The organism is Pseudomonas sp. FBCC-B1667, from assembly GCF_059133255.1.
Genome location: NZ_CP101437.1, coordinates 3903899 through 4364282, shown reverse-complemented (window position 1 = coordinate 4364282; position 460384 = coordinate 3903899). Strand labels below are relative to the sequence as shown.

The 460384-nt window shown below is 58.1% G+C and carries 421 protein-coding genes, 1 tRNA gene and 21 pseudogenes (2 of these 443 cut by a window edge); 213 read left to right on the top strand and 230 right to left on the bottom strand.

Features of this window, described 5'->3' with window-relative positions; all coding sequences use genetic code 11:
- Positions 1–653, bottom strand: partial view of an exodeoxyribonuclease III gene (gene xthA, locus NL116_RS20160; protein WP_494373724.1) — the 5' portion only. The gene continues 160 nt to the left of window position 1, outside the view; the window shows 653 of its 813 coding nt (coding positions 1–653); it begins with the start codon at positions 651–653; its stop codon lies beyond the left edge, outside the window.
- A gap of 293 nt (positions 654–946) precedes the next feature.
- Here xthA and NL116_RS20155 point away from each other — a divergent pair, with 293 nt between their 5' ends.
- From NL116_RS20155 to NL116_RS20125, 7 genes are all read left to right on the top strand, one after another.
- Positions 947–1597, top strand: coding sequence for a GNAT family N-acetyltransferase (locus NL116_RS20155; protein WP_494373723.1), 651 nt, complete (start codon positions 947–949; stop codon positions 1595–1597).
- A gap of 65 nt (positions 1598–1662) precedes the next feature.
- On the top strand, positions 1663–3390 hold the full coding sequence (locus tag NL116_RS20150; RefSeq protein WP_494373722.1) for an autotransporter assembly complex protein TamA: 1728 nt from the start codon (positions 1663–1665) through the stop codon (positions 3388–3390).
- Positions 3387–7055, top strand: a complete 3669-nt coding sequence (locus NL116_RS20145) for a translocation/assembly module TamB domain-containing protein (RefSeq protein WP_494373721.1) — start codon at positions 3387–3389, stop codon at positions 7053–7055. Before NL116_RS20150 ends, NL116_RS20145 begins: the two co-directional genes overlap by 4 nt.
- Positions 7056–7311: 256 nt before the next feature.
- Entirely contained in the window at positions 7312–7785 is a 474-nt protein-coding gene (locus tag NL116_RS20140; RefSeq protein WP_494373720.1) for a MarR family winged helix-turn-helix transcriptional regulator, read from the top strand.
- Positions 7782–9251: an efflux transporter outer membrane subunit gene (locus tag NL116_RS20135; protein ID WP_494373719.1), complete on the top strand. Its 1470-nt coding sequence runs from the start codon at positions 7782–7784 to the stop codon at positions 9249–9251. The genes NL116_RS20140 and NL116_RS20135 overlap by 4 nt, the downstream gene beginning before the upstream one ends.
- A 15-nt stretch (positions 9252–9266) precedes the next feature.
- Positions 9267–10484, top strand: coding sequence for an HlyD family secretion protein (locus NL116_RS20130; RefSeq protein ID WP_494373718.1), 1218 nt, complete (start codon positions 9267–9269; stop codon positions 10482–10484).
- A gap of 66 nt (positions 10485–10550) precedes the next feature.
- Entirely contained in the window at positions 10551–12080 is a 1530-nt protein-coding gene (locus NL116_RS20125; RefSeq protein ID WP_494373717.1) for a DHA2 family efflux MFS transporter permease subunit, read from the top strand.
- Positions 12081–12118: 38 nt separating this feature from the next.
- On the opposite strand, the gene lpxH is transcribed toward NL116_RS20125, so the two are convergent.
- The gene (gene lpxH / locus NL116_RS20120) at positions 12119–12871 is read right to left on the bottom strand and encodes a UDP-2,3-diacylglucosamine diphosphatase (protein WP_494373716.1); all 753 of its coding nucleotides are present in this window, start codon (positions 12869–12871) and stop codon (positions 12119–12121) included.
- Complete coding sequence (locus NL116_RS20115; protein ID WP_494373715.1) at positions 12868–13374, bottom strand: peptidylprolyl isomerase; 507 nt, start codon at positions 13372–13374, stop codon at positions 12868–12870. Before NL116_RS20115 ends, lpxH begins: the two co-directional genes overlap by 4 nt.
- 249 nt (positions 13375–13623) lie before the next feature.
- On the opposite strand from NL116_RS20115, the gene NL116_RS20110 reads away from it, so the two are divergent.
- Complete coding sequence (locus tag NL116_RS20110) at positions 13624–15324, top strand: glutamine--tRNA ligase/YqeY domain fusion protein (protein WP_494373714.1); 1701 nt, start codon at positions 13624–13626, stop codon at positions 15322–15324.
- Positions 15325–15339: 15 nt separating this feature from the next.
- The gene (gene cysS / locus NL116_RS20105; RefSeq protein WP_494373713.1) at positions 15340–16722 is read left to right on the top strand and encodes a cysteine--tRNA ligase; all 1383 of its coding nucleotides are present in this window, start codon (positions 15340–15342) and stop codon (positions 16720–16722) included.
- A gap of 111 nt (positions 16723–16833) precedes the next feature.
- Here the strand turns inward: cysS and NL116_RS20100 are convergent, their stop codons facing one another.
- The gene (locus tag NL116_RS20100; RefSeq protein WP_494373712.1) at positions 16834–18687 is read right to left on the bottom strand and encodes a sigma-54-dependent Fis family transcriptional regulator; all 1854 of its coding nucleotides are present in this window, start codon (positions 18685–18687) and stop codon (positions 16834–16836) included.
- Between the two features lie 285 nt (positions 18688–18972).
- Here NL116_RS20100 and NL116_RS20095 point away from each other — a divergent pair, with 285 nt between their 5' ends.
- From NL116_RS20095 to NL116_RS20070, 6 genes are read left to right on the top strand one after another with little or no spacing between them, the layout of a single operon-like run.
- Positions 18973–20067 (top strand): ABC transporter ATP-binding protein, encoded by a 1095-nt coding sequence (locus tag NL116_RS20095; protein WP_027925087.1) that lies wholly within the window; start codon positions 18973–18975, stop codon positions 20065–20067.
- Complete coding sequence (locus tag NL116_RS20090; protein ID WP_494373711.1) at positions 20067–21164, top strand: ABC transporter ATP-binding protein; 1098 nt, start codon at positions 20067–20069, stop codon at positions 21162–21164. The genes NL116_RS20095 and NL116_RS20090 overlap by 1 nt, the downstream gene beginning before the upstream one ends.
- On the top strand, positions 21161–22027 hold the full coding sequence (locus NL116_RS20085) for a carbohydrate ABC transporter permease (protein ID WP_027925089.1): 867 nt from the start codon (positions 21161–21163) through the stop codon (positions 22025–22027). The genes NL116_RS20090 and NL116_RS20085 overlap by 4 nt, the downstream gene beginning before the upstream one ends.
- Positions 22028–22035: 8 nt before the next feature.
- Positions 22036–22836: a carbohydrate ABC transporter permease gene (locus NL116_RS20080; protein WP_123432275.1), complete on the top strand. Its 801-nt coding sequence runs from the start codon at positions 22036–22038 to the stop codon at positions 22834–22836.
- A gap of 10 nt (positions 22837–22846) precedes the next feature.
- Positions 22847–23119, top strand: a complete 273-nt coding sequence (locus NL116_RS20075) for a DUF2160 domain-containing protein (protein ID WP_027925091.1) — start codon at positions 22847–22849, stop codon at positions 23117–23119.
- Between the two features lie 47 nt (positions 23120–23166).
- Positions 23167–24909, top strand: a complete 1743-nt coding sequence (locus tag NL116_RS20070; RefSeq protein WP_494373710.1) for an ABC transporter substrate-binding protein — start codon at positions 23167–23169, stop codon at positions 24907–24909.
- Positions 24910–25033: 124 nt separating this feature from the next.
- On the opposite strand, the gene NL116_RS20065 is transcribed toward NL116_RS20070, so the two are convergent.
- The 5 genes and pseudogenes from NL116_RS20065 to NL116_RS20045 all read right to left on the bottom strand — a co-directional run.
- Positions 25034–25909: an alpha/beta fold hydrolase gene (locus NL116_RS20065; protein ID WP_494373709.1), complete on the bottom strand. Its 876-nt coding sequence runs from the start codon at positions 25907–25909 to the stop codon at positions 25034–25036.
- Positions 25906–26847 (bottom strand): class I SAM-dependent methyltransferase, encoded by a 942-nt coding sequence (locus NL116_RS20060; RefSeq protein WP_494373708.1) that lies wholly within the window; start codon positions 26845–26847, stop codon positions 25906–25908. The genes NL116_RS20065 and NL116_RS20060 overlap by 4 nt, the downstream gene beginning before the upstream one ends.
- On the bottom strand, positions 26844–28076 hold the full coding sequence (locus tag NL116_RS20055; protein ID WP_494373707.1) for a YcaO-like family protein: 1233 nt from the start codon (positions 28074–28076) through the stop codon (positions 26844–26846). Before NL116_RS20055 ends, NL116_RS20060 begins: the two co-directional genes overlap by 4 nt.
- A 43-nt stretch (positions 28077–28119) precedes the next feature.
- Complete coding sequence (locus NL116_RS20050) at positions 28120–28248, bottom strand: hypothetical protein (protein ID WP_494373706.1); 129 nt, start codon at positions 28246–28248, stop codon at positions 28120–28122.
- Positions 28249–28671: 423 nt separating this feature from the next.
- Positions 28672–28833: pseudogene (locus NL116_RS20045) on the bottom strand (helix-turn-helix domain-containing protein); the annotation flags it as partial.
- A gap of 556 nt (positions 28834–29389) precedes the next feature.
- Here NL116_RS20045 and NL116_RS20040 point away from each other — a divergent pair.
- Positions 29390–29770: a DUF6124 family protein gene (locus NL116_RS20040; RefSeq protein ID WP_494378100.1), complete on the top strand. Its 381-nt coding sequence runs from the start codon at positions 29390–29392 to the stop codon at positions 29768–29770.
- An 85-nt stretch (positions 29771–29855) separates the two neighbouring features.
- Here NL116_RS20040 and NL116_RS20035 read toward each other — a convergent pair whose 3' ends face one another.
- The 26 genes from NL116_RS20035 to NL116_RS19910 form a co-directional block, all read right to left on the bottom strand.
- Positions 29856–30386: a hypothetical protein gene (locus NL116_RS20035; protein WP_494373705.1), complete on the bottom strand. Its 531-nt coding sequence runs from the start codon at positions 30384–30386 to the stop codon at positions 29856–29858.
- 36 nt (positions 30387–30422) lie between these two features.
- Positions 30423–30650, bottom strand: a complete 228-nt coding sequence (locus NL116_RS20030; RefSeq protein ID WP_494373704.1) for a hypothetical protein — start codon at positions 30648–30650, stop codon at positions 30423–30425.
- Between the two features lie 175 nt (positions 30651–30825).
- Entirely contained in the window at positions 30826–31107 is a 282-nt protein-coding gene (locus NL116_RS20025) for a hypothetical protein (protein ID WP_494373703.1), read from the bottom strand.
- Positions 31108–31117: 10 nt separating this feature from the next.
- The gene (locus NL116_RS20020; protein WP_494373702.1) at positions 31118–31846 is read right to left on the bottom strand and encodes a hypothetical protein; all 729 of its coding nucleotides are present in this window, start codon (positions 31844–31846) and stop codon (positions 31118–31120) included.
- A gap of 295 nt (positions 31847–32141) precedes the next feature.
- The gene (gene nuoN, locus NL116_RS20015; protein WP_494373701.1) at positions 32142–33605 is read right to left on the bottom strand and encodes an NADH-quinone oxidoreductase subunit NuoN; all 1464 of its coding nucleotides are present in this window, start codon (positions 33603–33605) and stop codon (positions 32142–32144) included.
- Between the two features lie 7 nt (positions 33606–33612).
- A complete protein-coding gene (gene nuoM, locus NL116_RS20010) occupies positions 33613–35145 on the bottom strand; it encodes an NADH-quinone oxidoreductase subunit M (RefSeq protein WP_494373700.1) in 1533 nt (510 codons plus the stop codon).
- Positions 35146–35185: 40 nt separating this feature from the next.
- A complete protein-coding gene (gene nuoL, locus NL116_RS20005; protein ID WP_494373699.1) occupies positions 35186–37039 on the bottom strand; it encodes an NADH-quinone oxidoreductase subunit L in 1854 nt (617 codons plus the stop codon).
- Positions 37036–37344 (bottom strand): NADH-quinone oxidoreductase subunit NuoK, encoded by a 309-nt coding sequence (gene nuoK / locus NL116_RS20000; protein ID WP_010458852.1) that lies wholly within the window; start codon positions 37342–37344, stop codon positions 37036–37038. Before nuoK ends, nuoL begins: the two co-directional genes overlap by 4 nt.
- Before the next feature lie 2 nt (positions 37345–37346).
- Entirely contained in the window at positions 37347–37850 is a 504-nt protein-coding gene (gene nuoJ, locus NL116_RS19995; protein ID WP_123508913.1) for an NADH-quinone oxidoreductase subunit J, read from the bottom strand.
- A gap of 9 nt (positions 37851–37859) precedes the next feature.
- Entirely contained in the window at positions 37860–38405 is a 546-nt protein-coding gene (gene nuoI, locus NL116_RS19990) for an NADH-quinone oxidoreductase subunit NuoI (protein ID WP_494373698.1), read from the bottom strand.
- Between the two features lie 12 nt (positions 38406–38417).
- Positions 38418–39425: an NADH-quinone oxidoreductase subunit NuoH gene (gene nuoH, locus NL116_RS19985; protein WP_046032492.1), complete on the bottom strand. Its 1008-nt coding sequence runs from the start codon at positions 39423–39425 to the stop codon at positions 38418–38420.
- Entirely contained in the window at positions 39422–42136 is a 2715-nt protein-coding gene (gene nuoG, locus NL116_RS19980; RefSeq protein ID WP_494373697.1) for an NADH-quinone oxidoreductase subunit NuoG, read from the bottom strand. The genes nuoH and nuoG overlap by 4 nt, the downstream gene beginning before the upstream one ends.
- 138 nt (positions 42137–42274) lie before the next feature.
- Positions 42275–43630, bottom strand: coding sequence for an NADH-quinone oxidoreductase subunit NuoF (nuoF, locus tag NL116_RS19975; protein ID WP_059182581.1), 1356 nt, complete (start codon positions 43628–43630; stop codon positions 42275–42277).
- Positions 43627–44124, bottom strand: coding sequence for an NADH-quinone oxidoreductase subunit NuoE (gene nuoE / locus NL116_RS19970; RefSeq protein WP_008020715.1), 498 nt, complete (start codon positions 44122–44124; stop codon positions 43627–43629). Before nuoE ends, nuoF begins: the two co-directional genes overlap by 4 nt.
- Positions 44125–44126: 2 nt before the next feature.
- Positions 44127–45911, bottom strand: a complete 1785-nt coding sequence (gene nuoC / locus NL116_RS19965; RefSeq protein ID WP_494373696.1) for an NADH-quinone oxidoreductase subunit C/D — start codon at positions 45909–45911, stop codon at positions 44127–44129.
- Positions 45912–45983: 72 nt separating this feature from the next.
- Positions 45984–46658 carry a NuoB/complex I 20 kDa subunit family protein gene (locus NL116_RS19960; protein ID WP_007946424.1) on the bottom strand — a complete coding sequence of 225 codons (675 nt, stop codon included), beginning with the start codon at positions 46656–46658 and terminating at the stop codon, positions 45984–45986.
- A 10-nt stretch (positions 46659–46668) separates the two neighbouring features.
- Positions 46669–47082: an NADH-quinone oxidoreductase subunit A gene (locus tag NL116_RS19955; RefSeq protein ID WP_003223812.1), complete on the bottom strand. Its 414-nt coding sequence runs from the start codon at positions 47080–47082 to the stop codon at positions 46669–46671.
- 558 nt (positions 47083–47640) lie between these two features.
- The gene (gene aceA / locus NL116_RS19950; RefSeq protein WP_123432256.1) at positions 47641–48966 is read right to left on the bottom strand and encodes an isocitrate lyase; all 1326 of its coding nucleotides are present in this window, start codon (positions 48964–48966) and stop codon (positions 47641–47643) included.
- A 475-nt stretch (positions 48967–49441) separates the two neighbouring features.
- Positions 49442–50203 (bottom strand): secretin N-terminal domain-containing protein, encoded by a 762-nt coding sequence (locus NL116_RS19945; RefSeq protein WP_494373695.1) that lies wholly within the window; start codon positions 50201–50203, stop codon positions 49442–49444.
- Positions 50204–50429: 226 nt separating this feature from the next.
- Positions 50430–50855 carry a GNAT family N-acetyltransferase gene (locus NL116_RS19940; RefSeq protein WP_494373694.1) on the bottom strand — a complete coding sequence of 142 codons (426 nt, stop codon included), beginning with the start codon at positions 50853–50855 and terminating at the stop codon, positions 50430–50432.
- Positions 50848–52017 (bottom strand): ribosomal protein uL16 3-hydroxylase, encoded by a 1170-nt coding sequence (locus NL116_RS19935; RefSeq protein ID WP_494373693.1) that lies wholly within the window; start codon positions 52015–52017, stop codon positions 50848–50850. The genes NL116_RS19940 and NL116_RS19935 overlap by 8 nt, the downstream gene beginning before the upstream one ends.
- An 86-nt stretch (positions 52018–52103) precedes the next feature.
- Positions 52104–53474, bottom strand: a complete 1371-nt coding sequence (gene purB, locus NL116_RS19930; protein ID WP_494373692.1) for an adenylosuccinate lyase — start codon at positions 53472–53474, stop codon at positions 52104–52106.
- A 124-nt stretch (positions 53475–53598) separates the two neighbouring features.
- Complete coding sequence (gene hflD / locus NL116_RS19925; RefSeq protein WP_027925118.1) at positions 53599–54222, bottom strand: high frequency lysogenization protein HflD; 624 nt, start codon at positions 54220–54222, stop codon at positions 53599–53601.
- Positions 54219–55352, bottom strand: coding sequence for a tRNA 2-thiouridine(34) synthase MnmA (mnmA, locus tag NL116_RS19920; protein ID WP_007946432.1), 1134 nt, complete (start codon positions 55350–55352; stop codon positions 54219–54221). The genes hflD and mnmA overlap by 4 nt, the downstream gene beginning before the upstream one ends.
- 59 nt (positions 55353–55411) lie before the next feature.
- Entirely contained in the window at positions 55412–55858 is a 447-nt protein-coding gene (locus tag NL116_RS19915) for an NUDIX hydrolase (protein ID WP_494373691.1), read from the bottom strand.
- 111 nt (positions 55859–55969) lie between these two features.
- Positions 55970–58195 (bottom strand): NADP-dependent isocitrate dehydrogenase, encoded by a 2226-nt coding sequence (locus tag NL116_RS19910; RefSeq protein ID WP_494373690.1) that lies wholly within the window; start codon positions 58193–58195, stop codon positions 55970–55972.
- Between the two features lie 494 nt (positions 58196–58689).
- Here NL116_RS19910 and icd point away from each other — a divergent pair, with 494 nt between their 5' ends.
- Positions 58690–59946: an NADP-dependent isocitrate dehydrogenase gene (icd, locus tag NL116_RS19905; RefSeq protein WP_027925122.1), complete on the top strand. Its 1257-nt coding sequence runs from the start codon at positions 58690–58692 to the stop codon at positions 59944–59946.
- Positions 59947–60031: 85 nt separating this feature from the next.
- Here the strand turns inward: icd and NL116_RS19900 are convergent, their stop codons facing one another.
- The gene (locus NL116_RS19900; RefSeq protein ID WP_494373689.1) at positions 60032–60316 is read right to left on the bottom strand and encodes a cold shock domain-containing protein; all 285 of its coding nucleotides are present in this window, start codon (positions 60314–60316) and stop codon (positions 60032–60034) included.
- A 225-nt stretch (positions 60317–60541) separates the two neighbouring features.
- Here NL116_RS19900 and clpS point away from each other — a divergent pair, with 225 nt between their 5' ends.
- Both clpS and clpA read left to right on the top strand, forming a co-directional pair.
- Positions 60542–60904 carry an ATP-dependent Clp protease adapter ClpS gene (clpS, locus tag NL116_RS19895; RefSeq protein ID WP_046032480.1) on the top strand — a complete coding sequence of 121 codons (363 nt, stop codon included), beginning with the start codon at positions 60542–60544 and terminating at the stop codon, positions 60902–60904.
- 30 nt (positions 60905–60934) lie between these two features.
- A complete protein-coding gene (gene clpA / locus NL116_RS19890; protein ID WP_027925125.1) occupies positions 60935–63205 on the top strand; it encodes an ATP-dependent Clp protease ATP-binding subunit ClpA in 2271 nt (756 codons plus the stop codon).
- A gap of 593 nt (positions 63206–63798) precedes the next feature.
- Here the strand turns inward: clpA and infA are convergent.
- From infA to trxB, 4 genes are all read right to left on the bottom strand, one after another.
- Positions 63799–64017, bottom strand: a complete 219-nt coding sequence (gene infA, locus NL116_RS19885) for a translation initiation factor IF-1 (protein WP_002553999.1) — start codon at positions 64015–64017, stop codon at positions 63799–63801.
- A gap of 100 nt (positions 64018–64117) precedes the next feature.
- Complete coding sequence (locus NL116_RS19880) at positions 64118–64825, bottom strand: arginyltransferase (protein ID WP_140667760.1); 708 nt, start codon at positions 64823–64825, stop codon at positions 64118–64120.
- 55 nt (positions 64826–64880) lie between these two features.
- Complete coding sequence (aat, locus tag NL116_RS19875) at positions 64881–65561, bottom strand: leucyl/phenylalanyl-tRNA--protein transferase (RefSeq protein ID WP_494373688.1); 681 nt, start codon at positions 65559–65561, stop codon at positions 64881–64883.
- A 64-nt stretch (positions 65562–65625) separates the two neighbouring features.
- The gene (trxB, locus tag NL116_RS19870) at positions 65626–66585 is read right to left on the bottom strand and encodes a thioredoxin-disulfide reductase (protein ID WP_494373687.1); all 960 of its coding nucleotides are present in this window, start codon (positions 66583–66585) and stop codon (positions 65626–65628) included.
- A 307-nt stretch (positions 66586–66892) separates the two neighbouring features.
- Here trxB and NL116_RS19865 point away from each other — a divergent pair, with 307 nt between their 5' ends.
- From NL116_RS19865 to cysG, 6 genes are all read left to right on the top strand, one after another.
- A complete protein-coding gene (locus NL116_RS19865; RefSeq protein ID WP_494373686.1) occupies positions 66893–69298 on the top strand; it encodes a DNA translocase FtsK in 2406 nt (801 codons plus the stop codon).
- 63 nt (positions 69299–69361) lie between these two features.
- A complete protein-coding gene (lolA, locus tag NL116_RS19860) occupies positions 69362–69985 on the top strand; it encodes an outer membrane lipoprotein periplasmic chaperone LolA (RefSeq protein ID WP_027925132.1) in 624 nt (207 codons plus the stop codon).
- Positions 69986–70057: 72 nt separating this feature from the next.
- On the top strand, positions 70058–71380 hold the full coding sequence (locus tag NL116_RS19855) for a replication-associated recombination protein A (RefSeq protein WP_494378099.1): 1323 nt from the start codon (positions 70058–70060) through the stop codon (positions 71378–71380).
- Entirely contained in the window at positions 71380–71754 is a 375-nt protein-coding gene (crcB, locus tag NL116_RS19850) for a fluoride efflux transporter CrcB (RefSeq protein WP_494373685.1), read from the top strand. The genes NL116_RS19855 and crcB overlap by 1 nt, the downstream gene beginning before the upstream one ends.
- Positions 71755–71770: 16 nt before the next feature.
- Positions 71771–73051 carry a serine--tRNA ligase gene (gene serS, locus NL116_RS19845; RefSeq protein WP_494373684.1) on the top strand — a complete coding sequence of 427 codons (1281 nt, stop codon included), beginning with the start codon at positions 71771–71773 and terminating at the stop codon, positions 73049–73051.
- Complete coding sequence (cysG, locus tag NL116_RS19840; RefSeq protein WP_494373683.1) at positions 73052–74446, top strand: siroheme synthase CysG; 1395 nt, start codon at positions 73052–73054, stop codon at positions 74444–74446.
- Between the two features lie 116 nt (positions 74447–74562).
- Here cysG and NL116_RS19835 read toward each other — a convergent pair whose 3' ends face one another.
- From NL116_RS19835 to NL116_RS19795, 9 genes are all read right to left on the bottom strand, one after another.
- A complete protein-coding gene (locus tag NL116_RS19835; protein WP_494373682.1) occupies positions 74563–75564 on the bottom strand; it encodes a glutathione S-transferase family protein in 1002 nt (333 codons plus the stop codon).
- Between the two features lie 93 nt (positions 75565–75657).
- Positions 75658–76659 carry a glycosyl transferase family protein gene (locus tag NL116_RS19830; RefSeq protein ID WP_494373681.1) on the bottom strand — a complete coding sequence of 334 codons (1002 nt, stop codon included), beginning with the start codon at positions 76657–76659 and terminating at the stop codon, positions 75658–75660.
- Entirely contained in the window at positions 76656–76991 is a 336-nt protein-coding gene (locus tag NL116_RS19825; protein WP_494373680.1) for a TusE/DsrC/DsvC family sulfur relay protein, read from the bottom strand. Before NL116_RS19825 ends, NL116_RS19830 begins: the two co-directional genes overlap by 4 nt.
- Positions 76988–77281, bottom strand: coding sequence for a sulfurtransferase complex subunit TusB (tusB, locus tag NL116_RS19820; protein WP_494373679.1), 294 nt, complete (start codon positions 77279–77281; stop codon positions 76988–76990). The genes NL116_RS19825 and tusB overlap by 4 nt, the downstream gene beginning before the upstream one ends.
- Positions 77281–77643, bottom strand: coding sequence for a sulfurtransferase complex subunit TusC (tusC, locus tag NL116_RS19815; RefSeq protein ID WP_494373678.1), 363 nt, complete (start codon positions 77641–77643; stop codon positions 77281–77283). The genes tusB and tusC overlap by 1 nt, the downstream gene beginning before the upstream one ends.
- Position 77644: 1 nt before the next feature.
- Positions 77645–78037 carry a sulfurtransferase complex subunit TusD gene (tusD, locus tag NL116_RS19810; RefSeq protein ID WP_494373677.1) on the bottom strand — a complete coding sequence of 131 codons (393 nt, stop codon included), beginning with the start codon at positions 78035–78037 and terminating at the stop codon, positions 77645–77647.
- Between the two features lie 105 nt (positions 78038–78142).
- A complete protein-coding gene (locus NL116_RS19805) occupies positions 78143–78847 on the bottom strand; it encodes a YoaK family protein (protein ID WP_494373676.1) in 705 nt (234 codons plus the stop codon).
- Between the two features lie 25 nt (positions 78848–78872).
- The gene (locus NL116_RS19800; protein ID WP_494373675.1) at positions 78873–79202 is read right to left on the bottom strand and encodes a DUF6388 family protein; all 330 of its coding nucleotides are present in this window, start codon (positions 79200–79202) and stop codon (positions 78873–78875) included.
- A 20-nt stretch (positions 79203–79222) separates the two neighbouring features.
- Positions 79223–79471: a hypothetical protein gene (locus tag NL116_RS19795; protein WP_027925145.1), complete on the bottom strand. Its 249-nt coding sequence runs from the start codon at positions 79469–79471 to the stop codon at positions 79223–79225.
- A gap of 142 nt (positions 79472–79613) precedes the next feature.
- Here NL116_RS19795 and NL116_RS19790 point away from each other — a divergent pair, with 142 nt between their 5' ends.
- Positions 79614–79964 carry a hypothetical protein gene (locus tag NL116_RS19790; RefSeq protein ID WP_494373674.1) on the top strand — a complete coding sequence of 117 codons (351 nt, stop codon included), beginning with the start codon at positions 79614–79616 and terminating at the stop codon, positions 79962–79964.
- 67 nt (positions 79965–80031) lie between these two features.
- Here NL116_RS19790 and NL116_RS19785 read toward each other — a convergent pair whose 3' ends face one another.
- Positions 80032–80457 (bottom strand): GNAT family N-acetyltransferase, encoded by a 426-nt coding sequence (locus tag NL116_RS19785; RefSeq protein ID WP_494373673.1) that lies wholly within the window; start codon positions 80455–80457, stop codon positions 80032–80034.
- 127 nt (positions 80458–80584) lie between these two features.
- Here NL116_RS19785 and NL116_RS19780 point away from each other — a divergent pair, with 127 nt between their 5' ends.
- Positions 80585–81022, top strand: a complete 438-nt coding sequence (locus tag NL116_RS19780; RefSeq protein WP_494373672.1) for a hemerythrin domain-containing protein — start codon at positions 80585–80587, stop codon at positions 81020–81022.
- A 75-nt stretch (positions 81023–81097) separates the two neighbouring features.
- A complete protein-coding gene (locus NL116_RS19775) occupies positions 81098–81691 on the top strand; it encodes an NUDIX domain-containing protein (protein WP_494373671.1) in 594 nt (197 codons plus the stop codon).
- A gap of 7 nt (positions 81692–81698) precedes the next feature.
- Here the strand turns inward: NL116_RS19775 and NL116_RS19770 are convergent, their stop codons facing one another.
- Entirely contained in the window at positions 81699–82214 is a 516-nt protein-coding gene (locus NL116_RS19770) for a methylated-DNA--[protein]-cysteine S-methyltransferase (RefSeq protein ID WP_494373670.1), read from the bottom strand.
- Between the two features lie 146 nt (positions 82215–82360).
- On the opposite strand from NL116_RS19770, the gene ggt reads away from it, so the two are divergent.
- Together ggt and NL116_RS19760 are read left to right on the top strand one after the other, a co-directional pair.
- Complete coding sequence (ggt, locus tag NL116_RS19765; protein ID WP_494373669.1) at positions 82361–84088, top strand: gamma-glutamyltransferase; 1728 nt, start codon at positions 82361–82363, stop codon at positions 84086–84088.
- 69 nt (positions 84089–84157) lie between these two features.
- Positions 84158–84691, top strand: coding sequence for a cysteine hydrolase family protein (locus NL116_RS19760; RefSeq protein WP_494373668.1), 534 nt, complete (start codon positions 84158–84160; stop codon positions 84689–84691).
- 22 nt (positions 84692–84713) lie between these two features.
- Here NL116_RS19760 and NL116_RS19755 read toward each other — a convergent pair whose 3' ends face one another.
- On the bottom strand, positions 84714–84923 hold the full coding sequence (locus NL116_RS19755; RefSeq protein WP_494373667.1) for a hypothetical protein: 210 nt from the start codon (positions 84921–84923) through the stop codon (positions 84714–84716).
- Between the two features lie 208 nt (positions 84924–85131).
- Here NL116_RS19755 and NL116_RS19750 point away from each other — a divergent pair, with 208 nt between their 5' ends.
- Entirely contained in the window at positions 85132–85710 is a 579-nt protein-coding gene (locus tag NL116_RS19750; protein WP_494373666.1) for a hypothetical protein, read from the top strand.
- A gap of 586 nt (positions 85711–86296) precedes the next feature.
- Positions 86297–87757 carry an MFS transporter gene (locus tag NL116_RS19745; RefSeq protein WP_494373665.1) on the top strand — a complete coding sequence of 487 codons (1461 nt, stop codon included), beginning with the start codon at positions 86297–86299 and terminating at the stop codon, positions 87755–87757.
- Between the two features lie 50 nt (positions 87758–87807).
- Here the strand turns inward: NL116_RS19745 and NL116_RS19740 are convergent, their stop codons facing one another.
- From NL116_RS19740 to NL116_RS19720, 5 genes are all read right to left on the bottom strand, one after another.
- Positions 87808–88203: a hypothetical protein gene (locus NL116_RS19740; RefSeq protein WP_494378098.1), complete on the bottom strand. Its 396-nt coding sequence runs from the start codon at positions 88201–88203 to the stop codon at positions 87808–87810.
- Between the two features lie 568 nt (positions 88204–88771).
- Positions 88772–90073, bottom strand: coding sequence for an MFS transporter (locus NL116_RS19735; protein ID WP_494373664.1), 1302 nt, complete (start codon positions 90071–90073; stop codon positions 88772–88774).
- Positions 90074–90120: 47 nt separating this feature from the next.
- Entirely contained in the window at positions 90121–91278 is a 1158-nt protein-coding gene (gene tcuB, locus NL116_RS19730; protein WP_494373663.1) for a tricarballylate utilization 4Fe-4S protein TcuB, read from the bottom strand.
- Positions 91265–92719, bottom strand: a complete 1455-nt coding sequence (gene tcuA / locus NL116_RS19725) for an FAD-dependent tricarballylate dehydrogenase TcuA (RefSeq protein WP_494373662.1) — start codon at positions 92717–92719, stop codon at positions 91265–91267. The genes tcuB and tcuA overlap by 14 nt, the downstream gene beginning before the upstream one ends.
- A 159-nt stretch (positions 92720–92878) precedes the next feature.
- Positions 92879–93814, bottom strand: coding sequence for a LysR family transcriptional regulator (locus NL116_RS19720; protein ID WP_494373661.1), 936 nt, complete (start codon positions 93812–93814; stop codon positions 92879–92881).
- 512 nt (positions 93815–94326) lie between these two features.
- Here NL116_RS19720 and NL116_RS19715 point away from each other — a divergent pair.
- The 10 genes and pseudogenes from NL116_RS19715 to NL116_RS19670 all read left to right on the top strand — a co-directional run bounded on the left by NL116_RS19715 (position 94327) and on the right by NL116_RS19670 (position 105887).
- A complete protein-coding gene (locus NL116_RS19715; RefSeq protein ID WP_494373017.1) occupies positions 94327–95757 on the top strand; it encodes an IS1182 family transposase in 1431 nt (476 codons plus the stop codon).
- A gap of 579 nt (positions 95758–96336) precedes the next feature.
- Positions 96337–96852: an Hcp family type VI secretion system effector gene (locus NL116_RS19710; protein ID WP_494373660.1), complete on the top strand. Its 516-nt coding sequence runs from the start codon at positions 96337–96339 to the stop codon at positions 96850–96852.
- A 131-nt stretch (positions 96853–96983) separates the two neighbouring features.
- Entirely contained in the window at positions 96984–99026 is a 2043-nt protein-coding gene (locus NL116_RS19705) for a type VI secretion system Vgr family protein (RefSeq protein ID WP_494373659.1), read from the top strand.
- Positions 99016–99756 carry a DUF4123 domain-containing protein gene (locus NL116_RS19700; RefSeq protein ID WP_494373658.1) on the top strand — a complete coding sequence of 247 codons (741 nt, stop codon included), beginning with the start codon at positions 99016–99018 and terminating at the stop codon, positions 99754–99756. Before NL116_RS19705 ends, NL116_RS19700 begins: the two co-directional genes overlap by 11 nt.
- Positions 99753–100007: a hypothetical protein gene (locus tag NL116_RS19695; protein WP_494373657.1), complete on the top strand. Its 255-nt coding sequence runs from the start codon at positions 99753–99755 to the stop codon at positions 100005–100007. The genes NL116_RS19700 and NL116_RS19695 overlap by 4 nt, the downstream gene beginning before the upstream one ends.
- Before the next feature lie 5 nt (positions 100008–100012).
- Positions 100013–104566, top strand: coding sequence for an RHS repeat-associated core domain-containing protein (locus tag NL116_RS19690; protein WP_494373656.1), 4554 nt, complete (start codon positions 100013–100015; stop codon positions 104564–104566).
- Positions 104563–104988 carry a hypothetical protein gene (locus NL116_RS19685; RefSeq protein ID WP_494373655.1) on the top strand — a complete coding sequence of 142 codons (426 nt, stop codon included), beginning with the start codon at positions 104563–104565 and terminating at the stop codon, positions 104986–104988. The genes NL116_RS19690 and NL116_RS19685 overlap by 4 nt, the downstream gene beginning before the upstream one ends.
- A gap of 203 nt (positions 104989–105191) precedes the next feature.
- Positions 105192–105425, top strand: a pseudogene (locus NL116_RS19680) (hypothetical protein); the annotation flags it as partial.
- Positions 105426–105453: 28 nt separating this feature from the next.
- Entirely contained in the window at positions 105454–105720 is a 267-nt protein-coding gene (locus tag NL116_RS19675) for a hypothetical protein (protein ID WP_494373654.1), read from the top strand.
- The gene (locus NL116_RS19670) at positions 105717–105887 is read left to right on the top strand and encodes a hypothetical protein (RefSeq protein WP_494373653.1); all 171 of its coding nucleotides are present in this window, start codon (positions 105717–105719) and stop codon (positions 105885–105887) included. Before NL116_RS19675 ends, NL116_RS19670 begins: the two co-directional genes overlap by 4 nt.
- 714 nt (positions 105888–106601) lie before the next feature.
- Here NL116_RS19670 and NL116_RS19665 read toward each other — a convergent pair.
- Both NL116_RS19665 and NL116_RS19660 read right to left on the bottom strand, forming a co-directional pair.
- Positions 106602–108032 carry an IS1182 family transposase gene (locus tag NL116_RS19665; protein WP_494373017.1) on the bottom strand — a complete coding sequence of 477 codons (1431 nt, stop codon included), beginning with the start codon at positions 108030–108032 and terminating at the stop codon, positions 106602–106604.
- 167 nt (positions 108033–108199) lie between these two features.
- The gene (locus NL116_RS19660) at positions 108200–109405 is read right to left on the bottom strand and encodes an MFS transporter (protein WP_494373652.1); all 1206 of its coding nucleotides are present in this window, start codon (positions 109403–109405) and stop codon (positions 108200–108202) included.
- A gap of 153 nt (positions 109406–109558) precedes the next feature.
- Here NL116_RS19660 and NL116_RS19655 point away from each other — a divergent pair, with 153 nt between their 5' ends.
- From NL116_RS19655 to NL116_RS19645, 3 genes are all read left to right on the top strand, one after another.
- Positions 109559–110485 carry a LysR family transcriptional regulator gene (locus tag NL116_RS19655; protein ID WP_494373651.1) on the top strand — a complete coding sequence of 309 codons (927 nt, stop codon included), beginning with the start codon at positions 109559–109561 and terminating at the stop codon, positions 110483–110485.
- Positions 110486–111087: 602 nt separating this feature from the next.
- Positions 111088–111810, top strand: coding sequence for a PIG-L family deacetylase (locus NL116_RS19650; protein ID WP_494373650.1), 723 nt, complete (start codon positions 111088–111090; stop codon positions 111808–111810).
- A 198-nt stretch (positions 111811–112008) separates the two neighbouring features.
- Positions 112009–112944 carry a glycosyltransferase family 2 protein gene (locus NL116_RS19645; RefSeq protein WP_494373649.1) on the top strand — a complete coding sequence of 312 codons (936 nt, stop codon included), beginning with the start codon at positions 112009–112011 and terminating at the stop codon, positions 112942–112944.
- 210 nt (positions 112945–113154) lie between these two features.
- Here NL116_RS19645 and NL116_RS19640 read toward each other — a convergent pair whose 3' ends face one another.
- Entirely contained in the window at positions 113155–113616 is a 462-nt protein-coding gene (locus NL116_RS19640; protein WP_494373648.1) for an MAPEG family protein, read from the bottom strand.
- Positions 113617–113696: 80 nt separating this feature from the next.
- A complete protein-coding gene (locus NL116_RS19635; protein ID WP_494373647.1) occupies positions 113697–114650 on the bottom strand; it encodes a diiron oxygenase in 954 nt (317 codons plus the stop codon).
- 181 nt (positions 114651–114831) lie between these two features.
- Here NL116_RS19635 and NL116_RS19630 point away from each other — a divergent pair, with 181 nt between their 5' ends.
- Complete coding sequence (locus tag NL116_RS19630; RefSeq protein ID WP_494373646.1) at positions 114832–115788, top strand: AraC family transcriptional regulator; 957 nt, start codon at positions 114832–114834, stop codon at positions 115786–115788.
- 112 nt (positions 115789–115900) lie between these two features.
- Here the strand turns inward: NL116_RS19630 and NL116_RS19625 are convergent, their stop codons facing one another.
- Both NL116_RS19625 and NL116_RS19620 read right to left on the bottom strand, forming a co-directional pair.
- A complete protein-coding gene (locus tag NL116_RS19625; RefSeq protein WP_494373645.1) occupies positions 115901–116350 on the bottom strand; it encodes a hypothetical protein in 450 nt (149 codons plus the stop codon).
- 117 nt (positions 116351–116467) lie between these two features.
- Complete coding sequence (locus tag NL116_RS19620) at positions 116468–117445, bottom strand: LysR family transcriptional regulator (protein WP_494373644.1); 978 nt, start codon at positions 117443–117445, stop codon at positions 116468–116470.
- A 167-nt stretch (positions 117446–117612) separates the two neighbouring features.
- Between NL116_RS19620 and NL116_RS19615 the strand changes: the two genes are divergently transcribed.
- A complete protein-coding gene (locus tag NL116_RS19615) occupies positions 117613–119649 on the top strand; it encodes an alkyl/aryl-sulfatase (protein ID WP_494373643.1) in 2037 nt (678 codons plus the stop codon).
- Between the two features lie 203 nt (positions 119650–119852).
- Here NL116_RS19615 and NL116_RS19610 read toward each other — a convergent pair whose 3' ends face one another.
- Both NL116_RS19610 and NL116_RS19605 read right to left on the bottom strand, forming a co-directional pair.
- Positions 119853–120794 carry an AEC family transporter gene (locus NL116_RS19610; RefSeq protein ID WP_494373642.1) on the bottom strand — a complete coding sequence of 314 codons (942 nt, stop codon included), beginning with the start codon at positions 120792–120794 and terminating at the stop codon, positions 119853–119855.
- Between the two features lie 103 nt (positions 120795–120897).
- Positions 120898–121908, bottom strand: a complete 1011-nt coding sequence (locus NL116_RS19605; protein ID WP_494373641.1) for a mandelate racemase/muconate lactonizing enzyme family protein — start codon at positions 121906–121908, stop codon at positions 120898–120900.
- A gap of 358 nt (positions 121909–122266) precedes the next feature.
- Here NL116_RS19605 and NL116_RS19600 point away from each other — a divergent pair, with 358 nt between their 5' ends.
- A complete protein-coding gene (locus tag NL116_RS19600) occupies positions 122267–123001 on the top strand; it encodes a FadR/GntR family transcriptional regulator (RefSeq protein WP_494373640.1) in 735 nt (244 codons plus the stop codon).
- Between the two features lie 137 nt (positions 123002–123138).
- Here NL116_RS19600 and NL116_RS19595 read toward each other — a convergent pair whose 3' ends face one another.
- Entirely contained in the window at positions 123139–124161 is a 1023-nt protein-coding gene (locus NL116_RS19595; RefSeq protein WP_494373639.1) for an LLM class flavin-dependent oxidoreductase, read from the bottom strand.
- A gap of 105 nt (positions 124162–124266) precedes the next feature.
- Positions 124267–125175 (bottom strand): LysR family transcriptional regulator, encoded by a 909-nt coding sequence (locus NL116_RS19590; protein ID WP_494373638.1) that lies wholly within the window; start codon positions 125173–125175, stop codon positions 124267–124269.
- A 510-nt stretch (positions 125176–125685) separates the two neighbouring features.
- Here NL116_RS19590 and NL116_RS19585 point away from each other — a divergent pair.
- Positions 125686–126636, top strand: a complete 951-nt coding sequence (locus NL116_RS19585; RefSeq protein WP_494373637.1) for an enoyl-CoA hydratase/isomerase family protein — start codon at positions 125686–125688, stop codon at positions 126634–126636.
- Positions 126637–126670: 34 nt separating this feature from the next.
- Complete coding sequence (locus NL116_RS19580; protein ID WP_494373636.1) at positions 126671–127096, top strand: organic hydroperoxide resistance protein; 426 nt, start codon at positions 126671–126673, stop codon at positions 127094–127096.
- A 7-nt stretch (positions 127097–127103) separates the two neighbouring features.
- On the opposite strand, the gene NL116_RS19575 is transcribed toward NL116_RS19580, so the two are convergent.
- Positions 127104–127232: a hypothetical protein gene (locus NL116_RS19575; RefSeq protein ID WP_494373635.1), complete on the bottom strand. Its 129-nt coding sequence runs from the start codon at positions 127230–127232 to the stop codon at positions 127104–127106.
- 16 nt (positions 127233–127248) lie between these two features.
- Between NL116_RS19575 and ahr the strand changes: the two genes are divergently transcribed.
- A complete protein-coding gene (gene ahr / locus NL116_RS19570; protein WP_494373634.1) occupies positions 127249–128280 on the top strand; it encodes an NADPH-dependent aldehyde reductase Ahr in 1032 nt (343 codons plus the stop codon).
- Positions 128281–128490: 210 nt separating this feature from the next.
- On the opposite strand, the gene NL116_RS19565 is transcribed toward ahr, so the two are convergent.
- Positions 128491–129321 carry a type 1 glutamine amidotransferase domain-containing protein gene (locus tag NL116_RS19565; RefSeq protein WP_494373633.1) on the bottom strand — a complete coding sequence of 277 codons (831 nt, stop codon included), beginning with the start codon at positions 129319–129321 and terminating at the stop codon, positions 128491–128493.
- A gap of 413 nt (positions 129322–129734) precedes the next feature.
- On the opposite strand from NL116_RS19565, the gene NL116_RS19560 reads away from it, so the two are divergent.
- Together NL116_RS19560 and NL116_RS19555 are read left to right on the top strand one after the other, a co-directional pair.
- On the top strand, positions 129735–131594 hold the full coding sequence (locus NL116_RS19560; protein ID WP_494373632.1) for an ABC transporter ATP-binding protein: 1860 nt from the start codon (positions 129735–129737) through the stop codon (positions 131592–131594).
- A gap of 148 nt (positions 131595–131742) precedes the next feature.
- Positions 131743–132162, top strand: a complete 420-nt coding sequence (locus NL116_RS19555; RefSeq protein WP_494373631.1) for a bleomycin resistance protein — start codon at positions 131743–131745, stop codon at positions 132160–132162.
- A gap of 138 nt (positions 132163–132300) precedes the next feature.
- On the opposite strand, the gene NL116_RS19550 is transcribed toward NL116_RS19555, so the two are convergent.
- Positions 132301–133203 carry a LysR family transcriptional regulator gene (locus NL116_RS19550; RefSeq protein ID WP_494373630.1) on the bottom strand — a complete coding sequence of 301 codons (903 nt, stop codon included), beginning with the start codon at positions 133201–133203 and terminating at the stop codon, positions 132301–132303.
- 108 nt (positions 133204–133311) lie between these two features.
- On the opposite strand from NL116_RS19550, the gene NL116_RS19545 reads away from it, so the two are divergent.
- The 4 genes from NL116_RS19545 to NL116_RS19530 all read left to right on the top strand — a co-directional run bounded on the left by NL116_RS19545 (position 133312) and on the right by NL116_RS19530 (position 136983).
- Positions 133312–134148, top strand: coding sequence for a HalD/BesD family halogenase (locus tag NL116_RS19545; RefSeq protein ID WP_494373629.1), 837 nt, complete (start codon positions 133312–133314; stop codon positions 134146–134148).
- 154 nt (positions 134149–134302) lie between these two features.
- Positions 134303–135271, top strand: coding sequence for an ABC transporter substrate-binding protein (locus NL116_RS19540; RefSeq protein WP_494373628.1), 969 nt, complete (start codon positions 134303–134305; stop codon positions 135269–135271).
- A gap of 118 nt (positions 135272–135389) precedes the next feature.
- The gene (locus NL116_RS19535) at positions 135390–136508 is read left to right on the top strand and encodes an S-(hydroxymethyl)glutathione dehydrogenase/class III alcohol dehydrogenase (RefSeq protein ID WP_494373627.1); all 1119 of its coding nucleotides are present in this window, start codon (positions 135390–135392) and stop codon (positions 136506–136508) included.
- A gap of 91 nt (positions 136509–136599) precedes the next feature.
- Complete coding sequence (locus NL116_RS19530; RefSeq protein ID WP_027925194.1) at positions 136600–136983, top strand: VOC family protein; 384 nt, start codon at positions 136600–136602, stop codon at positions 136981–136983.
- A gap of 211 nt (positions 136984–137194) precedes the next feature.
- On the opposite strand, the gene NL116_RS19525 is transcribed toward NL116_RS19530, so the two are convergent.
- The 4 genes and pseudogenes from NL116_RS19525 to NL116_RS19510 form a co-directional block, all read right to left on the bottom strand.
- Positions 137195–138193: an NADP-dependent oxidoreductase gene (locus tag NL116_RS19525; protein ID WP_494373626.1), complete on the bottom strand. Its 999-nt coding sequence runs from the start codon at positions 138191–138193 to the stop codon at positions 137195–137197.
- A 175-nt stretch (positions 138194–138368) separates the two neighbouring features.
- Positions 138369–138509 (bottom strand): annotated as a pseudogene (locus tag NL116_RS19520) (alpha/beta fold hydrolase); the annotation flags it as partial.
- Positions 138510–138593: 84 nt separating this feature from the next.
- On the bottom strand, positions 138594–139382 hold the full coding sequence (locus NL116_RS19515; RefSeq protein WP_494373625.1) for an SDR family NAD(P)-dependent oxidoreductase: 789 nt from the start codon (positions 139380–139382) through the stop codon (positions 138594–138596).
- A gap of 54 nt (positions 139383–139436) precedes the next feature.
- On the bottom strand, positions 139437–140537 hold the full coding sequence (locus NL116_RS19510; protein WP_494373624.1) for an alkene reductase: 1101 nt from the start codon (positions 140535–140537) through the stop codon (positions 139437–139439).
- Positions 140538–140686: 149 nt separating this feature from the next.
- Between NL116_RS19510 and NL116_RS19505 the strand changes: the two genes are divergently transcribed.
- Positions 140687–141274: a TetR/AcrR family transcriptional regulator gene (locus NL116_RS19505; protein WP_494373623.1), complete on the top strand. Its 588-nt coding sequence runs from the start codon at positions 140687–140689 to the stop codon at positions 141272–141274.
- A gap of 13 nt (positions 141275–141287) precedes the next feature.
- On the opposite strand, the gene NL116_RS19500 is transcribed toward NL116_RS19505, so the two are convergent.
- On the bottom strand, positions 141288–142181 hold the full coding sequence (locus NL116_RS19500) for a LysR family transcriptional regulator (RefSeq protein ID WP_494373622.1): 894 nt from the start codon (positions 142179–142181) through the stop codon (positions 141288–141290).
- Positions 142182–142280: 99 nt separating this feature from the next.
- On the opposite strand from NL116_RS19500, the gene NL116_RS19495 reads away from it, so the two are divergent.
- The 4 genes from NL116_RS19495 to NL116_RS19480 all read left to right on the top strand — a co-directional run bounded on the left by NL116_RS19495 (position 142281) and on the right by NL116_RS19480 (position 147815).
- Entirely contained in the window at positions 142281–143501 is a 1221-nt protein-coding gene (locus NL116_RS19495; RefSeq protein ID WP_494373621.1) for an MFS transporter, read from the top strand.
- A 119-nt stretch (positions 143502–143620) separates the two neighbouring features.
- On the top strand, positions 143621–145102 hold the full coding sequence (locus tag NL116_RS19490) for a DUF1254 domain-containing protein (protein WP_494373620.1): 1482 nt from the start codon (positions 143621–143623) through the stop codon (positions 145100–145102).
- A gap of 153 nt (positions 145103–145255) precedes the next feature.
- Positions 145256–147256, top strand: coding sequence for a peptidase U32 family protein (locus NL116_RS19485; protein WP_494373619.1), 2001 nt, complete (start codon positions 145256–145258; stop codon positions 147254–147256).
- 121 nt (positions 147257–147377) lie between these two features.
- Positions 147378–147815 carry a DUF6130 family protein gene (locus NL116_RS19480; protein ID WP_494373618.1) on the top strand — a complete coding sequence of 146 codons (438 nt, stop codon included), beginning with the start codon at positions 147378–147380 and terminating at the stop codon, positions 147813–147815.
- Between the two features lie 156 nt (positions 147816–147971).
- Here NL116_RS19480 and NL116_RS19475 read toward each other — a convergent pair whose 3' ends face one another.
- Both NL116_RS19475 and NL116_RS19470 read right to left on the bottom strand, forming a co-directional pair.
- Positions 147972–148661, bottom strand: coding sequence for a hypothetical protein (locus NL116_RS19475; RefSeq protein WP_494373617.1), 690 nt, complete (start codon positions 148659–148661; stop codon positions 147972–147974).
- A 180-nt stretch (positions 148662–148841) separates the two neighbouring features.
- A complete protein-coding gene (locus NL116_RS19470; RefSeq protein ID WP_494373616.1) occupies positions 148842–149744 on the bottom strand; it encodes a LysR family transcriptional regulator in 903 nt (300 codons plus the stop codon).
- 106 nt (positions 149745–149850) lie between these two features.
- Here NL116_RS19470 and NL116_RS19465 point away from each other — a divergent pair, with 106 nt between their 5' ends.
- The gene (locus NL116_RS19465) at positions 149851–151248 is read left to right on the top strand and encodes an MFS transporter (protein ID WP_494373615.1); all 1398 of its coding nucleotides are present in this window, start codon (positions 149851–149853) and stop codon (positions 151246–151248) included.
- On the top strand, positions 151245–152519 hold the full coding sequence (locus NL116_RS19460) for a glucarate dehydratase family protein (protein WP_494373614.1): 1275 nt from the start codon (positions 151245–151247) through the stop codon (positions 152517–152519). Before NL116_RS19465 ends, NL116_RS19460 begins: the two co-directional genes overlap by 4 nt.
- A 70-nt stretch (positions 152520–152589) precedes the next feature.
- Here NL116_RS19460 and NL116_RS19455 read toward each other — a convergent pair whose 3' ends face one another.
- The 6 genes from NL116_RS19455 to NL116_RS19430 form a co-directional block, all read right to left on the bottom strand.
- Positions 152590–154155, bottom strand: coding sequence for an amino acid permease (locus NL116_RS19455; protein ID WP_494373613.1), 1566 nt, complete (start codon positions 154153–154155; stop codon positions 152590–152592).
- A 148-nt stretch (positions 154156–154303) separates the two neighbouring features.
- Positions 154304–155464 (bottom strand): iron-containing alcohol dehydrogenase, encoded by a 1161-nt coding sequence (locus tag NL116_RS19450; protein ID WP_494373612.1) that lies wholly within the window; start codon positions 155462–155464, stop codon positions 154304–154306.
- A 3-nt stretch (positions 155465–155467) separates the two neighbouring features.
- Positions 155468–156859: an aldehyde dehydrogenase family protein gene (locus tag NL116_RS19445; RefSeq protein WP_494373611.1), complete on the bottom strand. Its 1392-nt coding sequence runs from the start codon at positions 156857–156859 to the stop codon at positions 155468–155470.
- 7 nt (positions 156860–156866) lie between these two features.
- A complete protein-coding gene (locus NL116_RS19440; RefSeq protein ID WP_494373610.1) occupies positions 156867–158240 on the bottom strand; it encodes a glutamine synthetase family protein in 1374 nt (457 codons plus the stop codon).
- 116 nt (positions 158241–158356) lie between these two features.
- Positions 158357–158881, bottom strand: a complete 525-nt coding sequence (mug, locus tag NL116_RS19435) for a G/U mismatch-specific DNA glycosylase (RefSeq protein ID WP_494373609.1) — start codon at positions 158879–158881, stop codon at positions 158357–158359.
- A gap of 8 nt (positions 158882–158889) precedes the next feature.
- A complete protein-coding gene (locus tag NL116_RS19430; protein ID WP_140669008.1) occupies positions 158890–159513 on the bottom strand; it encodes a TetR/AcrR family transcriptional regulator in 624 nt (207 codons plus the stop codon).
- A 227-nt stretch (positions 159514–159740) separates the two neighbouring features.
- On the opposite strand from NL116_RS19430, the gene NL116_RS19425 reads away from it, so the two are divergent.
- The 5 genes from NL116_RS19425 (at position 159741) to NL116_RS19405 (ending at position 165826) form a co-directional block, all read left to right on the top strand.
- Positions 159741–160874: an HlyD family secretion protein gene (locus NL116_RS19425; RefSeq protein WP_494373608.1), complete on the top strand. Its 1134-nt coding sequence runs from the start codon at positions 159741–159743 to the stop codon at positions 160872–160874.
- Positions 160874–162343: a DHA2 family efflux MFS transporter permease subunit gene (locus NL116_RS19420; RefSeq protein WP_494373607.1), complete on the top strand. Its 1470-nt coding sequence runs from the start codon at positions 160874–160876 to the stop codon at positions 162341–162343. The genes NL116_RS19425 and NL116_RS19420 overlap by 1 nt, the downstream gene beginning before the upstream one ends.
- A 19-nt stretch (positions 162344–162362) precedes the next feature.
- Positions 162363–163829: an efflux transporter outer membrane subunit gene (locus tag NL116_RS19415; RefSeq protein WP_494373606.1), complete on the top strand. Its 1467-nt coding sequence runs from the start codon at positions 162363–162365 to the stop codon at positions 163827–163829.
- Between the two features lie 31 nt (positions 163830–163860).
- On the top strand, positions 163861–164811 hold the full coding sequence (locus tag NL116_RS19410) for an aldo/keto reductase (protein ID WP_494373605.1): 951 nt from the start codon (positions 163861–163863) through the stop codon (positions 164809–164811).
- Positions 164812–164887: 76 nt separating this feature from the next.
- Positions 164888–165826, top strand: a complete 939-nt coding sequence (locus tag NL116_RS19405) for a LysR family transcriptional regulator (protein ID WP_494373604.1) — start codon at positions 164888–164890, stop codon at positions 165824–165826.
- 45 nt (positions 165827–165871) lie between these two features.
- On the opposite strand, the gene NL116_RS19400 is transcribed toward NL116_RS19405, so the two are convergent.
- Entirely contained in the window at positions 165872–166144 is a 273-nt protein-coding gene (locus tag NL116_RS19400) for a DUF2790 domain-containing protein (RefSeq protein ID WP_494373603.1), read from the bottom strand.
- Between the two features lie 230 nt (positions 166145–166374).
- Here NL116_RS19400 and NL116_RS19395 point away from each other — a divergent pair, with 230 nt between their 5' ends.
- From NL116_RS19395 to NL116_RS19380, 4 genes are all read left to right on the top strand, one after another.
- Positions 166375–167388: a helix-turn-helix transcriptional regulator gene (locus NL116_RS19395; RefSeq protein ID WP_494373602.1), complete on the top strand. Its 1014-nt coding sequence runs from the start codon at positions 166375–166377 to the stop codon at positions 167386–167388.
- 131 nt (positions 167389–167519) lie between these two features.
- The gene (locus NL116_RS19390; protein ID WP_494373601.1) at positions 167520–169367 is read left to right on the top strand and encodes an amidohydrolase; all 1848 of its coding nucleotides are present in this window, start codon (positions 167520–167522) and stop codon (positions 169365–169367) included.
- A gap of 155 nt (positions 169368–169522) precedes the next feature.
- Positions 169523–170935 carry a purine-cytosine permease family protein gene (locus NL116_RS19385; RefSeq protein ID WP_494373600.1) on the top strand — a complete coding sequence of 471 codons (1413 nt, stop codon included), beginning with the start codon at positions 169523–169525 and terminating at the stop codon, positions 170933–170935.
- 153 nt (positions 170936–171088) lie between these two features.
- Positions 171089–172096, top strand: a complete 1008-nt coding sequence (locus NL116_RS19380) for an Ldh family oxidoreductase (RefSeq protein WP_494373599.1) — start codon at positions 171089–171091, stop codon at positions 172094–172096.
- Positions 172097–172212: 116 nt separating this feature from the next.
- Here NL116_RS19380 and NL116_RS19375 read toward each other — a convergent pair whose 3' ends face one another.
- The 15 genes from NL116_RS19375 to NL116_RS19305 all read right to left on the bottom strand — a co-directional run bounded on the left by NL116_RS19375 (position 172213) and on the right by NL116_RS19305 (position 187519).
- Positions 172213–173793 (bottom strand): aldehyde dehydrogenase (NADP(+)), encoded by a 1581-nt coding sequence (locus tag NL116_RS19375; protein WP_494373598.1) that lies wholly within the window; start codon positions 173791–173793, stop codon positions 172213–172215.
- A 57-nt stretch (positions 173794–173850) separates the two neighbouring features.
- The gene (abaF, locus tag NL116_RS19370) at positions 173851–175248 is read right to left on the bottom strand and encodes a fosfomycin efflux MFS transporter AbaF (protein WP_494373597.1); all 1398 of its coding nucleotides are present in this window, start codon (positions 175246–175248) and stop codon (positions 173851–173853) included.
- Between the two features lie 70 nt (positions 175249–175318).
- Positions 175319–176236, bottom strand: coding sequence for a dihydrodipicolinate synthase family protein (locus NL116_RS19365; RefSeq protein WP_494373596.1), 918 nt, complete (start codon positions 176234–176236; stop codon positions 175319–175321).
- Between the two features lie 119 nt (positions 176237–176355).
- Positions 176356–177384, bottom strand: a complete 1029-nt coding sequence (locus NL116_RS19360) for a trans-3-hydroxy-L-proline dehydratase (protein WP_494373595.1) — start codon at positions 177382–177384, stop codon at positions 176356–176358.
- Between the two features lie 126 nt (positions 177385–177510).
- Positions 177511–178233, bottom strand: a complete 723-nt coding sequence (locus tag NL116_RS19355) for an amino acid ABC transporter ATP-binding protein (RefSeq protein ID WP_494373594.1) — start codon at positions 178231–178233, stop codon at positions 177511–177513.
- On the bottom strand, positions 178226–178876 hold the full coding sequence (locus NL116_RS19350; RefSeq protein WP_494373593.1) for an amino acid ABC transporter permease: 651 nt from the start codon (positions 178874–178876) through the stop codon (positions 178226–178228). Before NL116_RS19350 ends, NL116_RS19355 begins: the two co-directional genes overlap by 8 nt.
- 10 nt (positions 178877–178886) lie before the next feature.
- Complete coding sequence (locus NL116_RS19345) at positions 178887–179552, bottom strand: amino acid ABC transporter permease (protein ID WP_494373592.1); 666 nt, start codon at positions 179550–179552, stop codon at positions 178887–178889.
- Positions 179545–181323: a cis-3-hydroxy-L-proline dehydratase gene (lhpI, locus tag NL116_RS19340; protein ID WP_494373591.1), complete on the bottom strand. Its 1779-nt coding sequence runs from the start codon at positions 181321–181323 to the stop codon at positions 179545–179547. The genes NL116_RS19345 and lhpI overlap by 8 nt, the downstream gene beginning before the upstream one ends.
- Positions 181324–181333: 10 nt before the next feature.
- Entirely contained in the window at positions 181334–182152 is an 819-nt protein-coding gene (locus NL116_RS19335; protein ID WP_494373590.1) for an ABC transporter substrate-binding protein, read from the bottom strand.
- A gap of 230 nt (positions 182153–182382) precedes the next feature.
- Positions 182383–183132 (bottom strand): helix-turn-helix domain-containing protein, encoded by a 750-nt coding sequence (locus NL116_RS19330; RefSeq protein WP_494373589.1) that lies wholly within the window; start codon positions 183130–183132, stop codon positions 182383–182385.
- 74 nt (positions 183133–183206) lie between these two features.
- Positions 183207–184463: an FAD-dependent oxidoreductase gene (locus NL116_RS19325; RefSeq protein WP_494373588.1), complete on the bottom strand. Its 1257-nt coding sequence runs from the start codon at positions 184461–184463 to the stop codon at positions 183207–183209.
- On the bottom strand, positions 184460–184696 hold the full coding sequence (locus NL116_RS19320; RefSeq protein WP_494373587.1) for a (2Fe-2S)-binding protein: 237 nt from the start codon (positions 184694–184696) through the stop codon (positions 184460–184462). Before NL116_RS19320 ends, NL116_RS19325 begins: the two co-directional genes overlap by 4 nt.
- Positions 184689–185804, bottom strand: coding sequence for an NAD(P)/FAD-dependent oxidoreductase (locus NL116_RS19315; protein WP_494373586.1), 1116 nt, complete (start codon positions 185802–185804; stop codon positions 184689–184691). The genes NL116_RS19320 and NL116_RS19315 overlap by 8 nt, the downstream gene beginning before the upstream one ends.
- The gene (locus NL116_RS19310) at positions 185801–186733 is read right to left on the bottom strand and encodes a 4-hydroxyproline epimerase (protein WP_494373585.1); all 933 of its coding nucleotides are present in this window, start codon (positions 186731–186733) and stop codon (positions 185801–185803) included. The genes NL116_RS19315 and NL116_RS19310 overlap by 4 nt, the downstream gene beginning before the upstream one ends.
- 114 nt (positions 186734–186847) lie before the next feature.
- Positions 186848–187519: a GntR family transcriptional regulator gene (locus NL116_RS19305; protein WP_027924781.1), complete on the bottom strand. Its 672-nt coding sequence runs from the start codon at positions 187517–187519 to the stop codon at positions 186848–186850.
- Between the two features lie 472 nt (positions 187520–187991).
- On the opposite strand from NL116_RS19305, the gene NL116_RS19300 reads away from it, so the two are divergent.
- Positions 187992–188663 carry a tetratricopeptide repeat protein gene (locus tag NL116_RS19300; protein ID WP_494373584.1) on the top strand — a complete coding sequence of 224 codons (672 nt, stop codon included), beginning with the start codon at positions 187992–187994 and terminating at the stop codon, positions 188661–188663.
- Positions 188664–188937: 274 nt separating this feature from the next.
- Here NL116_RS19300 and NL116_RS19295 read toward each other — a convergent pair whose 3' ends face one another.
- The 4 genes and pseudogenes from NL116_RS19295 to NL116_RS19280 form a co-directional block, all read right to left on the bottom strand.
- Entirely contained in the window at positions 188938–189837 is a 900-nt protein-coding gene (locus NL116_RS19295) for a DUF2950 domain-containing protein (RefSeq protein ID WP_494378097.1), read from the bottom strand.
- A 14-nt stretch (positions 189838–189851) separates the two neighbouring features.
- Positions 189852–191426 carry a DUF3300 domain-containing protein gene (locus tag NL116_RS19290; RefSeq protein WP_494373583.1) on the bottom strand — a complete coding sequence of 525 codons (1575 nt, stop codon included), beginning with the start codon at positions 191424–191426 and terminating at the stop codon, positions 189852–189854.
- Between the two features lie 132 nt (positions 191427–191558).
- A pseudogene (locus NL116_RS19285) lies at positions 191559–191810 on the bottom strand (tyrosine/phenylalanine carboxypeptidase domain-containing protein); the annotation flags it as partial.
- A gap of 111 nt (positions 191811–191921) precedes the next feature.
- Positions 191922–192143, bottom strand: a complete 222-nt coding sequence (locus tag NL116_RS19280) for a hypothetical protein (RefSeq protein ID WP_494373582.1) — start codon at positions 192141–192143, stop codon at positions 191922–191924.
- A 211-nt stretch (positions 192144–192354) separates the two neighbouring features.
- On the opposite strand from NL116_RS19280, the gene NL116_RS19275 reads away from it, so the two are divergent.
- The 4 genes from NL116_RS19275 (at position 192355) to NL116_RS19260 (ending at position 195627) form a co-directional block, all read left to right on the top strand.
- Positions 192355–193125: an alpha/beta hydrolase gene (locus NL116_RS19275; protein WP_494373581.1), complete on the top strand. Its 771-nt coding sequence runs from the start codon at positions 192355–192357 to the stop codon at positions 193123–193125.
- A 130-nt stretch (positions 193126–193255) separates the two neighbouring features.
- Positions 193256–193513, top strand: coding sequence for a DUF2790 domain-containing protein (locus NL116_RS19270; protein WP_494373580.1), 258 nt, complete (start codon positions 193256–193258; stop codon positions 193511–193513).
- A gap of 39 nt (positions 193514–193552) precedes the next feature.
- Complete coding sequence (locus tag NL116_RS19265) at positions 193553–194224, top strand: heavy metal response regulator transcription factor (RefSeq protein WP_494373579.1); 672 nt, start codon at positions 193553–193555, stop codon at positions 194222–194224.
- Entirely contained in the window at positions 194221–195627 is a 1407-nt protein-coding gene (locus NL116_RS19260; protein ID WP_494373578.1) for a heavy metal sensor histidine kinase, read from the top strand. Before NL116_RS19265 ends, NL116_RS19260 begins: the two co-directional genes overlap by 4 nt.
- Before the next feature lie 71 nt (positions 195628–195698).
- On the opposite strand, the pseudogene NL116_RS19255 reads toward NL116_RS19260, so the two are convergent.
- Positions 195699–196421, bottom strand: a pseudogene (locus NL116_RS19255) (tyrosine/phenylalanine carboxypeptidase domain-containing protein); the annotation flags it as partial.
- A 277-nt stretch (positions 196422–196698) separates the two neighbouring features.
- Between NL116_RS19255 and NL116_RS19250 the strand changes: the two are divergent.
- Positions 196699–198465, top strand: a complete 1767-nt coding sequence (locus tag NL116_RS19250; RefSeq protein WP_494373577.1) for a SulP family inorganic anion transporter — start codon at positions 196699–196701, stop codon at positions 198463–198465.
- On the opposite strand, the gene gltS is transcribed toward NL116_RS19250, so the two are convergent.
- Positions 198462–199676 carry a sodium/glutamate symporter gene (gene gltS / locus NL116_RS19245; RefSeq protein WP_494373576.1) on the bottom strand — a complete coding sequence of 405 codons (1215 nt, stop codon included), beginning with the start codon at positions 199674–199676 and terminating at the stop codon, positions 198462–198464. The genes NL116_RS19250 and gltS overlap by 4 nt on opposite strands.
- Before the next feature lie 252 nt (positions 199677–199928).
- On the opposite strand from gltS, the gene NL116_RS19240 reads away from it, so the two are divergent.
- The 3 genes from NL116_RS19240 to NL116_RS19230 all read left to right on the top strand — a co-directional run bounded on the left by NL116_RS19240 (position 199929) and on the right by NL116_RS19230 (position 204367).
- Positions 199929–200465: a dihydrofolate reductase family protein gene (locus NL116_RS19240; protein ID WP_494373575.1), complete on the top strand. Its 537-nt coding sequence runs from the start codon at positions 199929–199931 to the stop codon at positions 200463–200465.
- A gap of 127 nt (positions 200466–200592) precedes the next feature.
- Positions 200593–201288, top strand: coding sequence for a tRNA (adenine(22)-N(1))-methyltransferase (locus NL116_RS19235; RefSeq protein WP_494373574.1), 696 nt, complete (start codon positions 200593–200595; stop codon positions 201286–201288).
- Positions 201289–201424: 136 nt separating this feature from the next.
- Positions 201425–204367 (top strand): sensor domain-containing phosphodiesterase, encoded by a 2943-nt coding sequence (locus NL116_RS19230; protein WP_494373573.1) that lies wholly within the window; start codon positions 201425–201427, stop codon positions 204365–204367.
- Between the two features lie 19 nt (positions 204368–204386).
- On the opposite strand, the gene NL116_RS19225 is transcribed toward NL116_RS19230, so the two are convergent.
- The 9 genes and pseudogenes from NL116_RS19225 to NL116_RS19185 form a co-directional block, all read right to left on the bottom strand.
- A complete protein-coding gene (locus NL116_RS19225) occupies positions 204387–204545 on the bottom strand; it encodes a hypothetical protein (protein WP_494378169.1) in 159 nt (52 codons plus the stop codon).
- A 429-nt stretch (positions 204546–204974) separates the two neighbouring features.
- Positions 204975–206194, bottom strand: a protein-coding gene (locus NL116_RS19220) for an IS3 family transposase (RefSeq protein WP_494373572.1) whose coding sequence is annotated in 2 segments (ribosomal slippage) — positions 204975–205849 and positions 205849–206194 — 1221 coding nt in all. Because the reading frame shifts where the segments join, the coding sequence is not laid out codon by codon here.
- 162 nt (positions 206195–206356) lie between these two features.
- Positions 206357–207481 (bottom strand): type VI immunity family protein, encoded by a 1125-nt coding sequence (locus tag NL116_RS19215; protein WP_494373571.1) that lies wholly within the window; start codon positions 207479–207481, stop codon positions 206357–206359.
- Positions 207482–207491: 10 nt separating this feature from the next.
- Positions 207492–208781, bottom strand: a complete 1290-nt coding sequence (locus NL116_RS19210) for a VRR-NUC domain-containing protein (protein WP_494373570.1) — start codon at positions 208779–208781, stop codon at positions 207492–207494.
- Between the two features lie 3 nt (positions 208782–208784).
- On the bottom strand, positions 208785–211028 hold the full coding sequence (locus NL116_RS19205; protein ID WP_494373569.1) for a type VI secretion system Vgr family protein: 2244 nt from the start codon (positions 211026–211028) through the stop codon (positions 208785–208787).
- A gap of 344 nt (positions 211029–211372) precedes the next feature.
- A complete protein-coding gene (locus tag NL116_RS19200) occupies positions 211373–211699 on the bottom strand; it encodes a hypothetical protein (RefSeq protein WP_494378168.1) in 327 nt (108 codons plus the stop codon).
- Positions 211700–211705: 6 nt separating this feature from the next.
- A pseudogene (locus NL116_RS19195) lies at positions 211706–211969 on the bottom strand (DUF1329 domain-containing protein); the annotation flags it as partial.
- A gap of 330 nt (positions 211970–212299) precedes the next feature.
- Complete coding sequence (locus tag NL116_RS19190; protein ID WP_494373568.1) at positions 212300–213049, bottom strand: DUF2252 family protein; 750 nt, start codon at positions 213047–213049, stop codon at positions 212300–212302.
- On the bottom strand, positions 212968–213741 hold the full coding sequence (locus NL116_RS19185) for a DUF2252 family protein (protein ID WP_494373567.1): 774 nt from the start codon (positions 213739–213741) through the stop codon (positions 212968–212970). The genes NL116_RS19190 and NL116_RS19185 overlap by 82 nt, the downstream gene beginning before the upstream one ends.
- 591 nt (positions 213742–214332) lie before the next feature.
- Between NL116_RS19185 and NL116_RS19180 the strand changes: the two genes are divergently transcribed.
- Positions 214333–214692: a DUF6124 family protein gene (locus NL116_RS19180; RefSeq protein ID WP_410922687.1), complete on the top strand. Its 360-nt coding sequence runs from the start codon at positions 214333–214335 to the stop codon at positions 214690–214692.
- A gap of 100 nt (positions 214693–214792) precedes the next feature.
- Here the strand turns inward: NL116_RS19180 and NL116_RS19175 are convergent, their stop codons facing one another.
- On the bottom strand, positions 214793–216034 hold the full coding sequence (locus NL116_RS19175; RefSeq protein ID WP_494373566.1) for an MFS transporter: 1242 nt from the start codon (positions 216032–216034) through the stop codon (positions 214793–214795).
- A 108-nt stretch (positions 216035–216142) separates the two neighbouring features.
- Here NL116_RS19175 and NL116_RS19170 point away from each other — a divergent pair, with 108 nt between their 5' ends.
- The gene (locus NL116_RS19170) at positions 216143–216598 is read left to right on the top strand and encodes a winged helix-turn-helix transcriptional regulator (protein WP_494378096.1); all 456 of its coding nucleotides are present in this window, start codon (positions 216143–216145) and stop codon (positions 216596–216598) included.
- A 10-nt stretch (positions 216599–216608) separates the two neighbouring features.
- Here NL116_RS19170 and NL116_RS19165 read toward each other — a convergent pair whose 3' ends face one another.
- Positions 216609–216770: a DUF2986 domain-containing protein gene (locus tag NL116_RS19165; protein WP_194940313.1), complete on the bottom strand. Its 162-nt coding sequence runs from the start codon at positions 216768–216770 to the stop codon at positions 216609–216611.
- A gap of 90 nt (positions 216771–216860) precedes the next feature.
- Positions 216861–217778 carry a LysR substrate-binding domain-containing protein gene (locus NL116_RS19160; protein ID WP_494373565.1) on the bottom strand — a complete coding sequence of 306 codons (918 nt, stop codon included), beginning with the start codon at positions 217776–217778 and terminating at the stop codon, positions 216861–216863.
- A 377-nt stretch (positions 217779–218155) separates the two neighbouring features.
- On the opposite strand from NL116_RS19160, the gene NL116_RS19155 reads away from it, so the two are divergent.
- The 5 genes from NL116_RS19155 (at position 218156) to NL116_RS19135 (ending at position 222215) form a co-directional block, all read left to right on the top strand.
- Positions 218156–218608 (top strand): Ohr family peroxiredoxin, encoded by a 453-nt coding sequence (locus NL116_RS19155; protein ID WP_494373564.1) that lies wholly within the window; start codon positions 218156–218158, stop codon positions 218606–218608.
- 253 nt (positions 218609–218861) lie between these two features.
- Positions 218862–220184, top strand: coding sequence for an epoxide hydrolase family protein (locus tag NL116_RS19150; protein WP_494373563.1), 1323 nt, complete (start codon positions 218862–218864; stop codon positions 220182–220184).
- Between the two features lie 418 nt (positions 220185–220602).
- Positions 220603–221055 carry an Ohr family peroxiredoxin gene (locus tag NL116_RS19145; protein ID WP_494373562.1) on the top strand — a complete coding sequence of 151 codons (453 nt, stop codon included), beginning with the start codon at positions 220603–220605 and terminating at the stop codon, positions 221053–221055.
- A 78-nt stretch (positions 221056–221133) separates the two neighbouring features.
- Positions 221134–221586, top strand: a complete 453-nt coding sequence (locus NL116_RS19140) for an Ohr family peroxiredoxin (RefSeq protein WP_494373561.1) — start codon at positions 221134–221136, stop codon at positions 221584–221586.
- A 170-nt stretch (positions 221587–221756) separates the two neighbouring features.
- Complete coding sequence (locus tag NL116_RS19135; RefSeq protein WP_494373560.1) at positions 221757–222215, top strand: MarR family winged helix-turn-helix transcriptional regulator; 459 nt, start codon at positions 221757–221759, stop codon at positions 222213–222215.
- Between the two features lie 33 nt (positions 222216–222248).
- Here NL116_RS19135 and NL116_RS19130 read toward each other — a convergent pair whose 3' ends face one another.
- On the bottom strand, positions 222249–223115 hold the full coding sequence (locus NL116_RS19130; protein ID WP_494373559.1) for a LysR family transcriptional regulator: 867 nt from the start codon (positions 223113–223115) through the stop codon (positions 222249–222251).
- Between the two features lie 134 nt (positions 223116–223249).
- On the opposite strand from NL116_RS19130, the gene NL116_RS19125 reads away from it, so the two are divergent.
- From NL116_RS19125 to NL116_RS19105, 5 genes are all read left to right on the top strand, one after another.
- A complete protein-coding gene (locus tag NL116_RS19125; protein ID WP_494373558.1) occupies positions 223250–224314 on the top strand; it encodes an agmatine deiminase family protein in 1065 nt (354 codons plus the stop codon).
- Between the two features lie 4 nt (positions 224315–224318).
- A complete protein-coding gene (gene aguB, locus NL116_RS19120) occupies positions 224319–225227 on the top strand; it encodes an N-carbamoylputrescine amidase (RefSeq protein ID WP_494373557.1) in 909 nt (302 codons plus the stop codon).
- 1 nt (position 225228) lies between these two features.
- Positions 225229–226332 (top strand): extracellular solute-binding protein, encoded by a 1104-nt coding sequence (locus NL116_RS19115; RefSeq protein ID WP_494373556.1) that lies wholly within the window; start codon positions 225229–225231, stop codon positions 226330–226332.
- 70 nt (positions 226333–226402) lie between these two features.
- A complete protein-coding gene (locus NL116_RS19110) occupies positions 226403–227509 on the top strand; it encodes an agmatine deiminase family protein (protein ID WP_494373555.1) in 1107 nt (368 codons plus the stop codon).
- A gap of 133 nt (positions 227510–227642) precedes the next feature.
- Positions 227643–227717: transfer RNA gene (locus NL116_RS19105), tRNA-Gln, on the top strand.
- 240 nt (positions 227718–227957) lie between these two features.
- Here the strand turns inward: NL116_RS19105 and NL116_RS19100 are convergent.
- The 4 genes from NL116_RS19100 to NL116_RS19085 all read right to left on the bottom strand — a co-directional run bounded on the left by NL116_RS19100 (position 227958) and on the right by NL116_RS19085 (position 231615).
- Complete coding sequence (locus NL116_RS19100; RefSeq protein ID WP_494373554.1) at positions 227958–228827, bottom strand: isocitrate lyase/PEP mutase family protein; 870 nt, start codon at positions 228825–228827, stop codon at positions 227958–227960.
- 148 nt (positions 228828–228975) lie between these two features.
- Positions 228976–230010, bottom strand: a complete 1035-nt coding sequence (gene astA / locus NL116_RS19095; protein ID WP_494373553.1) for an arginine N-succinyltransferase — start codon at positions 230008–230010, stop codon at positions 228976–228978.
- Positions 230011–230071: 61 nt separating this feature from the next.
- Positions 230072–231088, bottom strand: a complete 1017-nt coding sequence (locus tag NL116_RS19090; protein ID WP_494373552.1) for an arginine N-succinyltransferase — start codon at positions 231086–231088, stop codon at positions 230072–230074.
- A gap of 119 nt (positions 231089–231207) precedes the next feature.
- Entirely contained in the window at positions 231208–231615 is a 408-nt protein-coding gene (locus tag NL116_RS19085; RefSeq protein WP_494373551.1) for a hypothetical protein, read from the bottom strand.
- A 340-nt stretch (positions 231616–231955) separates the two neighbouring features.
- Between NL116_RS19085 and NL116_RS19080 the strand changes: the two genes are divergently transcribed.
- Both NL116_RS19080 and cobF read left to right on the top strand, forming a co-directional pair.
- Complete coding sequence (locus NL116_RS19080; RefSeq protein WP_494373550.1) at positions 231956–232528, top strand: histidine phosphatase family protein; 573 nt, start codon at positions 231956–231958, stop codon at positions 232526–232528.
- A complete protein-coding gene (cobF, locus tag NL116_RS19075) occupies positions 232528–233283 on the top strand; it encodes a precorrin-6A synthase (deacetylating) (protein WP_494373549.1) in 756 nt (251 codons plus the stop codon). Before NL116_RS19080 ends, cobF begins: the two co-directional genes overlap by 1 nt.
- A gap of 29 nt (positions 233284–233312) precedes the next feature.
- Here cobF and ftrA read toward each other — a convergent pair whose 3' ends face one another.
- Positions 233313–234293 (bottom strand): transcriptional regulator FtrA, encoded by a 981-nt coding sequence (gene ftrA / locus NL116_RS19070; protein ID WP_494373548.1) that lies wholly within the window; start codon positions 234291–234293, stop codon positions 233313–233315.
- A gap of 101 nt (positions 234294–234394) precedes the next feature.
- On the opposite strand from ftrA, the gene NL116_RS19065 reads away from it, so the two are divergent.
- A complete protein-coding gene (locus NL116_RS19065; RefSeq protein ID WP_494373547.1) occupies positions 234395–234829 on the top strand; it encodes a rhodanese-like domain-containing protein in 435 nt (144 codons plus the stop codon).
- Here NL116_RS19065 and NL116_RS19060 read toward each other — a convergent pair whose 3' ends face one another.
- Positions 234830–235480 (bottom strand): type 1 glutamine amidotransferase, encoded by a 651-nt coding sequence (locus NL116_RS19060; RefSeq protein WP_494373546.1) that lies wholly within the window; start codon positions 235478–235480, stop codon positions 234830–234832.
- 246 nt (positions 235481–235726) lie between these two features.
- Here NL116_RS19060 and NL116_RS19055 point away from each other — a divergent pair, with 246 nt between their 5' ends.
- The 3 genes from NL116_RS19055 (at position 235727) to NL116_RS19045 (ending at position 238632) form a co-directional block, all read left to right on the top strand.
- Complete coding sequence (locus NL116_RS19055) at positions 235727–236506, top strand: ABC transporter substrate-binding protein (RefSeq protein ID WP_494373545.1); 780 nt, start codon at positions 235727–235729, stop codon at positions 236504–236506.
- Between the two features lie 118 nt (positions 236507–236624).
- A complete protein-coding gene (locus NL116_RS19050) occupies positions 236625–237737 on the top strand; it encodes a succinylglutamate desuccinylase/aspartoacylase family protein (protein ID WP_494373544.1) in 1113 nt (370 codons plus the stop codon).
- A gap of 178 nt (positions 237738–237915) precedes the next feature.
- The gene (locus tag NL116_RS19045) at positions 237916–238632 is read left to right on the top strand and encodes an alpha/beta hydrolase (RefSeq protein WP_494373543.1); all 717 of its coding nucleotides are present in this window, start codon (positions 237916–237918) and stop codon (positions 238630–238632) included.
- A gap of 3 nt (positions 238633–238635) precedes the next feature.
- Here NL116_RS19045 and NL116_RS19040 read toward each other — a convergent pair whose 3' ends face one another.
- The 4 genes from NL116_RS19040 to NL116_RS19025 all read right to left on the bottom strand — a co-directional run bounded on the left by NL116_RS19040 (position 238636) and on the right by NL116_RS19025 (position 241857).
- Positions 238636–239208 carry a DcrB/PsbP domain-containing protein gene (locus tag NL116_RS19040; protein WP_494373542.1) on the bottom strand — a complete coding sequence of 191 codons (573 nt, stop codon included), beginning with the start codon at positions 239206–239208 and terminating at the stop codon, positions 238636–238638.
- A gap of 119 nt (positions 239209–239327) precedes the next feature.
- On the bottom strand, positions 239328–239999 hold the full coding sequence (locus tag NL116_RS19035) for a glutathione S-transferase family protein (protein WP_494373541.1): 672 nt from the start codon (positions 239997–239999) through the stop codon (positions 239328–239330).
- Positions 240000–240081: 82 nt separating this feature from the next.
- Positions 240082–241005 (bottom strand): aromatic amino acid exporter YddG, encoded by a 924-nt coding sequence (gene yddG, locus NL116_RS19030; RefSeq protein ID WP_494373540.1) that lies wholly within the window; start codon positions 241003–241005, stop codon positions 240082–240084.
- A 57-nt stretch (positions 241006–241062) separates the two neighbouring features.
- On the bottom strand, positions 241063–241857 hold the full coding sequence (locus NL116_RS19025; RefSeq protein WP_494373539.1) for a hypothetical protein: 795 nt from the start codon (positions 241855–241857) through the stop codon (positions 241063–241065).
- Positions 241858–242022: 165 nt separating this feature from the next.
- Here NL116_RS19025 and NL116_RS19020 point away from each other — a divergent pair, with 165 nt between their 5' ends.
- The 3 genes from NL116_RS19020 to NL116_RS19010 all read left to right on the top strand — a co-directional run bounded on the left by NL116_RS19020 (position 242023) and on the right by NL116_RS19010 (position 244488).
- Entirely contained in the window at positions 242023–242556 is a 534-nt protein-coding gene (locus NL116_RS19020; protein ID WP_494373538.1) for a chalcone isomerase family protein, read from the top strand.
- A gap of 10 nt (positions 242557–242566) precedes the next feature.
- Positions 242567–243091 (top strand): DUF3833 domain-containing protein, encoded by a 525-nt coding sequence (locus NL116_RS19015; RefSeq protein ID WP_494373537.1) that lies wholly within the window; start codon positions 242567–242569, stop codon positions 243089–243091.
- Between the two features lie 77 nt (positions 243092–243168).
- Complete coding sequence (locus NL116_RS19010) at positions 243169–244488, top strand: Nramp family divalent metal transporter (protein ID WP_494373536.1); 1320 nt, start codon at positions 243169–243171, stop codon at positions 244486–244488.
- A gap of 115 nt (positions 244489–244603) precedes the next feature.
- Here the strand turns inward: NL116_RS19010 and NL116_RS19005 are convergent, their stop codons facing one another.
- Positions 244604–245497: a LysR family transcriptional regulator gene (locus tag NL116_RS19005; protein ID WP_494373535.1), complete on the bottom strand. Its 894-nt coding sequence runs from the start codon at positions 245495–245497 to the stop codon at positions 244604–244606.
- A 114-nt stretch (positions 245498–245611) separates the two neighbouring features.
- Between NL116_RS19005 and NL116_RS19000 the strand changes: the two genes are divergently transcribed.
- Positions 245612–246214 carry an NADPH-dependent F420 reductase gene (locus NL116_RS19000; RefSeq protein WP_494373534.1) on the top strand — a complete coding sequence of 201 codons (603 nt, stop codon included), beginning with the start codon at positions 245612–245614 and terminating at the stop codon, positions 246212–246214.
- 102 nt (positions 246215–246316) lie between these two features.
- Here the strand turns inward: NL116_RS19000 and NL116_RS18995 are convergent, their stop codons facing one another.
- From NL116_RS18995 to NL116_RS18985, 3 genes are read right to left on the bottom strand one after another with little or no spacing between them, the layout of a single operon-like run.
- Positions 246317–247498, bottom strand: coding sequence for an acetyl-CoA C-acetyltransferase (locus NL116_RS18995; RefSeq protein ID WP_494373533.1), 1182 nt, complete (start codon positions 247496–247498; stop codon positions 246317–246319).
- 11 nt (positions 247499–247509) lie between these two features.
- Positions 247510–248175 (bottom strand): CoA transferase subunit B, encoded by a 666-nt coding sequence (locus tag NL116_RS18990; protein ID WP_339555247.1) that lies wholly within the window; start codon positions 248173–248175, stop codon positions 247510–247512.
- A 36-nt stretch (positions 248176–248211) separates the two neighbouring features.
- The gene (locus NL116_RS18985; RefSeq protein WP_494373532.1) at positions 248212–248910 is read right to left on the bottom strand and encodes a CoA transferase subunit A; all 699 of its coding nucleotides are present in this window, start codon (positions 248908–248910) and stop codon (positions 248212–248214) included.
- Between the two features lie 150 nt (positions 248911–249060).
- Between NL116_RS18985 and NL116_RS18980 the strand changes: the two genes are divergently transcribed.
- Positions 249061–249960: a LysR family transcriptional regulator gene (locus NL116_RS18980; protein WP_494373531.1), complete on the top strand. Its 900-nt coding sequence runs from the start codon at positions 249061–249063 to the stop codon at positions 249958–249960.
- Between the two features lie 42 nt (positions 249961–250002).
- Here the strand turns inward: NL116_RS18980 and NL116_RS18975 are convergent, their stop codons facing one another.
- Positions 250003–250845: an NAD-dependent protein deacetylase gene (locus tag NL116_RS18975; protein ID WP_494373530.1), complete on the bottom strand. Its 843-nt coding sequence runs from the start codon at positions 250843–250845 to the stop codon at positions 250003–250005.
- A gap of 88 nt (positions 250846–250933) precedes the next feature.
- Positions 250934–251980 carry a class I SAM-dependent methyltransferase gene (locus tag NL116_RS18970; protein ID WP_494373529.1) on the bottom strand — a complete coding sequence of 349 codons (1047 nt, stop codon included), beginning with the start codon at positions 251978–251980 and terminating at the stop codon, positions 250934–250936.
- 366 nt (positions 251981–252346) lie between these two features.
- On the opposite strand from NL116_RS18970, the gene NL116_RS18965 reads away from it, so the two are divergent.
- The 3 genes from NL116_RS18965 to NL116_RS18955 all read left to right on the top strand — a co-directional run bounded on the left by NL116_RS18965 (position 252347) and on the right by NL116_RS18955 (position 255405).
- A complete protein-coding gene (locus tag NL116_RS18965) occupies positions 252347–253669 on the top strand; it encodes an acetamidase/formamidase family protein (RefSeq protein WP_494373528.1) in 1323 nt (440 codons plus the stop codon).
- 145 nt (positions 253670–253814) lie between these two features.
- A complete protein-coding gene (locus tag NL116_RS18960) occupies positions 253815–254654 on the top strand; it encodes an HvfB family MNIO-type RiPP peptide maturase (RefSeq protein ID WP_494373527.1) in 840 nt (279 codons plus the stop codon).
- Entirely contained in the window at positions 254647–255405 is a 759-nt protein-coding gene (locus NL116_RS18955) for an HvfC family RiPP maturation protein (protein ID WP_494373526.1), read from the top strand. The genes NL116_RS18960 and NL116_RS18955 overlap by 8 nt, the downstream gene beginning before the upstream one ends.
- 70 nt (positions 255406–255475) lie before the next feature.
- On the opposite strand, the gene NL116_RS18950 is transcribed toward NL116_RS18955, so the two are convergent.
- Together NL116_RS18950 and NL116_RS18945 are read right to left on the bottom strand one after the other, a co-directional pair.
- Entirely contained in the window at positions 255476–256786 is a 1311-nt protein-coding gene (locus NL116_RS18950) for an ATP-binding protein (RefSeq protein ID WP_494373525.1), read from the bottom strand.
- The gene (locus tag NL116_RS18945) at positions 256783–257523 is read right to left on the bottom strand and encodes a response regulator (RefSeq protein ID WP_494373524.1); all 741 of its coding nucleotides are present in this window, start codon (positions 257521–257523) and stop codon (positions 256783–256785) included. Before NL116_RS18945 ends, NL116_RS18950 begins: the two co-directional genes overlap by 4 nt.
- A gap of 306 nt (positions 257524–257829) precedes the next feature.
- Here NL116_RS18945 and NL116_RS18940 point away from each other — a divergent pair, with 306 nt between their 5' ends.
- From NL116_RS18940 to NL116_RS18930, 3 genes are all read left to right on the top strand, one after another.
- Positions 257830–258093, top strand: a complete 264-nt coding sequence (locus NL116_RS18940) for a DUF2790 domain-containing protein (protein WP_483839884.1) — start codon at positions 257830–257832, stop codon at positions 258091–258093.
- A 48-nt stretch (positions 258094–258141) separates the two neighbouring features.
- Positions 258142–258354 carry a hypothetical protein gene (locus NL116_RS18935; RefSeq protein WP_494373523.1) on the top strand — a complete coding sequence of 71 codons (213 nt, stop codon included), beginning with the start codon at positions 258142–258144 and terminating at the stop codon, positions 258352–258354.
- 131 nt (positions 258355–258485) lie between these two features.
- Positions 258486–259697 carry a cytochrome c biogenesis protein DipZ gene (locus NL116_RS18930; RefSeq protein WP_494373522.1) on the top strand — a complete coding sequence of 404 codons (1212 nt, stop codon included), beginning with the start codon at positions 258486–258488 and terminating at the stop codon, positions 259695–259697.
- Between the two features lie 9 nt (positions 259698–259706).
- On the opposite strand, the gene NL116_RS18925 is transcribed toward NL116_RS18930, so the two are convergent.
- Entirely contained in the window at positions 259707–260699 is a 993-nt protein-coding gene (locus NL116_RS18925; protein ID WP_494373521.1) for an AraC family transcriptional regulator, read from the bottom strand.
- Positions 260700–260880: 181 nt separating this feature from the next.
- On the opposite strand from NL116_RS18925, the gene NL116_RS18920 reads away from it, so the two are divergent.
- Complete coding sequence (locus NL116_RS18920; protein ID WP_494373520.1) at positions 260881–261150, top strand: DUF4242 domain-containing protein; 270 nt, start codon at positions 260881–260883, stop codon at positions 261148–261150.
- A gap of 36 nt (positions 261151–261186) precedes the next feature.
- Positions 261187–261999, top strand: a complete 813-nt coding sequence (locus NL116_RS18915) for a class I SAM-dependent methyltransferase (protein ID WP_494373519.1) — start codon at positions 261187–261189, stop codon at positions 261997–261999.
- A gap of 133 nt (positions 262000–262132) precedes the next feature.
- Here the strand turns inward: NL116_RS18915 and NL116_RS18910 are convergent, their stop codons facing one another.
- Together NL116_RS18910 and pcsA are read right to left on the bottom strand one after the other, a co-directional pair.
- Complete coding sequence (locus tag NL116_RS18910; RefSeq protein WP_494373518.1) at positions 262133–262519, bottom strand: DUF488 domain-containing protein; 387 nt, start codon at positions 262517–262519, stop codon at positions 262133–262135.
- 6 nt (positions 262520–262525) lie between these two features.
- Entirely contained in the window at positions 262526–263248 is a 723-nt protein-coding gene (pcsA, locus tag NL116_RS18905) for a phosphatidylcholine synthase (protein WP_140668928.1), read from the bottom strand.
- A gap of 272 nt (positions 263249–263520) precedes the next feature.
- Here pcsA and NL116_RS18900 point away from each other — a divergent pair, with 272 nt between their 5' ends.
- A complete protein-coding gene (locus tag NL116_RS18900) occupies positions 263521–264246 on the top strand; it encodes a tellurite resistance TerB family protein (RefSeq protein ID WP_494373517.1) in 726 nt (241 codons plus the stop codon).
- Between the two features lie 158 nt (positions 264247–264404).
- On the opposite strand, the gene NL116_RS18895 is transcribed toward NL116_RS18900, so the two are convergent.
- Entirely contained in the window at positions 264405–264836 is a 432-nt protein-coding gene (locus tag NL116_RS18895) for a cupin domain-containing protein (RefSeq protein ID WP_494373516.1), read from the bottom strand.
- Between the two features lie 193 nt (positions 264837–265029).
- Here NL116_RS18895 and NL116_RS18890 point away from each other — a divergent pair, with 193 nt between their 5' ends.
- From NL116_RS18890 to ligD, 3 genes are read left to right on the top strand one after another with little or no spacing between them, the layout of a single operon-like run.
- Positions 265030–266406, top strand: coding sequence for an iron-containing redox enzyme family protein (locus NL116_RS18890; RefSeq protein WP_494373515.1), 1377 nt, complete (start codon positions 265030–265032; stop codon positions 266404–266406).
- Between the two features lie 10 nt (positions 266407–266416).
- Positions 266417–267412, top strand: a complete 996-nt coding sequence (locus NL116_RS18885) for a methyltransferase (protein ID WP_494373514.1) — start codon at positions 266417–266419, stop codon at positions 267410–267412.
- Entirely contained in the window at positions 267409–269988 is a 2580-nt protein-coding gene (ligD, locus tag NL116_RS18880; RefSeq protein WP_494373513.1) for a DNA ligase D, read from the top strand. The genes NL116_RS18885 and ligD overlap by 4 nt, the downstream gene beginning before the upstream one ends.
- Positions 269989–270046: 58 nt before the next feature.
- Here ligD and NL116_RS18875 read toward each other — a convergent pair whose 3' ends face one another.
- The 3 genes from NL116_RS18875 to NL116_RS18865 form a co-directional block, all read right to left on the bottom strand.
- Positions 270047–270721 (bottom strand): DUF3313 domain-containing protein, encoded by a 675-nt coding sequence (locus NL116_RS18875; RefSeq protein ID WP_494373512.1) that lies wholly within the window; start codon positions 270719–270721, stop codon positions 270047–270049.
- 48 nt (positions 270722–270769) lie between these two features.
- The gene (locus NL116_RS18870) at positions 270770–272038 is read right to left on the bottom strand and encodes an OmpP1/FadL family transporter (protein ID WP_494373511.1); all 1269 of its coding nucleotides are present in this window, start codon (positions 272036–272038) and stop codon (positions 270770–270772) included.
- Positions 272039–272108: 70 nt separating this feature from the next.
- Positions 272109–273722, bottom strand: a complete 1614-nt coding sequence (locus NL116_RS18865) for an arylsulfatase (protein ID WP_494373510.1) — start codon at positions 273720–273722, stop codon at positions 272109–272111.
- Positions 273723–273947: 225 nt separating this feature from the next.
- Between NL116_RS18865 and NL116_RS18860 the strand changes: the two genes are divergently transcribed.
- Positions 273948–274760: a transporter gene (locus NL116_RS18860; RefSeq protein WP_494373509.1), complete on the top strand. Its 813-nt coding sequence runs from the start codon at positions 273948–273950 to the stop codon at positions 274758–274760.
- A 9-nt stretch (positions 274761–274769) separates the two neighbouring features.
- Here NL116_RS18860 and NL116_RS18855 read toward each other — a convergent pair whose 3' ends face one another.
- Positions 274770–275228, bottom strand: a complete 459-nt coding sequence (locus NL116_RS18855) for a glycine zipper 2TM domain-containing protein (RefSeq protein WP_494373508.1) — start codon at positions 275226–275228, stop codon at positions 274770–274772.
- 44 nt (positions 275229–275272) lie between these two features.
- Positions 275273–275950, bottom strand: a complete 678-nt coding sequence (locus NL116_RS18850; protein ID WP_494373507.1) for a DUF3313 domain-containing protein — start codon at positions 275948–275950, stop codon at positions 275273–275275.
- 320 nt (positions 275951–276270) lie between these two features.
- On the opposite strand from NL116_RS18850, the gene NL116_RS18845 reads away from it, so the two are divergent.
- Both NL116_RS18845 and NL116_RS18840 read left to right on the top strand, forming a co-directional pair.
- On the top strand, positions 276271–277089 hold the full coding sequence (locus NL116_RS18845; protein ID WP_494373506.1) for a DUF2092 domain-containing protein: 819 nt from the start codon (positions 276271–276273) through the stop codon (positions 277087–277089).
- Positions 277090–277105: 16 nt separating this feature from the next.
- Complete coding sequence (locus NL116_RS18840) at positions 277106–277957, top strand: hypothetical protein (protein ID WP_494373505.1); 852 nt, start codon at positions 277106–277108, stop codon at positions 277955–277957.
- Positions 277958–278042: 85 nt separating this feature from the next.
- Here the strand turns inward: NL116_RS18840 and NL116_RS18835 are convergent, their stop codons facing one another.
- The 5 genes from NL116_RS18835 to NL116_RS18815 all read right to left on the bottom strand — a co-directional run bounded on the left by NL116_RS18835 (position 278043) and on the right by NL116_RS18815 (position 283754).
- Positions 278043–279629, bottom strand: a complete 1587-nt coding sequence (locus NL116_RS18835; protein ID WP_494373504.1) for a class I adenylate-forming enzyme family protein — start codon at positions 279627–279629, stop codon at positions 278043–278045.
- Positions 279630–279669: 40 nt separating this feature from the next.
- A complete protein-coding gene (locus NL116_RS18830) occupies positions 279670–280446 on the bottom strand; it encodes an SDR family NAD(P)-dependent oxidoreductase (protein ID WP_494373503.1) in 777 nt (258 codons plus the stop codon).
- A gap of 72 nt (positions 280447–280518) precedes the next feature.
- Complete coding sequence (locus NL116_RS18825) at positions 280519–281676, bottom strand: acyl-CoA dehydrogenase family protein (protein ID WP_494373502.1); 1158 nt, start codon at positions 281674–281676, stop codon at positions 280519–280521.
- A 10-nt stretch (positions 281677–281686) separates the two neighbouring features.
- Positions 281687–282934, bottom strand: a complete 1248-nt coding sequence (locus NL116_RS18820; RefSeq protein WP_494373501.1) for a thiolase family protein — start codon at positions 282932–282934, stop codon at positions 281687–281689.
- Between the two features lie 34 nt (positions 282935–282968).
- The gene (locus NL116_RS18815; RefSeq protein ID WP_494373500.1) at positions 282969–283754 is read right to left on the bottom strand and encodes an enoyl-CoA hydratase/isomerase family protein; all 786 of its coding nucleotides are present in this window, start codon (positions 283752–283754) and stop codon (positions 282969–282971) included.
- 364 nt (positions 283755–284118) lie between these two features.
- Here NL116_RS18815 and NL116_RS18810 point away from each other — a divergent pair, with 364 nt between their 5' ends.
- From NL116_RS18810 to NL116_RS18795, 4 genes are all read left to right on the top strand, one after another.
- Positions 284119–286170: an alkyl/aryl-sulfatase gene (locus NL116_RS18810; RefSeq protein ID WP_494373499.1), complete on the top strand. Its 2052-nt coding sequence runs from the start codon at positions 284119–284121 to the stop codon at positions 286168–286170.
- Positions 286171–286180: 10 nt separating this feature from the next.
- A complete protein-coding gene (locus NL116_RS18805) occupies positions 286181–287635 on the top strand; it encodes a coniferyl aldehyde dehydrogenase (protein ID WP_494373498.1) in 1455 nt (484 codons plus the stop codon).
- Positions 287636–287727: 92 nt separating this feature from the next.
- Positions 287728–289500: an arylsulfatase gene (locus NL116_RS18800; protein WP_494373497.1), complete on the top strand. Its 1773-nt coding sequence runs from the start codon at positions 287728–287730 to the stop codon at positions 289498–289500.
- Between the two features lie 3 nt (positions 289501–289503).
- Positions 289504–290055 carry a DUF2889 domain-containing protein gene (locus NL116_RS18795; protein WP_494373496.1) on the top strand — a complete coding sequence of 184 codons (552 nt, stop codon included), beginning with the start codon at positions 289504–289506 and terminating at the stop codon, positions 290053–290055.
- A gap of 144 nt (positions 290056–290199) precedes the next feature.
- Here the strand turns inward: NL116_RS18795 and NL116_RS18790 are convergent, their stop codons facing one another.
- The 3 genes from NL116_RS18790 to NL116_RS18780 are packed head-to-tail and all read right to left on the bottom strand — an operon-like array spanning position 290200 to position 293344.
- The gene (locus NL116_RS18790; RefSeq protein WP_494373495.1) at positions 290200–291318 is read right to left on the bottom strand and encodes a CaiB/BaiF CoA transferase family protein; all 1119 of its coding nucleotides are present in this window, start codon (positions 291316–291318) and stop codon (positions 290200–290202) included.
- Positions 291319–291357: 39 nt separating this feature from the next.
- A complete protein-coding gene (locus NL116_RS18785; protein ID WP_494373494.1) occupies positions 291358–291714 on the bottom strand; it encodes a hypothetical protein in 357 nt (118 codons plus the stop codon).
- The gene (locus tag NL116_RS18780) at positions 291683–293344 is read right to left on the bottom strand and encodes a GMC family oxidoreductase (RefSeq protein ID WP_494373493.1); all 1662 of its coding nucleotides are present in this window, start codon (positions 293342–293344) and stop codon (positions 291683–291685) included. Before NL116_RS18780 ends, NL116_RS18785 begins: the two co-directional genes overlap by 32 nt.
- Before the next feature lie 212 nt (positions 293345–293556).
- On the opposite strand from NL116_RS18780, the gene NL116_RS18775 reads away from it, so the two are divergent.
- A complete protein-coding gene (locus NL116_RS18775; RefSeq protein ID WP_494373492.1) occupies positions 293557–294606 on the top strand; it encodes an AraC family transcriptional regulator in 1050 nt (349 codons plus the stop codon).
- A gap of 7 nt (positions 294607–294613) precedes the next feature.
- Here NL116_RS18775 and NL116_RS18770 read toward each other — a convergent pair.
- Positions 294614–294754, bottom strand: a pseudogene (locus NL116_RS18770) (DUF7693 family protein); the annotation flags it as partial.
- A gap of 91 nt (positions 294755–294845) precedes the next feature.
- On the opposite strand from NL116_RS18770, the gene NL116_RS18765 reads away from it, so the two are divergent.
- Positions 294846–295235, top strand: a complete 390-nt coding sequence (locus NL116_RS18765) for a c-type cytochrome (protein ID WP_494373491.1) — start codon at positions 294846–294848, stop codon at positions 295233–295235.
- 3 nt (positions 295236–295238) lie between these two features.
- Here the strand turns inward: NL116_RS18765 and NL116_RS18760 are convergent, their stop codons facing one another.
- A complete protein-coding gene (locus tag NL116_RS18760) occupies positions 295239–295922 on the bottom strand; it encodes a class I SAM-dependent methyltransferase (protein ID WP_494373490.1) in 684 nt (227 codons plus the stop codon).
- Positions 295923–296330: 408 nt separating this feature from the next.
- Between NL116_RS18760 and NL116_RS18755 the strand changes: the two genes are divergently transcribed.
- Positions 296331–296573, top strand: a complete 243-nt coding sequence (locus tag NL116_RS18755) for a hypothetical protein (protein WP_494373489.1) — start codon at positions 296331–296333, stop codon at positions 296571–296573.
- A gap of 117 nt (positions 296574–296690) precedes the next feature.
- Here the strand turns inward: NL116_RS18755 and NL116_RS18750 are convergent, their stop codons facing one another.
- Both NL116_RS18750 and NL116_RS18745 read right to left on the bottom strand, forming a co-directional pair.
- Positions 296691–298277 (bottom strand): arylsulfatase, encoded by a 1587-nt coding sequence (locus tag NL116_RS18750; RefSeq protein WP_494373488.1) that lies wholly within the window; start codon positions 298275–298277, stop codon positions 296691–296693.
- A gap of 177 nt (positions 298278–298454) precedes the next feature.
- Complete coding sequence (locus NL116_RS18745; RefSeq protein WP_494373487.1) at positions 298455–298607, bottom strand: hypothetical protein; 153 nt, start codon at positions 298605–298607, stop codon at positions 298455–298457.
- A 291-nt stretch (positions 298608–298898) separates the two neighbouring features.
- Between NL116_RS18745 and NL116_RS18740 the strand changes: the two genes are divergently transcribed.
- Both NL116_RS18740 and NL116_RS18735 read left to right on the top strand, forming a co-directional pair.
- Positions 298899–299699, top strand: coding sequence for a lytic transglycosylase domain-containing protein (locus NL116_RS18740; protein WP_494373486.1), 801 nt, complete (start codon positions 298899–298901; stop codon positions 299697–299699).
- 205 nt (positions 299700–299904) lie between these two features.
- Positions 299905–300464: pseudogene (locus NL116_RS18735) on the top strand (transposase); the annotation flags it as partial.
- Positions 300465–301736: 1272 nt separating this feature from the next.
- Here the strand turns inward: NL116_RS18735 and NL116_RS18730 are convergent.
- The 5 genes from NL116_RS18730 to NL116_RS18710 all read right to left on the bottom strand — a co-directional run bounded on the left by NL116_RS18730 (position 301737) and on the right by NL116_RS18710 (position 310267).
- Positions 301737–302390 carry a response regulator gene (locus NL116_RS18730; protein WP_494373485.1) on the bottom strand — a complete coding sequence of 218 codons (654 nt, stop codon included), beginning with the start codon at positions 302388–302390 and terminating at the stop codon, positions 301737–301739.
- A gap of 36 nt (positions 302391–302426) precedes the next feature.
- The gene (locus NL116_RS18725; RefSeq protein ID WP_494373484.1) at positions 302427–305642 is read right to left on the bottom strand and encodes a hybrid sensor histidine kinase/response regulator; all 3216 of its coding nucleotides are present in this window, start codon (positions 305640–305642) and stop codon (positions 302427–302429) included.
- Positions 305624–306868 carry an EAL domain-containing response regulator gene (locus tag NL116_RS18720; RefSeq protein ID WP_494373483.1) on the bottom strand — a complete coding sequence of 415 codons (1245 nt, stop codon included), beginning with the start codon at positions 306866–306868 and terminating at the stop codon, positions 305624–305626. The genes NL116_RS18725 and NL116_RS18720 overlap by 19 nt, the downstream gene beginning before the upstream one ends.
- Positions 306865–309696 (bottom strand): ATP-binding protein, encoded by a 2832-nt coding sequence (locus NL116_RS18715; RefSeq protein ID WP_494373482.1) that lies wholly within the window; start codon positions 309694–309696, stop codon positions 306865–306867. The genes NL116_RS18720 and NL116_RS18715 overlap by 4 nt, the downstream gene beginning before the upstream one ends.
- A gap of 265 nt (positions 309697–309961) precedes the next feature.
- Positions 309962–310267 (bottom strand): hypothetical protein, encoded by a 306-nt coding sequence (locus tag NL116_RS18710; RefSeq protein WP_494373481.1) that lies wholly within the window; start codon positions 310265–310267, stop codon positions 309962–309964.
- A gap of 820 nt (positions 310268–311087) precedes the next feature.
- Here NL116_RS18710 and NL116_RS18705 point away from each other — a divergent pair.
- The 4 genes from NL116_RS18705 (at position 311088) to NL116_RS18690 (ending at position 316324) form a co-directional block, all read left to right on the top strand.
- Positions 311088–311630: a fimbrial protein gene (locus NL116_RS18705; RefSeq protein WP_494373480.1), complete on the top strand. Its 543-nt coding sequence runs from the start codon at positions 311088–311090 to the stop codon at positions 311628–311630.
- A 70-nt stretch (positions 311631–311700) separates the two neighbouring features.
- Positions 311701–312441: a fimbrial biogenesis chaperone gene (locus NL116_RS18700; RefSeq protein WP_494373479.1), complete on the top strand. Its 741-nt coding sequence runs from the start codon at positions 311701–311703 to the stop codon at positions 312439–312441.
- Between the two features lie 150 nt (positions 312442–312591).
- Positions 312592–315165: a fimbria/pilus outer membrane usher protein gene (locus NL116_RS18695; RefSeq protein ID WP_494373478.1), complete on the top strand. Its 2574-nt coding sequence runs from the start codon at positions 312592–312594 to the stop codon at positions 315163–315165.
- A gap of 100 nt (positions 315166–315265) precedes the next feature.
- The gene (locus NL116_RS18690; protein WP_494373477.1) at positions 315266–316324 is read left to right on the top strand and encodes a fimbrial protein; all 1059 of its coding nucleotides are present in this window, start codon (positions 315266–315268) and stop codon (positions 316322–316324) included.
- A 370-nt stretch (positions 316325–316694) separates the two neighbouring features.
- Here the strand turns inward: NL116_RS18690 and NL116_RS18685 are convergent.
- The 4 genes and pseudogenes from NL116_RS18685 to NL116_RS18670 form a co-directional block, all read right to left on the bottom strand.
- A pseudogene (locus tag NL116_RS18685) lies at positions 316695–316808 on the bottom strand (ATP-binding protein); the annotation flags it as partial.
- Position 316809: 1 nt separating this feature from the next.
- Positions 316810–317054, bottom strand: a pseudogene (locus tag NL116_RS18680) (IS21 family transposase); the annotation flags it as partial.
- 181 nt (positions 317055–317235) lie between these two features.
- Complete coding sequence (locus NL116_RS18675; RefSeq protein WP_494373476.1) at positions 317236–317616, bottom strand: type 1 fimbrial protein; 381 nt, start codon at positions 317614–317616, stop codon at positions 317236–317238.
- A gap of 600 nt (positions 317617–318216) precedes the next feature.
- Positions 318217–318785: pseudogene (locus NL116_RS18670) on the bottom strand (transposase); the annotation flags it as partial.
- Between the two features lie 317 nt (positions 318786–319102).
- Here NL116_RS18670 and NL116_RS18665 point away from each other — a divergent pair.
- A pseudogene (locus NL116_RS18665) lies at positions 319103–319405 on the top strand (DNA/RNA non-specific endonuclease); the annotation flags it as partial.
- 152 nt (positions 319406–319557) lie between these two features.
- Here the strand turns inward: NL116_RS18665 and NL116_RS18660 are convergent.
- Positions 319558–319794 (bottom strand): hypothetical protein, encoded by a 237-nt coding sequence (locus tag NL116_RS18660; protein WP_494373475.1) that lies wholly within the window; start codon positions 319792–319794, stop codon positions 319558–319560.
- A gap of 203 nt (positions 319795–319997) precedes the next feature.
- Between NL116_RS18660 and NL116_RS18655 the strand changes: the two genes are divergently transcribed.
- Both NL116_RS18655 and NL116_RS18650 read left to right on the top strand, forming a co-directional pair.
- Positions 319998–320339, top strand: a complete 342-nt coding sequence (locus NL116_RS18655) for a hypothetical protein (RefSeq protein WP_494373474.1) — start codon at positions 319998–320000, stop codon at positions 320337–320339.
- Positions 320340–320535: 196 nt separating this feature from the next.
- Positions 320536–320928, top strand: a complete 393-nt coding sequence (locus tag NL116_RS18650) for a GFA family protein (protein WP_494373473.1) — start codon at positions 320536–320538, stop codon at positions 320926–320928.
- Between the two features lie 649 nt (positions 320929–321577).
- On the opposite strand, the gene NL116_RS18645 is transcribed toward NL116_RS18650, so the two are convergent.
- Positions 321578–322030 carry a hypothetical protein gene (locus NL116_RS18645; RefSeq protein WP_494373472.1) on the bottom strand — a complete coding sequence of 151 codons (453 nt, stop codon included), beginning with the start codon at positions 322028–322030 and terminating at the stop codon, positions 321578–321580.
- Between the two features lie 151 nt (positions 322031–322181).
- Here NL116_RS18645 and NL116_RS18640 point away from each other — a divergent pair, with 151 nt between their 5' ends.
- From NL116_RS18640 to NL116_RS18625, 4 genes are all read left to right on the top strand, one after another.
- Positions 322182–322625 carry an anti-virulence regulator CigR family protein gene (locus tag NL116_RS18640; RefSeq protein ID WP_494373471.1) on the top strand — a complete coding sequence of 148 codons (444 nt, stop codon included), beginning with the start codon at positions 322182–322184 and terminating at the stop codon, positions 322623–322625.
- Between the two features lie 115 nt (positions 322626–322740).
- Complete coding sequence (locus tag NL116_RS18635; RefSeq protein ID WP_494373470.1) at positions 322741–323235, top strand: hypothetical protein; 495 nt, start codon at positions 322741–322743, stop codon at positions 323233–323235.
- 264 nt (positions 323236–323499) lie between these two features.
- Entirely contained in the window at positions 323500–326085 is a 2586-nt protein-coding gene (locus tag NL116_RS18630; RefSeq protein ID WP_494373469.1) for a bifunctional diguanylate cyclase/phosphodiesterase, read from the top strand.
- 137 nt (positions 326086–326222) lie between these two features.
- Positions 326223–328145, top strand: a complete 1923-nt coding sequence (locus NL116_RS18625; RefSeq protein ID WP_494373468.1) for a tyrosine-protein phosphatase — start codon at positions 326223–326225, stop codon at positions 328143–328145.
- Positions 328146–328202: 57 nt separating this feature from the next.
- On the opposite strand, the gene NL116_RS18620 is transcribed toward NL116_RS18625, so the two are convergent.
- Entirely contained in the window at positions 328203–329141 is a 939-nt protein-coding gene (locus NL116_RS18620) for an AraC family transcriptional regulator (protein WP_494373467.1), read from the bottom strand.
- Between the two features lie 257 nt (positions 329142–329398).
- On the opposite strand from NL116_RS18620, the gene NL116_RS18615 reads away from it, so the two are divergent.
- The 3 genes from NL116_RS18615 (at position 329399) to NL116_RS18605 (ending at position 331857) form a co-directional block, all read left to right on the top strand.
- Complete coding sequence (locus NL116_RS18615) at positions 329399–330325, top strand: Gfo/Idh/MocA family protein (protein ID WP_494373466.1); 927 nt, start codon at positions 329399–329401, stop codon at positions 330323–330325.
- A gap of 111 nt (positions 330326–330436) precedes the next feature.
- Positions 330437–330712: a metal/formaldehyde-sensitive transcriptional repressor gene (locus tag NL116_RS18610; protein ID WP_494373465.1), complete on the top strand. Its 276-nt coding sequence runs from the start codon at positions 330437–330439 to the stop codon at positions 330710–330712.
- Between the two features lie 8 nt (positions 330713–330720).
- On the top strand, positions 330721–331857 hold the full coding sequence (locus NL116_RS18605; RefSeq protein WP_494373464.1) for a nickel/cobalt efflux protein RcnA: 1137 nt from the start codon (positions 330721–330723) through the stop codon (positions 331855–331857).
- A gap of 80 nt (positions 331858–331937) precedes the next feature.
- Here NL116_RS18605 and NL116_RS18600 read toward each other — a convergent pair whose 3' ends face one another.
- The 12 genes from NL116_RS18600 to NL116_RS18545 all read right to left on the bottom strand — a co-directional run bounded on the left by NL116_RS18600 (position 331938) and on the right by NL116_RS18545 (position 338565).
- The gene (locus NL116_RS18600) at positions 331938–332261 is read right to left on the bottom strand and encodes a hypothetical protein (RefSeq protein ID WP_494373463.1); all 324 of its coding nucleotides are present in this window, start codon (positions 332259–332261) and stop codon (positions 331938–331940) included.
- A 133-nt stretch (positions 332262–332394) separates the two neighbouring features.
- Positions 332395–332967 (bottom strand): chorismate mutase, encoded by a 573-nt coding sequence (locus NL116_RS18595; RefSeq protein WP_494373462.1) that lies wholly within the window; start codon positions 332965–332967, stop codon positions 332395–332397.
- 153 nt (positions 332968–333120) lie between these two features.
- On the bottom strand, positions 333121–333444 hold the full coding sequence (locus NL116_RS18590) for a hypothetical protein (protein WP_494373461.1): 324 nt from the start codon (positions 333442–333444) through the stop codon (positions 333121–333123).
- Positions 333445–333638: 194 nt separating this feature from the next.
- Positions 333639–334067: a nuclear transport factor 2 family protein gene (locus tag NL116_RS18585; protein ID WP_494373460.1), complete on the bottom strand. Its 429-nt coding sequence runs from the start codon at positions 334065–334067 to the stop codon at positions 333639–333641.
- A gap of 3 nt (positions 334068–334070) precedes the next feature.
- Positions 334071–334829 carry an SGNH/GDSL hydrolase family protein gene (locus tag NL116_RS18580; protein WP_494373459.1) on the bottom strand — a complete coding sequence of 253 codons (759 nt, stop codon included), beginning with the start codon at positions 334827–334829 and terminating at the stop codon, positions 334071–334073.
- 139 nt (positions 334830–334968) lie between these two features.
- On the bottom strand, positions 334969–335292 hold the full coding sequence (locus tag NL116_RS18575) for a hypothetical protein (RefSeq protein ID WP_494373458.1): 324 nt from the start codon (positions 335290–335292) through the stop codon (positions 334969–334971).
- Between the two features lie 137 nt (positions 335293–335429).
- Positions 335430–336122, bottom strand: a complete 693-nt coding sequence (locus NL116_RS18570; RefSeq protein WP_494373457.1) for an RES family NAD+ phosphorylase — start codon at positions 336120–336122, stop codon at positions 335430–335432.
- Complete coding sequence (locus NL116_RS18565) at positions 336116–336520, bottom strand: antitoxin Xre-like helix-turn-helix domain-containing protein (RefSeq protein WP_494373456.1); 405 nt, start codon at positions 336518–336520, stop codon at positions 336116–336118. The genes NL116_RS18570 and NL116_RS18565 overlap by 7 nt, the downstream gene beginning before the upstream one ends.
- A gap of 88 nt (positions 336521–336608) precedes the next feature.
- Entirely contained in the window at positions 336609–337304 is a 696-nt protein-coding gene (gene arsH, locus NL116_RS18560) for an arsenical resistance protein ArsH (RefSeq protein WP_027924612.1), read from the bottom strand.
- 11 nt (positions 337305–337315) lie between these two features.
- A complete protein-coding gene (locus tag NL116_RS18555; protein WP_494373455.1) occupies positions 337316–337786 on the bottom strand; it encodes an arsenate reductase ArsC in 471 nt (156 codons plus the stop codon).
- Between the two features lie 25 nt (positions 337787–337811).
- Positions 337812–338159: a metalloregulator ArsR/SmtB family transcription factor gene (locus tag NL116_RS18550; RefSeq protein ID WP_494373454.1), complete on the bottom strand. Its 348-nt coding sequence runs from the start codon at positions 338157–338159 to the stop codon at positions 337812–337814.
- 133 nt (positions 338160–338292) lie between these two features.
- The gene (locus NL116_RS18545; protein WP_494373453.1) at positions 338293–338565 is read right to left on the bottom strand and encodes a hypothetical protein; all 273 of its coding nucleotides are present in this window, start codon (positions 338563–338565) and stop codon (positions 338293–338295) included.
- Between the two features lie 444 nt (positions 338566–339009).
- Here NL116_RS18545 and NL116_RS18540 point away from each other — a divergent pair, with 444 nt between their 5' ends.
- Positions 339010–339669 (top strand): MarC family protein, encoded by a 660-nt coding sequence (locus tag NL116_RS18540; protein ID WP_494373452.1) that lies wholly within the window; start codon positions 339010–339012, stop codon positions 339667–339669.
- Between the two features lie 166 nt (positions 339670–339835).
- Here the strand turns inward: NL116_RS18540 and NL116_RS18535 are convergent, their stop codons facing one another.
- Positions 339836–340186: a hypothetical protein gene (locus NL116_RS18535; RefSeq protein WP_494373451.1), complete on the bottom strand. Its 351-nt coding sequence runs from the start codon at positions 340184–340186 to the stop codon at positions 339836–339838.
- Between the two features lie 61 nt (positions 340187–340247).
- Between NL116_RS18535 and NL116_RS18530 the strand changes: the two genes are divergently transcribed.
- Together NL116_RS18530 and NL116_RS18525 are read left to right on the top strand one after the other, a co-directional pair.
- Entirely contained in the window at positions 340248–341606 is a 1359-nt protein-coding gene (locus tag NL116_RS18530) for an MATE family efflux transporter (RefSeq protein ID WP_494373450.1), read from the top strand.
- A 94-nt stretch (positions 341607–341700) separates the two neighbouring features.
- Complete coding sequence (locus NL116_RS18525; RefSeq protein WP_494373449.1) at positions 341701–342396, top strand: phosphoribosyltransferase; 696 nt, start codon at positions 341701–341703, stop codon at positions 342394–342396.
- Here NL116_RS18525 and NL116_RS18520 read toward each other — a convergent pair.
- The 3 genes from NL116_RS18520 to NL116_RS18510 are packed head-to-tail and all read right to left on the bottom strand — an operon-like array spanning position 342369 to position 346797.
- Entirely contained in the window at positions 342369–343712 is a 1344-nt protein-coding gene (locus tag NL116_RS18520; RefSeq protein WP_494373448.1) for a TolC family outer membrane protein, read from the bottom strand. The two genes, NL116_RS18525 and NL116_RS18520, sit on opposite strands and share 28 nt — an antisense overlap.
- 1 nt (position 343713) lies before the next feature.
- Entirely contained in the window at positions 343714–345060 is a 1347-nt protein-coding gene (locus tag NL116_RS18515) for an HlyD family type I secretion periplasmic adaptor subunit (RefSeq protein ID WP_494373447.1), read from the bottom strand.
- Positions 345061–346797: a type I secretion system permease/ATPase gene (locus NL116_RS18510; RefSeq protein WP_494373446.1), complete on the bottom strand. Its 1737-nt coding sequence runs from the start codon at positions 346795–346797 to the stop codon at positions 345061–345063.
- A gap of 315 nt (positions 346798–347112) precedes the next feature.
- On the opposite strand from NL116_RS18510, the gene NL116_RS18505 reads away from it, so the two are divergent.
- Complete coding sequence (locus NL116_RS18505) at positions 347113–347811, top strand: response regulator (protein WP_494373445.1); 699 nt, start codon at positions 347113–347115, stop codon at positions 347809–347811.
- Here NL116_RS18505 and NL116_RS18500 read toward each other — a convergent pair whose 3' ends face one another.
- Positions 347812–349302 carry a sensor histidine kinase gene (locus NL116_RS18500; RefSeq protein ID WP_494373444.1) on the bottom strand — a complete coding sequence of 497 codons (1491 nt, stop codon included), beginning with the start codon at positions 349300–349302 and terminating at the stop codon, positions 347812–347814. It lies immediately after the preceding gene.
- A 72-nt stretch (positions 349303–349374) separates the two neighbouring features.
- Between NL116_RS18500 and NL116_RS18495 the strand changes: the two genes are divergently transcribed.
- Positions 349375–355326 carry a peroxidase family protein gene (locus tag NL116_RS18495; protein WP_494373443.1) on the top strand — a complete coding sequence of 1984 codons (5952 nt, stop codon included), beginning with the start codon at positions 349375–349377 and terminating at the stop codon, positions 355324–355326.
- A gap of 70 nt (positions 355327–355396) precedes the next feature.
- Here NL116_RS18495 and NL116_RS18490 read toward each other — a convergent pair whose 3' ends face one another.
- The 5 genes from NL116_RS18490 to NL116_RS18470 form a co-directional block, all read right to left on the bottom strand.
- Positions 355397–356098 (bottom strand): VIT1/CCC1 transporter family protein, encoded by a 702-nt coding sequence (locus tag NL116_RS18490; RefSeq protein WP_494373442.1) that lies wholly within the window; start codon positions 356096–356098, stop codon positions 355397–355399.
- A 19-nt stretch (positions 356099–356117) separates the two neighbouring features.
- The gene (locus tag NL116_RS18485; protein ID WP_494373441.1) at positions 356118–357107 is read right to left on the bottom strand and encodes an FAD:protein FMN transferase; all 990 of its coding nucleotides are present in this window, start codon (positions 357105–357107) and stop codon (positions 356118–356120) included.
- Positions 357091–359271: a PepSY domain-containing protein gene (locus NL116_RS18480; protein ID WP_494373440.1), complete on the bottom strand. Its 2181-nt coding sequence runs from the start codon at positions 359269–359271 to the stop codon at positions 357091–357093. Before NL116_RS18480 ends, NL116_RS18485 begins: the two co-directional genes overlap by 17 nt.
- A gap of 25 nt (positions 359272–359296) precedes the next feature.
- A complete protein-coding gene (locus NL116_RS18475; RefSeq protein ID WP_494373439.1) occupies positions 359297–359767 on the bottom strand; it encodes a DUF2271 domain-containing protein in 471 nt (156 codons plus the stop codon).
- 92 nt (positions 359768–359859) lie between these two features.
- A complete protein-coding gene (locus NL116_RS18470; RefSeq protein ID WP_494373438.1) occupies positions 359860–360183 on the bottom strand; it encodes a PepSY domain-containing protein in 324 nt (107 codons plus the stop codon).
- A gap of 132 nt (positions 360184–360315) precedes the next feature.
- Between NL116_RS18470 and NL116_RS18465 the strand changes: the two genes are divergently transcribed.
- The 3 genes from NL116_RS18465 to NL116_RS18455 all read left to right on the top strand — a co-directional run bounded on the left by NL116_RS18465 (position 360316) and on the right by NL116_RS18455 (position 363525).
- On the top strand, positions 360316–360975 hold the full coding sequence (locus tag NL116_RS18465) for a response regulator transcription factor (protein WP_494373437.1): 660 nt from the start codon (positions 360316–360318) through the stop codon (positions 360973–360975).
- On the top strand, positions 360972–362315 hold the full coding sequence (locus NL116_RS18460) for a sensor histidine kinase (RefSeq protein ID WP_494373436.1): 1344 nt from the start codon (positions 360972–360974) through the stop codon (positions 362313–362315). Before NL116_RS18465 ends, NL116_RS18460 begins: the two co-directional genes overlap by 4 nt.
- Before the next feature lie 562 nt (positions 362316–362877).
- Positions 362878–363525: a hypothetical protein gene (locus tag NL116_RS18455; RefSeq protein WP_494373435.1), complete on the top strand. Its 648-nt coding sequence runs from the start codon at positions 362878–362880 to the stop codon at positions 363523–363525.
- Between the two features lie 6 nt (positions 363526–363531).
- Here the strand turns inward: NL116_RS18455 and NL116_RS18450 are convergent, their stop codons facing one another.
- Positions 363532–364311 (bottom strand): SDR family oxidoreductase, encoded by a 780-nt coding sequence (locus NL116_RS18450; RefSeq protein ID WP_494373434.1) that lies wholly within the window; start codon positions 364309–364311, stop codon positions 363532–363534.
- Between the two features lie 203 nt (positions 364312–364514).
- On the opposite strand from NL116_RS18450, the gene NL116_RS18445 reads away from it, so the two are divergent.
- The 11 genes and pseudogenes from NL116_RS18445 to NL116_RS18395 form a co-directional block, all read left to right on the top strand.
- On the top strand, positions 364515–365084 hold the full coding sequence (locus NL116_RS18445; RefSeq protein WP_494373433.1) for a YceI family protein: 570 nt from the start codon (positions 364515–364517) through the stop codon (positions 365082–365084).
- A 117-nt stretch (positions 365085–365201) separates the two neighbouring features.
- Entirely contained in the window at positions 365202–366329 is a 1128-nt protein-coding gene (locus NL116_RS18440; protein WP_494373432.1) for a GGDEF domain-containing protein, read from the top strand.
- A 277-nt stretch (positions 366330–366606) separates the two neighbouring features.
- Positions 366607–367317 carry a GNAT family N-acetyltransferase gene (locus NL116_RS18435; protein ID WP_494373431.1) on the top strand — a complete coding sequence of 237 codons (711 nt, stop codon included), beginning with the start codon at positions 366607–366609 and terminating at the stop codon, positions 367315–367317.
- Positions 367318–367634: 317 nt separating this feature from the next.
- On the top strand, positions 367635–369281 hold the full coding sequence (mqo, locus tag NL116_RS18430) for a malate dehydrogenase (quinone) (protein ID WP_494373430.1): 1647 nt from the start codon (positions 367635–367637) through the stop codon (positions 369279–369281).
- A 348-nt stretch (positions 369282–369629) separates the two neighbouring features.
- On the top strand, positions 369630–370388 hold the full coding sequence (locus NL116_RS18425) for an enoyl-CoA hydratase (RefSeq protein ID WP_494373429.1): 759 nt from the start codon (positions 369630–369632) through the stop codon (positions 370386–370388).
- Between the two features lie 48 nt (positions 370389–370436).
- On the top strand, positions 370437–371486 hold the full coding sequence (locus NL116_RS18420) for an AMP-binding protein (RefSeq protein ID WP_494373428.1): 1050 nt from the start codon (positions 370437–370439) through the stop codon (positions 371484–371486).
- A 266-nt stretch (positions 371487–371752) separates the two neighbouring features.
- Entirely contained in the window at positions 371753–374044 is a 2292-nt protein-coding gene (locus NL116_RS18415; RefSeq protein WP_494373427.1) for a tetratricopeptide repeat protein, read from the top strand.
- Positions 374045–374230: 186 nt separating this feature from the next.
- Entirely contained in the window at positions 374231–376798 is a 2568-nt protein-coding gene (locus NL116_RS18410; protein ID WP_494373426.1) for an arylsulfatase, read from the top strand.
- A gap of 327 nt (positions 376799–377125) precedes the next feature.
- Positions 377126–377446 (top strand): acid-activated periplasmic chaperone HdeA, encoded by a 321-nt coding sequence (hdeA, locus tag NL116_RS18405; protein WP_494373425.1) that lies wholly within the window; start codon positions 377126–377128, stop codon positions 377444–377446.
- A 412-nt stretch (positions 377447–377858) separates the two neighbouring features.
- Entirely contained in the window at positions 377859–379475 is a 1617-nt protein-coding gene (locus NL116_RS18400) for a GMC family oxidoreductase (RefSeq protein WP_494373424.1), read from the top strand.
- A 78-nt stretch (positions 379476–379553) separates the two neighbouring features.
- Positions 379554–379757 (top strand): annotated as a pseudogene (locus tag NL116_RS18395) (hypothetical protein); the annotation flags it as partial.
- A 98-nt stretch (positions 379758–379855) separates the two neighbouring features.
- Here the strand turns inward: NL116_RS18395 and NL116_RS18390 are convergent.
- Positions 379856–380782: a universal stress protein gene (locus NL116_RS18390; RefSeq protein WP_494373423.1), complete on the bottom strand. Its 927-nt coding sequence runs from the start codon at positions 380780–380782 to the stop codon at positions 379856–379858.
- A gap of 250 nt (positions 380783–381032) precedes the next feature.
- On the opposite strand from NL116_RS18390, the gene NL116_RS18385 reads away from it, so the two are divergent.
- Together NL116_RS18385 and NL116_RS18380 are read left to right on the top strand one after the other, a co-directional pair.
- The gene (locus NL116_RS18385; protein WP_494373422.1) at positions 381033–381230 is read left to right on the top strand and encodes a hypothetical protein; all 198 of its coding nucleotides are present in this window, start codon (positions 381033–381035) and stop codon (positions 381228–381230) included.
- A 74-nt stretch (positions 381231–381304) separates the two neighbouring features.
- The gene (locus tag NL116_RS18380) at positions 381305–382543 is read left to right on the top strand and encodes an MgtC/SapB family protein (protein WP_494373421.1); all 1239 of its coding nucleotides are present in this window, start codon (positions 381305–381307) and stop codon (positions 382541–382543) included.
- 108 nt (positions 382544–382651) lie between these two features.
- Here the strand turns inward: NL116_RS18380 and NL116_RS18375 are convergent.
- Positions 382652–382942: pseudogene (locus NL116_RS18375) on the bottom strand (PAS domain-containing protein); the annotation flags it as partial.
- 153 nt (positions 382943–383095) lie between these two features.
- Between NL116_RS18375 and NL116_RS18370 the strand changes: the two are divergent.
- Positions 383096–384019, top strand: a complete 924-nt coding sequence (locus NL116_RS18370; RefSeq protein WP_494373420.1) for a universal stress protein — start codon at positions 383096–383098, stop codon at positions 384017–384019.
- A 52-nt stretch (positions 384020–384071) separates the two neighbouring features.
- On the opposite strand, the gene NL116_RS18365 is transcribed toward NL116_RS18370, so the two are convergent.
- A complete protein-coding gene (locus tag NL116_RS18365) occupies positions 384072–384635 on the bottom strand; it encodes a GNAT family N-acetyltransferase (protein WP_494373419.1) in 564 nt (187 codons plus the stop codon).
- A 225-nt stretch (positions 384636–384860) separates the two neighbouring features.
- Here NL116_RS18365 and NL116_RS18360 point away from each other — a divergent pair, with 225 nt between their 5' ends.
- Positions 384861–385772 (top strand): universal stress protein, encoded by a 912-nt coding sequence (locus NL116_RS18360; RefSeq protein WP_494373418.1) that lies wholly within the window; start codon positions 384861–384863, stop codon positions 385770–385772.
- A gap of 3 nt (positions 385773–385775) precedes the next feature.
- On the opposite strand, the pseudogene NL116_RS18355 reads toward NL116_RS18360, so the two are convergent.
- From NL116_RS18355 to NL116_RS18345, 3 genes and pseudogenes are all read right to left on the bottom strand, one after another.
- Positions 385776–386012 (bottom strand): annotated as a pseudogene (locus NL116_RS18355) (alcohol dehydrogenase); the annotation flags it as partial.
- Between the two features lie 5 nt (positions 386013–386017).
- Positions 386018–386761, bottom strand: coding sequence for a fumarate/nitrate reduction transcriptional regulator Fnr (fnr, locus tag NL116_RS18350; RefSeq protein ID WP_494378095.1), 744 nt, complete (start codon positions 386759–386761; stop codon positions 386018–386020).
- A gap of 153 nt (positions 386762–386914) precedes the next feature.
- The gene (locus NL116_RS18345; protein WP_494373417.1) at positions 386915–387340 is read right to left on the bottom strand and encodes a potassium channel family protein; all 426 of its coding nucleotides are present in this window, start codon (positions 387338–387340) and stop codon (positions 386915–386917) included.
- 304 nt (positions 387341–387644) lie between these two features.
- Here NL116_RS18345 and NL116_RS18340 point away from each other — a divergent pair, with 304 nt between their 5' ends.
- From NL116_RS18340 to NL116_RS18330, 3 genes and pseudogenes are all read left to right on the top strand, one after another.
- The gene (locus NL116_RS18340) at positions 387645–388565 is read left to right on the top strand and encodes a universal stress protein (RefSeq protein ID WP_494378094.1); all 921 of its coding nucleotides are present in this window, start codon (positions 387645–387647) and stop codon (positions 388563–388565) included.
- A gap of 133 nt (positions 388566–388698) precedes the next feature.
- A pseudogene (locus NL116_RS18335) lies at positions 388699–388966 on the top strand (MBL fold metallo-hydrolase RNA specificity domain-containing protein); the annotation flags it as partial.
- 661 nt (positions 388967–389627) lie between these two features.
- Positions 389628–391031, top strand: coding sequence for an MFS transporter (locus NL116_RS18330; RefSeq protein ID WP_494373416.1), 1404 nt, complete (start codon positions 389628–389630; stop codon positions 391029–391031).
- Between the two features lie 257 nt (positions 391032–391288).
- Here NL116_RS18330 and NL116_RS18325 read toward each other — a convergent pair whose 3' ends face one another.
- On the bottom strand, positions 391289–392308 hold the full coding sequence (locus NL116_RS18325) for an AbrB family transcriptional regulator (RefSeq protein ID WP_494373415.1): 1020 nt from the start codon (positions 392306–392308) through the stop codon (positions 391289–391291).
- Between the two features lie 206 nt (positions 392309–392514).
- Here NL116_RS18325 and NL116_RS18320 point away from each other — a divergent pair, with 206 nt between their 5' ends.
- Together NL116_RS18320 and NL116_RS18315 are read left to right on the top strand one after the other, a co-directional pair.
- Positions 392515–393513 carry a bile acid:sodium symporter family protein gene (locus tag NL116_RS18320; protein WP_494373414.1) on the top strand — a complete coding sequence of 333 codons (999 nt, stop codon included), beginning with the start codon at positions 392515–392517 and terminating at the stop codon, positions 393511–393513.
- 34 nt (positions 393514–393547) lie between these two features.
- A complete protein-coding gene (locus tag NL116_RS18315) occupies positions 393548–394006 on the top strand; it encodes a metallophosphoesterase family protein (protein WP_494373413.1) in 459 nt (152 codons plus the stop codon).
- Positions 394007–394156: 150 nt separating this feature from the next.
- Here NL116_RS18315 and NL116_RS18310 read toward each other — a convergent pair whose 3' ends face one another.
- Positions 394157–394459, bottom strand: coding sequence for a phage infection protein (locus NL116_RS18310; protein ID WP_494373412.1), 303 nt, complete (start codon positions 394457–394459; stop codon positions 394157–394159).
- Between the two features lie 158 nt (positions 394460–394617).
- Positions 394618–395361 carry a response regulator gene (locus NL116_RS18305; RefSeq protein ID WP_494373411.1) on the bottom strand — a complete coding sequence of 248 codons (744 nt, stop codon included), beginning with the start codon at positions 395359–395361 and terminating at the stop codon, positions 394618–394620.
- Between the two features lie 193 nt (positions 395362–395554).
- On the opposite strand from NL116_RS18305, the gene NL116_RS18300 reads away from it, so the two are divergent.
- Together NL116_RS18300 and NL116_RS18295 are read left to right on the top strand one after the other, a co-directional pair.
- Positions 395555–395815 (top strand): DUF2790 domain-containing protein, encoded by a 261-nt coding sequence (locus tag NL116_RS18300; RefSeq protein ID WP_494373410.1) that lies wholly within the window; start codon positions 395555–395557, stop codon positions 395813–395815.
- A gap of 54 nt (positions 395816–395869) precedes the next feature.
- Positions 395870–396931, top strand: a complete 1062-nt coding sequence (locus NL116_RS18295) for an alpha/beta fold hydrolase (RefSeq protein WP_494373409.1) — start codon at positions 395870–395872, stop codon at positions 396929–396931.
- A 95-nt stretch (positions 396932–397026) separates the two neighbouring features.
- Here the strand turns inward: NL116_RS18295 and ppnN are convergent, their stop codons facing one another.
- Positions 397027–398400 (bottom strand): nucleotide 5'-monophosphate nucleosidase PpnN, encoded by a 1374-nt coding sequence (gene ppnN, locus NL116_RS18290; protein ID WP_494373408.1) that lies wholly within the window; start codon positions 398398–398400, stop codon positions 397027–397029.
- A 216-nt stretch (positions 398401–398616) separates the two neighbouring features.
- Between ppnN and NL116_RS18285 the strand changes: the two genes are divergently transcribed.
- Both NL116_RS18285 and NL116_RS18280 read left to right on the top strand, forming a co-directional pair.
- Positions 398617–399144: a DUF3087 domain-containing protein gene (locus NL116_RS18285; RefSeq protein WP_494373407.1), complete on the top strand. Its 528-nt coding sequence runs from the start codon at positions 398617–398619 to the stop codon at positions 399142–399144.
- Positions 399145–399258: 114 nt separating this feature from the next.
- The gene (locus tag NL116_RS18280; protein ID WP_494373406.1) at positions 399259–400836 is read left to right on the top strand and encodes a sensor domain-containing diguanylate cyclase; all 1578 of its coding nucleotides are present in this window, start codon (positions 399259–399261) and stop codon (positions 400834–400836) included.
- A 2-nt stretch (positions 400837–400838) separates the two neighbouring features.
- Here NL116_RS18280 and NL116_RS18275 read toward each other — a convergent pair whose 3' ends face one another.
- Genes NL116_RS18275 through NL116_RS18265 form a run of 3 tightly spaced genes read right to left on the bottom strand, consistent with a single transcriptional unit; the run spans position 400839 to position 403142 of the window.
- A complete protein-coding gene (locus tag NL116_RS18275) occupies positions 400839–401756 on the bottom strand; it encodes a LysR family transcriptional regulator (protein ID WP_494373405.1) in 918 nt (305 codons plus the stop codon).
- 23 nt (positions 401757–401779) lie between these two features.
- A complete protein-coding gene (locus NL116_RS18270; protein WP_494373404.1) occupies positions 401780–402154 on the bottom strand; it encodes a DUF2784 domain-containing protein in 375 nt (124 codons plus the stop codon).
- Positions 402155–402209: 55 nt separating this feature from the next.
- Positions 402210–403142 carry a GGDEF domain-containing protein gene (locus tag NL116_RS18265; RefSeq protein WP_494373403.1) on the bottom strand — a complete coding sequence of 311 codons (933 nt, stop codon included), beginning with the start codon at positions 403140–403142 and terminating at the stop codon, positions 402210–402212.
- Between the two features lie 186 nt (positions 403143–403328).
- Between NL116_RS18265 and NL116_RS18260 the strand changes: the two genes are divergently transcribed.
- Genes NL116_RS18260 through NL116_RS18250 form a run of 3 tightly spaced genes read left to right on the top strand, consistent with a single transcriptional unit; the run spans position 403329 to position 404551 of the window.
- Positions 403329–404030, top strand: a complete 702-nt coding sequence (locus tag NL116_RS18260) for an AzlC family ABC transporter permease (RefSeq protein WP_494373402.1) — start codon at positions 403329–403331, stop codon at positions 404028–404030.
- Positions 404030–404341 carry an AzlD domain-containing protein gene (locus NL116_RS18255; protein ID WP_494378093.1) on the top strand — a complete coding sequence of 104 codons (312 nt, stop codon included), beginning with the start codon at positions 404030–404032 and terminating at the stop codon, positions 404339–404341. Before NL116_RS18260 ends, NL116_RS18255 begins: the two co-directional genes overlap by 1 nt.
- 60 nt (positions 404342–404401) lie before the next feature.
- Complete coding sequence (locus NL116_RS18250; protein ID WP_494373401.1) at positions 404402–404551, top strand: hypothetical protein; 150 nt, start codon at positions 404402–404404, stop codon at positions 404549–404551.
- Positions 404552–404670: 119 nt separating this feature from the next.
- On the opposite strand, the gene NL116_RS18245 is transcribed toward NL116_RS18250, so the two are convergent.
- The 5 genes from NL116_RS18245 to NL116_RS18225 all read right to left on the bottom strand — a co-directional run bounded on the left by NL116_RS18245 (position 404671) and on the right by NL116_RS18225 (position 408506).
- Positions 404671–404943 carry a hypothetical protein gene (locus NL116_RS18245; RefSeq protein WP_494373400.1) on the bottom strand — a complete coding sequence of 91 codons (273 nt, stop codon included), beginning with the start codon at positions 404941–404943 and terminating at the stop codon, positions 404671–404673.
- A 270-nt stretch (positions 404944–405213) separates the two neighbouring features.
- A complete protein-coding gene (locus NL116_RS18240; RefSeq protein ID WP_494373399.1) occupies positions 405214–405900 on the bottom strand; it encodes an SOS response-associated peptidase in 687 nt (228 codons plus the stop codon).
- Positions 405901–405949: 49 nt separating this feature from the next.
- Entirely contained in the window at positions 405950–406663 is a 714-nt protein-coding gene (locus NL116_RS18235) for an ABC transporter ATP-binding protein (protein ID WP_494373398.1), read from the bottom strand.
- A 3-nt stretch (positions 406664–406666) separates the two neighbouring features.
- Positions 406667–407509 (bottom strand): ABC transporter permease, encoded by an 843-nt coding sequence (locus NL116_RS18230; RefSeq protein WP_494373397.1) that lies wholly within the window; start codon positions 407507–407509, stop codon positions 406667–406669.
- A gap of 10 nt (positions 407510–407519) precedes the next feature.
- The gene (locus NL116_RS18225) at positions 407520–408506 is read right to left on the bottom strand and encodes an aliphatic sulfonate ABC transporter substrate-binding protein (protein ID WP_494373396.1); all 987 of its coding nucleotides are present in this window, start codon (positions 408504–408506) and stop codon (positions 407520–407522) included.
- 352 nt (positions 408507–408858) lie between these two features.
- Here NL116_RS18225 and NL116_RS18220 point away from each other — a divergent pair, with 352 nt between their 5' ends.
- The 3 genes from NL116_RS18220 to NL116_RS18210 all read left to right on the top strand — a co-directional run bounded on the left by NL116_RS18220 (position 408859) and on the right by NL116_RS18210 (position 411159).
- Positions 408859–409749 (top strand): ABC transporter substrate-binding protein, encoded by an 891-nt coding sequence (locus NL116_RS18220; protein WP_494378092.1) that lies wholly within the window; start codon positions 408859–408861, stop codon positions 409747–409749.
- A gap of 145 nt (positions 409750–409894) precedes the next feature.
- Positions 409895–410794: a polysaccharide deacetylase family protein gene (locus NL116_RS18215; RefSeq protein ID WP_494373395.1), complete on the top strand. Its 900-nt coding sequence runs from the start codon at positions 409895–409897 to the stop codon at positions 410792–410794.
- A 119-nt stretch (positions 410795–410913) separates the two neighbouring features.
- On the top strand, positions 410914–411159 hold the full coding sequence (locus NL116_RS18210) for a DUF1652 domain-containing protein (protein WP_494373394.1): 246 nt from the start codon (positions 410914–410916) through the stop codon (positions 411157–411159).
- Positions 411160–411162: 3 nt separating this feature from the next.
- Here NL116_RS18210 and NL116_RS18205 read toward each other — a convergent pair whose 3' ends face one another.
- Positions 411163–412047, bottom strand: a complete 885-nt coding sequence (locus NL116_RS18205; protein ID WP_494373393.1) for a LysR family transcriptional regulator — start codon at positions 412045–412047, stop codon at positions 411163–411165.
- Between the two features lie 127 nt (positions 412048–412174).
- On the opposite strand from NL116_RS18205, the gene NL116_RS18200 reads away from it, so the two are divergent.
- The 14 genes and pseudogenes from NL116_RS18200 (at position 412175) to NL116_RS18135 (ending at position 423779) form a co-directional block, all read left to right on the top strand.
- A complete protein-coding gene (locus tag NL116_RS18200) occupies positions 412175–413323 on the top strand; it encodes a muconate cycloisomerase family protein (RefSeq protein ID WP_494373392.1) in 1149 nt (382 codons plus the stop codon).
- 9 nt (positions 413324–413332) lie between these two features.
- Positions 413333–413623, top strand: a complete 291-nt coding sequence (gene catC / locus NL116_RS18195; RefSeq protein ID WP_494373391.1) for a muconolactone Delta-isomerase — start codon at positions 413333–413335, stop codon at positions 413621–413623.
- 51 nt (positions 413624–413674) lie between these two features.
- Complete coding sequence (gene catA, locus NL116_RS18190; RefSeq protein WP_494373390.1) at positions 413675–414604, top strand: catechol 1,2-dioxygenase; 930 nt, start codon at positions 413675–413677, stop codon at positions 414602–414604.
- Between the two features lie 176 nt (positions 414605–414780).
- A complete protein-coding gene (locus NL116_RS18185; protein ID WP_494373389.1) occupies positions 414781–415734 on the top strand; it encodes an AraC family transcriptional regulator in 954 nt (317 codons plus the stop codon).
- Positions 415735–415982: 248 nt separating this feature from the next.
- Positions 415983–417341, top strand: coding sequence for a benzoate 1,2-dioxygenase large subunit (gene benA, locus NL116_RS18180; RefSeq protein ID WP_494373388.1), 1359 nt, complete (start codon positions 415983–415985; stop codon positions 417339–417341).
- On the top strand, positions 417338–417823 hold the full coding sequence (gene benB, locus NL116_RS18175; protein ID WP_494373387.1) for a benzoate 1,2-dioxygenase small subunit: 486 nt from the start codon (positions 417338–417340) through the stop codon (positions 417821–417823). Before benA ends, benB begins: the two co-directional genes overlap by 4 nt.
- 64 nt (positions 417824–417887) lie before the next feature.
- Positions 417888–418898 (top strand): benzoate 1,2-dioxygenase electron transfer component BenC, encoded by a 1011-nt coding sequence (gene benC / locus NL116_RS18170; protein ID WP_494373386.1) that lies wholly within the window; start codon positions 417888–417890, stop codon positions 418896–418898.
- 119 nt (positions 418899–419017) lie between these two features.
- Positions 419018–419779: a 1,6-dihydroxycyclohexa-2,4-diene-1-carboxylate dehydrogenase gene (locus NL116_RS18165; RefSeq protein WP_494373385.1), complete on the top strand. Its 762-nt coding sequence runs from the start codon at positions 419018–419020 to the stop codon at positions 419777–419779.
- Positions 419780–419853: 74 nt separating this feature from the next.
- Positions 419854–420027 (top strand): annotated as a pseudogene (locus tag NL116_RS18160) (YetF domain-containing protein); the annotation flags it as partial.
- A 68-nt stretch (positions 420028–420095) separates the two neighbouring features.
- The gene (locus NL116_RS18155; protein WP_494373384.1) at positions 420096–420323 is read left to right on the top strand and encodes a PLD nuclease N-terminal domain-containing protein; all 228 of its coding nucleotides are present in this window, start codon (positions 420096–420098) and stop codon (positions 420321–420323) included.
- A gap of 132 nt (positions 420324–420455) precedes the next feature.
- Positions 420456–421340: a manganese catalase family protein gene (locus tag NL116_RS18150; protein WP_494373383.1), complete on the top strand. Its 885-nt coding sequence runs from the start codon at positions 420456–420458 to the stop codon at positions 421338–421340.
- Between the two features lie 223 nt (positions 421341–421563).
- Positions 421564–422493 (top strand): ZIP family metal transporter, encoded by a 930-nt coding sequence (locus NL116_RS18145; RefSeq protein WP_494373382.1) that lies wholly within the window; start codon positions 421564–421566, stop codon positions 422491–422493.
- Positions 422494–422645: 152 nt separating this feature from the next.
- A complete protein-coding gene (locus NL116_RS18140; RefSeq protein WP_494373381.1) occupies positions 422646–423143 on the top strand; it encodes a YciE/YciF ferroxidase family protein in 498 nt (165 codons plus the stop codon).
- Between the two features lie 108 nt (positions 423144–423251).
- Positions 423252–423779 (top strand): hypothetical protein, encoded by a 528-nt coding sequence (locus NL116_RS18135; protein WP_494373380.1) that lies wholly within the window; start codon positions 423252–423254, stop codon positions 423777–423779.
- Positions 423780–423831: 52 nt separating this feature from the next.
- Here the strand turns inward: NL116_RS18135 and NL116_RS18130 are convergent, their stop codons facing one another.
- From NL116_RS18130 to NL116_RS18120, 3 genes are all read right to left on the bottom strand, one after another.
- Positions 423832–424116: a hypothetical protein gene (locus NL116_RS18130; protein WP_494373379.1), complete on the bottom strand. Its 285-nt coding sequence runs from the start codon at positions 424114–424116 to the stop codon at positions 423832–423834.
- Entirely contained in the window at positions 424077–424322 is a 246-nt protein-coding gene (locus NL116_RS18125) for a DUF6555 family protein (protein WP_494373378.1), read from the bottom strand. Before NL116_RS18125 ends, NL116_RS18130 begins: the two co-directional genes overlap by 40 nt.
- A gap of 371 nt (positions 424323–424693) precedes the next feature.
- Positions 424694–425251, bottom strand: coding sequence for an ATP-dependent Clp protease proteolytic subunit (locus NL116_RS18120; RefSeq protein ID WP_494373377.1), 558 nt, complete (start codon positions 425249–425251; stop codon positions 424694–424696).
- A gap of 268 nt (positions 425252–425519) precedes the next feature.
- Here NL116_RS18120 and NL116_RS18115 point away from each other — a divergent pair.
- Positions 425520–425681: pseudogene (locus tag NL116_RS18115) on the top strand (con-10 family general stress protein); the annotation flags it as partial.
- A 21-nt stretch (positions 425682–425702) separates the two neighbouring features.
- Positions 425703–425948 carry a con-10 family general stress protein gene (locus NL116_RS18110; protein WP_494378091.1) on the top strand — a complete coding sequence of 82 codons (246 nt, stop codon included), beginning with the start codon at positions 425703–425705 and terminating at the stop codon, positions 425946–425948.
- 154 nt (positions 425949–426102) lie between these two features.
- On the opposite strand, the gene NL116_RS18105 is transcribed toward NL116_RS18110, so the two are convergent.
- The 4 genes from NL116_RS18105 to NL116_RS18090 form a co-directional block, all read right to left on the bottom strand.
- Entirely contained in the window at positions 426103–427326 is a 1224-nt protein-coding gene (locus tag NL116_RS18105) for a zinc-dependent alcohol dehydrogenase (RefSeq protein WP_494373376.1), read from the bottom strand.
- A gap of 305 nt (positions 427327–427631) precedes the next feature.
- The gene (locus tag NL116_RS18100; RefSeq protein ID WP_494373375.1) at positions 427632–428162 is read right to left on the bottom strand and encodes a cupin domain-containing protein; all 531 of its coding nucleotides are present in this window, start codon (positions 428160–428162) and stop codon (positions 427632–427634) included.
- 36 nt (positions 428163–428198) lie between these two features.
- Entirely contained in the window at positions 428199–428456 is a 258-nt protein-coding gene (locus tag NL116_RS18095) for a hypothetical protein (protein WP_494373374.1), read from the bottom strand.
- Positions 428457–428713: 257 nt separating this feature from the next.
- Positions 428714–429933 (bottom strand): IS3 family transposase gene (locus NL116_RS18090; RefSeq protein WP_494372982.1). Its coding sequence is split into 2 segments (ribosomal slippage): positions 428714–429588 and positions 429588–429933, totalling 1221 coding nucleotides; the frame shifts between segments, so codons are not numbered across the junction.
- An 85-nt stretch (positions 429934–430018) separates the two neighbouring features.
- On the opposite strand from NL116_RS18090, the gene NL116_RS18085 reads away from it, so the two are divergent.
- Positions 430019–430255, top strand: a complete 237-nt coding sequence (locus NL116_RS18085; RefSeq protein ID WP_494373373.1) for a hypothetical protein — start codon at positions 430019–430021, stop codon at positions 430253–430255.
- Between the two features lie 167 nt (positions 430256–430422).
- On the opposite strand, the gene NL116_RS18080 is transcribed toward NL116_RS18085, so the two are convergent.
- Positions 430423–430671, bottom strand: a complete 249-nt coding sequence (locus NL116_RS18080; RefSeq protein ID WP_494373372.1) for a hypothetical protein — start codon at positions 430669–430671, stop codon at positions 430423–430425.
- Positions 430672–431056: 385 nt separating this feature from the next.
- The gene (locus NL116_RS18075; protein WP_494373371.1) at positions 431057–435196 is read right to left on the bottom strand and encodes a CheR family methyltransferase; all 4140 of its coding nucleotides are present in this window, start codon (positions 435194–435196) and stop codon (positions 431057–431059) included.
- Between the two features lie 398 nt (positions 435197–435594).
- Between NL116_RS18075 and NL116_RS18070 the strand changes: the two genes are divergently transcribed.
- From NL116_RS18070 to NL116_RS18060, 3 genes are all read left to right on the top strand, one after another.
- The gene (locus NL116_RS18070; protein ID WP_494373370.1) at positions 435595–435858 is read left to right on the top strand and encodes a hypothetical protein; all 264 of its coding nucleotides are present in this window, start codon (positions 435595–435597) and stop codon (positions 435856–435858) included.
- 787 nt (positions 435859–436645) lie between these two features.
- Positions 436646–437077, top strand: coding sequence for an HhH-GDP family DNA glycosylase (locus NL116_RS18065; protein ID WP_494373369.1), 432 nt, complete (start codon positions 436646–436648; stop codon positions 437075–437077).
- A 79-nt stretch (positions 437078–437156) separates the two neighbouring features.
- Positions 437157–437348, top strand: a complete 192-nt coding sequence (locus NL116_RS18060) for a hypothetical protein (RefSeq protein WP_494373368.1) — start codon at positions 437157–437159, stop codon at positions 437346–437348.
- On the opposite strand, the gene NL116_RS18055 is transcribed toward NL116_RS18060, so the two are convergent.
- Together NL116_RS18055 and NL116_RS18050 are read right to left on the bottom strand one after the other, a co-directional pair.
- Positions 437340–438559, bottom strand: a protein-coding gene (locus NL116_RS18055; protein WP_494372982.1) for an IS3 family transposase whose coding sequence is annotated in 2 segments (ribosomal slippage) — positions 437340–438214 and positions 438214–438559 — 1221 coding nt in all. Because the reading frame shifts where the segments join, the coding sequence is not laid out codon by codon here. The two genes, NL116_RS18060 and NL116_RS18055, sit on opposite strands and share 9 nt — an antisense overlap.
- A 216-nt stretch (positions 438560–438775) precedes the next feature.
- On the bottom strand, positions 438776–439591 hold the full coding sequence (locus NL116_RS18050; RefSeq protein WP_494373367.1) for a DUF1206 domain-containing protein: 816 nt from the start codon (positions 439589–439591) through the stop codon (positions 438776–438778).
- A 160-nt stretch (positions 439592–439751) separates the two neighbouring features.
- Between NL116_RS18050 and NL116_RS18045 the strand changes: the two are divergent.
- Positions 439752–440260, top strand: a pseudogene (locus tag NL116_RS18045) (GntT/GntP/DsdX family permease); the annotation flags it as partial.
- Here NL116_RS18045 and NL116_RS18040 read toward each other — a convergent pair.
- The 7 genes and pseudogenes from NL116_RS18040 to NL116_RS18010 form a co-directional block, all read right to left on the bottom strand.
- A complete protein-coding gene (locus NL116_RS18040) occupies positions 440247–440687 on the bottom strand; it encodes a PAS domain-containing protein (RefSeq protein ID WP_494373366.1) in 441 nt (146 codons plus the stop codon). The pseudogene NL116_RS18045 and the gene NL116_RS18040 sit on opposite strands and share 14 nt — an antisense overlap.
- 324 nt (positions 440688–441011) lie before the next feature.
- The gene (locus NL116_RS18035) at positions 441012–442577 is read right to left on the bottom strand and encodes a methyl-accepting chemotaxis protein (RefSeq protein ID WP_494373365.1); all 1566 of its coding nucleotides are present in this window, start codon (positions 442575–442577) and stop codon (positions 441012–441014) included.
- 442 nt (positions 442578–443019) lie between these two features.
- Positions 443020–443790 carry an EAL domain-containing protein gene (locus NL116_RS18030; protein WP_494373364.1) on the bottom strand — a complete coding sequence of 257 codons (771 nt, stop codon included), beginning with the start codon at positions 443788–443790 and terminating at the stop codon, positions 443020–443022.
- A gap of 72 nt (positions 443791–443862) precedes the next feature.
- A pseudogene (locus tag NL116_RS18025) lies at positions 443863–444297 on the bottom strand (methyl-accepting chemotaxis protein); the annotation flags it as partial.
- A gap of 156 nt (positions 444298–444453) precedes the next feature.
- Positions 444454–445089: pseudogene (locus tag NL116_RS18020) on the bottom strand (PAS domain-containing protein); the annotation flags it as partial.
- 679 nt (positions 445090–445768) lie between these two features.
- Positions 445769–446179, bottom strand: a complete 411-nt coding sequence (uraH, locus tag NL116_RS18015; protein ID WP_020797493.1) for a hydroxyisourate hydrolase — start codon at positions 446177–446179, stop codon at positions 445769–445771.
- A gap of 9 nt (positions 446180–446188) precedes the next feature.
- Positions 446189–446692, bottom strand: a complete 504-nt coding sequence (locus NL116_RS18010) for a GlcG/HbpS family heme-binding protein (RefSeq protein ID WP_494373363.1) — start codon at positions 446690–446692, stop codon at positions 446189–446191.
- Positions 446693–446842: 150 nt separating this feature from the next.
- Between NL116_RS18010 and NL116_RS18005 the strand changes: the two genes are divergently transcribed.
- From NL116_RS18005 to NL116_RS17955, 11 genes are all read left to right on the top strand, one after another.
- Positions 446843–447514: a heavy metal response regulator transcription factor gene (locus tag NL116_RS18005; protein WP_494373362.1), complete on the top strand. Its 672-nt coding sequence runs from the start codon at positions 446843–446845 to the stop codon at positions 447512–447514.
- On the top strand, positions 447511–448881 hold the full coding sequence (locus NL116_RS18000) for a heavy metal sensor histidine kinase (RefSeq protein WP_494378090.1): 1371 nt from the start codon (positions 447511–447513) through the stop codon (positions 448879–448881). Before NL116_RS18005 ends, NL116_RS18000 begins: the two co-directional genes overlap by 4 nt.
- A 227-nt stretch (positions 448882–449108) precedes the next feature.
- A complete protein-coding gene (locus NL116_RS17995; RefSeq protein ID WP_494373361.1) occupies positions 449109–449441 on the top strand; it encodes an AarF/UbiB family protein in 333 nt (110 codons plus the stop codon).
- 226 nt (positions 449442–449667) lie between these two features.
- Complete coding sequence (locus NL116_RS17990; RefSeq protein WP_494373360.1) at positions 449668–450936, top strand: cystathionine gamma-synthase family protein; 1269 nt, start codon at positions 449668–449670, stop codon at positions 450934–450936.
- Positions 450937–451072: 136 nt separating this feature from the next.
- Positions 451073–452509 carry an amino acid permease gene (locus tag NL116_RS17985; protein WP_494373359.1) on the top strand — a complete coding sequence of 479 codons (1437 nt, stop codon included), beginning with the start codon at positions 451073–451075 and terminating at the stop codon, positions 452507–452509.
- A 51-nt stretch (positions 452510–452560) separates the two neighbouring features.
- Positions 452561–453448 (top strand): LysR substrate-binding domain-containing protein, encoded by an 888-nt coding sequence (locus NL116_RS17980; RefSeq protein ID WP_494373358.1) that lies wholly within the window; start codon positions 452561–452563, stop codon positions 453446–453448.
- A 21-nt stretch (positions 453449–453469) separates the two neighbouring features.
- A complete protein-coding gene (thrC, locus tag NL116_RS17975) occupies positions 453470–454858 on the top strand; it encodes a threonine synthase (RefSeq protein ID WP_494373357.1) in 1389 nt (462 codons plus the stop codon).
- Positions 454855–455292 carry an Lrp/AsnC family transcriptional regulator gene (locus NL116_RS17970; RefSeq protein ID WP_020797502.1) on the top strand — a complete coding sequence of 146 codons (438 nt, stop codon included), beginning with the start codon at positions 454855–454857 and terminating at the stop codon, positions 455290–455292. Before thrC ends, NL116_RS17970 begins: the two co-directional genes overlap by 4 nt.
- A gap of 114 nt (positions 455293–455406) precedes the next feature.
- Positions 455407–456447 (top strand): homoserine dehydrogenase, encoded by a 1041-nt coding sequence (locus NL116_RS17965; RefSeq protein ID WP_494373356.1) that lies wholly within the window; start codon positions 455407–455409, stop codon positions 456445–456447.
- Positions 456448–456545: 98 nt separating this feature from the next.
- Complete coding sequence (locus NL116_RS17960; RefSeq protein ID WP_494373355.1) at positions 456546–457751, top strand: ISL3 family transposase; 1206 nt, start codon at positions 456546–456548, stop codon at positions 457749–457751.
- 24 nt (positions 457752–457775) lie between these two features.
- Positions 457776–459194, top strand: a complete 1419-nt coding sequence (locus NL116_RS17955; RefSeq protein WP_494373354.1) for an aldehyde dehydrogenase family protein — start codon at positions 457776–457778, stop codon at positions 459192–459194.
- A gap of 277 nt (positions 459195–459471) precedes the next feature.
- Here NL116_RS17955 and NL116_RS17950 read toward each other — a convergent pair whose 3' ends face one another.
- Positions 459472–460384: the final stretch of an FdhF/YdeP family oxidoreductase gene (locus tag NL116_RS17950; RefSeq protein ID WP_494373353.1), read on the bottom strand. It continues 1391 nt past the right edge of the window; 913 of the gene's 2304 nt are visible here — the last part of the coding sequence; the start codon falls outside the window, past its right edge; the stop codon is at positions 459472–459474.

Here is a 460384-nt window from a genome sequence, read left to right as displayed (position 1 = left end):
CTACGGTAATCGAACCAGCTGAAACGGTCGGCCACGTCCGGGTTCAGGTGACGGAAACTGTCCACCAGGCCCCAGTTTTTCAGGCGGGCCATCCACTCGCGTTCTTCCGGCAGGAAACTGCACTTGCCGGTTTTCAGCCAGCGTTTCATGTTGTCCGGGCCAATGCCGATGTCGCAGTCTTCCGGAGAAATATTCACGTCACCCATCACCACCAGCGGCTGATCGTTGCTGAACTGGCTTTCCAGCAGTAGCTGCAGGTCGCTGTAGAAGCGTTGCTTGGCCGGGAACTTGGTCGGGTGGTCACGGCTTTCGCCTTGTGGGAAATAGCCGTTCATGATCGTCACCGGCACGCCATTGGCGTCGGCGAACGTGCCCCAGATGAAGCGGCGCTGAGCGTCTTCTTCATCGGTGGCGAAGCCTTTGTGCAGGGCCAGCGGTTCTTTGCGTGAGAGCAGGGCGACGCCGTAATGACCTTTCTGCCCATGAAAATAAACGTGATAGCCGAGCGCTTGAACCTCGGCCAGCGGAAATTGGTCGTCGTGAACCTTGGTTTCCTGCAGGCCGATGACGTCTGGCTGGTGTTTTTCGATCAGCGCCGCCAGCTGATGCGGGCGAGCGCGCAGCCCATTGATGTTGAAGGAGACGATCTTCATGGTCGGCAGTCCTGGAAAAAGGGCGATGCTAGCTGACATGTAGGAATCGGGCCAGTGTGGGGTGAGGGGATTCGTGTTCGGTGGTAGGTCTTCCATTGCCAATGCGGGCCTCATCGCGAGCAGGCTTACGCCTACCGTCCGAGTCTGGTCTATACCTGTGGGAGCCGAGCTTGCTTGCGATGGCGTCATCACAGTCAACACTGATATCGATCAGTAGGGAACTGTGTCAGCACCGATAGGCTCGTACCAAGAAGAGCACAGCCATTTGAGCTGTACCGGGGAGATCAACCGTTATGCCTGAAACCTCGACCGCCATCGCCGACATTCACATGCTCGACAGCGGCTATGCCCACGAAGCGCGCTCCCTGCTGTACCACGCCTACCGGCACGAACCGACCTTTGGCTACCTGTTCGAGGCCGAACGTCCCGGGTATGAACATCGCGTGCGGGCCACTGTGCGCGAACTGGTCAAACAGCATTTCCTTCAGGATCTGCCGGCCATCGGCCTGTTGGTCAACGACCGCTTGATCGGCATCGCGCTGATTGCGCCGCCGCAACGACGCCTGGGTATCACTGAAAGCTGGGCCTGGCGTTTGCGCATGGTGCTCAGCACCGGGTTTCGCTGCACCCGCCGCTACCTCGATTACCACGCTGCCGTCGCGGCCTGCGTGCCGAGTGATTCGGTCCACGTGCTGCCGCTGTTGGGTATTCACCCGCAATTCCAGGGTAAACACTTCGGCGAACAACTGCTGCAAGCGGTGCATAACTGGTGCGCAGTCGATGAAACCTCCCAAGGCGTGATCCTCGATACGGGGAATCCTCGCTATCTGGAGTTCTATAAGCGTCAGGGTTATGAGGAAATCGGCGAGGTCGCGGTAGGACCCGTTCGCGAGCACGTGTTTTTTCACGCCAATCCGCAGGTGCTGCAAACCGCAACGGCATAAACGGTAGAACTTTAACGCCAAGCGAGGCTCTATCACGCTCCCAAGCTCGTGATAGCATCCGCGCCATGAAATTTCCAGGACGAATTACCAGTGGCGCGTTGATGCTGATCACCAGCTGCGCGGCGCTGGCGCAAAGTGAATTGGATGTGCGGATAAAACCGTCCAACGATGAACTGAAAGCCAATATAGAGGGCTATATCGGCAACCTCGGCGATCGTGACGAAGAAGCGTTGCTGCGCTTCAGTCGTGGCGCCGAGGAGCAGGCGCGCAAGGCCGCCCAGGCCTTGGGTTATTACCAGCCGCAGATCGACAGCGATGTGAAGGGCGGCAAGACGCCACGCCTGGTGCTCAACGTCGACCCCGGCGAGCCGGTGCACCTGCGCAATGTCACGATTCGCGTCGACGGCCCGGCCGCTTCCCTCAAATCATTTCGTGTGCCTCAAGGCGCGTCGCTGAAAACCGGCGCCGTGCTCAATCATGGTCACTACGAAGACGCCAAACGCCTGATCCAGAATCAGGCTTCGCGCTTCGGTTTTTTCAGTGGTCATTTCACCAGCCAGAAACTATCGGTGGACCCGCGCGCCGGCGTGGCTGACATCGAGTTGATCTACGACAGCGGCCCGCGCTATTCGCTGGGCAAGGTCAGCTTTGAGGGCGATTCGCCGTTCGACGAAGACCTGCTGCAACGTATGGTGCCGTTCAAGCAAGGCGCACCTTACGACTCCGAACTGATCGCGGAACTCAATCAGGCCATGCAGTCGAGTGGCTATTTCGAAAGTGTACGAGTGGACGCTACGCCGACGGCATCGAAAAACGATGTGATCCCGGTTGACGTCAAACTCGAAACCCGCAAACCACGGACCATGGGCCTGGGCCTGGGTTATTCCACGGACGTGGGTCCCCGGATCAAGGCCAACTGGACCCGGCACTGGGTTAACCCGCAGGGCGACAGTTATGGTTGGGAGGCCGAGTTATCGGCGCCCCGGCAAAACGTCGGGCTGTTCTACGACATCCCGCTGGACCCGCCGCTGACCGACAAACTGCGCTTTGCCGGTGGTTACCAGAACGAAGACATCGCCGGCACCGACACCCACAGCAAGCTGCTGACCATCGGCCCGGAATGGCACAGCAAATTGCCCAGCGGCTGGCAGCGCGTGGTGTCGTTGAAATGGCAGCGTGAGGACTACTCACTGGGCGACGACTCGGGTTTGAGTACGTTGCTGATGCCCGGTGTCAGCTACTCCTACTTGAAAAGCGACAACCGCATCGACCCGCACAACGGCTATCGCCTGCAATTCGAGTCCAAAGTGGCGAAAGAAGGCCTGGGTTCAGACAGCAACTTGCTCTACGGCACCGCGTTGGTGAAAGGCTTGACCACTGTCTTTGACAAACACCGCTTTCTCGGCCGGGTGCAGGTGGGCGGCAGCGCCACCAATGGCTTCAGCTCAGTCCCGCCGTCGCTGCGATTTTTCGCCGGTGGCGATCAGAGCGTGCGCGGTTACGACTATCAGAGCCTGTCCCCGGAGAACTCCGAGGGCGACCGTATCGGCGGCCGCTACATGGTTGCGGCCAGCGCCGAATACCAATACTCCATCGCCGAGAAGTGGCGGGTCGCGACCTTCGTCGACCAGGGCAACGCTTTCAATACACTTGAACTGCCGAACCTCAAGACCGGGGTGGGCATCGGCGTGCGCTGGGTCTCGCCGGTGGGGCCGATCCGCCTCGACCTGGCCCACGCGCTGGACGATGACGGCGGCATTCGGTTGCACTTTTCCATGGGGCCTGAGCTGTGAATCGTGGTTTGAAAATAACGCTACTGGCGATCCTCGCGCTGCTGATGCTGGTTGTGCTGAGCGTCGCCTCGGTGCTGGGCACTGCCACGGGCAGTCGCTGGGCGTTGGGCTTCGTACCGGGTTTGACCGTCGAGAATTTCCAGGGCCGTTTGGGTGGGCAGTGGAGCGCTGATCATGTGCTTTGGCAGCAAGACACCAGCCGGGTTGAGCTGAGCAAGGTGATTTTCGCCTGGTCGCCGCTGTGCCTGACACGCATGACGTTGTGCCTTGAGCAAGTGAAGGCCGATCAAGTCAGCTTGCAATTTCCCCCCGGTGCTGAAGAAGAAAGCAGCGGGCCGATCAGCCTTCCGGATCTCGAGTTGCCGCTGGCCATCGAGCTGGGTGATGTGCAGATCGGCAGCCTGATGTTCAACGGCAGCGAAGAGCTCAAAGGCCTGCAATTGGCCGCGCACTGGACCGCGCAAGGGTTGCAGATCGACTCGGTGAAGTTGCAGCGCGATGACCTGAGCCTGAACCTCTCCGGCCTGCTGCAACCCACCGGCAACTGGCCGCTCAAGGTTGAAGGCCAACTGACCTTGTCAGCCCCCGCGCCCTGGACGCTGGCGCTGAAGGTTGACGGCGACCTGCTGAAAACCCTGAACCTGAAAGCCGACAGCAGCGGTTACCTGAACGGGCATTTGACCGGCGAGTTGCAACCGCTGGTGGACAACCTGCCGGCCAAGGTACGAATCACTGCTGACGGCTTCAAACCCGCCGCCGACCTGCCGGACACCCTGCAACTCAATCAGCTGGAACTCACCGGTGACGGTGATCTGAAAAACGGTTACCAATTGCTCGGCAACGCCACGCTGCCCGCCGAACAAAGCCCGGTTGCGTTGCTGCTGCAAGGCAAGGTCGACGCCAAAGGCGCGCAGATCGCCGCCCTCGACCTGACCGCCAACGACAAGCAAAGCCTCAAGCTCAGCGGCACCCTCGACTGGAGCAAAGGCCTGAGCGCCGACGCGAAAATCGCCTGGCTGGACTTCCCGTGGCACCGCCTCTATCCGCTGATCGACGAGCCGGAAGTGGCGTTGCGCAGTTTCATCGGTGACCTCTCCTACACCGACGGCCAATACCTCGGCAGCTTCCAGGCAGCACTGGATGGCCCGGCCGGTGCCTTCACCCTGAACAGCCCGTTCAGCGGCGACCTGACGAAAATCTACCTGCAACAAATTCAGCTCCAGGCCGGGCAGGGCAAGGCCGAAGGGCACCTGAACCTGCAATTCGCCGACGGCATTGCCTGGGACGCCGCGCTCGACGTGTCGGCAATCAACCCGGCGTACTGGGTGGCGGAGCTGCCGGGCACGCTGGCCGGACCGTTGCGCAGCAAAGGCGAGATGAAGAATGACAAACTCCGGCTCAATGCCGACCTCGACCTGAAGGGCAAATTGCGCGGGCAACCCGCCGTGATCCAGGCCAAGGCCGATGGCGGCGGCGAGCAATGGAACCTCAACGCGCTGCAAATCCGCCTCGGCGACAACAGCATCAACGGCAAGGGCAGCCTGCAACAGAAACTCGCCGGCCAGATCGACATCAAACTGCCACGTCTGGCCCAGCTCTGGCCGCAACTGCGCGGTCAGCTGAACGGTCGCATCGATGTCGCCGGTACACTCAAGGCGCCGCAAGGCAAGCTTGGGCTGCAAGGCACCCAACTGGCTTTCGACGACAATCGCCTGCAAAGCCTCAACCTCGACGCCACGCTCGACAGTGCACAGCGGGCGAAAATCGACCTCAAGGGCGGCGGCATTCAGGTCGGTGACACCTCACTGGGCACACTCACCGCCAGCGGCCAGGGCGACATCAAAAATCAGAAACTCAGCCTTGACCTGCAAGGCCCGCAGCTGAAACTGGCCCTCGGTCTCGACGGTGCGCTGGACAAAGGCAACTGGCGCGGACGTCTGGCCAACGGCGATATTCAGACCGGTGGGCAGGACTGGAAGCTGCAAGGCCCGGCAAAACTCGAACGATTGGCTGACGGAAAAATCAACGTTGGCGCCCACTGCTGGGTGTCCGGCCCGGCCAGCCTGTGCGGTGAAGACCAGCGTTTGCTGCCGGAGCCGAAGCTGCGTTATCACCTCAAGCAATTCCCGATTGAAAGCCTGGCCCAGTGGCTGCCGAAGGATTTCGCCTGGAAGGGCAGCCTTAACGCTGACCTGCAACTGGACCTGCCCGCCGGAGGCCCGAACGGCCAGATCAGCATCGACGCCAGCGGCGGTACATTGCGCATGAAGGAGAAGGACCAGTGGCTGGACTTCCCGTACCAGACGCTGAAACTCACCAGCAAACTCACGCCGAAACGCATCGACACGGACCTCAATTTCGTCGGCGGCAAGCTCGGTGAACTGATGGTGCAGGCGCAGATCAACCCGTTGCCGAAGAACAAACCCCTGACCGGTTCGTTCCGCTTGAGCGGGCTGGATCTTTCGGTGGCGCGGCCGTTCGTGCCGATGGTTGAGAAACTCACCGGGCGCTTGAATGGCAGCGGCACGATTTCTGGTGGTCTGTTGGCGCCGCAGGTCAACGGCAGTCTGCTGCTCAGCGACGGTGAAGTCTCCGGGGCGGAATTACCGATGGCGCTGCAAGCCTTGCAACTGCGAGCGGTGATTGACGGTGAAACCGTGCAATTGAATGGCGACTGGAAAAGCGGCAAGACCGGGCAGGGCACCCTCAACGGCAGCATCGCATGGGGACAGGCGCTGATGGTAGACCTGGCGCTCAAGGGCGCACAGTTGCCGGTGACGGTCGAGCCTTACGCCAAGCTGGAAGTCGCGCCGGACCTGAAAATATCGATGAAGGGCGATGAGTTGGCCATCGCCGGCAAAGTGCGGGTGCCGAAAGGGGAGATCACCATTCGCGAGTTGCCTCCCTCCACGGTCAAGGTCTCCGATGACGTGGTGATCGTCGGCCAGCAGACTGAAGAAGGCAAACCGCCCTTGGCCATGAAGATGGACATCGATGTGGAGGTCGGTGCTGACAAATTGAGCTTTGCTGGATTTGGCCTGACCGCGAATGTGCAGGGGCATGTGCACGTCGGCGATAACCTCGACACGCGTGGCGAACTGTGGCTTAACGACGGGCGTTATCGCGCCTACGGCCAGCGCCTGACCGTGCGCCGGGCGCGCTTGTTGTTTGCCGGCCCGCTGGATCAGCCGTACCTGGACGTCGAAGCGATTCGCCAGACCGACGACGTGATTGCCGGTATTCGCCTGAGCGGCAGTGCCGAGCAGCCCACCACGCAAATCTTCTCCGAACCGGCCATGAGCCAGGAACAGGCCTTGTCCTATCTGGTGCTGGGGCGTCCGCTGAGCAGCAACGGCGAAGACAACAACATGCTCGCCCAGGCCGCGCTTGGTTTAGGCTTGATGGGCAGTTCAGGGGTGACCGGCGGATTGGCCAAAGGGCTGGGGATTCAGGATTTCCAACTGGACACCCAGGGCAGCGGCACCACCACCGCCGTCGTCGCCAGCGGCAATATCTCCGAGAAGCTCAGTTTGCGTTATGGCGTTGGGGTGTTTGAACCGGCCAACACCATTGCCCTGCGTTACAAACTGAGCAAGAAGGTCTACCTCGAAGCGGCGAGCGGCGTGGCGAGTTCGCTGGACATCTTCTACAAGCGGGATTTCTAGACCCGTTTCCTTCAAAGACACCGAGTCGCTGCCTTCGCGAGCAAGCTCGCTCCCACATTTAACCGCAGTCTCCCAAAGGGAATACGGTCGAATGTGAGAGCGGGCTTGCTCGCGAAGGCGTCAGTGTGCGCACCCCAATCTCCGACTCCATTGGTCAACTAATTACAAAGCAACCTAACTATTACGTTGACATTGGCTGCCTAGGCAGTAACATCTCGTCATACATTCACTGCTTAGGCAGCTAATTGGTGGTCAGATGAAGCATTTCACCCCAGACGATTTCGAAAATTGCCACCTCGGCCTCCTGCTGGGACGCGCCGCGCTGCTCAAGGACCGGATCATCGACACGCACATGGAACCCCACGGCATCACCGCCGCGCAGTTCAAGGTGATGATCATCGTGGCCCAATTCGGCGTCGATACCCCGGCCGAGTTGTGCCGTCATCTGTCGCTCGACAGTGGCTCGATGACCCGCATGCTTGATCGTCTGGAACAGAAAGGTTTGCTCATTCGCCAACGTTGCGAGGCGGATCGCCGCCAGGTTCAACTGGTGCTGACCGAAGAAGGTCAGAAGCTCGCCGACCGCCTGCCGCACATCGGTGCCGACGCCATGAATGAACTGGCTGGCGCCATCACGCCCGACGAACTGAAAACCCTGGAACAGATCCTCAAGAAAATTCTGGTAGCCGCCGGTGATTCAATCACGCTGCTGCGGGTAGGTGACAAATGAACAGTAAAACCCTGCGCACCGGGCTGAGCCTGGTCCTGGCCGCCATGACCCTGGCCGGTTGCGCCAGCTACAGTGGCCTGACCACCGAAGGCAAAAGCCTCGATGCGAAAACCCTCAAGGCCGGACAATCCCTCAGCGGCGTCACCCTGTCGCCGGCGGCCTGGCCGAAAAGTGACTGGTGGAAAAGCCTCGGCGACCCGCAGCTCGACGGTCTGATCCGCGAAGCCCTGCACGACAGCCCCGACATGCAAATTGCCGACGCTCGTGCGCATCAGGCCAGCGCTGCTGCCTATGCCGCCGACGCCGCGCGTATGCCGACCCTCGATGCCAGCGCCGGTGTCAGCCGTTCGCGTCTGTCGCGGGATCAAGACCCGAGCGGGCAGGGCGGCACCTACGCCACCGTGCGCAACATCGGCGCCAGTTTCAATTACAACTTCGACCTCTGGGGCGGTCAGCGTGACGCCTGGGAAGCTGCATTGGGCCAGGCTCGCGCCGCCCAAATCGATCAACAGGCCGCACAGCTGACGTTGTCCGCCGACGTCGCCCGCGCCTACAGCGACTTGGGGCAGGCGCACATCGTCTACGACTTGGCCAATGAAGACCTCAAGCGAACCAAACAAATGCTCGATTTGGGTCAGCGTCGCCTGAGCTCGGGCATCGACAGTCAGTACCAGTTCCAGCAGACCGAAAGCCTGGAAGCCACGTCCGAAGCCAGCCTGATCGACGCTGAAAAACGCCTGAACAGCGCAAAAATCGCCCTGGCGGTGCTGCTCGGCAAAGGCCCGGATCGCGGCAACGAAATCGCTCGGCCGAAGATTCTTCAGGCCAGCGCCGTTGCATTACCGTCGGTGTTGCCCGCCGAATTGCTCGGCCGCCGTCCCGACCTGGTGGCGGCGCGCTGGAGGGTCGAGGCTGCGAGCAAGAACATCGCCGCCGGCAAAACCCAGTTCTATCCCAACTTGAACCTCAGCGCCGCCGCCGGTGCCGAATCGTTGTTGGGGGATGCAATGTTTGGTTCGGCGAGCCGTTTCTTCAACATTGCGCCGACCATTTCTGTGCCGATTTTCGACGGTGGCCGCCTGCGCGCCAACCTTGATTCGCGCGACGCCGATTACGACCTCGCGGTGGCGCAGTACAACAAAAGCCTGGTGAAAGCGCTCGGCGATGTCAGCGACTCCATTAACCAGTTGCGCGATATCGGCCGGCAGATCGGTGCCCAGCAGCATGCGACCGACATTGCCCAGGATTCTTACAACACCGTGGTCCAGCGGTACGGTTCCGGCATCGGTAACTACCTGGACGTGCTCAGCATCGAGCAGCAATTGCTCCAGGCCCAGCGTCAGCTGGCCAACCTGAATGCCGAGCAGATCGACCTGTCGATCCAATTGATGCAAGCGCTGGGCGGCGGTTTTCAGGGCGAAACCCTGACCGCAGCCAATGCCCTCCCAGCCACGCAGCACAACTAATTCAAGGTATTTGTCATGGCCACTGTCGATACACCTGCTGCTCCAACCAACACATCACCGGACCACGCTCAAGACACGAGCAATCCGCGTAAACGCAAAGTCATGCTGGCCGCGCTGGCCGTCGTGGTCGTCCTCGCCGGTGTCGGCGTCTGGGGTTATCACGAACTGTACGGGCGCTGGAACGAAAGCACCGACGACGCCTATGTCAACGGCAACGTGGTGGAAATCACTCCGCTGGTCACCGGCACCGTGGTCAGCATCGGCGCCGATGACGGTGACCTGGTCCACGAAGGCCAGGTACTGATCAACTTCGACCCGAACGACGCCGAAGTCGGCCTGCAAAGTGCCCAGGCCAATCTGGCCCGCACCGTGCGCCAGGTACGCGGTTTGTACAGCAACGTCGACGGCATGAAAGCCCAGGTCAATGCGCAGCAGGCTGAAGTGCAGAAAGCGCAGGACAATTTCAATCGCCGGAAAAACCTCGCCGCTGGCGGTGCGATTTCCCAGGAAGAACTGTCCCACGCCCGCGACGACCTGACCTCGGCGCAAAACGCCCTGGCCAACGCCAGGCAGCAATTGAAAACCACCAGTGCGCTGGTCGATGACACCGTGGTTTCGTCGCACCCGGACGTGATGTCGGCGGCCGCGCAACTGCGTCAGGCCTACCTGAACAACTCGCGCAGCACCTTGATCGCACCGGTCACCGGTTACGTGGCCAAGCGCTCCGTGCAATTGGGTCAACGGGTTCAGCCGGGCACCGCGCTGATGGCGGTGATTCCGCTCGATCAGTTGTGGATCGACGCCAACTTCAAGGAAACCCAGCTGCGTGACATGCGCATCGGTCAGCCAGTGGACATCCAGGCCGATCTGTACGGCAGCGACGTGAAATTCAGCGGCACCATCGACAGCCTCGGCGCGGGTACCGGCAGCGCGTTTGCCCTGCTGCCGGCGCAAAACGCCACTGGTAACTGGATCAAGATTGTCCAGCGCGTGCCGGTGCGGATCCACATCAACGCCGAAGAACTGGCCAAGCACCCGTTGCGCGTGGGCCTGTCGACTCAGGTCGATGTGAACCTGCACGACCAGAGCGGCCCGGTGCTGGCGCAACAGCCGCCGCAAAAGGCCTCGTTCAGCACCAACGTCTACGACCGTCAGTTGGCCGAAGCCGACGCGATGATCGCTCAGTTGATCCACGACAACAGCGCTGCGGTCAGCAAGACCGCGCAACGCTGATTCGCCAATCCCTCAGCGGCGCCCGGCCAAAGGGCGCCGCGCCCACCTGGTTTCAAAGGATTCGCGATGAGCAATAACGCCTCTTTCACGCCGCCCAGCCTGTTGCTCAGCACCATCGGCCTGTCGCTGGCGACCTTCATGCAAGTGCTCGACACCACCATCGCCAACGTGGCGCTGCCGACGATTTCCGGCAACCTCGGTGTGAGTTCGGAGCAGGGCACGTGGGTGATCACTTCCTTTGCCGTGAGCAACGCGATTGCCTTGCCGCTGACCGGTTGGCTCAGCCGCCGCTTCGGTGAAGTGAAGCTGTTTCTCTGGGCCACGGTGCTGTTTGTGTTGGCCTCGTTTCTCTGCGGTATCTCGACCTCGATGCCGGAACTGATCGGTTTTCGGGTGCTGCAAGGCCTGGTGGCCGGTCCGTTGTACCCGATGACCCAGACGCTGCTGATCGCGGTCTATCCCCCCGCCAGGCGCGGGATGGCCCTGGCATTGCTGGCGATGGTCACGGTGGTGGCGCCGATTGCGGGGCCGATCCTCGGCGGCTGGATTACCGACAGCTACAGTTGGCCGTGGATTTTCTTCATCAACGTGCCGATCGGCGTCTTCGCGGTGATGGTGGTGCGCCAGCAACTCAAGGCGCGCCCGGTGGAAACCAGCCGCCAACCGATGGATTACGTGGGGTTGATCACGTTGATCATTGGCGTCGGTGCGTTGCAGATTATCCTCGACAAGGGCAATGACCTGGACTGGTTCGAGTCGAATTTCATTCTGATTGGCGCGGCCATTTCCGTGATTGCGCTGGCGGTGTTCGTGATCTGGGAAATGACCGACAAACACCCGGTGGTCAACCTGCGGCTGTTTGCTTACCGCAACTTCCGCATCGGCACATTGGTGCTGGTGTTGGGTTACGCCGGGTTCTTCGGCATTAACCTGATCCTGCCGCAATGGCTGCAAACCCAGATGGGCTACACCGCGACCTGGGCGGGGCTGGCCGTAGCACCGATCGGGATACTGCCGGTGCTGATGTCGCCGTTTGTCGGCAAGTACGCGCACAAGTTCGACCTGCGATTGCTGGCCGGGCTGGCGTTCCTGGCCATTGGCTTGAGCTGCTTCATGCGCGCCGGGTTCAACAATGAAGTGGACTTCCAGCACATCGCTCTGGTGCAGCTGTTCATGGGCATTGGCGTGGCGCTGTTCTTCATGCCCACCCTGAGCATTTTGATGTCGGACCTGCCACCGAGCCAGATCGCCGATGGCGCAGGCCTGGCGACGTTCCTGCGCACGCTGGGCGGTAGTTTTGCGGCGTCGCTGACCACCTGGATCTGGATTCGCCGGGCGGATCAGCATCACGCGTATTTGAGCGAAAGTATCACCACGTTCGACCCGGCCACCCGCGATGCCTTGAACACGTTGGGCGGGGCGAGTACCCCGGCCTATGCACAGCTGGATCATGTGCTGACGAGCCAGGCGTATATGCTCTCCACCGTGGATTACTTCACGTTGCTGGGCTGGGGGTTCATGGGACTGATTCTGATTGTATGGCTGGCAAAACCGCCATTTGCAGCGAAAGCGGGGCCTGCTGCCTCCGGTCACTAAACTAAACGCACTCCTACAAGGGGATTTGTGTTTGGCAGTCAGTGGGCGGGAGCGGCCAGCTGCGGTGGCGGGGTGAAGTCAAACGGCGCCAGCGCAAACCCGTTCTCATCCACCTGCAACGCCCAGCCCTGGCGATCCCAATCCCCCAACACAATGCGTTTGGCCGCTTGTTCGCCCAACTGTAGTTTGTGGATGGCGGGGCGATGGGTGTGGCCGTGGATCAAGGTCTTCACGCCGTATTCCTGCATGATCCGCGGAATTTCCTCCGGCGTGACATCCACTATGTCATGGGCCTTCATCCGCGTTTGCGCACGGCTTTCACTGCGCAGCTTGCGCGCCAGCTTATGCCGGGTGCGCAGCGGCAAATGGCGCAGGATGAACAGGCTGATCGGATTGCGCAGGTAGCGGCGCAGCTTCATATAGGCTTCGTCGCGGGTGCAGAGGCTGTCGCCGTGCATCAATAGCACCGGTTCGCCGTAAAACTGCACGACACTCGGGTCCTTCAACAGCGTGCAGCCGGCCTGTTTACAAAAGGCCTGGCCGAGCATGAAGTCGCGATTGCCGTGCATCAGAAAAATGGCCGTGCCGCTGTCGCTCAATTCGCGCAGGGCCTGGCAGATGGAACGCTGAAAGGGCGTCATGGCGTCGTCGCCAATCCACGCCTCGAAAAAGTCGCCCAAGATGTACAACGCACTCGCCGAGCGGGCGCGTCCGGCGAGCAAATCCAGAAACGCCCGGGTAATGTCCGGGCGCTCCTCTTCCAGATGCAAGTCTGAAATCAGCAATATCACGCTTCGATGATCTCGGCTTTCTCGATGATCACGTCGTCTGCTGGTACGTCTTGGTGGCCCGACTTGGAAGTGGTCGCAACGCCTTCGATCTTGTCGACAACATCAGTGCCTGCAACGACTTTACCGAACACTGCGTAGCCCCAGCCCTGAGCAGTCTTGGCGGTGTGGTTGAGGAAGCTGTTGTTAGTGGCGTTGATGAAGAACTGCGCCGATGCCGAATGCGGGTCCATGGTACGAGCCATGGCCAAGGTGTACTTCTCGTTCTTCAGGCCGTTATCGGCTTCGTTCTGGATGCTTGGACGCTTGTCTTTCTTTTCTTTCATGCCTGGCTCGAAACCGCCGCCCTGGATCATGAAGCCCTTGATCACACGGTGGAACACCACGTTCTCGTAGTGACCGTTTTTAACGTATTCGATGAAGTTGGCAGCGGTGATGGGTGCTTTTTCCGCGTCCAGTTCGATGACGATGTCGCCGTAGTTGGTGGTCAGTTTGACTTGGGTCATGATTACTACTCTTTCAATGAATTCGTGGGTTTCGGGGCATTGAAGCCCTCAACCGGTCCGGCCAGCTTCGGCCAAGGTTCGCAGTTTAGCGTGCCGGGCGCGAATTTCGAGGCTGTTTTTCATTTGCATCCGATTAAATGCAGCCGTTTTCGGACCTGCTCTGTCAGCGACTTGACGGCATCGGCTATGATAGCGGCTTTGTTTTACTTGGCCTTCTTCCGGCCGCGCACTTGTACGTTCAAGGATCCTATGAGCAAGCCCACTGTCGACCCTACCTCGAATGCCAAGACCGGCCCTGCCGTGCCGGTCAATTTCCTGCGCCCGATCATCCAGGCGGACCTGGACTCGGGTAAGCACACGCAGATCGTCACCCGTTTCCCGCCTGAGCCCAACGGCTACCTGCACATCGGTCACGCCAAGTCGATCTGTGTGAACTTCGGCCTGGCCCAGGAATTCGGCGGCGTCACCCACCTGCGTTTCGACGACACCAACCCGGCCAAGGAAGACCAGGAATACATCGACGCGATCGAAAGCGACATCAAATGGCTGGGCTTCGAATGGTCCGGTGAAGTGCGCTACGCCTCGCAGTATTTCGACCAGTTGCACGACTGGGCCGTTGAACTGATCAAGGCCGGCAAGGCCTACGTCGACGACCTGAGCCCGGAGCAGGCCAAGGAATACCGTGGCAGCCTGACCGAGCCCGGCAAGAACAGCCCGTTCCGTGACCGTTCGGTGGAAGAAAACCTGGATTGGTTCGCCCGCATGAAGGCCGGCGAATTCCAGGACGGCGCACGCGTGCTGCGGGCCAAGATCGACATGGCCTCGCCGAACATGAACCTGCGCGACCCGATCATGTACCGCATCCGTCATGCGCATCACCACCAGACTGGCGACACGTGGTGCATCTACCCGAACTACGACTTCACCCACGGTCAGTCGGACGCCATCGAAGGCATCACTCACTCGATCTGCACCCTGGAGTTCGAAAGCCATCGTCCGCTGTACGAATGGTTCCTCGACGCGCTGCCCGTGCCGGCGCACCCGCGTCAGTACGAGTTCAGCCGCCTCAACCTGAACTACACGATCACCAGCAAGCGCAAGCTCAAGCAACTGGTCGATGAAAAACACGTGTTCGGCTGGGATGATCCGCGCATGTCCACGCTGTCGGGCTTCCGCCGCCGTGGCTACACGCCTGCGTCGATCCGCAATTTCTGCGACATGGTCGGCACCAACCGTTCCGACGGCGTCGTCGATTTCGGCATGCTCGAGTTCAGCATCCGTCAGGATCTGGACCAGAATGCTCCGCGCGCCATGTGCGTGCTGCGTCCGTTGAAGGTGGTGATCACCAACTACCCGGAAGATCAGGTCGAGCACCTCGAACTGCCGCGTCATCCGCAGAAAGAAGAACTGGGCGTGCGCCAGCTGCCATTCGCCCGTGAAATCTACATCGACCACGATGACTTCATGGAAGAGCCGCCAAAAGGCTACAAACGCCTGGAGCCGAACGGCGAAGTGCGTCTGCGCGGCAGCTACGTGATCCGTGCCGACGAAGCGATCAAGGACGCCGACGGCAACATCGTCGAGCTGCGTTGCTCCTACGACCCGGAAACACTCGGCAAAAACCCTGAAGGCCGCAAGGTCAAAGGCGTGGTGCACTGGGTGCCGGCCGCTGCAAGCATCGAGTGCGAAGTGCGTCTGTACGATCGCCTGTTCCGTTCGGCCAACCCTGAGAAGGCTGAAGACAGCGCGAGTTTCCTGGACAACATCAACCCTGACTCACTGCAAGTGCTGACCGGTTGTCGTGCTGAGCCCTCGCTGGGCAATGCACAGCCGGAAGACCGTTTCCAGTTCGAGCGCGAAGGCTACTTCGTCGCGGATATCAAGGACTCCAAACCCGGTCATCCGGTATTCAACCGTACCGTGACCTTGCGTGATTCGTGGGGCCAGTGATTCAAGGAACCTAAAGTGCTTACCATCTACAACACGCTCACCAAGAGCAAAGAAGTCTTCAAGCCGCTTGATGGCAACAATGTGCGCATGTACGTCTGCGGGATGACCGTGTACGACTACTGCCACATTGGCCACGGCCGCAGCATGGTCGCGTTCGACCTGGTGACCCGCTGGTTGCGGTTCAGCGGTTACAACCTGACCTACGTGCGCAACATCACCGACATCGAAGACAAGATCATCAATCGTGCCCGCGAAAACGGCGAGCCGTACGACGCGCTGACCGAGCGCATGATCACCGCGATGCACGAAGATGAAGCGCGCCTGAACATCAAGAAACCGGACATGGAGCCGCGTGCCACCGATCACATTCCGGGCATGCTGAGCATGATCCAGACGCTGATCGACAAGGGTTACGCCTACGCCCCGGGCAATGGCGACGTGTACTACCGCGTCGCCAAGTTCATGGGCTACGGCAAGCTGTCGCGCAAGAAGATCGAAGACCTGCGCATCGGTGCGCGGATCGAAGTCGACGAAGCCAAGCAGGACCCGCTCGACTTCGTGCTGTGGAAAGCCACCAAGCCGGGCGAACCAAGCTGGGAATCGCCATGGGGCGCCGGGCGTCCGGGCTGGCACATCGAGTGCTCGGTGATGTCCACCTGCTGCCTCGGCGAGACGTTCGACATTCATGGCGGCGGCAGCGACCTCGAGTTCCCGCACCATGAAAACGAAATCGCCCAGAGCGAAGCGGCCACTGGCAAGACCTACGCCAACGCGTGGATGCATTGCGGCATGATTCGCATCAATGGCGAGAAGATGTCCAAGTCCTTGAACAACTTCTTCACCATTCGCGACGTGCTGGAAAAGTACCACCCAGAGGTCGTGCGTTACCTGCTGGTGTCGAGCCACTACCGCAGCGCGATCAACTATTCGGAAGACAACCTCAAGGACGCCAAAGGCGCACTCGAGCGTTTCTACCACGCGTTGAAAGGCCTGCCGAGCGTTGCACCGGCTGGCGGCGAAGCCTTTGTCGAACGCTTCACCCAGGTGATGAATGACGACTTCGGCACGCCGGAAGCCTGCGCGGTGCTGTTCGAGATGGTGCGCGAGATCAATCGTCTGCGTGAGAGCGATCTCAACGCGGCGGCGGGCCTGGCAGCGCGCCTGAAAGAACTGGCGAGCGTGCTGGGCGTGTTGCAGCTGGAGGCTGATGACTTCTTGCAGGCTGGCGCTGAAGGGCGTGTGGATGCAGCTGAAGTTGATGCATTGATTGCTGCGCGTCTGGCGGCTCGTGCTGGTAAAGACTGGGCCGAATCCGACCGCATCCGCGACCAACTCACCGCCATGGGCGTGGTGCTGGAAGACGGGAAGGGCGGTACGACCTGGCGTTTGGCTGACTGATGATCGTTCCCACGCTCTGCGTGGGAACGATCAAACAAAACCCGCCTTGTGCGGGTTTTTGTTTTTTAGGCGGGTTCCAGTGCAGCGATGCCTCGGTTGACTGCGCAGCAGTCAGCTTTCCGACTGGCGCAATCGCTTGTAAAGGGTATTGCGGCTTACACCCAACCGTCGGGCCAAGTGCGAAATATTCCCCCCAGCCGCCCGCAACTGCCGATTCAAATCCTCGATATCATTCAAATCCACCGCCAGCGTTTCAGGCGAATCCACCGGCTCCATCTCCAGATCGACAAAAAAATCATCCGGCAAATGCTCCGGCCGCACCGGTTGTTCTTCGGCCATGGCCAGCGCCACCTGCATCACGCTGCTGACCTGACGAAGATTCCCCGGCCACGGATGACGGCCGAACAGCTCCAGCACCTCACGGCTCAACCCGGCCCATTGCGACGGCTCGCGGTGCTGCTCCCACAAGCGTTTGAACAACGCCTGCTTGTCGCTGCGTTCGCGCAGCGGCGGTAGTTCCAGGGTCAAGCCGCCAATCCGGTAATACAGGTCTTCACGGAATCGCCCCAATTGCACCTGCTCACGCAACGCACGGTTGGTCGCCGAAATAATCCGGATATCGACCGGGAACAGCTCGCTACTGCCCACCGGTTGCACGCAACGCTCCTGCAACACCCGCAACAACCGGGCCTGCGTCGGCAGTGGCATGTCGCCGATTTCATCGAGGAACAGGGTGCCTTTGTCGGCCTTGCGGATCAGCCCGATGCTGCCTTTCTGATTGGCGCCGGTGAAAGCGCCTTTCTCGTAGCCGAACAGCTCGGATTCCACCAGTTCGGCGGGGATCGCTGCACAGTTGACGGCAATGAACGGTTGCTTGCTGCGAGAACTGGCCTGATGCAGGGCTTTGACGAACACTTCCTTGCCGACCCCGGTTTCGCCGTGGATCAACAGCGGAATGTCCTTCTCCAGCAGGCGTTCAGCCTGACGCACGGCTTTTTCCACGCGGCTGTCGCCGAAGTGCAGGGTGTTGAGGCTGATCGTTTCGGGTGCCGCCACGACCACCGGTTCAGCGCTCTTGGGTTCAGAAAACAGTCGCGCTTGAATCGGCACTTGTTTCGGCCGCCGCAGCAGGCACTGGAAGCGGTTACGCCCCGAAGCTTGCAGGGCGAACGGCAGACCGTCGGGCTGGTTCAGTAATTCCAGCAGCGACACCTTGAACAGGCTTTCGACGCTGACCCGCGACAGGCTGATCCCCAGCAGATTGTCGGCCCGGCGATTGGCGGACAGCACCTGGCCCGTCTCATCGAAAATCAGCAACCCCGCCCATTGGCTATCCAGGTTGTTCAACCCGGTGTTGAACGTCAGTTGAAAGTGCTGGCCATGGAACAGGTTGAGAATCAGCCGGTTCTCCACGGTCTGACTCATCATCTTGACCATGCCGAGGGTGTGGGACGGCGGCAGGTAGCTGTCACTGGACACATCCAGCACTGCGATCACCTTGCGCTCGGCATCGAAAATCGGTGCGGCGGAACCGGTCATGAAGCGGTTGGCTTTCAGAAAGTGTTCATCGTGTTCAATGTGCACGGCCTGCTCACAGGCGAGGGCGGTGCCGATGGCGTTGGTGCCGCTGCAACGCTCCATCCAGCTGGCGCCCGCGCTGAAACCACGGGTCAGGCTCGGTTCGATGAAGCGCTGTGTACCCCACGACGTCAGCACCTGGCCTTGATTGTCGGCGAGCATGATCAGGCAATTGGAGTTGCTGAGGATGTTTTCGTAATACGGCAGGACTTCCTGATGCGTGGTCTGCACTAGCGAATGCTGGCTCTCCAGCAATTGGGCGATGCCTTCGGCCGGCAGTTGATCAAACGCGGGCGCGCTCTGATGGTCGAGACCGAAGGCGCGACAACGTTTCCAGGAGTCCTGAATGACGGCGTCGTGGGAGAGCGGCGAGGCGGGTGCGGCCATGGCAGTCGATCTCTGAACATTATTATTTTTGTTGTGAGTAAAGCCGTGCGTAATTCGCAATATTTCGCAGTAAAACGGTGTGTAGAGTGTTGTTCACTATTGTTCATTGTCAACCAGTGGATTGTTCAGTTGTTCAGCCTGAGTTGTTCATTTCTGTTCAGCAACGAAAGTGCTCACTCCCTTCGTTAGAGGATTTTCAAACCAGATCAACAGCTTGCAATTTCTGGCACGAAACTCGCTCTGTAGCTCCGGTCGCTTGACTCCAAATAATAAAAAGGCCGAGCCATGTCATTAACCCTGGAGCACGTCAGCCGCACCGTCGAGGGCCAGACCTGGATCGACGATGCCTGCCTCAGTTTTGAACCCGGATCCTTCAACGTTTTGCTCGGGCGCACACTGTCCGGCAAAACCAGCCTGATGCGCCTGATGGCCGGTCTGGACAAGCCTGACAGCGGGCGCATCCTCATGAACGGCGTCGACGTTACCCAGCGCCCGGTGCGGCTGCGCAACGTGTCGATGGTCTATCAGCAGTTCATCAATTACCCGACCATGACCGTCTTCGAGAACATTGCCTCGCCGTTACGCCAGGGCGGTGTGTCCAATGAGCTGATCCAGAGCAAAGTGCTGGAAACCGCAAAGATGCTGCGCATCGAGAAGTTTCTCCAGCGCCATCCTCTCGAACTCTCTGGTGGCCAGCAACAGCGCACGGCCATGGCCCGCGCCTTGGTCAAAGACGCCGAGCTGATTCTGTTCGACGAGCCGCTGGTCAACCTCGATTACAAGCTGCGCGAAGAACTGCGCCAGGAAATGCGTGAGCTGTTCAAGGCTCGCCATACCATCGCTATCTACGCCACCACCGAACCCAACGAAGCCCTGGCACTGGGCGGCACCACGACCATTCTTCACGAAGGTCGGGTGATTCAGAGCGGCAAGTCGTCCGAGGTCTATCATCAGCCGCAAAGCGTGCTTGCGGCCGAGCTGTTCTCCGAGCCGCCGATCAACCTGATGCCGGGGCGCATTGCCGGCAACGAGGTCAGTTTCGCCAATTTTGTGCACTTCCCGTTGAACGTGGATTTGCGGCCGGTGGGCGAGGGCGAGTTCCGCTTTGGCGTGCGGCCGAGCCACATATCGCTGGTGCCGAGCAACGACGATGACCTGGAGCTGGCCGTGACCGTCGAGGTCGCCGAGATCAGCGGCTCGGAAACCTTCCTGCACGTGCGCAACGAGCATTTCCTGCTGGTGCTGCATTTGCCCGGCGTTCACGAATACGACGTTGATGCGCCGATTCGCATTTATATCCCGACCCATAAACTGTTTGTGTTCGATGCGCAGGGACGTCTCGTCCAGGCGCCCGGCCGCCGTATCGCGAGGGTTGCCTGATGGCTGAAATCCGTTTGCAGAACCTCGCCCACAGTTACACCAAAACCCCGGCTGGCCCTGAGGATTACGCGATTCGCGAGATGGATCACATCTGGGAGCAGGGCGGTGCCTACGCGCTGCTCGGACCCTCGGGGTGCGGCAAGTCGACGTTGCTCAACATCATTTCCGGATTGCTCAGCCCCTCGCAGGGGCATGTGTTGTTCGACGGCAAAGCGGTCAACGACCTCACGCCGGAGAAGCGCAACATCGCCCAGGTTTTCCAGTTTCCGGTGGTCTACGACACCATGACTGTGTTCGATAACCTGGCCTTTCCGCTGCGCAATCAGGGCATGGCCGAGGCGAGAATTCACAGCAAGGTGCAAGAAATTGCCGAGGTCCTTGACCTGCAGGCGCTGCTGAGCAAAAAGGCCAGCAACCTCACCGCCGACGAAAAGCAGAAAGTCTCCATGGGCCGTGGGCTGGTACGCGATGACGTCTCGGCGATTTTGTTCGACGAGCCGCTGACCGTGATCGACCCGCATTTGAAGTGGAAACTGCGGCGCAAGCTCAAGCAGATTCACGAGCAGTTCAACATCACCATGGTCTACGTCACCCACGATCAGCTGGAAGCGTCGACCTTCGCCGACAAAATTGCAGTGATGTATGGCGGGCAGATCGTGCAATTCGGCACACCGCGTGAGTTGTTCGAACGGCCGAGCCACACCTTTGTCGGTTATTTCATCGGCAGCCCGGGAATGAACCTGATCGAAGTCACGCCGCAACCGGGTGGCGTGGGTTTCGCCTCGACGCACCTCCCGCTGTCCGAGGCGCAGCAACAACGCATCGCTGAATCCGAGTGGAAAACCTTGAAAGTCGGCATCCGCCCGGAGTTTGTGCATGTGTGGGAAGAACCCTTCGATGACGCGATGCAGGCACAGGTCGTACACATCGAAGACCTCGGCACCTACAAGATCCTCACCCTGAACCTCGACGGCGCACCGCTGAAAGTGCGCCTGGCCGAAGACAAACCGGTGCCGGAAGGCACGGCGTACATCAGTTTTCCGGCGCAGTGGTTGATGGTGTATGCCGATGAATACCTGCTGGAGACGCAGCCATGAACAAGGTGCAAAACAACAAGGCCTGGTGGCTGGTGTTGCCGGTGTTCCTGCTGGTGGCCTTCAGTGCGGTGATCCCGATGATGACGGTGGTCAACTATTCGGTGCAGGACATCTTCGACCAGTCCAGCCGCTACTTCGTTGGCGCCGACTGGTACAAGCAAGTGCTGCTCGATCCGCGCCTGCATGACTCGCTGTTGCGGCAGTTCATCTACTCCGCCTGCGTGCTGCTGATTGAAATTCCGCTTGGCATCGCCATCGCCCTGACCATGCCGACCAAGGGCCGCTGGTCGTCGCTGGTGCTGATCATCCTGGCCATTCCGTTGCTGATCCCATGGAACGTGGTCGGCACCATCTGGCAGATTTTCGGCCGGGCCGACATCGGCCTGCTGGGCTCGAGCCTGAATGCCATGGGCATCAACTACAACTATGCATCAAACACCATGGACGCCTGGGTCACGGTGCTGGTGATGGACGTATGGCACTGGACCTCGCTGGTGGCGTTGTTGTGTTTCTCCGGGCTGCGGGCGATTCCGGACGTGTATTACCAGGCGGCGCGGATTGATCGGGCGTCGGCCTGGGCGGTGTTCCGGCACATTCAGTTGCCCAAGCTTAAAAGCGTGCTGCTGATCGCGGTGATGCTGCGGTTCATGGACAGTTTCATGATCTACACCGAGCCGTTCGTGCTGACCGGTGGCGGCCCGGGGAATGCCACGACGTTCCTCAGTCAGACGTTGACCCAGATGGCCGTAGGGCAATTCGACCTGGGACCGGCAGCGGCGTTCTCGCTGGTGTACTTCCTGATCATCCTGTTGGTGTCCTGGCTGTTCTACACCGCCATGACTCACTCTGACGCCAACCGCTGAGGCCCATCATGAGCAAGAGAAAGCTGATTCCGCTGCTGATCTACATCCTGTTCCTGCTGGTGCCGATCTACTGGCTGCTGAACATGTCCTTCAAGAGCAACACCGAAATCCTCGGCGGCCTGACGCTGTTTCCTTCGGACTTCACCTTGCATAACTACAAGGTGATCTTCACCGATCCGAGTTGGTACACCGGTTACCTCAACTCGCTGTACTACGTGAGCCTGAACACGGTGATCTCGCTGAGCGTGGCGTTGCCGGCGGCCTATGCGTTCTCGCGCTATCGCTTCCTCGGTGACAAGCACCTGTTTTTCTGGCTGCTGACCAACCGGATGGCGCCACCGGCGGTGTTCCTGCTGCCGTTCTTCCAGCTGTATTCCTCGATCGGTCTGTTCGACACCCACATCGCCGTGGCCCTGGCTCATTGCCTGTTTAACGTGCCGTTGGCGGTGTGGATTCTTGAGGGCTTTATGTCCGGTGTTCCCAAGGAAATCGACGAAACCGCCTACATCGACGGCTACAGTTTTCCCAAGTTCTTCGTGAAGATTTTCGTTCCGCTGATCGGCTCTGGCATCGGCGTCACGGCGTTTTTCTGCTTCATGTTTTCCTGGGTCGAACTGCTGCTGGCGCGCACGTTGACATCGGTCAACGCCAAGCCGATTGCGGCGGTCATGACGCGGACGGTCTCGGCGTCCGGCATCGATTGGGGCGTGCTGGCAGCGGCGGGGGTGTTGACCATTCTGCCGGGCATGCTGGTGATCTGGTTTGTTCGCAACCACGTGGCCAAGGGCTTTGCCCTCGGCCGGGTATGAGGAGCTGATGATGGAATGGATGAGTTGGACGGTCCCCACCGCGGCGTTCTTCATTGTCATTGGCCTGATTCTGGTGGGCATGACGACTTGGGAATTGCGTTCGCCGAGCATTCTTCGACGGGGTTTGTTGCCGATTGCCACCACCCGTGGCGATCGGTTGTTTATCGGTCTTCTCGGCAGCGCCTACCTGCATTTGCTGGTAATCGGCGTCACCGACTGGAGCATCTGGGTAGCGTCCGCGTTGTCCTTGGTGTGGCTGTTGGCTGTGATGCGTTGGGGCTAGTCGAATCGCTCGGCAATGTTGCTCCGAAAATCAAACAGGAGGTCTCTATGTTCGACAAAAACAATAAGCTGCGACATAGCATTTCATTGGCAGCCATGCTGGCACTCAGTGGGTTGAGCGCAACGGCCTGGGCCGACGCCTATGAAGACGCTGCGAAGAAATGGATTGGCGCCGAGTTTAAACCGTCCACCCTGACGGCTGACCAGCAGCTCGCGGAATTGAAGTGGTTCATCAAGGCGGCCGAGCCGTTTCGCGGAATGGACATCAAAGTCGTCTCGGAAACCCTGACCACTCACGAATACGAGTCCAAGGTGTTGGCCAAGGCCTTTACCGAGATCACCGGGATCAAGGTGACCCACGACCTGCTGCAAGAAGGCGATGTGGTGGAAAAACTGCAGACCGTGATGCAGTCGGACAAGAGCATCTATGACGGCTGGGTCAACGACTCGGACCTGATCGGTACACACTTCCGCTACGGCAAGACCGAAGCGATCACCGACCTGATGGCCAACGAAGGCAAGAGCTTCACCTCGCCGACCCTGGACCTCAAGGACTTCATCGGCATTTCCTTCACCACGGCACCGGACGGCAAGCTCTATCAGCTGCCCGACCAGCAGTTCGCCAACCTGTACTGGTTCCGCGCCGACTGGTTCGAACGGCCGGAGCTGAAAGCCAAGTTCAAGGAAAAGTACGGCTACGAATTGGGCGTGCCGGTGAACTGGTCGGCCTATGAAGACATTGCCAAATTTTTCAGCGAAGACGTCAAGGAAATCGACGGCAAGCGGGTCTACGGGCACATGGACTACGGCAAGAAAGACCCGTCCCTGGGCTGGCGCTTCACCGATGCCTGGTTCTCCATGGCCGGTGGCGGCGACAAAGGCTTGCCGAACGGTTTGCCGGTGGACGAGTGGGGCATCCGCGTCGAGGATTGCCATCCGGTAGGTTCCAGCGTGACCCGTGGCGGCGACACCAACGGCCCGGCGGCGGTCTTTGCCACTACCAAGTACGTCGATTGGCTCAAGGCTTACGCGCCGCCGGAAGCGGCGGGCATGACCTTTTCCGAGTCGGGCCCGGTGCCGTCCCAAGGCAACATTGCCCAACAAATCTTCTGGTACACCGCGTTCACGGCTGACATGACCAAACCGGGCCTGCCGGTGGTCAATGCCGATGGCACGCCGAAATGGCGCATGGCGCCATCGCCGCGCGGTCCGTATTGGGAAGAGGGCATGAAGCTGGGGTATCAGGACGTCGGTTCGTGGACGTTTATGAAGTCCACGCCTGAGAAACAGAAACTGGCGGCGTGGCTGTATGCGCAGTTCGTGACCTCGAAAACCGTGTCGCTGAAGAAAACCATCGTCGGCCTGACGCCGATTCGCGAGTCGGACATCAACTCGCAAGCGATGACCGACCTGGCACCGAAACTTGGTGGTCTGGTCGAGTTCTACCGCAGCCCGGCCCGCGTGCAATGGACCCCGACCGGGACCAACGTGCCGGACTATCCGCGCCTGGCGCAACTGTGGTGGAGCCACATCGCCGAAGCTGCCAGCGGCGACAAAACTCCTCAACAGGCGCTGGATGGCCTGGCCAAGGATCAGGACGCAATCATGTCCCGCCTGGAACGCTCGAAAGCGCAAGCGGTATGCGCGCCAAAAATGAACCCCGAGCGCGATGCGCAGTACTGGTTCGATCAACCGGGCGCACCTAAGCCCAAGTTGGCGAACGAGAAGCCGAAGGGCGAAACCGTGAGCTACAACGAACTGCTGAAGTCGTGGGCGGATGCGCGTAAGTAAGGTTCTGTACTGAGCAAGGCGAACGGCACCGAAAGGTGCCGTTTTTGATTGTGCCTGATCCATTGCTATCGCGAGCAGGCACCCAATTTCTCCAGCTGAACCAGCCTCCGACAAAGGTCTTTTTTCAGCGGCACAGGCTTCGCGTCAAAGTGCGTCGCACGGCTTTCAGTATGGCCCCCTCAAATGCATCATGCCCGGCGTGGAGCAACTGGCACTGCAGGTTCAGGCGTTGACGAAGCCAGCGCAGGCTGGTCATGCCAAACGTATCCTTGATGCCTTGTATCACTTGGGTATTGGCATCGAGGGCCAATTTCTCGTGCCCACGGGTGAAGTAGTAACGATTGAGGTGGTAGTGCAACTCCAGACGGATCGAGCGCACGGCTTCTTCATCGACGAAGTCTTCAAGCGTGTCTTGACGCATCGTCTGCCCGTTTAATTGCAAAACGGCCTTTAACCAATGGGTTGCCGCCTGACGTTGCTGCGCTGCACAGCCGTTGCTCAGTATCTGGTAGATCTGCCGCGTACTAGAGCCATCCGTTTCCGGGCTTACACTCGCCAGACATTCGCTTAACTGTTGGTCGTAGGCACTGACGTTTGCGCTAAAGGGTACAAACACCGAGACCAAGGTGGTTTTCAGCACTGTTTGGGGATAAAGCTGCTGGTACTGGATCGCCAGCCAGCTTCCCCAGGAAACTCCCAACAGGCTGATTTTTTCGAAACCCAAATGCTGGCGTAGCGCATCAATGTCTTCTACGCACAGTCCGGTGTTGTTGTGCTTGAGTTCGCCGTGGGGATGAGAGCGTCCGCAGCCGCGCTGGTCGAACAGGACGATGTCGAAACGGTTGACGTCGAAGAACACCAGATGATGACGAGTGCAACGCCCACCCGGTCCGCCGTGCAGGAAAAATATCGGCTCGGTGCCAGGGGTGCCGTGCCGCTCCCAATAGAGCAAATGCCCGCCGCAGGTCGGGAAGTAGCCGTTCTTGAATAAAGGTGTCATTGCATGGGGACCCTCAGCCGGTAGAACTGGAACAGTTCTACTTGCCCGGGTCGAGCCGCCAAACTGGAAATCAGCTCAAGTTCCAGCATCTGGGCCATGTACGGCACCTCGAGCAGCACCGGGGTATGACCGAAAACGAGAATAGTGCCTCCCGGATTCACACAGGCCGTCATCTCGTGAAAAATTTGCCGGGCATCGACCCGAGTCATCACTTCGGCATTGAGAAAACGCAGAATCAGCACATCGCATTTGAGGCCGGACGACGCAACGTTTCGGGCATCGCCCATAAGGAACTCCGCCGTGCTGTTGGCATGACGGCTTTTGGCGTGTTCGATCATCGAGGCTGAAAGGTCGGAACCCAGGCAATGGCGGTCGGGAAGCGCACGGGCCAGGTGCGTTATGAACTCGCCAGTCGAACAGGCCGGATCAAGAATCACGGTGCCGGGGTGCGACAGGGTTTTAAGCAGGGCTGCGCAATACTGGCGCAGGTGGATTTCGTCGGCATCCAGTTGTGTGGCGAGCAAGTCGTCACACTGCCAGTAATCGGTCGGGCAGACGAACTCCAGCCCCTTGTCATCGATTGCAGGAAACGGGAAACGGACTTCACTGTCGGGTCGCGCCTGTGCGAGGTTGAAAGCCGCTTCCTTTTGCTCCAGGGACGCACTCTGAAAGTAGAGGGCGACGCCTTCATCGCCCCACTGCATATCGGCCAGCGGTCCAAGCAACATCCAGGGTTTGAGCAGGCTGTTGATGTACCAACCGCCGGTTTCAGTCTGTTGCAGCACTTTGCGACCAGCCCAACTGCAGCCGTTCACCCGCAAAACGAAGAGGTGATGGCGCCCGGGGCCGTTGGGTTCGATGTAGCAATTGAGTCCCGCTGTCGCGCAGGGAGGCTGGAGGAAGGTTTGAGCCAGTTGCACTTCTCGCCGAGGATTCATGCACTCACTCCCTCTGCACTTTCCAGGCGACGCCCCCGCGCTTGCGGAACCACCACATTGCCGCTGGAAACAACAAAAAAGCGTTCCAACCCTGGTATCACGACGTTGACCAGTGTTGTTCCCAGTCTGGTTTGATGCAGCTGTGAAATGCCCAGTGTCCGCCCATGTCGCTGCAGGTCTTTGGCCAGCAGATGGATCTGTTCGGACAATGGTTTTTCCTCCTGTGCGGCGGGCAAGGTCACGTACTGTTGTTCGCTCAGGTTCAACAAAGGATCGAGGTCGAATCGCAAGCAGCGCAACAGCCGGGGAAAATGCTTGAGATGACGTTCCGCGTTACCCAGGCAATGGTTCAGTTCATGCTCGCCGGCCCCGTGATGCAACTGAACGAGCTCTGTCAGCGCGCGCCATGCGCCATGTCGGGCCATGAGTGAGCACCCTGTTCCGAACACTCTGGGCGTTGCACAAGGCCCGATGGAAAAAGCGAGAAAGGTACGCGGCAGAAATTCATTGCTGATATCGACAAGGACAATCTCGGCGCCGATTTCTGACTCGGCGTCTGACCACAGTCGGCCCAGGACATCATCATCGGTTAATCGGGCGACGCGGCGTAAAGGTGGGTGATTTTCGTAGTAAAAATATTCCAGTAGAAACAATGACACTGCGTCGCGTTCGATACATTCATTGGCGGCGTGCAGCACGGCCTCGTTGTAACTCGCCCCGATAGCGGTTCCGCTGTTACTGGCATAACGTCGCAGGGAACGGTAGTTAGTGGTGTCGGGTGCAAAGATATTGTTTGAATAGTCTGGTGTGCACAGGGCTATCGGATAGTAAAACGAAGATTGGTTTAGTGGGTTGATATACGTTCGGCAGGCAGTACAGGCATTTTGTTTTGCGATAAGTGTAAGTGCCGTGTCGTCGTTAAAAAGTGGGTCGGTGGAAAAACAGGTCGGCGCGATGTAGTGGGCGATGGAAGTATCACAATGATCGCTCAGGTAGTGTTCCAGCGTTTCGTAGAGAGCACCGACTCGGGCCTGGTTTGCGTAGCCTTTGCCGGCGCCTCTGGCCCTGCGTCGAGGATTGTAGGTGCTGACAGAGGCGTGGGTCGCAACGATTTTGCTGCCAATAGTGCGGATGTCGAGATGAAGTCCAAAGCCCTCCAGTTCGGCAAAAATTCGCTGCTCGGCCTGGGCCAGTGTCAGTTCCCGTTCAGCAACCATGAACTTTTCCATTATTCGCTCCTTCGAGAAACCGGGGGCATTGCCCCCGGTTTTTTTATTCGGCGTCCAGTTCGGCCTGTTCTTCCTCGGTCAATTGAAGTGCTTCGATTTGATCGGCAGTCGGGGCTTCCTGCTGTTCAAGATCGATGACTTTGTTAGCGTTCCAGCTGGAGATATAACCCATGATTGAATCCTCTTGTTGTTAGTGGATGTGCTTTGTCGAGCACGGATCAAATGTATTCGTCATGGGTTCAGGCCGTCAAAAATGTCAGGAAGTGTCAAAGGCGGGTTTAAGTAACGCGGAAATACGTACACAATAATTGATGTATTGACTGTGTATTGCGTGACGCCGTGGTGAGTTTCGCCAAGAGCGACATTATGAAACGAATAGTTGGTTGAAATATTTCGTTGTCGCTTGTGGGAAATTTCAGCCAGATAACAGGGAAGAATCTCGATAACTGTTTTTTGTGTTCGCTTTAGTCTTTAGTTTGACGAATGCTCCTACAGCATTTGCGTGGAAAGGAGTAACGGAGCGTCTCGTGGTTTGGGTTATCGGCCTCCGTCAAACAAAAAACGACTCGCGAAGGTGCCGATAGGCCTCGATGGTTCAGGACAGGGCTGCGAGCTGTTCGATCGTCTGCGGAAAACGTTCAACCAATCGGATGAGTGTTGTTGCCTGGGCATTGGGCGTTGCGCGTCCCTGTTCCCAGTTCTCGAGGGTCCGGGTGTTAGTCCGCAGGTACATGGCGAACACCCCCGGTGCCCTCGATGAGATCGCCCGCTTCCGGATTTTTCAACAACTTCAGCTGGAAGCTACGAAACAGATCGTCATCCAAAAACACCTGTAGGACAAGTCGACCAGTGCGGTTAGAGCATTCGATAAAAGGGAGGGGATACTTGGCAGTAAGACTGACGCGGGGGGCAGCAGGCTTCGTCTACACCGTTAAATCTGTGGGAGCAGGTCTTATAATTCCGAGCACCACAGTTCGTATTTCTATTCTGAATGTTTAAGTGTTTAGTGGAATTAGCTGAACCTTCCCACAGTGTTTTCAGGTTGTCCGTCGGACGTCCGTTCTCTAGCCTGTGAGCGTCGCTGCCAATTCAGCGATCGGGTTTGGAACCCCGAAACCCCGAAAGCGCAAAAGTGGCTTTCATGACGCATGCTTGCGCACCTTGATGGTATGCACTCCGTTATGGCGGCTGTACGCGGGAGACTTCGAGTCTGTCGGGTTTTTCGGTGGCCCGGGTTCCAACCTGCGTACAGCCGCCACCCCTTCGATTGGAACCGAATGGGCCAGCTCCACAGCCACACACCGGAATTACTTATTAAAAAACCAACACCCAACCCTCCCAAAGCAGACTCCGTTGCGGACGCCGACTCAACATCCCCTTACGCCTCCGTCGACACCCGAAAACTCCATGAAGCCGCCGAACGCGCGCTCGACGACTACCTCAACCCCACCTCCAAAATCATGGCCACGCCATACACCCCCAACGAAATGTCCTTCGTAAACCCCAAAGCCGACACCGAATCGTTGCTCGCCAATGCCTGTGAATCCCTGGCATCGGCCACGATCATGCTCGGCGACTTAGCTGCGCTGCTGGAAGGCACGCATCGCAGAACACTGCTGGGGATTTCGCAGGTAGTGATGTTGGGCGAACTGGCGGTGAACAAGGCGTTGGATAACGTCGATCCCGCTGGCTGATCAGCGAGACTGAGCAGACACAAAAAAACGCGGCGCCAGAAGGGCCGCGTTTTTATTGAATGGCTGATAGTCGGTTTCGCTGCCGTCAGGCAAATATTCCAAAGAAGGTTCCGCCGAGATGGATCACGCAATAACCTAAAAAAGAATAGCCAAACATTCGAGCTGGAATGATGATCCAGCGTCGCACGGGTAATGGGAAGCGAGCAATCTCGTTCATTGCATCAGGATCACTTCCCGACAAAAAATCATGGTCCAGTAAAAGAATGATCGAGATGTGGGACAAGCGGGAAAAACGGCCATAAGCGCTGTTTCCCAACACCCGCCGATTGCGAGCGACGAAGTACGACTCTGTCAGGAAGGATTCAATCTCAGCCAGTTTGAAAAAACTGACGTATGTCCGTACAAACAGCGCAATCAATGCAATGACGACACAGGCGATCAATGCGGCGATACAGAGCAATTTCAGGTCGCTTGCCGGTTCGGAAACTGTCTTGAATATCCGCTCGAGCCCGAACAAAAGCAAAAGTAGACAGGCTCCAGTCAGTGCGATCCGCATGAGGTATCGCGGAAACTTCACCCATTTTTTGAGGTGCTCCGGAAAGATCTCAGCCTCCATGACCGCGTACCGATCCAGCATTTGAAAATAGGTGATTCAACCTGTTAGTGCGCCTATCTGCCGGACCCTTTTCATTCGTCCCAACGGACTGTTTCCCAAAGTTTTCCGATTAATGCCCACAAGATCAGACGCAATGAAGTGGCCTTCCATTTGATCAAGCCGGAGATAGGCGGCAAACAACACGATTGCCTCGCTGAGGAAAATAAGTAGCAGTACAGCCCCAGATGAGAGCAGGTAAATGAGGTCAAGATGCTGGGCGATCACGGGCGATCCTTACTGTTGATCCCAACGATCCCAGGGCCATCAGCGGCAAAGACGTAGTCCAACATAAAAAGTGGATTGGCGGGGAAGTCGTTAATTCGGTCGAAGGGCATTATTTACTCGCCTCGTACAGTTTTTCACCGATGAATTCTCCTGCTTGGCTACCGCCGTCTCCCATTTATGCGGCGAGCAGGCCGCTTACATATTTTGAAGCCCGCGCCACACCCTCGATATTTGTTGCGTAGCCAGGCAATTGATTCGGTGCTCCAGCCTTGTTCCAGTTGTGCACGATCCTTCGCGTGGACAAGCCTAGTGCTCGTTTCAGTTTGGGATGATCTGATAGTCCCGTAGCTTTACGAACCAAAGGTTCTAAACCAGCATCCAGTTTTTTCATAAGTCTTTTACGTTTCGCAAAAAAGTCCGGGGAATTCAGGTGGCCATATTGGCGGTGCTGTTCCACGTGTAATCGCTCAAGTTCTATCAGTGTTTTTAAGCGTGTCCATATGCTGACCTACCATGAAGGATGCAACACCCAACGCTCCGGAAGAAACTCCCAAAAACGGCTCAATCACCTCATGGTGCTCAACCATGAATGATGCCTCTTCATCCGTCAGATCTTTCAGCGCTTCATTCACCTTTTCCGCAGCCGCCATCATCTGCGCCTCTTCGCGTCGGCACATATAGTTGCGCGAGTCGCTAAAGATGACCATTTGCCCCGGTTTTACCTGTTCACCGAGATGGCGATTGAGCGACCGGAACTCTCTGCGCAGTACATCGCTGGGTGTGACTTCGTACAGCGAGCGCTCCAACGCTTCGAGAGTCATAGGTTTCTGAACGATGTGAAAACCGGATTCCACCGGATGAGGCAGGGTGTAGGCGTGTTCTTCTATCAGATGCTGGGCCGGTGGGGGCTCGGGTTTGGGTTTGAAGGCGTTCCAGGACGCTCCGCCGTTGTCTGTAACGACTCGTGGTTTCACCACTACCCAGTCGCCGTTCCTGACAGCCTCGATCAGTTTTCGCTGGTTGGCTCCTTGCATGTAGGTGGATCGATTGAGGCCCATTGCGTTTAGCAAGTCGTCGAAGCCAGGTAGTTCATCCGGGCGGTTCAGCGCCTGTCGAAAGTCTTCCATCGCGTGGTAAGCGTCGAGTAGTTGGTTACGTTGGCCATGGAGTTCGCTTTTGGGGATGAGTCTAGTCACGTCCGTGTCCCGATTCGTAAAACGGTGGACTTTGGCCAGCAGCCTCAAGTTTGAATGCCGGGTGATTCCGTTTTAGGTGTAGGGGAAGTCCGATTTATCCGCGTACCTCAGGTCAGGCATTAAAGGGCACCCCGTAGGACTCCAAAAGATTTAGCTTTCCCATAGGAGCGGACAATCCCGCCTGAGCTTTCTGGAATTGCACAAGGAGGGCAGGGCAGCCGCAACACATCCCGCAAACGCAAAAACGGCACCCGAAGGTGCCGTTTCTGTTATCTACCGAGTGTCGCTTAAGCGATCAACCCGCCAAGCCGGCCTGCTGAACCAGAACCAGCAGCGGTTGTGGGTAAACGCCGAGGAAGAACGCGACCAGCGCGATCGCCAGCAGCATCACGCCGCCTGCCTTTTGCTCCCAGTGCAGTTGCGCATCGTGGCGACGCAGGTTCGGTTCGATCAGGTACAAGGTGACCATCACGCGCAGGTAGTAGAACACGCCGATGGCGCTACCCAGTACCAGCGAACCGACCAGCCACCATTGATGTGATTCGACACCGGTGGCGATGATGTAGAACTTGCCGATGAAGCCTGCGGTCAGCGGGATACCGGCCAGGGACAGCATCATCACGGTCAGTACGGCGGTCAGGTACGGACGGCGCCAGAACAGGCCGCGGTATTCGTACAGGGCATCGGCGTCACGGCCGTTGTACGGCGAGGACATCAGGGTGATCACGCCGAAGGCGCCAAGGCTGGTGATCACGTAGGTGACCAGGTACACGCCGATGGCTTCAACGGCCAGACCTTTGCTCGCCACCAGGGCGATCAGCAGGTAACCGAAGTGAGCGATGGACGAGTAACCCAGCAGACGCTTGAGGTTGCTTTGAGTCAGTGCTAGCAGGTTACCGAACAGGATCGACGCGATGGCGATGATGGTCAGTACGTCGCTCAGCACACCGCTGCTCGCCGCCGGGGAGATCTGGAACAGACGCACCATCACCGCGAACACCGCGACTTTGGAAGCGGTGGCCAGGAACGCCGCCACCGGAGCCGGGGCCCCTTCGTAAACGTCCGGGGTCCAGAGGTGGAACGGTACCAGCGACAGCTTGAACGCCAGACCGATCAGCATCATGCCCAGGCCCAGTTGCGCCAGCGAGCTTGGCAGGCCAGTGGCCGCGAGGGCCTGGCCGATACCGACGAAGCTCAGGCTGCCCGAATCGGCGTACAGCAGTGCCATGCCGAACAACAGGAACGCAGACCCCGCGGCCGACAGCACCATGTACTTGATACCGGCTTCCAGTGAACGCTTGTTGAAGAAGGCATAAGCCACCAGACCGTAGACCGGCACCGACAACAGTTCCAGACCGATGAACAACCCGGCCAGGTGCTGCGCGCTGACCAGAACCAGGCCGCCGGCGGCCGACATCAGGATCAGCAGGTACAGTTCTTCACGGTTGCCCGGGTAACCCGTGCCGCCATCGCCGAGATAGGCGTGGGCGAGGGTCACACACGCGAGGGTGGCGACCAGGATCAGCGCCATGTACAAGCAGGCGAAGCTATCGATTTGCAGCAGTGGGGTCACGGCCAAAGGCGCGACTTTCAGGGCTGGCAGGATCGACAGCAACGCCAGGTTCAGACCCGCCACGGAAATCAGGAAGGTCTGCGAGTGGTTGCGGCGCCAGGCAATCGCCAGCATCACCACGATGATCGTGGCGCTGGTGATCAACAACGGCGCTAGCGCGATAAAGTGTTGAGTCGTGAATTCCATAGCGCTCTTACCGGGCCGAAGCGAGTTGAGTGAAGGCGGAGCCGAGCCACTGCTGCACGCCATGCATCGTCGCGGCAGAGGTATCGAGGAACGGCTGCGGGTAGACGCCGATGTAAATCAGCAGCACCGCCAGACCGACCACCATGATCAGTTCGCGAGCATCCATGCCGTGCAGCACCGCGTCCGATTTGGACGGGCCGAAGTAGGCACGGTGGATCATGATCAGCGAGTAGACCGAACCGAACACCAGGCCCGACGTTGCGATCGCGGTGATCCACGGCGCAGCGGCGAAAGTGCCGATCAGAATCAGGAACTCACCGACGAAGTTACCGGTACCCGGCAAGCCCAGGGACGCCGCTGCGAAGAAAAGGCTGATGGCCGGCAGGTAAGCAATCTTCGACCACAGGCCACCCATTTGACGCATGTCACGGGTGTGGGTGCGTTCGTACAACTGACCACTCAGGATAAAGAGTGCGGCGGCCGAAACACCGTGCGCCAGCATCTGCATCACTGCACCCTGCAGCGCCAGTTGGCTGCCGGAGTAGATGCCGATCAACACGAAACCCATGTGGGAAACGGAGGAGTAGGCGATCAGACGCTTGATGTCGGTTTGGGCGAAGGCCAGGAACGCACCGTAGAAAATCCCGATCAGACCCAGGGTCATGGCAATCGGCGCGAACTCGGCCGAGGCGTTCGGGAACAGCGGCAGGGCGAAACGCAGCAGGCCGTAAGCCGCCGTCTTCAACAAGATACCGGCCAGGTCGACCGAACCCGCCGTTGGGGCCTGGGCGTGAGCGTCAGGCAACCACGAGTGGAACGGTACGACGGGCAGCTTCACCGCGAAGGCGATGAAGAAGCCGAGCATCAGGATGTACTCGGTGGTGAGCGACATCTTGGTTTTCAGCAGGTCGGCGTAGTTGAACGTGATCACGCCGGTGCTGTTGAAGTTGACCAGCACCAGGCCCAGGATCGCCACCAACATGATCAGGCCGGACGCCTGAGTGAAGATGAAGAACTTGGTCGCCGCGTAGATCCGGGTTTTCTTGCCGTCCGAAGAACTGTGACCCCAGAGCGCGATGAGGAAGTACATCGGCACCAGCATCATTTCCCAGAAGAAGAAGAACATGAACAGGTCGAGGGCGAGGAACACGCCGACGACACCACCCAGGATCCACATCAGGTTCAGGTGGAAGAAGCCAACGTGACGTTGGATTTCTTTCCACGAGCACAGTACCGAGAGAATACCCAGCAGACCGGTCAGCAGGATCATCAGCAGCGACAGGCCGTCGAGGGCCAGGTGCACGCTAATGCCGAAACGCTGGATCCAGATGTGCTTGAACTCAAGCGCCCAGGTCGGATCGGCGCCAGGCGCCGGAGCAAATGAATAATTACCGTGGGCCCACAGCCAGAGGCCGAGTGCGAGTTCCAGGGTCATGGTCAACAGCGCAATCCAGCGGGGGAGGGTGGCGCCGAAGCGCTCACCCATCCAGCACAGCAGGCCGCCGATGAAGGGGATCAGGATTAGCCAAGGCAGAATCATGACGGGCTCAATTCCTTTCGCAAGTTCGCAAGGTTCATATTCAGACCGCTACCAGCACGATGGCGCCGATGACCAGCACGGAGCCGGCTGCCATCGAGGCCGCGTACCAACGCAGTTGACCGGTTTCGGTACGGCTCAGGGCGGTGTGGCCGCCTTTGGCCATACGCGGGATCAGACCGATGGTCTGGTCGAGCGGGTCTTTGCGCAGTACGTGGCTGATCGCAAGGTATGGCTTGACGAACAGTTTGTCGTAGATCCAGTCGAAGCCCCAGGCAGCGAACCACCAGGCCGAAAGGAAACGGCCGATGCCGCTGTTGGCGATGGCAGTGACGAAACGACGCTTGCCGAGGAACAGCAGCGCAGCCAGCAGGATACCGGCCAGGGCGATGGCGCCCGACGCGATTTCCAGACTGTGCTTGGCTTCGCCGCCGGCATGGCCGACGCTTTCCGGCAGCACACCGTGCAGCGGCGGAACGATCATGGCGCCGACGAAAGTCGACAGCACGATCAGCACCGACAATGGCAGCCAGTGAGCGATACCGTGACCGGCGTGCGCTTCGGTCTTCGCTTCACCGTGGAACGCGATGAAGATCAGGCGGAAGGTGTACAGCGAGGTCATGAACGCGCCGACCAGACCTGCGTACAGCAAACCGTGGTTGCCGCTGGCGAACGCTTCCCAGAGGATTTCGTCTTTGGAGTAGAAACCTGCAGTCACCAGTGGCAGGGCAGACAGTGCCGCGCCGCCGACGATGAAGCTGGTGTAGGCCAGCGGCAGTTTCTTCCACAGGCCGCCCATCTTGAAGATGTTCTGCTCGTGGTGGCAGGCAACGATCACCGCACCGGACGCAAGGAACAGCAGCGCCTTGAAGAACGCGTGGGTCATCAGGTGGAAGATCGCGCCATCCCACGCACCCACGCCCAGGGCCAGGAACATGTAGCCGATCTGGCTCATGGTCGAGTAGGCGAGGATACGTTTGATGTCGGTCTGCACCAGTGCCGCGAAACCGGCGAGCACCAGGGTCACACCGCCAACGATGCCAACGAGGTGCAGGATGTCCGGCGCCAGCGCAAACAGGCCGTGGGTACGGGCAATCAGGTAAACGCCTGCGGTCACCATGGTTGCGGCGTGGATCAGTGCCGAAACCGGGGTAGGACCGGCCATTGCATCTGCCAGCCAGGTTTGCAGTGGCAGTTGCGCGGATTTACCGACAGCGCCGCCCAGCAGCATCAGGGTGGCCAGGACCATCCAGAAGTCGCCGGCCTGGAATTTCTGCGGTGCCAGCACCAGCAGTTCCTGAACATTCAGCGTGCCCAGTTGGGCAAACAGGATGAACAGGCCGATGGCCATGAACACGTCGCCGATGCGGGTCACGATAAAGGCCTTGAGTGCCGCGTTACCGTTATTGCGGTTGCTGTAGTAGAAACCGATCAACAGGTACGAGCACAGGCCCACGCCTTCCCAGCCGAAGTACAGGAACAACAGGTTATCGCCCAGAATCAGGAACAGCATGCTGGCGATAAACAGGTTGGTGTAGGCGAAGAAGCGCGAGTAACCGTCTTCGCCGCGCATGTACCAGGACGCGAACAGGTGGATCAGGAAGCCGACGCCGACGACCACACCGAGCATGGTGACCGACAGGCCATCCAGGTACAGCGCGAAGTTCGGTGTAAAGCCTTCAACCGCCATCCACTGCCACAACACCTGGGTGTAGTGACCGCCCTCAGGCGGGGCGACGTTGAATTGCCAGATCACGTAGGCCGTGACGATGGCTGACAGACCGATGGAACCGACGCCAATCAGCGCCGACAGGTTTTCCGAGAAGCGGCCGCGTGAGAACGCCAGCAGCAGGAAACCGATGAGAGGGAATACGAAAGTCAGATAGAGAAGATTCATCCGCGCATCTCGCTGGCAGCGTCGATATCGAGAGTGTGGAAGCGGCGATACAGCTGCAACAGAATCGCCAGGCCAATACTGGCCTCGGCGGCTGCCAGGCTGATCACCAGGATGAACATGATCTGTCCATCCGGCTGACCCCAGCGGCTACCGGCAACGATGAACGCCAGTGCGGAGGCATTCATCATGATCTCCAGGCTCATCAACACGAAGAGAATGTTGCGCCGGACCATCAGGCCGACCAGACCGAGGCAGAACAGGATGCCGGCGACTGCCAGACCATGCTCCAAAGGGATAGCAGGCATCGTCATTGCTCCTTGGCTTCGTTGCGGCCCAAGTGGAACGCCGTCACGGCTGCAGCAAGCAGCAACATCGAGGCGAGTTCGACCACCAGCAGATACGGACCGAACAGGCTGATGCCCACGGCTTTCGCATCTACGGTGGTGTGGCCGATGGCCTGACCGCTGGAATGGCTGAACAGCACGTACAACAGTTCAGCCAGCAGCAGGGCGCCGAGTACCACCGGGCCGAGCCAGATGCCGGGCTTGAGCCAGACGCGCTCTTGCTGAACCGAGGCCGGGCCAAGGTTCAGCATCATCACCACGAACACGAACAGCACCATGATGGCGCCAGCGTAGGCGATCACTTCCAGGACACCGGCAAACGGTGCGCCGAGGGCGAAGAACGTCATGGCCACGGCGATCAGCGAAATGATCAGGTAGAGCAGGGCGTGCACAGGGTTGGTGTTGGTGATCACGCGAAGCGTGGACACCACAGCGATACCCGATGCGAAATAGAAAGCGAATTCCATCTTTCTTCCTTAAGGCAGCAAGCTCTTCACGTTGATCGGCTGGGCTTCGTTCTGCGCGGCGCCTTTCGGCTTCCCGGCAACGGCCATACCTGCAACACGATAGAAGTTGTAATCAGGGTTTTTGCCGGGGCCGGAGATCAGCAGATCTTCTTTCTCGTACACCAGGTCCTGACGTTTGAACTCGGCCATCTCGAAATCCGGTGTCAGCTGGATTGCGGTGGTCGGGCAGGCTTCCTCGCAGAGGCCGCAGAAAATGCAGCGCGAGAAGTTGATGCGGAAGAAGTCCGGGTACCAGCGACCGTCTTCGGTTTCAGCTTTCTGCAGCGAGATGCAACCCACCGGGCACGCCACGGCGCACAGGTTGCAGGCGACACAACGCTCTTCGCCATCAGGGTCGCGGGTCAAGACGATACGGCCACGGTAGCGCGGCGGCAGGTACACGGCTTCTTCCGGGTACTGCAGCGTGTCGCGCTTGCGGAAGGCGTGGCCGAAGATCATCACCAGGCTGCGAAGCTGGGTGAAAAAGCCATGCACGATGTCAAATATGTACTTCATGATTCTCTATCCTCACTGAGCCGCGACGGCGGGCGTGTTGAGCAACACGATCGCAGCGGTCACCAGCATGTTGACGAGGGTCAGCGGCAGGCAGAACTTCCAGCTGAAATCCATCACTTGGTCATACCGTGGGCGCGGAATCGAAGCGCGCAGCAGAATGAAGATCATGATGAAGAACGCGGTTTTCAGTGCGAACCAGATGAACGGGATCTGCGGCAGGATATCGAACGGACCGTGCCAGCCACCGAAGAACAAGGTCACCAGCAGCGCCGAAATCAGCACGATGCCGATGTACTCACCGACGAAGAACATGCCCCATTTCATGCCGGCGTATTCGATGTGGTAACCGTCGGCCAGTTCCTGTTCTGCTTCTGGCTGGTCGAACGGGTGACGGTGAGTCACGGCGACGCCAGCGATGAAGAAGGTCAGGAAACCGAAGATCTGCGGAATGATGAACCACAGGTGCTGGGCCTGGTAATCAACGATGTCGCGCATGTTGAACGAGCCGACCTGGATCACGATGCCCATCAACGACAGGCCCATGAACACTTCGTACGACACGGTTTGTGCCGAGGCCCGCAAGCTGCCCAACAGGGCGAACTTGTTGTTACTCGACCAGCCGGCGAACAACACCGCGTAGACCGACAGACCGGCCATGGCGAAGAAGAACAGGATGCCGATGTTCAGATCCGCCACACCCCAGGTCGGGGTGATCGGGATGATCGCGAAGGCAATCAGCAGGGCGCTCATGGCCACGACCGGTGCCAAGGTGAAGATCATCTTGTCGGCGAACGGCGGGGTCCAGTCTTCCTTGAAGAACATCTTGATCATGTCGGCCGCGATCTGGAACGCGCCGAACGGGCCGACGCGGTTCGGACCGTAACGGTCCTGCCAGAGGGCGAGCAAACGACGCTCGACCCAGCTGAGCAGCGCGCCGCACACCACCACGGCGAGCAGAATCACGATGGCCTGGATGACCGAGATGATCACGGCGATCACTTCAGGAGTGAACCAAGTCATTGCGCTGCCTCCTGCAGACCGTCAACGGTTTTGCCAAAGATCGCTGGCGGAATGCCGGCGATGCCCGCCGGCAATGCAACCAGACCGGCACCCAGTTCTTCGTTGATACGCAGCGGCAGACGCAGGGTCTGGCCAGCGACGTTCAAGCTGAGCATGGCGCCGTCATTGACACCCAGACGATCAGCTTCGGACTTGGCCAAAGCGACGTAAGCAGCCGGGATGCGTTCCTGAACCGGTGCGGCTTTCGAAGAGGTTTCTTCGCTGCCCAGCAAGTGGAAGAACGGCACAACCTGCCAGGTGCCTGGAGCCGGGTTGAATGCACGCGGCACAGCGGCGAACCAGTTCAGCGAGTCACCAGTGCTTTCGATCAGGCGGGTGCCCGGGTCGCCAGCGCGGATGTGACCACCGACTTCGTCCTGGAACTTGTTCCAGGCTTGCGGCGAGTTCCAGCCCGGAGACCAGGCGAATGGCACTTGCTGACGCGGTTCGACCGAGCCCGAATAACCTTCCATTGAGAAGTTGAACGCCGTGTCGTTGTCTTGCGGGGTACGCGGTTCGTGCACGCTGATGTCAGCACGCATGGCGGTACGACCGGAGTAACGCAGCGGTTCGCGGGCCAGTTTCATGCCCTTGATGCGGAACGCGGCAGACGGTGCGGCGTCAACGATACGCGCCAGTTGTGGCGTGCTCGAAGCGACAGCAGCGGTGACGTGGTCCAGCTGGGTCCAGTCGATCGGCTGGTTCAGCAGGGTAGAACGCAGGGCATGCAGCCAGCGCCAGCCTTCGTGAACCAGGATGCTCGCGTCCATGTACTTCGGATCGAAGACCTGGAAGAAGCGCTGGGCGCGGCCTTCCTGGCTGACCAGGGTACCGTCGCCTTCAGCGAAGCTGGCGGCGGGCAGAACAAGGTGCGCGCGATCGCTGGTGGCTGTCTTCTGATGGTCGGCAACGATCACCACTTTCGCGGCGGTCAGGGCGGCATCAACCTTGGCTTTGTCGGTACGGGTGTACAGATCGTTTTCCAGCACGACGATGGCGTCGGCCTTGCCATCGATCACCGCTTGCAGCGCGGCGTCGACCGAGTCACCACCGAGCATGGCCAGGCCGAGGCTGTTGGCTTCTGGCACGATCAGGCTGATGGAGCCGTTCTTCTCGCGCAGCTTCAGGGCTTTGGCGATGTTCGCCGCCGCTTCGATCAGCGCCTTGGAACCCAACGAGGTACCGGCAATGATCAATGGACGCTTGGCCGCGAGCAGGGCGTCGGCGATGCGCGTGGCCAGTTCGAGGGCTTCAGCGTCCAGGCCTTCAACCGCTGGTGCGCTGGCGTCGAGGGCGTGAGCCACGGCGAAACCGATGCGGGCCAGGTCGTCCGGTGCTGCGTGAACGCATTCTTCGGCAACGTCGTCGAGCTTGGTTTCAGCCAGGCTGGCGATGAACAGCGGGTTCAGCGCGTGCTGACCGATGTTCTTCACGGCGGCGTCGAGCCAAGGCTGAACGCGCATGGCGTCGGCCATGTCTTCGGCCTTGCCTTTGACCGATTGACGCAGGGACAGGGCCATACGTGCAGCGGTCTGGGTCAGGTCTTCACCGAGAACGAAAATTGCGTCGTGGTCTTCGATGTCGCGCATGTTCGGGATCGGCAGCGGGCTGTCTTTCAGCACCTGCATGACCAGACGAATGCGCTCAAGCTCAGCCGCTTCGATACCGGAGTAGAAGTGCTCGGCGCCGACCAGTTCGCGCAACGCGTAGTTGCTTTCAAGGCTGGCACGCGGCGAACCGATGCCGACGATGTTGCGGCCGCGCAGCAGGTCGGCGGCCTTGTCCAGCGCTTCGTCGAGACCGAGCTTGGCGCCGTTGGCCAGCAAAGGCTGACGCGGGCGATCTTCGCGGTTGACGTAGCCGTAACCGAAACGTCCACGGTCGCACAGGAAGTACTGGTTTACCGAACCATTGAAACGGTTTTCGATACGACGCAGTTCACCGTAGCGTTCGCCCGGGGAGATGTTGCAACCGCTGGAGCAGCCATGGCAGATGCTCGGGGAGAACTGCATGTCCCACTTGCGGTTGTAGCGCTCGGAGTGAGTCTTGTCGGTAAACACACCGGTCGGGCAGACCTCGGTGAGGTTGCCGGAGAACTCGCTTTCCAGGGTGCCATCTTCAACGCGACCGAAGTACACGTTGTCGTGGGCGCCGAACACACCGAGGTCGGTGCCGCCAGCGTAATCCTTATAGAAACGCACGCAGCGGTAGCAAGCGATGCAGCGGTTCATTTCGTGGGAAATGAACGGGCCCAGTTGCTGGTTCTGGTGGGTACGTTTGGTGAAGCGGTAACGGCGCTCGTTGTGGCCGGTCATTACCGTCATGTCTTGCAGGTGGCAGTGACCGCCTTCTTCACAGACCGGGCAGTCGTGAGGGTGGTTGGTCATCAGCCATTCAACAACGCTGGCGCGAAACACTTTCGCTTCTTCGTCGTCGATGGAGATCCAGCTTCCGTCGGTGGCGGGGGTCATGCACGACATGACGATCCGACCACGGGTGTCGTTGGCGTCAGTGTACTGCTTGACCGCACACTGGCGGCAAGCGCCAACGCTGCCAAGGGCTGGGTGCCAGCAGAAATAAGGGATATCGAGGCCTAGCGACAGACATGCCTGTAACAGGTTGTCTGCCCCATCGACTTCGAGCTCTTTGCCGTCTACGTGGATAGTGGCCATGGTTCAAAGTTCTTCGTTGGCCCGGTGTCAGCGGGCGTGGCTAATGGAATCTTGTTATTCGCGTGAATCTACACAGCCGTTAAAGGCGTCATCACACGAGAAGGCGAAGGGCACGGACCCTTCGCCTTCGTTAAGCGTTTACGCGCCGACTACGATCGGCCTTGCCAGAGGCGGGACGACGGCGCTGACAGGCGCGATGCCGGCTTCGAACTCATGGCGGAAGTATTTGATTGCGCTGCCCAACGGCTCCACGGCGCCCGGTGCGTGAGCACAGAAGGTCTTGCCAGGGCCGAGGAAGCCGACCAGACCCAGCAGGGTCTCGATATCGCCGGCTTGCCCTTCACCGTTCTCGATCGCACGCAGGAGCTTGACGCTCCACGGCAAACCGTCACGGCACGGGGTGCAGAAACCGCACGACTCACGGGAGAAAAACTCTTCCATGTTGCGCAGCAGGGAAACCATGTTGACGCTGTCGTCGACCGCCATGGCCAGGCCGGTACCCATACGGGTGCCGACCTTGGCGATGCCGCCGGCGTACATTTGTGCGTCGAGGTGTTCCGGCAACAGGAAACCGGTACCGGCGCCGCCAGGCTGCCAGCACTTGAGCTTGAAGCCGTCGCGCATGCCGCCGGCGTAGTCTTCGAACAACTCACGACCGGTGACGCCGAATGGCAATTCCCACAGGCCCGGGTTCTTGACCTTGCCGGAGAAGCCCATGAGCTTGGTGCCCATGTCTTCACTGCCTTCACGGGACAACGATTTGTACCAGTCCACGCCGTCGGCAATGATCGCCGGCACGTTGCACAGGGTTTCAACGTTGTTCACGCAAGTCGGCTTGCCCCACACGCCAACGGCGGCAGGGAAGGGCGGCTTGGAGCGCGGGTTGGCGCGGCGGCCTTCGAGGGAGTTGATCAGTGCGGTTTCTTCACCGCAGATGTAACGCCCGGCGCCGGTGTGGACGAACAGTTCGAAGTCGAAGCCGCTGCCCAGAATGTTTTTACCCAGCAGGCCTGCTGCCTTGGCTTCTTCCACGGCACGGTTGAGGTGCTTGGCGGCGGTGGTGTACTCGCCACGCAGGAAGATGTAGCCACGGTAGGTTTTCAGTGCGCGAGCACTGATCAGCATGCCTTCGATCAGCAGATGGGGCAGTTGCTCCATCAGCATGCGGTCTTTCCAGGTGTTCGGTTCCATCTCGTCCGCGTTGCACAGCAGGTAGCGGATGTTGATGGATTCGTCTTTGGGCATCAGGCCCCACTTAACGCCAGTGGGGAAGCCTGCACCGCCGCGACCTTTCAAGCCGGAATCTTTCACGGTCTGGACGATGTCGTCCTGAGCCATGTCGGCGAAGGCCTTGCGCGCAGCGGCGTAACCGTTCTTGGCCTGGTACTCGTCGAGCCACACGGCTTCGCCGTCGTCACGCAGACGCCAGGTCAGCGGGTGGGTCTCGGCCGAACGCTTGATGCGGTTGGCTGGACCGAAGGAAGTCAGGGTCATACGTAGCCCTCAAGCAATTTGGCAACGCCGGCAGGCTGCACATCACCGAAAGTGTCGTCGTCGATCATCAACGCCGGCGCCTTGTCGCAGTTGCCGAGGCAGCAGACCGGCAGCAGGGTGAAACGACCGTCGGCGGTGGTCTGACCCAGGCCGATGCCCAGCTTGCTCTGGATTTCGCTGACCACGGATTCGTGACCACCGATGTAGCAGACCATGCTGTCGCAAACGCGAATGATGTGACGGCCCACTGGCTGACGGAAGATCTGGCTATAGAAAGTAGCCACACCTTCAACGTCGCTTGCCGGGATGCCGAGGATCTCGCCGATGGCGTAAAGAGCGCCATCCGGCACCCAGCCACGTTCCTTCTGGACGATCTTCAGGGCTTCGATCGACGCCGCGCGCGGGTCTTCGTAGTGATGCAACTCGTGCTCGATGGCCGAGCGCTCGGTTTCACTCAAGGTGAAACGGTCTGTCTGGATAAGCGTGCTATTCATGCTTAGCGGTCCACGTCGGCCATAACGAAATCGATACTACCCAGGTACGCAATCAAGTCCGCGACCATGCTGCCTTTGATCACCGAAGGGATCTGCTGCAGGTGCGGGAAGCTTGGGGTACGAATCCGGGTGCGGTAGCTCATGGTGCCGCCATCGCTCGTCAGGTAATAACTGTTGATGCCCTTGGTCGCTTCGATCATCTGGAAGGATTCGTTGGCCGGCATGACCGGGCCCCACGAAACTTGCAGGAAGTGCGTGATCAGGGTCTCGATGTGCTGCAGAGTGCGCTCTTTCGGCGGCGGCGTGGTCAGCGGGTGATCCGCCTTGTACGGGCCTTCCGGCATGTTGCGCATGCACTGCTCGATGATCTTGATGCTCTGGCGCATTTCTTCGACGCGCACGATGCAACGATCGTAGGCATCGCCATTAGCGGCCAGCGGCACTTCGAACTCGAAGTTTTCGTAACCGGAGTATGGACGTGCTTTACGCAGGTCGAAGTCGCAACCAGTCGAACGCAAGCCCGCACCGGTGACACCCCATTCCAGGGCTTCTTTGGTGTTGTAGGCGGCGACGCCGATGGTCCGGCCACGCAGGATGCTGTTGTCCAGGGCGGCTTTCTGGTATTCGTCCAGACGTTTTGGCATCCACTCGACGAAGTCTTTCACCAGTTTTTCCCAGCCGCGCGGCAGGTCGTGGGCGACGCCGCCGATGCGGTACCAGGCCGGGTGCAGACGGAAACCGGTGATGGCTTCGATCACCGTGTACGCCTTCTGACGGTCGGTGAACGTGAAGAACACCGGGGTCATGGCGCCGACGTCCTGGATGTACGTCCCGAGGAAAAGCAGGTGGCTGGTGATCCGGAAGAACTCGGCCATCATGATGCGGATGACGTCGACCTTCTCGGGCACCTTGATGCCGGCCAGCTTCTCGACCGAAAGCACGTACGGCAGGTTGTTCATCACGCCGCCGAGGTAGTCGATACGGTCGGTGTACGGGATGAAACTGTGCCAGGACTGACGCTCGGCCATCTTCTCGGCACCACGGTGGTGGTAGCCAACGTCCGGCACGCAGTCGACGATCTCTTCACCGTCCAGCTGCAGGATGATGCGGAACGCACCGTGCGCGGAAGGGTGGTTGGGGCCGAGGTTGAGGAACATGTAGTCCTCGTTCGCACCGGAACGCTTCATGCCCCAGTCTTCAGGCTTGAAGCGCGCGGCTTCTTCCTCAAGCTGTTGCTTGGCCAGGTTCAGGGTGAACGGGTCGAACTCGGTGGCACGGGCCGGGAAGTCCTTGCGCAGCGGGTGACCTTCCCAGGTCGGCGGCATCATGATCCGGGTCAGGTGCGGGTGGCCGGCAAAGTTGATGCCGTACATGTCCCACACTTCACGCTCGTACCAGTTGGCGTTCGGCCACAGACCGGTCACGGTCGGCACGTTGAGGTCGCTCTCGGACAAGGCGACCTTGATCATCACGTCACTATTACGTTCGATCGACATCAAGTGATAGAACACAGTGAAGTCGGCGCCGCTTGGCAGCCCTTGACGCTTGGTGCGCAGGCGCTCGTCCACGCCGTGCAGGTCATAGAGCATGACGTACGGCTTGGGCAGGTTGCGCAGGAAGGTCAGGACTTCGACGAGTTTGGCACGCGCAACCCAAAGCACCGGCATGCCGGTGCGGGTAGGCTGGGCGGTGAACGCCTCGGGGCCAAAACGGTTGTTCAGTTCGACGACCACATCCTGGTCGTCTGCCTTATAAGGCGGGATGTACAGAGCACTGCCTGTAGTCATGGTTATTTATCGCTTTCGGTCAACGTAAAGAATGAAGCCAGTGTCTCGTTCTATTAAAGAAGCAGATCTGGATCAGACTTCGTCGGGGCTGCGCAGGTTGGTGACTGCGATTCGCTGTTCGCGGCGCTTTTCCTTCTCGGAAGGCATCTCGGCGCGGTAGACGCCTTGATCACCAACGACCCAGGAAAGCGGACGACGCTCCTGTCCAATCGACTCTTGCAAGAGCATCAAGCCTTGCAGGAACGCTTCAGGACGGGGCGGGCAGCCAGGCACGTAGACGTCCACGGGCAGGAACTTGTCCACCCCTTGAACGACAGAATAGATGTCGTACATGCCACCGGAGTTGGCGCACGAACCCATGGAGATAACCCATTTAGGTTCGAGCATTTGCTCGTAGAGACGCTGAATGATCGGCGCCATCTTGATGAAGCAGGTGCCGGCGATAACCATGAAATCCGCCTGACGCGGCGATGCCCGGATAACCTCGGCGCCAAAGCGTGCGATGTCGTGGGGCGCCGTGAAGGCGGTAGTCATTTCCACGTAGCAGCACGAAAGACCGAAGTTATACGGCCACAGGGAGTTCTTGCGCCCCCAGTTGATCGTGCCGTTAAGCACGTCTTCGAGCTTGCCCATGAAGATGTTTTTGTGAACTTGATCTTCTAACGGATCGGAAACGGTTTCCCGTTCGCCAATCGGATATTGCTCGTTAGGAGCATCGGGGTCGATCCTGGTGAGATTGTATTGCATTGCCAAAGCCTCATTGTTTCAGCTTCGCTTGCCGCTTACGACGAGCTTCCGGAGCCCAGTCAAGGGCGCCCACTCGGAATAGGTAGACAAGGCCGGCCAACAGAATTGCTATGAAAACGAGAGCTTCGACGAATCCGGTCCAGCCGCTTTCGCGGACGGACACAGACCATGCAAAGAGAAAGAGGGCTTCGATATCGAAGATCACGAAGAGCATCGCGACCAGATAGAATTTGGCTGAGAGCCGCAGACGGGCGCCACCTGTAGGCAGCATGCCGGATTCGAACGGTTCGTTTTTGCTGCGGCCCCAGGCTTTTGACCCAAGGAGGCTGGAGACGCCGAGCATGAAGGCGCAGAGGCCGACAACGCCCAGAAGGAAAATGGCAAAGCCCCAGTTGTGGGCCATGAGTCCTGTCGCTTCGGGCATGCTGGTAATCCTTAACAGAGAGCAAAGGTCTCTGAGCTTGAAAAGAAACAAAGCAGTGACGATATGTCGCAGCAATCAATCCCGCTGATTTTATGGCACAACACTCAGCAAGTAAAATTCCTATAGCGAAATTATTTACTGGAATAAGGACATAGCGCACCTCCAAAGCCCCGCAGCCCATGCGTTGCGGGCATTAGCCGGGTTTTCATCAATATTGTTTTGTAGGGAATGTAACGAACATAGTGATCGCTAAATGATAATCAATATTGTTTGAAGTGGTTTTTAAACGGGTGATCCGGGTTGGGACCGGAAAGTTGTCTTTTATGCGCGTTACAGCAAGTAGTGAAGGTGACCGTTTTAGCGGATTTTTCTGACACCGATACCGCGCTGGATCAGTGTTTTCTTCGGGCGCCACCCTCCCTTGTCCCGCAGAGATTCAGCGGTGTTCATTAAATCGCAGGCAAAAAAACGCCCCGAACCAGTCGGGGCGTCAGATGTACGGCGCTGCGGTTAGCTGTCTATCCGTTCCGCAGCGGCCGATCGTTCAGGCGAATCAGATCAGTGGAACTGTTCTTCTTCAGTCGAACCGGTCAGTGCGGTTACCGAAGACGTGCCACCTTGGATCACAGTGGTCATGTCGTCGAAGTAGCCGGTGCCCACTTCCTGCTGGTGAGCCACGAAGGTGTAGCCTTTCGAGGCGTCAGCGAACTCTTGCTCTTGCAACTTCACGTAGGCAGTCATGTCGTTGCGGGCGTAGTCGTGCGCCAGGTTGAACATGCTGTGCCACATGTTGTGAATGCCGGCCAGGGTGATGAACTGGTGTTTGTAACCCATGGCGGACAGTTCGCGCTGGAACTTGGCGATGGTCGCGTCGTCCAGGTTTTTCTTCCAGTTGAAGGAAGGCGAGCAGTTGTACGACAGCAGTTGGTCCGGGTATTCCTTTTTGATCGCTTCAGCGAAGCGACGAGCCTCGTCCAGATCCGGCTTGGCGGTTTCGCACCAGATCAGGTCGGCGTACGGAGCGTAAGCCAGGCCGCGAGCGATGGCCTGGTCCAGACCGGCGCGCACTTTGTAGAAGCCTTCCTGGGTACGTTCGCCAGTCACGAATGGCTGGTCGTACGGGTCGCAGTCGGACGTCAGCAAGTCAGCAGCGTTAGCGTCGGTACGGGCCAGGATGATGGTCGGCGTACCGGCAACGTCAGCTGCCAGACGAGCAGCGGTCAGCTTCTGTACAGCTTCCTGGGTAGGAACCAGTACCTTGCCGCCCATGTGGCCGCATTTTTTCACGGAAGCCAGTTGGTCTTCGAAGTGAACGCCGGCGGCGCCTGCTTCGATCATGCTCTTCATCAGCTCGTAAGCGTTCAGAACGCCGCCGAAACCGGCTTCAGCGTCCGCCACGATTGGAGCGAAGTAGTCGATGTAGCCTTCGTCGCCCGGGCCTTTGCCGGCTTTCCACTGGATCTGGTCAGCACGACGGAACGAGTTGTTGATGCGCTTGACCACGGTTGGAACGGAGTCCACCGGGTACAGCGACTGGTCCGGGTACATCGATTCGGCGGAGTTGTTGTCCGCAGCCACTTGCCAGCCCGACAGGTAGATCGCCTGGATACCGGCTTTAACTTGCTGTACGGCCTGGCCGCCGGTCAGGGCGCCCATGCAGTTGACGAAATCTTTCTCGGGACGGAAGGATGGCTTGGCGCCCTGGGTCACCAGGTTCCACAGCTTCTCGGCGCCCATTTTTGCAAAGGTGTGCTCAGGTTGAACCGAGCCACGCAGGCGGACGACGTCAGCAGCGGAGTAAGCGCGAGTCACGCCTTTCCAGCGTGGGTTTTCAGCCCAATCTTTTTCGAGGGCTGCAATTTGCTGTTCGCGTGTCAGTGCCATGGAGATAAACCTCGTCGCGTCTTTTACGGAAAGTTGTTCTGCGGTGAAAAATTCATGCGCTCGCTGACCAGAAGCTTGGATGGTCAAGTCGGATTTGGCGGGGGTGTCGACAGGATGAACGAGGGGCTCGAGGGGAAGTGAGCAGGTAAGGGCAAACTGGCGAACGCATTCAGGCATCGTGGGCCTTGGTGCAAACATCAGTGTGAAGCCGGGTTACCTAATTACGCTTCCGTCCCTCGGGACAACTTCGTTCCAGTCGGCAACCTCGTCAAACACACCTTGTGGGCGGTACAGACACGAAGCGGCTCGCGGGGTAGGTGCGAGCATCGCTTCGAAGGCCCTTGCCAGGGCCCCTGATCAGCGGGAGCGAGGCCATCATGCCTTTGCTTTTTTCGATCGTCAAACGTTTTGTAGTGCTTTTTTTAAGGCACTACATCTTTGGTCTAATACGACTAATCAGTCAGTTTTCGGTGGTTTAGTCCAAAGTATCGACTTTCACCCGCAGGGTCATGTCATCCCGGCCCTGAGTCGCGTAGTTCCGGCTCGTGCCCTGTTTGTCGGCCTGGGTCTGGCTGTTGACGCCAGCCAGCAGGATCCATTCGCCGAGGCGGCCCGTGACAGTTGTGTCGGTACTTTGCACGTTCACTACATCGGGGCGTTCCTGGCTCATGCGGTCACGGTTGGTACTGATCGCGAGGTGAACGATGTCGCCGGTGACGCTGGCGGTTACGTAGAAGCCTTGCGTGACGTTGCGGTATTCGGTCTGGCTGCGCAAATCACCGTAGGAATCGGGCTGCGAGCTGGTAAGCGGCACACTCTGGCCGACCTGAATCAATGCGGGAGTGCCTTCGCTGGCCTGAATCTGCTGAATGCCGCCGTCACGGCTGGCGGTGCCGTAATTGATGATGCGGGTCTGACTTGGCTTGGCGCCGTTGACTGCGGGGCCTTGATCGCCCTGAAAGTTGTTGTCATTGGTGTCGACGGTAATCAACAGGCGCTTGGCGGCGACGTCGAGTTGGCTGATCAGGGTTTTAAGTTCGTCGATTTTGCGTTGATCTGCGTTGACAATCAGCTGATTGCCGTAAGCACTGACTTGGCCTTCATTGCCTATGAAATCCTGCGCCACGGGCAGCATGTCGGCGCTGGTGCGGTAGTTTAAGGGCACGATCTCGGTGGCGGCCATGGCTGAAAAACTGCAGGTCAGCAACAGGGTGGTGAGCAGGGTGCGTAGGGACATATCCGTTATCTCCGCCTTCTAATGTGTTGATAGTGCCAGTTTGTCGGCCCGGCGTGGTGCAAGTTGAATCGTAGACAGCAAAACGCCCCGGCATCCGAAAAAGGCGGGGCGTTTTGTGGTGTTCTCTGTGGCGAGGGGGGGCTTGCCCTCGTGGGGTCGCGCAGTGGCCCCAAGATTTTAGGGCTACTACGCAGCCCAACAGGGGCAAGCCCCTCGCCATAGGGTGTTATGCGGAGTGACGCACCATGTCCACATGCGGAATCCCGGCTTCCAGGAATTCCTCGCTGAGAATGTGAAAACCAAGGCGCTCGTAGAACGCCGTGGCCTGCACTTGCGCGCTGAGCTGTTGCTGCTTCAGCCCGCGTTTCTCCGCTTCACCAATGACTGCATGCATCAGCGCATCGCCGACCTTCAGGCCACGCCAGTCCTTGAGTACCGATACCCGGCCGATGTGACCATCGGGCAGCAAGCGAGCGGTGCCAACCGGAAAGTCGCCTTCAAAGGCCAGGAAATGCACCGCAGTGGCATCATCGGCATCCCATTCCAGCTCAGGTGGAACGGATTGCTCGGCGATGAATACCGTCTCACGAATGCGCCGGATCTCGGCGATGTCCTTCTGCCAGTCTGCGACACGTACGTGAATTTTATTCATCAGCAAACCCCAGGCTGCCTTGCTTGATCAATTCGCAGATCAGGCCACGACCGTCTTCGTCGCTCAGCCAATCGCCGAGGTTGTCGATGTGCAGGGCGTCAGCGGCGCAGATCATTTTCAGCAGCTCGCGCAGTTTGCCTGGCAGGTAACGGCTCTGGCCGCTGGCGAACAGCAGCAGGTCGTCATCCACTTCGGACCAGGCCAGGCGCGCGCTTGGGTTGCGGATCAGGACGGCGCCTTGTTCAAGGCTGGCGAGCAGGTCGTCTTCCTCGATCTCTTCGGGGCCAACGACGAGCTCCGGGTAGCGCGGCTCGGTCATGTACTGGCCAAACCAGGTCAGCAGCAGGCGCTCGTCGCTCATGTGTTCGGCCAGCAGGCTTTTCAGGCGATCAAGGGCGTCATGCTGGATCTGGTGTGGATCGACTGCAGGCAGGGCATCAGCGTCGGTGTAACGCTCTTCGTCGGTCAGGAACTGGCTGAGGAAGTCGGTGAAGTGGGTCAGCACTTCAGCGGCGCTCGGCGCACGGAAGCCCACCGAGTACGTCATGCAGTCATCGACTGCGACGCCGCAGTGAGCCAGGCGGGGTGGCAGGTACAGCATGTCGCCCGGTTCCAGGACCCACTCTTCGGTGGCTTCGAAGTCAGCGAGGATGCGCAGGTCCGCGTGTGGCAACAGCGTGCTCTCGGAATCGCACATCTGGCCGATTTTCCAGTTGCGCTTGCCGTGGCCTTGCAGCAGGAACACGTCGTAGTTATCGAAGTGCGGACCAACGCTGCCACCTGGGGCGGCGAAGCTGATCATCACGTCGTCGACGCGCCAGCTCGGCAGAAAGCGGAACTGTTCCAGCAGTTCGCTGACTTCCGGCACAAACTGGTCGACCGCTTGAACCAGCAGGGTCCAGTCACGTTCCGGCAATTTGCTGAATTCGTCTTCGGCAAACGGGCCGCGGCGCAATTCCCAAGGACGTTCGCCGTTCTCGATCACCAGGCGCGATTCGACTTCTTCTTCCAGCGCCAGGCCGGCCAGTTCGTCGGCGTCGATCGGGCTTTCGAAATCAGGAATCGCCTGGCGGATCAGCAGCGGTTTTTTCTGCCAGTAGTCGCGCAGGAATTCGCGCGCCGTGATGCCGCCCAGAAGTTGAAGAGGAATGTCAGGATTCATGTGTAACCTATTGAAAAAAACTACTTTTTAGACAGGAATAAAAACGCCCGGCGCGGCCGGGCGTCTCAAGCAGGTCCAGCGGTCGATCAAATGCGTTTGGCTTGCTCTACAGCGTTACCGATGTAGTTCGTCGGGGTGAGCAATTTCAGCTCGGCCTTGGCGGCGGCTGGCATGTCCAGGCCGTCGATGAAAGTCTGCAGTGCTTCTGGGCTGATGCCCTTGCCGCGGGTCAGTTCTTTCAGCTTTTCGTACGGATTTTCGATGTTGTAGCGACGCATCACGGTCTGGATCGGCTCGGCCAGCACTTCCCAGCACGCGTCCAGGTCGGCAGCGATCTTCTGGGCGTTGAGCTCCAGTTTACTGATGCCTTTGAGGCTGGCTTCGTACGCGATCACGCTGTGGGCGAAGCCGACACCGAGGTTACGCAGTACGGTGGAGTCGGTCAGGTCGCGCTGCCAGCGGGAGATTGGCAGTTTGCTCGCCAGGTGCTGGAACAGTGCGTTGGCGATACCCAGGTTGCCTTCGGAGTTTTCGAAGTCGATCGGGTTGACCTTGTGCGGCATGGTCGAGGAACCGATTTCGCCAGCGATGGTGCGCTGTTTGAAATAACCCAGGGAGATGTAGCCCCAGATGTCGCGGTCGAAATCGATCAGGATGGTGTTGAAGCGAGCGATCGCGTCGAACAGCTCGGCGATGTAGTCGTGCGGTTCGATCTGCGTGGTGTACGGGTTGAAACCCAGGCCCAGTTCGTCTTCGATGAAGGCGCGGGCGTTTTCTTCCCAGTCGATCTCAGGGTAGGCCGACAGGTGAGCGTTGTAGTTGCCGACAGCGCCGTTGATTTTGCCCAGCAGCGGAACGGCGGCGACCTGAGCGATTTGACGCTCCAGGCGGTAAACCACGTTTGCCAGCTCTTTGCCCAGGGTGGTCGGCGAAGCCGGCTGGCCGTGGGTGCGCGACAGCATGGGCACGTCGGCAAAACGGATGGCCAGTTCGCGAATGGCTTCGGCAGTTTGGCGCATCAGCGGCAGCATCACGTCATCACGGCCTTCGCGCAGCATCAGGGCGTGGGACAGGTTATTGATGTCCTCGCTGGTGCAGGCAAAGTGGATGAATTCGCTGACGGCCGCCAGTTCTGGCAGCTTGGCCGCTTGCTCTTTGAGCAGGTATTCGATGGCTTTGACGTCGTGGTTGGTGGTGCGCTCGATCTCTTTGACACGCTCGGCGTGCTCCAGAGCGAAGTTTTCCGCCAGGGTGTTCAGCACAGCGTTGGCTTCGGCGGAGAATGCCGGCACTTCGCTGATACCAGGGTGAGCGGCCAGGCGCTGGAGCCAGCGCACTTCAACCAGAACGCGAGCACGGATCAGGCCGTATTCGCTGAAAATCGGGCGCAGGGCCTGGGTTTTGCCGGCGTAGCGGCCGTCAACAGGGGAAACCGCAGTGAGCGAAGAAAGCTGCATGGGGTGTTCTCGGACAGTCGGGCAACGAAATGGGGCGCGTATCATACATGAAAAAATCCGTCGGTCCGTTGCCAACTGACCGGCGTATTACGCGTAATGCGGAGTAAATAGTTGTCTGCGCGACTTATTCGTTACGCATCAAGGGGTAAAGCTCTTTCAACAATTTGCGACGGCTGATCACCAACTGCCAGCGATGACCGCCCAACTGCCGCCACAGGCGCGCCGAGCGAATCCCGGCGAGCAACAGGGCGCGGATCTTCGAGGCATTGCTCGGCTGCTGCAGGTTGCGCATGTCGCCGTGGACCTGAATCCGTTGGCGCAAGGTGCTCAGGGTGTCCTGGTACAGCGCGCCACACGCGGCGATCACGTTTTCGTGAGCCGGGCCGAAGTGTTCGACCTGGGATTGAATCTGCGGCAAACGCTTGCCGATCACGTCCAGCATGTCGCCACGCTTGGCCAGTTGACGTTCCAGACCTAGCATCGCCAGCGCGTAACGCAAGGGTTCACGCTGAAGGGCGCTAGGGTCGCGTTCAAGGGCGCCTACCAGGGCGCGATAACCCTCGCGCAGATTGAGGTCGTCCCCGCCGTAGACTTCCAGCGTGTCCTTGGGGTCGCGAATCAGCAAGCTGCCGAGCATGCAGGTCAGACCGGCCTCGGTGGTCTGGCCGGTCTTGGCAATCTTGTCGACGAGGACGGCAGCCAGAAACACACCGCCCAGCGCCGTCAGTTGCTCCTGAGTGGGGCTCATTGCTGCTGGCCTTTGCTGGTCCACGGCTCGGCAATTTCGATAACGCCGCCACCCAGGCAGATTTCACCGTCGTAAAACACCACGGACTGGCCGGGCGTGACCGCGCGTTGCGGGTCATCGAAGGTGGCGCGGTAGCCGGTAGCGGTTTTTTCCAGCGTGCACGGCTGGTCGCTCTGGCGATAGCGGACCTTGGCGGTCAGCTTGCGCGGCTCGGTCAAATCAATCGGGTTGACCCAATAGATGTCCGAAGCGAGCAGGGCGCGGGAGAACAGATACGGGTGGTCATTGCCCTGGCCAACGATCAGTTCGTTGTGCTCCAGGTCCTTGATCAGCACGTACCACGGCTCGTCACTGGCGTCTTTCAGGCCGCCGATGCCCAGGCCCTGGCGCTGGCCGATGGTGTGGTACATCAAGCCGTGGTGGCGGCCGATCACTTCGCCTTCGGTGGTCTTGATCTCGCCTGGCTGCGCCGGCAGGTATTGCTTGAGGAAGTCGCTGAAACGGCGTTCGCCGATAAAGCAGATGCCGGTGGAGTCCTTTTTCTTCGCGGTCGCCAGCTCGTATTTCTCGGCAATCGCGCGGACTTCAGGCTTTTCCAGTTCGCCGACCGGGAACAGGGTCTTGGCGATCTGTTCGCCGCCGACCGCGTGCAGGAAATAGCTCTGGTCCTTGTTCGCGTCCAGGCCCTTCAGCAGTTCGGTACGACCGTCGATGTCGCGCCGGCGCACGTAGTGACCGGTGGCGATCAGGTCGGCGCCGAGCATCATGGCGTAGTCGAGGAACGCCTTGAACTTGATCTCGCGGTTGCACAGGATGTCCGGGTTTGGTGTGCGACCGGCCTTGTATTCGGCCAGGAAGTGCTCGAACACGTTGTCCCAGTACTCGGCAGCGAAGTTGGCGGTGTGCAGCTTGATGCCGATTTTGTCGCACACAGCCTGCGCATCCGCCAGGTCGTCCATGGCGGTGCAGTATTCCGTTCCATCGTCTTCTTCCCAGTTCTTCATGAACAGGCCTTCCACCTCATAACCCTGCTCGATCAGCAGGAGAGCGGAAACGGAAGAGTCCACGCCGCCGGACATGCCGACAATGACGCGCTTCTTTTGTGTGTCAGAAGGGGCTGGATCACGCATAGGGATTCAATGAGTGTCTTGAAAAAGGACGCGATTCTAGCAGGCCGGAGCCCGCAAGGCTAAAGAGAAGGGCGGATCAGTTCGAGACCGAAGTGATTGCCGTCCAGATAATCATCGATACAGCGGATGATCAGCTCGCTGCGCCAGTTTGCGCGCTGTTCAAGTAATTCGTCACGCGTCAGCCACTTGGCGCCGACGATGCCGTCATCCAGTTGGTAGTCCGGGTGGTGTTTGAGCGGTTTTGCGATGAAGCAAACCCGTTGGTACGTCACGCCGTTGCTGGGGGCGGTGTAGAGGTAAATGCCGACTACGCCGGTGGCTTCGACGTCCCAGCCGGTTTCTTCGAGGGTTTCACGTACCGCGGCTTCGATCAGGGTTTCATTCGGGTCGAGGTGGCCGGCCGGTTGGTTGAGTACCGCTCGTCCGCCCTTGAGTTCTTCGACCATCAGGAAGCGGCCATTGTCTTCGACGATGGTGGCGACGGTGATGTGGGGTTTCCAGTCCATGAAGCTTCCTCCATTTCCAAGGTGTAAATACGGTCAAGTGTAGGAATAAGGTGATCCCTGAAAACACAAACCCCGGCAGACGGCCGGGGTTTGTGATGCATCCTTACACCCTTAAACCAGCGCAGCAACCGCTGCGTTGAAGGTTGCGCTAGGGCGCATGGCCTTGCTGATCAGCTCGGCGTCGGCGTGGTAGTAACCGCCGATGTCCACTGGCTTGCCCTGAACGGCGTTGAGCTCGGCAACGATGGTCGCTTCGTTCTCGGTCAGGGTTTTGGCCAGGGTCGCGAACTGCGCTTGCAGTGCAGCGTCTTCAGTCTGGGCAGCCAGGGCCTGAGCCCAGTACAGCGCCAGGTAGAAGTGGCTGCCGCGGTTGTCGATGTTGCCGACTTTGCGCGATGGCGACTTGTTATTGTCCAGGAACTGGCCGGTGGCCTGATCCAGGGTCTTGGCCAGCACCAGCGCCTTAGGGTTGTTGTAGGTCACGCCCAGGTGCTCAAGGGAAGCGGCCAGGGCCAGGAACTCGCCCAGCGAATCCCAACGCAGGAAGTTCTCTTCCAGCAGCTGTTGAACGTGCTTCGGAGCCGAACCGCCAGCGCCGGTTTCGAACAGACCGCCGCCATTCATCAGCGGCACGATCGACAGCATCTTGGCGCTGGTGCCCAGTTCCATGATCGGGAACAGGTCAGTCAGGTAATCGCGCAATACGTTGCCGGTCACCGAGATGGTGTCCTTGCCTTCGCGGGTACGCTGCAGGGTGAACTTCATTGCGTCGACGGGTGCCATGATCTGGATGTCCAGGCCGGCCGTGTCGTGATCCTTCAGGTAAGCCTGAACTTTCTCGATCACTACGCCGTCGTGGGCGCGCATCGGGTCCAGCCAGAAAATCGCCGGGGTGCTGCTGGCGCGAGCACGGTTGACGGCCAGCTTGACCCAGTCCTGGATCGGCGCGTCTTTGGTCTGGCACATGCGGAAGGTATCGCCGGCTTCAACCGACTGTTCCAGCAAGGTGCGACCGGCGCTGTCGGAAACCCGAACCACACCGTTGGTCTTGATCTGGAAGGTCTTGTCGTGCGAACCGTACTCTTCGGCTTTCTTCGCCATCAGGCCAACGTTTGGCACGCTGCCCATGGTGGTTGGGTCGAAAGCACCGTTGACTTTGCAGTCTTCGATGACGGCCTGGTAGATGGTGGCGTAGCAGCGATCCGGGATCACAGCCTTGGTGTCGTGCAACTGACCGTCAGTGCCCCACATTTTGCCGGAGTCACGGATCATCGCCGGCATCGAGGCGTCGACGATGACGTCGCTCGGCACGTGCAGGTTGGTGATGCCTTTGTCAGAGTTGACCATGGCCAACGACGGACGAACGGCGTAGACCGCCTGGATGTCCGCTTCGATCTGCGCTTGCTGTTCGGCCGGCAGGGCCTTGATGCGAGCGTACAGGTCGCCGATGCCGTTGTTCAGGTTGAAGCCGATCTGAGCCAGCACGTCAGCGTGCTTGGCCAGTGCGTCTTTGTAGAACTCGGCAACGATCTGGCCGAACATGATCGGGTCGGAGACCTTCATCATGGTGGCTTTGAGGTGAACCGACAGCAGTACGCCTTTGGCTTTGGCGTCTTCGATCTCGGCAGCGATAAAGCTGCGCAGAGCGTTTTTGCTCATGACCGCGCAATCGAGGATCTCACCGGCTTGTACGGTGGTTTTTTCTTTCAGGACGGTGGTGGTGCCGTCTTGAGCGATCAATTCGATTTTGACGGCGTCAGCGGCTTCGATCAGGGCGGCTTTTTCGCTGCCGTAGAAATCACCGGAGCTCATGTGTGCGACGTGAGACTTGGAGTCTTTAGCCCAGGCGCCCATTTTGTGCGGGTGCTTGCGAGCGTAATTCTTGACCGACAGCGGTGCACGACGATCGGAGTTACCTTCGCGCAGTACCGGGTTTACGGCGCTGCCCTTGATCTTGTCGTAGCGCGACTTGGCGAGCTTGTCGGCGTCGCTGGTGACGGTTTCCGGGTAGTCAGGAACGGCGAAGCCCTGGGCTTGCAGTTCTTTGATGGCGGCTTGCAGCTGCGGTACGGAAGCACTGATGTTCGGCAGCTTGATAATGTTGGCTTCAGGCGTAACGGCCAGATCGCCCAGTTCGGCGAGGTGGTCGGCTACGGCTTTGTCACCCAGTTGCTCGGGGAAGCTGGCCAGAATGCGTCCTGCAAGAGAGATATCGCGGGTTTCAACGGCGATATCAGCCGAGGCGGTAAAGGCCTCTACGATAGGCAACAGTGAATAGGTGGCGAGGGCTGGGGCTTCGTCGGTGAAGGTATAGATGATCTTCGAGCGGGTGGGCATATTCGGATTAACTCTCTCTTCTTTGCTAAAGCGTGCGCAGAAACTCGAGGTGCGCCGGGTAAGCGCGTTCGTTCAAAGTCATCCATGAGCCGAATATCGAGATTTCGTTGCTGTGATGTTGGGTGCATCAGTAGGGCGTCAAGCAATCGGGCTGCGGTAACAGGCCGGCTTATAGGGCGGAAACTCTTATCATAGAGCCGTTCCGCCGTCGTGACCCTTTAGTCAGCGGGCGGCATTATACATAGGTAGCTGGCAATCTGCCGATGGTTCATATGCAACGATTCTCGTCCATTGGTCTAAAGGTCGCAGGGGCGAGTGGGGCGTAGAGTCTTGCACCGTGCTTGAGTTTGGCGCTTTTCCCTTTGCTTTCAGGCTTGTACGTCGCGAACTGTGCAGCTTCGCGGCAGATGGATGGAACATAGGGTTTGCGTGCCGATTTAACTGGGGTACGCTCGAACGAAGCCAGATGTTCAATCCAAACAATGGAGTTCAGCATGGGATACAAGAAGATTCAGGTTCCAGCAGTCGGCGACAAAATCACCGTCAACGCGGACCATTCTCTCAATGTTCCTAACAACCCGATCATTCCCTTCATCGAAGGCGATGGTATTGGTGTTGATATCAGCCCGGTCATGATCAAGGTTGTCGATGCTGCTGTTAAGAAGGCTTACGGCGGCGAGCGCAAAATTTCCTGGATGGAAGTCTACGCCGGGGAAAAAGCGACTCAGGTTTACGATCAGGACACCTGGCTACCCCAGGAAACCCTGGACGCAGTTAAAGATTACGTGGTTTCCATCAAGGGCCCTCTGACCACCCCGGTCGGTGGCGGCATTCGTTCCCTGAACGTGGCCCTGCGTCAGCAACTCGACCTTTATGTGTGCCTGCGCCCAGTGCGCTGGTTCGAAGGCGTGCCTAGCCCGGTGAAAAAGCCAGGCGACGTCGACATGACGATCTTCCGTGAGAACTCGGAAGACATCTACGCCGGTATTGAGTGGAAAGCCGGTTCGCCGGAAGCGACCAAAGTCATCAAGTTCCTCAAAGATGAAATGGGCGTCACCAAGATCCGTTTCGACGAAAACTGCGGTATCGGCATCAAGCCGGTTTCGCTGCAAGGCACCAAGCGTCTCGCGCGCAAGGCCCTGCAGTATGTGGTCGACAACGATCGCGACTCGCTGACCATCGTGCACAAAGGCAACATCATGAAGTTCACCGAAGGTGCCTTCAAGGAATGGGCCTACGAAGTGGCGGCTGAAGAGTTCGGCGCGACCCTGCTCGACGGCGGTCCGTGGATGCAGTTCAAGAACCCGAAAACCGGCAAGAACGTCATCGTCAAGGACGCCATCGCTGACGCCATGCTTCAGCAGATCCTGCTGCGTCCGGCCGAATACGATGTCATCGCGACCCTGAACCTGAACGGCGACTACCTCTCCGACGCCCTGGCGGCGGAAGTGGGCGGTATTGGTATCGCACCGGGTGCCAACCTGTCCGACACCATTGCCATGTTCGAGGCGACCCACGGTACCGCGCCGAAGTACGCCGGCAAGGACCAGGTCAACCCGGGCTCGCTGATCCTGTCTGCTGAAATGATGCTGCGCCACATGGGCTGGACCGAAGCGGCCGACCTGATCATCAAGGGCACCAACGGGGCGATTTCCGCCAAAACCGTGACCTATGACTTCGAACGCCTGATGGACGGCGCGAAGCTTGTGTCGTCTTCTGGTTTTGGTGATGCGCTGATCTCGCATATGTAAGCGAAAAGCGGCTGCAATAAAACCACCCGGCTCGAGTGATTGAGCCGGGTGGTTTTTTTTGACCGGATGCCTTGAATCGTAGAAATCAGCTCACAACATCGACGTGGGTGCTGGTAGCGGTAGCTACGGCGGCGTCCACGGCCGGTTTGTCTGTGATTTTGACGGCGTGCAGCCCTTTGGGGCCCTGAACGATCTCGAAGCTGACGATCTGCCCAGCCTTGAGGGTCTTGTAGCCGTCCATCTCGATGGCGGAATAGTGTGCAAATAAATCGAGTGCCTTGCCGTCCTCGTCACGACCTTCTCTGGCGTCGGTGTTAATGAAACCGAATCCCTTGGCGTTGTTGAACCATTTCACCTTGCCGACTGCCATGCTCATATCCCTCTGCAACAGACTCCATCACTGGAGTATCATCCAGTACATCCGCAGTCAGTCTTAACAAATAAGATTGACTCCGCGGACCTTTTTTACCCACTGTGGGCTCTATTGGTTGTAACACCGTTTTCCCGATAGTCAAGGTGACCGGGCGGTTGGTGTTGAAATCGTCCTTAGCCGCCCCCACCACTGTATTAGCACAACTGACGAACCTTTCTTTCCATGCATGCAATCAGCCAGATTCGACTAACATTCAATCAGGATCGCCCTGATTCACACGACGACGATTCCGCAGGCATTGCTGTTCAGGAGGCTAAGCCTGCTTTACAGGCGCCGCCGATGTACAAGGTGGTTTTGTTCAATGATGACTACACACCGATGGATTTCGTCGTCGAAGTGCTCGAGGTGTTTTTTAACCTGAATCGCGAGCTGGCGACCAAGGTCATGCTGGCCGTCCATACAGAAGGACGGGCAGTATGTGGAGTGTTTACCCGCGACATCGCCGAGACGAAGGCCATGCAGGTCAACCAGTACGCCAGGGAAAGCCAGCATCCGCTACTCTGTGAAATCGAGAAGGACGGTTAATCGCCGACCACTTGGGTATGAGGTGAAGCTATGTTAAACCGCGAGCTCGAAGTCACCCTCAATCTTGCCTTCAAGGAGGCCCGTTCGAAGCGTCATGAGTTCATGACCGTCGAACATCTCCTGCTGGCCCTATTGGACAATGAGGCTGCCGCCACCGTTTTGCGTGCCTGCGGCGCAAACCTCGACAAACTCAAGCATGACCTGCAGGAGTTCATCGACTCCACCACGCCACTGATCCCCGTCCACGACGAGGACCGTGAAACCCAGCCAACCCTGGGCTTCCAGCGTGTACTGCAACGTGCTGTTTTTCACGTACAGAGCTCGGGCAAGCGTGAAGTGACTGGTGCCAACGTGCTGGTCGCGATCTTCAGTGAGCAAGAGAGTCAGGCAGTGTTTCTGCTGAAACAGCAGAGCGTTGCGCGCATCGATGTCGTCAACTACATCGCCCATGGCATTTCCAAAGTGCCGGGGCATGGCGATCACTCTGAAGGTGAGCAAGACATGCAGGACGACGAGGGCGGTGAGTCTTCATCTTCAGGCAATCCTCTGGATGCTTATGCCAGCAACCTCAACGAACTTGCGCGCCAGGGTCGAATTGATCCATTGGTAGGCCGTGAGCTGGAAGTCGAACGCGTCGCGCAGATCCTGGCGCGCCGTCGTAAAAACAATCCGCTGCTGGTGGGCGAGGCGGGCGTGGGTAAAACCGCGATTGCCGAAGGGCTGGCCAAACGCATTGTCGACAACCAGGTGCCGGACCTGCTGGCCAACAGCGTGGTTTATTCCCTCGACTTGGGTGCCTTGCTGGCTGGGACCAAATACCGTGGCGATTTCGAGAAGCGCTTCAAGGCGCTGCTCAATGAGCTGAAAAAACGTCCGCAGGCGATCCTGTTCATCGACGAAATCCACACCATTATCGGTGCGGGTGCCGCTTCCGGTGGCGTCATGGATGCCTCGAACCTGCTCAAGCCGCTGCTGTCCTCGGGTGATATCCGTTGCATCGGTTCGACCACGTTCCAGGAATTCCGCGGGATCTTCGAGAAGGACCGTGCCTTGGCACGACGCTTCCAGAAGGTCGATGTGTCGGAGCCTTCGGTGGAAGACACCATTGGCATCCTGCGCGGCCTGAAGGGGCGTTTCGAAGCGCACCACAACATCGAATACAGTGATGAGGCGCTGCGTGCGGCGGCTGAACTGGCTTCGCGCTATATCAATGACCGGCACATGCCGGACAAAGCCATCGACGTTATCGACGAGGCGGGCGCCTACCAGCGTCTGCAGCCAATCGAGAAACGGGTGAAACGCATCGAAGTGCCTCAGGTCGAGGACATCGTCGCGAAAATCGCGCGGATTCCGCCTAAGCACGTTACCAGCTCCGATAAAGAGCTGCTGCGTAACCTTGAGCGTGACCTGAAGCTGACGGTATTTGGCCAGGATGCTGCGATCGACTCACTGTCGACCGCGATCAAACTGTCCCGTGCCGGCCTCAAGTCGCCTGACAAGCCAGTCGGTTCGTTCCTGTTCGCAGGGCCTACCGGTGTCGGTAAAACCGAAGCGGCGCGTCAGCTGGCCAAGGCGTTGGGCATTGAACTGGTTCGCTTCGACATGTCCGAGTACATGGAACGCCACACCGTATCGCGTCTGATCGGTGCGCCTCCAGGCTATGTCGGGTTCGATCAGGGCGGCCTGCTGACTGAAGCCATCACCAAGCAGCCTCACTGCGTGCTGTTACTCGATGAGATCGAGAAGGCGCATCCGGAAGTCTTCAACCTGCTGCTGCAGGTCATGGACCACGGTACGCTGACCGATAACAACGGGCGCAAGGCGGATTTCCGTAACGTGATCGTCATCATGACGACCAACGCCGGTGCCGAAACAGCGGCGCGTGCTTCGATCGGTTTCACCCATCAGGACCACTCGTCCGATGCGATGGAAGTGATCAAGAAAAGCTTCACGCCAGAGTTCCGCAACCGTCTGGACACCATTATCCAGTTTGGTCGCCTCAGTCATGAGGTCATCAAAAGCGTGGTGGACAAGTTCCTTACCGAGCTTCAGGCGCAGCTGGAAGACAAGCGCGTACAGCTCGAAGTGACAGATGCAGCACGCGGGTGGCTGGCAGTGGGTGGCTACGACACGGCAATGGGCGCTCGCCCAATGGCGCGTTTGATCCAGGACAAGATCAAGCGTCCACTGGCCGAAGAGATTCTCTTTGGCGAGCTGGCGGACCATGGTGGCGTGGTGCATATCGATCTGAAGGACGGCGAGCTGACCTTCGAGTTTGAGACCACGGCTGAAATGGCCTGACGGCTGTAAAGCGAAAAGGCGCCTTCGGGCGCCTTTTTTTTTTCTATTAGATTGGGTGGATATCCGTTGCTGCGGTAACGGCCGCTAATGGTACCGCCCTTACGGCGTGTCACTTTGGCAAGCGCCGGAGTGCGGGCCCAGCCCAAAGTAACCAAAGGTCTCGCCCCGAGTGTCCGGCCCCTCGCTTAGGCTTTTGCTTGACGTTGATCTTGATTGTGATCTTGATTTTGATCTTTTGCCCCTTCGGCAGGCCGAGCATAGGTGTTCATCAGGGAGTTAGGCGCGTAGCGCCGTGCGGCGAAGCCGCACACATCGAGAGGAGGTCGTCGCGAAGCAGGCCGTAGGCGATGCCCCCTGATGGATACCGTAGCGAGGGAACACTGAGCTTTAGCGAAGTGCCGTACGCCGGGGCAAAGCCTTTTGCTTACTTTTTGGCGTTTGAAAAAGGGACTCGCTGTAAGAGCGAAACCCTATTCAGCCATCACCGCAGCAACGGATATATACCCAAAACCCAAAACCCAAAACCCAAGACCCCACCAAATCGCAGGCAAACAAAAACGCCCGGCAGAGCCGGGCGTTTTGTATTGACTTGATTAGCGAGCGCGGTAAGTGATGCGCCCTTTGCTCAAGTCATAGGGCGTCAGCTCGACGCGCACTTTGTCACCGGTAAGAATACGAATGTAGTTCTTGCGCATCTTGCCGGAGATATGCGCGGTTACGACGTGCCCATTTTCCAACTCCACACGAAACATGGTGTTGGGCAGGGTGTCGACGACAGTGCCTTCCATTTCGAAGCTGTCTTCTTTCGACATGCAGTAAAGCCCTCGGTGTCCAATGAATGGCCCGGTGCAACTGCGCCAGGCAAAAGCGGCGTGCATTGTGCCCGAAAAATGGGGTTTAAGCCAAGGGGTTCTAGTTCAGGATGACCCAGCGTTGATTAATCAGCAGTTCGATTGGCCGATATTGGGTCTTGTAGCTCATCTTTTTGCAGTTTTTGATCCAGTAGCCGAGGTAGACAGCCTCCAGCCCAAGGCGCCGGGTCTCGCCGATCTGCCACAAAATCGCGAAACGTCCCAGGCTGCGGCGCTCTTCGGCCGGTTCGTAGAAGGTGTACACCGCCGACAGACCGTTCGGCAGTAAGTCGGTGACGGCCACCGCCAGCAGCCGCCCTTCGAGACGAAATTCATAGAAGCGCGAGAACGGCAGGTCGCGCACCAGGAAAGTAGAGAACTGATCGCGACTCGGTGGATACATGTCGCCATCAGCGTGGCGCTGTTCGATGTAGCGCTGATAAAGATCGAAATACTCTTCACTGAACTGCGCCCTCGCCGGGCGAACCTGCAGGTCGGCGTTGCGTTTGAAAATGCGTTTCTGTTGGCGATTAGGGGTGAATTGCGCCACGGGGATACGCGCCGGGACGCACGCATTGCAGTTCTGGCAATGAGGCCGGTAAAGGTGGTCGCCGCTGCGCCGAAAACCCATTTCAGACAAATCTGCATAGACATGCACATCCATGGGCTGGCTAGGGTCGAGAAACAGGGTCGTGGCCTGTTCATCTGGCAGATAGCTGCAAGAGTGGGGCTGAGTGGCATAGAACTTCAAACGCGCCAACTCGGTCATGATCAACCCTCGGGAAAAACTTTAATTAAGTGTAAGCCACCCGCGCGAAAGTCGCTCAGCAAACCCATGTGGCGCGGTTGGGTTGATCCAGATGCCGCGCCAGGTAACCGGCAAATTCGCGGCGTGGGATCGCTCGTGCACCAAGGCTATGCAGATGATCGGTCGGCATCTGACAGTCGATCAGCACAAAACCCGAGTCTTTCAGATGTTGCACCAGGGTGGCAAAGCCAAATTTGGAGGCGTTGTCGGCACGGCTGAACATGGATTCGCCGAAGAACAACTGACCCATCGCCAGGCCGTATAGCCCGCCGACCAGTTCGTTCTGATCCCAGACTTCCACCGAATGCGCATGGCCACGCCTGTGCAGTTCAATGTAAGCGTCCTGCATGGCTTGGGTGATCCAGGTGCCGTCGGCGTAATCACGCGGGGCGGCGCAGGCACGGATGACGGCGGCGAAATCCTGATCGAAGGTCACTCGATAGCGCTGTTGGCGCAGTAATTTGCCCAGGCTGCGGGAAACGTGCAATTCGTCGGGAAACAACACCGTGCGCGGATCCGGTGACCACCAGAGAATCGGCTGGCCTTCGGAGAACCATGGAAAGCAACCGTGGCGATAGGCCTGAATCAGGCGATCGGCAGACAGATCGCCCCCCGCGGCCAGCAATCCGTTGGGGTCGCGCATGGCTTTTTCCAGCGGGGGAAAGGTCAGGGTATTGCGTTGTAACCAAGTCAGCATGGCATCCGGGCTTGCAGAAGGGGAGGGCGGTGGCGGGCTGGTGGGCCCGCCGTAAAGTGTGCCGTTAAACGGCGGGAATGTCGTCGAGGTATTTTTCAGCGTCCAGTGCGGCCATGCAGCCGGCCCCGGCGGACGTGACAGCCTGGCGGTAAACGTGATCGGCGACATCGCCAGCGGCAAACACGCCGGGAATGACGGTAGCGGTGGCGTCGCCCTCGTTGCCGCTTTTGACCCGCAAATAACCATCATGCATCGGCAGTTGGTCAATAAACAGATCAGTGTTGGGTTTGTGGCCGATCGCAATGAATACCCCGGCCAGCGCCAATTCACGGGTTTCGCCGGTCTGGCTGTCGCGCAGGCGGACGCCGGTCACACCGCTGGCATCGCCCAGCACTTCATCCAGATTCTGATTCCAGTGCAGGCGAATATTGCCGTTGGCAGCTTTCTCGAACAACTTGTCCTGGAGGATCTTCTCCGAGCGCAACTTGTCGCGGCGGTGAATGAGATGGACTTCCTTGGCGATGTTCGACAGGTACAAGGCTTCTTCAACGGCGGTATTGCCGCCCCCGACTACCGCCACCACTTGATTGCGGTAGAAGAAGCCGTCGCAGGTGGCGCAGGCGGAAACGCCTCTGCCGGCGAACGTCTCTTCCGAGGGCAACCCCAGGTATTGCGCTGACGCGCCCGTGGCGATGATCAGGGCGTCGCAGGTGTAGGTGCCGCCGTCGCCAATCAGTTCGAAAGGGCGCTGTTGCAACTTGGCGGTATGGATGTGGTCGTAAACGATCTCTGTGTCAAAGCGTTCGGCGTGTTTTTGCATGCGTTCCATCAGCACCGGGCCGGTGAGTCCTTCGGCATCACCGGGCCAGTTGTCGACTTCGACGGTGGTGGTGAGCTGGCCACCTGCCTGTATGCCGGTAATGACAACGGGTTTGAGGTTGGCGCGGGCGGCATACACGGCTGCGCTGTAACCGGCAGGGCCGGAACCCAGAATGATCAGGCGTGAATGCTTCGCTTCGCTCATAAAAACACCTCATAAGCCTTTGTCACGAAAGAGAATGCATGCTCAAATTGACCTTGTGTTCCGGCGCTTTTGGCTATGCTGTACCCAGTGCTTCACGCCTGTTATCGGACGAACAAACCCGTACAATGCCTGCGTGCAAAGGGGGTTGTAACAAAATAAGCAGTGCGCACCGTATTTATAAAAGACGGGGTGCAGTGTTAAAAGTAGTCCCGGTTGCGCCTGTTCACTTTTTTACCTGCCTGGATTGGGCAGTTTTTTATAGTCATTCAACAGATGGACGCGCCTCAGGCGCAGGAAAAGTAGCGTTTTGAAGAAATCCACCGCAGCACCCAAAACAGTCGTTCCGCTCTGGCGCCAGCATTTGCACTACCGGCTCAAGGAAGGTGCATTGATCGCCATCGGCGCCTTGTGCCTGTTCCTGATGATGGCCTTGCTGACTTACGGCAAGGACGATCCGGGCTGGAGCCACAACAGCAAAATCGATGACGTGCAGAATTTCGGCGGCCCCGCCGGCTCCTACAGCGCCGACATCCTGTTCATGGTGCTGGGTTACTTCGCCTACATCTTCCCGTTGTTGCTCGCGGTCAAGGTCTATCAGATCTTCCGTCAGCGCCATGAGCCGTGGCAGTGGAGCGGCTGGCTGTTCTCCTGGCGCCTGATCGGCCTGGTGTTTCTGGTGCTGTCGGGCGCTGCGTTGGCGCACATCCATTTCCATGCCGCCACCGGTCTTCCGGCGGGTGCTGGCGGTGCGTTAGGCGAAAGCCTTGGCGACCTGGCCAAGAACGCGCTGAACATTCAGGGCAGCACGCTGCTGTTCATCGCGCTGTTCCTGTTCGGCCTGACAGTGTTCACCGACCTGTCATGGTTCAAGGTGATGGACGTCACCGGCAAAATCACGCTCGACCTGTTCGAACTGTTCCAGGGGGCGGCCAATCGCTGGTGGGCGGCCCGTACCGAACGCAAGCAACTGGTGGCACAACTGCGTGAGGTCGATGACCGCGTACAGGACGTGGTCGCACCGACCGTCACTGACAAACGCGAACAGGCCAAGGTCAAGGAACGCTTGATCGAACGCGAACAGGCCCTGAGCAAGCACATGTCGGAACGCGAAAAACAGGTGCCGCCCGTTATCGCCCCCGCGCCGCCAAAACCGGCTGCGCCAAGCCAGCGTGTGGAAAAAGAGAAGCAGGCGCCGTTGTTCGTCGACAGTGCCGTGGAAGGCACCTTGCCGCCGATCTCGATTCTCGACCCCGCGGAAAAGAAACAACTCAATTACTCGCCCGAATCCCTGGCTGCAGTGGGGCATTTGCTGGAGATCAAGCTCAAGGAATTCGGCGTCGAAGTCTCGGTGGATTCGATTCACCCGGGCCCGGTTATTACCCGGTACGAAATTCAACCAGCGGCCGGCGTCAAGGTCAGTCGCATTTCCAACCTGGCGAAAGACCTGGCGCGCTCCCTGGCCGTGACCAGCGTGCGGGTGGTGGAAGTGATCCCGGGCAAGACCACCGTCGGTATCGAGATTCCCAACGAAGATCGGCAGATCGTACGTTTCTCCGAAGTGCTGTCGACTCCCGAGTACGACAACTTCAAGTCGCCGGTCACCCTGGCCCTCGGCCACGACATCGGCGGCAAGCCGGTCATCACTGACCTGGCAAAAATGCCTCACTTGCTGGTGGCCGGTACGACCGGTTCCGGTAAGTCGGTGGGCGTGAACGCGATGATTCTGTCGATTCTGTTCAAGTCCGGCCCGGAAGACGCCAAGCTGATCATGATTGACCCGAAAATGCTTGAGCTGTCGATCTACGAGGGCATCCCGCACTTGCTGTGCCCGGTCGTGACCGACATGAAGGACGCGGCCAACGCCCTGCGCTGGAGCGTGGCGGAGATGGAGCGGCGCTACAAACTGATGGCGAAGATGGGCGTCCGCAACCTGTCCGGCTTCAACGCCAAGGTCAAGGAAGCCCAGGACGCCGGCACACCGCTGACCGACCCGCTGTACAAACGCGAAAGCATTCACGACGAAGCGCCACTGTTGACCAAGCTGCCGACCATCGTTGTGGTGGTCGACGAATTCGCCGACATGATGATGATCGTCGGCAAGAAGGTTGAAGAACTGATCGCCCGTATCGCCCAGAAAGCGCGTGCGGCCGGTATCCACTTGATCCTTGCGACCCAGCGTCCGTCGGTGGACGTGATCACGGGTCTGATCAAAGCGAACATCCCGACGCGTATGGCGTTCCAGGTATCAAGCAAGATCGACTCCAGGACCATCATCGACCAGGGCGGCGCCGAGCAATTGCTGGGTCACGGTGACATGCTCTACATGCCGCCGGGCACCAGTCTGCCGATTCGTGTTCACGGCGCGTTCGTGTCCGATGACGAGGTTCACCGTGTGGTGGAGGCTTGGAAACTGCGCGGCGCACCGGAATACAACGACGACATCCTTGCCGGCGTCGAAGAGGCCGGTAGCGGCTTTGAGAATGGCGGCGGTGGTGGCGACGATGATGCTGAAACCGATGCGCTCTACGACGAAGCGGTGCAGTTCGTCCTCGAAAGCCGTCGTGCCTCCATCTCGGCGGTTCAGCGCAAACTGAAGATCGGCTACAACCGCGCCGCACGCATGATCGAAGCCATGGAAATGGCCGGGGTCGTGACGTCCATGAACACCAACGGTTCGCGTGAAGTCCTGGCCCCTGGCCCGGTGCGCGACTGATTTGAATCAGGGTGGCGCAGTGACGCGCCACTCGCACCCCCCACGAATATCAAGAGGACTCCCATGCGTCTTATCCGCATGCTGTTGCTGCCAGTACTGGCTTTGACCACGCTCTCGGCCCACGCCGATGACAAGGACGTGGCGCGCCTGACCCAATTGCTGGAAAAATCCCAGACATTGACCGCACGCTTTTCCCAACTGACGCTTGATGGCAGTGGCACACAATTGCAGGAAACGGCTGGCGACATGTCGTTGCAGCGCCCGGGCCTGTTCTACTGGCACACCAATGCCCCGGCTGAACAAACCATGGTGTCCGACGGCAAGAAGGTCACGCTGTGGGACCCGGATCTGGAGCAGGTCACTATCAAGACCCTCGACATGCGTCTGACCCAGACCCCGGCTCTGCTGCTGTCCGGTGACGTGTCCAAGATCAGCCAGAGCTTTGACATCAGCGCCAAGGAAGCCGGTGGCGTGATCGACTTCACCCTGAAGCCGAAAACCAAGGACACCCTGTTTGACAGCCTGCGCCTGTCGTTCCGTAACGGTCTGGTCAATGACATGCAACTGATCGACAGCGTCGGTCAGCGCACCAATATCCTGTTCACTGGCGTGAAGGCTAACGAGCCGATCCCGGCGTCCAAGTTCAAGTTCGATATCCCTAAAGGGGCGGACGTGATCCAGGAATAAACCGCAATACCTGTGGGAGCTCGCTCCCACAGGGGCCTGCTGTGTTCAAGTAGTGAGGTTTTGCAAGTAGTGATGGACCTGTTTCGCAGCGCCCCGATTGCTCAGCCCTTGGCCGCCCGCCTGCGTGCGGCCAATCTGGACGAATACGTCGGTCAGGAACACCTGCTCGCTCGCGGCAAGCCTTTGCGCGAAGCGCTGGAGCAGGGTGCCCTGCATTCGATGATTTTCTGGGGCCCGCCAGGCGTGGGTAAAACCACCCTGGCGCGGTTGCTGGCGGAAGTCTCCGATGCGCACTTCGAAACGGTCTCGGCGGTGCTGGCCGGCGTGAAAGAAATCCGTCAGGCGGTGGAAATCGCCAAGCAACAGGCCGGGCAGTACGGCAAACGCACCATTTTGTTTGTCGACGAAGTGCACCGCTTCAACAAGTCCCAGCAGGACGCGTTCCTGCCGTACGTTGAAGACGGCACGCTGATTTTCATCGGCGCGACCACCGAAAACCCCTCGTTCGAACTCAACAACGCCTTGCTCTCCCGGGCTCGCGTTTATGTGCTCAAGAGCCTCGACGAAGCGGCCCTGCGCAAACTGGTGCATCGCGCCTTGACCGAAGAGCGTGGCCTGGGCAAGCGCCAACTGACGCTCAGCGATGAAGGCTTCCAGATGCTGTTGTCCGCCGCCGATGGCGATGGCCGACGGCTGCTCAATCTGCTGGAAAACGCCTCGGACCTGGCCGAAGACAACAGCGAGGTCGGTGTCGATCTCCTGCAAAGTCTGCTCGGCGATACCCGTCGGCGTTTCGACAAGGGCGGCGAAGCGTTCTACGACCAGATTTCCGCGCTGCATAAATCGGTGCGCGGCTCCAATCCCGACGGGGCGTTGTATTGGTTCGCGCGGATGATCGACGGAGGTTGCGATCCGCTGTACCTGGCAAGGCGCGTGGTGCGCATGGCCAGCGAAGACATCGGTAATGCTGACCCGCGCGCCCTGAGCCTGTGCCTGGCCGCGTGGGAAGTGCAGGAGCGCCTCGGCAGCCCCGAAGGCGAATTGGCAGTGGCCCAGGCCATCACGTATCTGGCCTGCGCGCCAAAAAGTAACGCGGTGTACATGGGTTTCAAGGCCGCGATGCGCAGCGCCACCGAACACGGTTCGCTGGAAGTGCCCCTGCACCTGCGCAATGCCCCGACCAAATTGATGAAGCAACTCGGTTACGGCGACGAATACCGTTACGCCCACGATGAACCGGATGCCTACGCCGCGGGCGAAGACTACTTCCCGGAAGAGCTCGAACCGCAGCCGTTCTATCAACCGGTGCCGCGTGGTCTGGAATTGAAGATCGGCGAGAAACTCAATCACCTCGCCCAACTTGACCGTCTAAGCCCTCGGCAGCGGAGAAAATAGTGATTCCATTGGTCATCGCGGTGTCCATCGGCGGTGTCGCCGGCACGCTGTTACGTTTTGCTACCGGAAACTGGATCAATGCTAATTGGCCGCGGCACTTCTATACCGCGACGCTGGCCGTTAATATCGTGGGCTGTTTGCTGATCGGCGTTCTTTACGGTCTGTTTTTGATTCGCCCGGAGGTGCCGCTTGAGGTGCGTGCCGGGTTGATCGTCGGCTTCCTCGGAGGGCTGACGACTTTTTCATCCTTTTCACTGGATACGGTGCGCCTGCTGGAAAGCGGGCAAGTGCCGCTGGCCCTGGGCTATGCGACGCTCAGCGTATTCGGCGGGCTGCTTGCCACCTGGGCTGGCCTGTCCTTGACCAAACTTTGATAAACGAGAAACCGACATGCTCGATTCCAAACTGTTACGTAGCAACCTTCAGGACGTAGCGGACCGCCTGGCATCCCGTGGCTACACGCTGGATGTTGCGCGCATCGAAGCGCTGGAAGAACAGCGCAAGACCGTCCAGACCCGCACCGAAGCACTGCAGGCTGAGCGTAATGCCCGTTCCAAATCCATCGGTCAGGCCAAGCAGCGCGGCGAAGACATCGCGCCACTGATGGCCGACGTCGAGCGCATGGCCAACGAATTGAGCGCCGGTAAAGTCGAACTGGACGCGATCCAGACCGATCTGGATTCGATCCTGCTGGGCATCCCGAACCTGCCGCACGAATCGGTGCCGATTGGCGAAGACGAAGACGGCAACGTCGAAGTCCGCCGCTGGGGCACCCCGACCGCCTTCGATTTCCCGGTTCAGGACCATGTGGCCTTGGGCGAGAAATTCGGCTGGCTGGACTTCGAAACCGCCGCGAAATTGTCCGGTGCGCGTTTCGCCCTGTTGCGTGGCCCGATTGCCCGTCTGCACCGCGCCCTGGCGCAGTTCATGATCAACCTGCACGTCAACGAGCACGGCTACGAAGAGGCGTACACACCGTATCTGGTCCAGGCGCCAGCGCTGCAAGGCACCGGTCAATTGCCGAAGTTCGAAGAAGACTTGTTCAAGATCGCGCGCGAAGGCGAAGCCGATCTGTACCTGATCCCGACCGCCGAAGTGTCGCTGACCAACATCGTCGCTGGCGAGATCGTTGATTCGAAACTGCTGCCGATCAAGTTTGTGGCCCACACCCCATGCTTCCGCAGCGAAGCCGGTGCGTCGGGTCGTGACACCCGTGGCATGATCCGTCAGCACCAGTTCGACAAAGTTGAAATGGTCCAGATCGTTGAGCCGTCGACCTCGATGGAAGCGCTGGAAGGCCTGACCGCCAACGCCGAGAAAGTCCTGCAACTGCTGGAGCTGCCTTACCGCACGCTGGCACTGTGCACCGGCGACATGGGCTTCAGCGCAGTCAAGACTTACGACCTCGAAGTGTGGATTCCGAGCCAGGACAAGTACCGCGAGATTTCGTCGTGCTCCAACTGCGGCGATTTCCAGGCCCGTCGCATGCAAGCGCGTTTCCGCAACCCGGAAACCGGCAAGCCGGAACTGGTTCACACCCTCAACGGCTCCGGCCTGGCAGTCGGTCGTACCCTGGTGGCGGTGCTGGAAAACTATCAGCAAGCCGACGGTTCGATCCGTGTGCCTGACGTGCTGAAGCCGTACATGGGTGGCCTTGAGGTCATCGGCTAAATGAACTATCTGCCGCTGTTTCACAACCTGCGCGGCAGTCGTGTGTTGGTTGTCGGTGGGGGGGAGATTGCCTTGCGCAAATCCCGCCTGCTGGCCGATGCCGGTGCGCTGCTGCGGGTGGTTGCACCTGAAATCGAACCGCAACTGCGCGAACTGGTGGCCGGCAGCGGCGGCGAGTGCCTGTTACGGGGTTATGTCGAAACGGATCTGGACGGTTGCGGACTGATCATTGCCGCCACCGACGACGAGCCGTTGAACGCGCAAGTGTCCACCGATGCCCATCGGCGGTGTGTGCCGGTCAACGTCGTGGACGCGCCAGCCCTGTGCAGCGTGATCTTTCCGGCGATTGTCGATCGCTCCCCGCTGATTATCGCGGTGTCCAGCGGCGGCGATGCGCCGGTGCTGGCGCGGCTGATTCGCGCCAAAATTGAAACCTGGATTCCTTCTACCTACGGCCAACTGGCTGGTTTGGCGGCGCGTTTTCGCCATCAGGTCAAAGGCCTGTTTCCGGATGTGCAGCAGCGTCGCGGCTTCTGGGAGGACGTATTTCAAGGGCCGATCGCTGACCGGCAACTGGCCGGCCAGGGCGCCGAAGCCGAGCGTCTGTTGCAGGCGAAAATCGACGGCGAAGCGGATGTCACGACTGGCGAGGTGTACCTGGTCGGGGCAGGGCCGGGTGATCCCGACCTGCTGACGTTCCGTGCCTTGCGCCTGATGCAGCAAGCCGACGTGGTGCTGTATGACCGCTTGGTGGCCCCCGCCATTCTTGAGTTGTGTCGTCGTGATGCCGAGCGCATTTACGTCGGCAAGCGTCGCGCCGATCACGCTGTACCGCAGGATCAGATCAACCAGCAACTGGTCGATCTGGCCAAGGCTGGCAAGCGGGTGGTGCGGTTGAAGGGCGGTGACCCGTTCATCTTCGGTCGCGGTGGTGAAGAGATCGAAGAACTGGCAGCCCACGGCATTCCGTTCCAGGTGGTGCCGGGGATCACGGCAGCCAGTGGTTGCGCGGCATATGCCGGGATTCCGCTGACCCATCGTGATTACGCGCAGTCGGTGCGGTTTGTCACCGGGCATTTGAAGGACGGCTCCAGCGATCTGCCGTGGGCCGACCTCGTCGCGCCGGCGCAGACGCTGGTGTTCTACATGGGCCTGGTGGGCTTGCCGATCATCTGCGAACAGTTGATCAAGCACGGTCGCGGAGCGGATACCCCGGCGGCGTTGATTCAGCAGGGCACCACGGTCAATCAGCGGGTGTTTACCGGTACGTTGGCGGACCTGCCACGGCTGGTGGCGGAGCATGAAGTGCATGCGCCGACGTTGGTGATTGTTGGGGAAGTGGTCCAGCTGCGCGAGAAACTGGCTTGGTTTGAGGGTGCTCAGGCGCAGGTCTGAATACCGTGTTGTCGCCATCGCGAGCAAGCTCGCTCCCACATTGGATCTGTGTCGTTCACACATCCCCTGTGGGAGCGAGCTTGCTCGCGATGGGGCCTCCAAATTCAGCACAAACCTCAGGCTTTGCGCCAAACCCCTTTCCCGCTCAACCGCGCCCGATCATGCGCCACCGTGAAGTCCTGTGCCGGCCCTTTCGGCACAATCCCGGTCGGGTTGATGGTCTTGTGGCTGCCGTAATAGTGATTCTTGATGTGCTCAAAACTCACCGTCTCGGCTATCCCCGGCCACTGGTAAATCTCGCGCAGCCAGTTCGACAGGTTCGGATAATCGGCAATGCGCCGCAGGTTGCACTTGAAGTGCCCGTGGTACACCGCGTCAAAACGAATCAGCGTGGTGAACAGCCGAATATCCGCTTCGCTCAGGTATTCGCCGGCCAGGTATCGATTGGCGCCTAACAGCTGCTCCAATCGATCCAGTTCCTCAAACAAACCATCGAACGCTTCTTCATAAGCGTGTTGCGACGTTGCAAACCCGGCGCGGTACACGCCGTTGTTCACCGCCGGGTAAATCCGCTCGTTCAGCGCATCAATCTCACCACGCAGCGGCTCTGGGTAGAAATCCAGGTCATTGCCGGTCAGCTCATCGAAAGCGCTGTTGAACATGCGGATGATCTCTGCCGATTCATTGTTGACGATGCGGTTCTGCTGTTTGTCCCACAGCACCGGCACGGTGACGCGGCCGGTGTAATTGGCGGTGTCGGCGGTGTAGCGCTGGTGCATGAAGTCGAGGTGATCGAGCTGGTCGCCGGTGGAGCCCAGGCTCTGGTCGAAGGTCCAGCCGTTTTCCAGCATCAGCCAACTGACCACCGACACGTCGATGAGGTTTTCGAGGCCTTTGAGTTTGCGCAGGATCAGTGTGCGGTGGGCCCATGGACAGGCGAGGGACACGTAGAGGTGATAGCGGCCGGCTTCGGCGGCAAAGCCACCGACACCGGTCAAGCCGGGCCTGCCATCGGTGGTCACCCAGTTGCGGCGTTGCGCCTGTTCACGCTGGAAGGCGCCGTCTTTGCCGCTTTCGTACCACTGGTCCTGCCAGCGGCCTTCGACTAATAAACCCATGATCAAGACTCCTCAAACCCAATAAATCGTTGGAGAGGAGTCTATGCCCATGAGTTCGAACAAATAGCGCAAAGGTTGGGCAGATATGATCGGTTAAATCGATCTGTCGCGTGCATCCCAATACTGTTGGGCTGTTTCAAACGCCTGGTCACGCGTTTGACCGAGCCCGCGCAGCGCCAGGGCCATGGTCGAAATCAGGGCCATTTGCGGGTAGCTGTCGACCACATCGCCGCGCCACACGGCCTTCATATGCTCAGGGTCGAGGGCGGCGGGTTTGACGTGACGCTGGGTCGACAGCTGCGGCCACTCTTCGTCCCAGCTTTCACCGCCGGTGGTGCCGTACAAGTGACTGTCGGCGTCCGGGTTGATCTCGATCTCACCACCGTCGCCCTTCACCACAATCGCAGTGTCGCCCAGCAAGCCGCTGGCGTCACGGTGCACGGCCTGATAGCCAGGATGGAAAATACTTTGCAAACCGCAACGGGCGCCTAACGGATTGAGGATGCGCGTCAGGGAATGGATCGGCGAGCGCAGGCCCAAAGTGTTGCGCAGGTCGATCATGCGCTGCAGTTGCGGCGCCCAATCCACCAGCGGCATGAACGCCAGGCCGCCGTTATCCAGTGCCGCGCCGACCTGTTGCCAGTTACGGCACAGCGGAATCCCGAGTCCTTCCAGCAGTTGTTCGCTGTACAGCCGCCCGGCCGTGTGCGCGCCTGCGCCGTGCATGAAAATGCGTACGCCGTTCTGTGCCAGGCACTTGGCTGCCAGCAGGTACCAGGGCAGATGACGCTTTTTGCCGGCGTAGGTCGGCCAATCGAGATCGACATTCAAGACGGGAGGCTGCAAACGTTCACGCAGGGCTTCGGTGAAACCGGCCATTTCCTCGGCGCTTTCTTCCTTGTGCCGAAGCAGCATCAGAAACGCGCCGAGCTGGGTGTCTTCGACCTTGTCGTCGAGCACCATGCCCATGGCCTCGCGGGCTTCGTCACGTGTCAGGTCGCGGGCGCCGCGTTTGCCTTTGCCGAGGATTCGCACGAACGGGGCGAACGGGTGCTCGGCGGGTGTTTCGAGGATCAGCGCTGGGAAGTCGGTCATAAGCAATTCGTCGGTTTGGGCAGGCCCGCCAGTTTCGCGGCGAGTTTGGCAGGGGTGCCTTTGAACAGTCGGTTCAGGTGCAGGCTGTTGCCTTTTTCCGGGCCGAGCTTCAACGCGGTGTATTTGATCAGCGGGCGGGTGGCCGGCGACAGTTGGAATTCGTCGTAGAAACGGCGCAGCAGTTCGAGGATTTCCCAATGCTCGGGGCTCAACTCGATGTCTTCGGCAGCGGCGAGGGCGCTGGCCACATCAGCGGACCAGTCGCTTAGTTCAACCAGGAACCCGTCCTTGTCCAACGCGATGGCGCGAGCGCCGACTGTCAGGGAATTCATAGCCAGCTGTTGACCTTGTCATAGTGAATCGACAGCTCGACGAAGGCCGGGTAGTCGATGGCCTTGGCCCAGTCTGGCGTTGCGATGGAGCGGGCTTGAATGTCTTCGGCCAGTACGAACAGCGTCAGGCCGCGAGTCTTCAGCGCGCTGAACGGTGCGGTGCCGGGTTGCAGGGCATACACCGCGTCGCCGCTCAGCAGCAGCGCATCGTTGGCGCCGATCACGCGCAAACAACTGGTCAGGCGGTCGTCGCCGAACGGGGAATGAGACAACACATGCAAAGTCGACATCAGAGGGTGATCACCTGGTCGTAACGGTCAATAAGGGCGGTGATGTCGTGGGCGGTCAGTGCCTTGGCTTCCTCCAGCGAGAACGTGGAAGGGGCCAGCCCACGTTCCGCGGCGCTGTCAGCGCAGACGAACAATTCCTCGACACCAAACATCGGCAAGGCTTGCAGATTGGCGCTCAGGTCTTTTTGTTGCAGCGCCTTGGCGTCCTGTTTCGCGGCGAGCTGAAACACCCCGTCATCGAGAAACAGCAGGCCGATCGGCAGATCGAAGGCGCCGCCAGCCAGCACGATGTCCAGTGCTTCGCGGGCATTCGGCCCGGACCATGGCGCCTGACGGCTGATAATCAGCAAGGATTTGGGCATCTCACGCGCCTCCGAAACAGATCAGGCGGTCAGCGTCCTGCACCGCGTCGTGCAACTGGCCGAGACCGGACAATTCCCATGGCGAGCTCACGGCAACGGCGGCGCGCTGATAACGCCCGGCTTCTTCTTCGTTCAACACACCACGGCGCAGGGCGGCGGCAATACACACGACGCCGTCCAGTTGATGCTCGCTGACAAACGCGCGCCATTGCTTGGGCAGGTCCAGTTCATCTTGCGGGGTGACTACACTGTCGGACGCGTTGTAGACGCCGTCCTGATAGAAAAACAGCCGGACAATCTCATGCCCACCGGCCAGCGCAGCCTGGGCAAACAACAGGGCGCGGCGCGAGGAGGGCGCATGGGCGGCGGAAAACAGCGCGATAGCGAACTTCATGACGGACTCGATCAGCGAAACTGCGGCCATGATAAAGCTTTATCGCTGAGGGGGCTAAATCGATGTTGTCTTTGCGGGCCTCATCGCGCGCAGGCAACACCTGAATCAGCGAGGCATATACCCCAACTGCCACCGCCGCGGAATCTTCAACGACACGACCCCCACCACCCCCGCCAGCAATCCGCTGGCAAACAACGCCTGAAGCCCCAAATGCTGTTCCAGCACCGCCCCAAGCACCGCCCCGGCGAACATCCCGGTCCAGGGGATCAACTGCACCCTCCAGCCATTGCGCCGTTCGCCGAGCATCCAGCGCCCCAGCCCCCGTCCGAAGCGCGACAGCGCGCCCGTGACATAGGTCAGGCCGACCGGCAGTCCGTTTACTTCCTCGACCGCAGCATTGAGCATGCCCATGGCAATGATCGCCGCCAGCAGCGCGGGCAATTGTTCGTCGTATGGCCAGGTAGCGGCCGCGCACAGCAGCGCGGCGATGGTCAGCATCAACGGCAGCGCCCGTCGCCCGCCGAGGCGGCTGACGATGATGCCCAAGGCGTTGCCGACGACGAACGTGGCCACGAGCAGCAGCAATCGCCCGGTCAGCCCCAGATCGCCGACACTGATGGCGACGGCGAGGCGTGTGGTGTTGCCGCTCATGAACGAGACGAAATCACCGCTGGCCATAAAGCCGATGGCGTCGGTCATGCCGGCGAGGACCGAGAGCATGGCCACCAGCGTCATACCGATGCGCCCGCGCCACTTCTGCGTTTGCAGGTGGCCGGGGCTGGCGTGGGTCGATGAGGCGGAAGGCAGCATCTGTGAGGGCATCCTTGTGCAGGGGTTACGGTTCTATCCCGTATAACTCGCAATAGTCCAGCCAGTCCATGCCGGCCATCTCCGCAACTTCCTTGTGCACCTCCCGGCGATGGGCCTCGTAGTCTTGTGGCGTGGCAGCCGTCAGAAGCAGCGTCAGCTCCCAGGCGAACAGTCCCTGACGCTCGGCCTCGGCTTCGAAGGCTTCATGCAATCGCTCTTCACGGTACTGCGCCGTCGTCTCACCCTTGACCTGGGCCAGCAGCGGGTTGAGGTTGTCGAGTTCGTGGCGCAGTTCAGGGTGCTCATCGAGAAACTTCTTCAGCGCCTGCTCGAATTGCTGTTCGGTTGCCGCCATGGTCGCTCCTTGATAACGGGTTACGAAGATTGTTTCTTGCTGGCCTTGGCCGCGGCGGCCAGGCATTCGAGGGCGAACTGCTCGGTGTAGGTCATCTTGATCGGCGTGGTCTCGCCTTTGACGGTGCGTTCGCCGTCGAGGATGTAACGGATGCGCTTGTCGGTGACACCAATGCGCTTGGCAATCCAGGACGGCGTCTGGCCAATCTGGCTGATCAGCTTGTCGGCGTATTCAGGGGTTGGTTTGTAGAATTCGGCGTTGGGTGTCATGGGGGCTTCCAGAAAAAGGCGGTGTTTATGGCGCGACAGGGTGCGCGAATCGTTACGCGGTGTCGCGGTATAAATGCAGTAAAGCAGAACGAATCGCCGCGCCACGGTGATACAGTCCGCTTTTTCTTGATGAGCGAACGTAATGCGAATTCTGATGGTGGCGCTGGCTGTAACGTTGCTGGCGGGATGCGCGGGCTCGGTGATGGACGATGCTCGCACCAAGCCCCCGTACAAAACCCTGAACTCGAACAAGCCGGAAATGGTCGTGGCCCAATGCGTGCAATTTTCATGGCAGGACGAGGCGGTGTTCGGTGTGGATGCCGGCGCGTATTTACAGCCGGGTAAAAAGGGCGGTTCGACCGTTTACACGCGGTCGGCGGAATCCTTTATCGACGTGACCACCGATGCGTCCGGCACCGTGATCAGTTACTACGCGCAGCATGATGATTTTGTGGCCAAGCGCCGTTTGGCGGCGTTGGCGACTTGCCTCTGATCCAAGGCTGACGCAATACCCCCTGTGGGGGCGAGCAGGCTCGCTCCCACGGGGTTTTGTGTGGTGTTCAATCTATCAGGCGTTTCTGGAAGAAATGGCGCTTGTGGCCCGGCGGGTAGTCGGCAATCTGGCCGAGCTCGCTGTAACCGAGTCGTTTGTAAAACGCCGGCGCCTGAAAGTCGAAGGTGTCCAGCCAGATCCCGACGCATTCCTTTTCCCGTGCCAGGTCTTCAGCCATCTGCATCAGTTTTGAGCCCAAACCGTGTCCCCGTGCCTGTTCGGGCACCGACAGCAACTCGATGAACAACCACTGGTAAAAGAACCGGCCATACAACCCGCCGAGAATCTCGCCGTTGTCATCGCGCACCAGCAACGCCAGCGGTTGCGGATTGCCCGGGCCAGCCTGCGCGGTGTTGTAGGCACGCAGCGGTATGAGGATCGCCTCACGTTCTGCATCCGTGGGGTTTTGCGACTGTTCGATTCGCAGGGTCATGAGCGACATCCTGTTGGCAATGATCCGCCAGCCTAGCGTGCTCGCGGTAATTGTGGAACCGTCGCCGTCGCGCGGAGGTCTAGCCTAAGCAGCGTCACTTCAGAACGCGGCCAATGAGGACACCCCCGTGAATATTTTCGAAGCCTTGCGTGAAAGCCACGAGCGCCAACGCCGCTATGCCGATGCGCTCATCAAAACCAGTGGCGACACCCCGGAGCGGGTCGAGGCTTACAAACAACTGAAGTCCGAACTCCAGGCCCACGAAACCGCCGAGGAGCGGCATTTCTATATTCCGCTGATGGAGTTCGACAACGGCGTCGACCTGAGCCGCCACGCCATCGCCGAGCACCACGAAATGGACGAAATGATGGAGCAACTGGACGAGACCGAGATGTCCAGCCCGGCGTGGCTGGCGACCGCGAAGAAGTTGGCCGAGAAGGTTCATCACCACCTGAAAGAGGAAGAGCAGAAGTTCTTCCAGATGGCCGGCAAACTGCTCGATGACAAACAGAAAGAAACACTCGCCGGCCAGTATGTGAAGGAATATAAGGCTCAATTGTCCTGAAGCGTTGCGTGTCGCTCCTGGTTTTCGTTTTCGCCTACCATAGGCACCTCTGACGAAAAAAAAGGATGCGGTGCCATGGCGAACACAGCCGAACGGGTCAACATAATCGAATCCCAGGTGTTGTCCCACGACTGGTATTTGCTGAAGAAAATCACTTTTGACTATCAGCGCAACAACGGTGACTGGCAACGCCAGACCCGCGAAGTTTACGATCGGGGCAACGGCGCGGCGATTCTGTTGTTCAACCGCGAAAAGCGCACTGTCGTGCTGACCCGCCAGTTCCGTCTTCCGGTGTTCGTCAACGGCCATGACGGCTTGCTGATTGAAGTGGCCGCCGGGTTGCTCGAAGGGGCGGCGCCGGAAGAGCGCATCCGCGCCGAAGCCGAGGAAGAAACCGGTTACCGCGTGCACCATGTGCAGAAGGTCTTCGAGTCGTATATGAGCCCTGGCTCGGTCACTGAAAAGCTGCACTTCTTTATTGCCGAGTACGACGCCGCGTCGAAAGTCAGCGAGGGCGGTGGGCTGGAGGAAGAGACCGAAGAACTGGAAGTGCTGGAGTGGGCCTTCGATGAGGCACTTAACGCGTTTTATCGCGGGGAGATCTGCGACGCCAAGACCATCATGCTGCTGCAGTACGCGGCGATGAAGAACTTTTTCTCGGCTGAATAAGCCCCCATCAAAACAGATCACCCATTCGGCTGGCGCCTGACCACTCGCACCCTTCAAGCGTCAGCAACCGCTCTTTCGCTTCCAATCCGCCGGCAAACCCGGTGAGCTTGCCCGAGGCGCCGATCACCCGATGGCAGGGTGCAACGATCGAGATCGGGTTTTTGCCATTCGCCGCGCCCACCGCCCGAACCGCGCTCGGGTTGCCGATCTGTTCGGCAATCTGGCTGTAGCTGCGTGTCTCGCCGAACGGGATGGTCAGCAGGGCCTGCCAGACCTTCTTCTGAAAATCCGTCCCGGCAAACTCCAGTTCCAGATCGAACGAGTTTCGGGTGCCGGCAAAGTATTCCTGCAACTGCTGAACGGCACGCACCAGGACCGGGTTGTCCGACGCTTCGTGCATCGGTCCCATTCGCACCCGGTTCGGTTTGTCGTTTTCCCAGAGGATGGCTGCCAGTCTTCCCTCTTTCGCCACCAGCTTCAGTTCGCCGACTGGAGACGGCAGGGTGGTGAAGGTGTAGGTCATGCTGGCGGACTCCGCGCAAGCCAAATAGAGCCTCAGCATACTGCCTGGACGGGGAGGCGCAATGTGTAATTCCAGCCATACTGCCTTCTGCTCTTGAACGTTTTCTCTACTTTTTTCATACCCTAAAAACAAAAAGAGACCGACTCATGAAGTATGAACCTTTTGCCAAATCGCTCATTGCGACCTCCTTGGCGCTTAGCTGCCTGACTGCCCACGCCGCCTCCGTCGCTCCCGTCGCGGCCGAAAACGGCATGGTGGTCACGGCCCAGCACCTGGCCTCCCAGGTGGGGGTCGATGTGCTCAAGAACGGCGGCAACGCCGTGGATGCGGGGGTCGCGGTGGCGTACGCGCTGGCGGTGGTCTATCCCGCAGCGGGCAACCTCGGTGGCGGCGGTTTCATGACCATTCAGCTGGCGGACGGGCGCAAGACGTTCCTCGACTTCCGTGAAAAAGCCCCGCTGGCCGCCACCGCCAACATGTACCTGGACAAAGAAGGTAATGTCATCCCCGACCTCAGTACCCGCGGCCACCTGGCCGTCGGCGTGCCGGGGACCGTGTCCGGCATGGAACTGGCCCTGAGCAAATACGGCACCAAGCCGCGCAAGGAAGTGATCGCCCCGGCGATCAAACTGGCCGAAGACGGTTTTGTCCTGGAGCAGGGCGATGTCGATTTGCTCGACTACGCGACCGATGTGTTCAAGAAAGACATGAAGGACTCCGGCTCGATCTTCCTGAGCAATGGCGAGCCGATGCAGGTCGGGCAAAAGCTGGTGCAGAAGGACCTGGCCAAAACCCTGCGGGAAATCTCAGGCAAGGGCGCCGACGGTTTCTACAAAGGCTGGGTCGCTGATGCCATCGTCACCTCCAGCCAGGCCAACAAAGGCATCATCACCCAGGCCGACCTCGACCAATACAAAACCCGCGAACTGGCGCCCATCGAGTGCGATTACCGTGGCTATCACGTGGTCTCGGCACCGCCGCCAAGCTCCGGCGGGGTGGTGATCTGCGAGATCATGAACATCCTCGACGGTTACCCGATGAAAGACCTGGGCTACCACTCGGCCCAAGGCATGCACTATCAGATCGAAGCGATGCGCCACGCATATGTGGACCGCAACAGCTACCTCGGCGACCCGGATTTCGTGAAAAACCCGATCGCGCACCTGCTGGATAAAAACTACGCCACCCAACTGCGCGCCGCGATCCAGCCGCAAAAGGCCGGCGTGTCCCGCGACATCAAACCCGGCGTAGCGCCGCATGAGGGCAGCAACACCACGCACTTCTCCATCGTCGACAAATGGGGCAACGCGGTGTCGATGACCTACACCCTAAACGACTGGTTCGGCGCCGGCGTCATGGCCAGCAAAACCGGGGTCATCCTCAACGACGAAATGGACGACTTCACCTCGAAAATCGGTGTGCCGAACATGTACGGTCTGGTGCAAGGGGAGGCTAACGCCATCGCGCCCGGCAAAGCGCCGCTATCGTCGATGAGCCCGACCATCGTCACCAAGGACGGCAAGGTCGTGATGGTCGTCGGCACCCCCGGCGGCAGTCGTATCATTACCGCCACCTTGCTGACCATGCTCAACGTGATCGACTACGGCATGAACATCCAGGAAGCGGTCGATGCGCCACGTTTCCACCAGCAATGGTTGCCGGAAGAAACCAACCTGGAGACCTTCACCACCAGCCCGGACACGGTGAAGATCCTCGAAAGCTGGGGGCATAAGTTTGCCGGGCCACAGGACGCCAATCACGTCGCGGCGATCCTGGTTGGCGCTCCTTCGCTGGAAGGTAAACCAGTCGGCAAAAACCGCTTCTACGGCGCCAATGACCCCCGTCGAAACACCGGGTTGTCACTCGGCTACTAGAGATTGTGTTTGCAAGGGGACGGATATATTTTCGTCCCCCTGACTCACTGAATGTTCAAGGAAGGAATCATGACCACCGCACTATTAATCATCGACGTCCAGCAGGCACTGTGCTCTGGCGAGTACGAGTGCTTTGAGATCTACCGAGTTATCGAAAGCATCAACCACCTCAGCACCCGAGCCCGGATAGCCAAGGTGCCGGTCGTTTTCATACAGCATGAGGAAGAGGGCGGTCCGCTGGCCTACGGCAGCGACGGCTGGAAGCTGGCCAATAATCTGGACACCGAGCCCACCGATCATTACGTACGCAAAACCGCCCCGGATTCCTTCTACCAGACCCATCTGGAAAAGCTGCTGCCAAGAGAGGACGTCGAGCGTCTGATCATCTGTGGTTTGCAAACCGACTGCTGCATCAACGCGACCGTACGTCAGGCTCTGAAATTGGGCTACGACGTGGAGTTGGCAGCAGACGCGCATTCCACTGTCGACAACGGTAGCTTGACCGCCGAAGACATTATCGCTGAGCACAACAAGGATCTGGCGCACCTGACCGGTTCAGTGGCGCGTATCGACGTCAAGCCAGCGGCTCAAATCCGCATCTGAACCCGGTGATGTGCGCCATCTGTCAACCCGGATCGGTGCAGGGCCGGGTCGCCGGGCAGATGGTCAGCATCAAATGTTCCGGGACCGCTGGCGCCAACAGGCCCCGAACACTCCAGCCGGGCAGGCACTCCACATTGCGTTGCGCCTCGGGCAGCACCCGCGAGTAAAGGTTTTCCTCTTGGGAAATTGAGTCTCGAAATATACGAAACTGTATAGCGTTAGAGCCAGTCATGCTGCTGCCGTTTAGCTGTTGCGGCTACGGCACCAACAATGTCGGTGCACTCGGCTTTATTAGCCTACCTTCTAGTGGCGGTATAAGAATTTTTTCCTGTTGCGGGCTGACCGATATGGCAATTCCTCGGCAGTCCCCCGCCTTCGGAGCCAACGGCTTTTTTTACACCCCGTGCCGATTCCTTGATTAACTCAAAAGGGAAAAACCAATGAAATTGAGTGCACTGAACAAAACCTTGGCAGTCTCCATGGTGCTGACTGCCGTTAGCTTCACCGCAGTCGCTGCAGAAATCCCGATAGCGTCTGACGTGATAGAGGATCAAGTGGTGACCTCCGTTCTGGCCGTTGACGCCGCCAAGCACCAGATCGTCGTGGAAGGGCCGCAGGGACACCCAGTCCACGTTCAACTTACCGACCGCGCCAAAGATCTGGCCAACTTGAAAGTAGGCGATCAGGTCAACGTTGAAGTCATTCACTCGGTGGCGGCTGACCTGGACACCGACATTCAACAGGGCCTGCCAGAAAATGAAGAAACGGTGGGTGCCGTGCGTGCTACTCAGAGCAACCCGAATCCAGGAGGGGAAGCTTACCGACTGGTTCGCTTGCAATTGAAAATAACCAACATCGACCTGCAGGACAATCAACTGACTTTTGAAAATGCAGTGGGGGGTACTAAGGTTGTTGACGTTGTAAGACCAGAGATTCAGGCGAAATTGAAAGACTTGAAAGTCGGGCAAAGCATTCGCATGACTTACACCGACGTTCTCAAGGTGACTAGTCGGCACTGAGTTTCCAAAGGGAAACGGGGCGTTGGTATCGGGTTAGCGGACATAGAGGCGGCTGGTTTTTCTTCACTCGCATCTGAAACCACTGCAAATCATGATGCCGACGTTCTGCTGTTCAGGCATTACGTTGGAGTAAAAATCCCGATCAGCTCCGCCAGAAAGGCCCACCACCTACCGTTGTCGCGCTGCACGTCGCTCTGCCGCATGGAAGCCCACCTCTTAACGCAGCCGCTCAGGATCCAGCGGATGCAACGGCCCTGACTCTTCATTTTTCGCCGCGTAATGTTATGGCAGAAAACCCAAATGCTGACCCGAGAGAATCAGTAACGCGATGCGAATTCTCCAATAACGCAGCAAGATTACTGAGCATGGCACAAGCCGGCGGATTCCGACTTACCCGTGGGCGATGGTGCAAGGCGTTGTAGCCGTTAGGACGTTACACCGAGAGTCTTCAAACACAAGCCCGGAAACCTGTTTAAACGCCTCAAAAGTCTCGCAGTCATCCACATCACAAGGGCAGGGAATTGAACTCCCGCTCCCGGCCCTGACTCCTAACCCACAAAGCCCTGCACATAACAAAGAGGTGGCGATGACCCACCCACCGCTGCATAGCCGCAACCCCGGCGCGATATTCGAAACCGATCTTCCAGCACGCCTGGATCGCTTGCCGTGGGGCCGGTTTCACTCGCTGCTGGTGGTCGCGCTGGGCATCACCTGGTTGCTCGACGGCCTGGAAGTGACGCTGGCCGGCTCGGTGTCCGGCGCGCTGAAACACAGCCCGGACCTGCGCATGAGCAACTTTGATATTGGCTTGGCCGGCGGTGTCTATATCGCCGGCGCCGTGCTCGGTGCCTTGCTGTTCGGCTGGCTGACCGATCGCCTGGGGCGGCGCAAGTTGTTCTTCATGACGTTATGGCTGTATGTCGGTGCCACGGCGGCGACGGCGTTTTCCTTCAACCTGGAAAGCTTCCTGCTGTTGCGCTTTCTCACCGGCATGGGCATCGGCGGCGAGTACACGGCGATCAATTCGACTATTCAGGAATTCACCCCGGCACGCTTTCGCGGTTGGGTCGACCTGACCATCAACGGCACCTTCTGGTTGGGCGCAGCGCTGGGCGCCGGCGGGGCTATCGTTTTGCTGGACCCTCAGGTGGTCGGCGGCGATCTGGGCTGGCGCCTGTGCTTCGGTATCGGCGCCGCGCTGGGGCTGGTGATTCTGGTGATGCGCTTGTGGTTGCCGGAAAGCCCGCGCTGGTTGCTGATCCATGGTCAGCACGATGAGGCGCAACGCATCGTCGAAGGCATCGAAGCGCGCCTGCGCGAACAAGGCCATGAACTGTCGGCCGTCACCAGCCAACCGCTGCGCCTGCACACGCGGGACCATACGCCGCTGGCGGAGATCTTTCACACCCTGTTCATTCGTTTTACCCGCAGGGCGTTGGTGGGGATGACCCTGTTGACCGCGCAGGCCTTCTTTTACAACGCGATCTTCTTCACCTACGCGCTGGTGCTCACCGATTTTTACCAGGTGCCCGCCGAGCAGGTCGGTTGGTATGTATTGCCCTTGGCACTGGGCAATTTCTGCGGGCCGCTGTTGTTGGGGCGGCTGTTTGACGTGATCGGCCGGCGCGTGATGATCAGTTTCACCTACGCGACGTCCGGGATCTTGCTGGCGCTCAGTGGCTATGCCTTCCAGCAGGGTTGGCTGGACGTGACCCAGCAAGCGGCGGCGTGGATGGTGATCTTCTTTTTCGCGTCGGCAGCGGCCAGCTCGGCGTACCTGACCGTGGCGGAAACCTTCCCGCTGGAAATCCGCGCCTTGGCCATCGCTGTGTTTTACGCGTTCGGCACCGGTCTGGGCGGCATCATCGGGCCGACGTTGTTTGGCCAACTGATTCAGAGCCAGCAACGCAGCAGTCTGTTGATCGGATATTTGATAGGTGCCGCGCTGATGTGTGTGGCGGCAGGGGTGCAAGCGGTGTGGGGCGTGGCGGCGGAGCGCCGAGCGTTGGAGCAAGTGGCCAGGCCTTTGTCGCAGGCTGGGGATTGAGGGGATCACTACCCCCAGCCTTGTCATTCAGCGACCGCTACGCCTGTTGATTAGCGACGATAGTAACGGTGCTCTTCTTCGTAACGGTGCCGCATGGCTCGATCCTGGTGGCGTTCCCAATCACGACGTTCGGCTTCTCGGCGGGCTTGCTCTCTGCGCCAATTGTCCCTGCGCCATTCGTCTCGACGCCAATCGTCTCTGCGATCGTGCCAACGGCCGTCACGCCAGTATCGGTCGTCATGGGCAAGCAACGTTCCGGGCTGCGTACCGCCCATACTGGCCAAGATCGGCCAAGGGTTAGCGGCGGCCTGGGCAGACGTTTGAACGGCGGGGACTTCCGTTGCGAAATCAGGGGTTGAGGTTTTCATCTGTGTGGCTGATGCCGAGCTCACTGCCGCAAACGCGAACAGGCCGAAGAGCACCATCCGTGGGACATGGAATTTCATGAGCGAAGACAACCTCTGATTGAAAAATGGGCATGTGGCCATTCGGCCGAGGCAGCCTGCGGGGGCAGCGCTTACCGAGCGAATGTGCCTACCCAGATAGACCGATAAACAGGGAAAAGTTCTAAAGGCCTCTTGTTTAAATAGCCCCCGTTGCAGCAGGAACTTCAGGGTGTTGGCCCGGTCCTGTTCGAAACAGCCTCGCAACTGTATGGAAGCGGCCAATTGATCCGGGTGGCGCAGCAGGCTCAATCTTCGGGTACGCCACCCAATGCCCAAGAAGGTCAGGTCGCAGTGCGCGAAGCACGGGAAGAAGAGAGCCAAAGGCGCCGCGAAGTGCGGAGGGTGGCGGTTGAACAGCCCACTCCAGTGTCGCCCGCCAAGGCATCAGCCCCCACCCGGCAAATGCTAGAAACTGCAAGATCGGGTTCCTTCAGGGCCTATCTGGTGCGCGGTTGAGTTCGCTTGTGTTTAAAGGCCGATTACTGCCCTGACGAAAGACTGTAATCGACCTCATGCCACTTTAATTCGGTTCCCGCCGTTGATCGACGCGCTGATCAGCGATCAGGAACTAAATGGTTCTGACTGCCAACGCTTTTTGCCGACGATACAGAATTGTCGTCGCCGTGAACCCGCACACCGCCGCGAACATCAGCCAGTAGGCAGGTGATGCCTTGTCGCCCGTAGCCTGAACAAGCAGCGTCGAGATTGCCGGGGTAAAACCGCCAAACACCGCGGTGGCCAAACTAAAGGCCAGTGAAAACCCGACTACCCGCACGTTCTGTGGCATGACTTCGGTCAACGCCGCGACCATGGCGCCGTTGTAAATGCCAAAGAAGAACGAGAAGTACAGCAGCACAGCGAGCAGACGTTCGAAACTTGCTGCCTCTGCCAGCCAGTGCATGGCGGGATAGGCGGTGACGATGCACAGCAACGATATCGCCAGCAACAGTGGCCGCCGGCCGATGCGGTCGGAGAGGGCGCCGCCGATAGGCAGCCAGATAAAGTTACTGACGCCGACCAGCAGTGTGACCACCAGGCTGTCGGTGGTGCTCAGGTTCAGTACTGTCCTGCCAAACGTCGGTGTGTAGACCGTAATAAGATAGAACGTGGTCGTGGTCATGGAAGCCATCAAGCCGCCCGCCAGTACGGTGCGCCAGTTGTCACGCATCGAGCGAAAAACTTCGCGAGTGGTTGGACGATGGCTGCGAGCAGTGAAGGCAGCGGTTTCTTCCAATGAGCGGCGAATAATGAAAATGAACGGGATGATCACGCAGCCAATGAAGAACGGAATACGCCATCCCCAATCGGCAATTTCTGCGGCTTGCATCGTGGCATTGATCGTGTAGCCCAACGCGGCCGCGACGACGATTGCCACCTGTTGGCTGGCCGATTGCCAACTGGTGTAGAAACCAGTGTGACCGGGAGTGGAAATTTCCGCCAGGTACACCGAAACGCCGCCCATTTCCGCGCCGGCGGAGAAGCCCTGTAGCAGCCTGCCCAATAGCACCAGAATCGGTGCCGCCACGCCGATGGCGGCATAACCCGGCACCAAGGCGATCAACACGGTACCGGCAGCCATGATCGACAGCGTCACGATCAGCCCTTTGCGACGCCCCACCTTGTCGATGTACGCCCCCAGCACAATGGCGCCTAGGGGACGCATCAGGAATCCGGAGCCGAAAACCGCGAAGGTCATCATCAACGAGGCAAATTCGCTGGTGGCTGGAAAGAAGGTCTGGGAGATGTAGGTCGCGTAGAACCCGAACAGAAAGAAGTCGAACTGTTCGAGAAAATTACCGCTGGTGACCCGCAATATGGCGCCCAGTTTGGACCCCTTGGCGCGGGTTGTTGCCGTCGTCGTTTTCATCATGGCTACCGTTATGCTCACTATTGTTTTTGGAATGAGTGCTTTAACCGTCAGTCGCTGCCGGCGTTAATCGGGTTGGGTTGACGCTTCTCGATGGCGTGTTTGAGCAGCGCTGCGCTGCGGAATATTCCATGGGCGAATTTGCTGTAGGGCATGGTCAAGAAAAACGCCATGACCAGGCCAAGATGAATCGCCAACATCAAGCCCAAGGCACTGGTTTCACGAAAAGCCAGTAGCGCCAGGCCGCTTGCGCTGACCAGAAACAGCAGCGCGATGAAGCCGCGATCCATGGGTTTTTGGTTCTCATCGCCGTGCGCAGGGTTGCGGCGCAGGTTCAGCCAAAGAAGACCGGCCGGGCCGATCAGCAGGCCGATGCCACCGGCAATACCCAGCATCACCGGCAAGCTGAAGATCGGATAAGGCGCCGACCACTTCAGCAGATAGTGAAAGAGTGTGGCGACGCCGGTGGCGGCGAAGCACAGCATGAAGCCGTAAAAGGTGAGGTGGTGGAATCGGCGTCGCCACAAGGTGAACTGATCGTCGGCGTTGTTGCAGCCTTCGCCATGGCCGCCGTCCAGGTACTTGAGTTTCGCGACGTTGGCCGTAGCCTCCAATGCAGCGGACGTTCTCAACGCCAGTGGCGCTGCGACCGGTGAAACGTTGCGCCAGAAGCGCCGTACACCCAGGGTCAGGGCAAGTACCGCAAAGCCGAACACTGAGCCAAACATCAGCGCCAGGGTGTTATGCGGGAAAATCTTGTAAAAGTCGCCCCCGGGAATGGCCGTGAACAGGTTGCCCATGAGCATCAGGGTCAGGCATAAAAACAACGCCAGTCCCCCACCGGAAGCCAGCGCCAAGGTCAGGCCGTTGCGCTGATACAACTTGCCCAGCGCTTGCGGCCAGGCGTATTCGGCATAAGTGTCCAGGCGCACTTTGGCCATGGCTTTGGGTATGTTGACATCGAATTCGTGTGGGGCGGCGTACTGACACGCGTGCAGGCACGCGCCGCAGTTATGGCACAAGTTCGCCAGGTAATGGATGTCGGCCTGAGTGAATTCCAAACGCCGGGTCATCGCCGGAAATACCGCGCAAAAGCCTTCGCAATACCGGCAGGCGTTGCAGATGGTCATCTGTCGCTGGACTTCACTTTCGTCAAGATTCAGCAACGGGATCAACCCGCCCGACGCTTGGGGATCAAACAGTTGCATAGCGAGACTCCGTGTTTGCAGATGAGACGCCAAAGCCCACCGAAGCGGCCGCCTGTACGCCGGCAATGCGGCCAAACGCGGTCCCGATGGCCATACCGATGCCGGCGGTGTAGCCCTTGCCCAGAACATTGCCGGCCATCATTTCTCCCGCGACGAACAGGTTGGGGCTCGCTTTGCCGTTGAAATGCACGGCAGCGGTTTCGTCGGTGGCGAGGCCGAGGTAGGTGAACGTGACACCCGGTTTAAGCGGGTAGGCGTAGAAAGGTGGTTTCACCAATGGCCGCGCCCAATGGGTTTTGGCGGGCATCAGTCCTTGGGTGTGGCAGTCGTCCAGCGCCGTGTGATCGAACGTGCCAACGCGGCAGGCACTGTTGTAGTCCTCGATCGTCTTGACGAATTTTTCTTGAGGCAGCTTCAACTGACGGGCAAGGTCTTGCAGAGTATTGGCGGTGGTTCCGGGAAACACTGGCGGCATGAAGCGGCCGATGGCTTGTTGATCGATGATCGAATACGCCTGCTGGCCGGGTTGTCCGGCCACCAGACGCCCCCAGATCGCATAACGTTTTGGCCAGAAATCCTCACCTTCGTCGTAGAAGCGTTCGCCATCACGATTGACCACCACACCCAGCGATACGCAGTCGATTCGGGTGCAGATGCCGCCGTCGTAGAGTGGCGCGCGGGCATCAATCGCGACCATGTGTGCTTGCGTCGGATCGCCGATCACATCTGCGCCAAGGTCGAGCATGCGCCGTAGCAAAATGCCGGTGTTGAATCGGGTGCCCCGGATCAGAAAATTGTCCGATGGCCATTCACCGCGCTCGTTCTGACCCCAGGCTTCGCGCAACCATTCACGGTTGGATTCGAAGCCGCCGGCCGCCAACACGCAGGCCCGGGCTTCAATGCGTTCTGCGGCGAAACGCTGACCATCGACCTCATGTTCACCCACATGGGCGGCAACAAATTTACCCTCGTCCAACTCGATGTCGGTCACTTGCGTGTTGTAGCGAACTTTTACACCCAGGCGCTCGGCGCTGCGGAAATAGGCATTGACCAACGCTTTGCCGCCGCCCATGAAAAATGCATTGGTCCGCGCCACGTGCAGCGCACCGGACAGCGGCGGCTGAAAATGCACGCCGTGTGAACGCATCCAGTCGCGGCAAGAGGACGATGCCCGAATGGCAATGCGTGCAAGCTTTTCATCCGTAAGGCCACCGGTGACCTTCAGCAGGTCTTGCCAGTATTCTTCTTCCGGATAGGCATCGATCAGCACGTCCTGCGGTTCGTCGTGCATGCACCGCAGGTTACGGGTGTGTTGGGAGTTGCCACCGCGCCAGATTTTCGGAGAGGCTTCCAGCAGCATCACGCTGGCGCCTGCTTCTCGCGCCATCAGCGCGGCGCACAAGGCAGCGTTGCCACCCCCTATGATTAAGACATCGATCATTATCGCTCCTCGATTTGCAAGGAAGCGGGAACGAAGTGCTCCTTGCGAGTTGGGAGAACGATAGGGTGAGGAAGGAGTGGCCGAAAGGCCGAGTTTGACTCGGGGTGTTTAGTTTTTCTAAAGGCTTTGTCGTCAAGAGTGTCCGGGGTGAAGGGAGGATTACGCGTCTACACCTTCTATCCATGTAGCTCCAGGCCACTGTTTGTCGACGACCAGTTGTCGCGCTACATCGACGATGACCAACCGCGTTGCCAGCGCCGCTGGAGAGAGTTCGTCGTCAGCCAGCGTCGCCAGAAGATTACGCCGGCCCACATGGGGATCGGCAATCCTGACCAGTGAAAGTCCGGACCCGTCTTTCAATGCAGCGGCCGCCCCCGGTTGTATCGTTGCCGCATGACCCGCCCGAACGGCGTTCATCAACACCGCGAGACCGTCGACTTCCATAATGACATTGGGTGTTAGCCCGACTCGCTCGAACGCGCTGGTCAATGTCGAACGCAACCCATGCTGCACGCTGGGCATCACCAGCGGCAGGCCGCCGAGGTCGGCTAACTGCACGCTATCACCAGAAGGCGCTTGAGGCAGGCTGGGCGAGGCAATGACAAACAGCTTTTCATCCAGCAGCGGAGTCACGCTCCAGCGTTTACCCCCTTCGAGCTGGAAGAGGATGGCCAGATCAATTTGCCGTGCGTTGAGCTGCGCCGCCAAGTGGCCGGAAAGCATTTCCACCAAATGCAGTTGTATGTCCGGATAACGCGCACGCATGGCGTTGATCAACGGCAACGCGAGCACCGTTGCGGTAGTCGGTGGTAAGCCGACGCTGACATAACCGCTCATTCGCCCGCGATGGGCGGCCATGATTGCGTTTTCCGCCTGGCGTAGCGTCAATTGAGCATGGTGTAAAAACGCAAATCCGGCGCTAGTGGGCGTTACGCCGGTGGAGGTTCGATTCAGGAGGCGGGTGCACAGTTCGCTTTCCAGCTTGGAGATTTGCTGACTGAGGGCTGACACACCAACGTCCAGTTCAAGTGCCGCACGTCCCAGGCTGCCAAGCTCAATGATTTTTACGAAATAGCGCAGTTGTCTCAATTCCAATGTGGCTGCTCCCCGCGAATTTGTTATTCAGATACCTGAACGTTTGCCACGCAAGTTACGAAGCCCGAAGAGGCAGCATTGTCACAGGTTTGGTTTGACCGTTGAACGCGTGCGCTTTGTCGAAGTCGGGTAGCAATTGACCCAAAGATGTCATCGAGACGGTGGCCCGTGACCAGCGCAGCGACGAGCCGCCCTGGCCGCAGAACTGACGAACTGATCCCGAAGAGCGGCAAGTCGTGATGCACTCCGCGACCTGGATGATATGCACGGGCATTATTTTATGTCGTAACTGACGGTGGCACAGAGACAGTTGCCTTGGAAAGTACTGTTCATTTTTTAAGGCAGCATGGTAACCAAGTGGGTCGATCTAAACGATTGGCGCGGGGAGTGTCGAATGACTGCTTCTGGCCGATTCTGTTCTCCGAGGTGGGCGGAAATCGGCCCAGAGTGTGTAAAAACGCCCGGACAAACCCTTGCTATGATTTCTGAGAATCTCATCGCAGGGGGAACCCATGAAACGGTTTATCCAGGGTGAACACCGAGGTCAAAGTACCTTACTTCCAGAAAGCCTCGACGACTACGTCAGCGATACCAATCCAGTGCGTGTGGTCGATGTCTTCGTCGATGAACTCGACCTAGCCAAACTGGGTTTCGATAGCGTCATTCCAGCCGAAACCGGCAGACCTGCTTATCACCCTGCGATCCTGCTGAAGATCTATATCTACGGCTACCTAAACCGTATTCAATCGAGCCGACGTCTTGAGCGAGAAGCTCAGCGTAACGTCGAGTTGATGTGGTTAACCGGGCGCCTGATGCCCGACTTCAAGACCATCGCCAACTTCCGAAAAGACAACAGCAAAGCCATTCGCGGTGTCTGCCGCCAATTCGTTTTGCTCTGCCAGCAGTTGGGGTTGTTTAGCGAAAACCTGGTTGCCATCGACGGCAGTAAATTCAAGGCGGTGAACAACCGCGACCGGAACTTCACCAGCGCCAAACTGAAGCGGCGCATGGAAGAAATCGAGGCGAGCATCAGCCGTTATTTGGCCTCGCTCGATGCGGCTGATCGCCAGATCCCTAGCGCCTCCAAGCCCGACACGGTGAGCTTGGAAGATAAAATCGCCAAGCTCAAAGCACAGATGAAAGAGCTTCAGGGGATTGAGTCTCAGCTCAACGAATCGCCAGATAAACAGGTTTCGCTGACCGACCCGGATGCCCGTTCGATGATAACGCGCGGCAGCGGGATCGTTGGCTACAACGTGCAGACGGCTGTCGATACGGAGCACCATTTAATCGTTGCTCACGAAGTCACCAACAGAGGTTCTGACCGTGACCAACTCAGTTCAATGGCGAAGCAGGCTCGTGAAGCCATCGGCGTAGAAACGTTGTCGGTAGTTGCCGACCGAGGCTACTTCAAAGGCGAAGAAATCCTGGCCTGTCACGACGCAAGCATCACCGCTTACGTGCCGAAGCCGATGACTTCAAGCGCCAAAGCTGATGGCCGATTCAACAAAGATGCCTTCGTGTATAACGCGACGAAAAACGAATACACCTGCCCGGCGGGAGAGGCACTGATCTGGCGATTCTCCAGCGTTGAGAAAGGCTTGTATATGCACTGCTACTGGAGTTCAAAGTGCCAGAGTTGCACGCTGAAAACCCAGTGCACGCCAAGCACAAATCGTCGAGTAAGGCGTTGGGAACATGAAGCTGTGCTGGAGGAAATGCAGCGTCGGTTGAACCAAGCACCAGAGATGATGAAGGTTCGAAAACGGACAGTTGAGCATCCCTTCGGGACGCTCAAGCAATGGATGGGGGCAACGCACTTCCTGACTCGAAAACTGAACGGGGTGAGTGCGGAGATGAGCTTGAATGTGCTCGCCTATAACTTGAAGCGGGTTATGAAAATCATCGGTACAGAAGGCTTGCTGAAGGCGATGGCGGCGTAAAAGCCGCAGCTTTTACCGCTCCAGGAGGTGCCAAAGCGCTTCATAAACGATATGACGCGCTATCGGCGCGGATCTTGGCAAATGTTCGGGAAATCGCCTCGCCCAGGAGCGCTGGGCTTAGGCATCCAACATACGGAAAGTGTTTTTACACACTCTGGGCCAAAAGCGGACGATCAGCCCTTCTTTTTAGAGTGTGGTTAATTTCCAGCAAGAAACGAATATCAGCGACCAGCTGCTTACCCTTACTGGCACTTTTCGGGAGGCGCACTTGGTGTCGCAATGCCATTATGCGCAAGAAGTTGCGCACTAATTTTTCAAAACAGCCTCCAATATCGCTAAGCGCCACGCCCGCCGTGGCCTCCAGCGGAGTGCGCAAGAAGTTGCGCAGTACTGCGCAACTTCTTGCGCACTTCAGGAGGTGATTTCCCTCCACGCGCACCCAAGCGCTTGAAAAACCTCGGCCATCGCCCGGGTTTACTTGGCCCTCAACTTTTCTGGCACGGACCTTGATAACAGTCAGGCACCCACCGGGCGATATCGCCTCCCGGGCACCCTAAATTTTTAGCAAGGAGCACATCCATGGCTACACCAGCGTACATGTCCGTCACTGGCGAGAAACAAGGTCTGATCACTGCCGGCGCATTCACCGCCGACTCGGTTGGCAACACCTACCAGGAAGGTCACGAAGACCAGGTCATGGTTCAGGCTTTCAGCCACGACGTGATTATCCCGCGTGACCCGCAGTCCGGCCAACCGACCGGTCAGCGCGTACACAAACCAGTCGTGATCACCAAGGTCTACGACAAGTCTTCGCCACTGCTGCAAGCGGCTCTGACTTCCGGCGAGCGCATGAGCGAAATCGTTATCCAGTGGTTCCGTACTTCTGCTCAGGGTACCCAAGAGCACTACTACACCACCAAACTGGAAGACGCGATCATCGTCGCCATCAACAACAAGATGCACAACTGCCAGGACCCGTCGAACTCGCACTTCACGCACCTGGAAGAAGTGCAGTTCACCTACCGCAAAATCACCTGGACCCACGAAGTATCCGGTACTTCGGGTTCCGATGACTGGCGTCAGCCAGTCGCTTAATCGCGGCTGACCGCTTCACGCATCGGCCAGCTCTGCTGGTCGATGTTGTTTACGCCTTTCCAGAATTTCGCGTCTGCTGATCCTTTGATCGGGTATTGGTTTACGCCGTAGCACAGCACGAGGAACAAGGGATGTTCGCGCCGGCCAATCAGACTCACTTTGCCCTGACTATCGAAGGTCTGAATAACGATCTCCAGGTGCTTGCCCTGCAAGGTCGGGAAGCCATCAGCCAGCCTTTTGTGTTTGAGGTGGAGCTGGTCAGTGAACAGCCGTCCCTGGACCTCGAGACCCTGCTGCACAAACCGGCCTTCTTGCAGCTCTCGCCTGACGGCAGCGGCATCCATGGCCAGATCTATCGCGCCGCCCAGGGTGATTCCGGCAAACGCCTGACCCGCTACGCGGTGACCCTGCGCCCGCAACTGTCCTACCTGGCGCACCGCATCAACCAACGCATCTTCCAGAACCTCACCGTACCGAAAATCGTCGGCATGGTCCTCGAAGAACACGGTATCCAAAGCAACGCCTACGAATTCAAGGTAGGGGCGACTTATCCCGAGCGCCTCTACTGCGTTCAATACGATGAATCGGACCTGCAGTTCATCCAGCGCCTGTGCGAGGAAGAAGGTATCCACTTCCACTTCCAGCACAGCGCCACGGCCCACAAACTGGTGTTCGGCGATGACCAGACGGTGTTCCCGAAACTGGCGCCCGTGGCCTACCAGCAAGACTCCGGCATGGTCGCCAACGACCCGGTGATCAAGCGCTTCGACCTGCGCCTGGAAACCCGCACCAGCCGTACCACCCGCCGCGACTACGACTTCGAAAAACCGCGCATCACCCTCGAAAGCGAAAACCATGGCGACGCCCGGCCCGACCTCGAAGACTACGACTACCCCGGCCGCTTCCTCGACCGCGAGCGCGGCAAGCACCTGGCCAAGCGCGCCCTCGAACGTCACCGCAGCGACTTCCAGTTGGCCGAAGGCCGCAGCGACCAGCCGATCCTGGTCAGCGGCCACTTCCTGGCCCTGACCGAGCACCCGAAAGCCAAGTGGAACGACCTGTGGCTGCTCACCGAAATCCTCCACGAAGGCAAACAGCCGCAAGTGCTGGAAGAGTCAGTCACCAGCGACACCACCAAGCTGAAAGACGATTTCCACCAGGGCTACCGCAACCGCTTCCAGGCCACCCCGTGGGACGTGCCGAACCGCCCACCGCTGACCCAGAAAAAGCCGCGCATCCTCGGCAGCCAAAGCGCCGTGGTCACCGGGCCCAAGGGTGAAGAGATCCACTGCGACCAATACGGCCGCGTCAAAGTGCAATTCCACTGGGACCGCGAAGGCCAGGCCGACGACAAGACCAGCTGCTGGCTGCGCGTCTCCTCCGCCTGGGCCGGCGCCCACTACGGCGGCATCGCCATCCCGCGCATCGGCATGGAAGTGCTCGTCACCTTCCTCGAAGGCGACCCCGACCAACCGCTGATCAGCGGCTGCCTTTACCACAAGGAAAACGTCGTCCCGTACGACCTGCCGGCGAACAAGACCCGCAGCACCTTCAAGACCCTGAGCTCCCCCGGTGGCGGCGGTTTCAACGAACTGCGCATCGAGGACAAAAAGGGCCAGGAACAAATCTTCCTGCACGCCCAGCGCGACTGGGACGAAAACGTCGAACACGACCAGAAAATCCGCGTCGGCAACGAACGCCACGACACCGTCGAGCAAAACAGCTACAGCGAATTCAAGGCCGAAGAACACCACACCGTCTACGCCGACCGCAAAGTCGAAACCCGCGCCAACGACCACCTCACCGTGGGCGTCAACCAGCACATCAAAGTCGGCACCGGCCAATTCATCGAAGCCGGCCAGGAAATCCACCTGAGCAGCGGCATGAAAGTCGTACTCGAAGCCGGCAGCGAACTGACCCTCAAGGGCGGCGGCAGCTTCATCAAGATCGACGGCAGTGGCGTCACCCTGAGCGGCCCGGTGATCAACATGAACTCGGGTGGCAGCCCCGGCAACGGCACTGGCGCCGCGCCACTGATGCCCGGCGTGCTGAAACAGGCGGATGCCGACAAGGCCGGCGCGGTCCTGACCCCGGCGCAGATCAACACCCTCAAACGCAACGCGCCGTTCTGTGAAGAGTGCGAGAAATGCAAGGCAGGTGCTTGTGCGATCTGATCTTTTGACCCCGCAGGATTGGCTGGCGGAACGGCCGTTGCAGGCTAATGAACGTCTTTATTTGATTGTCAGTGCGGCGAGCGATGCCGAGCCACTGAAGGCCTTCTACCAGCAGGAGATGGCGCCGGAGCTGATCCCGATCTGGAGCGGCACGCCGTACGCCGATTGGCAGCCAGTGATGCCCTACCTCGCCGAGCTGAAACCCAACGCCGGTTTCCTTCAGTGGATTGCTGAAACCGACGCTCAGGATTGGGGCTGGCTGGCGGTGTCCACCAGCACCCCGGACGTGGTGTTCGAACACCTTCGCAGTTTGACTCAAGTGCGTATGCCCGATGGCACCGAGGTGTTTTTTCGGTTCTGGGACGGGCGGCATATTTTCCCGATTCTTGAAGGATTGGGTGCTGGCGCGGGAGAAGTTTTGCCGGTGTTTGACCGCTACCTGATCAATGGCCAGAAACTGGACGTGGGACCGAGGGGAGTGCCACCGGCCAAGGCCTGGCCATGGTGGGAGGTGCCGCAGAAGTTAGTCGACACGCTGGCGAAAAAAGACCACACCACCGTCGTCGACAACCTGATGCAGTGGCTGGGAGAGGACTGCCCGGAACTGTTCTTTGCCTTCCCCGAAAGTAACTTGCGCCACAAGGTCGAGCGCTTTGTGCGCCAACAATCCAATACAGAAGATATGGCAGAGCGTCTGGCTGCTGAGCTGACAAAGGAAGTCACGTCATGATTGATCCCATCGGTAATTTGGTTATTCGAGTCCTCGACGCCAAGACCCCTGACGTGAGTGTCATTCTCAAGGACTTCAACAATTGCCTGACTGAGTACAAAACCTGGGCCGACGGTTTCTGGACTGGCTGGGCAATGGATGTAGATCAGAAGTTCAAGGTGGGTAACGAAGTCAGCGTTACTGAGCGCAAGACCAAGACGGGACCCGTTGAAACCTACGCCACCTGTCCGTTGATGGTGATTTCACGCTGATCCACATGTTTGAAAGCGCGCGGTACGTGCCCATTGGCAATACGCCGGTCAAGCTCGAACCCGTCAAAAAAGCGATGTTCGGCGGATACGACGTTGTCGGCCCGGTGATTCCCGCAAATATCGGTCCGAGCGGTATTGAAGTCATCAAAGGCTGCAAACCGGGTCAGATGTACCGCATTACTTTTTTCCCAAACGTTTCTGAAAGCAACGTCAAGGCGCTGTATGCCTCGTACCAGGGTGTTATCGGCAATCTTGACGGCTGGTTGAAAAGCGAGTGGTCGAGCAAGTTCCAGCCGCAATGGGTGAGCTACACGGCAGCTGACCGCATGGGTCGTTCGGTCATCCTAGTGAAGTCAGCGCTCGATAGTCTCGAGAAAGCGCTTTTAGGTTTATGGGATGACATCAAGAGCCTGTTTGAACTGCTAGCCGATCCCCTTAAATATGCCAAACAACTTGCCCAGTACCTGACCGAAGATGAGGTAAAAAAACTCTATTCAGCGTCGAAAGAGGCCATCGCTACCGGGCTGCTGATTCTCAGCGATGAGCCGCTGATGTTCATTTATCTCTCGGCCATTGTCGCGTGGGTCGGCATGTTGCCGCCGCAAGTCTGTGTGGAAGTGATTACCGCCATCAGCACTTCCTTTCTGATCAACGTGATACTAGGGATCTGTCTGTCTGGCGGCCTCGGGCTGGCTATACGTGTTGGCACAAAAACCTTGGCCAAGGTCAAATCCGGTACAGCGGTAAAAATGCTAGAGGAGCTCGCGGAAAAACTCTTGGCCGCGAGTAAGGGACACGCCTTGAAGGCTCACGGCGAAACCGTGAAACCACTGTTGGCCAGTGCGCAAGGCGTACCGATGGACGCCGCCAAAAAGGCTGCATTGAAAATCGAGCAAGCCACCGCAGCAAGAGCAAAAGGTCCTTTGCCGATCACCAGCGACACCCCAACACTACTGGAAAAAAACGCCTCGGCATTTGCTCGAAAAAAAGCAGAAAAACAATTCGTCCTGGAGCCAAAGGAAAAAGTCAGCGATGCTCCGGCCCAGTCAAAAACGCCCGACGAAAAGAGCTCAACCTGCGCCAAGAAAACCTGCACCAACAATTGCCCGGTTTCCATGGTTACCGGTGAAGAGCTACTGACGCTGACCGATGGTCAGCTCGACGGGCTACTACCTTTCGAGTGGACTCGCCTTTACCGCTCCAGCGCTGCGGAAATTGATTGCGGCCTCGGCTACGGCTGGAGCCACGCCTTGGCACAACGGGTCGATATACAGGGCGACGAGGTAGTCTGGACCGACCACGAAAACCGTATCACCACGTTCCCGTTACCGAGTGTGCAGCGTCCGGCGATCACCAACAGCCTGTCAGAAGCAGCGATTTTCCTTGGTGATGATCCCTCTGAACTGATCCTCACCCAGGCCGGAGAACGTGCCCAGTTCTACCACTTTCGCTACAACAGCAAGGGCGCCACGCTGATCGCCATCAGCGACAACTACGGCAATCGGCTGCACATCACCCGTGACATTCACGGGCGAATCAAGCGCGTCGATAACGGCGCCGGTCGTGCCCTTCTCGTGCGATACGACCGCAAGCACATCGTCGCCATCGACTACCAGCAGTTCATCCCGGCCGACAATCTGGAAGACGCCTGGAGCACCATCCAGACCCTGGTCACCTACAGTTACGACGCCCAACACCGCCTGATCGAAGCCAAAAACGCCGCCGGCGAAGCCGAGCGTTATGCCTACAACGACCAGAACGTCATTCTTGAGCGGCAACTCGCCGGCGGCACCAGTTTTTACTGGGAATGGGAAAAAGAAGGTAAATCGGCGCGCTGCATCCATCACTGGGCTAGCTTCTCGCAGATGGACGCGCATTACGCCTGGGATGACAAAGGCAGCGTCACAGTTACCAATGCTGACGGCAGCGAAGAGGTCTATACCCACGACGATAAGGCGCGACTGGTTGCCAAGGTTGATCCGGACGGTGCGGAGCACCTCAAGGCCTACGACGACAAGGGCCGCCTGATCGCCGAGAAAGATCCACTCGGCGCCGTCACCGAATACCAATACAACGAAGCAGGCCGACTGATCGCGGTTATTCCACCCGAAGACACCCCGACCTCTTATGAGTATTACCACGGCTACGTCCGTGTGGTGAATCGTGGCCCGGCGAAGTGGATATATTGGCGCAACGACCAAGGCGATATCACCGAACAAATCGACCCGGACGGCAATTCAACCCACTACAACTATGACCGCCAGGGCAGTCTTCTAGAAATCCGTCATCCGGATGGCAGCCGTCATCAACTGGGATGGAACAATCTCGGCCAACTGCTCGAAGAACAGTTGCCCGATGGTGGTCAGCGCAAGTATCGCTACGACGCGTTGGGCCGGCAGATCACCCGTCAGGACGAAAGCGGCGCGATCACCCAATACCAATGGGATGCTGCCAACCGGCTCGCGCAAATCACCCTGCCCGGTGGCGCTACGCGCGCGTTCACTTACAACCCATACGGCCGCGTCACCGCCGAGCGCGATGAGTTGGGCCGAGTCACCCGCTACGAATATGCCGATAACCTGCACTTGGTCAGCCGCCGCATCAACCCGGATGGCAGCCAACTGCGCTATCGCTACGACAACGCACGTCTGCTGCTCAGCGAGATCGAAAACGAACGTGGCGAGCACTACCACCTCGATTACTACCCGAACGGCCTCATCCAGCAGGAAACCGGCTTCGACGGTCGTCGTACCGCTTATGAATACGACCTTAATGGTCAGTTGCTGAAGAAAACCGAGTTCGGCGACGACGGTAACGAACTGATTACCGAGTACCAGCGCGATGCCGCTGGCCGCCTGCTGGTGAAAACCCTGGCCGATGGCGAGGAAATTCACTACAGCTACGACGCCCTCGGGCGCCTGGTGAACGTCGATGACGGAAACTGGCCGCTGGCCTACGAATACGACCTGCAAGACCGCCTGATCACCGAGCACCAAGGCTGGGGGACCCTGCGTTACGAGTACGACCAACTCGGCCAACTCAGCCACTGCCGCTTACCCGACGGCAGCAAGCTTGATTATCGCCACCAACGAGGCGGTCAACTGAGCAGTATCGACCTCAACGGTTCACGCCTGACCACTCACCAGTTCAGCGCAGGTCGCGAACAGCAGCGTCAACAGGGTTTGTTGCTCAGCCAATACCAATACGACGAACAAGGCCGCCTGCAAGCTCACAGCGTTAGCCAGCAGGATCGCAACCTGTTCCAGCGTCGCTACGCTTACGATGCAAACGGCAACCTCGCCGGCATCAATGACAGCCGGAAAGGCAATCGTAGTTATCACTACGACCCGCTCGACCGTTTGATCAACGTTCGAGGCGCCACCCCGGAAAGTTTTGCCCACGACCCGGCGGGCAACCTTCTAGGTCAAGGTGACCAACCCACCGCGAACTTGGCCAATGTCAAAGGCAACCGTTTGCTGATGCAGGGCGATCGACATTACGACTACGACGCCTTTGGCAATTTGAGCCGTGAGCGCCGCGGAACCGAGCAAAAGCTCGTCACCGAATACCGCTACGACTGCCAACACCGCCTCATCGGTGTCAGCCTCCCCAGCGGCAGCATCGCAAGCTACAAGTACGACGCCTTCGGCCGCCGTATCGCCAAAACCGTCAACGACCAAACCACAGAGTTCCTGTGGCAAGGCGAACGCCTCATCGCAGAAAGCGCCAATAACCGCTATCGCAGCTACATCTACGAGCCGGGCTCCTTCCGGCCTTTGGCGATGCTCGACGGTGAAGGCCCGCTCAAAGCTGAGCCGTTCTACTACCAACTCGACCACCTCGGCACGCCGCAGGAACTCACCGATTACAGCGGCGAGATCATGTGGTCGGCGAAATACCGCGCCTATGGCAACCTCGCCACGCTCGACGTTGCAGAAATCGACAACCCGCTGCGCTTTCAGGGCCAGTACTTCGATGCGGAAACGGGCTTACATTACAACCGGCATCGCTACTACAATCCGGGGACTGGACGGTATCTGACGCCGGATCCGATCAAGCTTGCAGGCGGGCTGAACAATTACCAGTACGTGCCTAACCCTACAGGATGGGTGGATCCATTAGGGTTGAGCTGCGAACCGTGCGACGGTCCTGATGAGAAGCAATCAAACCAATCTCGCGAAACGGACTACGAGAATCTTCCTCGTCTCCCAAGCACTCCAGAGGAAGGATATCTGTATCGCGGTGTTCATAAGGGCCATCCTGCCGAAAATGACGCATTTTCCGGAAAGGTAACTCCCGGAAAAATTGATGGCGTAGTAAATCCTGACGATCACAATTATGGAGGACACTCGGGAGACAGCCCCTATACTTCATGGACAAGATCACCTGATATCGCCAGGCAATTTGCGAAAGAGGATGGACTTATTCTGAGAGTTAAAATTGGCGCCCCAAAAGAAGGAGATAAGTGGTCATGGCAGTATTCGGAAGATCGTTGGGGGGAGCAAGAAGTTCTCTTGAAAGGACCCCGCAGCGGGGATATCGAGGTGTTTAAGCCATGAATATATTAGATTTGTTACAGCAGAATTTTCATCTCGCAGACGGCGGGATAAAATCGGCCCAACTATTAAAAAAATCAACTGAAGAAAGTTTCATTTTTAAAAACGATTACATTATAAAAAAAACTAGCGATGCGTATAAAAAAGAACTCACCACTCAAAAAGAAATTGCAAACACAACTTCATCGGTAATACCAGGATTTGAAGAGCTTATAAATGCGCTTTCAAGTATGGCGCCTGACGCAATACTATCAATGCGTTTCATTGACAGTACAAGTTGGGACGGTCGCATTTTTTATGATGAAAAAAATACATTTATTGGCGCAATAATTGGACAAAAGAAAAATAAAAATTGGGAGACGCCCCCGAACTGGGACGGTTCAGAGGAAATGCTACGAACCTACAACGCCCAAAAAGACAACTAAAAACCCTAATGAAACGGGACACCCATTAGCCGGTCTCCAGTCAAGGCTAAAGGGTTTCTTCTTTCGTTTAAAGGCATGTCGAATTTGGATAGAGCGAAAGAAGGCGGCGCATCATTACATAATGAAGGATGCGGTTCCTCAACAGCTTCAGTTGCACTACTTAAGACAAAATGGAAAGGGACCGCTTTTTGAGCTAAGTCGTAAACCTGCATCTAGTCAGCCGTCGTATCAATCCGGATAGTAGCCAACTGCGCTATCGCTACGACAATGCGCGCCTACTGCTCAGTGAGATCGAAAACGAACGTCGCGAACACTACCAACTCGATTACTACTCTAACGGCCTAATCCAGCAGGAAACCGGCTTCGACGGTCGTCGTACCGCTTATGAATACGACCTCAAAGGCCAGTTGCTAAAGAAAACGGAGTTCGGCGACGAAATACCGAGCTGCCGGCAACGATTGGCGGGTGCTAAATAGCGAGCTAAACCTTGGCACAAAAACTCTAGAGGGCGAGGGCATATATATCGTTAAAATCAAGCCTGACGACCCAATATTCCGCTATGAAATGCCTAATGGAAAAGAAAATGGTGCGTACCCGAACGAATGGGTTCCTGGCGGGGCAACCAAAAGTGGGACAAAAGAAGCTGCTCTGATCGGATCAGAGAGCGTTTCCCATAATAGTGACGTGGGAACGCTGTTGAAAAATTTTGATGACTGGGAAAAGCTTCAATGAAAACCACTTTCGAAACGGCTCTAGATCAGCATGAAATCGCCGATTTTTTCAAGGGAAACGGCATTTACTTCGCGAGGGATCTGATTGGGGCGATCATCTTTATGTCAGCAACTGGCAGGAAATGTGCGGCGTACTTAAAACGCAAAGCGCAGCACGAAGCTTACTGACAAGTATATTTGAAGAGTATGCAAAGTACCTCGGCGAAAATTACGAAGACGCGGCAGGATTACTTTCGAACATCACAGCCTATTACGTAATAAAGCACAAGTTTGAGTTTTTATCTGCCGACAACTATGACCTTATTAACAGTCTCGACAGCAAAACAAAAGAAAAAACAGGCAAGCTATTTAGACTTCTAAGGAACGAGTATGACAAACAAAATAAAGACCTGCCAAACTACACATTCGAACAAGAAATCCAAAGGCTGAAAAAACTTGGTTGCACTACCGAGCTCGAATCCCTTTAAAGATTTAAATAAATAAAAACAAATAAAATAGAACAGGGCTAACCGCCCAGTCGGGCATTGCTAGGATCATAATTCATAAGATGGCTTTTTCGCATCACGAGAGTGAATTATCTTGTGGCGTTGAACCCCACCGGTCGTGAGTTTGGCTCGGAAGCCGTCATCAGTGCCTGCTATCGTTACCTCTAGACACTAAGCATCGTTTGTGAACAGTTGCCTCTGTCCAGGATCAACCCTTGGGTCGAACGTCTGCTCCTGGCCCAGAGTGTGTAAAAACACTTTCCGTATGTTGGATGCCTAAGCCCAGCGCTCCTGGGCGAGGCGATTTCCCGAACATTTGCCAAGATCCGCGCCGATAGCGCGTCATATCGTTTATGAAGCGCTTTGGCACCTCCTGGAGCGGTAAAAGCTGCGGCTTTTACGCCGCCATCGCCTTCAGCAAGCCTTCTGTACCGATGATTTTCATAACCCGCTTCAAGTTATAGGCGAGCACATTCAAGCTCATCTCCGCACTCACCCCGTTCAGTTTTCGAGTCAGGAAGTGCGTTGCCCCCATCCATTGCTTGAGCGTCCCGAAGGGATGCTCAACTGTCCGTTTTCGAACCTTCATCATCTCTGGTGCTTGGTTCAACCGACGCTGCATTTCCTCCAGCACAGCTTCATGTTCCCAACGCCTTACTCGACGATTTGTGCTTGGCGTGCACTGGGTTTTCAGCGTGCAACTCTGGCACTTTGAACTCCAGTAGCAGTGCATATACAAGCCTTTCTCAACGCTGGAGAATCGCCAGATCAGTGCCTCTCCCGCCGGGCAGGTGTATTCGTTTTTCGTCGCGTTATACACGAAGGCATCTTTGTTGAATCGGCCATCAGCTTTGGCGCTTGAAGTCATCGGCTTCGGCACGTAAGCGGTGATGCTTGCGTCGTGACAGGCCAGGATTTCTTCGCCTTTGAAGTAGCCTCGGTCGGCAACTACCGACAACGTTTCTACGCCGATGGCTTCACGAGCCTGCTTCGCCATTGAACTGAGTTGGTCACGGTCAGAACCTCTGTTGGTGACTTCGTGAGCAACGATTAAATGGTGCTCCGTATCGACAGCCGTCTGCACGTTGTAGCCAACGATCCCGCTGCCGCGCGTTATCATCGAACGGGCATCCGGGTCGGTCAGCGAAACCTGTTTATCTGGCGATTCGTTGAGCTGAGACTCAATCCCCTGAAGCTCTTTCATCTGTGCTTTGAGCTTGGCGATTTTATCTTCCAAGCTCACCGTGTCGGGCTTGGAGGCGCTAGGGATCTGGCGATCAGCCGCATCGAGCGAGGCCAAATAACGGCTGATGCTCGCCTCGATTTCTTCCATGCGCCGCTTCAGTTTGGCGCTGGTGAAGTTCCGGTCGCGGTTGTTCACCGCCTTGAATTTACTGCCGTCGATGGCAACCAGGTTTTCGCTAAACAACCCCAACTGCTGGCAGAGCAAAACGAATTGGCGGCAGACACCGCGAATGGCTTTGCTGTTGTCTTTTCGGAAGTTGGCGATGGTCTTGAAGTCGGGCATCAGGCGCCCGGTTAACCACATCAACTCGACGTTACGCTGAGCTTCTCGCTCAAGACGTCGGCTCGATTGAATACGGTTTAGGTAGCCGTAGATATAGATCTTCAGCAGGATCGCAGGGTGATAAGCAGGTCTGCCGGTTTCGGCTGGAATGACGCTATCGAAACCCAGTTTGGCTAGGTCGAGTTCATCGACGAAGACATCGACCACACGCACTGGATTGGTATCGCTGACGTAGTCGTCGAGGCTTTCTGGAAGTAAGGTACTTTGACCTCGGTGTTCACCCTGGATAAACCGTTTCATGGGTTCCCCCTGCGATGAGATTCTCAGAAATCATAGCAAGGGTTTGTCCGGGCGTTTTTACACACTCTGGGCCGTTTTCAGCCTGTCGCGACAGATCGAAATCCAACCAAAAGCTGACATTTTTAACGTGATTTTTGATTCCTCATCGTCTTTCTCATTGCTGCCCTTCAATCAGGATTCATATCCGTTGTAGCGCTCGAATTGGAAGCTCCCAGGAAGTAAAACATTCCACCTGCAACAATGAAGAGCGCAAGCATGTAGAAGAGGTAGTGGGGAGGCTGAGTCGCCAATACGATTCCGCAAAGCACCGGCCCCAGCGCCCCGCCGAGGTTGGACAGGTTTTGTGCTCCGTAATACATGCCGCGCAGGTTGTCCGGAGCGATTTTGTCGATGAACATATACTCGGCGGGGAATACGATGATCTCGCCGACCGTAAAAATGGCTATGGAAATGACCCAGAGCAGGATAGAGGTCGACAGGGCAAAACCCGCCAACCCCATCATGAACATACTCAGTCCCGCGACCAGCCACAGATTCAGATGCCTGTGAGAGATCTTCCTGCCGATGGAGTATTGCAAACTGATCACCATCAGCGCATTGGTCGCCACAACTGTACTGATGATCTGGTAGGTGGATTCTGGTGTAGTAGTGATCACCAGATACTGGGAGAGATAAGCGGTGAACTGGCCAAAGACCACCGCACTCAGCAGTCCGCCAAGGGTGAAACACACCAACCGATAATCCTGGAGTAACAGTTTTCCCACGGCCAGAAACGGTACTGGTTTCTGAGCTGAATCGGTGGCGTTCAGGTCTCTATTGCCCCAAACGAAATAGATGAAGAAGAATCCTGCTCCAAGCCCGGCTGATAACAGGAATGGCAGGCTGATATCCAGTTTGGCCATGCCAGCGCCAAGAAACGGGCCGACGGCATACCCGATGTTGGTCAGGGTATATTTGATCGAGAAAACTTCGCCGCGATCAGTGACGGGAAGCAGGCTGCCAAATCCTGATTTAACCGCGATATCAATGACCGCATAAGCCAGGTTGATCAGTACCAGGCAGCTGTAGAACAGCCAACGTTCGCGAGCCAGAAACGTCCCGAAAAACCCCAGCGTGAACACGCCACTGAAGGCCAGGATCAGCCGGTAACTGGACATCTTGTCGACCAGAAAACCACCGTAAAGACTCAATAACGACCCAATGATCAGTGTGCTGCCTATAACCAGGCCGATATCGGCGACGCTCAAGCTGAAACTGCCGGAAAGGTAAATGACCAGATAGGGCAGGGTGATTGCTCGCGCCAGGGTCAATATCAGGGACGCCGATAGCAGCAAATTTATTGTTGTCGGATAGTTTTTTAGCGTGGTCAGCATCCTTGCCTCATCGTTCAGCAGGTTGTTTTGATAGTGTTTGTCAGTCGCAAAGTGTTGATTGATGCGCGAATCAAGTTTACTGGGGAATTTTGTTCTGATTTATGATGTTTTTTATCATATCGACAGAACTCAATTCATGAATGCGGGGCGTCCATGTTTTCCTCCGAACGTTTAAAGGGCATCGATGTATTTGTCTGCGTCGCCGACGCCGGGAGCTTCAAAGGCGCTGCCGAGCGGATGAGTCTGACGGCTTCGGCAATCAGTAAAGGGATAGCTCGATTGGAGAGCAGGCTTGGGACTCGGTTGTTCCACCGAACAACTCGAAGCTTGTCACTGACGGATGCGGGGATTGCGTTCTATCGCACATGTACAGGCGTGCTGGCTGAGCTCGAAGAGGCTGAGCTGTCCCTACTTGCCGAAAATACTGAGCCTCGTGGCAGGATTCGCATTGACCTTCCAGGTGCATTCGGCCGCCTGCAGGCACTTCCGGTCATTCTGCGATTTGCCCAGGAACATGCGCTGCTGCTGCCGCACATTTCGTTTTCCGACCGTTTCATCGATCCTATCGAGGAAGGTGTCGATATCGTCGTACGCATCGGTGGTTCGGACGTTTGGCCCGCCACATTGGAGCACCGCTACCTGGGCAGTGAGTGGCATATCTTCTGTGCGTCTCCCGCCTATTTGAGTAAGCACGGCACGCCCGTGACCGACCGCGATCTGGAACATCATCAGTGCATCGCTTACGGCTGGGCGGATGGAACGGTTAACCCTTGGAGCTTTTCAGGCAAGCATCCGGGCGAAATTGAACGCAGGGCTATAGGCGCAAAGTTCGTTGTGGGAGATGGCGAAGGTCTGGTAATCGCGGTATCGGCGGGATGCGGGATAGCGCAGTTACCGTCATGGTTGATCAAACGTCAGCTTGAAGAGGGGACATTGGTTGAAGTGCTTCCCCAGTTGGCAACCGATGGCCAGGCGATCAATCTGATTTGGCTAAAGAGCCGTCAGGCGCTTCCCAAGGTCAGTGCATTATTGGAGGCACTTGCTGCTGGTTTGGTGCCGTCTGCTAGCAAAACCCAATGATTGCTTCTGGCTGTTTGCTGCCTGTCGCGATCGGCTGAAAACGACCAAAGCCGCCCTTTGTGAAGGACAGTTGATGGAAAAATTCAGCCATAGTCCCAATGCCATCAGCAGCTCCGGCAACTCAGCACCGTATGTAAGGAAATTCCCCGCTTTTGGGGAATTTCCCCATGAGTCAATATGAGTCTACCGGCCCAGAAGAGTCCGTTTCGACACAATGTCGTGATGTGTAGACCTGATCTTAAATTGGCTTGGTAATTGCTCCCATGCTTGTACCTCTTTGAACAGGCAGTGACGGCGTTCCAGGAGCGCTGGAGGATGTCAATCATGAGAACGAACCAGCCGGCTAAGAAGTCGCTTGAGATGGTTTCCAATACGCCTGGCGAGCGCTCTCCAATCGTTAGAAAGCCAGTTAAATTAACGGGCCGCTGTAATTGAAAGAAATACGCTTTCACGTTTTTTTAACTCCTCCTTGCGCGCCTAATTTGCTTTGCAGCTGACTTCATCAGCAATGTTCTGCGAGTATCAGGGCTATAACTGATGGAGGCACAAGCCCCCTTAAGTGATAAAGCGATAGACCTCACACCATTGAGGAAGCGGATCAGATGCTTTTGCCCATCTCCAAGCAGATCACCGTGATCTCCCCGCATTTGGATGATGCTGTCTTCAGTTGCGGCTACCTTTTGGCAGAGAGTCGAGATGCTCTCGTCATCACAGTATTCGCTGGCGTGCCTGATGCTGGCATCCAGGCCGCTCCTTGGGATACAGCGACCGGTTTTAGTAGCGGGTATCAGGCCGTGCTCGCGCGACGCGATGAAGATTCGGAGTCGATGCGCAGGCTTGGTGCGACAGGTACATGGCTCAATTTCTGGGATGGCCAATACGGCCGCAGCTATCAAACGACCGACCTCGTGCCAGCGCTTAAAACGATCCTTCAACAAAGGGGCGGCACCATTCTCTTTCCTATGGGGCTTGTCCACCCCGATCATCTGCTGACAAGCAACGCCTGTTTGGCGGTGCGTGAAGCGCTTCGTACGCAACCGTACATAGAGGATGGAGCCACTGACCTTCCAATAAACTGGTTCGTCTATGAGGAGGCCGTCTATCGGCGCGTACCGGGCTTGGCCGCTGCTCGGATCGCTTCCTGGAAACAGGCCGGGATAGGCATGTGTGCGGTTAAATTTCCCAGCTCGAGTCTAAAACGAAAAGCCCATGCCGTAGCCGCGTATCAGAGTCAGCTTCCGTTATTCGGGGCACTCAAACGCGTCGATATGATTTTGCCTGAACACTATTGGCGGCTCGATCCAGATCAGCCGATCCTCCGCTAAATCAGCCGGAATTGAAGGGGGAACAGGTATCGATGTGCCGGTGGACGTGACTGCGACGAGTGCATTGGACACCTTGGCCCGATCATTGCTGCACCACAGCGTCAAACGTTCCGCTCTGTCACCGAGTCTTGTCACGCCTCGCGACACTTTTGTGCTAGAGGGAAAATTCGCTAAGGCTATGTCCGAGGAGAAAAGGACGTGTTAAACAGCGCCTCTCAAAAACTCTGTTCGGTTTGCGTAATCATTCCGATGTATAACGCCGCGGGCAGTATTCAACAGGCACTGGACTCGGTGGGCCAGCAAACCCGTCTGCCCGACAACGTTATCGTCATAGACGACGGTTCCAGCGACCAAGGCCCACAAGTCGTCCAAAACTACGCCGCCTCCTTTCCCTTGACGCTCTTACAGCAGGCTAATGCAGGGCAGGCGAGTGCACGGAACACAGGGATCCTGCTCGCCAAAGAAACCCTGATTGCGTTCCTTGATGCCGATGATCAATGGCATCCGCAGAAACTGGAAAAGCAATTGGCGCTCTATGAGGAGCTCACTCGCAAGGGACGCCGGGTGGGGCTCATTGATTGCTACCAAATAAGTGATTTCAGCGACGGAACCAGACAGCTGGAGGATCGACGCAAGGGCGGCCGACATTTTGTCGACTTTATCTACGAAAACATCATCAACGGTACGTCCGGCGTATTGATGGTGCGCGAAGTGGCTCTAGCTTTGGGCGGTTTTGATCAAACCCTGCGCTTTGCCGAAGACCGCTTGCTATGGACTCGGATCGCCGAACACTGGGAAATTCACACCGTACCTCAGGTATTGCACCGGCGCGGGGTCGACAGCGGTAACATTACCGCACAACCGCAAAAATACTACCCGCACAAAGTCCGATTCATCGAATTGTACCTCGCCCGCTACGGTGCGAAGTTGACCACGCAGGAGCGTATCCACTTCGTGCTGGCCAACCATGTCGAATTTCTTGACGCGTTCTCCAGGCGTGGCGAACACCTGCAGGTAATCAAGGTGTTCCGGCGGATGCTTGAGCACTCCTGGCAGGCACTCATTTTTTCCAATGGGAAACCGACCTTGCGTTATCTCTATGCGCGACTAAAAACATTACGCAAGACATCTTGATTCAACTGGCTCCCATGGATCGTATTAGCTACAGGGAAGGCCGATGGGCTGCGGCTGGCGAGACGAATTAAAGAGTAGCTCAGCTAATTTTTTTGTCTGCCGCAGTCAGTACGCGGGGAATCTGAAGCTTCCTTCTCTGCCGATCATGGTTACACAGCGTGCGGGTCAAATCCGATGCCATCAGTGGTCAGAAACAATGCAAATGAGGGATCAATTCGATTGCAAGCGAGCGGTCAAATGAAGCGCACTTTCGCAGCCATGACCCGCAGCGATGACAATGAGCGCGAGAAAGCAGAGCAACTGAACGCTGAAGAAGGTAAACCGCACGGCCACGAACGCATCAGTTTGCACATGGGATACGTGCACCAGCGACTGGCATACGCGAGCGATCAGCACGATCAGGCTCAAGTAGTTGACTGCAGGCCCGTTGATGTCGAGGGCTGAAATCATCCAGACGATGACGGCAAAGACCGGCAGGTTTTCCACGCAGTTGGCGTGTGCCCTTGTCCCGCGCCGATACCAGTCTTCGCCGTCGAGTTGATCGCTGCGGAAAGAGGCGATCGGCACATTGGAGAACAGGATGGCGACCCAGCGATACACGCCGACGGTGGCCATCAACAGCAGCAAGGTCCAGGTCGCGAACCCCAGCAGCATCCACATCGGTATCGTCATGGCCGCCATCCTCCACAGATCGCTGTCAGCACGTCATCGCGTAGCGCGCGGCCGACGGGTCGTCGGTCGCGCGCTATCGCTCAATGGCTCATGATTGGCGCCAGTGCGGCTTGAATCCTGGCCATTTGTGCGGGCGTAGTCATGCTGGTCAGCAGCCGGCCAAAGTGTGGATGCTGCACGCCTGAGATGATGTATTGCCAGCGGTACGCTCCCAGCACGCCGGCCTTGATTTGCGCTGTCTCGTCGGCACTGAGCGATCTGGACACATTGCCAATGAAGTACTCGGCATCAGCTGCCGATTGGGCCTGCAAGATGGTGTCGACGGCCCCCACCAGGGCAATCAGGTCATTCACCGCCTGGTCGCGTTCGGCTGGCGTAAGTCTCGTGTGCTCGGCCTTCCACTCCAGTTCATCGAGGACGACATGGCGGCTTTCATCCTTCCAGTGAAATTTGAAGACGTCCTTGAACAGCGGGCACAACTCCTCGCGCGGGGCGATGCTTTTCGTGTAGTGCGTTTGCACAAACAGCTCGATGTGGCAGGTCAGCGCCAGCACCGACCAGGTGCTGGCCGCCAGTACCGCGCGCGCCACATCGTTGGCATCGGCCACTTGGCGATAGCCTGCGGGCAAGTGCGAACCCAACATCGTTTCCATACGTCGGAACAGCTCCTGGTGCTTGATCTCGTCATTGGAAAAACGCACCAGCGCTTCCAGGGCGAGCTGATCGTCAAAGACATGGGCGCGACCCTGGTCGAGCATCTTGGCACTGATAAAACGCTCGACCAGGCCAAAGAGGTACGCATAGGTACGGCCCTGAATCTGACTGAGCAGGCGCGCCTCGTCCGCGGCGAGAAAGCTCAGGCGGTCGATCTGCGACAGCCCGTCGGGCAGGAATTTACGCGAGAAGTCGAACCTGCGGTCCTGGAGCAAATCACGGTCAATCTGCCATTCCGATTTTTTCGATGCTCTGACAAGTTGCGCATAACGGGCGGCGTTGCCTGAGCCCGTGACGGGTAGGGTCGCGAGGGTGTTCATATCGATCTCCTGCTGTGGGGCCGCTGAGGTAGACGTCGGATCCATTCGCCATGGGTGAGCCTGCGGGGCTCGTCTAGGTTGCCGGGTCCGCGTTGGTGCTAATCTAGGTGTCGCCGTTCAGGCCGTGAATGACCCGTACGCCTGATTACCTGCTCCGGGCTCCGGAAAGGAGGGTTGGCAAATGCTGGACGCGCTTTCTGATGTCTTGCGAGTGATTCGGCTGTCTGGAGGGGTGTTCCTCGAAGCGGAACTGACCGCGCCCTGGTGCATTAACGGCAGGCTCTCGGCGGATGACTGCCGGCCTTTCCTGGCGGCGCCCCGACACGTCATGTCGTCGCATTTTGTCGCCGCGGGGCACATGCAAATTCGAATCGACGGAGGAGCCGCCATCGACGTGGGAGCAGGCGAACTCGTGCTGCTTCCTCACAATGACGCTCATGCGTTTGGCAGCGACCTGAGCATTGAGCCCATGCCGGTGAAGGACGTTATCCAGCCGCCGACAGTCGGCGCGATTTCACGGATCAACGGCGGCGGGGGCGGCGAGACCACACAGTTATTGTGCGGGTTCCTCGGCTCTGAAACGCCCTTCAGTCCGTTGCTGTCGTCGCTGCCATCCCTGTTGAAACTGGACTTGCGAGCGACGGCTTCGGGCGCCTGGATCGAAAGCTCATTCCGTTTCGCTGTCAGTGAAATCGCGGCGGGGCGCGTCGGCTCGGCAACGGTCATCGCCAAGCTATCGGAATTGTTATTCGTCGAGGCCGTCAGCCAGTATGTCGCCAGTCTTCCCGCGGAGCGGCGCGGCTGGCTTGCCGGGTTGCGAGACCCGCACATCGGGCGTGCGCTGGCGCTGCTCCATGCCCGGCCAACCGACAGCTGGACGGCGGAAGCGCTGGCTCAGGAGGTGGGCATGTCGCGCTCGGTTTTCGCCGAGCGATTCACGGCATTGGTCGGACAGCCACCGATGCAATACCTGACTCTCTGGCGGATGCACGTGGCGGCTCAACAGCTGCGCGAAGGTCGCGGTAATGTGGCGCAGATCGGCTTTGCCGTTGGCTACGAATCCGAAGCCGCGTTCAGTCGCGCGTTCAAGCGTCAGTTCGGCACATCCCCCGGCACCTGGCGCAGGCAATCGGCATGAGCGAGTCAGGTGCCGAAGGCCAATGCCGGCTAGACGCCGGCCGGGTTTTTCGGGCTGACTCGTACACTCGCTACATACAGCGTGATTCGACTCAACAGTGACACCGGGTGTTTCATCGAGTCGCGTGCGCCACATCGCCGCAGAATATATCGGCGTTGCCATCCTCTGGAGAAGTCCGCACGACAATGGAGTACTTGCCTGACAGCAGGTCTGGCAGTTTGATCGGCGCGCTTCGGTAAAAGGTCCATCCGCCGGTACCCGCATTGGGTTCAGTGTTGACCTTATCGTTCATCGCAAACGCGGCAGGCCCGGGTTGCTGGCAACTGCCTTTGTTGATGAACGTGTAGATGCGCGGGGGCAGCATGGTTCCGCTTGGAACGCCGGTAATGTAGAAGTCAAAGTTGGTTTGATTGCCTTCGCCCGTCAATGTGGTCGTGGCGGTATGACCGGGGTTCCTGTGGGTTGCTGCCAAAGGAAGATTCATTGATTGGTGTGATGAGCTGGTGCAGCCGAAGAGACTCGCGGTGATCAACAGCGCTGACAGGGGAGCAGAGAGTTTCATTGCCAACCTCCAATAGTGGAAGAAGTGCGGTGGGGGACTATTGGGTATAGCTCATAACGCGGTGTTGCACGAAGCCGCGTTGTGGCAAAAGTGCATGCCATTTCGGCAGGCGAACCGCTAACCTTGATCTTTTTTCACTGCGTTTGCCATATGGATCAGGAGGCTTTCACGCTGACAAATTTCCTCTTCCACACCCCTCACTTCGTTCATGTAAAGCTCTACGGCGGGCGGCAGTGAGCGCTCTTTAAGGTAGATGAAGCCATAGCGGGTGCGCAGGGCGAGGTCATGGAGGGGCAGCGGTACGACTTCGCCGGCCAGGAACTCTCGCTCAAAAGTCGATAAATTTCCTACCGCCAGGGCGTTGCTGTTTTCGACGAACTTAACGATTTGCATGGGCACGTCGATTTCAATCGCCGGTACAAAATCACCGTTCTGCGCATCGTACGCACCGGCACAGCCCAACGTTGCCGGGAGTAAATGGGTGGCCAGTCGCAGCGGAATACGTGAAGCCACCCAGGGATAATCGAGTGTTTGCGCCAACGTCAATGAACGCTTTTGCGCAAGCAAAGGGTGGCCGGGCCGACAAAACAGGCGCCCCTCGTGTTCACCCAATAGCTCACAGGTAAATGCTTCCCGGCCCTCCAGGGTACTGATTTCGGCGATTCCCAAGTCCACCACACCGGTCGCGACCTGATGAGCAACGTCACGCCATCCGGCCACATGGGCAGTGACTTTGATGTGAGGATGCCGGGTATGCAGCCGCGCGATGCCGGTGTATCCGCTGGTGATACTGGGATAGGGGCCCAAGGCAACTTTCAGTGCGCCGATATCACCGCCCGCCAGCGAGGCAATGTCGCGCCGCAAATCCTCCTCGGCCACTAACAAGCGTCGACTTTTTTCACGAAGCAAATGACCAAACGCAGTCAGCACAACGCCTTCAGGGCGTCGATCGAACAGCGTGACCCCGAGTTCACTCTCCAGCAACTGAATGCTTTTGCTCAGCGCAGGCTGGGAAACCCCTAACGCTTTGGCGGCTCGACCAAAGTGCGCATGTTCAATCAACGCCAGAAACTGACGTAAGCGGCGGGGTGTCATGTCATAACCTTTATATTATTGAAAACAGCTGAAACGGAATTTTTCGTAATGGAATGAATATGCTATTCATGGCCTGACGGGTCAAGTTGACGCGTACCCAATCCATAAAATCGGGCGCAATTACCCGCATTGACGCTCTTGGCAGCCCTTGGCACAGGAACCCCTTCATGCACAACAAGACCCTTCATCTGGCACTGGCAATTACGCTGGGCTGTGGCGTTAGCCCTGGCGTATTTGCTGCCGATGCAAACGGCGCGAATTCTGATCCTTCCGCGACAAAAAGTGCGCACTTCGATACCAAAGGCAAAGCGCCTTCGGCCTACACGATCGAACTGCAAAACGATGTACGCAAGACACTTCCGTTCGCGGACAAGCGTGATTTTGAAGAAGCGAAAAAAGGCTTCATTGCCGCACCGTCCTACAACAAGATCATGTCCGAAGCCGGAAATGTCGCCTGGAACATGGGCAGCTATGACTTCCTGCTCGACGGCAAGGACTACGACAGCATCAATCCGTCCTTGCAGCGTCAGGCGCTACTCAACATGGCCTTCGGTCTATATGAGGTCGTTCCGGACAAGATTTACCAGGTGCGCGGGTTTGACCTGGCGAATATCACCTTCATCAAGGGTGATACGGGCTGGATTGTGTTCGACACGCTGATGTCGAAGGAAACCGCCAAGGCTGCGCTGGACTTCATCAATGAAAAGCTCGGCAAGCGTCCGGTCGTCGCGGTGGTGATTTCTCACTCCCATGCCGACCATTTCGGTGGAGTGCGCGGAGTGGTCGATGAGGCTGATGTGCGCAGCGGTAAAATCCCGCTGATCGCACCCACCGGTTTCATGGAGCATGCAGTGGCTGAAAACGTCTACGCCGGCAACGCAATGACCCGGCGCGCATTTTTCCAATATGGCGTGCTGTTGCCGCACAGCCCTTATGGCCACGTCGACATGGCCATCGGAAAAAATGCGTCCATTGGCAACATGGGCCTGATCGAACCCAATCGCTATATCTCGAAAGACTTCGAGACCCTGACGATCGATGGCGTGGAGATGGAGTTTCAAAGTACGCCGGGCACTGAAGCACCGGCGGAGATGAATACCTGGTTCCCGCAATTCAAGGCATTCTGGGCCGCGGAAAACATCGTTGGCACTATCCATAACATTTACACCCTGCGTGGTGCGCTGGTCCGTGATCCACTGGTCTGGTCGAAGAACATCAACAACGCGTTGTATCGCTACGGACAACAGGCGGACGTCATGTTCGCCGCGCACAGCTGGCCACGTTGGGGCAATGAGCGGATCCAGGACGTGATGCGTGCACAGCGCGACGCCTACGCCAACCTGAACAACGCGGTGCTGCACGCGGCCAACCAGGGCGTCACCATCAACGAGATTCACAACGTCTACAAATTGCCGGACAGCCTGAAAAATAACTGGGCGACCCACAGCTACCATGGCTCCGAAGAGCACAACAGTCGCGCCGTGATCAACCGCTACCTGGGTTACTGGGATGCCAATCCTGCGACGCTGATGCCGCTGTCACCGAAAGATTCGGCACCGCTGTATGTGGAGATGATGGGGGGCTCAGAGAAGATCATGACCAAGGGCAAATCCTTGTTCGATCAGGGCAAATACCGCGAAGCCTACGAAATTCTCAATAAGCTGGTGTATGCCGAGCCCCACAACACCGGGGCCAAGGACTTGCTCGCGGACGTCTATGAACAGGTCGGTTATCAGAAGGAAAGTGCTGGCGTGCGTAACAGCTTCCTCGCGGCGGCGTACGAGTTGCGCAACGGCGTGCCAAAGGGCGTACCCCCTAAAACCACCGGGCCTGACATGATTCGCGCCATGAGTACCGAGTTGTGGCTGGAGTACCTCGGCATCGCTCTGGACGGCAGCAAAGTGGCGGATCAACACTTCGTCTTGAACCTCAAGACGCCCGACAACGGAGAGCAGTTTGTGGTTGAGTTGAGCAATTCAACACTGACCAATATCAAGGGGCAGCAAGCGAAAAATGCTGACTTGACGATCACCCTTGATCGTTCTGACCTTGAAGGCGTAATGGCACGGAAAACCAGCTTCGCTCAACTCGTTGCGGCCGGCAAAGCCACTTTCGTCGGCAATCACAAACCCTTGGAACAGTTGATGGCCGCCATCACCCCGTTTACCCCCACCTTTGAACTGCTGCCTGGCACCCAGGAGTAAAGCAGCGGGGTTGCGCTTTCTCTGTTTCAGGCTGACGCTGCCTTGCGCATCTGATGGCACCCGGTGCGCAGGTCGGCCAGCACGACATGTTTACCTGCACCGATGACGACTGAGTGTCCACCCCTAAACGGCGGTATTCGGAACAACACCAGGCGGGGTATTTCGACACGATTGCCTCATACCCCGCCCTTCGGGACCCGTAGTCAAGCTGCGGCAAGTCCTCCATCAATCAGGTAGATCGCGAAAGAAAAAGTCACGATCGACAGCACCGTACTGACCAGAATGGAGGTCGCGGCTTCACTCTGATAGGCGCCGGTCTGGTTTGCAAACATCGCCGGAATCGTTGCCGACGGAAGCGCGCAAAGCAGGATCATCTGTTGTGCGTAAAGGCCATGAGTACCCAGCAAAACAGTGGCGGCAAACATCAACACCGGGTGAATGAACAGCTTGAGCCCAAGGTTGCCCCACACTTCACCTGACATTTTCAGCTTCTCCGAAGACATGATCAGCCCCAGGCATAGCAGGGATACGCCTGGCGTCGCCTTGCCGAGAAGATTGAGTGACTCCCCAGCAATCGGCGGCAGCTTGGCCTGCAGCAGCGAAATCAGAATGCCGAGGGCCGGTGCCCACATCAGAGGACGGCGTACCGCACCCGACAAACTCGATACGAACGCCTGAGTGCCACTGCCCTTTCCGTCGGCAATGGTGAGCAACATGGTCGTGAGGGGGATCATCACCAGGCTCGCGACCAGGTTCAGCACCAGCACTGAATAAATGCTGCCGGTTCCGTACATCGTTGCGAGGATGGGGATGCCCATGAAGGCCGCGTCCGGGTAGCCGTTGACGAAACCCTTGAGCGTTGCGACCTTGAGATTGCGCGTGGTGAACCAGCCGATCGCCAGCGCTATCGTGTACATACCCATGATGCCGATAAACGTAGCCGCGACGAACTTGAAGTCGAGAAGCTGTTCACGCGGCGTGCTCGCCATCCCGACAAAAAGCAGCGCCGGGAATATCCAGCCGAGTACCAGCCGGCTGATCAGCAGGCTGTCCGAATGGGTAAGCCGTCCGCGCTTGCCGGCGATATAGCCCAGCGCGATCACAAAGGCGACGGGTAAAATTGGCCCTACGATCCTGTCTAACATGTGCACAATCCTCGTATTTATTTTTATCAAGAATGTCGTCATGGCTGATCGAGGCCGATGCGCGGCCTCGATCAACGCGGCAATGGCCAGACGGCCGTTGCGGTTAAGGTTTGAAGCGGTAGTCTCGAATGACGTCCTGGTCCGGCTCAATTCCAAGCCCCGGCCCTTGGGGTACGTCGATCCGGCCGTTACGCGGAATGATGGCGTCGCCATAGAGCTGCGCTTCGAGATCGAAGTAACGCCATTCAACCAAGGACTTCGCGCCGCCGAGGGCGGCGCTGCCATGCACGGCGGCCAACAGGCCCGGGCCGTCATAAAAGGCGTGGACCATCACGGTGACGCCATGCGCATTGGCCAGCGCATAGATTTTTTGCAATTCGGTGATGCCGCCCATTTTTGCCGGGCTGGGCTGGATGAAATCGACCGCGCCGGCTTCAAGCAGATGCTGGAAGTCCATCAGTGTCGAAGCGTTCTCGCCGGCCGCAACCGGGATGCCGCCGTGCTGGCGTACCCGCGCCAGGCCTGCATAGTCTTCCGGCGGCCAGACCGGCTCTTCGATCCAGCGCAGGTTCAACGGGCGCAGTTTCTCGGTCATATCCAGTGCTTCACGCACCGACCACGGGGCGTTGACGTCGAGGGTGATTTCCACGCCGGGGCCTGCGGCTTCACACGCGGCGCGAATGACATCTGCATTCACTTCATGCAGCTTGAGGTGACGGAAACCGCTATTGACTGCGCGCTGCACATTCACCCGGATGAGTTCGGGGTCGGCATAGCGGATCAAGCTTGCATACGCCGCCAGCGAAGTGGCCTCGCTGCCACCCAGCAGTTGGTAGATCGGTTTGTCGGCCGCTTTGCCGGCGATATCCCACAGCGCGATGTCAATCGCCGACAGGCCATAAATGAAAGCGCCGCTGCGACCGAAGACGTGGAATTTCTTCTGAAGATCGCCCTGCAATTTCTCGCGCCGCGTGACATCACTGCCTATCAGTTCAGGCGCGAGGATCGTGTCGATCACGACTTTCACCGCAGGTATCGCGGTGAAGCCAAAGGTTTCGCCCCAGCCGACGATACCGTCGTCCGTGGTGACTTTAACCACCAGGGAATCGACCATTTGGAGGTCTTTCGGCCCCCAAACCCCGCCGGCTGACGGCCCCCCCGTAGTGAAGGGAATTCGAAGCGGAATGGTTTCGATACTGGCAATTTTCATAGGACTTCGCCTCAAGCACGTTGCATGGGTGACACGGCGATTTTCGGATTTCGCCCGTGCCAGGTTGAGGACAACGTACATGACGTTCTGTTGTCCTTCAACTGAACAACTACCGCTTTGTGCTAGACCTTGGTCTAAATTAAATTCAAGTAGCTGATTTTATTGGTTTTAATTTTATGTCCCGAAAGTGGAATTCAGTTTTGACTGTTGGGAACAAGTCTTCTGATGTAGATTAAGAAGACAAGTGGAAGGGATTAAAAGAATGAGTGAAATAAATGTGCAACCCGTGGCACGGCGTCCTCATCTGGCTGAGCACATCGCCCGCTCGTTGAGCGACGAGATAGCGTCTGGCCGACTACGCCCGGGAGACCGGTTGCCAACCGAGCAGTTTCTCTCACAAAACTTTGGCGTCAGCAGAAACGTGGTGCGCGAAGGGATTGCCACGCTTCGAGCTCAGGGGTTGATCCAGTCCCGGCAGGGCGTTGGCGTATTCGTTTCGGCCGCAGCCCCATCGCCGGAGATTTCACCCGAGCGCGATAGCGCGCCGTTCCTGGACGGTGACAATACGATCCGCAATATGTTCGAAGTCCGGGCCGTCCTGGAAAGCCAGGCCGCCGCGCTGGCGGCATCGCACATGACGCCGCACAAACTGAAAACGATTCAGGCGGCGGTGCTGCGAATGCAATACGTAGGCGAACCGACACTGGACACTGTGAACGCCGATCTCGACTTCCATCGGGCCGTGGCCGCAGCGTCTGGCAATGACTATCTCGAGACGATGATTCGCACAGTCCTCGAGCCGATGCGGGCACTGATCACCATGAACTTTGCGCGACGAGGCCCTGTGTTCAGTAATATTCCGCATGCAGCTCGCGGTGAACATGAGGACCTCGTGCAGGCTTTGACCGATCAGAATGCGGCGGCGGCACGTCAGATCATGGGGCAGCATATAGTCAGTGCAGCCTCCCGATTCGGATACGAAATTGATTTCTTCTAATGTCGACTAGTAAATGGCGGTTGTCTCGTCATCCTACAAGTGAGTGGCTGCTCCTGTCTGACAGCTGATACGCGTGACCGACCTGTCATGCCAGCTGCTCGTCTTGTGACGAATAAGCCGGATAATCGGGTTAAGCCTCAAACATGCGACGGGAAGAGCGGCAAGATGTGCTCAGCAAGCTCGTCGAGAATCTCACCGTAGGGTTGACGGCTGACCTTGGGGTTGAGCGCTATGTGCGAAATACCGGCAGCTTGGGCTTGCTCCAAGTAATTACGCAGGCCGTTACGCCCCGCTCGGAAGCCGCCCTGGATGCGCTGGAATGGCTGGTCCGGGTAGTCGCTGAGGTCGAAATAGCCGCCTAGCCCTAACGGTTTGAAAGCCTTGGGCCCTTCGATTTCACGCACGTTGGCGTGCCAGTTCTCGCCCAACGATGCCAGCCGCTCGGGGCTTTGCACGCCGGCCAGATATCCATCAAGGTGTTCCGCCAACCACTCGATGCTTTGCTGCGCCTGGCCGACAGCGATTGAAGGGACGCGTCCATACGGTGCTTTTGGCACCAGGTCGAGGTTTCCGGAGGAACCACCAAATCGCTCGGAGCGAAAGCGCGGAAAGTCCTGTTCAATCAGGGTGCGAAATACCGAGAAGGCATCACGGTAGCGATCACCACGGGTTTCATAATCGATACCTAGCATCGGGTAGTCGCTGTATCGATCGCCCGAGGATAACCCCAACACCAGGCGCCCTTCGCTCAACTGATCCAGGGACGTCGCTTGCTTGGCCAGATACATAGGCTCGTGAGTCGGCAGCACGATACCGGTGGTTCCCAGGACTATGCTTCGTGTGGCTGCGGCCAGGAAGCCGATGTAAACCAAGGGCTCAAAGATGTGCGCCACATCGTTGTAGTCCGGGTCGAAGAAAGGAATATCACGCATCCACAGCGCGCCAAAACCAAGCGCCTCGGCTCGCTGCGCCATTTCCAGGTGACCACGCAGGGTCGGTGCCGCCCGGCCGGCATGGGTTTCGAGGGGCAAAATCAACCCAACCGTCAGCGACTGTGGTCGAAACAGGCGTTGAAAACCAGGGTGACGCTCAAGTGAAGGATCGGCGGTCGGCAAGGCGGCGACTTGCACTTGCGGTGAGCGTTGGGTGTCGATAGTCATGATGGCAGTCTCGGTAAGTGACGATGACTGACATCTTTATTGAATCCTGAACTTGGATAAACATCACCAATAGACCATCACACGGTCCAGTGAATCCCCAATATTTCAGCTTTCCCAAGGTAATTGTGATGCCCGGCGCTCAATCAACAGATCAATGAACGCGCGGACACGCGGCGACAACTGGCGCTTGCTTGGGTAAACAACCCGGATGGGGTCGGGCGATGCGCGATAAGGTTTGAGTACCTCCACTAACGTGCCGGCGTGCAAGTCGTTACCGGTGATATAGGTCGGCAAATGGATCAGGCCAATGCCCGTCAGCGCCGCTTCGCGCATGGCTTCAGAACTGTCTATGTTCAGCCGCCCTGGTTGTTCATAGAAATAAGGGCCCGCGGGAGTCTGGTAACGCCAGACGCTGGCCTGGCCACTGATGAAAGCAATGGTGTCATGCCCGATTAAATCCGCAGGCGTTTGTGGAACACCGCAACGGGCCAGATAAGAAGGCGAGGCACACGTTGCGAACTGCTGCCAACCCACGGTTCTGGTCAATAGTTGTGAATCGTCCTTTGGCGCGCCAATGCGGATGGCTACGTCGACACCTTCTTCGACCAGATCCACAAAGCGATCGGTAAACCAAACGTCCGCACGAAGTTCAGGCCACTGTTTCAGATAAGCATCCAGAATCGGCAGAATATGGCGCTGACCGAAGGAAAGGGGCGCTGTGAGTTTGAAAGTGCCCGTCGGCCTTCCACGACGCAAGGCCATGGTTGCATCCACCTCATCAAGGTCATCGAGAATTTGCTTCCAGCGTTCATAGGCGATGTACCCCTCGTCAGTCAGGCTCAGTTTGCGCGTGGTGCGATTCAGAAGCCGTGCTCCCATCCGACCTTCAAGACGAACGATACTTTTACCTACAGCCGATCGGGTCAGGCCAAGTGAGTGGGCCGCGGAGGTAAAACTTCCAGCCTTCACAGCGCAGACAAAAGCAGCGATGTCACCGAATCGGTTGGCTTCCATTGGTACCTTTACTCCAGTGCATACTTACGTTGTAGCGAGACATGAAGCCCAAAAAATTAGTTTTTTGCTGCTGCCGCGAGATCGCAAATTATTACCCCTGCCGAGGAGCTAGCGCCACAGAATCCCAGGCGGCGCGAATCAAGTTTTATCTCCTGCTGACAGGCCATTGAGTGGCCGATTATTGCTGCCGGTGACCTCAGTCGAGGGCGTGACTTGCGAGCCAATTATTCGCTGCTACGCTTGTCCATTCGGTGCTGCCGGCGTAATGCGACATGTTTCTCCCCCTGGACTGGGTGTTCCCAGGTCTATCGAGCCACCTGCCAACTTCAGCCGCTACTGCCGATCGTGCCGGGCCGCATTTCGGTTAGTCGCACGAAACCCATGCTCATGTGTTGACCCGCGACGGAACAGAGCAAGGGGCGTGATCTTTTGCGCCCCGACCCATTGGCAGGCCCTCTACGGCTCAACGGGAATTCGCATGCCCTTAGGCAATTTTCTGGAGACACTCCTATGAGGCTTCAGTTGCTTTCGGCCGCACTGATTTTCGCCAGCATGGCGACCACAGGCGCGGCCCTCGCTGGCGAGACTTCACCCTCAACAACCGATAAAGCATCGCCCACCAGCGCGGTCAAACAGGAAATAAAACTCACACGGGTCACACCCGAGTATTGGCGGGTCACGTTCCACAACCCGCCGTTCAACATCTATGGTCCGGAGACCATGCCGCAGCTGAACGAGGTGGTCACTGCCATCGAGTCCGATCCTAAGCTGGTGGTCGTGGTGTTCGACAGCGATGTGCCGGATTTCTTCCTCACCCACTATGACTTCGTCCCCCCGCTGACTGACACCACCAGCCTTCCCAACGGCCCGACCGGACTGCCGCCCCTGCCGGACATGCTGGTGCGATTGAGCAAGGCTCCGGTGGTCTCGATTGTGTCGATTCGCGGTCGCGCCACGGGCGTTGGCAGTGAGCTGGCACTGGCCAGTGACATGCGCTTCGCCAGTCGCGAGAAGGCCATTCTGTCGCAATGGGAGATTGGCGCTGCACTCGTGCCTGGAGGTGGTCCCATGGCACGACTGCCAAGGTTGATCGGTCGCGGGAGGGCACTGGAAGTGCTGCTGACCGGCAACGATATCAATGGCGAGCTCGCCGAGCGCTACGGCTACGTCAACCGCGCGATGCCCGATGCCGAACTCGACAAGTTCGTCGACACCATGGCCCGGCGCATCGCGCGGTTCGACAAGCAGTCGATTGCTGACATAAAGCGCCTGGTCAATGCTGCCAGCCTGCCACCGAACGAAGCCATCGCCGCCGAATGGGATGGTTTCATCGGCTCGGTCAAACGCCCGGCAGCGCAGGCCCGTATAAAACAGTTGATGGAGCTTGGGTTACAGAAGAAAGCCGACGTCGAGAAACGCCTGGCTTACTACACCGGCACTTTGGGTGAGGAATCGAAATGATCCTGCCCCTCCTATTTCAAACGGAGTCACAGTCATGAGCACTACTCTCGAAAGCGTTCTGTACACAGCAAAAACCCACACCAGTGGCGGTCGCACAGGCAGTGGCAGGTCGAGCGACGGTGAACTGGAGGTCAACTTCAGCTCCCCTGGTTCAGGCAAGCCGGGCACCAACCCTGAGCAACTATTCGCCCTCGGCTATTCAGCCTGTTTCATTGGCGCAATACAGGTGGCGGCCGGCAAGCTGAAGGTTAAATTACCGGAGGACACCTCGGTAGATGCTGAGGTAGATCTGGGTAAGACCAACGGAGGCGCTGACTTTCAATTGGCCGTGAGGCTTAACGTCAGTGTGCCGGGACTGGATCAAGATGTGAGGCAGCAGCTGATTGATGCCGCGCATCAGATTTGCCCGTATTCGCGAATGACTCGGGGCGATGTGGAAGTAGAGGTCAAACTGGTTTAAGGCAAAACTACGCCTTGGCGGTGTAGCTGCTGATTTGCAAACGGCTGGAAAAGCCATGCCCCTGATCATCGGGGCTATGCGTGTCGGCGCTCGGCGTCGCTTCCGGGAACCTGAGCGGCCAAAAACCCTGTCTCATGATTTGGAGGTATCCAATGAGTAACAGTACCCAAAGCACTCACTTCACTGGTTGGGCCGCAACAGGGGCCGGCGCTCCACTAGAACGCCATAGCTACGATCCCGGCCCATTGGGGGACGAAGAGGTGGAAGTCTCAGTTGAGTATTGTGGCGTCTGCCACTCCGACCAGTCGATGATCGATAACGAATGGGGCCTGACCCAATACCCATTCATCCCGGGACATGAGGCGGTAGGCAGTATCGTACGAAGGGGCTCCCAAGTACGCAGTCTCGAAATAGGGCAACGAGTGGGGATTGGTTGGTACAAGGGCAGTTGCATGCATTGTTCGTCGTGTATGAGTGGCTCGCATCACCTATGCGGCGCCGTAAAACCCACCATCATCGGCAGCAACGGTGGCTTCGCCGATCGCTTGCGCTCGCACTGGGCTTGGGCCGTTCCACTACCGAAAGAACTCGATCCGGCCATGGCCGGACCATTATTCTGCGCAGGCTCGACGGTGTTCAATCCGCTTTTGCAGTTCAACGTCAAACCCACTGACCGGGTCGGTGTCGTCGGTATAGGAGGGCTCGGTCATCTTGCACTACGCTTCCTCAACGCTTGGGGGTGCGAAGTCACGGCTTTTACATCGACACTGACCAAGCAAGACGAAGCCAAGCGACTGGGAGCACACAACGTAGTCGCCTCGACCGACAGTACTGCGTTGAATGCCATTGCCGGCACCCTGGATTTCTTGCTGATCAGCGCCAGTGCAGACCTGGACTGGCCGGCGATGCTTGGAACGCTGCGCGGCAAAGGACGCCTGCATTTTGTAGGCATTGCGCCCAGCGCTATCCCTGTGCATGTCTTCAACCTGATTCCACAACAAAAAAGCTTGTCCGGCTCGCCAATTGGCTCGCCCGGTAACACGGCGACCATGTTGGAGTTCTGCGCACGTCATCAGATCCTGCCGCAGGTAGAAATGTTTCCCATGAGCCAAGTCAACAACGCCATCGAACATCTACGCAGCGGAAAAGCTCGCTATCGCGTAGTGCTGGACGCCAGCAAGTAACCAATCGGCGCGCAGGGTAAAACCCCTCGCGCCGTCACCACCAGTGTTTGTACTTCCCCGGCTAGCTTTGCAAACCCTCCGCAAATCGCCCTGACTCAGGCCTCGCGTGCGTCGGTTCACGGCGATTGAATCCGCAGTGTTTTAACCCCTTGGCGTCAGGCCGCCCTTCGCAAACCGCTGAAGATCGACCCGTAGCACTTACAGCCAGGATTACTTCAGTTTCGCCAGCATGGCCACGGCGACTGCCTTGGCCGACTGAGGGTTTTGGCCGGAAATGACTTCGCGGTCTTCGATCACGTTCTCGCTCCATGGCTTGGCTTCGGAGAAGTTAGCACCGGCTGCCGTCAGGCCATCTTGTGGGAACAGTTTCATATGACCGCCGCCGAGGAAACCTTTGGCCTGCTCCTCTTCCGCGTCAGTGAAGGCGGTGACTTTGTAGCCCTTGTAAATCCAATTGGCTGGCGCTGCCGGCTGTTTGCCCGATTCCAGCGCAGAGACAAAACCGTGTGCGTCCGGGATCGCCGACAACATGGCGATGGTGCCATGGCAGGTGAAGCCGGTGATCTTGCCTTTTTCATGGAAGTTGGTCAGCAGTTGGCCCAGTTGCTTGTCCTTCAGCAGATCCTGCATCGGGATATGGCCGCCAGGCACGAATACGGCATCGAACTTGTCGTAGCCGATTTTCTGAACCTGCGCGAAGCTGATTGCCGGGGAGCCGTTCTTTGAGGTCAGCTTCAGCGTGTCCAGCAGCGCGAGACTTTCCTGACGGGCCTTTTCATCGCCGCCCCAGAAGCTCACATCATTGGATTTCTGGTCCGCGGTTGGCGCCTTGCCGCTCGGGGTGGCAAATACGACGGTTTGGCCCGCCGCGATGAAGGTCTGGACCGGTTGCATCAATTCGTTCAGGAAGAAACCTGTCTGCATGACTTTCCCGTCTTTCAGGTCCAGTTGATCCTGATCCGACAGTACAACCAATACCGTGCCGGCATTGGCATAGTTGGCAGCAGCGGCTAACAGGGCGGCAATAATGGTTTTTTTCACACGTTTCTCCAGTAGGAATGGTTTGACGGAGCCATCTTATTACTAGAGCGGGCGGGGGTAGAGCCCCCTGAATTGCATTTCACTTATTACATTGAGTAATCAATTGTTGGAGGCTTACTGTCGCTGAACCCGGCTGAGCAGGGTCAGCAACGGCCGCGCCAATTGTTCCAGGGTCTTGGCTTTTGGAAGGGTATCGGAGAGCAGAGATAGAATCTGATCCAGGGGGGGCGCCGATCGACGGATTACTGAACAGGGCAGGGCTTCACCCGCCTGAATCAGGCAGCCAGCGCGCTCGCTCCTCCAGACGGACCCTTGGAACAACCTGCCAACAGCTCATACCTCAACCTCGCAAAACCCTCAAAGCAACCGTTCAATGGCAGAATCCCCTCAACTTGATCGTTTTGGAGAACACCATGCTTGGTGCGTTTGAACGAAGACTCGACCCCTTTCCTCCTGACGAGGTACCTCCACCACCTAGCGGCCTGACTCGCTTCCTGTGGGCTTGCACGCGCGGCGCCCGCGGTTACATCCTTGCGCTGGCGCTGCTCAGTGCCGCGGTGTCGATTTACGAAGCCTGGCTGTTTTCCTTCCTCGGGCAGGTCGTGGATCTGCTGTCTACCTGGCAGGCGGGCGGTGAAGCGGCGGCGCAGGAAAGTCGCGTGCTGTGGGGCATGGGCATCGTCATGGTGGGCAGTGTCGGGCTCGTGGCGTTGCGCACCATGGTGCAGCACCAGATCTTGGCGATTAACTTGCCGTTGCGGCTGCGCTGGGACTTCCATCGCCTGATGCTGCGCCAGAGCCTTTCGTTTTTTTCCGATGAGTTTTCCGGCCGGGTTACGACCAAGGTGATGCAGACGGCACTGGCCGTGCGCGACGTGTTGTTCACCCTGATCGAGATCGCCCCCGGGATCGGGGTGTATTTCATCGCGATCATCGCGCTCGCCGGTGGCTTCGCCCTGAAACTGATGCTGCCTTTCGTGGCTTGGGTCGCGTTGTTCGGACTGGCCATGCTGTACTTCGTGCCGCGCCTGGGGAAAGTCGGACAGGAACAGGCCAATGCGCGGTCAATGATGACCGGGCGTATCTCCGACGCCTACACCAACATCACGACGGTGAAGCTGTTCTCCCACTCCAATCGTGAAGCGCATTTCGCGCGTGCCGCGATGGAGGATTTCAAGCAAACCGGCTTTCGCCAGATGCGCCTGGTCAGCCAGTTCGAGATCGTCAACCAGGCGTTGGTGGTGGCGTTGATCATGGCCGCCGGTGGCTATGCGCTGTGGCTCTGGCACCAGGGTGAGGTCGGCGCAGGTGCCGTGGCGGCCATCACTGCCATGGCGTTGCGGATCAACGGCATGTCGCACTGGATCATGTGGCAAATGACTTCGCTGTTCGAGAGCATCGGCACCGTGCAGGATGGCATGGCCACCTTTACCCGTGGACCCAAGGTGAAGGATGCCCCGGACGCGGGCGTGCTGGTGACCTCTGGCGGTGCGGTCACCTTCGATAAGGTGAGCTTCAACTACAGTGGCGAGCGTCAGGTGCTCGACGGCCTGAGCCTGAGCATTCGCCCAGGCGAAAAAATCGGCCTGGTGGGCCGTTCCGGCGCCGGCAAATCCACGCTGATCAACCTGCTGCTGCGCTTCTATGACGTCGACAGCGGGGAGATTCGTATCGACGACCAAAACATCGCACACGTGACGCAAGACAGCTTGCGCAGCGCCATTGGCATGGTTACGCAGGACACCTCGCTGCTGCACCGTTCCATTCGCGACAACATCGCCTATGGCCGTCCCGATGCGAGCGACGCACAAATCCGCACCGCCGCGGCCAATGCCCAGGCCCACGAGTTCATCAGCCAACTGAGCGACCGGCACGGCCACACCGGCTACGACACCCTCGTGGGTGAGCGCGGTATCAAGCTGTCGGGCGGCCAGCGCCAACGCGTCGCGATTGCCCGGGTGATGCTCAAGAACGCCCCGATCCTGCTGCTTGACGAGGCCACCAGCGCGCTGGACTCGGAAGTCGAAGTGGCCATTCAGGAAAGTCTTGATGAAATGATGCAGGGCAAGACCGTGATCGCCATCGCCCATCGGCTGTCCACGATTGCGGCCATGGACCGGCTCATCGTCATGGATGACGGACGCATCATCGAAGAGGGTACTCACAACCAATTGCTGGAGAAGAACGGCGTTTATGCGCGGCTGTGGCAGCATCAAAGCGGCGGGTTTTTGGGTGAGGATATGGGGCTGGCCGAGGCGATGGATCAGGTGTAAGCGAGAGGGGTGCGCAGCAAGCGGTACGGCCAATGCGACTTCGCAAGGGCTGGTCAAAGGCAGATATCGTGATACAAACCGTGCCAAGTAGAAATGGACAGCCCACCCCACTGCTTGAAGGTGCGTTGTCAACGACAAGGAGTCCGTTATGAAGATGAACACACTGGTGCCAGAGATGATTGTCTCTGACTTAAAACGAAGCTTGGATTTTTACTGCTTGATCCTGGGCTTCCAGATTGAATACGAACGGCCAGAAGACAAATTCGCCTTCCTTTCCTTTCAAGGGAGCCAATTGATGCTGGAGCAGGATGACCTGGAAGAGTCTCCGTGGCGTGTTGGCCCTTTATTATCTCCCTATGGCCGAGGGATGAATCTTTCGATTCAGTGCTCTGATACCAGAGCTTTGGCCCGGGCCATCGAAGACGCGGGTTTTGAATTGCGTCGATGCATTGAAGAATGCTGGTACCGAGATAATGAGCGCCTGCACGGCGAGCTTAATTTCCTGGTGCTCGATCCGGATGGCTACCTGTTGCGGTTCTCTCAAAGCCTGGGTTTCAGAGCCGTCTAGCATCAAGAACCTGCACCAGGATGCTGCACCCCACTATTTTGAATATTCAAAGACCGCAATGGGTCGTTTTCTGCCTGATCCCAAGGACAGTCATCGACCCGAACAACCATTTCCCACGCTAACAGCGATTATCAGTGTTCAGGGTTTTCCTGCTTCTTTAATCCAGGTATCAAGCTCTGTAACCATTTTATGGACCTCACCGTCTTCCCGTTCCGAGGGACGAATAATGGCGTTCCAGGCGATATCCAGACCGTCATTCAGTGCCGCCCACGCCAGCTCCCCGCGCTCAAGGCTGGGGGTCACCAAATCCCGTTGCAAGATGCTGATTCCGTAGCCTGAGCGCACCAACTCGACGATGGCTTCGATCAACTCCACCGTAATCATGCGGCGCGGCAAGATGCTGGCGGGGGCGAAGAACCGGTCATATTCCCAGCCGCTGGCGCGATCGGTCGAATATGTCACGAGGTTGTAGGTCTTGAAGTCTTGTGCGTAGATATTTTTCCTTCCGGCAAGGGGATGATCGGTTGCCATGATCGCAATCAAGTCATCCCGAAAAAGCGGCAACCTGGCGACGCCACTTGGCACCATGCCGTCATCGATGATGGACACATCGAGTTTGCCTTGCATCAGGCTCGCGTAAACATCACTACGGGGCACGGTCACCAGTGTGATTTCGATGTCTGGCCGCAGACTTGAGTAGTGTTTGATGAATTTTGGAATCCAGCGAAACGGGCCGTAGGAAGTGACGCCCATGCGTACAAACGCTGTAACGCCACCGGCCATGGACCTGGCTTCGGACTCGGCTTCATTGAGTATCGCGATGATGTCTTTGGCGGCTCGTTCCAGACGCGCGCCAGCAGGGCTGAGTCTGAGTTTTCCTCCTGATCTTTCTGTCAGGCTGACACCCAGCCGCCGCTCTGCTTCCCGCAGACGATGACTGACTGCCGAGGGCGTCAGCCACAAACGCTCGGCAACGGCCGTTACCGAGTCCACCTCCGACAGGGTTTTCAACATCACAAGGTGATCCAGCGTGAGTCTCATGGCGAGCGACCTGAAAATAATTCACGAAATTGCGTAAAATTATGAGCGTGACTTGTTTTTTGCGCCGATGCAATCTGAATCCAGCAGAGCCACTGGAGACCAACAAAAATGACTACCCTGCCTTTTACACCTGCACTGACCCTGGGCGATATCATCGACCTCGAGCGCTATCCCATTACTGACCGCACCAGTGCCGCGTACCTCGCACTGGTTGCTCAAAGTCAGTCATTGCTGGGAGAAGACGGCGTGGCGATTTTCCCGGGTTTTGTTCGTGATCCATCAGTTGTGGTGATGGCGGATCAGACGCTTGCCCTGCATTCGCGCATGTTTCATTTTCGGGAAAACCATACGGTTTACTTCAAACCTCAAGAGGAAAGCGTTGATCCGGAACACCCACTTCGACGGTTGATGAACACGGCCAAAGACACCGTTGCCTATGCCGATATTCCGGCCGAGCATTTGATCAGGCAGATCTACGAGTCGGAAGAAGTCCTTGCCTTCATCAAAGATGTATTGGCTCTGGACGCGCTCTATCGCCACGCCGATCCGTTAGCCGCCCTTAACTTGCAGGGCTTCACCGAAGGACAGCAGTTGGGATGGCATTTTGACCGTTCCGACTTCAGCGTCACGCTGTCCCTCCAGGCGGCGAACGCCGGTGGGGATTTTGAGTACGTGCGCATGCTGCGCAATGAAAATGACGATTGTTACGACGCGGTCAGGCAATTTCTCGATGACCCGAACACACAGCAGATTGAGGTTTTGCCTCAAGTGCCCGGCACCCTGACATTGTTCCGCGGCCGCTATTCATTGCACCGGGTGACGCCGGTGGAAGGGGATCGACTGAGGCTCAATGCAGTGTTCGCGTACGTCGACCAGCCTAACGTTGAATTCAGTGCCTATGCCCGTCAACTGTTCTACGGGCGCACCTCCGTCGATCCGGTTTAGGTTTCGCCAATAACAATAAACGCAATTGATTCACGCCTTCGCTTTACGTGTTTGCGCACAGACTTGTCCATGCTAAATCTGATGGACTCGTTTGTTCCTGTGTCGCACACAACAGTTCGCTGCCCCCAATAATAATGATTCGGAGCGTCTGATTATGAAAAACAGGAAGAAGTTGCTGGCCTCGTTGCTCACCCTTGGCTTGCTCGTGGGTAGTGCTTCAAGCCAGGCCTCAGGATGGTGTGAGTCGGGCAAGCCAGTGAAATTTGCCGGCCTGAATTGGGAGAGCGGGATGCTCCTGACCGACATCATGATGATCGTGCTCAAGGACGGTTATGGCTGTGCAACGGATCAGTTGGTGGGCAACACCATCATTCTTGAGACTGCACTGGCCGGCAATGACATTCAGGTGTTTGGTGAAGAGTGGATGGAACGCAGCGAGGTCTGGAAAAAGGCCGCGGCGGCCGGAAAGGTCATCGGGGTTGGCGCGCCTATTATTGGTGCGACTCAGGGCTGGTATGTACCGCGCTATGTCGTTGAGGGGGACGCTAAACGTAACCGGCCGGCGCCAGCGCCTGACCTCAAGACAGTCGCTGACCTGAGCAAGTACGCGAGCGTTTTTCACGATGCGGAGGAGCCATCCAAAGGCCGCTTCTACAACTGTCCTGCGGGTTGGATTTGTGAACAGGACAATACCGAAATGTTGAAAGAGTACGGTCTTGAAAACACCTTCACGAATTTCCGTCCCGGCACGGGTGCCGCATTGGATGCGGCTGTCCTGTCCAGCTATAAGCGCGGCGAGCCGGTCCTGTTCTACTACTGGTCACCAACGCCGCTGATGGGGCAGATTGACGCAATCAGACTGGAAGAAAAGACCGGGGCCAACAAAGACGTCGTCACCATGGTCGGACTCTCCAAGCCTTTTCATGAACAGGCGCCTGAACTGGTCGCGGTTCTGCAGAAGGTCAACATTCCTATCGATCTGTTGAATCAGAACCTGGCGAGGATGACCCGCGAACGCATCGAATCTCCGAAGCTGGCCAGAATGTTCCTCAAGGAACACCCGGAAATCTGGCACGCCTGGGTAGATGACGCCGCGGCAAAAAAGATCGAGGCAGCGCTCTAACCTGTCTTGGGGGCACGGATGCCCGCCCTTTGTAACACCCCTCTGAACTCACTTTCACTGCTGGTTTTTACTGCTTCTGCACAGAGGCGGCTCTTCTTCGCGTCCGGGAATTACGAACATGATCAAATCACGAGCGGCCGTCGCCTTCGCGGCGAACCAGCCACTGCAAATTGTGGAAATCGATGTGGCACCGCCGCAAGCCGGTGAGGTACGGGTACGCATTGCTGCAACAGGTGTCTGTCACACCGATGCGTTTACCTTGTCCGGTGCCGATCCCGAAGGGATCTTCCCGGTCATTCTTGGCCACGAAGGCGGCGGTATCGTCGAGGCGGTCGGTGAGGGGGTGACTTCCCTGGCGGTGGGCGATCATGTGATCCCGCTGTACACCCCCGAATGTGGCGAGTGCAAATTTTGCACCTCCGGCAAAACCAACCTGTGCCAGAAGATCCGTGCGACGCAGGGCAAGGGCCTGATGCCCGATGGTACCAGCCGCTTTTCTTACAAAGGCCAGCCCATATTCCACTACATGGGCACCTCGACGTTCTCCGAGTACACCGTGCTGCCGGAAATTTCCCTGGCCAAAATTCCGAAGGACGCCCCTCTCGACAAGGTCTGCCTGCTCGGTTGCGGTGTGACGACCGGCATTGGCGCGGTGCTCAACACGGCAAAAGTGGAGGAGGGCGCCAGCGTGGCGATCTTCGGTCTGGGCGGCATCGGCCTGGCCGCCATCATCGGCGCGACCATGGCCAAGGCCGGTCGAATAATTGCGATTGATATCAACCCGGCCAAGTTCGAAGTCGCCAGGCAGTTGGGCGCTACCGACTTCATCAATCCGAAGGATCACGACAAGCCTATTCAGGACGTGATTGTCGAGATGACTGAAGGCGGCGTGGATTACTCCTTTGAATGCATCGGCAACGTCAATCTTATGCGCGCGGCCCTGGAGTGCTGCCATAAAGGGTGGGGCGAGTCGGTGATTATCGGCGTCGCTGGCGCGGGCCAGGAAATCAGCACCCGTCCGTTCCAGCTCGTGACCGGTCGCGTCTGGCGCGGCTCTGCTTTCGGCGGTGTAAAAGGCCGCAGTGAATTGCCCACGTACGTCGAGAAGGCCCAGGCCGGCGAAATCCCGCTCAACACCTTCATCACCCACACGATGGGACTTGAAGACATTAACAAGGCCTTCGAGTTGATGCATGAAGGCAAGAGTATTCGCACCGTTATCCACTTCGATCGCTGATTCAATCGGCCCGGCGATGATCACTAGACGCGTCATGTCCGGTCGAAACGGCAATAGCCATCCACTGAATTTCTACCAAAGAGAGCATCAAATGAGCATCTTCACTCACGTCACCGTCGGTACCAACGATCTGCAAAAGGCTCGCCGTTTTTACGACAACGTACTCGGCGCACTCGGCCAGAAACGCATCGCTGATCTGGAAGACAATGGCTCGATCTGGGGTGAAAATGCCCCGTCCTTTTTCGTGCTGAAACCGGCAAACGGCGCTCCCGCCAGCGTCGGCAATGGTGTCACTGTCAGCTTTGAAGCACCGAATCGCGCCGCCATCGACGCTTTCCACGCGGCAGCGCTGGCCTGTGGCGGCACCGACGAAGGCGCTCCGGGGCCACGAGGCTGGGCACCCGATGCTTATGCTGCCTATGCCCGGGACCTCGACGGTAACAAACTGGCCGCGTACTGTTTCAAGCCTGCCTAAGCTTTATTCGAGCGGCGGCTGCTGCCCTTCGTAACAGGACGTTATCGATCGCAGAAGTCGCCATTCAATCCCGAGCGATCCTGTCATTTGCCAAGGCCTGGGGCAGGGGCGATACCACTGACATCTCTGCCAAAGGTGTCACTGCATGTCAAAGCTCCCCCCGGTATCGATTCAGCGGCCTCTGTGGTCGACTCATCCACAGGCAGCGTAGTCATTTGATCGTTACAACGACCTTGCCCTTGGCCCGTCCCTGCTCGACGTACTTCAATGCCTCTGCCGTTGATTCAAAGGTGAAAGCGCGGTCAACCACAGGTTTGATGATGCCGGTTTCAATCAGCGCGGTGATGTGTTGCAACTGGGCGCCATTGGCCCGCATGAACACGAAGGCGTAGCTCACGTTCCGCTTGCGTGCCTTGCGGCGAATACCGAGGCTCAGCAGGCGCATGACTTGCTTCAATGGCCAGGACAGGCCTTGCTCCTGCGCGAACTGCGCAGTGGGTGGTCCTGAAATGGAAATGAGTTGGCCACCGGGCTTGAGGACATTGAGTGACTTCTCCAGTACGTCCGCGCCCAGGCTGTTCAACACCACATCGTAGTCATGCAAGACGTTTTCGAAGTTCTGCTGTGTGTAGTCGATCACCAGATCGGCCCCCAGCGACTTCACCCATTCGACATTCCCTGTGCTGGTGGTGGTCGCGACAAAGGCACCGAGGTGTTTGGCAAGCTGGATGGCAAGGGTGCCGACGCCGCCGGAACCGGCGTGGATCAGCACTTTCTGGCCCTTTTTCAGTCGGGCCGTTTCGACCAGCACTTGCCAGGCGGTCAGTGCGACCAAGGGGACGGACGCGGCTTGTGCCATGTTGGTGTTGGCAGGCTTCAGGGCGATTGCGTTTTCGTTCACGGCGATCAATTGCGCGAACGTCCCGATCCGCGTTTCTGGCGGGCGAGCATAAACTTCATCTCCCGGTTTGAACTGTTTCACTTGCGCGCCAACCTCAACCACCACACCCGCCAGGTCATTGCCCATTACCAGTGGAAATGAGTAGGGCAGGATCAGTTTGAATTCGCCTTTGCGGATCTTCGAATCCAGTACGTTGACGCTGCTGGCGTGTACCTCGATCAAGACGTCGTGGGCACCCACCGCGGGGGCGGGGACTTCGCCAATGCGCCCGGTGTTCTTGCCGTAGCGATCAATTAAAAATGCCTTCATCGTTGTGCGGCCCTTGTCGGTTGGAATGGGGGTGCGCGGAGCTTACGGCGTCGCGTTGATCAGGCATCAACGAACGTCAGTGCCTTGTCCACAAAGTCAGCGTAGTGCTGGAAAATGCCGCCGTGGCCGGCATCCTCATAAACCACAAGTTGTGCGTTCGGGATGCGGTTGGCTTGAACAGGACGAGGGGCACACCGGTTGTGGGGCCGAGGTCGCGACAGGCGAAGGGAATGCCGTTGACCGTGATCGACTGGTTCGCCGCATTGACGAACGATGTCTGCGAGCCAGCGGGGTTATTTGTATTCTTGGGAGCCATGTCTACTCCGAACAGCGGGCCGCTTTCGATGCAGTGCCTTGGGCGCCTGCATCGAATCCTGGCTGGTTGTCCGCTACAAAAAGATCACTCTGGGATTTGGTAGCGCTGGGCAACCGCAGACTGGCGGATCTGCCCCAGCAGGCCCTGACGTGCGGTCTGCAGGTCATCCCAGCGTTCAGCTTCGTGCAGCGGCGGGATCGTCACTGGCTCACGCCGATCAAAACCGACCAGTGCGGCATCCACCAGATCGCCCACTTCCATGATTTCGTTCAAGGTGTTGATGTCGATGCCGGAGCGATCCCAGATCTCGGTGCGGGTAGCGGCCGGCAGCACGGCCTGCACGTAAACACCCAAGGGCGAAAGTTCCAGGCTCAGGCCTTGGGAAAGGAACAGCACGAACGCCTTGGTCGCACCGTAGACCGACATGCCGAACTCGGGCGCCAGGCCCACTACCGAACCGATATTGATAATCGCGCCTTCGCCTGCTTTGGCCAGGCGTGGGGCGACGGCGCTGGCGAGCCGCACCAGCGCGGTGGTATTGAGGGCGACCAATTGCGCAACACTGTCGGTGCTTTGGTCGATGAAGTTGCCGGACAGCCCGGCGCCAGCGTTATTGACGAGGATGCCGATACGGGCGTCGTCGCGCAGGCGTGCTTCAACGGTTTTCAGATCGCTGAGTTGGGTCAGGTCCGCCGGAATCAATTCGACGGCGACGCCGTGTTCGCTGCGCAAGCGCGCTGCAAGTGCATCCAGGCGTGCCTGGTCTCGGGCAACCAATACAAGATCGTGGCCGCGTTGCGCGAAGCGTTCGGCGTAAACGGCGCCGATGCCAGTGGAGGCGCCAGTGATAAGGACGGTAGGGCGAGTGCTCATGGGGTCATCTCTCTTTCAGGATGTGTGAAAACAAAAAGCGCAGTCATGGATTGATCAGCTTGCGGTGGCGCCCGATTCAGCCAACGTCGGGTAGTCGATGTAACCGGCCGCGCCACCGCCATAGAGGGTGGCGGGATTGAAGGCGGACAACGGCGAGCCGCTCTTGAGGCGCGCCACCAGGTCCGGGTTGCCAATGAACGGACGACCGAACGCAATCAAATCGGCCTGGTCTTCGGCGAGCCGCGAAGTCGCCAGGTCCAGGTCGTAGCCGTTGTTGGCGATGTAGGTGTTTTTGAAGCGCTGGCGCAGGGCGCCGAAATCGAATGGCGCCACGTCGCGGGGGCCACCGGTTGCACCTTCGACTGCGTGCAGATAAACGACGTCAAGGGCGTTGAGTTGATCGACGACGTAATCGAATTGTGCCCGCGGATCACTGCTGGAAACGCCATTGGCCGGCGACACAGGCGATAGGCGCACACCGGTGCGATCCGCGCCGATTTCATTGACGACGGCCGCCGTCACCTCGAGCAACAGACGCGCACGATTTTCAATCGAACCGCCGTAAGCATCGGTGCGTACGTTGGCGCTGTCCTTGAGGAATTGATCCAGCAAATAGCCGTTTGCACCGTGAATTTCCACGCCATCGAACCCGGCGGCGACAGCGTTTGCCGCGGCCTGGCGGAAATCGGTGACGATTCCCGGCAGTTCGCTGATCTCCAGGGCGCGTGGCTCGGAGACATCTTCAAAGCGGTTGTTGACGAACACTTTGGTGGCGGCGCGCAGCGCTGAAGGGGCCACAGGAGCGGCGCCGTTTTCTTGCAGATCAACATGCGATACCCGGCCGACATGCCACAGTTGCAGGAAGATTTTTCCGCCCTTGGCATGGACGGCGTCGGTCACCGTGCGCCAGCCATCTATCTGCGCCTGCGTATAGATTCCGGGGGTGTCCTGATAGCCCTGGCCTTGTCGGGAAATCTGTGTGGCCTCGCTGATCAGCAAGCCCGCGCTGGCCCGTTGGCTGTAATAGGTGGCCGCGAACTCGCTTGGCACAAAGCCTTCGCCTGCTCGGTTGCGTGTCAGTGGCGCGAGGACGACACGGTTCGACAGCGTGAGGGCGCCAAGCGTGTAAGGGGTGAACAGATGCTGGTCGGTCATCGGGTATGTCTTCCGTGCCTGTTGAGGGAGGTCGGTGGTGCGTGCAATTAGGATGATGATCGAAATCTAAACTGTCAACGGTTTTGATTGTGATCAACATCTATGTATCATTGCGCCCATGATTTTCCAGTGGACATGAGGTATTGCACGTGAGAGTGACCAAGGCCCAGGCGCAGGCCAATCGGGAGCACATCGTTGAGACGGCCTCTGAGCTGTTCCGTGAGCGCGGCTTCGACGGCGTCGGTATATCGGATCTCATGGCGGCTGCCGGTTTCACCCACGGAGGTTTCTACAAGCATTTCGGTTCGAAGGCCGACCTGATGGCCGAAGCCTCGGCCAGTGGCCTTTCCAAATCGCTGGAAGGTGCTGAATCGCTCGATGTTCCAGGCTTCATCGACGTCTATGTGACAAGGGAACATCGCGACGGACGCGGCAACGGTTGCACCATGGCCGCGTTGTGTGGCGACGCGGCGCGTCAATCGGATGATGTGAAAGCGACGTTTGCCGAGGGGATCGAGCACACCCTGCAAACACTGGGGGACAAATATCCGACGGGGCCGGATGCCGCTTCGGGTGAGGGGAGAAGGAAAATGATCGACCTGCTGTCTCGTGCTGTCGGTGCGATTCTTTTGTCGCGTGCCTGCCCGGATGATTCCGCACTGGCGGATGAGATCCTTGAGGTGTGCCGCGCTGAAATGTTTGCTTCGTTGCCGGTCAATGACGTGAACGCACCATAACGATACAGAACACTCAGCTTCTATATTTCAGCGCCTCCACCCATGCAGAAAAGGCGGGAGACGTCTGGCGTCTGTTGGGGTAATACAAGTGGTAACCCTGAAACTCGGGACACCAGTCGGCCAGGACTTCTTTGAGGCGGCCGTCGGCCAGATACGGTGCGACCAGTTCCTCCGGTACGTAGGCCAAGCCCACGCCGTCAACGGCAGCGTTGAGCACATGCATGATGCTGTTGAAAACAAGTTGTCCATCGGCCTTGACCGTAAACGCCTGGCCATCTCGTTCAAACTCCCAGGCGTAGATCGCCCCTGATGGCCTGTGTCGAATATTGACGCAGTCATGCCCGGTCAGCTCATAGGGGGTTGTAGGTGCCGGGTTGCGTTCGAAATACGCTGGCGATCCCACCACCGCCAACCGCCAGTCCGGTCCTATGCGAACCGCAATCATGTCCTTGCTGATCGATTCGCCCAGGCGAATGCCGGCATCGAAGCGTTCTTCGACCACGTTGGTGAATCCATAGTCGACGTAGAACTCCAGAGTGATATCCGGGTAATTCTTCAAGAAGCCTGCCAGCATCGGCCGAATGCACAACTCAATCTGATCGTCAGTGCAGGAAATACGAATCGTGCCACTGGGTTTGTCCCGTAGTTCGCTCAAGGCTTCAATCTCGACAGCGATCTGATCAAACAGCGGGGCGATCGAGCGCATCAATCGTTCGCCAGCCTCTGTCGGCGAAACATTGCGTGTCGTGCGGGCCAGCAGACGTATCCCCAGTCTTTGTTCAAGCGCGCGGATCGTATGACTCAGCGCAGAAGGCGTAACGCCCAGTTTGGCGGCGGCTTTGGTAAAGCTTTGATCGCGCGCCACCGCCAGAAAAGCTTGGAGATCGTTGACTTTGGTAGGGGCCATTGCTGAGTTTTTCTCAAAAGCACATGAAGATTACACCTGCTAATCAAGGTATCTCGAATCCGTCAAGCTCTGCCACCTATCTGGAACGGAGTACTGATGATGAGCGAGACACCTGTATTCGACACCCCGACAGGTGATGCCCTCGGCACGCCGGGAACTGGGGAACAGCCGGCTTACTGGAGTGGCATCTTTGCGATGACACTGTGCGTCTTCGCGCTGATCGCCTCCGAGTTCATGCCTGTCAGTTTGCTCACACCGATTGCATCGGATCTGCACATCAGTGAAGGACTGGCCGGCTATGGGATCGCCATCTCCGGCGCCTTCGCGGTGGTGACAAGTCTTTCGATTTCCAGGCTTGCGGGCTCAATGGACCGCAAGACGCTGTTGTTGCTGCTGACCGGGGTTATGTGCGTGTCGGGGCTGGTGGTCGGTCTGGCGCCAAACTATACGGTGTACATGTTGGGGCGTGCGCTGATTGGTGTGGTGATCGGTGGGTTCTGGTCGATGTCGGCGGCAATGGCCATGCGCCTGGTACCGTCCCATAAAGTGCCCAAGGCTCTGGCAATCTTCAACGGCGGTAATGCTTTGGCAACTGTAGTGGCCGCCCCACTGGGAAGCTATCTGGGGAGTGTCATCGGTTGGCGGGGGGCTTTTTTCTGCCTGATTCCGGTAGCGATCGTCGCGTTGATCTGGCAGTGGATCAGCCTGCCAGCCATGACGGCGGCGCCGCGTAAAGCGGGCGCGGGCAATGTCTTTCGATTGTTGAAGAGCCGATTGGTCCGTTTCGGCCTGTTGAGCGTGGGCATTTTTTTCATGGGGCAGTTCGTATTGTTCACCTATCTGCGCCCGTTTCTGGAGACCGTCACCGGTGTAGAGGTCTCCCTGTTGTCGATGATCCTGCTGGTCATCGGCGTGGCGGGTTTTGTCGGTACCGTTCTGATCGGGCGTTTCCTGAACGCCGGCCTCTACCGGGTACTGGTCAGCATTCCCCTCTTGATGGCCGCCATTGCTCTGTCCCTGATTGTCCTTGGCGGTGGCGTCGTGGCGGTTTTTGTATTGCTGGGGCTGTGGGGACTGATCGCGACGGCGGCACCTGTGGGGTGGTGGTCGTGGTTGGCCAAAGCGTTGCCCAAGGATGCTGAAGCCGGTGGCGGCCTGATGGTGGCGGTCATTCAGCTATCCATTGCGCTGGGCTCTGCTCTCGGCGGGCTGTTGTTCGACGGGAGCGGCTATCGCGTGACCTTTCTCGCCAGCGCCATCTTGCTGGTACTCGCCGCAGTGGCGGCCGTGTTCACATCGCGAAGCACCGTCAATCAGTGATGAGACTCAAAATTGACCTTGTCCGTTTGACGAGCCGGAACCCTGTGCCTAGGGTTCTTGCAGGCATTCAGTCGTCAGACTGGCGTGGTGCCAACTTGCTCAGAACAAACGAGGTGGACATGGACAGGACGTTTAACCGGGGCTGGACATTAGCTGCGGCACTTGTCGTGGTGGTTTCAACGCTTTTCACGGGATGTGCGAGCAAGAACGATCCGATCACGCAGGCAGACAAGGCGGATGTGGCCAAGGGCGTCCCCGCGCCGAGCCTCGAGCAGACGAAGGCTATCGCCGAGGAAGGCTTTATCTACGGCTTGCCGCTGGTGATGAACTACGCCGTGATGAACGAGTTCGCGGTGGACCCCAAGTCCAGCCAGTTCAAGGCTCCCTTCAACCGTCTGTATAACGAACATCGGGTCGCGACGCCCGCTGACACTGCCGTCATTACGCCAAACAGCGACACCCCATACTCGATTCTTTGGACCGACCTGCGCGCCGAGCCTCTGGTGATCACCGTGCCGGCAGTCTCCAAAAAGCGCTATTACTCGGTGCAACTGATCGACGGCAACACCTATAACTTTGGCTATATCGGCAGTCGGGCAACAGCCAGCGTGCCCGGGAGCTATCTGATTGCAGGCCCCGACTGGACAGGGGCGACACCGCCTGGCATCGATAAAGTGTTCAACTCCACGACCCCCTTCGCCCTGACGTTGATCCGGACCCAGTTGTTCAATCCAGCCGACATGCCCAATGTCGAGAAGGTTCAGGCGGGTTACAAGGTCCAGCCGCTTTCTGCCTTCCTCCATCAACCCGCGCCGCTCGCGGCACCGAAGATTGACTTCGTGCCGGCCACCACGGCGGGGATCAAGGACAATTTCTTCGAGTACCTGTCGGCCGCGTTGGAGTATGTGCCGCCATCGGCTGACGACAAGGAGATCCGGTCGAAGCTGGCCAGCATCGGCGTTGGCCCCGGCCGGCGCTTCGAATTCAAAGACCTCTCGCTCGAACACAAGGCGGTGGTCTTGTTGGGGATGAAAGCTGGCGATGAGAAGGTTGACCAGTTTCTCTCGAGTGGCATGAAAAACATCAATGGCTGGAACGTCGGCGCGTTCTTCGGCGACCAGGCGTTCTACAAGGCCGACTGGCTAATGCGTGCCGGCGCCGCAAAGGGCGGCCTTTACGGCAATGACGCCGTTGAGGCGATGTACCCCTTTACCCGCACCGACGGCAATGGCCAGACGCTGGATACCAGCAAGCGCAACTACACGCTGACCTTCCCGGCCGGCAAGCTGCCGCCCGTCAATGCCTTTTGGTCGGTGACCCTGTACGACGGCAAGAGCCAACTGCTGATCAAGAACCCGCTCAACCGTTACCTGATCAATTCGCCGATGCTGTCGGCCATGAAGAAAAATGCGGAGGGTTCACTGACGCTGTACATCCAGAAGGACTCTCCCGGCAAGGCCAAGGAAGCCAATTGGCTGCCGGCACCCGACGACACGGTCTATCTGGTGATGCGTCTCTACTGGCCGAAGACCGCACCGCCTTCGATTCTTCCCCCTGGCGAAGGCAGCTGGCAGCCACCGGCGGTGGTCGTGTCCAAATAGTGCGACCCCTTGCTGACACTCGCTGTAAGTGGGTGTCGGCAAGGGCTGCTTTTGCTGTGCCGGTGCGCAACAACCCTCATTCCGTCGCCCCACGTGCCCATCTCGTTTTTGCCCGCTACAATGCGCACCTACCGTGATAACCAGATAAAAAATATGTCTCTGCCAAAACATCACCTGGAATTGCTCAGCCCCGCCCGTGACGTGAGCATCGCTCGCGAGGCCATCCTGCATGGTGCCGACGCCGTGTACATCGGTGGCCCGAGCTTCGGCGCCCGGCACAACGCCTGTAACGAGGTCAGCGAGATTGCCGGGCTCGTGGAGTTCGCCCGTCGCTACCACGCCCGTGTGTTCACCACGATCAACACGATCCTGCACGACAACGAACTGGAGCCGGCGCGCAAGCTGATCCACCAGTTGTACGAGGCGGGCGTCGATGCGTTGATCGTTCAGGATCTGGGCGTGATGGAGCTGGATATCCCGCCGATCGAGCTGCACGCCAGCACCCAGACCGACATCCGCACGCTGGCACGGGCAAAATTCCTGGACCAGGCGGGTTTCTCCCAACTGGTACTGGCCCGCGAGCTGAACCTGCAAGAGATCCGCGCCATCGCCGACGAGACCGATGCCGCGATCGAATTTTTCATCCACGGTGCGTTGTGTGTGGCGTTCTCCGGGCAGTGCAATATTTCCCACGCCCAGAACGGTCGCAGCGCCAACCGGGGCGACTGCTCCCAGGCCTGTCGTTTGCCGTATACCCTCAAGGACGACCAGGGCCGCGTCGTCGCTTACGAAAAACACCTGCTGTCGATGAAAGACAACAACCAGAGCGCCAACATCCGTGCCCTGGTCGAAGCCGGTGTTCGCTCGTTCAAGATTGAAGGGCGCTACAAAGACATGGGCTATGTGAAAAACATCACGGCCTATTACCGTCAGCGTCTGGACGACGTGCTGGAAGATCGCCCGGACCTGGCGCGGGCCTCCAGCGGCCGCACCGCGCACTTCTTTGTGCCCGACCCGGACAAGACCTTCCACCGCGGCAGCACTGATTACTTCGTCACTGATCGCAAGATCGACATCGGCGCTTTCGACTCCCCGACCTTCACCGGTTTGTCGGTAGGCGTGGTGGAGAAGGTCGGCAAGCGGGATCTGCAGGTGGTGACCTTTGAGCCGCTGTCCAATGGCGACGGCCTCAACGTGCAGATCAAACGTGAGGTGGTGGGTTTCCGCGCCAATATCGCCGAGCCCAAGGGTGAATTCCTCGAAGACGGCCAGAAGCGCTATCGCTACCGCGTCGAACCCAACGAGATGCCGGACGGGATGTTCAAGCTGCGGCCCAACCATCCTCTGAGCCGCAACCTTGACCATAACTGGCAGCAAGCCTTGCAGAAGACTTCCGCCGAGCGTCGTATCGGTTTGAGTTGGGTGGCACGCCTTGATGAGCAGCGCCTGCAACTGACCGCCACGAGCGAGGAGGGTGTCAGCGCCAGCCTGTCGCTGGACGGCCCGTTCGGTCTGGCCAACAAGCCGGAACAGGCCCTGGAGCAACTGCGCGATCTGCTCGGTCAACTGGGCACCACGGACTACCACGCGACCGCTGTTGAACTGGAGGCACCCCAGGCGTTTTTCATTCCCAACTCGCAACTCAAAGCCTTGCGCCGCGAGGTGATTGAAGCGTTGACCGCGGCCCGTCTGCTCGCCCACCCGAGAGGTCATCGCAAGGCTGAAACGACGCCGCCGCCGGTGTATCCGGAGTCGCACTTGTCGTTCCTGGCCAACGTCTACAACCAGAAGGCCCGGGACTTCTATCACCGCCATGGCGTCAAGTTGATCGACGCGGCGTTTGAGGCTCATGAAGAAACCGGGGAAGTGCCGGTGATGATCACCAAGCACTGCCTGCGGTTCTCCTTCAATCTGTGCCCCAAGCAAGCCAAAGGCGTCACTGGTGTGCGCACCAAGGTCGCGCCGATGCAACTGGTGCACGGCGACGAGGTACTGACGCTGAAGTTCGACTGCAAGCCTTGCGAAATGCACGTCATCGGCAAGATCAAGGGCCACATCCTTGACCTGCCACTGCCGGGGAGTGTGTCGGAGCCGGTGGTGGGTTACATCAGTCCTGAAGACCTGTTGAAGACCATTCCTCGCGCGCCGCATTGAGTGAGCGGCGAGTACGCTGCGCTGGGTCATCGTCAATACCGATGATCGGCGCAGCCCATCCGGCCGGCCCCATGTCGTGGAGTTTGATCTAGCCTTGAGTTAACGCTCGGGAGAAAAAACCATGGCCGTCGCTCTCAGAAATGTGTTGGCCGTTACTTCGGGTTTGTTTTTTTATATCGCCGCGAGCGGTCAAGGGATTGCAGACCCCCAACAGCCACCGGCCATCCTCCCGCTGGAATCCGAGGCGGTGCCCACACTCATCGCCTATCCGCCGCTGGCCGAGCCGCTCGCCCGCGGTGTTGTCATCATCCAGTATCAAATAGAGCACGCCAGGGTCATGCCGGTATTTGGCAAAGCGGCGGTTGGCGTATCACCGCGTCTCGCTCACCTGCATGTGACCGTCGACGACTGGAAAGGCACGTGGGCGCACACCAGTGAAGACCCGATTATCGTGGTCGGGTTGACGCCCGGGACGCATAAGGTGCTGCTTGAAGTGGCCGACCCGACTCACAAAATTCTCACCGGCACGGAAGTGAGTTTTGTTGTGCCGCAGAAGTGAAAAGCTTCAGACGGCAGGTAAATAAATACGTCGTCTTTTTCGATGCTTTTTTCGATGAAAATTGGGCAATAAGAAATAACAAGACAGATTCATAAGTGCGCTTAGGTATTCAACTTCCGAAAAATGAATAACGACTTTCTCAGAAATCTGAAGTCCTTAAAATAGTCTGGTAATTTCATTCAATACCCGATCCTGAGTTTGAGGGCTGGGTCTGTGGCGATAAGCTACTGCCAAAAAAGCAACGCCTTCGTAGTCGCAGCGAATCGAAAAAGTCATACCTTCGCGCATCCCATAGACTGATCTGTCTCCGGCATCAACAAAATATCTCGCTTTTGCAAGCGCCGCACTGGCGTGCTTCAGGCAGTCAGCTTGGCTATACGAGTGTTGTATCCAGCTAGTCGTGACACGTACAGACGAAGTCTCGCTATCATCAATAGGGGGTTGAGTAATTTCTTTCGTAGATGCGGTGCTGTTTTTATCGCTCGCGCAAGCGGTCAGTCCAATTAAAACAACACTAATTAAACATCCAAACCGAAGCCTGGAATACTTAAGTTGATTTCGCATGGAGTGACGTTCCTGTGACAATCTGCAATGAATGAAGTGGTCGTTACTATTGTAGTAGCGGGTTTCTGATTTTTTGCTACTTGTAGTCAGTGAGAGGATAGACCGTCTGCTTATAGGGCGTGGGATTTGGCAGCGAATACCCGTTTCTGGCTGATAGCTGACTGATCTAAGAGACCCTGCGTTCATCGCCTGTATCGTTTCCTTGTCGCTGAAAAACAGCGATCGGGTTTGGTAGCCCGGTTTCGTATCACGGTGCATGGCATCACCTATTATGGTGGCCATGCGCGGGGCTCTTTCGAGGGCGCCGGGAACTGATACGACCGGTCTATCAACCCGCGTATTGCCATCACCCTTCGTTGGTAGCGAAAGTGATGGCTCTTTTTTTAAATAAACTGTAACCGCTGATTGTGGTGAGGGGGGCAAGGCCTCTTGCCACAGGTATTCATCGTTTGATCGATGCTTTCACACCCCCCATCCCTCCCTCACAGCCTTGCGAATCCCCTCCAGCAACATCGCAAACGCCGGGTTGTCATTGTTCTCGCGCCAGATCAAATGCAGCTCGCTCTGTACGCCTTCCCCAAGATCGATATCCCGGAACACCACGTTCTTGAACACCACGCTGGTGGCGCAACGCGGGACCAGGGCCAGGCCCATCCCCGCGTTGACCAGCGCCAGGATCGTCAGAGACGAACCGAGCCATTGCACGTATTCCGGGGCCACACGGGCTGAGCGCAGCATGCCGGTCAGCAGTTCGTTGAAGGGCGGGTAGGCGGCGTGGGAGTACATCAGGAACGGTTGCGCGTCGAGGTCTTTGACGGACACGGTGTCGGCAGTGGCCAGCGGGTGGCGACTGGGGACGGCCAGGACAAACGGCTCGCGCACCAGGCACTCGGTGGCATAGCCCGGTTCCAGCAAGGGCGCACGGACGATGCCCAGATCAATACGCCGGGCGCGAAGGGCTTCGTGCTGTTGGTAAGTGTTCATCTCCGACAGGTCGATTTTGACGTGGGGCTGTTTGAGCCGCGCTTCAGCAATGACCTTGGGCAGGAATTCATACACCGCGCTGCCGACGAAGCTGATGTTGACCGAGCCGATGTCGCCTTCGGCAAACCGCCGGGCGGTGACGGCGGCTTGTTGGGCGCGCTCCAACAGGTTCTGCGCTTCGATGAAGAAGGCGCGACCGGCGGCGGTGAGGGCCACGCTACGGGTGGTGCGGGTGAACAGTTCGACGCCCAGGTGGTGCTCCAACAACTGGATCTGTCGACTGAGCGGGGGTTGCGTCATGTTCAGGCGTTCGGCGGCACGACGAAAGTTGAGTTCGGTGGCCACCGTGGTGAAGCAGCGCAGTTGAGTCAGTTCGAACATTGATCTAATCCAGGTATCAATCGAATGCCAAGTTAGATTAGACGGGATCAATTGCCGCGTCCATGATCGGCTCGTCCCTAAAAAAACAATGAACGGGAGTTGCCTCTTGAATACCCTCCAGAATCCCTCGGACCCGAGCGTGTTGGCCCGCGCCGCGGCCAAGGTCAAACGCCATGTGCTGCCGCTGTTTGTGGTGATGTTCATCGTCAACTACATCGACCGGGTCAACATCGGCTTCGTGCGCAGCCACCTGGAAACCGACCTGGGCATCGGCGCCGCGGCCTACGGCCTGGGTGCCGGGTTGTTTTTCATCGGATACGCGATCTTCGAAGTGCCCTCCAACATGCTGCTGCAACGCTACGGTGCTCGCGCCTGGCTGACGCGCATCATGTTCACCTGGGGTGCCGCCGCCATGGCCATGGCCTTCGTGCGCGGCGAAACCAGTTTCTATGTGCTGCGTTTTATTCTCGGCGCGGCTGAAGCGGGGTTTTTTCCGGGCATCATTTACTACTTCACCCAGTGGTTGCCGTCGACGGAACGGGGCAAGGCCATGGCGATCTTTCTCAGCGGCTCGGCGATTGCGTCGGTCATTTCCGGCCCGGTGTCCGGTGCGCTGCTGAACGTCAGCGGTTTGAGCCTGCATGGCTGGCAGTGGATGTTCTTGATTGAAGGCTTTGCCTCCATCGTCCTTTGCGGTTTCGTCTGGTTCTGGCTGCAATCCCATCCGCGTGAAGCGAAATGGCTGAGCGCCGAAGAAAAGGACGCGCTGGTTGGCGCCATCGCCCTGGAGCAGCACGCTCGCGAAGCTGCGCAGACGATCAAACCGTCGATGTTTAAACTGTTGGCCGACAAGCAAATCGCGCTGTTTTGTTTTATCTATTTTTCCATTGCCCTGACCATCTATGGCGCTACGTTCTGGCTGCCGAGCATGATCAAGAAAATGGGCAACCTGGGCGACTTCCAGGTCGGCCTGTTCAACTCGATTCCGTGGCTGATTTCCATCGTCGCGATGTATGGCTTCGCCGCCATGGCCAGCAAATGGAAACACCAGCAAGCCTGGGTGGCGTTGACGCTGGTGATTGCGGCGTTCGGCATGTTCATGTCGACCACCGGCGGGCCGATCTTCGCCTTCGTCGCCATCTGTTTTGCGGCCATTGGTTTCAAGGCTGCCTCGGCGTTGTTCTGGCCGATTCCGCAAGGCTATCTGGACGCGCGCATCGCCGCCGCAGTGATTGCCCTGATCAACTCCATCGGCAACCTCGGCGGTTTCGTGGCGCCGACGGCGTTCGGTTTTCTCGAACAAAAAACCGGCTCTATCGAGGGCGGACTCTACGGCCTGGCCGCCACCTCACTGGTCGCCGCCGTGGTGATCTTTTTCGCACGCACCGCACCCCGTGGCGACGCCTTGCGCTCGCTGACAGGTAAACCCGCCTCGACCAGTGCGCCACAACCCCCTGTCAGTCACACCGCTTTGAAACCAGATCCAAAGGGAGCAGCTTCTTGAAAATCACACGAGTCACCGTCACCCCCATCGCTTTCCGTGATCCGCCACTGCTCAATGCCAGTGGTATCCACGAGCCGTTCGCGCTGCGCTCGATCATCGAGATCGAGAGCGACACTGGCTACATTGGCCTGGGGGAGAGTTACGGCGACGCGCCGGCGCTGGCGATCCAACAGCAATTGCAAGACCAGCTGATTGGCCTCGACCCGTTCAACCTCAATCAACTGCGCGCCATCGTGCAGGCCACCGTGGCGGCGAACAAACCGGCGAGCATCGCCGGTGCAGAACTGGCGCCCGGTTCTCACGCCAGCAAAGCGGTGAGCAATGCGTATTCGGCGTTCGAAGTGGCGTTCCTGGATTTGCAGGCGCACTCGTTGAACGTGCCGTTGGTGGACTTGCTGGGCGGTGCGATCCGTGACGAGATTCCGTTCAGCGCCTACCTGTTCTTCAAGTACGCCCAGCATATCGACTTGCCTTACAAACCCGACAGTTGGGGGGAAGCGCTGAACGAAGAGCAGATCGTCGCCCAGGCTCGGCGCATGATCGAGACCTATGGTTTCAAGAGCATCAAGCTCAAGGCGGGCGCGCTGGAACCGGAGCATGAAGTGGCGTGCATCAAGGCGCTGAAAAAGGCCTTCCCGGGTTACCCGCTGCGGATCGATCCGAACGCAAACTGGTCCCTGGAAACCTCAATTCGCATGGCTGAACTGCTGGGCGACGACCTGCAATATTACGAAGACCCGACGCCGAGCCTGGAGGGGATGTCCGAACTGCACAAACGCACCGGTCTGCCGCTGGCGACCAACATGGTGGTGACTGACTTCGATGAGTTCCGCCGCAGCGTGGCCTTGAACAGCGTGCAGATCGTGCTCGCCGATCACCACTATTGGGGCGGCCTGCGCGACACCCAGGCCCTGGCGAAAATGTGCCAGACCTTTGGCCTGGGCGTGTCCATGCATTCCAACTCGCACCTGGGCATCAGCCTGATGGCGATGGCCCATGTCGCCGCGTCGGTGCCGAATCTCGATTACGCCTGCGACACGCATTACCCGTGGCAAGAGCCGGACGAAGAGGTGATCAAGGGCGGCAAGCTGCCGATCGTCGATGGCTGCGTGAAAATTACCCGCGCGCCGGGGTTGGGTCTGGAGCTGGATCACGATCAATTGGGCAAGCTGCACGACCAATACCTGACGTGCGGCATTCGCCAGCGCGATGACGTGAAACAGATGCAGCGCTACAAGCCGGAGTGGAAAACCGTCAAGCCGCGTTTTTGACGGGACAAAACCTGTGGGAGCACGTTCGCGCCCACAGGGACCTCATTTGGCTGGCAGTAGGTGCGGGGTTTCAGCTTCCTGAATGTTTATTCAACGCCGCCTCAGCCGCCGCAATCTGCGCCTGGCGCTGAGCAATCACGTCGCCCACCGGCGGCCCCTGGAAGCGCCGGGCTTCAAAGCCGAACCAGACAATCGCCGTCAGCACCAGAAAGCCAATGGTGATGTACAGCGCCCAATCGTTCGGTGGCTGAATGCCGATGATGAAGATGATCACCATCGACAGCACCGAGAGCAGGGCGAACACCGTGTACCAGAAGCGCCCCATGTTCCACGGTCCCATGGTCGGCCACTTCGAGGTCCCGTAGGTAAACAGGCCCAGCACGATGGGAATGATGAAAGAGAAGAACAGGAAGATCACCGTGCAGGACACCACGATCGTATAAACCGGCGTGGCCCCGACCGAGATCACCGACGAGCCCCAGTCGAACAGCACGGCGAGGGTGGCACCGGTCCAGATTGCCGCCACCGGGCTGCGGAAGGTCGGCGAGACCGAGGCCAGCGCTTTGGAACAGGGCAGGCCGCCGTCACGGGAGAAGGCGAAGATCATCCGCGACACCGAGGTCACCGTCGCCAATCCACAGAGGATCTGCGAGACGAAAATCGCCACATACAACGCAAGCTTGAGCGTCGGGCTGACCTGAGTGTTCATCGCCCAGAAAAACACGTTCCAGCCTTGCTTCGCCGCCTCGTCCATGTTCGGCAGCATCAGCACGAACGAACACAGCATCACCCAGCCGAACAGCAACGACCAGACCACCGACATGACCATGCCGCGCGGCACGGAAATGGCTGCGTTGCGCGTCTCCTCGGAGGTGTGTGCCGAGGCGTCATAACCGGTGATGGTGTAGATCGGCAACAGCAGGCCGAGCATGAACACCCAGCCGTTCGACACCGATGGCCAAACCGCGCCGCCAGCATCGCCGGAGTAGTTGCTGAAGGTCCACAGCCGTGCGAATTCATAGCTCGGTGCCGAGATCAGGCAGACGATGGTCAGCGCCAACGCCGTGGCGAAAATCAGGTAGCCGGAGAAATCGGTGAGCCTGGCGGTCAGGCCAATTCCCAGGTGGTTGCACAACGCCTGAAGACCGGTCAGCACGGCGAGGAAAATCACCCGCACCGTGGTCGTGTCTTCCATGCCCAGTGCCGGGCCGAAGGCACCGAAAAAGAAGTAATAGGTGCCGACGTTGATCGCCCCCAGCACGGTGACCAACCCCAACAGGTTGAACCACGCGGTCAGCCATCCGGTAAAGCGATTGCCCAGAATCGAGCCCCAGTGATACAGCCCGCCAGCGGTGGGATAGGCCGAGGAAATCTGTGCCATGGCCATGGCGAACACCCCTGAGATCAGGCAGCCGATGGGCCAGCCGATGCCGATGGACGCGCCGCCCGCGCCGGAGGTGCCCTGGGCGAGGGAGTTGATGCCCCCGGAAAGGATGCAGATGATCGAGAAGGAAATCGCGAAGTTGGAGAAAACGCCCATGCGTCGCGAGAGCTGCTGGGCGTAGCCCATGCTGTGCAGCGCCTTGACGTCATCGTCATGCGAGGCGTCGGTGCCGGGCTGGCTTGCTGGATTCATGTCGTGTGCCCCTTCAGGTTTTGATACGCGCCCCTCCGGAATGCCGGAAGCGCTGGCTTTCAACCCCTTGTCGTACTGCTCCTGTCTCCAACCGGTACAACCTGCCCGTGCGCTGCCTTCATGTGGCGTACACCGACAGTCAACTGCTCTACAGGCGGCCGTGAAACGCCGCGTCGAAAATCTCTGCCGCACCGGCCTTGGTCAAGGGCAGCGGGTTGCCACCGGCAGAAGGGTCGACCACGGCCATGTCCGCGATCAGGTCGGACTGTTTGTCATCCACGCCCAATTCGAACAGCGTGTGCGGCACGCCGATGTCTTTGCGCAGCTTGAGGATGAAGGCCAGGAAACTGTCGAAGCCGGGAGAGGGCAAGCGCAAATAGGCAGCCAGGCGCGTGATGCGTTCTTCGATGGCCGGGCGATTGAATTTCAGCACGTAGGGCATGAAGGTCGCGTTGGTCATGCCGTGGTGAGTGTCGTACAGCGCGCCGACCGGATGCGAAAGGGCATGCATCCCGCCCAGGCCTTTCTGAAACGCGGTGGCACCCATCGCCGCCGCCGCGAGCATGTTCGCGCGCGCTTCAAGGTCGCCGGGCGTGTGCACGGCACGCACCAGCGCGTTGGCCACCAGGCGCATGCCTTCCACGGCGATGCCATCGGCCAAGGGGTGGAAACCGGGGGCGCAGTAGGCTTCCAGGCAGTGCGCCAGGGCGTCCATGCCGGTGCCAGCGGTGATTTTGGCCGGCATGCCGACAGTCAGGGCCGGGTCGCTGATGACCACGCACGGCATCATTTTGGGGTGGAAGATGATGCGTTTGGTGTGGCTCGCCTCGTCGATGATCACCGCTGCCCGCCCGACTTCCGAGCCCGTGCCCGCCGTGGTTGGTACCGCGATGACCGGGGCGATGCGGCTTTCGTCGGCGCGGGTCCAGTAGTCGCCGATGTCTTCGAAATCCCAGACCGGGCGCGTCTGCCCGCTCATGAAGGCGATGAGCTTGCCCATGTCCAGGCCGCTGCCGCCACCGAAGGCAATCACGCCATCGTGGTTGCCGGCGCGCCAGGCGTCGAGTCCGCCGGCCAGGTTGGCTTCGACCGGGTTGGGCTTGAGATCGCTAAACATCGCAACACCGAGGCCCGCAGCGCGCAAGGCGTCGAGGGCGGCGAGGGTCATCGGCGCCCGCGCCAGGCCACTGTCGGTGACCAGCAGCGGGCGCTGGATGCCTTGGGCGCGGCAGGTGTCGGCGAGTTCGGCGATACGGCCGACACCGAAGCGGATGCTCGTGGGGTAGTTCCAGTTCGCGGTCAGGCTCATGGCTCAAATCTCGTGGCGCAAATGGAAGGATTTGGCGCGTGTCAGGTGTTCATAACCGAGCCGCGACAGGGTGACGCCGCGTCCGCTGTTTTTCACGCCGGTCCAGGCCAGTGCCGGGTCGAGGTAGTCGCAGCGGTTCATGAACACGGTGCCGGTGTCGATCTCGTTGCCCAGGCGTTCGGCGGCGGCGAGGTCCTGAGTCCAGATCGAGGCGCTGAGCCCGAATTCGCTGTCATTCATCAGGGCGATGGCTTCGTCGTCACCTTCGACCGGCATGATGCCGACCACCGGGCCGAAGCTTTCCTCGCGCATGACTGACATTTGATGAGTGACGTCGACCAACACCTGCGGCGCGAGGTAGGCGCTGCCCGGAACATCGGCGGGAAATGCCTGCGGTTCGATCAGTGCCTTGGCACCCTGGGCCAGCGCTTCGGCGATTTGGCCGCGCACGAAATCAGCAGCAGCCGGGGTGACCAAGGGGCCGAGCGTGGTGGCTTCGTCCAGTGGATTGCCCAGCACGTATTGGCGGGTCAGGGCGGCGAAACGTTCGATAAAGGCCGGGTAGATTTTTTTGTCGACGTAGATGCGTTCGACGGCGCAGCAGCTCTGGCCTGAGTTGAAGAAGCTGCCGTCCACCAGGTTTTCTACGGCGTGTTCAAGATTGGCATCGGCGCGCACATAGGCCGGGTCTTTGCCGCCGAGTTCCAGGCCCACGCCGAGGAAGCGCCCGGTGGCGGCGATTTCCATGGCCTCGCCAGCGCCGACGGAACCGGTGAAGTTCACTTGTTGCACGCGTCCGGAGCCAATGATGTCGGCGGTCTGGCGGTGATCGAGCAACAGGTTGTGAAACAGACCGGCTGGCAGGTTGGCGCTGGCCATGGCCTCGGCAAACCGTTCACCCACCAGCAGCGTTTGCGACGCGTGTTTGAGGATGACGCTGTTGCCGGCCATCAGCGCCGGAATGATCGTATTCACGGCGGTCAAGTACGGGTAATTCCAGGGCGCAATAACCAGCACGTTCCCCAACGGATCACGCTGGATGTGCCGGCGAAAACCGCTGACGGGCGTGGGTTCAATCGCTGCCAGGGCTTCAGGTGCAATGGCAATCATGTGCCGGGCACGCTCTTCGAAGCCGCGCAATTCGCCCGCACCAAACTGTACCGGGCGGCCCATTTGCCAGGCCAGTTCCCGCACGATGTCGGTTTTCATCGCCAGCATCGCGTCCACCACGGCACTGCAAAAAGCCGCGCGCTCGCTCAGGGGCCGGCGTTTCCATTGCGCCTGGGCGGTGGAGGCGGTGGTCAGTGCCTGTTCGATCTGCGTGGCGTCGGCGTAGCGGCGTTCGGCATAGACCCGGCCATCGACCGGGGAAATGAGTTGGATGGTTGCCGTCATGCTGACCTCAATAGCGCTCGAAGCCGCGCTGCAGTTCCCAGTCGGTGATCCGCCGGTCGTACTCTTTCTGCTCCCATTCGGCGGTGTGCACGTAGTGGTCGATCACCTCATCCCCGAACGCCTCGCGCAACATGCTCGAGGCCTGGAGCGCGGCGCTGGCTTCGCGCAAAGTCTTGGAGACTTCGGGCAAATGGTCATCGACGTAAGCGTCGCCTTCAAACGGCGGGGCGAGGGTGAGCTTCTCGTCGACCCCGGCCAGGCCAGCCGCGATCAGGGCTGCGAAGGCCAGATACGGGTTGAGGTCGGCGCCGCCGATGCGGCATTCGATGCGGATGGATTTGCTGCTTTCGGCACACAGACGAAAACCAGCGGTGCGATTGTCGCGGCTCCACACCGCCCGCGTCGGCGCAAACGTACCGGCCTGAAAGCGCTTGTACGAGTTGATGTAGGGTGCGAGAAAACAGGTGATGTCGTTGGCATATTTAAGCTGCCCGGCGACCCAGGAACGCATCAGTTTCGACATGCCGAATTCGGCCTTTGCATCGAAAAACAGCGGCTTCTTGCCATGCTTGTCCCACAGCGAATTGTGGATGTGGCTGCTGGACCCGGCGGCGTCATAGCGCCACTTGGCCATGAAGGTGATCGCCTTGCCCTGCAGTTGCGCAATCTCTTTGCAGGCGTGCTTGATGATGACGTGGTGGTCGGCCATGGTCAGGGCATCGGCGTAGCGGATGTTGATCTCTTCCTGGCCGGGTCCCCATTCACCCTTGGAATTTTCCACGGGAATGCCGCTGGCTTGCAGGTGCTTGCGAATCGCCCGCAGCACCGGCTCTTCGCGGGTGGTCTGCAGGATGTTGTAGTCCTCGATGTAATGGCCGGCGGTTTTCGGCTTGTGGTAGTTGCGCTTGTGGATGGCCTCGTAGCTCTCGTCGAACAGATAGAACTCCAGTTCCGAGGCGAACATGCCGGTATAGCCACGCTCGCGCAGGCGTTCGATCTGCTTCTTCAGGATGGCTCGGGGGCTGTGTGGCAAGTCGCGGCGATGGTGGTGATCGAGCACATCACAGAGCACCAGCGCTGTGCACTCCAGCCATGGCACCCGGCGCAGGGTGGACATGTCGGGCTTGAGCACAAAGTCGCCATAGCCTTTGCTCCAACTGGCAGCGGCATAGCCCGGCACGGGCTCCATGTCGATGTCGTCGGCCAACAGGTAATTGCAGCAGTGGGTTTCTTCATGGCCGCTGTCGATGAAAAACTCGACCTGGAATCGTTTGCCGACCAGCCGTCCCTGCATGTCGACCATGCAGACCAGGACGGTATCAATTTCGCCGGCAACGGCGGCACGCTTCAATTCATCAAAGCTGAGGAGGGGCTCGGTCATCACGTCAGTCCTGCGTGAACAGTGTGGGCCTGTCTGAAATAGCTGTTGCAGACGCTCTTCAGAAAAACCCAAACCCTGCCGGAGCGAGCATCGTGCGCAATAAGCTGATCCTTAGCTTAGCCTACTGTCGATTTGTGCAAGTTTTGATGGAGTTGGCGATACGCAGCCACCAACTGATCCAGCGAAAACGCCAGATTGCGCCCGCTCGGGTTGGGCAAGGTCCAGACCTGGGCGTCGCCGAAAGTCTTGGATTGAAGACCCCAGGCAATCTCCCGCTGGCCGGTTAACGCGCTGTAGGCGGCCTTGCCGAGAAACGCGACGACGCGGGGTGCATGGCGCCGGATCTTCTGTTCAAAGTCGGCAGCGGCGGCGGTGAACTCGTGCAACGACAGCTGATCGGCGCGCGCCGTGGGTCGGTCGACCACGGCGGTCAATCCGCAGCGGTACTGCAAAATCGTCCGGTCGTTTTCCGGGCGCACTTCCTCGGGGGTAAACCCGGCAAGGTGCAGCGTGCGCCAGAAACGATTACTCCGGCCCGCAAAGTGATGCCCTTGGGCGGCGGCCGTCATGCCCGGATTGATCCCGCAGAAAATCACATCGAGATGATCGGCCAGTATGTCTTCAAGTCCTTCACCCGCCATAAAACCTCTCAACCGCAAATCACGTTGACCGCGTTGCGCGCCAGTTCGGTCAGCTCCGTGCGGGATTTGCCTGCCCGTGCCCGGATCGAAATGCTGTGCAGCAGCGAGGAGGCGAGCACAGCGAGGGCGGCCGGGTCGACGTTGTCTTTGAGTTCGCCGGCGGTGACGGCTGTTCGCAGACGTGCTTCGAGATCGGCGTCGAGCCGGCTCAGGCGGTCCGACAACACTTCGCGGATTTCAACATCCTCGACGGCTTCGGTGGTTGCCGTGCCAATCGCGAAGCAGCCGCGGGGTTGGCCGTCGCCCGAGAAGTAAATCGATAGTTGCCCCTCATAGAAACGCATCAGCGCCTCGCTCAAGGACAGCTGGCTGTCCGTCAGCGCCGCGTGCATGTCGGCGGCGGCAAATTCCCAGTACTGCTCGAGCGCCTTGATGTACAGCGCGTGTTTGTCACCGAAGGCGGCATACAGGCTCGGGCGGTTCATGCCGGCTGCCGTGGCGATGCTGTCCAGGGACGCGGCGGAATAGCCGGTGCTCCAAAACACACCAAGCGCTTGCTGCAGCGCGGTCTGCGGGTCGTAGGCGCGTGGGCGGCCACGTCCTTTTGCTTCGGTAATCTTTTTTTGTGCCATATCGTACAAAAACCTTGTGTGAAGGTAAGTCGAGGCATATTCTTACACCATCGCACAAAATTAAGGAACCAGAAGTTCCTCAATTTCAGGTTTGTTGAAGCAGAGCTCGAACTGGGTACAGCGGCGACGAAACAGGGTGCGGCGGAGCGATCCTTCTGACTGCGCACGGTATGGCTGTTTTTTATGGGTATTAGCCCCTGACTTCCCGGTTAAAGGTGTTTTCGATCATGACTAAACAGTTCGATATTCCGGCTTCACAAACCTTTGAGCACCCAGGGCCGAATCCGACAGCGCCCAGCAAAAAAACGCTTAAAGAAACCGTACGACCACTGCTGATGGTAGGTGTCCCGGCGCTTTTTGCAGCGATCGGCTACGCCCACTATGTGGCTGGCGAGCCTTACATCTCGACCGATAATGCCTACGCCCGAGTGGCCAAGGCGTCGATCAACGCGCGCACTTCCGGCCAGGTCATCGAAATCGCCGTCGAGGACAACCAGCCCGTCCGCAAGGGCCAGGTATTGTTCCGCATTGACCCCAAACCGCTGCAGATCGCCGTTGACCGGGCGCAAGCCCAGCTAAGCGTTGCGCGGTTGCGCATCGATGGACTCAAGGCCAGCTACCGCCAGCAACAGGCCGAGCTGCAATCGGCCAAAGAGTCGGCCGATTTCGACCAAAAGGAATTTGGCCGCAAGAAGGCGCTGGTCGCTTCCGAGTTCGTCTCGAAGTCGATTTATGAGCGCGCCGACACCGACCTCAAAGTGTCACGGCAACGCATAGTCTCGATCGAACAACAGATCGCCAGCACCGTGGTTGCCCTGAACGGTAATCCGAACATCGAGGTCGACAGCCACCCGGCCGTTCGCGAGGCCAAGGCGCAGCTGGATGAAACCCAGCTCTACCTTTCGTACGCCACGGTGTATGCGCCGGACGACGGTATCGTCGCCAAGGTCGATGATTTGCAAGTGGGCAATTTCGTCAACAACGGCGCACCAGCCTTTGCGCTGCTGTCTGATCGCGAGGTGTGGGTGGAAGCCAACTTCCGTGAAACGGAGGTGACGCATATGCGTCCCGGTCAGGCGGCGACCATTCACCTCGATACCTACCCGGATCATGAGTTCAAGGCGCACGTGGTCAGCATGAGCCCCGGTGCCGGCTCGGATTTCGCCTTGCTGCCGCCGGAAAACGCCACCGGCAACTGGGTCAAGGTCGTGCAGCGGGTGCCGGTGCGGCTCGAACTCGACGAACTCGACCCGCAGATGCCGCTCTATTCGGGGATCAGCGCCACGGTCAAGGTTGATACCGGGCACCGCACGCCATGGTGGCAGCCGCTCAAGGCGCTGTTGACCGCAGGAGCCTCCTGATGAACACCACCCCTGCGAGTTCATTAAGGTTGGCCGCATTGCTCGCGACGTATATGCAATCGGCGAACCTGCCTTTACCCAATGCCGTGCTCCGTTTGATTCAGGGCAGCCTGTCGATGACCGACGACCAGGCCGGATGGATCTTCACCTCGTACCTCGCCGCGAGTGCGATCACTCTGCCGGTCGCGCAATGGCTGGCCGGGCGTTACGGCTTGAAGCGGGTGTACCAAACCGCGCTGGCCGTGTTCGTCCTGGGCTTGCTGCTCGCCACCCTGGCCTCGACGCCGCTGGAATTCATCGGCGCGCGGATTATCCAGGGCCTGGCGAGTGGCGTGCTGGCGCCGTTGTCGATGGCGATTGCCCTGGAAACGTTGCCATTGGAGAAACGCGCCAAGTTCGGTGCGACGTGGACCGCCATCGTGCTGTTGGGCATCGTCAGCGGCCCGAGCATCGGCGGCTGGGTCGCCGAGCATTTTGGCTGGCGCCCGATCTTCTACATCAGCCTGCCGCTGTCGGCGTACATCTTCCTGGTGATCGCACTGTTGCTGGCCGAGAAGAAGGCCGAGAAACGCCCGACGTTCGATTTCTTCGGTTTCGGCACGTTCACGCTGGGGCTGATCAGCCTGCAAATGCTGCTCGATCGCGGGGAACGCCTGGACTGGTTTGCCTCGACCGAAATCTGGCTGGAAGCAATCGGCTGTGCGCTCGGGCTCTACCTGTTCCTGGTCCATGTGCTGACCGCGAAGGTGCATTTCATCAACAAGCGGTTGTTCAGTGACCGCAACTTCGTGCTGTCGACGGTGATCTTTTTCGCGGTGGGTTTCGTGCTGCTGTCGACCATGGCGCTGACGTCGCCGATGCTCGATGAAATCCTCGGCTACCCGCCGGACACCACCGGTTCACTGACCATCCCGCGCGGTATGGGACTGGTCGGTGCGTTTCTGCTGATGGGGCGGGTTCCGGAGCGTTTCGACCGTCGACTGTTCGTGGCGGCGGGCGTGGCCATTGTGGTGTATGCCAACTGGCTGATGCTCGGTTACTCGCCGCTGATGGACTGGTGGCCGGTAGCGCTGGCGGGGGCGATTCAGGGCGCCGGCATCGGCCTGTTGATGCCGTCGCTGACCAAGGTTGCGTTCAGCACGCTTGATCCGGCGTTACGGCCGGAGGGCACCGGTCTGTTTAACCTGTCGCGTGTGTATGGCAGCACCCTCGGTGTAGCGATCGTGCAGTTGTATTTTTACAACAACACCCACGCGATGCACATGGCGCTGGCGAGCAACCTGACGCCGTATGGCGCGACGGCACATTCGGCGGCGACGTCCCTGCAAGCCATGGCGGGGCTCAATGAAATGATCACCGGCCAGGCGGCGTTTATCGGCGTGGTTGGCCAATTCAAGATTTTGATGTTCGCGATGCTGGTGGTGAGCCCACTGGTGATCTTTCTTCGCAAGCCCGTTGCGACCAACTAGTTTTCGTGGAGTTTGCCTCATGAAATCCAATGCGCGCTTCATCAACAGACAACTGATCAAGACCACGTTCGGTGCGGTGGCGGTGCTGGTGTTCCTGACCGCTTGCACGGTCGGCCCCGATTATCAAATGCCGCCACCGAGCCCGTCGCAACACTACGATCAACAGGCCGAGCAGCGTCTTGGCCAACGCATCGACCTGGGCAAGAAAGTCAATGGCGACTGGTGGACGGCGTTTCGTTCGCCCAAGCTCGACAACGTGGTACGCCGAGCCATCGACGGTAATCTGGAACTCGTCGCGGCCGATGCCACGATCCGCCAGGCGGCGTCCTCCGTCGCGGCGGCGGAAGGGGTGCTTTATCCGCAGGTCGATTTTGCCGCCCAGGCCGGTCGCCTGCGTACCCACAGCGGACCAGAGCCGGTGGTTTCCAACTTCTATGCCATCGGTCCTCGGGTTGGTTTCGATCTGGACGTGTTCGGCGGCAACAAGCGCCAGGTTGAACAACAGGAAGCACTGACAGCGTTTCAGACACATCGCTATGAAGCGGCTTACCTGACCTTGACGGGCAATGTCGCCAGCCAGGCGTTGTTGATGGCCTCGGCGAATGCGCAGATCCAGGCCGTGGAAAAACTGCTGGCCAATGACGCCAAGAACCTCGAACTGGTGCGCATGGCTCACGCCAACGGCAGCAGCACGCAGATCGATGTCTCGCTGGCTGAAACCCGGCTCGCGCAGGACCGCACGCTGCTGCCGCCCCTCGCTCAACAGCGTGATTCGGCCCGGCATGCGCTGTCGATCCTGACCGGCAAAGGCCCGGCAGACTGGATCGCGCCGGACTTCGACCTGAGTGAGTTTGCCTTGCCGGCCAACGTGCCCGTGAGTCTGCCCTCGGAAATGGCCCACACCCGGCCGGACGTACTGCAAGCCGAAGCGCAACTGCACATGGCCAGCGCCGCCGTCGGTGTCGCGACCGCCAACCTGTATCCGCACGTGGAGCTGTCGGCGTTTCTCGCGCAGTCGGCGTCCGGCAATGGTGGCGCCGCGCTCTGGGGCTTTGCCGCCGGGGTGGCGGGACCGATCTTCAATGGCGGCACCCTCAAGGCTGAACGCCAGGCGGCGGTCGACGGCTACAACGCCTCGCTCGCGGATTATCAGCAGACCGTCATCCAGTCGTTCGGTCAGGTCGCCGACACGCTGCAAGCCATCAACCATCACGCCGAAGAATACCTCGCTCAGGAAGACGCATTGCGCGCCGCCGACAGCAGTTTTCGCTTGAACCAACACGCGTACGCCCAAGGCGAGAACAGCATCCTTCAGGTGCTGGAGGCCGAGCGCGCCTATGAGCAGGCGTTGCTGGGACAGATCAGGGTGAAGACCGCGCAATACCTCGACACCGTCCAGCTGTTTGTGGCCCTCGGCGGCAATTCGGTCGGCGTGTTTGAGCAGCAAGTCGCCAGCCGCGAAGCATCCAAACGTTCATATCAGTAGAGGCTGCGGCCTCAGAGAGTGGAGTAACGACATGACCTACGAAGCCTTTCACGACGAACTTCGCGAGACAAAATTTGCACTCAACCACGGCTCGGCGGAGATGCCGTCCGTGGGTTTTGGCACGTTGTTCCGCGACCTCTCCGTCACAACCCAAGCAGTCACCCACGCGCTGGAAACCGGTTTCCGCCATTTCGACTGCGCCGAGCGTTATCGCAACGAAGAAGCGGTGGGCGTGGCGTTCAAGGCCTTCCTCGACTCGGGCAAGGTCCGGCGCGAAGACCTGTTCATCACCACCAAACTGTGGAACACCAACCATCGTCCCGAGCGCGTGTTACCGGCCTTCGAGGCCAGTTGCCGCCGGCTTCAGGTGGACTACATCGATTGCTACCTGATCCACACGCCGTTTGCCTTTCAGCCCGGCGATGACCAGGAACCCCGGGACCCGTTCGGCCACATGATCTACGACTCGGGCGTGACCTTGATCGAGACGTGGCGGGCACTTGAGCAGCTCGTAGATGACGGGCGCTGCAAATCTATCGGCTTGTCGGACATCACCCTGGAGGCATTGAAGGCGATTGTCGACGTGGCGCGGATAAAACCCGCCGTGGTGCAGGTGGAATCCCACCCGTATCTGCCGGAATGGGAGCTGCTGGATTTCTGCAAACAGCACGGCATCATCGTCCTCGCCTTTGCACCCCTCGGCCATGGCATGCAGCCTGCGGTGCTGGAAGATCCGGTGCTGACCGGCATCGCCAAACACCTGCGCAAAACCCCGGCTCAAGTCGCCTTGGCCTGGTCGGTGCAGCGCGGTGTGGCGTTTCTGACCACGTCTGCAACACTGAGCCATATTCAGGAGAACTTTGATATTGCCACGCTGCCGCACCGGGCCATGCTTGAGATCAAGGAGGACATCACGACGCGGGTGCGCTTCAACTCGGTGGTGGAAACCGGTATCCCGGGCTTTATCCCGGGCAAAAGGTAATCCATGCTGGCGCGGCGGCCTGATCTCAGGCCGCCGCTTTTTTTTGACAGGTCATTTGTGCGCCGAGGCAAAACCGATGGACGTTTTTCAAACCATGCGCTGTTTCATCGCCGTGGCCCAGAGCGGCAGCTTCACGGCCGCAGCGGCGACGCTGGACACCTCGACCACCAACGTTTCCAAAGCGGTTTCCAGCCTGGAAGCGCGCTTGCAAACACGCTTGATCAACCGTACGACCCGACGCCTGGCCCTGACCGAAGCGGGGCTGCGCTATTTACAACGCTGCGAGAGGATTATCGAGGAGATGCGCGAAGCCGATGAAGAGGCCGGAACGGCGCAAACCCAACCCGTGGGCCGGCTGAAAATTCATGCGATGTCCGCCGTGGGCAATCACTACGTGATCAACGCCATCGCTCGGTACAGAGAGACGCATCCATCGGTGATGTTTGATTTGACCCTGACCAATCGGCTGCCGGACTTGCTGGAAGAAGGCTATGACATGTCGATTGTGTTGGCGCGGGATTTACCCGATTCAGGCTTTGTCGCGCAACGGCTTGGTACCACCTACAGCATTCTCTGCGCGTCACCGGCGTACCTGAAGAAACGTGGCGTTCCCGACGCACCGGGTGCACTGGGCGCACATGATTGCCTGAGGATTGTGAATACGGTGATGCCGGCGCAGAACTGGGTATTCGAAGGGCCTGAAGGTGTGGAGACGGTAAGCGCGCCGATGTCGCCGTTTCACGTCAACACCGCGGATGCGATGACGGTGGCGATCAGCAACGGAATGGGCATCGGCATTCAACCGATTGCGTCTGCCGTGGAGGGTTTGAAAACGGGGAGCTTGGTCCGGGTGTTGCTTGAGTATCATTTTGAAAAACTGAATGTGTTTGCCATCTACCCGTCACGCAAATTCGTCGATGCAAAAATCAAGACTTGGGTGGACTTTCTCAAGAATTACATTCCGGTTTTGCTGGCTTCCGATGAAAAAATCGTGGGTTCAACCCAAAAAAACTAGCCGCCGTCGGTATGGAGTGTCGACCCTCCATCGTCTGCACGGTACTCAACCGTTTGAACACCCAGTGCCCATGACTTGATACTGCAGAACGTGCTGTTGACCGCGCGAGTCTTCGTACGTCATTTGTGCCGGTACCGGGCCACACTGGTCACCGATGTCTGACACGCTGATGACGCGTTTAATGTCGAGTTGGCTGTCGTAGGTATAGGCTTCAACCGGGGCGTTGGCGGTGGCAGCCGTTGCAGCAGGGTCGTCAGCGAAGGCAGGCGCGCCGAGGCTGGCCAGTGTCAGCAGAAGCGCGATTTGCGAAAGTTTCATGGTGTTCACCGTATCGTTTGAGGAAGGATGGGGTTCGTTTTCTACCTTGTGAGCTGTTACTAAATGCTCACCGGGCAGGAACAATGCTAGGGCTTTGCCCTGGCCTCAAACAGCAGTCGGAAGGACAAACACTGTTGCCGTTTTGCGCATGAATGCAGGGCTTGTGGACGTCATCACTGCGCTTATGGCAAGGTCGAAAAAAATGCCGCGCAGCCAACAGGAACAAGATGATGGAGGAGGGGAGTGAGGTCGGTGGCACACCGTCGATGGCGACGCTGAAGGCCTTCAATCAATGCGTGTTGCACCTCGGGCGACTGGCTCGGGAGCGCGGCGCCTCGCAATTCATCGAAGACGGGCTGCAAGCCTTCCGCCCGCTGGTGCCGTTTGCGTCGGCCTGGTGGGGCGAGATGTCTACATCCGACGCCCACGTGGCACCAAAAAGCTGGATGCACGGGCGCATCGACCTGCCCGAATCGTTTGCCGCCGAATGGCACAAGAGCGCGGGCAGTGACCGGTTCTCCCATGACACGTTGAGCCAGCCCGGCGCAGTGGTGCGCGACAGTGGCTTCACAGATCCCCATGAAGAGGTCGATGCGTTCGCTCGCCGTCATGACCTCTACCATGTGATCTGCATCACCTTCGAGTTGCCCGAAAGCGGTTTGATGTTTTTTGTCTGCCTGTATCGCGGCGAACACGGGTCAGGGTTCAACGACAATGAGGCCGCGTTGTTTTCAGGCTTCTGCGATCACCTGTTGCAGCTGTGGCGTTTCCAGGTACAGGACATGATTCGCATCGACACCGGTAACGGCGCCAGCGACTTTGGCGTCGCGCGCATGGACGGCACGCTGCTGTACGTCGGCGCCAGCCTGTGTGCGGCCATTCAGCGTGAAGTGCCGGGCTGGAGCGGGTCGAGGCTGCCAGCGCAGGTGATCGCCCAACTGCCGAAAGCGCCGAGCGTCATGCGCCTGGGCCGCTGTGCGCTGACCCTCAGCCCAAATGCCAAACACGTCATTCTGTCTCTCGAAAGCCAGTCACGCGGCGTGGTGCTGGCGCCACGGGAGCGGACGGCGGCGATGCTGTTTGCGGCCGGTCACTCGTATAAAGAAATCGCCAAAATCCTCGGTTTGAGCCCTGCGACGGTGCGCACTTATCTGCGCAACTGCTACTTGCAGCTTGGGGTGAAGAGCAAGGTCGAGCTGGGTTCTGTCTTGTCCGCGCAGGCAACCCGCCGCGAAGCCCACTGAATCACCACCCCCTCCTCATTTGTGGAGGTCCATCCAACACCCGCGCACGCTAGGGTATGCCTTGCATATCAGGGGCTTGCGCGCAGGCTGTTCGGGCCTCTTCCAAAACTATAAAAACAGAGGTGAGGCAGTTGAAATTTTCCAGGCTTTTTGTCGCCATTGCGGCAACCACGGCATTTTCGGGGCTGGCGCTGGTGGGGTGCCAGACCCAGGGTTCGACTCCGGCAGACATGGTCATGCGCAACGGTTACGTCTACACCGTCGATGGCCAGAACTCGGTGCAGCAGGCGATTGCCGTCACGGGCGGGAAGATCGTCTATGTCGGCAACGACGAAGGGGCTGCGTCGTACATCGGCAAGCAAACACAATTGATCGATCTGGCCGGGCGCATGCTGATGCCGGGCTTCGTCGATGCGCACATGCACCCCGGTGATGGCGGCCGCGCCATGACCTTGTGCGATCTGAAGTACCAGACCATGACGCGCAAGGAGTTCCAGAACACCATTCAGGCGTGCCTGGATGCCGACAAGGACAAGGGGCCTGATGTCTGGCTCGAAGTCGGCAGTTGGGACCGGATGGGCATGGAAGGCCTCGACGGCGATCCGGACAAATCGACGCTGGACGCCCTCAAGACCCACCGGCCGATTCAGGTGCGCTCCACGGACTTTCATACCGTGCTGGTCAACTCGCGTGGCCTGGCCGTTGCCGGCATCACCAAAAAAACCCCTAACCCCGGTGACGGCAAGTACGTGCGCGACAGTGCCGGCAACCTCACCGGCATCTGCGAAGACGGCGCGGCTGACACGATGGCCGCCGTGGTGCCGCCGGCCACCGACGCGGAAAAACTCAACCAGATCCGCGTCGCGCTCGATGCCATGCGCCAGCAAGGCATCACCAGTTTCTTCGATGCCTTGTCGGGGCCGGAGAACGGCAAAGCCTTCACCACGTTGCAGCAGTCAGGTGAACTGACCGCCCGGGCCCTGTTGGCGATCAAACTGGACCCGGCCGCCGCTGCAGCCGACCCGGCGAAAACCATCGCCGAGGCCAAGGCGATGGCCGCGACCTACGATCAGGGTGAAGCCAAAGTCGCACCGGGCGTGAGCATGCGTCACGTCAAATTGTTCATGGACGGCATCATCAATGCGCCGGCGGACACCGGTGCGATGCTGACGCCCTATCTGCACAACGCCGGCACCGAGAAGGCACCGAAATGGGCGCCGGGCAAGAACGTCGGTGAGTTGTATTTCCCGCCGCAAGTGCTCAAGCCGCTGCTGTTGCAAGCGGTGCAGGCCGGTCTCGACCCGCACCTGCACGCCACCGGCGACCGCGCCGTGCGTGACTCACTCGATGGCATCGAATACGTGCGCCAGCAATTGCCCGGCAACGGCTTTCGCCCGGCCATCACCCACAACGAGTCCGTGGACCCCGCCGACTACGGGCGCTTCAAGGCCCTCGACGTGACCGCCAACATGTCCTTCCAGTGGGCGCAGCAGGCACCGTCCACCGTCGACGGCACCAGCGATCACCTCGGGCCTGCTCGATTTGCGCGCATGGAGCCCTCGGGCAGCATCGCCCGTGCGGGTGGTCGGGTGGCGTATGGCAGCGACTGGCCGGTGGATCCGCTTGATGAGTTCCTGGCGCTGAAAGTCGGTGTCACCCGCTCCGGTGATCCGACCAACCCGCACAGCTATGGCCCCAAATACGCCGGTCGCCTGAACGCCGACCCGGCGCTGTCCCGAGCCGAAGTGCTACGCACCATCACCGTCAACGCCGCCGAGCAACTGAAACTGGAAAACGTCGTCGGGTCGGTCGAGGTGGGCAAGTTTGCGGACCTGATCGTGCTGGATAAAAACTTCATGCAAGTGCCGGAAGAGGAACTGGCCCGTAACACCGTATTGATGACCGTCGTGGGGGGCAAGATCGTGTGGGCCAAGGCGCCGTTTGTGGGCCAGGTGGCCATGACCGAACAACAAAAATAACTCACCTCTTAAACGCTTTCCCTGTGGGAGCGAGCTTGCTCGCGATGACGGCGGCACATCCAACATCAATGTGTCAGACAGATCGCCATCGCGAGCAAGCTCGCTCCCACAAGGGATGGTGTGTATGCCTTCTATCTTTGAAGAGAATAAAAACAATGACCCAGCCCCACGATAGTCAGCAACGAAGTCCCCTGATCGAGACCCGCTCGATTGATTTCATCCCCGAGGCCGAGCGTCATGGCAGCCTCTACAGCCAGTTCACCCTGTGGCTCGGCGCCAACCTGCAAATCACCGCAATCGTCACCGGGGCACTGGCCGTGGTGTTGGGCGGTGACGTGTTCTGGTCATTGATCGGCTTGCTGATCGGTCAGTTGCTTGGCGGTGCCGTCGTCGCCTTGCACGCTGCACAGGGACCGAAACTGGGTCTGCCGCAGATGATCTCCAGCCGTGTGCAGTTCGGGGTCTACGGCGCGGCGATTCCGATTGTGTTGGTGTGCCTGATGTACCTCGGTTTCAGCGCCACCGGCGCGGTGTTGTCCGGGCAGGCGATTGCCCAGTTGATCAGCGTCAGCGACAGCACCGGCATCCTGATTTTTGCCGCGTGCATCACGTTCCTGACGATCTTCGGCTATCGGGTGATTCACTTGGTGGGGCGTGTGGCCAGCGTGCTCGGCATCATCGCTTTTGCTTACCTGTTTACCCGCTTGATGACCCTTAACGACATCGGCCTGCTCCTGGAAAACCGTCATTTTGGCTGGAGCACCTTCCTGCTGGCGGTGTCGCTGTCGGCGTCCTGGCAGATTGCGTTTGGCCCGTACGTGGCCGACTACTCGCGCTACTTGCCGAGCACAACCTCATCCTGGAAAACCTTCACCGCCGTCGGCCTTGGGACCGTGCTCGGCGCTCAGGCGTCAATGGTGCTGGGGGTGTTTGCCGCTGCACTGGCTGGCGCCAACTTCCGCGGTCACGAAGTGGCGACCATCGTCGGCCTGGGCAGTACCGGGTTGATGGCTTCGCTGCTGTACCTGAGCGTGGTGTTCGGCAAGGTCACCGTGTCCACACTGAACGCCTATGGCAGCTTCATGTGCGTGGCCACCATCATCAGCGGTTTCCGCAGTCGCCTGGAAATCACCGCCCGCCAGCGCATGCTGTTTGTGCTGCTGATCGTCGCGGCATCGACCACGCTCGCGTTGGTGGGTCAGTACTCGTTCCTCAACTCGTTCAAGTACTTCATCCTGTTTTTGCTGACGTTCTTCACCCCGTGGAGCGCGATCAACCTGGTGGACTACTACTTCATTAACAAGGAGCGCTATGACATCCCGGCCTTGTCCGACCCGTCCGGGCGTTACGGTCGCTGGAACGTCTTGGGGATCAGCGTGTATGTCAGCGGCGTGTTGATCCAGCTGCCTTTTGTCGACACGCATTTTTACTCCGGGCCAATGGTTGCGCAGTTGGGTGGTGTGGATATTTCCTGGATCGTCGGGCTGGTGGCGCCGGGTGTTCTTTACTACCTGCTGGCGAGGAAATCGGCGGTGGTTGTGCCCGTTGCACGAAGCACGAAGGCCTGACCGAGCGGCGCGACAGTGCATGGATCTTCATTGCACTGTCGCCAAGTCCCTGTTGAAGGACCTGTGCTGATTTCGTCACTGCCTCCGCGCAAACCCATCAAGCCCTGTCGCCTCGAATAGACCACCCTGACCGGTCTGTTCAAGGAGATGACCATGATCCGACTGACCCTGATCGAAGCCTATGCGTTGGCCGAATCGATCCTGTTGCACAACGGTTTCAACCAGGCCCATGCGCGTGCGGTGGCAGCCACGGTGACAGCCGGCGAGCGCGATGGCTGCGCCTCTCACGGATTGTACCGGGTGCTGGGGTGCGTCAATTCGCTGCGGGCCGGCAAAGTCTCGGCCACGGCTGAACCCCGGGTGATCAACCAGGCACCGTCGATTGTGCGGGTGGATGCCGGCGGTGGCTTTTCGCAGCTGGCGTTTCAGGCGGGGTTGCCGTCGCTGACGGAGAAAACCCGAACCAACGGGATTGCGGCGTTGGCGATCAATCGTTGTGTGCATTTCTCGGCGCTGTGGGTGGAGATCGAGCAGTTGACCGCTGCCGGGCTGGTGGCGCTGGCGTGTAATCCGAGCCACGCCTGGGTGGCCCCGGCCGGCGGACGCTTGCCCGTGTTCGGCACCAACCCCATTGCCTTTGGCTGGCCCCGTCAGGGACAGGATCCTTTCGTGTTCGACTTCGCCACCAGCGCCATCGCCCGTGGCGACATCGAACTGCACCGACGTGCCGGTAAGGCGATCCCCGAAGGCTGGGGCGTGGACGCACAGGGGCAGCCCAGCACCGATGCCAACGTCGTACTCGACAGCGGCGCGATGCTGACATTCGGCGGGCACAAGGGCTCGGCGCTGGCGGCCATGGTGGAGTTGATTGCCGGGCCGTTGATTGGCGACCTGACCAGCGCCGAATCGCTGGCCTACGACGCGGGCAGCAAGTCGTCGCCGTACCATGGCGAATTGATCATTGCCCTGGATCCACGGCGCTTTTTGGGGGATTCGACGGAGGTGCATCTGGCGAGGGCCGAAGCGTTGTTCCAGGGAATCGAAGGGCAGGGCGCACGCTTGCCCTCCCAGCGCCGATACGCGGCGCGGGCGCGTAGCCTGGTGGAGGGCGTGCAGATTCCCGAGGCGTTGTATCACGACCTCAAGGCATTCCTGGCTTAATCCGATAACTGTAGGGGGGAGCCTGCTCGCGAAGGCGGCAGTACATTCGACATCTCTGTTGACTGACCCACCGCCATCGCGAGCAGGCTCACTCCTACAGGGGCTTCGGGTGTTTTTTAGATTGGGTTTCGGTGGCTGGCGCCGTCGACCAGTCGGGCAATACCCAGTGGATTGGCGTTTTTTAGTGGGTCAGGCAGCAGCGTGTCCGGGCAGTTCTGGTAGCACACCGGGCGCAGGAAGCGTTCTATGGCCAGGCTGCCGACCGAGGTGCCACGGGCATCGGAGGTGGCCGGATAGGGACCGCCATGCACCATCGCATCACACACTTCGACCCCGGTGGGGTAGCCGTTGAACAGCACCCGGCCGACCTTTTGTTCCAGCAGGGCCAGCAGTTCTGCGTGTTCATGCACTTCCTGAGGTTCGCCAATCAGGGTGGCGGTGAGTTGACCGTGCAAACTGTTCAACGCTTGGCGCAGTTCAGCCTTGTCAGCCACTTCGACGATGAGGGTGGTCGGCCCGAACACTTCTTCCTGTAACAACGGATCACCTTCGAGCAGCAGACTCACGTCGGCCCTGAACAGGTGCGCGCGCGCCTGATTAGCCTGTTGGCCATGGCCGGTCAGGTGGGCCACGCCCGGATGGTTGAGCAAGGCCTGCACACCTTTTTCGTAGCTGCGCAGCGTGCCGGCGTTAAGCATGGTTTGCGGCGGTTGTTCAGCCAGACGCGCAGTCAGGGTCTCGGTGAAAGCACTGAATTGCACGGAGCGCATACCGATGACCAATCCCGGATTGGTGCAGAACTGGCCACCGCCGAGCACGACAGACGCCGCCAGTTCATTGGCAATTTTTTCGCCGCGAACATCAAGGGCTTCAGGCAACACCACGACCGGATTGATGCTGCTCATTTCGGCAAACACCGGAATCGGTTGCGGACGTGCGGCCGCCATGTCGCACAACGCGCGGCCTCCTTTGAGCGAACCGGTAAACCCGACGGCCTGGATCGCCGGATGCTTGACCAAAGCTTCACCCACGCCCGCACCGTAGATCATATTGAACACACCCTTGGGCATGCCGGTCTGTTCGGCGGCGCGGAGGATTGCATCGGCCACCTGCTCGGCCGTCGCCATATGACCGCTGTGGGCCTTGAACACCACCGGGCAACCGGCGGCCAGGGCTGCAGCGGTATCGCCGCCTGCTGTGGAGAACGCCAACGGAAAGTTGCTCGCGCCGAACACGGCCACGGGGCCGACACCGATCCGATACTGACGCAGGTCGCTGCGGGGAAGCGGTTGACGGTCGGGCAAGGCGCGGTCGATACGTGCACCGTAAAAATCACCGCGACGCAGGACCTGAGCGAACAGGCGCATCTGGCCGCTGGTGCGAGCGCGTTCACCCTGGATCCGTGCGCTGGGCAGCGCGGTTTCGCGGGTGACCAGGGCGACAAACTCGTCATCCAGCGCATCCAGTTGTGCGGCGATGGCCTCTAGAAAATCCGCACGGCGTGCCGCTGGCATAGCGCGAAACTCGGGGAATGCAGCGGCAGCGGCCTCAGCGGCAGCGTGCACTTCGCCTTCGGTGGCTTGCACGAAAGAGCAGGGCAACGCCTCGCCGGTGCTGGCGTCATGGCTGTGCAACGTGAGGCTGCCGGCGGCACTGCGGGTGCCGCCAATGTAGTTGTGGCCGAGGATCTGGGGCATGAAAGAATTCCTGTCGGGCAAAAGGTAAAACATTTCCTGTGGGCGCCTGGTTTTGGTTTACGCCAGCGAGTCGCCTCGACGCGAGGTCGCGGGGGCGGTGTTATCCAGTGAGGCAATGCGCGCCGCGGACTCCGCATCCACCGCGTGCAGTGACTTGCCGCGGGTTTCCCGGGTCAGCCCGACGGCCACGACAGAGATCAGCGAGGCAGCGACCAGATACCAGGCGATGGGTGTCGAGCTGTGGTACTTGTTGAGCAGCGTGAGCGCGATCAGCGGTGCAAGGGAACCGGCGAAGATCGGTGCCACTTGGTAGCACAGCGAGAGGGCGGTGTAGCGCACGTGAGTCGGGAACATCTCGGCCATCAGTGCCGAATATGGTGCATAGGTCATCGACTCGATGGCCAGGCCCAGGGTAATGGCGGCCATGATCAGCCAGTTGTTGCCGGTGTCCATCATCGGGAAGCCGACGAACCCCCAAAATGCCGTGAGCACCGCGCCGACCAGATACACCGGTTTGCGCCCGACGATGTCCGACAGATACCCCATCAACGGGATCATGAAAAAGTGCAGCAAGTGAGCACCGAACATCAGAAACAGAATCTCTGAAGTGTCCTTGTGCACCACCAACTTGAGGTAGGTGATGGAGAACGTCACCACGGTGTAGTAGAGAATGTTTTCGGCAAAGCGTGCGCCGATGCCCACCAGCACCGAGCGCCAGTGGTAGCGCAGCACTTCCACAACGCCCAGTTGTTGCTGCTTGGTTTGCGCCTGACGCGCCTGGGCTTCCTTGAAGATCGGTGCGTCATCGACACGGGTACGAATCCAGTAGCCGATCAATACCACCACCGCCGAGAACCAGAACGCCACGCGCCAGCCCCAGGCGAGAAATTGTTGCTCCGACAGGTTCGACGACAACAGCAGCAGGGCGACGGTCGCGACCAGATTCCCGGCCGGCACACCCGCTTGCGGCCAACTGGCCCAGAAGCCCCGGCGATTGTCCGGACAGTGTTCGGACACCAGCAGAATCGCGCCGCCCCATTCACCGCCAAAGGCGAAACCCTGGATCAGCCGCAACAGCACCAGTAACACCGGCGCCGCGTAGCCGATCTGGTCGAATCCGGGCAGGCAACCCATCAGGAACGTGGTGATGCCGACCACCACCAGGCTCAGTTGCAGCAGGCGCTTTCGGCCAAATTTGTCACCGTAGTGACCGAACACCAGGCCACCCAGCGGGCGAGCAAGAAAGCCCACGGCGTACAGCGCGAACGCGGCGATGATGCCGTCGATGGGGCTGTCGGTCTGGCGAAAGAACAGTTGGCCGAAGACCAGCGCCGAAGCCGTACCGTAGAGAAAAAATTCATACCACTCGGCGACCGTACCGGCCATGGCGGCGGCCACGACACGCTTGAGTCCGGAGGGTGTGGTTGCGCGTTGAGTGTCTTGAAGGTTGGGCATGCTGATGTTTCCTGTAAGGGCGCAAAAACAGGCAGCCGGGCCGGGCCTCCAAGGCCCGCCCGGCACTCACTCAGAGACCGACGTCCGGCAGGTGCGGACGGTTCGCCAGGGCCTTGGCCATGATTTGTTCGACGAACAACCGATCCTCTTCCGGCAAGGCCAGGCGTGGCGGACGGGTCAGCGCGCTGCCGCGACCGGCGATGGCTTCACACAGCTTGATGCACTGCACCAGGTCGGCACGGGCATCCAGGTGCAGGATCGGCATCAGCCATTCATAAATCGGCATGGCTTCGGCAAAACGCCCGGCCTTGGCCAGGCGGAAGATGGTTTCACCTTCTTTCGGGAACACGTTGGACATGCCCGAGACCCAGCCTTCGGCGCCGACGGCAATGCTTTCCAGCACCACGTCATCGAGGCCGGCGAACAGCACGAAGCGGTCGCCGACTTCATTGCGTACGTCGATGAAACGGCGGGTATCGCCGGAGGAGTCCTTGAAGCACACCACGTTGTCGCAGTCGGCCAGGGAAATCAGGATGTCCGGGGTGACGTCGTTTTTGTAGATCGGCGGGTTGTTGTAGACCATCAACGGCACGTCAGCATGCTTGGCCACGTAGCGATAGTGCTCGGCGGTTTCAAACGGCTTGGAGCTGTAGACCAGTGCCGGCATCAGCATCACGCCATCGACGCCCACCTTGCGCACGGCATTGGCCACTTTGGCCGCTTGCACGCTGGTGAATTCGGCCACGCCACAAATCACCGGCACCCGGCCACGAGAGGCATCGACAGCGACTTCGGTGACGGCGATTTTTTCTTCGGCGGTCAATGAGGTGTTTTCGCCAACCGAACCGCATACCACCAGGCCCGACACACCATCGCGGATCACGTTGGAAATCACCTGATGGGTCTTGTCCAGGTTGATGGTGAAGTCATCGTTGAATTGAGTGGTCACCGCGGGGAAGACGCCACTCCAGTTAATACGCTTGCTCATTTGTTGCCTCCGGGTCGTTAATTGTATTTCGTATACGATATTTAAAATGAAAAGATTCGGCCAGTGCTTTTTCGGGTTTTTCAGGGGGTTTTGTAGCCGTTGGTCCGGGTGTTAAGAGATTAAGCACCCGGCCAGGTATCAGACAGGCGATAGCCCTGTGGCCAAGGGTCGCTCGGATCGAGCAGCAATTGGTGAGTGCCGGTAATCCAGGCCCGCCCGGAAATGCACGGATAAATGGCTGCGCGGCCGGCCACTTCGGTCAGCGAATCGATGCGGCAGTGGAACTCCGAACCGATGATCGAGCGGCCGACAAACCGCTCGCCCACCTGCATCAAACCCTTGGCGTGCATCACGGCCATGCGCGCCGAGCAGCCGGTGCCGGTGGGTGAACGGTCGATTTTGCCGGGTTGAATCACCACCGCGTTGGCGCCGGTGGCAATGCCGTTCTCATGAACGACGGGCGCCGCGATCTGGCAGAAGGAAATGTGCGACCACTCCGGGTTCAGCGGATGCACGAAGCCCAATTGTTCGTTGGCGGCGCGGGTGATTTTCAGCCCGACCGCCACCAGATCGGCGGCCTCGTCAGGGCGGATGGAAAAGCCCAGACCGTGGGCGTCGGCGATCACGAAACTGTCGCCGCCGTAGGCCGTGTCGACCTTCAATGAACCGATGCCATCGACTTCAATCCAGGCATCCAGGCGGTCGGCAAAGGACGGCACGTTCTTGATTTCCACCCGCTCGACCTTGCCGTCACGGCAATCGGCGACGGCCTCGATCAGCCCGCCGGGGGCTTCCAGCACCAGCCGGGTTTGCGGCTCGGTCATCGGCAGGATGCCGCTGTCGAGCAACACCGTGGCCACGCACAGTGAATTGGAGCCGGACATCGGTGGCGTGTCCGCCGGCTCCATGATGATCCAGGCCATCTGCGCCCGCGGGTCCTTGGCCGGCACCAGCAGGTTGACGTGGCGAAACACGCCACCGCGCGGCTCGTTGAGCACGAAGTTGCGCAAGGTTTCGTCCTTGGCGATCCAGCGTGATTGTTCCCACACCGTGGCGCCGGGTGGTGGGGCGACACCGCCAACGATTACGTCACCGACTTCGCCTTCGGCGTGGCAGCTGACGACGTGGATTATTTTTGATGAGCGCATGGTTTATTCCTTGTTTTGCCTGTGCGGGCCTCTTCGCGAGCAAGCCCGTTCCCACATTCAATCGCATTTGTTCTGGAGGAACTCGGTCAACTGTGGGAGCGGGCTTGCTCGCGAAGGGGTCATTTGTCATTTCACCGATTTCAAAAACGCCGCGGTTTCGGCATGCACCGGATTACCAATCACCTGATCCGGCGACCCAATCTCATGCACCCGCCCATTGCGAAAGAACGCCACCCGGTCGGACACATCGCGGGCGAAGCGGATCTCGTGGGTCACCAGCACCATGGTCATGCCGTCTTCGGCGAGCATGCGCATGGTGTCCAGCACCTCGCCCACCAGTTGCGGGTCGAGGGCGGACGTGGCTTCGTCGAACAGCATGTAGTCCGGTGACATCGCCAGCGCGCGGGCGATGGCCATGCGTTGCTGTTGACCGCCGGAGAGCTTGCCGGGGAAGGTCTTGAGCTTGTCGCCCAGGCCAACATGGGTCAGTTGGCGCACCGCCAGTTCCTCGGCCTCAGCCTTGCTTTTGCCCAGCACTTTGCGCGGCGCCAACATGACGTTTTCCAGCACCGTCAGGTGCGGAAAGGCATTCCATTGCTGGAACACGATGCCGATCTTCTGCCGCAAACGGTTGAGGTCGGTGGTGCTGTCATGGACCTCGACGCCGTCCACGCGGATGTTGCCTTTCTGGATCGGCTCCAGGCCGTTGATGCACATTAGCAGCGTGGATTTGCCGGAGCCGGAGCCGCCGATGATCGACACCACCTCGCCCTTGTTCACCGTCAGGTTCACGCCCTTGACCACTTCGAGGTTGCCGAACGATTTGTGTACGTTGTCGATCTCAATCATTTTCCTGCCACCTTCTTTCCAGACGAGCGCCGAGGCGTGCAACCACCAGGCTCATGACGTAGTAGATAAGGCCCGCGATGCACAGCACCAGCAACGGCTCCTGGATGCGGGTGACGATGGTTTGTGAAGCGCGAAGCAGTTCGACGATGCCGATCCACATCACCAGCGCGGTGTCTTTCATCACCCCGAGCACCAGGTTCAGCCAGCCGGGAAAGGCGACGCGGGTGGCCATCGGCAGGACGATCCAGCGCAGGTCCTGGAAGAAACTCAGGCCCAATGAGCGACTGGCCCGGCGCACCGTAAAGGGCACCGCCAACACGCCACCGCGCACGATTTCGGTGAAGTACGCGGCGGTGTAAACGCCGAGCACGATGCAGCCGACGCTGAAGGCGCTGATGTTCAGGCCGACGATGCTTTTGAGTGAGTTGAACAGCACGAACTGAATCAACAACGGCACGCTGCGGAACACGTCCAGCACCCAGGCCAGCGGCAGACTGGCCCGTGGCAACAAGGCTCGCAGCAAGCCGAACAGCAACCCGGCGATGGAGCCGAGGATGATCGACCAGAACGTCAATTGCAGCGTGACCCAGGCGCCATTGAGCAGGAACATCAGGTCATTCGAGGAAAAACCGGTGGCAAACATGGACAGCTCCTCAATAACGAAACAACCGCCAGGCCATCAACCGGGCGCTCGCGACGATCGCCTTGGCAATCGCGTAATACAGCACCGCCGCAATCGCGAAGTACTCGAAGGTGCGGAACGTTTTGACGTTGTAGTCCTGGGTTACCCCGGTCAGGTCATTGTTCAGCCCGACGATCACCCCCAGCGAGGTCATCAGCACCGCCCAGACCATTTGGTTGGTCAGCGGGTAGAACACAATGCGCAGCAGTTGTGGGACGACGATCATGCGGTAGGTTTGAAAGGCGCTCATGCCCAGCGACCGGGCGGCGCGCACCTGGGTCTGGGGCACGGCCTTGAGCCCGCCGCGAAAGTTTTCCGCGAGGTAGCCGGCGTTGTTGAATGTGATCCCGGCCAGCAGCGCGAGCCACGAGCTGACGTGCAGGCCGAGCGAGCCGAGGCCGAAGTAAAGGATGTAGATCTGGAACAGCGACGGCGTGTTGCGTGCGATCGATACCCAGCCGTTGCCGATGCCGCGCAGCAGCTGATTTTTGCTTTCGCGCATGACCGTCAGGGCCAGGGCGATGAGCACGCCGAAGATCATCGACAGGGCCGCGGTCTCGAACGTGACCACGGCGCCGGCGAGCATGTCCGGCAAGGCGCGCAGGGCCGAGCGCCATTGGAAGGTGTAGTCAAACATGCGCGGGGCTCTCCAATTGGGCGGCGGGTTGCAGCCAGGCTGGCAGACGTCCGCTGGCGCTGGCGTTGCACGCGGTATCGACGCACTCGGCGAGGCTGGCGAAATGCACCTTGCGGCCCACCAGTCCCGGTGCGTAGTGGGCGTACTTGCCCGAGTTGGTCATCAGCGTGGTGGCGGCGGGTGGAATCACCGGCTCGCCGAGCATGCACCAGCAGGTGTCGGTGACCAGGGTGGCGCCGAAGGCCTCGATCACCGCGATATGCCCGGCCTCGCGGGCCTGCTCCAGCACTGCGCGGCCGCAGGTGATGGCGAGGACGACGTCCGGATGCTTGTGCCGACCCCGGCACAAACGAGCCAGATGCGCGAATTCGCTGAGGGAAAAATGCGGGTTGCCCAGCGACACCACATCCACGTGGTGATCGCGGGCACTGTTGAGCTCGCGCCAACTCACCAGCAGGTCTTCCAGGCGGATTTTTTCCACGGGGACGCAGGCATCCGCTTCCAGCACGTTTGTCGGGTCGATGGCTTCCGGTGTCACCCCGGCAATATGAAACAGCGGTGCCGCCGAGGTGGTGGCAAACGCTGCGCCGAACGCTTTGAGATCGTCCAGGCTCGGTTGGCGATTTTCCAGACCCAGCACCAGCGGCACGCGGCTGCCGGCCAGCGCACCGATGTGATAACCGAGCAAGGGGTAAAACGCATCGTCCAGTTCACCGAGTACCGGCAACTCGATCTGCAACCGGGCTTTGCGTTGCGCGTCCAGATGGCAGCCGATCAGCGGGGCACGGCCGGTGAGGGCGATGCAGATGTCGAGGTAGTCCGGGTACTTCAGGGTGCGGGCGCCGAGCACGCTGTTGGCGTACACCACGGCATTGGATTCGGCCCAGACAATCTGCTCGCCCGCTTTGGGCGCACTGTCGAGCAGGTACGGGGCGCAGGTGTAACTCAGTTGAGCGCCCATCGCCATGTAGGCATCGCCCAAGGCACTGGCCGGCTCGCCGAGGGCCGGGTCGATGCCCAATTCGCGCCAGCGGCGCTGGTCCACGGAAATCGAATTGAGGGTGGTGGGTACTCGCACGTTCGCCCCCCATTCCACCAACTGCTGGGCAAAGCGCAGGCTGGCAGGTCCGGTGTAGATGCAGCCATCGATGTGCGCCTGGGTGACATCCACCAGGCTGCGCGCCCCTTGCAGCTCGGCCATGCGCAGAACAATGTGCATGGCCATTTGCGCGGCTTGACCGTGCTGGCCGTCGAGCAGCGCCTGGTCGAACTCGGTGAGTTCGATTGAAACGCGGCTATCGATGCTGGACAAAGGTGTGTCGAGTGTCTGCCAGGCATCGCCGGGCAGGTTTTCGAACAGGTTCAGCGTGTCGCCATCGACCCTGGCGACAGCGTGATCGCGCAACGTCGCGAAAGCCTCCCGGCCGATGCAGAGCACCGGCAGGGAACGGGCAAAAATGGTCTGTGCGACCAGCACGCCCAAGGTCAGGATCTCATCCGGTTCGGCCAGCACCAGTGCTGCCGGTGCATGGCCGTTGCTGATCAGTTCCATCAACACGCTGCTGCCGGTACACGAACCGCGTCCGCTGGGAATCGCCAGCACACACCCCGACAGACATTCGCCGCTGAGCGGGTGGTGGCGATCGATGACCTCACCACTGGCGCAATCAACGCCGCCCCAGAAACTCAGCCCGACATCGGCGAACAGCAGGGCGCCTTGAGCGGCGCCCGCGACCAGACTGCGACCGGTCAGAGAAACAGACCCAGGCATGCCGGACATCTTAGTAGTAGACCTTTGGGACGGTCAGGTCGGCTGGCGAAATATCGGTGCCGACCCATTTGACGAACAGCTCGTTGTAACGACCGGTGCGCACCTGTTGGTTGACGAACAGGTCGAGGTAGTTGAGCAAGCCGTACTCGCTGCGCTTGGCGCCGAGGGACACGTAGTCGATCACGTACGGAGCATTACCGGCGACTTTCAGGTTTTTGTATTTACCCGATTTGAGGGTGGCGGCAGCGACGGTGTTGGTGACCACGGTGGCGTCGATGTGGCCCTGGGCAACGGCGAGCAGGGTGTCGTTCTGCGACTGGTAGGCCCGGAAGCTGCCGGTGCCCCAATTTTTCACGTCTTTCTCCAGAGCGATGGCTTCATAGGTGCCGCTGGTGTTGCCCACCGGTTTGCCCTTGAGGTCGTTGAAGCCGTTGATGCCGGTATCGTCGCGGGTCAGCACGACCATCTGGAACGCGAAGTAGGGCACGGTGAGACCGACGGTCTTGGCTCGTTCGAGGGTGTCGGAGGTTGAGGCGACGATCACGTCGGCGCGCCCGGAGACCAGCGCCGGGATACGATCGGGGAACGGCGTCTCGACCACTTCAGCCTCGACCCCGAGGATCTTCGCCAGGTCGTGGCAATAATCCACATCGAAACCGGCCGGGTTGTTACTGGCATCGCGGAAACCCATCGGTGGGAAGTCCAGGGTCACGGCACAGCGCAGCTTGCCCGAACCAATGATGTCGTCGAGCTTGTCCGCCTGGGCGCTGGCGACAAAGGAGGTACTGAGAACAGCGCTGAGGGCTACGGCAAATGCAGGGTTTTTCATAGAGGCCTCGTTCGTGTGAAGTGCTGTTGAATATCGTATTGAGGATTTCGTATACGATATTAACAATAGCAATCAATGTGCCGATTTCCAGTCAGCACCGTGAATTCAGCGTCAGCCCTTGAAGTAGAGGGTTTGCAGTGGAGAAACAGGGCGCGGCGACCTGCGTGCCGGTGTTACAGATGGGAGCAATGAGGGTGCGGGCGCCCCTTTAGGGAACACCGATGACTGGCTTAGCGCTGGTTATCGCGGTACTGGCTCGGCGACAAACTGGTCAGTGCGCGGAACTGCCGACTGAATGCACTGTGATCGGTGTAACCGCAACGCAGGGCGATGTCGGTGATGGGCAACTCGGTGCTCAGTAACAGCCGCGTACCTTCTTCCAGGCGCGCTTTATGAATCATCTGTCGCGGTGTGAGCTGGAACACCCGTTTGCAGTGACGCTCCAGTTGCGCGACGGAATAGCCGCCAATCGCCGTCAATTCAGAGAGGCTGATAGGCCGTGCGAAATGGCTGCGGATATGCGCATCGACCGCGGCGAGCTTCAGGTACGCCGGGTGAGTGGACTGCGGCGTTGGCAAATCGCGAGAGATTCCGGCGAGGCCAACGATGTGACCCTGTTCGTCGTGAAGGGCCAGTTTGTGGGTCAGGCACCAGATCGGCTGATTGCCGAAATACAGGTGCAGCTCCAGTTGGTCGGCCAGCATCCGGCCGCTGGATAACACCCGCCGATCCTGCTCGGTGTACAGCGGCCCGAAGTGTTCCGGGAAGACGCTGTCGGCGGTGAGCCCGAGCAATTGTTCGCTGTGTTTAAAACCGCAACGCCGCGCCAGCGTCTGGTTGACAAAGGCGTACCGGGCGTCGAGATCCTTGATGAAAAACACCACGTCCGACAGGGTATCGAGCAGCGGCGCGATCGACTGAAGGTTGCTTAACAGGGTCGGCAGATCGCAGGGTTTGAAGAGGGTGAGTGAGGGGTACATAGCGCTGGGAGGTCCGAGGGCGACCTGCGGATCATAGAGGCTCGGTCGCATGACCGAAACCCCAGTCACGTTCATCACACGGGCGGCGTGTCGTCCAGGCACATCAGCGTCTCGATCCGCGCCGGGCTGTACGGTGGGCGCGACGCCGAGGGTTGCCAGCCAAACAAGTGCTCAACCGCAGCGCCACATACACGACCCTGGCAGGCGCCCATGCCACAACGGCTGGCCAGCTTGGCCGAGCGCCAGTCTCGGTGTTCGGTCAGTGAGGCGTAGGGCACGTCTTCACAGCGGCAAACAAGGGTGTCGGGGCGCGCCAGGGATTTGAGTTGCGGGTCGAGGGCGAATGCTCGATTCAGTGCCGTGGCGAAACCCTGCCAGCGTGCGCGGCGTGGCCACCATTGGCGGGCCTGCTCCAAATCACCCACGGCGCTGTGCCCGGCAATCGCGCCTTCGGCCAAGGCCAGTTCACTGCCGCCGAACCCGGTGCATTCGCCTGCCGCGTAATGATCGGCACGGGTGCTGGCTTGCCAGGCATCCACCTTCAACGCCTGTCTTTCGATGGCGTAACCCAATGCCTGACCCAACTGGATATTCGGGATCAGGCCGAACCCACAGGCCAGCCGATCACAGTCCAGTTCGACGATTTTGCCCTGCTGTTGCAGGCGCACGCCTTCGAGTCGGTCAGTGCCAAGGGCTGCCAGCACATGAGTACCTGCCCGGTAATGCCGGTTGAACAGGCTGAACGATTGCAGCCATTTCGCCGGCCACCGCGGCAGTTGCGCAGCGAAACCGGCGACCGACGTTAACGAAGCCTGCTCAGCGATGCGCAGCACCGATGCTCCGTGTTTTGTGGCGGTCGCCGCGCTGGCTAATAACAGTGGCCCGCTTCCGGCGATCACCACGCGTTCATCGCGCACTGACAGTCCGGATTTGATCAATGCTTGCAACCCCCCGGCCCCAGTCACCCCAGGCAACGTCCAGCCGGGGAAGGGCAGCAGCAATTCCCTGGCACCGGTGCACAGGATCAATTTGTCGTAGCTGATCAGCCAGCCGTTTTCGTCGTCCTCGACCAGCAGTTGTTTCAAGCCGGGATTGGCGATCACCCGGGTGCCGCTGTGATGGCGGATATTGCCGTGGGACTGCAAGCGCTCCCGGAACTGACGGGCCTGATCGGGAAGGCTCGCTTGAGGGCCGTCGCGCCAGATCTGCCCGCCTGCCAACGGATTGTCATCAAGCATGACAATGCGTGCGCCACTGGGGGCTGCGGCCAGTGCGGCGGCCATACCGGCGGGGCCGGCACCGATGATCAACAGGTCAGCGTATTCGTTCATGGCTGTGTCTCCACTCGCATGCCGTCACGGCAAAGGGTCTGGCACGCGAGGCGACGGCGACCGTCGATGGTCACCCGGCATTCCTGGCAAATGCCCATGCCGCACAACGGTGCGCGGCGTTGGCCGCTGACCGAGGTGCGGCTGCAACCGTTGCCGCCCAACGCCAGCGCTGCGGCGACGCTGGTGCCGTCGGCGACCGTCAGGGCCTGTCCGTCGAGCATCAATTCAGGCATACACAGGTTCTCCGAGGAAACGCTGGGGCAGGTACGGTTGGGCGGTCAGTGGCGGGGTTTCGTTGAACAGTTGCGCGACCAGCAAATCCGCGGTGCCGGGCGCGGTGGTCACCCCCAATCCTTCATGACCGACCGCCAGCCATAAGCCCTGACGTTGCGGGTGCTGACCCACCAGCGGCAAACCGTCAGGGGTGGCGGCGCGAAATCCGGTCCAGGCGCGAATGCCATTCAGTTGGGCCAATCCCGGCATGTAGCCGGCCGCACGCTTGAGCATTTTCGCGAGCATCCAGCCTTCGACCTGCGGGTCGGTCGTGCCGAATTGCCGCGAGGCACCCATGAACAATTGCCCGGTCGGACGCGGTTGAATATTGCAGGCCACCGACGGGCCTTTGGCGTTGTGGGCGCTGGTGACGTAACCCAGTTCCACCAGCGTGTGGGTGACGGTGGCGGGGTAGCGGTCGGTGATCAGCAAGTGTCCTTTCTTTGGCTCGATGGGTAACTCAGGGCACAACTGATTGGCCTGAGTGCCGTTGGCCAGCACCACTGCGTCGGCACTCAACCAATGGCCGTCATCGAGGCGTACCCGATGGCCATCGACTTCCGCGACGCGTGTCCGGCGCTGGCGGATGTTTGGCGTGTCGAGCATCCAGTTGGCCGTGGCAGGCGCATACAGAATGCCGTCACCGTTAATCAGCAGCCCTCCTTCAAGGCCCTCGGCCAGCTCCGGTTCACGCTGGCGCAGGGCACTGGCACCGATCAATTCACAGGCGATTCCCTGAGCCTGCAGGTTCAGGTATTTGCGATGGGCCACCGCCATTTCTTCGGCGTTGGCGGCCAGCCAGAGCGTGCCGTTGTTGCGGTAAGCGCAGCCGTCGGGCAAGTCCGGCCCATGCTGGCGCCAGCGTTGCAGGGAGTAATCACTCAGGGCCAGTTCGGCCGGATTGTCGTCAAGCACCAGCAGGTGGCCCATGCCCGCCGCCGTCGCGTTGTGCAGGCCGGCATCGAGCACCAGCACCTGCAAGCCGCGCCGCGCCAGCGCCTGGGCGCATGCCGCGCCGATGATCCCGGCGCCGATGACGATCACATCGGCCACGCGCCCCTCAATCATGGGCGAATGCCCCAGGCGAACGGATCGTCCTGTTCAATGATCAGGCGGGCTTCGGCACTGATGAAGGCGCGGCCACGGATGGTCGGGATGATGCGCTCACCTTGCCATTCGAAGGAGCCTTCGAATTCACTGCCAATCACACTGGCCTGACGCCAGATTTGACCAGGCTGCAACGTATCGTCAGCCGCCATGCACGCCAGTTTCGCGCTGGTGCCGGTGCCGCAGGGTGAACGGTCATAAGCCTTGCCGGGGCATAGGACGAAGTTGCGGCTGTCGGCATGATCGTCATCGGCGAACAACTCGACATGGTCGATCAGGCCGCCGTCTTCACCGCGAATACCCTGGGTTTCCAGCGCCTGTTGTACGGCGTAGGTGTAAGCGCTCAGCGTCTCAAGGTTGTCACCGGCCACTCGCAGGCCGTGGTCGGCGATCAGGAAAAACCAGTTGCCGCCCCACGCGACATCGCCGGTCACCTGACCGATCCCCGGCACCTGCAAGGTCAGGTCCTTGCGATAGCGATAAGCGGGGACATTGCGCACGCTGACCGAATGGTCCTCATGCAGGGTGGCCTGAACCGTGCCCACCGGCGTCTCGATACTGTGCACGCCGGGCCCGATCTTGCCCATGTGTGCGAGCGACGCCACCAGGCCGATGGTGCCGTGGCCGCACATGCCCAGGTAACCGCTGTTGTTGAAAAAAATCACCCCGGCACACGCGTTGGGGTCAACCGGTTCGCAGAGCAGGGCGCCCACCAATACGTCACTGCCGCGCGGTTCCAGTACACACGCTGCACGCCACGGGTCATGTTGTTCGGCGAGGATTTTGCGCCGTTCAGCCATGCTGCCGCGGCCCAGATCAGGAAAACCGGCGGTCACCAGACGCGTCGGTTCGCCGCCGGTGTGGGAGTCGATGACGGAGATGCTTTTCATGGGAGGGCCACGTCCATTCGGTTGAGTGAACGCTAGAGTGGCCCGTGCAGCGGGGTGTCGGCTTGAGGGATTTAACCGGTGCCGATGACGAAATCGGCACAGTGTCGATCACGCTCAGTGAGCGTGGGGCAGGTGCTCGAAGAGGGTTTTGCAGACCCCGGCAATGTGCTCATCCAGCAGTTTTACCGCCAGGTCCACATCCCCGGCGCGGCAGGCCGCCAGGATCTCGCGATGCTCGTGATCGGCGCGTTCCTTGCCGGCGGAGAGGCTCATCTGCATGCGCAGGTAGCGTTCCAGTTTGTCGTTGACCGAACGAATCAGGCTCACCAGAAACGGCCGCTGCGCCGGCTCGTACAGACAGGAATGCAGCTCCCAGTTGAGTTCGGCCCAACGCCCGACGTCGTCTTCGCCGATGAATTCCTGGCAGATACGCTCGGCACGGGCGAAGGTTTCTTCGGTCATGTTGGGAATGGCCAGGCGCAATACTTTGTCTTCGAGCAACATGCGCACTTCGAACATCTGCGCCAGTTCCGCATCGGAAATGCGCGTGACCATCGCCCCGCGATTGCGCTGGAACATCACCAGCCCTTCGGCTTCCAGTCGTTTGAGCGCCTCGCGCACCGGGATTTTGCTGACGTTGAACTGACGGGCAATGTCGTCCTGGCGAATCGGTTCATCCTCGGCAAAATGACCGGCGACGATGGCGTCCCGCAGATGGCGGGTGATGATTTCCGAGGTCGAAGGCGTATTGCCAAGGTCGGGAGCGTTGAGTTTGGGTAGGTTCACGTCGGCAGGTCGTTTGCAGTGAGATGGGGCTAGGGTATACGAAATTCTTTTGTACCTCGCGATCCGTTGTTTTAAACAAGAAAAATCGTCTGCGTTTAAATCTATTGACACCACTCTTTTGTAGCCGCCACCGAGCCCGCGAGGCAGCGTTCGAGCCTGCAGCCTCGCTTGATTTTGCCTGGCAACAAAGGCTGACAACAACCCGGGCAGACGGTGGCGAAAGCCAGAAAACGGCTGTGGATTCAGCCGGTCGCAACGGCTGAATGGCGGGGGCGAAGGCTGGGCATTGGGCTGTAGCGAGAGGTGGCCGGTAAGACTGAAGAAGCTTCGCGAAGGCGATGTGAGGGCAGTAATTGCCGAGGGATAGACTACGATTAACCCGTAATGGCCTAAGCCGTGGTCTGCCTCTGGTTGTCATCAGAAGTGTTAATCATAGATCAGTGGTCTTCACCAACGACCCAGAGACTTTCATATGACAGCGATGAATCGACTACTTCACCCCATCACAGCCTTGGCGCTCGCGACGATCTTCAGCTTCCTGAGCGGACCGGCGCAAGCCGGCCTGGAGGAAGGCGTCACGGCCTATCAAGCCGGTGATTTGCCGCTGGCATTCAAGGAATTCAGCACCGTTGCGGACACAGGCAACGCCGATGGCCAGTTCAATGTGGCTCTGATGTACGAGCAGGGCATCGGGGTCGCCAAGGACGAAACGCAAGCAGTTAGCTGGTATGAAAAATCTGCGCAGCAAGGCAACTCCAACGCGCAATACAATCTGGGTGTGCTGTATGAAAACGGTCGTGGCACTGCCGTGGACTATGCGCAGGCCAACCAGTGGTATCGCAAGGCAGCAGCGCAAGGCGATGCGCTCGCCATCGGTAATCTGGGCATGCTCTATATGCGCGGCGATGGCGTGAAGGTGGACAAAAATCTCGGCCTGGCTCTGCTTATACAGTCGGCAACCATGGACAACTCGCCCACAAACAAAGCCAAAAGTAACATTGCAGCGATCAGGGGTTTAACCACCCACATGCTCACAACAGCGCAGACACTGTCGGATGAGCTAAGCCAAGCCAAAAATCTGCTGATACCGCTGGATCAATACTTGAAAACCACGACGACTACCGCTGGCGGCGAATCGCAATAGGCTCAAACGCGTCCTCCGCAATACCGGGGGCGCAGGTAGCAGATGACCGCCCGCCAGTAAGGGGCAGACCACGGTTTTGCACAATTTCGATTTAAGCGTGAATCGCCCCTGGTGTTGTAACCACTGCCTAATCACCTGACGACCGCACCACCGGCCGCTGTTGGCCGGTAGCGCTCTGCCGCGAAGGACAGCAATGGGGCGGTTGCCCACCTTCGTGACCGCCAGCAACTAGCCGATGGCTGCCTTTGACGAGGTCTGATGCGGCGATCATCACCTACTCCTGATCCGCATCCACCACCGTCCAACTGTCATCCGGATCAAAACGTTTCATCGACTTCGCCACCTTGTCACCTCCGGGCCCCAGGTCTTTTTCGAACACCTGTCCTTCATGACTGATCATGAAACTCATCACGCCGGTGTCATCGTATTTCTCTGGCCAGGCGATCAGTGCAAAGCCCCGGCTCATCTTGTCGCCGATGAGGTAGCTGTAGGCGCCTCCCGGTGCCGAGGGACCCTGGCCATCAAGGATGCGGAAGTGGTAGCCATGCCAGGCTTCGCCGCCAATGGTTTTGCCGAACTCGGGGCCCAGCGGGCTGATTTGTCCGGTGTCGTCGTCGGCCCAATACAGTCCGTCATGGGTGCCGGGGGTGCTGTAAATGTTCTGCGCGTACTCAAGTGCGCCGTCGCCGTCGCGATCCACTGACGCGTAGTCCATCTGGGCGTCGTGATAGGTCAGCGCCGCTTGCACCGCGGCCAGTTCGTTACGGCCAATCTGACGTGCGCGGATTTCGGCACTGCCGGCCTTGATGTCGAAGCGCCAACCGTGGGTGCTTTTTACGATGGGGATCGGCAGTGTCCAGTGGTTGCTGCCGACCGAGAGAATCGCTGTTCGGTCGTTGGTTTTCTCAATTTTATTTTGCTCGTGGTATTGCTTCAAAAACGCATCCACATCTTCGCGTTCAGTGCCTGCGCGAGGGATGAAATTACGCCATTCATTCCCCAGCAACTCTGTCAGGCGTTGCTGATCGGCGTGGGTTGTACCCAGTGCTTCGACGAACGCTTTAGCGGCTTTTTCCGGGGTTGGAAATTCCTTCTGTGCCGTCGCCATGCACGACCACGCCAAACCGGCAGTGATCGCCAAGGCCTGAAGGAGCACGCCCAAGCGTGCCTTCATTCGAGGATAGTTATTCAACGACGGCCACCCCTTTGACTTTGACGCGCTGGTGGATTGGCCGGCCGATTGATTTGATGACCGGCGGCTCGCGAGGCACTGGGGCGCTGGGCCGATGCCTGGCTGGCCCGGCCACGACTGGCTTGTGCGCTGGCTTGAGACGGTGAGCGAGCGCCGGCGAAGGCATTGTCCCGGGCACTGCCCTTGCTGGCGGCCGTCGTGGCAGGCCGGTTTTGCGTCGTTTGACGCGCCTGCGCGTTGCCCGGTCGCTGAGGCGTCTGAGTGGTCTGTTTTTTGGGTTGCTGATTCGCCAGATTGTCTCGGGCCGTGCCTTGGCTTCTGTCCGCAGCCTGCTGTCTATTAGCTGCGTTAGCTCTGTCGGCTGCATTTTGTCTGTCGGAGGTTTGCGGTCTATTGGCCGTATTCGGTCTGTCCGTACCGGCTTGCATCCGATCGCCGGCCGTCGCCCGGGAGGCATCGCGTGCTTGATCGCGGGCTTCGCGATTGCTGGTGGGTGGGCGTTCGATACCGGCCCTGTCCATTGAACTGCGGGCGGCTTCGCGGGCCTGGGCGCGCTGGGCGTTGTCCCCACGATAGGCTTGACGCTGACTGGTACCGTTCAGTTGGCGACCGTACTGCTCGCGGCTGCGAGTATCACGATAGGGCACGCCATTGCGGTGCGCGGAATTGTGCTGCCACTTGTTCTGGTTCACGTTGATGCGGTTGTTGCCATTGATGTTGTTATAGCGTTCGACGTCGATGTCGACATCGTTATTCCCCCAGTCAAATTCCCCCCACAACGCACCGATAATGGCCACACCGGTACCAAACGCCAGCCCGGCCATCAAGGCCTGGCCAGGGTAATAGGCTGGCGGTGGCGGGTAGTACGCCGGCGGCGACGCCGGGTACGGCCAGGTGCCGTAGGTGGTTGTCGGGTTATAGGTGGGGACGTACACCACCTGCGGATCGGCGGGCTGAATGATGATGGTCGGGGGCGGAGCGGGCGCTGCGGGAGCGGATTGCGCGGCGGATTCTTTCGCCGGCGCGGCAAGATTCTGAATCGTCACGTTCTGATACTGGTTGCTCTGCAGGTTGCCGGCTTCCTGGGCCTGACGGCGCAAGCGTTGTACCCCCTCCATGAGATCGTCGGGCTGCGCCAGGAAGGCATCACCCAAGCGTTGAACCCAGACGGGATCCTGCCCCAGCGTCGCCAAGACCTGCGGGAAGGCGACGAGCGCCTGCACACTCGGGTCCCAGGGTTGGTTAGCCACTTGTTTGACCGCATCGTCGCCCTTGGCGTCCGGATGTGCTTTGGACCAGGTGACCGCTTCGGCGACTTCCCCAGGGTAGGTGGAGGCCATCAGAATCTGGGCCAGTAGTGGATCGGGATAAAGCGCAATGGGCGCCAGCATTTGATCCAGCTGTTCCTGGGTAAATACCGGATCTTTAGCGGGTGGCGTGGCGGGCGCGGTGATCGGGGCTGGCGCGGTGACAGCGTTTGCCGGCGCAGGTGTGCTTGTACCGGCTGCCACGCAGTGAGATCCGCTCAAAAAAATGACAGCCGAAAGCGCGTAAATTAATGGAATGCGCATTGCAACTCCACGTCGTCAGGCACGTTTGAAATAAGTGAATCAATGCCCGGGAGGTGGAAGCGGACTGTGCAAGCCACTGGCCTTGACCTCGAAGCCACTCACTAAGCGTAGCAAACAATAAATTTCTGCCATTTATTTACGTTCACGCGGCCTGCCGCCACTGGTATCGGTTTCGTGCTCGTCTGCAAACGTCATAAGGACATCCAGGTCGAGCACATCCAGCGGGATCCGGGCGAGGAAGGCGGAGAAGGCGAGATTGGCCGAGAGCAGGCGCAGATCGCTGGCCCACGCAGGGAGATGGATCGGGCCCTGGAGCCAGCCGGACTCGAACAGCGGCGCCAGGCGCACGGTATCGCTCAGGCTGAGGCGCCCGGCAAATAAATGGTTCTTCACGGATTACCGGGAAAGACGCTCTTGATCTTCATGAAAAAGACGCGCTGATCATGCAATGGTTCGCCCAGAGAGGCCGAACAGGAAGAAGGCCAAGTGTGATCGCTATGTTGCGCGGCCCAAGCCTTCGGTCGCATTGGCAAACGCAACGCCTGACTCGCGAACCAGTCGGCGCCATTCAAGGCTGCTGATGAGCCCCGTGCGCTCCATCTCATCAGCCGCCTTGAGCAGCTCATCGTAATGCTCTTCCACATCCATGCGGATCGCTGGCTCTCTCAGGAGTTGATACCAGGCGTCCAGGGCTTCCTGCTTGCGATCATCATTCATGGTCGAACTCCGGGGCGGTGACATCTTTTGGAAGTTTTTCCATGAGCGGCCGTTCCTCGATTCCGATATACGGCGCTAAAGCCACGCGCTTGCATTACAAACTTGTCATCGAGTTGTCAGCGTAGCCAGCACCCTCGCTTCATACAGTGGAGTCGTCAGTCACCCACACCGGGTGACACGCCTTCCACTGATGATGACAAGGGTCCACACCATGAAACCATTGAGCAAACTCTGCCTGATCGCCGCCAGCCTTCTGATGCTGGGCACCGGTTCTGCGATGGCCAGCGACATCGCGCCGGTCAAGGCCAACAACGTCGTGCTGGTGCACGGTTCCTGGGCCGACGGCTCGAGCTGGTCGGACGTAATCTCGCGGTTGCAGGCTGCCGGCCTGCACGTCACGGCGGTACAGAACCCGCTGACCTCGGTCGCCGACGACGTCGCCGCCACCCAGCGTATTCTCAATCAACAGGACGGCCCGACCGTGCTGGTCGGCCATTCCTATGCGGGTACCGTGGTCAGTGAGGCCGGGGTCAATCCGAAGGTCAGCTCGCTGGTTTATGTCGCGGCCCGGGCGCCGGATGCAGGCGAAGACTTCGTCGCGCTGTCGGCTAAATACCCGACCATGCCCGTACGCGCCGGCACCGAAGAGCACGATGGCTATGTCAGCCTGAAGCAGGATGCCTTCCTCAAATACTTCGCCAGTGACGTGCCCCACGACAAGGCGATGCAGTTGTTCGCCGTCCAGCAACCGATTGCCAAGACCCTGTTCACCGACCGCACCACCGCCGCAGCCTGGCACACCAAGCCGTCCTGGTACGCGGTCTCCAGTCTCGACCAGACCATCAACCCGGATCTGGAGCGCTTCCTGGCCAAGCGCATGAACGCCACCACCATCGAGCTGCCATCGAGCCACTTGTCGCTGGTCTCCCATTCCAAGGAAATCGCTGACCTGATCCTCGAAGCCTCCGGTCGCCAGCCGTAACCCCGGACTGCGCTTCATTACAACTTTGTCATTGAACTGTTGGTCGGCTGTCCGGATCGCCTGGTTAACCTGAACTCACTGCCAGGCGAACCCGACGGCAGCCACCCCAAATCCTGAAGAGAGACTCATCATGAAAATGTTTATCCTCGGTTTCGCCGCCCTACTCGCCACCGGTTCGGCGTTTGCGGACAATCAAACCACCGCGCCCGTGATCCATGACAAAACCGGTTTCTTCGTGCACATGGACGTCGATAAAGTCCTGTCCACCACCGATATTTCACAGCAATGCGGCGTGATTCCGGCGCGGCTCGACTACCTGGACCACCAGGGCCGCCAGCATGTGCTGGATTACCAGGTCGCCGGCACGGGTTGCACCAATGATCATTGATCGGGCTACACTGGCGCCAACTGGCTGAGGCAGATTCCCATGAACATCCTCGTAGTCGAAGATGAACCCAAGGCAGGTAACTACCTGCTCAACGGCCTGCTGGAACTCGGGTACTCGGCCAGTCTGGCGCGGGACGGGGTCGACGGTTTGCACCTGGCCCTGGAGCACGATTTCGACGTCATCGTGCTGGACGTCATGATGCCGAAAATGGATGGCTGGGAAGTCCTGCGCCGCTTGCGCAAGGAAGCCGATACACCGGTGCTGTTTCTCACCGCCCGGGACGACATCGCCGACCGCATCAAGGGCCTTGAACTGGGCGCAGATGACTACCTGATCAAGCCCTTTTCCTTCGCCGAACTGGTGGCGCGCCTGCGCACTCTGACCCGTCGTGGCCCCACCCGTGAGGAAGAACAACTGCAAGTCGACGACCTGCAGATCGACGTGCTCAAACGCCGCATCACCCGCGCCGGTGTGCGGATCACCCTGACCAACAAAGAGTTCGCCCTGTTGCATTTGTTCGCCACGCATCAAGGCCAGGTGTTGTCGCGTTCGATGATTGCGTCACGGGTCTGGGACATGAATTTCGACAGTGACACCAACGTCGTGGATGTGGCGGTGCGCCGGTTGCGACTGAAAATCGACGACCCGTTCCAGCTCAAGCTGATCCACAGCGTGCGCGGCATCGGCTACCGCTTCGATACGCAACCATGATCGCCCGCCTTCGCCATTCTTTGACGCTACGCCTGGCACTGGTGTTTGCCTTGCTGGCCTTTGTCTCGTTGGCGCTCCTGGGCGTGGCGCTGTACCGGGATCTGGAACGTGAGCTGATCCGGCGCGACGACGCGGCCCTGATCAATCGCATCGATCAATTGCGCACCTTCCTCAACGACAGCAATACGCTGGAGCTGATCAGAACCAAACCGGCGTTGTTCCAGAACATGCTGGGCAACCGCGAGGCCCTGCTGACGATCGGTGCCCCCGGCAAAAAACCCTTGCTCGTGGTCAACCCCGGTAACCTCGCCGTGCCGTCGGTCTCACCGGTGGCGATGGACCACCCGCTGAGCCTGACCGACGTGCACCATTACCCGAGCGTGGACGGCGTGCCCTTCGCGGCGCTGGCGGCGACCATTGATTCCGGCGACTTGGGCAGCCTGCAAGTGGTCACCGGACGCCTGATGACCGAGCGCACCGCGGTGCTCGCCAGTTACCGGCTCAACGTGTACCTCTTCGCCAGCGTGGCGGCGATTTTGCTGGCGCTGTCCGGTTATTTTTTGGTGCATCGCGGGCTGCTGCCGTTGCGGCGTCTGGCGCGGCACGCCCACGGTATCGGCGTCGGCAACCTCACCGAGCGCCTCGACAGCCAAGGCGCGCCACGGGAATTGCTGCCAATGATCGAGGCGTTCAATGCGATGCTCGACCGTCTGGGCAAGGGCTTCGTGCAATTGGGTCAGGTGTCGACCGACATGGCCCACGAACTGCGCACGCCAATCAACAACCTGCTCGGCGAAACCCAGGTCGCACTGCAGCAAAACCGCAGCATCGAAGCCTATCAGCAACTGCTCGCCTCCAACGTCGAGGAGCTTGAGCGCTTGGCGCGGATGCTCGACAACATGCTGTTTCTGGCCCGCACCGATCCGGTCAGTGCCCTGAGCCAACGCCAGGAACTGGATGCCGCCGACGAAATGGCACGCATGGCCGACTACTTCGAAGGGCCGGCGGCGGATGTCGGGATCAGCATCAACGCCCAGGGCAGCGGCGTGATCTGGGCCGAACCGATGCTGCTGCGCCGCGCCCTGGCCAACCTCTGCGCCAACGCCATCAAGTACGGCGCGCCGGATTCCGAACTGTTCATCCGCGCCACCCCTTCGGCCGACGGAATCCGCCTGATCGTGCGCAACCACGGCCAGACCATCCCCCCCGAACATTTGCCCCGGCTGTTCGAGCGCTTCTACCGCGCCGATGAATCCCGTCAACGGTCGGCTCATTCCAACGGATTGGGCTTGTCGATCGTGGCGACGATCATGCAGCTGCACCATGGGGCATATAGCGTCAGCAGCAGTGAGGGTGTTACGTGCTTCGAGCTGTTTTTTCCGGCGCGGGGGGTGGAGGAATGAGTCTGACTCACTGATTCTGCCTGACACTGCTAACGGGCACCGCACCTTCCCCCCTCCTTTGTTCCATTTTATAAATGGGCCATCAGTTCCGGCCGGTTGTCGCGGATCGCGATGCGCAACAGGGTGTGGACGCCGAGCAAACCGGTCAGGTAAGCGGCGTCCTTGGTAAACGCCGAACCGCCCCGCCGATTGGCGCCGCGAAACACCCCTTGGGTTGAGCGAAACGATTCTTCTTGGGACTGGCCAGCCGCCAGACAACCTTCGAACACCTGAATGAAGTCGGCGCCCTCCAGCGCTTGCTGGACGGCGAGCACACGCAGCACGAGGCGACGCAGGCGATTGATGCCCATGCTGCCGGTGAACAGCTCGGCCGGGATCTCGGCCGGGCTGGGTGGAATTCGCGCGCCACCCAGAAGCGCGTCGGTGGTATTGAGGAAAAACCGGGCGGCGTCGAGCATGCTCAGTTTCAGACGGTGGTAATAGAAGTCCGGACGCCGGTACAACGCTGACGAATAGCCGGTAAAGGCCGGAGTGCCAACCGCCCCGAGCATGCGACCCGCCGTGGCATAACTTCGCGCGGTCATCGCGAGGTGGTTACCGGCCGGATGCCCCACATCGCATCGCTCAATAAAGGCTTCCAGGGCGGTGATGTCCGCGCTGTGGTCACGAGGGCGCAGTTCGACGTCGGGCAATGCGGCTTTTCCGGCACGCCAGTTCGCCAGGAAGGTTTCTTCAACGCCATCCGGCCAGGACAGGGCATCCAGCACGCGGATCTTGCGGGCCAGACCGGGCATACAAACTGCGTTTTGGCACGGAGGCTGCGGCAATGTTTTTTGTCACTACACTGAAGTGGACCCGAAAACAACGCCAGGTATGACTCACCCACACAGGTAAAAAAACAGTTCAAGCACATAGGTAACCGTTTTTAACTGGCACTGGCCTGGGTAGCCATGTCGGTTACTGGTGCTGTGCTGACCATCGCACGCGGTGGATGAAGAACTGGGGAGGGCGCAGCAACGTTGCGGCTCTCCCAAAGCCAATATGCGCTGTACACCACGAGGTTACAGTTCCATGAGCAATTCAGATTCTTCACCCCCCGTCCCGGAACCAGGTCGTATTGCACGCCGCGTCGCAGGCGCCGGTCAAGGCCGCTGGGCTCGATGGCTGCCGGGTCTGAACACGCTGCGCCACTATCAAATTGCCTGGCTGCGAAATGACATTGTCGCCGGACTCGTCCTGACCACCATGCTCGTGCCTGTCGGTATCGCCTACGCGGTAGCCTCGGGTGTGCCCGGCATCTACGGCCTCTACGCGACCATCGTTCCGCTGCTCGCTTATGCGTTGTTCGGGCCGAGCCGAATTCTGGTGCTGGGACCGGATTCGTCGCTGGCTGCCGTGATCCTTGCGGTGATCCTGCCACTGTCCGGCGGTGATCCCTATCGCGCCGTCGCCCTGGCGGGAATGATGGCCATCGTGTCGGGGGTGGTCTGCATCCTGGCCGGCATCGCGCGCCTGGGTTTCATCACCGAACTCCTCTCCAAACCGATCCGCTATGGGTACATGAACGGTATCGCGCTGACCGTACTGATCAGCCAGTTGCCCAAATTTTTCGGCTTCAAGATCGAATCCGCCGGGCCGCTGAGAAATATATGGGCGATCGCGACCGCCGTGCTGCACGGAAAAACCAACTGGGTCACCTTCGCGGTCGGCGCCGCCACGTTGGTGGTGATCCTGTTGCTCAAAGGGCATAAACGCATCCCCGGCATTTTGATCGCCGTGGCGGGCGCCACCATCGCCGTGGGTGTACTGGACCTTGCCACGAAATACGGCATATCGGTCCTTGGCGAACTTCCCCAAGGCATGCCCGCGTTCGCCATTCCCTGGATCACGTCCGCCGATATGGTCCCGGTCCTGATTGGCGGCTGCGCTGTGGCGCTGGTTTCGTTCGCCGACACCAGCGTGCTCTCGCGTGTCTATGCGGCGCGTTCGCGCACGTACGTCGATCCGAACCAGGAGATGGTCGGGCTCGGCGTCGCCAACCTGGCGGCCGGCTTTTTCCAGGGTTTTCCCATCAGCAGCAGTTCGTCACGCACTCCGGTGGCCGAGGCCGCCGGGGCCAAAACCCAATTGTCCGGCGTCGTCGGCGCGCTGGCGGTGGCCTTGCTGCTGATGGTGGCGCCGAACCTGTTGCAGGACCTGCCCAACAGCGCGCTGGCGGCGGTGGTGATCGCTTCGGCCATCGGCTTGATCGAAGTCACGGATCTGCGACGCATCTATCGCATTCAGCGCTGGGAGTTCTGGCTGTCCCTCGCCTGCACCGTCGGCGTTGCGGTGTTTGGTGCAATAGAGGGCATCGGGCTGGCCATCCTGCTGGCGGTGATCGAATTCCTTTGGGATGGCTGGCGGCCGTATTCCGCCGTATTGGGACGTGCCGATGAGGTCCAGGGCTTTCACGATATCAAGCGTTTTCCCAATGCCCGGCTCATCCCCGGCCTGGTCCTGTTCCGCTGGGATGCCCCGTTGTTTTTCGCCAATGCCGAATTGTTCAATGACCGCGTGCTGGACGCCGTGGCGACATCGCCCACGCCCGTGCGCTGGGTGGTGGTGGCGGCAGAACCGATGACCAGTGTCGACGTGACGTCTGCCGACCTGTTGGCCGAACTGGACGAAACCTTGCGTGAGGCGGGTATCGAGTTGTGTCTGGCCGAGATGAAAGACCCGGTCAAGGACAAACTGAAGCGGTTCGGGCTGTTCACCCAGTTCGGCGAAACAGCGTTTTTTCCGACGATCGACACGGCCGTCGACAGCTACCTTGCGATGTACCCGGACGCTCGCTAGATACCACTGAACATGCCAATGATCACCGCATTGACCAGGTCAATGAAAAAGCCACACACCAACGGCACGATCAGAAAGGCCTGATGGGCCGCGCCGTATTTTTGCGTCACGGTCGTCATGTTGACGATGGCCGTTGCCGTGGACCCGAGGGCAATCCCGCCGAAGCCGGACGCAATCACGCTGGCTTCGTAATTGCGCCCCATACAGCGGAACACCACGAAATACGTGTAGAGCACGGTCAGCAGGATTTGCAGGCTCAAGGCGCTCAGAATGAACAGTAACGCGCCGCTGAGCTGCCATAACTGAAGCCCCATCAGCGCCATGGTCAAAAACATGCCCAGGCAGATATCGGAGATCAGCGACAGCCCCAGGCGGGCGCCACCCCAGGATTTCAGCCGTTGTTCATCCATAACCGCAAGAACGATGTGGTGAATGACGATACCCGCGAACAGGCAACTGACGAATTTGGGCAGGGTGATGCCGGCGTCGACCAGCAGCAGGTTGAGGCCGTAGCCGAGCATCAGGGTCAGGTTGAGCCACATCCACGCCCAGAGCACATCGTAGTAGTTCATTGACTGGTCGGGTTGTTGCTCGGGGGCGCCGACTTCCAGGCTCGCATCCCCCGAAGGCGTCAGCTGATGACGACGTATCAGTCGGTTGGCGATCGGACCGCCGATCACGCAAGCGGCAATCAGGCCGACGGTGTTACTGGCCATGCCCAGTTCATGCGCGTTATTGATGCCCAGCTTGTCGACGAACAGCGGCGCCCAGGCCAGGGTCGTGCCCGCGCCACCCGTCAGGGAAATGGAGCCCACCATCAACCCCGCCTTGGGATCGAGTCCAAATGCCTCGGCTACGCCCATACCCAGCGCGTTTTGCAGGGCGATGAACACACCCGCGAGCACCAGCAGGATCAGTAGCGGGACTCCCCCCTTGAGCAGTTGGCGCATGTCCGAATTCAAGCCAATGCCGGCAAAGAAATACAACAGCAGCGTGTCGCGAACATCCAGATCAAATTCGATCTCGATGTTCAGGCCGAAGTAAAACAGGGTCGTCACTGCCGCACAGACGAAGCCGCCAACCACCGATTCGGGAATGCAATATTGACGGAGCAAGGCGTTGCGTTGGACGAGGGTTTTGCCGAGGAAAAGCAGGAGGATGGCGAGGGTAAAACTCACGAGGGCGTGAATCGAGAAAAGCTGAGGAGTCATCAAAGCCTGCCTAAAAATATGAAAAATCATTATCAGGATTCGGTCGTCCAGGGTTTAGACCTGAGTCAATGAATGGTGGATGCAGCATGGCAGGTGGGTTAAAACCTTCCCGTCGTGCCCCAATGCTTGCTTGTCCGGGTCTTGCTCACATTCATACAACGCATGACCCACAAATCCGCGCCACGCCGTTTTGGTCCCCTATTGGGCTTATGATCACGCCTTGACATGCGACGTATAAACAGGAGGGACCTGATGGTCACAGCCCATGTTTTCATTGCCACCAGTCTGGATGGATTCATTGCCCGCGCTGATGGGGATATCGACTGGCTTTTGCAGCGCGATGATCAGACCGAGGATCATGGTTACTCAGCGTTCATCGCCGACAAGGATGTGATCGTCATGGGGCGGGGAAGCTACGAGAAGGTGCTGACCTTCGAATCGTGGTTCTACGACCGGCCAGTCGTGGTGCTGTCTGAACAGTTGGCCAATTCGCCGGTGCCCGACGCATTGAAGGGCAAGTTGCGGTTTTCCAGTCTCACCCCCGCAGCCTTGATGGAGGAACTGGCCGGGCAAGGCGTGCATCGGGTCTATGTCGATGGCGGGCAGTTGGTGCAGTCATTTCTTCGCGATGGGTTAATTACTGACATGGTGATTACCACCGTGCCCGTGCTGATCGGGTCGGGACGGCCATTGTTCGGCACCCTTCAGCAGGATGTTGACTTGAAACTGGTATCCAGTCGCTGCTTTCCTTCCGGGTTGGTGCAGTCCACGTATCGGTTGTGCCGATAACCCTGACACAGGCGCGGGGCCGATCCGGGCCCCGGTCGCAGGAATTTGTAATGCGTGGCGTTGCCCGACACAATCGCGTCCCGATCCGGCCGAAGCTGCCGGACATCCGTGGTAAAGGGAACTGCAGTTGAACGAACAGACATTGTCCATGCGCCTGGAACGCGTGGCGGCGCATGTGCCCGCGGGCGCGCGACTGGCCGATATCGGCTCGGATCACGGCTACCTGCCGGTCGCGTTGATGCGCCGTGGCGCCATCGTGGCGGCCGTTGCCGGTGAGGTGGCGTTGACGCCGTTCCACGCGGCAGAACGTACCGTGCGCGAGAACGAACTGGACGCGTGGATCACCGTGCGCCTGGCCAATGGGCTGGCGGCGATCGAGCCGGGCGACGGGATCACCGCGATCAGCATCTGCGGCATGGGCGGCGAAACGATTCGCGACATCCTCGCCAGCGGCAAGGCACGCTTGAGCGGGCAGGAGCGCCTGATCCTGCAGCCCAATGGCGGCGAGCAGCCACTGCGCCAATGGTTGATGGAAAATGGCTACAGCATCCTCTGCGAGGAGCTGCTGCGGGAAAACCGTTTCGACTACGAAATTATCGTTGCCGAGCGCGCCGGCCCGATGACGTACACCGCCGAAGAGCTGTACTTCGGCCCGCTGCAAATGCAGGCACGCAGCCCGGCGTTCCTGGCCAAGTGGCAGCGTGTGCTGCGTGAAAAGCAGAAGACGTTGACCCACTTTGCACGGGCGCGGCAGGCCCTGCCCGAGGAAAAGTTGCAAGATGTCGCCCGGCAGGCCCGGTGGATCTCTGAGCTATTAGCGTGAGCCGGTCGTCCATTTAGAACGATCACAAAATAAAACGATTGAAAAAAACTCCCATTAGCTTTAAACGGGAAGCTAACCGGCACATTGCCAGCAATCAGTAAGTGAGTATCGCCAGTTTTTGGCTCAGGGAGGGCTGATGAGTGTTCGTCCATTGACCGACGCCCCGAGGCAATCGAACGATTGCGACGTTGTCGCATCTCAACTGAAAGGACATCTGGACACGGTCGGCATGACTTACGCTGGCAACAAGGACACTATTGAGCAATTGTTGATCCCCGCGCGCCACTGGGCGCACTCGACCGCGTGGGCGGTTTACCGCGCCGGTGAACAAATGCACCTGGTCGGGCAGGGCGACCCAACGGTGCAGTGGCCGTCGAGCGTGGCAAATGAAGACTTCGACGCGTTTTGCCAGACTCAGCGCTTGCACCGCTGGCCGACCGGTAAAGGCGAAAGCGAGCTCGGCTGGCTACTTGCGCCCATCAATGAAGCCGCGGACCCGGCGCTCGCGGATTTTGCCCAGCGCCTGGGCATTGAGGTTCAGACCAATACCCTGGCCCGCGCGCAGATTACTCAGCGTGTGCTCTATGAAATTACTTACCTCGCCAGTTCGACCCGCGACCGCTCGGTGTTTCTGGTGGGGGTTCACCAGCTGCTGGCCAGCCTGATCGACGCCGAGAACTTCTACCTCGCGCTGTATGACCCGCACACCGGCAAGATTGACTACCCGTATTACGTCGACATCATTGACGTGGATGCCGTGGAGTCCCAGCACTACGAATACCTCGACCCTTCGCACCTGTCGTTGACCGGCCAGGTACTGACCACCGGCCAGCCGCTGCTGATCGACGCCGCTGGCATTATCGCGGCGCAGGCCGAAGACCGTTTCTACTGCGTGGGTGATCGTCCGGAATTCTGGATGGGCGCGCCGTTGAAAAATGCCTCGGACGACGTCTTTGGCATGCTGGCCATGCAGGTCTACGACGTTTCCCGTACTTACAGCGCTGAAGACCGCGCGCTGTTTCTGGTGGTGGCGCGCCACGTGGCCATGGCGCTGGACCGGATTCTGCACCGCGAAGACCTGGAAGGGACGGTGATGCGCCGCACCCTGGAACTTTCGGCCGTCAACGACGCGTTGAGGCAGGAAGTGGCCGACCGACAGCGCGCCGAACACCTGCAGAGCGCGCTGTTCCAGATTGCCGAACTGTCGAGCCAGCCCGGCGACATGGCGGAGTTGTTCCAAACCTTGCATGGCATCGTCGGTGATCTGCTGTTCGCGCGGAACTTCTATATCGCGCTGTTTGATGATGCGATCAGTGAAGTGACCTTTCCGTATTACGTCGATGAGCGGCAGACGATTTGCCCGCCGGCACGGCGTGGCTGCCGGGGCTTGACCGAGTACGTTATCCGTCAGCGCCGGCCGTGCCTGATTGACGTCGGCGAGGCTGAACGATTGGCGGCGAACGGTGAAATCGAACTGGCCAATGAGTCTGTGCGGTCTTACTCCTGGCTGGGCATTCCCTTGTTCGATGGCGATGTGGTGCGCGGTGTGCTGGCGGTGCAGAGCTATACCTCGCAGGTGCGCTATACCTTGCGTGACCAGGAACTGCTGACGTTTGTATCGCGACACATCGACACCGCGTTGTCACGGCGCACGGCTGCCGAAGCGATCCATGCTGCCAATCTCAAGCTGGAGGCCCGGGTGCAGAACCGCACCCGCGAGCTCGATCACGCCAATGCCAAGTTGCAACACGAAAACTCTCACGATGCACTGACCGGGCTGCCGAATCGTACTTACCTGCAACAGCGCCTCAGCCAGGCCTGGTCAGAGTTTGGCAGCGCCGGCGGGCACCTGGCGGTGATGTTCATTGACCTCGACCGTTTCAAGATGGTCAACGACAGCCTCGGCCACCACTTCGGCGACCTGCTGTTGATGCAGGCCGCCCAGCGTCTGCGCGGTTGCCTGCGTGAAACCGACATGCTGGCGCGCCTGGGGGGCGATGAGTTTTCGGTACTGGCGCCCGAGGCCTCGCTGGAGGTGGTGATCGAAATCGCCGAACGGATTCTGGTGGCGTTTGACCTGCCGTTTTTCATCAATGGCCATGAAGTGTTTTCGTCCTGCAGCATCGGTATCGTCAGCGCCGACAGTCAGTTCCATCACGAACCCGCCGACTTGCTGCGCGATGCCGATGCCGCGATGTACCGGGTCAAGAGTGCCGGGCGCGACAGCTACGCGGTGTTCAATCAGGAAGTGCGCCGTGAAGTCTCGGACCAGGTCGAGCGGGAAGGGGCCTTGCGCAACGCGCTCAAACGGACTGACGAATTGCTGCCGTATTTCCAGCCGATCGTCAGCGTCGATACCGGCGAATGGGTCGCCCTTGAAGCATTGGTCCGCTGGCATCAACCGGGGGGCCGGGTGATCGCGCCGGGCGAGTTCTTGCCGGACGTCGAGGGCTTGCGCCTGATCGGTCGACTGGACCTGTACATGCTCACCAGCGTGGCCGTGATCCTCGCACAGCCCGAGCATGCGGGTTGGCCTGCGGTGCATGTCAATTGCTCCAGCTACAGCATGACGCGTCCGGACTTCGCCAGCGAAGTGCTTGCCCTGTTGGCGCGGCACGGGGTTGCGCCCTCGCGGATCTGCCTGGAGTTGACCGAAGGTGCGCTGGTGGCTGAGCCGGCCATCGCTCGCCTGACCATGCAGCAATTGGCCGACAACGGGATGTCGGTAGTGCTCGATGACTTTGGTGCAGGGTTTTCGTCCCTGAGCTACGTGCATCAATACCGTTTCAGCGGCTTGAAAATCGATAAATCGTTCATCCTCGAACTGACCACCAGTGCGCGCAGTCGCGCCATCGTCCGGGCGATTGTGCGGATGGCCGAATCGCTGGACCTGAATGTGGTCGCCGAAGGGGTCGAGGATGAAGCGACGCTGGAACTGCTGCGAGAAATAGGCGCCGGGCAGGCCCAGGGTTACTACTTCGCCAAGCCGATGGGGTTGAAGGCATTGTTGGCGAGTTCGCTGATTACATCATCCAGTCGGGCGCTGGCCGGTGACTCGCCAACGGTTTACTCCAAGTGAACGTCGTTGCCAGGGAAACTCAGATCAACAGGGCAAACAGTGTGTTCAGTTGAGCAGTGTTTTCATCAGCCCGCGAAAACGCCTGGGCTTTGAGGCACTCGATTGTGCGCTTGGCCTTGTAGATCAGGCTGCACGTGTTCAGCTTGGAATCAGTGCGCCGTGAACGTGATGCACCCACCGGACTGCACTCCTGGGAAAGCGGATACGGAGGCTTCGGCAAGGTCCTACAGAATCAGGCGCCTTATCGACTTGCTGACCCAAGATGGGTTTGACCTGTTAGCGGTGGCGCAGCAGCGGATGATGGGGTGGAAGGCGCCGATCTGACGGCTGATCTTTACACAAAAATCCAGCGCTCGAATGGCGCTGGATTTTTATGAGGACGTCGAGTAAGTACATTGCTAAGAATGGAAAATGCTTTCTTTATTCAAGAGCACGAAGGGGTGGGTCCTGATAAGACTCAACTATCTCGATACAAGCGGCACGAGCTTTTTCTTCAAGTGTAAATCGTGCTACGTGATAGGTTCTGGTCTATTTGGCAAGAGCTCTTTCCAGTGAAGACTGTCTTTCTCGTGGACTTGCCCCTACAAAACCGGACACCAACTCCCCGTTAAATTGATGCTGCTGCCAAGCGCCTGAACTCCCTAGGCGAGCGATAGCTCAAGGCGCTGTGCGGATGCTGCTCGTTGTAATGCTCGAAGGCAATTGCCAGGTTACGTAGCGCCGTTTCTCGATCCGGCTTGGGCATGTGCGCCACGTAATCCCGCTTCATCGTCTTCACGAAGCTCTCGGCCATGCCGTTGCTCTGCGGACTGCGCACTGGGGTGGTCACCGGCTGCAAACCGATCTGCCGAGCAAACAGGCGTGTCTGTTCGGCGGTGTAAGCCGAGGCGTTGTCGCTGAGCCATTGCACCGGGATGGCGGGTAGTTGATCACCGAAGCGCTTCTCCACACTTTCCAGCATCAAGTCGCGGATATCATCACCGCTATACCCGGTCGGGCTGGCGACCCAGCCGATGGCTTCGCGGTCGCAGCAGTCCAGGGAGAAGGTCACGCTCAGTTTGGCGCCGTCCTCGCAACGGAATTCAAAGCCGTCCGAGCACCAACGCGTATCGCTGGTTTGCACCGCAATACGGCCTTCGTGTCGACGCGGCACGCCGGGTTGTTTGATCCGGCGTTCAAGCAGTAGGTTGTGATCACGCATAACCCGGTAAACCCGCTTCACGTTGATCGCGGGTAGCAACTGGGTTTCACGGGCGCGACGCAGCAATCCCCAGACTCGACGGTAGCCATAGCTGGGCAGTTCGCTGACCTGTTGCTGGATTTCGGCCACCAACTCAGCATCGTTCACAGGCCTGCTTCGCCGTGTCTTGGGCGATGCCGATTGCTTGATTCGAACCGTTAATTGCGAGCGCGCCACACCGAGACATTCGCTGACCAGTTTCACTGGTCGTCCCCCGGCAACAAGGGTGAGTGCGCAATCCATTTTCGCGACCGGGCGATCTCCACGGCCTCTTTGAGGATTTCTGCTTCCATCGTTTTCTTGCCCAACATCCGTTGCAGTTCACGGATCTGCTTGAGCGCATCGCTCAGCTCGGAGGCCGGTACCACGGCTTCGCCAGCACTGACCGCCGAGAGGCTGCCGCCCTGGTACAGCTTGCGCCACAGGAACAACTGGTTGGCATTGATGCCGTTGCGCCGAGCCACCACTGAAACGCTTTGTCCCGGTTCAAGGCTCTCTCGAACCATGGCCAGCTTTTGCTCTGGGCTCCAGCGACGACGCCGCTCCTGGCCCAAAAGCTCACCACTCTTATCGTTGCTATTAGTCATAAACATAACCGTTTGCCTATCCCTTATCGTAAGGGGGAAACGGTGTCCTGTCTTTCATGGGGCTCGTTCATCTCGTCACTGATGCCCTCTTGCCAAAATGCTCTCTGCGCGGTATTCGTTTAGGGACATGAAGTGTCCGCTTAATAGCCAGCCACTATAGTGTTATTTCTCACCTGACCAATACCAAAGCGTGTCACCCCACGTTGAACCGCTGAAGGTTGGCAAGATTTCGCCTTTGCTGAAGTAGCGTCGGGAGTCCGCCTGGGAGGAACTGAACCAGTAACCAGAAACAGTGCATGGCTGGCCGGCCTCAAGGCGTGCCGGAGTTTTCGATTGAATATCATCCTGGTCGAAACGGGCATACCAGCGAGCGGTGCTGTCTTCCTCAAAGCAGTTTCCATAAGGAGAGTATGTGTGCAACTGGCCTGGATTGGGGATGCGCAGCGATTTTACGACTCGATTGACTGCCACATAGGCAGGGGGAAACTGTTCGTTGTCGCCGCCCAGTTGGGGAAGGTCTCCCGCGCGGAGGATTAGTCCATTGTCGTAAGTCAATATCGCTACATCGCCGCGACCACTAAACGCATGGCCTAGTGAGTTTTCACCCCCCAAGCGTTCTACAAACTGTTTGCCAAGAACGGTGTACCAGTTCACGCCCTTTATATTATCGAGCAATTCTCGCTTGAAGTTATGGACCATCGAGTCCACTTCAAGTCCGGAAAACTGCTGAGCCAACTGAAATTCGATTGGCATGTAGCTATCGAAATCATAAGGCAAGACGCTGGAAAGTCCGCCATAACCGTGATCGGCCTTCACCTGATTACAAAGGTAGATTAGCCAGTTTTGGAATCTCGCAGCGCCGTTGACTTCCTGTAAGAAAGTCCAAGGTAATGTGATTTTCAGGTACGAGCGCTTCTGGTCACCATGGACCTCGAAAGAGTTCAATGCTGAAAGGCTATATTCGCCGGCCCCAGCTGCAGTCGGAGCGCTGCTGATGTGCCATTCATACTGTTCGTTTGAGTCGGTTTCAAGAATCTTCAACGTCGTTTTCTTGAAACTGTCGTCGGTCAGTTTCTTATAACGGCCATCAAATTGCCCTTTAAGGTGTTGACCGAATTCTGCCTTAAACCGGTCGAAGCACTCCATTACGCTTTTCTTACTTTGAAATAAGTAACCTTCTTTGAAGTAGATCGTAGCGATCAGTCCCAGCCTGACGACGGGTGTGCTGTCCGGTAATTCAAAAGTCAAGTCCGGGGCTTGTTCAGCCAGTTTTTTCATAATGTCCATAAGTATCCTTTTATCCGGCCGTGACTGTTGCAGTAACGGCTACGCCGCCCAAGATGCTGGCTAGCAAGGCCCACGAAAGTTGCGCTAGACGCACAATAACCAAGAGGCCGGCAACAATGGCCGCAGGGATACCCGCCGCTACACAAGCTGCTCCGATGGCAAACGCGATCACTACAGTTGCCGCTGCGATGCCCAGATCGATCAAAACCTGAACCCAATCGATTTGCCGAAGCATTTCGAGCGTCATGTCTGTATAGCGTTGAATCTCTTTCCAAACGGCTCTCAATTGCTCATCTGTCCAGCGGATGACCTGGGCCCCCGTTTCACTAACCCACTCCCAAGCTTTTTGTGATTCGCGTCGGATCCACTCACCTTTGACTCCAAGCCACGTTGCGGCATCCTCGAGATGTTTTTGTACTTCCTGAGAAAGCTTGCGAATTCCTTGAGCGCCTTGTTCCAGAAGACCATCTACAGCCTCCTGAACCTGTTGAGTCCAGCTTTCAACATGGGCAGGCCTGGGGGTTGTTGTCGGACCGTACACAGGTACTGGAACAGGTGCCGGTCTTGGGGATTCATCAGGGCCCCTTGGGGGTAATAACACAGGCCACTGTAGAGGATTGAATTCCCCTGTTGGCTTGTGCTCTCTGTTGTATTGGCGATCTCGTTCGCGATCACCATCATCACGGCAGTCATTAATTTCCAAAACGGAGAATCGATTCGGTCCCCCTGCGATATCAAGGTATGCCTCTCTTTGAGCCATCCCAAGAACGTCCCCAGGAAATTTTACTTCCACCAATCGCTCTAGATTATTCGGGTGACCAATACCCTGATGATCAGGTCCTGCCTGTCCCGGCCAACGGACACCTCTACTTTTTACGATGATAACGTCTGGTCGCCGCAGAAGCCCTTTAACCGAGCCTTTGGGAAATGGAAACAATGCATGGCGCCGCTCGGGGTCGAGTTTTTTATCGTCACCCATCCACGAGGAGCTGAGGAATGGCTTCGGTGGTAGGAACGCCATGTCAAAACACACTTCCGCCTTATAGTCCCAGAGAAAGTCCCACCGGTACTCGTCAGCCCGGATCAATCCACTCATGACAAGTTGTTTTAGTTCCAGCCCAGTGACGCCGCCGTCGTTTGCCTTCTTGATCGATAGCTTCGGGAATCGCGCAGCGTAATTGGCTTTCTCCATCAAATAGGGCTTGTTTTCAGGATTAGGCAGTTGTGCCTGTTTGACCGTCCCTTCAATGCTTGTGCTGGTACATCCCTGTGGTGTTTGGGGTGGTTGTATGACTGCCATGTATCAGCCCTCCGAATTGGCGTCTTTGAAGTCCAGGGTCAATTCTTTCGGTGCACTTTCACCTGCCCTGATCAACAGTTCCTCAGGTTCCGGCTTACGGATTGGCGTCAGCAATTCCACCTCCGCCGGGTTGGTGCTATAGGCCTGAAAAGTTTTCCCTTCCTCATTGGTGTAACCGGCAATACGTGTGCCATCTGCCAGCTTCAATGTGTAGGGGCTTCTTGCTAATGGCTCTCCTGTTTTTTCGTCTTGGAGCAGGTAGCGGGCTTTGTGGCTTCGCGGGGCACTATCAAGTAGCTTGCCGAATTTGTCCTTGTCAGCCAAGCCGGGCAAAAGAGGCCCCACTATCTGAATCCCACTCCCCGAACCCGGCGATCCACCCGAATTGGTCTTCACCTCAGCCCCACTAATCGTCACACCCCCGGCATCCACCTTGACGAAACTCCCGCCAGCCTTGGCCGTCAGTTCCATCCCGCCTTCAACCACCACCTTGTCGCCAGCGTTGTAGTGAATCTCTTCTCCCGCCTCGACGAACTGCGCCGTGCCGACCTTCACATGCTGGGTGGTCGCCACGGTCAGGTGATCATCGGCCCGCGCTTCAGTCTTGCGATCCAGATAAGTGATGCGATGTTCTTCGACCTTGAATTCGCTGAAGACGTTGGCCTCGACCGTGTCGTGCCGTTCGTTGCCGATGCGGATTTTCTGGTCGTGTTCGATGTTTTCATCCCAGTCGCGCTGGGCGTGGAGGTAGATCTGTTCCGCACCTTTTTTGTCTTCGATGCGAAATTCGTTGTAGCCCTTGCCGCCCGGTGAGCTGAGGGTCTTGAAGGTGCTGCGGGTTTTGTTCGCCGGCAGGTCGTAGGGGACGAGGTTTTCCTTGTGGTACAGGCAGCCGGTGACCAGTGGCTGGTCGGGGTCGCCTTCGAGGAAGGTGACGAGCACTTCCATGCCGACACGCGGGATGGCGATGCCGCCGTAGGCACTGCCGGCCCAGCCGGTGGCGACGCGCAACCAGCAGCTGGTTTTGTCGTTGGCCTGGCCGTCGCGGTCCCAGAAGAATTGCACTTTGACGCGACCGTATTCGTCGCAATGGATTTCTTCGCCTGGCGGGCCGGTGACGATGGCGGTCTGGCTGCCGAGGACTTGCGGTTTCGGGTGTTCGAGGGCAGGGCGGTAGTGCGCGTCCCATGGCGTGGCGAGGAAGCGGTTGCGGTAGCCCTGGTGGAAATCGTCTTTGTTGTGGGTGACGTCGCTGGTGATGTTCTCGCTGAGCACTTGCGGCTGTTTGCCTTCGTGGACCACTTCGAGCAGCAGCCAGAGGTCGTTCCATTCGGTGCGCGGGTGTTCGCTGAGGGCCATGAAGTGGCCACTGGCCAACGTCGGTTCGTCACCTTTGCCTTCAGCGAGTTTGTAGTCGCTGCGATGGCGTTCCAGCGCGCGGGTTGCCAGTTGTTTGCCGCGTTCGCGGTTGAGGAAGAGGCCGGGGTAATCGTAGTCTTCGAGGTCCGGGGCGACGCCGCTCTTGGCGGCGCCTTCGGGCAGGATGCGTGGCTTCTCGAAGTCGTAGTCGCGGCGGCTGACGCGGCTGGTGCGGGTTTCCAGACGCAGGTTGAAGCGTTTGATTACCGGTTTCTCGGCGGCCATGCCGGAATCTTGCTGGTAGGCCACGGGCGCGAGTTTGCGGAACACGGTCTGATCATCGCCGAACACCAGTGTGTGGCCGCTGGCGCTGTGCTGGAAGTGGAAGTGAATGCCTTCTTCTTCGCACAGGCGCTGGATGAAATGCAGGTCGGATTCGTCGTACTGCACGCAGTAGTCGCGGTCCGGGTAGACCGCGCCGCACTGAAAGCTGTAGGCGTCAGCGAGGATGCCGCGCGCTTCCAGGACCTGCGCGATGATCTTCGGCACGCTTAACTGCTGGAAGATTTGCTGGTCGTGGTTGTGGCGCAGGTAGGCCAGTTGCGGGCACAGGCTGATGCTGTAGCGGGTCAGTTTTTTACCCGAGTCGCCTTGCTCGATGCGATAGACCAGGCCATGGATGAGGCCTTTGCCGGTTGCGCCGAAGGTCAGGCAACCGGGTTTGTGCAGGATCTCTTCGAGTTTCAGGTCGGGGCGGGCGCTGACCAGTTCGATGTCGAAACAGAACGGCTGGTTGAGGGCTTCACGGCCGACGAAACTGAGCACTTGCAGGTCGGCGCAAACGCCTTCCAGCGTGAGGGAAATATGGGTTGCGTTAGCGTCCAGCATGCCTTGAATTCCGTCCTTTGGATAAGCTGGGGCGGATGGTGCAGGATTAAACCGCCCCGTTCAAGGCGCAAACGGCGTAGGTGCGGGGGGCTTGGGGGATAGGGAAAACCCTTAGTGGCACGGTTTTGGGCCCGTAAGTATGGGGAACTCACCTTGGTATATCGCTATCGAAGTGGCGACCAAGGCAGCGGTGACCTGCAGCAGTGGCGGGTGGGGCGGGCCATGGAGCGCGTCGCCGCCAATGAGGGGCGCCTGAACATGGTGGTGTTCCTGGGCGACAACTTCTACGGCAAGTCGCTGGCCAGTACCCATGACCTCAGTTGGCAAACCCGGTTCGAACGTGTTTATTGGGGCCACTGGCTAGTCATGTGCTGTTCTACGAGGTACCGGGCAATCACGATTACCCGGTGTCGCAAAAGTACGAGATCAAGTGCGGACAGCAGCACACGGGATCGGGCCGCTGGCAGATGCCGATGAATTTTTACGCCAAGGATTTCGGGGAAGTCGACGGTCGCCCATTGGTGCGCATGGTGTTCCTCGACACGTCGGCGCCGCGTGAAGGTTTGCAACAGCAAATCGACTTTATTGATCAGGCGTTCCAGACACTTGGTCCGGCGCCGGTGTGGCGAATCGCAGCGTCCCATCACCCGGTGCGCAATCAGGGCCAGCATGACGAGGAGTCTGATCGATTCGCCGGCTCGCCGCGCAGGCCCGGTATAGGACAGTTTCAACTGGTACTAGAGGTCGGAGTTGTTGATCGGCTTCGACAGGTTTTCGTAGATCGGGAACGAGACGAAGGCCTCGCCGGTGACGGCCAGGCTTGCCACCCCCGCCGAGTCGACATTCCAGGAGTCGTACTTGGAATGAATGTTGACGCCCTGGTAGCGCAGCAGGAAATTCCACATCGCTTCGGCACCCGATTGCGGGATCGGGAACGGCACCGACCAGCGTCAGGCTGGTGCCCAGTTCGGCAGCTTGCTGACTTGATACATAGGCCTGGGCATCAATCGCCAGCGTCATCAGGAGTGAAGCAGCCAGAAGACTTTTCACGCTTTTCATATTGTTATTCTCTGCTGAGTGCACCCGGCCACTCGTGGCTCAGGCGGAGCAATCGTGTTCACCTTGTGGGCGATCAGACAGGCTCAAACGCCAGATGCTTTTTTATGACTCCCATTAAAAAGCCCCCGAATCGGGGGCGCTTTTCATTTGACGACAGTCGCTTGGCTATTCATGACAGACGCGAAAAATCACGCCCACCGGCAAACCCGGCCTCATAGCTCTTCCTCTCTCAATGCAATGATCCGACCTGATTTCTCGGCGGCCACCAGCGAGGCATGGTCTTTTGCGTTTTGATCGGCATAGGTAAGGGCAAATGTTCCGATGGCCTGGTCGAAGGAGTCGGTCTTGCCCAGGTAGCCACTGATAAGTGCAGCATCCCCGGATTTGGCGTGGGAACGGGCCAGGGTCAGACCGCACCACTCGGCGTATATCTTCAATCGTTGGGCGGAAATGCCCTCGGTGGGCGCTGACAGTTTCATGTCGCGCAACTGACGCACAAAGAAATAGCGGCCGTTCTGACCGCGTGTCCAGCCCAGAAAGATGTCGCTGGACGACTGCATCAGACGCTGCCCCGTGACGACACGTTGTCCCTGATTCTCGTATTCGCTTTTTCCGGCGTAGGGCGCGAGTACCGAGGGACAGGCTTCCTTGAATTGCAGAAGCAAGGGGTGATTTTCTGCGGAAAAAAACAGGCCGACGAAACAATAAGTGCCGACGCTGCCGATGCCGACCGCTTTGACGGCAATGTCTTCGAGACGGTAGCGATCGAACAGCACGCGCCGTTCATGGGGCAGCGACAATCGATAATCCTGCAGCGCCAGATGGACGTTGCGCACGAAGCCCTTTTCATACACATGAAAAAGAATCGGCGGTTGATCGATCAGACGCCGTCGCCCTCCGACTTCACCGCTAATTTTGGGATAAAGGTAATCGCCAACACGCAGCTTGGCCTTGGCGACCAATTGCTGACGGATTTTCTTGATCTCAGCATTGGGCGCCATGTCGATGATCGCTTGGGCGCCATGTCGATGATCGCTTGGGCGTCCAGGCAGTCGTACCAGACTTCCACCGGGCTCATCTTGGAAAATTTGCGCAGGCTCTCGCGGTAGGCACGCACACATTCGGCGGCACTGGCCTTTGCCGCTTTATCGCTGAGGCGGTTGTCGCGGGCGGCCACGGCAAAACTGATCGCCAGGCGTTTGACATCCCATTCCCAAGGGGCGGGGAGGGTTTCGTCGAAATCGTTGATGTCGAAGATCAGATTGCGCTCAGGTGTCGCGAACAATCCGAAATTCATCAGGTGACAATCCCCGCACGCCTGGACCTGAAAGCCGGTGATCGGGGTGGTCGCCAGGTCATGGGCCATCAACCCCGAAGAACCGCGTAAAAAGGTGAACGGACTGGCCAGCATGCGCCCGTAGCGCACGGGCACCAGATTGGGCAGTCGATAACGATTGGACTCTTCAAGGAGCGCGATAGGGTCGCGGTGTTTGCGCGCGGGTTTCCATTCGGCGTGAAGGGCATGCGGCAGACGGGCGCGTAACTGCTCGCCCGCGTACAGGCGCTCCTTGCGTGAGTGAAAGACCCGTTCTTCCCCGTCGTCTAGCAGTTGCCCTGACTTGCTGTCGGCGGGCGCTTTTTTACGGGGTGGCATGATCACTCCTTTGCGCAACGAAGTGTGTTTCGGTTGGGCGCAGGATCTGATCATTCGGCTGTTCCATCAGCCTGCAGAGAGTGTGTGCGCCAGTGTGTTGGAAAGCGCGAAAGTCAATGCTTGAAGCGTAGCAGCTCTTATCCGGGGTGCCGCTTGGCGCGGATTATTATGTGTTATTTATGCGAGGGTTCCCGGTGTCAGGTAGGCCGCGTGTTCAGTCGACAGGCTGGCTTAAACAAGAAAAATCGCCCGCGTTTAAATGAAGCCTTCGGTTACCACTCAGAGGCTACAACGCCTTGCGCCATCGCCTACGGGTAAGACAGAATCCGCCGGCTTGTTTGCTTTGTCCCCGGCCTCTATCGTTTCCCTGCCACTGCCCATCAGTGGTCGGGTTTAGTCGCCCGGGGTTAAAAGTAAGGTGCATTAGCTCTGTCATTCAGGCATTCCCATGCCTGCACTTGATGGTGGTTGTGCGCAGGGCGCCTTCGGGCGCGCCGGCTTTGCTAGCTTCCCCGGTCGACTAACCTGCGTACAGCTGCCTCCCTCTCGTTTAGTCGCAGGAGGGCGGCGCTCAATCATGGAAGCGAGCATATGTTCAAAGTAACACCCAACCCACCGGACACCGATCCGGCATCCCCGTACGAACCCGATTCAAAAAAACTCAACGAAGCCGCCGAACGCGCCCTCAATTTCCACTTCCCGTCGAACGCCGACATCAAAGCCAAACCGCGAACCCGCAGCACGCTGTTTTCCGTGGACCCGCACGCCACCGCCGAAACCCTGGGCGTATTTTTGGTCGAGACCCTGGCCTCGATCGACGTGATGGTCCATCAATTGGTGGATCATCTGGAGGGGGAGGCCCGCTACGCGCTGCTGGGCATTTCAAACAGCATCATGGTGGCCGAAATCACGGCAAACGGCGTGCTGGATAAAATAGAACCCCCCAGGTAACCGCTGCTATAGACGAGGCTACCACCACCCTCTTGGAGCAGCTGCCGATCGCGCGAGGCTGCGTTCGAGCCGGGGTCGCGCTCGACCGCAGTCCTCGCCATCATTGACGGCGGCCTCCTGGCAGACATGGCTGCGAGCCCCGCTGCAACGTGAGAAACCACACAACCCAGGCCGTGGCGCTGATCAAGGCACCCAACAGACTGACGGCCATCCATCCCCATAACGCGTAAACCTGAGTCGCGGCGGCGGCGCCCAGCGCGCTACCGACGGAGTAGAAGCACATGTAGGCGCCGACCATACGACTCTGGGCGTCGGGCCGTGCAGCAAAAATGATGCTCTGGTTGGTGACGTGCACGGCTTGCACCGCGAAGTCGAGCAGGACGACGCCGCAGGCCAGCGCGATCAGGGACGTCTCGGCAAACGTGATGGGCAACCAGGACAGCGTCAAGAGCGCCAGCGAAATGCCGGTCACTCGTTGCCCCAGACCTTGATCGGCCCAGCGGCCGGCTCTTCTGGCCGCCAGGGCACCGGCGACGCCGGCCAGGCCAAAGAGGCCGATGGCCGTGTGTGAAAGCGACAGTGGCGGGGCGCTTAACGGCAGCACCATGGCGGTCCACAGCACGGAAAAAGCGGCAAAGATCAGCAGGGCCAGCAAGCCCCTGACGCGCAACGCAGGCTCGGTGATGAACAGATTGAACAGAGAGCGCATGAGCGTTAAATAGGATTCGTCATGCCTTGGCGACGCCGTGACCGGCACCACGAGCCGCAGCACTGCCGCGAGGGTCAGCATTAACCCTGAGGACACAAAGTACACGGCGCGCCAGCCCGCGATGTCCGCAATCAGGCCAGACGTAAACCGCGCCAGTAGAATGCCCAGAACAATGCCACTGGTGACCGTCCCCACGGCATGCCCGCGTTGTGAGGGCGTTGCCAGCACGGCCGCATAAGCCACCAGCACCTGAACGACCACGGCCAACAAACCCATCACGACCATGGCACTCAACAGGGCCAGCCATTGCTGTGCTGCGCCGACTGCCGCGAGCGCCACCGCAGACAGCAACACTTGGGAAAGAATCAGCCGCTTGCGGTTGACCAAATCGCCCAGCGGCACGATGAACAGCAACCCCAGTGCGTAACCGACCTGAGTGGCCGTCACCACAAACCCGATCATGGATGATTCCACGCCGAGGCTCTGAGCCATTGAGTCGAGTAAAGGCTGCGCGAAATAAACGTTGGCGACGGCCAGCGCGCAGGTGACAGAAAACAACAACGTGAGCGACGGAGAAAGCCCCGCAGGCTGCGTGGACAGTTGTTGGGTGGTTAAGTCGACCTTGGCTGTCATGCACATCTCCATGGTGTTAATCTGGTTTCAAATAAAAACCGGATGCGATTGTTGCTGCATCTGGTTTCAAATTGCAACCTGAAAGTCACGTTTGGGAAGGGCAACAAAATGGTCAACGATGCTTCACCGCAAGGCAGCGAATGCCCGGTCGCCAGAACACTTGAGGCCATTGGAGATCGCTGGTCGCTGATGATCATCCGCGACGCATTTGACGACATTCGCCGATTCAGCGAATTTCAAAAGAGCTTGGGCGTGGCCAAAAACATTCTGGCGTCGCGCCTGAAAACGTTGGTCGAGGTCGGGGTCTTCGACATTCGACCGGCGTCAGATGGCAGCGCCTACAAGGAGTACGTGCTGACGGAGAAAGGGCGGGAGATCTTTCCGGTAGTGGTCAGTATCAGGCAGTGGGGCGAACGTTTTCTGTTCCAGCCCCAAGAGACGCGTTCTGTGCTGCTGGATAACCAGTTCGGCCAGCCGCTGATGCCGCTTGAGGTTCGCTCATCAAACGGTCAAAAACTTGAGCCTTCTGACTGCCACAGGGTGAGACTGATTGTCGGCGTTTAAGACGTATCGATCAGCTTTCAGCGGTAACGGCTGAGTCTGAACTGGCCTCGGCCTCGAGTTTCAACCGGTCAGCCTTGCTGATGTATTTTTCCTTGCTTTGCGGCGCCAGTTTGGCGCTGGCCTTTTTGGCGTGAGCCTTTAATAGCTGCTGTATTTTTTTACGGCGGTTCATGTTTTTTACTCGGCGTATAAATTCTCGAGCGATGGTAAGCGTGAATCGGGGCAGTGGCTAGATGGATGCGGTTGAGCTCCGACTCGGAGCTCAACCCTTGGCTCGGTGACGCAAGCGCGAGTAAGAAATCAGCATGCTGGTCAGTTCTTGTGTGACTCGGTTGGAGGAGGGCACTCGACGGCTGATCAAGCACACCTCACATGACTCCAGCGGCTCGCGAATCGAGATGTTGATAAGCGATGAGGAAAATAACTTCATGCCGGGGATCATGCAGGGCTCAATGGTCAGGTAGTCAGTCGCTGAGATGATGTGAAGGATTTCCAGTAGCGACTCGGTAGTGATCGCGATCTTCGGAGGGGGCAAGCCTTGGGCTTTGAACAGTTCGTTCAGGTGGTTCTCAGCGCTACCTGCAACCCCGGCTGGCCGGACACTGATCCACTGGCAATCGGCCAAGTCGCGCACTGAGCGTGCCTCTGCCAGAGGATGGCCCTTGCGTGCAATGACGCTCGCTGTCGAGCGATAAAGCCGCTCGATGTGCAGGTCGATATCGCAGACTTTGGGGTTAAGGGGGCACATCACGAAGTCCAGCCGACCTGCTCGAATCATCTCGATCAGCATCTTCGTCTTGCCGCTGGCGATGTGTAACTGCACGTTTGGAAATCTGCTGGTAAAACTGCTGAAGACCGGCATCAGACAGATGGCCAATGTTTCCGCCGTGACACCCAATGAGACCTGACCCTCAGGCATGCCATTCCATTGGCGGACATCTTGTACAGCGCAATCGCAATCCAGGATGATCGAGCGTGCCCGCGTCAGGAAAACCTTACCGGCCAGGGTCAGGCTGATGCCTTGATTGGAACGCACCAACAAGGTCACCCCCAGTTCCCTTTCCAGACTTTGAATCGACTCGGTCAACGTACTCTGCGCAGTGTCCAGTATTCGTGCCGCCGCACGAAAGCTGCCCATGTCGACCACTGAGCAGAAGGCGCGCAACTGGATCAGTTTCATGAACCACCGCCTCCGGTTTTGCTGATTATCAGGACGTGTTTAATCTTGCTCGTGGGGCTTTTCTTTAAAGCTGCGGTGTTCATTGGCTGATGTTCAACAGTAAGGGGTTCTTGGATGCACATATATCGCAAGCGATCAAATCGCATAAGATGCGCAAATATTCAATCAAACACCTGGCGATGTCAAAGCCGACAATGCGTCCTGGCGACGGGCGGTGAGCCATTGGAACGGATCAGCCGGGGAGGGCGGTAACGCCGATCATGATCGGTTTTTCCGTTCTGTTCGGCGCCTTAACTGTGCCTATAAAATCAGTCCCGTCAGATAGTTACGTATTTTTTCGCTATCTGAATTTCATCAAAACCGTTTAGGAATCACCGATGAGCAAAATCGAAAAAGTCTTGGCAACCGGTAAATCCCATACCACCTTGAACCGCTCTGGCACTACTTCGCGCGGGCACAACGGCAAACTCGACATAGAGCTGTCAACGCCCGGCAGCGCCCAACCGGCCCATGTATTTGCTGATACCCAACCGCACCCGACCGCCGAGCAGCTGTTTGCCGGGGCGTGGTCAGCTTGCTACATCGCTGCCCTTGGCCTTGCGGCCAAAGAATTGAAGGTGGCTATTCCAGTCGATGTCTGCGTCGATATCGAGATCGATCTGGGCCAGACCGGGACTGGTTACCTCCTTCAGGCGGGTTTCAATGTGCGCCTGCCAGGCCTGACTCACGAGATGGCTTGCGCCATCGCACATACAGCAGACCAAATGTGCCCTTACTCGAAGGCAACGCGCGGCAACATTGATGTTTATTTTGATGTTCAAACGTCGTGATTGAACGGGTAACTCCTTAATCCAACATAAAAACCTGCCTGTCCAGATTGGGTGTCATCTCGGTTTAAAAAACTTATCGATATTTTTCGAGACTGGTTATAGCGGATTGAAGTTTAAATCCAGCTGAACCTGCCTGCCGTAGTGCGTCCGCGAAGACGAAGAGCTCATAGAGTTTTAATTTAAATACCGCTGATTGCCGGTGGCATCTTTTATCGCGTGGAATTCCCATGGGCCGGCTTTCTCAGGAGCCTGCATGCCTGGACACACCAAACAACTTTCCCTGACCAGACGTACATTTTGCGGTGCTGCCGCAGTGACATGTGCTGTTGCGCCGTTAGGGTTACTCGGTTTTTCAAACAAGGCTGATGCTATGACTAATACAACAAAAAAAACGGATGGTTATTCCACTGAGATACGTCCATTCCATTTCTGCGCCACAGAAACAGATCTTTCAGAGTTACGCAGACGCATACAAGCAACGAGATGGCCGGATAAGGAGTTAGTCAGTGACTCCTCCCAAGGTGTGCAACTGGCTACGATCCAGAAATTGGCCAGGCATTGGGCGACAAAGTACGACTGGCGGGTGATTGAGTCCAAAATAAACGCGGTTCCAAACTTCATCACTCACATTGATGGTCTGGATCTACATTTCATTCATGTCCGCTCAAAGCACGAAAATGCCTTGCCGCTGCTTATGGCGCACGGGTGGCCTGGATCGATCATTGAGTTGATGAAAGTCATCGGGCCATTGACCGATCCCACGGCACACGGTGGCAGTGCTGCCGATGCGTTCAGCCTGGTGATCCCGTCGATGCCTGGTTATGGCTTCTCGGAGAAACCCACCGTGGCCGGTTGGAATCCCGTTCGTATCGCCGATGCCTACATTGAGCTGATGAAGCGTCTGGGCTACACCCGGTATGGAGCACAAGGGGGTGACTGGGGCTCTATCGTTGTTGATCTGATGGCGGTAAAGGCACCGCCGGGCTTGATCGGTATTCATTCAGATATGCCGGGTGTCATTCCGCCCGAACTCGATGCAGCGCTGTTCCGCGGCGAGCCGGTTCCCAGCGGTCTGTCTGGGGAGGAGCAGCTGGCGGCGGATCAACTCGCCAACACTTACAAGCACATTGGCTACGCAATCATGATGGGGGACAGGCCCCAGTCGCTGACAGGCCTTGCTGACTCACCCGTTGGTTTGGCGGCCTTCATGCTTGACCACGATCCTAAAAGCTACGAGATGATTGCACGCTCCATTGATGGCCACGCGGAAGGGCTCACACCCGATGATGTGCTCGACAACATCACGCTGTTCTGGCTGACCAACACGGCTGTTTCCTCGGGTCGTCTCTATTGGGAAAACAAGTCAACCTTCTTCGCCGTCAAGGGCGTCAACATCCCGGTCGCGGTCAGCGTTTTTCCTGATGAGTTGTATGCGGCCCCGAAAAGCTGGACGCAGCAGGCCTATCCCAATCTTGTGCATTACAACAGGCTGCCAAAAGGTGGGCATTTTGCGGCGTGGGAGCAGCCGGTGCTGTTCTCGCAGGAAGTCCGGGCTGGATTCAAGACCCTGAGATAAGGGCCAGGCTTACAGGCATCGAACACCTGATTCTTGTGTACTGATCAGGATGGCTCGGTTCGGATCGCGTGTGAACGTGATCCGAACCGAGCAGCCAGAGGTTGATGTCAATCCTGCCATTCGTCGCCGGACCCGAAAATAGTCTTTGACATGATTCGGGCTTTGGTTGAATATTTATCCATCGCATACGATCTAATCGAAAGCGACAAACAACCCACAGTGTGCCGTTTGGAGATCCAGCCATGAACACCGGAAGCGTTAACACAATGTCCTTCACTACCGATCACGCTTTCCATGGCCACAACGGCAACAACTGGATAACCGCAGCGGGCAACTGATACAGGTTGTCTTTTTAAATCCCATAAATATCGTATGCGATGCAATCGCATGCAAAGCTTAAATCCTGAGGAAACACCCCATGAGCAAGATCGAAAAAGTACTGGCCACCGGCAAAACCCACACCACCCTGAGCGGTGCCGACATTACCTTGCGCGGCCATAACGGTAACCTCGACATCGAATTGTCCTCGCCAGGTTCCGCCCAACCGGCCCACGTATTCGCCGCCACCCAGCCACACCCGAAAGCCGAGCAACTGTTTGCCGGTGCATGGTCGGCCTGCTACACCGCTGCGGTGGGGCTGGTCGCCCAGGAACGCAACATCGTGTTGCCGGCGGATATGGCTGTCGACATCGAAGTGGACCTGGGCCAGACTGGTCCGGCCTATTTTCTTCAGGCCCGACTGACCCTGCGCGTGCCGGGGCTGTCACACGATGTCGCCACCGAACTGGCGCATATCGCCGACTCCATCTGCCCGTACTCCAAAGCGACACGCGGCAATATCGACGTTGCCCTGAACGTTATTACGGCGTGATGCCGGGACGCATCGATATCATCGCAAGCGATACAAGCGCGCGCGAATCATTAATTTGGAAAACCTGAGGAAATCATCATGAGCAAGATCGAGAAAGTACTGGTCACCGGTAAAACCCACACCACCCACAACAGCGCCGGCTACACATCGCGAGGCCATAACGGCAGCCTCGACATTACGTTGTCATCGCCCGGCAGCGCCAAGCCGGAACACGAGTTCACCGCTGTCCAGCCACACCCGAAAGCCGAACAATTGTTCGCTGGGGCATGGTCGGCCTGCTACATCGCGGCGGTGGGGCTGGCCGCGCAACAGATGAAGGTGACGCTGCCGAACGACACGGCCGTCGACATCGAAGTAGATCTGGGCCAGACCGGGCCAGCCTACTTCCTCCAGGCCCGACTGACCCTGCGGGTGCCTGGTCTGGATCACGGTGTCGCGACTGAGCTGGCTCATAACGCCGATCAAATCTGCCCGTACTCCAAAGCCACACGCGGCAACATTGATGTCGCTATCAACGTCCTCACGGCATAACGCGATGCACCATCAGCTCGCCAAGGGCATCCTTGGCGAGCCGGTGTCGACATGCACGGACTTGATGGACCTGGACAACGATTGCAACGGTGCGAGCACTTCCGACACCATCGCATGCGATGTATAGTTTGCCCCTGCGATCCATCCGTCTTTGGCCACAGAGAATGCTCATGAAATCCAATGAAAAGACCTCCGCACTGGACCTGAAGCTCGCCGACTTCCTGTGTTTTGCGGTCTATTCCTCGAACCTGGCCTTCGGCAAGGCTTACAAGCCGATGCTTGAACGGCTCGGCCTGACCTATACGCAATACATCACCCTCGTTGCACTTTGGGAGGAAGACAACCAGACCGTTGGCAGCCTCGGCGAAAAGCTGTTCCTCGAATCCAACACCCTCACGCCGATCCTTAAGAAACTGGAGGTGATGGGCTATTTGTTGCGTCAGCGCGACCCGGAAGACGAGCGCCAGGTAAGGATCCGCCTCACAAAAGAAGGACGAAAACTACGTGAAGGCCTGTCGGAAGATGGTTTCCCGCAAACCGGCCTTGATCCGGACGACTTCGTTCAAATGCAAAAGGCAATTGTGAAACTGCGGAACAATCTCATCCGTACAACGAAAGACCGGGAATAGAGCGTAGCGAGTTGCATGCTTCGTCCAACATCGTTACGTCATCACCCCCGATACCTCCAGATGCCGGACCAACCACTCACTAAACCCCCTCGCACTGCTCTCACTGTCCCGATGCGTCAACACCGCCCAGTTCGGCCCGCGAATGGTTTGCTCCACCAACGGCTGCAACAACCCGTCACTGCACGCCTTTTGACTCAATAACTGACTCACCAACGCAATACCCAGCCCCGCGCACGCCGCGTCCAGCAGCAAACCGGGATCGGAGAAGTTCAGTCCCTGATCCTGCTGGCCCACGTCGATACCGGCTTCCACCGCCCAATGACTCCAGTCCATTTCCCGCTCGCCGTGCAGGGTGGTGCGGCGTTCGCTCGGCAGCGCCAACTGGCGTGGATGACACGCCGGGAACAGTCGGTCGGCGTGCAGCACCTTGAAGCTGCACTCCGCCTGGGAACTGATGTCATCGCGCACTGCAATGTCGATGGTCTGGGTGGTCATGTCCGGCACTTCATCGGTGCTGTAGATCCACAGGTCCACCTCCGGATGCTGAGCACGGAAATCCCCCAGCCGAGGCAGCAGCCAGTGACGGGCGAACGCCGGCGTGGTGTTGAGCACCAGTTGATTGGGCTTCTGGTATTGCCCGAGACGGCGAATGCCGACCGCCAATTGTTGCAGCAGCGCCTGGGTGGTGCTGAGCAAATCGTGGCCGGCGTCGGTCAGGGCGACGCTGCGGCCGCTGCGAAAGAACAGCGGCTGCTCCAGATAGGCCTCAAGGCTGCGGATCTGCTGACTGATGGCCGACTGGGTGAGGTTCAGCTCGTCGGCGGCCTTGTGAAAACTGCCCAAACGGGCCGCAGCTTCAAAGCCGCGAAGGGTGCTGAGGGGTGGCCAGTGCTTGAGCATTGATAAGTTCTCCTAATCACTTCTGCGCAAAATCCATCGTTTGTTCGCCCGTTTTTCCAGCCGTAGCATGCATGCCAAGACCGCCAAGGCAGTTTTCATTGAACACAATGGCTTAACTAAAAGGGCTTTTTATCATGCAGCAGGTCAAGCAGCAGCAGGAAATTCAAAACAGTGGTTGGTGGATGCCGGCGGAGTGGGTTCGCCATGCCGCGACCTGGATGGTGTGGCCGCACAACCAGGCACTCTGGGAGTCGGGTTGGCACGTCACACTGCCGCTGGTGCAAGAGGATTTCGCGCGTGTGGCCAACGCCATTGCCCGTTTCGAACCGGTAAAAATGGTCGTCGACCCGTCTGCTGTCGCCAGTGCCAAAGCCTTGTGCGGGCCGAACATCGAGCTGATCCCGTTGGCGGTGAACGACAGTTGGTGCCGCGATTCCGGCCCAAGCTTCGTCTGCCACCCGCAACTCGGCATGGCCGGGGTGAGCTGGCGCTTCAACGCGTGGGGCGGCAAGTCGGCGCATGAGCTGGACGAAAGCCTGGCGCGCCGTGCGCTCAATCATCTGGGCTTGCCGTGCTTTGGCACACCGTTGAGCAACGAAGGCGGCGCGATCCATGTCGATGGCGAGGGCACGTTGATCACCACCGAATCGGTACTGCTCAACCCCAATCGCAATCCGGGCATGAGCAAGTCCGAGATGGAAGAGATTTTCACGCGGTTGCTGGGCGTGAAGAAAACCATCTGGCTGCCGGGTGATCCGGACTACGTGACCGGTGACATGACCGATGGTCACGTCGACGGCGTGTGTGCGTTTGCGCGTCCGGGTGTGTTGTTGGTCGACGCCACCCGCGACCAAGGCTCGGTGTATGCCGACGTGGTGCGCGAAAACCGTCGCGCCCTGGAACTGGCCAGCGATGCCCACGGGCGTAAATTCGAAATGATCGAGTTGTACGAAGCCACCGACGCCGTCGACACCGACGCCGACGTCTTCTGCGCTTCCTACACCAATTTCTACATTGCCAACGGCGCGATCATCATGCCGGCTTATGGCATCGACGCCGACGATGATGCGGCGGATGTACTGCGCCAGGCGTTTTCCGGACGTGAAGTGGTGCCGGTGCGGATCAATCATCTGGCCCATGGCGGCGGCGGGGTGCATTGCATCACCCAACAGCAGCCGGCGTGGCCGGTGGAGGGTTGATCTGATGACGCTTCTGACGATTGCCACCACGCAAATGCCCTGCACCTGGGACTTGAAAAACAACCTCGATCTGGCCGAGCAATTGGTGCGAGATGCGGCGGCCAAAGGCGCGCAGGTGATCCTGCTGCAGGAGCTGTTTGCCACACCGTACTTTTGCATCGAGCAAAGCCACAAACATCTGGCGCTGGCTGAAGAATATAGCGACAGCTCAGTGCTCAAGCGCTTCGCCGCGCTGGCCAGGGAATTGGGTGTGGTGTTGCCGCTGAGCTGGTTCGAAAAGGCTGGCAACGCGTACTTCAATTCCTTGAGCGTGGCCGACGCCGACGGGCGCCTGCTGGGCGTGTATCGCAAGACGCACATTCCCAACGCCATCGGCTATCAAGAGAAAGAATATTTCAGCCCCGGCGATACCGGTTTTCGAGTCTGGGACACTGCGTTCGGGCGCCTCGGCGTGGGGATCTGCTGGGATCAGTGGTTCCCCGAGACCGCCCGCTGCCTGGCGTTGATGGGCGCCGAAGTCTTGCTGTTTCCTACGGCCATCGGCTCTGAGCCAGGCTGCGCCGCGCTGGATTCGCGGGATCACTGGCAAATGACCATGCGCGGCCATGCAGCGGCCAACATCCTGCCGGTGGTGGCCGCCAACCGTGTCGGCCGCGAAGTGGCGACCACCGATCCCGAGCTGCAAATGAGCTTCTACGGTTCGTCCTTTATCTGTAACCACAAAGGCAAGTTGCTCGCTGAAGCCGACCGCGACAGCACCGGCGTGTTGGTCCACACCCTGGACCTGGCCGCCATGCGCGAAGAGCGTTTGAGCTGGGGCATTTATCGCGATCGCCGTCCGGACATGTACGCAGCGTTGTTGAGCCAGGATGGCCGTCACCTCAATGCTCGCTGGAATGCTCAAGGGGTTTGACATGCACATTGCCAACAAACGCTTGCTCGGGGCCTTGAGCCTGGCCCTGTGCTGCGCGATACCGTCGCTGCACGCCGAAGAGAAAACCCTGCGGCTATATAACTGGGCTGATTATTTTGCCGAGGACACGCTCAGCCAGTTCACCGCTGAAACCGGGATCAAAGTGATCTACGACGTGATGGACGGTAGTGAAACCCTGGAAGCCAAGATGCTCGCCGGCGGCAGCGGTTACGACCTGATTTTCCCCGGTGATACGGTCGCCGAGCGCTTGATGCGCGCCGGCAGCCTGCAAGCACTGGATCCGTCAAAACTCACTGAGATGGATGACGTCGAACCCGGTTTGCAGAAGCTGCGTTCGCACTATGAGCATTCGAGCAAGGCCACCGTTCCCTATACCTGGGGCACCATCGGCCTGACCTATAACGCCGAGCAGATCAAGCAGCGCATGCCGGACGCGCCGGTCAACAGCCTGGACATGTTGTTCAAACCGGAACTGGCCGCGCGGTTTGCCGACTGCGGGATCTCGATGATCGATTCGCCGGACGAAGTGCTGGCGGTGGTGCTCAACTATCTGGGCAAGGATCCACGCAGCGCCAAACCCGCGGACCTGGCTGCCGCCAGTGACCTGCTGATGAAACTGCGGCCGCACATTCGCAAGTTCCAGTCGCAGCCAGTGACTGATCTGGTCAATGGCAACCTGTGCCTGTCGCTCGGCTACAGCGGCGACATGACCCAAGCGCAGCGGACGTCGGACTCAGCCGGCAAGAAAACCACGTTCCAATACCGCGTTCCTCGTGAAGGCACCACGGTGTGGATGGACACCATGGCGATTCCGGTCGACGCCAAACACCCGGAGTACGCCTATGCGTTCATCAACTTCGTCATGCGCCCGGAGAACATGGCCGCGATCAGCAACTTCACCGGCTACCCTACGTCCAACGCCAAGGCACGACCGAGCGTCGATGCGGCCATGCGCAATAACCCGGACATCTACCTCGACGATGCCACCTATGCACGGCTGATTCCAGGCAAAGATATTCCTCAAGCGGATATGCGAGCGCGGATGCGCACCTGGACCAAGTTCAAGACCGCCACTGCCCAGTGACGTTCGGCCGGCACCCGGTGCCGGCCTTCACCCATCAAGCAACAACGAACAGCTATTCAAGGATTCACACATGTCGACGCGCCGCGAGTTCATCAAACAAGTCTGCGTGGTCGCAGGTCTGGGCGCTGCCGCGTCCATGGGCTGGGTACACGCCGCCACGCGGGGGCCGTGGTTCATGCCGGATGAAGGCGATAAACACCAACGGGCCTTCATCGCTTTTGGCGCACAGGACGCGATCTGGGAGGACTTCACCGCCGATGTGCAAGAGGCCCTTGGCTTGATCGCACGCACCATCGCTCGCTATGAACCGGTCACGGTGTTCTGCCGCAGCAACGAAAGGAGCCTGGCCGAAGAGCTGTGCGGTACGGCCAACATCACCTATGTCACCACCCAGCTCGACGACATCTGGATGCGCGACATCGGCGCCAACTTCGTCATTGACGGGGATGGCGGGCTGGGCGCTGTAGACTTCAACTTCAACGGTTGGGGCAACAAACAGCAGCACACCAAGGACGCGAAACTGGCCGGTCTCGTCGCCGAAAACGCAGAGGTCAGTTACCTGCGCACCGAACTGGTGGGCGAGGGCGGCGGCATCGAAGTGGATGGTCACGGCACCGGGATCATGACCGAAAGCAGCTGGATCAACGCCAACCGCAACCCGGACTGGAGCAAGGCCGAGGTCGAGCAAGAAATGAAGGAGCGTCTCGGTTTGCGCAAAATCATCTGGCTGCCGGGGATTAAAGGCAAAGACATCACCGATGCCCATGTCGATTTCTACGCCCGATTCGTCAAGCCGGGCGTGGTCATCGCCAACCTCGACAACGACCCCGAGTCCTACGATCGCAAAGTCACGTTGGCGCACCTGGAGATTCTGAAAAGCGCCACGGACGCCGACGGCCGACAGCTGCAAGTGCATACCGTGTCGCCACCGCTGTACCCGCGCAAAAGCAAGTTCAACAAGAACAATCCGGACTTCGCGGCCGGTTACATCAACTACTTCGTGATCAACGGGGCAGTCATCGCGCCTGAGTTCGGCGACAAAGCGGCTGATACCAAGGCCTTCGAGCTGCTGTCTGAACTTTATCCGGATCGCGAGGTGGTGCAACTCAATATCGATGCCATCTCGGCCGGCGGCGGCGGCATTCACTGCGTGACCAGTCATCAGCCACGGGGGTAATCTGCAGCGGCGCCCGTTGTATCTGCAATCGATTAATGTTAAGTGGCTGTTTTAGAAGAAAAATATTTTAAGGAGGGGCTTCCCGGACGGCGTGAAAGTTGTTAAATTCCCGGCCACACGTAGCAAGTGCTACAGGGGCGTCGCCAAGCGGTAAGGCAGCAGGTTTTGATCCTGCCATGCGTTGGTTCAAATCCAGCCGCCCCTGCCATCTTCAAGAAACGCCAGATCCTAACGGGTCTGGCGTTTTTTTATGCCTGTCATTTTCTTCCCGGTGACACGCCTCAGCGGGGGTAGTAGCGGTTGATTCCACAATGGGGTTCATCAGTATTTTTCTTTTGTTCGGGGGCAGAGACGGCTTCGACAACCTGTCAGCCAAGACACAATCCAAATGTGCGAGCTTGCTCACGATGGCGTCGTAACGGGCACTCCAACTAAACCGCCCGAACCGTCACTCCTTTACACGCATAAACTCTTGCGCCCAACGAATGTAATCCTCGGGCTGCGTATACGTATGCGTCAGCTCCGTAGCACTCAAGTCCGAGGCCTGGGTAAAGATCTGCCGCTGCTCGCGCAAGCTGTCGTAAGTCGCCTTGATGGCCGCAAAGTAAGCGCCATGCCCATCAATGGTCACCCGCACGCCCAGTTCGGCCAGGCGTTTGTCGTCGCGCAGTGCCGGGTTGCCGTAGGTGACCAGCATCAGTGGCACGCTGAGGTGTTCGGCGATTTTTTCCAGTTGATCGAAGTCCTGCACGCCCACCATGCAGATCCCGTCCGCGCCGGCAGCTTGATACTGCTGGGTGCGGCTGATGATTTCCTGGATGGGCAGGATGCCGGCGTTGGTGCGGGCGATGATCGCCATTTCCGAATCAACCCGGGCTTCCAGCGCGGCGCGGATCTTGCCGACCCCTTCCGCAACCCCGATCAGGTCGGTGGACTTACGGCCGAACTGCGCCGGCAACAGGGTGTCTTCGATGGTCAGCGCGGCGATGCCGGCGCGTTCGAGTTCGACAATGGTGCGCATCACGTTGAGCGCGTTGCCGTAGCCATGGTCGGCGTCGGCGATGACCGGCAATTGAGCGACACGGCCAATGCGCGTGGCCTGTTCGGCGAATTCGCTGAGGGTGATCAACGCGAAGTCGGGGGCGCCCAAGACCTGTAACGATGCAACGGAGCCACCCAGAATCCCCACTTCAAAACCCAGGTCAGCCGCAATGCGGGCCGACATGGGATCGAAGACCGATGCCGTGTGATAGCAGGTGTTGGAAGCGAACAGTTCGCGAAAGTTACGGCGCAAATCTTGATGGGAAAGCCTGGTCATACGAGTTCCACCACTGCAATTGGAATGGAAGGGCTTGAGCAAAAGTGTCAACGCCGAAGGAACAAAAGGCTATCACGCGGACGAGAAGAAGATGATGACGAATTTGTACAGGGCGCAGGATTGGGCCTGTGGCGAGGGGGCTTGTCGATCAGGCAGCAACAGCCTGCCGTTGTTGACTGAGTAAATGCACGGCGCGCACCGAATTGCCGGGTTGCAGTTGCAGGCGTTTGGCGGTGAGTCGGTCGACCACCAGGCTGTTGCCGACCATGCGCGCCTTGGCGACGGTGATGCGGCAGTTTTCCAGGCGGCGGTTGTGGATCAACCACACGGGTGCCTGTTCGTCGAGTGTGCCAATGGCCAGTACCAGCGCCTGGCTGTCGCGCACGGTGCGGATTTTCGCCACCGGCGCTTCAATCACCGGCCCGGCGTCGAAGATGTCGATGTAACCCTGGTGGGCAAAACCCTCGGCGTTCAGGATTTTCATCGCCGGTTCGGTGTTCGGGTGCGCGATGCCGATCACCGCCTGGGCCTGCTCAGTCAACAGGCAGGTGTAAAGCGGTTGGCGCGGCATCAGTTCGGCGATGAAGGATTTGTTGCCCAGACCCGACAGGTGGTCGGCGTGGCTGAATGCCTTTTTGAAGAAGTGCCGGCCCAGGCTGTCCCAGAACGGTGAACAACCGTTCTCGTCGGCACTGCCACGCAGTTCGGCGATGAGTTTGTCGCCGAACAGCTGCGGAAACTCGGCGACGAACAGCAGACGCCCCAGCGACAGTAAGCGACCGTTTGTACCCCGGCGTTGATCGTGGCGCAGGAACAGCGAGCAGAGTTCCGATTGGCCGGTCATTTCATTGTTCAGAAACAAGGTCGGAATCTGCCGCTGGATCCCCAGGTCAGGCGATGAACTGACCGTGAGACCCACCCGATAGTTGTACCAGGGTTCACGCAAGCCCACGGCCCCGGCCATTGCACTGACGCCGACCACTTGCTGATCGTCATCCTCCAGCACAAATAGATAATCGGCATCCGCACGCTCCACCTGTTCGGCGAACGTCCGCTGAGCCCAGCGCACCCGGTGTGCCAGACGATCCTCGTTGACCGGCAGGGTGGTAAACCCGGGGGTGGCCTGTTGCACCAGGTCCATCAGGGCGGGGAGGTCGGTGACTCGAACCGGGCGGACAATCATGATGCAGCTCCTTCTTCGCGCCAGTTCGGGCGCTGTCGTTGGGCACGGGGCCAAGTGATGCTCAGAGGGCGATCAGCCGGATCGGGCTGCCATCGGTCACGTTGAGGGCTGCGCACAGATCGGCGCTCAACCGCACCGGTTGTCCGGATACCACATCCAGTTCGGCGACGACTGCCCGATAGTCCTTGAGCGCATCGTTGCTGACCAGATAGCGACCCCGCGCATCGATGGACGGACTGGCCTGCACCTTGGCTGTCTCGCTTTGGGCGATGGAATGCACGTTCGAGGTGCGCGCATACAAGGTCGGGCCACCATCGAACAGGTCGATGTAGCTGTTGGTTTCAAAGCCTTCGCGTTCAAGAATATCGAAGGCCTCCTGGCCGTCCGGATGAATCCGGCCAATGCAGTCTTGTGCCCCCTGGGGCAGCATCGGCACGTAAATCGGGTATTGCGGCATCAGCTCGGCGAGGAAGGTCCGGGTTTCCAGGCCGCACAGCCGTTCGGCCTCGGTGTAAGGCAGGTCGAAAAAGTGTTTGCCCACCGCATCCCAGAAGGGTGATTGTCCCTCATCGCTGCTGTAGCCGACGATTTCAGTGATTACCGCGTCGGCAAAACGCTGCGGATGGGCGGCGATGAATAACAGCCGTGCCCGTGACAGCAACTCCGAAAATGCAGTGCGCACCAGCGCGGTATCGATATGAAAGCCGCGAAGCAAGGTGTGACCGTTGAGGTCCTGGCACAGCGACAGCGCCGGCACGCCATGTTCGATGTTGAGTTCCCGGGAGGCACTGTTGAAATGACGGTTGCGCAAGCTGTAGAACGGCTCGTTGAACCCGGCGGTGGCCAGGAGCTCCGAACAACCCATCAGGCGCTCGACCGTCAGGTCCTCCAGCACGAAAAAGTAATTCTCCGGGCCATGTGCCTCAACGTCTTTTTCGAATGAGGCGCAGGAATCGAGAATCCGCAGGCGCAGGCGTTCGGTGTCGTCCGGCAACGATGTGACGCCCACCAGGCTGTCGCGCGCCAGTTGTTGCAACTGGGGCAGGTCGGTTAACTCGACTGGGCGTAAGACCAGCATGGATATACTCCTGTATCAAAGGGTTCGGCGATGTGCTCCGAACCTGACTATCACTGTCGGTTTCCACGTGTTAAAGCAGCGATCGCCTGATTTGTTGTCAGACGCTGCCCTTTTTATCTTCAGCCGTTGCTCGACTCGGACAGCATCGTAGGGGGGCCGGTTTTGATGAGCAAAAAGAAATAGACCCGTCCCAAGGCTTTGGCGCGGGGAGGGCGCGTAAACAGGCGGGGCCTGCGCAGATGGACTTGTTGCAGGTGGGTGCGTGGTGGCAAGGGAGGGCGGGCCGCGTGCAAACGGTGGACTCGATCACCGGGTAACGCATTCTGGAAATTGGCAAAACCGCTGAAACCGTGTGCTTTAGCCCGCCGCACGAGGTTGAAATCGTGGACACCGGCACGTTCCGCCAGCCTTGGTGTCGGGCCGAGCCCGTTGCGCCGGTACGGGGCCGGCAAGGCGCATGTGACCTTGCGTGCCGACGACGTCAGCTCCAGGCCGGCGTCGGTGATCAGGTCTCTGAAGGTGGGCATCCGGGCTCCTGCTGGATGGCGGTATCGGTTTCATTCCACAAATTGCGAAGCAGTATTTATGTAGCCGAGCCTACAAGTCTAGTGAATTTTTCCACGCCTTTTTTGAGCCCGAAAACAGGGCGTAAACCGCGTGTTAAAGGAGCTACATGGAATTCGACAGCACTTGTAGGCAATCGCCAGAATCCGTGTCGGAAATTGCCGAATTACCCAGCTCCATCAGACGGGCAAGCGGTGTGGACTGGTTGAAATGAAACGCCATGAACCGACCTTCTTGCGGCACAATCTGGCGAATATCGTCGGCGCGTTGCCGTTTTCCGTTTGATCGCAAGGGTGTTTATCCGTGCAAACAACCCGTTTAACCTTGATCTGTCACGCTCGAACCGTCGCACAGAAATTGGCGTATTTTCCTACGAACGAACCGTTGGAAATGGATTGGCAATCAGCGAAGGGTTCGCGTCGTCACGCGTTCAAAGGGACGCCACGTTTACTCTCCGGGCCGGAATTGCGGACCCGACAAACGGCCGCACTGTTTGGCGATGAAGTTGAAGTGGTCACCGCATTGAGTGATTGCGACTTCGGACAGTGGCAGGGCTTGCGCGTTGATGACCTGCAAACGTCACAACCCGAAGCGCTCCAGGCCTGGCTCGAAGACCCGACCTCGGCGCCCCATGGCGGTGAGTCGGTGGCGCAACTGGGTCAGCGCGTGGCGCAGTGGCTGCACACCCTTGAGGCAACTGCGGGGCATGTTGTTGCGGTCACCCATCCGTTTGTCATTCGCGCTGCGCTCACCCAGGTATTGCAGGGGGCGGCGTTCAACCAGATCGACGTTGAACCGTTGTCGGCCATCGAGTTGCGGTTCACCGGCCGCTGGCGTCTGCGCTTGCTCGGCACGGATGCCCAGGGAGTGCTGTGATGAGAAAACTGTTGGTCATCGGCATCGGCGCCGGCAACCCTGACTACGTCACGATACAGGCCGTGAAGGCGCTGAACCTCGTCGATGTGTTTTTCCTGATGGACAAGGGCCAGGACAAAGATTCACTGATCGACCTGCGCCGGGAAATCTGCGAGCGCTACATCACCGATCACGATTATCACTTCGTCGAAGCCCACAGCCCCGAGCGTAAGCGCGGTGAGGTGGACTACACGACCAGTGTCGCAGACCTCAACCTTGCCAAGCAGTTGACCTTCGAACGGCTGATCAACGAGGAAATGACTGACGAGCAGTGCGCCGGTTTCCTGGTGTGGGGTGATCCGGCGTTGTACGACAGCACGATCAGGATTTTGCAGGCGATCCTGGCGACGGGGCGCTGTGTGTTCGAGTTCGAGGTGATCCCCGGCATCACCAGCGTCCAGGCGTTGGCGGCGCAGCATAAAGTGCCGCTCAATCGCATTGGTCGCTCCATTGAAATCACCACCGGGCGCCGGTTGGCGGTGGGGCAGGTGAGTGGGGCGGACAGTCTGGTGGTGATGCTGGATGCGCAGGATGCCTACCGTCAGGTGGCGGATTCGCAGACCGAGATTTACTGGGGGGCTTATTTGGGCACGCCGGATGAGATTTTGATCAGCGGCAAGCTTGAAGAGGTCGCGGATGAGATTGAACGGGTGCGCAAGACGGCTCGATTGGCGCATGGGTGGATCATGGATACCTACCTGCTGCGTAAGCCTTGAGGTCAGCGGTGTTTGAGGGGGCCTCAAAGTCACCTTGAATCATCAACTTTGACCGCACGCCCAAACCGCTCCCGATACACCGACGGCGGCACCCCCACCAGCCCCCGAAACGCCACCCGAAAACTCTCCACCGACCGATACCCGCACTGCTCGGCAATCTGATCCGTATTCTGCCCGGTGCTCTCCAGCAACTCCCGGGCCCGCGCCAATCGCTCATGCTGCAGCCAGGCTTTGGGCGGCAACCCGGTGGCTTCGGTAAAACGGCGCAAGAACGTCCGTTCACTCATCGCCGCCTCGCTCGCCAGTTCACGAACTTCCAGCGGTTGATGCAAGCGCTCCCGCGCCCATTGCATGACGCGTGACACATCGCTGCGCGGTGTCGGACTGACCGGCGTCGGAATAAACTGCGCCTGGCCACCGGTGCGTTGCGGCGACATCACCAGCCGTCGCGCTACCGTGTTCGCCACTTGCGTGCCGAAATCCCGCGCCACCAGGTGCAGGCAGGCATCGATCCCCGCCGCGCTGCCGGCTGAGGTGATCAGTTGACCGGAATCGACATACAACACCTCTGGGTCCACCAAAATGTGCGGAAAACGCTCCGCCAGTTCAGAGGTGTAACGCCAATGCGTGGTTGCGCCGCGTCCGTCCAGCAGTCCGGTCGCCGCCAGCACAAACACCCCGGAGCAGATCGACAGCAATCGTGCGCCTCGGGCATGGGCCTTGCGCAAGGCGTCGAGCAAGTGTTCGGGCACCGGGGCGCTGCGGTCGCGCCAGCCGGGAATAATGATGGTCCGGGCGTCTTCGAGCAGTTCCATGCCGCCATCGGCCAGTACTTGAATGCCGCCCATGGCGCGCATCGGGCCTTGGTCCACGGCGACAATCCGGTGTTCGTACCACGGGAAGTCGAACTCGGGCCGCGCCAGGCCAAAGATCTCCACCGCGATGCCGAATTCGAAAGTACACAGGCCGTCATAGGCCAGAATCGCGACCAAGCCAGGGTCAGGCTGCATTTGGCGTAAAGTTCCCGGTGAGTATCTTGTGCGCCACTGTAGCGGCAAGTGGCGGGCGGATAAAGTCTTCTCAAGCCCACACACACCATGGAGTACAGAACATGACGAGCCTGGTTCGCGAAATCCCCGCCGCCCCTTCGGCCATCGCCCTGATGCATTTCAGCAACCGTCTGACGTTCGAAACCGACTGTTCCGACGTTAACGCCAGTCAGCAGGCCGGCGAGGTGGATTTTGTGCTGGTGGATGTGCGCGGTCCGCTGGCGTTCGAGCGCGGTCATGTGCCGGGCGCGATCAACATTCCGGGGCGATTGCTGACCGCTGAAGGCCTGGCGGTTTACCCGAAAAGCAGTCTATTCGTGGTCTATTGTGCAGGTCCGCATTGCAACGGCGCCAACAAGGCCGCCGTAAAACTCGCGGCGCTGGGTTACCCGGTCAAGGAAATGATCGGCGGGGTGACGGGGTGGCTGGATGAAGGGTTTGAGTTGAGCGCGGTGGCGCAGCGGCCAGCCTCGACCGCTATAGGGTGTGAATGTTGATCAATCGTGGCGCATAGCTGACGAAGCGGTCCACCATTCATCCAGCGTCGCCTGCAACCAGTCATAAACGGCGGTGTAGGCGGCGCTGTCCTGTTCGCCTCGAGGCAACGGCGACGCCTCACCAAAGTGTTCATTGAGCCTCGCCACCGACGCGGCATTCCACTCCGGATGGAACTGCAGCCCCACCCGCGTCGAGCCCACGCGATACATCTGCTGTTCGCATTGCGCGCTGCTGGCGAGCAATTGCGCGCCAGGTGGCAGATTAATCGCGTCTTCGTGCCACTCCAGCACCTTCAACCGCTGGCCATCGGCAAGCCTCACCTCGGTCCAGCCGGTTTCGGTTTGATCCATCCGCCGTACCTGTCCGCCCAGACTCAACGCCAGCAACTGCGCCCCCAGGCAAATCGCAAACACCGGGGCGCCCTGATCCAGGCTGCCCGCCAACCACTGCCGTTCGGATTCCAGCCAGACCGGCCCGGCATTGGATTCGTATGGCCCACCCAACACAATCACCGCCGCGGCACTCACCGGCGGCAACTGGCCAAGGTCGGCGCGAAAGACGTTCAGCGTCAACCCTCGGGACGTGGCCCAGTCGGCAATCGCACCGGGCCCTTCGGCGGGGTGGTGCTGGATCAAGTTCAGTGATGGCATCAGGATTTCTCTGTCGTTATTGCGCGTAGGTTTTGTCTGAAAAAGCGGCTTGTCCTACAGTCTGTGCACCGCTGTGGCGCACACTTCAAGGGACACTGCCAGGTGAGCCACTTTTCTATAAGTATTCGTCGCTTAAACACAATTTGCCCATTTGAAGCCACTCTAGACTGCCGGCCTCTTCGGTTTTCACCGGCCGAAAGTCAATCGTAAGCTGCCAATAAAAGTCTCCGCACACGGGAGTTATAAATGAAAAAGCTAGTGATGTTCGGTGCCCTGGCACTGTCGATGTTGTCCCTGACCGCTGTGGCGGATGAAGCCAAGCCGATCCGCATCGGTATTGAAGCCGGTTATCCGCCATTCTCGATGAAAACCCCTGACGGCAAACTGACCGGTTTCGACGTGGACATCGGCGATGCGCTGTGCGAGCAGATGAAAGTGAAATGTACGTGGGTCGAGCAGGAATTCGACGGCCTGATCCCGGCACTGAAAGTGAAGAAAATCGACGCGATCCTGTCGTCCATGACCATCACTGACGACCGTAAGAAGAACGTCGATTTCACCATCAAGTACTACCACACCCCGGCGCGCTTCGTGATGAAGGAAGGCACCGACGTCAAGGATCCGCTGACCGATCTCAAAGGCAAGAAAGTCGGTGTGCTGCGCGCCAGTACCCACGACCGCTTCGCCACTGAAGTGCTGGTGCCGGCCGGCATCCAGCTGGTTCGCTACGGTTCCCAGCAGGAAGCCAACCTCGATATGGTCTCTGGCCGCGTTGATGCGCTGCTGGCCGACTCGGTCAACCTGGACGACGGTTTCCTGAAAACCGACGCCGGTAAAGGTTTTGCCTTCGTAGGCCCTGAGTACAACGATCCGAAGTACTTCGGTGGCGGCGCCGGCATTGCCGTGCGCAAGGGCGATACCGCCCTGGCCGAGCAGTTCAACGCGGCTATCACCGAAATTCGCGCCAACGGCAAGTACAAGCAAGTGCAGGACAAGTACTTCAAGTTTGACGTTTACGGCGAGTAATCACGCCGTTCAAAAAAGTGGCAACCGTTGACGCGGTTGCCATTTTTTTTGTGCACTCTTTCTAGCAACAGAGAACCCTGCAGGGGGATCTCACTGTCCGGACTTCAGGAGTTTATCCATGCAACGCATCGACCATTCACTGCCCTGGAGCCACCTGGGCACCGAACGTACCCTTAGCGTATTTCGCTACGGCGCGGGCACGCGCAAGGTCTACATCCAGGCCAGCCTGCATGCGGACGAACTGCCGGGCATGCGCACAGCGTGGGAATTGAAAAAGCGCCTGGCCGAACTCGACACCCAAGGCCAACTGCAAGGCATGATCGAACTGGTGCCGGTGGCCAACCCGATCGGTCTGGATCAGCACCTGCAAGGCAGCCACATGGGCCGCTTCGAACTCGGTAGCGGCAAGAATTTCAACCGTTCGTTTGTCGAACTCAGCGCACCGGTGGCCGCGTTGATCGGTGACCAATTAGGCGACGATGCGCAGGCCAACATCGCCCTGATTCGCCACACCATGGGCCAGGTGCTTGATGACTTGCCGGCACCGGCTTCACAACTGGAAGCCATGCACCGCTTGCTGTTGCGCCATGCGTGCGATGCCGACATCACCCTCGATCTGCATTGCGATTTCGACGCGGCGATTCATATTTATGCTTTGCCGCAGCACTGGCCGCAGTGGCAATCTCTGGCCGCGCGGCTGAGGGCTGGCGTGGCGTTGTTGTGTGAAGATTCCGGCGGCAGCTCGTTCGATGAATCCTGTTCTTCTCCGTGGTTGCGCCTGGCGCGGGCGTTTCCTGACGCCGCCATTCCCCCGGCCAACCTGGCGACGACGCTCGAGTTGGGCAGCATGGGTGACACGCGGGTGGATCAGGCGCAGGCCAACTGCGAGGCTATCCTCGGCTTCCTGGCTGAGCAGGGTTTTATCAAGGGCGACTGGCCGGCGGCACCGAGTGAATGCTGTGAAGGCATGCCGTTCGAAGGCACCGAGTACCTGTTCGCGCCGCATCACGGGGTGGTGAGTTTCCTGCGCGATGCCGGTGAATGGGTGGAGCGGGGCGATGCACTGTTTGAAGTGGTCGACCCGTTGAATGATCGGGCGACCACCGTGTGCGCCGGAACCAGCGGCGTGTTGTTTGCGATTGATCGCGGGCGGTATACACAGCCGGGGACATGGCAGGCGAAAGTGGCGGGGCGTGAGCCGATTCGGGTTGGGAAACTGATCAACGACTGATCCGGATTCTCTGATGCCTCATCGGGCCTCTTCGCGAGCAGGCTCGCTCCCACAAGGGAATGCATTTCAACTGTGGGAGCCTGCTCGCGAAGGCGGCATCAGCAACACCCGAAATTCCCCGGCAGGGCTCACAGTGCTAGGCTCACCCCCGAATCCTGTTCCCTGTAAAGGAAGGCCAATGTTGAAATTTCTCGCCATGCTGACGTTTCTGGCATCCGCCACAGTCCATGCTCAAACCCCGCTGCAAACCGATCTCCCCCTCAAGTATCTGGAACAAGCCAACCCCGAGTCGCAACACCAGCCACTGGTGATTTTCCTCCACGGTTACGGCAGCAACGAGCAGGACCTGTTCGGTATCAAGGATGATCTGCCCGCGACTTACACCTACCTGTCGGTGCGGGCGCCGATGACCCTGGAGGAGGGCAGCTACCAGTGGTTTACCAAGAAGGGCGAGGGCGCCTATAACGGCAAGACGGGTGACCTGAAGACCAGCGGCCAGGTGTTGCTGCAGTTCATCGCCCAGGCGGCGAGGAAATATCACACCGAACCGGACAAGGTGTTTCTGGTGGGGTTCAGCCAAGGCGCGATCATGTCCTACGAAGTGGGGCTGCGTCACCCCGAGGCGGTCGGCGGGATTGCGGCGTTGAGCGGGCGGATTCTGCCGGTGCTCAAATCCGCACTCAAACCGGATGAAAGTCGCCAGAAACTGGCGATCTTCATCGGTCATGGCAAAGAGGACAACCGCCTGCCGTACAAGGACGGTACGGACGCCGACAACCTGCTGAAGAGCCTGTCCCTCAAGCCTGAGTTTCATGGCTACGAAGGACTGGGTCATAACATCAGCGAAGCCGAAATTGCAGATTTGAACGCCTGGCTGCAGCGCCTCAATCCTTGAGGCTTATTTACCGGTGACGATTTGTTTGATCAGCGTTTCGTGCGCGGCCATGTCACCCGGACGGGAAATCACCTGAACCACCGCCATGCGGTTGCCGGACGCCGCCATCAGCGTGGTGTTGAGGGTCATGCCGCCACCCTGCGTGGCGGTGCTGTCAACCTGACGCAATCCCAGGCCTGACGCTTTTTGCGTCAGGCTTTTTTCACTGAGTTTGTTGAAGTCCGGCAGGGCTTTGAGTTGTGCGGCTTCGAAATCGGCGGCCGTACCATCGAGAAATGCGCTGTCGTTGTCTTTGACGGTGACGTCTGCCGGCAGATTGTTTTCAGCGGCGATCACCACGGTCTTGGTCGTTTCATTGGTGTACATGGTGCCGCTGGCGCCAGACGGGCTGGTTGGCAGCGTGTTGGCGGTGAAGCCTTTGGGCAGGGAGAAGGTGAATTTGCCGCCCAGCATCGAGACTTTCTGCGAGGACGAAGGAGCGGTGGCCGTGGCCTTGGCGGCCTGTGCATTCAACGCGCTCAGACTGGCAACCGCCGTCAGCAACAGGACAGCGGCTTTTTTACTTAACAGTGACATGCAAAAAACTCCAGGGATGATCGCGCTTTGAGGGCGATCATCCCATGGAGTTTGTGAAGCATTCCAGCGCGGCAACGGTTTACACCCAGCGGCGCGACGGATAACTGCTATCTGGAACGTCAGGCCTGGTTCTGCGGGAACAGGTTGCGACGGGTTTCTTCGTCGAACTCGGCCTTGAGCACCAGCTTCTCTTTCAAACCGTGGGCACGCTGAGCGGCCGGGCGGGCACTGATTTCATCGAACAGGCGCTTGACGTTCGGGTACGCCGCCAGGCCGTTCTCGCCGAGGATGTACGGCGCGTAGTTGGCCCAGCCCCAAAGCGCCATGTCGGCGATGCTGTAGGTGTCGCCGGCCAGGTATTGATGATCGGCCAGACGTTGGTCGAGTACGCGGTAATGACGTTCCACTTCTTTCAGGTAGCGGTTTTTCGCATAAGCCAGGTCTTCCGGCGCGTGGTGCAGGAAGTGCACGGCTTGACCCGAGAACGGCGACAGGCCGGTGGCGATGAACATCAGCCACGACAACAGTTCGGCACTGCCGGCAGCCGTGGTCGGCACGAAGCGCTGATGTTTTTGCGCCAGGTGCAGCAAGATGGCCTGGGAGTCGAATACCGTGGCGTCGCCGTCAACGAGTGCTGGAACCTTGGCGTTCGGGTTGATCGCCAAAAAGGCTGGCAGGTGTTGCTCGCCCTTGAAAGTATCGACGCCGATCAATTCGTACGGCGTTTGCAGTTCTTCAAGCAGCAAGGCAACTTTCATCGGGTTTGGCGAAGGGTGGAAAAAGAATTTCATGGTGTAGGCCTCAGTCGGGTGGGTTGTGAACTGAGGCTGATGTTGAAGGAAACCCGTTCGATTGACGTGCGAGGTTATTGCTTTACTCGTTCGATGTTATCGAACGTGTCGCGACAGCCTTTTCGGAGAATCGCGTGGTGGCAATCACCGCGCCACCGATGATCAACAGTGCGGGCACGATCAGGATCGGACCCGCCTGGCTGTCGCCCACGGTGATCAACAGCAGAGTGGAAATCAGCGGCGCCAGGTAGGACAGCGCTCCCAACGTCGCCAGATTGCCGTGCTTGGTGGCATGGTCCCAGGCCAAAAACGCCAGGCCCACCGGTCCCAGGCCCAGGCAGATGATGGCGGCCCATTGACCGGCATCCGGCCAGACCGTGGTTTCAAACAGTCGATGGCAGACCAGCCCGCCGACGGCCACCAGGCCGCAAACGCCACCGATGGTGCTGCTGGGCACTTCGCTGAAGCGTCGATTGAACACCGAATAAACGGCCCAGATCAGCGCACAGCCAAACGCCGCGAGATACCCGGCCACCGGCATCGCCGCACCCGCCACCGGTGCGTGTTGCTGCATGATGAACGCCGTGCCGGCGAGCCCCAGCAGCGCGCCGAGCATTTGCCGCTTGTGCAGTTTTTCCCCGGCGGAGAATGCCGATAGCAGCACCAGCAACAGCGGCCAGAGGTAGTTGATCAGGCTTGCCTCGGCCGCTGGCGCAGCTTTGAGCGCGAAAAAATACAGCGCGTGATAGACGAAAATCCCGCTGAACCCGGTTGCCCAAACGGCCCAGGGTTGTCGCCAGCTGCTGAAGCCGGGGACGCCGTGTCGCCCCAGAATGACCACGCTCGCCACGAACGCCACGCCGAACCCGAGTGTCATCAGCTCAAAGGGCGGGATACCTTGGGTGAGGGTGGTCAGCAGCGCCAGGCAAGACCAGAGGAATATGGCAATCACGCCAATGGCGGTGGCTGAACGGGCAGTGCGCACGGGAAGCGTGGCGTGATTCATGTCTGGTCCTTCAGCACGGTGAACGGGCGACATCCTGGCCCGCAGCTGTAAAGGAGCTTAGCGGTTGATCGCGGATCGTCCAGGCTCGGTCGTCGACTTGACCGGGCGTGCCAGCAATTGCCGGGTGACCCCCAGCATCGCCACGGACACCGCGACACCGAGGGCAAACGCAGTCAACCCCATGTGCGGCAATGCTATCGCCAACACCAGGCAAAACGCCGCGAACGAATACATGCCCGTGGCCGTGGCCCGCAGCAAGGCGGCGGTAAACGCCGGGCCACGGGTTTGCTGGGAGAACACCGCCATCACGCTGCCCAATACCGGGAACACCGCGAGCAAGCCACTCCAGCGTTCGCCGACGGTGCTGGCCAGGAGCGTGACCGCGAGGGTGAGCAGGGCGCCGGCAATCATGCGCAGCAGCAATTTATCGGACTTCGGTGCCGGGCCGGACACCAGCGGCTGCACCTTGGGGAACAGGTAAGGCGCGGCGAGCAGCGCAGTCGCAGCGGCGATGACCGAAAACACCAGGGACGGCGGAATCAACGACAGAATGACCGCCGCCAAGGCCCAGACGGACAGCGACACCACCAGCGCCAACGGCCAACGGGTGCGCTGGGCCACTTGGGCATAGGTCACGCAGAAGGCAATCATCGCGAACATTGCCGACAACGCAGCGGTCGCCGATTGGGCGGCAAACACTTCGCCCTGCTCGATGGCGAGGAACAACAGAATCGGCCCGACCACCACCGGCAACCCGGACAGCCAGCCGGCCACGCTGGGGCCCCAGCGTTTACCGGCCAGGGAAATCAGCAACAGAAATCCTGGAATCACCAACAGTTTGAGCATCAGCACGCACGCGTCTCCGACCTGAGTGGGGCGCTAAACGTTAGCACTGCGGCCGCAGGATTGCTCTAGGAATGAGGAGATTTTGTATACAAAGCGTACCGCGCAAATAATTGTACAAAACAATTCTTTGCGTATAAGTTTTTAGCAGGTGCCCAAGGTGAAAAGAACGCGATGAACAGACTCCGATTACGCCTGCGTCATGGTGTGTTGTTGCTGGGATTGGCAGGCACCCAGGTCTTGGCCAATTGGCAGGAGGCATTGCCCGGCGCGCAGATCATCGGCACCGGCGAGTTTCGGGTGTTCGGGTTCGATGTTTACAACGCTCGGCTCTGGAGTGCGGGCCGTCCCTTGTCGCCCGACCAGCCGTTTGCCCTGGAACTGATCTATCAGCGCAGCATTTCCCGAGATGATCTGGTACAGGCCAGTGTCGATGAAATCAAGCGGTTGTCCGGCGCCTCGGTCAGCACTGAGCAACTCGAACGCTGGAAGGTGCAGATGCAACAGTCGTTCGTCGATGTAAAAGCCGGCACCCGCATTACCGGCGTTTATTTGCCTGGGCAGGGTGCGCGGTTCTTTGTCGGCCAGCAGCCGCAACACGAAGTGAAAGACCCTCAATTCGCCCGGGCCTTTTTCGATATCTGGCTCGACCCACGTACACGTAATCCCGAGTTGCGCCAGCAGTTGCTGGGCACCGCCAAGCCTTGAGGTGCATGACATGCTGAAGAATCTGCTGCTGGTGTTGTGCGTCTGCCTGGCCGGTTGCGGCGTCGATGTGCAGCGCTACAGCGAGCAAAACCCCAAGCTCGATCTACCCGGCTTCTTCGTCGGGCGAGTGGATGGCTGGGGAATGTTCCAGAAGCGCTCGGGCGAGGTGATCAAGCGCTTCCATGTGCTGATCGACAGCCGAATGGACGGCCAGAACCTGATCATGCATGAAGCCTTTACCTACAGCGATGGCACCCGGCAGACCCGAGTCTGGACGCTGTACCCAGACGGCCCTGGCCGTTGGCGTGGTACGGCCGGTGATGTGGTCGGCGAGTCCCACGGTGAGGTTGCCGGCAACGCGCTGCACTGGCGCTATGAACTCAGCCTGCCGGTGGACGACAAGGTCTACCAGGTGCATTTCGATGACTGGATGTACTTGCTGGACGAAAACACCATGGCCAACCGCTCAGCCATGACCAAGTTCGGTGTTGAGCTGGGCCAGGTGACCTTGTTCTTCCGCCGCCACGGCGCCTGATACATGGGTAGTTGCCCCTTGGGCGCATGGCCTGAAACCTCTAAGCTGCGCTTTTAGACCTGTCGACGGATGTTTGTGTGAAATTCACTTTGCCCAACGTTGCCACTGCGCCGTTTTGCCCGCCGGAAGTGGCGGGCAGCGTGGCCGTTGATCCTCGCGCCTCATTCTTCAAGCGACTGCTGCGTTTTGCCGGTCCTGGCTTGCTGGTGTCCATCGGCTACATGGACCCGGGCAACTGGGCGACCGCCATCGAGGCCGGTTCGCGCTTTGGTTACAGCCTGTTGTTTGTGGTGTTGCTGGCGAGTCTGGCGGGGATGGTGATCCAGTGCCTGTGTTCGCGCCTGGGCATTGCCACCGGGCGCGACCTGGCGCAATTGTCCCGCGAGCGCTACAGCACGCGCACGGCACGCACGCAGTGGGCGTTGGCGGAAATCTCGATCATCGCAACCGACCTTGCCGAAGTGCTTGGTTGTGCGTTGGCGTTTCATCTATTGCTCGGGTGTTCACTGACGTTCGGCATTGCCCTGACGGCGTTCGACACGCTGCTGGTGCTGGCCCTGCAAAACCGTGGTTTCCGTCGTCTGGAAGCGATCATGCTGGTGCTGGTGGGCACCATCGGCGTGTGTTTTTTCGTCGAATTGCTGCTGATCAAACCTTACTGGCCGGACGTGGCGCGCGGCTTTACGCCGTCACTGTCCGCGATTGGCAATGCCGCTCCGCTGTATTTGGCCATCGGCATTCTCGGGGCCACGGTGATGCCGCATAACCTGTACTTGCACACCTCGATTGTGCAGACCCGATTAATAGGCAAGGACCTGGCCAGCAAGCAGGATGCAGTGAACCTGGCGCGGATCGATACCATCGGCTCGCTGGCGTTGGCGCTGCTGGTCAATGCGGCGATCCTGATTCTCGCGGCGGCCGCGTTCCACAAGACCGGGCACACCGATGTGGTGGACATCCAGGACGCCTACCACTTGCTGGATCCACTGGTGGGCGGGGCGTTGGCGAGCGTGTTGTTCGGCGTGGCGTTACTGGCGTCGGGGCAGAGTTCGACCTTTACCGGGACCATCGCCGGGCAGGTGATCATGGAAGGCTTCCTGAACCTGCGGATTCCGTGCTGGCAACGGCGTTTGATCACCCGTGGGCTGGCGCTGATTCCCGCGTTCATCGGGGTGTGGCTGATGGGCGACAGTGCGATTGGCAAGTTGCTGGTGTTGAGCCAGGTGGTGTTGAGTTTGCAATTGCCGTTTGCGTTGTACCCGTTGATTCGCATGACCAGCGATCACGCGCTGATGGGGACGTTTGTGAATCGCTGGCCGACGCGGGTGTTGGCGTGGGGGTTGTTTGTGGTGATCAGTGGGGCGAACTCCTGGTTGATCCTCCAGTTTCTGGGGTGACCGGGCTGGCCTCATCGTCGGAACGCCGCCCGGAGCAAGCCCGCTCCCACAGGTTTTGTGTTCAGCGCAGATCCACTGTGGGAGCGGGCTCGCTCGCGAAGAACGATGACACGGTCTAGTGCTGAAATGCTTCAACCACAAAATCAATGAACGCCCGGGTCTTGGCCGGCATCAATGTCCGGCTTGGGTAGTACAGCGAAATCGGTCCCGCATCCGCGTGCCAGTCGGGCAGCAAGCGCACCAGTTCGCCACGCTGGAGGTGGGCGCTAACGTCCGGCAACACCAGCAGTGTCACCCCCAAGCCGAGCAGCGCCGCTTCGCGCATGGCCGCCGGGTCATTGAGCACGATGGTTTCGCTCAGACTGACCGGCGCCTCATGACCCCCGCCATCCTGCATGACCCACTGACGAATTCGCCCGGTGCGGCTGCCGCGCATCACGATGCCGTTGAATCGGGACAGCTGCGTCGGATCGTCCGGTAACGCGCGTCCGGCCAGATAGGCGGGAGACGCCACCGCCACCACATCCGCCGCTGCCAGCGTGCGCGAGACCACACCAGGTGTCAGTTCGAAGCCACCACCGATGGCTGCGTCGTAGCCTTCGGCAATCAAATCCACGGGGCGGTTTTCGAAGTGCCATTCCGGTGTGATCAATGGATAACGTTCGAGGAAGGCCGGCAGCAATGGCAGCACATGACCGATACCAAACGTCGGTGCGAGGCTGACTTTGAGCACGCCGGCCGGCTCGCCCCGGTCGCTGTTTACTGCATTGATTGCCGCCTGCAACGCCTCCAGATTGCCGCCAATGTTTGCCAGAAATCCCTCGCCGGCCTCGGTCAGCGACAGCTTGCGGGTCGAGCGCTGGAAGAGCCGCACACCAATGTTCCGCTCAAGCATCGCTACGTTACGACTGACTGCAGCGGGCGTCAGCGCCAGCAAGCGTGCCGCCGCGGAAAAGCTGCCGGTTTCGGCACTACGCACAAAGGACTCAAGGTTCGCGAGGGTTTCCATAGGCGGCACCTGCTAGTAATACTTGAAAATCTTTCAATGCATTACCGGCTAATCAAGCGCTAATGGCAAGCGCAGTATTCACTCCAACGACAACCCCCTCGGAGTGAAATGTTCATGAGTACTATTGGAATCATCGGCGCCGGTGCCATTGGCGCAGCCTTCGCCAGAGCCCTGTCGCGTCAAGGCATAGAAGTGGTTATCGCCAACAGCCGCGGTCCGCAAAGCCTGGCTTCGCTGATAGAAGAACTTGGGCCGACGGCACGTGCCGGCACCCGTGAGGAAGCGGCCGCGCAGCCGATCGTACTGGTCGCGGTGAACTGGTCGAAGTTGCCGACCGCGCTGGGCGGCCTGCCGGATTTCGGCGGTCGGATTGTCATTGATGCGAACAACTCGATTGAAGCGCCGTCGTTCAAGGCCGTTGATCTGAACGGGCGGATGTCCAGCGAAGTGTTTGCTGAATGGGTGCCCGGTGCGCGGGTAGTCAAGGCGTTCAATCACCTTCAGGCGCGTCTGCTTGAGAGCGATCCGGCGGCGGAGGGCGGTCGTAGAGCCCTGTTTTTCTCGGGAGATGACACCCAGGCAAAAGCCCAAGTGGCCGCGCTGATTGATCAGTTGGGATTCTTCGGGATTGATCTGGGGGAATTGAGCGTTGGCGCACGATTGACGCAGTTTCCAGGCGGCCCGCTGCCGACCTTGAATCTGGTGAAATTTGCCTGACACGCAAGGTAGGCGGTAGGACCGACGCGATGTGAATCGCGCCGGGGGTGTTGTCAGGCTGCAGCGGATCTTCGTGGGTCCCCGCGCAGTCTGATGAACGCTTTACGCCCGTTCGATCGCCAATGCCACGCCCTGACCCCCACCGATGCACAGGGTGGCGAGGCCTTTCTTGGCGTCACGCTTGATCATTTCATGCAGCAACGTCACCAGCACGCGGCAACCCGATGCACCGATGGGGTGACCCAGCGCGATGGCACCGCCGTTGACGTTGACCTTGTTCAAGTCCCATTCCAGGTCCTTGGCCACCGCCAGCGATTGCGCGGCGAACGCTTCGTTGGCTTCGATCAGGTCCAGTTGGTCGATGGACCATCCGGCCTTGCTCAAGCAACGGCGCGTGGCCGACACCGGGCCGATGCCCATGATCGCCGGGTCGACGCCCGCGTTGGCGTACGCGGCGATTTTCGCCAGCACGGGCAGGCCGAGGGCCTTGGCTTTATCGGCGCTCATCAGGATCACGGCAGCGGCGCCGTCGTTCAGCGACGACGCGTTGCCGGCGGTCACCGAACCGTCCTTTTTGAACGCCGGTTTCAGTTTGCCCAGCGCTTCAGCGGTGGTGCCGGCGCGCGGCTGTTCATCCGTGGCGAAGGACAGCGGATCGCCCTTGCGCTGAGGAATCAGGATCGGCGTGATCTCATCGACAAAACGCCCGGCTTCGATGGCGGCCGTGGCTTTTTGCTGGGAGGCCGCGGCGAAGGCGTCCTGTTGCTCGCGCGTCAGGCTGTATTTCTCGGCCAGGTTCTCGGCGGTGATGCCCATGTGGTAATCGTTGAACGCATCCCACAGCCCGTCGCTGATCATGGTGTCGACGATTTGCGCATGACCCATGCGCAGACCGGTGCGAGCACCCGGCATCACGTAGTTGGACAGGCTCATGTTTTCCTGGCCGCCGGCAATGATCACGTCGGCATCGCCGCAGCGAATGGCCTGAGTGGCCAGGTGCAGGGCTTTCAAGCCCGAACCGCAGACCTTGTTCAGGGTCATGGCCGGCACGGTGAACGGCAGGCCCGCCTTGATCGCGGACTGGCGCGCTGGGTTTTGCCCGGCGCCGGCGGTCAAGACCTGGCCCATGATCACTTCATCGACTTCAGTCGGGTTCAGGCCGGTTTGTGCCAGCAACTGACGGATCACCGCCGCGCCGAGGTCAACCGCGGAAATGTTCGCCAGAGCACCCTGGAAACTGCCGATGGCAGTGCGGGTGGCGGCGACTATGACGACGTCTTGCATGGGGTAATTCCTCACTGGTCAGCGAACTGCATTTCTGGAACGTGATCGGGAACAATCAGTTTACCAGCGGTTTTGGCGACGATTTCCTCGACGCTGACGCCAGGTGCGCGTTCCTTGAGGACAAATGCGCCATTTTCGATTTCCAGGTAAGCCAGGTCAGTCAATACGCGCTTGATGCAACCCGCGCCGGTCAGCGGCAGGCTGCAGTGGTCCAGCAGCTTGGATTCACCATCCTTGGAGGCGTGGGTCATGATGACGATGATGTTGTCTGCGCCAGCCACCAGGTCCATGGCGCCGCCCATGCCCTTGACCAGTTTGCCGGGGATCATCCACGAGGCGATGTTGCCTTGCACATCGACTTCAAAGGCGCCCAGCACGGTCAGGTCGACGTGGCCGCCGCGGATCATGGCGAACGACTCGGCCGAGGAAAAGATCGACGCGCCGGTGCGTGCGGTCACCGTTTGTTTGCCGGCGTTGATCATGTCGGCATCAATGGTTTCTTCAGTAGGGAAAGGACCCATGCCCAGCAGGCCGTTTTCCGACTGGAGCATGACTTCCATGCCTTCAGGGATGTAGTTGGCGACCAGGGTCGGGATGCCGATGCCCAGGTTGACGTAGAAGCCGTCCTGCATTTCGCGGGCGACGCGTTGAGCCATTTGTTCGCGGGAAAGTGCCATTGTTGTTATTCCTTCATTCGGTCCGGGGGCAGGGGATCACTTACGCACGGTGCGCTGTTCGATGCGCTTCTCGAACGTGCCGCAAATGACCCGATCGACGTAGATGCCAGGGGTGTGGATCTGCGCCGGGTCGAGCTCGCCGGGTTCAACAATTTCTTCGACTTCGACCACGGTGATCTTGCCGGCAGTGGCGGCCAGCGGGTTGAAGTTCTGGGCGGTGTGGCGATAGATCACGTTACCAAAATGGTCGGCTTTCCAGCCTTTGACGATGGCGAAGTCACCGGTGATGGACTCTTCCATCAGGTACTTGCGGCCATGGAATTCACGCACTTCCTTGCCTTCGGCAACGGGAGTGCCAACGCCGGTGGCGGTGAAAAAGGCCGGAATGCCGGCACCGCCAGCGCGCATTTTTTCAGCGAGGGTGCCTTGTGGCGTCAGGATGACTTCGATTTCGCCCTTGAGCAGTTGCTCTTCGAACATCTTGTTCTCGCCGACGTAAGACGCCACGACTTTGCTGATCTGCCGGTCTTCCAGCAGCACACCAAGGCCAAAGCCGTCGACGCCGCAGTTGTTGGAAACCACGGTGAGGTCGCGGGTGCCTTTGCGTTTGATCTCGTTGATCAGGTTTTCCGGGATCCCGCACAGGCCGAAGCCGCCAGCAATCACCGTCATGCCGTCTTCAAGACCCGCCAGAGCTTCCTCGTAGGAACTCACGCGCTTGTCGAAACCTGCCATATGCACCTCTTTTATTCTTTGTGGGCGGCTGGCTAGCCGAATGGGAAGGAGTGTCTCGCTGTTGTATTCATTTGTTAAGTTGATTTTTACGGTGGATTGATAGATAAAACTCACCAATCGATCATCCGTATTACGTTGGAGCCACCGGCCATGACAGTCAAGCAGATCCGCGCCTTCCTGGCCGTGGCCCAGAGCCTGAGTTTTGCCGTGGCCTGCGAGCGCCTCCATCTGTCGCAATCGGCGTTGAGCCTGACCATCAAGGCGCTGGAGGAGGGCCTGGGCGGGCGCTTGTTCACCCGTAACACGCGCAACGTGGCGCTGACCGCCGAGGGCGAATCGCTGGTGCCGCTGGCCCGTCGATTGATCGCCGATTGGGACAATGCCGAAGACGAACTGCGCCAGCGCTTCACCCTGCAGCGCGGTCGCGTGACGCTGGCGGCCATGCCATCGTTCGCCGGCAACCTGCTGCCGCCGATCCTCAAGACCTTTCGCGCGCGTTATCCAAAGGTCAACGTCACGGTGAATGATGTGATTAACGAGCAAGTGCTGGAAATGGTCCGTGACCGCCAGGTTGAGCTAGGGGTGGCGTTCGAGCCGACGCAGAGTTCGTCTTTGGCGTTCATGCCGCTGTACATGGACCGTTTCGTGGCCATTGTGCCGAAGGATTCGCCGCTGACTGAGCAGGCGGATATCGACTGGCAAACGCTGCTCAAGGAGCCGTTCATCACGTTGCAGCGACCGTCCACGGTGCGGGTGATGCTGGAGGAACATTTACAGGCGCAGGGGATGAAATTGCCGGTGGAGTTTGAAAGTCATCAGCTGGCGACGGTGGGGCGGATGGTTGCCAGCGGATTGGGCGTGAGCGCGGTGCCGGCGTTGTGCGCGGGGCAGATGCAAGAGCTCGGTGCGCAGTGCATCACGCTGCGCGATCCGGTGGTGGAGCGGGCCATCGGCGTGTTGACCCAGCCTGGAGGGGAACTGTCGGCGGCAGCGCAGGCATTGTTCGACATCCTCAAGGAAGAGCTCGGCCAACCCATCGTCACGCAATAATCACAGGCCTGATAGCCCACAGGGGATTGGGGGGGGCAGGATTTATGTGTTCAGGCGCTGGGCCAGCAGGGGCAAGAGTTGTTCGCACGAACCCTCAATTTTCAGGTCCAGAATGTCATCTGCCCGTGTCTTCCCGAGATTCATCGCAATCAACGGCTTCCCTTGATCCGCTACCGCCCGGCACAGCCGAAACGCGGAGTACGCCATCAATGAAGATCCCACCACCAGCAACCCCGCCGCCTTCTCCACCGCCGCCATGGCTTTGGCCGCCGTCACCTGCGCCACGTTCTCGCCAAAAAATACCACGTCCGGTTTCATTCGCTCGCCTGCGCAATGTGGGCACTGTGGCACCTGAAACCTGGCTTCAAACGCCGCATCCAGCAAGGTATCGCCATCTGGTGCCTGCACCGCATCGACCCCGGCCAAGTAAGGATTCTGTGCTTCCATCAATCGCTGAATGGCATCCCGCTCGCTATGTTTTCCGCAATCCAGACACAGCACCCGGTGCAGGCTGCCGTGCAGTTCGATCACATCGTGACTGCCGGCCTGATCGTGCAAGGTGTCGACGTTCTGAGTGATCAGGCCGCTGATTTGCTGCTTGCTTTGCAAACTGGCCAACGCCTCGTGCGCGACATTGGGCTGCGCCAAACGCACGCGCGGCCAGCCAAGCATTGCCCGCGCCCAATAGCGTCGACGCGATTGCGCGGCGGAGAGAAATTCCTGATACATCATCGGCTGCCGGCCGCGGCGCACGCCCTGGTTATCGCGGTAGTCCGGAATGCCCGATGGAGTACTGATGCCGGCGCCGGTCAGCACCACGAACGGCTGTTCAGTCATGAGTTGGCCAAGCCGCTCGAGTTGTTCGCGCAGGAAGCTGTCGAGCATGTTCACACTCCGTGGGAGGGCCTTGAATGTGTGCAGCGTAGCAGACCGATCCCCCGGACAGTGCGGCTGTCCGGGTGATGATTGAGGCTTATTTCCGTGCTTCCAGAATCAGGTTGAATGGCGTTTGCGTAGCCCGCCGGAACGACTTGAATCCCGCCTCGGTGAACACCTTGCGCAACCGCGCTTCACCGGCCTGGGCGCCGAGCCCGAGGCCGACTTCCTGGGACAGCGAGTTCGGCGTGCAGATGAATGTCGAGGCTGCATAGAACAACCGTCCCACCGGGTTGATGTTGTCGTCGAGCGAGTCGTTGGCGAAGGGCTCCACCAGCAGCACCGTGCCGTCCGGTTTCAGCGATTCATAGGCGTGTTTGGCCGCGCCCACCGGGTCGCCCATGTCGTGCAGACAGTCGAAGTAGCAGATCAGGTCATAGTCATCGCCGGGGTAGCTCTTTGCGGTGCCCTGGAAGAACCGAGCCCGGCCGGCGACGCCGCCTTCTTCGGCACGTTGGGTCGCAACGGTGACGGAGGGTGCGTGGTAGTCGAACCCGACAAACCGCGAGTCAGGGAATGCCTGGGCCATGATCACCGTCGACGCGCCGTGCCCGCAGCCGATGTCCGCGACGTTGGCACCGGCCTCCAGCTTGGCCACCACGCCATCCAGCGCCGGCAACCATTCGGCGATCAGGTGCGCTTTGTAACCGGGGCGGAAAAACCGTTCGGTGCCGCTGAACATGCACGGATGGTGATCGCCCCACGGCAGGGCACCGTCGCCGCGCATGGCTTTGACCAGTTTGTCCTTGTCATGGAAAAACGACGCGACCACACCGATACCACCGGCGATATAGACCGATGAGTCCTCAATGGCCAAGGCGAGGGCTTGTTCTTCGGGCAGACGGAACTGGCCGTCGCGGTGCTCCATGTAGCCGGAAGCGGCGTGGGCGCTGAGCCATTCGCGCACCAGGCGGGGGTTGCAGCCGGTTTTCCCGGCGAGTGTTTCGGGGCTGATCGGCTGACTGTCGGCCATGGCCCGGTACAGGCCGAGCTCTTCGCCGAGGATGACGTTGGCGAGCATCGCCGCGCCGCCCATGTCGTTCACCAATTTGCCCATGAAATCATTGAGTCTGGCCTCGTCCATCACGTGTGCTCCTTTGGCAGGATCACGGTCCAGAGGGCTTGTTTTCGAGGCGTTCGACTCTGGGCGGTGGTCGTGGGAATAAGCAGGACGCCAAGCACGTCCTGTGTGCATTAAGTTTAGTTCGTGCCCCGCGCGCTGCGGCCTGGAGCGACGAAAACCCCATTCACCGACCTGACACCGAACCCCTACAAGGGAATGGCGGTGTGTATCGCACTGTATCTAACCGCTGCCCTGATACATTCCACTTCACTCCCGGCCATTGCCGAACACAGCCCGGATACAAACCTGCGATGAACTGTACAAGCCATCCAGCGCCCGAACTCCGGTTCTGCCGAGGCATTCTCACTCCGTGAAGGGAACCCCCTGATGACTAAGCTTGCGTCTGAAACCAACCCCGTCGAACGCCTGCGCGTCGACCATTACACCCAAGGCATCATCGGCCCAAGCCAGCCCATGCTCGGCCCCCTGGCCGACGGTGGCACGCTGATCACCGGCACGCCGCCAGGCTGTTGGGGGCCGATGATTACCCCAGCGTTCGAAGGTGGCCACGAGGTCACACAACCGGTGGCCATTGCCGGTGCCGAAGTCGGTGATGCAGTGGCGATCAAGATCAAAAGCATGCGCGTGACCTCGCTCGCGACGTCGTCCGGGGTCATGAGTTTTGTCGAGGGGCGCTACAACGGCGATCCGTTCGTCTCCAAATTCTGCTCCAAGTGCGGCACCGACCACCCGGCCAGTCACGTCGAAGGCATCGGCGAAAACGCCATTCGTTGCAATAACTGCGGCGCCGAAGTCAGCGCGTTTCGCTTCAGCCACGGTTACGTAATCGTGTTCGATGCGCAAAATCAGGTCAGCCTGACCGTCAATCAGGACGTTGCCAACCGACTGGCGGGCAACGCGTCCGAGATGTCGGCACTGCCGGAATTCGCCGCTCAGCATTCGATCCTGTCGCTGGCCCGCGCCGACATCCCCGGCGTCGCCGCCCACATGCGCCCATTTCTCGGCAACATCGGCACCACACCGTCCCGTGACTTGCCGGACTCGCACAACTGCGCCGATTTCGGCCAATACCTGATCAACGCGCCGCACCGTTTCGGCATGACCCGCGAAGAACTGCACGTCGCGAAAACCGACGGCCACATGGACACTAACTCGATCCGCGAAGGCTGCGTGCTGATCTGTCCGGTGAAAGTGCCGGGCGCCGGGGTGTACATGGGCGACATGCATGCCCAGCAGGGCAACGGCGAGATCGCCGGGCATGCCACCGATTGTTCCGGGGAAACCGAAGTACAGGTTGAAGTGATCAAGCACCTGACGCTGGAAGGCCCTATCCTCCTGCAAAACCTTGACGACCTGCCACCCATGGCACGGCCGATGAATGCACAGCAGCGGCAGAAAGTCCGCGAACTGGGCGAGCGCTGGGGGCAACACGAGATCGAGCAGAGCGGCCCGATCACCTTTATCGGCAGCGGCGAAAACCTCAACGTCGCCGTGGAAAACGGTCTGAAACGCGCGGCGTCGGTCACCGGCCTGCCGTATGACGAGGTGCTCAACCGCGCGACCATCACCGGCTCCATCGACATCAGCCGGCTGCCTGGAACCGTGCGCGTGACCTTCCTGTGCCCGATGACCGTGCTCGACCGCATCGGCATCGGCCATCTGGTACGCGAGAAATACGACCTGGCGTAACGCCAACCCCACGGGTCTGTACCGAAGTGTGTACAGACCCGCTGCCGATACATCCAACCCGATTTTCCGCCGTAACCGAACACAGCCCCGATACAGCAATTCGATTAACTGTGATTCCGTTAGGGCAATCATTGAGATCGACACCATGCAGACCTCATCCACACCCATCAAGACCAGCGTCGGGCTCGGCCTGCGTCGCGGTCTGATGAAAGACCTTCTGGCCGCCCGTACCGGCGATTTCGACTTTCTCGAAGTCGCGCCGGAAAACTGGATCGGCATCGGCGGCGCCCATGGCCATGCGCTGCGCGCCCTGGCCGAGCGTTTTCCCTTGTCCTGTCACGGCTTGTCGCTGTCCCTCGGCGGACCGGCGCCGCTGGACATCGGGTTCCTGCAAGAAGTGCGGGTGTTCCTCGACCAGCACCAGGTGCCGCTGTACAGCGAGCATTTGAGCTATTGCAGCGATGACGGCCATCTCTACGACCTGTTGCCATTGCCGTTTACCGAAGAAGCGGTACACCACGTTTCCGCGCGCATCCGTCAGGCCCAGGACATCCTCGGCCGGCGCCTGGCGGTGGAAAACGTGTCCTATTACGCCGCTCCACAGCAGGACATGGACGAAGTGACCTTCACCAACGCGGTGTTGCGCGAGGCTGATTGCGACCTGCTGCTCGACGTCAACAACGTGTACGTCAACGCCATCAACCATGGCTTTGATCCGCAGACTTTTTTGGCCAATGTCGATTCAGGCCGGGTGGCGGGCATGCACGTGGCCGGGCACTTCGACGAATCCGACACCTTGAAAATCGACACCCACGGTGCCTCGGTGAAACCGGTGGTCTGGTCGTTGCTGGCGCAGGCGTATACCCGATTCGGCGCACAACCGACGCTGCTGGAGCGGGATTTCAACTTCCCGGCATTTTCTGAACTGGTGGCCGAACTGCAGACTATTCGCCGCTTGCAAACCGAGGGGATGAACCGTGGATAAGCCGAGCCTGTTTGAACAGCAAACCACCCTGGGCCGCTATCTGCGCGATCCGGATCACTGCGCGCCGCCCGGTGAAATGAATGCCGCGCGAGCCCAGGTGTATCGCGACCTGATTTTTGCCAACCTGTCGACGTTGCTCAGCGGCACGTTCCCGGTGCTGATCAAGATTCTCGGTGATGAGCAGTGGCGCACGCTGGTGCGGATTTTTCTGCGGGACCACCGCGCGCAGACGCCGAAATTCGGCGAGATCGCCCGGGAATTTATCGAGTTTCTCGCGGCTGGTCCGCCGGCATTGAGCGAGAGCATCTGGCCGCCGTTCATGGTCGAGTTGGCGCATTACGAATGGGTCGAGATGGCGTTGCAGCAATCCGATGCCGAGCCGTTGGCGCCGAGCGATCCGGCGTTGATCCTGGAACGGCCGTTGCAGGTGTCACCCCTGGCATCCCCGCTCGCGTATGCCTGGCCGGTGCAGTTGGTCGGGCCGGATTTTCAACCCGAGGCAGCACCTGCCCAGCCGACGTTGTTACTGGTGCGTCGGGCGGAGGACTGGAGCGTGAAGTTTTCCGAGCTGAGCCCGTTGGCGTGGCGGTTGTTGCAGCGGATCGAGGCGTTCCCTGAACTGAACGGTCGTGCACAACTGGAAGGCTTGGCGGTCGAGGCGGGGGCGAGCGGATCGGCGGAATTCATGGAGAGTGGCGCGGCGTTGCTGCGCCAGATGCACGAAGAAGGGGTGGTTGGCGTAACAGCCTGACTCACCAGAACCTTCACAAACACCCTAAATCCCTGTGGGAGCGAGCTTGTTCCCACAGTTTTACGGGGGGTTACTGACCGACAGGCCGAATCGGCAATTTCAGCTCCGCACACAAACCGCCGCCCTCACGATTACTCAGCGTCAACGACCCGCCGATGGCCATCGCCAGTTGCTGGGCGATGGCCAGGCCCAGGCCGGTCCCGCCGGTACTGCGGTTGCGTGAATTCTCTACCCGGTAAAACGGTTCCATCACCTGCGCCAGCTCCTCCTCGGCAATGCCCGGTCCGCGGTCCATGACATTCACCGACAGGCTGCCGTTTTTGCTTTCCACCTTCAATTCGGCCGCGCCCGCGAACTTCAAGGCATTGTCGGTCAGGTTCACCAGCACCCGGCGCAACGCATGGGGGCGGGTGTCAATGACGGCTGCACTTTTGCCGTTCAATCGCACGTCTTTGCCCATGTCCTGATAGTCGAACACCAGGCTGTCGAGGAATGAGTCCATGTCGGTGCGGCGGCTTTCTTCGGTGGAGCCGTGAATGCTGCGCGCGTACGCCACGCCTTCGCGCACCAGGTGTTCAATCTCGCCGAGGTCGTTCCACAGTTTGTCTTTGTCGACGGAGTCATCCATGAATTCGGCGCGCAGTTTCATGCGGGTGATGGGGGTTTGCAGGTCGTGGGAAATCGCCGCCAGCAGTTGCATGCGCTCTTTGAGGTACGCGGCGATGCGTGCCTGCATTGAGTTGAACGCCTTGGCTGCGTGGGCAACTTCGGTCGGGCCCTGTTCGTCCAGGTGCACGGCGTGGGCATTGGGGTCGAGGGTTTCCACGGCTTGCGCGAGGCGCGTCAGCGGGCGGATGGCGATGCGCACGGCCAGCCAGGTGCAGGCGATCAGCAACGCCAATTGGCCGAGCAATACGACAGGCAACCACGGCGACAGCGGCACCATCGAAGGGCGCACGTCGATGGTCACCGGGCTGCCATCGGCGAGTTTCAGGTGGACCTGAAAGTGTTTGATCGGGCCGGGGATGTCGGTCACGGTCATCGGGTAGTCCTTGCCGATGGCGTCCTTGATCGAAATCACCGCCATCGGCGTGTCGCGCATGGCCGTGCCCGGCGAACCTTCATCCAGCAAATAGCGGTAGTTGCGCCGTTCCAGTTGTTGCAACCAGCTCGCCCGTTCCGTAGCCGGCAAGCGGTCGAGGATGGCGATGGAGGTCGAGACGTCGGTCTCCAGGTTGCCGAGCATGGTGTTTTTCGCGGTTTCGTAACGCTCGTAATACTGCACGCCGAAGGACAATGCCTGGGCGAGGATCAAGCCGACCAGGAAGATCAGCGACAGCCTCGAGGCGAGGGTGCGGGGCCAACGTATCGCGAGGTTCATGAGGGCGCACCGAGGACTTCTACCGCCAGTGAAAACACATAGCCTTCGCTGCGTACGGTTTTGATGTAGGCCGGTTCGCGGGCGTCGTCCAGCAAACGCTGGCGCAAGCGGCTGACCAGCAAGTCGATGGAACGGTCGAACAGGTCGGCATCGCGGCCCTGGGTCAGGTTCAGCAGTTGATCGCGATTGAGCACCCGCTGCGGATGATCGAGAAAGACCCGCAGCAAGCGGTATTCGGCGCCGCTGAGGGCAACCATGGTGCCGTCCTCGTCCAACAGGTGACGGGCCGACGTGTCCAGGCGCCAGCGACCGAAGGCCAGGAGCCGGCCGCTTTCGGTCACCACCAGGTTTGGCGGCAGCATGCGCGTGCGGCGCAGCACCGCGTTGATTCGGGCGAGCAATTCGCGGGCAGCGAACGGTTTGACCAGGTAATCGTCGGCGCCCATTTCCAGGCCGATGATGCGGTCGGTTTCATCGTTGCGCGCCGTGAGCATCATCACCGGGGTGGCCTTGTGTTTACCGGCGCGCAATTCGCGGCAGAGCATCAGGCCGTCGTCGCCGGGCATCATGAGGTCGAGCACGATCAGGTCGACCGGCGTGGTTTCAAGAAAGGCCCGCATCTGCCGGCCATCGGCGACAACTGTGGTGCGCAGGCCGTTCTTCTTGAGGTAGTTGCCTACCAGTTCCCGGATCTCGCGGTCATCGTCCACGATGAGAATGTGATCGACATGTTCCATGGGGGCCTTGCCTCTGTAAATGGGGATGCCACGCAGTCTATCGAGCCTTGGCCCGCTTGCCCGCCACCCTTTGTATTGCAGTGTATCTGGCTTGACGGCGGATACACGCAGACGCAAAAACACACTTTTTCAGCGGGTTTGTATCGCTGTGTATCGCAGGGCGGCTTTGATACGTACCGATTTATACGCGTCTGTTCTCGACACAGACCAGATACCTCGCAGGCATCTAATAGGCTCCAACGAGGCAAACCACACCGCCTCGGCTCAATCGAACGAACTGCCCATTGAAGCCTTGAGGAAACCGCCATGAACACTAAAGCCATCTACGCCGCTTGCCTGTTTGCTGCCCTGAACATCTGCACCTTGTCGGCCCGTGCCGAAGCAGACGTTACACCCAAAACCTACACCTACGGCACTCATCTGGACATCAAGAAAGTCGTGTCGCTGAAACAGGACGCGACCCCGGTCTGCGGCGTGGTGGACGCGCAACTGACCTACCTGGATTCGCAAAACAAAACCCAGGTCCTCGACTACCGCAAAGTGGCTGACAACTGCAACTCGGATAACTGATTGCTGCGACCACCCCGTGTCCATCCCCTTTGAAACAGGAAGACCCGAATGAACAACGTAAGCCGCTACCTGACCGCTATTGCCTTCTCCGTCGCCGGCGCCGCCGCCCATGCCAATGCCGCTGTTGAACAGAACAGTTGTGGCAGTACCACCTGCTTCCAGCTGACGCCGGTGGCGCACAAGGATTCCAACGCGTTTCTGGCCGAGGATGGTTATAGCCGTACGCCGCAGGGGCAGCAAATGGATAACCAGACCGCCTGAAAACCCCACCGCCCTATTGCAGGAGTGAGCCTGCCCGCGATAGCGGTGTTGACTGACACACCGCTATCGCGAGCAGGCTCACCCCCATAGGGATTGAGTTGTGTCGCCCTTCATTATTTCAAGGTGATCCCATGTTCCTCATCGCTTTCCTGGGCGGCATATTGACCGTCCTCAGTCCCTGCATCCTGCCGGTCGTGCCGTTCCTGTTCGCCGGGGTCAAACGTTCCCGTTCCTCCATCCTGCTGACCCTCGGCGGCATGGTCCTGACGTTCGCCCTGATTTCCAGCCTGGCTGTCGTCAGCAGTGAGTGGGTGGTGCAAGCCAGTAACACCGGTCGCCACGTCGCCCTGTTCGTGATGGTGCTGTTTGCCTTGTCGCTGATTTCTGCCCGGATCGGTGACTGGATGGCCCGTCCGTTCGTGGCGCTGGGCAATCGTATTGACCCGCACAGCCGCAAAATGTCCGGCCCGCTGAGTTCGGTGATGATCGGGGTGGCCACCGGCCTGCTGTGGGCGCCGTGCGCCGGGCCGATCCTCGGTGCGATCCTCACCGGCGCCATGCTGCAAGGCGCCAATGCGCAAACCAGTCTGTTGCTGCTGGCGTACGGCCTCGGCAGCGCGCTGTCCCTGGGCACCTTGATCTTCGCCGGTCGCGGGCTGGTCAATCGCTTGAAAGCGTCGATTCCGGTCACCGGTTGGCTGCGTAAGGGGGCTGGTGTCGCGGTGCTGGCGGCTGCGGCGGTGATTACCACGGGTGCTGACAAAACCCTGCTGGCCGGCACCTCGTCCGAAGGCGTCAGCAGCCTTGAGAAAGGCTTGCTGGAAACCGTGCCGAAAGTTGTCGACTACTTCGTCAGCAAGGTCAACGCGGACTCCTCGATGGACAATGCTCAAGGCGCCATGCCGTCGCTGAACGGTGCCGTCGAATGGATCAACTCGCCGGCCCTGACCAACGAATCGCTGAAAGGCAAAGTGGTGCTGGTGGATTTCTGGACCTTCGACTGCATCAACTGCCAGCACACGCTGCCGTATGTGAAGGACTGGGTGAAGAAATACGAGAAAGACGGCCTGGTGGTGATCGGTGTGCACACCCCGGAGTACGGTTTCGAACGCATCATCGACAACGTCAAGGATCAGGTGAAAAAGCTCGGCATCACCTACCCGGTGGCCATCGACAATAACTATGCGATCTGGCGCAACTTCGATAACCAGTACTGGCCCGCTCACTACCTGATCGACGCCAAGGGCCAGGTGCGTTACACCCACTTCGGCGAAGGCAGCTACGAGACGCAAGAGAAGATGATCCAGCAACTGCTGCAAGAGGCGAAAGCCCCGGCAGCGTAAGCGATCCAATCAATGGCCCACAGGCTCTGCGCCGTGGGCCATTGGTTTTTGCGCCTGACTGCGCCGCCATGCGGCCGGTGGTGCACCGAACTCGCGACGAAACGCCCGACTGAACGCTGTATCGGTCTGGTAACCCACCTCTTCGGCAATGCGCATCAATGAGCTGTTACTGCTGCGTAACAGGTTGGCCGCCAGCAGCATCCGCCATTGCGTCAGGTACTGCATCGGCGAACTCCCCACCAATTGTTGAAAGCGCTCGGCCAACACCGATCGTGAGGTGCCGGCTGTACGCGCCAGCTCATCCAGCGTCCAGGCATGACAGGGTTTGTTGTGCAGGGCGTTCAACGCGGCACCGACAATCCGGTCACCGACCCCGGCCAGCCACCCGGTCCGTCCTTCGCCCTGTTCGTTCATGTGCAGGCGCAGCACTTCGATGAACAGTACCTCGGCCAGTTTCGCCAGCACGCCTTCGCCACCGGGTCTGGGCGAGCGGGCTTCCGCCAGGGCATAACGCACGGAAGATTCCAGCCACATGCCGGCGTTCGAGCCGCGCACGTTGACCCGGACCACCGCCGGCAGCCCGGTCAGCAACATACCGGCCAACCGCGTATCGCACGCCAGATAACCGCACACCAACCGCGTCACCGCGCCGCCTCCGCCATAACTCAGTTGCCGGGGACGCCGCGCCAGCACCACGTCCAGCCGCGCACCTTTGGCGGGCGGAAGTCCCGGTTTGGAACTCATGCGATGGGCGTCACCTTGCGGGAACACGACGACGTCGCCAGCCGTCAGCAACAGCGGCGGATCATCCCCGAGTTCGACGTAACACACACCCTCGGTGATCAGGTGAAAGATCACCACGCGCTCGGCGCCGGGCTCAAGAAGCGGCGCCGCCGTGTCGGCGCTGGGCGACTGGTAACACCAGGGCGCGGTGAACCGGGCGTTGATGAAAATCGCGCCGACCAGGCGCACGACCCGCAAGGTTTGGGACAGGGCGTCCATGGCAGTTTTCCGGTGCAGGGATGGCATTGATTGTGAGCCTGTCGCCGCAGGGCGGCCAACCTCCGGACGATCGGACAGGGTTGGCCGACGATCGGGCAGGACGTCGGTGTGCGCCGGGGTGATAGTTCACTCACAGGGCCACTACCGATCCTGTCATCAATAACAAGAATGAGAGGTTGCCATGCCTAAGTTCGTCATAGAACGCGAGATCCCCGGCGCTGGAACACTGTCAGAACGGGATTTGAAAGCCGCTGCGCTAAAGTCCTGCAATGTGTTGCGCGAGTTGCCAGAGGTGCAGTGGCTTCAGAGTTATGTCACCGGTGACAAGCTCTACTGCGTATACATCTCACCCAGCGAAGCGCTCATCAAAGAACACGCCACCCGCAGTGGTTTCCCGGCCACTCGTATTTCCCAAGTGACAAGCATTATCGATCCCACCACGGCCGAATAGACTGCGGTCGGTTGCCATCCGTACGGAGCAGACTTCATGAGTACACCGATTGATCTCACTGCCCTGAAAAACCGCCAGATGGCCTCCTGGGCCAGCGGCGATTACGCCATTATCGGCACCACGTTGCAGATTGTCGGCGAGCAACTTGCCGAAGCCTGCGACCTGCTCTGTGACGAGCGGGTGCTGGACGTCGCCGCCGGCAACGGCAACGCGACACTCGCCGCGGCACGCCGGGGCTGCAACGTCACCTCGACCGACTACGTGGCCGCCTTACTGGAACGGGGTGAAGACAGGGCGAGGGCAGAACGCCTGGAAGTGACTTTCCAGGTGGCCGACGCCGAAGCGTTGCCGTTCGAGGACGCCAGCTTCGATGCCGTGTTGTCGACCTTCGGCGTGATGTTCACGCCCGACCAGCCCACAGCTGCCGCAGAACTGGCGCGAGTCTGCCGCCCCGGTGGGCGGATCGGCCTGGCCAACTGGACGCCGGAAGGTTTCGTCGGCCAGATGTTCAAGACCCTGGGCCGCCACATGCCGCCGCTCCCCGGCGCACAACCGCCCTCGAACTGGGGAATCGAAGCCTGGTTGCACGAGCACTTCGATGAGCGCAACTTCCTGGTTCAGGTGACGCGGCGGACCTTCAACTTCCGCTATCGCTCAGCGGCGCATTTCATCGATATCTTTCGCAACTGGTACGGCCCGCTCCACAAGGCCTTCGCGGCGCTGCCTCCTGAGGGCGCCAAGGCATTTGAGGGTGACCTGACTGAATTGATCAACCGGATGAACAGGGCGGGAGAAAAATCGCTGGTGGTGCCCAGTGAATACCTCGAAGTAGTCATCACAAGGCGCTGAGCTGGCGTAGATCTAACCGTAGGAGCTGAGCTTGCTCGCGATGGCGGCGGCACAGTCAACACAGAGGTGGCTGACAGACCGCTATCGCGAGCAAGCTCAGCTCCTACAGGGGATTTGGTATGTTTTTGGAGGTTTACACGATGCTGGCGCCTCGGGCTGTCAGGAGTTCGCGCAATACCGAGCGATGGCAGTGCGCTTCGTCCTCGCAGTAACAACCGAGGGCCAATGAGGTTTGATGGGAGAGGGCGGCCAGCAGGTCGAGTAGCTGACTCGGCGCGGGATGATTCATCTCAGCCTTGAACTTGCGCCTGAAGGCGTCCCAGGCCTTTTCATGGGTGGCCGCCTTGGCCTCGGCGACCAATTCCGCGCTCGGCGACAGCAGCGGCTGCCACACATCATAAAAATCCCGGCGGGCAAACTCGGCCTTCGGTACGCCACGGGGCGGGCGGCGGACAGTGCCCAGGCGCAGGCCTTCATCGGGTGTGCGCGGTGAGCCGAGTCGAACGATGTGAATGGCCATGGTGGATTAAGAGTGACGCGAGCCGTCAAACCACTCCAGTGCCGTGCGCCAGATGCAGATCCCCAGAAAATACGCCGACATCAGCAACCAAAGCCCCATCACCATCGGGTTGATGACCGGATGATTGATCACCAGGGACAGACTGCACAGCAGCCAGATCGCCGTCACGGCGATGTTGATCGGCATGAAGCGGCGCACGCGGAAAGGGTGCAGGAACTTCATCCGGGTCACGGTCAGCAAGGCCAGACCGATGACGGTCAGCAACGTAATCCAGGGTGACGGTGCGATGATGTACAGGCACAGCGCAACCACGTTCCACGCGGCCGGAAAGCCCTGGAAGTAATTGTCTTTACTCTTCATGTTGACGTTGCAGAAGCAGAACAGCGACGACACCAGAATCAGCGACACGGTCAGCAGCAGCGTGTAGTCCGGCAGCGGGATGTAGCGATAGATGAACAGCGCCGGGATAAACACATAGGTCAGGTAGTCGATCACCAGGTCCAGGATCGAGCCATCGAAGCTGGGCAGCACTGATTGCACATTGACCTTGCGCGCCAGTGCGCCGTCGAGCCCGTCAACGATCAGCGCGACACCCAGCCACAGCAGGCAGTGGGTCGGCTGGTTTTCCAGCAGCGCCAGGGTGGCGAGGAAGGCGGTCACCACACCAGTGGCGGTAAAACCATGGGCGCCCCATGCTTTGAGCCTGGCAATGTGTACGGTCGAAATCACGGGGGGCGTTCTCCAGAAAGTGAAGCAAGCCTGTTATCACCCCTTCAAGCGGGGGCGTCGGCAAACCGGGTCGGGTTGCAGGTATCGACCGGAAAATCGGGAATAAGGTTCACCCTCAGTAAATCTTAGCCAATACCCCGGAAAAAACCGGGGTATTCAATGTCACGGCCGCGAGGTGCCCGGCTTTTACGTCAGCCCAACGGTGGTGGCGCATTTGCCGACGAGGACTATCGTTGCCTGACTGGATCTCTTTCCTTTATGAGGCCGTCGTCATGAACACCAGCGATTTGCTCGAACAATTACTGCGGGCCGGCCAGGGTTCGATGGCTCAGCAGGGCGGCGGTGGAGCATCGTCGCAAGATCCGCTTGGCGGACTGGGCGGGTTACTCGGCGGCCTGATAGGCGGCGGGGCCGGTTCAAGTGCGGGTGGCGGCGGTTTGGGTGGATTGCTCGGTGGGTTGTTGGGCGGCGGTTCACCCACGGGCGGCTCAACCCAGCGTCGCTTCGGGGGTGGCAGCAACTATGCGGCCCTGGCGTCATTGGGAATGATGGCATTTCAGGCGTATCAGGCCTGGCAGCGCAGTCAGGCCTCGGCCCCGCAACAGGCGCCGCGCACGGTGGATCTGTTGTCCGGCCCGGAAGTGGAGGACCACAGCCATGCCGTATTGCGCGCATTGATCGCGGCGGCGAAGGCCGATGGCCGGATTGATGACGCCGAAAGGCAGATGATCAGCTCCGAAATTGGCAAACACACCGATGACCCGGACCTTCAGCAATGGCTGGATGAAGAGGTCGCCCGGCCGCTGGATGCCGATGATGTGGCGGTGTCGGCCACTGATCCGGCGATTGCGGCGGAAATGTATTTGGCGAGTGTGATGCTGGTGAATGATCAGGGAGATGCCGAGCGTGCTTATCTGGATGAATTGGCAGCGGCACTGAAGATAGAGCCTGAATTGCAGGTGCATCTGGAGCAGCAGGCCAAGGGTGGTGTTGCCTGAGGGACAGCCTCAAAAACTGTGTTGTTCATGAGATTGCTTTCGCGAGCAAGCCCGCTCCCACATTTGACCGAGTTCTACCCGACGCACGCGATTAAACGTGGGAGCGGGCTTGCCCGCGAAGAACGATAACGCGGACAAGCGTCTGACTCGAACCCCGGCTAAACCAGAAACTTGACGCCATACTCCTCGGCAATCTCAAGTATCCGCGGCAGGTCTTCAGGTACTTTGAGGCGATCCATCGCCGCAAAGAACTGCCCACCCCGCGGGTCCGACACCACACCAATCATTTTCGCCGTCGGGCTGATGTTCTTGTAAGCATGAATCGACCCACCGGGAATATGCACATACCCCCCGGCAGAAACCCTGTTGGACACGCCTGCCACCGTCACTTCAACCTGCCCGTCGACCACATAAAACGCCTCGTCCCACGGATGAAAGTGCGGTGGCGGGCCACCTCCTTGCACGCCTTCCTGAATGTGCATTTCAAAGGGTTTGCTCAGATCACCGCCGGCCAGGATCGTGATCTTTTCGCCGACGACATTCACCGGTGCCGGCGATGTGGCCGACGCGGTGACATGAACCGTTCGCATGATTGCTCTCCAGAGGGTGAACCTGCACCTGCTGAGTATATTCGCTCGCGGCCCTGCCGCTGCCGGGGCCACAGGCCCGTCTGTCCGGGCAATTTCAACGCCGATTGAATTTTTCTCCGGCACTGTCGCTCTGCTGATGTAGAGACGTGTTGCTGAACGTCCTGCCACTGGCCATAGACCGAGGGATGCGCCCATGACTGCCCTGACACGACTCCACGCCCGGCCTGCCCATGAGCAGGCGATCTCTGCCGCCGGCAGCCTGAAGCAAACCTACGAACAGTTGCTGCTGAGCGACAACGCGCAGCCATTGGCCCGGACCTTTTTGCAGACACAACTCCAGCACGCCGCGGACCTGCCTCAGGAGATGCCTGAAAACCTGGCGGCCCTGCAAGATTTCGTCGAACAGCACTTTGCCGAAGTGGCTCGCCAATACGCCGATTACCTCAAAGCCCGCAAAGCAGGGGGCGGACGGCAGTTTTTCAGCAACAAGGCCCACGCCCTGTTTTTCCTGCAAGCGGTTGCGCCGACTAAACTGGTCGATGGCGCCTGGCTGTCCGGGGTACTGCAACACTGGCGCGACCCGCGTTTCGACGGTCTGATCTGCACTTATCTGGAAGAATTGGGCGACGGCAACCCGACGCAGAATCATGTGGTGATTTATCGCAGGCTGCTGGCCGAGCTGGGCTTGCAGGACAGCGGCGTGATCGCCGATGAGCATTACTTGCAAGGTGCGATCCAGTTGGCATTGGGTGAATGCGCCGACGAATGCTTGCCCGAGGTGATCGGTTACAACCTGGGCTATGAACAACTGCCGCTGCATCTGCTGATCAGCGCCTATGAACTGGCTGAGCTCGGCATCGATCCCTATTACTTCACGTTGCACGTGACCATCGACAACGCCAGCACCGGCCACGCGCACAAAGCCGTGCAGTCGGTGTCGCAACTGATGCCGCTGGAGGGTGATCGTGACGAGTTTCTGCGACGGGTCGCATTGGGCTATCGGCTGAATGATTTGGGCCTGGGCAGTCGGGCGATCATCGAATCGTTTGACCTCTACGGCGAAGTGCTGAGCATGCTCGAACGCAAGCGTCCGTTCGGCCAGCACATGCATTCCGACTACTGCCGATTTGAAGGCAAGACGGTCAACCAATGGTTATCGGCGCCCGAACAGTTACCCGATTTCCTCGCTGCCCTGGAAAACAAGGGCTGGATCAAGCGCCACCAAGACCCGCAAGCCAGCCGTTTCTGGCAGTTGATCGAGGGCGATGGTGCAGCCATGTTCGGGGTGTTTAGCCCTTATGAAAAACAGCTGTTGCACGACTGGATAGCCGGCGACTGGGCGCCCGAGTGTCTACCACCGGCGTATCGGCGTACCCGCCACGACGACGTCGAACCCGAGTTGCCGGCCAGCGATCCGGATGTCCAGAGCCTGCAATCCGCGCTACAGGGACGGTCCGCTGCCGAGCAGATGCAGGTACTGATCCCGTGGCTGTCGGCACAGCGCCATGCTCATCCCGCCGGCCTGCTGGCCACGCGTCGATTCATCGAGCTCAAATCCAGCCTTCACTAAGGAGCCTTACATGAATCAGGAAGTACACATGGACGCTGCGGATCTGGCGTTGCTGCAACTGGGGCGCCGATTGCAGGCTGACGGATATCGTTTCATCACGCCGACGCCGCTGACCCATCAGCGCGTGCTTGATCGCTCCTTCGGACGACAGGCCCAGACCCTGCGCGACGTTTTCGGCTGGTCGCAGCCATTCGAGTCAGGTCTGTTATCGGTGAATGAGCAGCTTCAGTTGCAGCAGGCCGGCGTCTTGGAGGAAGGCAACGGCCACCTGAAAAGCCGGGTGCGCTGGTCGAGCCTGGACGACCTGCTGTTCGTGCATTCCGCGTTTCCCACCGACGCAGCGGACGCGGTGTTCTTCGGGCCGGACACCTACCGGTTTGCGCAGTTGATCCATGCCCACTTGCAACAAAACATCGCACCGATCCGCCGCGCCGTGGACATCGGTTGCGGTGCCGGCGTCGGTGCAATTGTAGTTGCCCGCGCTCGCCGTGAAGCCCAAGTGCTGGCCGTGGACATCAACCCGGCGGCGCTGCGCCTGACATCGATCAATGCGGCGCTCGCCGAGGTGGCCAATGTCAGTGTCGAGGCCAGCGACGTGTTGCAAGACGTTGACGGTCAGTTCGACCTGATCGTTGCCAATCCTCCCTACATGGCTGACCCGGCCGAGCGGGCGTATCGCCATGGCGGTGGGGCGTTCGGCGCGCAACTGTCGCTGCGCATTGTCCAGCAAGCCTTGAATCGACTGGCGCCCGGTGGTTCGCTGGTGCTGTACACCGGGGTGGCGATGATCGATGGTCACGATCCGTTCCTCCAGGCGCTGACCCCGTACCTGTCGTCGCCGATCTTTGGCTGGACGTACCGTGAACTCGATCCCGACGTATTCGGCGAGGAATTGCTGACCCCGGGTTATCAACGGGTAGAAAGGATTGCCGTAGTGGCGTTGGTCGTCACGCGGATCGGCCCCGGTACCCGGGGGATTGTTGAGTCGGCAACGGGGGCGCCATGAACAAGAACCTCGATGACTACAACCGCATGCGCGACTTTTCGGCAACCTCAGAACCCGCCGCTAAAAAACGCACGGGTAAAAAAAACGCGAAAGACCATGCACTTCAATTCTGCATTCAGAAGCACGACGCCTCCCGCCTGCATTACGATTTTCGCCTGGAACTCGAGGGTGCCCTGAAAAGCTGGGCGGTGCCCAAAGGCCCGTCGCTCGACCCCAAGGTCAAGCGCCTGGCGGTCCACGTCGAGGACCATCCGTTGGACTACGCGACGTTCGAGGGCAGCATTCCCGAAGGGCATTACGGCGCCGGCGATGTGATCGTCTGGGACCGGGGCGTGTGGATTCCGCAGGAAGATCCGGCCAAGGCCTACGCCAAGGGCAAGCTCAAGTTCGAGTTGCAAGGCGAGAAGCTTGGTGGCCTGTGGAACCTGGTGCGCACGCACATGCCGGGTAAGCAGGAACAATGGTTTCTGATCAAACATCAGGACAGCGCAGCCAAACCCGAGAGCGATTACGACGTGGTCGCGGCCGAACCCGACAGCGTGCTGAGTGACCGGACCCTCATCGCCAAAAAATCGAAATCGGCGGAAAAACCCAAGGCCGTCAAGCCACCCGCGCGCAAGACCGCGGCCAAAGCAAAGTCGGCACCCCTCACCGGCGCCCGCAAAGCCCAACTGCCGGACCAGTTGAAACCCGAACTGGCGACGCTGGTGGAGAAGGCTCCGGACGGCCAGTGGAGCTATGAAATCAAGTTCGACGGCTACCGGATCATGGCCCGTATCGATCACGACGAGGTCAAGCTGTTCACCCGCAACGGTCACGACTGGACCCACAAATTGCCCCGGCAAGCTGAAGCGATAGCTGCGCTGGGCCTCGAATCGGCGTGGCTCGACGGTGAAATGGTGGTGGCCAACGAAAAGGGCGTCCCGGACTTTCAAGCGCTGCAAAATGCCTTCGAAGCCGGTGCCAGCGCCAACATCCTCTACTACCTGTTCGACCTGCCTTACCTCAACGGCGTGGACCTGCGCGAGGTTCCGGTCGAAGAGCGCAGGGTGGCGCTGTCGACCGTGCTCAACGCCAATCATGACCCGTTGCTGCGCTTCTCGGATTCGTTTGGCGAAGCGCCCGAAGCCTTGCTCAACAGCGCCTGCCAGATGCAGATGGAAGGCCTGATCGGCAAGCGGCTGGGCTCGCCCTACGTGTCCCGGCGCAGCAGTGACTGGATCAAGCTAAAGTGCAAGCACCGTCAGGAATTCGTGGTGGTCGGCTACACCGATCCGAAAGGTTCGCGTAACGCGTTCGGCGCGTTGCTGCTGGGGTTGCATGACCGTGACAGCGGCAAGCTGCGTTACGCCGGCAAGGTTGGCACCGGGTTCAACGAGAAGTCCCTCAAGCGCATCTACGAGCAGTTGAAACCGCTGCTGGCGAAGAAGCCGTCGGTGGTCAACCCGCCGACCGGTTTCGAGGTCAAGGGAGTGCACTGGCTCAAACCCACGCTATTGGCGGAAGTGGCCTTCGCTGAGATGACCAAGGACGGCTCGGTGCGCCATGCGGTGTTCCATGGCCTGCGCGATGACAAACCCGCCGACAGCATCACTGAGGAGCGGCCGAACGTAGTGACGACCCCAGATAAAAAAACCGCCGCTGCGGCAAAAAAGACAACCGAGCCACCCGTGCCGTCGCAGATCGGCCTGGGCGAGGGGAAGGTGCGCATCACCCATCCGGACCGGGTGATCGACGCTTCCAGCGGCACTACCAAAATGCAACTGGCCGAGTATTACGCCAGCGTTGCGCAGTGGATTCTGCCCGAGCTCAAGGACCGTCCCGTGGCGCTGGTGCGTGCGCCGGATGGCATCGCCGGCGAGCTGTTTTTCCAGAAGAACGCCGAGCGCCTGGCCATTCCGGGCATTACCACGCTGGACAAGGAATTGACCGGCCAACCGGTGATGATCATCAACAACGCCGAAGCGCTGATCGGCGCCGTGCAGATGAGCACCGTGGAACTGCACACCTGGAATGCCACCGCCGATAACCTCGATCGGCCCGACCGCTTCGTGCTCGACCTCGACCCGGATCCGGCGTTGCCGTGGAAAAGCATGGTCGAGGCGACTCAGTTGACGCTGTCAGTGCTCGATGAACTGGGATTGAAAGCGTTCCTCAAAACCAGCGGCGGCAAGGGCATTCACCTGGTCGTGCCGCTGACCCGCAAGCTCGGGTGGGACGAGGTGAAGGACTTCAGTCATGCGATTGTCATGCACATTGCCAAGCTTTTGCCGGAGCGCTTTTCCGCCGTGTCGGGACCGAAGAATCGGGTAGGGCGGATCTTCATCGATTACCTGCGCAACGGTCTGGGCGCCACTACCATTTGCGCGTATGCGGTGCGCACCCGTGAAGGATTGCCGGTGTCGGTGCCGATCTTTCGCGAGGAGGTGGCTGAACTCAAAGGCGGCAATCAGTGGAACGTGCACAACGTGCATGAACGCCTTGCGCAAATGGGTGATGGGCCATGGGCGGACCTGAAGAAAACCCGGCAGGCGATCACGGCCGAGATGCGACGGCGGGTGGGAATGAAAAAATGATCGGCGTTTTGAGGATGCCAGAGCCTCTTCATCGAGGCGCTGGCCAGGGAGCTTTTTGTTACTTGATGAACGCCTGGAGATCGGAGTTCAGCTTGTCGATGGCCACTTTGAAATCCTTGGCCGTGACTTTCTGGCTTTCGTTTTCCAGTGTGGTGCCAAATACCTTGCGCACAACCCGGCCTACGGTCTGATTGGTGTTGGCGTCAACGAACTCAGCCTCGATGTACAGCTCGGTATCCTGGTCACGGTGACCAGTTGCCGCTTGGGTCGCGCCGACGACGGCAGCGATTGGAACGATTTCATACCACTTCATACCTTCGTTCGAGGCGCTGACCCCAGTGATGGCCGCGCGCAGGATCAGGGTCCGGGAACCGGCCGGTGCCGACGCCGAGTTGCTCACAATCCGGTATTTCGTGCCCAGCGTGGCTTTGGTTTTGCTGGTCATGTAGTTTTGAATGTCGGTCAGCGTCTGCTGGTTAACCCGCTCATTGGGTTTTGGCGCTGGATACAGCTCCAGTTTGTTGAACGCCACAGTGTCGTACGCATTCGGGTTCCACGACGGGCTGACCCAGCGCATCGCCGTGCCACCGCTTGGCGTTTCGACTTCTTTCAGGTTGTTGTAACTCGACAGGTAACCGGAGTATTGATTTTTTTCTGTGATTTTCGAGGTACAACCGGTCAGCAAGACCCCGGTCATTGCAGCGCCGATAAGCAAGTTTCGGGACAGATTCATAATGGTGTTTACTCCAGGGTTTAAATCGTATTGTTCATTCGCAACGCATCAGAAACGCCACGTCATGTTCCCGGACAGCGCTTGAATCCAGGCGTTGTCGAATTGACCGGAGATTCGATTGCCCGAAACGGTTTTGGTCTGCTCGACGGGCATGTCACCCAGGTAGACCATGGCCCAACTGACGTTGACGTCGGTGTCTTTGTTAAGAGCATAGGTGGCCCCTGTCGCGATGCGCCAGGTTTCGTTCATCGGCACGATCACGCTGCGATTGCTGTCCGACACGGCGCTGCTGTCGTACGCCATACCCACGTTCCATAACCATTTTTCGGTGGCCTGGTATTGCGCCCCAAGGGAGAGGTGCCAGGTGTCTTTGAAGTCGGCATTGATCGTTGTCGATTGCGCCCCCGCTGCCGTGGTGTCGACCTGTACCCCGATTTCACCGAATTCCGACCAGTCCTGCCAGTTGGCCGAGGCCAGCAACGCCCATTGCCGGTCCAGTTGTTGATACAGGCTCAACGTGACAGTTTGCGGCACCGTCACATCGAGTTGGGTGTTGGTGTTGTTGATGCGATCCAGCAGTCGGCCATCGCCTTTCACATCCAGACGGTCTTCGAAATCCAGGTCGATCTTGCTGGTGTACGTCAGGCCAATCCGCGTGCCGGCTTGCGGGGCGAAGATCACCCCGACGTTGGCGCCATAGCCCCAGGTACCGTCCTTGTATTTGTACTGGCCGTCGGCGCGGTCGGTGAGACCCAGGGGGGAGCGGTCGATGGCGGTGTCTGCTTGCATCATGCCGTACATGGCCTTGACGCCGACGCCGACCGACCATTGCTCATTGAAGCGATACGCCACGCTGGGCACCAGGGACAAACCCAGCAGGCTTGCGTTTTGCGTGAAGTAACGGCCGGACCAGTCGTTGTCGTAATTGACCGCCAGGCCGAAATCGCCGTACTGGCCGAAACCGACGCTCCAGTGATCGTCGAGTTCATGGGTGATGAAGAAGCTGCCACCGGGAATCGGATCGAGGGCATTGCCACTGCCGCTGCCCGGCGTATTGGTGCCGGAATCGCGATTGAAGGAGAGATCACCGTAAAGCACTTGCAAACCGCCGGTGATTTGCGTGCCGGGCAGGTAACTCATGCCTGCCGGGTTGCTGGCGATGGTTGAGGGGCCTTGAGCACGGGCGGCGGCGCCGGCGTTGGCCAGGCCGGTGTTATCCGTGCCGATTTCGTAGAGCATGATGCCGCCGGCCCAGGCTTGCTGACAGCACAATGCAAGGAGGGTGAAGGTAGGTAGGGCAACTGTTTTTGTCGGCATAGATTTACCTCAACAAATGTCCATTTCAAGACGGGTGGCCCACCCCGGCCACCCGCTATCACCTGAAGCGTTACTTGGCCATTGCAGCTCGCGCCGCTTCAATTTTGGCCTTGACCGCTTCAAGGTTGAAGCTCGCGCCTTTTTGCATGGGCGGATATTCAACAGCCGTCATGGCCAGTTTTGCGACCTGGTCCTGCACAAACACGAAGCGCCAGAACTGGTACTTGAACCATTCAAAGTAGGACAGCGAGCCATTGGCGGTCAGGTTTTCCGACCAGCCCATGCGCTCAAACGGGTCGAGGCGCAGGTTGGTCAGAACCGGCATGTCCGGATGTTCTTTTGGCCCGAGCCAGCCACCCGGTTGGTTGATGAAGCGGTATTTGAAGTCGTCGATGCGGATCGCGCCGAGGTCACTTTCACCGAAGTAAAAGACCTCGTGACGATTCGACGGACCTTTGCCGGTAATCATCGGTGTCTGGTCATAGCCATCCAGGTGAACCTTGTAGGTGGTATCGCCCAGTTGTTTGCCCTTGAGCAGTTCTTGCGTGATGTTCGGATTGCCTGCCGCCGCGACAAATGTCGGGAACCAGTCCATGCCGGACATAATGCCGTTGCCAATGGTGTTAGCCGGCACCTTGCCCGGCCAGCGAACGATTGCCGGCACCCGGAAACCACCTTCCATCACCGTGCCTTTGCCCATGGCAAACGGAGTGGTACCACCATCCGGCCAGGTGAAGTTTTCCGCGCCATTGTCGGTGGTGAACACTACGATGGTGTTGTCATCCATGCCTTCTTTTTTCAGCTTGGCCATGACTTCGCCGACGATATCGTCAAGCTGTGCCATGCCGGCTTCCTGTTCCGACCAGCCATTTTCCGAATTGCGCAGTCTTTCATACTTGTCGGACAGGTGGGTGACAATGTGCATGCGAGTCGGGTTGAGCCAGACAAAGAACGGTTTGTTGTCCTGCTTGGCCTTGTCGATGAAGCTGAAGGCCTTGTCGCGGATCTCGTCGTCGACGGTCTTCATCCGTTCCGGGTAGAGCGTGCCGGCGTCTTCGATTTTCTGTTTGCCGACCTTGCCCCAGCGAGGCATCACGGTCGGATCGTCGGCGGTGGTCGCCCAACTGTGGACCATGTTGCGCGGACCGAATTTTTCCAGTTGATCTTGCGGATAGTTCGGGTGCGCCGGGTCTTCCATGGCGTCGAGGTGGTAGAGGTAACCGAAGAACTCGTCGAAACCGTGGACGGTGGGCAGGAATTGGTTGAGGTCGCCCAGGTGGTTCTTGCCGAACTGGCCGGTGGCATAACCCATGGCTTTCAGGGTAGTGGCAATGGTCACGGCTTCGGCTGGAATACCGATAGGTGAGCCGGCCTGGCCGACGGTGGTCATGCCGGTGCGGATCGGCAGTTCACCGGTGATGAAGTTGGCGCGCCCGGCCGTGCAGCTGGCCTCGGCGTAATAGTCGGTAAAACGCATGCCCTCATTGGCGAGCTGGTCGAGATTTGGTGTGCGCCCGGCCATCATGCCCTGGTTGTAGACGCCGATGTTGGACCAGCCAATATCGTCGCCCATGATGACCAAAATGTTAGGTGGCTTATCGGCGGCGTGAGTAATCCCGGAGATAAACATGGCAGACAACAGCAGTGGCGTTGTGAGTGCTGAGGCTATTTTTTTTCGGTTCATATCTAGATCCTGTGTACTGCTGTGAGCACGCTGAAAGAAACCCCCCGGCTTCTCCTGAAATATTGGATCCCCCGCGTGGAGCGTAGGTAAATATTGCGGAATATCCAGAAATGGCTAATTAAAAAGATGCAAAAGCCGCTCGGTATTTCAATTTGTTCAGCGATTGAATGGCGAGTGTCTTGAAACTGCGCTTTGCTCATACCCAAACCACAGAGGCGCTTGAACATGTCGAGTCTGCGACCTACGCATTTGCTGCTGCCGTGTGCCCTGTTTCTTGGGGGGGGAAGTGCCCACGCGGACGACTCTGCGGAGCTGGTAAAAAAATCGCTGAATCCAGTCGCGGCGATGTACAGCCTGCCGATCCAGTACACCTGGGATCAGAAGATGGGGCCTACGGGGGAGGGGATGCACAGCGTGACCAACATCCAGCCGGTGCTGCCCTTCGAGTTGAATGACCACTGGAACCTGATCTCCCGCACGATCCTGCCGGTCATTGACCAGCATGGTCTGGCGCCAGACGGCGCGGCGGACAAGTCCGGCATCGGTGATGTGACTCAAAGCTTTTTCTTCTCACCCAAGGACCCGACGGCCAGCGGCTGGATTCTCGGCGCCGGGCCGGCATTGCTGATCCCTACCGGGAGTGACAGGTTGCTCAGTAGTCGACAGTGGGGCGCAGGGCCGACCATCGTGGCGTTGAAGCAGTCAAACGGCTGGACCCGGGGCATTCTCGCCAACCACATCTGGAGCCTGAGCGGCGAGCAGCCCAATGCGGCAAAGGTTAACCAGACGTACTTGCAACCTTTCTGGTCGTACACCACCCACACCTACACCACGTTTGGCCTGAACACTGAGTCGATCTACAACTGGCAGACCAAGGAATGGTCTGTACCGGTCAACGCCACAGTGACGCAGTTGTTGAAGCTGGGAAGCCAGCCACTGACCCTTCAGATAGGCCCACGCTATTGGGCCGACAGCCCCGAGGACGGCGCTCGGGGCTGGGGTTTTCGTGCAGCGGTCACGTTATTGTTTCCCAAGTAAGGGCGAGCATTAACTGCCTTGCGGTACCACACGGGCTTGATTGCCTGAACCCTGGATATACACGTTCATCCCTCTGCTCAGGTTCGGATTGATCGGCTGGGTCACCGACACCAGCACGCCACTTCTGACGCGCACGATGATCTGTTGTGCTTCTACCGGTTGGTCGTACTTTTTCTTTTCGACGTAATTGCCGCCTGCGGCACCGGCGAGGGCGCCGGCAACCATGGCGACATCACGCCCGGTGCCATGACCGATCAAGCTGCCAAGCGCGAGACCGCCAACGCCACCAAGGACCGCGCCGATACCACTGTCGTGATTAGTCTGCATCTGCGTCAGCGTTATCTGCTCGATCTTCCCTGAGCGAATTTCGATCTCGCCGGCACCGCCATCGGTGGATCCTACGGCGGAACAGGCGCTGATCAATACAGCCGCCAAGGTGACGGTCATCCAGGACAGGATTGCTTTCATGCTGTGTACCTCTTCAGTGTCGTAAACAACGATTCAAGCCGGACTCAACTGCGGATGAACGCCCAGATATCGGCGTTCAGTTTTTCAATCGCTTCCTTGAAGTCCTTGGTGGTGATTTGCTGGCTCTCGTTCGAGAGTTGGGTGCCGAATATCTTGCGCACTACCTTGACCACGGGCTCATTGGTTTTGGCGTCGATGAGCTCGGCTTCGATGAACAGGTTTGTGTCCTGATCCCGGTGACCGGTGGCGGCCTGTGTCGCGCCGACAACGGCTGCCACCGGCACTACTTCATACCACTTCATGCCTTCGTTCGAGGCACTGACGCCAGTGATGGCAGCACGCAGGATCAGCGGGTTTGAACCGGGGCGGGCTTCGTTCACGTTGGACACTATCCGATACTTCTGGCCCAGCACGCTTTTGGCCCTGCTGGTCATGAAGCTCTGCAAGTCGGAAAGGGTCTGCTGATTGACCCGCTCATTGGGTTTGGGCGCGGGATAGAACTCCAGCGTGCGGAATGCCACGGTGTCATAGGCGTTGGGGTTCCAGGTCGGACTCACCCAACGCATGGCGGTGCCCCCGCTGGGCGTTTGGACTTCCTTCAAGTCGTTGTAGCTCGGCAGGAAGCCGGAATACTGCGTCGTCTCGGTGACTTTGGAGGTGCAGCCACCGAGCAGGAGGCCGGCCAGCACAGCGCTGATGAGCAGGTTTCGGGAAGGGTACATGGTGGTTTGTGCTCCAGGGGAAAAGACGAAATGTTCGCTAGAAATATCGATAGCGTTTCGGAGAGCGTAGGTAGCAATGCTGAAATATCCAGCGCAATGCTTTGCGCGCCGATGATTCTTGCGCTGAATCGTCTGAATTTGTCTCGATGCAATGGCGAATGCCATAAAACTGAGCTTTGCTGAGGTATCCGGGGGCATTGACTGCACACCGGTGCAAGGCATGACTTATCGAAGCGTGTTCATCGCACTATGAATTCGCTGCGACGTCACATCCGTCGCCAGGCATTTGACGCCTGACTTCGCTCTGGGGAGAACAACCGATGCCCACCCTCCAACAGCATGTCCGCTGGCTTTCGCTCAGCGTTATAGTCGCTGCGTTCGCGACCCCGTTGTTTGCCGCACAGGCGCCCGCCGCCGATGCACCCGCGACGCAACTGGAGCCCAAGGCGCTGAATATTCTCAAGGCCATGAGTGCCCGGCTGACCGGCACTCAGGGCCTGAGTTTCAAAGCCGTCACCACCTACGAAAAACCCAGTCGTCTGGGGCCACCCCTGGCCTACAGCACCGTGGCGCTGGTCAATCTGCAGCGTCCGGATCGCCTGCGTGTGTTGACCTCAGGCGATGGCCCGGCCACCGAGTTTTATTACGATGGCAAGAAAGCCTATGCCTATGAGCGCAAAGACAACCTGCTCGCACAAGCGGATGCGCCGCCCACAATCGACGCGACGCTGGAGGCCGCTTACCGGCGGGCTGCCATCTACTTTCCGTTTACCGATGTCATCGTCGCGGACCCGTATAAAGATCTGTCCCAGGACATGCGTGTGGCGTTTTACATCGGACAATCCACGGTGGTCGGTAATACCACCACCGATGTGATTGCCTATACAAGCGACAGTGTGTTCGTCCAGGCCTGGATCGGTACTGAAGACAAGCTGCCGCGCATGCTGCGCGCAGTGTTCCTCGATGACCCGACCCGGTCCCGGCACCAAGTCGAATTCAGTGACTGGAAGCTCAGTTCGGCGATGTCGGCGGATTTCTTCAAGCCTGACCTTATCGAGACGGCGCATCGGATTCAGTTTTCCCCACCGCCCGGCCTGAGAGCCCCGCAAGGCGTTAAAGACCCGGTTACCAAACCCTGAACGAGGAGGTTGACTCATGAACAGATCTACCTTGATGTTCGCTGGCCTCTTAGTCGGGGCACTGATGTGTAACGAGGCAGCCGCCTGGTCGCGCGCTTCGGCGTGGGGGCATTCATCTGGCGGTGGTGGCTCGTGGAGTCACTCTGGAGATTTTGGCTCGGCGTCGGGCGGCGGTGGTAGCTGGAGCGGCGAAAGCAATCGCGGCGGCTCGGCTTCCGGCGGTGACGGCAGTTGGAGTGGTTCCGGTTATAAAGGCGGTTCAGCGTCCGGTGGCGACGGTAGCTGGAGCGGTAGAAGCGAAGCCGGCGGTACTGCCTCCGGTGGAGATGGGTCCTGGCACGGCACGGGGGCCGAGGGTGGAACGGCTTCCGGCGGCGAGGGCGCCTGGCACGCGCAAGGGGAAAACGGCGCTACCGCCGCTGGCTACCATGACGATGGCTATGGCACGACGGCTTACCATCCGCCCGGATATGGCACGACCACGACGGCCTACCATTCTGTTCCTTATGGGACGACCTACTACCATCCGCCAACCGCCGTGGTGGCCAGCAGCGGTTGCTATGACTGCGGATACAACGAGGGTGTCAATCCCGCCGCTGCGGCAGCGGTGGGTGTCGTGGCGGGGGAAGCGGTGGCGACAGCGGCCGAACAAAATGCCAATAACAATTCTTACGGAGCAGGCTATAACGCCGGCATGGTGGCCAGCGCACCGCCGACGATGCCCTTGGGTTCGACCTTTGCCAGCTTGCCTGTCGGATGCAGTTTGCGCACTGTCAATCAAGGCACGTTCTACGAATGCGGCAATTCCTGGCTACGACCAGCCTATGGCGCCAACGGTGTTTTCTACACGGTAGTGCCGTCGCCTTGATCAGCGTTTGCTAACCCTGGCTGCACTGAATTCAGCCGCGCCTGCCCCGAGTCAACGGGACCCGGAACAGGCGCTGGCCGAGTCCTTAGCTGATATTGCGCAATGATCCCTTCCAGTATTTTTCCCGCACTTGCCGGCGCAGCACCTTGCCGACCACCGAAAGTGGTAGTTCCTTGACGAACACCAGCGTTTTCGGCGCCTTGTAGCCGCCCAGTCGCGTGCGGGTCTGGGCAATCAACTCTTCGCAAGTGACGGATTGGCCCTGACGCAGGATGACTTCGGCGTGTACGGCTTCGCCCCATTCGGCATGCGGAATCCCGACCACGGCCGCCATCAGCACCGACGGATGCGCCGCCAGTGCAGCTTCGACTTCCACGGCGTAGACGTTGAAGCCGCCGCTGATGATCATGTCCTTGAGTCGGTCAACGATGTACAGAAAGCCGTCGTGGTCGATGTAACCCAGGTCACCGGATTTCCAGGCACCGTCGTCGAACTCGGCGGCGGTTGCTTCCGGGTTCTCGTAATAACCTTTGATCACAGCTTTGCAGCGAATGCGGATCTCGCCGGTTTCACCGATCGGCAATGGCGTGCCATCCGTATCGGCGATAAACACTTCGACACCGGGGGTCGGACGACCGGCCGAGGACAAGCGTTGCAACGCGGTAGCGTTGCCGGGCTGGTGCGAGGCCTTGTCGAGTGCAGCGATGATCATCGGTGTTTCGGTGGCCGCGTAGCCCTGGACAAAAATCTGCCCGAAGCATTCCACCAGTTCACCCAGCTTGTCCGGGCTCATCGGTGCGGCACCGTAGATCAAGGTGCTCAACGAGGAAAAATCCTTGGGTGCGGCGCGTTGCATTTCCAGCAAGCGATACAGCACGGTCGGCACCAGGAACGAGTGGGTCACGCGCTCCTTTTCAACCTGCTCGCGCCAGGCTTCCATGTCCAGCTGGTTCATGGTCAAGTTGGTGCCGCCGCCATAAAACGTCGGGAAAAACAGCATGATCGTGCCGTGAGAGAGCGGCGATACATGCAACAGCCGAGTCGAGCTGTTCAAGCCCAGGTCGGTGTTGATGAACGCCGCGTCACGGCAGGCCATCCAGTTGTCAATCGAGTACATCGCGCACTTGCCCTTGCCGGTGGTGCCACCGGTGAAGCGCAACATGCAGATGTGCTGGTCGGTGTCGAGACTCACATCGTTATCGAGGTCGGACGCAGCGTCCACCAGCGACCAGAAGTTGTGAACCCCTGGCAGGCCGGCCTGCTCGGCTGTGGGCGGGTCCATGACCACGATCTCGCAGCCACGCTGGCGCAACATGCTGTAGTAGCTGTCCAGCAAGCGTGTTTCCAGGAAAACCACTCGAGGCTTGACCAGATCGATCTGTCGCGAATGCTCCTCGAGCGGGTCGCGCAGGTTGGTCATGACCACCGTGCCTTCCTGCTTGAAGGTGCTGGGAAACATCATCAGGCTGAGGTTGTCGTTTTCCAGGATCAGCATGAAGCGCTCGCCCGCGCGCAGCTGCAACATCGAGCGCAGGACATCGGCGATACGGTTGGTCAGCAGGTGATACTGCTCGTAGGTGTAGCGCCGGTTACGCTCAATGTTGACGATGGCTTCCTGGTCGCGATGACGCAGCGCGAGCAAGCGCATGACCCGGCTAAAATTCATTTTCATGGTGGACCGCTCCAATAGCTCCAGAAGACCGCAGCGCGAGTTATCGGGCACGCATGCGCGAGGCGGCATCCAGGCGGATAGTCTCGCCGTTGACGTAGGCGTTTTCGATCAGGAACGCGCAGCAATGCGCGAACTCACGCATGTCACCCAGGCGTTTCGGCGACTCCATCTGCTCTTTCAGTGAGTTGAGAACCTTCTCGTCGAGACCGGCGACCATGGTGGTGAGGAACAGGCCCGGCGCGATGGCGTTGACCCGCACACCGATCTCGCCCAGTTCCCGGGCGGCCGGCATGTTCATGCCGATCACGCCAGCCTTGGTGGCCGCATAAGCGCACTGGCCGACCTGGCCTTCATAAGCCGCGCCAGACGACACGTTGATCACCACGCCGCGCTCTTCGCCGGCTTCGGCTTCGTTGTTGGCCATGTGCTCGGCGCACTTGGACATGACGTTGAATACGCCATTGAGGTTGATCGCAGTGGCATGGGCGAAGCGGGCGAGCGGGGCGGCCTTGCCTTCGCGGCCCAGGACTTTGAAACCGGTCGGCACGGCAGCGCCGTTGATGCACACATGGATGGCGCCGAATCTGGCGATCACTGCGTCAACGGCGTTTTGCACCGAAGCTTCGTCGCTGACATCGGTCTGCACGAACATCGCGCGATCGGCGCCAATCGACGCCACGGCTTTTTCGCCGGCTTCGATGTTCAGGTCGAAAATCGCCACGCGGGCGCCTTTTTCGCCGGCCATGTAATGCGCGGTGGCCAGGCCCAGGCCCGAAGCGCCGCCAGTGATCACGATGACTTTGTCTTGAATACGCATGAATGTGTCCTTGTTCGCTGCCCGGTCCACAGGGACCGGGTTGTTATTGTTAGGAATGGAACGAGCGGTGGATCAGAACGCGTTGACCCCGGTCAGGGCACGGCCAATGATCAGTTGCTGGATCTGCGAGGTGCCTTCCGGAATCGGCACGATGATGGCTTCGCGGGCCAGTTTCTCGACCAGGAAGTCGGTGGTCACACCGGCGCCACCATGGATCTGCACGGCTTGACGGGCGACAGTCACCGCCATTTCGCAGGCGAAATACTTGGCCATCGCCGCTTCCATTTCAGCCGGAATGCCGGAGCCGATCATCTCGGCGGCGCGGTAGGTCAGCAGACGGGCGGCGTCAACGTTGGTGGCCATTTCCGCCAGCATGCCGCTGATCAATTGGTGACCGGCGATCACTTTGCCGTGTTGTTTGCGTTCCTTGGCATAACGCACGGCTTCTTCCAGTGCGCGACGGCCGATACCAAGACCTTGAGCGGCCACGAACACACGGGAGCGCTCGAAGAACGACAGCGTGTTTTTCAGGGCCTGGCCTTCGCCGCCGATGATGTTGCTGGCCGGAACGCGCACGTCGTTGAGGAAAATCTGCGCGGTGGACTGGCTGTTCCAGGCCATCTTGTGGATGTTCTGCACTTCATACGGGTGTTCTTTGCGGTCGAGCAGGAAGTGGGTCAAGCCCTTGCGCGGGTCTTCGCCGGTGCGGCAGGTGCAGATCAGGAAGTCGGAGTACGAACCGTTGCTGATCCAGGTTTTCTCGCCGGTGATGATGTAGTCGTCACCGTCGCGACGGGCGCGGGTCTTGATTTCCAGCACGTTGGAACCGACGTCCGGTTCCGAAATGCCGACGCTGACGAACGAATCACCGCTGATCAGGCCCGGCAGGTAGCGTTCGCGCAGGTGATCCGGGGCGAGTTTCTCCAGCATCTGTGCGCCGAAGGAGTTGATCACCACTGGCGTCGACAGGTCGACCGAGCAGGCGGCGACTTCTTCAAACAACATGGTCATGGTCGGCCAGTCCAGGCCCAGGCCGCCATTGGCCTCGCTGACGGCGCCGCTGACCATGCCGAACTCGGAGAGCTGGCGCATCATTTCGGCCATTTTCTCTTTGGGCATGAACTTGTCGCGGTATTCCTTGTTGAACACCGGGTCGATCTTGTCGGCCAGGAAGCGACGGAAACTTTCGACGGCTTCGAGTTGTTCCGGGGTGCGCATGACGTGTCCCATGGGGGGCTCCTTAAATATTCTTGTTAGCGAGGATGTTGACGGCGACCACGGCTTCTTCGATGCCGAACAGGCCACCGCCGTTTTCCTGGATAGCAATGCGTGCGCCTTCGACTTGGCGCTTGCCGGCTTCACCGCGCAGTTGCGTGACCAGCTCATGGATCTGCCCAAGGCCAGTGGCGCCAATCGGGTGGCCCTTGGATTCCAGACCACCGGACGGGTTGATCGGCATGCGGCCGCCAACGGTGAAATCACCGCGCTCGGCAGCCGGGCCGCCTTCGCCGAATGGCACCAGCATCAGCGATTCGGCGTTGAGGATTTCGCCGATGGCCGAGGCGTCGTGGACTTCAGCGACGTCGACGTCAGACGGATTCACGCCGGCCATGGCGTAGGCTTTTTTCGCCGCGAGGTGGGCGATGATTTTTTCCGGCTCATCCAGACCACGGTGGGTACCGGTCTGCACGATACTGGCCAGTACGCGAACGGCACGGTCGCCGGCGTTTTTCAAACGCTTCAGGCCGTCGGCATTGCACAGCAGCACAGCCGCCGCGCCATCGCTGATCGGCGAGCACATCAGGGTGGTCAGTGGGTAGCAGATTGCTGGCGAGGCCAGTACTTCGTCGATGCTGAAAGGCTGCTGGAACTGCGACAGCGGGTTGTGTACCGAGTGCTGGTGGTTCTTCGCCGCGACGGCTGCGATCTGCCGCTGGGTGGTGCCGTAACGCAGCATGTGGTTACGGGCGATGGCGGCATACACGTCCATGAACACGCTGTACGGGCGCTCGGAAACAGTGCCCGGCGGCGGCACGATGCCTTCGCCCATGGCCAGTAAAGTCTGCTTGTTCTGCTCGACGGTAGACACGTCCCAGCCGCCATCGAACACGGCGAACATTTTGGCTTTGTCGGGAATGTTCATCTTCTCGGCGCCGACGGCGAGGGCGATGTCGCACTGGCCGGCACGCAAGGCCAGGGTGGCAAGGTTGAAGGCCGAAGAGCCGGAAGCGCAGGCGTTCTCGACCGAGAACACCGGTACACCTTCGATGCCGATGCGGCGCATGGCGATCGGGCCGGGAATGCCGGTCTGACCCTGCAGCATGCCGTTGGTCATGGTGCTGTAATACACCGAACCGACGTCAGCGGTGGTGGCGCCGGCATCTTTCAGCGCCAGGCCCACGGCTTCGTCGACCATGTCGTAGACGCTGCGGTCAAGCAATCGGCCAAACGGCGTCATGCCAACGCCCACTACATAAATATCGTTCATTGTCTGTTCCTGCTGATTCGGGGGACGGGGCGGGTTAGCGGCCCTTGAAGTTCGGTGCACGTTTTTCGCCGAAGGCTTGCAGGCCTTCCTGGAAATCCGCGGTGCGCAGGTGTTGGCGCAGCGCCACTTGCTCGTGCTGCAAGGCGTCGTCGCGTGATTTGTCAGCCGTGGCGCGAGCCACTTCTTTCATGCGGCGCAGGGCGATCGGGCTCTTTTTCGCGATTTGCGTGGCGAGCTTCACTGCGGCGTCGGCGAGTTCGTCGTCGGCATGGACTTCGCACACCAGGCCGTAGCCTTGCATTTCAGTGGCCGAGAGGGATTTGCCGGTCATCAGCAAGTACATCGCGATGTTCAACGGGATCAGGCGCGGCAGAACGGCTGCGCCGCCAGCGCCAGGGAACACACCAAAGTTGGCATGAGCATCAGCCAGCGTTGCGCTTTGAGCGGCGACCACGATGTCGGCGCACATCGCCAGTTCCAGACCGCCGGCCATGGTCACGCCGTTGAGAGCAGCAATCACTGGTTTCGGGAAATTACGCAGTTGACCGAAGACTTGGTTGGCACGGTCCAGGAAGTCCGCTTCGCCAGCAGGCAGGCTGCTGCCGGCCAATACCTCTTTCAGATCGGCACCGGCGCAGAAGGCCGGGCCTGTGCCGGTGAGGATCACCGCTCGCAGCTCATCGTTGAGTGCAATGTCATTGAGGCAGCGTTCCAGCTCGGCGAGGGTCGCCAGGTTCAACGCGTTCATGGCCCGTGGGCGATTGAGCGTCAAGCGCGCCACCGGACCTACGATTTCATACAGCAGCACATCATCACTCATGACAACTCCTCTTATTGTTAGCGCGCTTTTGGCGTTGTTGATGGGCCGATAGTAGGAACGCAAGAGAGGCTGTCGCAGGTCATTGCAACGAAAGCGGTTGTCCGCAGGGGGGCTGTCAGTCGGGTCCGGTGCTGACCTGTGGGAGCGAGCTTGCTCGCGATGACGGACTTACATTCACCATTGATGTTGGCTGACAGACCGCCATCGCGAGCCAGCTCGCTCCCACAGTGGGTCTTCATGAGTCAGTGATATTTGGATGTTGGCCGGTCTGTGAAGACTGATGAATTGATTGAGAAGACCGGCAACCCGAGCGCCTTGCTTGCACCATCGAAACGGTATTCGAATAACAAAGAGAGACTGTGCGATGAAGAAAATCCGTGTAGTGCTGACGGTGTCAGTGTTGGCCGCCAGCATTGTCGGTGGGCTGCAATGGTCGCGAGGTCAAAGCGGCATTTCTCTGCAAGCAGCCAGCAACAGCGTCGGGCAGGGCGGTCAGAAAGCCGCGACGGAGGCGACCATCGCCGCCAACGCGAACACCGCGCACAGCATGCCGGCCGTTGATCCGCTGGTAGAAGCGGACATCCAGCGCGGCTTTATCGCCAGCCTGCCGGACGCTGAAACCACCGCCGCCGACGGTCACGTGGTGTACAGCCTCAAGGGCTACGAATTCCTCGGTTCCGCCGATGCACCGGCCACGGTCAACCCGAGCCTGTGGCAGCAGGCGCGCAAAAGCATGTCCAACGGGCTGTTCAAGGTCACGGACGGTTTTTATCAGGTGCGCGGTCTGGACCTGACCAACATGACCATCATCGAAGGCAAGACCGGCCTGATCATCATTGACTGCAACCTGGCAACCGAGGTGGCGCACGCCTCGCTGGAGCTGTATTACCAGCACCGGCCACGCAAACCGGTGGTCGCGGTGTTCTACAACCACAGCCATGTCGATCACTTTGCAGGTATTCGCGGCATCGTTGATGAGGCAGACGTGAAATCGGGCAAGGTGCAGATCATTGCCCCCAAAGGCTTCATGGAAACCGCGGTCGCCGAGAACGTGATGGCCGGTAACGCCATGAGCCGTCGCGCCGAGTACCAGTTCGGCACCACGTTGCCACGCAGCGCCCAGGGCCAGATTGACCTTGGCGGCGCCAAGGCCTTGTCCAACGGCACGATCACCCTGATCCCGCCGACCCTCGAACTTGACCAGCCGGTGCAAACCCTGACCATCGACGGCGTCGAGATCGTCAACATGCTCGCCCCCGGCACCGAAGCACCCGCCGAGTTCATCCACTACTTTCCGCAATTCAAAGTGCTGGATACTGGTGAACTGGCGCTGCCGACCCAGCACCAACTGCTGACGCTGCGCGGCGCGACCATTCGCGACGGCCTGGCGTGGTCGAAATACCTCAATGAAGCGCTGCATCAGTTTGCATCCGGCGCCGATATTCTGGTGGGTCAGCACGGCTGGCCGGTGTTTGGTCACGAGCGAGTGGTCAACTACCTGTCCAAACAACGGGACATGTACAAGTGGCTGCACGACCAGTCGTTGCGCCTGGTGAACAAGGGCTACAAACCGGTCGAGATTGCCGAATACATGCGCAGCCACGTGCCGGCAAGCCTGGCCAGTGAAACCTTCACCCACGGTTTTTATGGTTCGGTGCAGCGCAACTCCAAAGCGGTGTATCAGCAATACATGGGCTGGTATGACGCCAACCCGGCCAATATGGATGCGTTGTCCGACAGTGATTACGGCAAAAAATTTGTCGAGTATGGCGGCGGTGCCGACGCCGTGCTGGCCCGTGCTCACACTGACTTCGCCAACGGCCAGTACCGCTGGGTGGCGCAAGCCATGAGCCATTTGGTCTTTGCCGAGCCGGACAACAAGGCCGCGCGCCAGTTGTCCGCCGATGCTCTGGAGCAACTGGGTTATCAGGCTGAGTCGGCAGTGGAACGCAACAGCTACCTGGCCGCCGCCATGGAACAACGCAGCGGCGGCAAGACACTCGCCTCGCCGCTGCGCACCGCCAGCCCGGACATGCTGCGGTCGCTGACCATCGATAACATTTTCGATTACCTGGGTGTGCGCTTGAAGGCGTCGGATGTCGAGGGCAAACACATCGTTCTGAACTGGAACTTCACCGATGTCGGGCCTGACGGCAAGCGTTACATGCTCAATCTGGAGAACTCGGCGTTGACCTACGTCGCCGATTACAACGCTGACAAAGCCGATGCCACGCTGACCCTGACCCGCGAAACGCTGAACGCCATTCTCGCGGAAACACTCTCGCCGATTGAAGCGGTGATCAAAGGTCAGTTGAAGATCGATGGCAGCAAGATCGCGGTCTATGACGTACTGGGCTCGCTGGACAAATTCTCGCCGGACTTTGAACTGATTGGCCCCAATGCGCCTGCAAAATAGGATCACGACCATGAACTCGCCCCTCGCTGATGAAGCGCACGCGCTTTTCGTTCCAGCCTCCGCGCGAATCGCGGCGGTGCTGGCCCGCCAACAGGCCGCCTCGTTGTCCGAGGGGCCGCCGTCCGCCGAGTTGCGTATTAAGCGGATCAACCGGGTGATCAAGCTGTTGCTGGACAACCAGCAGGCCCTTTGCGATGCCTTGGCCAAGGACTTTACCTGGCGCAGTCACGATCAGTCGTTGCTGGCGGATGTGCTGTTGCCGATACAGGGTCTGAAATACGCACGCGATCGTGTTCGCCAGTGGATGCGCCCGCAACGCCGCAAGGCCGAGCTGGGCAGCGGCTGGCTGGGCGCGAAGGCTGAGATCCATTTTCAGCCACTGGGCTCGATCGGCATCATTTCGCCGTGGAACTTCCCGATTGCCATCGCGCTGGGGCCGTTGGCCGAAGCGCTGGCGGCGGGTAATCGCGCGATTCTGCTGTTTTCCGATCAGTCTCCGGCCACGGCCAGCCTGCTGATCGAGTTGCTGGCCCGGCAGTTCGACGACACCGAGGTGGCAGGTTTCATCGGCGGCGCCGAGTTGGGCGCGGCTTTTTCCGCGTTGCCGCTGGATCACCTGGTGTTCACCGGCAGCCCACGGGTCGGCAAGTTGGTGATGCGTGCGGCGGCGGAAAACCTGACGCCGTTGACCCTGGAACTGGGGGGCAAGTCGCCCACCATCATCGGTCGCGGGGCCGATCTGCAAAACGCCGCCAAACGTATCTGGGGCGGGAAGGGCGTCAGCGCCGGGCAGGCCTGTATCGCTCCGGATTATGTGTTTGTGCACGAGGATGACCTTGAGCGCCTGTTGAGCGTCATGCAGGTCGAAATGCAGCGCCTGTTCCCGACGCTGCTGAACAATCCCGACTACACGGCGATGGCGACACCTGGGCAATACCAGCGGATGCAAGCCTGTCTGCAAGACGCCCGTGAACACTGCGTCCGGGTGATCGAGGTCAATCCGGGTCAAGAGGACTTGAGCGCCTCACGCAAGATCGCACCGACACTGCTGGTTGATCCGCCGGACTCGACACTGGCGATGCAGGAGGAAGTGTTCGGTCCGTTGTTGCCGATTCGCGGCTACCGCGATATCAACGAAGTGCTTGAGTACATCAATGCGCATCCACGGCCCCTGGCCCTGTATTACTTTGGTGACAACCGCGCCGAAGCGAAGCATGTGCTGGAACGCACCCATTCGGGCGGCGCGTGTATCAACGAAGTGATGCAGCACCTGTTTCAGACCGACTTGCCCTTCGGTGGCTGTGGGCACTCGGGGTTTGGTCGTTACCGGGGCGGATACGGGTTCAAGGCATTCAGCCTCGAACGCTCGGTGTTCACACCGCCGCGGGTTGATGTGATGGGGCTGTTGCGTCCGCCGTACGGCCAACTGTTTCGCCGGGTCATACGTCTTCTGCTGAAACCTTGACCCCAACCACACCCCGCTTGTGTCTTGCGCAGGAATTAGACTGGCGATGTGAGCGAGCAGGCTCACTCCTACAACAACCAAGGAAACCGCGAATGTTCCCGTTGAAGCCGCTTGCCCTGGCCCTGTGTTGTCTAGCGTTCAGCATCCAAAGCTTCGCCGCTTCCAAACCCCCGAACATCGTGGTGCTGGTCGCTGACGACTGGGGTTACAGCGATGTGGGTTCCTTCGGCAGCGAAATCGCCACGCCGAACATTGACACCCTGGCCCGTGAAGGGGTTCGCTTTTCCGATTTCCATGTCACGGCCTCCTGCTCGCCAACGCGTTCGATGCTGCTGACCGGCGTCGACAACCACCGCAATGGTGTCGGCAACATGCCGGAAACCATGCCCGAAGAACATCTGGGGAAGCCCGGTTACAGCGGGGTGCTCAACGACAACGCCATCACTGTCGCCAGCCGGCTCAAGGAGGGCGGTTACCGCACCTACATCACCGGCAAATGGCACTTGGGCAAAACCCCGGACACCTTGCCGAACAACCGTGGTTTTGATCGCTCGTTCATTCAGGCCGACAGCGGATCGGACAATTGGGAGGAACGGCCGTACGCGCCTCTGTACGACAAAGCCGCCTGGTTCGAGAACGGCCAGCCGGCGCATCTGCCCAAGGACTATTACTCCTCGACCTTCATCGTCGACAAGGCGTTGGAATACATCGAAAAAGACCGGCAGGACGGCAAGCCATTCTTTGCCTACCTGGGCTTTCAGGCCAACCACGTGCCGGTCCAGGCGCCTAAGGCGATCATCGACAAGTACAAGGGGCGCTATGACGCCGGCTGGACCGCGTTGCGCAATGAGCGCCGCGACAAGGCGGTGGAACTGGGCCTGATCCCGGCCGGTGTCGGCATGCAGACCATGGCCAGCACCGCCGACTGGAACGCACTGGATGAACAAGAAAAACGCTACGAAGCGCGACGCATGGAAGTCTACGCCGGCATGGCGGAAACCATGGACCAGGAAATCGGCCGCTTCATCCAGCACCTGAAAGACACCGGTGAATACGACAACACCGTGTTCGTGTTCCTGTCCGATAACGGCAGTGAACCTACCGATCCTTACGCCATTCCCGCCATACGGTTGTGGCTGGAAATGAACTATACCCGCCAGCTCGATCGCCTGGGCAGCATGGGCGCCTTCACCAGCATTGGCCCAAGTTGGGCCAGCGCCGCCGCGTCGCCGTTGAGCGGCTACAAGTTTTTTGCCGGCGAGGGCGGTTTGCGCACGCCGTTGATTGTCTCCGGCGTGCCTGGCATGCAGGCCAATCACATCGCTAAAGCCTTCACCCACGTCACCGACATCGTCCCGACCTTGCTGGAAGTGGCCGGGGTATCGGCGCATAACGGTCAGTTCCAGGGCCGGGCCGTGGAGCCGATGATCGGCAGTAGCCTGGTGCCGGTGCTTACCGGCACGGCGGACCGTGTTCATCCAGAAGATCAGGCCATCGGCTATGAACTGTCGGGCAGTGCCGCGCTGTTCAAGGGTGATTACAAACTGGTGAAAAGCCTGAAGCCGGTGGGCAATGAGCAATGGCACCTCTACAACATCGTCACCGACCCCGGTGAGGTCAACGACTTGCAGCAGCAGATGCCCGAACGCTTTGTGGCCATGCAGGCCGATTACGCCGAGTACGCCCGGGTCAATGGTGTACTGCCGATGCCGGTCGGCTATGACTACATGCACCAGGGGCAGTTGTATGCCTTGAAGCACGTGGTCATTCCCAAGCTCAAGGCTGCCGCGCCGCTGGCGGGGGCGGTGCTGGTGTTGCTGGTGGGCGTACGCATGTGGCGTCGTCGCCGCAAGCAGAGGGTGTGACCGATGACTGACGAACGCGATGAATCAGGCCGCCGGTTGATTCACCGGCGCACGGTGGAATGCCAGGGCTTTTTACGCGCCGATGGCTTGTGGGATATCGAAGGGCGACTGAGCGACAGCAAGACCCATCCGGTGACGCTCGCAGAAGGCCGCACGGTTGCGACGGGCCAGACGTACCACGGCATGTGGATACGCCTGACCCTGGACGATGACTTCATCGTGCAGGACGTGCAGGTGTCGATGCCTGACGTGCCGACCAGCCAGTGCCGCGGGGCTATGCCGGGCTATCAGAAGTTGCTGGGCGAACGCATCGGCCCGGGGTTTTCGCGGCGGCTCAAGGAACTGTTCGGCGGGATTGGCGGCTGCGTGCACCTGACCGAGTTGCTGCTACCGATCGCGACCACGGCGTTCCAGACCATCCCCATGGCGCGATCACTGGTGGCGCCGCGCACACCGGCCGATGTCGAGGCTTACCGCAATGCCAGGGGGACTTTGCTCAATACGTGTCATGCGTTGCGTGAGGACAGTCCTATTGCGGTGTTGCTGAAAGACTGATGTGGCGAGACCCACTCAAAATGCCGAACCTAAAGTGAGCCTGCTCGCGATGGCGTCGGGTCAGGAACATCCATGTCGACTGACACTTCGCCATCGCGAGCACTACAGGGCATTGTAAAACTCGGGGCCTTTGGCCCCGATGTCTCAGATCAGCCGCTGGATCTGCTCTTCACTCAAGCCTGCTTTGCGCAGAATGCTTGTGCTGTGTTCGCCGCGAATCGGCACCTTGCCAACCGCCGATGGCGTCGCGGAAAACCGTGGCGCCGGTGCCGCTTGCAGCACACCGTCCTTGCGCGAGTACACACCGCGTTCGGCCATGTGCGGATGGTCCAGGGCTTCAGCTGGCGTCAGTACCGGGGCGAAGCAGGCGTCGGTGCCTTCCAGTAGATCGATCCAGTGCTGGCGTGGCTGGCTGGCAAATACCGCTTCCAGGCGTTTGCGCAGCGGGCCCCACTGCCGCGGATCGTACGGGCTCTTGAAGTCCGGGTCGTCACCCAGTCCCAGTTTGCTGAACAGCAGGGTATTGAATTGCGGTTCAAGGGCTTGCACGCTGATGAACAAACCGTCGGCGCAGGCATAGGTGCGGGCCCAATGGGCGCCGTCGAGCAACCCGCGACCGCGTTCCAGTGGTTGCTGACCGGCAGCGTGCACAGACAGCAACAGGTTCATCAGATTAGCGCTGCCATCGACAATCGCCGCGTCCACCACCTGACCGACGCCGTTGGTGCTGGCGTTGATGATCCCGGCCAGAATGCCCATCGCCAGGTAAAGCGCACCGCCACCCAGATCACCCACCAGTGTCGGCGGTGCCAACGGCGGCTGGCCGGCTTCACCGCTGAACCACAAGGCGCCGGACAGGGCGATGTAGTTGAGGTCATGACCGGCGGCCTGGGCCAACGGACCTTGCTGGCCCCAACCGGTCATGCGGCCGTAGACCAGTCGCGGATTGCGCGCCAGGCACACGTCCGGACCCAGGCCCAAACGCTCCATGACGCCTGGGCGCATGCCTTCGATCAGCGCGTCGGCGCCTTCGATCAGGCGCAGCACCGCTTCGATGGATTCGGGGTCCTTGAGGTCCAGGGCAATCGACTGTTTGCCGCGATTGACGATGGCGTGCTTGCCCAGGTCGAGCATGTCGCCGCCCTTGCCGGCGCGTTCCACCAGAATCACCTCGGCGCCCATGTCCGCCAGCAACATGCCGCAAAACGGCCCCGGTCCGATACCGGCAATTTCGACGATACGAACGCCGTCCAATACGCCCATGTGCGTACTCCTTTGAATCAATTCAGAAGTGGGGGGAGGTTATCGACGCAAAAACAATGCGGTCATCACGGCATGAAACACCACTGCCGGCCATAGCAAAATACCGCCGCCGACCAACACGCCGATGTACGCCAGGTACAGCGCAATCGCGCCGTTGTAGAACAGCATCGAACGCAGTGCGGCTGCAGTGACGGGACGTGGCCAGCAGGCGATGCCGAGGGCAATCAATGCGATCCCGAAACAGCGGGCAATCAGATTGCTCGCGTCCGTCGAGAGGGCCAGCAACAGTTGGCTGACCAGTCCCGGCGTGAGCAGCAGCGCCACGCCGGTCGCCAGTTCGATGGCTGCTGAAACCCGCAGCAGCTTATGCGGGGTGAGGCTGCGTACTGGATTCATGATCGTCCTTCGAGGAAAGAGAGGCGCAAGTTGCGCGGTCCTGACGAATAAAATCAGCGGCTTTTTCGCCAATCATCACGGTTGCGGCGGTGGTGCTACAACCAATGATAGTCGGCATGATCGAGGCGTCGACCACGCGCAGACCTTCCAGGCCATGGACCTTCAATCGGGCATCCACCACCGCCAGCGCATCGTTGCCCATTTTGCAGGTGCCGATCGGGTGATAAAGGGTGTCGGAACGGTTGCGCAACACCTGCTCGACCTCGGCGTCGGAGTTCATCGGGGCGTCAATCACGTCCTTGGGACTGACCGCCTTGAACGCGGGGGTCGCCATGACCTTTTGGATGATCCGGTAGCCTTCGATCAGGGTTTTGATGTCATCGGGGTGGGTCAGGAACGCGGGGTCGATCAGCGGCGCGACCATTGGGTCGGCGCTCGCCAGGGTCAGTTGCCCGACGCTTTTGGGGTGCAGCAGGCAGGCATGCAGGCTCAGTCCATGACCGCGATACAGCGTGCGGCCATGGTCGGCGAACATGGCGATGGTCAGTGCCAGTTCGATGTCGGCCTGTGCCAGCTCCGGCGAGGTTTTGACGAAGGCGCAGGCCTCGGCGAAGTTGGTGGTCAGCGGGCCGCTGCGGCGGCGCCAGTAACCAATCGCCGCTTTGGCGATGTCCCACGCACCGGCCAGCGACAAGCCGATGAGGCTGCGCGACTTGACGCGGTACGAGTGCACGTAATCGATGTGATCCACCAGGTTCTGACCGACACCTGGCAATTCGTGAACCACCGGGATGTCGAATTTCAGCAACTGACTGGTTGGCCCGACACCGGACAGCAGCAACAACTGAGGCGAGTTGAAGGCGCCAGAACTCACGATCAACTCATGCCGTGCGCGCAGGGTGCGTTTGACGCCGTTCTGTACGAACTCGATACCCACCGCGCGCTTACCCTCGAACAGGATGCGTGTGGCGTGAGCGTGGGTTTCGATGTGCAGGTTCTGGCGATGGCGGTTCGGGGTGAGGTAGGCCTTGGCTGCGCTGCAACGCTGTCCATCCTTTTGCATCACCTGAACGCGACCAAAGCCTTCCATGATCGCGCCGTTCTGATCGGGGCAGGGCGGATAACCCGCCTGTACGCCGGCCTCGACAAAGGTTTCGCCAAACGGATTGGGTGAGGAATGGAAGCGCACATTGAGCGGGCCATTCTGGCCATGCAGCTCGTCTTTAAAGTGTTCGTTGTGCTCGGCGCGCTTGAAGAACGGCAGCACCTCCTGATAGCTCCAGCCGGGGTTGCCCAGTTCCGCCCAGCGGTCGAAGTCTCGCGGGTGACCCCGGTGATAGGCCATGGCGTTGATCGAAGAACTGCCGCCCAGGGTCTTGCCCCGTGGCTGGTAGCCGATGCGGCCGTTCAAGCCCGGCTGCGGCAGGGTCTGGTATTGCCAGTTATTGATCGACGTCGGCACCATCGCTGCGACGCCGGCCGGCATATGCACCAGCGGATGGCTGTCGGGACCGCCAGCTTCCAGCAGACAGACGGAAATCGTCGGATCTTCCGACAGACGACTGGCAACCACGCAACCGGCCGCGCCCGCGCCAACTACGATGTAATCGAACTCTGCGTTCTGGCTCATGCTGTTCTTCTCTTTTTATTTGATGCACCACATGAACGCATTGTGGGTACAAGACCGGCGCACCACTGGTCAATAGAGTCAATTCGCTGGTCAGTGGGGCAGGTGACTATCGCGCCAAGCACTGGAACATCGTGGAAATGCCCATCACCGAGCATTGACCGATGGACGGCCGGGGGCGAGTATCGGATTTCGCATCCCCAGTAGGCAGGCCCATGTCAGGTTCGAAAATGGATACGCCCGGCACCGAAACATCGTTGCGTGAAGAAGCATTGCAGCCCACCACCATCAGTAGCTATACCGTGGCCATCGCCCGCGCGCTGGACGCCAGCGGGGTCGACAGCAAACGGATTTTCCTCGCGATGGGCGTTCCGCTGGGCGTCGCTACCGATCCGATGGCCCGCCTGCCGGTCGCGACGATGACCAAACTGTATCGCGCTTGCGTCGATGTGACGAACAACCCGTATTTCGGGCTGACCGTGGCCAAGCACATTCATCTGACACACTTGCATGCCCTGGGCTATTCCCTGGCGGCCAGTGGCACGTTGGTGGATTTCTGCCGGCGACTGGAGCGTTATTTCCGCTTGGTGTCCCAGGTCGCCAAGGTCCATGTCACTCAGATGGATGACCAGGTGCTGTTCCGCTGCGATCACCTGCTGGAGTTGTGTTTCGAGACTGAAGATGCGTTTTTCGGCTTTCTGATCCGAACCATGCGCCTGCTCTATAAGCAGGAGTTCAAACCGGTACGGATGGAGTTCTGCCGCCCCATGCCCCACGAAGGCGGGGGGCCTTATGAGGCGTTGTACAGGTCGCCAGTATTTTTCGGGCAGGCCAGCAGCTTGATGGTGTTCAACAAGGCGGACATGATGCAGCCGCTCAGCGGATCGTGTCCGGAGCTGGCCCAGGTCAACGACAACATCATCATCAGTTACCTGGCGCGGCTCGATAAAAACGATGTGATCACCGGCGTCACCCAGAAAATAATCGAGTTCCTCCCGGACGGCGATTGCACCCGGGACAAGGTGGCTGGCGCGCTGCACATGAGCCCGACCAAGTTGCAGCTCAAGCTGTCCCAGCGTGGCACGCATTTCCAGCAACTGCTCGACGACACCCGCAAGGAGCTGGCGTACAGCTACCTGAGTCAGGCATCGCGGCCGGTGACTGAAATCACCTTTCTATTGGGTTTCAGTGACACCAGCAATTTCACCCGCGCCTTCAAGCGCTGGACCGGGTTGTCGCCCACGGATTTTCGCCAGCAGCTCTGAAACATCCTTACCGCACAAAAAGCCCCTTTCGTTCGGTTCCTCGCTGCGGCTCGGCATGCGCCAGTAGCCGCTCGATCTGTGCCAGTTCCCACGCACCGAGAACACTGACCGGGTCGGTGCCGAAACGTTGCCAGTTTTCGAGTTCGCCAGCGAGTAACCCTTAATGGCGCCGTGGGTTACGACGACAGCCATTCTTTGCGTAGACTCTCGCGCCTGACGAAACACGATTGGGAGTGAACATGAAGAAAGCCGCTGCGCTCACTTTTAGCGTGCTGCTCGCCGCAGGTGTATTCAGCCTTCAAGCACACGCGGCCGGCGATGCTGAAGCGGGTGCCACGTTGTTCAAACGGATCTGCGGAGGCTGCCATCAGGTCGGGGAATCGGCACGGGGTTCATTTGGTCCGCAGCTCAACGGCATCTTTGGCCGGCATTCCGGCAGCACCACGGATTACCTGTATTCCGACGCGATGAAATCCGCCGGTATCGTCTGGACCCGCGAAACACTGACCGCGTACCTCAAAGCGCCGAAACAGGTGGTTCCTGGAACACGCATGATTTTCTGGGGGCTCAGCGATCCCGAAAAGATCGAAAACCTGCTGGCCTATCTGCAAACCTTTCAGCCGCAGTGACGATCACAACGGCGATGACTCCCGCCGCTCGGCCACCAACAACAGCGACTGCGGTACAGGACTTTGCGGGTGTTGCGGCTCTTGCAAGGCAACCAGCCGAAAACCGCCCATGTCTAGCGCATTGAGCCAACTGGACAGGGTGCGAAAGTACCAAGGCATGGGTTGCCACTGTCCCTCGAATCCGGCAAAGGTCTCCTCCCGCCAACCATCCTGGTAGTCGCTCGCCGCTGCGGTCCATGGATGCAGTGTCTGAATCACCATTTTGCCGTCAGGCACGAGCAAGGCGCTCATGGCCTCAAGCAGAGGGATGATGTCCTGGTGCAACAGTGCGAAGTTGGCGCAGATCAGGTCGAAGTTGTTGCCGACGTTGACCTTCGCCTCCACCAACTCCTCATAATTTGCCAAATGTACCGGCGAAGAGCCTGCTGCCCGCGCCGACTCGACCAGCGTTGCATCACCGTCCACACCCACCGCCTCGATGCCCCGGTCAGCCAGCGCGCGCAACAACCAGCCCTCGCCACATCCCAGGTCGAGCACGCGCTCAGGCTGGCGGCCCATCACCGCCAGCAAAATGGCCTGGTCGGTGACCTGCTGGCGGCTTTCAATGGCGCCGGTGCGGATCGCTTCGATCCAGGATCGAGCGTTGTGGTGCCAGCTTTGGAGAAGGGTGGATTCGGGGGCAGGCATGTTGATGTCCGAAATTGTTGGTTGGAGGAGAGGATAGAACATGCGCTTTACGTTGAGGATGAGAGTGGCCGCGCACGCATCAAACCAATGGAGTCTGAGATCATTTATGGACAGTAAATCCACCGCCAAGACAGCAATCGTTACAGAGACAGCCCAAGGAATCGGTGCGCGATGGCATGACTCTTCGCGCAGGAGGGCTGCTTTATTTACGTCCCGGGACTCGAAGCACAGGAGGATCAGCGCCCAAGCCGGCCGGAGATGCCAGCGAGTGGAAATCAAAAGTATTTGAGCGAGCCGTGCTGAGCGGTATCGACCACCATGGCAAGCCTCTGAAGGCGCCAATGCCGCACCGGGCCAGTGCTAGCTTTAGATCTGACAACGGCGCAAAGCCAGGAAAAGTTGAAATGGATGCCATTCAAAAATACCGGCATCCGCAAAAGCAGCGCGTTTGCTTCAATCGACTGTTTTCGTTTCGGCGACATGCTTTTCACGCTGCGCTCACAGAATGGAGCGCAGATTACCCCTGCTCCTTTAAAGAACTCCTATTTGGCCCGCCCGCATGCGGGCCATTTTTTTGGCTGTGCCGCGACCAGCCAGGATCTGGAAGCAATGGCCGAATACCTGCACGGTTTGGTAGAGCGTTTTAACTGATGGACTTAAGTGAGACAGTAGCGCTTTAACTTTCAGCTGCATCAATACCCAAACAAAAAAAACAAAACCCAAAACACAGCGGACAAACCGCCCCTCAATGAGGAGCGGCGCTGCGGATTACTGTGCGGATTGAGCTTTCTGTTGCTGTTCGATTTTCGCGTCGACGGCTGCACGAATCTGGTCGATGCTGAAGCTCGCGGGTTTCTGGCTGGGCGGATACTCAACGAAGGTTTGCAGGAACTTTGCTGCCTTCATCGTGGCCATGCTGATGAGGTAAATATGCTTGGCGCTCCAGTCGTAATACTGATTGGAAACCACGTCTGCACGTTCATAAGGGTCCATGCGCAAGTTGAAGATTTTCGGCACCCGCAGTGGTGTGAACGGGTTGCTCCAGACTTCAAAGCCACCCGGGGCACGCTGTTCGGCGAAGACGGCTTTCCAGTCACCGAAACGCATGGAGACCAGCATCCCGTCATCATTGAAGTAATAGAACTCATTGCGTGCTGTCTTCGGCTGTTGCCCGGTCAGGTACGGCAGCTGATTGTAGCCGTCGAGATGGACTTTGAACTGGGTGCCGCCCGCAACCGGCGCCCAGCCGTTGAGTAACTTGTCCTTCACCTCGGTATCCCCGACTGCCGCGAGCAATGTCGGGAACCAGTCCAGTCCTGAGAACATGCCGTTGGCGACTTCGCCGGCCTTGATCTTGCCTGGCCAGCGAATCATTGCCGGTACCCGGAAGGCACCTTCCCAGTTGGAGTTTTTCTCGTTACGGAATGGCGTGGTCGCCGCATCCGGCCAGGTGAACTGGTTCGGACCATTGTCGGTGGTGTAGACGACGATGGTGTTGTCGGCGATTTTCAAGTCGTCGAGGGTTTTCAGCAACTTGCCCACATCGCCATCGTGCTCAAGCATGCCGTCCGCGTAATCGTTGCCGGGCATGCCGCTCAGGCCTTTATTGGATTCGCGCACGTGAGTAAACGCATGCATGCGCGTGGTGTTCATCCAGACGAAGAAAGGCTTGTCGGCTTTGACCTGCTTCTGGATAAAGGATTGCGCCGCCGCGGTGGTTTCGTCGTCGATGGTTTCCATGCGTTTGGCGGTCAGCGCGCCGGTGTCTTCGATCTTGCCGTCGGCGTAGCTATGAATGACCCCGCGCGGTGAAGCGGCTTTGACAAAATCCGGATCGTCCTTCGGCCAGTACGGACGCTCGGGTTCCTCTTCGGCATTGAGGTGATACAGGTTGCCGAAAAACTCGTCGAAACCGTGATGGGTCGGCAGGTATTCGTCCTTGTCGCCCAAGTGATTTTTGCCGAATTGGCCGGTGGCGTAGCCTTGGGACTTGAGTGCCTGAGCGATGGTGATATCACGTTTTTGAATGCCAATCGGGGCACCCGGCAATCCTACTTTGGTCAAGCCGGTACGCAGCGGCGACTGCCCGGTAATGAAGCTCGAACGACCGGCGGTGCAACTGTTCTCCGCATAGTAGTCGGTAAACATCATGCCTTCGTTGGCGATGCGGTCTATGTTCGGCGTCTTGTAACCCACAACGCCCATGGAATAGGCGCTGATATTGGTCTGCCCAATGTCATCGCCGAATATCACCAGAATATTGGGTTTATCGGCAGCTGCTGCGGTTGCCGAAAGCCCGATCATCGCAGCTGTTACCAACGCGAGCTGCGGTAGCCACTTTCGTATGCGTGTCATCTGACGTTTCCTTTTTTATCTTGAGTCGCAAAGAGCGCAGAAGGTAAGCGCAGCGACGCCAACCTTCATGACTGGCCAACCCCAAGTGTTTGACGTTTGCTGGACAGCAACAGGTGTTTTGAGCGAAATCGGTGGTCTGTGCAGGACGCTCGTCCCGGTGGATTGCAACCGCGTGTTTCACAACATCAGGGATGCTTCATGGCGTGGGATGTTGAACCAGAACGCAACGTCATCGAGCTGGCCGCGTTTGCCATCGACTTTCAGCTCGCCTGTGGCGATAGCCTGCTCCAGCGTCAGTTTTTCCGTGGCGCTGTTACTGGCCTCGGACAAGCGACGTACATCACCGGCAGTGAGTTCAATAGGCGGCCTGTTGGCAGGCTCGGCTGTGACACCAACGAAAGGTGACAGCGGAGGCTAGATCGGCGCGTGGCGGCGGGGTTCAACGGAACCAGGAAAACATCACGCCTGAGCCTTGCCTGGGAATGCGGGTAGCCCGTACGTCAACGCACGTTCCAGTGCCGGTTACAAGGGGTATAACTATCAGAACAAAAGGCGCGTCGAGCAGAATAGGCCCTCCAAAGGTAGCGCCCGGGCCAAGTGCCCGAGGCGCGGAGCGATGTGATGAGTTCCAGAGCACGGCGATGGGTTCGCAAGAGTCTTCCTGGCTGCATCGAGCTGGCCTTGCTGGCCGCTCCACTGTGCGCCAGCGCCATGTTCAAGTGCCAAGCCGGTGACGGAGCCATCAGCTACACCAGCCAAGCCATCACCAACGCCCGCTGCACTCGCCAGAATGGCATGTCCGGTGTCGGCACCAAGGCGACTAATCTGCCACAGCTTGTGCAGGACAACGATTCAGCCGCGGTGCGGGTTCGGGTGTTCACCTTCATGCACAAGGGTATTCGTCAATATGTAAGCCGACGCCCCATAGGGATCTCCGCACGGGTCAATGTCCTTGAGCTCTATTTCATCAAGGGTTGCTATCTGTGCAGGGTGCCGAAGGATTTCAAGGTCGCCTCACTGCGCCTGGACACTGATTCCTATCGGCAGGAGATCGAAGCCGCTTCGGGGCATTACGGTGTCGACAGGGCGCTGGTCCGCGCAGTGATTCATGCTGAATCGGCGTTTCGCCCCAACGCCATTTCCGAGGCCGGCGCGCAGGGGCTGATGCAGCTGATGCCCGCCACCGCCGAGCGCTTCGCCGTGGACGATCCGTTCGACGCACGACAGAACATTCGTGGCGGCGTGCGCTACCTGGCCTGGTTGCTCAAGCGCTTCAACGGCAACCAGGTGCTGGCATTGGCAGGCTATAACGCTGGCGAAGCGTCCGTGGTCGAGTACAACGGGGTGCCTCCCTACGCCGAGACGCAATCCTACGTCACCCTCGTGCAGTCCTTGACCGAACGCTATCGCAACCACCGCTAGTACGCTAAACCAGAAGCAACGGTGAGATGGCTCGTCCGCCCGTCGCGGGTTCGCGGCACCTGGATCCCATAAATGCAGACCGTCTGTGTCTATCGGCACGACTGCCAGATGGTTACGGTTCGCATTTATTGCATGTCGAGGCAACAATGGATCTCACGGCATTCCCTTTCGGTACCACCGATTGGTCAACGATAGAGCCGGTGAAGCCTGCCAAGCGCGTGTAGATATCGAGGCTGAATCGCTAACGGTGATGGCCGACCGAGGCTACTACGAAGGCCTGGAAATCCTTGCTTGCGAGCAAGCGGGCATTACTACCTTCGTACCGAAACCCTCACATCTGGCAGCAAAGCCGAAGGCCGATTTGGTAAGCAGGGCTTCCTCTATCTTGCGGCATCGGACGAGTATCGATGTCCTGCGGAGCAGCTACTAACCAGGCGGCATTCGTCGATGGAAGAAGGCATGTTATTGCATTGTTACTACTTCTCGGGCTGCCAGTCCTGCTCAATGCAAAAGCAACGTACGACGGGTAAGCAGCGCCGTGTGAAACGCTGGGAACATGAGGCTGTAGTCGATGCAATGCAAGTTCGGCTAGAACATGATCCAGCGATGATGAGGGTTCGTCGACAGGCCGTTGAACATCCTTTTTGGAGCGCTCAAGTATTGGATGGGAAGTACCCACTTCCCGACCAAAACCCTACCGAGGGTGAGCAACGAATGATGAGCATCTTCGGCATCGCAGGACTGCTTGCGGCGATTAGGGCGTGAACCCAGCCACTTAGCTCGCCAGTTAGTAGTCGTTTGGGCCGCTGACGCGGCCCATACGGCATTAGGAACTTTTATGTCACTGACTAAGCTATTCGCGCTTCCGCCCGCTGATTCCATAGGCAACCCCTCGCGACTCTCTGTTGTCGAGTTGTTTAGCGTGTTTTCACACAGCCTGGGTCGATTCTGTTGAAAAAGTCGGATTTTCAGCTCGCCTGAACTCTGGCACGACCACCACCGGAGTCTTATGTGTCGAAGACGTGATAGGTATCGTTTTCCTAAAGAAAAGCTTCGCGCGGGAGACTAAAGTTTTAACTATTGGCGACACATTCGCCGAATGTTAATCGTTTGAACAAATAAAATTTCTTTGCGGATGATCCAATCGCCTCAGTAACTTCGCGCTTGAATCTTTCTAGAAATGCAACATCCAGTTTTTGATTTGCAATCTCAGATCTCGTGTTATCTATGAGAGCCACACTCAGTTGGTCGCAAAATTTGCAAGCATACTCCTCTAGCTTTATCGCTTGCTCCGTTAAAATCCCCAGTCGGTCTATAAGTTCAGTTATGGATACTACATTAGAAGTGATGTTTTAAGTAGGGAGGCCCTGTACGCCGCTGCTTCTAATTCGCTAAGTTCGCATTGGTATCGCTGGTATAGATATCTTAGGCTTGATGGTTGTACCATTTTCAGGTACTGCGAGAGCTGTGCCAATGCTCATAAGGCACAGCTTATGGTTAACGATCACTCTGAGACTCAATATAACAGCAGGCGACGACGACCAGACAAAAGATAACAAACAACATCCCAAAAAAATCATGCATATTAAAATTTACTCACCAGATAATAAAAAGAAGAAGTTCGCTCAACTCCGAGGCGTACCGTTAAGGTCCGAAATGGGAAGGCGTAAAAAAACAACTGCTAGGCTAGACTACTAACTGCGCCTTTGTCTTTAGGAATAATCTGATAAGCAAGCTTGGATTATAGATATCTAATTAGCCAGCTCACCACAAAAGAACTAGTGAAAAGCTATATAGGGTAGGAATAAAAGCACTATTAATCAACCCCATCCCTCTAATAAGTTAAATTACTAGTTGCGAGAAGTTGGCAGGCGTTCAGGGGGTTAAGACTAGCGCTTGAACTATTATTGGAGGTGTTTTATCTTTCCGCGTGTTTGAAAGACACACGGAACCCCATTTGGAAAATAAGTGCCCGTTAATTTTCTGGGGCATCTGGAATGTAATGTGTGGTGCGCAGACTAGATAATATTTTACGCACTATTGAAACTCGCCAGACTCGATACAAAATGCCACCAATGCTTGGTCACTGTCTAAATTCAATTTACGTATCGCTGAGATTTTCTGAGCGCTAATAGTCTTAACGCTACGCTTCAAGTTGGCGGCTATTTGAGTCATTGACTCTCCGCGCATGAAGTGTCGCAAAACCTCGTATTCTTTGGGCGTTAGTTGGCTAATACTGTTTGTCGTTGAGCGAGGAGTAGCATTGAGCGGCTCGTCTTGCTCAATGCAAGGGGGATGGTAAATACGTCCTCGAGAAACGCTGTTTAGGGCAATGAGAACCTCACGCATGTCATGCCGTTTAAGCAGAACTGAGCAAACACCAATTTCATACAGCTTAGATATAATCATAGCGTTGGACATCATTGTCAAAACTATCACATGGACGTTTGGAAAGTGACGGGTCAAGTAATTAATTAGCCTGATGCCGTCCCCGAATTTCTCGTCCCCAGCCATAAAATAGTCGGTGATCACCACATCAATTGATGGGGTGGCTAAAAGCGCACTGATCAGCGAACTCGGAGTGGTAACAGCCGCTACTACCTCGTAATCACGAGAGTTGTTTAATAAATTGCTGACTGCTGCAAGTACCAGCGGATGATCGTCGGCAAGCAAAACACGAATTGTTTTCATTTACGGTTCATCCATTTCAGAAAAGACTTCCGACAGCTATACCAAGAAGGTACTGTCGGATTGGCTGACTTGCTCTAGAACTAGCAGCAACTCGATACTTTGCATGTATATATCGTCCGTTAAACCTGCGGCGCGCAGACTGTCTCCGAATGCTTCAAGTTGCTGAATCAGTGACTCGTACCCTGCCACCGCCAGAGAACCTCGGATTCGGTGCAGTAGACTAAAAATAAGGTCGTATTGTTTCTCATGGATTGCTGCTTTTAGCTTAACCAAATCCATGGACATGGTACTAATGAAAATATCCCTTAAATCCCTCGGTAGGCTATCTGGATCTTGTCTTGGTTGTGGAAGCCCCTTCAGCGTCTCTTTGTCGTTTTCGACATCGAAACTTGAAAGCTGTGCCAGGCTATCCCACAGCGTCCGCAGTTGCACCGGTTTGACCAGACAAGCATCCATTCCAGCAGCCTTGCAGCGATCTTCCTCATCGCTCATCGCATTGGCAGTTATACCTATAATGGGACGATCATCTTGTTGGGCACGCAGCTTGCCTGCAAGTTCGTACCCATTCATGCGCGGCATGTTTACATCGGTTAACAGAACGTCGTAGTTACCAATTTTCCAGAGGTCGAGTGCTTCGGCGCCATCGGCTGCGAGAGTGCTCTGGCAGCCCAACTGTTTGAGCTGATAGCCCAAGGTCGCTTGGTTGATCTCGTTGTCTTCAGCAACCAACACATTTAGGTGCAGCGGTGGTAAAAGGTGGTTACTCAGCAAATTCGGAGCCGGCTTTATTCGGCCGATGATTGATTCGCCATGGAGAGTATTCTCAATGGCAAAACCGATAGCAGCATAGTCGCAGACATCGACAAAATTTTCATTGAGCCGTCCATAAGTCCCCCCGAGACTTATCTTCGTAAGACCATGGACAGCTCGTAAGGGCACTGATGCGCTGCCTTCAAACAAACTCACGAGGATACCGGCAGACTCGGTATCGGGCGCAGTCTCGTCAAATTTACTGGCTTGAGCCCCCCATTTGTTCAGCCACTGACACAGGTTATCTGTCAGTTCGTGATGAGCACTGCAAACGAAGACACGAGCTCCGTTCAGAACGGGTTGCGGCGTGGTGTGGTGCTCGGAAGCAATAGGCAAAGCAAACTGCAATGAGAAGCTACTTCCCAATCCCTTCTCGCTCGTTAGGCGGATTTCGCTACCCATAAGTTTTGCCAGTCTGGCGCTGATCGAAAGACCTAAACCAGCCCCTTGTATCGTGTGGGAGTCCGCGTCGACCTGATGGAAGGGCGTAAACAACGCCTTCTGTTCATCTTTGCCTATTCCAACTCCAGTATCAGACACTTGCAGCGTAAGTAATACATGTCCACTGAGCCCCGGCTCGACACGAGCGCGAACGATGATATGTCCTGAGTATGTAAACTTGATCGCATTGCTGATGAGGTTAGTCAGGATCTGTCTGATACGCCCGGTATCTCCCATCAACGCTGCTGGCAATGCCGGATCAATGCTGGAGAAAAGCAGCAGATCTTTTTTCTGAGCCATAGCAATATGTGCGGCGATGCAACTTTGTATCAACATCCTAGGGTCGAAAACTTGCTCTCCAAGAACGAGTTGATCAGATTCAATCTTGGTGATGTCGAGAATATCACTGATGATCTGAAGCAGTAGTTCGGATGAAATTTGGATCCGATCGAGCAACTGCTTCTGCTCATAGTCAAGGTTGGTAAGCCCCATCAACTCCAAAGACCCGAGTACGCCATAGAGCGGTGTGCGGATCTCGTGGCTCATCGTCGCGAGGAATACAGATTTTGCACTGCTGGCTTTGTCCGCAGTCAATTTCGCCTGAGTCAATTCTTGTTCGAGTCGAGTCCTCACACTAAGGTCGACGAAGGCGCTGATGACTACATCCTGGTTGCGGTATCGGGTCGGAGTGAAAGCGATATAGAAGGAGTTACCATTGGGACTCTGGTAGCACTCGACCGCCCCCGACTCCTTGGCTTGGAGGATCTGTTCCAGCAGTGAGGCGTGCAACGTACTGTCTTGCAGCCTGCCCCCGACCTGGATATCAAACCACTTTAATGCCAGGCTGTTGGCGAAGATGATCAGGCGCTTCTCACAGCTCAACACGCACAGGGCGATAGGAGATGTTTCCAGCAGGATGCGGCTGAATTCGTCACTTTCCACGACTTGCCTATGGGCTTGCTGTGCAGGCGCGATCACGCGCCGTTGGTACCAGCGCACGTAAAACCAGCCGGCCACCGGGCTGAGTATCAATATTGTGATAATTCCAATTAGCAGCCAGTAATGGCCTCGAAGTAAGTTTTTGTATGACAGCATGTAGTAGGCAGTCCACTTTTTGCTGTCATCGTCGATCTTAAAAACCAGCCCTTCTGTACGATAACTTACCTCATCAGCAACATCCGGCAGGGGCCGGTCCCCCAATAGCAGACCGTTGTGTAGGCTCTCCAACCAATATTCATCGTAAAAACGTCGCTTGAGAGGCGTAGAAAAAATATTGATGCGGTTACGATACGTCAGTGTCGCCGCATAGGTATTGTCGGCACTGTTCTCAAGATCAGGATTGTGGATGAGCGTGTAAGTAATCATATAATCGGGAAAATTTGTTAGCCCGGTCCAACGAATCTCATCATCCACCGGTGCATTAGCCCGTATCGTAGCGATAGCTGCCATGACGAGAGACGCCGGCATTCTCGGGTTTACACTGCCCAGAAGGGGGACGGTATAGGTGGTCCCCTTATCGGTATTCACTAACATCAACGTTGATGCTGGATAGCCTGATTGCACCCAAAAGCTGGAATAGATATCAGCAAGGTAACGACCCAAATGTGCAGCCCCCACGTTATCCAGTGGGCACGAAGAAATACTCTCGCAAATCAAACTAAACGGTGTGTCTTCTAATGAAGTAGAGCTTCTAAATACAGTAGCATTCTGCGCCAACTGCTGATCCATGACCCTGAAAACTTGCGTCGACTGGTCCGTTTCCTTGCTGAATTCAAGTATCCGGTTATGATCGAGACGTTTAAGAAACGTTTCTTGTTCAGCCAGATAAAGAGTTAGCAGGGAAAAATCCACGGCAATCCGCTCTTGCTCCTGATTGATTACTCGCTGAAACCCTGCAAACAACACGCTGCCCATTATCAATATTAGCGGCAGAATTCCGAACAATAGACTATTCAACCGCCGGAAGTTCTGTGCAATGCGTCTTAATGGGGCGTCTTGCATAAGGGAAATGGCCTGGTCGGTTGTGAAAACGGCGGCGTAGCTCTACGCCCCAAAAATTGTGTAAAGGCATCGGGCTCTAGGGCTGGTGAAATAAGGAACCCTTGTACGCTGTCGCAGCCGATGCTTTGGAGAAACTCAAGGTCTCGAAACGTTTCTACACCCTCGGCTACAACTTCAAGCCCTAACTGCCGGCCCAGCTGCACCGCAGCCATCAGCGCAGCTGCGCGGGACTCATCGGCTGCGGCGCCATTGACGAAGTGGCGGTCAATCTTCATCTCAGTAAATGGCGTCGAAATCAGGCCGTACAGAGAGCTATAGCCCATGCCAAAGTCATCCTGTGCCAAGCCGAAGCCTTTCAGACGCAGGCGGCTCGCGCCCATGTGATATTGACCAGCGGATACGGGCATCTCAGTCTCCAGCAACTCGAAGCAGATATCGCTGGCCGCTATGCCTGCGCTTGAGGTTACATGATGTAACTGATCCGGTAGATCTGGGTCATCTAGCAAACCGGTTGGCAGGTTCACGGATACTATGATTCGGTGGCCTAATGAATGCCAGTGCTTTTGAGCATTGATAGCGTCATCAAGCATTAGAAACAATAGGTCGCGATCCAGTGAGTGACGTGTGATCGACGCAAGAAACGAATCCGGCATCTGCAAACCGAACGCTGGCCGCTGCCAACGCACAAGTGCCTCTGCACCGATAGTCTTGCCGGTAGCTAGTGATTTGCGTGGCTGAAATCGTGCATGCAGTTCACGGCGGGAGATTGCCAACTCGAGCGTTTCACGGTCGAAAATCGGTTCGTGTTCGGATTTTATCCGTGTCGTGCCACTTTGCCCGGTGCTTAGAGTCGTGCAAATATGTTGAATGTGCGACGCGTCCAGAGGTTTGGGGTAAGTACCCAATACCGCTAAGCCTTTCTCCTTTGCCATCATGCTGACGCTGTTCATCAGGCGTCTTGAACAGGAAGACACGATCGCCAGGATTGGCGCCCGTTTGATACCGCTCAGGGCGTTGATGAACTGTACACCATCCATATCGGGCATTTGCAAATCCAGCAACACCAGATCGTATTCCTGATGCTGGAGCATGTTCAGCGCTTGACGTGCGTCAGGTGCTGTATGCACCGTCTCAAACCCAGCATATTCAAGCATTCTCTTGACCCGGATACAGAGGACTGGATGGTCGTCCAGCACGAGAATACGAATTGTCTTGAAAATGATCATTTTACATTTCTCTTAACTGATTGAAGTACCTCGAAAAGCGCATCGAGAGGCACTGGTTTAACTAGTAGGTGATGAATACCCGCTGATTCGCAGCAAGTTCTAATTTCTGGAGACGTCTCACCACTGATGCCTATGATTGGTCCAAGAAAACCACGCTCGCGGAGTGTGCGAGCGAAAGCAAGGCCGTCTATGTGCTGCATTTGCAAATCGGTCAACACCGCATCGAAGGACATCAGGTCTGCATGCTTTAAGGCATCATCAGCATTTTTGACAGCCACCACCTCATTACCCAGATAAGTGGTTTGCTGAAGAATCACCTGCAGTGCCATGGGACTGTCATCTACCGTGAGCAGCTTCAGATTCATCTTGAGCACCCGATCACGAGCGGGTGACAAACGCATTTCCGTGACAATCCCTGTCTGCGCCTGGATCACGGCACCAAGCAGGCTATCGAGGTTGAAGGTACGGACGATCCAGCTACTACTAGCTTGGCGTTGTAACGGTTGAATACCTGGAGCGCGAATTATCACTCGCGAGCCGCTCCAGGCAACCGGCTTAGACGCTCCCAAGAAGGCTTCTACCAGTACAGATGTATTCGTTCTAACATTGACGCCTTCGGTATAAGTGGCTGCTAAAAACCCCCAGCGGTGAAGCCATTGGCATAGGTTCTGCACCACCTCTGGTACATCGCCATATACATAAACTGGTGTGATATCCGGGATCAGCAGCTTAGGCTTCGAGGGCGTGGAACATTGAGCCACGACAAAGCTCAAGTCGAAGCTTGACCCTAGACCTGGTTCGCTGAATACCTCTAAACTGCCACACATCATGCGCGCCAATCTAGAGCATATAGCAAGCCCCAACCCGGTTCCGGGAGTATTTTGACTTACCCTGCCGGGGACGCGGTAGTAAGGCTCAAACAACTTCGGCTGGAACTCATCAGCGATCCCCGGACCCGTGTCGGCTACTTGAAAACGTAGATGGCAGTTATTATCAACTTCGCGTTCACAATGCAGGCGAAGAATCACATGCCCGGACTCAGTGAACTTAATCGCATTACTCAACAAGTTATTGAGAATTTGACGAATACGTCCACCATCGCCAATAACTCTGTCTGGTGTACTTGGGTCCAGGGTTACATATAACTGCAGTCCTTTACTCCGAGCGCGGGCCGAGTAGTTAAGAGCCACCTCTTCCACCAAATGAACAGGGGAGAATGATTCTTTATTCAAGACCAACCGACCTGAATCGATCAATGACATATCGAGACTGTCGTTAATAGTTCGCATCAACGCAGAAGAAGCTTGCTGCGATGCTTCTAAGTAATCATTCTGCTGGGCACTCAACTGAGTGGTACGCAGCATTTCCAAAGAACCTAAGATGCCGTACATGGGCGTGCGGATTTCGTGGCTAAGGGTGCTTAGGAAAAGCGTCTTTTCACGGCTCGCTTGGTCAGACAGATTCTTAGCCAGCAGCATCGACTGTGCAGTTCGTTTGAATTCCGTCACATCGCTCATGCAGCACAGTACTGCAGCTGTGCCGCTGTAACCGATGGGTGCGCAAGTCAATTGTATAAAGCGGCCATCCGATAATTCGTGTTCAATTGTATGGATGCCGTTTTGGTAGCTGCTGATAATCCCCCTCAGCCGCTCGGGAATCAAAGCGAGCCACGTTCGGCCCGACTCATTCGACAGTATCAACGAACCGGTATCGCATCGAATGAGACACAGACCCACAGGAGCCACCTCAATGATCCGACTATTGAGAGAGACACTTTCCGATAGCGCATGGTGATAACGAGCGGCGGGCTCTACCAAGTGCCGACGAACGTAGCGGGCGCCTAGAAAAATGCCGAAACACAGCAGGAGAGTTGACTGAGTTGTTCCGTACAACGGTAGCAAAGTGTCGTGAAGCAACTGCGTCGTTGGAAGATAATAAACCAGCCTCCACCCAGAGCCGCCCACTGATTTGTTCAGTATTATGTAGTCAGGTAGGCCATGCTTCCATTTTATTCCGAAAGTATCTTCTGTGGCCTGGAAATACGATAGCGCTTCGGGAATATTCCAAGAGGCGCTGTGTAGCACTGCCACACCAGCAGCATCATAAAGGACATACTTACCTTGATACCTATTTGAAGGGGTAAACGCATGCTCAATCTGACTGAGCTCCAAACCTAGCCAACCGTCTCCAGTATTGAAATCATTGACGTTTCGCAGTAGGTATATTTTTTTTGAGTTCCCATCTGACGTGGAAAGCCAGAGCGCTTTCATACCTGTACTCTGGTTTAAAAGTTCCTGTGCTTCATCTTGATCCCAGCGCCCATTAAAAGAGGTGTCCAATTTAAGTTCAGCGCCAAATATATCTGATATAAAAAGCTTACTAATCTCGCTCTGGTCGGGGGAAAGGTAGATCAGTTTGTTTTGAGTGCTATCGATATCTACCAAGTCGCGGTCGGTTAAAATAAGCGTCCATTGATGGTGCATGCCATCGTGTTCTAGAGGAAATCGGCGTAGCTGACCACCATCTAGAGAACGGGGCTTCTCAAAATCCGATACCAGTGCCGATCCCATGTTATGTACAGTTGATGTCGAAATAGATTTCAACAAACGGTCCTGTTGCGTGACAAAATACTGTGCATTGAAGGCCGCTTCGTTCATCTGGCGACGATAATTGGAAAGCGTATCCGTTATCGACCAATACATGATTGTGCAGGCGATGATTGTGATACAGGAATAAAGGCTAAGGGTAAGCAACCGTAATAGAACAACCGGAGTACGAAAACCGGAAAATGAGGCGTTGATTTGCAACAGATTGGATTGTGTAGTCATAGCGCTATGCTAGAGATCTACGGTAATTTTTTATTGAGAAAATTCTGAATAGAGGAGAATATTAGAAAATTCTCAGACGTGATTTTTACGTTAATGATTAGTAATTCCATATCGTTTTTTATAAAATTCAAAACGCTATAATTCAAATAGACCTAAATTTTTTAGAGCCTTTTTAGAGTTCGCCGGGATTTGCTCATCAAATGGCTTGGAAGCACTCAAGGTTTTTAAGCGGCGTCTACTCTCCGCCTAGTGCTTACAAGCTTGTTTAGTAAAGCTTTCTTATATGATTGGCCTGTAGCTCAGGGAACTCGTTGTAATAAAAAACGGCTTTACGTATCAGCGGGTTGTTTCGGCAGTAATGTTTAATTTTATTTATTTGTGATTTATTATCCATATTAATAATCACAAGGTCGAACGGCGTGCCTGGTAGCAAAGTTGCGGCAACGACTTCTTCGAACGAATTAAGCGTTGCTATACGATGGCAGCCAAGTTGGTTTAGCATCTTTTCGATATGTAGGCGTCGCAAGTGTTGCTGATCTGCAATGAGTATACGTATGGTTTTCTGCGTCATTTCAAATCACCTCAGGATTGGAAGGTTAGGTTTACATACTGTCCTCCGGATATTGAATCTATATATATGTGATGCTTTTATATATGAGATTTTTCTGATTTTTATGATTTTTATGAAAAACGACCGTAATCAATCAGCTATCCCTGCATTTCTAGGCTGGTCTGCAAGGTGCCAGGGTGAGACTTACGTTCATGTTACAACAGATGGTAGTAACGATGTGGATGCCTCGAAGGCTAAAATATTTTGATGTAACCAAGGGTCTCGACGCGTGTATCTTACCTTTGGCGTAAATTTTTCAACTGATGGGGATCTTTTTCGTTACTGGAGAAGTATGTTTCTTAGGGTGTATATTTAGGAGGACGCTCGCCGGTTCATATCGACCAAATTTTTACCTTTTAATCTCAAGCCGAAAGAACATGCGGTACAAGCGACCTCGATTAGAGAGGATCATCGCCTCCGGTGTAAGTTTACATCTCGACGTTGCCATCAGTTGTACATTAACCTCCAAGTTGCTCTGGTCCTCTATTATTGACCCTGTTCGAACCAGTGATACAACGCTAGCGAATCAAAACGATCCACAACAAAGGCGCCGCAGGGGTAGCCATTTTTTTGCTGACTTGCCCTGGGCGAATTTTATGGTACATCTTTATACGGCGAAAGCCGAATACGTAGGTTGAGCCTTTTTAAGACAATTCTCATTCCAAAAATAGATCATAACGTTTCTAATGGTCGCAGCTAACGGTTTGTGGGTCTAACACTAACTAGTAGTAGTGAGCTGTAAGCTTTGAAATGTTTTATCAATCTATCCTTGGAGTAATAAATGATTAAGTTCCCGTTCGTAGTTGCCGCTGTTGCGAGCATGATTGCTATGTCGACCCAAGCGTCTGACGGTACCATCAATTTCACAGGTAAAATTCAAGATGTCACCTGCTCTGTAACCGCTAACGGTGGTACTGGCATCTCGACAGTAACACTGCCAACAATCTCCAAAACTGCTCTTAGCGGTATTAACAGTACTGCAGGCGACACCAACTTTAATATTTCCGTGACTGGTTGTACTGGTGCTGCAGTTGCTGGTGGTGGTGTTGCTGTACTTTTTGAACCAGGCATGAACGTGAATGCCGCCGGCCGCCTGAACAACACCGGCGCCGCAACGGGCGTTGATTTGGCTATCTACCGAGCAAACGCCGTTACCCCACTGAACCTTGGTGTGGTACCTGCTAGCGCGTACTTGCCTTTGACTGGTACTTCGCCTGCAGGTACTGCAACTCTTCCTTACACCGTTAAATATTATGCGACAAGCGCTACTCCAGGGACAGGTACCGTAACGTCGAGCGTAGTTTACTCGGTAGTTTATTTCTAAACTGAATATTGATGAGCCGTTCCGGCGGCTCATCAAGAAATAAGTTTAAACCTCCTAAAGAGAAAGTTTAATGAGCGCTATTTCCACTTCGAAATACTTATTTCATGGGCTGTTCTTGGTTGGAAGCCTACTTTTAGCGACCGCTCAGGCCGCAATTGTTATCAGTGGCACTCGAGTAATTTACCCTTCTGACCAGAGGGAAGTGACCGTAAAGCTAGATAATACAGGAGAAGCTCCTCTGTTGATCCAGTCATGGATAGACGACGGTAACCCTCAAAGTACGCCAGAAACATCAAAAGCACCGTTTATTATGACGCCACCTATCGCTCGGGTAGATGGTCATCAAGGGCAAACACTTCGCGTCCGTTACACTGACCAAAAGACACTACCACAAGACAAGGAGTCGGTGTTTTGGTTGAACGTACTGGAAGTTCCGTCATCGTCAAATGACGGGCAAAACAAATTAAAAATATCCTTTCGTAGCAGAGTCAAGCTTTTTTATCGCCCGGTAGGGCTAAATGTAGAACAAGAAAAAGCAGCGGCGAATATGCAGTGGCGCCTTACTAAAAATGCCGATGCTTGGTGCTTGGAAGCTTTCAATCCTGGCCCTTACTATTTGACGATTAGCGCAGCAAAGGTAAAAAATGTATCTGTAGAGCTAAATTTAGACAACAGCATGATCCCTCCAGGCGAACGTAGAATATTAAAGTTTAATAGTGTATTCACACCAACGAAAGAAATGCAGGTCGTTTTTTCCGCCGTCAATGATTACGGAGCAGTTGAGGAGTTTAAGCAGTCACTGCCACAATAACAGGGCTTGCAACTCTCGCTCAGGATTTAAAAAAGGTAGGCGCGCGAATTTATCTTTTCGCGTAAGAAATATTTGCCATTCGTTAGTCCTCAAAAGCATTGTTCGATTACTCCCCATATGTGTGATGCTTTGTTCTTGTGAGTTTCCTATATGTTTTCTTATCCTATGCGAAAGAATAACTACTCAACACTACAGTGCTTTATGTTAAACGCTATAAGTGTAAGTATTCTCTTTGCCTGGTCTACACAAGAAGTCTCTGCAGGAACCATGGGGTACGATGTATCAGACAAGCTTGCTAGCTTCGATAGCGACATGTTGTGGGGTGCAGGTGCAAGGTCTCTTAATGTAGATAGATATAGTCAGGGTAATCCAGTCGATGTAGGGATTTATAGCGTTGATATTAGTGTTAATGGAGTCGCGTCTGGGCGATACGATGTAAGTTTCATACCCGGTAAAATCACAAGCCAGGCGGAACCTGATTTAACCAGAGAGCTGCTTGGAATACTGGGTGTTGATGTAGATAAAATTTACGCCAGCGACAATACAGATAATCACAATTCTATTTTTGGTCGCATTGACAATGCCACTTATCACTATAATAGCTCCGACCAAAAGCTTGATATTAGCATTCCTCAGGCTTCCCTGTTAAATCGTCCACAGGGTTATGTGAATCCTGACCGTAGAGATGCAGGCGTGAACGCAGCGTTCATCGATTACAATACCAGTTATTATCGTAGTAGTAACCAGATGACCAATAATAGCGCAGCCTATGCTGGCTTAACATATGGTGCAAATTTTGGCAATTGGCGTTTACGTCAGCGCTCATCTTTAAACTGGGATAAAAATGCTGGTGGAGCCCATCAAGTAATTGAAAGTTACGCCCAGCGTGACATTGACTCAATCAGTTCGCAATTTACTGCTGGTGATACATTTACTGATGGTGAGCTTTTCGATTCTGTCTCAGCGCGGGGCGTTCGCTTAACTACGGACGATAGAATGTTACCAGATTCGAAACGTGGTTATGCGCCCGTAATACGTGGCGTTGCACAGAGTAATGCGCTGGTAACGATAACACAAAATGGCTTTATCATTCAGGAAGTGGTAGTCGCACCCGGTGCGTTCGAAATAACTGATATTAACCCGGCCAGTGGCAGTGGGGATCTTAGTGTTACCGTAACGGAAGCTGATGGCCAAAAAAATACGTTTATCGTTCCATTTTCGTCCGTAAATCGTTCTTTGCGTGAGGGCGCCTCTCGCTATACAACAACCGCAGGACAAGCACGCGAGCTAGCATACGGTAGTAAGCCTTGGATTACTCAAGCAACCTATCAGCGTGGTCTGAATAATTTGATTACAGGCTATACCGGTATATCCGCTGCGCAGGACTATAACTCGGTCCTTTTTGGGAGCGTGCTCAATAGTCAATATGGCGCATTTGGGGCCGACGTAACAGTGTCGAAAACTGTTCTTGCAGAAAAGATTTTTACCGGTCAATCCGCACGCCTTACATACAATAAAATTGTTCAAAGCACTGGTACAAACTTTACCGTTGCTGCATACCGTTATTCCACAGACGGCTATTTTGGTATGAGTGACGCTCTGAATGCCCAAGACATGCTCAAAAGTCTTGGAAATAGAAAAACCTCCGTTGACTCCATACGGCATGCTCGCAGCAAGGCTCAGTTGAATATTAGTCAGAACGTCGGTGATTCTTCCTACCTGTACCTCAATACTTCAGTACAGAATTATTGGAATAGCTCAGGTACCGACAAGCAGTTTCAGGGCGGGGTAAGCAAAAACTTCAGTTGGGGTTCTGCAGGCGTTAGCGCATCGCGAACTCAGGATATGTATGGGAACGATTCTTCCCAGTATATGTTTAATATTTCGTTGCCAATAGGTTCTTCAACTCGGGGGAGCCGATCTTACGTAAGTTCGTCTGTAAGCGCGAGTAGTGATGGTGGCGCGAGCGCGCAAAGTACTTTGAGCGGGTCAGCGGGAGATGATCAAGCATTAAATTATGGTATAAGCGCAAGCCACGATCGGCCAAAAAATAGTACTGCAAGTAGCGATGTTGGCGTTTACACTCAATATAACACTTCAGTATCGAAACTTAGTGCGTCGTTGAGCAAAGGCAGTGAGTCTGACCAATTTTCCATGGGGGCCAATGGTTCTGTTGTCGCGCACCCAGCTGGTATTACATTTGGACAGCCGCTTGGTGATTCTTTGGCAATTATTGATGCGCCCGAGGCGGCGGGAGCCAGTGTCAGTAGTTCTCCAGGTGTAAGGCTTGATAGCGCTGGCCAAGCGGTTGTATCGAATTTAAGTGCATATCGGATAAATAATCTGGAAATTGATCCAAAAGGTATTTCTGACGATGTGGAACTGCAAAGCACAAGCAAAGAAGTAGTTCCACGCTCTGGTGCCATTGTAATGGTCAAATTCGCTACCACCACGGGCAGGGCTCTACTCATCAACGCCCTCCAATCAGATGGTAAAGCACTACCCTTTGGCGCCACTGTTTACGATGAACAAGCTAAGAATGTCGGTGTGGTCGGGCAAGGTGGTCAGATTTTTGCAAGAGTCAATAGTGATCAGGGCGTTTTATCTGTCACTAAAGAAGGCAAAGAAGACAAAGTTTGTAAGATTACTTATCGCTTGAAGGCCAAAGCTCGTGGTAATAGTGCTCCAGTGCAGGAACGATTAAATGCACAGTGCGAAGATTAAAACGCCAATTTTTTGCTATTTTTTATTCGCATAAAAGTAAGGCGGTGGCTGGGCTTTAATATGATTCTTAAGAAACTTTTATAACGGGGTTATCGTTATCATGCAAGTATATAAATTAATCGAAAAAACTCTCAGATCTTGTAATTGTTTTCTTTCGCTAATATTCGCTTCATCTGCACTTTTGTATGGTGTTGTTGGAGAGGCAGCCTGCGTCACACCTTCTTTCCGCGTCCCCATGCCTGCCAGCGTCAGCATCCCTGCAAATGTGAAAAATGGGGATATATTAGCGAACTGGTCGATCCTTGATGCAACGGTAACTTGCACGGGCCTGGTCGCGGGTGAGGCATATAATTTGTCGACTTTTTGGATTACTAAATGGTCCAAGCTCGCTGTAACCATTCCTTTCCCTGACGGCTCAGGAAACGCATTAATTTTACCGGCGAGCAACTCGAGCCCCGCAATTGCGGGGTATGCAGCGGTCATCAAAGGCCCTGATGGAGTATGGCGGGATACTTTAGGGGATGGAGCTGCAACCGGTAGTGTTGTGGCCGCAGCAGACGGTACATTAGTTTTTAATTTTAAAATTGCGATGGCTCTTGTAAAAAATGGAACTGGCCTCACGGGGACGATAGATCCGATGTGGGTCGACACAGGGTATAATATTAACCGTATCAATGGAGGCTCAGTTGTCGGAAGCTCTAACTTTCGAGCAGGCTTCACGACACTATCGACTAAAACATGCACCGTAACAACAAAAAGTGTGAATGTTACTTTGCCTGATATATCTGGTCGAGATATTCCGAGTATAAACTCGACCGCCGGAAGCACACCATTTAGCATTGGCCTAACGTGCCCTCAATCAATGAATGTGTACATGACTTTAACAGATGCAAGTAATATCGGGAATCAAACTAGCATCCTTGGTGGAATGCCCGCTTCTTCAGTGAGGGGGGTGGGGCTGCAAATAACGAATAATTCTCGGTTAGTTAGCTTTGGTCCCGATTCGTTCTCGGCGAATACTATCAACCAGTTTCTGGTGGGGCTAAAAATTGTCGGAACTACCACTGTTCCACTGACAGTTAGCTACGTAAGAACGGCGACCACAATTACGCCAGGGGTGCTAAAAAGTTCTGCAACATTTACAATGTCATATCAGTAATTATTATTGTTGGCGCCGGATTTACCTACTTTACGATATGTCACTGGCCTAGTCAGTAATTCTCGAGAATCAATACCTTTGCTGTTTTTTTAATTAGACTTTTTGGTTGAACTTCTGTCAGTGCGGGGTAAATTTCAGCTTTCGTCTTAACAAACAGATGAAGGAAAAGGCCGTAGCGATCAGATCGAAATCCTCGCCTGTCGACGCTGATTGAAAACTGATACACCATGTCGATTTAATATTGAGCTAGGGTGTGCTGATTTATGCATCAATTGTGGATAAGCTTGGCTGTCGTGTCTCCGAAGAGGTATTAAGCCCTACCGTATTTAGGCAAACAACAGAGTATTTCCGGTGTTGAGGAATCGTTACCTTACGACGATTTGCAGAAGCGGTATATAAGCGTATCCAGCAACGCCGTGGTCATCTTGGCGTCGCCGACCACACTCGACCATTCTGAGAAGCTGAGGTTGGTGGTGATGACTACTCTGGTGAAGTCGTACAGCGCTCCTGCGATTGTGCTTGGGCCGAAACGATTCGGCCTTGAGTGCCTGTTCCAGCGTTTGGTGAAATAGACTGAATTTATTGAAGGCTGTACACTGCGGGTACCCTGGCTGACTTGCTTCGGGGCCTCTGACCCATTTTCGGATCGTGTTTCTCGATAGCCCGATCGCTTGGCTATCTGATGCATTAATAGCTTGTCGTGAAAACACAAGCACCGGATTTTATTCATTATTTTCATGCTGATCACTGCGTATTCCTGCCCAAAAATTGTGCAGAAGCAGTTGAGCACCTGGGTCAATTTTCGGTCAGCGACAACAAACCAACCTCGGTTGGGAAACAATGAACTGAAATCGATGCTAAATGTTTGCTTTAGATTTTGATTGACTCACATTCAGCTGAATGCCCAATACTTACGGCATGGTCAGTGTAATCAAGTACTTTCCGGATTGTACTGGCGTGCCTGCAGCATCCATCAACTCATATTGCTGATCGTAGTAACGACCGTCATGGCCACTTTCAGCCAGTAGCTTGACATTAATGTTGGATTGATCGGGAGACCTGGCAGTGTTGATTGGGTCGACGCGGCTAACGTTAACGATCGTGGTGTAGCTAGAGGGCGGGCAGCCTTTAAGCTCAAACTTAGAGTGTTCATTCGCGCGCGACGTACAGCTTGGCTCGACAATGCTGCCCCGAAACTCGATGACGCTCTGTGTGACGGCGGGCACAGCCGCCAAGCACGAACCACTCAGTGCGAAGCAAAGGCTAATGCTTACCAATTGTTCACTGTTCATACTCGTACTCCTCAGGATGTAAGGCCTACGTCTTCAATTATTGTTGAACTTTAGGATTAATGTACGCGTGCAGTCATATTTTTTACTGAGTTTGTGACCACCGTCGCAATTGTCGCGGATGGCAGCGGAATCAATACATTTACTTCCAGGCTCTCATGATCAGTGGCAAGACTTCGAGGCGCTGGTGCGCAGAAGTCCAGGCGAAAAACTTACCTAACTATTTCTCACGCTCGCTCAAAAGCTAAAAAGCAGCCGTATTACTCCCGTAGGCGACAACCATCGGACGTATGCGGGTGTGGACCGTGACTTCTACAACAGTCCGGACATCAGTTAGCGCCCGCCCAAGTCACCTTCCAGCTTAAGGGCGATGGCGTCCGCGTATTTAAGCGGTCGCGATCACCCTTATCGCCAGAATTCTCATGCGCCAACGTAGCTCAGACCTAATTCCTTAAAATCAGCAGTGCGGCAATGAAACAAGAAATTTCGGTTCTTTTTCTCTTATAGTGATCTTTCAGAATTAATTCTGTCGGTGACTAAAAATTCTGCGTTCACCTTACCCAGGTAAAAGAGGAGGCAGAGCGCTAAACCGACCTTCGTATTACTGACGAGGTCAAGCTCGCGCATCAAGCTGCGCACTTTGAATCGACAGAGCTGCTCACCGTCGTCACGTACCAGCGAAAAGATGCTGCGTCTGCCCGCAGCACTGCGATTTGCGTTAACAACTCGCTCACCCGACTGCGCAACCGAAGCCGTTCGACATCTGGCGTGCGGTGCCGAAGGCGCTGGGCGTAGTAGCACGAACGGGTGACTTCAAATACCTTGCACAGCCAATCAACCGGCTCATGGACGCTCAACTGATTGATCAGCGAATACGTTCGCGATCTTCCGACATCAAGAGCGCGGTAGCTTTTTTAATATAGATTTCTCCCGTTCAAGGCGGGCAATCCGGGCTTCTAACTCCTGAATTTTCTGCTGTTCCGGGGTCAATGCTTTGCTCTGCAGAGTGACGCCTTGGCGTTCCTGCTGAACCTGATCAACCCAGCGGCGCAGGGCTGACTCGCCGACGCCGAGTGAACGGCTGGCTTCGATGTAGCTGTAGTTTTGCTTGAGTACGAGGTCGGCAGCTCGCGCTTGAATTCAGCAGAAAAGGAACGGCGTTGTTCGGTCATCTGACACCTCGATCTGGCGAGCATTCTCGCCTAAATGGGTGACCATAGATTTCATTAGACCACTACAAATGAAAGCTCTCGTGTTTTGTGAGTTGGAGAGAGATGCAGGGGCATAGTTATCTTTTTTCTTCCCCTAGGTCTCTTCAGGCTGAAAGCCATTCTATGGCGAACGGCTGCTCAAGAACGATATCTGCCTGGGTAGTACTTTACGTAAACGACTGGTGAAGTCCGTTAAATTATTTAATAGTACATATGTTAATGATTGCTCACATATGTTGTTGATTGATATGTATTAGTATTTGGTTTGGGGTGTGGTTATTTGGAGCAAGGTCGAGTCGGATGTCAGGAAGTTTGCCAAGCGAGCCGATGGCAATGTGTTCGTCTTTACCGGCCCGATCTTCGATTCGGGTCACGGCACTATTGGCGACAACAAGGTCTGGGTGCCGACGCGCCTGTTCAAGCTGGTTTACGACGCCTCGTCGAAGCGGGCCTGGGCTTACGTTTTGCCTAACGCAGAAACCCGCATCGAGAGACCGATGGACTACGAGACGTTCGTGAAAACCACGGGGCTCAAGTTGCTCGGTAACTTGCCGGTCACAGGTTCAGTGGGGCGCACTTGATCGCTGGCGCTTGATGGACGTCACCCCAAAGGCTGGACGCAACTGATGGGGTGATTCAATTCTGGCTGCTCCAGCCATCAACCGTTGCGGGTCGACTGGCCCTTCGGATATCCCGGCGCAGTTCGCCGGTCGAGCCTGTCATTGGTCCGGCACTAAAGCCATGTATTCACCACCCGCCGATCCAGTTCCTCCCAATCCGCCATGCCCAGCACCCGCGTGGTGTTCAACCCGCGCAAATAACCGCGCAACTGCTGAGCGGTGGCTCGCGCGAGCTCGGGGTCGGGCTTGGTTTCACTCATCAGCACGGTTTCGTACTGGACCAGGTACTCGGCCACCCGGTCACGAAAGTCCGGCAAAACCGCATCGCGGATCAGGTCAAAAGTTCTCAAGGCGTGATCCTCATCAGTCTTTTCTGGTGGTGATTGAGTGTGCATCCATCGGCGTGGCGCGCAACTATCGTTAGACGTAATAGTGACCATTACCAAACGCAAGTTCTTCTTTGTCGACAATAGTCGGAAAATCCCCTCCATCGAACACGCGGCTCGAAAAAAGTGCGTGATGAACCGAACATTTTGTTTTCAGGAAGAGACCGATGCGTCCTTTATTCGTATCTGCCACGGCAGTTGTCTCAGTGTTGCTCGCGGGTTGTGCCTCCGCGCCGAACGACCCGACCCTGACCTTGCAGACCCGCAAGACCCCGGCCCAATACGCCGACTGTGTCGTACCGAAACTGCAGGGCAGTGCGTTGAACCCGACCGTGTCGCAGACCTCGCGCAGCTACCGGATCGTGGTACCGAGCAAAATCTCCACGGACAACGTGCTGGAAGCCTACAAGGCTGGAGATGGCGGTAAGGTGTTCATTTATGAGCGGCATTTGCTGACCTCGAGCCTGCTGCCGTCGAGTTTTGAACGCGCCGCACAGGAATGCATCTGACCCCGGCCCGAAAACGCTTTTTACAGAGCTCCTTTGGTTGGCCGCAACCAACCAATTTTTTGCCCCGCACCGCATTTCGGTGGCGGGGCTTTTTTTGTCTGAAATCGAACAACCACGAGGCTGAAAAAACGCCGGTCGCCCTTGCTGCTATCTTCTTAATCACCTTGCGGTTACGTGATTCCAGAGGAGGTGCAGTATGGATCGATTCACCGGCGGCTGCTTGTGCGGCAACGTCAGGATTGTGGCCTCGGGCCGCCCTTACCGGGTCGGCGTTTGCCACTGTATTGATTGCCGCAAGCACCATGGGGCGCTTTTCAACGCCTCTGCGATATTCCCTCAGGAGGCGGTGACGATCGAGGGTGAGACAGGCGATTACGCCGGGCGGTTTTTCTGTCCGCGCTGCGGCTCGTCGGTGTTCGCCCGCTCGGGCGACGAAGTCGAAGTGAACCTGGGGTCGCTGGACGCCCCTGACCCACTGATGCCCACCTACGAAATCTGGACCGTGCGTCGCGAGTCCTGGTTACCGTCGTTTTCGCTCCCCCGACGCTATGAGCATGATCGGGAAGGCGCGGGGCGCAGGGAGGAGTAGGGCAGCCAGTGGCCAGTTTTACTGTCAATGATTGGGTTCAGGGGGGTAATTGCACAGAATTTTGTGGAAAGTCCAATCTGCTCAATCAATTCCGGTAGTAGACCAAGCACAGCCACTCATTTGCTGTCGCTTAGTCCACTGGCCACTTATGGCCGTTCCCTGCCGACCATGGTGACAAGGCGAGTTAGTCGAATTCAATGCAATCGGTCAAGACGAATGGAGATGACGGGTCAGGTCGAATACAAACGGGTGGTCAAGTTGAGGCGACAAGCAACAAAAAGCCCGCTTCGGCGGGCTCTCTGCTTGGGGTCAAATCCATTTGTCAGTTCAATCTGCGCTCCGTTCTGTCAGCGTTTCGTGAAAAACGTGTTGTCGAAATGAAAAAAGTCTTTCGGAACGCGTACGACACAATGCCGATATGAATCTGAACTGTGTCTGGACCGTCATACGATTCAAAATCCGTGGCGTAACTGCGTTGCACCTGAGGATGCGCTCCAAGGCCCACCTATTTCCCCAAGCCTGGATAACGGCAGCCGGCATGGGGCCGCGGGCCTCAAAGACCATGTACTTGCCGGGCTGGATCCCGACGTGATCGAAGTCCGGATTCGGCGTTGCGGGATATTCTCGACCTGATGCCAGTTAAGGGGGGCTATTTCGCGGTGCTGCCTTGCTTGATATCGCCGCAGAAAATATCGACATTGCCATCCGTCGATGCCGTACGCACGACGATGGAATACCCACCCGCCAGCAACACCGACAGGGCAACAGGCGCGGTTCTGGATAACGTCCAGCCGCGTATCGGCTGGCGTTCGGTATTGACCTGATCATTCATGGCGTACGCCACCGCCCCGGGTTTTTCGCAACTGCCCTTATAGATGAAGGTGTAGAGGCGCAGGGGCAGGATGACACCGCTTGGCGCACCGCTGATGAAGAAACTGAGTCCGGTTTTATTGTCAAAACTGGTCAGCGTTACATCGCCGATCTGGCCGGCATTCTGCCGCGTGGCAACTAACGGCACGTTCACACTGGGGTTTGATGATGTGGCGCAACCGAAAAGGGTTGCGCTGACCAGTAGCGCTGCCAGTGAGTTTCTTAACTTCATGGCCAAACTCCTGCGTCGAAAATTACGGGGTGATTAGCCGGTATAGCTCATTAATGGTATTTCTGATGTATCGCGCACGAAATTGTGCGCACCGGCTGGATGGCAGTACTAAATTTCAATACAGCCTCCTGCCACAAAGAAGGAACGACCCATGTTTAGATCTCGCTTATTGATGACAGCCGTTACGAGCATTGCGTTGATCGTCGGCTCAACAACGGCATTAGCCGACCCTGGTAATGGAAAGGGGCAGGGTAATGGCAAGGGAAACCCGCACAGCAACCAGGCCCATGGAAACCAAGGCAAGGGCGGCGATTGGGACAATGGCCCAAGCATTGATCGCGGCAGTGTCCTGGGAATTATTGGCGGGTATCCGGGCTACTGGAACGCTGGGCCTGCATTGCCACCTGGCATTCAAAAGAACCTTGCGCGAGGCAAACCGTTACCACCGGGTATTGCCAAAAAGCTGGACGGTCGGTTAGTCGGCAGACTGCCTCATTACGACGGATATGAATGGCAACAAGCTGGCACGGACTTGATATTGGTCGCTCTCGCAACCGGGCTCATTTATGAAGTGCTCAACGGTGCTTTTGATTAGTGTTTGAGTCTCGTTTTCAATAGCGCAGTAAAGACATTCCATCTATCACGGGACTGGAACTGACGGGGGGCTGACGCGTCTTAAGACACGTGATATCAACCCTATGGAAGCAATCATGCTTTTAAAAAACAAGCGTCTCGTTGCTGTAATGTCATGCGCCATGATGCTTGCAGCCGCCCCATTACTGCCTGCTGATCTGTCCATCATGAACTCCGCTTATGCGAAGGACGGTGGTGGTGGTGGTGGTGGTGGTGGTGGTGGTGGTGGTCACGGAGGTGGCGGTGGTGCAGGGGGTGGCCATGGCGGCGGTACAGCCGGCGGCCACAACGGATCAGATCACGCAGGCGGCATTAGCAGTAACGGGCGCGGTGACGGGCTCAGCAGTGACCATGCCGGCAAAGCTGTTCGCGATCATGGTGAAAGCGGAAACCACTACGGCAGTGATCGCAATGGTGACCGCGGTCATGGCCCGACGACCTCAGGCATCGCTCACTCCAAAGACACTCGCGGCATAGCCAAAGCCCGGGCGGTGGCGACGTCGACGCCAGGTGATCACAACACCAAAGGGTTGAGCAAAGTCGGGACGTCCGTATCGCCCAAGACGCATTGATCAACCGTACTTTGGAATGGGCGCCTGTTTGATTCCGATCTTCAGGCGCCGCATTCGGCAGCCATTGGTACCCGACCGCTTTATCACTGACCTCCCGTATCCGGCATAAATTTCTGTCTTGTCCCAAGTAGCGGATAGAATCCTCGTCTACCCTCTACAAGAGCATTGTGAGCGGCCACGCGGAAGTCAGTTTATTCATAAACCGGCTAGCGCGGCCGATAGCGTGGTGTACACCCATTTTGCATCAACAACCCGCGTGAAATTATGCCGAATAGCCTCGCCTCTATCGTTCACTCCCTCTCTCATCGTTCAAGTGTGTCGCTGGCACGGACTTCACTGTTCAAGTTTGTCGGTCTGTTAGCCGGCGTGTTTTTACTGGCCAGCATTTCACTGGTTTATCTTGCACACGATTTAGACCGGACAGAGGAAGTCGAAAGTGCGTTTTACACAAAGAAGGCGGTGCAATCACTGGAAAAATCGCTGCGCTCAGTCGTCAAGGACTATGCATTTTGGGGGGATGCCTACAAGCATCTGCATGCTCAAGTAGACCCGGATTGGGCCTATGTACGGCAAAATGCCGGGCCAACGCTTTACACCGACTTTGGATTTCAGGGGCTGTTTGTCGTCGACGACGTCAATCGTACGGTTTACTCGGTGATCAAGGGCGAACTGAAATCCGTTGCAGCTTCAGAGTGGCTGGGGGACGCCATTGTGCCGATGCTGGAAAAGGCACGTGCAGGCGCGGATTCAGAAACACCGATAACCACGTTTATCAATATTGGAGGCGAACCCGCACTGGTCGCGGCCGCCGCCATTACACCGGGAACCGACCCGACCGTGGTGTCTGATGCCCGGCTACCGTCGGTGTTGATTTTCGTAGAGATTCTCGACAGCGCCAAGCTCCAGTTATTAGGCAGTGATTACGGCGTAGAAGGCCTGCATGTCGCCACGGCTGATGATATTGACGCTACGACGTACTTGCCGCTGGGAGAGAACGGCTCCGCCGGCAATCTGTCTTGGAGTGCGTCCAGCCCAGGTCTGCGGTTACTGGGCGCAGGCCTGCCATTGATCGCCATTGCTGCGTTGTTGGTGTGCTTGATGATCTGGGTTATTTTGCGTCGCACCACCGCCAGCGCGTTGGCGCTGGACGCCAGCTACACCTCGCTTCAGAACAGTCAGGACGCCCTCTGCATCAGCGAAGCGCGCTTTCGCGATGTCGTCGAAGCCATCTCGGATTGGGTATGGGAAATAGGGGATGACGGGTGTTTCACCTATTTATCCGATCGATTTGAAAACGTCACAGGGCTCTCCAGAGACGCCTGGATCGGTGCGCCGATCAATGATCTGCTGAGCACCGAATTAGGGTTGCTGACCCAGTGGTTGAGCATTCCGAACCGTCGTCCGGATATCAGCATCCAGTGCCGTTATGTCGATGCCAAAGGTCGGGAGCGCATCACGCGTATCTCGGCCCGGGACATGACGGGCGGCGGGTTCCGGGGCACCGCAACGGATGTGACGGATGAAGTCGAAGCCCGTCGGCGCATCGAATTCCTTTCCCAGCATGATGCCCTCACCGGGCTTCCCAACCGAACCCGTCTTCAGGAGTTTCTTGACGGGAAACTCAAGGCAATGCCGACGGTGGACCAACCGCTGGTCATGCTCTGTCTGGACCTTGATCGCTTCAAACCGGTCAATGACTTGCTCGGGCATGCCGCCGGTGACCGTGTGCTCAACGAAGTGTCGAGTCGCCTGGCGGATTGCGTGCGCCACGGCGACCTTGTCGCCCGGGTCGGGGGGGACGAGTTTGTATTGATCCTCAGTGACGTGAGTTCCCAGGAAGAAGTCGAAACCCTGTGTCATCGCCTGATCGAGTCCGTTGAGCGGCCGATAGAGATTGATCAGCAGGAAGTGTTTGTCAGCGCCAGTATAGGCATCGCGATGGCGCCCAATGATGCGTGCGAAGCGACCGAGTTGCTGCGCTATGCGGACATTGCGTTGTACGAAGCAAAGTCGGGCGGTCGTAACACCTGGCGCTTTTATGCAGGCGATATGAACGCCAGAATCATTGAGCGCCGTCGTCTGGAAAACGACCTGCGTTTCGCCATCAAGCACGGTGAGCTGCGCCTGCATTTCCAGCCACGTTATCGTATTTCTGACGGTCAGATGGTCGGCGCCGAAGCACTGGTCCGGTGGCAGCATCCCGAGCGCGGTTTAATCCCTCCCGATACGTTTATTCCCATCGCAGAAGAGTCCGGGCTGATCCTTTTCCTGAGCAACTGGGTGATCCAGACCGCATGCCGTTGCGCCGCAAAATGGCCGGAGAATTTGTTCGTTTCCGTCAACCTGTCATCGACCGAATTCAAGCGCGGCAATCTGGTCGAGCGCATTCAGAAAACGCTGCTCGACACCGGAATCGACCCAGCCCGGGTCGAGCTGGAAATTACCGAAAGCGTGATGCTCGAAGATGCCACAGGTGCACTTGAGATAATGCGCACACTCAAACGCCTTGGCGTGCGGATCTCCATGGATGACTTTGGAACCGGATATTCATCGTTGAGTTACCTGCGCGCGTTTCCCTTTGATGGCCTCAAAATAGACCGCAGTTTCTTGAACAGGCTGGATGAAAGTGAGGATGACCGGGCCATTATTCAGGCGATTGTGGGCTTGGGACGCGCGTTGGCGCTCACGGTGACGGCCGAGGGCATTGAAAGTGCCGAACAGATGAGCTTGTTGAAAGCGGTATCGTGTGATGAAGGCCAAGGCTATTTCCTGAGCCGGCCGCTTGACGTTAACGCGTTTAACGATTTGGTCGGCATCAGAGGCAGTGAAGTAAACGTCAGCAACGTTTGAAGGTCGGAAAATACAGACCAAAAACGCGCCCTCCGGACCCATCGCGCACTGATTTTCATCCGTTGCCAATCTGTCATATCCGGTATTCCTTCACTACAGATAGTGGTCAGCCCAATGCATATGAATGAGGCTGTACCGTGTTTCCACGTCTTCTGTGTTCGCTGTCCGTTTTGAGCCTGTCTATCGCCGCTGCCCAGGCTGCCGAGACGACCCCCCTCGACCTTCTCAACACGCCGCATTTGCGCAGCATCGACAACTTGCGCGATGTCGCCGGCACTTCCACCGCGTATTCCACCGCCAATGACGGCACGATGCGGGGTGGCGTTTTCTATCGCTCCAACGCGCTGACCCCGTCGACGGCGGATCTGGTCACCTTGAACGGCCTCGGCATCAAGTCTGTGTACGACTTGCGCAACCCGACTGAAATCGCCGGTACGCCCGACACCCTGCCCAACGGTGCGCGCTATTTGAACATCGACATTCTTGGCGCGTCCGCTTCACATCTGCCCACGGGCTCGCTTGACAGTGCCGCCGACGCCATCGCCATGATGGAGGGTATCAACCGGTCATTCGTCAATGATGCTGGGGTGCGCGGTCAATTCACTACGCTATTCAATGAGCTGGCGGGCGTTGACGGCGCCTCGTTGTTCCATTGCACGGCCGGCAAGGATCGGACGGGCTGGACCGCCGCCGTGTTGCTGAGCATTGCCGGGGTTGACAGCGCCACCATCATGAACGACTACCTGGCCACCAACGACTACACCGCCGCGCGCGTGGCGGCGACGCTGGCGCACATGCCACCGGAAATGGCTGCGATCTATGCGCCACTGCTCGGCGTGGAAGCCAGTTACCTGCAAGCCAGTCTGGATCAGGTAACTGCGCAGTACGGCAGCATGGACAATTACCTCAAGCAAGGTCTCGGGTTGTCCCAGGAAACCATTTACGTACTGCGCGGCAAGATGGTTTTCTATAACAGCCTGCCGGGCCAGGCCGGTCTCGCCGGCAACGCCGCCGGGGGTGCCGGGTTGCTGCAACAGTTGCAGAACAGCAAGCTGTCGGGCACCTACAGCGCTTACAACTATTACCTGCAATCGGCGATCGATGCCGGCAGCCTTGGCGGTGTCGAGTCCACCGTCGGTGGCCAGGTGCACGCCGATGCGGCCAACTATTTGCTGCGCCAAGGGGCGATGGTCGAGCAGGCCGCCGCTCCCTTCGCCAGCGGCACGGATTTGAAGATCGGCCAATATCGCTTGTGGAGCACGGCACTGGCGGGCTATCTGGGCACCGATGGTTCGTCCCAGGCTGCCAGCAGCAACGAACACAGCCAAGGCTTGATGATTGGCCTGACCCAGCGCTTCTCCGAACACCTCAGCGGCCACGCGGGTTTCGGCTACAGCCGCGGCAACGTCGGCGGGGCGGGCGGCGAGGTGGATACCGACTGGACCTTTTTCACCGCTGGCGCCCGTTACGCGTTGGACAGCCTGGAGCATGGCCTGTTTTTCGACGCCAGGGCCAACGCCGGCTGGCTTGACTACGACAGCAAACGCGAACTCGGTGGCGGGCTGGGCACGGCCAAGGGCGATAGTCATGGCACGCTCTCCGGTGCAACCGTCGCAGTGGGCTATCGTGTGCCGGTGAGCAACATGATCTTCGAACCGAGCCTCGGCGTACGCGTCAGTCACCTGAACGTGGCCGGCTTCCAGGAGAAAGGCAGCGAGCTGGCCCTCGACGTCGACAGTACCCAGGAAACCCGCCGCAGTGCGGTGGCCAATCTCAATGTGTCATTTGCCTCGGTCGGCTTGGGCGCCTGGCAACTGGTGCCGGGTGTTCAGGTGGGGTATGACCATGTGCTGGGCGATAACGATGTCTATAGCGAAGGACACTTGCTGGGTCTGGACGTCGAGCAGCGCGCGGCCTTCGACAACCGGGATCAATTCACCGCAGGGGTGAATGTCATGGCCAATCTTGGCCCGCTGAGCCTGGGTGCCGAAGTTGGTGCCAACGGCGGTGGGGACAGCCACGGTTTCAGCGGCGGATTCAAGGCCAGTTATCTGTTCTGACCCGCGTTTTGAGTGAAGGGGGCTGCATCGCGACAGCAGGAGCAAGCTCCCTCGCCACTAGCGCCGCACTCGCGTGCGCCCCGATTTCACGTCAGCGGGACGGACGCCATAGGCATTCTGGAAATACTTGCAAAACCTTCCGACATTGCTGAAGCCGAATCGCAAGGCCACTTCGGTCACGGACGTCGGGGCTTCCTGCGCCAGTGCATCGTAAGCGTGTTCCAGGCGCACTTGCCGTTGATAGTCAACGATCGAGAGCCCCACGAACCGTCGAAAACCTTCCTGCAAGGCACGCTGGCAAACGTTGCTCAGCCGCGCCAGATCCGTGCCACTGACCCTCTGCTCGGGATGCGCCTGAATGTAGTCGACCGCCAGCTTCACATGCCGCGGCGCGATCAGCGGAGCCGGTTGCCGCAGGGCTTGGGTGAAGTTGTGTGGCCAGGCTTCCAGCACTGTGTCGATCAGCATTTCCCGAAGACGCGAAGGCATCAGCGTACCGGCATTGATCAGTTGATCGAATTCAGTGCCGGTCGCCAGATCGATCAATGCCTTGATGCCCTGGAACGCCGGGACATTCAGATCGACCGCCGGCTCGAAGTGCAGTTTTTTCAGGATCGGCTTGTCCAGCAGCGTCGACAGTCGCTCGGTGAGGTGGGCGCGCCTGATCGACATCCCGTGCTGGGCATGATTGTCCAGAAAGTGCATCGAGCGAACGTCGGCTTTGTCGATCGCCAGACCAACGTGGGTGACGCCGACCGACTCGGTCGCGTGATTGAAGACGATCTTGCCGGCTGTAGGAATGACAAAAGTGATTTCGTCATAGGGGTCGGGAAATACGACAGTGAAGTCTCCGCGGTAATGCATCCTGCGGAAACTTACGCCTTCATGCCTGCCGTAGACGCCGCCGATAATGATGTTTGACGGCGGAGGCGGCGTGTCGCGATAGCGGTTGCCGAACATCGTCGAGAACAATGCGCCAAAGTCATCGCAACGCATGCCATCGGACCTGAGGATGATTTGCTGGCGTGTCGGAGCTGAGTACACCTTGAGTGGCACCTTGGGTCGGGGGGAGCTTGGTACGGGAACCATTGGGGTAGGCGGGGAGCGCGAGGACGTTAGCAGGCAAGGGTGACAGGATTGTGACGACGTGGGCGAATGGGGGCATGAGCATGTCATCAATGACTTCCTCGCTAGACAAACGTAATCTTGCCGGTTCGCGTTCCATGACAAGACAAAAAAAACAGGAGTCATTGATGCAACCGATTCGTCTCGGCCTGGTGGGCTACGGCAAGATTGCCCAGGATCAGCACGTCCCCGCTATCAACGCCAACCCCGCGTTCCAGTTGGTGTCTGTCGCCACGCAAGGTCAGCCCTGCGCCGGGGTGGAGAATTTTCAGTCCCTGAGCGAGTTGCTCGCCAATGGCCCGCACGTCGATGCGATTGCGTTTTGCACGCCGCCGCAAGGTCGATTCGCACTGGTGCAACAAGCGCTGGCCGCTGGCAAACACGTATTGGTAGAAAAACCGCCGTGCGCCACGTTGGGCGAAGCGATGGCGTTGGTGAGTCAGGCCGCAGAGCAAGGCGTCAGCGGCCTGTTCGCCTGGCACTCACGCTACGCGCCTGGCATCGAAGCCGCTCGCGCCTGGCTCGCCACTCGCACCCTGCAAAGCGTGCAGATCGACTGGAAGGAAGACGTGCGCAAGTGGCACCCAGGCCAGGCCTGGATCTGGCAGCCCGGTGGCCTGGGCGTGTTCGATCCCGGTATCAATGCGTTGTCGATCGTCACCCATCTGCTGGCGCTGCCGCTGTTTGTCGAGTCTGCCGAACTGCGCGTCCCCGGCAACTGCCAGTCGCCGATTGCTGCGTCGATCAGAATGTCTGATGCACGGCGCCTCGATGTCCGTGCGGAATTCGATTTCGACCATGGTCACGACGAACTCTGGAGCATCGAGATTCGCTGTACCGAAGGCGTCCTGCGACTGGACAACGGTGGCGCCCAGTTGAGTATTGACGGCGTGCGCCAGGCCGTATCGGAGGAGGGCGAATACGCGGCAGTCTATCGACATTTTCAGCAACTGATTGGCGACAACGCCAGTGACCTGGACCTCCAGCCGCTGCGATTGGTGGCCGATAGTTTCTTTGTCGGCAGTCGGGTATCCGTTGAACCATTCTACGACTAGCGATTGTTGTTCCCACTTCTTTTTATCTGACATGAACGCCTGCACTGGGGGATTGCGCATCTCCCAACGACAGGTGATCATGCTCGCCTGTATAGGTAGGGGGGGTATGGTATGTCGCACACTCATGAGCAAAAAGACGATCTATTAAAACGGGTAAGGCGCATCGCCGGGCAGGTTCAGGCAATTGAACGCGCGCTGGAGTCAGATGCCGATTGCGCCAGGACCCTGCATCTCGCCGCGGCCACTCGCGGCGCAATGAACGGTTTGATGGATGAAATCATCGAGGCTCACGCCCACGCTCACGTAGCCAACCCGGAGCTGAGCGATGAGGAACGGGCCAAAGGCGTCGAGGAACTGCTCGAAGCCATCCGCCGCTATTCCAAATAGGCCCTGTCATGCCAAATTTCGCAGAACTGCTGCAACAGGGTGGCGCCCACGCGTGGCTCTATTTCCCTAGCGCGATACTGCTGGGGGCCTTGCACGGCCTCGAGCCCGGGCATTCAAAAACCATGATGGCGGCGTTCATCGTGGCCGTTCGTGGTTCGGTCAAACAGGCGGTGCTACTGGGCTTGGCTGCAACGCTGTCGCACACGGCGGTGGTGTGGCTGGTCGCAATGGGTGGCATGTACCTGGGCAAGGGAATGGATGCACAGACCACCGAACCGTATTTTCAGCTTGCGTCCGCAGCACTGATTATCTTGATTGCGCTCTGGATGCTGTGGCGCACCTGGCGTGGCGAGCAGATGTTCAAGTTCGAGCAAGGTGAAGACCACCACCACGGCGAACATGATCACGCTCACCACGACGAAACCCAGCGAATTGATACCGGTCATGGCCGCGTCGAACTGTCGATTTTCGAAACCGGCATGCCGCCGCACTGGCGGCTGAAAACGTTGAGCGGGCATGCCTGGGGGGCATCGGATGTCCGCGTATTGACCACGCGTGCGGACGGCAGCACGCAGGTGTTCATGTTTGTCGAGCAGGAGGGTTTTCTGCAATCGACGGCCGACATCCCCGAACCCCATGAATTCAGCGTTCGCCTGAGTCTTGGGCATGCCGGGCACTCGCATGACTACGACCTGGAATATTCGGAGCATGACCACGGGCATTCGCACGCGGAACTGCAAGGCCTGGAGTTGTCGATTGACGGTTATCAGGATGCGCATGAACGTGCCCACGCCAATGACATCCGCAAGCGTTTCACTAACCGTGAAGTAACCACTGGCCAGATCATCGTGTTCGGTTTGACGGGAGGGCTGATTCCTTGTCCGGCGGCGATCACCGTTTTGCTGCTCTGCCTTCAGGTCAAGGAAGTCGCTTTGGGCGGCATGCTTGTCCTGTGCTTCAGTATTGGTTTGGCAATGACGCTGGTATCGGTCGGCGCGGCGGCAGCCATTGGTGCGCGACATGCCACGAACCGCTGGCCGTGGTTGGGGGCGGTGGCGCGCCGGGCCCCTTATCTGTCGAGTGCGTTGATTATTGGCGTGGGTTTGTACGTGGGTATTCATGGCTGGATCGGGTTGAATGCTTAAAACGCTTTGAATCGCGTGCACAAAAAAGCCCGGCTGATCAGGCCGGGCTTTTCATTGAGTACCGCGGTTAAACCCTGCATTTATGCAGCGCGGCTTTCGATCAGGCGGTCAGAACCACCTTCGGCAACGCGGTTCTGCATCAGACGATCGGAGCCATCAGCGGCAACGCGGTTTTCGATCAGACGATCCGAGCCGTCAGCAGCCACACGATTCTCAATCAGACGATCCGAGCCATCAGCAGCCACACGATTCTCGATCAGACGATCCGAGCCATCAGCAGCCACACGGCTTTCAATCAGACGATCCGAGCCGCCTTCAGCGACCACAGGTTGGGCAGAGGTCGCGGCAAAAGCATTGACTGCGAAAACCGAGAAAGCGATAGCGATGAGGGTTTGGCGTTTCATGATGGTGTGCTCCAAGGTGTTTATGGGTTGGTATGGAGCGGATGTTACGCCGTGGATTTTTTAAGAGAACTTCATTGGGTCAATGGTGACTATCGATGCCGGCAATGGTTGCATCAACTCGGACAATGCCGGGTCATTGCGCCGCGATACACAGCTCCCCGGTCGCGCGGATCAGGGCTTGGCCGTGCAATTGATCCTTGATCAGCCTGGCTCGCTCGGACCCCAGCCAGCCCGGGCAGTTGGGATCATCGCGATAGGGCGCGAAGTCGGCGTACTGCTCCAGCAGACGGTTTTGCAGTTCATCCAGCCGTGGCCGGATTTGATTGACGAGGTCTGGCCGTGGGGTGTCCGGCGCTTTGTCCGCTGCGAGCCATTGAGCCAGCAGGCCGTACTGCACCAGTTTGTTGGCTTCAATTTGTGCGGCCGTCAACTCGGCAACCTCATCCAGATCCAGTTTACGGCTCACGGCCATCTTCCTGGCGTTGTCGATGATATGGGTTTCCCGGGCCGTATCTTGAATCGGTTTGCCGCTGTCCCATTTGGTCAACGCCACCAGGTCAGCAATGTTCAAGCGCTCGTTGATCGTCACCAGCAGCGGCAACAAGCTAGCGGGTGCCGGAGAGGGCGTACCGGCCTGGGCACCGCAGGCGAAGATACCGAACAAGGCGCAGGTCAGCAGTTGTGGCAGGCGTGGCAAATGGAGCATGGGCAAATCTCCTTGAGCGCAGAATTCACAATTTTGTCTTATTTACCACAGGTGTGGCTGAGGCTTTAAGTGGGGGCTGATTTATTTTGTGCATGAAAAAGCCCGGCGGGTCAGGCCGGGCTTTTCCATGAGTGCTGCGTGAGGGCTATTCATTCATGCCGCGCGATACTTGATCAGACGGTCAGCACCACCTTCAGCGACGCGGTTTTGCATCAGTCGGTCGGAGCCATCAGCGGCTACGCGGTTTTCGATCAGACGATCAGAGCCATCAGCCGCTACACGGTTTTCGATCAGACGATCGGAGCCATCAGCCGCTACACGGTTTTCAATCAGACGATCCGAACCCCCTTCAGCCACGCGGCTTTCAATCAGGCGATCCGAGCCACCTTCAGCGACGACAGGTTGAGTAGATGTCGCGGCAAAAGCGTTAACAGCGAAAACCGAGAGAACGATAGCGAGAAGGGTCTGGCGTTTCATGGCGGTGTGCTCCGGGGTGCTTATGGGTTGGTATGGAGCCGATGTTACGCCGCGGATTTTTTAAGAGAACTTCATTGAATTGATGGTGACTATCGACGTCGGCAATGGGTCATCGCGCGCGGTGAAATCACCGCGCGGAACTAGAGTTTCGGGCGTTCAAACCGTGGTAAGCACTGAACGTGCAAGCGATAGGATCAGCCTTTACTGGCCGCCAGATAAGCCCCCAGGCGCTGTCCCATTTGCTCGCCCAAGGCTTGCAAACCGCTTAACGGTCGGACCATTACCTCAAACTCGACGATTTTCCCGGCCTCGTTGAAGCGGATCATGTCGATGCCTTTCAACTGTTTCCCGCCGACATTGGCGCTGAACTCCAGGACGACGTTCAAACCATCTGCCGTTGTCAGTTCACGGTGGTAAGCGAAGTCCTCGAACACGTTAACCACGGTGTTGAGAATCATCGAAACCACCGCCGCACCCGGATAGGGCGTGTGCGCCATCGGCGAGCGGAACACGGCTTGCGGGTCTAGCAAACCGGGCAGGGTGCTCAAGTCCGACGTGCGGATCATCTCGTGCCATTGTTTCAAGGACGCCGCCGCGTTGGGGTGCAGGTTCAATTCAGACATTTTCTACTCCTGTATTTTTATTGTGGGTTGTGCAATGTCGAGGGGCGTGTTTTTGCGAAAGCGTTGGCCGATGACCGCCGCCACATCGTCCGCCCACTGACTGTATATCGCAGGACCCGGATGGAAGCCATCCCGTGCCATCGAGCCATTCACGGGGGCCAAGCGGGTTGTCAGCAACGTGCAGTGATCGATTCGCTCAGCCAGCTCGGCAAGGCGTGTGTTGAATGCGCTGGCCCTGAGTCCCAGGTACCAACGCAGCGGTTGTGGCAGCGCGGGAAACAGGTGCATGGGTGGAAGCGGGGACAGCACGATCTGCTTTACCGCGTACTTATCGCGCAGCAGTCCAATCAATCGATGCTGTCGAGCGACCCACTCGTCAACCGCCAATGTGCTGGTGACATCGTTGACGCCTATAGATACCAGCGCCACATCGAAAGACTCTGGAGTGTGGTCGTCGAGCAACGTCAGCAGCGCCTGCGAATCAAGCCCGGACCTGGCCCAGAGTGTCCAGGACACGTGGTAATCATTGGCCAACTGGCTGACCAGTTGGCCGCTGAGTGCGTCGTCCTGAGTCGATGCCCCAACGCCAGCGGCGGCGCTGTCGCCCACAATCAACAACCGCAAGGCCGCACCGCTGCCGGCCATGCCCTGACGTTCACCTTCGGCTTCCGGCAGCCTGGGCGTTACTTTCCGGGTGTAAATACCCTGCATGATCAGCAAGGGGCCGAGCAGGATTTTGGCGAAGGTTTCAGTGTGGTTCATGCGGCGTGCCGAGTTGACCTAATGGTTATCAGCGATACATGTACAACGCCCGCGTCGCGAGTGCACTAAAAACAGCTCACAAAAAAGCCCGGCTGATCAGGCCGGGCTTTTCATTGAGTCCCGCGGTAAAGCCATGCATTTATGCAGCGCGGCTTTCGATCAGACGGTCAGAACCACCTTCGGCAACGCGGTTTTCCATCAGATGGTCGGAGCCATCAGCGGCTACGCGGTTTTCCATCAGATGGTCGGAGCCATCAGCGGCAACGCGGTTTTCCATCAGATGGTCGGAGCCATCAGCAGCCACACGATTCTCGATCAAACGATCCGAACCCCCTTCAGCCACACGGCTTTCAATCAGGCGATCCGAGCCGCCTTCAGCGACCACCGGTTGAGCAGAGGTCGCAGCAAAAGCATTGACTGCGAAAACCGAGAAAGCGATAGCGATGAGGGTTTGGCGTTTCATGATGGTGTGCTCCAGGGTGCTTATGGGTTGGTATGGAGCGGATGTTACGCCGTGGATTTTTCAAGAGAACTTCATTGGGTCGATGGTGACTATCGATGCCGGCAATGGTTGCCTGCAGCCCCCGTTTCAGACTGCATTCACGCTTCACTGATCTTGCTGACACTGGTGATCTGCCCGTTCCAGACCATCTCGTAATGAGCCGTCTGAACAATCGATGTAACCGGTCGCGGCGTCATCAGCGCCCAGCAGTCACTGCCTGGCATACGCACCGAGTGGTAACGAATACCGGGGCAACGCGCTTTTTTGATCAAACTGCCCAGTTGGCGAGAATGCGCGTAGTCGTCGGGCGAATAGACAGGATCAGTCAGCGCAATGGACGTCGCGTCTTTCATTGCCACGTCGACAAAAACACAGGACAGCCCGCGGAACACAAAGCGCTCGTAGTTCAGGTTGCGGACATTCGACCAATACAAACTCTGGTGATGCCGCACCTCAGCCAGTGCAGTTTCCATGGAGTCTGCCAGGTACAACACCCCAAAACTGCCATCGCTGAACCGCGAGCCCGCCGGGTTAACGTGGGTAAACGGCGCAATTGCGTAAGAGCAGCCAGGAATGCCGAACGGGATCTGGTCCCGCGCAATCAACTCAAGACGACCGACTTCGTTATGCAACCGGGGATTGGTCAGCGCCTGTATCTGATACAGCACATCAAATTCGTCCGCGTCCGCCACGTCATCAAACAGTGAGATGGGCGGGTACTTCGAATTGACCAGTCGATAGGCATTTAACCGCTCACCGGCAAACGCCGCCAGCTCGCTCACCTTCACCATTGCGCGCCCCGCAGCACATCGATGCGCCGGAAGGTTTCATACAGCGAAATCATATCGCCTTGGGACATGATTTCGAGCGGAGAGCGCCCATTGAAAAACTCGTTGTCGTTGGCCATCGACGGAAAGCCGTAGACGTTTTCCGGATTATCGAAAATCAGGCGCAAGGATGCGTGGATGTTGAGGACAAAACTGATGCGCTGCATCTGGTCCGCGTCCAGCGCCACCGCCCAGTTGGCGTCTTGCTGCCGGGCGCGGGTGTAGGTGCTGCGGGAAATACGCAGGATGCGACAGGCCTGTTCGCTGGAGGCAGACCATTTTTCGAGAATGCCCACGGCTGCACGCAAGCCTATGACGCATTGGCTCTTGGTGAATGCCTGTTCCTGAAGGGGGACTGCCATGTGCCAAGCCTCAATTGATCTATAGATTCAAAACTATATAAATCGAGTCCTTAGATCAATGGCGCGTCGACCAGTGGCATCCCGGCTTTCAAATCGACCGCTGATTCACCCGCTGACTCAGTTCTTGCGCCGTCTCCTTGCGTTCCGAATAACGGTCAACCAGATCCGGGCGATCCCGCAATAGCAACGTAAACTTCACCAACTCCTCCATGACGTCGACCACCCGGTCGTACAGCGCGGAGGGTTTCATGCGATTCCCCTCATCAAATTCCAGAAAGGCTTTGGGCACGGAAGACTGGTTGGGGATCGTGAACATGCGCATCCAACGCCCCAGTACGCGCAGCTGATTGACCACGTTAAACGACTGGGAGCCACCGCAGACCTGCATCACCGCAAGCGTTTTCCCCTGGGTCGGGCGAACGGCGCCCAACGCCAGCGGCACCCAGTCAATCTGCGCCTTGAACACGGCTGACATGGAACCGTGGCGCTCGGGGGAACACCAGACCTGTCCTTCAGACCATTGCATCAGCTCCAGCAGCTCCTGGACTTTCGGGTGGTCATTGGGCGCATCGTCCGGCAGCGGAAGTCCCGAGGGATTGAAGATCCGCGTCTCTGCACCGAAGTGTTCGAGCAGGCGGGCGGCTTCTTCGACCAACAACCGACTGAACGACCGTGCCCGGGTCGACCCGTACAACAACAGGATTCGCGGCTTGTGCTGGCCGTCGTGATCGTTGGCGATGGGCTCAATCAAAGAAGCGTCGAGATTAGGCAGTGGGTGGCTCATGGGGGCTCCGGTTACAGGGTGCTGATGCGGTCGAGTTCGCGCTTCAGCGCATCGCGATCAAGTTCGGCGAAGGGCAGGGCGAGGAAGGCTAGGCAGCGCGTTTCGATGCGCGCAAGGGTCGAGTGAAAGGCAGCGGTGATGGCCGCCTCATCGCCCTTCACCTCGGAAGGATCCTCCAGTCCCCAATGGGCTTTCAGCGCCGGCCCGAAGTACACCGGGCACGCCTCTCCGGCAGCTTTGTCGCAGACGGTGATCACAATGGCCGGCGGGTTAGCCTCGAAGGCGTCGTTGCCTTTGCTGCTTAACCCGCCGATGGCAATTCCGGCTTCTTGCAGCGTCGTCAGGCTGCGCGGCAGCACTTGTCCTTTGGGGAAACTGCCGGCGCTGACAGCCTCGAAACCGTCCGGCGCAAGATGATTGAACATCGCTTCGGACAGGATGCTGCGGCAACTATTGGCGGTACACATAAACAGGACGCGCATGGTGGCTCCAGGGTGATGAACAGAATCAGCAGCAGGCGGTGGTGTTGAGCGGGCGATCCCCCATTGCATCGAGTCGAGCGCTGTTTTCCTCGAGCCAGGCGGTGTTGGCCGCCAGTGTGGTTTCAAGAAGGGTGCGCACCCAACCCGGCAAATCAGGATTGAGCCGGTAATAAACCCACTGCCCCTGACGCCGATCGAGCAGCAAGCCAAACGCTCGGAGCTGCGCCAGATGGCGGGAGATTTTCGGTTGACTGTCGTCCAGCGCGCAGACCAGTTCGCACACGCACAACTCGCCCTCGCGGGTGATGAGCAACGTGGCTCGCGCACGGGTTTCGTCAGAGAGGCATTTGAATACGACGGCGGGGGTCAGCATGGACACGGCTCGATACATATGGTTGGCCGAATATACGGTTATCCATATGTATCGAGCAAGTCTCGACGCTGGCGGGCGGGCTGATGTTCTGAAAACCCAACGCGTTCACAACCCTTCAGGCGCCTGTTTTCATTTACTCCGCCACCTGGGCGCGCAAACGTCGACCGATCACGTCCATCAAGTCACAGCCATCGCGCAACGGAATGGCCAGCAATTTGGAAAAGTCTGACAGCACCACCGTGTCGCAACCTAGCTCGGCGCGGAAGGCGATGTTCTCCAGCACCTGGGTGACGATGCGGATGCGATAGTCGGCCATGGCTTGCAGGACGTCGAGCGGGGCTTGCGTGTCGATAAGCAGGGAGGCCGGGATCAGGTCGATTCCGGTGAGGGGCATGTATCTTTCCATAGATGAAGTCTCGTTCAGTTGGTTGAAACTGCCAACCGATCGTCGCCAAACGAATGAGGGTGGCAGTTGTGCGCAGGTTGGCGAACCGGGAACGAGTAACCGGCAGACCCGAAGGTCTCCCGCGCACAACCGCCATAGAACTGCGATTTTGCGGATGCGATGACGCCTGCAAATAAGCAGGACGCCCTCGCACTCGTATCTCGGGTCGCCAAACCCGGTCGCCATTGTGGGCGACGGGGCGGACTATAAGCTTCATCGTAACGACGAGCAAGGTGAGGGTTTCCGAGATAAATGTAGGACCCGATCCGAGATTGTTGTCAGCCATCGACTGACCTCGTCTGAGCCAGCGTCACCTGTGTCGCAACGCCAGATTGAGCTGGAAACGAGCTCATTGCTCATCATCCGCTAAGGTGATGTAACACGGTCTCTTCTCGAAGGTGCGCCATGAACTCGTATGTCACCCTGTTTGTCGGCATGTTTACCACGTTATTGGCCATCATCAACCCACTGGAGGCGATTCCCGTGTTCCTGGGTATGCTGCAAGGCAAGGACGTTGCCGAGCTCCGTCGGGTGGCGCGCAAAGCTTGCTTCTATGCGCTACTGCTCATGTTCTTTTTCCTGATTTTCGGCAACCTGCTGCTGCGTCTGTTCGACGTACCCCTGAGCATGATCCGGGTGGTCGGCGGGGTGATTCTGATGCGGATCGGTTTTGAGCTGTTCGCTCCCACCCCCAACAGCAGCCTGATTCCCAGCGGTCACGACACCGACCAGGATGTGTCATTCATCCCCCTGGCCATGCCCATCATGTTTGGCCCCGGTGCGATTGCCACCGTGATCGGACTGACCAGCACCATCAAAGACGCCAGTCATGCGGTGCTGTCATTTGCCGTCGTGGCACTGGCCATCTGCGCCACGATGTTCACCACGTATCTGTCACTGGCTTACGCTCAAGTCATCCTCAAAACGATCGGCCCGCAAGGCATTGATGCTGCCACGCGCATTGTCGGGTTCTTTGTCTCTGCCATGGGGGTTGGTTTGATCTTTCATGGCACGGTGGAGTTTTTGCAATCGTACGGGGTGCTTTTGCATGGCGGGGTGGGGTAGGGCTGGATCATTGTGTTGGCCTGAAAAACAGGATCGTTAACCACTGTGCGCTGAAGCAACGCTGGATAAGCGGTGACGGATCTACTGGGTAAAAAACAGATCTGTCACCCTTATCGCAGTCAGCCTTATTGCAGTTACAAGGGGGCGCTGCACCACTCGAGGTTGCCTAATAGCAAATGCGTCCACAGAAGGTGAGTGCCTCGACTTGATTGCTCTGGGCGCCGCTTAAGCGCCAACGGGTGAATTTCCCCTCCGGCAAATTCTGACGCTTGACGACTTCCATGTGTAGCGTGCGGGCATCAGGATCATTGCTTTCCAGCAAAATTTCATCCTTCTTTATTGTGAAATGATCATGTAGCAAGAGAAGTCCAAAACGTTCATAAATGCGTCTACTGTCAGAAATAACAGGCTGGGCATTATTTTGATCAACGGTCGCTGAGGCATTCAGTAATGCGCATCTTTTGTCATCGGGGAGGATGCCGGAGCCGTCGAAAACCCTCGTCGAGAAACGATCCACCGCGCTCAATTCGCGTGGCGTAGAATCCTCAAACCGCGCCCACACCCGAGACGGACCCTCAATGCAAACTCCCACCCAACCCATCCCCCTGTGGAAAACCTACCTCCTTTTCCTCGCCCCAATGGTCCTGTCGAACTTCCTCCAGTCCATGTCCGGCACGGTCAACAGCATCTACATCGGCCAAATGCTCGGCACGCAATCCCTGGCCGCTGTGTCCGGCATGTTCCCTATCGTTTTCTTCTTCATTGCCCTGGTCATCGGCCTCGGCGCGGGGGCGGGTGTGCTGATCGGCCAAGCGTGGGGTGCCCGTGAACCGCATCTGGTGAAAACCATCGCCGGTACGACGTTGCTGCTGGGTGCAATGATCGGCCTGACCGCTGCTGTCCTCGGCAGCGTGTTCGCGCGACCGGCGTTGCAGGGGTTGGGCACGCCGGCCGATGTGCTGGACGACGCCGTGGCCTACGCGCACGTGATGATGTGGATCATGCCGTCGCTGCTGGTCTACGTGCTGTTCACACAACTGCTGCGCGGGGTCAGCGATACGGTGTCGCCGCTGATTGCGCTGGTGGTGTCGACCTGTATCGGCTTGGCGCTGACGCCGGCGTTGATTCGCGGTTGGTTCGGGTTGCCGATGATGGGGATTCAGAGTGCGGCGTATGCCGGGTTGGCGGGTAACGTGTCGGCCATGGGGTGGCTGGCGTGGCGGTTGATTCGCAAGGGGCATCCGTTGGCGCCGGATCGGGAGATGTTTGCGGCGATGAAGCTGGACCGGGAGATTCTCGGCAAGGTGTTGCGCATCGGTCTGCCGACCGGGTTACAGATGGTGGTGTTGTCGGTGTCGGAATTGGTGATTCTGGCGCTGGTGAACCAGCACGGTTCACAGGCGACGGCGGCGTATGGGGCGGTGACGCAGATCGTCAATTACGTGCAGTTTCCGGCGCTGTCGATTGCGATCACGGCGTCGATCCTCGGGGCTCAGGCGATTGGGGCAGGGCGCCTTGAGCGCATGGGACCGATTTTGCGCACGGGGCTGCTGATCAATGTGTGCCTGACCGGTGGATTGGTGGTGTTGGGTTACCTGTTGTCGCACTGGTTGTTGGGGCTGTTCCTTACTGATGACTCGACGCGGGCGATGGCCGAGCACCTGTTGCACATCATGCTCTGGAGCTTGTTGGTATTTGGCTTCCAGGCGATTGTCGGCGGCATCATGCGCGCCAGCGGTACGGTGTTGGTGCCGATGGCGGTGTCGATTTTTTGCGTGGTGCTGGTGCAGTTGCCGGTGGCGTATGTGCTGGACGGGCACTTCGGTTTGCAGGGCGTGTGGATGGCGTTTCCGGTGGCGTATCTGGGGATGCTGGCGTTGCAGACGGCGTATTACCGGTTTGTCTGGCGGCATCAGCGAATCGAACGGTTGGTGTAAGCCAAGCGGCTTGCTGTCGGCCGCACACAGGTCGACAATTCCTCGGGACTGCGTAATGAAACCGGCAGGCGTGATCGCCTGAGGAGGTTTTCAAATGAGTCCCTCATCGCACATGATTTTGCAGGACCGAGCGGCGGCGGGGCGGCGTCTGGTGGCGCCGTTGCAAGCCTACGCCAGTCGCCCGGACGTGATCGTTCTCGCCTTGCCCCGAGGCGGCGTGCCGGTGGCGTATGAAGTGGCCACGGCGCTGGACGTTCGCCTCGACCTGATGCTGGTGCGCAAGCTCGGCGTGCCGTCCCACGAGGAGTTCGCAATGGGCGCGATTGCCAGCGGCGGCATCCAGATTCTCAATCAACAGGCGCTGCGGGCGCAGCCGATTGATAAGGCAGCGTTCGATGCCGTGGTGGCACGAGAGACGCGGGAGCTGCGGAGGCGCGAGCAGGTTTACCGGGGGACGCGTGCGCCGGTGCCGCTCAAGGATCAGGTGGTGATCCTGATCGACGATGGCCTGGCGACGGGTGCTTCGATGATGGCGGCCATTCGGGCGGTGCGGGTGCACGGGCCAGCCCGGATCGTGGTCGCGGTGCCGGTGGGGCCACCCGAAACGGTCGAGGCGTTGCGCAGTGAGGTCGATGAACTGGTGTGCCCGATCATGCCGGAGAGGCTGATGTCGATCGGGCATTGGTACATGGATTTTTCCCAGACCTCGGATGCCGAGGTCATGCGGTTGTTGCAGCTGGTCTGGGCAAAAAAACCTTCAGCTCAAAACGACAATTTCGGCCCCAGGTAGGCATTGGCACTGGCGATGTCGTCATCGCCCAATGCCCCGACATTGGCCGCCAACCGCAGCTTGGCCAGCAGGTAACGCAGTTTGGCTTCGAACAGGTCGCGGCGGGCGGTGTAAACCTGTTCTTGGGCGTTGAGAATGTCGACGTTGGTGCTGCTGCCCGCGAGGAAGCCTTTTTTCGAGGACTCCACCGAGCGTTCGCTGGACTTCACCGCTTTCTCCAGCGCGTGGATACGCGCTTCGCCGCTTTGTACACCGCGAAACTCCCGGGTGGTTCCCGAGATGATTTCTTCCCGGGTTGCATTCAGGTCATCTTCGGCCTGATCCCGGGTGGCAACGCTTTGCCGCGCCCGGGCGCTGACGTAGCCGCCGCTGTACAACGGAATGTTCAACTCCAGGCCGGCAGAAGAGTAGCGGTTGCGCTGGTTTTGGGTGGACAGGGTTTCGCTGTCGGCAGCGGTGTATCCCACCACCAGATCAAGGGTCGGCCAGTGACCGGCCTTGGCCTTGGCGACTTCCTCGTCGGCGGTGTTGACGTTCAAGCGTCGTGCACGGATCGAGGGGCTGTCGGTACCTGCACGGATGATCCATTCCTGCAGATTGTCCGGTTGCAGAGGTGGCGTGGGGAAGGTGTCTTGCAGTGTGGCAATTTCATCGGGTGTTTGCCCGAGGTACTCCTGCAACAGGCGTCGGGCCACGGTCACGCTGTCCTCGGCTTCGATCAGCTCGGCCTGGGCCAGGTCTCGACGGGACACCGCTTCGTCGACGTCAGTGATGGTGCCGTCGCCCAGGTCCTTGCGTCGTTGAGTCGAGGCGACTTGTTCGTTGAAGGAGTTGAGTTTGGCCGTCGCCAGCGCCACGGTTTCGTGGGCCAGCAGTACATCAAAGTAGCGCCCGGCCAGTTTCACGGCCGCGTCCTGCGCTTTGCCGTCGAACACGGCCACACCGTACTCGGCCTGGTACTCGCCTTGGCGATATTCGGCCATTTTCTGTTTGTTGAAGAGCGGTTGGCGCAGCTGAAGCGTCGCGCCCCGCGCGTTGTAGTTCAGGTCGTAGGTGTGGCTGTTGCCGAGAAAATCCGGTTGCTTTTGTGTGCCGTTGATGTGGTTGTCGAAGCCGGTGATGCCAATTTTCGGCAGCACGCCGGATTGACCGATGGCGCGGTTTTCCAGCGCGGCATCGCGTTCGTGACCGGCGGAAAGGTAGGTCGGTCCCTGAAACTGCATCAAGTTCCAGGACTCGCGCAAATCCAGCGCGGCCGCCGACTGCGCCACGCACAGCGACGCTGCAAAACTCAGAAAACCTCGTCCGCGGTTCACGTCACTGCTCCTTGAAGGCGCTGTTGACACGGTCGAGCAGGGGTTTCAACAGGTAGCTCAGCATGTTGCGTTCACCCGTCTTGATGGTGACGGAGGCGGGCATGCCCGCGCGAATGTGGTTGCTGCCCAGCAGGGTCATGCCGGCAGGTGTCACTTCGATCTGCGCCAGGTAATAGGGCTGTTTGTTGTCGTCGCTGACCAGGCGGTCGGCGGAAATGGTCAGCACCTGGCCCGGAATGTTCGGTGTCTGCACGTGATTGAACGCCGGGAATGAGATGGTCACGGGCAGGCCCGGCGTCATCCGGTCAATGGCTTGCACCGGCACCATCGCGTCGATCTGCAACGGTTCGTGGGCCGGCACGATTTCCATGATCTTGAAACCGGGAGCGATCACGCCGCCGATGGTCGACACGTTCAGGCCCTGGACAACGCCGTCGATGGGCGAGCGGATGACCGTGTGCCGGACTTGATAATCCAGCGCCTGCAAACGATCGGTGAGGGCACTGTTTTCTTTCTGAACGTCGGCCAGCAGCGACTGCACTTCCTTGCGGTAGTCGTACTCGCGCTGAAGGATGCGCAGCTTGATGTCGGCGACCTGGCCCCGCGCCTTGGCAATGTTGTTCAGGTTGTCGGCCTGGGAGGCATTGAGGTCGGAACCGGTGCGTTCCAGTTCGAGCATCCGGTTGCGGGGCACATAGCCTTCGGCGGCGAGTTGACGGACGCCAACCAGTTCCTGATTGAGAAAGCCGATCTGCGCCGTCCGGGCACCGTAGATGTGCTGCAAGCCTTTGATCTGCGCTTCGGCGGAGTTGAGTGACTCGCGAAGGATGCCGATCTCGCCCTCAAGGCTGGTGCGACGCGTGGCAAAAAGATGACGTTGCAGGCTGATGGCGTCGTTCAGATGACCGTTGCCCGCGTAACGCTGCAACATGGCGGAGTCGAACACCACGTCGGCCGCGCCATCGCGCTCCGCTTCAAGGCGGTTTTCCATGGCTTTGGTGGCGATGTACTGCGCATTCACCACCCCTTGTTCCGAGCGTGCCTGGGTGGCGTCGAGCCGAACCAGCTCCTGATCCTTGCTGACGCTGTCACCTTCGCGCACCAGAATCGCTTCGACACTGCCGCCGGTGAGGTGCTGGATGGTTTTGCGGTTGCTGGTGACCTTGACCGTGGCAGTGGCGACGATGCCGGCGTCCAGCGGTGCCAGCCAGGACCAGAGCAGAAATCCGCCAAAACCGAGGACCACCAGCAACACGCCCCAACGTGCCAGGCGGTGGTCGTCGACATCGATACTGGCCGCCGCGCGCACCACATCCTGGCCCCGCGGATCGAGACTCAACGCGCCCATTTATTCTCTCCCGCGAACGGCTGACAGGGTCGGGGCGCCCACCGTCGGCAGCACGCTGGTTTGACGCAATGCCGCAAACACTTCGTCCCGGGGACCGAACAATTGCGTGCTGCCTTCGCGCAGCATCAGGACTTTGTCGACGGTGCCGAGGATGCTCGGGCGGTGGCTGATCAGCACCGTGGTGCACCCTCGGGACTTGAGGTCTTCCAGCACCTCGATCAGGGCTTTTTCCCCGGCGTCGTCAAGGTTGGCGTTCGGTTCATCGAGCACGATGATCGACGGCTCGCGGTACAACGCACGGGCCAGGCCGATGCGCTGGCGTTGCCCTCCGGACAGCGGGTTGCCGTCGACATCCAGGGTCGTGTCATAGCCGTGGGCAAACCGCAGGATCATGTCGTGTACGCCGGCCCGTTTGGCCGCCACGATCACGGCGTCACTGTCGACGTCGCCGAAACGGGCGATGTTGTCGGCAATGCTGCCTTCGAACAACTCCACGTCCTGGGGCAGGTAGCCGACCCAGGGGCCGAGCTCTTCCTTGTTCCACAGATAGACGTCCACGCCGTCGAGCCGTACTTTGCCGCTTTGCGCCGGCCAGATGCCCACCAGCAGGCGCGCCAACGTGGATTTGCCCGACGCGGACGGGCCGATGATGCCCAGCGATTCCCCCGGCGACAGGTTGAAGTGCGGCCCGCGAATGATTGATTGACTCATGCCCGGCGCCCCGGCGTGCAAGTGCTCGACCGAGAGCATGCCCAGTGGCCGTTGCAGTTTCATCGCATCGGCGCGGGGCGGAAACTCTTGCAGCAGTTGCTTGAGCCGCGACCAGGCGCGGCGGCTGGTGAGCAATTGCTTCCAGGCGCCGATCAGTTGCTCTACTGGTGCCAGTGCGCGACCGCTGAGGATCGAGCACGCGATCATCATGCCGGGGGTGATCGAGCCTTCGATGGCCAGCAGGGCGCCGGTGCCGAGGATCAACGATTGCAGAGCGATCCGCACGAACCGCCCCAATCCACTGATGTAGGCCGCCCGGTCGGAGGCCAGGGTCTGCATTTCAAGAATCCGCAGGTGGCTGCCGAACCAGCGCTGGGTGATGGCGGGCAGCATGCCCATGGCTTCGATGACTTCGGCGTTGCGTAGATTGTTGTTGGCGAACGTGCCCGAGATTTGCGACGCCAGGTTCGCCTCGCCCAACGGCTTTTTGGTGGCGACTTCGGTGAGCCAGGTCAGGGACACCAGGATCAGCGATCCGCACAGGGTGACGATTCCGAGCAAGGGGTGGATCAGGTAGGCGACGAACAGGTAAATAGGCGTCCATGGCGCATCGAAGAACGCGAACAACCCATTGCCGGTCAGGAATTGCCGGACCTGTGCCAGGTCTTGCAGTGCCTGGGCCGGGTTGCCGCCGGCACGCTGCAAGTTACGCTCGAACGCGGCAGTAAACACACGCCGGTTCAGGGCCATGTCCAGCCGGTTGCCGACCCGGATCAGCACGCGGGTACGCACCACTTCCAGCATGGCCAGCAAGGTGTACAAACCTATCATCAGAAGGGTCAGCATCAGCAGCGTGGTGAGGTTGCTGCTGACCAGTGCCCGGTCATACACCTGCAGCATGTAGATGGCCGGGGCCAGCATCAGCACGTTAATGACGCCACTGAATCCGGCCAGCGAATAAAACGTATGTCGCAGCCGAAAAAGCACCTCGGCAAACTCGGATCGCTGCTGGCTTTTCTTGTCCATCGGAGGGTCCCCGTGCCGTGGATTCATGTACCTCAGCGTAGGGGAACGACTGTTGGTCGGATGGGGGCCTGATCCGGGTTTTCGACCTGAAAGTATTTTTGACGTTTTTGACAGCGTTCAAAAACAATGAGTTGGGAGCTGATTTTTCAGAGGCTTCTGACGTTGATTGCTTATTGACGGCCAAATTTCGTGCGACCTAAGTCTAATTTTTGCCCTCAAGGTCCCCGGCAGTTCCGACCGATGCCCGGCGCCCGTTCGGGTTACCTGCTATTAATCATTGGGTGTTTGAATACTTGGCCCTTACAGGAGCTTGTCATGAACCCGTTCATTCGGATTGGCATCGTCGACGATCATCCGTTGTTGCGTGAAGGTGTTGCCAATACGTTGAGGAAGAGGGCGGATTTGCAAGTCGTGGAGCAGGGGGGCAGTGCGGATGAAGCCCGGGGCATCGCGATGCGAACGAGGCCGGACGTGATGCTGATGGACGTCAATATGCCGGGCGACGTGTTTGGCTCCGTGCGGTTCATTTCTACGCAGCTGCCGGATGTGAAGGTGTTGATGCTGACCGTGTCCGAGTCAGAGGATGATGCTTATTCGGCGCTTGAAGCGGGAGCGCGCGGTTATGTATTAAAGGGGGTCAGCGGGCCGGACCTGGTGCTGGCCATCCGGTCGATTGCCCGGGGCGAAACCTACATCACCCCCGAATTTGCCAATAAGCTGTTGAGCAACTTCAAAAAGCATGAGGCTGAAGTTCGCAAGATCGACCTCACCCATCGGGAGGAGCAGATCATCCGTGAAGTCTCAAAGGGCCTGACGAATAAGGAAGTGGCCTCAAAACTGTTGATCAGCGAAAAAACCGTCAAGTACTACATGACCTGCGTGATGCAAAAGCTGCATGCTCGCAATCGTGTAGAAGCGGTCACGGCCTTGAGGCGCTACTGGGAACGCGAGAGCATTGGTCGACTTCATGTGACGTCGGTGACGCCGCCGCTGGACGCACGAGGTGGCTCCTGACTACAGCTTGAATTGTGCGGTGATCGAGGTGCCTTTGCCGGCTGCTGAATCAATGCGGAACACACCACCCAGCGACTCCACCCGATACCGCAACCCTGCCAGCCCCAACCGTGTCCTGCCGTGGGCGTCGGCCACCAGGGCATCGACGCTCATCCCCGGGCCGTTATCGTTGACCGTGATGAGCAACATCCCGTCGACAAGGTTGCCGCTCAGAACCTGACCTTTTCCTGAGGCATGGCGGTACGCATTGTTCAGGGTTTCCTGCACGAAGCGATAGATGCACAGCTTGAGCGGCAACGGCATCCCATCGGGCAGTTGCCCCAGTTTCAATTTGACTTTGGTGCCGGTGCGCTGCTCATGTCGCTGCGCCACAAGCTGCAATTCCTCCAGCAAGGTCAGGTCGTTGATTTCCGGAAGGGCCAGCCCCCGGGAAAGGTCCCGCACCTCTCTTAATGCATCGGTCGCCGCCCCCCGGATGGTTTCCATCGACTCTTGATCAACCTCCGTGCAGTGTTCGGCAAGGTCGTCGAGGCGGATGAGAATCAGGGTCAACAGTTGTGCGGGGCCGTCGTGCAGATCCGCTCCGATGCGCCGCAAGGTCAGTTCGTTTATTCGAGAAAATTCCTGGGTCGCGGTGGTCATCTTGCGTTGAAGCGCCGCATTGCTGATGTGCAACCGGGTTTGCTCCAGCAGTCGCAAGCGCAACGCCACTTGTTGCCGCTGGATGATCTTGTCGCCGCGCCGGACAATAAAGAACAGCAGCGTCAGCATCGCCAGGGTCGCGGCACCGACCACCATCCATACTTGTTGGCGGACGCGGTTGATTTCCTCCTCCAGACTGGCCGCCATTTCATAGAACTCGCCCACCGCGATGATTTTCCCGGAATTGAACTCTCGCAATGGTGCATAGATTTCATAGAGCGGTACGTTCAGCTTTCGCTCGAACTCGTTCTCTTCCTGATCCAGGTCCTCAAGGTCAGTGACCACGTTACCCTTGATCGCACCGGCGATTTCATCCATCGGGAATTTGCGATTGGTGATGGATTTATCGGTGCTGTACACCACCGTGCCGTCTGCACGCCAGATCTTGATCGAGACGATGTGCCGTTTCAGCGAACGGCTCTCCATCAGGCGATCCAGGGATTCAATACTCGACGCCGACAGCCCGTTATCGCGGCTCATCTCCTGAACGTAGGGTTCCAGGAACGCTTCCATATAGTGAGCGCCGGCCTCCGCTGCGCTTTGCACAGCGGCGCGTTCTATGCGCGCACTGACCAGTTTGCCGACGAAAAACATGGTCAGCCCGAGGATCAGTGCGGCGGCGATCACGAATTGGGTCGAGCGACTCAGGTTGCGTGCGCGGGTCTTGAACCTGAGGCGCCAGGCTACCTTTTGGCCCTGCTCGCTGGCGGATTGAGGCTCGACCAAAGTCTCAGTTTGATCACCGACAAAAGTCTCTTTTTTTGATTCGACTTTTGCATCTTTTGCCATCGGTTCCGTTCCCTGATCATCGTGATAAGTCGGTTGCAAACCCTGCTGCTCAACGGATATCTGGAGCTTGCCATGTATGAGCTAAAGCGCTTTACCCTCAATCAGAACGATATTTCGTTTCTGGAACAGCAGGTTACGTTTCCAACTATTCACATCGTGGGCTACAACGCCGCCGGTGAACCGCTGTACGGTTACAACGGTTCGGACGGCAATGTCCATGTGCTCGGTATCCTCGGCAGTTTCAACCCGCTGGATGTCCCGGCCGGAGAAACCCATTGGTACAACGGCGCTCGGGACCCGATCGGTTTGCGCGACGTTTCTGGCCACTTCAATAACCTGACCCAGGACGGACAGAGTTGGGGCAGCTTCGGGCAGAACTTCATCCGCCTGACCCACTCGGACTACACGCACTACGTTCATCAGAACCTGGATAACGCCGCGTTGGCAGGACCGGGCGTTCCCGCCGGTGCCACGCCACTGACTGACAATAGTTCACTGTATAGCGATCCGACAGCCTCGCTGGTGGACTACACGCCACGGATGATCAGCCAGACCATCGTCAGTGGCGGCGTGACCTTTGCCACCGATGCCAACGGGCACATCCAGCACACCGCGAACGGCGTGGCGATCGTCACGGATCCAGGCATTCTCGGCGCCATCGGCGAAGTCGATACCACGTCGCCTGACTCCGGCCAGTATTACATTCGCAACCAGAACACCGTCAGCGGCGACCCCTCGACAACTGGCTGGTTTACGTTGTTCGGGCAGTTCTTCGACCACGGACTGGACTTCATCAATAAGCCAAACCAGAACGCGATCATCACCATTCCTTTGGCACCGGATGATCCGCTGTATGGCTCGATTGGCCCGGACGGGCAGCCGGTGTACTCGATCAAGGTACATCGGGCGACAGTCAGCGAAGTGGATGGTCAAGGCCAGGCGCAATACGTCAACCTTGACTCGCCGTACATCGATCAGAACCAGACTTACGGCTCTAATGATGCCGTGACTCAATTGCTGCGTCAGTGGGTGGCGGACCCTAATCACCCAGGTCAATTCATAGCCGGGGCGGCATTGTTTGACGGAACGACCCTGAGTGACGAAGCCGCCTGGACCCTCAACGGTGTGGTGACCCACCAGACACTGCCGACCTTGAGTGAGCTGCGCGCTCATGTGCTGGCCACCGGTCGTGACGACCTGACCTGGGACGACATCGCCAACTTCCGCGTCCGCGATGCCCACGGCCATGTGCTGGACGCCGACCCGACCACGGCCGGCGTGCAAGCGGTGTACACCCGCGAGGCGATCCTGCTGGACATGAATCCGCACTTCGATGATCTGCATATCGATCAAGCGAGGCTGATGTCGCTGGATGCGCACATCACCAGCATCACATTCGACGCGAACAACCCGTTCGGAATGGTCATCAACTATGACAACTCGGGGCCGAAGAACCTGTTCAGCTTCGTCAACTTTGCCGACTTCTCTATCAGCGCCGCGCCCGGCAGTGCCGATTTTGCGGTGGCCAACGAACTGCTCCTGCAATCGGTGGGCGACCACTACATTGCCGGTGATGGTCGGGTGAACGAAAACTTCGGCCTGACCGCCATTCACCACGTCTTCCACGAAGACCACAACGTGCAGCTGATCAACCTGCAGAACGAAGTGCTGGCGCAGACCGACGCCACTGTGCGCCACAACTGGCAGGTACAGGTGAGTAACGGCAGCGGTGGTTTCTATACCGATGCCAATGGCAACTTCACCCTGGCCGATGGCGTCACGGTGTCTTGGGATCAGGACAAGTTGTTCCACGCCGCCAAGCTGACTGTGGAGATGGAATACCAGCACGTTGCGATCGATCAATACGCACGGCTGATCACACCGGACCTGCCAGAATTCGTGACCTACGACTCGGGCATCAACACCAATATCTCGCTGGAGTATGGCCAGGCTGCGTTCCGTTTCGGCCATTCGCAATTGCGCGAAACCATCGATGCCCTGGAAAAAAATGCCAGTGGTGGCTACGACCTGACCGGCGCGATTACTCACTATGCGCTGGAGCAGGCGTTCCTCAATCCTGGCGGTTTCGCCGATATCGGGCCGACGGCGATTGCGTTGGGCATGACCCGGCAGATCAGCAACGAAATCGACGAGTTCGTCACCCCGGCATTGCAGCAAGGCTTGCTCGGGCAGCCGCTGGACCTGGCGACCATCAACCTGGCCCGTGGTCGCGACTTGGGCCTGCCGACCCTGAACCAGGCGCGTCAGCAGATCCATGATGCGCTGATTGCCGAACGGGCCTCACCGGCCGGTGCGCAGCACCACACCAACCTGATCGTCGATGGCCTGACGCCTTATACGAGCTGGAGTGACTTCGCCAACAACATGATTCACCCCGAATCCCTGGTGAATTTTATCGCCGCCTATTCTTTCGACGGCGACGTGGCGCATGCCCAGGCGATCATCGATGCCGATGTCTCCGGCGTGACCACCACTTATGCCGGTGGCAGTGTGACGGCCGAACAGGCTGCGTTATTCCTCTCCGGCGCAGCAGACGCCAACGGCAATCATGTGGCCGGTTACGACGGCTACAACGCGATTGACCTGTGGATCGGTGGCCTGGCGGAAAAACACGTCTATACCGGGCAACTGGGCACCACCTTCAACGCCATCTTCGAAGATCAGATGGAACGCTTGATGGACGGTGACCGTTTCTACTACCTGTACCGCCTCGACCTCGGCCTGCCGGCGATGACCAACCTCAACGAGCAGGTGGTCACCGAACAGTTCAAGGACATCATTGAACGCACCACGGACGCCCGGCACCTGGCCGGTGATGTCTTCGGTTATGCCGACAGCTACGTCGAATTGAGCTACACCGATTCCGGTGCCAGTGCCACGGCGTACAAGAGCGAGCACAAGTACGGCACGCTGATCGCGGCCAACCATGTCGGTGTTTACTCCACCGGTGGCGCGGGCGGGATTGGCGGCAATGGCCTGCTGGTGAGTCTGACCAACCCGGAAACGCACACCGCGCAAACCTATATCCGGGACTACCGTCCGGACCAGGGCATGAACCCTGATGGCACCGCGGCAGTGGGTTACAACTCCCACGAAGTCTTGGTCGGCACCGACTACAACGACTGGCTCGACGCCGGTGACGGTGACGATACGATCTACGGCGAAGGCGGCGACGACATCCTGGATGGCAAGTCCGGTGCCGACCACATCTACGGTGGCGACGGCAACGACGTGATTTACGGTGGGGATATCGAAGACTTCCTCGATGGCGGGGAAGGGGACGACATCATTTATGCCGGGACCAGTGCCGGCGTGCTCGACGTGGTGATTGGCGGCGGTGGTAACGATCACCTCTATGGCGAAGCCGGGATTGACGAGCTGTACGGTGGCGCCGGCAATGACTATATCGATGCCGGTGGCGACACCGACCTGGTGCATGGCGGTGACGGTAATGATGAGATTTATGGCGGCGACGGCCCGGACATCCTGTTCGGTGAGGACGGCGACGACATCATTTCCGGCGGCTCCACCGGTGACCAGGAGTTTGGCGGGGCCGGCGACGACATTCTGTTGCCGGGCCTGGGTGGTGCGCCGGGCCAGGGTGACGGTGACGAAGCCATTGGCGATGTGGGCTTCGACATTGCGGCCTTCAGCGATGTGAACATTGCGCTGGATGCGGCGGCAGACCTTAATAATCAAAACGTCGTGGCAGCGCCGGGTACTTCTGTGCTGTTCCAGCCGTTCAATGCCTTGCTGACGGACATCGAAGGGTTGATCGGTTCACGCTTCAGCGACGCCCGTGCGAACACCGTCACGCCAGCCAATCCGCTGGCGGGCCTGATCGGTAACGCCACGGAAAACTGGCTGATTGGCGGCAGTGGTGACGATGTCTCCCAAGGCAACGGCGGCAATGACGTGATCGTTGGTGACTCGATCAAACTCGCTGATCTCAATCACCTGCTGGCCAGTCAAGGGTTTGCCGAGCACTTCACCGGCCTGCAAGCGACCCGTCCCGACTTCGTCCTGGGCGATAATCACCAGGCTGCCGGCACCGCCGATGGCGCGGCAGACACGGCCATCTACTCGGGCAACTATGCCAATTACAGCATCACCAAGTTCACCGATACCCGGCCGGGCGGCGAGCTGATCACCGCGTTCAAAGTGGTGGACCTGCGGGTGGGCGCCGCGAACGTCGATGGCACCGATATTGTCATTGGCGTTGAAAAACTGCGCTTCGCCGACCGCACGGTCAACCTGAGCATCACCAATCACCTGCCGACCGGCAACGTGGTGCTCTCGGGTTATGCCACCGCGCCAACCACGCCCAGTCGTCCGGTGCCAGCCCAATACCGGCTGACCGCCAACACAGCGGCCATCCAGGATGCGGACGGCTTGCCGGGGCCAAGCGGGTTCTCCTATCAGTGGCAGGCACTGGTGGGCGCGACCTGGTTGAGTATCACCGGGGCGAATGCGTCGACCTTTGCACCGACCTCGGCGCATTTCGGCCAGCAACTGCGGGTCATCACCACGTACACCGACAACAACGGCACGGTGGAACAGCTGACGTCCGACCCTTCGGAAGCGGTAGGGCGCTTCATCGAAGGCACTAACTCATTCTTCTTCGGTGATACGCTCAATGGCACCAACTATCAGGACATCCTGTTGGGCTACTCGGGCAATGATGTCCTCAATGGCGGGCTGGGTTCCGACTTGCTGGACGGCGGCGCCGGCAACGACACGATGCGCGGCAATGCCGGCAACGACACCTACATGGTCGATGCCAATGGCGATGGGGTTCAGGAGAATCTGAACGAAGGCACCGACACCGTCATGTCCTCGGTCAGCTACACCCTGGGGGCGAACGTCGAGAACCTGACCTTGCTGGGCTCGAACAACATCAACGGCACCGGTAACGCGCTGGACAACGTGATCCATGGCAACAGCGGTAACAACCAACTCAGCGGCCTGGCCGGGAACGACACGGTCTTTGGTGAGGCCGGCAACGACACGATGCTGGCGTCGCTGAACGACGGCAACGACCACTATGACGGTGGCACCGGCACCGACACCTACGATTTGTCGGCCACCTCGGCGCCCGCCACGGTCGATTTGATCGCCGGCACATCAACCAGCACCCAGACCGGCAACGACTCCCTGACCGGCATCGAGAACGTCACCGGCAGTTCTGGCGACGATCACATTCAGGGCGACGGCGTCAGCAACCTGCTGCAAGGCCAGGGCGGCAATGACTGGATGGACGGTGGCAGCGGTGACGATACGTTGATTGGCGGGCAAGGCGCGGACAGCCTGTTCGGTGGGATTGGCAATGACACCTTCCGGGCGTCGGTCAATGACGGCAACGACAGCTACAACGGCGGTGGCGACACCGATACCTATGACTTGTCAGGAACCTCGGCCAACGCCACGGTCAACCTGTCCACCGGCCTGGCCAGCAGCTCGCAAACCGGTAACGACACCTTGACCGCCGTCGAAAATGTCATCGGCAGCACGGGTGCCAACACCCTGACCGGCGATAACGCCAATAACGGCCTGACCGGGCAGGGCGGTATCGACACCTTGAGTGGTGGCGGTGGCGCCGACACACTGACCGGTAATGGCAACCGCGATACGTTGACCGGTGGTGCGGGGGCGGACATGTTTGTGTTCTCCTCAACGAGCGACTCGGGGACATCAGCCGCCAGCCGTGATGTGATCACCGACTTCACGCAGGGCTCCGATCACATCGATTTGTCTCAGATCGATGCGCGGACCTCCGGCGCAGGTGCCGCCGGTAATCAGGATTTCACGTTCCTTGGCGAGTGGAACGGCGCCGGCAACGAGTTCAACAACCAGGCGCAATTGAAGTACCACTTCGTCAATGTCGGCGGGGTCGATCACACGTATGTGGAGGGCAACGTAAACAGCGGCAATGGCGCCGATTTCCAGATTGATCTGGTCGGGCATGTGGCCCTTACCGCGAGTGATTTTGTCGGCGTGGTATAGGTTGGCAGCGTAAAAAGGGCGCCCGTTTTCATTAACGGGCGCCCTTTGTTTTTGCAGGAAAGAACGTGAACTAGACCACGGCGCCAAACAAGTGCCCCACCAGTGCGGTAATGCCCATGGCCAGCGCTCCCCAGAATGTCACCCGCCAGGCACCGGTCATGACATTGGCCCCGCCGGCCTTGGCGGCGATGGCGCCCAGCGTCCCGAGAAACACCAATGACATGCCCGATATCCACGGCACCACGCTGTGCTCCGACGCGACAAACGTCACCGCCAGAGGCAGCGCGGCACCCACCACAAAACTGGCAGCGGAGGCCAGGGCGGCTTGCAAGGGCCTGGCGGTGAGCGTGGCGCTGATGCCTAATTCGTCCCGAGCGTGAGAGCCGAGTGCGTCATGGGCCATCAATTGATCGGCCACCTGATGCGCCAACTCGGGGGAGACGCCACGGTGCATGTAGATGTTGGCGAGCTCGATGTGTTCGGCTTTCGGGTCACTGGCCAACTCGGCGCGTTCGCGGGACAAGTCGGCTCGCTCGGTATCGGCCTGGGAGTGGACGGAGATATATTCGCCTGCGGCCATGGACATGGCACCGGCCATCAGGCCTGCCATGCCAGTGACCAGCAACGTGGCGTGGCTGGCGTTGGCGGCCGCAACGCCGATCAACAGGCTGGCGGTGGAGACAATCCCGTCGTTGGCCCCAAGGACGGCGGCGCGTAGCCAGCCGATACGATCGCTTCGGTGTGCCTCGGTGTGCCTGTGCATGAATTTCATGGTTGATCTCGACTCACTGTCATTGGGCGGTTCCCATCGGACGGGTTTCAATCTGCGCCTGCAAGTGGCCGCCGACAATGGATATTTCTTTGAACTGTTGGCCGTCGCGCAGCACGAACAATGCGTCCATCCCGCGCTCCCGGGCCAGACGTGGACCTTCGGTGTCGCCCAGCACCATCAACGCCGTGGCCCAGGCATCGGCGAGCATGCACGAGGCCGCCACCACGGTGACGGCGGCAAGCGGGTTGCACAACGGTGCGCCGGTGGCCGGGTTCATGGTATGCGTATAGGACTGACCGGCCACGTCGACCCAGTGCCGATAGTCCCCGGAGGTTGCGATAGCGGCATCACCCAGTTCCATCACGCCCATGACTTCACGCACGCCCCGGTTGGGCTTTTCCAGGGCCACCGCCCAGCACTGGCCATCCGGCTTGACCCCCCGGGCGCGCATCTCGCCATCGATACCGACCAGGTAGCGGGTGATGCCCAGTCCATCCAGGCAACGGGCCAGTTCATCCACGCCAAACCCTTTGGCAATGCCATTCAAATCAAGCTGCAGTGGTGCGCGTTTACGCACCTGATTGCGATGCGCATCCACCACCAACGTGGCGCTGGCAGACAGTCGGACGCGGGACGGCATTGTGGCGAGTGCCTGCGCTGTGACCGTCTGTTCTCCGGGGCCGAATCCCCAGGCGTCAACCAGATCACCGACCGCGATGTCGAAGGCACCGCCAGACTGTTGACTGACGCGCAGTGCCGCAGACAGCACCGTCGCCAGTTCCGTTGGCACTGACACCCATTGCTGTTCCGGGGCGGCGTTGAGGCGATTGAGGTCTGAGTCGGGTTTCCAGGTGGACATTTGCTGGTCCACCCGGGACACGGCGCGTGCCAGGTGTTGGCCGACGGCGTCGATATCAATCCCGGCAGCCGCATAAAACAGGGCGGTGTAGCGGGTGCCCATGGTCTCGCCGTTGAAGCTGTAGCGTTGCCACTCAGTAGACGTCTTCACGGTAGCGTCCTTGTGCCTGGAGGATGGGTACGCTCAGGTTCAGAGGCGCCAACACTTCATCGAGGGCCTGCATCACGCCTTTGGCCATCTCGCGGCTGCCACACACCAGCACCTGGGCGCCTTTTTCAATCAGTCGGCGCAGGGCCAGGGCGTCGCCGATCAGCCGGTCCTGCACGTAGCTGCGGTCCTGAACCTGAGAGAAGGCAGCGCGCAATGCCGTGAGGCGTCGGTCCGACAAGTATTGATTGAGCTGCGGTTCATAAAGGAAATCCGAGGCCGGGTTGCGCCCGCCCCAATACAAGTGCATCGGGTGTCGCGCCGTGTTGTTGCGGATAAAACCGGCCAGGGGACCGATGCCGGTACCGGCACCGATCAGGATCACCGGGTGCGTGCCCGACGCCGGGCGAAAGTGCGGGTTGGGCTGGATAAACGCTTCAATTGGCCCGCCGATGTCCAGGTCATGGAGAAATTCCGAGCACACGCCACCGTCGTGTTTGCGTACACAGATTTCCAACACACCGTCCTGCGAACCGCTGGCCAGCGAGTAAAAACGTGGGATCGGACTGCCCGGGGGAAAAATCCCGACCAGGTCGCCGGCCAGAAAGTCCGGCAGCTTGCCGGGTGCCTTGAAGCGCAAGACGTGGGTCGGCGCGTTCACCTGCTCACCGTAGACAATGCGCTCCGCCAACTCCAATGGATGGGTCTTTGGCCGCAGCGGGGTATGGACCAGTGTCAGGTCATGCTGGAGCACTTCGCCCAACGCGTGGCCCCAGCGTGCAAACTCCTGCGAGGACTGGCGGTTGACGGTTTCCAGCCCCAGCAACGGCGAGCCACCGGCCTGCAACATCGCGTCCTGCACCTGATGGGCGTACTGACAGAACTGCGCAAACTGCCGGTCACCAAAGCCCAGCACAGCAAAGGGCAGGCCTGGCTTGAGGCCGGTTTTGGCCAGCCGCGCCAGGAACTGCGAAGCCGAGGCCGGCGCATCGCCGTCGCCGTGGGTCGCGGTGAGGATGAACACCCGCTGGGCGTTGCTGTAATGGTTGGCGTATTGATTCAGGGCCGCGCTATGCACCCGGTGACCAGCCAAATGCAAAGCGTCATGCAAGGTTTTTGCAAAGCCCCAGGTGCTGTTGTTTTCACTGCCCACCAGAATCACGCTGTCGGCCGAGTGGGCCGGGCTGTTGTGGCGCAGGGTCGGGCTTGCCTTGCGACGGCGCCACCACAACACAATGCCGGTCACGCTCATCAACGGTACGCAGAGGGCGCAGAGCCCGAGCGGCAGGCCCAGCCACCAGAGGCCTTCGCCGGTGTGTAGCTGATAAATCAATTCGTAGAGGGTGTGCATCGAGCCGTGGGCCTGATAGGACAGTAAAGCGCCGCTGGCCTGGTCCACGTAGCCGTCGCCCTGGGCCGTGCGCAGAGAAAACACGTCCTGCGCATTATTGGGGCTGGGGTAGACCAGTTCGCGCAGGTCATTGAGGTCGGTGGCCTGCAAGGCTTGCAGCTTCGCCACGGGCAGGGCCGGGCCGGTACTGACGTGAGCCGGGAAGGCGGGTTCACTTTGACTGCCGTCGGCGATAAAGCCAAACGTGGTGGCGGACATGTAGAGCCCGCTCAATGCCGACAGCAGCAGCCCCAGTAAGGCCAGTCGCCCGACCTCAGCGTGCCAGCGCTGGCTGAAGGTGCCCCGCAATGGCCGCAGCAGGTTGCGCCAGCCACCCAGGCGCCGGGCCAGCAACAGCGCGCCGGACACCGACAGCATCAGCATGAACAGCGCGCCGACACCCGACACACCGTGGCCGGGCGTGCCAAGAAACAGCGAGCGATGCAGCTCTTTCACCCAACGTGAGAACGCGGATGGCTCGTAGGGCGCGAGGCCTTGGCCGGTCAGCGGATCGACCTTTTCTGCGCCCGCCTGACCGTTGTGGTTGTAGTAGACGATGACTGTCCCAGACGCTGTGCGCTGGATCTGCTCCACCCCCGGGAAGTGATTGGAAACACGTCCGGCCAGTTGGCCGACGTTGAGTTGGCCGGCTGCGGTGGCGGTGCTGTGCAAGCGTTCCAGCGCCGGGTTGACCGAGAGGATCGCGCCGCTGATGGCCAACAGCATGACCAACAGGGCAGCGATCAGGCCGGGCAGGGAATGGGACTGGCGAAGCATGTTCAGCCTCCAGAAAGGGCGGGTGCTACAGATCGTAAGTAAAGGAGTCGACGTAGGCACTGCCGGTCGCCGGTTTGCCTGAGCCTTTGGATGTCAGGGGCACGCTGACGTCGGCGCGGGCGTCACGCTTGTCCTCGACGGCACTGTCGATGCGGATCTGGTACCCGGCATCAATCAGGGTGTCTGCCAGTTCGACGCTGACTTTGAGCGTGCGCCCACTGCCGACACTGGCGCCGCTGACTCCATCAAATTCGCTGGGGTTCATCCCGCTGCCACGCGCCCAGTCGCCCAGGTGCTTGTAGTACTTGGCCTTCTTGCCAGCCACCCAGAGGGTTTTCTGATATTGGCCATTGGCGTCTGTCACGTAGATCGCCAGGTACGCATCATTGCCGCTGTAGTCCTTGAGCTGCGTGGTCAAGGTCACTTCACGGGCCTGGGCCAGTCCCGGCAAGGCAATGGCGCCGGCGAGGCAGGTGGCTGCGATGATCTTTTTCATGAGGGTGTCCTTTTGATCGTTAGGTCGAGAGACTGGACCTGCTGGCTGACAGCAACCTGAAGCGCAGGAAATATTCATCGTCAGGTGAGGCGTCATTCGGCAAGCGGGCTGCCGAGGTAATCCCTGGCATCACCGCCGTCGCGGAAATGAATCTCAAGTGTGTGCAGGCGCAGCGAGGCCGGTGAGTAACTGGCTTCGATGGTATTGCCTTTGCGATCCAGGCCCTTGAGTTCATAACAACCGTCGTCGACCTTGATGCGCTGCACGCTCCAGCCGTATTGCCGCTCGACCTGCTGGCGCAGGGTTTCGCGTGGTTGCCAGTCGCTGACCGGGTCGCTGCAATCGTCATCCGCCAAGGCATAACCGCTGAGCAGCAGACTCAACAGCGCGGCATGGGCAATAAAACCTGTTTTCATGATCTGTCTCCTGCCGAGGTCGGCGTCTGTGGCATACCCTAAGGTGCATTCCTGACAACTAGCTGAATCTTCAGATTGTCGTCAGGTAAGGCGATTAAGGTGCTGCACGACAACCATCACAGGAGGTGCCAGATGCGGGTTTTATTGGTCGAGGACGCACCAGGGTTGGGGGAGGCGGTGCGCGAGCAGATCGCCGATGACGGCCACGCCGTTGATTGGGTGCAGCGACTGGACCATGCGCGCAACAGCGTACGCACCACGCCTTACGACCTGATCCTGCTTGACCTGATGCTGCCGGACGGTCGCGGGCTGGATTTTTTGCGTCAGCAGCGCTCGGCAGGGGACGTGACCCCGGTGATCATTCTGACCGCGCAGGATCAGATCTCCGATCGTATCGCCGGCCTCAATGCCGGGGCCGATGATTACCTGGTCAAACCGTTCGACCTGTTTGAGCTCTCGGCCCGTGTGGCCGCGGTGGCCCGGCGTTACAGCGGCAACCCCAATCCGCAGATCAGACTCGGTGATTTACAGGTCGACATGAGCGCCCGTACGGTGCAACGGGCTGGTACCACCGTGGATCTGACGGCTCGTGAGTGGGCGCTGTTCGAAGCGTTTGTGCAACGCCCCAGCGCCCTGTTGTCCAAGTCGCAACTGGAAGAACGACTGTATGCCTTCGGTGCCGAAATCGAGAGCAATACCATTGAGGTCTATATCAGTCGGCTGCGTAAAAAACTGGGGCGCGATCTGATCGAAACCGTGCGCGGCATGGGTTACCGGTTGATGCCTGTATGAAGCCCTCTTCGAGCCTGCAAAAACGTCTCGGCCTGGGGTTGACCCTGGGCATGACCTTGCTGTGGCTTGGCGCAACTGTCGGCGCCTGGCTGGTGGTGCAACATGAATTGGACGAGGCATTCGACAGCGCGCTGGAAGAGACCGCGCAACGCATCTTGCCGCTGGCCGTCCTGGAAATCAGTAACCGGGAGGGGCCCCGAGAGTCTCAGCACGTTGCGACGTTGAAAATGCACAAGGAATACCTGACTTATCTGGTGCGTGATGCCAGCGGCAAGATCCTGATGCAGTCCCATGATGCCAACCCGAAGATCTTCAACCGACAACCGATCGAGGGCTTTTCAACCACTGAAAAGTACCGCTTGTATGGCGCCAGTGCATTGCGTGAAACGCTGTTCATTGAGATCGCCGAACCGCTGGATCATCGTCGTGAAGCCGCGCGGGAAGCCTTGTTTGCCTTGTTGTTGCCGCTGTTTGCGCTGATTCCCGTCAGCCTGTTGGGCACCTGGTTGTTCGTGCGCATCAGTCTGCGCAGTGTGTTGGCGTATCGTCGTGCAGTAGAGGCGCGTGGTGTCGGTGATCTGTCACCGATCAAGGTGGCCCGCCTGCCGGCAGAAATCGATCCTTTGGCCGAGGCGGTCAATCACCTGTTGGAGCGCTTGCGCAAGGCCCTCGAAGCCGAGCGCAGCTTTACCGCCAACAGCGCTCATGAGTTGCGTACACCCTTGGCCGCGACCCTGGCGCAGATCCAGCGCTTGCACCAAGAGGCGCCCGAAGGCCCTTTGCGAGTGCGGGCGGCGAAGATCGAGAACGCCTTGCGCGAGTTGGCGCGGCTGTCGGAAAAGCTCATGCAACTGGCAAAAGCCGAGGGCGGTGGGCTGCTGTCCGAAACGCCTCAGGATTTGATTCCGTTGTTGGCCCATGGCGTCGATGAGTGGAACCAGCGCAACGACCAGCGCATTGAGTTGCAACTGCCCAGCCAGGCCCACGTGTACTCGAGCATTGACCCGGACGCCTTCGGCATCTTGTTGCGTAATCTGATTGAGAACGCACTGAAGTACGGCGCAACGGATCAACCGATCGAAGTCAGCCTTACCAAACAGGCACAACTGCGGGTAGTTAACGGCGGCCCGGTGGTGCCGGAGCCGGTGTTGCAACATCTGACCGAACGCTTTGTACGAGCTCACAGTGAGATCAGCGGTTCAGGATTGGGACTGGCGATTGCCAAAACGATTGTGCAGGGGGTTAACGCGAGAATGAAATTGAGCTCCCCTGCAACAGGTCGGCAAGAGGGCTTCGAGGTGTGCGTTTGGCTCCCGCTCGTGTCGGCTATTGACAGTTGAGGCGGGGGCTGGCGGGAGCCCGAGTTTCAGACGTGAAAAAGTATGACTGTTTTAGTCGTACAGGGGGGGTAAATGCGAGCGGGTCTCTATTACACTTTCGTCAGTAACACAACAACTAATGGATCCAATGAAAGAGCCTGCAGCTCCTCTAATTTAAAGCGGGCCAGTTAGTGCGCGGGTTACGGACAAGTTGTCGATTCGTGGTCTATTTAAATCATTGCCACTCAAGTAACCGTTTGTCGGTGGTCTGCTCAAAAAATGAACATTCGAGGCGTAACACCCTCTGATACTTCAGCACGTCACCATGACCTGCTTCAGCAACCGTAGAAAAGAAGTGGAAAACGAACCTCATATGCAGTGACTGCACATGGGGATTTTTTTATCTGTTATTCAGGGGGCAGTAACAAGTCGATCATTGGTTTGCCGAGTGAATCAATGGGCTGCGCAGTGTCAGGTCTGCGATTTGGCATCTCTTATAAAAGTAAGATCGCACTGGGGTTTGAAGATTTAAATACCCTGTTAGTGGCCGATCTGTACTGTCGAAGAAGGTGGAGAAAGTACCGTGGCGATAAATACAATTATGAGCCTGCTCGAAAATAAAGAATGTATGGAGTGGTTGCGGCTGGGCGTTATTTACGTTCATCTAGTGTCTTGTTGTGTGGCCATTGGGTTGGTGTTAACCAGTGATATTGCAATGGTTAAAGATGTGTTAAAGCGAAAAACATTTACTGAACACGATCATGCTCACATGGAAAGTCTGCAGAAGTCTGTGATCGTTGCATTGATAGCCTTGTGGGTGACGGGCATCGCGGTCATCGGTATTGATTACCTGGAAAAAGGTATGAACTACTTCATGAACCCAAAACTGCAAGCCAAAGTGATCATTGTCATGCTGCTGACCTACAACGGCATCTTGTTGCACCGCCTGGTATTGCCTGCGCTGCAAAAGGCAGGCGCCTTGATTGATCTCGGGTTCAGCGCACGGATGCTCGCGCTTTTCTGCGGCTCGCTGTCGGCCGTGTCCTGGCTGTATGCGGCCATGCTGGGCGTCGGTCGGCCATTGGCCTGGAAATACTCCCTGTCCGAACTGTTGATGGCGTATCCAGTGCTGATCGCATTGGGTTTCCTGAGCATGCTGGTGTTGACTCAGCGAGTGAAAAAACAGGGCTGCGCCGTTATTGCTCCGCGGATGGTGGCGAGCCAATGCTAGGTCCGTTCAGCAGGTAAGTCGTCCTCGTCCAGAAGGCGCCTGGTGAGCCTTGAGCCAGTCCTGAAACCGCGTCGCGCCAATCATCGGGTTGGCGCCCGGCGTCAGTGACTGGTCGTTGATCGGCGCACCAAAGTAGGGAACCGAGTCGTCCGCTACGGTTTGGCGCGGGTCCTTGGTGTGTTTGAGGTAATCGCTGGCGAACTCGACGAGAGGGCGTTTATCAGGTCCGGCCACTTCGACGGTCTGATTGACAGGCGCCTTGAGCGCAATATCCGTCAGCGCGGCCGCGACATCGTCCGAGGCCACCGGCTGCAACGCGGCAGATGTCAGGTGAATAGTGTCGCCTTCCTCACGCCCGGAGTGAGCGATGGCGTGGATAAACTCGAAGAACTGCGTGGCCCGCAGGATGGTGTAGGGAATACCCGATTTTTTGATCAGTGTTTCCTGGGCCATTTTTGCCCGGAAGTAACCGCTGTCGAGCATCCGCTCGGTGCCTACGACGGACAGGGCCACATGGTGTTTGACCCCGTCGAGTTTCTCCGCCGCGATCAGGTTGTGCCCGGCGGTTTCAAAAAAATGCAACGCCGCGTGGTCTTCGAAAGAGGGTGAGTTCGCCACGTCGATCACCACGTCGGTGCCTTTGAGTGCCTCTTTGAGGCCTTCGCCGCTGATCACATTGACCCCGGTGCTCGGTGACGCTGCAAAGGCTTCATGGCCCAGTTCCTGCAAGTTTTTACAGACCTTGCTACCCATCAGCCCGGTCCCGCCGATGACGACGACTTTCATGACCCGTCTCCCGAAGCGGTGAGTCCAGCGGGTATTAAACACCCGTCAACGTGGCCCTATCAGCGCTGGATCAGGGGCGCCGACCAGTGGTTGGAAGTCCGGCTGGTGGAAGAAACGCATTTTTTTTGCTTTAGTCCTTCTATCGCTGACATACGTGTGTGGGCGTCTCGGCTCGTGCCCGAACGCCTTTTCCGGAGAATCCAATGCCTCTTCGATTCCCGCGGCTCGCTTTTTTGGCCGTCGTGCTCACTGTTGGCAGCTTGCCCTGCGCTCAAGCGGTGCAGTACACGCAAGTCAATCAAGCCGCGAGCAAGATCTCCTTCACGTATAACCAGTTCAGCTCGCGGGTGTACGGCACCTTTGGCGAGTTCGAAGCCACGCTGGATTTCGACACGACCAATCCCGCAGCGGCCCATGCATCGCTCACCATCCAGCTCGACAGCATCGATGCCGGCAGCAGTGACGCCAACACGGAGCTGCAAAAAGCCGCCTGGTTCGATACGGCGGTTTATCCCATGGCGACCTTTGAATCGACCCATGTGAAGGCCGTCGGTGACAACAGGTACTCAATTATCGGCAAACTGACGCTCAGGGGCGTCACCCGCGAGGTCGCCGTCCCGGTCCTCCTCAAGGCGGAGAACACCATCGGCATCTTTGATGGCGAGTTAACGCTCAAGCGAAGCGATTTCAGGATCGGTGAAGGGGAATTTGCCGATACCGTGGTCTCTGACGATATCAATATCCGTTTCAAGATGGTTGCGCCGCAGCAGTAACGCAGCGGTGTCGACTTTATGATCGGCGTGAGGTCAGACGTGTTATTCATTTGTTTGTCTGGGTGGCACGGTGCCACAATCGCTTTTTTGTCGCAGCATCATGATCAGGCGGATCACATGGATGGCCCAGGATTTCGGCACCAACAGGAGACTTTCATCGCGGCACAAGTGCGCGGTGACCGATTGCGACAGCTATTCGACCAATCCGTGTCCGCTGTGTTCGGCAGCTTTCTTGCTGCGCTTATGCTGTGCGGGCTGTGCTGGGAGCGCATGGATCACAATGTGATGATCGGCTGGATTGGCCTGCTGAGCGCCTCCTCGTTACTGCGCATCCTGATGTTTGTGGTCTATTTTCGCAGCCCGGACAGTGAGCGCACGCCGCAACGCTGGGAGCGGATTTACTGGGTGACGCTGGTGTTGTCTGCCGGAATCTGGGGCGCAGGCGCTTCAGCCATCATGCCGGCCGATGACCTGCTGGCCCAGGCGCTGGTCATGCTGTTTGCCGTTGGCATGTCTGTCAGCGCGGTGTCGTGTTACTCGTCCTATCGGTACATGACACTGGTGTCGATTGGCCTGGTGCTGTTGCCGTGCACCATCTGGCTATTGTTTCAGCCGACAACATTGCAAGTCGGTATGGCCCTGGCCGTCGTGGTGTTCGCTTCATTTGTTGCCAGAGCCACCCGCAAACTGTCCGAAGCCCTGGAAACTGCGTTTCGCCTGACCCGAGAAATGGAACTGGCGCACCGCATCGCCACGCATGCAGCGCAAACCGATGAACTCACCGGACTTAAAAACCGCCGGGCTTTTTTTGAACACGCGCAGCAGTTGTTCAATAACTGCCAACACCATCGGTTGCCGCTGTGCGCGGTGATGCTGGATATGGACCACTTCAAGCACATCAATGACACCTACGGCCATCAGGTCGGTGATCAGGTGTTGCGTCAGATGGGGGTCGTCATCAGTACCTGTTTTCGCGAAACCGACGTTTTCGGCCGGTTGGGCGGCGAGGAGTTCGCCATTCTGCTGCCGGACACGTCGATTGAGGTGGCCCTCGAAATGGCCGGGCAACTGATCCAGGCCATTGGCGGGTTGATGACCGGACCGGTTCATCGCATATCGGCCAGCCTTGGCGTCGCCGCCATGGAGATGCACGACCCTGATCTGCAGAGTCTGATGAACAATGCGGACAAGGCGCTGTATAGGGCCAAGGCGCGTGGGCGCAATCAAGTGGCGGTTTCGGAGTGAAGGCGCAGAAGAGCTAGTAGAACCGGTCTTCCTCTTTCATCGCATAAACACGACCCAGCGTCCTGGCTGATATGCCCAGGAACAACAGGGTCAGCAAGACCCCGACCATCATGATGTAAAACCCCGGGCGGTTGCCGCTCAGTTCCCGGGCGATGCTGCTTTGCGCCGGTAGCCAGCGGGAGTAGAGCAGGGGGATGCTGCCGCCGGTTTCATCGGCGGTTTTTGTACAATAGCCTGGCCGATGCCCCGTAAGCCTTACCCTGGAGTCAGAATTTCAATGCCCCAACTCACCCACTTCGCAGCCCCGTGCCCGGAGCACATCAACAGCCAGATCCTGCAACTGGTCGTCGATAACCTGACCGACATCAGCATGGTCGGCATCGGCCCGAGCAACCCGCTGTACAACGTCTACCAATACACGGTCGGCTTCGAAGTGCACCTGTACCTGGAAGCACTCGACGGGTCCAAGGGGATTGCGGTCGAGTTGATCGCCGCCACCGACGACGAAGACCCGACGAAGGTCATCGGCTTTTTGCTGTACCTGCCAATCAAGGACGATCCGCAAGCCTGCGGCGTCGCCTACATGGCGGTCGACGCCGGCCATCGTCGCCAAGGTGTCGCCCGCGCCATGCTGCAAGGCATGATCAACCGTTACCCGCACGCCGAATTGACCTGCGCCGTGGCCAAGGTGCCGTGGTTCGAATCCATGGGCTTTCAGGTGCTGGGCGTGCGCGCTACGCAAGTGCTGATGAACACTCGCGACCACAGCAGCGAAGGCTTGATGGGGCTGCTGGATGTGGCGTCGATCTACAGTTCGCTGGAAGTCCGGCAGATCCATCACTACTTGCTGCAGAAGCACGGCAAGCGCGCAATGATTGACGCCGAGAAGCAGCGCGACCGGCATCTGGACCAGATGACCCGTAACGCCAAGGTGTTTGTGCTGAATCGTTTGGGCCAGAACGCGGCGAACGAGCCTCGTCTGGACTAGACTCGCAAGTCCTTTCGGGAGCGCACGGTCGCCGAGCCGTGATATTCTGCGCGCCAACTTGGTTTGACCTAATCAGTTTGCCCGTCCCTGAGACGCGCAAACAGGATCAATGTCGCTCAAGTAGCTGAAGCCAATAATGATAAAAAGTCAGTTCAGTAGGGACATATAACTGAGGTCGATGCAGACAATCGGCCTTGTGTGCCCACCCTCCAATCCTCATGCACGAACACCCACGACATTCCTGCCTGAATGCCGTGAACCGGGGTTTTTGACATGAAGATGGAAGGGCGGATGGCGTTTTATCATAGGTGCTACAGATGTTTAAAAAAATGAACACGGCCCTGCTGGGGCTGGCTTTGTCGATGGGGATCACGTCCGTTCAAGCGGAAGAGGCAAAGAAGGTTGATGTGCTGCTGATTGGCGGCGGCATCATGAGCGCAACGTTGGGTGTGTGGCTCAATGAACTGGAACCCGACACCTCGATGGAAATGATCGAGCGTCTCGACGGCGTCGCCCTGGAAAGCTCCAACGGCTGGAACAACGCCGGTACCGGTCACTCCGCCCTGGCCGAGTTGAACTACACCCCGGAAGACGACAAAGGCAACGTACAGATCCCGAAAGCCGTTGAAATCAACGAAGCCTTTCAGATCTCCCGTCAGTTCTGGTCCTGGCAAGTTCAGCAAGGCGTGTTGAAAAACCCGCATTCGTTCATCAACTCCACGCCGCACATGAGCTTTGTGTGGGGCGATGACAACATCAAGTTCCTGAAGAAGCGCTACGAAGCCCTGCAAGCGAGCCCGCTGTTCGCCGGCATGCAGTACTCCGAAGACCCGGCTGTGATCAAGAAGTGGGTTCCGCTGATGATGGAAGGGCGCGACCCGAACCAGAAAGTCGCGGCCACCTGGACCCCGATCGGCACCGACGTCAACTTCGGCGAGATCACCCGCCAGTTCGTCGCGCACCTGCAAACCACGCCCAAGTTCGACTTGAAGTTGTCTAGCGAAGTGCAAGACATCACCAAGAACGAAGACGGCACCTGGCGCGTCAGCTACAAAAATCTGAAAGACGGCACCACGTCCGAAACCGACGCCAAGTTTGTGTTCATCGGCGCCGGCGGCGGTGCACTGCACCTGCTGCAGAAGTCCGGCATTCCTGAAGCCCAGGAATACGCAGGCTTCCCGGTTGGTGGCTCGTTCCTCGTGACCGAAAACCCGACCATCGCCGAACAACACCTGGCCAAGGCCTACGGCAAAGCCTCCGTGGGCGCACCGCCGATGTCGGTTCCGCACCTGGACACCCGTGTCCTGGACGGCAAGCGCGTCATCCTGTTTGGCCCATTCGCAACCTTCAGCACCAAGTTCCTGAAGGAAGGTTCGTACCTGGACCTGCTGACCACCACCACCACGCACAACGTGTGGCCAATGACCAAGGTCGGCATCAAGGAATACCCACTGGTTGAGTACCTCGCAGGCCAACTGATGCTGTCTGATGAAGACCGCATGAACGCCCTGAAAGAATACTTCCCGAACGCCAAGGCCGAAGACTGGCGCCTGTGGCAAGCCGGCCAACGCGTGCAGATCATCAAGCGTGATGAAGCGGCGGGTGGGGTGTTGAAGTTGGGTACCGAAATCGTAGCGTCCGCTGACGGCTCGATTGCCGGTTTGCTGGGCGCATCGCCGGGTGCATCGACGGCTGCACCGATCATGCTGACCGTGCTGCAGAAAGTGTTCAAGGACAAGGTGGCTTCGCCGGCCTGGCAGGAGAAGCTGCACCAGATCGTGCCGAGCTATGGCACTCAGTTGAACGGCAGTCCTGAGAAGGTTGCGCAGGAGTGGGCTTACACTGCGAAGGTGTTGGAACTGACTCCGCCACCGGTGATCCCGCAGTTGGCGGCTCCGGTTGTTGCTCCTGGTGAAGCGCCAAAAGCGCCGAAGGCTAATGCGGCCAGTGATATGGCTTTGTAAGTAGAAGGTTTGTCGAAAGCCCGCTGAACCGGCGACGGTCAGTGGGCTTTTTTGTGCGTGGAATTCAACACTGTCGGTAATAGGTAAAGCGAACTGACAGTTTTCTTAAAAGATCGGGTTGCTCATGGGTATCCCGAGCAGACCATCGATTGCGCTGTAAAGACCGGCCATTTTTGAGGAAGTGCTCAACACTGATTTCTAGCCTGAGAAAAAACCAGCGACGTCATGCGTGATTTCTTGCTCCAGGCTAAAGCGCCAGGCGCGAAGGCCACGCTTGGCTCTCGGGAGATTGGCATGATCATTGGTGATCTGGCTCACAACATAAATAAAACCCTTTGAGCAAACGCTATGAGCAATCCCATCTTGATCGACCTTACGGAACGCATTCTGACGATCCGTTTCAACCGACCTGAAAAAAAGAACGCGTTGACCAAATCCATGTACGCGACGCTCGCCGACGCCTTTGCGCAGGGGCAGGAAGACGATGAGGTAAGGGTGATCCTGATAGCCGGTCAGGCCGATTGCTTTACCAGCGGTAACGACTTGTCCGATCCCCCGGATGGCCTCGATGGTGCGCTTGGACGTTTTATCGAGGCGATCATGACTTGCACTAAACCTGTGATTGCGGCGCCCTGCGGTATGGCTGTCGGCATCGGGTTGACCATGCTGATGTACTGCGATCTTGTCTACTGCGGAGAACAGACGTTGCTGCGCACGCCGTTCGTCAATCTCGGTGTGTGTCCCGAACTCGGTTCTTCCTATGTTCTGCCACAGATGATGGGGCACCAGCGTGCTTGCGCGTTGCTGCTGACGGGGGACGTCATCAACGCCAAACAGGCTCGCGAGTATGGGTTGGTCAATGAAGTGCTACCTAATGACCGAGTCGAAGAGTTTGCGCGAAGCAAAGCCAGGGCTATTGCAGCACAAGCACCTCACGCCGTGCGGACGACAAAAATGCTGATACGCCGATGGAGCCTGGAATTGGCCAATCAAGCGAACCAGCTGGAAATGAAGCATCTGATGGCAATGATTGATGGCGCGGAAGTCAAAGAGGCGATTTCTGCTTTTGTTCAGAAACGCCCGCCGAACTTCTCTCGCTTTGTTTAACCGAGTCATCGAATCGTTTAGAGCAACTCCGACGCCTGGATAATAATAATGAAAATGAATTTTTGCCGTGCCATGCGCTTGTTGTCGCTACGTTTTCGCAATCAGGAAGCCATCGTCAACGTCGAACGCAGTCGACGCTATACGTATGAGGAATATCACCTGCTGACCAATCGCATTGCCGATGCCTTGCGCATCAGGCTGGAGGTTGGCCATGGCGATACCTTCATGTTGATTCTGGAAAACGACAATCTCAGCCTGATGATGCTGCCCACCGTCTGCAAGCAGGAGGGGACGGTGGTCATGTCCAATCTGCGCGACTCCATGGAGGAGCACACGCGACAGCCGCGTGACTTTTCATCGTTGACCACTCTGGTCTATGGCGCTGCGCCAATGAGTCCGGCCAAGCTCAGTGAGTTGGTTGATTGCTTCGGGCAAATTTTTGTCCAGGTATATGCTGCGACCGAAGCCGCCATGTTTATCTCAGTGCTCGACAAAGCGGATCATCGCCCAGGCAATGAAGCCTCCATCAAGCGCTTGTCGTCGGCTGGTCGTACTACGCCGGGGGTCGAAGTTTTTGTCGCCGACGAAAATGGCACACCATTGCCCTTTGGGGAAACCGGCGAAATCCGCATTCGGTGCAAGGCCATCATCAAAGGCTACTACGACAATCCGCACGCCACTGCAGCAGAGTTCGAAGAAGGCGCGTGGAAATCCAGTGACTTGGGGTATATCGATAACGACGGTTATCTTTATATCGTCGACCGAATGAAGGACATGATCATCAGCGGCGGCTTTAACGTCTACGCGGTCGAAGTCGAGGCAGCACTAGCGTCTCACGCTGCCGTGATGATGGCGGCCGTGGTCGGTATTCCTCATGCGGAATGGGGGGAGGCAGTCCATGCCGAGGTCATCCTGCGCAGCGGCCAGACCGTCACGAAGGAAGAACTCATCGCGCATACCAAAGCTAGGCTCGGCAGTTACAAGGCACCTAAATCGCTGATTTTTGTCGAAACATTGCCGACGTCGGTCGTAGGGAAAGTGGTGCGACGTAGCGTAAAGGAAAAATACTGGACAGGCGCCGCCAGGCAGATCAATTGATCTGGACCCTGTCAGTTAAAGAGGAGGCACTCAATGTTTTTTCGTGGCTGACAGGGCGCCGATTTAACAGCGTATGTACCCGAACCGATGACCTCACGCGCCATAGATACCGGACGCCTTAACCCTGAGGTGTTCGCCTATGACAAAGCGAAAAACGCTGGATCGTTATCGTGCCGCGTCTTTTGCGTAATAGCGTAAATGTCCAGTGCGGCTATACCTTTGAGGTTTGCAGTTCTTTTTCGTCGTCCTGCCTCAAGGAAAATTCTTTGCCTTTGTTCAAGTTCGCTTTGCGGCGCGTGTTGTTCACGATGGTTCTGCTAATTGCCCAAGGGGCTTTCGGGCAGTCCCCCGGACTGGCCACCGACGCCAAGGGGTATGCGCCCGCCGACAGTTGCATCGGCTGCCATGTCAAACAGGCCAGCGCCTGGAAAAACTCTGACCACGATTGGGCCATGCGTTCAGCCACCCCAAACAGCGTGCTGGGTGACTTCAAGGATGCACGTTTCAAGGACGGTAAGGTTGAGGTCCATTTTTTTCGCAAGGGTAAGAAGTTTTTCGTCAACACCGAAGGCTCTGACGGGAAACCGGCGGATTTTGAGGTTCTCTATACGTTCGGCTACAAACCCTTGCAGCAATATCTGGTGGCATTTCCCGGAGGTCGCATGCAAAGCCTGACTGTCGCCTGGGACACGCGAACCAGGACCGAGGGCGGACAACGCTGGTTTTCCCTTTACCCAGGACAACACTTCGCCCCCACCGATCCCTTGCACTGGACCGGGCGCTACCAGAACTGGAACGCCATGTGCGCCGATTGCCATTCGAGCAATCTTCTCAAAGGCTACGACGACAAAACCGATACGTTTGCGACCACTTGGCATGAGCAGAATGTTGGCTGCCAGGCCTGTCATGGTCCCGGCCAGGCGCATGTTGACTGGGCTGCCAAGGAGAAACCTGCGCAGGTCAGTTACAACTCTCCAGCCGAGATCGGCCTGGTCGTTGATTACAAGGCCTTGGGCAGCAAGGGCCTGGGGGATCAGTGCGCTTATTGCCACAGTCGTCGACAGAGCTTGAATGTGGGTCAGCAAGCAGGCAAGCCATTACTCGACAGTGTTTTGCCAGCGACCCTGGACCCTGGTCTGTACCATGCCGATGGGCAAATGCAGGGTGAGGTCTATGTCTATGGATCTTTCACCCAAAGCAAGATGTTTGCTGCAGGCGTGACGTGCACCGACTGCCATGATCCGCACACCACCCAAGTGAAAATCCAGGGCAATGGCCTTTGTCAGCAGTGTCATAACACCCAACCGCCCACCCGTTTCCCCAGCCTTCAAGCGAAAAACTACGACAGCCCCGAGCACCATCACCATGCGGCGGGCTCTCAGGGCGCGCAGTGCGTCAATTGCCATATGCCGGCCCAGACTTACATGGTGGTCGACCCGCGCCACGATCACAGTTTCCGTCTGCCGCGCCCGGACCTGGATGGACAGACCGAGAGCCCCGATGCCTGCACCACCTGCCATAAGGACAAGGAGCCCGCGTGGGCGGCGAACGTCATCGAGGGCTGGTTCGGTACTCCGCAACGGCCACCGCACTATGGCCAGGCCCTGCATGCCGCACGCACTGGCCAAGTCGATTCGCTGCAACAATTAACGGCGCTGATCGGCGACCTGGGTAAGCCCGCCATCGTTCGTGCCACTGCCGTCCAGCAATTGACGTCGATGGGTGACCCCGCGTTGCCAAGCCTGGCCCAGGCGCTCAAGGACGAGAGTTCTCTGGTACGAGCGTATTCGGCCTCCGGTTTTATTGGGCAACCTCCCGTACAGCGGGTCAAGTATCTATTGCCATTGCTGCACGATGACAGTCGCGCCGTCCGTGACCAAGCCTTGAATGCCTTGGTCGGGATCCCGACGATAGCCTTGCCCGAGGCAGAGCGCGAACGCTTCAAAGCGGCTCAGGCAGACTACGAACAGCGCCTGCGCGGCAACGCCGACCTGCCGGGCAATCGACTGAATCTGGCGGTATTGCTTGAGCGCGATGGACGCCAGCAGGAAGCCATGGAGCAATATCACCAGGCCTTGAAACTCGACCCCTACTTCGTCCCGGCGAGGGTGAACCTGGCGACGCTGGCAAATTCGATGCTGCTCCAGGACGAAGCCGAGCAGGTACTGCGCGAAGGCGTCGCCTTGAAGGACATGCCCGTCACCGATCACGGCAATATCGCCTATATGCTTGCCTTGTTGCTGGCCGAAAGAAACAAGACCGACGAAGCATTGCCACTGTTTGAAACGGCAGCGATCGAGCTTCCTGGCAGCTCGCGTATTCGTTACAACCAAAGTTTATTGTTACTGAAAATTCAGCGCCGGACAGAAGCACAGGCGGCACTGGAAGCGGGCCTGGCCCAGGTACCCGATGATGCAGACTTGCTCTATGCGATGGTTTACCTGCATGGATCCGCCAATGAACGGCAGGAGGCAATCGACTATGTCCGTCGCCTGGAAGCGGTTGCGCCTCAGGATCAGCGTCTTTCCAATCTGAAACGTCAACTAGGGTTGCGCTAGCGCACTGGTCAGCAGCGTCTGCAGGGACGACGGTGCCGCTATAAAAAATGACAGCTTGATGGCCTGAATATCCGCTTAAAGCTGCCACTTGTCGGTAACAGGCTGATTGTAATGGCAGCTTATTAGCGCTTGGCTACGCTGCACGAGGGGCAGCGGGGGATTACGGGCATATTCGGGAGAGCTTCTATGAAGCGTTCTGCACCGGCATTAACAAGTGCTGTCAATTTCGCAACAGGACCATCGAAGTCAGCATTCCTCATGCTGGGGATCCTGGCCTGCATGTTGTCAGCCCTGCTGACGACACCGGCCTCGGCCCAGCAAACCACCGGTGAGCCGGGTTCGCCCGACGCGACTACCACGGTTGATGGCCGCTACCTGCCGTCGCCACCGGCCCCGTTCCAGGGCCAGATCAACCTCAATGCGATGCAGTCGAAGGCGGCTTGGCCGGCGCGTGTGGTGCCGCCCAAGGGCGCACCGAATATTCTGGTCATCATGACCGATGATGTCGGCTTCGGCGCGCCATCGACCTTCGGCGGCCTCATCCCCACGCCGACCATGGACCGCATTGCGCAGAACGGACTTCGCTATACCAACTTCCATACAACTTCACTGTGCTCTCCGACGCGAGCGGCGTTGCTCACCGGGCGCAACCATCACTCTGTTGGCTTCGGTGTAATCTCTGAAATTGCAACCGGCTTTCCAGGCTATGACAGCATCATGGGGCCGGAAAACGCGACAGTAGGCAAAATCCTTCAAGAGAACGGCTACCGCACTTCGTGGTATGGCAAGAACCACAATACACCCGCTTTCGAGACCAGCCAGGCCGGCCCCTTCAACCAATGGCCGACCGGCATGGGTTTCGATTACTTTTACGGGTTCAACGCCGGTGATGTCTCACAGTGGGAGCCGATGCTCACCCGTAACACCACGCCGATCACGCCGTTCGACGGGCATCCGGGATGGAATCTCATTACGGCCATGGCCGACGAAGCCATCAACTGGATGAGCCAGATCAACGATGTCGATCCCTCGATCCCATTCATGATCTATTACGCGCCAGGGGGCACGCACTCGCCTCACCATCCGACGCCGGAGTGGATTGAAAAAATCAGCGCCATGCACCTCTTTGACAAGGGATACGAGGCCGTCCGGGATCAAATATTTGCCAACCAGAAAAAACTCGGGGTGATCCCTGCGGATGCCCAGCTGACACCTTGGCCGAAGGACTTGCTCAAAGCGTGGGACCAATACACACCCGAAGAAAAGAAATTGCTGGTTAAACAAGCCGATGTCTACGCTGCCTATCTCGCCTACACCGACCACGAAATAGGTCGCGTGGTCCAGGCCGTGGAAGACCTGGGCAAGCTCAACAACACGATCATCGTTTACATCAGCGGCGACAACGGTGCTTCGGCTGAAGGCTCGCCAATGGGCACCTGGAATGAGCTTCTTCCATTCAACGGCTTCAACCCGACAGCGGCCGAGCAAATGCCCATGTACGACGCGTGGGGCAGCAACAAGACTTATCCGCATTACTCCATTGGTTGGGCCTGGACTTTTGACACGCCGTACAAGTGGACCAAGCAGATTGCATCCTACTTTGGTGGCACCAAGAACGGCATGGCAATTTCGTGGCCCGGTCATATCAAGGACGTAGGCGGTATCCGTTGGCAGTTTCACCACGTCATCGACATTCTCCCAACACTGCTGGAAGCCGCAGGCATTAGCCAGCCCGTCCAGGTCGACGGCATCGCTCAGAAGCCGATCGAGGGTGTGAGCTTGGCCTACACTTTCGAAGCAAATGCCGGCGGGCGCGATGCCAAGTCGCATCACACCATCCAGTATTTCGAAATGCTGGGGACTCAGGGTCTTTACAACGATGGCTGGATGTTGAGCGCAGTACCACTTCGCGCACCCTGGAACCTGACCGGGGCAGCAATCACAGATCCCGCGACAGCGTTCAAGTTCGAGCTCTACGACCTCAGTAAAGACTGGACTCAATACACGGATGTCGCCGCACAAAATCCAGTGAAGGCTGAGGAAATGAAGGATCTGATGTTTGGTGAGTTTGCCAAATATCAAGTCCTGCCGCTGGACGCTTCGGCTGCAACGCGGTTCATCACCCCCCGTCCCAGCTTGGCGTCAGGCAGGACGGTCTTCAACTATTCGGGCGCTACCATCACCGATATTCCGGCTGGCAACATGCCGAATCTGCTCAACAGCTCCTACACCATTACCGCCGAGGTTGACGTACCCAAGGAAGGTACCGAAGGCATGATCATCAACGAAGGCGGACGGTTTTGGGGATACGCGCTCTACATGGTGAAAGGAGCACCGACGTTCACCTACAACCTCCTCGGCCTCAAGCGAACCAAATGGCAGGGGCCTGAACTGACGCCGGGCAAACACACGATCGTGTTCGACTTCAAATATGACGGACTCGGCGCAGGCACCTTGGCCTACAACAACTTGAGCGGTATCGGTGGTGGCGGAACCGGGACGTTGAAGGTGGATGGCAAAGCTGTGTCCACCGAGCGGCTGGAGCACACCCTGCCGCTCACCAAACCTCTGGACACTGTATTCAACATCGGCGCGGCCTCCGGAACGCCCGTGAATGACCAGGACTACCAGGTCCCGTTTGCATTCACCGGCAAGATCAACAAGCTGAATATTGTGATCGACCGGCCGAAGCTTTCACCTGCGGACGAGAAGCGGCTGCAGGAAGCGGAAACGAAGGTGGCAAGCGACAAATAATCTCGGGAGAGCGCTGGATCGTTGCCGAGATCCTGCCTCTGATTTCACTGGCCTGCGCGGTCATCCACGCAGGCCAGCGAATGACAGACCTTCAGGGATGACACATAGCAGATCGTGTTGAAAGAAAGTCGAACCGAGTTGACGCCCCAAGGCGTGATCGACGCGAACGGTCAGTAACCGTCATGCTCCAGCCGAACTGTATCGCGTCGATTTTCGCCTGATTGACTCAGCGATGAGATCGGGAAAGGCTGATTGGCTATGGTGGATCGGGCGTCGTGAAAACAATGTTCCCTGGTTGTCATTATTCAATGGGCAGAGGATCTAATAATGCAGCGCAAACTGATTGTCATAACAGCCTTGCTACTCGCCGCCAGTTCAATGGCCATGGCCGCTGGCAGTTCCGGAAAAAAACCTGTTTCAAAGTGGACCTGTGAAGACTTTCTTGCCGTCAGCGAAACTGATCGGCCCGTCGCAGTAGGTGTCGGAGAGGTGGTGAGCCGCAAGGGTAAGGTGGAAGATGAAGTAGTGGATGTTGAAAGCATCGCAACCGTTACCCCTGCGTTGGTTCAGGTTTGTGGCCAGGAACCCAAGGCATCCTTTATGACCAAGCTCAAATCTGAATGGGCAAAAGTTAAAAAGGCTATGTAAGTTCAATGGCTTCCACCGACAGGGTGGAAACCTGACTAACAGGCAGTATCCAACATGCAATCAAACAAGGGCGCTGAAGCGCCCTTGTTTGGATAATTGTGTGCCGGGAGAGTTTTCCGGCCGCCCACTCCTGACCTGCTGCACGCCAAACAACAAGCCTTCACACCACAACGATAATGGAGACACGAGGGCCGAAGTCGTAGCGATTGAATAGCCTGCTGAGCAAGCGCTAGAAGGTGTAAACCTACTCGAGTGCCCGGGCGTTTATTTCGTAGATAAGGCCGGACGTAATACTCGACTCCAGTTACCCGAAGACATCGGCGACGGTTTTGAACTCCGGAGCCAAACGGCCCATCAGCCTCATCAACTTGACGTAATGCTGGGTCTCACGTTCAAGCCGAGGAGTACCACTATGTACGACTATGTCATCGTAGGCGCCGGTTCGGCTGGCTGTGTTCTTGCCAACCGCCTGTCGGAGGATCCCGACATCAGCGTCTGCGTGATCGAGGCCGGGCCATCAGATGCACTGACGTTCATTCACACGCCGGGCGCCTTCGGTCTGTTTATGTTCACCAAAAAATACGATTGGTCGTACGAGGCGAAATCGGATCCGGCCTTGCGCCATGGCAAACCGCTTTTTTGCCCTCGTGGCAAAACCCTTGGTGGGTCCAGTTCGATAAACGGCATGGTCTATACCCGCGGCCACCGGTCCGACTACGACGGCTGGGCCGCGCTGGGTTCCCCAGGCTGGAGCTATGACGAGGTGCTGCCCTATTTCCGCAAGGCGGAACACAATCAGCGCGGTGCCGACAGGTATCACGGCGACCAGGGACCCTTGGCCGTGTCGGACAGCGAGCTCAACTACACGATTTCGAAGGTCTTCATCGAGGCGGCCGAACAGGCTGGCATGCCGATGAGCAATGACTTCAACGGCGAGCAATATGAAGGTTTCGGGGCGTTCCAGTTCACCATCGCCAATGGTCGGCGCTGCAGCACTGCAGTGGCCTATCTGCATCCGGCCATGAGTCGACACAATCTGACGGTGATGACCGGTGCCGACGTTGTGCGTATCGAGTGCGAAGGCAAGCGGGCGGTCGGCGTCACCGTTGAGCACAGGGGCGGGCAGGCATTGATCAAAGCCAATCGAGAGGTCATTGTTTCGGCGGGCGCCTTCAACTCACCGCAACTGCTGATGCTGTCAGGCATCGGGCATCCGGACGAACTCCAGATGCATGGCATTCCCCTCGTCCATCCCTTGCCAGGGGTCGGCAAAAATCTGCAGGAGCACCCCGATACTGCGGTGCTCACCACCAGTCACTACCACGGCGGCGTGCAGCTCTCCCTTGGAGGGGTGTTACAAATGGTCGGTGAAGGTATCGAGTATTACGGTGCCCATCTTGGCAAGCTCCGCTCCTCGTTTACCGAAGTCGGGGCCTTTCTGAAAACCGATCCGTCCCTTGCTGTGCCGGACATCGAGCTCTGCACCTTGCCGCTGCTGTTCGATGATTCAGGACGCGATCTGAAGCTGATGACAGTCGATGGCTACTCATGTCACGTCGGCTGTATACGCCCAAAAAGCCGTGGCACAGTCAGCCTGGCCAGCGCCAATCCGACCCACCAACCGATCATCGACTTCAACTTCCTCAGTCATCCGGACGATATGAAAACACTGATCGGAGGGGTTCGGCTGGTGCGCAAGATCCTGGCCGCCCCGGCCTTCGATCCCTATCGCAAGGAAGAGCTGTTTCCGGGAAAGGACGTGCAGTCCGATGAGGAACTCGCCCAAGCGATCAAGGATAAGTTTGGCCTTGAATATCATCCGGTGGGTACCTGCAAGATGGGGCAAGACGACATGGCCGTGGTGGACTTCGAACTGCGCGTTCATGGCATGCAAGGGTTGCGCGTTGTTGACGCTTCGATTATGCCGACTCTGGTGGGAAGCAACACCAATGCGCCGACTATCATGATTGCGGAAAAAGCCGCTGACATGATTCGCAATAAGCCGCCATTAAAACCTGCTACGACATAGATTTAGGGTTTTCTGTTGGCAATCGTCAGGCTTGCCAGTAGCCATCAGCAACGTTGCCGGGCCAACGCCTGCATCGCACGCAGCACGCTATTTTCCGTGCACCCGAAAGACACCGTCGGAACCCTGGCGGTTTTTTCGGTCGAGACACTGGCCTCGCTCGACGTGATGGTCCATCAGTTGGTGGATCATCAGAAGGAGGCGCGCTACGCGTTGTTAAGTGTTTCAAAAAAACGGGACGCTGAGCGTCCCGTCTCTGTGCCGGTAGTGCCTGTCACGCAGTAAGAAACCCACTGAACCAGCGGCGGTCAGTGGGTTTTTTTGTGCCGGTCATTCAGGTTTTTCAGCTGACGGGTGCACCTAGTCCTTTGAAAACACCTGCCTCAGTCCTCCAGTGCCTCTGGCGAAACCACCCACACGCTACACGGCATTTTGTACAGCAGGTGTTCCACCGTGCTGCCGACCAATCGCTCAAGGCCACGATGACCAACCCGGCCCATCACGATAACGTCGACGCTGTAAGCATCGGCATAGCTGGAAAGGACGTTGGCCGGGTTGCCCATGATCATGTGCTGACGCTCCGGCGCAATACCGTTGCGCTCGGCCAGATCGCGGAAGGTCTCGCCCTGTGCATCGAACAGCGACTTGGCGTGGCCTGAAGAAAAAAACGCCGACGCATTATCAAAACCGAATTCGTCAGCGCTGATCGAGGATAGGTCATGGGCGTAGATCACATCGAGCTCCGCATTACAGATACTTGCCAGTTTCGTGGCTTCGCGCAGGATCCTGTCGTTGAAACCTGCGTATTGGCCATTACGGTGGAACGGGTCGACCGCGACGAGGATTCTTCGCGGCAGCGCGTGCTGCACATGACTCACAAAGTGCAGCGGCACCGGGCATTCGCGCAGCAGATGGATATCCAGTGGCGTGAACATCAGGCGTGACAGCAGCGACTCATGCTCCAGCGCCTTGATCAGTGCCGCCATCGGTTGTTCTTTCAGGTGAATGAGGATTTCTTGCAGGGGCTTCTCTACCCAGACCACCTCAGTGGTGACGTGCACGCCGATTTTGCGCAACGGCCGGGCTTGGTCTTCGAGCCATTGACGATGGCGCTCGACATAGCCCAGGCGCATCTGCTCCAACGCCTGATCGTTGACCAGGCCGGCGGTGGCCAGTCCCTCCAGGTAATCGAACGCCACGATATGCAGGGCGGCCCCCGCAGCCTTGGCCAACGCTGCGGCCCGGTCGAAAGCGGGGCTGTTTTCCATCAGCGGCGAGACGACCAGCATGAAACGTGATTGCTCAGACATGACAAATCTCCCGTAGGTCATCGCACAAACCCTTGCGCTCAAGGTCGACCGTGCGTTTAGGCCGTATGGCTTGGTTCTTATCCTGCCGCTGGAGAGGGGGGTTGGGCTTGATCTTTGTCAAATAGATGGTTGACCGGCTCCAACGCCTGACGCGCGGTGAATCGCAGGCAAACATTCACAAAGTATTGACCCTTATCAATCTCTGTCCTGCCACCTCGGCGCAGTCTTGGTCAGTCGTCGGGAGGTGTTTATGATCATTGCGATCTCAGAAAAACGGACGACCCATCGTTGGGTCGTGCAGCTGGATAACCTGGAAGTGAACTTCAACGGCCAAGCGGAGGCGCAGGCATTCGTTGGCCAACTCAAGGCACGGATCAACGCGCCGCATACCTGGCCCGTTGCCGCTGGCCGACCGGCATTGAACGACAGGCACAGGGTCGCCATTTGACTGCGACCATTGAATAACCTGCGTACTGCAGTCAACGGGGCAAGGCTGCGCCGCTCACCCGGTCGGGGTAAACAATGAATGAAACCCTTGGCATGGCAGGTGCTGCGGCTGCCTTGGGGATCGGCATGCTAATCGGCCTTGAGCGCGAGCGGCACAAAGGGCAAGGGGACAGCCGTGCCTGTGCCGGGTTGCGCACTTTCGCGGTTACCGCGCTGCTGGGTTATGCGGCGATGCAGGTCGGGGGCGGTCTGCTGGTGGGAGTTGTGGCGATCGGTCTGGCATTGCTGGTCACCGTGGCCTATTGGCAAAGTCTGAGTGATGACCCTGGCGTGACCAGCGAAGTGGCGTTGTTCGCAGTGTTGGTGCTGGGGGCGTTGTGCAACACCGCTCCCCAGTTGGCCATTGCCATTGGCGTTGTGATCGCAGGGCTGCTGACTTACCGCCAGAAACTCCACCACTTTGCTAACAGCCAGTTGACCGAAGCAGAAATGAGCGATGGGCTGGTTTTGCTCATTGCAGCACTGGTGGTGTTGCCCCTGACACCGGATCGCTTCATCGGCCCCTATGCCGCCATCAATTTACGTACCATTTTCACCCTGACGGTGTTGTTGATGGCGGTGGGCGCAGTGGGGCATATCGCGGTTCGCGCCTTGGGCACCCGTTACGGCTATGCGATCAGTGCCATCGCCTCCGGGTTCGCGTCCAGCACGGTGACCATTGCCGCCATGGGGCATATCGTCGCCAAGGAACCGGCGAACATCAAAGTCCTCAGTGCTGCTGCGATCCTGTCCAATCTGGCGACGGTCATTCAGGTGGGATTGATTCTGGGGGCGGTGGATCCCGCTTTGCTTCGAACCATGTGGCTGCCCTTGTTATTCGGCGTAATCGCCACGGCGTTGTATGGCGTTTGCCTGATGTTTATGGCCCCCACTGGAGTCGCCAGCGAACCGATCAAGGTCGGCGGTGCTTTCAATCTCAAGCTCGCCTTGGCGGTGACGTTGACCATGACCGGGATTACGCTGGTGTCATCGGCAATGCTCAGCCACTTTGGCCAGGTCGGGGTGATGCTGACCGCGATACTGACCGGTTTTGCCGATGCTCATTCCTCGACGGCGTCCATTGCCTCCCTGGCCAAGGCCGGGCTGTTGCCGTTTGATGCCATTGCCGGGCCCGCGTTGATCGCCGTCAGCAGTAACTCGCTGAGCAAATGCCTCGTGGCCTGGGTCAGCGGCGGTAGACGGTTTGCCGCGTATGTCATACCGGGGCAGGTCGTGCTGACGCTGGCGATGTGGGCGGGCACCTTGTTGCCTTGAACGCTTAATCAGAGGCCGGGGCCCGGTTGATCCACCCATCACTTTGAAGTTGTGCAAAATGGCGATGAAATGCGTCACCACGCCCTGATCGTCAATCACTGGGGTGATGACCTGATTGACGGTGCAATGACCTCCGTCCTTGCGTCTCTCGACCATTTCTCCCTGCCAGGTCAACCCCGCCAGAATTGTCAGCCACAGGTCCCGATAAAAGGTTGTACTTTGTCGTCCCGAAGAAAGCAGGTGCGGGGTTTTTCCGACCAGCTCGGGCTTCGAATAGCCACTCAACAGGCAGAACGCCTTATTGATCCAGACGATGCAGCCTGTGCGCTCGGTGATCAATACCGGATTTGTCGCAGCGTCCAATGCTCTTACCAACAACTGCTGGTCGTATTCGATCATTGCCCCTCCGAGACTGCATTGATACTTGAAGCCTGAATTCAGGTTAGGTCGAAGGGACAGGGGGCTGGTTGATCAAGATCAAGTCATTTGCGTCAGGAACGCTCAGTCTGGATACCTGTTCTCTTTCCTGATGGCCGTGTGCCGAGGTGACCCATGTCGCAGACTCAGCGTGTACTGTTAATTGCCCCCCCCGCCATGACCCGCACGCCGGCTTTCGACCGTGCCGCCGCGCTGGCAATGGCCATGCAATTGCCGTTGCACATCGTCGCGTTCGATTATTTGCAAGCCTTGGCGGTGGCCGGTCTGTTTGCCCCTGAGCAAATGAGTCTCGCCCGTGATGGTTATCTGCAAAGCCATCGGCAATGGCTCGCGGAACAAGCCGCGTCGATGAGCAAGCAGGGCGCGGAGGTCACCAGTGAGGTGGTGTGGGTACAGCACCCTTATGAGGAGGTTTTACACTATGTCAACGAGATGCCACTGGCGCTGATTATCAAGGATGCCCAGGAAGAGTCGGCGTTGAAGCGGGTGTTTTTCACGCCGCTGGATTGGCAGCTTCTGCGCGATTGTCCGGTGCCGGTGCATCTGGTGACCAATGCCCTCCATCCACGCCCTCGCAACGTGCTGGCCATCGTCGATGTCTTGCGCAGTGAAGAACAGGATCATGTATTCAACGACCAGATCATTGACGCCGCCGCCAAGCTTGCCGCCCTGTGTGATGCACGGCTTGAGGTGGTGCATGTGTATGACTGGACGGCGATCTATGCCCAGGACATTGGCTTTGGCGCTCTGCCGATGGCCACAGGGATTTATGAATCCCTGGGGGCGGCGCAGCACGAAGCGTTTGCGGCCATCGCCGAGCGACATGGCGTGCCACCGCAGGATCGGCATTTCATCGAGGGAGCACCGCTGAGAAGTATCTGTGATTTTGCCGCCGAGCATCACACGGACATCATTGTCATGGGCACGGTGCAGCATTATGGGTTGAGCAAATTGTTGGGGACCACCGCCGAACAGCTCTTGCACCGGGCGCCCTGCAGTGTGCTGGCGATAAAACCGGGCCGGGTGTTGCAATCCTGAGTACCGAAGTGCCCCGCGATGTGCCGTTGGCCGGCACATCGTGGGCGCTTGTTTACAAGTAGAGACGGTGAATGACCTGGCGAGCGTCATCGGGATCATTGTGTGTATCGAAGCCCAGTGCCCGGGCCAGGTCGCGCATTGATGTATTGCTGGCGGCGTCCACCGAATACATCTGGCGAAAGCCGTTTTTGCGAGCAGACTTGATCAAGTGCTCCGTCAGTAACGTCCCCAGCCCCAGGTGCTTCCAGTCGTCGGCGACGGTCACGGCGCATTCACATTCATGCTCACCGGTGGCGGCGTAACGGCTGACGCCGATCTCGATCAATTGGCCGTTCTCGTGAACCAGCGCGATGTAGGCGACGCGTTTTTTGTTATCGGTGTCCATCAACTGATTGAGCATCGCGGTGCCGGGCTCGTTGATCTGTGCGAGAAAACGCATATGTCGGGATTCGGGCGACAGTCGCTTGATAAACGCGTATTCACGCTCGCGGTCTTTTTCCGCCAGCGGCCGGATCAATACATGCCGGCCGTCCTTGAGCGCTTCGATCCAGTATTGCCCGAGGACCGCGGCATAAGCCGCTGCGGCCCGTTCGTTATGGTCTTTGACGGTAAGCATGGGGAGATCCTCCATCCGGTTTGTACAGTGTGCGCACGGTGACGAACCGCACGGCTGATTCCTTTCTACGCCGTTGGCAGCGGTCAAACCTGATCTGGATCAGAGACCCGTATGGTGGGGCGCTGATTGACCTGTGTTTGATGTAAATCAACTGGGGGGAGGGGGCGCCGGGCGCATTCTTGGAACCACCGGCGCTTAACGACCGGAGTCGAGCGGAGGTGTGTGATGGGTCAATTTCATCGTTTGCTGCTGATTGCCGACCAAACCCTGCATCAATCTCCCGCCTTGCTGCGCGCCGTCGCGCTGGCCAAGGTGAGCGGGGCTGTGCTGGATGTGCGGGCCTTTGTCGAACCGGCACCGATCGTGCATTTGTGGGAACAAAAAACGGACGAAGCCGAGTATCAGCGCTACTTGCGCCGCTATCGTCGCTGGGTGGCAGACGAAGTTGAACAGTTGGGTGGCCAAGGGCTGGAGGTCACGGTGGAAGTGGTCTTCACGACCCATCCGCTGCTGGATATCCTGAAAACCGTCGAAGAGCTCAAGCCTGACCTGTTGATCAAGGATGTCACCCTGGAGCCGGTCTTAAAGCGCGTGTTCATCACTCCGCTCGATTGTCACTTGCTGCGCGAATGCCCGGTTCCCGTGCACCTGGTCAACCAGGCGCGTTACAGCTTGCCGCACCGGGTCGTTGCGGCCATTGACCCGTTCGATCCTGCCACCCAGATCAGTGGCTTGAACGACACCATCATCCAGACCGCCAATGCCCTGGCCCTGCAATGTGACGCCCCGTTGCACCTGTTGTATGCCTACGATTTGTCGCCCGCCTTCAATGGTGATGCGCCACTGGCGGGGGGTGGCTGGGGCGTGGATTACATCGAGGAACTGCGTGAATCCCTGCACCTGGCGTTTGTCGCCCTGGCGGATCGCTACGGCGTGCCGCCAGAGCGGCGGCATTTCGTCATGGGCCTGCCGGTGCCGGTGATCAGTGAGTTTGTCGAGCAATACCTGGCGGATGTGGTGGTGATGGGCACTGTGCATCGGGTGGGAATTGACCGCTTGATCGGCAGTAACACCGAACGGGCGCTGTACTCGGTGCCGGGCAGCATCCTGGCGGTCCGGCAGGGCGTCAAGGGGTGAGCCTCCGGTACAAATCACACAGCCGCCCTTGACGGTCGTGGCCAGTGCCAGCGGCACCCGCGCACCGACAGGCGCAAAAATCAGGCTGGCATCGAGCAAGTGCGGCGGTGGTTGATCCGATGCCCCCGCCCACTCGGCACTCAAGGATCGGGCATAAGCCTGGCCTTCATGGTCATCCGGTCGAGTGAAGGCATACACCTGCTGCCCTCGGCCTCGCGCCACCTGGATCGCCAGAGGTGCAAGTATCAGCGCTGAGGACGGTGACAACCGGCGACGAGTTGCTTGAGCCCTTCCAGGTCCAGGATCTTTACCTCTCGGCCGGCGATTTCCACCAGGCCTTGATCGCGAAGGTGAGCAATGCCCCGGCAGATGGTTTCCAGCCGCAACCCCAGGTAGGAGCCTATTTCTTCGCGGCGCATTTTCAGAACGAAGTCCCTGGGTGAATAGCCACGGATGCTGAAGCGCTGCGACAGGTTCAGTAAAAAGGCCGCCAGCCGCTCATCCGAATTCATGTTGCCCATCAGCATCAGCATGCTGTGATCACGCACGATTTCACGGCTCAGCAGCTTGTTGAGGTTGTGCTGCAGCGATGGCAGGTTTTGCGCAAGTTTCTCTAGCTGCGCAAAGTGGATGGGACACACTTCGCTGTCCTCCAGGGCGAACGCATTGCAGGCGTGTTCATCGCCGCTGATGGCATCCAGACCGAGCATCTCGCCTGGAATGTGAAAGCCAGTGACCTGTTCACGCCCATCCACTGACAGCATGCTGGTCTTGAATGAGCCGATACGGACCGCGTAAAGCGAAAGCAGGGGATCTCCCGTGCGGTACAACGCTGCACCCTTTTTAACCTTGAAACGTTGCACGATCAGGGTATCCAGGCGTTCGACTTCCGGGCCGCTCAAACCGATTGGCAGACACAGTTCCAGCACACTGCAATTGGAACAAGCTGACTTGAGGTGGTGAATTTGAAGGGGGCGGGTTTCAGGCATGGGGGGCACGACGCCATCTGGGTGGAGTGCGTTAAGCATAGGTGGTGGTGCCCCGTACGCGCAGTCCATTGCACCGTTTGGCCCGGTAATAGACGAACGGGGAAAGCCCTTGATATCGAGCTCTGCAGTGACGGTCAATCGGTAGGAGGCGTGCTATTTGCTCTTCCAGTATTTCTGCATTTCGAGAAACAGAAACGACGCCGTCCAGGTGATGAGTACCAGTCCGGTCAACGCTTGCAAACCGGTCAGATACTTGAGGTTGCCCACGGGTGAAATATCTCCGAAACCGATGGTCGTGTAGGTCGTGAAGGAAAAATAGACGCAGTCGAGCAGCGAACCATCGAAATTGCCCACCAGGCCGCCCCATTCGCCGGATCGCACCATCAGGTAGTAGACCAGCGCGAAGCACCAGACTTCCAGCGCGTGGGCGAGCAGGGCGCCGAACACGCCAATGACAATTCTGAAACGACTCCAAAGCTTGAGCCGCGGCAGCCAATCGTTCAGGCGTAACAGGCATTCGTAGTGGATCACCACGGCGACGATGACCACCAGCGTATTGATCAGCGTAATGGCCAGCATGGCGAACCCCCGACAGTAGCGGATGCGTGGCGGCCCGCACAAAGGTGTCCGCTCAGTGATTTTCTACAGCAAGGTAACGCGAGCGCATTGAGCTACATCAACAAGGCTTGCGTATACCTGACAGGTTGGCGCGCTGACGCAAAGCGGTGATTCGTTGACAAAGATCAGAGCCCTCAATGGATATCGCCAGATACTCGAACCATCGATAAAGCGAAATTTAATAATCAGCCATGGCAGGAAGCCCCCAGGCTGGACGGCGGGCTGGCCGTCGGTCGGGGAAGGCGCTCGCGGGACGAGGTCTATGATGCTCAAACTTAAACGTATTCTGTTGATTGCCCCTTGCGAAATGATCCGCACCCCGGCATTTGATCGCGCGCATGCGTTGGCCTGCGCCACGGGTGCCCTGTTGCACATCGTCGCATTTGACTATGTGCAGGTGCTGGCAGTCGCCGGGTTGCTTGATCACGACGCCATGGCTCAGGCGCGGGAGGGTTACTTGCAGGTACACCGACACTGGCTGGAGCAGCAAGCCCGGTTTCGTCAATACGTCGGTATGCAGGTCACCACCGAAGTCGTCTGGTCCAGGTCCACCCCCGCGCACATATTGGACTACGTCAATGACTTCCATGCGGACCTGGTCATCAAGGACGCCACGCATGTGCCGGTACTCGACCGTGCGTTTCACCGCCCCCTTGACTGGCTGTTGCTGCGCGACTGTCCGGCGACCTTGCACCTGGTCAGCGACGCAAAAAATCCCAAGCCGATGAGCATTCTTGCGGCAGTCGATTTGTCCCATCTCGAAGAGCTGAGCCACGGGCTTAATGACCGGATTCTCGATCTCGCCTCGACGGTGGCTGCCTCCTTCGGCGCCGACTTGCACCTGCTCAACGTCAGCAACTGGTCGGTGGTGGGGGATACTGAGATGAGTGTGCCGACACTGAGCCTGGATAACAGTTTGAGCGATGCGGTCAATGATGCTCAGCAAGAGGCCTTTGATGCGCTTGCCGAACGTTATTGCATCGACAAAAACCGCCGACATCTGCTGACGGGAATCCCTCACAAAGTGATCGTGCAGTTTGCTCGACAACAGGCTTTTGACTTGGTGGTGCTGGGTACGGCCTATCACCACGGGATCGACCGGTTCATGGGCAGTACGGCCGAGAGTGTGCTGAACAAGGCGCCGTGCAGCTTGATGATCGTCAAGCCATTGCGCTCCCATGAATGATCAAGGAGACGACCACGCGAATGACATTTCTCGGTGCGGCAGGCACGGTCACAGGCAGTAAATATCTGTTGGAACACAGGGACCAGCATGTGCTGATCGATTGCGGCCTGTTTCAGGGCTACAAGCAACTGCGCTTGCACAACCGCATGCCATTCCAGACCTGCCGATCTACCTCAACAGCCCCATGGCAACGGATGTCACACGCTTGTATCAGCGCTTTCGCAGTGAGTATCGGCTGTCGCTCGAGGACTGCGAAGGCATGTGCCAAGGCACACATTTTGTGCGGTCGACTCGTGACTGTGCCTGTCCGGGCGGAGGTGGTGCCCATGGATACTTTGTCTGCGCACGCCGACGCTGATGAAATCATCCAGTGGTTGTGCGGGTTCAAACGAGCGCCGAAGCAGATCAAGCCTGCCTCTCTGCGTTAAAACGCCGTGCCGATGTCCCGGCACGGCGCTGCGTCCTGAATACATGCGTCGTCGTACAACGACGAACGCATGACTTCAGCCCCCACGCCGTCACTGACATCTCCTGAGAAACGAGAAGCCGAAGAGCCCATATCCAGAGGGAGCGGCGGTGGATTGGCTTTTTAATCGGAGGTGTTTCTCTGGACCAACGGCAATTTTTCAGATTGACAGCGTCGTAGTGGACTCGATATAAAAGGCACAGTTGTACGACGACAGACGATTAGCGATCTGTTCATCCTAAAAATAAGAAAGAGTGTCGGCCCATCATGAATTCAACCTGCGTCCTCACCTCGCTGAATGTCGCTGCTTACGGTTCGTTCCTGACGCTATACCCGTCTGCGCAGTCTCGCCCGTCACAGGCGGCTGTCCCGCCCAACGCTTTCCCGCATCACTACATGCCCGGTTCCCGCCATTGAGATCGCGCTACGCGTGAGCTAACCGACAGCGGAGTCCAGCTTTTACTTTAAGCGCAAGACACGGCTGAACCTGACCAGCCTTGGCGCGAACTCCTCGCGTTTTGGCGATGCTCTACGACACAATTGATCTCGCTTGAAACCGAGAGATCATCACCATAATCCAATAATAAAGTGATGCCATGAATCTGAACGAGCCCATCAATGCGCAACGCGTCGGCCAGTCGGTCGGCAAATACCGCTGGACGATCTGTGCACTGTTGTTTTTTGCCACGACGGTCAATTACCTCGACCGTCAGGTACTGAGTCTGCTGGCGCCGCAGCTGGCGACGCAATTTGGCTGGAGTAACACCGACTACGCCAACATCGCCTCGGTTTTCCAGTTTGTGTACGCGATTTCAATGTTGTTCGCCGGCCGCTTCGTCGACAAGATCGGCACCAAGAAAGCGTACATGTTCGCCATTGGCATCTGGTCCACCGGCGCGGTGATGCACGCCTTCGCGGTGCCGATGGGTGAAGGCATCGGCTTCCTGAGCAGTGCGCTAGGGCTGGCTGTCATCCCGGTATCGATTGCCGGTTTCATGTTGTCGCGGGCCGTTCTCGCGATCGGTGAGGCGGGTAATTTCCCGATCGCGATCAAAGCCACTGCCGAATACTTCCCGAAGAAGGAGCGCTCCTTCGCCACCGGCATCTTCAACTCCGGCGCCAACGTTGGCGCGATCCTGGCGCCGATCTGCGTGCCGCTGATTGCCGGCATTTGGGGTTGGGAAGCCGCGTTTATCGTGATTGGTCTGTTGGGCTTCGTCTGGGTCGCTGTCTGGATCGCACTCTACGAGAAGCCAGAACAGCAAAAACGTCTGTCGGCCGAAGAATTGGCGTACATCCGTGCCGATGAACCGGTGCAAGTGGTCACCCCGGAAGTGTCGGGTGTCGCTGCCAAAAAAGTATCGTGGTTCAAACTGCTGACCTACCGCCAGACCTGGGCGTTTGCCTTCGGCAAGTTCATGACGGACGGCGTGTGGTGGTTCTTCCTGTTCTGGTTGCCCACCTATCTGTCGGCGCAATACGAGATGAAGGGCGCGGCCATCGTTGCACCGCTGGCCGTGTTGTACAGCATGACGATGATCGGCAGTATCGGCGGCGGCTGGTTCCCGAGCTACTTCATGGCGCGCGGCGACAAGCCGTACGACGGTCGTATGAAAGCCATGCTGGTGATCGCGCTGTTCCCGCTGGTGGTGTTGTTGGCGCAGCCATTGGGTTACATCAGTTTCTGGGTGCCGGTGTTGTTGATTGGTGTAGGCGCGTCGGCGCACCAGGCGTGGTCGTGCAATATCTTCACCACCGTGTCTGATATGTTCCCGCAAAAAACCATCGCGTCGGTGGTCGGTATCGGCGGCATGGCAGGTGGTTTGGGCGGTGTGGTGATGACCAAGATCGGTGGTTACGTGTTCGACTACTACAAATCGATCAACGATATTCACACCGGTTACATGATCATGTTCGCGATCTGCTCGCTGGCCTATCTGGTGGCATGGAGCGTGATGAAAATGCTGGTGCCACGCCACAAGGAAATCACTGACCTGTAAAACGACGGTCCGAGCAGTAGAAAGCCCCGTCCCGCATCTGTAGGGCGGGGCTTTTTCGTTTCAAGCATCTGATCCGTATTTTTCCGGTTTATCTGCCTCTGTTATGCACTCAGGTGCAGGTCCACACTGACGGCCTGACGCGAACTCATCCTATAGGGGGCTCCAATGGGCAAGATGGCAATTTTTCTCGGTGGATTTCTGGTGTTGACCCTTCTGATCGGCGCCCTGGCCACTATCTCTCCGACTTAATCCTTTCTTCAAACATCTTCCCGCCACCGCCGGGTCTGCACGGCCAGTGCCGGCGCAACGTGCAGCACCACCATGCGCACCAGGTGATGGGTGAGGATGAACACAACGTTCAGGCCGCCGCTGAAGGCGACGAGGGCGATGGTCTCGATGGCGCCCGGCATGTAAGCCAGCCATAGTGACAAGGGATTGCTGCCGAAAAACTGCCCGGCGACGCCGGCAAATGCGGCGGCGATCAGCAGCATCAGGCCGACCGACATCACGGCGGCGCGCCCGTGATGCAACAGCTCGCCGAAAGAGATGTCCTTGAATTTGGAGCCGATCAGCGCGCCGAGCAGCACGGTCGCGAAGTCGACACTCCATGACGGCATGTGCAAGCCCTGCAAATAACCGGCCTTCAGGTAGACGCCCGTGAGCACGATAGCGGTGAGCATGAACGGTGCCGGCACGCCGACGTTCAGCAGCAAGCGACCGAGCAACAGGCACAAGGCGATCAGCGTCAGCAGGGGCAGCGCCATGCTCATGTCCAGTGGACTGCTTTCGGCCATTGCCACGCCGCTCTGTCCGGGAATGCAGAAGCTGACGAGAAGGGTGATGGCGAGCAGTCGAACCAGATGCACGACGATTACTTTGCTGGAGGCGCGTTCTGATTCGAGCAAGTCGAATATCGCCGCGAGTGCGCCCGGGTAGACGGCCAACAGCGAATCCTTGCGGTTCCACCTGGCCACTTTCAGTAGGGCCAGGCCGGCGACCGAGCTTTGCACCATCAGGCAAACCAGCATCAAACCCAGGCTGGGCAGCATGGCCGCGACGGTATGGCTGTCCCACGCGGTAAACATCAGGCCGGTCGCGATCCCCAGTACGATTTGCACGTAGCCGAGGCTGAAACGCAGGGTAGGGGAGAAGTGAAGATTACTGGCGATCAATACGGTCGCCAGGATTGATCCCAGCAACAGGCCATGGGGGACGCCAGCGTATCGCAAGGCGGCGCCGACGCCGGTGGCGATCAGTAAACACAAGAGGGTTTTCATGAGTCTTCCTTGATTCTCGAAATGCCCCCGACGCGGGCATCGGGACCTGCACGTTTTCCCACTGAATGGCATCAGGCGTCAAGAACGCAGGTAGACGCGTGGGGCATGTCTGTTAGGCGACATCTACTGGCTTACTAGCGTTAGTCGGTAACCCGCAGAAACGTTAGAGTCGAAATCACGTTCCTGGCAAACCCGGATGACTCCTGATGACTCGCCCCCGTTTCTTACCCGACAACTTCACCCTGACTCTGATAGGCGTCGTGTTGCTCGCCAGTTTCCTGCCCGCCAGCGGTCAGGTGGCGGTGGGGTTCGGGTGGCTGACCAACATCGCCATCGCGCTGCTGTTTTTTCTGCATGGCGCCAAATTGTCACGCGAGTCGATCATTGCCGGCGCCGGTCACTGGCGCCTGCATTTACTGGTGTTCAGCCTGACCTTTGTGCTGTTTCCGCTGCTTGGTCTGGCGCTCAAACCGGTGCTGTCGCCGCTGATCGGTAACGATCTGTACATGGGCATGCTCTACCTCTGCGCGCTGCCGGCCACGGTGCAGTCGGCCATTGCGTTCACTTCCCTGGCGCGGGGGAATATTCCGGCGGCGATTTGCAGTGCGGCGGCGTCCAGTCTGTTCGGGATCTTTATCACGCCGTTGCTGGTGACGCTGCTGCTGAACGTGCATGGCGATGGCGGTTCGACGCTGGATGCGATTGTGAAAATCAGCGTGCAACTGCTGCTGCCGTTCATTGCCGGGCAGATCGCGCGGCGCTGGATCGGTGCCTGGGTCGGGCGCAACAAGAGTTGGCTGAAGTTCGTCGATCAGGGTTCGATTCTGTTGGTGGTCTTCGGTGCGTTCAGCGAAGCGGTGAACGAGGGTATCTGGCAGCAGATCCCGCTGTGGGAACTGGCCGGGCTGGTGGTGGCGTGCTGCGTTTTGTTGGGGCTGGTGTTGGTGGCTTCTACGGTGTTGGGTAAAGCTTTCGGTTTCAATGTGGAAGACCGCATCACCATCCTCTTTTGCGGTTCGAAGAAAAGCCTCGCCACCGGTGTGCCGATGGCCCAGGTGCTGTTCGCCGGCAGCACCATTGGTGTGTTGATCCTGCCATTGATGCTGTTCCATCAGATTCAGCTGATGGTCTGTGCGGTGCTGGCCCAGCGCTACGCCAAACGCCATGAATCGGTTGCCGAACTGATGGCGCAAGTAGATCCTTGATCGGCTGATTCCCACGCTTCGTCTGGAGCCCTGCATGAAGGTTGGCGTGATTTCCGATACCCATGGCTTGCTCCGCGCCGAAGCTGTAGCGGCGCTGGAGGGGTGTGAGCGGATCATCCACGCGGGGGACATCGGCAGTCGCGACATTCTCGATCAATTGGCGTCCATTGCTCCGCTGCAAGTGGTGCGCGGGAACAATGATCTGGCCGAGCCGTGGGCGGAAGATCTGGAGGATTTGCTGCGTTTCGAGCTGAACGGATGGGGTACGTTGCTGGTGCATAACCTCGCCGATGTTCCGGCATCGCTCGATGCTGACATCAAACTGGTGATCACCGGCCATTCGCACAAGCCGTGCATCGAATGGCGCGGTGAGCGGCTATTCCTCAACCCCGGCAGCGCCGGACGGCGGCGCTTCAAGCTGCCGGTAACGCTGGCGTTGATTGAGGTGCGGGAGACTTCGATGGAACCGCGTCTGATCTCGTTATTGGAATGATCTTTTCTTCATTGCGTACAGCAATCAAAACGGTGGGAGCGGGCTTGCTCGCGAAGGCTGCTTAACATTTAAAAGAAATGTTGAATGTAACGCCGCCTTCGCGAGCAAGCCCGCTCCCACATTTGATCTGTGTTGTGGTGTCGATCGGGATCAATACCGCTGATATTTCGAACCGAACTCAGGACGGTTTTCCGCCACCACCACACCACCGCGCACGGCATTACTTGGGCTGACCAGCGCCACGCGTTCACGCAGTTCTTGCAATCGATCGGCGCCACCTTCAGCGACACGATTCTGGATCAGGCGATCCGACCCACCTTCCACCAGCAATTGCTGGTTCTGACTGTGGGACACGACGCTGGCGGTGTTCGCCGACGCGAGGTTAGACAGACCAAGACCACCGACCAATGCCAGACCGAGTGCCAGGGACGAGACTTTCGAGAAGTTGAACATGGGTGATACTCCGTGCGTTGAGTGTGAGTGAGTCGGTAGCGGCTGCTATCCGGTGATCACAGTTAAACGCTCGGGTGTATCGGTGATGTGTGCTGTGACCCGTCGAAATCGCGGATTGCGTATCTGCCGCGGGTTCTTATACAGACGGATACAAAACCCTATGAAGATTCGGCGCCGAGCAACTCTACCGGGTAGGAGAACACGTAGCCTTCGCTGCGCACGGTCTTTATATAGGTCGGCTCGCGTGAGTCATCGAGCAAGCGTTGGCGCAAGCGGCTTACCAGCAAATCGATGGAGCGGTCGAACAAGTCGGAATCACGGCCCTGCGTCAGGTTGAGCAACTGATCGCGGCTGAGCACCCGTTGCGGGTGATCGAGGAAAACGCGCAGCAAACGGTATTCGGCGCCACTGAGGGCGACCAGGGTGCCGTCTTCATCCAGTAAGTGGCGAGCCGTGGTGTCGAGGCGCCAGCGGCCGAAACCGAGCAGGCGCCCCGTTTCGGTGATCAGCAGGTTTGGCGGCAGCATGCGTGTGCGGCGCAAGACTGCATTGATCCGCGCAAGCAACTCGCGGGCGGCGAAGGGTTTGGTCAGGTAGTCGTCGGCGCCCATTTCCAGGCCGAGGATACGATCGGTTTCGTCGTTGCGGGCGGTGAGCATCAGGATCGGTGTGGCTTTGTGTTTGCCGGCACGCAATTCCCGGCACAGCACCAGGCCGTCATCGCCGGGCATCATCAGGTCCAGCACGATCAGGTCGACCTGATTGGTTTCCAGAAAATGGCGCATCTGCCGGCCATCCGCAACCACCGTGGTACGCAGGCCATTTTTCTTCAGGTAATTGCCCACCAGCTCGCGGATCTCGCGATCGTCATCGACGATCAGGATGTGGTTCACATGCTCCATTGCTCAACCCTCTTGTTATTCGTTTGCGCGGAATTGTATCGCACTGTATCGCAGGCCCTGTTTGACACCTTACGCCTGAATAACGCGGTTTCGACGACACACGGCAGATACCTCCGGGCGATTAAATGGCTTCCATCGAGACAAGACGACTTGCCTCACCGCCACCGACTATCGCTACCCTGAGGAACTGATCATGAACTGGAACACACTCATTGCCGGCAGCTTCTTCGTCGTCCTGAACGTTGCCGCGTTCTCGGCCCATGCCGCTGATCAAACCACACCGCTGACCTCAGCTCACGGCGCTCATCTGGATATCAAAAAAGTGATTTCCATCGAAGACGCAGGCAGCGGTTGCGGCCTCGTCAATGCCCGCCTGAGCTACCTTGATTCCAGCGGCTCGCACAAAGTGCTCGATTACAGCAAATTTGCGGATTGCGGCAATCAGGGTAGTTGATCCATCCATTACGTCATGCAAAACGACCGACAAATGACTGGCAGGGAAATCACTATGAAGATGAATGTGTTGAGCCGTAAATCCGAATCATATCGCCGTTTCTTGGCGCCAACGATGCTCGCTGTCGCGCTGATGCAGTTCGGTGCCTTGGGCGCTGCCACTGCGCAAGCCGCGACCCCGACTGCGGAACCGGTGGTGGCGAAAGCGGAGTCGCACGACTCGTTCGGTCCACTGAAACACGTCAAGGCTGGCTTGTTGAATGTGGCTTACGCCGAGGTGGGGCCCGCTGAAGGTCCGGTGGTGATTCTCCTGCACGGTTGGCCCTACGACATTCACAGCTACAGCGAAGTGGCACCGTTGCTGGCCGCCAAGGGTTACCGGGTGCTGATTCCGTATGCACGGGGTTATGGCGACACGCAGTTCCTGTCTGACAAGACCCTGCGCAACGGCCAACCTGCCGCGCTGGCCAGTGACGTGATCGATTTCATGGACGCGCTGAAGATCAAACAGGCGGTGCTCGGTGGCTATGACTGGGGCGCGCGTTCGGCGGACATCGTCTCGGCGTTGTGGCCGGAGCGGGTCAAGGCGCTGGTGTCGGTGAGCGGCTACCTGATCGGCAACCAGGCCGCGGGCAAGAATCCGTTGCCGCCCAAGGCCGAATTGCAGTGGTGGTACCAGTTCTATTTCGCGACCGATCGCGGCCAGGCCGGCTACGAGAAAAACCGCCATGATTTCGCCAAGTTGATCTGGCAGACGGCGTCGCCGAAATGGTCGTTCGACGATGCGACCTATGATCGCAGCGCTGCCGCGCTGAACAACCCGGACCATGTCGCGATCACCGTTTTCAACTATCGCTGGCGGTTGGGCATGGTGCAGGGCGAGCCGCAATACGAAGCGCTGGAGCAGAAGCTGGCCACGGCGCCTTCGATTACGGTGCCAACTATCACGATGGAAGGGGACGCCAACGGTGCTCCGCACCCGGCGGCCGAGGATTACGCCAAGCGTTTTACCGGCAAGTACGAGTACCGGTTGATCAGTGGCGGCATCGGCCACAACCTGCCGCAGGAAGATCCGCAGGCCTTTGCCAAGGCAGTGATCGACGCTGATCACCTGTAGAAGTTAGTACTTTGTGGTGAGTGGGCTTTTGTGGCGAGGGGGCAAGCCCCCTCGCTCCAGAGGGCCCACTCACCACGGTGTTGCGGTGTGGTTTGTTACGCCACGACTTGATAACACGGCACATACGCCGCGCCGCCCGGCAGTTTCATCCGATGCTGGGCGACGAAGGCTTTGAGCAGTTGATCCAGCGGACGCATGATCTGGGCATCACCACGGATCTGGTACGGCCCGTGCTGCTCAATCAGGCGAATGCCCTTGTCCTTGACGTTGCCGGCGACAATGCCGGAGAACGCACGGCGCAGGTTGGCGGCCAGTTCGTGAGCGGGCATGGCCAGGCTCAGTTTCAGATTGGCCATGTTTTCGTGGGTCGGGTCGAACGGGCGCTGGAAGCCTTCGTCGATCTTCAGCAACCAGTTGAAGTGGAACGCGTCATTACGTTCGCGACGGAACTGCTTGACCGCTTTCAGTCCCTGGGTCATCTGCCGTGCGACTTCCGCTGGATCGTCGATGATGATCTCGTAATGTTTCTTCGCCGCGTCGCCCAGCGTGGCGCCGACAAACGCGTCCAGTTGTTCCAGGTACGGTGCGGCATGTTTCGGCCCGGTGAGGATGACCGGGAAGGGCAGGCCGTCGTTGTCCGGGTGCATCAGGATGCCGAGCAGGTACAGGAACTCTTCGGCCGTGCCCGCGCCCCCCGGGAAAATGATGATGCCGTGGCCGACGCGCACAAACGCTTCCAGGCGTTTTTCAATGTCCGGGAGGATCACCAGTTCGTTGACGATCGGGTTCGGCGCTTCGGCGGCAATGATCCCGGGTTCAGTCAAACCGAGGTAGCGACCGCCGTGGATACGCTGTTTGGCGTGGGCGATGGTCGCGCCTTTCATCGGACCTTTCATCACGCCGGGGCCGCAACCGGTGCAGATGTCTAGGCTGCGCAGCCCCAGTTCGTGGCCGACTTTCTTGGTGTATTTGTATTCTTCGGTATTGATCGAGTGACCGCCCCAGCAGACCACAATCTTCGGCTCGACGCCGGGACGCAGGGTGCGGGCGTTGCGCAGCAGGTGGAACACGTAGTCGCTGATGCCCTGGGAAGTGCTCAGATCGATGCGCTGGCTGTCGAGTTCGTTTTCGGTGTAGACGATGTCACGCAGGGCGCTGAACAGCATTTCGCGGGTGCTGGCGATCATTTCGCCGTCGACGAAGGCATCGGCCGGGGCGTTCAGCAGTTCCAGGCGTACGCCGCGATCTTGCTGGTGGATGCGGATTTCAAAATCTTTATAGGCTTCAAGGATGGTTTTGGCGTTATCAACATGGGCGCCGGTATTGAGGATGGCCAGGGCGCACTGGCGGAAGATGTTGTAGGTGCTGCCGGAACCGGCTTCGCTCAGTTGTTGGACTTCGCGTTGGGAAAGGGTTTCCAGGCTGCCTTTTGGGCTGACCGAGGCGTTGATTACTTGTCGTTGGGTCATTCAAAGATCCTTAAAACGATGTCACTCACTGAAACGCGCGAATGGCATCCGAATAGTGTGTATCCATGGATGAAGATGGCACGAACTGCGCTATACCGCCATGTCCCCTGTTTAACGATGAAAAGATGAAAAGGAGCCCCAGCATAGCTAAATCCTTCGCAGAGGCGATAATGCCAGGCTTTCTTTTTGTCTCTGCTCCCAAGGAAACCTGTCGCGATGTTCGAAATCCAGCCGCAGAACGCTCAAACCTATCGACAACAGACGCGCCGCAGTACGGTGATTATTGCCCTGATGTTCCTCGCGCTGGCGATGGTGTTGTCCACGGCGGCGGTGGCGTTGTTCGGTGAACCCGGCGGCGATAACCTGCGCTATAACGTCGGCGGCGTGTTTATTGCGGTGTTGCTGATGGTGGCGCTCATGCGCGGCAAGTTCTGGAACCAGCCATGGATGGCCGCGGCAGTCTACGGCTGGCAGCTCAAACGCAGCCTGATGAGCGTCACCAACATCATGCATCAGGTCACCGCAGCGGTGGCGACCGGTGATCCAGTGGCCATGAAACTGCTGCGTTTCTACCACCTGGGCCTGTATCAGATGCACGAGCTGGACGGCAACTCCAGCGACCACAGTCAGCTGGTTCGCGAGATGGACCAGCACAAGGCGCGGATGGACGAACTGGGCATCGCCACCGACCAGACAAGTCTGGATCCAGCCTGGCTTGAGGCGGTGAAACAAACATCGAAGTAAGGTTTCCCGACACAAACCCGTCAAGGGCCCGGCAAATCACCTATTGTGTTTCTGATGCAACATCTGAAGGGCGAACAGGAAAAGTCGCCCTGTCATAACGAATCAGGGACCGTCATGGGGAATCCGTCCATCAAAGATCCGATTGCAAACCCGCATTCCACCACGCCTTGGGTGCCCGGCCAGATCGAGTCAAGGCTCAAGGTCCGCTACGCAGTGGTGCTGCTCGTGGCGGTGTGCCTGTCGATGACGGCGATCGTGATCTGGGAAGCCTGGACCTCACGCCACTATCACCTGCAGGACAAAGAAGTGGCGATGTCCAACCTGGCGCAGACCCTGGCCTCGCAAGCGCAGGCGTCAATCAAACAGGCTGATACGCTGCTGTTTTCCCTGGTGGACCGCCTCGAAAACGAAGGCGTCGGCCCGCAGCAACTGCCCCGGTTGCAACGGTTGCTCCGCGCTGAACGTGATGAACTCAAGCAACTGCATGGCTTGTTTGTCTACGATGAGGAAGGGCGCTGGATCGCCAACTCCAATGGCGCAGAGGTGCCCAACGCCAACAACTCCGACCGTGAGTATTTTATCTACCATCGTGACCATACCGACGGTGGCCCGCATATCGGTCGCTCGATAAAAAGCCGCTCGAGTGGTGAATGGGTCATGACCGTGTCGCGGCGGATTAATTATCCGGATGGACGGTTTGCCGGGGTGGCGCTGGCCTCGATTTATCTCAGTCATTTCCTTGCGCTGTACGACAGCATCGACATGGGCCAGAACGGGGTCATCAACCTGATTGCCGATGACGCCAGCATTGTGGTGCGTCGGCCGTTCAAAGAGGCTGACATTGGCAGCAGCGTGGCCAAGGGGCCGCTGTTTACCCAACTGTTGCCCAAAGGCGATTCCGGAACGGCCATGGTCAGGTCGTTTGTGGACGGTGTAGAGCGGGTGGTCGGGTTTCGGCGGGTCAGCGGCTATCCGCTGATCATCTTTGCCGCGCTGGACAAGGAGGAGGTCCTGGCCAGTTGGCGTAAGGAGACGGCATTGAGTGCGGCAATCGTGTTGTCGCTGCTGCTGTTTCTGGGCGCGCTGGGGTACCGGCTTATCTACTTCATGAAGCAGCAGCATCACTTCCAGCGCGTGTTACTCGATGGTCAGGAAAAACTCATCGAGGTCAATCGCAGCCTTGAGCTGCTGGCCCTGGAGGACGCGCTGACCGGGCTGTCCAACCGGCGTCAGTTCGACCTGTTTATCCTCGCGGAAATGGGCCGCGCCCGGCGCACCCAGACCCATCTCGCGATGCTGATGATCGATGTCGATCACTTCAAGAGTTTCAACGACCGCTACGGACATGTCGCCGGTGATGAGTGTTTGCGCCGGATCAGCGCAATCATCAAGGACAACATCAAGCGCCCTGGCGACCTTGCCGCCCGTTATGGTGGCGAAGAGTTCACGGTGGTGCTGCCGGGCACGGACTACGTCGGCGCCTTTCTGGTGGCGGAGAAAATCCGTCACGCGGTCTTGCTGGCGGACATTGAGCACCTTGACTGTTCGGAGGGCAGGGTGACCGTCAGCGTCGGCGTTTGCGCTTATAACACGGCCTCGCAGGACCAGCCTGACGATGTGGTCACCGCAGCAGACAAGGCCTTGTATGTGGCCAAGTCCAGCGGGCGCAACATGAGTGTGATCGCCAACTGAGTTCAGACAAACCGGTCGCTGCCCTGAACCAGTTTGGTGGACAGGTACGACTGCTTGAGTTTTTCCAGCCACCAGCCCAATGCCCGACCGTCATGATCGCCACGCCAGCCGGCGTACAGAATGTTGGGTTCGCGTGGGTCGGCCATCTGTTTTTCAACCAGCGTGCCGTTTTTCAGTAGCGAGCCCACTCGGTGCCGGGGCAACCAGCCCACGCCCAGGCCATCGCATTGTGCGAGGACTTTGGCACGCATGGTCGGCACCGCAAGCACCGGTTGGCCGCCCGAAACACCGTAGGTGCTGCCCTCGGTGACACGCGACGAGTCGGCAACCACAATGGCCCGGTGTTGCGCGACCATGGCCCGGGAAATCGGCTCTTTGGCCTTGGCCAGCGGGTGTTTCGGTGAAACCGCGAACACCCATTCCATTTCCCCCAATTGCATCCAGCGCAGCGTCGGGATTGCCGGCGGCTCATTGGTGGCGCCGATGATCAAGTCCGCGCGACCTTCCCGCAGGGCTTCCCAAACGCCTTTCAATACCTCTTGAGTGATGCGCAGCGGCACGCCGGATTGCAGCGCATCGAACTCGTGGATCACCGGAATCAAGGCTTCGAATTCGAGCAGTTCGTCGGTGACAATCCATAACCGGCTTTCCCAGCCGTTGGCCACTTGCTGGACCCGCTGGGTCAGCCGGGACACGTCCTCCATCAGCCGCGCCGCTTCGTTCACCAGCAACTCGCCGGCCGGGGTGAGCTGCAAGCGGTAGCGCCGACGGTCGAAAAGCAGGGCGTCGAAGCGCTCTTCCAGTTGCCGCGCGGCGTAAGACACGGTCGACGGCGCCTTGCCCAGGTGTGCAGCGGCCCGCGACAGGCTGCCGGTCTCGCGGATGGCCTGGAGCAATGTCAGGTCTTCAATCGACAACATGGATTTGATCCTCGGCGTTTATTTCAGGCAGCCCGGCGCAATTTCCAACGCCTGAACAACCGAAGATAGACGAGCACGTTAACCGCCAGCACCCCGCTGCCCAGCGCCAATTGAATCGAGGGTGTCAGGCCGACCGGGTAAATCACCGGCCATACGTAATGTTCGATAAAGCCGCTACTGTAGCCGGTCTGCCCGGCGGCCTGGCGCATGAGGTTTTCCCACTGCGTCAGCGGGCAAGTCAGGTGCAAGACTTCGACCATCACTCCCCAAGCCGCGGCGGGCAGGTGAGCCCAGATCACCGGCCGCCATTTGAGCACCAGCAGCCCGCCGAACAGCACGAACAGAATGAACAGCAGATGAAACAACAGCAGCCCGTCGGCGGCGATCCGGTAAAGCATGTCGACTCCCTGATCTGTCAGGTGAATCGCTTCATGGTACCCGGCCTTCGGATGTTCAGCGCAAATCTGCGAACTCGGCGCGCATCCGGCCATTGTGTTTGGCGCGATAGAGCAGCTTGTCCACCTGCTCGATGAATTCAACTGCCGTCGCTTGCAGCGGCGCGACCGTGGTGCCGACACCCAGGCTCAGGCTCAACAGCGGCGATACCGGGGAAAATTCATGGACAATCTGCTGCTGTCGAATCAGGTGCAGGCATTTGCGCGCCACCAGCCGTGCGGATTCGGCATCGGTTTCCGGAAGCAACCAGACAAACTCTTCGCCGCCGATCCGGGCGATGAAATCACGCGGTCGATTGGCCGCCAGCGACAACGTCTGGGCCACTTGGCGCAGGCATTCGTCACCCTTGATGTGTCCATAGTGATCGTTGAATTGCTTGAAATAGTCGATGTCGAGGATCAGCAACGACAATGGCAAACCGGTGCGCTGGGCGTGAGCCCATTCGCGTTCCATGACGGTGTCGAACATGCGCCGGTTGGCGATACCGGTGAGGCCGTCCTGGAACGAATATTCTTCGAGTTGCTTCTGCAGACGGCTCAGGTGTTCTTCGGTCTTCTTGCGTTCGCTGATGTCGAACATGAAACCCACCAGCGCTTCCACTTCACCGTCCTTGCGCACCACGTGCACCACGTCGCGAATCCACACGTAGTCGCCCTGTTGGGTCAGCGCCCGATAATCCGCCTCGTGATCGACCCCGGCGCGTGATTGCGAGACGCAGAATTGCACCACGTAATCCCGATCATCCGGGTGCATGCGCTCGACCCAGTCGTTGACCGTCATCCAGCTGTCCTGCTTCCAGCCCAGCAACGCCTCGATCTGCGGGCCGATGTAGCTGAAGGTCATGGTTTTCCAGTCGATCCGCCAGGGAATCGCATTGGTCGATTCAAGCAGGGTTTTGTAGACATCGTTATCGGGTTCGACTGAGCGCATGCAGGGCCTGGCCTCAAGGAAAAAATGCAGCGCCATCATGTTGCTACTATTGAGACGAATCAAGCGCCCGGCCGATGAACGGAGCCCCCTCGCCGTACTGACCACGATGCAAGTGCGCAAGATTGTTCAAGCCATCCGCCGCGAAGGCTGGCACAGTCTCGGGTCTTTTACCGGTTGTAGGGCGTTATGACGAATTCAATCATGCCGCGCAGTGCCTTTCTGCGCGGCGCCGCGGCGATCATGCCGCTGTCCCTGGCCACCGCGCCGTGGGGCTTGCTGGCCGGGTCGATGGCCATCGAGGCCAACCTCACGCCACCGCAAGGGCAGGGCTTGTCGAGCATTGTGTTTGCCGGTGCCGCACAATTGGTCGCCATCGGCATGCTCAAGGGCGGTGCCGGGGTCTTTTCGATTCTGCTGACCACCTTGCTGCTGACCTCGCAGCATCTGCTGTATGGCATGAGCATGCGTTCGGTGATTTCACCGTTGCCGGGGCGTTGGCGCGTGGGGCTGGGCTTTTTGCTGACCGACGAGTTGTTTGCCTTGACCAGTCAGCACGACAAACAGCAATTCAATCGCTGGTACGCGCTGGGCGTCGGGCTGACGTTCTACATCGCCTGGAACCTGTTCACGTTCGCGGGCATCGTGCTGGGCAGCAGCATCCCGGGGCTGGAGCATTTGGGCCTGGACTTCTCCATCGCCGCCACTTTCATCGCCTTGATCACGCCGGTAGTGCGTAATGTGCCCACCGTGGTGTGCGTCGCGGTGTCGTTGTTATGTTCGGTGCTGTTCAGCTACTGGCAATGGGGCTCGGCGCTGGTGCTGTCCGGTTTGGCGGGCATGACCGCCGGCTTTATCTGCAACAAACTCTATCTGGGGCGTACGACATGATGGTGTGGGCGGTGATTTTCGCAATGGGCGGGTTGGTGTTTCTCAACCGCTACGTGTTTCTCGAACCGCGGTTGCCGGTGCGCTTGAGCAGTAATGCCCGGCAGTTCCTCGGTTTCGCCGTGCCCGGCATGCTGACTGCGATTTGTGGCCCGATTGTGTTCATGCCCGACAAACAGTTAAACCTGCACTGGGACAACCCGTATCTGGTCAGTTCGCTGGTGGCGGTGGGGTTGGTGCTTTATACCCGCAACACCTTGCTCAGCATGCACCTGAGCATGGGGTTTTTCTTTTTATTGCGCTGGTGGCTTTGAGTCGAACGCTTGAATGTGTTCTACGCTTAAGGGGTCCCCTTCACAGGAAGAGAGGTGCGCATGGCTAAAGATCCCAAACGTCCGGAAGATGAGGATGAGCCCTCAGAGGAAGAGATCAAGAAGCAGCGACGGTTGCTGCAGCGGGACTGGAAACGTGACGACAGTCGGGAGCTGTCAGAGCGCGACGAAGAGCGTCCGCTGAAGCCCTGACCAATCCACACAGATCGAGAGCCCCGCTGAATAGAAGGAGGCCCGCAGGCCTCTGCTACTGAGAGCGCAACGAGGTCCGGTTCGTTCAGTTCGTGTGCTGAACGGCACCGGGCCTCATTTCAAAGGTCTTCCAGCGACGGAAAATCCGGATGGGAGGCTCGATAGCCCAATTTCCTGTCGATCCATGCATTCAGCTCGTTGACCATGACCGGCGGGGTGCCGGTGTAGGTGGCGAGGGTCGAACGCAGGATGTCGTTGATATTGGGGATAGAGCGCAGGTTTCGGGTCTTTATATATTGCCCGATAAAGCAGTCAAGTTGATAGCGTTCTGTCATGGACAGGTACACACACTCCAGGCTGCTGACTTGATTAATTACAAAATCGTCGCGCAACTTAGTTCTCTGCAAGGCTTGTTGATTTATAAGGATTTCCTTCTTTGTTGACTCTTTGGTCAACTGGGCGATGCCACGGGAAATGCGGCGCGCATCCTAGCTTTAGTATTACTAAATGTATGTACGACAAAGGCATTGTCGGACAAGCGGTTGATGACGGATCTCAAATACAAAAAGCCAGTGTTAATGAAATGAAACAGTCTGTGTAACGTTCTTGTGGTGAAGTTAAGTAACTAGAATTTACGTGTATATACAAGACGGTCCAACCGGTCAGTCCTGAGTAAGCTTATCAATCAACGTGCAAGACTGGTTTCTGACGTTGCCGACCGCTTTGTCGACCCTGTACCACTCGAACATTTCACTGGTTTCCCCTTGCAGCAGCGCCATCTGTTCGGCGCGTTCTTTAGGCGTGGCCGGATCGAGCCATTCCCGCGCCAGTTCCGGCGACAACACCACCGGCCGCCGGTCATGAATGTCGAGCATGCCCCCGACGCTGTCCGCCGTGATGATGACAAAACCATCGTCGCTGCGTGGTTCATTGCCCGCGCCCGGGAACTGGCCAATGGCGGCGCAATAACTCGGTGCTCCGTCTTGTCGGCGAATCAGCCATGGCCGTCGCGTCGAATCACCTGCATCCACCCATTCGAACCAGTTGTCGATCGGCACAATCGCCCGGTGCGGCCAGATCGCCCGGAAGAACGGGCCGTGCGCGACTTTCTCCACCCGCGCGTTGATCGGCGCCGCGCGATCCTTCGCCCAGTGCGGGCGCCAACCCCAACGCACCGGATCGGCGTGCAAGCCGTCAGGCTCAAGGTGCAACAGGGCCAGTTGAGTGGTGGGCGCCGCGTTATAGCGGGCCAAGGGCTCATCGCCAACGTGATTGATCATCGCGTCGGGGATGCTCAGCGCGGCGACAAAATCGTGAATGCCACGGTATTGCGACAGACGTCCACACATCGGCTGACCCTGCGGTTGGAAAGTGCTGACGGAATGTTCAGCTTAGCCTTCAGATCACATGGGCACGCTGCAGTTCGGTCAACGACAACGCCTTCAAACTGGCCAGCCGTGGATCGCGTCGATCCCGCGGATGAGGCAGCTCCACGGCCAGTTCCTGGCGGATGCTGCTCGGCCGGTTGTCCATGACCAGCACCCGGTCGCTGAGGTACAGCGCTTCATCGACATCGTGAGTCACCAGCAACAACGCGATGGCATGGCGCTCGGCCAGTTGCAGCAGCAGGTCCTGCAGCTTCATGCGGGTAAAGGCGTCCACCGCGCTGAAGGGTTCGTCCAACAGCAAAACCTGTGGCCGCGAATACAGCCCCCGCGCAATCGCGACGCGCTGCGCCATGCCGCCGGACAAGGCTTTGGGCAATGCATGGGCGAAACCGCCAAGCCCGACTTCTTCAATGAGTTGCGTAACCCAGGCTTTGTCGTAGCGGTTGTCGGCACTGAAACCGATGTTTTGTTCGACCGTCAGCCAGGGCATCAGCCGCGGTTCCTGAAAGACGAAGGCCACTTCCCCGGCGGTGTTGTGCAGTTCGCCCTGAAAGTCCTTTTCCAGCCCGGCGACGATGCGCAGCAAGGTGCTTTTCCCGCAGCCGCTGGGGCCGAGCAAACTGACGGTTTCCCTCGGCTGCAATTGCAGGTGAATGTTTTTCAGGACGGTGCTGGCGGCAAAGGTTTTGCGCTCGACGCGAATGTCCAGCAGGTGTCGGGTCATGCCTCAGTCCTCGGCACTTTGGCCATTGAAGGTGTCGCGCCAGGCCAGGAAACGTTTCTCCAGGCCGGCGAGGATACCGTCGCTGAGTTTGCCCAGCAGCGCCAACACGATGATGGCGGCCAGGACGATGTCCGGACGCGAAGTCTCGCGCCCGTCACTCAGCAGATAGCCCAGGCCCTTGGTCGCGGCAATCAGTTCGGCGGCCACCAGAAACATCCAGGCCAGGCTCATGCCGCTGCGCAATCCGGTGAACAAGCCGGGCAGGGCGGCGGGCAGGAGAATTCGCCGGACCAGTCGACGTCGACTGAAACCATACATTTGCCCGACTTCCACCCGTTTTCGATCAATGTCACGGATCGCCGCGACGCCGTTCAGGTACACCGGAAAGAACGCGCCGATGGCAATCAGGACAATTTTCGAGGTCTCGTCGATGCCCAGCCACAGCAACAACAGCGGCACCCAGGCCAGGCTCGGAATCGAGCGCAAACCGGCGAACGTCGGTTCCAGATACGCCTCGGCGTCGCGACTCAAACCCACCCACGCGGCGAACGCCAGCGCCAGGCTGGCGCCGATGGCGAAACCAGTCAGCACCCGCAGCAGGCTGGCGCTGATGTGCTTCCACAGCGCGCCTTCGGCCAGGTCCCTGAGGGTTAGCGCGACCTCGCTTGGCGCCGGCATTTGGTAGGAAGGCAGCCAGCCGATCCGCACCACGAACTCCAGCAACAGAACGATCAGCACCGGCAGCAGCAGGCCCTTGAGGCGCAGGCGCCAGGCGTAGTGCAGGGACACGCTGGCGTGGCGCGGTGCGGGCAATTCAAGTGGCAGGTTTTTGCTTTTGCTGGTCATGAGTCCCCCGTTACTGACGGGCCACGGTTTCGTTGAAACCGGTATCGAGCAGTTGATCGATGACCTGATCGACATTCACCCCACGACGAACCAGTTCTTCGGACACGAGGATCGGGGCGGCGGCTTTCGAGGCGATCACATCCTTGGCGGTCAATTGCAGGCTGCTCAGGTCGGTGCGCGACAATTGCAACTTGGCCACTTCAAGCGGCAGTCCGGATTCGCTGGCGAGCAACTTCGCCAGTTCATCAGGATTCTTCACCGCCCATTCGCGGGCCTGTTCATAAGCCTTCAACACGGTGTCGATCGTTTGCGGATGCTCTTTGGCATAGGTGTCCGTCACGCTGACTACGCCGTAGCTGTTGAACTGGGTGTTGCGATATAGCAAGCGCGAGCCGGCCTGCACCTGGCTGGCCGCCATGTGCGGATCAAGCCCGGCCCACGCGTCGACGTCACCTTTTTCCAGGGCGATGCGACCGTCCGGGTGCTGCAAATGCACCAGCTCGACATCGTCTTTGTTCAACCCGGCCTGTTGCAGGCTGCGCAAGGTAAACAGATAGGGATCGGTGCCTTTGGTGGCGGCGATTTTCTTGCCTTTGAGGTCTGCCACGGTTTTGTACGGCGAATCCTTGCGCACCACCAACGCGGTCCACTCGGCGCGGCTGTACACGTAAACCGATTTGATCGGGCTGCCGTTGGCACGGCTGAGTACCGCGGCGAGGCTGGCGGACGAAGCGAAATCGACGCCCCCGCTGTTGAGGTATTCCAGCGAACGGTTGCTGCCCTGGCTCAGGACCCAACTGACCTGAGTCTGTGGCAGGGCCTTCTCGAGGAAACCGAAGTGCTTGAGCACCAGACTCACCGGCGAGTAATAGGCGTAATCCAGATGCACTTCGGCCGGTGGTGTTTCCGCTGCCTGTACCAGCGGTTGCAGGCTTAGGGCCAGTGCGCACGCACTCAGCAAGTACCTGACGTGGGGAAAGCGGAAGGTCGATCTCATGGGATTGCTCCGGGCAAGGCGGTAAGATTTTTATATCCGAAAAATTATTTCGTCTGAGTGCATCCTGCATAAATGGAATATTGCAGGCTCTGTGCCATGTCCAGGATTTGCCGGTTTATCGGGCGTTTGTGCTGATAAGAGACGTTCGGGATGTTTGGTGGCGCACACAGTGTTGGGTTGCTGTCGCCGGGGCAACACTGTCCGTTTGAGGTCATGAGCTTATGCATAAAAAGAATTTACAAATCGCTTTGTAAGAGCGTTAGGGTCTATATAAATAGTGCCGCGGAGCTTACCGATGAACCTGTCCCGATTCGTGCGCGGTCTGCTGACCAGCGCCCTGTTTGCCACCCCGATGACTTATGCCGCCGACCCTGTGGTCCTGCACGTCGGCGATCAGAATTACTACAACGTGCGCGCCTCGGTGGAGGCCTCTGGGGTGTTGGAGGGTGCGTCCTATACCGCCGACTGGAAACACTTCCAGGCCGCTGCACCGCTGGCCGAAGCGCTGAACACCGGCGCACTGGACGTAGGCTTTCTCGGGGATTCCGGCTTCCTGTTCCTGGCCGCCAAGCAGGCACCGGTGAAACTGATCGGTGTGTCGCGGCAGAACCTCGACACCATTGCCTTGCTCGTGCCCAAGGATTCACCCGTCCACAGCATCGCCGACCTCAAAGGCAAGAAAGTCGCTTACTGGCCCGGCGCCTGGAGCCAGCAATTGACCCTGCGCGCATTGGAGAAAGCCGAGTTGCCTGAAGACTACGTCGACTTCATCAAGCTGATGCCGATTGATGCCGCTGCGGCATTGCCTCAGGGCAGCATCGACGCCTTCCCGGTGTGGGAACCGTACATTTCCCAACAGATTCTGTTCTCCGGCGCACGTCCGATTCTCACCGCTAAAAACCTGATGCCCGGCCTCAGCGCCATCGCCGCATCGACGCCGGCCATCGATACCAAGCGCGAAGCCATCGCCGACTTTCTGGGGCGCCTGAAGAAAGCCCGGGCCTGGGTCGACAGCCACACCGACGCATACGCCGACCTGTGGGCGAAGAAGGCCAACCTCGATCAGGACGTGTCGCGTCACTGGTTGCGGCAGGCCCACATGACCGTCGGCCCGGTGGATACGCAAGCGGCGGCGGATCTGCAGAGCACCGCGGACTTCCTGTTCAAGGTCAAGGCGCTGCCATCGGCACTGGCAACCGCACCGATCATCGACCACTCCTTCCAACAGGCCCTGGCGCCATAAACGAGGAGGGTGGGCGGAGGAACCAAACACTGTGTACGCTGATCCAAGCTCGGCCCGCGCAACAGGCGGGCGGTTGAAGGATGAGCGGGCGAAGGATTTTTGCCATTTGATGAGTTGACCGATACGGTCTGGCCCAAGGCAAAACATGAAACAGCTGTTCAAGGTTCTCTCTGCACTCCTCATTGCCGTCGGGCTGGCAGGCTGCATTTCGGCACCCATCGAACTGACCCCACAGACTGAACAGCGTCTACGGGCCCAGGCGCCGATTCGTTTTCTGCTGACTTTCGACGATGGTCCCAGCGCGTCGAGTTTCTGGAACCCCACCGCGACGGTGCTCGACAGCCTGAAGGACAACGCTCTGCAGCCCGACATCAAAGCGGTATTTTTCGTGCAGACCGGCGCGCCACGGGCCGGCGACAGTGATATTGGGCGCGCGCTCATGCACCGCGAACAGGCAGAAGGGCAGGTACTGGGATTTCATACCGCCACCCACTGGCACACCAATCACCGCTCGCTTAGCCCTGAAGAACTGGAGCAGGCGCTGAGCAAAGGCAGTGCAGACATCGCGGCCATCACCGGTGCGCCACCGACCCTGGTTCGACCGCCATTCTGGAACTACGACAAACGCGTATTTGCCGCCTATCAGCAGCACGGCATGCATGTGCTGCTGACCGACTTGAGTGCCAATGACGGCAAGATCTGGGGCTTCAATGCCAGCCCCCGGCGCCGGTCGCATATGCTGCGTTCAATGTCTGAAGTGCGTGAGCGCATCGCGATGGGCGAGTTGCCGACTGTGGACGGGGTGATTCCGGTGGTGGTGACCTTCCACGACCTCAATCGCTACACCGCCCGGCACGCCCGCGAGTACCTGCAAATCCTGATCGACAGCGCCAAAGCCTCCGGTGTGCCATTGGCAGATAAACCGTTTTACGACAATCACGATGCGGTGCTGCGCGCGGCGATGGCGCGCACCGTCAAGGACAGTTCGCAGCCCGTCGAACTGCCGGGGTTCTGGAACTGGTTCTGGGACAAGAATTCCCATTGAAACATTCGCAATGTGAGAGGCAGGTATCACTTTGAGTCAGCATTGATTGGGGCAGAATGCAAAAAGGCCATCTATCCTGAACAGGAAGATTTCGACCAGCCGCCACGGGGGCGACATCGATGGTTCCCCTATCAGTTATTTGCAACATTGTGGAGTCTGGCTTCGAGAAGCCACTGTCCTGCGAATGCGCAGTGCGCCCTGACGGACTGTTGCGCATTAAGGTGTCCGAGCCAGCCACCGGGCGCATCCACCTGTTGGTCAATGGCGTCTCTCCCGCCGAGTTGACCACGATTCGCGCGATCTCCGACCTGGTGGGCGAACTGCGCACCGAGATGAGTGCCGGTCGTCGAGCGTTTGCAGGCTGACGCTCAGGCCCGGGGTTGCAGCTCTTCGATCATCTTCAAACAATGATTCAACCCCGGTGACACATCACCCACCCTCCGACTGAGAATGATCGGCGAGGTGGCGTTGTCTTCCAGCAACGGGGTAAAGCCAATGTCGTCGCGGTGCAGCAATTGCACCGAGGCCGGCACCAGTGTGACGCCGATCCCGGCGCCCACCAGACCGATGGCCGTTTGCAATTCGTTGGTCCATTGCGCCACGTGAATGCTCACGCCATAGGACTCGAACAGTGCAATCACATGGTCTGCATAGCTTGGGCGCGGATTGCCGGGGTACAGCACAAACGGTTCTTTGGCCAATTCACGCAGGCTGATAGGTCCGGCCAGCAGTGGGTGCCCGGCGGGCAGGGCGGCGACCAGCCGGTCTTCGGTGAGCACCGTTTGAATGATCGCCGGGTCGTCGATGCGTATTCGCCCGAAGCCAATATCGATCCGCCCGGCCTTGAGCGCCTGCACATGTTGCAGCGTGGTCATTTCCGACAGCCCCAATTCAAGCTCCAGAGGCTCGCCGCTGCGCAGACGGCGGATCAGTTCCGGTAGTACGCCGTACAGGGTCGAAGGCGCGAAGCCGATGCCCAGCCACGTCTTTTCCCCCAGGCCTATCCGCCGGGTGTTGTCGCAGACCTTGTTCAATTGTTCGAGCAGGGCGGTGGAGTGTTCATGGAAAAACCGCCCGGCCTCCGTCAGTTTCAGCGGTCGGCCACGCTCCAGCAGCAATACGCCCAGTTCGTCTTCCAATTGCTGGATCTGCCGGCTCAAGGGCGGTTGGGCGATGTGCAACAGCTCGGCGGCGCGGGTGAAATTGAGGGTTTGAGCCAGCACCTGAAAATACCGCAGGTGACGCAGTTCCATAGGACCTCCGAACGTCAGTCGTTTGCATACCTTAAAGGTATCAAGTCAGACCAATTCTATATTGGCATCGCGAAAAAAGCCGTACGAGAATCGGTTCCAGAACTTTAAGAACCTGATGGGTATCGACATGCGTGCAACAGCCATTGAATCGATCGAGACGATCATCGTCGATCTGCCGACCATCCGCCCGCACAAACTCGCGATGCACACCATGCAGAATCAGACCCTGGTGATCATCCGTGTGCGCTGCGCCGATGGCATTGAAGGGATCGGGGAATCCACCACCATCGGTGGCCTGGCCTATGGCAACGAAAGCCCTGACAGCATCAAGACCAACATCGACACCCACTTCACGCCGCTGCTGATCGGCCAGGACAGCGGCAATGTGAACGCCGCCATGTTGCGCCTGGAGCGCAGCATTCGCGGCAATACCTTTGCCAAATCCGGGATCGAAACTGCGTTGCTCGACGCGCAGGGCAAACGCCTCGGCCTGCCGGTCAGCGAGTTGCTCGGCGGGCGTGTGCGTGACGCTTTGCCGGTGGCCTGGACCCTGGCCAGCGGCGACACCGACACAGACATCGCCGAAGCGGAAAAAATGCTCGACCTGCGTCGCCATCGAATTTTCAAACTGAAAATCGGTGCCGGTGAAGTCAACCGCGACCTGGCCCACGTCATTGCAATCAAAAAGGCCCTGGGCGACCGCGCCAGTGTACGAGTCGACGTCAATCAAGCCTGGGATGAAGCCGTCGCTTTGCGCGCTTGCCGAATCCTCGGCACCAACGGTATCGACCTGATCGAACAGCCGATCTCGCGCAACAACCGCGCCGGCATGGCGCGCCTGAATGCGATGAGCCCGGCGCCGATCATGGCCGACGAGTCCATCGAATGCGTGGAAGACGCCTTCAATCTGGCGCGCGAAGGTGCTGCGTCGGTGTTTGCCTTGAAGATCGCCAAGAACGGCGGCCCACGCGCCGTGCTGCGTACTGCCGCGATTGCTGAAGCTGCCGGCATCGGCCTGTACGGCGGCACCATGCTCGAAGGCGGGCTCGGCACGCTGGCCTCGGCCCATGCCTTTATCACCTTGAACAAACTGGCCTGGGATACCGAATTGTTCGGCCCCTTGCTGCTCACCGAAGACATTCTCGACGAGCCGCTGGTGTATCGCGATTTCGAACTGCATGTCCCGCAAACACCCGGCCTGGGCCTGAGCATCGATGAAGAACGCCTGGCGTTCTTCCGTCGCGATAAATCATTCACTTCCGTTCATCAAGCCTGAGGAGAGAGCATGCTATTCCACGTCAAAATGACCGTGAATCTACCGGTCGACATGACCCCCGAAGCCGCCGCCAAGCTGAAAGCTGACGAGAAAGCCCTGGCCCAGCGCCTGCAAGAGCAGGGCAAGTGGCGCCATCTGTGGCGCATCGCCGGGCACTATGCCAACTACAGCGTTTTCGATGTCGACAGCGTCCAGGAACTGCACGATCTGCTCCTGCAACTGCCGCTGTTTCCCTACATGGTGATCGAGATCGACGCGATGTGCCGGCATCCGTCTTCCCTCCGCGAGGATGACCGCTGAGCCCGGCCCGTTCAGTTCGCTACGCTAATAATGACAAGATGAGGATCCACCATGAACGTCAAGATTTCCCACACTGCCAGCGCACAGAAGTTTCTCGAAGACGCCAGCGGCCTGCTCAACGATGCCGGCAACCCGCGCGTCAAAACCCTGATCTACCGCATTCTGCGTGATTCGGTGAACATCATCGAAGACCTGGCCGTGACCCCGGAAGAATTCTGGAAAGCCGTCAACTACCTCAACGTGCTGGGCGCGCGTCAGGAAGCTGGATTGCTGGTGGCCGGGTTAGGTCTGGAGCATTACCTCGACCTGCTGATGGACGCGGAAGACGAGCAGGCCGGCAAATCCGGCGGCACGCCACGGACCATCGAAGGCCCGCTGTACGTAGCCGGCGCGCCGTTGTCCGAAGGCGAAGCGCGACTCGATGACGGTCTCGATCCGGGGGTGACGCTGTTCATGCAAGGGCGCGTGTTCAACACCGCCGGCGAACCGCTGGCCGGCGCCGTGGTCGACGTCTGGCACGCCAACACGGGCGGCACTTACTCGTACTTCGATACCACGCAATCGGAGTTCAACCTGCGCCGCCGCATCGTCACCGATGCCGAAGGCCGCTACCGTTTCCGCAGCATCGTGCCGTCGGGTTATGGCTGCCCGCCGGACGGTCCGACCCAGCAATTGCTCGATCAACTGGGCCGTCACGGCCAGCGTCCGGCGCACGTGCATTTCTTTATCTCGGCACCGGATCATCGTCACCTGACCACCCAGATCAACCTCGATGGCGATCAGTACCTGCACGACGATTTCGCCTACGCCACCCGCGACGAGTTGATCGCCCACATCCGCTTCAGTGACGATCAACAACGCGCTGCGGCGTATGGTGTGAGCGGGCGGTTTGCTGAAATCGAATTTGATTTCACGCTACAGTCGACCGCCCAACCCGAAGAGCAACAACGCCACGAGCGGGTTCGCGCGCTGGAAGATTGATAGCGCCGTACTCCAACCCTGTGGGAGCCGAGCTTGCTCGCGATAGCGGTTTAACATTCAGCATCTATGTTGATTGGCACTCTGTCATCGCGAGCAAGCTCGGCTCCCACAGGGATTTTCAGTCAATGTTCTAGAATGAAGCTGACACCGCCAATAACAACAACGAGAGTGACCCGATGATGCACGCGCAACTGTTGAGTCAGCGCAGCAGAGTATTCGACCATGCCGACCCTTTTGCGGTATCGGGTTACGTCAATCAGCATGTCGGCAACCATTGCATCCTCATGCCCAATGTCGGCCGGCCGCTGGCCAGCCTCGATCACCGCAAATTCGCCAGCCTGGACCTGTGCCGTATCAGCTACGGCGCGAGTGTGCGGGTGACGTCCGGTGCACTCGACAGCATCTATCACTTGCAAGTGCTGCTGCGCGGCAACTGTCTATCGCGCGGTCGAGGGCAGGAACATTACTTTGCACCCGGTGAACTGCTGCTGATCAACCCTGATGAACCGGTCGACCTGACCTATTCCGACGATTGCGAAAAATTCATTCTCAAGGTTCCGGCGAGGTTGTTTGAGTCGGTGTGCGATGAGCAGCGCTGGCAGTACCCGGGTCAGGGCGTGCGGTTCCTGGAGAACCGCTACCAGCTCGATGAGCTGGAGGGTTTTGTCAGCTTGCTCGCGATGATTTGCCAGGAAGCCGAGGCCACCGAGCAGATCCCGCGTGTGCAGGAGCACTACGCGCAGATCATCGTCAGCAAAATGCTCAGCCTGATGAAAACCAACGTGATCCGTGGAAGCCTGGGTTCGCCCGCTTTCGAGGTGATTGCCGACTACATCGCACGCAACCTCAAGCACGACATCGACAGCGATGAACTGGCGCGCCAGGCGCGGATGAGCCTGCGTTCGCTGTACGGGTTGTTCGAGCGCAACGCGGGAACGTCGCCACAAAACTACATCCGGCAGAAGAAGCTGGAGCGCATCAACCTGTGTCTCAGCGACCCGACATGCAACGTGCGCAACGTCACGGAAGTGGCCATGGATTATGGCTTCCTGCACCTGGGACGGTTCTCCGACAACTACCGTAAACAGTTCGGCGAACTGCCCTCCGACACCCTCAAACGCCGCCATTGACCTCGCAAACGCCGCCTCGTTGTTGATCGTTCCCGCGCTCCCGCGTGGGAACGCCTCAACGGACGCTCCTCGTTCGCTTTGGGACGCTGAGCGTTCCGGGCTGCATTCCCACGCAGAGCGTGGCAACGATCAACAGGTTGCGCGACAACTGCAGAAAACGGATACACGTCTGCACCCAGCGGATAGTTCGCCCGATCCACCCGTCCTAGCATGGCCCTGCCTGAATAAAAACAATGGAGGCGGCGACCATGTCCCTGCGACCCGAATACCTTCAAGCCCTGCTTGAAGATGACAAGGAAACCGGCATCTACCGCTGCAAGCGCGAGATGTTCACCGACCCACGGTTGTTCGATTTGGAGATGCAACACATCTTCGAAGGCAACTGGCTGTACCTGGCCCACGAGAGCCAAGTTCCCGAAATCAATGATTACCTCACCCTGACCATGGGGCGCCAGCCGGTGTTCATTGCGCGCAACAAGGACGGGGATTTGAATGCTTTCCTCAACGCGTGCAGTCATCGAGGGGCTATGCTGTGCCGTCACAAGCGTGGTAACCGCTCCAGCTACACGTGCCCATTCCACGGTTGGACTTTCAACAATTCCGGCAAGCTGCTCAAGGTCAAAGATCCAAGTAACGCCGGCTACCCCGATAGCTTCAATTGCGACGGATCTCACGATCTGACGAAGATCGCCCGCTTCGAGTCGTACCGTGGTTTTCTGTTTGGTAGCCTCAAGTCGGATGTCAAACCTCTGGTTGAGCATTTGGGCGAGTCCGCAAAAATCATCGATATGATCGTTGACCAGTCACCTGACGGTTTGGAAGTACTGCGCGGCGCTAGCTCTTACATCTACGAAGGCAACTGGAAGCTAACCGCCGAGAACGGCGCAGACGGCTACCACGTCAGCTCCGTGCACTGGAATTACGCCGCTACCCAGAATCAGCGCAAACAGCGTGAGTCGGGTGATGAGATTAAAACCATGAGCGCTGGCGCCTGGGCAAAACAGGGTGGCGGCTTCTACTCCTTCGATCACGGTCATTTGCTGCTGTGGACCCGTTGGGCCAACCCTGAAGACCGTCCCGCCTACGAGCGTCGCGATCAGCTTGCCGAAGATTTCGGTCAGGCTCGCGCCGACTGGATGATCGAGAACTCTCGCAATCTGTGTCTGTATCCCAATGTGTACCTCATGGATCAGTTCAGCTCGCAGATCCGTATTGCCCGGCCAATCTCGGTCAATAAGACCGAGATCACTATCTACTGCATTGCGCCGAAGGGTGAGAGCGCTGACGCTCGAGCCAAGCGTATTCGCCAGTACGAGGATTTTTTCAACGTCAGTGGCATGGCTACCCCGGACGATCTTGAGGAGTTCCGTTCCTGTCAGACAGGTTATGGCGCGGGCTTAGGCTGGAATGACATGTCACGTGGCGCAACCCATTGGGTAGAAGGCCCGGATGAGGCTGCTCGCGAGATAGAGCTGAATGCGCTTCTGTCGGGTGTACGCACCGAGGATGAAGGCCTGTTCGTGCTGCAGCACAAGTACTGGCAGGAAACCATGCTGAAGGCACTTGAAGAGGAACAACAACTGATCCCCGTGGAGGCCGTGCAATGAGCCTTTATGAAACAGTGCGGGATTTCCTCTACCGCGAAGCGCGCTATCTGGACGATATGCAGTGGGATGAGTGGTTGGAGCTGTACGCAGCCGATGCGAGCTTTTGGATGCCTTGCTGGCATGATGATGATCGCCTTACTGAAAACCCGCAGAGCGAAATCTCGTTGATCTGGTACGGCAATCGTGGCGGATTGGAAGACCGGGTTTTTCGTATCAAGACCGAACGCTCCAGCGCCACCATTCCGGATACCCGCACCTCACACAACATCAGCAATATCGAAATCGTCGAGCAAACCGAAGGCTTCTGCCAAGTGCGCTTCAACTGGCACACCCTGAGCTTTCGTTACAAGACAACCGACAGTTACTTCGGTACCAGTTTTTACACCCTTGATGTGCGTGGCGAGCAGCCGCTCATTACGGCAAAAAAGGTAGTGCTTAAGAACGATTACGTACGCCAGGTTATCGACGTCTATCACATCTGACTGTGTCTCGAACCGTCCAGTGCGTCAATCGCGTACTGCGTCTGGTTCGCCTATGAGGTGCAACATGAGCTTCCACATCGCATTGAATTTCGAAGACGGAGTGACCCGCTTCATCGAGGCTGACGGCCATGAAACTGTCACGGACGCTGCCTACCGCCAGGGCATTAATATCCCATTGGACTGCCGCGATGGCGCCTGCGGTACCTGTAAATGTAAAGCGGAGTCGGGTCGCTACGACCTGGGTGACAATTTCATTGAAGACGCTTTAAGCGAAGATGAGATTGCCGAAGGTTTTGTCCTGACGTGCCAAATGCGTGTCGAAAGCGACTGCGTAGTGCGCATCCCGACGTCCTCGCACCTGTGTAAAACCGGCCAGGCCACTTTCGAAGGCGCTATCAGTGACGTGCAGCAACTCTCTCCGAGCACCATCGCTTTGTCGATCAAAGGAGAAGCGTTGAATCACCTGGCATTCCTGCCTGGCCAGTATGTAAACCTCAACATTCCCGGGAGCGAACAGAGTCGCGCCTATTCCTTTAGTTCATTGCAAAGGGACGGGGAGATAAGTTTCCTTATCCGTAATGTACCGGGCGGAATGATGAGTCACTTCCTTACAAACGTGGCGAAGGTTGGCGACAGCATGAGTCTGGCGGGCCCTTTGGGTAGCTTTTACTTACGGCCAATACAGCGCCCGCTTTTACTACTCGCCGGCGGTACGGGCTTGGCACCGTTTACCGCAATGCTGGAGAGAATCGCTGAGCACGGGAGTGAGCATCCGTTGCACCTTATTTACGGCGTCACCAACGACATCGACTTGGTTGAGCTCGATCGCCTAAAGGTCTTGGCTGAGCTCATTCCCGAGTTCACCTACAGTGCGTGCGTGGCCAACCCCGACAGTCAATACCTTCAAAAGGGGTACGTGACGCAGCACGTAGAACCTCGCCATCTCCATGACGGTAATGTGGATGTGTATCTGTGCGGGCCTCCACCGATGGTCGAAGCCGTGAGCAATTACATTCGTGACCAAGGCATCACACCTGCCAACTTTTACTACGAGAAATTTGCTGCAGCGGCGTGATTTTCACTGGGCTTTCCGCCTCGTAGTAGCGTTGGTGGCCTCTCTGAATTCGAGCGCGTACGGCGTATTCGACGCTGGTTTTTCCCACGCTAACGTCGGCAGCTAGAGAAGGAATAGACATGAATAACAGATTTCAAAGCAAGGTTGCGTTGGTCACTGGCGCTGCGCAAGGCATTGGTCATGAAGTGTGTTTGCAGCTTTATGCCGAAGGCGCGCAAGTGGTGGCGGTGGATCGTTCCGAGCTTGTCCATGAGCTTGCTGGATTAGGTATTCTGACCCTCACGGCTGATCTTGAGCGCAGTGTTGACTGTGCACGCGTCATGGCAGCTGCGGTCGAAAGCTTCGGTCGCCTGGACGTTCTTATCAACAATGTTGGTGGAACAATCTGGGCCAAGCCCTTCGAGGAATATGAGGTGGATCAGATCGAGGCAGAGGTACGTCGCTCACTCTTCCCAACGTTGTGGTGTTGTCACGCCGCATTGCCCTACATGCTTAAAAACGGCTCAGGTTCAATCGTAAACGTCTCATCCATCGCTACTCGCGGGGTCAATCGTGTCCCCTATGGCGCAGCCAAAGGCGGAGTCAATGCGCTCACCGCTTGTCTTGCCTTCGAGACAGCCGGGCGCGGCATTCGAGTCAACGCCACCGCGCCCGGCGGTACTGAGGCGCCTCCAAGACGTATCCCACGTAACAGTGGCGAGCAGAGTGAGCAAGAGAAGGTCTGGTATCAGCAGATAGTCGACCAAACCCTCGATAGCAGCTTGATGAAGCGCTATGGCAGCATCAAAGAGCAAGTTGGCGCAATTCTCTTCTTGGCCTCTGATGAAGCCTCCTACATAACAGGCGTTACTCTGCCTGTGGGAGGGGGAGATCTCGGCTAAGCCCCACATGCACACGCTTTCGTTACGATGATTTTGATCAGGTTGTCTTGCCAGGTTCAAGCAGAGGCGACGGGCATAAACGATTACATCATGTTCGATTGGTGGAGGGCGATGTTAGGGCGGCTGCACGTTCCAGTCAGGGCATCGGGACGCTGGAAGAAATCCAGTTCGCGATCATTGAGCGCAATGGCAAGATTTCGATCATGGCTCGAGAACATTCTGTTTCTTTGCTGAAGTACGTGGTGTGACGAGATTTTCTTGGAACACTCGAAGCCGTCCGAGGCCTAAGCATTAACAGTCTCAGGAGGGCCAAATCATGTCTGAAGCTACCAGCTATTTTGCTATTGCTGTCGCGGTGATCATTCTGCTTGTCGATCTCTGGGCCATTGTCAGCGTGTTTCGAAGTGACAAAACGGTGGGGATAAAAGCTGCTTGGGCTATAGGTCTAATCGTCTTTCCGGTGCTTGGGCTGATTGTCTGGGGTGTGGCCGGGCCACGCGGGATAAAGGAAGGGCCAACGTCTCCTGAGCACAGTAAGGGGTAAACCGCGTCCGTTTGTCGACAGCCCTCAAGGTTTTTGAAATTTACCAAAGTGCATTCGCTTCAGATGAATGTGGGTTGGCATTCGATTTCTCGTTGAATGAATCGCAACCTTTATTTCGCTGAGGAGAACGTCATGTTTTTACATAACAAACGACTTCAATACACCGTGCGAGTCGCCCAGCCCAATCCTGGGTTGGCAAACCTTTTACTGGAGCAGTTCGGAGGCGCCCAAGGCGAGCTGGCGGCAGCCTCTCGCTACTTCACCCAAGCGTTGGCCGAAGATGATCCTGGCAGAAAGGATTTGTTGATGGACATCGCCACCGAGGAGCTCAGTCATCTCGAGATCGTTGGCTCGATCATCGTCATGTTGAACAAGGGCGCCAAAGGACAAATGGCAGAAGGCATTGAAGAGGAGGGCGAGCTTTATCGAGCCATAAACGGCGCTGGCAACGACTCGCATATCACCAGCCTGCTGTATGGCGCCGGGGCCCCTTTGACCAACTCCGCTGGAGTGCCCTGGTCGGCAGCTTACGTTGACACCATTGGAGAACCCACCGCAGACATGCGCTCCAATATTGCTGCCGAGGCTCGTGCAAAAATCGTCTACGAACGCCTGATGAATGTCACGGACGATCCGGGTGTGAAGGAAGCACTTGGGTTTTTGATGACACGAGAGATCGCTCACCAACTTTCTTTCGAGAAAGCACTGCACTCCATTCAACCTAACTTTCCACAGGGCAAACTGCCAGGTATGCCCGAATTCACCAACGTCTATTTCAACATGTCTCAGGGAGAGGAAAGCACTCGAGGGCCATGGAACGAGGGGGATGACTGGGATTTTGTGGAAAACCCCACACCCGCTGTTGATGGGGGTGACGGCACAGCAAGCGTGCAGTTGAGCGCACAGGATGAAGCGCTATTGATGGATATGAAAGCCAGAACGATGTCTGACCCTGACAGCAATCCGATAACCGGCGCCGACTTGGGCGCGGGGGTTCAAGGCGAATCACAACCTTGATCAAGTCACCGCACGCTGCGCAGCGTGCGGTTGTTTTCCAGTTAGTTGGGAGACCCACACCATGGCTAGCAAAAGACCAACACATCGCGATTCGATTCTTGCGGACAAATTCCACGCCACCCGCATTGCTTTCCAACGGGATGCGCAGCGGGTGTCGACGCAATTCTTGAGCTCGCTGTCCGAGACCGTTGAAAAACATAATCCAAGACAATAGGAGGTTGCCATGCCCGAGCCGTTGACCTCGTCTGGCCTGCCGTTTCGCTCCTGGTTAGCCCGATTCTCCAGTTCTGGATGGGGCGGGCGAGCGTTCTGGTCAGTACTGGTTTGCATCACAGTCTTGCTGCTGATCAGCGGCTATGGCGCATTCGTTGGCTCCAACAAACAAAATCTGCATTTTGCCTTCCTGGGCGGCATGTCAGGTTTCGCCGCAACAGCCATTGGCGCTGTCGCGGCGATAGCGTTGAGGGACATTGCCGCCCGTACGCAGGACATCATGCTTGGCTTCGCCGCCGGCATGATGCTCGCTGCCAGTTCATTTTCCCTCATCCTCCCTGGTATCGAAGCCGCTCGAGCGCTTTGCGGTAATCAGCTGCTCGCAGCCTGCGTTGTCGTTTCAGGACTGGGGCTGGGGGTCGCGTTGATGATCGGCCTGGATCGATTCGTTCCACACGAACATCAGAAGAGCGGTCGACAGGGGCCAGAAGCTAAACGCATCAATCGTGTCTGGCTGTTCGTGTTGGCAATCACTCTGCATAACCTGCCGGAAGGAATGGCCATTGGTGTGAGCTTCGCCAACGGCGATATGAAGGTTGGACTTCCTCTGACAACAGCCATCGCCATTCAAGACATTCCCGAAGGTCTGGCTGTCGCCTTGGCGTTACGAGTGACGGGCATTTCAGCGCTTCGAGCGGCGATTATTGCAGTTGGCTCTGGGTTGATGGAACCCATGGGCGCCATCGTCGGCTTAGGCATTTCCAGCAGCTTCGCATTGGGGTATCCCATAGCACTCGGTTTGGCAGCAGGCGCCATGAATTTTGTGGTGTCCCACGAGGTCATTCCCGAGACCCATAGCAATGGTCACGAGACACCTGCGACCTTAGGGCTGATGCTTGGCTTTGGCGTCATGATGTTCCTTGATACTGCTTTGGGCTAGCCAGGAGCCTTCTATCCGTCGCTCTGAAAATTTTCGGAACACCTCTTCAATGAGGCGAGTCAGTCTTCATGCACGGCGAGTTTTGCTTGCAGGTTGATCCCATGCGGGCGCCCTAGCGGGCGACGCCATACTGACCAAAAGGACGTTTGAAAATGGCTAGAAAAACTGTTGAAGACTTGTTTATCCATGAGCTCTCCGATGTTTACAGTGCGGAAAAGCAAATCACCAAAGCACTGCCGCGCTTGGCGAAAGCAGCGACTAACCCATTGTTAGCGGATGCCTTTTCCTCCCATCTGGAAGAAACTCACGGGCAGATTGAGCGCATCGATCAACTGGTGGAGCTGACGGGAATAAAACTGAAGCGCATGAAATGCGTGGCGATGGAAGGCTTGGTCGAAGAGTCGAAAGAGCTGGTGGAAGAAATCGATAAAGGTCCTGTGCTTGACGCCGCATTGATTGGTGCGGCTCAAAAGGTAGAGCACTACGAGATTGCTGCCTACGGCACCCTGATAGCAATGGCCAGGCATCTCAAGCTTGACGACGCAGCAGCTCTATTGGCGGCAACGCTCGCCGAAGAAAAAGGGGCTGACGAGAAGCTGACGAAGATAGCGGAGCAGGGCGGTAATCAGGCCGCCACTCTGGAAAAGTAACGCTAGATAAAGTGGTTCTATAGATCCTCGGCTCGGTGGCGATGGGAACATTGTCACCGTGTTTTTTTTCTAAAAAGTCGTATCCATTACCTCTCAGGACTCATTCGTTTGCCGAGAATTCTGACTTCCCAAGTAAGTGATACTGATTTAACCGCGCGCGATGCAAAGATGTTCGGCTCTCCTAAAGAGCGCCTGGATTTCTATCGTCGGGAGATTCAGTATGAGACAAGCATTCTGTCTAATCGGACAGACGCATACCTGACGGCACAATCCTTTTTAGTCATCGCCTTTGCGTCTTGTATGGCCAATCTCAATCCCGAATGGGGAACGTTGTTCACGCTAGTGGTGCCACCATTTCTTGCTCTTTTGGGTGTGCTTAGCTCGCTGAACGCTTGGCCCGGCATTCGCGCAGCCTATGACATCATCGATCATTGGTATTACAAGCAGAGCGAGCTGCTGCGGAGTGAGCCGGTGATGGGGTTGGCTTACGACGAATCACCCTTGTTTAGCGAGCGTGAGTCCACGCACAAGGGGTATCGAAAGGCATTGCTATTTTCCGTTCGTACCCCTTGGATCTTCGCGATATTTTGGGTATTGCTCGCTGCCTGGTCTGTCTATATTCAATTGAAAATCTAGGTGCGTAGCAGTAAGTTTTCCGCCGTTCCTATCGCTGATACGTACCTGGGATTCATAATTTCTGGTGCTGTCTCAAGTGAGTCAAAATCAAGGATGCTTCGGCTCGCGTGGCATCAGCGATGGCTTTTGCCTCCGTGAATTTTTTCAGAATATCGTCGGTTCTGTCATCCGTATCAAGAATGCTGTAGGCGAGTTCATCCAGCCGATCCGCCTCAAAAAAAAGCACAGTGGAACGAGCGACTTCACTGTCTCCATCCACGCTACCTACGTCGGTCAAAATGTATGCGCTCATCACGTTTAAACCTCCGTCCAGGTTAATGTCGCGGATTCCCGCCATTTGACCTCAGTCACCCCGTACCTCTCAGCTAGAGGTTTAGAGACGACCTTTAGCGGTGGTCTCCCAGGCTTCGGTATAGGAGCCAGTCCAGCATCACAACTTGCCCAATGCCAGGCATCCGCATTGCGCATTGCTTTTGTTCGAATGATGAAGGACTTCGGCTCCCCATGGAGCTTGTATTCAATAACGAAAAGATTAGTGTTCATGAGACCCTCCTTATGCTCATAGACAAAGGAGTGATCGCGCCAAAAAAAATTCAAATCGTTTGCCGGTCAATTGAAGGCTTATGATCTTTGGGTGTTTTTCAAGAAATTTGTACTAGCGAAGGTTATCCGTTTCAGTGTTCTAGCCTCCTGTCGGCCACTCTGAACCTGTAACGAACTCTTTTGATCCATTCAGAAGTCCCGTCGGGCTACCTGTAGCCATGGACTCATTCAGAAACCTGCTGACGCAAACTCAAGAACGAAAACTTCGTGCGCTGGATTCATGGCATCGAGCGTTTGACAGCTGCTCGCGACGTATGAAATCCAGGCGCCTGGGCGCGCACCGGCCCAGGCACATGACAACCGCGCCGACCTCATCCCCCACTTACCTTCCAATGTTTGACATCGTCAGCGAATACCATCTGCTGCATCTCATGAGCAATGCCATAGGCTAGAGATTCGTGTGCGGCAATGACTTTCTCCTCTGCTGAAAGGCAATGGAAAATATCGAGTTTGGTCTCTGCATCAACAGTTTCTAATGTGAAAATTTGCACGTAGCGCGCGAGATCGTTGTCGAGGCTCGACAGGTACTCACGCAAGCGCTGATGGTCGACCGATTTTTGACTGAAGTACCAGTTCATTGGGTGAATCAGAAAGCGCGCGTGAGGCGAAGTGATGCGACGACCTGCAGCCAAAAACATGATGATGCCCATCGATTCGATGTTGCCAGCATTGATCGCGCAAAGTGGCACCGGCAATGATTTCAGGAAGGTGTAGAGCGTGAAGCCGAAATTGGTGCTGCCACCGCAGGTGGACAAATTCAGTAGCAGCGACGTGGCACCTTGATCAACCGCTTCGAGGCAGCAATCCCTGAAACGCTCAGTTGTTCCCTGATCGATCTGGCAGTGAAAATGGATAATGTGTTCAGTCATCGTGTTATCTCCCGTGAGCGGCGCTCGGAGGGATTCATACAGGCTTATAGCCTAGTAAAAAATCGGACTTATTTGCTAATAATCCAAGCGGCAAGGTGATCAGTGGTTATCCCCGCCGCCAGTCTATTTGACTGAATTTCAAGGGAACTAACCTCTCGATTCCGCCCGTCGTGAGATGGAATATCAGTTCAAACTTTCGATTTTTCATGGCCTCGGAATTAAAGACGAGCACACGAGTTCGTCCTGACACAAGAAGAGGTGAACTGAAATGGCTAACACCGGAAACAACAATCCCGGGAATTTTGCTAATGACCGGGATAAGGCCTCGGACGCCGGCAAGAAAGGCGGAGAGGCATCAGGTGGCAATTTTGCCAACGATCCACAACGAGCTTCTGAGGCGGGCCAAAAAGGGGGGCAAGCCTCAGGTGGACAATCAAGAGATGCTGATCGTATGCCTGGCGGCGGACAGGGAGCAGGGCGCGGAGACAACATGACCGAGGATGCAGACAAAGCCTCTGAGGCAGGCAAGAACGGCGGTCAGGCTTCGGGCGGACGTCAGTCTGCTGATTCAGATCAGTCGACCAGCGGGGGCCAGGGAAATAGTCGCGGCGGTAACTTTGCCGACGACAAGGAAAAAGCTTCTGAAGCAGGTCGAAAAGGCGGGGAGCATAGTCACGGTGGCGGACGTAATTCCTAATGCCGTGTGATTCATCTCAAGCCCCGTATTTTTCTCGGGGCTTGATTTTTATCACGGGTTTGTCGCTGGAGGTCGCTTTAATCGAGCCGCAATATGTTCGAACTGACGGCTCTCGATAATGAGTCATCCCAGATACATCCAGTCGATACTCAACTTACGTAGCCAGAACTCCAGCGCCAGGATCGCTCACTGGCAACACCACGTGATTGTCACCCGGCGTCAGGATGACCTTTCTGCAACTCTCTTCCTTCTTGTCGAAAATCTTGTATCCCTCAGCGGCCTGTTCCAGTGACATTCGATGGCTGATGATGACCTCGGGGGATAGGCGACCTGTCTCGATATGTCCAAGGAGCTCTGGCAGGTAACGTTGCACGTGCGTCTGTCCCATTTTGAACGTCAGTCCCTTATCGAAGGCGTCACCGAACAGAAATCCGTGAATGAAGCCCGAGTAGACGCCGGGCACGCTAACGACGCCACCGCGCCTGACTGCGGCGATGCACTGACGCAAGGCCTTGCCGCTGCTACCTTCGAGCTTCAAGGTTGCAAGCACCGTCTCGGTGGTACTGCCTTTGGCTTCAAAGCCAACCGCATCGACGACACCATCCACGCCCCGCATGCCTTTCGTTTGTCGAATGATCGTATCCGCCGGGTCATCGTCTTCGTCGAAATTTATCGGAATGACACCGTAGGTTTCTTGCGCGTAGGCCAAGCGATAGGGGTGGTGGTCAACCATGAAAATCTGGTCTGCACCGAGCATCCTTGCGCAGGCTGCACTCAACAAACCGACAGGGCCTGCGCCATAGATGGCGATGCTCGAGCCATTTCCAATGCCTGTGTTGGTCACGGCTTGAAAAGCTGTGGGCAAAATATCCGAGAGAAACAATACCTTCTCATCCGAGAGCGTGCCTGGCACTTTGAACGGCCCGGTATTGGCTTTGGGGACTCGCACGTATTCCGCTTGTCCGCCAGGCACGCCACCGTACAGGTGACTGAAACCAAAGAGTGCGGCGCCGGGCGGGATGGCTTTCTTGTTCAGAATCGCCCCACGACCGGTATTGGTGGTTTCACACGCGGCGAACAAATCCATCTGACAGAAGAAGCAGCTGCCACAGGCGATAACGAACGGGATGACCACACGGTCGCCTGATTGCACGGCAGTGACAGCCGAGCCTGTTTCCTCAACGATGCCCATAAACTCGTGGCCGAAAATATCGCCATGCTCGACGGTCGGGATCTTTCCACGATAAAGATGAAGGTCGGATCCGCAAATCGCAGTGGCTGTGACTCGAAGAATGATGTCCTCGCCATCCTCGATAACTGGATCAGGAACAGTATCGACTTTTACGTTATGCGCGCCGTGGTACGTGAGTGCTCTCATGACTTCCTGCCCCTATCAATAGCTTGGTGGTAAGTGGGAGAGGAGTGAGGCAAAAGATTAGTTCAGAGAAATAGACGAGGACGTGACTAGCGGTCTGTACGGTGCTGTTTGGTGGTCTGCCTGATCTCTACTCGTTAATACGTTCTGCGATAGCCCGGCGTACGGCCTGGGCGAGGAATTCCGTGACCACTTTTACAGAGCCAGTACGGGTTTCGGTGCTGATTCAGTGACGCTCATTTACAACAGTTATGGCTTAACAATCTTCAGCGGAAACGTTCGCGCTATTCGTGATTGACTGCAGCATCTCAACGCTGCTCAATCCAGAACCGGTGTACGGCACCTTGCGAGCCTTGCACCGGATCCTGATCGGGAAACGGTAGCGTGTTGATGCTCGCCTGTTGGGTGCTGGTGGGGACCTCGCGGCAAATATCGGCATGCTGTCCCGGTGGATAAGCACCGACGACCAGAAAATCTTCACTCGAGTTTAAGTTGCAGTGGCCGGTGCCGGCGGGTAACAGCAATACGTCGCCGGGACTGACTTCAAGTACATGACCCTCCGGGCCACCCAACATCAGCAGCGCCCGACCGCTGGCGATGCCGAGCACTTCATGACCTTCGGTATGGTAGTGGTGGTAGCTGTAAACCCCATCTCGCCATTGTGGCGGCCAGCCATTGGCGATAAAGGTTTGTTCGAACAGCGCAGCCGGGTCATCGCCCTGAATTGCAATCGCGTGGAGGTAAATGATTACCGGCAGGCGTAGGTTGTTGGGAACCCATTGGTTACGCTCAAACGTCAGGGTTTGAACGGTAGCTGTCTCAACTCGAGATTTGTTCATTAAGGGTCTCCGAAAACCAGATGCGCCGATGGATTTTCATCTATCGATCTGCAACTCCAAATCAGCATTTTTCAGTCTGCGGGCGTGTGCCACTGTGCCGTTCAAGCGCTCTCCTGAAGAAAGAGTAAGGGTCAAGGAGTGAGCCTTGTGGAGGTCTTCTGGCACCGGTGACATCACCTGCACCTGAAAGGCACCTGGCGTTATGGGGGTGATGTGTACGTCGCAATCAATGGATTTAGAGATAGGGCCGAGAAGGGTGTCATTCAAGTAATTCAATCGTGCACGCTCGGTCATGGGTATGTCCTTTAAGGGCAAGGGTTAATGCTTCATTTCTTTCCTCATCTATGTGCTAGACGTAGCCATAACAGAAGAGTTCAACGTCGGTGGCTGACGGCTACAGGCGAACACAGGCCGTGTCTCAAAGAGTTCGAGGCTACTCAATAACCAATATTGAGTCTTCAGCTGAACTAATAGCTGACCTGTAAGTCGGGTTTGTAGATAGCACCCAACAGGATGGACTTGCCCCTACAAAACCGGACACCAACTCCCCGTTAAATTGATGCTGCTGCCAAGCGCCTGAACTCCCTAGGCGAGCGATAGCTCAAGGCGCTGTGCGGATGCTGCTCGTTGTAATGCTCGAAGGCAATTGCCAGGTTACGCAGCGCCGTTTCTCGATCCGGCTTGGGCATGTGCGCCACGTAATCCCGCTTCATCGTCTTCACGAAGCTCTCGGCCATGCCGTTGCTCTGTGGGCTGCGCACCGGTGTGGTCACCGGCTGCAAGCCGATCTGTCGAGCAAACAGGCGTGTCTGTTCGGCGGTGTAAGCCGAGCCGTTGTCGCTGAGCCATTGCACCGGGATGGCGGGTAGTTGATCACCGAAGCGCTTCTCCACACTTTCCAGCATCAAGTCGCGGATATCATCACCGCTATACCCGGTCGGGCTGGCGACCCAGCCGATGGCTTCGCGGTCGCAGCAGTCCAGGGAGAAGGTCACGCTCAGTTTGGCGCCGTCCTCGCAACGGAATTCAAAGCCGTCCGAGCACCAACGCGTATCGCTGGTTTGCACCGCAATACGGCCTTCGTGTCGACGCGGCACGCCGGGTTGTTTGATCCGGCGTTCAAGCAGTAGGTTGTGATCACGCATAACCCGGTAAACCCGCTTCACGTTGATCGCGGGTAGCAACTGGGTTTCACGGGCGCGACGCAGCAATCCCCAGACTCGACGGTAGCCATAGCTGGGCAGTTCGCTGACCTGTTGCTGGATTTCGGCCACCAACTCAGCATCGTTCACAGGCCTGCTTCGCCGTGTCTTGGGCGATGCCGATTGCTTGATTCGAACCGTTAATTGCGAGCGCGCCACACCGAGACATTCGCTGACCAGTTTCACTGGTCGTCCCCCGGCAACAAGGGTGAGTGCGCAATCCATTTTCGCGACCGGGCGATCTCCACGGCCTCTTTGAGGATTTCTGCTTCCATCGTTTTCTTGCCCAACATCCGTTGCAGTTCACGGATCTGCTTGAGCGCATCGCTCAGCTCGGAGGCCGGTACCACGGCTTCGCCAGCACTGACCGCCGAGAGGCTGCCGCCCTGGTACAGCTTGCGCCACAGGAACAACTGGTTGGCATTGATGCCGTTGCGCCGAGCCACCACTGAAACGCTTTGTCCCGGTTCAAGGCTCTCTCGAACCATGGCCAGCTTTTGCTCTGGGCTCCAGCGACGACGCCGCTCCTGGCCCAAAAGCTCACCACTCTTATCGTTGCTATTAGTCATAAACATAACCGTTTGCCTATCCCTTATCGTAAGGGGGAAACGGTGTCCTGTCTTTCATGGGGCTCGTTCACAGGAGAAGCACACCATGCGCATCTACACGATTGAATACCTCTTCAACGGCGAACCTCGCACGCATCAATTTGAACTCAAGCAGCCTCAGCTACCTGTCCATGAGGCGGCTATGCACCTGATACAGCTGCATTTTGGGGACGGCGAGAACAGCTTGGTCATGCCCACTGCGGACGCGACGCCGGAGGAGATTTTAGAGCAGGCTGAACGGGTAGGGCTGGCAAGGATTATGGTGGTTGATCAACCAGGTTGAAGTGAGCTGTGGCGAACACTACGGCCCGTTTCCACATATTTGAATGACTGATTTTTGGGCCGGTTGCTGCCGATTGCGAAGCGCTGCAAACGAATCATTACTGCCGCTGGGGACATCGAAGGCATCACAGCGAAGCTAGGGCTTAAAGCCCTAGCAGATCATAGATTTCACTTTTTCTTTTTCGCCGGCTTGTCTGTTTTCTCTGATTTCTTAGCCTTTTCCGGCTTGCTATCAGCTTTTTTTGCAGATTTCTTAGGTTCGGCGTCTTTTTTCTTGTCTTTCTTTTCGGAAGATTTCGAAAGAGCCGACGCCGCAGTTGATTTCTTTGCAGGTGATGACTTTTTGTCCTTCAATTCCTTGCTGGCTTTTGAAGTCTCACCTTTGCTTTTCTTCTCATCTTTGGCCATGTTGCCCACCTCGCTGGGTATCTCAGAATTGGGACACTGCCTGTGTGATTATTCACAGGTTGATCATTAGGCGAGCGCGTCCAATAGCGGTTCAAATTTTTTGATGCGTCGACATGGGCTTTGAGGGTCACCGATGGGTGCTGAGGGCTGGGTATTCCTAAGCAAGCAGGTCATCCGCTACGCCTCGGGTGTCCAAGGCTGATCGATTGGAATCGTAACCAACAGCTTCTGGCCGATATCTGCCTGTCGCGAGAGAGCGTCGAGGGCCACAGCTTTATGCCGTTCAGAAAACGATTTCGCGTCGTGCTTCCGCGGCCTGTACACGTATTGTCAGACCAGACTCGAAGCGCATGTCTAAGTGATGATCTTGTGGATGCGACCCTGAATTTTGAGCCTATTTTCGCCGTAGCTCTTCGATAGTTTCGATCAAGCTGTCGTAGGAAACAGGTTTCCCCAGGTGACTATCGAATCCTGACTTTCTGGCTTCGTCGATATCGCTTTGAGCCCCATATCCGGTCAATGCAATCGCCGGAACGCCCTGTATATGCGGAATCTTGCGCAGTTCGCGCATCAGTTCGTGGCCATTCATCAGCGGCATCCCCACATCAGAAATAATCACGTCGTAGTGCCCTGTCTTCGCAGCTTCCAGTCCTTCCAATGGCATTACAAAGGCGCTGACTTCAGCCTCTTCCATTTCCAAAAGCATCTTCAGTGTTTCCAGCACCTCTGCGGAATCATCCACCAGCAGGACGGTCACGCCGTCCAGTCGTCCCAATGGGGCTTCATTTCGCGTTGCGGGTATTGATTCCTCAGCAAGTTGGCTCAAGGGTAAACGAATGGTGAACGTCGAGCCCAATCCGACACCAGGAGAAGTCACTTCGACATTGCCACCATGGGCTTCGGTGAGTTGCCTGACCAAAGATAAACCTATGCCAAGACCGTCCCGTTGATGGGTGGCATGCTGACTGGCGGCCTGACCAAACAGGTCAAACACTTCAGTCATGCTTTCGGCACTCAGCCCCATGCCACTGTCCTTTACATCGAGTTTTGCCATTTCGCCATCGCGCGAAGCGCGAAGCTCAATCTGGCCGCCTGACGGGGTGAATTTCAGGGCGTTGTTGACCAGGTTCCAAGTGATCTGTTCGACCCGTAATGGATCTGCATTGACCACCAACGGAGGTTGTGCCGCGTCGGGAAGGTGCAGGGTGACATCGATACCGGGGTGGGTATTCGTCACCAAGGTGTGAATGTCCTGGAGAGTTTGGCCCAAATCAATGTCGGTGCGATTGAGATTGAGCTTGCCGGTGCGCACCCGTGCCACGTCGAGTAAATCGTTGATAATTCGAGCCTGGCTGACGACTGCTTCGCAGATGGTATCCACGGCCTTGGCAGCGTGAGCTATTGATTTTGTAATGGGCAGGCGTCGCAGAAGCTCGGCATTGAGCTGAATCAGATTCAGCGGGTGCTTGAGTTCGTGCGACATCACTGCAAAGAACTCATCTTTCAGTTGGCTGGTATTTTTGGTTTCAACCAGTTGCTGGTTTTGCTCTTCAAAGAGACGTTTGTGGCCCGTCAGATCCCGGGCGATTTTTACGTAGCCCCGGAGATTGTCGCCTTGGAGCAAAGTCACCTCGCCACTGCAAAAGAAGCGACTGCCGTCTTTGCGTAGGTGCCAGCGCTCATCTTCATTGTGCCCATGGGTTCGGACTGCCAACAGCTCCGTCTCAGGCACCCCGCTGATACGATCCTCTTCCGAGAACATGAAATCGTAATAAGTGCCTTCAGCCTCCTCTTTGGCGTAACCGAAGATCAGTTCGGCACCTTGATTCCAGGAGGTGATGATGCCGTGTTCATCCAATGTGATGATGGCGTAGCCACGCGTGCTTTCGGCGATCAGCCGCATGCGTTCTTCCCCCAAGCGCAACTCCTCTTCAGCCGCATGACGCTTAGTGATGTCGATGAAGGTCAGCACAGTACCGTCGATGTGATCTTCGCTGGAGCGATAGGGCAGCAGCCGCGCGATGTACCAACGACCGTCGCTGCTGCCGACTTCGCGCTCGATCATGTTCAACGATTCGAACACCGATACCGCATCATTGGCCAGATCGTCGTAATGCAGGCGATGGGTGATGTCGAGCAACGAGCGCCCAGTGTCGACCGGCAACATGCTGAAAATATCCGTAGCGCGTGGTGTGAACCACTTAATCCGCATACTGCGGTCGACAAATACTGTGGCTATTGAGGTAGAGGCGATCAGATTGGTCAGGTAATCGTTTACTTTGTCAGTTTCTTCGACTTTGGTTTTCAGCTCGAAGTTAACCGTCAGCAACTCTTCGTTGATTGACTGCAGTTCCTCCTTGCTGGTTTCCAGCTCTTCGGTGGCCGAACGCAGTTCTTCGTTGATGGACTGCATTTCTTCGTTGGAAGCCTTGAGTTCCTCACTGGTGACCTCAGAGTGTTCCAGGGTGTCCTGCAATTGCAGTTTGTTGCGTTGCAGTTCGCGCTCAAGGCTGGACAGCACCTGGCTATCAGTTTGCCGAACGAGTGTGGAGGCCACTTCGGTAGCATCAAGCTCCACTTCCTCAACGATGATCAAGACGTAATCGCTGTCCGATGCTTCGTCGTTGTAGGGTTGGGCTATCAAGTCGACGAGGTAGGTTCGATCCCCGCGCATGATCGATACCCCACGGGACTTCATCCTCAGACCGCTTTGCTGAACCTGGAACAATAGAGTTCGGACTTCAAGTCGTAACTCCGAAAGGATCAGGGTCAATAGATTGCGTGAAACCTCACCACCGACATGGCGTAGATAACGCCCCGCACTTTCGCTCATGTACAGCACGTCGGCGTTTGTATCAACGATTATGCTGGGTGGCGCTGACTGTTCCAGTGCACGCTGGTGAATGTCGGCAAACGGCAGTTTGCGAAGTACCGTGCTTTTCGGTTCATCACGGGTGCTGGTCGTGCGCAGGTGGCCACGGCGCGGTACGGGTGGCGTGGGACGGCTGTTGGCGGTGCCGGATTTGGCGCGAAAAATTCGGTTGCGTTTGTCCACTGTCGTGAATAGTTCGTCACATGCATCCGCACTTTCTGAGGATCCGAGAAACAGAAAGCCACCGGGACGAAGAGCAAAGTGAAACATCTGGAGAATCTCGAGTTGAACTTCGCGATCCAGATAGATCAGCAGATTGCGGCATACGATCAGGTCTAAATGAGAGAAGGGTGGGTCAGTTAGCAAATTGTGTTTAGCGAACAAAACTTTCTCACGGAGTTCCTTGCGAATGCGGTAGTGCGCGTCTTGTTTAACGAAGTAACGACGCAACCGCGTCGGCGGTACGTCGGTGATGATCGCTTGCGGATACAAACCGGCCCGCCCGAAGCGAATGGCGCGCTCATCAATGTCGGTGGCGAACAGCTGCAGTGACGTTTGGCTGGACTCCAGTTGCAGTTGATCACTGAGTAACATCGCCAGGCTGTAGGCTTCCTCACCGGTGGAGCAGCCAGCCGACCAGATGCGAATTTCTTCATCCTCGGGTTTAGCGGACACGGCTGCGTTGACCAGTTGCGGTATTACATCGCGCTCCAAGGCTTCGAAGGCTTCGCGGTCGCGAAAAAAGTTGGTCACGCCAATCAACATGTCTGCCAGTAAAGCTTGGGTTTCCTCGTGATTATTTTGCAGGTAGCAGTGATAGGCTTTCAGGTCAGGCTGAGTTGTAACCTGCATCCTTCTCTCTATACGGCGCAACACGGTGGCGCGCTTGTAATGTTTGAAATCATGGCCAGTTCCAGCGCGCAGTTGAATCAGAATGTCCTGTAACAGTTGCTCGGCGACCACGGTTTCACGTTCCGCTATCGAGGCCACAGTTCGCACGTTCGGGTCGTTGGCGCTGGGTAGGGAAATATTTTTCGCATTGCGCCACAATTCCAGCAGTTTTTGTGGCATTTCTACGACCGGAAGCACCAAGTCGACCATGCCTGTTTCGATGGCCGCACGCGGCATGCCGTCGAACTCGGCATCTTCCGGCGTCTGAACCAGCGTGACGCCGCCATGTTCCTTAATTCTGGATAATCCCACGGCACCGTCGGATCCAGTGCCCGATAGCACAAGGCAAAAAGCACGTTCGCGATGTGCCGAGGCCAGGTCGCGAAAAAACAAATCAATTGAGGCATGACGCCCATGGCGCGGATCGATAGGACTGACCTGCAGATAGCCGTCATTCATCGCCAGCCGATGCGCCGGTGAAACGACGTAGACACGGTTTTTTTCGATAGATACCGTTTTGGTTACTTGCTGAACCGGCATCTTGGTCGATACCTGGATGATCTTGTCGGCAATACTTACGTGATCCGGCGACAAATGAAGAACGATCACAAATGCCATGCCATTGTCATGGGGCATGTTCTCAAAAAACAGTTTTATAGCCTGCAGGCCGCCCGCAGACGCTCCGATGCCGACTACGCCGAAATCCACTTCGCGAGATGGGGTCGGTGTTGCGTCCGGGGCGTTCTGCGATTGATCGAAGGAAGTTGTCATAAAGGTGTTGCCTTCAAAAGGCGACGCCCTGACGTCGCTTCAGTAGCTTGATGAGCGTCTGCCGAAAAAAAACGAAGACGCGATTTTTTTGGCCTGCGCTTGCACGGCTATTCCTTGCTATGCATTGAGCCAGACATATCAGGCGCAGAAGTTCGCTTCCTGCGCACATGATTGTGAGGGGTTGCTTGGGGACTGAAGCCAGTTTGTTAGCGCTTACAGCCGCCCCATGAGGGCAGCTCAGTACATTAAGCGTAGCCGATAATTAAAAGGACATTAGTCATTGAAAGGTTCAGCAGGCGTCAGTTGAACACTGGTCGCTGACAAACATTTTTCAAACCTTCTTATAAACGAGAGTGTCGATAGCAGAAGGTCTCAGGCTGCGCTATATCGAGGACGAAATGATCAGTGGTGTGATACCCACCCATAATGAACAGAAGCACATCACCGCTTGCCTGACGTCCATCCTGATCGCCGCGAAGTATCCAGGACCAGGCGGTCAACAGATCAGCGTGCTTGTCGTCATGGACGACTGCTCAGACGGCACCGGCAGGTTGGTTTGCGCATCGGAAGTCAAAACACGCCATGGGTTCGTTCCAGCGACATGGAGCGGTACCTGTCCATTGAAAACCATCGCCATATCCATGGTGCCAACCTCGGTATGAGCGCCGTAGCGAATAGATACCCTCCAGTCGCAGCCGCGTATTGATGCCAAACCTTGAGGTAGGAGCGTACTGGGAGGAAGGGATTTGGATTACATAGCTAAGTTTGAACCGGGGAGCATTGAGGATTTTCGCTCCCATGCAGACCTCTGGGGGCACAATGAAAGAGAAGCATAGAAGAGAAGCCATATCTGCCTGGCAAGACCTTTTTAATCTTCCCGGTGACTGCGTCGACGCTGAGGACAGGTACGACAGGCTTTTGAGGTCTGCTGACGACATGGAGCGTAAAGGCCTCATTTCCAGCACCGAGTGGCGTAAGCTCGTTCAGCAAGCCGGGACGTTACTCGCGAGCACGGCAGAGTACCAAGTAGCGAGAAGCAGCTCATCGTTGTTTGATGGTTCCTAACGGTGTCCGCCCCCCAACATCTTTCTATGTGCGCAATCACTATGTGCCGCGTCATTCAATCCGGGTTCTGATGGTTGGGTATGGCTTTCGATTTTCCCAGAATGTAGCAGGGATGTAGCTGACCGTTAGGATGCGTTGTGACAACCACGGCTATCAATGACCAGCCCTCCTTAAGCTTCAGGTTTACATCGTTGGTAGACAGCGCCTCCATGACTTGGGTTGTCTCGGACACATGCATTTCGTCATTCCTAAACTCTAGGGTTCAACCGTTAGGCGCCTAGCAACGATAGGGGTTCCTTTATCAATACCTCTTCGCTCTGGAGCGTTCGTTGGGGGGCTGGGTCTAAATTCTTGATGCCCATCATGGCTTGAAGGAATGAACCGATGAACAAAACCATCAGCGCGCAAGACCTGCAGATCGACTTTCAAAGTGCGAAAGAAGCTGCCCTATTCAAATGGCTGATTGCCAGTTTTCTGATGGGTAAAAGAATTCAAGGCGCAATCGCGGCCAAGGCATACCAGGTCATCGTCGATCAGCATCAGCGAGATACACCGCAAAAGCTCGCGCACTGCACCCACCGTCAGTTGGTCGGTATGCTTGGTCAGGCTCATTACGTGCGTTACGACGAGACCACTGCGTCGCGATTGCTCGCATTGGCCGGCAAGCTCAACAATGACTACGGCGGCAGGGTGGGCAACATCGTGGAGGCGAGTTCTGATCGTCAGGAATTTGAAAAACGTCTGTCAGAATTTGAAGGGATAGGACCGAAGACCATCGAGATTTTCATGAGGGAAGCAGCCGCCTTGTTGTTCTGAGCCCCCGGAAACTTCTCACCCAAGAATCGGAGTTCTTATCCACCATCACCATCTCGGCTACGTGCAGCAAGGGGAAACCATGGCAACGCACAAACTGACGATTAATGACTTGCAGTTGAACATTTCAATCTGCGGTCAAGGCCCGCCGCTGCTGTTGCTCAATGGCCTGGGTGGTTTGATCCGTACGTTTGATCCCTTGCGCGATGAACTGGCGGACTACACGACTGGACTTGCCCCTACAAAACCGGACACCAACTCCCCGTTAAATTGATGCTGCTGCCAAGCGCCTGAACTCCCTAGGCGAGCGATAGCTCAAGGCGCTGTGCGGATGCTGCTCGTTGTAATGCTCGAAGGCAATTGCCAGGTTACGTAGCGCCGTTTCTCGATCCGGCTTGGGCATGTGCGCCACGTAATCCCGCTTCATCGTCTTCACGAAGCTCTCGGCCATGCCGTTGCTCTGCGGACTGCGCACTGGGGTGGTCACCGGCTGCAAACCGATCTGCCGAGCAAACAGGCGTGTCTGTTCGGCGGTGTAAGCCGAGCCGTTGTCGCTGAGCCATTGCACCGGGATGGCGGGTAGTTGATCACCGAAGCGCTTCTCCACACTTTCCAGCATCAAGTCGCGGATATCATCACCGCTATACCCGGTCGGGCTGGCGACCCAGCCGATGGCTTCGCGGTCGCAGCAGTCCAGGGAGAAGGTCACGCTCAGTTTGGCGCCGTCCTCGCAACGGAATTCAAAGCCGTCCGAGCACCAACGCGTATCGCTGGTTTGCACCGCAATACGGCCTTCGTGTCGACGCGGCACGCCGGGTTGTTTGATCCGGCGTTCAAGCAGTAGGTTGTGATCACGCATAACCCGGTAAACCCGCTTCACGTTGATCGCGGGTAGCAACTGGGTTTCACGGGCGCGACGCAGCAATCCCCAGACTCGACGGTAGCCATAGCTGGGCAGTTCGCTGACCTGTTGCTGGATTTCGGCCACCAACTCAGCATCGTTCACAGGCCTGCTTCGCCGTGTCTTGGGCGATGCCGATTGCTTGATTCGAACCGTTAATTGCGAGCGCGCCACACCGAGACATTCGCTGACCAGTTTCACTGGTCGTCCCCCGGCAACAAGGGTGAGTGCGCAATCCATTTTCGCGACCGGGCGATCTCCACGGCCTCTTTGAGGATTTCTGCTTCCATCGTTTTCTTGCCCAACATCCGTTGCAGTTCACGGATCTGCTTGAGCGCATCGCTCAGCTCGGAGGCCGGTACCACGGCTTCGCCAGCACTGACCGCCGAGAGGCTGCCGCCCTGGTACAGCTTGCGCCACAGGAACAACTGGTTGGCATTGATGCCGTTGCGCCGAGCCACCACTGAAACGCTTTGTCCCGGTTCAAGGCTCTCTCGAACCATGGCCAGCTTTTGCTCTGGGCTCCAGCGACGACGCCGCTCCTGGCCCAAAAGCTCACCACTCTTATCGTTGCTATTAGTCATAAACATAACCGTTTGCCTATCCCTTATCGTAAGGGGGAAACGGTGTCCTGTCTTTCATGGGGCTCGTTCAACGACCATTACGTTGGACGTGCCTTGCGTCGATTTCATCTGCCTGGAGCTGCCAGAGGATGCGCAACTGCACGTGATGCTCTGAATTATCGCCATCACTTTCCAGCACCCTTTGGCGAGCCTCTCTTCACCCGCATCACATAGCGACTAAGAACTCTGTCCCCCAGCCACATCCATGTTTATTTTGCGCCAGGCGGCTTCGGCAAAGCTGTAAACCGAAAAGGCGATCAACCCCAGCGCCATTACCATTAAAATCAAGGTTCCGGCTGGCAGGTTTTGTAGAGCATCAAGGGCTTCTTTCATGCCCGGGGGATCCATAGCTTTATAACGGGAGCCGCTGATCGCAAGCAGCAGCGCTATCTCAATGAACACCACGCCTCGGGCAATGAGCCCAAACCGAGACACCGGGCGTATATAGCGCATTACGTCTTCGTCAGCCTCAAAGTACTTCTCGAACGACGCCTTCCATGCCTTGATGATGTGCGCAATACCTACTCCAAGTGGGACGAGCGCCATGAGGTAGACCAACAGGTTTGATTGATCCCAAGACAGCAGATGCGCCAGTAAATCCTTGGTCTCTCCACCTCCGGAGTTGCTTGAACTTCTAACGCCGGTGATGAGTAGGCCCAATGCAAATAGCGCAAGAGCGCCGTTAACAAAACCTCCCGCCAACAAACCTGCACGAATCACCCATCCCATGAGTTTGGTACCGTGATGATCGACGTCGCGAATCGCTTGCAAAACGCGCCAAGCCGCAAAGGCGAGCAGACCCAGCACTACAAGTCCGACTAAAAAATAACCGAATGGCTGGCTTAGCAATGCTTCCAGGCTCTTGTGGCTGTCCTTCGGTTTTGCGGAGTCTTGAGCTGCCAGGAGAGCGAAGATGCCAATGATCAAATACAGAACGCCTCGAGCGGCATATCCGCCCCGAGCGAGTACGACAAGGGTGTGTTGAGCGGACATCGGATCATTTCCAAGGAGTGATACAGGAGCAGACCTATCGCGGGTGGAGGGGTTCGATAAAAGTCAAAGTCTTCAGTCACTCAGGATGGTCACTCATGCGTCATGGGTACCGCGTGCGTCATTTTGATACATTTCTCGCGGTTTGGTGATCATGCTGCCGCTGGTACTCGCGCGGGGCGGCGATGCGGGGCAGTTGCGCGAATCCCTGGGCAAGAGCCTCAAGCCAATCGCCTCAATCATCATGATCATCGCCGGCGGTGGTGCCTTTCAAGAACTGCTGACCAGCGCCAAGGCGGGCGATGCCATTGTGCACCTGACTCAGCAGTCTGCGTTCCCTCCGCTGATCTTGGGTTGGTTGATCGCGATGTTGCTCTCGGTATCTACCGGTTCTGCAACTGTAGGTATCGTTGGTGCTGCTGGCTGGCTGGCTTGCTAGCGCCGCTTGCAGGTGCGGATCCCAGGCTCAACCTGCCTCTGCTTGTCTTGTCGATAGGCTGTGGCTCGCTGTTCTTCAACTATGCGAACCCTGCAGGCTTCTGGATGGTGAAAGAATCCTTCGGCATGACTATGGGCGAAGCCACCAAGACCATTTCGGTGGTTCAATCCATCGTAGCCGTGGTCGGTTTGATTGTGGTGTTGATGTTGAATGCGGCTGTCACGGTGAACTGAGTCTGGTCTTCAGCTGTGCGACTTCAGCTTCCAGCTCGCGCACTCGCTCCCTGGCCTCCACTTCGGCGCTGACGTCCTTCTGGATACCGATGAAGTAGGTGAGTTGATCGCTGTCGTTGAACACCGGGGTAATCGACAGCTCATTCCAGAAGGGAGTGCCGTCCTTGCGATAATTGCGAATGACTTGGCGGCAGGGGAGCAGGTTCCTTATCGCCTCGCGGATGACTGTCAAACCAGCTTGGTTACGGTCATCACCCTGCAGGAAGCGGCAGTCCTGGTACAGGATGTCGTCAACGCTGTACCCCGTCAGGCGCTGAAAGGCGGGGTTGGCATAGATCAGGATGTTTTCGTCGCCTTCCTGCTCTGCTACCACGATGCCATCGTTTGATGCTTCAACCACCAGTTTCAGCAGTTCTGCGTCGATCATTTTCAGAGCCCCAGTGAGTGACATCTCATTTTTAGCGGTTACCCGCCATGCACGGAGTTATCAGTATAACCCTCGGCATGAGCGCCATACACCGCGGCTGAGTCCAGAGGGGGCATCGGCCAATCGTTCGTCCATCCAGCATCTGCGTACCGCTTTGTGCGGTATGACGACCGGTATAGCTGATCGCCCCGTTGGAGGTTCCACGGACTGCGCGACGGAACGATTCCAGCATTCGCGGCATCATCCCAGTCCGCTTCGGCGATGGAGTGGTAAGTAATCCCAAAATTCTCAAGTACTTTGATCGCTTCGATGCCGGTGGTATCGCTACCTGTTGAAGCGTTCAACCAGGGCTCGCAAACCACGTGAAGTAGTTTCAAGCTCACTGCCACGAGCGACTGCTGCGTTAGCATTTTTAGCTGTTCTATCAACCGTCACGGCGACGTTGTTGATCTGCCGAGCAATATCTTCGGCGACATGAGCCTGTTCTTCTGAAGCGGCGGCCATTTGCTGACTCATACCACTAATGCGTTCAACCGCATGGCGAATGCCTTGAAGGGCTCCCTGAGCCTCTATAACCTGTTGCACGCCGTGATCTGCCTCGCGGATACCGTGTCTGGCAATGCTGACTGCGTCATCCGCACCCTTTTTAAGGGCTTCAATAACACTCTGAATTTGTTGGGTAGACACGCGGGTTTTACTGGCCAAAGCGCGAACTTCATCAGCGACCACAGCAAAGCCCCGGCCTTGTTCACCAGCCCTGGCTGCTTCAATTGCTGCATTGAGCGCAAGCAAGTTGGTTTGATCCGCAATAGATTGGATCACACCAGCAGCAGTCATGATTTGTTGCGTTTCGTTGGCGAGGTTATCCACCGCAGTGCTGATGTTTGTTACCGTGCTAGCCAGAAGCTGAATTGCCTCTCTTGTGGTGCCGGCGACCTTGTCGCCTTGTTCTGCAAGTTCATTTGCCGTTTGCGCTTCAATTGCGGTTTGTTGAATATGCCCCGCCACCTCGCTGATTGAAGCCGCCATTTCAGTCATGGCCGCAGCAGTCATGTCCGTTTCGGTCCTCTGCTCCAGTAAGGCATGCTCGGTTTGGTTAGAGAGCAGAGAGGAATGTGCAGCTGCTTCAGTCACTTGGTTAGCCAGATCGCTCAGCCGGGTTAAGGCGGTTTTGAGGCGGGCATCCTCGCTGATCAGCAACATTTCCAGTTGCGCTGAAGGGCCGTATGTATCGCTGTAAGTGAGGGCGCTGACGGGATCACTGAAAGCATCAGGGGCGCTTTTAATGATTCGATTGAGTTGGTTAACCTCGCGCGTGTAAGTCCACCATCCAATGGCCAAAAAGAGCAAGGCGATGATTGTTTGCGCCAGCAGATTCGGTAGAGTGTTAATCACTCCCATCGCCATTATTGCGGCAATTACCGGTAAAGCCAGTCTGCCCATCAAAGCGGTACAGTGACGCCTTCCTGGCACGGCCTGTTTGCCGGCACGAAGCCGCTGATACAGCATGTGTGCCCGCTCAATCTGTTCGCGAGTCGGCTTGACCCTTACGGACTCGTAGCCTATTAGATGGCCATTTTCGAGGATGGGGGTGACGTACGCGCTGACCCAGTAATAGTCGCCATTCTTACAACGATTTTTTACGACGCCCATCCAGCTTTTTCCGGCCTTCAGGTAACTCCACATCATCCCGAAAACAGCAGGTGGCATGTCAGGGTGGCGAACCATATTGTGGGGGCTACCGACTAACTCCTCACGGGAGTAGCCGCTTATTTTCGTGAACTCATCATTGCAGTAGGTAATTTTACCGCTGGAATCAGTCGCTGAGATCAAGCGCTGCTGGGCAGGAAAAATTTGCTCAACAGATGTAATTGTTTGAGTTGCGCGCAAGGTTAATTCTCTACAAAAAAGGCATACGTTATGGCCATTATGCCATCACTGTTGCTATTGTCGTAATTTTTGTAAGGCTATTGAGTTAGGTTGAAGATTACCGTCTTTTATTGCGTGATTGTCAGTCAAGGGCGGCGTTAATCTGGGAGGCACATCTTCCGCAGCTTGCATGGAGGCTACGGTGTCTGGCATGGCAGGCAAATGGTGAAAGGGGAATGTGCCTCAATCATCCGTAGCTGGATCTAAAATGCGACCTTCAAGGTGCCGCCACTGACCCGAAATGGTCAGTTGATCGTGGGTGTTCAACGTCGACGATATGGGCCGTGCTGTTTCAAAGTGGGCACAAGGGGGCAATCCTAGCAATGCTGCGACTAACAGGTTCTCCGAAAAAGACTCAGAATATTGATTGCCTCGATTTATAAAAAATGAGGACACCTTGTCTCTAGCCGATGTTGGTTATCGGCCAAGTCACGTTAGGCAACGTTTCATATTCGGGCTTTGCAAACAAATAACCTTGATAGTAATTAATGCCCAAGGTCAGTAACTTCTGTAATTCAGCGATGGTCTCTACGCCCTCTGCAATCACTTCAATGTTGAGCGCTTTGCATACACCGAGGATGCCTTGGACGATGGCCTGTCGAACCGGGTCAGTGCTGATGCTGCGTACCAAGGCCATGTCCAGTTTGATGATGTCGGGTTGAAATTCTGCCAGCAAATTGAGCCCCGCGTACCCAGCGCCGAAATCATCTATCGCTGTCTTGAAGCCTTTAAGACGATATTCTCGAATGATGCTTTTTAGATGTTCCTTGTCCACCAGTTCTTCGTTTTCGGTGATCTCAAAAATCAGCCTTTCGGTGGGAAATCCAAATCTGCGGGCGGCTTCAAGCGTCGCACGAATGCACGTGGCTGCTTGATACACCGCATTGGGTAAGAAGTTGATGCTGACAAAGCAGGGTATTTGTAAGCGTGAAGCAAGCTCAACAGCCTTGACTCGACATGCTTGGTCAAAGGCATAACGGTTCTGTTCGTTCACCTTTCCAAGAACGGCAGCGGCACCACTACCATCGCAACCACGTACCAAAGCCTCGTAGGCAAAAATACTGTTGTCGCGCAGATCTACGATTGGCTGGAACGCCATACTGAACTCAAAATCCAGTTCATTGCCTTCCCGGCAGGCGCTACAAGGAGCTACTGATCGTGATCTTACGTTCATTCAAACCCCGTTTTCTCACTCGCTATGAAGGTGCCGATCAAGCCAAGATTTTGCACATGCCGCAAGGCTGAATCATCTAGCCAATGTCGACGAGAAATTGCTGATCGCGTCTACGACTTGGCGAGCACTTTCCTGAATATCCAGGATTACCTGGCCAGCCTCACCGGCTAATTTGACTCCTTGCTCTGCCTTGTCCTTACTCACCTCCATCCTGGCCACGGCCCCCCGGGCCAATTCACGATTGTGCTGCACCACCTCGACAATCTTGACGGTCGCCTGGCTTGTGCGCGAAGCCAGATTGCGCACTTCGTCAGCGACCACCGCAAAACCACGACCTTGCTCTCCGGCACGAGCCGCTTCGATGGCTGCGTTTAGCGCTAGAAGATTCGTTTGTTCGGCGATACCACGGATGGTCTGCACGATGCTGCTGATTACTTCCGACTGCTGACTGACATCATTGATACCTTCGGCTGCATGATTCAATTCGCCAGCCAGGCTTTGCATGACCTCCACGGTCTCCTGCACCACTCGGGCGCCTTCGTGTGCGGTATTGTCGGTTTTCAGTGAAGTCTCGTAAGCCATGCGCGCTGCACGTGACTCCGTTTCCTGCTGGAGAACCTGGGCTGTGATATCGCTCGCAAACTTAACTACTTTGTAAAGGCTGCCGCTGGCGTCGAACACCGGATTGTAAGTTGCACGTAACCAGACGGTTTGTCCCTGGTTGTTGAGGCGTTTGAAGTTGCCGGAGAAAAATTCGCCGTGATTCAGGCGCTCCCAGAACTGGCGATACTCGTTGGATTCACTTTCGCTACGCTCACAGAACAGACGATGGTGCTTGCCAACAATCTCATCCAGGCGGTAACCCATCACTGCAAGGAAGTTTTCGTTGGCGCTGATGACTTCTCCCTGCCGGTTGAACTCAATGGTTGCCATGGAACGGTTAATCGCTTTGATTTGGCTCTCCTGCTCTTGTTCCTTCCGCACTCGGCCGGTTACATCAGTAGCAATCTTGACGACCTTAATTACCCGTCCAGAGGCGTCGCGAACGGGGTTGTAACTAGCCTCCAGCCAGATCTCACGCCCCTGTTTGTCCAGGCGCAAGAAGCGGTCGTTTATGAACTCACCATTACTCAGCCTTGACCAAAAACCTTGATAAGTGGCGCTGTTGGCGTATGTCGGTGTACAGAATAAGCGGTGATGCCGGGAGTGAATTTCCTCAAGGCGATAGCCCATTACTCTCAGGAAATTTTTATTGGCGCAGAGGATCGTGCCATCAGGTTGGAACTCAATCAGAGCCATGGAACCACCTAATGCTGCGAGGGTGGCTTCGCAGTCAGCCAAACGCTGCTTGCTGATGGTCAGTTCTTTTTTGATTTGCGAGTTGAACATACGAACCTCAGTGGCTATGGACTGCTTGGCACTTTCATCAATCTGGCGCAAAACCTATACAGCGTCATGGTGATTGTACAAGATAATTCCAGATTGAACACGAGGGAAGCATGTCGATCGCGAGTCATGCGCTGATCGGGTAGGGGATTGCACACCGGCATTAGACTATCGGTTTACGTAGCTTTTGCACTCTCGACAGAGCACTCGATATCCGATTGAAAAGGGCGTGCGGATTGCACCTCAAGTGATTGTAGTGGCCAAAATTCTTAACGTGCTCAGCGCGATAGCGCCAAGGCGCGGGTTCAGTCCGATCACAACGGATACCAATAAATAGCGGTTTTGACTCATTGCCCCCTCTGCGCAGGTCATTGATGTATAGCGCGCAGAACGGGTATTCATCGATAAAGTAAGGCGTCACCGCGTGCTGATCAGTCTTGTGCGAATTTCATGGCTCTGTATAGGTTTGTATCCGGTAAACACGTCATTGCTTAAGGTTTTGATGCCGAAAAGTTAAGCGACAGTGCCGCCCTTGTGAGTAGGGGCGGCTGTCTTCACCTTCGGACGGTATCCATTTTGTATCGCTTAACGATCAATTTCCTCGGTAGGTGGAGAAGCCGTAAGGGCTGAGAAGCAACGGGATGTGATAGTGAGGAACGGTACCGTCCACTTCAAAAATGACGGGTACCTCCGGAAAGAAGCTGGACGTTTTGTGCGCCTTGAACCACTCACCAGTCTTGAAGGTGACACGGTACGTACCTTTCTCCAGACCCCGACCTTCCGGATACAGTCCGGTGATACGACCTTGCTCGTTGGTTGCCGCGCTGTTGAGCATGTCCCAGTTTTTCCCATCCTGTTTTTCCAGCGTGACATTGACTCCAGGGGAGGGCAGGCCATCCTGCAAGTTGAGTACATGCACGCTCAATGGATTTGTTGCCGCTGATGCAAGGGCTGAAAGGGCACTCAACACAGCGCCAGCGAAGAAACTTTTCAATACAGTCATGGTGTGTCCTTAGTTTTTAACGGCGGGTAGAACGTTATTGATAGCGACCTCTGCACAACTTTCATCCTGTGCAGCGCCACCCGCACCGGCCACCCCGAGAGCGCCTATGACTTGTCCATCGAACTTCAATGGCACGCCTCCACCGAGCAGCAACAACTCATCAAGGGTATTGAGATTTTCCGCATCTGGATGAGCGCGAGCGCGTTCAGCTAGCAACCGCGTAGAAGTCTTGGTCGACAGGGCGGTATAGGCTTTGCGTTGCGCGGCTAAGGTGTTGTGCGGGCCGACATTGTCATCGCGTTGCAGGGCAACCAGATTGCCGCCTCGGTCAACAACTGCGGCAACCGCTGTGCGGCCATCGGCGTGACAGGCCGTCAGCGCGGCCGATAGCAAATCGTTGGCCATTGCAAGTGACACGTCCCTGCGCTGCGCAACCTGATCCGGGGCCGCAACGGCGAACGCAGAGCTCATTGCGAGTGTGATCAGCAGTGAGGTCGATAGGCTTGTACGCATGCTGTTTCCTTGTTGGGTGGAGTCTGTCTGAGTCATTGCCGGACATCATGACCAGCCCGCTCCGTCAGAATGATTACCTCCTGATTACCAATATGTAATGTGAGAAATCAGCGAAGCGGGCTAGCCTGTGCTCCAGTCCTGGAGGAAAAAATGCGTATCCTGGTGGTTGAAGATGAAACGAAAATGGCGGATTACCTGCGCAAAGCCCTGAGTGAATCGGGCTATGCGGTAGAGATCGCCCTTGACGGGCTGGACGGTCAGCATCTAGCGCAGGAGAGTGAGTTCGATCTGATCATTCTGGATGTCATGCTTCCGGGGTTGGATGGCTGGCAACTGCTGCAAATCATTCGGCGTAAGTGGCAGACCCCGGTACTGTTCCTCACCGCACGTGATTCGGTTGATGATCGGGTCAAAGGGCTGGAGTTGGGGGCAGATGATTATCTGGTGAAGCCTTTTTCCTATGCCGAGTTGTTGGCACGGGTACGCACATTGCTGCGCCGTGGCCCACCTCGCGAGGTTGAGTATTTCGTGGCTGGCGACCTGAGCCTGGACTTGTTGCGACGCAAGGTAACGCGCAATGGAGAGCGCCTCACCCTGACCAACAAGGAATTCGCCCTACTGCACTTGCTGCTGAGTCGTGAAGGGGAGGTGCTATCGCGTTCGTTGATTGCCTCACAGATCTGGCAAATGAACTTTGACAGTGACACCAATGTGGTGGATGTCGCCATTCGCCGACTGCGGGCCAAGGTTGACGATCCATACTCCCTTAAGTTGATACATACAGTGCGTGGTATCGGTTACATGCTTGAGGTGCAATCCTGAAACTGTTACCGCGTACCCTGAGCCTGCGCCTGGCGATCATGTTCGCGCTGGTCAGCGCATCGTTACTGGGCTCCATTGGTTTTTATCTTTATCAATCGTTACAGCGAGAGATTGCGTGGCGCGATGATCAGGCCCTGCTGGGGCGCCTGGAGCGAATGCAAGCGTTGATCAGCGATAGCGACAGCATCGAGCAACTGCAAGGTCGACCCAAGCTCTACGAAAACATGTTGGGCAATCGCGACAATCTGCTGTGGATTGTCGATGATACCGGCAAGGTGTTGATCGAAATCAACCCAGTGGGTATGGCGTTTCCAAAGTTGCCGGCTGCGCCCCAGGCTAACCTGGTTGAAGATCACTCTTCCGAGCCAGTGCGGCTTGCCTGGCAAGATGTCACGCAGGGCGATCGCGGTTTGACCCTGATCGCCGGCAAGTTGTTGAGTGAGCGCGACCAAATGCTGGGTGCCTACCGACTCAAGCTCTGGCTGGCCATGTCAGTCGGCGCGCTGTTGGCTTTCGCATTCGGCTGGTGGGTGAGTCAACGAGGCTTGCACCCTGTGCGCCTGCTGGCCAAGCGCGCCGCTGGAATCGATGTGCAGCATCTGCATCTGCGACTGGACGAGTTCAATGAACTGAATGAGCTCAAACTGCTCAGTAATGCCCTCAACCAGATGCTTGCACGCCTTGAGGACGGATTCGCCCAGCTTTCACGCTTCTCGGAAGACCTCGCCCATGAAATGCGAACCCCGCTTGGCAACCTGATGGGCCATACCCAGCAAGCTCTTAGGCGCGGTCGCTCTGTCGAGGACTATCAGAATTTGCTGGTTTCCAATCAGGAAGAGTATGAAAGGCTGGCGCGAATGATCGACAGCATGCTGTTTCTCGCCCGCACCGAGCAGCCAAACGCTTGCGTAAAGTTCGAGCAAATCAACCTGCACGATCTCATTGAGCAACTATGTGAGTATTTCGAAGGCGTGGCGCAAGAGCGAGATGTGCAACTGATAAACCAGACCCAGGATCAGTTGCTGGGGGATCCAGGGTTGATCCGTCGAGCATTGGCCAACTTGCTGGCTAATGCGCTGCGCTACGCAAATCCCGCCTCTGCAGTGACGATCAGCAGCAAGATTTCGGAGGACGCGCTCGAAATCACGGTGCACAACCACGGCGAGCAGATTGCAGCCGAACATCTGCCACGATTGTTTGAGCGCTTTTACCGGTGCGACCCATCACGTAATCAGCCCGACGACTCTGGAGGGCTGGGGTTGGCCATTGTTCGTTCGATTATGCAATTGCATGGCGGTTGCGTAACCGTTGATAGCACTGAAGCAGGTACGAGTTTTCACTTGGAGTTTCCGCTTATAAACGGCTGAACCCTCTGGAGTGTCATCCCTGCGCTTATTACTTGGATTGCCACGTTACTGCCAATGCCATTCGGTTACTTGCTGTGGGTGATCGGCTTGGTTGCCCACCTCCGGCAGGACAGGCAGCTGTTGCGGGTTACGAGCTTGCCCGCCTGGCAGCCGCTTATCGCGGTTGATGCGTTTAGGCCGTTGGCCTCGGGTGTCGCGGGCGGCATGTCAGCCGAAGGTGCTCGGCAGTGGTTCCGGGCAAACGTCCGGCGCTCAGCGAACGGCTGTTGACGTCGGGCAATGTGCATCGGGTGTTCGAGTTTCAGTGTGTGCAGACCGACCCTAACTTTGCCAATTACCGTTATCAGCAAGTCTCCGGCCGGAGGGTGTTGTTGGACTTCGGCGCCACGCGACTTTATGACCGCAACACTACCGAGGCTTATCGCCGCTTGCTGATTGCAGGTCTGCATGAAGACCGCGCCGCCATCACCAATGCCGCGCAGGACGTCGGCCGTCACCATCCCATTCCTCGATCGTCATTTTCATCAGTGGCTTTTTCACATGTGATCTCCATTGGCTGAATCTGCAGACTGTTCAATTCAGAGACTCACGGCGGTAGCTTTTCTTGAACTTGCGATTTCAAAAGGATTGCAGAACCCATAGCACGCTTCTTTGCCATCGATCATCCATTAAAAAAAACACCCCTCAGCCCCAGATAACATGATTTTTCACACGTTCAAGTCTTCCATATAGTCCTCACAAGCCCATTCGGAACACATCTGTGTTTCATCGATGCGAGATAGACTTATGGATCACAAAATAAAACCCGGCCATAGCCAGGGTGCTGGTATGGGGACACGAGTGGTTTGGGGAGGGGAGCAAGTTCAGCATCCCTACAACGCTACCCAAACTCCCATCGTAGTCAGTGCTGCCTATGGCTACGACGATATCGATAAGTGGTATGACGTGGCGTTGGGAAAGGAGCCTGGCTTCATTTATAGCCGGATGAGCAACCCCACAGTCTCTGTCTTGGAAGATAAACTCTGTGAGCTCGAAAACGCAGAGTCGGCTGTCGCTTTCAGTACCGGAATGGCTGCAATCAGCGGTGTCTTACACACCTTCCTATCCTATGGGCAGCGTGTGATATCTACACGTGACAGCTACGGTGGTACGAACAAAATTTTTGAGGAATTTCTTCCACGCATGGGTGTTGAAGTAACCCTTTGCGATACGCTCGATACCGTGGCACTTGAGCAGGAAATCGCGAAAGGCTGCAATGTCCTGTACCTGGAAACTCCCACGAACCCGACGTTGAAAATCGTTGATATTCGGCGCCTTGTGGCAGCGGCGAAGCGAGTGGGTGCTTTGGTGGTTGCGGACAATACATTCGCAACGCCTCTGAATCAGAATCCGCTGGCTTTAGGCGTTGATGTGGTTGTGCACAGCGCGACCAAATTCCTGTCGGGTCATGGTGATGTGCTTGGCGGTGTCGTGTGCGGCGCTGAGCATTTGATGTCTCAAGTTCGCCATTACCGCGAAATCAATGGGGCCTCGCTGGATCCTTTTTCGGCGTATCTAATCATCCGCGGCATCAAGACGCTGGCTCTGCGTCTTCGTCAGCAACAGGCGAGTGCACAACTTTTGGCCGAGTACCTCTGTACCGAACCGCTGGTCGAGTCTGTGAACTATCCGGGGTTGCCTCAACATCCAGGTCATGACATCGCTCGTTCGCAAATGAACGGATTCGGCGCCATCGTCAGCTTCGTGCTGAAGGGAGGCATGGACACAGTGACTCGTTTGCTCCCGCTGCTCAGATATGCGCATCGGGCGGGTAATTTGGGCGCTGTCGAGACCATCTATGGGCCGGCACGGACAACCAGTCACGTGGAAAATACCCTGGCAGAACGTCAGGCACTTGGAATCTCCGAAGGTTTGGTTCGAGTGTCCGTAGGTATTGAAGACTCAGCAGATTTATTGGCTGATCTAAAACAAGCCTGTGATTCAGTGCGAAGTAATCAAGGTAATGCAAAACTTCATGCTGACAGTGCGCAATGTTTAATTGAGGTAGGAGCCTGACGACGGGCAGGACTTTCGATATTGATCTTAAGCCCTTCATGAAGAATGAAAATAATAAAATCCAGTGACAACAAAATTGTACTGCCGAAAAGTCAGTTACAAGGCGTTTGTCCAAACATTTCATGAGAGTACAACTATGTCCACGCATATAGAAGATAAACAGCCCGATCCTGACTCGCATTTTAAAAAGGAAATGCAGACCCGCCATATCGTTATGCTGGCACTGGGCGGTGTGATCGGTACGGGGTTATTCCTGACCTCCGGTTACACGGTAAATCAGGCAGGGCCACTCGGTGCGGTGATCGCTTACATGATCGGTGCAGTGATGGTGTATCTCGTCATGGTCTGTCTCGGTGAGTTGGCTGTACAAATGCCAGAAACCGGATCTTTCAGTAGCTACGCAACGCGATATCTGGGGCCTGGGACAGGTTATACGGTGGCCTGGCTTTACTGGCTTACATGGGCAGTGGCTATCGGATCAGAGTTTACAGCGGCGGGCATTCTCATGGTTCGATGGTTTCCTGACACGCCGGTGTGGATCTGGAGTGCGCTGTTTGCCATTGCGGTGTTCTTGAGCAACATTGTTTCGGTCCGGTTGTTTGCCGAGACCGAGTTCTGGCTCTCGCTGATTAAAGTTCTGACCGTAATCACGTTCATTGCGATTGGCGGCGCGGCAATTTTCGGTCTTTTACACGTACAGAATCTACAGGGTGCGGGTCTTTCCAATTTCACCCGTGAAGGGCTTTTCCCAACGGGGTTCCTGCCCATTGCAATGACGCTTCTCGCGGTTTCCTTTGCCTTTTCCGGAACAGAGTTGATCGGGATTGCGGCCGGTGAGGCGCAAGATCCACAGACAAGTGTGCCCAAGGCAATCCGCACGACAGTGGTACGTCTGGCGCTGTTCTTCGTAGGTACAATTTTCGTCCTGGCGACATTACTGCCACGGGAGCAAGCGGGGCTCGTAGAAAGTCCGTTCGTCATGGTGTTTGAGCTGATCGGCATCCCATACTCTGCCGACATTATGAACTTTGTCATTCTCACGGCACTGATTTCCGCCGCTAATTCGGGGCTGTATGCAGCCTCGCGCATGCTGTGGACATTGAGCGATCAAGGACATATGCCTAAGCGCTACGCCAGGCTTTCCAGTCGAGGCACACCGGTGAACGCCATTGTTCTTAGTATGGCGGGTGCAGTGGCGTCCCTGCTCAGCAGTGTCCTTGCCCCTGATACGGTTTATTTAGCCTTGGTGTCCATTTCCGGTTTGGCGGTCGTGGTCGTGTGGATGAGTATTGCCGCAAGCCAGATCGCGTTCCGTCGTCAATACGTCGCTAATGGCGGACGAGTTGAAGACCTTCATTTCCGTGTACGTGGCTATCCATGGGTGCCTATCGGTGCACTGTTGTGTTGTCTGCTGGCCTGTGTGGGTATCGCTTTTGATCCTGAGCAGCGAGTGGCGCTTTACTTCGGCCTTCCCTTTATCGCGTGGTGTTATTTTGTTTACTGGATCACTCGAAACAAGAGAGCAGCGCGATTGGCTTTAGCCGCAACTGCTCATTCCTCTGGCACCGCGTGAATTTCTCAGGCAATGATTGAGCACAGATAAAGCCCTGATGAGGTTGCGCCGATGAGCCAAAAGTCACTACCACCCTTGAATTGGTTGAGGGCATTCGAAGTATCGGCGCGTTATTTGAACTTTACCCACGCGGCGGAAGAACTCCATTTGACTCAAGGCGCTGTGAGTCAGCAGATCCGTCAATTAGAAAGTCACCTCGGGGTGGCGCTGTTCAAGCGCTTGCCTCGAGGGCTTGGCTTGACCGAAGAAGGGCAGTCGTATCTGCCTGTCGTACAAGACGCGATCAGTCGCCTCGCAGTCGGCACAAACGAAATTTTTGGTCAGCACAATCGAAGACATTTGAAGGTACGTGGCAGCCTTTCCTTTCTTCACTATTGGTTGGCCCCCCGGCTCGCAGATTTTTGTCGGGAGTATCCCCAGATTGATATTCGGTATATCAGCAATATTTGGGTGAAAGAACCGGATGGCGAGGATGACCTGGAGATTCGCTGGGGATGCGGTCAGTGGTCGGGCTTGCAGGCCCAGCGATTGACTTGGGACATCCTTCAGCCAGTTTGCTCCCCAAAGCTCATGGCCAGCTCACCCATACATGAGCCACGCGACTTGATGAACCATTCCCTGCTTCACGTGTTGGGTTACGAAGAAGGGTGGGGTTACTGGTTGAAGCGAGTTGGAGCAGACGACGTTGACTATTCCCTAGGCCTTCAGTTTGACACGCTGATTTCCACGATCCGCATGGCCGAATTGGGGCAGGGCGTTGCGCTAGCACGGTCTTCGGTGGTTGAGGATTTACTCAAGAGTGGGCAATTGGTTGCGCCATTCAGTCACCGAATCGAGGCAAGCGAGTCCTTTTATCTGGTGCATGAACAGAGCGAAGTGCTATCGCCTGATGCCGCAAATTTTTCTACCTGGCTGGTGGCTCAAGCCCATCGCCTTTAGTTATACCGATTGGGAGTGGTCATGGATTACGTAAGCACACGCGGCGGTGACATGCGGGCGGATTTTCGCAGTGTGGTTCTGTCGGGCCTCGCCGAAAATGGTGGCCTGTATGTCCCAACCAGTTTGCCGCTATTCACGGAGCAACAAATCACCAGTTGGTCATGGCTGCCGTTTGATGAGCTGGTATGGCGGGTAGTCTCGCCCTTTGTTGGCTCGTCCATGGACGAAAGCACCCTCCGTGCCTTGCTCCGCGACAGTTATCATCAATTCAAGCACCGCGCTATTACGCCGCTTGAGCAGATCGGGCATAACGAGTGGATACTCCAGCTGTTTCATGGCCCCACCCAATCTTCCAAGGATTTCGCCGCGCAGTTGCAGTCGCGCCTGGTCGAGCATTTTCTGGGGGAGGTTGGTAAAGAAGCGTTGGTGGTCGGTGCAACGAATGGTGATACCGGCCTCGCTGCGCTTGAAGCCTTTGCAAACTGCCCGTCTACCCGCATGGCGATATTGTATCCGCGCGACGGGCTTGCGCGTGAGCAACTCAGTGCCTTGCAGGCAGCCGACCCGCAGCGGGTTCAGCTGTTTCCGGTTGACGGTAATTTCGATGATTGCCAGACGCTGGTCTCCCGACTCTTGCGTGAGTGGCCGTTGGATTCAGTCATTCCGGTCTGTTTCAACTCGACCAATTGGATCGGCGTCCTGGCCCAGATAGTTTTTTACTTCCATGCGGCGTTGCAACTGGGCGGTGGCTCGCGTCCCGTTGGCTTTAGCATTCCAGCTGCCAGCTCGGCCGAGATCTACGCCGGTTTCATTGCGCAGAAAATGGGATTGCCCATCAATCAGGTGATCATCTCCACCAACAGCAATGATGCCCTGCACCAGTTTTTTCATTGCAATCGCTACTCCACCCGGATGACTAATCGAACAGTATCGCCGGCGATGGACTTCTCGTTGTTTTCCAACCTGGAGCGATTTATTTGGGAGATTTATGAGCACGATGGCTGCTCTACAAAGGTGCTGATGGAGCACTTTGAAAGTTGCGGAGAAATGAGCATCGGCAATCAGCAATGGCTGCGTGCCCGAGTACTCTTCGATTCCTATGCGGTAGACGAATCCCAGGTGCGCGATGAGGTGGTCGAACTGTTCCGAGAGACAGGCTCGGCCATCGATCCTCACACCGCTGTTGGTGTACTGGCCGGCCGGCTTCATCGACGCAGCCTGGGGGCGCCAATGGTCACCTTCGGGCAAATTGCGCCGGCCAAGTCGGCGGCGCTGTTGGCAGAGCTGGGTGTCTGGCAAGCAAGCGTTCCGAGCACTGTCGAGGTGCGCGCGCAACCACCTTGCCTGGCCAAGGACGATCTGGAGGGGCTGTGCCAGGCTCTTCTTCTGGCGCGGCAGAGGCTTGCATGAAGCGCATTCTGGATCCGTTGGACGAACGCATACTGGCCGAACTGACCGCCAATGCCCGAATTGCCCATATCGAACTGGGTGCCAAGATCAACTTGTCGCGCAATGCTGTGCGCCAGCGCATCGAACGCCTTGAGCGCGACGGTGCGATCCAGGGCTATACGGTACTTCTCGGTGAGTCGCGGCGGCCTACGTCGCTTATCAGTGCGGTGATCTTCGTCTACCGCTACGACCGCATGCGTGGCGAAGAAGTACTGGCTGCGCTGCGCTCTATTCCCGAAGTCGTGCAATGCGAAGTACTCAGTGGTGAATTCGATTTAATGCTGCGCGTGAATGCCGCCACCCCTGAACGTGTCCATCTCGTGTGGAAGGAAATCGCGGCCATGTCAGGAGTGGAAAACACCGTGACATCGTTCGTCCTTTCTGCGGTGTTTTAAAAGATCGCGCTTGGGCAAAACGCCCAACTAATACAGCAGACTGCCATATTCAACTGCCAGCGTTCGGCTCTTAGGATGTTCCTATCGAACAAAATCAATAAAGGAACACCTTTCATGACTGAGTACAAAATTGCCTTGGTAGGGTTTGGTGGCGTGAACCGGGGCTTCGCCCAATTGGTCGCCGAGCGTAATGCCGAGTGGAAAGAGTCTTTGGGCTTCACTGTTAAAATCGTCGGTGTCACGGATCTGTTCCTCGGCTCCATCGTTGCCAAAGACGGTCTGGATGCAAAGCAGTTGGTCGCGCTGCCGATTGAGAAAGGTGCACTCGCTCAACTGCCCGGCGGCAATGCTGAGGCCTTCAACGAAACCGTGATCAAGCATTCCGGTGCAGACATCATCGCTGAGGCCACTTTCACCAATCCGGTGGATGGCGAGCCCGCCACTACCTTTTGCCGCTGGGCCCTGGAAAGTGGCATTCATGTAGTGACCACCAATAAGGGGCCTGTTGCGCTGCACGGTGCCGAGCTCAAGGCGTTGGCCCGTCGCAATCAGGTCGCCTTTGAATACGAGGGAGCGGTGATGAGTGGCACCCCTGTGATTCGTCTGGCCAAGCAGGCCTTGGCGGGTGCCAACGTACGAGGCTTCAAAGGCATCCTGAACGGCACTTCCAACTACGTGCTCACCCAAATGAAAGACGGCCTGGCCTTCAAGGATGCCGTCGTACAAGCGCAACAGCTCGGCTACGCCGAGGCCGATCCAACCGCCGATGTGGAAGGGTTTGACGTACGCCTCAAGGTAGTGATCCTGGCCAATGAACTGCTCAATGCACGATTGAATGTCAGCGATGTAGCGTGTTCGGGTATCAGCAATATCAGCGCGGAAGATATTGCTCAGGCAAGTGCCAATGGCGCGAGCTGGAAACTGATTGGCTCAGCCGATCGTGAAGCCGATGGCTCGGTTCGAGCGAGTGTGGAAGCCCGGCTGCTGCCGAATTCGCATCCTCTGGCAGGTATTGCCGGCGCCACGAATGCCGTGTCATTCAATACCGATCTGCTTGGAGCTGTCACGGTGTCCGGGCCTGGGGCAGGGCGTATCGAGACGGCCTTCGCATTGCTGTCGGACATCGTCGCCATCCATACCGCACACGGTAAATAAAAGGTTCTTCACGGAATCCCGGGAAACACAGAAACAAGAACGCCGATTTGATTGATGATGTTCGTGCGAGCAAACACATCTAACAAACCGGCGTTCTTATGCGCGATATTAATACTTTCCTTCCTTTTTGGGAGGGCTTTTCTGTCGTCACCATCAAGCCTGATGGCGATGCCCTACAGATCGATCTGACTCCTCACGCCACTCGATTTCCTTCCTGTGGCGGCTGCCAAAAAATCTGTTCAACCACGCATGAGTATTGCGAGCGAGTCATTCGTGATTTGCCCATTCTCGGTCGTGCGGTGCGCCTGAGCGTTTTGCTCCGGCGCGTTGATTGCCGCGATTGCGGCAAACGCATGGAGGCCGTCAGTTGGCTGGATCGCTATGCCCGTATGACACGTCGTCTGGCAGAGGCGGTCATTCAAGCCTGTGAACGCCTTCCCACGTTGCACGTGGCGCAGATGTTTGGGCTGCATTGGGAGACCGTTCGGTTGCTGGAGCGTCGAGCCTTGCAAGCAGCATTGAGCATTTTGCCAAAGGCGCAACCGAGACGTTTGGTGATGGACGAGTTCGCACTGTTCAAAGGTCATCGTTATGCCAGCGTTGTCCTGGATGCGGATACACGGCGGGTGCTGTGGATCGGCGAAGGCCGCAGCCGGGCGGCGGTCAGGCCATTTTTCGAAGAGCTGGGGCCAGAGGGTTGCGCTCGCATCGAAGCGGTGGCGATGGACATGAATACCGCTTTTGATCTGGAGGTTCGTCAGCACTGCCCGCAAGCACGCGTGGTCTACGACCTGTTCCATGTGGTGGCCAAATATGGCCGAGAGGTGATTGATCGGGTGCGCGTCGACGAAGCCAATCGACTGCGTCATGACAAACCGGCCCGAAAGGTCATCAAGCAGGCGCGATGGCTGCTTCTGCGTAATCCGCAGAACCTGAAAACACCGGAACAACAGGTTCGCCTGGGGGATCTGCTGGCGGCTAACCAGGCATTGATGACGGTCTATTTAATGAAGGCCGAACTCAAAACGCTCTGGACGCCGAGTACTGCCTGGAGCTGGAGATCGGCATGGAAGCAATGGCTGCGCCATGCTCATGAAAGCGAAATACCTGCTCTGATCCAGTTTGCCAAACGGCTAAAGGCTTACTGGCGGGGCATCGTGAGCCGGGTTCGCTGGCCGATGCACACCGGTCAGTTGGAAGGAATAAACAATCGAATAAAGGTCATAAAGCGGATGGCTTACGGTTACCGGGATAGCGAGTTCTTCTTTATGAAGATCAAGAGCGTCTTTCCCGGTAATCCGTGATGAACCAAATAAAAGGAGAGCGTCATGAGCGTATCCAGCGTGGCCAGTATCCAGCTTGTTGAAGCCAAACAGATTGATGTGTTCAGTCCATTCGATGGCCGTTTGGTCGGGCGCGTTCCTTGTCTTGATGCAGCCGCAGTTCCTGGCTTGCTGGAGCGCGCGCGTATCGGCGTGCGTGAGAGCGCGACGATGCCTCGTCACCAGCGTGCACGCATCCTTGAGGAAGCAGCTCGACGTGTAGAGCACGAGGCTGAGGCGTTCGCCAGACTGATCGTTGCAGAGGCAGGAAAAACCCTGCGCCAGGCAGAGAAGGAAGTGAAGCGTTGTGTGAACACGCTAAAGCTGTCGGCGGAAGAGGCGCGTCGTAACGCCGGGGAAGTGATTCCATTTGAGGCATATGAAGGCTCCGAGTCACGGCAAGGTTGGTTCACTCGCGAGCCGTTGGGGCTTATCGTTGCGATCACGCCGTACAATGATCCGCTGAACCTGGTTGCCCATAAACTGGGCCCGGCTATCGCCGGTGGCAATGCCGTGATTTTGAAACCCTCGGAACTTGCGCCGCTGTCTGCTCTCAAGCTCGTTGAGTGCTTGGTAGAAGCGGGTCTGCCTCCGTGTGTGGTAACGCCGGCCACCGGGGGAGTCGATCTGGGTAAAGCCTTGGTGGAGCTGCGGGAAGTGCGGATGATTTCTTTCACGGGTGGTTTTGCCACTGGAGAGGCCATTGCTCGAAGTGCAGGCTTGAAGAAGCTGGCCATGGATCTAGGGGGGAATGCGCCGGTTCTCGTGCTCGAAGACTGTGATCTTGAACCGACCGTAGAGTCTTGCGTATCGGGTGCCTTCTGGGCAGCAGGGCAGAACTGCATTGGCACGCAGCGCATCCTCGTACATAGTTCAATCTACGAAGATTTTCGTGAGCGTTTTGTCAGCCAAGCGCGTGCATTGGTGCTTGGCGATCCTGATCAGCGAGCAACGGATGTTGGCCCGATGATTACGGAACAAGCGGCTCGTCGCACCGAACAATTGGTAAATGAAGCGCTGGCCGAGGGTGCTCTTCTCCTATGCGGACACCATCGCCAAGCGGGAAGCTATGCGCCGACCGTGCTAGAGCATGTAAACCATAACAGTCGGATTTGGCAGCAGGAAGTCTTCGCGCCTGTGGTCATCTTGGAGCTTTTTGACCACTTGGATGACGCCGTTGCTCTGGCTAACGCTCCAGAGTACAGCTTGCATGCGGGAGTGTTCACACGTGATCTTTCTAGGGCGTTGAAATTGGCGCGGAAAATGGAAGCCGGTGGGGTGATGATCAATGACTCTTCCGATTATCGTTTTGATGCCATGCCTTTCGGCGGCTTCAAGTACGGAAGTCTGGGGCGAGAAGGTGTCCGGTTTGCCTATGAAGACATGACGCAACCCAAAGTGATCTGCATCAACGAAATGGGTTGAGCATTCGTGACTAATTACCGTCGACCCTTACATCGGGTGAAGTCCCTCGTTCCGTGACACCCGATGTTTTTCCTCGACACTGACTGACCCGCTCGCTGCGCCTGGTAAGAAGAGTCAAGTACGGAGTTCAACGAAAACGACCTTGTCAGTCAAAGTAACCTTCTGATGACAACGAGCGCTCCGTCAGTTTTGATAGCCAACATCCAGGCGCAACGCAGCTACAGCCACAATTAAGAGCGACGCAGATTTTTTGAATGAACACCTTCGACGTCGCTCGTTAACGACTCAAAAGGCTCAACCGCACCGGCACCGATTTGGCCGCCGGCACCTTGCTGCGTTCGGCATGGTGCCAAAGTGGCACAAGCGGATTGCATTCGGGATAGTAGGCAGCGGCGCAGCCTTCGGGAATGTCATAGGCCACGATTTCGAATGGCCCAACCTGGCGCTTGACCTCGGGCTCGATGGCCGTGGTCAGTAACACTTGATCGCCGGCCTCGAAACCCAGCCGAACGATATCGTTGCGGTGCATGAAAATCACCTCGCGCGTGCCGCTGATGCCGCGAAAGCGATCCTCGTAGCCATAAATGGTGGTGTTGAATTGGTCATTGCTACGCAACGTCATCAGTTGAAGCACATCGCGCGGCATCGCGCCTGCATTCACATCATCGTCTTCGTTGAGTGTCGAGGGCATGATGAACTGCGCCTTGCCACTATCGGTTAGCCATTTGCGTTGGGATACGGCGATAGGGCGATGAAAGCCGCCCGGTTCGGCCATGCGGGACTCCATGTCGTGGAAGATGTCCGGATAGAGGGTGCCGATGGCTGTCCTGATTAGAGAGTAGTCCTTACTCCAGCCTTCCCAGTCAATGGAGGAGCCTGATGGCAGGGTGGCCATGGCCAGACCGGCAACAATGCTGGCTTCCGCACACAGATTGTTGCTGACCGGCTCCGCACTGCCGCGCCAACCATGGACGCATCCGGTGCTGTCCTCGGTGGCCCAGGTTTGTGCGACGCCGTCCTGCCGGTCGATTTCGATACGGCCCAGGCACGGCAACAGCCACATGTTCCGGGCAGGGAGCAAGTGCGTGCGATTGAGCTTGGTTGCGATCTGCACGTTCAGTTGCAGCGTTTGCCAGGCCGGCTCCATGCGCGAAGTGTCGGGAATGGCCCGCAGGAAATTGCCGCCCAGG

Excerpts from the sequence above, each read along its gene's own strand:
- NL116_RS20155 (WP_494373723.1), top strand. The coding sequence starts at position 947 with ATGCCTGAAACCTCGACCGCCATCGCCGACATTCACATGCTCGACAGC.
- NL116_RS20150 (WP_494373722.1), top strand. The coding sequence starts at position 1,663 with ATGAAATTTCCAGGACGAATTACCAGTGGCGCGTTGATGCTGATCACC.
- NL116_RS20140 (WP_494373720.1), top strand. The coding sequence starts at position 7,312 with ATGAAGCATTTCACCCCAGACGATTTCGAAAATTGCCACCTCGGCCTC.
- NL116_RS20135 (WP_494373719.1), top strand. The coding sequence starts at position 7,782 with ATGAACAGTAAAACCCTGCGCACCGGGCTGAGCCTGGTCCTGGCCGCC.
- NL116_RS20130 (WP_494373718.1), top strand. The coding sequence starts at position 9,267 with ATGGCCACTGTCGATACACCTGCTGCTCCAACCAACACATCACCGGAC.
- NL116_RS20125 (WP_494373717.1), top strand. The coding sequence starts at position 10,551 with ATGAGCAATAACGCCTCTTTCACGCCGCCCAGCCTGTTGCTCAGCACC.
- NL116_RS20115 (WP_494373715.1), bottom strand. The coding sequence starts at position 13,374 with ATGACCCAAGTCAAACTGACCACCAACTACGGCGACATCGTCATCGAA.
- NL116_RS20110 (WP_494373714.1), top strand. The coding sequence starts at position 13,624 with ATGAGCAAGCCCACTGTCGACCCTACCTCGAATGCCAAGACCGGCCCT.
- NL116_RS20100 (WP_494373712.1), bottom strand. The coding sequence starts at position 18,687 with ATGGCCGCACCCGCCTCGCCGCTCTCCCACGACGCCGTCATTCAGGAC.
- NL116_RS20095 (WP_027925087.1), top strand. The coding sequence starts at position 18,973 with ATGTCATTAACCCTGGAGCACGTCAGCCGCACCGTCGAGGGCCAGACC.
- NL116_RS20090 (WP_494373711.1), top strand. The coding sequence starts at position 20,067 with ATGGCTGAAATCCGTTTGCAGAACCTCGCCCACAGTTACACCAAAACC.
- NL116_RS20085 (WP_027925089.1), top strand. The coding sequence starts at position 21,161 with ATGAACAAGGTGCAAAACAACAAGGCCTGGTGGCTGGTGTTGCCGGTG.
- NL116_RS20080 (WP_123432275.1), top strand. The coding sequence starts at position 22,036 with ATGAGCAAGAGAAAGCTGATTCCGCTGCTGATCTACATCCTGTTCCTG.
- NL116_RS20075 (WP_027925091.1), top strand. The coding sequence starts at position 22,847 with ATGGAATGGATGAGTTGGACGGTCCCCACCGCGGCGTTCTTCATTGTC.
- NL116_RS20070 (WP_494373710.1), top strand. The coding sequence starts at position 23,167 with ATGTTCGACAAAAACAATAAGCTGCGACATAGCATTTCATTGGCAGCC.
- NL116_RS20065 (WP_494373709.1), bottom strand. The coding sequence starts at position 25,909 with ATGACACCTTTATTCAAGAACGGCTACTTCCCGACCTGCGGCGGGCAT.
- NL116_RS20060 (WP_494373708.1), bottom strand. The coding sequence starts at position 26,847 with ATGAATCCTCGGCGAGAAGTGCAACTGGCTCAAACCTTCCTCCAGCCT.
- NL116_RS20055 (WP_494373707.1), bottom strand. The coding sequence starts at position 28,076 with ATGGAAAAGTTCATGGTTGCTGAACGGGAACTGACACTGGCCCAGGCC.
- NL116_RS20050 (WP_494373706.1), bottom strand. The coding sequence starts at position 28,248 with ATGGGTTATATCTCCAGCTGGAACGCTAACAAAGTCATCGATCTTGAA.
- NL116_RS20035 (WP_494373705.1), bottom strand. The coding sequence starts at position 30,386 with ATGGAGGCTGAGATCTTTCCGGAGCACCTCAAAAAATGGGTGAAGTTT.
- nuoN (WP_494373701.1), bottom strand. The coding sequence starts at position 33,605 with ATGGAATTCACGACTCAACACTTTATCGCGCTAGCGCCGTTGTTGATC.
- nuoM (WP_494373700.1), bottom strand. The coding sequence starts at position 35,145 with ATGATTCTGCCTTGGCTAATCCTGATCCCCTTCATCGGCGGCCTGCTG.
- nuoL (WP_494373699.1), bottom strand. The coding sequence starts at position 37,039 with ATGAATCTTCTCTATCTGACTTTCGTATTCCCTCTCATCGGTTTCCTG.
- nuoK (WP_010458852.1), bottom strand. The coding sequence starts at position 37,344 with ATGCCTGCTATCCCTTTGGAGCATGGTCTGGCAGTCGCCGGCATCCTG.
- nuoJ (WP_123508913.1), bottom strand. The coding sequence starts at position 37,850 with ATGGAATTCGCTTTCTATTTCGCATCGGGTATCGCTGTGGTGTCCACG.
- nuoI (WP_494373698.1), bottom strand. The coding sequence starts at position 38,405 with ATGAAGTACATATTTGACATCGTGCATGGCTTTTTCACCCAGCTTCGC.
- nuoH (WP_046032492.1), bottom strand. The coding sequence starts at position 39,425 with ATGACTTGGTTCACTCCTGAAGTGATCGCCGTGATCATCTCGGTCATC.
- nuoG (WP_494373697.1), bottom strand. The coding sequence starts at position 42,136 with ATGGCCACTATCCACGTAGACGGCAAAGAGCTCGAAGTCGATGGGGCA.
- nuoF (WP_059182581.1), bottom strand. The coding sequence starts at position 43,630 with ATGACCCTGACTTCCTTCGGTCCAGCCAACCGCATCAAGCGTTCGGCC.
- nuoE (WP_008020715.1), bottom strand. The coding sequence starts at position 44,124 with ATGAATAGCACGCTTATCCAGACAGACCGTTTCACCTTGAGTGAAACC.
- nuoC (WP_494373696.1), bottom strand. The coding sequence starts at position 45,911 with ATGACTACAGGCAGTGCTCTGTACATCCCGCCTTATAAGGCAGACGAC.
- NL116_RS19960 (WP_007946424.1), bottom strand. The coding sequence starts at position 46,658 with ATGCAATACAATCTCACCAGGATCGACCCCGATGCTCCTAACGAGCAA.
- NL116_RS19955 (WP_003223812.1), bottom strand. The coding sequence starts at position 47,082 with ATGCCCGAAGCGACAGGACTCATGGCCCACAACTGGGGCTTTGCCATT.
- aceA (WP_123432256.1), bottom strand. The coding sequence starts at position 48,966 with ATGGCACTGACACGCGAACAGCAAATTGCAGCCCTCGAAAAAGATTGG.
- NL116_RS19945 (WP_494373695.1), bottom strand. The coding sequence starts at position 50,203 with ATGTCCCTACGCACCCTGCTCACCACCCTGTTGCTGACCTGCAGTTTT.
- NL116_RS19940 (WP_494373694.1), bottom strand. The coding sequence starts at position 50,855 with ATGAATAAAATTCACGTACGTGTCGCAGACTGGCAGAAGGACATCGCC.
- NL116_RS19935 (WP_494373693.1), bottom strand. The coding sequence starts at position 52,017 with ATGAATCCTGACATTCCTCTTCAACTTCTGGGCGGCATCACGGCGCGC.
- purB (WP_494373692.1), bottom strand. The coding sequence starts at position 53,474 with ATGCAGCTTTCTTCGCTCACTGCGGTTTCCCCTGTTGACGGCCGCTAC.
- hflD (WP_027925118.1), bottom strand. The coding sequence starts at position 54,222 with ATGAGCCCCACTCAGGAGCAACTGACGGCGCTGGGCGGTGTGTTTCTG.
- mnmA (WP_007946432.1), bottom strand. The coding sequence starts at position 55,352 with ATGCGTGATCCAGCCCCTTCTGACACACAAAAGAAGCGCGTCATTGTC.
- NL116_RS19915 (WP_494373691.1), bottom strand. The coding sequence starts at position 55,858 with ATGGACTGGAAACCCCACATCACCGTCGCCACCATCGTCGAAGACAAT.
- NL116_RS19910 (WP_494373690.1), bottom strand. The coding sequence starts at position 58,195 with ATGCCCACCCGCTCGAAGATCATCTATACCTTCACCGACGAAGCCCCA.
- icd (WP_027925122.1), top strand. The coding sequence starts at position 58,690 with ATGGGATACAAGAAGATTCAGGTTCCAGCAGTCGGCGACAAAATCACC.
- NL116_RS19900 (WP_494373689.1), bottom strand. The coding sequence starts at position 60,316 with ATGGCAGTCGGCAAGGTGAAATGGTTCAACAACGCCAAGGGATTCGGT.
- clpS (WP_046032480.1), top strand. The coding sequence starts at position 60,542 with ATGCATGCAATCAGCCAGATTCGACTAACATTCAATCAGGATCGCCCT.
- clpA (WP_027925125.1), top strand. The coding sequence starts at position 60,935 with ATGTTAAACCGCGAGCTCGAAGTCACCCTCAATCTTGCCTTCAAGGAG.
- infA (WP_002553999.1), bottom strand. The coding sequence starts at position 64,017 with ATGTCGAAAGAAGACAGCTTCGAAATGGAAGGCACTGTCGTCGACACC.
- NL116_RS19880 (WP_140667760.1), bottom strand. The coding sequence starts at position 64,825 with ATGACCGAGTTGGCGCGTTTGAAGTTCTATGCCACTCAGCCCCACTCT.
- aat (WP_494373688.1), bottom strand. The coding sequence starts at position 65,561 with ATGCTGACTTGGTTACAACGCAATACCCTGACCTTTCCCCCGCTGGAA.
- trxB (WP_494373687.1), bottom strand. The coding sequence starts at position 66,585 with ATGAGCGAAGCGAAGCATTCACGCCTGATCATTCTGGGTTCCGGCCCT.
- lolA (WP_027925132.1), top strand. The coding sequence starts at position 69,362 with ATGCGTCTTATCCGCATGCTGTTGCTGCCAGTACTGGCTTTGACCACG.
- NL116_RS19855 (WP_494378099.1), top strand. The coding sequence starts at position 70,058 with ATGGACCTGTTTCGCAGCGCCCCGATTGCTCAGCCCTTGGCCGCCCGC.
- serS (WP_494373684.1), top strand. The coding sequence starts at position 71,771 with ATGCTCGATTCCAAACTGTTACGTAGCAACCTTCAGGACGTAGCGGAC.
- cysG (WP_494373683.1), top strand. The coding sequence starts at position 73,052 with ATGAACTATCTGCCGCTGTTTCACAACCTGCGCGGCAGTCGTGTGTTG.
- NL116_RS19835 (WP_494373682.1), bottom strand. The coding sequence starts at position 75,564 with ATGGGTTTATTAGTCGAAGGCCGCTGGCAGGACCAGTGGTACGAAAGC.
- NL116_RS19830 (WP_494373681.1), bottom strand. The coding sequence starts at position 76,659 with ATGACCGACTTCCCAGCGCTGATCCTCGAAACACCCGCCGAGCACCCG.
- NL116_RS19825 (WP_494373680.1), bottom strand. The coding sequence starts at position 76,991 with ATGAATTCCCTGACAGTCGGCGCTCGCGCCATCGCGTTGGACAAGGAC.
- tusB (WP_494373679.1), bottom strand. The coding sequence starts at position 77,281 with ATGTCGACTTTGCATGTGTTGTCTCATTCCCCGTTCGGCGACGACCGC.
- tusC (WP_494373678.1), bottom strand. The coding sequence starts at position 77,643 with ATGCCCAAATCCTTGCTGATTATCAGCCGTCAGGCGCCATGGTCCGGG.
- tusD (WP_494373677.1), bottom strand. The coding sequence starts at position 78,037 with ATGAAGTTCGCTATCGCGCTGTTTTCCGCCGCCCATGCGCCCTCCTCG.
- NL116_RS19805 (WP_494373676.1), bottom strand. The coding sequence starts at position 78,847 with ATGCTGCCTTCCGCCTCATCGACCCACGCCAGCCCCGGCCACCTGCAA.
- NL116_RS19800 (WP_494373675.1), bottom strand. The coding sequence starts at position 79,202 with ATGGCGGCAACCGAACAGCAATTCGAGCAGGCGCTGAAGAAGTTTCTC.
- NL116_RS19795 (WP_027925145.1), bottom strand. The coding sequence starts at position 79,471 with ATGACACCCAACGCCGAATTCTACAAACCAACCCCTGAATACGCCGAC.
- NL116_RS19790 (WP_494373674.1), top strand. The coding sequence starts at position 79,614 with ATGCGAATTCTGATGGTGGCGCTGGCTGTAACGTTGCTGGCGGGATGC.
- NL116_RS19785 (WP_494373673.1), bottom strand. The coding sequence starts at position 80,457 with ATGACCCTGCGAATCGAACAGTCGCAAAACCCCACGGATGCAGAACGT.
- NL116_RS19775 (WP_494373671.1), top strand. The coding sequence starts at position 81,098 with ATGGCGAACACAGCCGAACGGGTCAACATAATCGAATCCCAGGTGTTG.
- NL116_RS19770 (WP_494373670.1), bottom strand. The coding sequence starts at position 82,214 with ATGACCTACACCTTCACCACCCTGCCGTCTCCAGTCGGCGAACTGAAG.
- ggt (WP_494373669.1), top strand. The coding sequence starts at position 82,361 with ATGAAGTATGAACCTTTTGCCAAATCGCTCATTGCGACCTCCTTGGCG.
- NL116_RS19760 (WP_494373668.1), top strand. The coding sequence starts at position 84,158 with ATGACCACCGCACTATTAATCATCGACGTCCAGCAGGCACTGTGCTCT.
- NL116_RS19755 (WP_494373667.1), bottom strand. The coding sequence starts at position 84,923 with ATGACTGGCTCTAACGCTATACAGTTTCGTATATTTCGAGACTCAATT.
- NL116_RS19750 (WP_494373666.1), top strand. The coding sequence starts at position 85,132 with ATGAAATTGAGTGCACTGAACAAAACCTTGGCAGTCTCCATGGTGCTG.
- NL116_RS19745 (WP_494373665.1), top strand. The coding sequence starts at position 86,297 with ATGACCCACCCACCGCTGCATAGCCGCAACCCCGGCGCGATATTCGAA.
- NL116_RS19740 (WP_494378098.1), bottom strand. The coding sequence starts at position 88,203 with ATGAAATTCCATGTCCCACGGATGGTGCTCTTCGGCCTGTTCGCGTTT.
- NL116_RS19735 (WP_494373664.1), bottom strand. The coding sequence starts at position 90,073 with ATGATGAAAACGACGACGGCAACAACCCGCGCCAAGGGGTCCAAACTG.
- tcuB (WP_494373663.1), bottom strand. The coding sequence starts at position 91,278 with ATGCAACTGTTTGATCCCCAAGCGTCGGGCGGGTTGATCCCGTTGCTG.
- tcuA (WP_494373662.1), bottom strand. The coding sequence starts at position 92,719 with ATGATCGATGTCTTAATCATAGGGGGTGGCAACGCTGCCTTGTGCGCC.
- NL116_RS19715 (WP_494373017.1), top strand. The coding sequence starts at position 94,327 with ATGAAACGGTTTATCCAGGGTGAACACCGAGGTCAAAGTACCTTACTT.
- NL116_RS19710 (WP_494373660.1), top strand. The coding sequence starts at position 96,337 with ATGGCTACACCAGCGTACATGTCCGTCACTGGCGAGAAACAAGGTCTG.
- NL116_RS19705 (WP_494373659.1), top strand. The coding sequence starts at position 96,984 with ATGTTCGCGCCGGCCAATCAGACTCACTTTGCCCTGACTATCGAAGGT.
- NL116_RS19695 (WP_494373657.1), top strand. The coding sequence starts at position 99,753 with ATGATTGATCCCATCGGTAATTTGGTTATTCGAGTCCTCGACGCCAAG.
- NL116_RS19690 (WP_494373656.1), top strand. The coding sequence starts at position 100,013 with ATGTTTGAAAGCGCGCGGTACGTGCCCATTGGCAATACGCCGGTCAAG.
- NL116_RS19685 (WP_494373655.1), top strand. The coding sequence starts at position 104,563 with ATGAATATATTAGATTTGTTACAGCAGAATTTTCATCTCGCAGACGGC.
- NL116_RS19670 (WP_494373653.1), top strand. The coding sequence starts at position 105,717 with ATGAAAACCACTTTCGAAACGGCTCTAGATCAGCATGAAATCGCCGAT.
- NL116_RS19665 (WP_494373017.1), bottom strand. The coding sequence starts at position 108,032 with ATGAAACGGTTTATCCAGGGTGAACACCGAGGTCAAAGTACCTTACTT.
- NL116_RS19660 (WP_494373652.1), bottom strand. The coding sequence starts at position 109,405 with ATGCTGACCACGCTAAAAAACTATCCGACAACAATAAATTTGCTGCTA.
- NL116_RS19655 (WP_494373651.1), top strand. The coding sequence starts at position 109,559 with ATGTTTTCCTCCGAACGTTTAAAGGGCATCGATGTATTTGTCTGCGTC.
- NL116_RS19650 (WP_494373650.1), top strand. The coding sequence starts at position 111,088 with ATGCTTTTGCCCATCTCCAAGCAGATCACCGTGATCTCCCCGCATTTG.
- NL116_RS19640 (WP_494373648.1), bottom strand. The coding sequence starts at position 113,616 with ATGACGATACCGATGTGGATGCTGCTGGGGTTCGCGACCTGGACCTTG.
- NL116_RS19635 (WP_494373647.1), bottom strand. The coding sequence starts at position 114,650 with ATGAACACCCTCGCGACCCTACCCGTCACGGGCTCAGGCAACGCCGCC.
- NL116_RS19630 (WP_494373646.1), top strand. The coding sequence starts at position 114,832 with ATGCTGGACGCGCTTTCTGATGTCTTGCGAGTGATTCGGCTGTCTGGA.
- NL116_RS19625 (WP_494373645.1), bottom strand. The coding sequence starts at position 116,350 with ATGAAACTCTCTGCTCCCCTGTCAGCGCTGTTGATCACCGCGAGTCTC.
- NL116_RS19620 (WP_494373644.1), bottom strand. The coding sequence starts at position 117,445 with ATGACACCCCGCCGCTTACGTCAGTTTCTGGCGTTGATTGAACATGCG.
- NL116_RS19615 (WP_494373643.1), top strand. The coding sequence starts at position 117,613 with ATGCACAACAAGACCCTTCATCTGGCACTGGCAATTACGCTGGGCTGT.
- NL116_RS19610 (WP_494373642.1), bottom strand. The coding sequence starts at position 120,794 with ATGTTAGACAGGATCGTAGGGCCAATTTTACCCGTCGCCTTTGTGATC.
- NL116_RS19605 (WP_494373641.1), bottom strand. The coding sequence starts at position 121,908 with ATGGTCGATTCCCTGGTGGTTAAAGTCACCACGGACGACGGTATCGTC.
- NL116_RS19600 (WP_494373640.1), top strand. The coding sequence starts at position 122,267 with ATGAGTGAAATAAATGTGCAACCCGTGGCACGGCGTCCTCATCTGGCT.
- NL116_RS19595 (WP_494373639.1), bottom strand. The coding sequence starts at position 124,161 with ATGACTATCGACACCCAACGCTCACCGCAAGTGCAAGTCGCCGCCTTG.
- NL116_RS19590 (WP_494373638.1), bottom strand. The coding sequence starts at position 125,175 with ATGGAAGCCAACCGATTCGGTGACATCGCTGCTTTTGTCTGCGCTGTG.
- NL116_RS19585 (WP_494373637.1), top strand. The coding sequence starts at position 125,686 with ATGAGGCTTCAGTTGCTTTCGGCCGCACTGATTTTCGCCAGCATGGCG.
- NL116_RS19580 (WP_494373636.1), top strand. The coding sequence starts at position 126,671 with ATGAGCACTACTCTCGAAAGCGTTCTGTACACAGCAAAAACCCACACC.
- NL116_RS19575 (WP_494373635.1), bottom strand. The coding sequence starts at position 127,232 with ATGAGACAGGGTTTTTGGCCGCTCAGGTTCCCGGAAGCGACGCCGAGC.
- ahr (WP_494373634.1), top strand. The coding sequence starts at position 127,249 with ATGAGTAACAGTACCCAAAGCACTCACTTCACTGGTTGGGCCGCAACA.
- NL116_RS19560 (WP_494373632.1), top strand. The coding sequence starts at position 129,735 with ATGCTTGGTGCGTTTGAACGAAGACTCGACCCCTTTCCTCCTGACGAG.
- NL116_RS19555 (WP_494373631.1), top strand. The coding sequence starts at position 131,743 with ATGAAGATGAACACACTGGTGCCAGAGATGATTGTCTCTGACTTAAAA.
- NL116_RS19550 (WP_494373630.1), bottom strand. The coding sequence starts at position 133,203 with ATGAGACTCACGCTGGATCACCTTGTGATGTTGAAAACCCTGTCGGAG.
- NL116_RS19545 (WP_494373629.1), top strand. The coding sequence starts at position 133,312 with ATGACTACCCTGCCTTTTACACCTGCACTGACCCTGGGCGATATCATC.
- NL116_RS19540 (WP_494373628.1), top strand. The coding sequence starts at position 134,303 with ATGAAAAACAGGAAGAAGTTGCTGGCCTCGTTGCTCACCCTTGGCTTG.
- NL116_RS19535 (WP_494373627.1), top strand. The coding sequence starts at position 135,390 with ATGATCAAATCACGAGCGGCCGTCGCCTTCGCGGCGAACCAGCCACTG.
- NL116_RS19530 (WP_027925194.1), top strand. The coding sequence starts at position 136,600 with ATGAGCATCTTCACTCACGTCACCGTCGGTACCAACGATCTGCAAAAG.
- NL116_RS19525 (WP_494373626.1), bottom strand. The coding sequence starts at position 138,193 with ATGAAGGCATTTTTAATTGATCGCTACGGCAAGAACACCGGGCGCATT.
- NL116_RS19515 (WP_494373625.1), bottom strand. The coding sequence starts at position 139,382 with ATGAGCACTCGCCCTACCGTCCTTATCACTGGCGCCTCCACTGGCATC.
- NL116_RS19510 (WP_494373624.1), bottom strand. The coding sequence starts at position 140,537 with ATGACCGACCAGCATCTGTTCACCCCTTACACGCTTGGCGCCCTCACG.
- NL116_RS19500 (WP_494373622.1), bottom strand. The coding sequence starts at position 142,181 with ATGGCCCCTACCAAAGTCAACGATCTCCAAGCTTTTCTGGCGGTGGCG.
- NL116_RS19495 (WP_494373621.1), top strand. The coding sequence starts at position 142,281 with ATGAGCGAGACACCTGTATTCGACACCCCGACAGGTGATGCCCTCGGC.
- NL116_RS19490 (WP_494373620.1), top strand. The coding sequence starts at position 143,621 with ATGGACAGGACGTTTAACCGGGGCTGGACATTAGCTGCGGCACTTGTC.
- NL116_RS19485 (WP_494373619.1), top strand. The coding sequence starts at position 145,256 with ATGTCTCTGCCAAAACATCACCTGGAATTGCTCAGCCCCGCCCGTGAC.
- NL116_RS19480 (WP_494373618.1), top strand. The coding sequence starts at position 147,378 with ATGGCCGTCGCTCTCAGAAATGTGTTGGCCGTTACTTCGGGTTTGTTT.
- NL116_RS19475 (WP_494373617.1), bottom strand. The coding sequence starts at position 148,661 with ATGGCCACCATAATAGGTGATGCCATGCACCGTGATACGAAACCGGGC.
- NL116_RS19470 (WP_494373616.1), bottom strand. The coding sequence starts at position 149,744 with ATGTTCGAACTGACTCAACTGCGCTGCTTCACCACGGTGGCCACCGAA.
- NL116_RS19455 (WP_494373613.1), bottom strand. The coding sequence starts at position 154,155 with ATGAATCCAGCAAGCCAGCCCGGCACCGACGCCTCGCATGACGATGAC.
- NL116_RS19450 (WP_494373612.1), bottom strand. The coding sequence starts at position 155,464 with ATGAGCCTGACCGCGAACTGGAACTACCCCACGAGCATCCGCTTCGGT.
- NL116_RS19445 (WP_494373611.1), bottom strand. The coding sequence starts at position 156,859 with ATGACGGCAACCATCCAACTCATTTCCCCGGTCGATGGCCGGGTCTAT.
- NL116_RS19440 (WP_494373610.1), bottom strand. The coding sequence starts at position 158,240 with ATGACCGAGCCCCTCCTCAGCTTTGATGAATTGAAGCGTGCCGCCGTT.
- mug (WP_494373609.1), bottom strand. The coding sequence starts at position 158,881 with ATGGCGGGTGAAGGACTTGAAGACATACTGGCCGATCATCTCGATGTG.
- NL116_RS19430 (WP_140669008.1), bottom strand. The coding sequence starts at position 159,513 with ATGGCACAAAAAAAGATTACCGAAGCAAAAGGACGTGGCCGCCCACGC.
- NL116_RS19425 (WP_494373608.1), top strand. The coding sequence starts at position 159,741 with ATGACTAAACAGTTCGATATTCCGGCTTCACAAACCTTTGAGCACCCA.
- NL116_RS19420 (WP_494373607.1), top strand. The coding sequence starts at position 160,874 with ATGAACACCACCCCTGCGAGTTCATTAAGGTTGGCCGCATTGCTCGCG.
- NL116_RS19415 (WP_494373606.1), top strand. The coding sequence starts at position 162,363 with ATGAAATCCAATGCGCGCTTCATCAACAGACAACTGATCAAGACCACG.
- NL116_RS19410 (WP_494373605.1), top strand. The coding sequence starts at position 163,861 with ATGACCTACGAAGCCTTTCACGACGAACTTCGCGAGACAAAATTTGCA.
- NL116_RS19405 (WP_494373604.1), top strand. The coding sequence starts at position 164,888 with ATGGACGTTTTTCAAACCATGCGCTGTTTCATCGCCGTGGCCCAGAGC.
- NL116_RS19400 (WP_494373603.1), bottom strand. The coding sequence starts at position 166,144 with ATGAAACTTTCGCAAATCGCGCTTCTGCTGACACTGGCCAGCCTCGGC.
- NL116_RS19395 (WP_494373602.1), top strand. The coding sequence starts at position 166,375 with ATGGAGGAGGGGAGTGAGGTCGGTGGCACACCGTCGATGGCGACGCTG.
- NL116_RS19385 (WP_494373600.1), top strand. The coding sequence starts at position 169,523 with ATGACCCAGCCCCACGATAGTCAGCAACGAAGTCCCCTGATCGAGACC.
- NL116_RS19380 (WP_494373599.1), top strand. The coding sequence starts at position 171,089 with ATGATCCGACTGACCCTGATCGAAGCCTATGCGTTGGCCGAATCGATC.
- NL116_RS19375 (WP_494373598.1), bottom strand. The coding sequence starts at position 173,793 with ATGCCCCAGATCCTCGGCCACAACTACATTGGCGGCACCCGCAGTGCC.
- abaF (WP_494373597.1), bottom strand. The coding sequence starts at position 175,248 with ATGCCCAACCTTCAAGACACTCAACGCGCAACCACACCCTCCGGACTC.
- NL116_RS19365 (WP_494373596.1), bottom strand. The coding sequence starts at position 176,236 with ATGAGCAAGCGTATTAACTGGAGTGGCGTCTTCCCCGCGGTGACCACT.
- NL116_RS19360 (WP_494373595.1), bottom strand. The coding sequence starts at position 177,384 with ATGCGCTCATCAAAAATAATCCACGTCGTCAGCTGCCACGCCGAAGGC.
- NL116_RS19355 (WP_494373594.1), bottom strand. The coding sequence starts at position 178,233 with ATGATTGAGATCGACAACGTACACAAATCGTTCGGCAACCTCGAAGTG.
- NL116_RS19350 (WP_494373593.1), bottom strand. The coding sequence starts at position 178,876 with ATGTTTGCCACCGGTTTTTCCTCGAATGACCTGATGTTCCTGCTCAAT.
- NL116_RS19345 (WP_494373592.1), bottom strand. The coding sequence starts at position 179,552 with ATGTTTGACTACACCTTCCAATGGCGCTCGGCCCTGCGCGCCTTGCCG.
- lhpI (WP_494373591.1), bottom strand. The coding sequence starts at position 181,323 with ATGCCTGGGTCTGTTTCTCTGACCGGTCGCAGTCTGGTCGCGGGCGCC.
- NL116_RS19335 (WP_494373590.1), bottom strand. The coding sequence starts at position 182,152 with ATGAAAAACCCTGCATTTGCCGTAGCCCTCAGCGCTGTTCTCAGTACC.
- NL116_RS19330 (WP_494373589.1), bottom strand. The coding sequence starts at position 183,132 with ATGTACCCCTCACTCACCCTCTTCAAACCCTGCGATCTGCCGACCCTG.
- NL116_RS19325 (WP_494373588.1), bottom strand. The coding sequence starts at position 184,463 with ATGAACGAATACGCTGACCTGTTGATCATCGGTGCCGGCCCCGCCGGT.
- NL116_RS19320 (WP_494373587.1), bottom strand. The coding sequence starts at position 184,696 with ATGCCTGAATTGATGCTCGACGGACAGGCCCTGACGGTCGCCGACGGC.
- NL116_RS19315 (WP_494373586.1), bottom strand. The coding sequence starts at position 185,804 with ATGATTGAGGGGCGCGTGGCCGATGTGATCGTCATCGGCGCCGGGATC.
- NL116_RS19310 (WP_494373585.1), bottom strand. The coding sequence starts at position 186,733 with ATGAAAAGCATCTCCGTCATCGACTCCCACACCGGCGGCGAACCGACG.
- NL116_RS19300 (WP_494373584.1), top strand. The coding sequence starts at position 187,992 with ATGACAGCGATGAATCGACTACTTCACCCCATCACAGCCTTGGCGCTC.
- NL116_RS19295 (WP_494378097.1), bottom strand. The coding sequence starts at position 189,837 with ATGAAGGCACGCTTGGGCGTGCTCCTTCAGGCCTTGGCGATCACTGCC.
- NL116_RS19290 (WP_494373583.1), bottom strand. The coding sequence starts at position 191,426 with ATGCGCATTCCATTAATTTACGCGCTTTCGGCTGTCATTTTTTTGAGC.
- NL116_RS19280 (WP_494373582.1), bottom strand. The coding sequence starts at position 192,143 with ATGAATGATGATCGCAAGCAGGAAGCCCTGGACGCCTGGTATCAACTC.
- NL116_RS19275 (WP_494373581.1), top strand. The coding sequence starts at position 192,355 with ATGAAACCATTGAGCAAACTCTGCCTGATCGCCGCCAGCCTTCTGATG.
- NL116_RS19270 (WP_494373580.1), top strand. The coding sequence starts at position 193,256 with ATGAAAATGTTTATCCTCGGTTTCGCCGCCCTACTCGCCACCGGTTCG.
- NL116_RS19265 (WP_494373579.1), top strand. The coding sequence starts at position 193,553 with ATGAACATCCTCGTAGTCGAAGATGAACCCAAGGCAGGTAACTACCTG.
- NL116_RS19260 (WP_494373578.1), top strand. The coding sequence starts at position 194,221 with ATGATCGCCCGCCTTCGCCATTCTTTGACGCTACGCCTGGCACTGGTG.
- NL116_RS19250 (WP_494373577.1), top strand. The coding sequence starts at position 196,699 with ATGAGCAATTCAGATTCTTCACCCCCCGTCCCGGAACCAGGTCGTATT.
- gltS (WP_494373576.1), bottom strand. The coding sequence starts at position 199,676 with ATGACTCCTCAGCTTTTCTCGATTCACGCCCTCGTGAGTTTTACCCTC.
- NL116_RS19240 (WP_494373575.1), top strand. The coding sequence starts at position 199,929 with ATGGTCACAGCCCATGTTTTCATTGCCACCAGTCTGGATGGATTCATT.
- NL116_RS19230 (WP_494373573.1), top strand. The coding sequence starts at position 201,425 with ATGAGTGTTCGTCCATTGACCGACGCCCCGAGGCAATCGAACGATTGC.
- NL116_RS19215 (WP_494373571.1), bottom strand. The coding sequence starts at position 207,481 with ATGGACATTATGAAAAAACTGGCTGAACAAGCCCCGGACTTGACTTTT.
- NL116_RS19210 (WP_494373570.1), bottom strand. The coding sequence starts at position 208,781 with ATGGCAGTCATACAACCACCCCAAACACCACAGGGATGTACCAGCACA.
- NL116_RS19205 (WP_494373569.1), bottom strand. The coding sequence starts at position 211,028 with ATGCTGGACGCTAACGCAACCCATATTTCCCTCACGCTGGAAGGCGTT.
- NL116_RS19200 (WP_494378168.1), bottom strand. The coding sequence starts at position 211,699 with ATGCTGGCCCTGATTGCGCACCGGGTGATGGGACGCTGCGATTCGCCA.
- NL116_RS19185 (WP_494373567.1), bottom strand. The coding sequence starts at position 213,741 with ATGCCACCCCGTAAAAAAGCGCCCGCCGACAGCAAGTCAGGGCAACTG.
- NL116_RS19180 (WP_410922687.1), top strand. The coding sequence starts at position 214,333 with ATGTTCAAAGTAACACCCAACCCACCGGACACCGATCCGGCATCCCCG.
- NL116_RS19175 (WP_494373566.1), bottom strand. The coding sequence starts at position 216,034 with ATGACAGCCAAGGTCGACTTAACCACCCAACAACTGTCCACGCAGCCT.
- NL116_RS19170 (WP_494378096.1), top strand. The coding sequence starts at position 216,143 with ATGGTCAACGATGCTTCACCGCAAGGCAGCGAATGCCCGGTCGCCAGA.
- NL116_RS19165 (WP_194940313.1), bottom strand. The coding sequence starts at position 216,770 with ATGAACCGCCGTAAAAAAATACAGCAGCTATTAAAGGCTCACGCCAAA.
- NL116_RS19160 (WP_494373565.1), bottom strand. The coding sequence starts at position 217,778 with ATGAAACTGATCCAGTTGCGCGCCTTCTGCTCAGTGGTCGACATGGGC.
- NL116_RS19155 (WP_494373564.1), top strand. The coding sequence starts at position 218,156 with ATGAGCAAAATCGAAAAAGTCTTGGCAACCGGTAAATCCCATACCACC.
- NL116_RS19150 (WP_494373563.1), top strand. The coding sequence starts at position 218,862 with ATGCCTGGACACACCAAACAACTTTCCCTGACCAGACGTACATTTTGC.
- NL116_RS19145 (WP_494373562.1), top strand. The coding sequence starts at position 220,603 with ATGAGCAAGATCGAAAAAGTACTGGCCACCGGCAAAACCCACACCACC.
- NL116_RS19140 (WP_494373561.1), top strand. The coding sequence starts at position 221,134 with ATGAGCAAGATCGAGAAAGTACTGGTCACCGGTAAAACCCACACCACC.
- NL116_RS19135 (WP_494373560.1), top strand. The coding sequence starts at position 221,757 with ATGAAATCCAATGAAAAGACCTCCGCACTGGACCTGAAGCTCGCCGAC.
- NL116_RS19130 (WP_494373559.1), bottom strand. The coding sequence starts at position 223,115 with ATGCTCAAGCACTGGCCACCCCTCAGCACCCTTCGCGGCTTTGAAGCT.
- NL116_RS19125 (WP_494373558.1), top strand. The coding sequence starts at position 223,250 with ATGCAGCAGGTCAAGCAGCAGCAGGAAATTCAAAACAGTGGTTGGTGG.
- aguB (WP_494373557.1), top strand. The coding sequence starts at position 224,319 with ATGACGCTTCTGACGATTGCCACCACGCAAATGCCCTGCACCTGGGAC.
- NL116_RS19115 (WP_494373556.1), top strand. The coding sequence starts at position 225,229 with ATGCACATTGCCAACAAACGCTTGCTCGGGGCCTTGAGCCTGGCCCTG.
- NL116_RS19110 (WP_494373555.1), top strand. The coding sequence starts at position 226,403 with ATGTCGACGCGCCGCGAGTTCATCAAACAAGTCTGCGTGGTCGCAGGT.
- NL116_RS19100 (WP_494373554.1), bottom strand. The coding sequence starts at position 228,827 with ATGACCAGGCTTTCCCATCAAGATTTGCGCCGTAACTTTCGCGAACTG.
- astA (WP_494373553.1), bottom strand. The coding sequence starts at position 230,010 with ATGATTGTCCGCCCGGTTCGAGTCACCGACCTCCCCGCCCTGATGGAC.
- NL116_RS19090 (WP_494373552.1), bottom strand. The coding sequence starts at position 231,088 with ATGCTGGTCTTACGCCCAGTCGAGTTAACCGACCTGCCCCAGTTGCAA.
- NL116_RS19085 (WP_494373551.1), bottom strand. The coding sequence starts at position 231,615 with ATGCCCACCTTCAGAGACCTGATCACCGACGCCGGCCTGGAGCTGACG.
- cobF (WP_494373549.1), top strand. The coding sequence starts at position 232,528 with ATGAGAAAACTGTTGGTCATCGGCATCGGCGCCGGCAACCCTGACTAC.
- ftrA (WP_494373548.1), bottom strand. The coding sequence starts at position 234,293 with ATGCAGCCTGACCCTGGCTTGGTCGCGATTCTGGCCTATGACGGCCTG.
- NL116_RS19065 (WP_494373547.1), top strand. The coding sequence starts at position 234,395 with ATGACGAGCCTGGTTCGCGAAATCCCCGCCGCCCCTTCGGCCATCGCC.
- NL116_RS19060 (WP_494373546.1), bottom strand. The coding sequence starts at position 235,480 with ATGCCATCACTGAACTTGATCCAGCACCACCCCGCCGAAGGGCCCGGT.
- NL116_RS19055 (WP_494373545.1), top strand. The coding sequence starts at position 235,727 with ATGAAAAAGCTAGTGATGTTCGGTGCCCTGGCACTGTCGATGTTGTCC.
- NL116_RS19050 (WP_494373544.1), top strand. The coding sequence starts at position 236,625 with ATGCAACGCATCGACCATTCACTGCCCTGGAGCCACCTGGGCACCGAA.
- NL116_RS19045 (WP_494373543.1), top strand. The coding sequence starts at position 237,916 with ATGTTGAAATTTCTCGCCATGCTGACGTTTCTGGCATCCGCCACAGTC.
- NL116_RS19040 (WP_494373542.1), bottom strand. The coding sequence starts at position 239,208 with ATGTCACTGTTAAGTAAAAAAGCCGCTGTCCTGTTGCTGACGGCGGTT.
- NL116_RS19035 (WP_494373541.1), bottom strand. The coding sequence starts at position 239,999 with ATGAAATTCTTTTTCCACCCTTCGCCAAACCCGATGAAAGTTGCCTTG.
- yddG (WP_494373540.1), bottom strand. The coding sequence starts at position 241,005 with ATGAATCACGCCACGCTTCCCGTGCGCACTGCCCGTTCAGCCACCGCC.
- NL116_RS19020 (WP_494373538.1), top strand. The coding sequence starts at position 242,023 with ATGAACAGACTCCGATTACGCCTGCGTCATGGTGTGTTGTTGCTGGGA.
- NL116_RS19015 (WP_494373537.1), top strand. The coding sequence starts at position 242,567 with ATGCTGAAGAATCTGCTGCTGGTGTTGTGCGTCTGCCTGGCCGGTTGC.
- NL116_RS19005 (WP_494373535.1), bottom strand. The coding sequence starts at position 245,497 with ATGGAAACCCTCGCGAACCTTGAGTCCTTTGTGCGTAGTGCCGAAACC.
- NL116_RS19000 (WP_494373534.1), top strand. The coding sequence starts at position 245,612 with ATGAGTACTATTGGAATCATCGGCGCCGGTGCCATTGGCGCAGCCTTC.
- NL116_RS18995 (WP_494373533.1), bottom strand. The coding sequence starts at position 247,498 with ATGCAAGACGTCGTCATAGTCGCCGCCACCCGCACTGCCATCGGCAGT.
- NL116_RS18990 (WP_339555247.1), bottom strand. The coding sequence starts at position 248,175 with ATGGCACTTTCCCGCGAACAAATGGCTCAACGCGTCGCCCGCGAAATG.
- NL116_RS18985 (WP_494373532.1), bottom strand. The coding sequence starts at position 248,910 with ATGGCAGGTTTCGACAAGCGCGTGAGTTCCTACGAGGAAGCTCTGGCG.
- NL116_RS18980 (WP_494373531.1), top strand. The coding sequence starts at position 249,061 with ATGACAGTCAAGCAGATCCGCGCCTTCCTGGCCGTGGCCCAGAGCCTG.
- NL116_RS18975 (WP_494373530.1), bottom strand. The coding sequence starts at position 250,845 with ATGCTCGACAGCTTCCTGCGCGAACAACTCGAGCGGCTTGGCCAACTC.
- NL116_RS18970 (WP_494373529.1), bottom strand. The coding sequence starts at position 251,980 with ATGGACGAGGCCAGACTCAATGATTTCATGGGCAAATTGGTGAACGAC.
- NL116_RS18965 (WP_494373528.1), top strand. The coding sequence starts at position 252,347 with ATGACTAAGCTTGCGTCTGAAACCAACCCCGTCGAACGCCTGCGCGTC.
- NL116_RS18960 (WP_494373527.1), top strand. The coding sequence starts at position 253,815 with ATGCAGACCTCATCCACACCCATCAAGACCAGCGTCGGGCTCGGCCTG.
- NL116_RS18950 (WP_494373525.1), bottom strand. The coding sequence starts at position 256,786 with ATGAACCTCGCGATACGTTGGCCCCGCACCCTCGCCTCGAGGCTGTCG.
- NL116_RS18945 (WP_494373524.1), bottom strand. The coding sequence starts at position 257,523 with ATGGAACATGTCGATCACATTCTCATCGTGGACGATGACCGCGAGATC.
- NL116_RS18940 (WP_483839884.1), top strand. The coding sequence starts at position 257,830 with ATGAACACTAAAGCCATCTACGCCGCTTGCCTGTTTGCTGCCCTGAAC.
- NL116_RS18935 (WP_494373523.1), top strand. The coding sequence starts at position 258,142 with ATGAACAACGTAAGCCGCTACCTGACCGCTATTGCCTTCTCCGTCGCC.
- NL116_RS18930 (WP_494373522.1), top strand. The coding sequence starts at position 258,486 with ATGTTCCTCATCGCTTTCCTGGGCGGCATATTGACCGTCCTCAGTCCC.
- NL116_RS18925 (WP_494373521.1), bottom strand. The coding sequence starts at position 260,699 with ATGGACGCCCTGTCCCAAACCTTGCGGGTCGTGCGCCTGGTCGGCGCG.
- NL116_RS18920 (WP_494373520.1), top strand. The coding sequence starts at position 260,881 with ATGCCTAAGTTCGTCATAGAACGCGAGATCCCCGGCGCTGGAACACTG.
- NL116_RS18915 (WP_494373519.1), top strand. The coding sequence starts at position 261,187 with ATGAGTACACCGATTGATCTCACTGCCCTGAAAAACCGCCAGATGGCC.
- NL116_RS18910 (WP_494373518.1), bottom strand. The coding sequence starts at position 262,519 with ATGGCCATTCACATCGTTCGACTCGGCTCACCGCGCACACCCGATGAA.
- NL116_RS18900 (WP_494373517.1), top strand. The coding sequence starts at position 263,521 with ATGAACACCAGCGATTTGCTCGAACAATTACTGCGGGCCGGCCAGGGT.
- NL116_RS18895 (WP_494373516.1), bottom strand. The coding sequence starts at position 264,836 with ATGCGAACGGTTCATGTCACCGCGTCGGCCACATCGCCGGCACCGGTG.
- NL116_RS18890 (WP_494373515.1), top strand. The coding sequence starts at position 265,030 with ATGACTGCCCTGACACGACTCCACGCCCGGCCTGCCCATGAGCAGGCG.
- NL116_RS18885 (WP_494373514.1), top strand. The coding sequence starts at position 266,417 with ATGAATCAGGAAGTACACATGGACGCTGCGGATCTGGCGTTGCTGCAA.
- ligD (WP_494373513.1), top strand. The coding sequence starts at position 267,409 with ATGAACAAGAACCTCGATGACTACAACCGCATGCGCGACTTTTCGGCA.
- NL116_RS18875 (WP_494373512.1), bottom strand. The coding sequence starts at position 270,721 with ATGAATCTGTCCCGAAACTTGCTTATCGGCGCTGCAATGACCGGGGTC.
- NL116_RS18870 (WP_494373511.1), bottom strand. The coding sequence starts at position 272,038 with ATGCCGACAAAAACAGTTGCCCTACCTACCTTCACCCTCCTTGCATTG.
- NL116_RS18865 (WP_494373510.1), bottom strand. The coding sequence starts at position 273,722 with ATGAACCGAAAAAAAATAGCCTCAGCACTCACAACGCCACTGCTGTTG.
- NL116_RS18860 (WP_494373509.1), top strand. The coding sequence starts at position 273,948 with ATGTCGAGTCTGCGACCTACGCATTTGCTGCTGCCGTGTGCCCTGTTT.
- NL116_RS18855 (WP_494373508.1), bottom strand. The coding sequence starts at position 275,228 with ATGAAAGCAATCCTGTCCTGGATGACCGTCACCTTGGCGGCTGTATTG.
- NL116_RS18850 (WP_494373507.1), bottom strand. The coding sequence starts at position 275,950 with ATGTACCCTTCCCGAAACCTGCTCATCAGCGCTGTGCTGGCCGGCCTC.
- NL116_RS18845 (WP_494373506.1), top strand. The coding sequence starts at position 276,271 with ATGCCCACCCTCCAACAGCATGTCCGCTGGCTTTCGCTCAGCGTTATA.
- NL116_RS18840 (WP_494373505.1), top strand. The coding sequence starts at position 277,106 with ATGAACAGATCTACCTTGATGTTCGCTGGCCTCTTAGTCGGGGCACTG.
- NL116_RS18835 (WP_494373504.1), bottom strand. The coding sequence starts at position 279,629 with ATGAAAATGAATTTTAGCCGGGTCATGCGCTTGCTCGCGCTGCGTCAT.
- NL116_RS18830 (WP_494373503.1), bottom strand. The coding sequence starts at position 280,446 with ATGCGTATTCAAGACAAAGTCATCGTGATCACTGGCGGCGCTTCGGGC.
- NL116_RS18825 (WP_494373502.1), bottom strand. The coding sequence starts at position 281,676 with ATGGGACACGTCATGCGCACCCCGGAACAACTCGAAGCCGTCGAAAGT.
- NL116_RS18820 (WP_494373501.1), bottom strand. The coding sequence starts at position 282,934 with ATGAACGATATTTATGTAGTGGGCGTTGGCATGACGCCGTTTGGCCGA.
- NL116_RS18815 (WP_494373500.1), bottom strand. The coding sequence starts at position 283,754 with ATGAGTGATGATGTGCTGCTGTATGAAATCGTAGGTCCGGTGGCGCGC.
- NL116_RS18810 (WP_494373499.1), top strand. The coding sequence starts at position 284,119 with ATGAAGAAAATCCGTGTAGTGCTGACGGTGTCAGTGTTGGCCGCCAGC.
- NL116_RS18805 (WP_494373498.1), top strand. The coding sequence starts at position 286,181 with ATGAACTCGCCCCTCGCTGATGAAGCGCACGCGCTTTTCGTTCCAGCC.
- NL116_RS18800 (WP_494373497.1), top strand. The coding sequence starts at position 287,728 with ATGTTCCCGTTGAAGCCGCTTGCCCTGGCCCTGTGTTGTCTAGCGTTC.
- NL116_RS18795 (WP_494373496.1), top strand. The coding sequence starts at position 289,504 with ATGACTGACGAACGCGATGAATCAGGCCGCCGGTTGATTCACCGGCGC.
- NL116_RS18790 (WP_494373495.1), bottom strand. The coding sequence starts at position 291,318 with ATGGGCGTATTGGACGGCGTTCGTATCGTCGAAATTGCCGGTATCGGA.
- NL116_RS18785 (WP_494373494.1), bottom strand. The coding sequence starts at position 291,714 with ATGAATCCAGTACGCAGCCTCACCCCGCATAAGCTGCTGCGGGTTTCA.
- NL116_RS18780 (WP_494373493.1), bottom strand. The coding sequence starts at position 293,344 with ATGAGCCAGAACGCAGAGTTCGATTACATCGTAGTTGGCGCGGGCGCG.
- NL116_RS18775 (WP_494373492.1), top strand. The coding sequence starts at position 293,557 with ATGTCAGGTTCGAAAATGGATACGCCCGGCACCGAAACATCGTTGCGT.
- NL116_RS18765 (WP_494373491.1), top strand. The coding sequence starts at position 294,846 with ATGAAGAAAGCCGCTGCGCTCACTTTTAGCGTGCTGCTCGCCGCAGGT.
- NL116_RS18760 (WP_494373490.1), bottom strand. The coding sequence starts at position 295,922 with ATGCCTGCCCCCGAATCCACCCTTCTCCAAAGCTGGCACCACAACGCT.
- NL116_RS18755 (WP_494373489.1), top strand. The coding sequence starts at position 296,331 with ATGCCATTCAAAAATACCGGCATCCGCAAAAGCAGCGCGTTTGCTTCA.
- NL116_RS18750 (WP_494373488.1), bottom strand. The coding sequence starts at position 298,277 with ATGACACGCATACGAAAGTGGCTACCGCAGCTCGCGTTGGTAACAGCT.
- NL116_RS18740 (WP_494373486.1), top strand. The coding sequence starts at position 298,899 with ATGAGTTCCAGAGCACGGCGATGGGTTCGCAAGAGTCTTCCTGGCTGC.
- NL116_RS18730 (WP_494373485.1), bottom strand. The coding sequence starts at position 302,390 with ATGAAAACAATTCGTGTTTTGCTTGCCGACGATCATCCGCTGGTACTT.
- NL116_RS18725 (WP_494373484.1), bottom strand. The coding sequence starts at position 305,642 with ATGCAAGACGCCCCATTAAGACGCATTGCACAGAACTTCCGGCGGTTG.
- NL116_RS18720 (WP_494373483.1), bottom strand. The coding sequence starts at position 306,868 with ATGATCATTTTCAAGACAATTCGTATTCTCGTGCTGGACGACCATCCA.
- NL116_RS18715 (WP_494373482.1), bottom strand. The coding sequence starts at position 309,696 with ATGACTACACAATCCAATCTGTTGCAAATCAACGCCTCATTTTCCGGT.
- NL116_RS18710 (WP_494373481.1), bottom strand. The coding sequence starts at position 310,267 with ATGACGCAGAAAACCATACGTATACTCATTGCAGATCAGCAACACTTG.
- NL116_RS18705 (WP_494373480.1), top strand. The coding sequence starts at position 311,088 with ATGATTAAGTTCCCGTTCGTAGTTGCCGCTGTTGCGAGCATGATTGCT.
- NL116_RS18700 (WP_494373479.1), top strand. The coding sequence starts at position 311,701 with ATGAGCGCTATTTCCACTTCGAAATACTTATTTCATGGGCTGTTCTTG.
- NL116_RS18695 (WP_494373478.1), top strand. The coding sequence starts at position 312,592 with ATGTTTTCTTATCCTATGCGAAAGAATAACTACTCAACACTACAGTGC.
- NL116_RS18690 (WP_494373477.1), top strand. The coding sequence starts at position 315,266 with ATGCAAGTATATAAATTAATCGAAAAAACTCTCAGATCTTGTAATTGT.
- NL116_RS18675 (WP_494373476.1), bottom strand. The coding sequence starts at position 317,616 with ATGAACAGTGAACAATTGGTAAGCATTAGCCTTTGCTTCGCACTGAGT.
- NL116_RS18655 (WP_494373474.1), top strand. The coding sequence starts at position 319,998 with ATGCGTCCTTTATTCGTATCTGCCACGGCAGTTGTCTCAGTGTTGCTC.
- NL116_RS18650 (WP_494373473.1), top strand. The coding sequence starts at position 320,536 with ATGGATCGATTCACCGGCGGCTGCTTGTGCGGCAACGTCAGGATTGTG.
- NL116_RS18645 (WP_494373472.1), bottom strand. The coding sequence starts at position 322,030 with ATGAAGTTAAGAAACTCACTGGCAGCGCTACTGGTCAGCGCAACCCTT.
- NL116_RS18640 (WP_494373471.1), top strand. The coding sequence starts at position 322,182 with ATGTTTAGATCTCGCTTATTGATGACAGCCGTTACGAGCATTGCGTTG.
- NL116_RS18635 (WP_494373470.1), top strand. The coding sequence starts at position 322,741 with ATGCTTTTAAAAAACAAGCGTCTCGTTGCTGTAATGTCATGCGCCATG.
- NL116_RS18630 (WP_494373469.1), top strand. The coding sequence starts at position 323,500 with ATGCCGAATAGCCTCGCCTCTATCGTTCACTCCCTCTCTCATCGTTCA.
- NL116_RS18620 (WP_494373467.1), bottom strand. The coding sequence starts at position 329,141 with ATGCGTTGCGATGACTTTGGCGCATTGTTCTCGACGATGTTCGGCAAC.
- NL116_RS18615 (WP_494373466.1), top strand. The coding sequence starts at position 329,399 with ATGCAACCGATTCGTCTCGGCCTGGTGGGCTACGGCAAGATTGCCCAG.
- NL116_RS18610 (WP_494373465.1), top strand. The coding sequence starts at position 330,437 with ATGTCGCACACTCATGAGCAAAAAGACGATCTATTAAAACGGGTAAGG.
- NL116_RS18605 (WP_494373464.1), top strand. The coding sequence starts at position 330,721 with ATGCCAAATTTCGCAGAACTGCTGCAACAGGGTGGCGCCCACGCGTGG.
- NL116_RS18600 (WP_494373463.1), bottom strand. The coding sequence starts at position 332,261 with ATGAAACGCCAAACCCTCATCGCTATCGCTTTCTCGGTTTTCGCAGTC.
- NL116_RS18595 (WP_494373462.1), bottom strand. The coding sequence starts at position 332,967 with ATGCTCCATTTGCCACGCCTGCCACAACTGCTGACCTGCGCCTTGTTC.
- NL116_RS18590 (WP_494373461.1), bottom strand. The coding sequence starts at position 333,444 with ATGAAACGCCAGACCCTTCTCGCTATCGTTCTCTCGGTTTTCGCTGTT.
- NL116_RS18585 (WP_494373460.1), bottom strand. The coding sequence starts at position 334,067 with ATGTCTGAATTGAACCTGCACCCCAACGCGGCGGCGTCCTTGAAACAA.
- NL116_RS18580 (WP_494373459.1), bottom strand. The coding sequence starts at position 334,829 with ATGAACCACACTGAAACCTTCGCCAAAATCCTGCTCGGCCCCTTGCTG.
- NL116_RS18575 (WP_494373458.1), bottom strand. The coding sequence starts at position 335,292 with ATGAAACGCCAAACCCTCATCGCTATCGCTTTCTCGGTTTTCGCAGTC.
- NL116_RS18570 (WP_494373457.1), bottom strand. The coding sequence starts at position 336,122 with ATGGTGAAGGTGAGCGAGCTGGCGGCGTTTGCCGGTGAGCGGTTAAAT.
- NL116_RS18565 (WP_494373456.1), bottom strand. The coding sequence starts at position 336,520 with ATGGCAGTCCCCCTTCAGGAACAGGCATTCACCAAGAGCCAATGCGTC.
- arsH (WP_027924612.1), bottom strand. The coding sequence starts at position 337,304 with ATGAGCCACCCACTGCCTAATCTCGACGCTTCTTTGATTGAGCCCATC.
- NL116_RS18555 (WP_494373455.1), bottom strand. The coding sequence starts at position 337,786 with ATGCGCGTCCTGTTTATGTGTACCGCCAATAGTTGCCGCAGCATCCTG.
- NL116_RS18550 (WP_494373454.1), bottom strand. The coding sequence starts at position 338,159 with ATGCTGACCCCCGCCGTCGTATTCAAATGCCTCTCTGACGAAACCCGT.
- NL116_RS18545 (WP_494373453.1), bottom strand. The coding sequence starts at position 338,565 with ATGGAAAGATACATGCCCCTCACCGGAATCGACCTGATCCCGGCCTCC.
- NL116_RS18540 (WP_494373452.1), top strand. The coding sequence starts at position 339,010 with ATGAACTCGTATGTCACCCTGTTTGTCGGCATGTTTACCACGTTATTG.
- NL116_RS18530 (WP_494373450.1), top strand. The coding sequence starts at position 340,248 with ATGCAAACTCCCACCCAACCCATCCCCCTGTGGAAAACCTACCTCCTT.
- NL116_RS18525 (WP_494373449.1), top strand. The coding sequence starts at position 341,701 with ATGAGTCCCTCATCGCACATGATTTTGCAGGACCGAGCGGCGGCGGGG.
- NL116_RS18515 (WP_494373447.1), bottom strand. The coding sequence starts at position 345,060 with ATGGGCGCGTTGAGTCTCGATCCGCGGGGCCAGGATGTGGTGCGCGCG.
- NL116_RS18510 (WP_494373446.1), bottom strand. The coding sequence starts at position 346,797 with ATGGACAAGAAAAGCCAGCAGCGATCCGAGTTTGCCGAGGTGCTTTTT.
- NL116_RS18505 (WP_494373445.1), top strand. The coding sequence starts at position 347,113 with ATGAACCCGTTCATTCGGATTGGCATCGTCGACGATCATCCGTTGTTG.
- NL116_RS18500 (WP_494373444.1), bottom strand. The coding sequence starts at position 349,302 with ATGGCAAAAGATGCAAAAGTCGAATCAAAAAAAGAGACTTTTGTCGGT.
- NL116_RS18495 (WP_494373443.1), top strand. The coding sequence starts at position 349,375 with ATGTATGAGCTAAAGCGCTTTACCCTCAATCAGAACGATATTTCGTTT.
- NL116_RS18490 (WP_494373442.1), bottom strand. The coding sequence starts at position 356,098 with ATGAAATTCATGCACAGGCACACCGAGGCACACCGAAGCGATCGTATC.
- NL116_RS18480 (WP_494373440.1), bottom strand. The coding sequence starts at position 359,271 with ATGCTTCGCCAGTCCCATTCCCTGCCCGGCCTGATCGCTGCCCTGTTG.
- NL116_RS18475 (WP_494373439.1), bottom strand. The coding sequence starts at position 359,767 with ATGAAAAAGATCATCGCAGCCACCTGCCTCGCCGGCGCCATTGCCTTG.
- NL116_RS18470 (WP_494373438.1), bottom strand. The coding sequence starts at position 360,183 with ATGAAAACAGGTTTTATTGCCCATGCCGCGCTGTTGAGTCTGCTGCTC.
- NL116_RS18465 (WP_494373437.1), top strand. The coding sequence starts at position 360,316 with ATGCGGGTTTTATTGGTCGAGGACGCACCAGGGTTGGGGGAGGCGGTG.
- NL116_RS18460 (WP_494373436.1), top strand. The coding sequence starts at position 360,972 with ATGAAGCCCTCTTCGAGCCTGCAAAAACGTCTCGGCCTGGGGTTGACC.
- NL116_RS18450 (WP_494373434.1), bottom strand. The coding sequence starts at position 364,311 with ATGAAAGTCGTCGTCATCGGCGGGACCGGGCTGATGGGTAGCAAGGTC.
- NL116_RS18445 (WP_494373433.1), top strand. The coding sequence starts at position 364,515 with ATGCCTCTTCGATTCCCGCGGCTCGCTTTTTTGGCCGTCGTGCTCACT.
- NL116_RS18440 (WP_494373432.1), top strand. The coding sequence starts at position 365,202 with ATGGATGGCCCAGGATTTCGGCACCAACAGGAGACTTTCATCGCGGCA.
- NL116_RS18435 (WP_494373431.1), top strand. The coding sequence starts at position 366,607 with ATGCCCCAACTCACCCACTTCGCAGCCCCGTGCCCGGAGCACATCAAC.
- mqo (WP_494373430.1), top strand. The coding sequence starts at position 367,635 with ATGTTTAAAAAAATGAACACGGCCCTGCTGGGGCTGGCTTTGTCGATG.
- NL116_RS18425 (WP_494373429.1), top strand. The coding sequence starts at position 369,630 with ATGAGCAATCCCATCTTGATCGACCTTACGGAACGCATTCTGACGATC.
- NL116_RS18420 (WP_494373428.1), top strand. The coding sequence starts at position 370,437 with ATGAAAATGAATTTTTGCCGTGCCATGCGCTTGTTGTCGCTACGTTTT.
- NL116_RS18410 (WP_494373426.1), top strand. The coding sequence starts at position 374,231 with ATGAAGCGTTCTGCACCGGCATTAACAAGTGCTGTCAATTTCGCAACA.
- hdeA (WP_494373425.1), top strand. The coding sequence starts at position 377,126 with ATGCAGCGCAAACTGATTGTCATAACAGCCTTGCTACTCGCCGCCAGT.
- NL116_RS18400 (WP_494373424.1), top strand. The coding sequence starts at position 377,859 with ATGTACGACTATGTCATCGTAGGCGCCGGTTCGGCTGGCTGTGTTCTT.
- NL116_RS18390 (WP_494373423.1), bottom strand. The coding sequence starts at position 380,782 with ATGTCTGAGCAATCACGTTTCATGCTGGTCGTCTCGCCGCTGATGGAA.
- NL116_RS18385 (WP_494373422.1), top strand. The coding sequence starts at position 381,033 with ATGATCATTGCGATCTCAGAAAAACGGACGACCCATCGTTGGGTCGTG.
- NL116_RS18380 (WP_494373421.1), top strand. The coding sequence starts at position 381,305 with ATGAATGAAACCCTTGGCATGGCAGGTGCTGCGGCTGCCTTGGGGATC.
- NL116_RS18370 (WP_494373420.1), top strand. The coding sequence starts at position 383,096 with ATGTCGCAGACTCAGCGTGTACTGTTAATTGCCCCCCCCGCCATGACC.
- NL116_RS18365 (WP_494373419.1), bottom strand. The coding sequence starts at position 384,635 with ATGCTTACCGTCAAAGACCATAACGAACGGGCCGCAGCGGCTTATGCC.
- NL116_RS18360 (WP_494373418.1), top strand. The coding sequence starts at position 384,861 with ATGGGTCAATTTCATCGTTTGCTGCTGATTGCCGACCAAACCCTGCAT.
- fnr (WP_494378095.1), bottom strand. The coding sequence starts at position 386,761 with ATGCCTGAAACCCGCCCCCTTCAAATTCACCACCTCAAGTCAGCTTGT.
- NL116_RS18345 (WP_494373417.1), bottom strand. The coding sequence starts at position 387,340 with ATGCTGGCCATTACGCTGATCAATACGCTGGTGGTCATCGTCGCCGTG.
- NL116_RS18340 (WP_494378094.1), top strand. The coding sequence starts at position 387,645 with ATGCTCAAACTTAAACGTATTCTGTTGATTGCCCCTTGCGAAATGATC.
- NL116_RS18330 (WP_494373416.1), top strand. The coding sequence starts at position 389,628 with ATGAATCTGAACGAGCCCATCAATGCGCAACGCGTCGGCCAGTCGGTC.
- NL116_RS18325 (WP_494373415.1), bottom strand. The coding sequence starts at position 392,308 with ATGAAAACCCTCTTGTGTTTACTGATCGCCACCGGCGTCGGCGCCGCC.
- NL116_RS18320 (WP_494373414.1), top strand. The coding sequence starts at position 392,515 with ATGACTCGCCCCCGTTTCTTACCCGACAACTTCACCCTGACTCTGATA.
- NL116_RS18315 (WP_494373413.1), top strand. The coding sequence starts at position 393,548 with ATGAAGGTTGGCGTGATTTCCGATACCCATGGCTTGCTCCGCGCCGAA.
- NL116_RS18310 (WP_494373412.1), bottom strand. The coding sequence starts at position 394,459 with ATGTTCAACTTCTCGAAAGTCTCGTCCCTGGCACTCGGTCTGGCATTG.
- NL116_RS18305 (WP_494373411.1), bottom strand. The coding sequence starts at position 395,361 with ATGGAGCATGTGAACCACATCCTGATCGTCGATGACGATCGCGAGATC.
- NL116_RS18300 (WP_494373410.1), top strand. The coding sequence starts at position 395,555 with ATGAACTGGAACACACTCATTGCCGGCAGCTTCTTCGTCGTCCTGAAC.
- NL116_RS18295 (WP_494373409.1), top strand. The coding sequence starts at position 395,870 with ATGAAGATGAATGTGTTGAGCCGTAAATCCGAATCATATCGCCGTTTC.
- ppnN (WP_494373408.1), bottom strand. The coding sequence starts at position 398,400 with ATGACCCAACGACAAGTAATCAACGCCTCGGTCAGCCCAAAAGGCAGC.
- NL116_RS18285 (WP_494373407.1), top strand. The coding sequence starts at position 398,617 with ATGTTCGAAATCCAGCCGCAGAACGCTCAAACCTATCGACAACAGACG.
- NL116_RS18280 (WP_494373406.1), top strand. The coding sequence starts at position 399,259 with ATGGGGAATCCGTCCATCAAAGATCCGATTGCAAACCCGCATTCCACC.
- NL116_RS18275 (WP_494373405.1), bottom strand. The coding sequence starts at position 401,756 with ATGTTGTCGATTGAAGACCTGACATTGCTCCAGGCCATCCGCGAGACC.
- NL116_RS18270 (WP_494373404.1), bottom strand. The coding sequence starts at position 402,154 with ATGCTTTACCGGATCGCCGCCGACGGGCTGCTGTTGTTTCATCTGCTG.
- NL116_RS18265 (WP_494373403.1), bottom strand. The coding sequence starts at position 403,142 with ATGCGCTCAGTCGAACCCGATAACGATGTCTACAAAACCCTGCTTGAA.
- NL116_RS18260 (WP_494373402.1), top strand. The coding sequence starts at position 403,329 with ATGACGAATTCAATCATGCCGCGCAGTGCCTTTCTGCGCGGCGCCGCG.
- NL116_RS18255 (WP_494378093.1), top strand. The coding sequence starts at position 404,030 with ATGGTGTGGGCGGTGATTTTCGCAATGGGCGGGTTGGTGTTTCTCAAC.
- NL116_RS18250 (WP_494373401.1), top strand. The coding sequence starts at position 404,402 with ATGGCTAAAGATCCCAAACGTCCGGAAGATGAGGATGAGCCCTCAGAG.
- NL116_RS18240 (WP_494373399.1), bottom strand. The coding sequence starts at position 405,900 with ATGTGTGGACGTCTGTCGCAATACCGTGGCATTCACGATTTTGTCGCC.
- NL116_RS18235 (WP_494373398.1), bottom strand. The coding sequence starts at position 406,663 with ATGACCCGACACCTGCTGGACATTCGCGTCGAGCGCAAAACCTTTGCC.
- NL116_RS18230 (WP_494373397.1), bottom strand. The coding sequence starts at position 407,509 with ATGACCAGCAAAAGCAAAAACCTGCCACTTGAATTGCCCGCACCGCGC.
- NL116_RS18225 (WP_494373396.1), bottom strand. The coding sequence starts at position 408,506 with ATGAGATCGACCTTCCGCTTTCCCCACGTCAGGTACTTGCTGAGTGCG.
- NL116_RS18220 (WP_494378092.1), top strand. The coding sequence starts at position 408,859 with ATGACTTATGCCGCCGACCCTGTGGTCCTGCACGTCGGCGATCAGAAT.
- NL116_RS18215 (WP_494373395.1), top strand. The coding sequence starts at position 409,895 with ATGAAACAGCTGTTCAAGGTTCTCTCTGCACTCCTCATTGCCGTCGGG.
- NL116_RS18210 (WP_494373394.1), top strand. The coding sequence starts at position 410,914 with ATGGTTCCCCTATCAGTTATTTGCAACATTGTGGAGTCTGGCTTCGAG.
- NL116_RS18205 (WP_494373393.1), bottom strand. The coding sequence starts at position 412,047 with ATGGAACTGCGTCACCTGCGGTATTTTCAGGTGCTGGCTCAAACCCTC.
- NL116_RS18200 (WP_494373392.1), top strand. The coding sequence starts at position 412,175 with ATGCGTGCAACAGCCATTGAATCGATCGAGACGATCATCGTCGATCTG.
- catC (WP_494373391.1), top strand. The coding sequence starts at position 413,333 with ATGCTATTCCACGTCAAAATGACCGTGAATCTACCGGTCGACATGACC.
- catA (WP_494373390.1), top strand. The coding sequence starts at position 413,675 with ATGAACGTCAAGATTTCCCACACTGCCAGCGCACAGAAGTTTCTCGAA.
- NL116_RS18185 (WP_494373389.1), top strand. The coding sequence starts at position 414,781 with ATGATGCACGCGCAACTGTTGAGTCAGCGCAGCAGAGTATTCGACCAT.
- benA (WP_494373388.1), top strand. The coding sequence starts at position 415,983 with ATGTCCCTGCGACCCGAATACCTTCAAGCCCTGCTTGAAGATGACAAG.
- benB (WP_494373387.1), top strand. The coding sequence starts at position 417,338 with ATGAGCCTTTATGAAACAGTGCGGGATTTCCTCTACCGCGAAGCGCGC.
- benC (WP_494373386.1), top strand. The coding sequence starts at position 417,888 with ATGAGCTTCCACATCGCATTGAATTTCGAAGACGGAGTGACCCGCTTC.
- NL116_RS18165 (WP_494373385.1), top strand. The coding sequence starts at position 419,018 with ATGAATAACAGATTTCAAAGCAAGGTTGCGTTGGTCACTGGCGCTGCG.
- NL116_RS18155 (WP_494373384.1), top strand. The coding sequence starts at position 420,096 with ATGTCTGAAGCTACCAGCTATTTTGCTATTGCTGTCGCGGTGATCATT.
- NL116_RS18150 (WP_494373383.1), top strand. The coding sequence starts at position 420,456 with ATGTTTTTACATAACAAACGACTTCAATACACCGTGCGAGTCGCCCAG.
- NL116_RS18145 (WP_494373382.1), top strand. The coding sequence starts at position 421,564 with ATGCCCGAGCCGTTGACCTCGTCTGGCCTGCCGTTTCGCTCCTGGTTA.
- NL116_RS18140 (WP_494373381.1), top strand. The coding sequence starts at position 422,646 with ATGGCTAGAAAAACTGTTGAAGACTTGTTTATCCATGAGCTCTCCGAT.
- NL116_RS18130 (WP_494373379.1), bottom strand. The coding sequence starts at position 424,116 with ATGGCGGGAATCCGCGACATTAACCTGGACGGAGGTTTAAACGTGATG.
- NL116_RS18125 (WP_494373378.1), bottom strand. The coding sequence starts at position 424,322 with ATGAACACTAATCTTTTCGTTATTGAATACAAGCTCCATGGGGAGCCG.
- NL116_RS18120 (WP_494373377.1), bottom strand. The coding sequence starts at position 425,251 with ATGACTGAACACATTATCCATTTTCACTGCCAGATCGATCAGGGAACA.
- NL116_RS18110 (WP_494378091.1), top strand. The coding sequence starts at position 425,703 with ATGCCTGGCGGCGGACAGGGAGCAGGGCGCGGAGACAACATGACCGAG.
- NL116_RS18105 (WP_494373376.1), bottom strand. The coding sequence starts at position 427,326 with ATGAGAGCACTCACGTACCACGGCGCGCATAACGTAAAAGTCGATACT.
- NL116_RS18100 (WP_494373375.1), bottom strand. The coding sequence starts at position 428,162 with ATGAACAAATCTCGAGTTGAGACAGCTACCGTTCAAACCCTGACGTTT.
- NL116_RS18095 (WP_494373374.1), bottom strand. The coding sequence starts at position 428,456 with ATGACCGAGCGTGCACGATTGAATTACTTGAATGACACCCTTCTCGGC.
- NL116_RS18085 (WP_494373373.1), top strand. The coding sequence starts at position 430,019 with ATGCGCATCTACACGATTGAATACCTCTTCAACGGCGAACCTCGCACG.
- NL116_RS18075 (WP_494373371.1), bottom strand. The coding sequence starts at position 435,196 with ATGACAACTTCCTTCGATCAATCGCAGAACGCCCCGGACGCAACACCG.
- NL116_RS18070 (WP_494373370.1), top strand. The coding sequence starts at position 435,595 with ATGATCAGTGGTGTGATACCCACCCATAATGAACAGAAGCACATCACC.
- NL116_RS18065 (WP_494373369.1), top strand. The coding sequence starts at position 436,646 with ATGAACAAAACCATCAGCGCGCAAGACCTGCAGATCGACTTTCAAAGT.
- NL116_RS18060 (WP_494373368.1), top strand. The coding sequence starts at position 437,157 with ATGGCAACGCACAAACTGACGATTAATGACTTGCAGTTGAACATTTCA.
- NL116_RS18050 (WP_494373367.1), bottom strand. The coding sequence starts at position 439,591 with ATGTCCGCTCAACACACCCTTGTCGTACTCGCTCGGGGCGGATATGCC.
- NL116_RS18040 (WP_494373366.1), bottom strand. The coding sequence starts at position 440,687 with ATGATCGACGCAGAACTGCTGAAACTGGTGGTTGAAGCATCAAACGAT.
- NL116_RS18030 (WP_494373364.1), bottom strand. The coding sequence starts at position 443,790 with ATGAACGTAAGATCACGATCAGTAGCTCCTTGTAGCGCCTGCCGGGAA.
- uraH (WP_020797493.1), bottom strand. The coding sequence starts at position 446,179 with ATGACTGTATTGAAAAGTTTCTTCGCTGGCGCTGTGTTGAGTGCCCTT.
- NL116_RS18010 (WP_494373363.1), bottom strand. The coding sequence starts at position 446,692 with ATGCGTACAAGCCTATCGACCTCACTGCTGATCACACTCGCAATGAGC.
- NL116_RS18005 (WP_494373362.1), top strand. The coding sequence starts at position 446,843 with ATGCGTATCCTGGTGGTTGAAGATGAAACGAAAATGGCGGATTACCTG.
- NL116_RS17990 (WP_494373360.1), top strand. The coding sequence starts at position 449,668 with ATGGATCACAAAATAAAACCCGGCCATAGCCAGGGTGCTGGTATGGGG.
- NL116_RS17985 (WP_494373359.1), top strand. The coding sequence starts at position 451,073 with ATGTCCACGCATATAGAAGATAAACAGCCCGATCCTGACTCGCATTTT.
- NL116_RS17980 (WP_494373358.1), top strand. The coding sequence starts at position 452,561 with ATGAGCCAAAAGTCACTACCACCCTTGAATTGGTTGAGGGCATTCGAA.
- thrC (WP_494373357.1), top strand. The coding sequence starts at position 453,470 with ATGGATTACGTAAGCACACGCGGCGGTGACATGCGGGCGGATTTTCGC.
- NL116_RS17970 (WP_020797502.1), top strand. The coding sequence starts at position 454,855 with ATGAAGCGCATTCTGGATCCGTTGGACGAACGCATACTGGCCGAACTG.
- NL116_RS17965 (WP_494373356.1), top strand. The coding sequence starts at position 455,407 with ATGACTGAGTACAAAATTGCCTTGGTAGGGTTTGGTGGCGTGAACCGG.
- NL116_RS17960 (WP_494373355.1), top strand. The coding sequence starts at position 456,546 with ATGCGCGATATTAATACTTTCCTTCCTTTTTGGGAGGGCTTTTCTGTC.
- NL116_RS17955 (WP_494373354.1), top strand. The coding sequence starts at position 457,776 with ATGAGCGTATCCAGCGTGGCCAGTATCCAGCTTGTTGAAGCCAAACAG.